The organism is Variovorax boronicumulans, assembly GCF_009811375.1.
GTDB classification, from domain to species: Bacteria; Pseudomonadota; Gammaproteobacteria; order Burkholderiales; family Burkholderiaceae_C; genus Variovorax; species Variovorax boronicumulans.
The window spans coordinates 2134779-2583504 of record NZ_BKDH01000001.1; the positions used below are offsets into that span (position 1 = coordinate 2134779).

Below are 448726 nucleotides of genomic sequence, written 5' to 3' on the forward strand. Positions count from 1 at the left end.
CACGGCCACGGGCGGCTTCGGGCAGGCGCAGTGCGTCACTATCGAAGCGCTCGAAGCCATGACCGAGGACGAGCGCCTGGCACGTCTGTTGCCTCCCGAAGCGCTGGTCGACGGCCACAGCCGCGTCACGCTCGCGGCCGAAGATGCCGCACGTTTTCTCTCGGGCCTGCGCCGCCGCGGCGGCTGGGCCGATGCCGAGGCGGTGGCCGTGTTCGGCACCGACCCGCAGGCGTTCCTGGGCACCGCCCACGTGAGCGCCGGCGAACTGATCCCGGGGCGCTTGCTGAACCCCATCGAAATTCAGCAAATTCTTTTGAACGCACCACAGACCGAAGCGACACCATGAGTACCAAGCAAATCCGCAATATCGCCATCATTGCCCACGTGGACCATGGCAAGACCACCATGGTCGACCAGCTGCTGCGCCAGTCGGGCACCTTCGCCGAGCACGAGAAGGTCGTCGACACGGTGATGGACAACAACGCGATCGAAAAGGAACGTGGCATCACGATCCTGGCCAAGAACTGCGCCGTGACCTGGGAAGGCACGCACATCAACATCGTCGACACCCCGGGCCACGCGGACTTCGGCGGTGAAGTGGAACGCGCGCTGTCGATGGTCGACGGCGTGGTGCTGCTGATCGACGCGCAGGAAGGCCCGATGCCCCAGACGCGCTTCGTGACCAAGAAGGCGCTGGCCCTGGGCCTGAAGCCGATCCTGGTCGTGAACAAGGTCGACAAGCCCGGCGCGAACCCCGACAAGGTGGTCAATGCCGCCTTCGACCTGTTCGACAAGCTCGGCGCGACCGACGAACAGCTCGACTTCCCCGTGGTGTACGCCTCGGGCATCAACGGCTGGTCGTCGCTCGAAGAAGGCGCGCCTGGCGAGCAGTGGGGCCCCGACATGTCGGCCCTGTTCAACACCATCCTGAAGCACGTGCCGTCGCAAAAGGGTGACCCGAACGCGCCGCTGCAGCTGCAGATTTCCGCGCTCGACTTCTCGACCTTCGTCGGCCGCATCGGCGTGGGCCGCATCAGCCAGGGCACGCTCAAGCCCATGTCCGACGTGCTGGTCATGGAAGGCCCGGACGGCAAGAGCATCAAGGGCCGCGTCAACCAGGTGCTGACCTTCCAGGGCCTGGACCGCGTGCAATCGACCGAAGCCGGCCCCGGCGAGATCGTGCTGATCAACGGCATTGCCGACATCGGCATCGGCGTCACCGTGACCGACAAGGACAACCCCGCGCCGCTGCCCATGCTCAAGGTCGACGAACCGACCCTGACCATGAACTTCTGCGTGAACACCAGCCCGCTGGCCGGCCGCGAAGGCAAGTTCGTGACCAGCCGCCAGATCTGGGACCGCCTGCAAAAGGAACTGCAGCACAACGTGGCGCTGCGCGTGAACGAGACCGACGAAGAAGGCATCTTCGAAGTCATGGGCCGCGGCGAACTGCACCTGACCATCCTCTTGGAAAACATGCGCCGCGAAGGCTATGAAATGGCCGTGTCCAAGCCGCGCGTGGTGTTCCGCACCGTGAACGGCGAGAAGCACGAGCCCATCGAAATGGTCACGGCCGACATCGAAGAAGGCCATCAGGGCGGCGTGATGCAGGCACTGGGCGAGCGCAAGGGCGAGCTCGTCAACATGGAACCGGACGGCCGTGGCCGCGTGCGCCTGGAGTACCGCATTCCGGCGCGTGGCCTGATCGGCTTCACGAACGAATTCCTGAACCTGACGCGCGGCTCGGGCCTCATCAGCAACATCTTCGACAGCTACGAGCCGCACAAGGGCGACATCGGCGGTCGCAAGAACGGCGTGCTGATCTCGATGGACGACGGTGAAATCTTCACCTACGCCCTGGGCAAGCTGGACGACCGCGGCCGCATGTTCGTGAAGGCGAACGATCCGGTGTACGAAGGCATGATCGTGGGCATCCACAGCCGCGACAACGACCTCGTCGTGAACGCCACGCGCACCAAGCAGCTGACCAACTTCCGCGTGAGCGGCAAGGAAGACGCGATCAAGATCACGCCCCCGATCGACCTCACGCTGGAATACGGCGTCGAGTTCATCGAGGACGACGAGCTGGTCGAAATCACGCCCAAGAGCGTGCGTCTGCGCAAGCGTTTCCTGAAGGAAAACGAGCGCAAGCGCGCCGGCCGCGAAACGGCCGCCTGATCGCCGGCGCCGTCGCTTCATGCGCCTCACGCATGGCGCAGCCGTCGGGCTGATGGTCGCCGTGACCCTCATGTGGGGCACGGCGGGCGTTGTCACGCGGCACCTGGCGCAAGCGCACAGTTTCGAGATCACCTTCTGGCGCAGCCTCTTCACGATGCTGGCGCTGCTGGTGATCTTGCCGCTTTGGCGGGGGCGGGCGGTGTTCTCGCAGCTGCGCCGCGGCGGGCACTCGCTCTGGATCTCGGGCGTCTGCTGGGCCGTGATGTTCACGGCCTTCATGGTGGCGCTGACCCTCACCTCCACAGCGAGCGTGCTGGTCACAATGGCGCTCGGGCCGCTCTTCACTGCACTGGCCGCGCGCCTCTTCATCGGACACAAGCTGCCCGCGCGCACCTGGGCGGCCATCGTGGTTGCCGGGCTGGGCATCGGCTGGATGTACGGCACGCAGCTGCTGGGCGGCGGCGGTGGGTCGCTCGTCGGCACGCTGGTGGCGCTGTGCGTGCCGCTGGCGGGCGCGACGCAATGGACCGTGGTCCAGCATGCGCACGCCAAGGGGCAGGAGGTCGATCTCGTGCCCGCGGTGCTAATCGGCGCAGCCCTCTGTGCGCTCGTCACCTTGCCGCTGGCCTGGCCGTTCCGCGCTGGCCTGCATGACCTGGGCCTGTTGGCCTTCCTGGGTGTCTTTCAGCTGGCGATTCCCTGCGTGCTCTCAGTGTTGTGCGCGCAGGTGCTCAAGGCGCCCGAGGTGGCGTTGCTGGCGCTGCTCGAGGTGATCTTCGGCATCGCGCTGGCCTGGCTCGGCGCCGGGGAGACGCCTGCGGCCAGCGTGCTGACCGGCGGCGTGCTCGTGATCGGGGCGCTGGTGTTCAACGAGCTGCTCGCGCTGCGCGGGCGCCGCACCACGCTGGCGGACAGCGCGCTGCCCGGCGCCCACTGACCTTTCGCCGCCCTCAGCGGCCGAAGAGGTACCAGCCGATCACGATCACGACGGCCACCACGATCATTCCGAAGTTGCGCCAGCTGGCTTGCTGGCTGCGCGCGAACTCTTTGAGCATGTCGGCCGTCTCCTGCTCGTCGGCGGCGACGATCGCCTGGGCTTCGTCGAGGATGCGCCGATGGTCGGCTGCCGTCGCAAAGGCCGGCTCGGCGGCAACACGGGCGCGGAGCGCTTCGAACGGTTCCGTGTCGAGCAGGCCATCGGTCACCAGCCAGCCCAGTGTGGGGCCCAGGGCGGCGGGCGCGCCGGTCAGAGGCGCGGCACGCAGCGCCAGGTCGCGGGTCTCGGTGTCGATCAGTCCTTCGTTGAACAGCGCGGCCACGGCCTCGTGCGTGATGCCGGTCTTGCCGAGGTCCAGCAGGTCGTCCGCGTCGTAGGCGATGTCTTCCGCTTCGGTGAACGCGGCGACGGCCGGCGAGGCGGCTTCGAGGCGTTCCACAGCCGCATCCAGTTCTTCCTCGGCGATCAGATTCTTGAGGCGCATCCAGGCCAGCGCATGCGCGGGGCCGGGAATCGGTGGCAGGGCGGCGGCCTCGGGGTGTGCGAGCGCGGCATCGTGCTGCGCGTCGGTGATGAGGCCATGGGACACAAGCGCGTGGAAGGCATCCGGGGTGGTGTCGGCAAAAGTCATCGGGCCATTCTGCCGTGCACCATGAAAAAAGCCCCGGCGGATGCCGAGGCTTTCGTGGGTGGCGGCGCCGGTCAGGCCGACGCCATCACATCAGCGGCATCAGGGACGGGCAACCTTCCAGGCACCGTTGGCCACGCCGTCACCGGTCTTGTCGCCGGCCTTGGTGTCCTTGGCCCAGTAGTACAGCGGCCAGCCCTTGTAGGCCCACTGCTTCTTGCCGTCTTCACGCACGATGATGGTGTAGCCGCCCATGGGCTTGGCGGCGTCGGCCACGGCGAGCGGCGGCCAGTTGGTGGCGCATTGGCCGTTGCAGGCGGAGGTACCGGCATTCGCGGTGTCGCGGGCGAAGGTGTAGAGCGTCATGCCGTTCGGGCCGACCAGCACGCCGTCGGCGGTGCGGGTGGGCGTGTCGGGCGCTCCAGCGGTCTTGGTGGACATGCCGCCGCAGCCGGCGAGCAAAGCCGCTGCGAGGATCGAGGCGCTGAGCAATTTCATGCAGTTTCTCCTTCAGTTGAAAAATCAATCGCGAAAACAAGCCAGGTGAATGCGCGAACCGGCAGTTTATGCCGTCGCTACGATAACTCGCGGTAGGCCAGGGTCGCGAGTCTCAGTAGCGCATCGCGCGGCAGGCGACCGGCCACGGCGTAGCCGAAACCCCGGTCGATCCAGTAGAAGCTCGGCACGGCGCCGTCCGAAGCAAAACGGAAGGCGGTTTCGCGCGAGGCAGCGGCGTCCGCGGCCTGCGCGTCGAGCGTGCCGATGTACAGCGTGATGCGTTCACCCGCCGCGTCCTCAAACATGAACTGGGCGCGCGCGCCGGTTTCGCCGGGCAGCAGGCGTCCGCCGACCAGCGTGTAGCCGAGCGAGGACAGATCGGGCACCTTGAGCGGGTGGTCGAGGCGCTTGGACAGCCACTGCACCAGGTGCTGCTGCTCGGCGGCGGCCACTTCGACGGGGTGCCGTTTCTCGGGGGTGTAGACGACGTGGGCCACCGAGGCGTCGCGCACGAACTCGCGCACGGCCGGTGCGCGTGCCAAGGAGGCACCGGCCGCGCGCGGCGCGCTCGACCACTGGGCATTGCCGAGCCAGCCGGCCGCGAAGGCGACCAGCAGGCCGGCGGCCATGCCGCCCCAGCGCAGCCAGGGGGCCGAGCGACCGGCCTCGGCACGGCGCCGTTCGAGCACGCCCATCAGCGGCGCGGGCACGGGTTCGTCGAGCAGGCCGCCGTGCAGCCGGCGCAAGGCGTCGCGCTGGGCATGCCAGGCCGCCACGCGGGCGGCCACGGCCGGATCGCGCGCCAGCGCATCCTCGACCGCCTCGCGGCGTTCGGGCGGCAACTGGCCGTCGACCCAGGCGTGCAGCTCGTCGTCGGTGGGGGGCAGGGTGGGGCGGTTCATGGCGGGTGCTTCACGTCACTTGAGGCGGCGCAGGCCGGGGCGGCTGGACGCGGCGGCGCCGTCCATCAGCTCCTGCAGGCGAAGGCGGGCGCGCGAGAGGCGCGACATCACGGTGCCGATCGGGATGCCGAGCACCTTCGCCACCTCGGCGTAGGACAGGTCTTCGAGCGTCACCAGCAGCAGCACGGCGCGTTGCTCCTCGGGCAGTTGCATCAGGCAGCGCTGCAGGTCGAGGCCAAGGCCCGGATCGGCGCCACCTTGCAACTGCTCGGGCGCCACGTCGTCCAGCGGCACGAGCGCATGCGGTGGCGGCCGGCGGCGCACCTGGCTGGCGAAGAGGTTGTGCATGACCGTGAAGAGCCAGGCGCGCAGGTCGGTGCCCACCACCCAGAGCCGCCACTTGCCGCAGGCGCGCTCGAGCGTGTCCTGCACCAGGTCGTCGGCTGCCCAGGCATTGCCCGTGAGCGCGCGCGCATAGCGGCGCAGGCTCGGGATGTGCTCGACCAGCAGGCGGGCGTCCATGGGTAGGCCGGGAGCCTGTCCGTCTCAGGGCTTGGCGGTTTTCCAGGTGCCGTTGACGCCGTCGCCGGTCTTGTCGCCCGGCTTGGTGTCCTTCACCCAGTAATACAGCGGCCAGCCCTTGGCGGCCCATTGCTTCTTGCCGTCGTCGCGCGTGACGATGGTGAAGTCGCCGCTCGGCTTGTCGCTGTCGGCCGCCATGAAGGGCGGCCAGTTGGTGGCACAGCCGCCGTTGCAGGCCGACTTGCCGCTGCCGGCCGTGTCCTTGTCGAAGGTGTAGAGCGTCATGCCGTTCGCACCGACCAGCGCGCCATCGGCGGCCTTGGGCTGGGCGAACGCGGGGAGGGCGAGCAGGCTGCCGAGCAGGGCGGCGGCGATGCCGACGGAAGACATGCGAAGAGGCGACATGGAAAGACTCCTGGGTTGATGGCATCGAGGATCGATGACACCGCACAAACGCCCGCAGAGCGCGTTTTATTCCATGCCGCCCAAAAAAAGAAAAATCAGCGGTTGCGGCTCTTCATCGCGCGCTCGACTTCGCGCTTGCCTTCGCGGTCCTTGATGGTGTCGCGCTTGTCGTGCTCGGCCTTGCCCTTGGCGAGCGCGATCTCGCACTTCACCTTGCCGGCCTTCCAGTGCAGGTTCAGCGGCACCAGCGTGTAGCCCTTTTGCTCGACCTTGCCGACGAGGCGCTTGATCTCTTCCTTGTGCAGCAGCAACTTCTTGGTGCGGACCGAATCAGGATTGACGTGCGTCGAGGCGCTCTTGAGCGGGTTGATCTGGCAGCCGACCACGAACAGCTCGCCGTCGCGGATCACCACGTAGCCGTCGGTCAGCTGCACCTTGCCTTCGCGCAGCGACTTGACTTCCCAGCCCTCGAGGACCATGCCGGCCTCGAAGCGTTCTTCGAAGAAATAGTTGTAGGCGGCCTTCTTGTTGTCGGCGATGCGGGAGGAGGTGTCTTGTTTCTTGGTGGCCATGGCTCGAGAAGTTGGGGGCGCATGGCTTCAATACAATCCGTCGCGCACGCTGTGCCGATTCTATGAAAACAGTCCACAAGTCCGTCCTCATCTGGTACAGCGCCGAAGAAATGTACGCGCTCGTCACCGATGTGGCGAAGTACCCGCAGTTCCTGCCCTGGTGCGATAAGTCGCGCGTCATCGAGCAGGACGAAGGCGGCATGACCGCCGAAGTCGGCCTGGCCTTCGCCGGGTTGCACCAGAGTTTCACCACCCGCAACACGCACATCGCGGGCCGCGAGGTGCAACTGAAGCTGGTCGACGGGCCGTTCTCCAACCTCGACGGCACCTGGAAATTCCACCCCGTGGGCGAGCAGGGCGAACGTGCCTGCCGCGTCGAGCTGCAGATGAGCTACGGCTTCAGCAACTTCGCGCTGCAGGCCCTGGTGGGGCCGGTGTTCGACACCATCGCATCCAGCCTGGTCGAAGCCTTCGTCAAGCGCGCCGAACAGGTCTACGGCGAAGGCTGATGGCCGACAGCCGTATCGAGGTCACGCTGAGCTGTTCGCCGGCGGCGCGCGAGGTGTTCGAGCAGGTCCTGCAGCTCGCGCCCGGCACAGTGGTGGCCGAGGCGGTGAAGGCCAGCGAGCTCATGCAGCGCTTTCCCGACCTGGACTGGCGACATGCCATGACGCCGGGTATCTGGGGCCGGGCGGTGGCGTGGGAGCAGCCGTTGAAGGACGGCGACCGCATCGAGCTGTGCCGGCCGCTCACGGTCGATCCGAAGGTGGCGCGCCGTGAACGCTTCCAGCGCCAGGGCGCCCGCGGCACGGGCCTGTTTGCGAACAAGCGCAAGGGCGGCAAGGACGGCTACTGAGCGGCCGTCGCGGGCTTACTTGCAGTCGCTGTCGATGACCGACTGAACCCGCTTCTGCTCGGCTGCGCGCGCAGCGTCGTCCATGATTTCGCGCTCGCCCTTGGCGTTGACCTTGGCGAGGCGGATGCCACTGTCGATCGTGGCCTTGCCTTCGCGTGCGCGGGCGCAGCTCTCGGCCTTGGCCTTGGCGATCTTGGCCGCTTCAGCCGCTTCCTTGGCCTTCTGCTCAGCCTCGGCCTTCTTGGTCTTTTCCTCGAGTTCCTTGTCCACGCCCGTGGGCTTGGGTGGCGGCGCGGCCTTGGGGGCTGCGGCCGTCTCGCTGCTTCCCTCGGGGGCCGGCGTGACCGGGGCGGGCGCACGGGCCGACGGCGAGGGGCCGGCGCGTCGCAGGATGTTCTTTTCGGGGATGTCGGTGGGCGGCGGCTGGTCGCTGAAGACCTTCTTGCCGCTGTTGTCGACCCATTGCCATTGCGCGCTCGCCGAGAGCGGCAGCGCGCACGCGCAACCCAGTACCAGCCAATGCAGGAGATTCATGCGCGGAGTTTAGCTGGGCCTTACTTTTTGCAACATACGGAATAGGCGGTTTTGCAACGGTCAAAAAGAACCCGCGCCGGCGAAGCGGGCGAGGGCCTCGTTACAATCCGTCTTTTGGAGCCTCACCCATGCGCCTTCTCGGCAAAGCGCTCACCTTCGACGACGTGTTGTTGGTGCCAGCATTCTCCCAAGTCCTGCCCAAGGACACGTCTCTCGCCACCAAGTTCTCCCGCAACATCACGCTGAACCTGCCGCTCGTCTCGGCGGCCATGGACACCGTGACCGAAGCCCGCCTCGCGATCGCCATCGCGCAGGAGGGTGGCATCGGCATCGTGCACAAGAACCTCACCGCGCAGCAACAGGCCGCCGAAGTGGCCCGCGTCAAGCGCTACGAGTCGGGCGTGTTGCGCGACCCGGTGGTGATCACGCCGACGCACTCCGTGCGCCAGGTGATGGCACTGTCCGACCAGCTCGGCATCTCGGGTTTCCCGGTGATCGACGGCGGCAAGGTCGTCGGCATCGTCACGGGGCGCGACCTGCGCTTCGAGAACCGCTACGACGTGCCCGTCAGCGAAATCATGACGCAGCGCGACCGGCTCATCACGGTGCCCGACGGCACCACGCTGGCCGAAGCCAAGGCGCTGCTGAACAAGCACAAGCTTGAGCGCCTGCTCGTCATCAACGGCGACTGGGAGCTCAAGGGCCTCATCACCGTCAAGGACATCACCAAGCAGACCAGCTTCCCCAATGCCGCACGCGATGCCAACGGCCGCCTGCGCGTGGGCGCGGCAGTCGGCGTGGGTGACGGCACGGAAGAGCGCGTCGAAGCCCTGGTGAAGGCCGGCGTCGACGCCATCGTGGTCGACACCGCCCACGGTCACAGCGCCGGCGTGATCGAGCGCGTGCGCTGGGTCAAGAAGAACTATCCGCAGGTCGACGTCATCGGCGGCAACATCGCCACCGGCGACGCCGCGCGTGCACTGGCCGACGCCGGCGCCGACGCCGTCAAGGTCGGCATCGGCCCGGGCTCCATCTGCACCACCCGCATCGTGGCCGGCGTGGGCGTGCCGCAGATCATGGCGGTCGACAGCGTCGCCACCGCGCTGCAGGGCACGGGCATTCCGCTGATCTCCGACGGCGGCGTGCGCTACTCGGGCGACATCGCCAAGGCGATTGCCGCCGGCGCGAGCACCGTGATGATGGGCAGCATGTTCGCCGGCACCGAAGAGGCACCGGGCGAAATCGTGCTGTACCAGGGCCGCAGCTACAAGAGCTACCGCGGCATGGGCTCCATCGGTGCGATGCAGCAGGGCAGTGCCGATCGGTACTTCCAGGAATCGACCACCGGCAACCCCAACACCGACAAGCTCGTGCCCGAAGGCATCGAAGGCCGCGTGCCCTACAAGGGCTCGATCGTCTCCATCGTCTACCAGATGGCCGGCGGCGTGCGGGCCAGCATGGGCTACTGCGGCTGCGCGACCATCGAGGACATGCAGAACAAGGCCGAGTTCGTCGAGATCACCACGGCCGGCATCCGTGAGAGCCACGTCCACGACGTGCAGATCACGAAGGAAGCCCCGAACTACCGCGCCGAGTAAGCCCAATCTGGCCAGACATTGAAAGTCAGGCCAGACTCGGCTTAAAATTTGGGCCAGATTCAAATTTTCTGGCCCAAATGCAATCCATCGGCATCGCTGAAGCCAAGAACAACTTCTCGGCCCTGATCGACCTGGTCGAAACGGGCGAGGAGGTTCGCATCACCCGCCACGGCAAGGAAGTCGTGCGCATGCTGCCGGTGCGCCGCAAGCCCGTCATCACCGACGAGCAGATCGCCCGCGAGCTCGGGCAGATCGACGCGCTGCACGCCACCATCCAGCCCGGCCCCACGACCCGCGAACTTCTGAACAAAGGGCGCCAGCCATGACCGCCTTCGTCATGGACGCCTCCGTCACCGCCGCCTGGCTGCTGCCCGACCAGGCCAGCGAACACACCCGCAGGCTCTACGCCGCCATCCGCCGCGACGAGGTCGAGCCGCAGGCGCCCAACGCCTGGCAGTGGGAGTGCGCCAACATCCTCGCCAACGGCGTGCGCAGCGGCCGCATCCCGGCATCGGCCGTCGAGGGCCTGTGGAGCGTGCTCGACGCCATCCGCCACCGCGTGGAGCTGCACGACCTCGCGCCGGCCCAGCACAAGGCTGTGCTCGCCGTGGCCATCGACGTGGGCGTCTCGCTCTACGATGCGGGCTACCTCTGGCTCGCCAAATCGCTCAACCTTCCGCTCGCCACCTTCGACGAGCACCTCATCCAGGCGGCGCCGCACGCGGGCGTCAAGCTGTTCGACATTTCAACGCTCTGAGTCCTTTCGCCATGCAACACGACAAGATCCTCATCCTCGACTTCGGCTCGCAAGTCACCCAGCTCATCGCACGCCGCGTGCGCGAAGCGCACGTGCTCAGCGAAGTGCATCCCTGCGACGTCACCGACGAGTGGGTACGCGAGTACGCGGCCGACGGCCACCTCAAGGGCGTGATCCTCTCGGGCAGCCACGCCAGCGTGTACGAAGAGACCACCGACAAGTGCCCGCAAGCCGTGTTCGACCTCGGCATTCCGGTGCTCGGCATCTGCTACGGCATGCAGACCATGGCGCACCAGCTCGGCGGCAAGGTCGAAGGCGGCCACAAGCGCGAGTTCGGCTTCGCCGCCGTGCGCGCCCATGGCCACACCGCGCTGCTGAAGGACATTGCCGACTTCACCACGCCCGAGGGCTTCGGCATGCTCAACGTGTGGATGAGCCACGGCGACAAGGTCACCGAGCTGCCGCCGGGCTTCAAGCTCATGGCCAGCACCGACAGCTGCCCCATCGCCGGCATGGCCGACGAGGCGCGCCGCTACTACGCGCTGCAGTTCCACCCCGAAGTCACGCACACCGTGCAGGGCAAGGCCATCATCGACCGCTTCGTGCTCGGCATCTGCGAAGCCAAGCCCGACTGGGTCATGCGCGACCACATCGCAGAAGCGGTGGAAAAGATCCGCGAACAGGTGGGCGACGAAGAAGTCATCCTGGGCCTGTCGGGCGGTGTCGATTCGAGCGTGGCCGCCGCGCTCATCCACCGCGCCATCGGCGACCAGCTCACCTGCGTGTTCGTCGACCACGGCCTGCTGCGCCTGAACGAAGGCGACATGGTCATGGAAATGTTCGAAGGCAAGCTGCACGCGAAGGTCATTCGCGTCGATGCCAGCGACCTGTTCCTGGGCAAGCTTGCCGGCGTGAGCGACCCCGAAGCCAAGCGCAAGATCATCGGCGGCGAGTTCGTCACCGTGTTCAAGCAGGAAGCCGCCAAACTCAAGGCCGGCGACGGCGGCCACAAGGGCGCGACCTTCCTGGCGCAGGGCACGATCTACCCCGACGTCATCGAGTCGGGCGGTGCCAAGAGCAAGAAGGCCGTCACCATCAAGAGCCACCACAACGTGGGCGGCTTGCCCGAGCAGCTCGGCCTGAAGCTGCTCGAGCCGCTGCGCGACCTGTTCAAGGACGAAGTGCGCGAACTTGGCGTGGCCCTCGGCTTGCCGCCCGAGATGGTCTACCGCCATCCGTTCCCCGGCCCCGGCCTGGGCGTGCGCATCCTGGGCGAAGTGAAGAAGGAATACGCCGACCTGCTGCGCCGCGCCGACGCGATCTTCATCGAGGAGCTGCGCAACTTCACCGACGCCGAGACTGGCAAGACCTGGTACGACCTCACGAGCCAGGCTTTCACCGTGTTCCTGCCCGTGAAGAGCGTGGGCGTGATGGGCGACGGCCGCACCTACGACTACGTCGTCGCGCTGCGCGCCGTGCAGACCAGCGACTTCATGACCGCCGACTGGGCCGAGTTGCCGTATGCGCTGCTCAAGAAGGTGTCGGGCCGCATCATCAACGAGGTGCGCGGCATCAACCGCGTGACCTACGACGTGTCGAGCAAGCCGCCGGCGACGATCGAGTGGGAGTGATGCCGGGGTATCGCTCACTCTAGAAAAATCTTCGAAAGCTGTTGGGCTAAGAACGCTTGTGTTTTTAGGCCCATCACGAGCAGACGAGATCGTTGGGTGGCATGCGGCGCTGCGCGGCGGGAGACGCGATTGCATTGACTGGTCGCATGCTGCATGCTTTCCAGACGCAGGATTTGGTTTCAAAAAGCTGGCGACGCGCGGTTCTGCGATCTAGTGGTGACGGCGGACTCCTGCGTACAGGTCACCGCTGTTGATGATGCCGTATAGGTCGGGTTTTCCGCCTCACCCTCCTCGCGAGGTACAGGATGAACGGAGGCCATGTATGAATCAACCAAGGCGACATGTCCCATCGGAAATTTCTTCGAGTGAGTCCGGGTGCGATCTTCCCTTCTGGCGCTGGAACGTTGAGGAGGAGGACCCGGTTCATTGCAGCTACTGCGCTGCTCAGATGGATGACCACTATGACCTGGACCTATGGGATGTCGCTTACAAGGATTTCTCGGCCGTCCACGATCTCGAGATTCAGAATCCCTACTTCAATGGCCCTCCTCTAGGGCATCCTCACGTAATCCTTCGGGGGGATATCGTGGAGAGGAAGGTGTGTCTGCATGTCTGTCCTGCTTGCGGCTGGTGGATTGCGGAGGATCGCGCGGTTCTGCCAGCAATGCATTGGCAGCACTGGGCTGTGACGCTGGCTTCAGCCCCCGCCCTGGAAGAGCTGGCGCTCGACGACATCGGCCTGCCCCTGCAACAGGTGCGGCGCTACCTGATGCGAAAGTTCGAGGCGCGTGCGTCAATGCACCCGCGTCTGTTCGAGTTGACCGTGGCCAGCGTTTTCGGCGATCTCGGGTACCAGGCATATGCGACCGCCTATTCGAACGATGGTGGGGTCGACGTGATACTGGAGGATGGTTCAGGCGCCAGGGGCGGAGTTCAAGTCAAGCGGCGCAGGGATGCGGTGGATGTGGAGCAAATCCGGGCCTTTCTAGGGGCCTTGGGGTTGGGCGGCTATACGCGGGGCGTGTATGTATGCGCATCGCGCTTTGGTCGCGGTGCGTGCGAAGCGGCTCAACGTAGCACGCAAGCGGTCATGCCGATCGAGCTCGTTGATGCGAATCGCTTCTTCGACATGCTTGGCTATGCCCAGCTAAAGCACCGGCCGGGACCGGAGGACTGCAATATCACTCGAGCGAGGCCATTGACGTTCCATGGACATGACCACTATCACCTCAACACGCTGTAGAGATTGGGTGTTTCGCTAGGGGCGTAGGTGGCAGGTTGGTACGCCTCTCGATTTATCGATCGCGCCGCGTGCATGGAGCTCATCTGACGTGCACCTAGGCACGCGCTGGCACACCGCTTGCGATCTAATCGCACCTGATGCGGCGGCTCGGAATGCAGCCGCCTTTCGCGCGAAAGGACGCCCGTTGGCCCGCTCCGATCCTCGCAACAGCTCGCGGTATTGGCACGCACCCGGCGTGCCGGGCATGGACATGCTCCATGCCGACTTCACGACGCACGACTACGCCCCGCACGTGCACGACTCCCTCGTGGTCGCGGTCACGGAAGTGGGCGGCTCGGAGTTCAGGAGCCGGGGTCGCACCGACGTGGCCCACACGCAGGCGCTGCTCGTCTTCAACCCCGGGGAGCCGCACTCGGGTCGCATGGCCGGCAGCCCGCGCTGGCGCTACCGGTCGTTCTACCTGGCGGGGCAGGGCATCCAGGGCGTGTTGACGTCGCTGGGCATCGACCAGCCTCGGCACTTCACATCGAACGTCTTTCGCGACCCGGATCTCATCGCACGTTTCCTGGCGCTGCACCGGGCCCTCGACGGCGAACCCGACGCGCTGCTGCATCAGGAACTGCTCGCGCGCAGCTTCGGTGCGCTGTTCGCCGCGCACGGGCAGACCGGACCCCGCGTGCCGGTCGCGCCCTCGGAGGCGCGCGTGCTCGCGCCAGTGCTCGAGCTGATGCGCGAGGGTCATGCCGAACGCCTGACGCTCGAACAAATGGCGCAGGCCGCCGACCTGACGACCTTCCAGCTGATCGGTGCCTTCCACCGCACGCTCGGGCTGACCCCGCACACCTACCTGACGCAGCTGCGCCTGCGGGCCGCGCTGCGGCAGCTCGATGCGGGCCAGCCTGTGGCCGAGGCCGCGTTGGCGTCAGGCTTCTACGACCAGAGCGCGCTGAACAAGCACTTCAAGCGCACCTTCGGCATGACGCCGCTGCAGTACGTGCGCGCCCGGACGAACTGATTGGGTCGCGGGCGCAATTTCAACCAATAGCGTTTCGAGTCGTCCTGCCATGCTGAAACCCATCAGCAAGGCCACCCATGACACGAATCTTCTGCCAGGAACATGCCGACATCCTGCGGCTGGACGCCCAGGTTCTTCAATCGCGGCCCGGTGCCGTGCGGCTGTCGCAGCATCCGTTCTATCCCGGCGGGGGCGGGCAGCTGCCGGACCGCGGCGTCGTCCGCTGGCAGGGCGGCGAGGTGCCCGTCATCGGTTTTTCCGAAGAGGGCGGCCTCGTCTGGGTCCAGCTGCCCGATCGCATCGAGATCACCGGCGACGTCCAGGCCGAGGTCGACCCGGTCTTCCGGCAATGCATGCGCGAACTGCACACCGACCTGCACGTGCTCAACGCGCTGGTCTTCCGTGACTTCGACGGCGCGCTGGTCACGGGCGTGCAGATGAACGACGACGGCACTGCGCGCATCGACTTCGATCTGCCCGGCGGCGACAACGACCGCCTGCGGGCCCTCGAGCCCGAGCTGAACGACGTGATCGCGCAGGACCTCGCGGTGCAGACGCACTACGTGTCGGTCACCGCCGCCCATGGTGAGCAGGGGCTGCTGCGCTCCCGCTCGGTGGCGCCACCGCCTTCGGCCGAGGGGCTGGTCCGCATCGTCGAGATCGCCGGACTCGACCGGCAGGCCTGCGGCGGCACGCACCTCGCGTCCACCGGCGCCTCGCGGCCGGTGCGGATTCTCAAGATCGAGAACAAGGGCCGCTCCAACCGTCGCGTGCGCATCGGGCTGCAGGGGCTCTAGGCATGCGCCGGTCGCTGCTGGCGCTCTGGGCGCATCCGGTGTGGCTGCTGTGGCTGCCGCCGGCCTTCTGGGCCGGCAACCTCGTGCTGGGGCGTGCGCTCGGGCCGGTCTTTCCGCCCGTGTCGCTCGCGGTGGGGCGTTGGGTCGTGGCGCTGGCGGTGCTGGCACCGTTCGTCGGCGCGCAGGCGTGGCGCGAGCGCGGGCTGCTTGCACGGCACTGGCGGCTGATCGCGGCCTGCGGCGCCTTCGGCATCGCCGGCTACAACGCGCTCGGCTACCTGGCCTTGCAGACGGTGCCCGCCACCAGCGTTGCGTTCCTCAACTCGACGCTGCCGCTGATGGTGCCGCTCGCCGCCGTGGTGCTCGGTGTCGAGCGCGTCACGTGGAAGGCCTTGCTCGGCATCGGCATCTCGTTCCTCGGCGTGACCTGGATCGTGGCGCGCGGCGAACTGGCGCACCTGCTGGCGTTGCGGCTGGGCGGCGGCGAGTTGCTGGTGCTGCTGGCCGTGGCCAACTACGCCGTGTACTCGGTGCTGCTGCGGCGCAAGCCGGCCGCGCTCAGTCCGCTGGTGTTCCTGGCCGCAACCATGGCTGCCGGGCTGGTGGTGCTGATGCCGTTCTGGGTGGTTGAGCTCGCACGCGGCGCGCGCATTCCGATCGATGCGGCCTCGGTGGGCGCGGTGCTCTACATCGGTCTCTTCGCGTCGCTGTTCGCCTTCATCCTGTGGAGCCGCTGCGTCGCGACCTTGGGCGCGACGGTGACGGGCGTGTCGTTCCATCTTGTCGCGCTGTTCACGGCGCTGCTGGCATTTCTCGTGCTGCGCGAGCCCGTGCGCGGCTTCCACATCACGGGCATCGCGTTGATCCTGCTCGGCTTCTTCGTCACGACCTTCCAGCCAGCGAGGCGCGCGAAGGTCGCGGTCTGAGCCGATGAACACCGTCGAATTGCTGCGCACCCTGGTCGGATTCGACACGACCTCGCACCGCTCCAACCTCGGCCTCATCCACTGGGTGGCCGATTACCTGGCGGCGCACGGTGTCCAGGCGCGGCTGATCCCCAGCGACGACGGCCAGAAGGCCAACCTGCTGGCGACCCTCGGCCCCGACGTGGCGGGCGGCATCGTGCTGTCCGGCCACACCGACGTGGTGCCGGTCGACGGACAGGCCTGGGATTCGGACCCCTTCACGCTCGTCGACCGCGAGGGCCGCTGGCACGGGCGGGGCTCCGCCGACATGAAGGGCTTCATCGCGGCCTGCCTCGCAGCAGTGCCTTCGTGGCGCGGGCTCGAACTGCGGCGTCCCATTCACCTTGCGCTGTCGTATGACGAAGAGGTCGGTTGTTTCGGCGTGCCGCGTCTGGTCGCTGCGCTGCGTGCCCACGTGCAGGCCCCGGCACTGGCCGTCATCGGAGAGCCGACGCAGATGCGCGTGGGGCTGGCCCACCGCGGCTTCTTCGGCCACCGCATCACCTTCAGCGGGCGGCCGGTCCATTCCGGCGATCCGACCCTGGGCGTGAGCGCGATCGAGCCGGCCGCGCAACTGATCGCTCAACTCGCGCGCTTCGGGCACACGCTGCGCGCGCAAGGCAACCGCACGACATTCAACGTCGGCTGCATCCACGGCGGGACGGCGATCAACATCGTCCCCGGCTGCTGCGAGGTGACGTGGGAGTTCCGGCCGACGGATGCGGCCAGCACGGCAATGGTGAAGGGGGCGTTGGTGAGGCTGCTCGCGGGCGTTTCGCCCGAAGTGGCCGTCGAGATCACGCAGTTGGCCGGCGTGCCGGCGCTCTGCGCACAAAAAGGTGAGGGCGCCGCCGCGCAGACCGCCAGGCGCTGGGGCGCACTGTGGCCTCCGGGCGAGATCCCGTTCGGCACCGAGGCTGGGTTCTTCCAGCAGGCGGGCATCCCGTCGCTGGTGTGCGGGCCCGGCGCGATCGCGCAGGCCCACCAGCCCAACGAGTGGATTGCCGCGAGCGAACTGCGCGCCGCCGACCATTTCCTGACCGGCGTCGGCGCCTGGGCGGCGACCGCTTAGAAGTTCGCCTTCAACCCCACCGTGAACATCCCGCCCTTGGCCTGCTTCGACAGCTTGCCGAAATAGTCGTAGTCGGCCGTGATCGCGAGGTTCTGCGTCATGCGGTACTCGGCGCCGACACCGACCATCAGGCCCGTGCTGGTGCCCGAGAGGCGTTGGTTGGCCGGGGCCCAGTTGTTGTCGCCGGAGATGCGTCCGCGTGCCACGCCCAGGCGCCCGTTGAGGGCGAAGGCGTCGCCCAGCGGCATGCGGGCGGTGGCGGCGGCGTAGAAGACCTGGCCGGTGCCGGTCTGCAGCCGGGAGCCGCGGTAGGCCGAGCTCCATTGGCTCACGCTGCCCAGGCGGGCGTAGCCGGCTTCCACGCCGAAGTGTTCGGTCAGGCGGTAGCCGCCATACAGCTTGTACGACGTGCCGCTCTTGTCGGCCTTCTTGCCGCCCCATGGCACGGGCACGGGGGCGTTTTTCGAGGACGACAGGCTGTAGCTGGAGCGGCCGATGGCGCCGCCGACATACAGCCCGGTGTCCTTGTCGAGACCGGCGGCGAAGGCGCCGACGGAGGCGGTGCCGAGCCAGAGGGCTGCGAGTGCGAGGCGGGCTTGTGTTTTCGTCAAGATGAGATCCTGTTGGTTGATCGATTGATTGAATGAATGCGTGGATGGGCGGCGTGTCGTTGTTCGCCTTGCCGCCACCGTCCGACGATTCTCAAAAACCAAGCTGAAGACGAGCTTCGCGTTTGCTGAAGGCCTCATGAAGGGCCCCTGCCATGGGCGATGATCGACACATGTCAGCTCAGCTTCTTCTTCCCGGAATCGATCCCCCGCCGCGGCCCCTGCCGCGGCCTCGCGGCACCCAGGCCCCTCGCAAGGCGCCGCTGCCGCACTCGCTTTTCTTCGCACTGCTTCCCACCCCGCAAGACGCCGAAACCATCGCCGCGCTCGGCGCACGCATGAACTCCCAACACGCCCTGAAGGGCACAGTGGTGGAGGCGCAGCGCCTGCACGTCACGCTGTTCGACCTCGGCAACCACGACCAGGTGCCCGCCGACAAGGTGGCCCAGGCATCGACCGCCGCCGCCGCGGTGTCCGTGCCGGCGCTCGATGTCGTCTTCGAAAAATCCATGAGCTACGCCAAGGGCGCGCTGGTGCTGTGCGCCGACGACGAGGCCAACGTTGCGGCGTTGCGCGCGTTCAGGCAGCGCCTGGGCGAGGCGCTGGCCGATGTCGGCCTGAAGCCCGCGCGCGCGTTCACGCCGCACATGACCGTCGCCTATGCGCGGCGCAAGCTCGAAAAGCACGCGCTCGAAGCGCCCGCGCGGTGGGCCGCCCACTCACTGGTGCTCATCGACAGCCACGTGGGCGAGGGCGTGCACGAGGTGCTGGGCCGCTGGCCCGCCGAGGTCTAAGCGCCGTCCTGATCCGCAAAGGTATCGAACAGCAGCCCGCGCAGCCACTGGTTGCCCGGGTCGCGGTGCACCTTCGCGTGCCAGAACAGGTTGATCGCGATCTGCGGCAGCGCCACCGGGTGCGGTCGCCACACCAGGCCGAAGGGCTCGGCGATGCTGCGCGCCAGCCGCTCGGGCACGGTCGCGATCATTTCGCTCGACTGCAGGATGTGGCCGATGGCCACGAAGTGCGGCACCTTGAGCCGGATGCGGCGCTGGATGCCCTGCGCCGCCATCACGTCGTCGGCCTTGCCGTGGCCCGTGCCGGCGGCCTGCACCTGCACGTGGTCCGCTGCGCTGAAGTCCTTCAGTGACACGCTGCGCTTGCGCGCCAGCGGGTGCGTGCCCGCGAACAGGCACACATAACGCTGCAGGAACAGCCGGCGCTGGAACACGCCCGACTTGAGCTGCGGCAGCAGGCCGATGGCGATGTCGACATGGCCGGCCTCCAGGTCGTCGCGCAGGTGGGTCGCGGTGTTGTTGCGCAGCGTGCTGATGGTCACGCCCGGCGCGGCGGCCGAGAGCGTTTCCATGAGGCGCGGCGTGAAGTAGATCTCGCCGATGTCGGTCATGGCGAGCGTGAAGCTGCGCGTGCTCGTGGCGGGGTCGAACACCACCTGCTGGTTGAGTGCCGTGTGCAGCGCGCCCATGGCGTAGGCCACCGGCTCGGCCAGCTGCAGCGCGAAGGGCGTGGGCTCCATGCCGCGCGCGGTGCGCAAGAAAAGCTCGTCGCCCAGCAGCTTGCGCAGGCGCGCCAGCGCGTTGCTGATGGCGGGCTGCGACAGGCCCAGCGACTCGGCCACGGCCGACACGCGCTTCTCGGCCAGCATGCGGTCGAACACCAGCAGCAGGTTGAGGTCGATGTCCTTGAGTTGCATGGCGCACCTTTATTCATGCCGGTGATACAGCCGATTCACCAGATTCTATTGGTCAATCGGAAGAGGCCGCGCATCATCCGTGCCCAGAGACAAGCCGGTCCTGCCGCCGGCGCCAGAAAAAGAGAGCCCGACGATGGACCTGCACATTCACCCCCTTGCCCGCACCCTCGAGGTCCGCCCCGGCGCGAACCTGCTCGAGGTGCTGCGCGAGCACCAGGTGCCGGTGTCGTACAGCTGCATGTCGGGACGCTGCGGCACCTGCCGCTGCAAGGTGGTGTCGGGTCAGCTGCTCGACGGCGGCCAGGACGCGATCCGGCCCGACGGGCAGGGCGAGCGCTACGTGCTGGCCTGCCAGAGCACGCTGACCGAAAGCTGCACCATCGAGATTCCCGAGCCCGACGAGGTGGTGGTGCACCCGGCGCGCGTGCTCAAGGCGACGGTCACGGGCATCGACGTGCTCACGCACGACATCCGCCGCCTGCGCCTCAAGCCCAACAAGCCGCTGGCGTTCTCGCCGGGACAGTACGCGCAGCTGCAGTTCGGCCCCGAGTTGGCACGGCCGTACTCGATGGCCGGGCTGAGCCGCGACGCGGAGCTCGAATTCCATGTGCGCCGCGTGCCGGGCGGGCGCGTCACGGCCCACATCTTCGAGCAGCTGCGCGTGGGCGACACGGTGCGCGTGAGCGGCCCGCTGGGCACCGCCTACCTGCGCACCAAGCACCGCGGGCCGATGCTCTGCGCGGCGGGCGGCACGGGGCTCGCGCCCATCCTGTCGATCGTGCGCGGCGCGGTCGCGGCGGGGCTGACGCAGCCGATCCATCTCTACCTCGGCGTGCGTTCCGACGCCGACGTGTACGGCCTGCCCGAACTGCACGAGCTGCAGGCGCAGCACCCCGGCCTGAAGGTGCACGTCGTGGTGGTCGCCGGCCCCGCGCGCGACGGCCAGCGGCTGGGCCTCATCACCGACGCGATCCGCGCCGACCTGCCCGCGAGGCTCGACGGCTGGCGCGCCTACTTGTGCGGCTCGCCGCCGATGGTGGAGGCCGCGAGCCGGCTGGTGCAGGCGCACGGCCTGGCGCCCGAGCAGACGCATGCCGATGCCTTCTACCTGCAAGGCACCTGAAGAACCGAACAAGAGAAAAGGAGACCCGATGACCACGCCAGCCGTCTTCCCCATCGAACTGCACTGGGAGAGCGACAAGACCAGCCGCATTCCCTTCATGGCCTACACCGACGAGGCGCTGCACAAGAAGGAGTTGCAGCGCTTCTTCTACGACAAGCACTGGTGCTATGTCGGCCTGGAGGCCGAGATCCCGAACCCGGGCGACTTCAAGCGCACCGCCATCGGCGAGCGCTCGGTCATCCTGTCGCGCGACGAAGAAGGCGCCATCCACGTGTTCGAGAACGTCTGCGCCCACCGCGGCATGCAGTTCTGCCGCGAGCGCCATGGCAACAAGAAAGAGTTCGTCTGCCCCTACCACCAGTGGAACTACACGCTCAAGGGCGACCTGCAGGGCGTGCCGTTCCGCCGTGGCGTGAAGCAGGATGGCAAGGTGCACGGTGGCATGCCGGCCGATTTCAAGACCGAAGACCACGGCCTGAACAAGCTCAAGGTCGCGTCGCGCGGCGGCGTGGTGTTCGCGTCGTTCGACCACGACATCGAATCGTTCGAAGATTTCCTCGGCCCCGACATCCTCCATTACTTCGACCGCCTGTTCGACGGCCGCAAGCTCACCATCCTGGGCTACAGCCGCCAGCGCATTCCGGGCAACTGGAAGCTCATGCAGGAGAACATCAAGGACCCGTACCACCCGGGCCTGCTGCACACCTGGTTCGTGACCTTCGGGCTCTGGCGCGCCGACAACAAGTCGGAGCTGAAGATGGACGCGCGCGGGCGCCACGCCGCCATGATCTCCACGCGCGGCAGCGCCGGCAAGGCCGCGCAGGTGACGCAGGTGTCGAGCTTCAAGGAAAGCATGCAGCTGAAAGACCCGCGCTTTCTGGACATCGTGCCCGAGCCCTGGTGGGGCGGGCCGACGGCGGTGATGATGACGCTGTTCCCCAGCCTCATCCTGCAGCAGCAGGTCAACAGCGTGTCGACGCGCCACATCCAGCCCGTGGGCCACGACGCCTTCGATTTCGTCTGGACGCATTTCGGCTTCGAGGACGACACGCCCGAGATGACGCAGCGCCGCCTGCGCCAGGCCAACCTGTTCGGGCCGGCGGGCTTCGTGTCGGCCGACGACGGCGAGGTGATCGAGTTCTCGCAGGAAGGCTTCGAGCAGAAGCCCTACCACCGCACGCTGGCCGAACTCGGCGGGCGCGAGGTCGAGAACACCGACCACATGGTGACCGAGACGCTGATCCGCGGCATGTACCGCTACTGGCGTGAAGTGATGGAGGCCGCATGAGCACGCTCGACACCGCCACCTACCTCGACCTGTCGCGCCTGTATGCGGCCTACGCGCACGCCGTCGATTCGGGCGACTGGGACCTGTGGCCCGCGTTCTTCACCGAGCAGTGCAGCTACCGCCTGCAGCCGCGCGAGAACCACGAACGCGGCCTGCCGCTGGCCACGCTCTCGTTCGAAAGCCGGGGCATGCTCGAAGACCGCGTCTACGGCATCAAGGAGACGCTGTTCCACGACCCGTACTACCAGCGCCACGTGGTGGGCCTGCCGATGGTGCACCGCGTCGACGACGACGGCACCATCCACAGCGAGGCCAACTACGCGGTGTTCCGCACCAAGCTCGACGGGCCCTCGACCGTGTTCAATGTCGGGCGCTACATCGACAAGGTCGTGCCCACGCCCGAGGGCTTGAAGTTCGCGTCGCGCCTGTGTGTGTTCGACAGCGAAATGATCCCGAACTCCATCATTTACCCCATCTGAAACGCAGCCATGCCAGAAAAAGAACCAGAGACCCACGGTGCCCCGTTGCGCCGCTTCACCGACCCGGCCTACGTGCCGCTGTGCGCCAACCTCGCTGAAGTGCGAGAGAACATCGACCGGCTCGACCGCCAGATCGTCGCGCTGCTGGCCGAGCGCGGCCGCTACGTGAAGGACGCCGCGCGCTTCAAGCGCGACGCCTTCCAGGTGTCGGCGCCGCAGCGCCAGCAGGAAGTGATCGACAAGGTGAAGGCGCTCGCCGAGAAGGAGGGCGCCTACCCCGAGGTGGTCGAGGCCGCCTACCGCGCGCTCATCGCGGGCTTCATCGCGCGCGAGCAGCAGGACCATCTGGGCATGGTCGACGTGGAGGTGCAGCCATGACGCGCGCACGCCTCTTCGTCGCCTTCACCGCCGTGGCCCTGGCCGCGGCCGCCCATGCGCAGGACTGGCCGCAGCGCCCCGTGCGCATCGTGGTGCCCTTCGCGGCGGGCTCGTCGCCCGACATCCTGGCGCGCATCGTCAACGACAAGCTCGCGGCGCGCATCGGCCAGCCGCTCATCGTCGAGAACAAGCCCGGCGCGGGCGGCAACAGCGGCACCGATTCGGTCTCGAAGGCGCAGCCCGACGGCTACACCTTCCTGCTGTCGGTGAACGCGCCGCTGGTCTACAACACCATCCTCTACAAGAACCTGCCGTACGACCCGTTCAAGGACCTCGTGCCGGTGTCGCTGGCCGCGACCACGCCGAACGTCTGCGCGGTCTCGAATTCGATGGGCGTCGATTCGGTCAAGGGCTGGCTGGCGGCGATGAAGAAGAACCCCGGCAAGTTCAACTTCGCCTCGACCGGCAACGGCTCGATCTCGCACCTGGGCGTGGAGCTCATCAAGGCGAAGACGCAGTCGTTCGCGGTGCACATTCCGTACGCCTCGTCGGGCCAGGCCGTGACGGCCATCGTGCAGGGCGACGTGCAGTACGCCTGCCTGCCGCCGGTCACCGTGATGCCGCAGGCCAAAGCCGGGCGCCTGAAGGCGCTGGCCGTCACCTCGGCCGAGCGTTCGGCATTGCTGCCCGACCTGCCGACGTTGCGTGAGTCGGGCCTGCCCGACATCCAGGCCGTGCCATGGTTCGCCTACATGGCGCCCAAGGGCACGCCGAACGACGTGGTGCAGCGCATGAGCCGCGAGATCGCGTCGGCGCTGAAAGACCCCGACACGGTCAAGCGCCTGCAGACCGCGTACTTCGACCCGGTGGGCAGCACGCCCGAAGGCCTGTCGAAGTTCATGGACGAGGAGCTGCGCCGCTGGAAGCCGGTGATCGACCGCGCCGGCCTCAAGCCCGATTGAGAAAAGGGAGCACACGATGAGCACGATGATCTGGATCGACGCCGCGGCGGTCGACGACGTTCCCGCCGACGACGTGGTCGGCATCGAGGTGCAGGGGCGCGACATCGCGCTGTACGGCACCGACGACGGCATCCACGCCACCGACAACATCTGCACGCACGGCCATGCGCGGCTGTGCGACGGTTTCCTGGAAGGCCACGAGATCGAATGCCCGCTGCACCAGGGCCGCTTCGACGTGCGCAGCGGCAAGGCGATGTGCGCGCCGCTCACCGAAGACCTGCGCATCTACCCGGTGAAGATCGAAGGCGGGCGGGTGTTCCTGGCATTCGAAGGTTGAACTGTTCTGCCTGCGGCCAGCGTGATCTGTATCGGTTCGCACCCGACCGGTTGGCGACAATCGAGGCCCGTTTTCCTGGACTTCCGATGACAGAACCACACAGCCGCGACCAGATCGCCGACCTCATCGCCGCCGAGCTGGGCCACCGCTTCGACGGCGAGATCCTGGCCGGCGGCCACTACGTGCCGCTGGTGCGCGACGGCCGCACCGTTTATCTCAGCGGCCAGGTGCCGCGCGTGGGCACCACGGTGGTCGTCACCGGCCGCGTGGGCGATGCGGTGTCGCTCGACACCGCGCGCGAAGGCGCCCAGATCTGCGCGCTGCGCAGCCTCGCGCTGCTTCGGCGTGCACTCGGTTCGCTCGATGCGGTCGAGAAGGTGCTGCGCGTGGGCGTGTTCGTGCAGTGCACGGCCGACTTCACGCAGCAAAGCGAGGTGGCCGATGCCGCGTCCGACCTGCTGCACCGCGTGTTCGGCGAAGCCGGCGTGCATGTGCGCACGGCGGTCGGCGTCTATGCGCTGCCGAAGAACGCGACAGTCGAGGTCGAGATGACTGTCTCGACGATTGACGCGGCCTGAGCCTGCCGCGTCAGCCGCGTTCGCGGCGCGCGGGTTCGCTGCGGTGCAGGTGCACCGCCAGCGTGTCGCGCGGCGGGCGCACCGCGCATTGCGCCAGCAGCCGGCCGGCTTCGCCCCGGTGGTAGCCGTTGTGCGTCACGACGTGGGCCAGCATTTCTTCGCGCGTCATGCGGCCCTTGTCACCGTCGGTGAACACGAAGGGCAGCGGCTCGGTCAGCTGCGCCGGCGTGAGCGTGTCCAGGTAGGCGAGGTACCAGCGGTCGGACTCGGCCACGGCCGCGCGCAGGTCGGCCAGCGTGGGCGTTTCGGGCGTGTTGTCGTCGGTGAAACCGTGCGGCGTACCCGTGAGGTGGCCCGCGAAGATCCGGTTCACCACATGCGCATGGTTGACCACGCGGATCGCGGCATGCCGGGCGTCGGCGTGCTGCACGGGGTCGAGGCTGGCCATGCGGTCCAGCAGCTCGTCGTTGGCCCACGCGTGGTACTGGAACAGCGTGCGCAGCAGGGGTGGGGCGCTCATGTCGGGTGTCCTTGTCATCGGGGAACCCGGATGTTCGCGGCAGGCGCGTCGCCTGTCCAGCCGCAGCCAGATCAGCGCTCGCCGAGCATCCAGCGCGTGCGGTCGCCGCGCCCCGGCAGGTGCAGCGCGGCGGTGGCCGCGGGCGTCTCGGCCAGCAGCCGGCCCTTGCGGAACACCTTGAGCCGCGTTGCGCGCAGGCGGATGGCCTCGACCGGGTCGCGCGCCTGCAGCAGCACGAAGCTGGCGTCGCAGCCGGCTTCCAGGCCGTAGCCGTCCAGGTGCATCACGCGCGCCGCGCGCGTGGTCACGGCCTCGAAGCACTGGTGGATGCCGGCCTGGCCGGTCATCTGCGCCACGTGCAGGCCCATGTGGGCCACCTCGAGCATGTCGCCCGAGCCCATGCTGTACCACGGGTCCATCACGCAGTCGTGGCCGAAGGCGACGTTCACGCCGGCCGCCAGCAGCTCGGGCACGCGCGTCATGCCGCGGCGCTTGGGGTAGCTGTCATGGCGGCCCTGCAGCGTGATGTTGATGAGCGGATTCGACACCACGCTCACGCCGCTCTCGGCGATCAGCGGCAGCAGCTTGCTCACGTAGTAGTTGTCCATCGAGTGCATCGAGGTGCAGTGCGAGCCCGTCACGCGGCCTTGCAGGCCCAGGCGCAGCGTCTCGGCGGCCAGGGTCTCGATGTGGCGCGAGAGCGGGTCGTCCGACTCGTCGCAGTGCATGTCGACCAGCTTGCCGCGCTCGGCGGCCAGCTCGCACAGCAGCTTCACGCTGGCCGCGCCGTCGGCCATGGTGCGCTCGAAATGCGGAATGCCGCCGACCACGTCCACGCCCTTGTCGAGCGCGCGCGTGAGGTTGTCGACGCCGCCCGGCGAGCGCAGCACGCCGTCTTGTGGAAAGGCCACCAGCTGCAGGTCGATGTAGGGCGCCACCTGGCGCTTCACGTCGAGCAGCGCATCGACCGCGAGCAGGCTGGGGTCGCTGGTGTCCACGTGCGAGCGGATCGCCAGCAGGCCCTTGGCCACGGCCCAGTCGCAGTACGCGAGCGCGCGTTCGATGAGCGCATCGGCCGTGAGCAGCGGCTTGAGCTCGCCCCACAGCGCGATGCCCTCGAGCAGCGTGCCGCTCTGGTTGACGCGCGGCTGGCCGTAGCTCAGCGTGGCGTCCATGTGGAAATGCGGGTCGACGAAATGCGGCGCGAGCAGCAGGCCCTGGGCGTCGAGCGTCTCGTGCGCGGGCGCGGCGAGGCCGGGCGTGACCTCGGCGATGCGGCCGTCCTGCACGGCGACCGACATGCCGGTGCGGCCGTCGGGGAGGGTGGCGTTGGTGATGAGGAGGTCGAGCATCGGTGGGGTGTCTTTTTTCGAAGGGCGCTCAGCGCGTGCGCTGCGCGCGGAAGCGGTATTGCCCTGCGGCCGGCCCGACCTCGATGGTCACGCGGCGCAGCTTGTCGTCGTGGCCCGAGTCGGCCTTGGCCGTCACCACGATGCCGCGCGGCGTGGCGCGGCAGGTGAGTTCGCTCAGGGAGATTTCCGCATGGTCGTTGTCGAGCTCGGCGATGGCGGTCGTGTGCACGGCGTACAGGCTGTAGCTGCGGTCGGCCTCGCCGCGCGCCATCCACTGCACGTAGAGGAACGACTGCGCGAAGGCTTCGGCGTGGATCACGCGGTAGGTGCCGTGGTGGTCGGGGCCCCAGGTGCCGCAGGTCTGCACCCAGGTGACGGCGTCGTGGGTGGCGAAGCGCTCGGGGCCGTAGTCGGCACCCAATGCATGAGCGCCATTGCCGGCCAGGGCGAGCAGCGCGGTGGCCAGCAGGCGACGGAGGCGGGGCCGCGTCATCGGCATGTCAGCGTTCTCCCTTGCGGTAGGGTTTCATCAGCGCCTGCGGGTAGCTGGCCTTGCGCGCCACCAGCACCAGCGCCAGGATCGACAGCAGGTAGGGCAGCATCAGGTACAGCTGGTAAGGCAGCACGGCATCGCCCGATTGTTGCAGCCGCAGCTGCAGCGCGTCGAAGAAGGCGAACAGCAACGCGCCGAGCAGGGCCTTGCCGGGCCGCCACGAGGCGAACACCACCAGCGCCACGCAGATCCAGCCGCGCCCGTTCACCATGTTGAAGAAGAAGGCGTTGAAGGCCGACAGCGTGAGGAACGCGCCGGCCACGCCCATCAGCGCCGAGCCCGCCACGATGGCGCCGGTGCGCGTGGCCGCGACCGACACACCCTGGCTCTCGGCCGCCTGCGGGTTCTCGCCCACCATGCGCAGCGCCAGGCCCAGCGGCGTGCGATACAGCACCCAGGCCACCGCCGGCACCAGAAGCAGCGCGAACAGCGTGAGCGCGGTCTGCGCGCCGAGGATGGGCACGGGCAGCCAGTCCATCGGCGCGAAGGGCGTGATGGTCGGCGGCGTGTTCACCTTCGGAAAGCTCACGCGGTAGCCGAAGTAGCTCAGCGCCGTGGCCAGCAGCGTGATGCCCAGCCCCGAGACGTGCTGTGACAGCGCGAGCCCGACGGTCAGGAAGGCGTGCAGCAATCCGAACACCATGCCCGTGAGCGCGGCCACGCCGACGCCGGCCCACAGCGGCGCGCCGGCGTACACCGCGAGCCAGCCGGTGAAGGCGCCCGCGACCATGATCCCCTCGATGCCCAGGTTGAGCACGCCCGCGCGCTCGCACAGCAGCACGCCCAGCGTGCCCAGGATGAGCGGCGTGGCGATGCGCAGCACCGCGACCCAGAAGGCGGGGTTGGAAAGAATGTCGAGCAGGTCGGTCATTTCGTCATCCGCACGCGGTACTGCGTGAGCAGCGTGGCCACCAGCACCGCGATCAACGAGGCCGCGACGATCACGTCGGCGATGTAGGTCGGCACGCCCACGGCGCGGCTCATGGTGTCGGCGCCGACCAGCACGCCGGCCACGAACACGCCGGCGGCGATCACGCCCAGCGGATGCAGGCCGGCCAGCATCGCGATCACGATGCCCGTGTAGCCGTAGCCCGGCGACATGTCGAGCGTGACGTAGCTCGTGCGGCCCGCCACCTCGATGGCGCCGGCCAACCCGGCCAGCGCGCCCGAGAGCAACGCCACCAACACCACGGTGCGCGTGACCGGCACGCCGGCGAACGCGGCGGCGCGGGCGTTGGCGCCCACCGCGCGGATGTCGAAGCCCAGCACCGTGTACTTGAAGATCGCCCACACGCTCACCGCGAGCGACACCGCCCACAGCAGCCCGGTGTGCACGCGCGTCTGCGCAATGAGCTTGCCCAGCTCGAGGTCGGATTGCAGCGACACGCTCTGCGGCCAGCCCATCGCCGTCGGGTCTTTCATCGGCCCGTCGAGCAGCGCCGATACGCCCAGCAGCACGATGAAGTTGATGAGCAGCGTGGTGACGACCTCGTCCACGCCGAGCTTGTTCTTCATGAGCGCCGGGCCCAGCAGCATCAGCGCGCCGGCCACCGCAGCAGCCAGCATCATCAGCGGGAACAGCAGCCAGGGTGAGAGTTCGAAGCCGGTGCCGCCGTGCATGCCGCCCACGGCCACGGCAGCGAGCGCGCCCGCGAACAGCTGCCCCTCGGCGCCGATGTTGAAGAGCCGGGCCTTGAACGCGACCGTCGCGGCCAGGCCGGTGAGGATCAGTGGAATGGCCCGCGTCAGCGTCTCGCTCCATGCGAACACCGAGCCGAAGCCGCCCTGCAGCAGCAGCGCATAGGTGCGCCCGACCGGCGCGCCGGCCCAGCGCACGAGCAGCGCGCTCACCAGCAGCGTGAACACGACCGCGCCGATGGGGGCCAGCACCAGCGCGGCGCGCGAGCTTTCGTGGCGTCGTTCGAGGCGCATCATGCGGCGGCTCCCGGGCGTTGCGGCGCGGTGGCGCCGGCCATCGCCAGGCCGATGGCCTCGCGCGTCCAGGCCGCGGCCGGGCGCGCTTCGCCGAGGTGGCCGCCGTGCATCACGGCCACGCGGTCGCCGAGCGCGAGCACTTCGTCGAGGTCGTCGGAAATGACGAGCACCGCCGCGCCGGCATCGCGCGCGGCAATGAGCTGCTGCTGCACGTAGGCGACGGCACCGATGTCCAGGCCCCAGGTCGGCTGGTGCGCGACGATGAGGCGCGGGGCGCGGTTCGGGTACTTCTTGTTGTCGGTGTCTTGTTCCACTTGCTCGGGCGCCAGCAGCGCCCGCCCCAGGATCAGTTTCTGCATGTTGCCGCCCGAGAGCGAGCGGGCCGGCGACATCAGGCCGGCGCCGCGCACGTCGAAGGCTTTCTCGATGCGCCGGGCGTGCAGCCGCGCGGCGGCGCGCCGGACGATGAACGACCAGCGCGAAAAGACAGGGCTGCGCAGCCGCTCGGACACGGCGTTCTCCCACACCGGCAGGTCGCCGACCACGCCGACCGCGTGCCGGTCTTCGGGGATGCGTGCGACGCCGCGCTGCACCAGCCGGGCGGGCGAGGGCGGCAGCGCGCGGCCCATGAACTGCGCGCTGCCGGAGACGGCGCGGCGCGTGCCGCTCAGCAGCTCGGCCAGCGCGACCTGGCCGTTGCCGGAGACGCCGGCGATGGCGGTGATTTCGCCCGCGCGCAGCGTGAGCGACACCTCGCGCAGGCGGTCCTGCCCGCCGTCTTTGGTCGATGCGGTGCTCACGTGGTCGAGCACGCACACCGCGTCGCCCACCGACTTCGCGGGCCGGCGCTGCGGCGCCTCGACCGCGTGGCCGACCATCCACAGCGCGAGCTGCGCCTGCGTGGTGTCGGCCGTGCGCGCCTCGGCGACCAGCTTGCCGCCGCGCAGCACCGCGATGCGCTGCGACACCCGCAGCACCTCGCCGAGCTTGTGGCTGATGAAGATCACCGACAGGCCCTGCGCCACCATCTGCGCGAGCGTGGCGAACAGCGCCTCGCTCTCCTGCGGCGTGAGCACGGCCGTCGGCTCGTCGAGGATCAGGATGCGCGCGCCGCGGTACAGCGCCTTGAGGATTTCCACGCGCTGGCGCTCGCCCACCGACAGGCTGCCGATGGTCGCGTCGGGCTGCACCGGCAAGCCGAAGCGCTGGGCGACCTCGAGCAGGCGCGCGCGGGCCGCCGCACGGCGCGAGACCGGGCGCCACAGCGGCTCGGTGCCCATCGTCACGTTGTCGAGCACGCTGAGGTTGTCGGCCAGCGTGAAGTGCTGGTGCACCATGCCCACGCCGGCGGCCAGCGCGGCCTTGGGGTTGCCGGGCGGCAGGGGCGAGCCGAAGACTTCGATGCGGCCTTCGTCGGCGACGTAGTGGCCGAACAGGATCGACATCAGCGTCGACTTGCCGGCGCCGTTCTCGCCCAGCAGCGCGAGCACTTCGCCGGCCTGCAGGTCGAGGGAGATGGCGTCGTTGGCCACGAGCGGGCCGAAGCGCTTGGTGATGCCCTGGAGGCGGAGCACGGTGGGGTTCATGGGCAGACAGGTGGCGACGGCAGGTCGCGGCAGAAATTCTCGATGGCCCGCGCGGAGGCGGCGGGCGAGGCCTGCAGCAGGCCGTGAGGGCCGTCGAGCTGCACCAGGTGCAACGCCGACAACCCGCGCTGAATGGCGGCCACCGCGCGGCGCGGCACCACGCGGTCCTGCAGCGCCTGCAGGTACATCGCCGGCACACGCACCAACGGCAGCTTGTCGCGCACGTCGACGCGCTGCACTTCCTTCATGCGGTGGGTCATGACCGCGACCGACACCTGCTTCAGCGAGGCCTGGAGCATGTCCGACAGGTGCGGCGCGGACGAGCCGCCCAGCAGCAGGTGCCGCATCGGCGCGCGCATGAGCTTCGAATGCAGCAGGCGCATCGACAGGTCGAGCAGGCCCGCGCGCATCAGTGCCAGGCCGCGCGCGGGCCGGCGCGCGAAGCTGCAGCACAGGATGAGGCCGCGCAGCCCCGGCGGACACGAGGCCGCGAGGGAGATGGCCAGCGGACCGGAAAACGATTCGCCGAGCAGCACGAAAGGCTGCTGTGTCGGCAGTTGCGCGCGCACCAGCGGCTCGAGTTCGTCGTAGCCCAGCACCTGGCGGCCCGGGTAGCGCACGACGTCGATGGCGGCCTGCGGCCCCAGGGCCTGCGCCAGCGGCGCGAAGAGATCGCCGGTGCCGTCCATGCCCGGCAGCAGCACAAGACGAGGCAGGCGCCCGGGCGCCACCGTCACTTCCACGCGGCCAGGAAGGCCAGCATGACCTTGGCCGAGTTGTCGGCCGCGATGCTCATGAAGGTGCCCATCTCGTTCTCGCCGTCGCCGCCGCCCGCGAGGTCGCTGAGCGAGCGGAAGGCGATGTAAGGCACGCCGTTGCTGTAGGCGACCATGCCCACGGCGGCGGTTTCCATGTCGAGCACGTTGGCCTGGAAGGTCTTGTAGGTGTATTCGCGGTAGGCCTTGTTGTCCATGAAGGCCTGGCCCGACACGCCGTTGCCTCCCACCACCAGCTGCGGCTTGCGCGGCAGGCACTTGCCGGCGCCGCAGTTCGCCAGCTCGACGTTGCGGATGCTGCGCGCCACTTCGAGCATCTTCGGATCGGCCGCGAACCAGAACTTGCGCTCGATGCCGGGCTTGGCGGCCGAGCGCACCTCGACCGGGCGCGGGAAGTTCATGCCGAAGTTGGGCAGCGTCGCGTCGGTGATGAAGGGCGGCGCGCTGTACTTGCCGGGCGCGGTCTCGCGTGCCATGAGCACCTCGAGGTACTGACCCCACTGGGCCGGCACCGTCACGTCGCCCACGTGCAGCGACGGGTTCACGCCGCCCGCGATGCCGCTGAACACGATGCCGGTGATGCGAAAGCGGTTGAGCACGAGCTGCGTGTTCATGGTCGCGTTCGTCATGCTGATGCCCGAGAGGAACAGCACCACGGGCTTGCCTTCGAGCGTGCCGGTGGTGAACTCGACGCCGTTCACGCTGTGTTTGCGGGGCCCTTGCAGGCGCGTGAGCAGCAGCTTGAGCTCGGGCTCGAAGGCCGAGATCACGGCCAGGCGCGGCGTGTCGTCCAGCCGCGTGCTGCTGTTGATGCTCACGACGTCCGACTTGTAGACGCCGACGCAGCCCGTCAGCACGAGACCGAGCGCGGCGGCCAGGACCGGGCCGCGCAGGCGCTGGAGAAGCGAGGAAGTGTTCGTCATGGGCATCAGGAGTTGGTGGGCGGGAGTGAGGGGCGGTGTGCGGCGTCGGGCGTGGCGATCCAGGCCTGCAGCGCGGCGACGCGCGCGTGCTTCGGTGCCAGGCCGACGAAGGTGGTGTAGGCGGCGAGCGCCTTGGCGTCGTTGCCGGCCTGCAGGTAGGCATCGCCCAGGTTCAGGTAGGCGAGGGCGCGGCTGCCGTCCATGTCGATGGCCTGCTCGAACCAGCGCGCGGCCTCGACCGGCTTGCCGCGCTTGAAGTACACGAAACCGAGGTTGTTGGCCGCCAGCGCAAAGCGCGGCTGCAGCTTCAGCGCCTCGGTGAAGGCGGCTTCGGCCTCGTCGTAGCGGCGCTCGCGGTACAGCTGCAGGCCGCGGTCGTTGGCGCGCTGGGCGGCCACGCGCGGCGTGAGCGGCGCGGCGGCCGGCATGGTCAGCTTGGTGTCGGCGCCTTCGAGGTTCTTCACCACCACCTCGACGGCGGGCGGGCCGGCCTTGGTCGCCTTGGCCGTCTTGGGTACGGCCGCCGCATGCACGGCCTGCTCGTTGGCCTGGTCGATGCGCTTGTTGACCTGGCTGGCGGCGGCGTCGAGCTGCAGGCTGTCGCCGCTGAGGCCCTCGCGCTCGACGGGCAACGCGAACACGAACTCGCCGCCCTCCGAGCCCGGCAGGCTGCCGAAGGCCGGCGTCTGCCGCGCGATGGCCGAGACCGCCGGCGCCACATAGGCCGCGAGTTCGGTGCCGGTGATGACGTTGTCGCCGTTCAGGTCGGCCTTGCCCGACAGCGCCTGCAGCATCGTCCAGGTGAAGACCGAGTGGCCGCCGGGGCCGTCGTCGGCCACCTGCTGGTCGGCGCCGCCGGCGGTGAGCATCTGGCGGCCGATGCGGCGCGCGTTGTCGGTCAGGAAGTTCCTGTTGCCCTGCGCGGCACCGCCGCGCGTGAGGCCCAGGCCCGAGTAGCAGGCGTCCACGAGAAACAGCACGTGCTTGGCCGACAGCGCCTCGGCCACCTCCTGCAGCTGCGGCATCGAGATGGCGTCGGACGGCAGGTTGTCCAGCGTGGCGTCGACCGGCACGATGTAGCCCACGTCGCGCCCGCTCGCGAGCTTGCGGGTGCTGCCGTGGCCGGCAAAGAACACCAGCACGCGGTCGTCGCGCTTCACGCGCTTGCCGTCGGTCAGCTTTTCGTTCAGCGCGCGCAGGATGTTGGCGCGCGTGGCCTGGTCGTCGTACAGCGCCGTGATGTTCTCGGCCTTGAAGCCGAAGCGGGTCACGAGCAGCTGCTCCATGGCCTTGGCGTCGGGCACCGCGTGGTGCAGGCCGGGCCATTTGGCGTACTTGTCGATGCCGATCACCAGCGCGTGGCTTTCGCGGTAGAGCGTGTCGCCCGAGGTGGCGGCCACGCCGTCGTCGGGCGCCGCCTTTTTCGAGGCGCTCACGACGAACTTGCCGTCGCGCCAGGTGGCGAAGCGGTAGCCGTCGGCCACCAACTGGTCGAGCACCGTGGGCAGGGCCTGCACGGTGCGGCCCTGGATGTCGTGGAACAGGATGACGCCGCGCTTGGCCTTGTCGACCTCGGCCAACACGCGGTCGGCGATCGACTTGGGCACCGGGTCGGCCCAGTCCATGGAGTCGACGGTCCACATCATGGAGCGCAGCTTGAGCGCCTCGACCGTGCTCAGCTTGGCCTCGTTGCGCGCGCCGTAGGGAAAGCGAAAGAGGGTGGACTGCGGCCGGCCGGTGGCGTCGAGCAGCGTTTCGGTCTCGCTGGCTTCGACGCGCACCGCGTCGTCCGTCATCTTGGCCATCATGCCGTGGCTGAAGCTGTGGTTGGCGAGCACGTGGCCGGCGGCCAGCACGCGCTTGGCGGTCGCGCCGTTGGCATTGAGCTGGGCCTTGCCCTGGGCGTCGAGCTTGCCCAGGTTGCGCCCGAGCTGGAAGAAGATGGCGGGCGCGTCGTAGCGCTTCAATATCTCGAGGATCTCGTCGGTGTGCTTGGCGTGCGGGCCGTCGTCGAAGGTCAGCACGACGGTCTTGGCGGGCAGCGAGGTGCCGAAGATCTCGCGTGCGTCCGCGCTGTCCTTTTCCTTGGCGCCGCCCGGGGGCTGCGTGTAGGGAACGATGGCGCCGAAGTCTTTCAGGATCTGCTCGCGCGAGTACAGGCCCTGCAGCTTGGCCACGTAGTCGGCCCACTTCTCGCGCTTGGGCTCGATGCCGCGCTGCGCGAAGCGGCCGAACACGTCTTTCAGCTCGCGGTCATAGGCCTGCTCGATCTCGGCGAGCACGGCCAGGTCTTCGCTGGCGCGGCGGCCGAGCTTGAGCCCGGACAGCGACTGCGCCTGGCTGTAGCGCGTGCTCAGCTCGGACAGGAATTCCTTGAACGCCAGCCGGTCGGCATCGAACCAGCTGGGCTCGCTCTCGATGCGGTCGAGCAGCGCGTTCAGGCCCGCCACCGCGGCGGGGTCCGTCATGTCCGCGGCCTGGGCGATCAGCGCCTGCTGGCGCTCCTGCATCTCGTGAAAGAGCTGTTGCCCGACGGCGCTGACGGCGCGCTTCTCGGCCGCCTCGAGCGCACGCTCGCCGGTCATCAGCACGATCATCTGGCGGTGCGCGGCGAGCAGGGCGTCGGCGCGCGCCTGCAATGCGGCTGGAATGCCGACCGGTGGCGCGACCACCGGCGGCGCAGCGGCAGCGGGTGCCGAGGCGGCCGATGCGGGCACCTCGACCGCCGGGGCGGTGGCTGGGGCCGCCGGCTCAGGTTGACAGGCGGCGAGCCCGGCGGCCAACGCCGCGATGGCCACGCCATGGATTGCGGTCTGCCATCGCGCACGCTTCATGGGTTCGGGTCTGCTCGCTTGTCTGTCTGCTGGTTACTTGGCGGTGGACTTCGGCTGGGCGTCGTCCACCTTCACGGTGAACTTGCCGGCCAGGATGTCGGCCTGCTTCGCCTTCACCTTGGCCACGACGTCGGCCGGCACCTTCTTCTCGAAGGTGCCCAGCGGCGCGAGCTCGGAGCCCTTGTGCTTCATGTGCGAGTACACGCCGTAGTCTTCGGCGGCGAACTTGCCTTCCTTCACCAGCTTGATGGCGCGGTCGGCCGAGGGCTCGAAGTTCCACAGCGCCGAGGCCACCACCGTGTCGGGGTACTGGGCCTGCGTGTCGATCACGTTGCCGATGGCGAGCTTGCCCTTTTCCTTGGCCGCGTCCGACACGCCGAAGCGCTCGGCGTACATGATGTCGGCGCCCTTGTCGATCATCGCGAAGGCCGCTTCCTTGGCCTTCGGCGGGTCGAACCAGCTGTTGATGAAGCTCACGCTGAACTCCACCTTCGGGTTCGTTTCCTTCGCGCCCGCCATGAACGCGTTCATGAGCCGGTTCACTTCGGGAATCGGGAAGCCGCCGACCATGCCGATGCGGTTGCTCTTGGTCATCCCGCCCGCGACCATGCCGCTGAGGTAGGCCGGCTCCTGGATGTAGTTGTCGAACACCGAGAAGTTCGGCGCCTGCGGCTTCAGCGACGAGCCCATGAGGAACGCCACCTTGGGGAAATCCTTCGCGACCTTGCGCGCCGCCGCTTCCACGCCGAACACCTCGCCCAGGATCAGCTGGTTGCCGCCCGTGGCGTACTCGCGCATCACGCGCTCGTAGTCCGCATTGCTCACGTTCTCGGTGGCCTTGTATTCGATCTCCCCACGCGCCTCGGCCGCCTTCAGCGCCTTGTGGATGCGGCCCACCCATTGCTGCTCGAACGGCACCGTGTACACGGCAGCCACCTTAAGCTTGGCCTGCGCGAGCGCAAGGCCCGGGGCGCCCGCCGCAAGCGCTGCGGCGACGGCGATGGAACGAACGATCAATTGACGGCGTGCTGTCACGGTCTTCTCCTCGATGAAATGAAAGAACCAGCCCTGCAATCCCTATGCCCACCCACCGAATCGAGCCGGCCGCTCGCGGCCGGCTCCCTTCCAGCAAACACCGAGGAACCGGCTCCGCCGGGCCTCAGGTGTTGCCCCCGGTAGGGGGAAGGAGCAGCGACACGAAGTGCGCGAAGCCTGGGGGCGAGCCTATTTAGTGCCGAAGATGCGGTCGCCGGCGTCGCCCAGGCCCGGCAGGATGTAGCCATGGCTGTCCAGCTCGCGGTCGATCGCGGCGGTGTAGATCGGCACGTCGGGGTGCGCGGCCTGCATCGTCTTCACGCCTTCGGGGCAGGTCAGCAGGCAGACGAACTTGATCGACTTGGGGTTGAGTTCCTTCAGCCGTTCGACCGCGGCCACGGCCGAGTTGCCGGTGGCGAGCATCGGGTCGACCACGATCACGTCGCGGTTCTCCATCTCGCCGGGCATCTTGAAGTAGTACTCGACGGCCGTGAGCGTCTTGGGGTCGCGGTACAGGCCGATGTGGCCGACGCGCGCGCCCGGCACCACCGTGAGCATGCCGTCCAGGATGCCGGTGCCGGCCCGCAGGATCGACACCAGCACCACCTTCTTGCCGTCGATGACCTTGGCCTGCATGGTTTCGAGCGGGGTCTCGACCTCGATGTCCTGCATCGGCATGTCGCGCGTGACCTCGTAGGCCATCAGCATGCTGATTTCGTTCAAGAGCCGGCGAAAGCTGTTGGTGGAGGCGTCCTTGCGGCGCATCAGCGTGAGCTTGTGCTGGACGAGGGGGTGGTCGACGAGGTGGACGTTGCTCATTGGAGTCTTCTTTTGGTGTGCCGTTGCGGAAAACAGGAGAGTCTAAAAGACTAGAAGACGGTGCCGTCGCTCTCGATCTGCAGCGGTGGCGCACCGTTTCGCAAGCGCTGTGCCAGCACCCGGCCCGCGGCCCAGGTGCCGCCTTCGAGCACGCAGGCCAGGGGCAGCTCTTCCTCGGTGCGGTCGAGCACCTTGCGCACGCGCGGGGCGATTTCGTCGAGCAGCGCCACGGTGAGGGCGCGCCATTCGACGATGAACTCGTCGCCGGCCTTCCAGCGGCGGGTGAGAAAGGCCGCCTCGCGCGGCACGATCACGCCGCTGTCGATCAGCAGGCCGCCGTTGCGGTACTCGGGCAGGGCGGTGAGCGCGTCGAGGTGGCGCACCTTCACGCCGGCCCATTCGAAGGGCTCGAGCAGCGAGTACGTGAGCCACTGCGACAGCTTGTGGAACGGCATCCAGCCGTTGGTGAGCCCCGGGCCGGCGACGGCGCTGTGGCGCCAGCAGTCGCCCAGCGCGAAGGCCGGGTCACCGGAGCCGATGCCGCCCGCGTTGTCGCTGCCGTCGGCCGCCAGGCTGTCGATGGCGTTGGCCGAGGGCCAGATGTGCGACAGCGTGTCGAGCAGCAGCGACAAAATCTGGTGCGCCGTGATCTCGGCCGTGGGCGGCGAGGCCGCGCCCAGCGGGGCCACGAGCGCATCGAAAAGGCCGGCGGGCCGGCCGTCGTCGCCAAAGGTCTCGGGCTGCTCGCTCATGGCCTCGCCCAGGCGGCGCAGCAGCACCGCGCGCCCGGCCAGGCCGACCAGCGGATTGACCTCGCTCACCTGGAAAGCGTCGCCCAGGCGCTCGGTCACGAGGCCGCGCAGGCCGGCCGCGTCGGCCTGCAGCGGGTGGTTCGGGTCGGACGAGAAGAGCCCGCTCGTGAACGCATGGAAGCACGCCACGCCCAGGCCTTCGGAGCGCGTGAAGCGCAGGCCGGTGGCCGGTTCGGTGTAGTGCCAGGTCGGGCCGGCGCCGGCGTCGAGCAGCACGCTCACCAGCGTCAGGTCGATGTGGGCGCGGGCGCGCTGGCGGGCGTCGAGGCCTTTGCCGAGCAGCGCGTCGAGCTGCAGGCGGCGGTCGACGCCGCCGGCCTCGAAGTGGCGCCAGCGGCTGTGGTACGGGATGGTGTCCCAGGGGTAGCGCTCGCGCGTGACCTCGGCCACGGTGCGCGCCGCGTCTTCGAGCGCGTCGTCGCTGCCGATGCGGAACCACTGCGACTCGCCGCGGCGCGCGCGTGCCAGCAGGGCGCCCGCGCGCTGGCGGATGGCGGTGGTGGTGCGCAGCAAGGTGGCAGCGCCGGCCGGGTGGGCGGTGTCGGGCGCGAACTCGATCGACGGATCGACAGCGCCCGCGCCGCCGGGGCGCAGGCTGCCGGAACCGTCGGCGGGCAGGTCGATGTCGGTGCTTCGGCTCATTCGCTCAATCCCCGGCCCTTGGCCTTTTTCAGTTCCTCTGCGTCCGGCACCGGGCCGGGGGTGAAGTAGCCGGCCGCAATCTTGGCGTCCATCTCGACGCGGGCGTCGGCCGGGATCAGTTCGTCGGGAATGTTCACGCGCTCGCCGATCTCGATGCCCGAGCCGGTGATGGCGTCGAACTTCATGTTGCTCATCGACACGAGGCGGTGGATCTTCTTGATGCCCAGCCAGTGGAAGACGTCGGGCATCAGCTCCTGGAAGCGCATGTCCTGCACGCCGGCCACGCACTCGGTGCGCGCGAAATACTGGTCGGCCGTGTCGCCGCCCACCTGGCGCTTGCGGGCGTTGTAGACCAGGAACTTGGTCACCTCGCCGAGCGCGCGGCCTTCCTTGCGCGAGTAGGCGATGAGGCCCACGCCGCCGCGCTGTGCGCCCTGGATGCATTCCTCGATGGCGTGCGTGAGGTAGGGGCGACAGGTGCAGATGTCGGAGCCGAACACGTCGGAGCCGTTGCACTCGTCGTGGATGCGGGCGGTGAGTTCCACGTCCGGGTTGGCCAGGTCGCGCGGGTTGCCGAAGATGTAGAGCGTCTGCCCGCCGATGGGCGGCAGGAACACCTCGAGGTCGGAGCGCGTGACGAGTTCGGGGTACATGCCGCCGGTCTCTTCGAAGAGCGTGCGGCGCAGGTCGGTTTCGGAGCAGCCGAAGCGGCGCGCCACCTCGGGCAGGTACCACACGGGTTCGATGGCCGCCTTGGTCACCATCGCCGCACCGCCCGTGGTGAGGAAATGGCCGTCGGCCTTCAGGCGCCCGCTTTGCAGCGCCTCGATCACCTCGGGCAGGATCACGTGGGCCTTGGTGATCGCGATGGTCGGGCGGATGTCGTAGCCGGCCGCGAGTTCGGTGGAGAACACGTCGGCCACGAGCGCGCCCCAGGGGTCGAGCGAGACGATGCGCCCGGGCTCGCTCCACTGCGGATAGGGGCCGATGACGTCGGTGGGCGCGGTGTTGGTGAGGTCGGCCTTGTGTTCGCGCTTGAGCGCGCCGGCCGCCACGGCCAGCGCGCGGTACACGCTGTACGAGCCGCTGTGCGTGCCGATCACGTTGCGGTGCGCGCGCTTGGTGGTGGTGCCGACCACGGGCCCGCGCTCGGTGGCGGTGGCCGCGCCCCAGTGGATCGGCAGCGCGCCGAAGCCGCCGGCATGCGAGGTCAGGCGGATGTGGCCGGTCGAGGACGAGGGGTGGAGCGGAGGGCTCTGCGCCGGGCTGGCACCGGTCGCGGTCGGCAAGGCGGAAGGGAGCGCGGTACTGTCTGCAGACATTTGAGGCCCTCAAAAAATGCAATGTACCGAGCACTTGTGCGGCTGGCAAGCGAGGGCCCGCGCGGCCTGGCCGCACTGGCATTCATGCAGGCGATGAGCGCAGGCCGTAGGTCTTGCCGTGCACGAACAGGTACTCGGCACGCAGCACCGCGTCGCCTTTCTCGCCGGTGAAAGTGAAGCCGAGCACGGCCACCGGCGTGCCGGGTTTGATCTCCTCGACGCCCCAGGCCTGCAGCCGTGTGAGCGGGGCCAGCTCGATCTGCCACTTGCGGTCGCGCCGCGTCGGCAACTGCGCCTTGGCCAGCAGCGCCGCGCCGTCGACCGTGGCGCTTTGCTTCGGCAGGGGCCGCTGCTTCAGGTCGGGCGGCAGCGCGAGGTTCTCGGGCAGCTCGATCTCCAGCTCGCCGTGCGGGTTGCGCCAGCTCACCTTGGTGGCGCGGCCTTCCAGGTACAGCGGGCGCTCCTGGTCAAAACTGCTCCAGCCGTGGTGGGCCCAGGCGGGCAGGGCCAGTGCGATCGAACCGGTCACGAACATGCGTCGATGCAGCATCGCGTTCTCCTTGGTCAGACATAGGCAATCCAGCGCCCGCAGATGATGACAGCGAGCCAAAACCCCAAAGACAGGAGGCATTGAAACCTGGCGAACCCGCTCTGCCCGCCGAGGTCGCCGCGCAGGTGGAACCAGGCGGCGTTGAGGCCGGCCAGCAGGATCAGCAGCAGCTTGACGCGAAAGGCCGTGTTGCTCAGCAACTCGCCCGGCTGGCTTGCGAACATGGTCAGGCCGGTCAGCGCGCACAGGCCGAAGCCCAGCAGGGCGGGGCGCAGCGTGAGGCGCGCCAGCAGCGGCGCCGGCAGCTCGCGGGCCAGGCCGAGGGCGCGCAGCTCGAACACCAGCAGGCCGCCGAACAGCAGCGCGATGCCCACGATGTGCGCCGCCTCCAGCGCCGGGTAGGCCCAGGGGTGCGAGACGAGTCCGGCCAGCATCGGGGCAGCTTAGCGCAAGCCCCGCCCCGGGGGCGCGGCACAATCCCTTGCAATCTTTTTTCACCAGGCTGTAACCGGCCGGCCCGATGGCACGAAACACCGTAGGTAGCAGGACGACACCGAGCGACGCGGAAGCGGCCTTGCGCCGCCTGTTCCTTCGCGGCCTCGATGGCGACGCCGGCGCGTACCGCGAGTTCCTGCAGAAACTGAGCGCGCACCTGCGCGCTTTTCTGGGCAAGCGCCTGTTCGGCTGGCCCGATGAAGTGGAAGACCTCGTCCAGGAATGCCTGCTCGCCATGCACAACCAGCGCCACACCTACCAGAGCGACCAGCCGCTGACGGCCTGGGTGCATGCCATTGCGCGCTACAAGATGATCGATTTGCTGCGCGCCAAGTCGGTCCGCGAAGACCTGCATGACCCGCTGGACGACGACCTGGCCGTGTTCGCCGCGTCGGCCACCGAAGCCAGCGATGCGAAGCGCGACCTCGGCGGATTGCTGCAGACCCTGCCCGAACGCCAGCGCCTGCCCATCGTGCACGTGAAGATCGAAGGCCTCTCGGTGGCCGAGACGGCGAGCCTCACGGGCATGTCGGAGTCGGCGGTGAAGGTCGGCATCCACCGGGGCCTGAAGGCCCTGGCCGCGAAGTTCGGGGGAGGCGCCGCGCCATGAAGACCGACGACCTCGTGAACCTGCTGGCCGCCGGCGAGGCGGCGGTGCCGCGGCGCAGCGCCAGCGGGCGCATCGGGCTGGCGGTGCTGGCCGCGCTGCCGCTGTCCTTCGTGATCCTGTTCGGCGAGTACGGGCTGCGGCCCGACCTGGTGCAGGCGATGTTCTGGCCGATGTTCTGGGTCAAGGTGCTGTTTCCGCTGTGCATTGCGGCGGCAGCCTTCGTGACGGTGCAACGGCTGGCCCGGCCCGGCGTGCGGGTGCGCCACGCGTGGTGGGGCGGGGTGCTGCCCGTGCTGGGGATCTGGGGGCTGGCGGCGTTCGTCTGGTTCTCGGTGCCGATCGAGGAGCGCATGCCCTTGCTGATGGGTCAGTCGTGGCGCATCTGCGCCCTGAGCATCGGCTTCATGGCGCTGCCGGTGTTCGCGGCCACCTTCGTGGCGCTGCGCGGGCTGGCACCGACGCGGCCCGCGCTGGCCGGGGCCGCGGCCGGCGCGCTGGCCGGCGGCGTGGGCGCGTCGGTCTACGCGCTGCACTGCATGGAGCTGACCGCGCCGTTCCTCGCGGTCTGGTACGTGAGCGGGATCGCGGTGCCGGTGCTGCTGGGCGCGGCGCTGGGGCCGCGCCTGCTGCGCTGGTAACGGCGCTGCTTCAGCGCTTCTTGCTGCCGAAGATCCCGCCCAGCACGCCGCGCAGGATCTCCTTGCCCACCGACGTGCCCATGGTGCGCACCGCCGACTTGGCCATGGTCTGCACGAGGCCGTCGCGCTTGCCGCCGCGCGGGCCGGTGCTGCCGAAGAGCATGTCGTTGAGCATGCCGCCCATGCCGGACGATTCTTCCGCTGCGGCCCCGCCCTTGGCGCCGGCGGCCGGTGCATCGGGCGCGCTCTCGGCGCGGCCCTTGAGTTTTTCGTAGGCCGATTCGCGGTCGACCGTCTTCTCGTACACGCCGGCCACCAGCGAGCCTGCGATCAGCGCCTTGCGCTGCTCGGGCGTGATCGGGCCGAGCTGGCTGCCCGGCGGCAGCACGTACACGCGCTCGGTGATGCTCGGACGGCCCTTGGAATCCAGGAAGCTCACCAGCGCCTCGCCCACGGCGAGTTCGGTGATGGCGGTCTCGATGTCGAGGCCGGGCTTCTGCCGCATGGTGCTGGCGGCGGCCTTCACGGCCTTCTGGTCGCGCGGTGTGAAGGCACGCAGCGCGTGCTGCACCCGGTTGCCGAGCTGGGCCAGCACCGAATCGGGAATGTCCAGCGGGTTTTGCGTGACGAAATACACGCCGACACCCTTGGAGCGCACCAGCCGCACCACGAGTTCGATGCGTTCGACCAGCGCCTTGGGCGCCTCATTGAACAGCAGGTGGGCCTCGTCGAAGAAGAAGGCCAGCTTCGGCTTCTCGGGGTCGCCGATTTCGGGCAGTTGCTCGAACAGCTCCGACAGCATCCACAGCAGGAAGGTGGCATACAGGCGCGGCGAGTTCATGAGCTTGTCGGCCGCCAGGATGTTCACCACCCCCTTGCCGCCCACCGTCTGCATGAAGTCGGTGATGTTGAGCATCGGCTCGCCGAAGAACTTGTCGCCGCCCTGGGTCTCGATCTGCAGCAGGCCGCGCTGGATCGCGCCCACGCTGGCGGCGCTGATGTTGCCGTACTCGGTGGTGAACTGGCTCGCGTTCTCGCCCACGTACTGCAGCATGGCGCGCAGGTCCTTCAGGTCGAGCAGCAGCATGCCGCTGTCGTCGGCGATCTTGAACACCAGGTTCAGCACGCCGGCCTGGGTTTCGTTCACGTCGAGCATGCGGCCCAGCAGCAGCGGGCCCATGTCGGACACGGTGGCGCGCACCGGGTGGCCCTGTTCGCCGAACACGTCCCACAGCGTGACGGGGCAGGCGGCGGGCTCGGGCACGTCGATGCCGCGTTCCTTGAGCGTGGCGGCCAGTTTCTCGCTGACGCTGCCTTTCTGGCTGATGCCGGTCAGGTCGCCCTTGACGTCGGCCATGAACACCGGCACGCCGATGTTCGACAGTTGTTCGGCGATGGTCTGGAGCGAGACGGTCTTGCCGGTGCCGGTGGCGCCGGTGATCAGGCCGTGGCGGTTGGCCAGGCCGGGCAGGAGGGTGCACTCGATGGTGTCGTGGCGTGCGATCAGAAGGGGGTCGGCCATGGGGCGCTCCGGGTCGTATCGAAGCGCGCAGTCTAATCAACCGCCACTCCTATAATTCACGACCCCGCACGGTCGTTCAGGAAAAAAGTTCAGGAGGTTTTTTTGTCATCGACTGCTCAGCCCCCCATTCCCGCCACTGGCGATGCATCCGAACAGTCGCCGATCGAAAAAGAGCTGGCCGTGTTGCTCGTGAACGCGCTCAATCTCGAGGTCGCACCTGAAGAGATCGTTCCCACCGACCCGCTGTACGGCGAAGGTCTGGGCCTCGACTCCATCGACATCCTCGAAGTCGCGCTCGAAGTCTCGCGCCGCTACGGTTTCCAGCTGCGCTCGGACGACGAGCGCAACCAGCAGATCTTCCAGTCGCTGCGTACGCTCGCGACCCACGTCGCCGAGCACCGCAGCGCCACCTGATCCATGTCCCGATGGCGACTCGTACTCCTGCTGCTGGTAGGGGTCACGTATGCCGGCCTCTCCCACTGGATGACGCTGTTCCACGCCACCGAGCCCTGGGCTGTGGTGGTGTTGCTCGGCCCGTTGTGGATCGCCGCCATGGGCTGCGCCGCCAGCTGGTTCGGCCGCTGGGGCCTGGCCATTGCGGCGGCGTTGGGCATCGGCGGCTTCTCGCTCGTCTTCCTCGGTGAGGCGGGCGACACGAACCGTCTCTATGTGCTGCAGCACATCGGCATCAACGGTGCGCTCTGCGGCTGGTTCGGCTCGACGCTGCGCGGCAAGGGCCTGCCGCTGATCACCCAGTTCGCGCAGCGCGTGCACCCGCTGAAGGGGCACATGCTGTCGTACACGACGCACCTCACGCAGGTGTGGACGGTGTACTTCGCCGTGGTGGTCGTCTCGTCGATCGTGGTCTACCTGACGCTGCCGTTCTCGGCCTGGTCGCTGCTGGCCAACGTGCTGTCGCCGCTGAGCGTGGCGCTGCTTTTCGTGGGCGAGCACCTCGTGCGCTACCGCCTGCATCCCGAATTCGAACGCACGCGCCTGGTCGATGCGGTGCGCGCGTTCTACGGCACCTCGACGGTGGACAACGGCGCTGGCGGCCAATGAAACAGGCGCAGCCCGCGTGATCCCCGACACCGCTTCTTCTTCCTTCCTGCCGCTGCTCGCGGACCGCAACCCCGACGCGCCCCTGGCCTGGCGCGCCGGCCAGCCGGTGAGCACGCGGCAGTTCCTGGCCGACGTCGCGCGCCTGGCGCCCGCACTGCCCGCCGAAGGTCCTGCCGTCAATCTGTGCCTCGACCGCTACGCCTTCGCCGTGAGCCTGGGCGCCGCGCTGGTGCGCGGCCACGCCAGCCTGCTGCCGCCCGATGCGCGGCCGGACACGCTGGCGCGCCTGACCGAAACCGGCGGCGCCCACCTGTTCGCGCTGACCGACGACGACAAGCTCGACACGCCCGGCATGCGGCGCCTGCAGGTCGAGGCCGTGCCCGGCCCGGCCGGCGATGCGCCGGTGCCCGCCATCGACGGCGGCCGGCATGCGGCCAGCCTGCTCACCTCGGGTTCCACCGGCGTGCCGCAGCCGCATGCCAAGGCCTGGCGCACGCTGGTCGGCGACGTCGAAGTGGCGGTCGAGCGGCTGTGCCGCGTGCTGCAGCGGCCCACGCTCGAAGGGCTCACGCTGGTGGCGACCGTGCCGGTGCAGCACAGCTACGGCCTCGAGTCGTCGGTGCTGCTCGCGATGCTCGGCGGGGCCGCGTTCGAAACCGGGCGGCCGTTCTTTCCGGCCGACGTCGCGAAGGCGCTGGCCTCGGTGCCGCGCCCGCGCGCGCTGGTGACCACGCCGTTCCACCTGAAGACGCTGCTGCTGTCGGGCATCGAGCTGCCGCCGGTCGACCTGATCCTGTCGGCCACCGCGCCGCTGTCGCCGCAACTGGCCGCGCAGGCCGAGCAGGCGCTGGGCGGCGTGCTGCTCGAAATCTACGGCAGCACCGAATCGGGCCAGGTGGCCACGCGCCGCACGACCGAGAGCGAAATCTGGGAAACCTTCGGCGAGATCCGCGTGCATGCACAGCCGGGGGAGGGCGACGGCCCCGAGCGCTTCATCTTCAGCGGCGATTTCATTCCCGAGCCGACGCCCATGGCCGACGTGCTCGAACTGCTGGACGCTCGGCGCTTTCGGCTGTTCGGCCGCGCCAACGACCTGATCCACGTCGCCGGCCGGCGCAGTTCGCTCGCGCACCTGAACTACCACCTGAACAGCATCGCGGGTGTCGAGGACGGCGCCTTCTGGCTGCCCGACGAGGTGGCCGACGGCGTGGTGCGGCCGGTGGCGTTCGTGGTCGCGCCCACGCTGTCGGCGGCGGACATCATTGCTGCACTGCGGCAACGGCTGGAGCCGGTGTTCGTGCCGCGCCGCGTGGTGCAGGTCAAGGCCTTTCCGCGCGAAGGCACGGGCAAGCTCACTGTGCGGGCGCTGCGCGAATTCGCGCTGGCCCAGCTGGCCGACGACCAGACGCCGGTGCAGATGGCGCACACGGTGCCGGTCGACCACCCGGCCTTTGCCGGCCATTTCCCCGGCCAGCCGCTGGTGCCCGGCGCGCTGCTGCTGGCCGAGGTCATGGAGGTCGTGCGGCGCGTGCCGGCGCTGTCGGCACGGCTCGGCGCGAGTCCGACGCTCGCGGCCGCCAAGTTCCTCGCGCCCGTGCGCCCCGGCAGCACGCTGTCCATCGAGCTGCATCCCGAGGCCGGAACCGGTCGCGGCGTGCGTTTCGACGTGCGCTGTGACGGCGTGGCGGCTGTCACCGGCCGCTGGACGGCTGTGCCAGAGTCGGCGGGATGAAGCACACCGACGCCGAAACGCGCGCCGTGGACGAAGCGGCGCGGCAGACCGCCCGCCCGGCGGCCCAGCAGGGCGACTGGGCGCGCGCGCCCGAGCGCAGCAACATGCTGGCGCTGCGCTTCATCTGCCTGATGGCGCTGGTGTGCGGGCGGCACGTCACGCGGCTGCTGCTGCCGCCGATCAGCCTGTACTTCCTGCTGTTCGCGCCGGCGCCGCGCCGCCACATCAAGCGCTACCTGTTCCGGGCCATTGGCCCGCGCGCGGGCTGGGTCGACGGCTACCGCCTGCTGCACGCGTTTTCTTCCACCGTGCTCGACCGCGTGTACTTCCTGCGCGGGCGCATGGATCTGTTCAAGCTGAAGATCGAAGGCAACGGCCCGATCGAGGTCGAGGCGGCCGAAGGGCGGGGCGCTTTCCTGCTCGGCGCCCACATCGGCAGCTTCGAGGTGCTTGGCGCCTGCAAGCAGCAAAAGCACCAGAACCGCATGCGGCTGGCGATGCTGATGTACCCGGACAACGCGCAGCGCATCACCGCCATCCTGAACGCCATCGCGCTGCCCGAGATGCGGCCCCACGTGATCGCGCTGGGCCGGCCGCATTCGATGCTCGCGCTGCGCGACTGGCTCGACGGCGGCGGCCTGGGCGGCATGCTGGCCGACCGCACCTTGCCGGGCAGTGAGGAGCAGCCGGCAAACCAGCGCGGCAACAACATCGTGCTGCCTTTCCTGGGCCAGCCGGCCGTCTTCAACGACGGCCCGTTCCGGCTGGCGGCGCTGCTGCGCCGCAAGGTGTTCTTCATGGCCGGCATGTACGGCGGCGGTGCCCGCTACGATGTCCGGTTCGATCCGCTGGCCGACTTCGGCACGCCGTTCGCCGACGCCGCGGAGCGTGAACGCCGCATCCGAAGCGCGGTCGAAGCCTATGTGGCCCGCCTGGAGGCGCTGTGCCGCGCCTACCCGTACAACTGGTTCAATTTTCATGATTTCTGGCTCGAAGATGCGGCTTGATCGGCTTTGCAGGGTGGTGGTGCTGGCGGTGGCTTTCTGTGCCGCGCCGGCCTGGGCGGCGTTCGACCTGCCCGAACTGATGGGCCTGCTGGCCCGGCAGAAGAGCGGCGAGGCGCGTTTCACCGAGCAGCGCTTCGTGCACGGCCTCGAAGGCCCGCTCGACGCGAGCGGCACGCTGAGCTTCGAGGCGCCCGACAAGCTGGTGCGCCGCACGCTGTCGCCGCGCATCGAGACCATGTCCGTCGACGGCAACACGCTGACCCTGTCGCGCGGCAACCGCAACCGCACGCTGGCGCTGGACAGCATGCCCGAGCTGCTGGGCCTGGTCGAAGCCATGCGCGGCACGCTGAGCGGCGACGGCGCCACGCTGCAGCGCTACTTCAAGAGCACCGTGACCGGCGCCGCCGGCAAGTGGACGCTCGACCTCACGCCCAACGACAGCCGGCTGGCCGCGCAGGTGCGCAGCATGCGCATCACCGGCCGCAACAGCGAGGTGTTGGGGCTGGAGATGGAGTTCGTGGGCGGTGACCGCTCGGTCATGCACATCTCGCCCAACGCGCCGCCGTCGGCGCTGCCGGCCGGCGCCCCCGGGCGCGCGACGCCGTGAGCCTGGCGCAGGCGGGCGGCCCGCCGGGGTGGTCGCGCCGCATCGTCGTCCTGCTGGCGTGGTTGCTGGTCGTGGCCCTCGGCGCGGTCGTCATCGCGCGCACCCAGATCGGCGCCGACCTGTCGGCTTTTCTTCCCAAGAGCCCCGACCTGCGCCAGCGCGTGCTGATCGAGCAGCTGCAAAGCGGCGTAGCCTCGCGCACGCTGATGCTGGGCTTCGAGGGCGGCAGCGTCGAACAGCGTGCTGAAGTCTCGCGTGCCGTCGGCAAGGCGATGCGCGAAAGCCAGCTCTTCGACCTGGTGCAGAACGGTGACGTGAGCGACTGGAGCGAGGCCGGCACCTGGGTGTTCCAGCACCGCTACCAGCTGTCGTCCGGCGTGATGCCGGGGCAGTTCACCGCCGAAGGGCTGCGCGAGGCCATCGTCGACACCTTGTCGATGCTCGGCACGCCGGCCGGCAACGCGATCAAGCCCTTGCTCGACAGCGATCCGACGGGCGAGACCCAGCGCATCGCGATGGAGCTGGTGCCGGCCAGCGCACCGCGCAGCGAGGCCGGCGTCTGGATGTCGCGCGAGGCGCCGCGTGCGCTCATGATCGCCACCACGCGCGCGGCCGGCGGCGACCTCGATGCGCAGGCCGTCGCCATCGCCCGTGTGCAGGCCGCCTACGAAGCCGCCGCGCGCGGCATGGGCGAGGCCGCGCCGAAGCTGCTGCTGAGCGGGCCGCCCGTGTTCTCGGTGATGAGCCGCGAAAAGATCAAGACCGAAGCCATCCACCTCGCGGTGGTGGGCGGCATCGTGATGAGCGTGCTGCTGCTGCTGGCCTTCGCCTCGCCGCGCGCGCTGGTCATCGCCTTCCTGCCGGTGGCCACGGGCGTGGTGGTGGGCACCGCGTCGGTCAGCCTGGTGTTCGGCTCGGTGCACGGGCTCACGCTGGGCTTCGGCAGCACGCTGATCGGCGAGACGGTCGACTACGCCATCTACTACCTGATCCAGGCACGCGGCGCGGCCGTGGCCGGCACCGGCTGGCAGCGCTGGCGCGAGGTGCATTGGCCCACGGTGCGGCTGGGCCTGCTGACCTCCGTGTGCGGCTTTGCGGCGCTGGTGTTCTCGGGCTTTCCGGGGCTGGCGCAATTGGGCGTGTTCTCGATCGCCGGGCTGGTGTCGGCCGCGCTCGCCACGCGCTACGTGCTGCCCGTGCTGGCACCCGATGGCGCGACCGGCATGGGCATGCGCCGGCACATGGCGCGCCTGGCCGGCCTGCTGGTGCGCGGCCTGCCGCGCCTGCGTTGGCCGCTGGCGGCGCTCGGCGTGGCGGCGCTCGCGCTGGTGCTGTGGCAGGGCGGCCACCTGTGGCGCGCCGACCTGAGCGCGATGAGCCCTGTGCCGCGCTCGGCCCAGCAGCTCGACGAGATGCTGCGCAAGGACATCGGCGCCAGCGACGGCGGCGTGCTCGTGGTGGCCTTCGGCGACGACGAACAGGCCGCACTGCGCCACACCGAAGCCGCGGCCGCGCGCCTCGATGCATTGGTCGACAAGGGCGAGCTCAGCGGCTACGAAGCCGTGACCCGCGTGCTGCCCAGCGTGGCCGCGCAAACGGCGCGCCGGGCCAGCCTGCCCGACGCCGACACGCTGCGTGCCAACCTGGCCGAGGCGACCAAGGGCCTGCCGCTGCCGGCCTCGCGCCTCGGTCCCTTCGTGGCCGACGTGGAGGCCGCGCGCAAGCAAGCGCCCGTGCAGCGCACCGACCTCATGGGCGGCCCGCTGGGCTCCGTGGTGAACACGCTGATGTACGAGCGGCCGGGCGGTGGCTGGTCCACGCTGGTCGTGCTGCATCCCGGTCCGGGCTTCGAACAGGGGCGCCTCGAGGAGACGCTGGCCGGGCTGCCCGAGGTTCAGGTGGTGGACGTCGGCCGCGAACTTGGCGGCCTCTACCAGCGTTACCTGCACGAGGCCTTCGTGCAGGTGCTGCTGGGCGCGCTGGCGGTGGTGGTGCTGTTGGGCGTGTACCTGCGCTCGTGGCGCCGGCTGCTGGCCGTGTGCCAGCCGCTGCTGTTCGCGGTGGTGCTCACGCTGGGCGGCATGGCACTGGCACAGGCGGCACTCGGCATCCTGCACCTCGTGGGGCTGCTGCTGATCGTCGCCGTGGGATCGAACTACGCGCTGTTCTTCGACCAGCTGCGCACGACCGGGCGCGCCGACGAAGACACGCTGGCCTCGCTGATGCTGGCCAACCTCACGACGGTGGTGTCGTTCGGGCTGATCGCGATCTCGGACATTCCGGCGCTGTCGTCCATCGGCCGCGTGGTGGCGCCGGGCGCCTTGCTGGCGCTGCTGCTGTCGGCCGCGTTCGCGCGCAACGTGGCGCCCGGGAAGGGCCCGAGCCCACAGCGTCCGCGCTGATGGGAAAATCCGGGCCCACCATGTCGTCGCCTTCCGCCCCTTCCACCCGTTCTGCCGCCTCCGAATCCTGGCCCTGGCCGCCGGCCATGCGCGCCAGCGCGGCCGTGCATGTGGCCGCATTGGGCGCGGGCGTGCTGGTGCCGGGCGCCTGGCCCTGGGCGCTCGGCGCGGTGGTGCTGAACCATGCGCTGATCACCGGTGCGGGGCTCACGCCGCGCAGCAACCTGCTCGGCCCGAACGTCACACGCCTGCCCGAAGCCGCCGGCGCGCGTCGCGAGGTGGCGATCACCATCGACGACGGGCCCGAGCCTGAGGTCACGCCCCGCGTGCTCGACCTGCTGGACGCCCACGGTCAGCGCGCCACTTTCTTCTGCATCGCCGAGCGCGTGCTGGCGCATCCCGCGCTGGCGCGCGAGATCGTTGCGCGCGGCCACAGCATCCAGAACCACACGGCGCGGCATCGCCACAACTTCTCTTTCCTCGGCCCGCGCGGCTTCGCGGCGGAGATCGCGCGCGCGCAGGACATCCTGACCGACGTGACCGGCCTGCGCCCGACCTGTTTCCGCGCGCCCGCCGGCCTGCGCAACCCTTTCCTCGAACCCGTGCTGCACCGCCTCGGCCTCTCGCTCGTGAGCTGGACGCGGCGCGGTTTCGACACCCGCGAAGGCGACGCCGCCAAGGTGATGGCGCGCCTCGCCCGCCACCTGCAGGCGCGTGACATCCTGTTGCTGCACGACGGCAACGCCGCGCGCACCGTGGCAGGACAACCCGTTCTGCTGGAGGTCCTGCCCTTGTTGCTCCAACGCCTGCGCACCGATGGATTGCGCGCCGTGACCCTGCCTGAAGGATTGAAGACCGCATGAGCGCCGTGATGCCATCGACGATGACCACCGACCAAGCCTGGCGCGAGCTGCACGAAGCCGCGACCGTGCCCTACAAGAAGGGCGGCACCTTCGCCTGGCAGTTCGCGCGCGGCAAGCTCGGACGCGACCCGGTGTTCCGCGGGCTGCTCGAACGCGGCCTGATCGACGCGCAGCACCGGCGCGTGGTCGACATCGGCTGCGGGCAGGGCCTCTTCGTGAGCCTGCTGGCCTCGATGAGCACGATGCAGCAGCAAGGACGCTGGCCGGCCTCATGGGCCGCCACGCCGGCCGCCGCGGACTACACGGGCATCGAGCTGATGCCCAAGGACGTGGCGCGCGCCGAGGCATCGGTCGGCCACCTGAAGCCGACGCCGCGGTTGGTGTGCGCCGACATGTGCTCGGCCGCCTTGCCCGACTGCGACCTGGTCGTGATCCTCGACGTGCTGCACTACGTGGACCTCGCCGCGCAGGAGGGCGTGCTGACCCGCGTGCGCGACGCGCTGCGCCGTGGCGGCAACCCGAAGGCACGTCTGCTGCTGCGCGTGGGCGACGCGTCGAGCACGCGCGGTTTCGCGATCAGCCAGTGGGTCGATCGCACCGTGACGCGCATCCGCGGCCACAAGGTCTCGCCGACCTGGGGCCGCCCGCTGACCGAGTGGATCGCCGTGCTGCAGCGCCTGGGTTTCCGTGTGCAGAGCATGCCGATGAGCGAAGGCACGCCGTTCGCCAACGTGCTGCTGGTGGCTGACCTGGAGGCTGCCGCTTGACGGCACCGCAGACGCTCGACCGCGCGGGCATCGCTGCGCGTATTCCGCACAGCGGCAGCATGTGCCTGCTGGAACGCCTCGAAGGCTGGGACGCCGAATCGATCCACTGCAGCACCACGACGCACAGCCAGGCGGACAACCCGCTGCGCACCGAAAGCGGCCTGCTCGCGCCGAACGCCATCGAATACGCGGCGCAGGCCATGGCGCTGCACGGCGGCCTGCTGGCCGCCGAGGGCAGCACGCCGTCGGCCGGCTTCCTGGCCAGCGCGCGCAACGTGAAGCTGGCGGTGGCGCGGCTGGACGACATCGCCGGGGCGTTGCAGGTGCGCGCGAAGCGCCTGTCCGGCGACGACCGGCAGGTCCTGTATGAATTCACGGTGGCGGCCGACGACGGCCGCCTGCTGGCCGAAGGCCGGGCCGTGGTGGTCTTGAACACGCCGCTGGCGGACACCGAAAGCACACCGTCATGAGTTTCGAAGGAAAACGCACACTGATCACCGGCGCCAGCGGCGCGCTCGGCGCGGCCATGGCGGAGCGTTTTGCACGCGACGGCGCCACCGTGCTGCTGCATGCGAACTCGCGGCCCGAGGCCATCGAGCAACTGGCCGCGTCGATCACCGCCGCCGGCGGCAAGGCGGAATGCCATGTGTTCGACCTGCGCAGCGACGAGGCCTGCGCCGCCGGCTGCGCACGCATCCTCGACGGCGGCGCGGTGCAGATCCTCGTCAACAACGCAGGCGTGCACGACGACGCCGTGCTGCCCGGCATGCGTGCCGAGCAATGGCACAAGGTGATCGACGTGTCGCTGAACGGATTCTTCCGCGTGACCCAGCCGCTGCTGCTGCCGATGATGCGCACCCGTTGGGGTCGCGTGCTGAACATCTCGTCTGTCGCCGCCATCGCGGGGAACAAGGGACAGGTGAACTACGCCGCGGCCAAGGGCGCGCTGAACAGCGCGACCAAGGCGCTGTCGCTCGAAGTGGCGTCGCGCGGCGTGACCGTGAACGCGATCGCGCCGGGAATCATCGCGTCGCCGATGGCCGATGCGGTGTTCGATCCCGCGCTCATCAATCAGATGGTGCCCGTGAAGCGCGCCGGAACGCCGCAGGAAGTGGCAGCGCTGGCGGCGTTCCTGGCAGGCGATGAAGCCGCGTACATCACGGGGCAGGTGATCTCGATCAACGGCGGGATGATCTGAGCGTCGGCAACGGAGCCTGACCGCCACCGACCGCTCTCTGAATCGCAGACTACTGCGGCTTGATGTTTCCGGTTTCCTTCCACTTGGCGATGCGCGTCATGTGATGCTGAAGGTAGAGCAGGCTGAAGAAGAAGGTCATGGCGCCCGAGAGATTCAACCTGATCGGTTCGACGCTGTTGTAGTGGTCGAGCATCGAGCGCCTCATCGAGTAGTACCCGCAATAGAAGAGCACGTACGACGGAATCTGAAGCAGCCAGCCAAGACTTTGGGTGTCCGAAGATTCCGATGCGGCATCGACGATGGCGCCAATGGAAGCCAGAACTACATAGCCGATCAGGTACATGGTGGCGTTGGACCGGGAATCGATCGTGCGTACCCACGACGACTGGATAAACAGCCAGACCACGCCAAAGATGCCGAAGCTCAGCACCGTGAACAGCAAGACCAGCGCCCAGTGCAATTTGGGTGGGAGCTTCTCCTCAGGCCTCGCTGTCTGGTTTGCGTAGGAGGACGGCGGCGCGACGTAGCCTGGCACAGGGGGCGGCTGATGGGCTGGAAAAGGGTGCGGTGGGACGATGGGAGGCGCACCGGACAGCATGGCCCGCTCGCCGAAAAATTGCCGAGCCGGCTGCCATTCGGCCATTCCATCGCGCCAGACCAAGTCTGTCTCAGCGATGTTTCCCCGGGCATACAGCGATCTGGCCTCGCTCTCCTCATAGGGGCCGAACCCCTGCCCATTTCGATTGACGTGGATGTCCATGGTGAATCTCCCTCTCTCTTTGCTTGTTGTAATCAACTGAACTGACGAAACGTTCGAGATGGCCGGCGCATTCATTCATGCCGCAGCAAGCGCCCGGCATGCGCAACAGACCATGAAAAACTGGCTTAAAGAGGCAGCGTATCGAAGGCCGCGTAAGCCGTAGCCAGCCACGACTTCACGCGCTGCCGTTCCAGCAACCCGAGCGCATGCGCCCCTTCGCGGTCGTTCACGGCCTTCCAGAAGCTCGTGTTCTGCGCATCGATCTTGCGCATGCTGGCCTCGTGCAAACGCGGCAAGGCAATCACGCGTGCGCCATTCGCATTGGCCTTCGACAGCGACTGCGACGCCAGCAGCATCCCGAAGTCGCTGCCGCGCCCGTAGTTCTGCACCACGATGTAGTTGGGCCGGTTGCCGAAGGTGTCGATGAGCGTGCCGAGCAGGTCGGTGGAGTCCTTGCCGTCGTCCAGCACGTGCCAGAAGTTGACCGTGACGTCGATCTCGTCGAACACGTCGAACAGGTCCGACTCCTTGATCCAGCGCGACAGCGGCGCTAGCGTCTGCGCTGCGAGGTCGACGATCACGCTCTGCTTCGGGTTGGTCTCGAAGCCGTTCACCACCGTGTCCAGGCCTTCGAAGCTGTCGACCACCACGGGCGAGGCAAAGCCCTCGTAGAAGCGCGTGAAAGAGCTGTGCGAACGGTCGGTGTCGAAGCCGGTGAAAGGGCGGCTGCGATCGATGAAGTACTGGGCCAGCACGCGTGCGGTGACCGATTTGCCGACGCCGCCTTTCTCGCCGCCAATGAAGTTGATAGAGCTCATGAGTGGTTGCTGCCTCGAATGGGTTGAGGGGTGGGGGAGGGCGGATTCATTCTAGGGTTCGCTTGCTGCGCCGCAGTGGCTAGCGACCTCGCTTGCTCATGCCTTGCAGCAAGGGATGTGCCTGCAGGCGCTGCTGCAGCCGTTTCTTCCACGGGGCCGGCAGTGCCGACGCGTCGATCATCGCGGGCCACTGGTCGCGCGCAAGGCGGGCCGTGTCGGCCACCACGCGCCGCATGCGCGGCTCGTGCAAGCCAGCCGAGAAACAGAACGCGCGCACGTTGGCGGGCGTGAACATCGCGGTGCGACGCGCAGCGGTGGCGCTAACCGGGGCCGGCAGCAGCGGGAGCGCGTGGCCCTCGACGCCCTGCAGCGCTGCGTAGGCCACGATGTCATAGGCCGGCGCCAACCGTGGTGCGATGCCGTCGGGGTACAGCACGCCGAAGTTCTTCAGGTGGGCATCGGGGTTGCCCAGCAGGTCGTTGACCACGAGCCGGCGCACCAGTTCGAGCACAGCGTCTTCGCCGAGAGACGGAAAGGCGCGCATCGCGAGCGCCATGTCGAGGTAGCTTCCGCTGTACTTGTGCATCGGGTCGACCGCTAGCACCTGCGCGAAGTCTTCGAAATGGATGCGGCGCGCGCCATCACGGTCGAAACGCGTGACGGCCAGGAACTCGGGCTCGTCCGGCAGCGCATAGCTGTGCTCCGCCGCAATGGCCGACAGCGGCGCGAGTTCGGCGTGACACACCTCGACACCCGCCACCCCGGCCATCTGCAGCGAAAGCATCTCGAGTTGCGGCATGTGCGGCCGGCCGGCCACCGGCAGCTTGGCGATCACGCGCGTGCTGGCGCCGGCGCGCACGCGCGCCACGTAGCGCCCGCCCTGGCGGCGCAGGCCGAGCTTGGGCTGCACGCCCGAGACCGAGATGCCCTGCGGCATCGGCAGCTCAACCACCGACATCTCGAGCGCGTCCTGGTCCTGCGTGATGAGCCGCTGCAGCGTGCCGCGGTCCACCGACACCGGGCGCGCGGCCACGGCGCCGGGCAGGTCGCCGCCGCAGGCCGCCAGCAGTTCGAAGTGATCGTTCTCGCGGCAACCGCGCAGCTGCGCGATGTGGCTGCGCAGCACGCCCTCGGGCAGCAGGTTCTGGAAGAAGCCGGGCAACTGGCCGCCCTGGGCGTTGAACAACGGGTTCTTCACGTCACTCCACAGCGCGGCCTGGGCCGCCGGGTCGCTCGCGACCATCGACAGTGAGAGCACGCCCGGCAGCGGGTTGGCGATCAGTTCGGGTTCCGCCACGAAACGGCACAGGTCTGCGTACTGGAACAGCTTGCCGAGGCGGTGTGCGCCGAGCGAAATCTCGAGGATCTTGACGTTCATGGCGGTGAGCGGCGGCCCCGCACGTAGGGCGGCGCGGCAGGCGCTTCGGCCAGCGCCCGGCCGACACGCGTGGCGACCGGGCGGTAGCCGGGATCGACGGCCGTGCCTTCACCGAAGCCCTTGGGCGCGAGCTGCAGTTCGAGCCCCAGCGCATCGACCAGCGCGAGCAGCGACGACAGTTGCGGATTGCCCTTCAGGCTCAGGGCATTGCGCACCGAGCGCTCGGTGAGCCCCGAGCGCAAGGCGATCTCGGCGTTCGTGAGGCCGGCGGCCCCGCGACGCGCCGTGAGGGCGGTGATGAGTTCCTGCTTGTCCACGGAAAGATATTACCGTAAATGCCTATTTGGGAAACATATTTCCGATGCAAAGAGCCTACTTGGGTATCAGCGTGAAGAGCGGCATGACCACGCCCATCACCCAGTTCTGCCCGAAATCGAGGGCCGCCCGGCGGTATTTCTCGTCGGCCTGCGCGGCCAGTAGGTCGAGCCGTGCCACCACCTTCGACAGCTCGCGGTCGGCCACGAGGTTGCGCCCGCGCTCGCTGATCTCGGTGGCCAGCAGCAGCGGCTGGCCGTCGGGGCCGGTCTTGGAAGAGATGAGCCAGAGCGAAATCTCGAAGTTGCGCGCCGTGCGGTAGCTGTTCTCGGCGTCGACCCCGTCGATCATGGTCTGGTCCCAGGTGTTGCCGTTGGCCTGCTTGAGCATCGATGCCCACCCGACGACCAGCGCCGCCACGCGGTCGCCCTGGTAGGCCTGCGGGCCGGTCTCGAAGGCCAGGCGGATGGCGTCGATGCCGGTGGCGCCGCGCAATTCGGGCAGCGGCGTGCCCTGCAGGACCGCGTCCCAGGTGCGCTGCGTGGCTTCTTCCATGCTGGCGGCCGACTTGCGCCATTCGCGCGGGTTGCGTCGGTACAGCGTGGTCTGCACACGGCGCACCGATTGCAGGTTGTCGCGCAGCGACAGGTTGGCGATGCGGTTGGTGCCCGATTGCAGCCATTCCTGGTTGCCGTAGGGCTCGGCGCGCTCGGTGGAACGGAAGGAGGAACAGCCCGTCAGCGCCAGCGGCGCGAGCAGGGCGGCCGCGGTGCCTGCCAGCAGGCAGGTGCGTCGCGCCGCGAGGGGAGAAGCCAGGGAATCGCTCATGCCCTGACGTTATCATCCACGGCTGGGGCGGCGGCTCGCTTCAAGCTGCGGGCCCGTGCAATTTTCCTTACAAATCAATACCTTGGCGCTACGCCAAGGCAGGGCGACAAGTCGTGCGTCTTAACTCCATCAAGCTCTCGGGCTTCAAGTCGTTCGCCGAACCCACCAACTTCCTGCTGCCGGGCCAACTGGTCGGGGTGGTGGGGCCGAACGGCTGCGGCAAGTCGAACATCATGGATGCCGTGCGCTGGGTGCTCGGCGAGTCGCGTGCGTCGGAACTGCGCGGCGAGTCGATGCAGGACGTGATCTTCAACGGCACGACCACCCGCAAGCAGGCCAGCCGCTCGAGCGTCGAACTGGTGTTCGACAACGCCGACCACCGCGCCGGCGGCCAGTGGAACCAGTTCACCGAAATCGCCGTGCGCCGCGTGCTCACGCGCGACGGCACCAGCAGCTACTACATCAACAACCAGCCGGTGCGTCGCCGCGACGTGCAGGACGTGTTCCTGGGCACGGGCCTCGGGCCCCGCGCCTACGCCATCATCGGCCAAGGCACGATCAGCCGGATCATCGAATCCAAGCCCGAAGAACTGCGCCTGTTCCTCGAAGAGGCCGCGGGTGTCTCCAAGTACAAGGAGCGCCGCCGCGAAACCGAGAACCGCCTGGGCGACACGCGCGAGAACCTCACGCGCGTCGAAGACATCCTGCGCGAACTCAACGCCAACCTCGAGAAGCTCGAGAAGCAGGCCGAGGTGGCGGCGCGCTACAACGCGCTGCAGGGCGACGCCACGAAGAAGCAGCACCAGCTGTGGTTCCTCAAGCGCGGCGAAAGCGATGCCGACCAGGCCAAGATCAAGGCCGATTCGGAAAAGGCCATCAACGACCTCGAATCGCGCACCGCCGACCTGCGCCGCATCGAGTCCGAACTCGAAACCGTGCGCCAGGCCCACTACGGCGCCGGCGACCTGGTGAACCAGGCGCAGGGCAAGCTGTACGAAGCCAGCGCCGAAGTCGGCCGGCTCGAAGGCGAGATCCGCTTCGTGGTCGAAGGCCGCCAGCGCGTCGAGCAACGCCTCGTGCAGCTGCGCGAACAGATGGGCCAATGGGGCCGTCGCCGCGAAGAGGCCGAGGCCGAGATCGAGACGCTGGCCGGTGCCGGCGTCGATGCGGAAGAGCAGGCCATCCTGCTGGCCGCGCAGCTCGAGGAGCACGACGCACGCCTGCCTGACCTCGAAGAGGCCGTGCAGCGTGCGCAGAACGAAGCCAACACGCAGCGCGCGACGGTGTCGCAGGTGCAGCAGCAGATCCAAGTGCTGGCCGCCGACCAGCGCAACATCGAAGACCAGAGCCGCCAGCTCACGCTGCGCAGCGAACGCCTGCGCGCCGACCAGAACGCGCTCGCCGCGCCCGACGAAGACCGGCTGACCGAGATGCAGGAGCAGCTGGCCGCGGCGCAGGAAACCGCCAGCGAATCCGACGCCCGCCTGCAGGAACTGCAGGAGGCCGTGCCCCAGCTCGACGAAGACCGCCGCGCCAAGCAGCAGGCCGTCAACACCGAGGGCGCCCGCCATGCCGAGTTCTCGGCCCGCCTCGAAGCGCTGCGTGCGCTGCAGGAGAAGGTCAAGACCGACGGCAAGCTCGCCCCCTGGCTCGCCAAGCATGGCCTGGACGGCCTGCAGGGCCTGTGGAGCCGCATCCACATCGAGCAGGGCTGGGAGAACGCGCTCGAATCCGCGCTGCGCGAGCGCCTGGGCGCGCTCGAAGTCAGCCGGCTCGATATGGTGCGTGCCTTCGGCAACGACGCACCGCCCTCCAAGCTGGCCTTCTACAGCCCGCCCGCCGCTGGCGTGCCGCAGGGCGCGGGCGCGCTGCCCAAGCTGTCGAGCCTGCTGCGCCTGAACGACGCTGGCCAGCAGGCGTTGCTGAACGACTGGCTGCACGGTTGCTACACGGCCGAGACTTTCGAAGAGGCGCTGGCCCAGCGCGCCACGCTGCAGCCCGGCGAGGTGATCTACGTGCGCAGCGGCCATGCCGTGTCGTCGCACAGCGTGAACTTCTACGCGCCCGATTCCGAGCAGGCCGGCCTCCTGGCCCGCCAGCAGGAAATGGAAAACCTCGAGCGCCAGCTCAAGGCCCAGACGCTCATCAACGAAGAGGCGCGCACCGCGCTGGTCCGTGCCGAAGCTGCTTACGGCGACGCCGCGCAGCGCCTCGTCACGGCCCGCCGCGAAGCCGCTGAAACGCAGTCGCGCGCCCATGAGCTGCAGGTCGAAACGCTGCGCATGACGCAGCTCGCCGAACAGACCCGCGCGCGCAGCCAGCAGCTGGCCGCCGACCTCGGCGAGGTCGATGCCCAGCTCGAAGAACTGCAGGAAAAGCGCATCGCCGCCGAAGGTCGTTTCGAAGAGCTTGATATGCAGCTCGCCGACAGCCAGGAGCGGCATGCACAACTCGACGAGCGTGTGATCGAGGCCGGCCGCGCGCTCACGGCCAGCCGCGAACAGCACCGCAGCCTCGAACGACAGGCGCAGGAAGCCACGTTCTCGCAGCGCACGCTCGAAGCGCGCCGCGGCGAACTGAACCGCAGCATCGAAACCGCCTCGCAGCAGACCGTCGCGCTGACCGACGAAGACGAGCGCGCCCGCGCCGAGCTCAGCCGCCTGTCCGACGCCGCCGCGCAGGCCGGGCTGCAGGACGCGCTGTCGCTCAAGCTGGAGCGCGAGACCGCCTTGGGTGCGGCCCGCAGCCAGTACGACGACCTCACGCTCAAACTGCGCGCCAGCGACGAGCGCCGGCTGCAGCTGGAGCGCGAACTCGATCCGCTGCGCCAGCGCATCACCGAGTTCCAGCTCAAGGAACAGGCCGCGCGCCTGGGCGTCGAGCAGTACCAGCAGCTGCTGGACGACGCCGGCGCCGACCTCGAAGCGGTCGCGCAATCGATCGAGACCGAGAAGGTGCGCCTGACCGGCCTGCAAAGCGAAATCGACCGCCTGAACCGCGAGGTGGTCGCGCTCGGCGCCGTCAACCTGGCCGCGCTCGACGAACTCGCCATTGCGAGCGAGCGCAAGATCTTCCTCGATGCGCAGTCGGCCGACCTGAACGAAGCCATCGGCACGCTCGAAGACGCCATTCGCAAGATCGACGCCGAAACGCGCGACCTGCTCGGCGGCACCTTCAAGATCGTCAACGAGCACTTCAGCCGCATGTTCCCGGAGCTGTTCGGCGGCGGCAACGCCAAGCTGATGATGACGGGCGACGAAATCCTCGATTCCGGCGTGCAGGTCATGGCCCAGCCGCCCGGCAAGAAGAACCAGACCATCCACCTGCTCTCGGGCGGCGAGAAGGCGCTCACGGCCATTGCGCTCGTGTTCGCCATCTTCCAGCTGAACCCGGCGCCTTTCTGCCTGCTGGACGAAGTGGACGCGCCGCTGGACGACGCCAACACCGAACGCTATGCCAAACTCGTCTCCGCCATGAGCCGTGAAACCCAGTTCCTTTTCATCAGCCACAACAAGATCGCCATGGAAATGGCCGAACAGCTGATCGGCGTGACCATGCAGGAGCAGGGCGTGTCGCGCATCGTTGCGGTCGACATGGAGTCGGCGGTCTCGATGGTCGAAGCGGCATAAGGCAGGCGCGCGCATGAGCAATCTCACCCTCGCCCTGGCGATCCTCGGCGGCCTCGTTCTCGCGGCCGTCGTGGCCTACAACACCCTGATGTCGCGCCGCAACGCGCCGCGCCAGCCCGATGCGGTCGATGTCGCCCTGGCCGAAGCCGAGCGCGCGCTGGCCGGCGGCAGCGACGGCGGCGTGGAGCCGATGCTCCATGCCGACCCGAGCCAGGTGGCCGGCAGCGACCGCCACGAGCCGCTGTTCGATCCCGACCTGCCCGCGCCCAGCGGCGTGCCGGTGCCCACCGGCGAGCGCCGTGGCGGGCTCGATCCGCTGATCGACGTCATCGCGCCCATCTCGCTCGAAGGCCTGGCCTCGGGCGATGCCGCGCTCGCGTCCATGCCGTCGACGCGCCGCGCCGGCAGCAAGCCGGTGGCCATCGAAGGTTTGAACGACCTCACCAGCCAATGGGAGCCGCCGGCACCCGGGCAGCGCTACCGCGCCTTCCAGGTCGGCGTGCAGCTGGCCAACCGCACCGGGGCGCTCAACGAGATCGAGTACTCCGAATTCGTGGTCAAGGCGCAGGCTTTTGCCGATGCCGTGAACGGCGCGCCCGAGTTTCCCGAGATGCTCGACGAAGTGGCGCGCGCCCGCGAGCTCGACCAGTTCGCCAGCGCGCACGACGCGCAACTGGGCTTCGTGCTGCGCGCGCTGCACGCGGCCTGGAGCCCGGGCTATGTGCAGCAGAACGCCGCGCGGCTGGGCTTTGTCGCCGGGATCATTCCGGGCCGCATGGTGCTGCCGACCAGCGAGGCCGGCCTGCCGCCGATCCTCGGGCTCTCGTTCGACACCCAGGCCGCGCTGGCCGACGATCCGGCGCAATCGGCGATTCGCGAGCTCAGCCTGAGCCTGGACGTGCCGCAGGTCGATCGCGGCGAAGAGCCGTTCCGCCGCATGCGTGAAGCTGCTGCCACGCTCGCCCGCGAGATGGACGGCGTGGTGACCGACAGCGACGGCCAGTTGCTGCGCGACGAAACCATGGACGTGATCGGCACCGACCTCGAGCAGCTGTACGACACGCTCGACGCACGCGACCTCGCCGCGGGCTCGCCACTGGCGCGACGCCTCTTCAGCTGATCCGTCTTTTTCCCGAGGGACCCCCCATGACAACGCGCGACGAAGCGGCACGCGAAGCCGCCGCACTGAGCGAGCAGCTGCATCGCCACGCCCATCTGTACTACGTGCTCGACGCCCCCGAGCTGCCCGACGCCGAGTACGACAAGATGTTCCAGCGCCTGCAGGTGCTGGAGACCGAGTTTCCCGAACTGCGCACGCCCGATTCGCCGACGCAGCGCGTGGGCGGCACCGTGCTCGACAGCCTGGCCAAGGTGCGCCACCGGGTGCCGATGCTGTCGATCCGAACCGAGACCGACATCACGCCCGCCGGCGCCAGCGCCTTCGACACACGCGTGCGCCGCGAGTTGGGCCTGGCCGAAGACGCGCCGCAGATCAGCTACGTCTGCGAACTCAAGTTCGACGGGCTGGCCATGAGCCTGCGCTACGAACACGGCGTGCTGGTGCAGGCCGCCACGCGCGGCGACGGCGAGGTGGGCGAGGACGTCACGCAGAACATCCGCACGGTGCGCGAGATTCCGCTGAAGCTCAAGGGCACGGCGCCGCCCGTGGTCGAGGTGCGTGGCGAGGTCTACATGAAGCGCGCCGATTTCGACGCTCTTAACGAGCGCCAGCGCCAGAAGATCGCCGCCGGGCACAAGAACGAGAAGGTGTTCGTCAACCCGCGCAACGCGGCGGCCGGCGCGGTGCGCCAGCACGACCCGGCGATCGCGGCAGAGCGCCCGCTGAGCTTCTTTGCCTACGGCCTGGGCGAGGTTTCGCCCGCGACCGAAGGCGGCCCCGACATCGCGACCCAGTTCGACTGGCTGCAGCAGTTCCACGCCTGGGGCTTTCCGGTGGCCACGCAGACCGCGCGGGCGACCGGTGCTATTGAACTGATAGCGTTCCACGAAACCATCGGCCGCCAGCGCGATGCGCTGCCGTACGACATCGACGGCGTGGTCTACAAGGTCGACAGCCTGGAGCTGCAGCGCCAGCTGGGCTTTGTTTCGCGCGAACCGCGCTGGGCCGTGGCCCACAAGTACCCGGCGCAGGAGCAGCTGACCGAGGTGGTCGGCATCGAGATCCAGGTGGGCCGCACCGGCAAGCTCACGCCGGTCGCCAAGCTGGCGCCGGTGTTCGTGGGCGGCGTGACCGTGACCAACGCCACGTTGCACAACGAAGACGAAGCCCGCCGCAAGGACGTGCGCGTGGGCGATACGGTGATCGTGCGGCGCGCCGGCGACGTGATTCCCGAGGTGGTGGGCGTGGCGCCCGACAGCCTGGCCAAGCCCGATGACCAGCGCGGCGCGGTCTTCACCATGCCGCACAAGTGCCCCGTGTGCGATTCCGAGGCGGTGCGGGAGGAGGGCGAGGTCGACTACCGCTGCACCGGCGGCCTGTTCTGCGCGGCGCAGCGCAAGGAGGCCATCCTGCATTTCGCGGCGCGGCGTGCGGTCGATGTCGACGGGCTGGGCGACAAGCTGGTCGAACAGTTGGTCGATGCCAACCTGATCCGCACCTTGCCCGACCTCTACAAGCTCGGCTTCGTCACGCTGGCGGGCCTGGACCGCATGGCCGAGAAGTCGGCCAAAAACCTCGTCGATGCGCTCGAAGCCTCGAAGAAGACCACGCTGCCGCGCTTTTTGTTCGGCCTGGGCATCCGCCATGTCGGCGAGAGCACGGCGAAAGACCTCGCCAAGCACTTCGGCAAGCTCGACGCCATCATGGACGCGACCGAGGAGCAGCTGCTCGAGGTCAACGACGTCGGCCCGGTGGTGGCGCAGAGCCTGCGCACCTTCTTCGACCAGCCGCACAACCGCGAGGTGGTCGAGCAGCTGCGCGCCTGCGGCCTGACCTGGGACGAGTTCGAGCCCGAAGCCCGCGCGCCCAAGCCTTTGGCGGGACTGACCTTCGTGATCACCGGTACCCTTCCTACGCTGGGCCGCGACGAAGCGAAGGATAAATTGGAGGCAGCCGGCGCCAAGGTGGCCGGCTCCGTCAGCAAGAAGACCCACTACCTCGTGGCCGGGGAAGAGGCGGGCAGCAAGCTGGACAAGGCGCGCGACCTCGGCGTCACGGTGATCGACGAGGCGCGTATGCTGGAGATCCTCGCCAGCGGTGTTCCGCCGGCGCCCGACGCCTGAGTCGCCCGGCGCCCGGGATCCAGGCCCTTACCGGCCGTTACGCGACTTCACATCAGCGCAGTCAACAGGGTCTACAAGCGGGCGTTGAACGATCACAGAAGGCCGACAAGGAGTCCCTCATGCAAAAAATTCGTGTTCTCGCTACCAGCCTCGCAATCGGCGGCATCGCGCTGCTTAGCGGCTGCGTGGCCGTTCCTGGCGATCCGTACTACTCCGGCGGCTATTCCGAACCGTACTACTCCGACCCGGGTCCCGTGGTGGTGCCGGCGCCGGTCTACATCCAGGGTGGCGGCTACTACGACAACCGTCGCCCGTACTACGACCGCCGTCCTTACTACGACGGCCGTCGGCCGGCTTACCCGTACCCCGGCGTGCGACCCTCGTACCCGACGACCCGCCCGGGTTGGGGCGGTGGCCGTCCGCCAGTTGCCGTGGTGCCGCCGGTGCGACCCGGCGGGGGTGGCGTGCCCGGCATCACGCCCTCGCATCCGCAGCAGATGCCCCGCGGCCCTGCGCGGCTGTGGACCTCACCGGACTCGAAGGACAACCAAGGGGGTATCCCCTGATCGGGGCCTGAGGCTCTCGCGATAATCGCGCGATGGCCTTCCGCGAAATCCTCAAGATGGGCGACCCCCGGCTGCTGCGCACCGCGCAGCCGGTCGCCGCTTTCGACACCGACGAACTGCACCTGCTGGTGCGCGACATGTTCGAAACCATGCAGGCGGTCAATGGCGCCGGCCTTGCGGCGCCGCAGATCGGCGTCGACCTGCAACTGGTGATCTTCGGCACCGACACCGTCAATCCACGCTACCCCGACGCGCCGCCGGTGCCGCGCACCGTGCTGCTCAACCCCGTCATCACGCCGCTGGGCGATGAAGAGGAAGAGGGCTGGGAAGGCTGCCTGTCGGTGCCCGGCCTGCGCGGCGTGGTGCCGCGCTTCGCCCACATCCGCTACACGGGCTTCGACCTGTACGGCGACCCGATCGACCGCACCGCCGACGGCTTTCATGCGCGCGTGGTGCAGCACGAGGTCGATCACCTGTTCGGCAAGCTGTACCCGATGCGGGTGCGCGATTTCTCGCGCTTCGGCTACACCGAGGTCCTGTTCCCGGGCCTCGATGCGGCGGACGACGACTGAGTCGCCAGTCGCCTCTTCGCTTACTTGTTGTTGAGCCCGAAGCGGCCGCCGCCCGTGAGCGCGAGCGAGATCGCCGCGAACAGGAACATGCCTTGCAGTTCCAGTGCCCAGCCGCCTTGCCCGTTCAGCGCGCCGAGGTCCTTGCGGTGGGCCAACCAGATCGCCACGACCATGTTGATGGCCACGACCAGCGCGGCGGGCCGCGTGAACAGGCCGACGATCAGCAGCACCGGCGCCAAGATCTCGCCCACGTAGACCAGGTAGGCCAGCACCGCGGGCACGCCGTGCGACGCGAGCATGCCGCCGATGCCGTCGACGCCCTTGCCGACTTTGGCAATGCCATGCAGCAGGATGAGGATGCCCAGCGCAACGCGCAGGATGAGCTTGCCGGTGTCGTCGGACTTGACCATGGTGTGATTCCTGTTCGGGAGTGATGAAAGGGCCGTATGGTAGTGAAACTGGCCGCGCCGCCAACCGATCGCCCGCGAGCGGATCGACATATGTATCCAACGCAGGGTTCTTTGTCGTCGGCCTGCATCGCCCCGTACACTGCCTTTTGCCTACTGTTGAGGAGCACACACCAATGATGATGAAGAAGACAAGCACCCGATTCCGCCCGGCGCTGCTGGCCGCCGCTTCCGTTCTCGCGCTGGCCGCCGCGGCCCCGGCCTTCGCCGGCAAGACGCTCGACGCGGTCAAGCAGCGCGGCAGCGTCAAGTGCGGCGTGACCAACGGCGTGGCCGGTTTCTCGGCCCCCGACACGCAGGGCAACTGGTCGGGCCTGGACGTCGACACCTGCCGCGCGATCGCCGCGGCCGTGCTGGGCGATCCCAAGAAGGTCGACTTCGTGCCGCTGAACTCGCAGCAGCGCTTCTCGGCGCTGCAGGCCGGCGAGATCGACATCCTCGCGCGCAACACCACCTGGACGCTCACGCGCGACGCCTCGCTGGGCTTCAACTTCACCACCATCACCTACTACGACGGCCAGGGCTTCCTGGTGCCCAAGAAGCTCAAGGTGACGAGCGCCAAGCAGCTGAAGAACGCCACCATCTGCACGCAGTCGGGCACCACCAACGAGAAGAACGTGTCGGACTACTTCCGCGCGCAGAACATCCCGGTGAAGACCGTCGTGTTCGAGAGCTTCGAAGCCTCGTTCAAGGCCTTCTTCTCGGGCCGTTGCCAGGCCTTCACCACCGACGCCTCGGCGCTGGCCGGCCTGCGCAACAAGGAAGCGCCGAATCCCGACGACTACCTGATCCTGCCCGAGCTGATCTCCAAGGAACCGCTCGCACCGCTGGTGCGCCGCGGTGACGACGAGTGGTTCGCCATCGCCAAGTGGGTGCCCAACGCGCTCATCGAGGCGGAAGAGTTCGGTGTCACGCAGGCCAATGCCGACCAGCTCAAGGCCGGCAGCAAGGACCCGGCCCAGCAGCGCCTGCTCGGCGCCGGCGAAGACCTCGGCAAGCTGCTGGGTCTCGACAAGGACTGGTCGTACCGCGCCATCAAGGCCGTGGGCAACTACGGCGAAATGTTCGAGCGCAACGTTGGACCGAAGTCGGTGCTCAAGCTGCCGCGCGGCTCCAACAACCTCTGGAGCAAGGGCGGCCTGATCTACGCACCACCGGTGCGATGAGGCAGGAGGGCGCCTCGCGCCGCGGCGCCTGGCTGGCCTGGCTCGTGCAGGCCCTGCTGGTGCTGGCCGTCGTGGCCGGCGCCTTCTGGGTGGTGAACCATGCGCTTGAGGTGCTGCGCGCACGCGGCGTGCGCTCGGGTTTCGACTTTCTCACCGAGCCCGCGGGCTTCTCGATCAGCGAAGGCTGGCTCGACTTCGATGCCAGCCAGCCGTCGTGGCGCGCGTTCCTCGCGGGCCTGATCAACACCGTGCGCGCGGCCGTGCCGGCGGCCATCTTCGCGGTGGTGCTCGGCACGCTGATCGGCATCGGTCGGCTCGCGCCGCACGTGCTGCTGCGCGGCATCTGCACCGCCTACGTGGAACTGCTGCGCAACGTGCCGCTGCTGGTGCAGCTGCTGATGCTGGCTTTCGCGATGGCCAACCTGCTGCCCGATCCGACCGAGCCCGTGCACCTGCTGCCGGGCGTGTGGCTCAGCAAGGGCGGGCTCAGCGTTCCCTGGCCGGTGGCGGGCGAGGGTGGCGGGTGGCCCACACATTTCGAATGGCCTGAGCGCGGCGACTTCGGCGTGAGCGGCGGCGCCGCGCTGAGCCCGGAATACGTGACCATCGTCGCCGGGCTGTCGCTGTACTCGGCGGCCTTCGTCGCCGAGATCGTGCGCGCCGGCATCCTCTCGGTCTCGCAGGGGCAGGTGCTGGCGGGGCAGGCGCTGGGCCTGTCGCCGGTGCAGCAGCTGCGCATCGTGATCCTGCCGCAGGCGCTGCGCGTGATCGTGCCCTCGCTCACCAACCAGCTGCTGAGCCTCACCAAGAATTCGTCGCTGGCCGTGGCCGTGGGCTATCCGGAGCTGGTGTCGGTGGCCAACACCACCATCGGCTCGAACGGACGCGCCTTCGAGTGCATCGCGATCATCATGGCGGTGTACCTGCTGCTGTCGCTCGTGATCTCCTTCGGCATGAACCGCTACAACGCGCGCGTCGCGCTGCGAGGCTGGCGATGAGAAACGTCGCGCAAGGCCCCATCGCGTGGCGCAGCGAGCTGTGGGGTTCGCCGTTGCGTGCGCTGGCCACGGTGCTGCTGCTGGGCCTGCTGGCCTGGGCCGGCTTCCACGCGTTCGAATGGGGCGTGGTGCACGCCGTGTTCCGCCCCGACGCCGACGCCTGCCGCGCGGTGCAGCACGGCGCCTGCTGGGGCGTGGTGGCCGAGAAGTGGCGGCCCATGCTCTTCGGGCGTTTTCCGTACGAAGAGCAATGGCGCCCGGCCGTTGCCGTCGTCGTGCTGTCCGCGGTGACTGTGCTCAGCGCTTGGCCGCGCAGCTGGCGCTGGTGGCTGGCGCCGTTGTGGGGTGTGGCACTGCTGCTGTTCGTCGGGCTGATGCACGGCGGCGTGGCCGGGCTCAGCACCGTGCCGACCAGCCGCTGGGGCGGCCTGCCGCTCACCATCGGGCTGGCCGTGGTCGGGCTGGCGCTGGCCTTTCCGCTGGCGCTGCTGCTCGCGATGGGGCGGCGCTCCGAATGGCCCGTGGTGCGCACGCTGAGCGCGAGCTACATCGAGCTTGTGCGCGGCGTGCCGCTGATCTCGGTGCTGTTCATGGCCTCGTTCCTGCTGCCGTTGCTGTGGCCCGCGGGCTGGCAGCCCGACGTGCTGGTGCGCGTGCTCATGGGCCTCACGCTGTTCGTCGCTGCTTATCTTGCGGAGATCATCCGCGGCGGCCTTCAGGCCGTGCCGCGCGGGCAGACCGAGGTGGCGATGGCGCTGGGCTTCGGCCGCTGGCCGGTGCAGCGCGACATCGTGCTGCCGCAGGCGCTGCGCCTCGTGGTGCCCGCGCTGACCAACAGCGTGGTCGGCACGCTGAAGGACACCTCGCTGGTCACCGTGGTCGGGCTGTTCGAGCTGACCGGCGCGCTCGGGCTGGCGCTGGGCGGCGACCCGGTCTGGCGGCCGTTCTACCTCGAGGGCTACCTGTTCGTGGCGGCCGTCTACTGGCTGCTGTGCTTCGGGCTGTCGCGCTACAGCGTCTGGCTGGAGCGGCGCCTGGGCACCAGCTCGGCGTAGCCGGTCTGCGCATCGGGCTCGCGCGAGAAGCGCCATTCGGGCAGCACCGCGACGAGGATCTCCGCCGTGGTGCGCACCACGCAACCCGGCGCGGCATGGCCGCCCGACACCCGGCCGGCGCCGTCCGACACGCTGAGGTGCAGGTGCGAGCCGTCGGGCGACAGCGTGCCGGCGAGCGTGAGGATTTCAAGGTCGCCTTCGATCCGCGTTGCCGTCTCTGCGCCTGCGAAACGGATGCTCGCACCACGCAGGCTGCCGATGCCCGAGACCACGAAGGCCGCGTCGGCGATGCCGCTTTGCTTCAGCACGGCGTCGAGCACCGCGCGCAGGTCGTCGCCCGGTTGCAGGCGCAGCACCAGCGTGTCCATGCGCGTGCGCCTCGCGTCAGCTCGCCGACAGCGCCTTGTCGACCACCTGCTGCGCCTCGCCGAGGATGCGCGCGAGGTGGTCGTCGCCGAGAAAGCTCTCGCCGTAGATTTTGTAGATGTTCTCCGTGCCCGACGGTCGCGCGGCGAACCAACCGTTCTCGGTGACGACCTTCAGGCCGCCGATGGCCGCGCCGTTGCCCGGGGCGTGGCTCAGCACGTTCTCGATCTTCTCGCCGGCCAGCGTGGTCGAGGTGATCTGCTGCGGCGACAGGGCCGACAGGCGCTTTTTCTGCTCGGGCGTGGCGGGCGCGTCCACGCGGTCGGACACGGGGTGCCCCAGCGCCTGCGTCAGCTCGGTGAAGCGCTCGCCGGGGTCGCGACCCGTGCGTGCGGCGATTTCGGCCGAGAGCAGGGCGGGCACGATGCCGTCCTTGTCGGTGGTCCAGGCGCTGCCGTCGTGGCGCAGGAAGGTGGCGCCTGCGCTTTCCTCGCCGCCGAAGCCCAGCGAGCCGTCGACCAGCCCGTCGACGAACCACTTGAAGCCCACCGGCACTTCGTACAGCGGGCGGCCCAGCCGCGTCGCCACGCGGTCGATCATGCGGCTGCTGACCACGGTCTTGCCGACGGCCGCCTGCGCTGGCCAGTGCGGGCGGTGCGTGAAGAGGTAGTCGACCATCACCGCGAGGTAGTTGTTCGGCTGCATCAGGCCCGCGCTGCGCGTGACCACGCCGTGGCGGTCGTGGTCGGTGTCACAGGCGAAGGCGATGCCGAAGCGGTCTTTCAGCGCGACCAACCCGTGCATCGCGTCGGGCGACGACGGGTCCATGCGGATGCGGCCGTCCCAGTCGAGCGACATGAAGCGGAAGGTCGGGTCGACCGCCTGGCTCAGCACGTTCAGGCGCTGGAGCTTGTAGCGCGCGGCAATGGCGGGCCAGTAGTGCACGCCGGCACCGCCCAGCGGGTCGACGCCCAGGTCGATGGTGCCGCCGCGGATCGCGTCCATGTCGAGCACCTGGGCCAGGTCTTCGACATAGGTGTTCAGGTAGTCGTGGCGGTGCGTGGTGGACGCCTTCAGCGCCTGCGCCAGCGGCATGCGCTTCACGCCTTCGAGCTTGTTCGCCAGCATCCTGTTGGCGGCGGCTTCGACGGCGGAGGTGATGTCGGTGCCCGCGGGGCCGCCGTTCGGCGGGTTGTACTTGAAGCCGCCGCTTTCGGGCGGGTTGTGCGAGGGCGTGATGACGATGCCGTCGGCCAGACCGCTCGTGCGTCCGCGGTTGTAGACCAGGATGGCGTGCGACACGGCCGGCGTGGGCGTGTACTCGTCGTCCTTCGACAGCATCAGCTCGACGCCGTTGGCCGCCAGCACCTCGACCGCGCTGGCGAAGGCGGGCGTGGACAGCGCGTGCGTGTCGATGCCCAGGAACAGCGGGCCGTCGATGCCTTGCTGCTTGCGGTAGTCGCAGATGGCCTGGCTGATGGCCAGCACGTGCCATTCGTTGAAGGCGTCGTCGAACGAAGAGCCGCGATGGCCCGAGGTGCCGAAGGCCACGCGCTGGCTGGGCACGGCCGGATCGGGGCGGCCGGTGTAGTAGGCCGAGACGAGGCGCGGCACGTCCACCAGCAGATCAGACGGGGCCGGCTGGCCCGCGAGGGGATGGGAAGAGGTGCTCATGTCGAAAGCGGGTGATGAAAGGGAGCGCGCCGGCGTTGCCGTGCGCGGCCTTTCAGCATACGCCATGGCCGGGGGCGGCTTGCCGCCTGCGCGCCCGTTCACAGAGGTCCGCTTACAACCCTTTCAATGTGAGCGCCGCGTGCGGACCCGCTCCGGGCCGTCGCCCGTGGCCAGCCACCGGGCCGGCACCTCGAAGTACGCGGCGATGGCATGCAGGTGCAGGGTGCCTGCGCAGCTGTGGCGGTCGGTGAGCCAGCGGATCACGGTGGGGGCGCTGACGCCGCACTGTCGGGCGAGCTCGGATTTCCATTGAGGCTGCGATCCGGCGACGAGCGAGATCAGGCGGTCTTGAAAGCTGGCGTTCATGGTCGGCCCCCTTTGGCGACAACAGCGGTCGGCTCTGAATTTCCTCGAAACGCGCCAGGCACCCAACCCCTCCTTCGCAGGGGCTGGTAGTTTTTTGCGTGGAGGGTGATCTAGTTCCGACGCGCGGCGGCTGCACCCGTGGGCGCCAGCGTCAGAATGAGGGTGCATATCGGCCAGAAAGGCCGAAGGGGGTGTGCCATGAAAGTGATGACGCTGGACGACCACGCGTTGTTTCGCGCGGGCCTGCGCATGCTGCTGGAGAGCATGGAGCGCAGCGCCGAAATCTTCGAAGCCGCCACGGTCGACGAGGCCTGCGCCCTGGCGCTGCGCCATCCCGATCTGGCGATCTGCCTGCTCGACCTCGAACTGCGGGGCGAGTACGGCCTGGATGCGCTGGTGCGCCTGAAGGCGGCGGCGCCCGACATTGCGGCCGTGGTGGTGTCGGCCTCGACCGATGTCGACATCATCCGCGGCTGCCTGGAGGCGGGCGCCATGAGCTTTGTGCCCAAGAGCATGCCGGCCGACTTCCTGAAGCGGGCCTTCGAGACCGTGCTGGCGGGGGAGGTCTACCTGCCGCAGGAAATCCTGCGCCTGGGGTCGAAGAGCACTGCCAGGCCGACGCTCAGCCCGCGCCAGGCTGACACGCTGCACGGCCTGGCGCGCGGGCTGCCGACCAAGTCGATCGCGCGCGAGCTCGGCTTGTCCGAGCACACGGTGAAGGAGTACATCGGCACCTTGTTCCAGGCACTGGGTGTGCACAATCGCACCGAGGCCGTGATCACGGGCATCCGCCTGGGGCTGTTGTCGCCGCTGCAGCGCAAGGGGTCATGAGCGGGCCTCCGCGGGCGGCTAAGCTTCAGGCTGGTTTCAAGGAGCAAGACAAGATGCGCATGACGTTTGGCCGGCTCGGGTTTCTTCTGACGGCTGCGGCCCTGGCTGCGGTGCTCGCGGGCTGCGAGGCCCCGCCCAAGGACCGGCCGCTCACCTCCGAAGTGCCGGCGCCGCCGAGCTTCGCGCCCCCGCCCGAAAGTTGCCAGGCCCCGGAAGTGCGCTTTGCACTGGGCATGCAGGCGACGCGTCCGTTGCTGGAAGAGATGCGTCAGCGCGCCGGCGCGAAAACCGCCCGCACGGTGCCGGCCACGGCGCCGGCCGATCCGGCGCAGGATGCGACGCGCCTCAACGCACAGGTCGATCCCACGGGTCGCATCCTCGGCGCGTACTGCGGCTGAGCCGCACCCGCCAAGTCCGCGGCCTCACTGGGAGGCCAGCGCCTCCATCAGGTCGGTCTCGATGGCCAGCTGCGTCTTCTGTCCCTGAAGCTCCGGCCCGCTGATCAGGAAGGTGTCTTCCACCCGTTCGCCCAGGGTCGTCACCTTCGCCAGCTGCAGGTTCAGGTGATGCCGCGCGAGCACGCGCGCCACCGAATACAACAGGCCCGCGCGGTCGCTGGCCGAGATGCTGAGCAGCCAGCGCTGCGCCTTGTCGTCGGGCACGAGGCTGATGCGTGGCTTGATCGGAAAACTGCGCACCCGGCGTGACACGCGCCCCATGCTCGGCGCGGGCAGGGCGCCGGCCTCGGTGAGCGTTTGCGCGAGGCCCGTTTCGACCATGCTGATGAGGTCGCGGTAGTGGTCGGGCTGGAAGGTCGTCACGACCTGGAAGGTGTCGAGCGCGTAGCCGTTGCTCGTGGTGTGGACCTTGGCGTCCAGGATGCTGAACGAGGCTTGGTCGAAATAGCCGCAGATACGCGCGAAGAGGTCGGACTGGTCGGGCGTGTAGACCACGACCTGCAGCCCTTCGCCCACCGGCGACAGGTGCGCGCGCACGATGGGCAGCGCCTTCGGGTCGATGGGCACGTTCTTCGGCGGCACGAAGCGCGAGAGCTGCTTGGCGTGCCAGGCGATCTCGGTGGCGTCGTGGCGCATGAAGTAGCCGACGTCGAGCGTGTCCCACAGCGCCTTGTGCGCCTCGAAGCGCTGGGCGTGCAGGGCCAGCAGCACCAGGGCTTCGCGCTTGCGGGCCTCGACCTCGGCGTCCGGGTCGGGCATGCGCCCGCCCAGGGCGCGCAGGGTGAAGCGATACAGGTCTTCGAGCAGCTTGCCCTTCCAGGCATTCCACACGCGCGGCGAGGTGCCGCGGATGTCGGCCACCGTCAGCAGGTACAGCGCCGTGAGGTAGCGCTCGTTGCCCACGCGCTTGGCAAAAGCGCCGATGACCTCGGGGTCGCCCAGGTCCTGCTTTTGTGCGACCTGGCTCATCACCAGGTGCTCGGCCACGAGGAATTCGATGAGCTTGGCGTCTTCACGCGCGATGCCGTGCTGCTTGCAGAAGCGCTGCACGTCGCGCGCGCCGAGCGTGGAGTGGTCGCCGCCGCGGCCCTTGGCGATGTCGTGGAAGAGGGCGGCGACGTAAAGAATCCAGGGCTTGTCCCAGCCGGCCGCGAGCTGCGAGCAGCCCGGGTACTCGTGCGCATGCTCGGCGATGAAGAAGCGGCGCACGTTGCGCAGCACCATCAGGATGTGCTGGTCGACCGTGTACACGTGGAACAGGTCGTGCTGCATTTGCCCCACGATGCTGCGGAACACGCGCAGGTAGCGTCCCAGCACCGAGGTCTGGTTCATGAGCCGGAAGGCATGCGTGATGCCGTAGGGCTGCTGCAGGATCCGCATGAAGGTCACGTGGTTGACCGGGTCGTTGCGGAACTTGCTGTCCATGACATGGCGCGCGTTGTACAGCGCACGCAGCGTGCGCGCCGACAGGCCCTTCACGCCGATGGTCTTCTGGTACAGCAGGAAGGTCTCGAGCACCGCATGCGGCTCGCGCTCGTACAGGTCGTCGCTGGCGATCTCGATCAGGCCGGCGCGCTCGTAGAAGCGCTCGTTGATCGTCGTGGGCTGCTCGTCGATGGGCTGCAGCCGCTCGGAAATATTGAGCAGCAGGATCTGGTTGAGCTGCGACACCGCCTTGGCCGCCCAGTAGTAGCGGCGCATCAGCGCCTCGCTCGACTTGCGCTGCGACTCGCTCTCGTAGCCGAAGCTCGCGGCCACGGCGGTCTGCAGGTCGAACACCAGCCGGTCTTCGCGCCGGTTGGCGATCACGTGCAGGCGGGCGCGGATGAGCGAGAGCAGGGCCTCGTTGCGCTTGATCTGCTGCGCCTCGAAGGGCGTGGCCAGGCCGTTCTTGGCCAGGTCGTCCCAGCGGCTGCCGAAGCCGGCGGCCTTGCTCATCCAGAGGATGGTCTGCAGGTCGCGCAGGCCGCCGGGCGATTCCTTGCAATTGGGTTCGAGCGCGTAGGGCGTGTTGTCGAACTTCTGGTGGCGGTGCCGCATTTCCTGCGACTTGGCCACGAAGAAGGCCTGCGGGTCGATGGCCTGGGTGAAGCGGCGGCGGAAGGCCGCGAAGAGCTTCTTGTCGCCCGTGATCAGGCGCGATTCGAGCAGAGAGGTCTGGACCGTGATGTCCTTGGCGGCCTCGTCCAGGCACTCTTCGAGCGTGCGCACGCTGGAGCCGATCTCGAGGCCGGCGTCCCAGCACTGGCCGATGAAGGCCTCGATGCGGGCCGGCTCGACGCCGCTGTCCTGGCCCTCGGGCGGCAGCAGCAGCAGCACGTCGACGTCGGAGTACGGAAACAGCTCGCCGCGCCCGTAGCCGCCCACCGCGGCCAGCGCGAAGGCGTCGCCGAAGCCGGCTTCGTTCCACAGCGCGGTCAGCGTCTGGTCGGCCAGCGCCGAGAGCTGACGCAGCACCGTGTGGACGCTGCGGGTGGGCGCGCGTGCGAAGCGCAGGGTGTCGAAAAGGGCGAGCTTTTTCGCGCGATAGGCTTCGCGCAGCGTCGCCACGTCGATCTTGGCTGCTTCGATCACGGCGGGGGCGGGCTTCGGCGCGTCAGGTTTTGGTGGAGGTGACGAAGGCCGGCAGCGGCGGGCTGCCTTCGGAGAGCGTCAGCACCTCGTAGCCGGTCTCGGTGACGAGCACGGTGTGCTCCCACTGGGCCGACAGCGAATGGTCGCGCGTGACGATGGTCCAGCCGTCGTACTGGCCGCCCTTGAAGTCTTCCTTCACGTCGCGCTTGCCGGCGTTGATCATCGGCTCGATGGTGAAGATCATGCCGGGCTTGAGCTCTTCCATGGTGCCCGGGCGGCCGTAGTGCAGCACCTGGGGTTCTTCGTGGAAGCGCTGGCCCACGCCGTGACCGCAGAACTCGCGCACGATCGAGAAGCCCTGGCCCTCGGCGAATTTCTGGATCGCATGGCCCACATCGCCCAGGTGGGCGCCGGGGCGCACCTGCAGGATGCCGTGCCACATGGCCTCGAAGGTGACGTTGCACAGGCGCTTGGCGGCAATGGAGGCATCGCCGATCACGAACATGCGGCTGTTGTCGCCGAACCAGCCGTCCTTGATGACGGTCACGTCGACGTTCATGATGTCGCCCTTCTTCAGGGGCTTGTCATTGGGGATGCCGTGGCACACCACGTGGTTCACCGAGGTGCACAGCGACTTCGGGAACGGCACGCTGCTGGCGCCCATGTAGCCCACCGTGGCCGAGGTGGTGCCCTGCTTGACCATGTACTCGGCGGCCAGCCGATCCACGTCGTTGGTCGTGATGCCGGGCTTGATGAAGGGCGTGAGGTAGTCCAGCACCTCGGACCCGAGGCGGCAGGCGACCCGCATGGCTTCGATGCCTGCGGCGTCTTTGTAGGTAATGCTCATGCCCCGAATTATCCCATTCGGCAAGCTAAAATTCCGGGTTAACGCGGATGACCCCAGTCAGCGGCCTCCGCCTCGATTCCTTGATTCCCAACGCGGCCCCCGAGGCCCTCCATCGACCGTGACGCAGCCCGCACCTCAAGCCCTTCCTGTCGTAACCATGTTCGAGGGCGGCAGCGCACTCAGCGACTTCCGTGCGCGGCAACTGCTGCCGAAGCTGCAGGCCATCGAGCCGCGCATCGAGAGCATTTCGGCCCGTTTCGTGCACCTGGTGGTCACCGATGCGTCGCTGGGCGACGCCGACCGCGAGCGCTTTGCCGCGCTGCTGACCTACGGCGAGCCCTTCGAGGCCCCGGCGGCCAAGGCGAGCGCCTCGGTGGTCGTCACGCCCCGCCTGGGCACCGTGTCGCCCTGGGCCTCCAAGGCCACCGACATCGCCCACAACTGCGGCCTGGCGCTGCGCCGCGTGGAGCGCGTCACCCAGTACCACCTGAAGCTGAAGGCGCCGCTGATCGGCAAGGCCCCCGTGCTCGAGGGCGACGCACTGGCCGCCGTGGCCGGCCCGCTGCATGACCGCATGACCGAATCGGTGCTCGCCACGGTCGAGCAGGCGGCCAGCCTGTTCAGCGAACTGCCGGCCCAGCCGATGGCGCAGGTCGACGTGCAAACCGGCGGCCGTGCGGCCCTGGTGGCCGCCAACACCGGCTTCGGCCTGGCGCTGGCCGAGGACGAAATCGACTATCTGGTGGACGCCTTCACCCGCCTGGGCCGCAATCCCAGCGACGTCGAACTCATGATGTTCGCGCAGGCCAACAGCGAGCACTGCCGCCACAAGATCTTCAACGCCAACTTCACCATCGACGGCGTGGCCCAGCCGCAGAGCCTGTTCTCGATGATCCGCCACACCGAAAAGCAGAACCCGCAGCACACGGTGATCGCCTATGCGGACAACGCCTCGGTGATGGAGGGCGCGACCATCGAGCGCTTCATTCCGGCGAACGGTTCGGAGAGCTATCAAAAAGATAGCGCCCTGAGCCATGTGCTGATGAAGGTCGAGACGCACAACCACCCGACGGCCATTTCCCCGTTCCCGGGCGCCTCGACCGGCGCGGGCGGCGAGATCCGCGACGAAGGCGCCACCGGCCGCGGCTCCAAGCCCAAGGCGGGCCTGACCGGCTTCACGGTCTCCAAGCTCTGGCCGGAAGAGGGCCACTACGGCAAGCCCGAGCACATCGCCAGCCCGCTGCAGATCATGACCGAGGGCCCGCTGGGCGGCGCCGCGTTCAACAACGAATTCGGCCGTCCCAACCTGCTGGGTTACTTCCGCGAGTACGAACAGGCGGTGGCGAGCGACCTCGACACCGTGCAGCGCGGCTACCACAAGCCCATCATGATCGCGGGCGGCCTGGGCAGCATCGACGCCACGCAGACCAAGAAGATCCTGTTCCCGGCCGGCTCGCTGCTGATCCAGCTCGGCGGCCCCGGCATGCGCATCGGCATGGGCGGCAGCGCCGCCAGCTCGATGGCCACCGGCGCGAATGCGGCCGAGCTCGACTTCGACTCGGTGCAGCGCGGCAACCCCGAAATCGAACGCCGTGCGCAAGAGGTCATCAACCACTGCTGGCAGCAGGGCGCGGCCAACCCGATCCTGGCGATCCACGACGTGGGCGCGGGCGGCCTGAGCAATGCCTTCCCCGAGCTGACCAATGACGCCGGCCGTGGCGCACGTTTCGACCTGCGCGCCGTGCCGCTCGAAGAGTCGGGCATGGCGCCCAAGGAAATCTGGTGCAACGAAAGCCAGGAGCGCTACGTGCTGGCCATCGCGCCGGAGTCGCTCGAGCAGTTCAAGGCCTTCTGCGAGCGCGAGCGCTGCCCGTTCTCGGTGGTCGGCGTGGCGACCGAAGAGCGCCAGCTGCTGGTGGCCGACGAAGGCGCGGCGGTGCAGCCCGTCGACATGCCCATGGACGTGCTGCTGGGCAAGCCGCCCAAGATGCACCGCGACGTGAAGACCGTCGCCCGCAGCTTCAAGCCGCTCGACCTCACGGGCGTCGACCTGCAGAAGGCCGCCATCGACGTGCTCGCGCACCCGACCGTGGCCTCCAAGCGCTTCCTCATCACCATCGGCGACCGCAGCGTGGGCGGCCTGACGCACCGCGACCAGATGGTCGGTCCGTGGCAGGTGCCCGTGGCCGACTGCGCCGTGACGCTGGCCGACTACAAGGGCTTCGCCGGCGAAGCCATGAGCATGGGCGAGCGCACGCCGCTGGCCGCGCTCGACGCGCCGGCCTCGGGCCGCATGGCCGTGGCCGAGGCCATCACCAACCTGCTGGCCGCGCCGATCGAACTCTCGCGCGTCAAGCTGTCCGCCAACTGGATGGCCGCCTGCGGCGAGCCCGGCGAAGACGCCGCGTTGTACGAAACCGTGAAGGCCGTGGGCCTGGAACTGTGCCCGGCGCTGGGCGTGTCGATTCCGGTCGGCAAGGATTCGCTGTCGATGCGCACACAGTGGAAGGACAACGGCGAAGCCAAGAAGGTCACCTCGCCCGTGAGCCTGATCGTCACCGCCTTCGCCTCGCTGGCCGACGTGCGCGGCACGCTCACGCCGCAGCTCGACGCCACCGAAGACGACACCACGCTCGTGCTCATCGACCTGGGCCGTGGCCAGCACCGCATGGCCGGCAGCATCCTGTCGCAGACGCTGAACCAGAGCGGCGACACCGTGCCCGACCTCGACGACCCGGTGCAACTGGTCGCGCTGGTCAACGCCGTGAACGCGCTGCGCGCCGACGGCAAGATCCTCGCGATGCACGACCGCAGCGACGGCGGCCTGTTCGCCACCGCCTGCGAAATGGCCTTTGCCGGCCACGTCGGCGTGGCGCTGAACGTCGACATGCTCGTCACCGAAGGCGACGGCATTTCCGACAGCCGCATGGAAACCGGCGACGCCAAGAACTGGGCGCAGCAGGTCAGCGCGCGCCGCGAAGAACTCACGCTCAAGGCGCTGTTCAACGAAGAATTGGGCATGGTGCTGCAGGTGCGCACCGCCGAGCGCAACGACGTGATGCAGGTGCTGCGCGCCCACGGCCTGAGCACGCACAGCCACTTCGTCGGCAAGACGCGCCCGGCCAGCTCCACCATGGACGCGGGCAAGGGCAAGCTCGAAGTCTGGCGCGATGCCAAGTCGGTGTTCAGCGCCAGCCTGCACGACCTGCACCAAGTGTGGGATTCGGTCAGCTGGAAGATCGCCCGCGAGCGCGACAACCCCGCCTGCGCCGATGCCGAACACGCCGCGGCCGGCGTGCCGAACGACCCGGGCATGCACGTGTTCCTGCCGAACGCTCCGGTGGCTCCGGCCATCCTGCAGTCGCGCCCCAAGGTCGCGATCCTGCGTGAGCAGGGCGTCAACTCGCACGTCGAGATGGCCTATGCCTTCACCGAAGCGGGCTTCGAGGCCTTCGACGTCCACATGACCGACCTGCAGACGGGCAGGGCGGACCTGGCCGCGTTCAAGGGCGTGGTCGCCTGCGGCGGCTTCAGCTATGGCGACACGCTGGGCGCGGGCATCGGCTGGGCGCGCAGCATCACCTTCAACCCGAAGCTGGCCGAGCAGTTCAAGACCTTCTTCGGCCGCGAAGACACCTTCGGCCTGGGCGTGTGCAACGGCTGCCAGATGTTTGCCGAGCTGGCCGACATCATCCCGGGCGCCGAGGCCTGGCCGCGCTTCACCACCAACCAGAGCGAGCGTTTCGAGGCGCGCCTGTCGATGGTCGAGGTGCTCGAGTCGCCCAGCATCTTCTTTGCGGGCATGGCCGGCAGCCGCCTGCCGATCGCGGTGGCGCACGGCGAGGGCTACGCCAACTTCAAGCACCGCGGCGACGCGGCCAGGGCCATCGGAGCGATTCGCTTCGTGGACAACCATGGCCAGCCGACCGAGCAGTACCCGTTCAACCCGAACGGCAGCGCGGGCGGCCTGACCTCGGTCACCACGCCGGACGGCCGCTTCACCGCCGTGATGCCGCACCCGGAGCGCGTGTTCCGCAACATCCAGATGAGCTGGACCTCGGGCGACAAGAGCGACCTGAGCCCGTGGATGCAGATCTGGCGCAACGCGCGCAAGTGGGTGGGTTGATCGGGCGTCCTCAGGCCGTGCGAGCGGCCTGAATCAGGTCAATAAGAAATGCCCTCCAGGCTCGGGCCTGGAGGGCATTTTTCATTGAGCGCGCCTGAGGCGTCCGATCAGCGCTGGCTGTTCAGCATCGATGCCTTGAACGACAGCACATGCGTCTTCGCTGCTTCGGCCGCCGCATCGGCGTCGTGCCGCTCCAGCGTGGCGACGATGGTGCGGTGCTCTTCGATCACCTCGGCGAGGTGCCCCTCGGCGGCCAGTGAGATCGCCCAGAAGCGCTGCGAGCGCGCGTGCAGCACGCTCAGGATGTCCTGCAGCATCGCGTTGCGCGCCGCCGCCGCGATCTTTTCGTGGAAGAGGCGGTCCAGGTTCATCACCGACATCGCATCGCGCCGCTGTGCCGCCGCTTCGAATTGCTCGGCGATGGCCTGCAGCTCGGCCAGCTCGGCCTCGGTGATGGCCGCTGCGGCCAGGCGCATGCACAGCACCTCGTTCACCAGCCGGACCTCGATCAGCTCCAGCGCGTCATTGATCGACAGCGGCGAAGCCATCGCGCCCTTGCGCGGAATGATGCGGACCAGGCCCTCGGCCGACAGGCGGTGCAGCGCCTGGTTGACCGGCGTGCGGCCCACGCCCAGCCGCTCCATCACCTGGGCGGTGTTGAGGTACTCCCCGGGCTTGTAGGCCAGGGTCACCAGGGCTTCCTTCAGGCGCAGATAGGCCGTTTCGTTGAGGGAGATGGCTGCTTCGGGCCGCCGGACGGGGGCTTTGCGGGCGGGCGTGGCTGCGTTCATCGGGGCGGGAGGGTCATGGTGGAGTTCCCCGATGGTACCTGCGGGAAATCCCTTTGAAGTTTCTGTGGACTCACTGTAATATCGTTGTGAAATTTCACTGAAACTTCAATCGAGCTGCCACCCATGAAACTGTCTTTCGAACTTCCCGAGGGAAGTGCCCCCTCCACGCTGGACTTCGAGGCCAAGCACCTCGTGATCGCCGGCTGGACCGGGCGCGACACCGCCGCCATCGAGCACCACATCGAGGAACTCGCCGAGCTCGGCGTGCCCGCGCCCAGCACCGTGCCGCTGTTCTACCGGGTGGCCATCCAGCAGCTGAGCCAGGCCGATGTCGTGCAGGTGGTGGGGGCCGACACCTCGGGCGAGGTCGAGCCGCTGCTGTTCCTGCATGGGGGCGAGTTCTTCGTCTCGATCGGCTCGGACCACACCGACCGCGCGCTGGAAGCGCACAGCGTGGCGCTGTCCAAGCAGATCTGCGTGAAGCCCGTGGCGCGCAGCGCCTGGCGGCTGGCCGACGTGCAGGAGCGCTGGGACACGCTGGTGCTGCGTTCGTGGATCGAGGAGGGCGGTGAATGGCGCCTCTACCAGGAAGGCACGCTGGCCGCGCTGCGTCCGCCGGCCGATCTGCTGGCGCGCTGCGCCGCGGCCGACGGCGAACCGACCGACGGCTTCGCGATGACCTGCGGCACGGTCGGCGCCATCGGCGGCATCCGCCCGGCCGCGCGCTTTCGCATGGAGCTGGTGGACGAACACACGAGCCGTCGCATCGCGCACGAGTACCGCGCGGTCTCGCTGCCGATCGTCGCCTGACGCACGAGGACCGCACATGCCCGCCGCGATCTCCCTCGAAGCCGCCCGCGCCGACCTGGCCGCAGGCCGCACCACTTCCGCCGCGCTGACCGCCTCGGCGCTGCAACGCATCGCCGATCCCGCCGGCGAAGGCACGCGCACCTTCACCCGCGTGCTGGCAGACCGCGCCCAGCACCTGGCGCGCGCCTCCGACAGCCTGCGCGAAGCCGGCGTCGTGCGTTCGCCGCTCGAAGGCCTGCCGGTCTCGGTCAAGGACCTGTTCGACGTGGCCGGCGAAACGACGACTGCCGGCTCCGTCGTGCTGCGCGATGCGCCACCCGCCGCGCACGACGCCGAGGCCGTGCGGCGCCTGCTGGCGGCCGGCGCGGTGCTTGTGGGCAAGACGAACATGACCGAGTTCGCCTACTCGGGCCTGGGCCTCAACCCGCACTACGGGACGCCGGCCAATCCGTGGCAGCGCGGCGAGCGACGCATTCCCGGTGGCTCGTCCTCGGGCGCGGCCGTAGCGGTGGCCGATGGCATGTGCGTCGCAAGCGTTGGCAGCGACACGGGCGGCTCGGCGCGCATTCCGGCGGCGCTGTGCGGCATCACCGGCTTCAAGCCGACGGCGCGCCGCATGCCCGGCACCGGGCTCGTGCCGCTGTCGCACAGCCTCGATGCGGTCGGCGTGATGGCGCTCGACGTGGCCGGTTGCGCGGCGATGGATGCGGTGCTCTCCGGCGTGTCCGAGGCGCCCCGCACGCAGCGCCTGCGTCAGGCGCGCTTCGCGGTGCCGAGCACCTTGGTGCAGGACGGCATGGACACGCACGTCGCCGCAACCTTCCAACGTGCGCTGCAACGCCTCTCGGCCGTCGGCGCGCAGCTGGTCGAGCTGGCGGTGCCCGAGTTCGACGAACTCGCGGCCATCAACGCCGCAGGCGGCTTCAGCGCCGCCGAGTCATGGGCGTGGCATGCCGAGCTGATCGAACGCAGCGGCAGCGGCTACGACCCGCGCGTGATCAGCCGCATCCTGCGTGGCAAGGACTTCACGGCGCGGGCCTACCTCGCGCTGCAGGCGCAGCGGGCCGACTGGCAACGCCGCGTGGCGATGCGCCTGGGCGAGTTCGACGGCTGGCTCATGCCGACCGTGCCGCTGGTGGCGCCGCACATCGAGGCCCTCGAAGCCGACGAGGCGCAGTACGTCGCCGTCAACGCCGCGATGCTGCGCAACCCCTCCATCGTCAACTTCATGGACGGCTGCGCCATCTCCTTGCCCTGCCACGCGGCCGGCGAAGCGCCCGTGGGCCTGAGCCTTGCTGGCCTGCCGATGCGTGACGCCGCGCTGCTCGCGTGGGCCGCCGACATCGAACACACCCTGCGCGCCACCGCCGATTGACCCGTCTGCCCACCCTCAAGAAACTCCGGAGAACCTCATGACCCAGCGCTTCCGTTTCCCGCTCGCCTCGTTCGCGTGCCTTGCCGCCGGCCTCGCGTGCATCGTCCCCGTCGCCCACGCGCAGGAGGCCTACCCCTCCAAGCCGATCCGCATGGTCGTGCCGTTCCCGCCGGGCGGCAGCATCGACATGACGGCGCGCCTGGTCGGCCAGAAGCTCTCGACGGCCCTGGGCCAGCCCGTGCTGGTGGACAACCGTCCCGGCGCCAGCGGCAACATCGGCATGGACTACGTCGCCAAGGCCCCGAAGGACGGCTACACCTTGCTGATGGTGCACACCGGCCTGGCCTCCAACGGGCACATGTTCGCGAAGCTGCCCTACGACCCGATCAAGGACTTGGCGCCCGTGATCCGCGTGGCCGACCAGCCCAACGTGCTCATCATGAATCCCAAGTGGACGTTCAAGAACGTCGGCGAACTGGTGGCCTATGCCAAGGCCAACCCCGGCAAGCTCAGTGTCGGCACCTCGGGCGTGGGCGGCCCGCAGGACGTGGCCGCGCGCCGCTTCATGCAGATGACCGGCACCGATCTGCTCAACGTGGCCTACAAGGGCGGGGCGCCCGCGCTGTCCGACCTGGTCGGCGGCCAGATCGACATGATGTTCGAGACCTCGCCGACCGCCGTGCCCTACGCCAAGAGCGGCAAGCTGAAGGCGCTGGCGGTCACGGGCGACAAGCGCGTGTCGACCTTGCCCGACGTGCCGACGGTGGCCGAGTCCGGTGTGCCGGGCTACCGCTTCATGGGCTGGGTCGGCCTGGTGGCGCCGGCCGGAACGCCCGCGCCGGTCATCGCCAAGCTCAATGAGCAGGTGCAGGCGCTGCTCAAGAACGCCGACACGCAGAAGCAGTTCACCGACCTCAGCCTGGAAGTCATCGGCGGCTCGACGGCGGACTTCACAAGTTTCGTGCGCAAGGAGTCGAACGACTACGCCCGCTTCGTCAAAGACTTCAACATCACGCCGCAATGAAAAAAGCCCCGCGACTGCGGGGCTTTTTACTGGGCGATGGCTTGAGGCTTACTCGACCTTGGCCTTCGCGCGCAGGTCTTCCTGGTACTTCTGCAGGCGCTGCTGTTGCAGCTGCTGCGTGATCTGCGGCTTCACTTCTTCCAGCTTCGGCAGTTGGGCCTGGCGGATGTCGTCGACGCGGATGATGTGGTAGCCGAACTGGGTCTTGACCGGAGCAGGGGTGGTCTCGCCCTTCTTGAGCTTGATCATCGCTTCCGAGAACTCGGGCACGAAGCTGGCGGGGTTGGCCCAGTCGAGGTCGCCACCGTTGGCGCCCGAACCCGGGTCCTTGCTCTGCTTCTTGGCGATGTCTTCGAACTTGGCGCCCTTCTTCAGGTCGGCCATGATCTTCTTGGCCTGGTCTTCGGTCTCGACCAGGATGTGGCGGGCCTTGAATTCCTTGCCGCCGTTGGCCGCCACGAACTTGTCGTACTCGGCCTTCACGTCGGCGTCGGACACCGCGTTGGTCTTGCGGTAGTTCTCGAACAGCGCGCGGATCAGGATGGCCTGGCGGGCGAGTTCGAGCTGGTTCTTGTAGTCCTCGGTGGCGTCCAGGCCTTGCTTTTGCGCTTCCTGCATGAACACTTCGCGCGCCACGATTTCCTCGCGCAGCTGGCTTTGCATCTCGGGCGTCACCGGGCGGCCGGCTGCCGCCAGCTGCTGGGCCAGGACGTCCATGCGGGCCTTGGGCACCGGCTTGCCGTTGACGATGGCTGCGTTCTGCGCCAGGGCCGACAGGGGGAGTGCACCGATCAGCGCTGCGGCCGCAACGGCCTGCAAGATGTGTTTTTTCATGAAATGAATATCAGGCTGGAGAGGAAATGCGCGTGTAGGAAAAGGCGCGGGAAAGAAAGCAGGAATCAGGAGAAAAGAAGGAGAGGGTGGGCGGCCGCGGCGAACGCGGCAAGCAACCGATTGGACGACTCAGAGCACCTCGATGGCGATGGCGTGCAGACCCTGTGCGATAAAAACTTGGAGGGCATCATACACAAGCCGATGCCGCGCCACGCGGGGCTTTCCGTCAAACAGCGGGGAGGCGATGCGCACCCGGAAATGGGTGCCGTAGCCCTCGGCATTGGCGCCCGCATGGCCCGCGTGGGCGGCGCTTTCGTCGATCACTTCGAGCTGCGTGGGCGAAAGCGATGCGCGCAGCGCCGCCTCGAGCGCGGCCACGGTGGGCAGGGGGAAGGTGGTGGCGTCGGTCATGCGGTCGGCTTGTCTTCCTTGAGGTGCGGCGCGATGTACAGGCCCTGCGCCACCAGGAAGACGATCGGGAACACGTAGCCCCAGAGCTTGAAGTTGACCCAGGCCTCGGTCGTGAAGTACGCCGCCACGTAGCCGTTGATGAGCGCCATGAAGAGGCAATAGCCGATCCACGCCACATTGAGCCGACCCCAGATGCGCTCGGGCAGCTCAAGCTGTGCGCCCAGCAGCATCTTCAGGAAGTTCTTCTTCAGCGCCCACAGCGCCACCGCCAGCGCTACGGCCATGGCGCCGTACAGCACCGTCGGCTTCCACTTGATGAAGCGGTCGTCGTGCAGCACCAGCGTGAGCGTGCCGAACAGCAGGATCAGCACCAGCGTGGCCTTCTGCATCGCCTGCAGCTTGCGTTCCATGGCGTAGATGACGGCCATCTGCACCACGGTGGCGGCCATCAGCACGCCGGTGGCGGTGTAGATGTCGGCGAACTTGTAGGCGCCGAAGAACAGCAGGATCGGAAAGAAGTCGAGGAGCAGTTTCATTTCTTCTTCTGGAAGTCGAGCGACGCCGAGTTCATGCAGTAGCGCAGGCCGGTTTCGGTGGGGCCGTCGGGGAACACGTGGCCCAGGTGGGCGCCGCAATTGGCGCACACGTTCTCGGTGCGCACCATGCCGTGCGAACGGTCGACGATGTTGCGGATGGCGCCGGGCACCGCTTCTTCGGAGAAGCTGGGCCAGCCGCAGCCGGCGTCGAACTTGGTGGCCGCTTCGAACAGCTTGGCGCCGCAGCAGATGCAGTGGTAAGTGCCGTCGTCCCAGTGGGCTTCGTACTTGCCGGTGAAGGGGCGTTCGGTGGCGGCGTGGCGCGTCACCTCGAAGGCGGCGGGTTCGGCGCCCTTTTCAGCGAGCAGGGCTTTCCATTCGGCGTCGGTTTTCTGTACGGGCGTGGTCATGAGGAGCAGCTGATTTCGATCGTGGAGGCCCAGTCGGGCGGGAAGCCGGCGTAGTCGTCGGCACCGGGGTGTTCTTCACATGGGGTTTGGAGCAGCGTCAGCAAGGTTGCCACACCCGCGTGGTCCTTTTGCTGACTGGCTTCGATGGCCTGCTGGCCCAGGTGGTTCCGCAGCACGAACTTGGGGTTCGACTGCAGCATCAATTTTGCCGCTTCGGCGCGCTGCGATTGTGCATGGCGCTCCGAAAAAGAGAGCATCCAGGTATCGAAGCCGGCCCGGTCGAGGAACAGGTCGCGCACCGGCTCGACGTTGCCGTCGGCCATGTGGTTCGACAGGCGGCGCCAGAAGATGGTGTGGTCGACCTTTTCGGCGGCCATCAGCTTGAGCACGCCCTCGATCAGCGCGCGGTCGCCCTCGGCGGGCGTGGCCAGGCCCAGCTTCGCGCGCATGCGGTCTTCGAAGGCGTTGGGGAACACGGTCTTGTACGACTCCAGCGCGGCCACGGCGATTTCCTGGTCGCCGATCAGCGGCAGCAGCGCCTGCGCCAGGCAGAACAGGTTCCAGTAGGCGACGTTGGGCTGCTGGTTGAAGGCATAGCGGCCCTGGGTGTCGCTGTGGTTGCAAATGTGGCGCGGGTCGAAGCCGTCGAGGAACTGGAACGGCCCGTAGTCGATGGTGAGCCCGAGGATGCTCATGTTGTCGGTGTTCATCACCCCGTGGCAGAAGCCCACGGCCTGCCACTGGGCGAGCAGGGCGGCGGTGCGTTCGCTCACGGCCTCGAGGAAGGCGGCGTAGGCATTGCCGTTGAAGCGCGCGGTGGCGCGGCATTCGGGGTAATAGCGGTCGATGACGTAGTCGGCCAGTGCGCGCAGCTCGTCTTCGCGCTGGTTGGCGGCGAAGTGCTCGAAGTGGCCGAAGCGGATGAAGCTCGGCGCCACGCGGGTCACGACGGCGGCGCTTTCCAGCTCTTCGCGGCGCACGCGGGCGTCGGAGCCGGTCACGCACAGCGCGCGCGTGGTCGGAATGCCCAGGCCGTGCATGGCTTCGCTGCACAGGAACTCGCGGATGCTCGAGCGCAGCACGGCGCGGCCGTCGCCGCCGCGCGAGTAGGGCGTGCGGCCCGCGCCCTTGAGCTGCACTTCGAGCCCGCCCTCGGTCTCGCCGAGCAGGATCGCGCGCCCGTCGCCCAGTTGCCCGGCCCAGACGCCGAACTGGTGGCCGCTGTAGACCGTGGCGAAAGGCCGCGTGCCCGCGACCGGCAGGCTGCCGGTGAGGGCGGCGAGCGTCGTGTCCGACTCGCGCCAGCCGGGCGGCAGGCCCAGCTCACGCGCCACGGCGTCGCTGTGGCCGACCCAGTACGGATCGGGCAGCGGCGTGGGGCGCAATTCGGTGAAAAAAGCGGGGCCCAGCGTCGAGAAGCCGGGCTTCCAGCGCAGGCCCAGGTCGGCGACCGGGGTGTCTTCGGCTAACAAGCTCATGCCCGGATTGTCCGGCAGCGCGCGAAACCCCTGGCCGCGGAGGCCATCGGGCGCGTGGGGCGGGCGCCGCTGCTCAGTTCAGCAGCGCGCCGCGCAGCGCCCCGGCGCCGTCGAGCGCGAGGCTGGCGCGGTACTGGGCCGGCGGCAGGCCGAACCAACGCTTGCAGGCGCGAAAGAAGTTGCTGACGTCCACGAAGCCCAGCCGGTCGGCCACATCCGCGAGCGTGTGGCGCTGTTCGGCCAGGTACTGCTTGGCGAGTTCGCGGCGGGTGCGGTCGAGCAGCGCCTGGAACGACACCGACTCCTCCTGCAGGCGGCGTTGCAGCGTGCGGTCGGCCAGCCCCAGGCCCGAGGCCACGTCCTGGCGGCGCGGCTCGCCGTGCTGCAACCGGCGCGCGATCTCGGCGCACACCAGGCTGGCGGTGGTGGTCTGGCCCAGCAGGTTGAGCTGGTCGTCGAGCAGGTGCTCCTGCATCTCGCCCAGCGCCGGGTGGTGGGTGGGCAGCGGCATGGTCATGTCGGCCGACGACAGCAGCACGCGGTTGGCGGGCGCGTTGAAGCGGATCTCGCAGCCGAAGGCCTCGCGGTGCAGCCGGTCGTTGGCCGGCGGCGGGTAGACGAACTCCATGGCCAGCGGCTGCAGCTCGCGCCGCGTGAGCCACTGGCACTGCATGAGCACGGTCAGCAGGGCGTACTCGACGCGCTGGCGCGGAATCGGCAGGCTGCCGCCGGTGTGCTCCATGACCATCCAGCAGCCGCGTGCGTCGGACTGCAGCGAGAAGGCGGTGGCGTCGGAGATCACGGCCATGTAGCGCGTGAGCCGCGTGAGCGCCGCGCCCAGGGTGGGGCTGCAGGCCATGGCGTGGCCCACGGTGCCCAGCTTGCTGTGCGTGGCGGCCAGGTCGCGGTCCAAGCCCAGCGTTGGGCGCCCGGCGTGCGCCACGGCCACCTGCCACAGCACGGAGATCTCGTCGACCGGGATGCGCGCGTTCTGGCGGTGCAGCGAGTCGGGGTCGAAGCCGGCATCGCGCAGCAGCGTGGGCACGTTCAGCCCCTCGGCCTCGAACATCGACAGCACCCCCTCCAGCCATGCGGCCGAGCTGGTGCGCAGCTCCGGCTGCGGACATCCGGGGCGGCGCGACGGCCGGCGCGAATGGCGCGGCAGGGAGGCTTCTGAAGTCATTCGATTGGCTCGCTTGCGATAGCGGTGAAAACGGGGCCGGTTCCTAGAATTTTTCCAGTGCACGGCGGCCCGGAGTATGGGTGCCGCGCGCCGAGCCAGGAATTCCGATTAACCCGGTGTGGAGACAAAACATGAAGACAACGACAACAGCACAAGACCAGGGTGCGGCAGGACAGACGGCGATGGCGCGCGCCATCGCCACCGTGGCCACGCTGGCCGCTGCGGCGGCGCTTGCAGCCTGCGGTGGCGGTTCGTCCGGGGCGACCGCCTTTCCCGTGTTGCCGCCTGCACCGGCTCCGGCACCCGCGCCCGCTCCGGCACCCGCCGCCGACGGCCCGATGGTGCGCCAGACCACGGCCGGCAAGGTCGAGGGCACGGACGAGAGCGCCAGGAACGGCACCTGGTCCTGGAAGGGTGTTCCGTTCGCCCAGCCGCCGGTCGGCGCGCTGCGCTGGCGCGCACCGGTCGAGCCCGAAGCCTGGACCGGCATCCGCCCGGCCAAGGCCTTCGGCAACGCCTGCCTGCAGATCGGCCGGATCTTCAGCCCCGGCACCAGCAACACCTACGACGCCACCATCGGCACCAACCTGGGCAAGCCGGTGGGCAGCGAAGACTGCCTGTTCGTCAACATCTGGCGTCCGGCCACCACCGAGAAGAACCTGCCGGTGCTGCTGTTCATCCATGGCGGCAGCAACATTTCGGGTTACACGGCCGATCCGCTGTACGACGGCGCGGCGCTGGCCAAGGCCACCAACGCGGTGGTCATCACTGCCAGCTACCGCCTGGGCATCCTGGGCTTCTTGAACATGCCGCAGCTGCGGCCGGGCGGCAGTGCGGGCGACGACTCGGGCAACTTCGCGCTGCTGGACAACATGGCGGCGCTGCGCTTCATTCAAGGCAATGTCGCCAACTTCGGCGGCGACCCGGGCAACGTCACCCTGTCGGGCGAGTCGGCCGGCGCGACCAACCTTCTGTCGGTGATGACTTCGCCGATGGCCAAGGGCCTGTTCCACAAGGCCTTCGAGATGAGCGGCGGCATTTCGCTCAAGACCAATCTGCCGCCCGGGACGCTGCCGACGCTGCAGCCGGCTTCGGCCTCGCTGACGCAGGGCCAGACGATCCTCGAAAAGCTGCTGGTCGCCGACGGCACCGTGGCCGATGAAGCGGCGGCCAAGGTGTACATCGGCACGCGCTCGCCGGCGCAGATCGCCGAGTACCTGCGTGCGCAAGAGGGTGGGGCGCTGCTGACCAAGGTCACGGCAGCCGGGCAGGGCAACGTGGCGCCGATTCCCGATGGCACGGTGTTGCCGGCGGACCCGATCGCTGCCATCGCAGCCGACAAGTACGTCAAGGTGCCCATGCTCGCGGGCAACACGCGCGACGAAGGCAAGCTCTTTGCGTCGCTGCTGGGATCGCTGGGCATCCCGGGCCTGAAGGCGGGCTGGATCGTCAAGGACGACGCGCGCTTCTCGATGATGTTCAACTTCAACCCCGATGCTGCGCCCACGCTCACGGTGGACCACATCATCGACCCGTTCTACCTCCCGGTAGACAAGGCCGGCACCGGCTACAACGCGGCCACCGCGCTCATCACGAAGGGGCTGTTCGAGGCCAACCGCGACAACCTGCTCAACACCATGAAGACGCGCCAGTCGAACATCTGGCACTACCGTCTCGACTGGTCGCAGGAGGCCGCGCCGTGGAACGACGTGTACGGCGCATCGCACGCCTTCGACCTGCCGTTCGTGTTCGGCAACTTCGAGGGTTCGCTGCTGAGCAACGTGATGGGCGGCAAGGCCAACGAGAAGGGGCGCGTGGCGCTGTCGAAGGCCGTCATGGCCAGCGTCGGGGCCTTCATGCGCAACGGCGACCCGAACACGCCCGAGCTCGGTGCCACCTGGGGAACGTGGCCCTCGCAGTTGCTGCTCGACGCCACGCCCACCGCCACGAAGATCACCGCGGCGCCCTGATCAAAGGGATCGCCGTCCTGCCCCGAGACGCGCCTGGGCAACGCATGCCATCCACCAGAACGATCACAGAGACAACACCATGAGGATTTCCATGCACCCCCGCCGATGGCGCCTTGCCACGTCGCTGCTTGCCATCGCGGCGGGCCTTGCGGCCTGCGGTGGCGGTTCGTCGGGCGGCAGCGGGTTCAGCTTCTTTCCGCCCGTCGCCGAAACGCCACCCGCGCAGCCGCCGGTCGCGCCCGAGACGGGCCCGGTCCGCAAGTGGGGCTACATCACGCTGCCCGACGGCAACCGGATGCGCTACTCGCTGCTGCTGCCCAGCGGAGGCAACGCCACCTATCCGCTGCTGGTCGAGTACGACGGCTACAGCTCGGGCTCGGCCCCGAACATCGGCCAGCGCTGGCTGGCCGAGGGCTATGCGGTGATGGGCCTGAACGTGCCGGGCACTGGCTGCTCGACGGGCGAAGACCAGGTCTTCGACGCCAGCACCGGCGCGGCCGGTGCCTTCGCCCTCGAATGGGCCGGCAAGCAGCCGTGGTCGAACGGCAAGATCGGCATGATCGGCTACTCGTACTCGGGCTACAACCAGCTGTGGGTGGCCGCGCACCGGCCCAAGGGCCTGTTGGCGATCACGCCCAGCAAGAACGTGACCGATCCGTACCGCGACGTGGGCTACCCGGGCGGCATCAAGAACGTCGGCTTTCCCGCGCAGTGGTGGGGCGGCTTCCCGGCCACCTGGAACCGCGCGGCCGCGCTGGCCGCCAAGCTCGACGGCGACACGGAGTGCGCCAAGACCGTGGCCGACAACATCGAGAAGCTCAAGCGCCCCGATCTCGACCTGACCAAGTGGCTCGAGAACCCGTACGCCGACGGCCTCTACGTGAAGCGCAGCGCGTTCTACGAGACCGGCAAGATCGACATTCCCGCACTGGGCACCCAGTCGTGGCAGGACGAGCAGATCGGCCCGCGCTCGGGCTACTACGAAGACACCATGGCGCCCGAAAAGATGTGGCTCGTCAGCTCCAACGGCGACCACCACACCAACGTCACCTCCGACTACATCGACGGTACGCTGAAGCGCTTTCTGGCCCATTTCGTGAAGGGCGAGGACAACGGTTTCGAGAAGGAGCCGCGCGTGCGCCTGCTGCAGGAAATGCAGCAGACCGACCAGAAGGCGATCAACGGCGCCGCCAAGCTGAAGCAGACGGCCGTGGCCGAGTTCGACCGCCTGCCGGTCAAGGTCAAGCCGATGCGCCTGTGGATGCAGCCGGGCGGCGGGCTCGCCGATGCCAAGCCGACCGCTGGCGCGGCCTCGTCCGACTACCGGTATCCGGTGAAAAGCCCGGTGGTGAACAACCCGGCCGCCGAAGGCTGGCAGGCCGTGGCCGATGCGGAAAAGGACGGCCAGCTCACCTTCACCACCGCCGCGTTGCCCGAGGACCTGAGCTTCTACGGGGAAGGCTCGGCCGACCTGTACCTGAGCGCCACCGCCGACAGCACCGACCTGCAGGTCACGGTGTCGGAAGTGCGCCCCGACGGCAAGGAGATGTTCGTGCAGCGCGGCTGGCTGCGCGCCTCCAAGCGGGCGCTCGACGCCAGCCGCTCCACCGAGCTGCGCCCCTTCGGCGACTTCACCCAACCCAAGGAAGCACCGCTGCAGTCCGGCCAGCCCAACCTGGTGCGCATCGAGATCCAGAAGTTCGCCCATGTCTTTCGCGCCGGCTCCAGCATCCGCGTGACGGTGGACTCGCCGTCGCAGACCGGCTTCTGGCTGTTCGGCAACGACACGAGGCCTTCGGCCAACACGTTGTGGCACCAGGGCGCGAACGCGTCGAGCATCGTGCTGGGCTACGTCGCCTACCCGCATGCGGCCGCGCTGCCCGAGTGCGGCAAGACGCTGCGCCAGCCGTGCCGCACCAACGTGGTGACGGTGCCTGCGGGCACCGGTCCGAAGGCGCCCACTTGAGCCGCTTCGTTCAATCATGCAGTGCGGGTTTGTGTCATTGTGCAAGTGGCCGAAGCTTGCGTGAATCTCTCGTTCGCAACGCTTTTTGAAGTCATTTCACATAGGAGTCCGTAGATGCTGGGTTTGATGCAAGACCAACCGCTTTTGATCTCGTCGCTGATCGAGTTCGTCGAGCGCCACAACGGCGACGGCGAGATCGTCTCGCGCCGTGTCGAGGGCGATATCCACCGTTGCACCTGGAGCGACATCGCATCGCGCGCCAGGCAGGTGGCCAATGCGCTGGATGGCGAGCAGCTGCTGTTCAGCGACCGCATCGCCACCCTGGCCTGGAACGGCTACCGCCACCTGGAGCTGTACTACGGCGTGAGCGGCAGCGGCCGCGTGCTGCACACCATCAACCCGCGCCTGCACCCCGACCAGATCGCGTGGATCGCCAACCATGCCGAAGACCAGATCCTGTGCTTCGACCTGAGCTTCCTGCCGCTGGTGCAGGCGGTGCATGCGCGTTGTCCCACGATCCGGAAATGGGTTGCACTGTGTGACGCCGACAAGCTGCCGGCCGACAGCGGCGTGCCCAACCTCGTGAGCTACGAGGCCTGGATCGGCACGCAGTCCACCACCTACGATTGGCCCACCTTCGACGAGAACTCGGCCTCGAGCATGTGCTACACGAGCGGCACCACGGGCAACCCGAAGGCCGCGCTGTACAGCCACCGCTCGACCATGCTGCATGCCTACGCCGCCGCGCTGCCCGACGTCATGCGCATCTCGGCGCAAGACTCGGTGCTGCCGGTGGTGCCGATGTTCCACGTCAACGCCTGGGGCATTCCGTACTCGGCCGCGCTGGTGGGCTGCAAGCTGGTGTTCCCGGGTCCGTCGCTGGACGGCAAGTCGGTGTACGAACTCATCGAGTCCGAAGGCGTGACCTTCGCGGCCGGCGTGCCCACCGTGTGGCAGATGATGCTGGGCCACATGCAGACCAATGGCCTGAAGTTCAGCAAGCTGAACCGCACCGTCATCGGCGGCTCGGCCTGCCCGCCGGCCATGATCACGGCGTTCCAGGAGAACTACAACGTCGAGGTGCTGCATGCCTGGGGCATGACCGAGATGAGCCCGCTGGGCACGCTGTGCACGCTGAAGAACAAGCACCTGTCGCTGCCCGCCGACGCGCAGCTGCAGATCCGCATGAAGCAGGGCCGCGCCATCTTCGGCGTCGACATGAAGATCGTCGACGGCAACGGCGACGAGCTGCCCTGGGACGGCAAGGCCTACGGCGACCTGTTGGTCAAGGGCCCCTGGGTCGTCAAGGAGTACTACAAGGGCGAGGGCGGCAACCCGCTGGTGGCCGACGCCGCGGGCCGCGGCTGGTTCCCCACCGGCGACGTGGCCACCATCGACGCCGAGGGCTACCTGCAGATCACCGACCGCAGCAAGGACGTGATCAAGTCCGGCGGCGAGTGGATCAGCTCCATCGACATCGAGAACATCGCCGTCGCGCACCCGGCCATCGCCATGGCGGCCTGCATCGGCGTGTTCCACCCCAAGTGGGACGAGCGCCCGATCATCGCGGTCGTGAAGAAGCCCGGTGCCGAAGTCACCCGCGAGGAGCTGCTGAAGTTCTACGAGGGCAAGACCGCCAAGTGGCAGATCCCCGACGACGTGGTGTTCGTGGAGGCCATTCCGATCGGCGCCACCGGCAAGATCCTCAAGACCAAGCTTCGCGAACTGCTCAAGGACTACAAGCTGCCGGGCCTCTGAAGCACGGTCAAAGCCCACCCGCACTGTCGCGCACGCGATAGGAAGGCCGCCCCGGCGGCTTTCCTTCCGGGCATTCCCTGTGCGGCGAAGAAAAGGGCGCTTGTACGCTGGCGTCCCGCCTTTCAACCAGGAGACTCTTCATGCACTTCGGTATCAAGTCAGTGGCCGCCTGCGCCATGTTGGTGAGTGTTTCAGCGTCGTTCGCCCAGAAGGGCGAAACCGTCAAGATCGCCTGGCTGGACCCGCTGTCGGGTCTGATGGCGGCCGTGGGCACCAACCAGCTCAAGACGACCCAGTACCTGGCTGACGAGTTCAACAAGAAGAATGCGTCGGGCGTGAAGTTCGAGATCATCGCGATCGACAACAAGCTGAGCCCGCAGGAGACCACCGCGGCGCTGCGCTCGGCGCAGGACCAGGGCGCGCGCTACATCACCCAGGGCAACGGCTCGGGCCCGGCGCTCGCGATCATCGACGCCGTCGAGAAGAACAATGCGCGCAATCCCGGCAAGGAACTGCTGTACCTGAACTATGCGGCGGTCGATCCTGACCTGACCAACAGCAAGTGCAGCTACTGGCACTTCCGCCTCGATGCCGACACCTCCATGAAGATGGAAGCGCTGACCACCTGGATGAAGGACCAGGCCGACATCAAGAAGGTCTACATCCTGGGCCAGAACTACTCCCACGGCCAGCAGGTGTCCAAGTTCGCCAAGGACAACCTCAAGACCAAGCGCCCCGACATCCAGATCGTGGGCGACGACCTGCACCCGCTCGCGCAGGTGCGCGATTTCTCGCCCTACATCGCCAAGATCAAGGCCTCGGGCGCCGACACGGTCATCACCGGCAACTGGGGCTCCGACCTCTCGCTGCTCATCAAGGCGGCGAACGACTCGGGGCTGGACGTCAAGTTCCTCACCTACTACGCACCGGGCGCCGGCACGCCCACGGCCATGGGCGCCACCTCGGCAGGCAAGGTCTACACCGTGGCCTATGCCCACTACAACATGGGCGGCGAAATCCAGCGGCTGCTGACCGGCTACAAGAAGAAGATGAACGACGACCTGACGCAGTCCTCGATCTATCACACCTTCGCCTTGCTCGATGCCGCATTCGTGCAGACCAAGTCGACGGACCCCGTCAAGGTGGCCGCGGCGCTCGAGGGCATGAAGATCAAGAGCTTCAACGGCGAGGTCGAGATGCGCAAGGCCGACCACCAGTTGCAGCAGGGGCTGTACATCTCGCGCTGGGAGAAGGCCAGCGCCAAGTACCCCTACGACGCCGAGAACACCGGCTACACCAACGTCCCCGTGAAGTATTACGAGTCGTATGTGGCGAGCACGCCCACGACCTGCCAGATGAAGCGCCCCTAGGCGTCTTTGTGAACGCATTTCCTACCCATCGGTAGAAGATACCTACCGCCGGGTAGCAAAAGAAGGAAATGCACTGTCGCCTGCGCGATAGATACGTGCCTTTGCAGCCCCTTCCTTACGGGCATTCCCTGAGGGGTGGGGTGGCAAAGACTTGTACGCTTGTGCAGCGTTTTTGATATCGGTTTGACCAGGAGATATAGATTGAAGTTCGCTCTGAAGATCGCTACCGCCGCCGTGCTCGCGGCAACTGCCGCCGGTGCATTTGCCCAGAAGGGTGAGACCGTCAAGATCGCGTGGCTGGACCCGCTGTCGGGCCTGATGGCGGCCGTCGGTACCAACCAGCTCAAGACCTTCCAGTTCCTGGCCGAAGAATTCAACAAGAAGAACGTGGCCGGCGTGAAGTTCGAGGTCATCGGCATCGACAACAAGCTCAGCCCGCAGGAAACCACCGCCGCGCTGCGCTCGGCCATGGACCAGGGTGCGCGCTACGTGGTGCAGGGCAACGGCTCCGGCCCGGCGCTGGCCATCATGGACGCGCTCGAGAAGCACAACGCCCGCAACCCGGGCAAGGAAGTCGTGTACTTCAACTACGCGGCCGTCGATCCCGACCTGACCAACAGCAAGTGCAGCTACTGGCACTTCCGCCTGGACGCCGACACCTCCATGAAGATGGAAGCCCTGACCACCTTCATGAAGGACCAGGCCGACATCAAGAAGGTGTACCTGATCAACCAGAACTACTCGCACGGCCAGCAGGTCGCGAAGTACGCCAAGGACAACCTCAAGACCAAGCGCCCCGACGTGCAGATCGTCGGCGACGACCTGCACCCGCTGGCCCAGGTGCGCGACTTCGCGCCCTACATCGCCAAGATCAAGGCCTCGGGCGCCGACACCGTCATCACCGGCAACTGGGGTTCCGACCTGGCGCTGCTCATCAAGTCGGCCAACGACGCAGGCCTGAACGTCAAGTTCTACACCTACTACGCCGTGACCAACGGCACGCCGACCGCCATGGGCGCGGCCTCGGACGGCAAGGTCTACATGGTGGGCTACAGCCACTACAACGCGCCGGGCCCGATCGCGCCGATGATGAACGAGTTCAAGAAGCGCTTCAACGAAGACCTGTACACGACCTCGCCGTACACCGTGTACGCGATGCTCGCCGAAGCTTTCGTGCGCACCAAGTCGACCGACCCCGTCAAGGTGGCGGCCGCCATGGAAGGCATGAAGTTCAAGAGCTTCAACGGTGACGTCGAGATGCGCAAGTCCGACCACCAGCTGCAGCAGGGCCTGTGGATCACGCGCTGGCAGAAGGCCGACGCGAAGAGCCCGTACAGCCCGGAGAACACCGGCTACACGCTGGCACCGGTCAAGTACTACGAGCCCTACGTCTCGAGCACGCCCACCTCGTGCCAGATGAAGCGACCCGGCGGCGCCTCCTGATCGCCTGCTGATCGCCCCCTGACCGGTCGAGGCCCGACTTCAACACTCGGGCCTCTTTCTTTTTCAACCGACACGGAAGACCGATGAACGTCGAATTCTTCGTCATCTCACTGCTCAACGGCGTCAGCTACGGCCTGCTGTTGTTCATGCTGAGCTCTGGCCTTACGCTGATCTTCAGCATGATGGGTGTGCTCAACTTTGCACACGCCAGCTTCTACATGCTGGGCGCCTATTTCGCCTACACCCTGTCAGGCATCGTCGGCTTCTGGCCCGCGCTCTTTCTCTCGCCGCTGCTGGTGGGGGCACTGGGTGCGGCCTTCGAACGCTACAGCCTGCGCCGGGTCCACAAGTTCGGCCACGTGCCCGAGCTGCTGGTGACCTTCGGTCTTTCGTACCTCATCCTCGAGCTGGTCCAGCTGGTCTGGGGCCGCTCCACGGTGCCCTACGGCCTGCCCGAGGCGCTGCAGGGGCCGCTGTTCTCGCTGTACGGCACGCAGTTCCCCAAGTCGCGCTCGTTCATCATGCTGGTGGCGATGCTCATGCTGGTGTCCGTGTGGCTGCTGCTCACGCGCACGCGCATCGGCCTCGTGATCCAGGCGGCGCTGAAGCACCCCGACATGGTCGAGGCGCTGGGCCACAACGTGCCGCGCGTGTTCATGCTGGTGTTCGGCGGCGGCGCTGCGCTGGCCGGCCTGGCGGGCGTGATCGGCGGCAACACCTATGTCACGGAGCCGGCCATGGCCGGCTCGGTCGGCACCATCATCTTCGTGGTGGTGGTGGTCGGCGGCATGGGTTCGCTGGCGGGCGCCTTCCTGGCGTCGCTGCTGATCGGCATCATCCAGACCTTCGCCGTTGCGCTGGACCACTCGCTGGCCACCGCGCTGCAGGCCCTGGGCGTTGCCGTGACCGACCAGACCTTCGGCTACGAGCTGCTCAAGCTCACCATCTCGCAGGTCGCACCGATCCTGCCGTACCTGTTCCTCGTGCTGATCCTCATCTTCCGCCCGAAGGGTCTTCTGGGCACCCGGGAGGACTGACACCATGACCACCGCAACCACCACTTCACCGACGACCCCGACGCGGTACTACCGCTTCAAGCCCTGGAACATCGGGCGCTACCTGGTCTGGGCGCTGTTCGCCCTGGTGCTGATCATCTCGCCGATGCTGTTCAAGAGCAGCCTGGCGCTGACGATGCTCTCGCAGATGGGCTACCTGATCATCATCTGCCTGAGCTACAACATCCTGCTGGGGCAGGGCGGCATGCTGAGCTTCGGCCATGCCGTGTACACCGGCCTGGGCTCGTTCATCGCCATCCACGCGATGAACATGGCGACCAAGGGCGGCCCGACCATTCCGCTGGTGCTCATTCCGCTCGTCGGCGGTCTGGCGGGGATGTTCTTCGCCATCCTGCTGGGCTTCGTGACCACCAAGAAGTCGGGCACCACCTTCGCCATGATCACCATGGGCATCGGCGAGCTCGTGGCCTCGATGGCGCTGATGTTCCCCAGCTTCTTCGGCGGCGAGGGTGGCATCACCACCGACCGCGTGTACGGCCCGAGCTTCTTCGGCTTCACCTTCGGCCCGCAGATCCAGGTGTATTACCTGATCGCCGCGTACTGCTTCGTGTGCACCGCCCTGATGTATGCCTTCACGGGCACGCCACTGGGCCGCATGCTGAACGCGGTGCGCGACAACCCGGAGCGCGTGGAGTTCATCGGCTACAACACGCAGCGCGTGCGCTACTTCGCGTTCATCATCGCGGGCTTCTTCGCCGGCATCGGCGGCGGCCTGGCCTCGATCAACTTCGAGATCGTGAACGCGGCCGACAGCCTGAACGCCATCCGCTCGGGCGGCTACCTGCTGTTCACCTTCCTGGGTGGCGCGGTGTTCTTCTTCGGCCCGATCATCGGCGCGGTGCTGCTGGTGTTCGCCTCGATCCTGCTGTCCGAACTGTCGAAGGCCTGGCAGCTGTACTTCGGCCTGGTGTTCGTGTTCATGGTGATGTTCGCCCCCGGCGGCATCGCCAGCCTGGTCATGATGAACCTGCGCGTGGCCAAGTTCGGCAAGTTCAACCGCTTCTGGGGCCTGTATGCCGCGCTCGCCGTGGCCCTGGTGCCGGTGGTGGTCGGCGCTGCCGCGTTGATCGAAATGATCTATCACATCCAGCTCAACGCGGCGATGGGCCCGGACCTGAAGTTCTTCGGCACCATGCTGAACACGGCGGGCGTGACCAGCTGGCTGGGCGCCATCGCGATCCTGGCCGTCGGCCTGGGCCTGCTCGAGGTGGCACGGCGCCGCTTCGTGCGGGTCTGGGGCCAGGCGCAGGAAGAGATCGAAGCAGAAATCAAACGTCGGGAGGCGGCGTAAATGAGCGCGCAATACGCATTGGAACTGAAGGCGCTGCGCAAGAATTTCGGCAAGACCGAAATCATCCGCGGCGTGGACCTGGCGGTGAAGGCCGGCGAACGCATCGCCGTGATCGGGCCGAACGGCGCGGGCAAGTCGACGCTGTTCAACCTGATCAGCGGACGGCTCACGCCCACCAGCGGCGAGGTGCTGCTCAACGGGCAGCGCATCGACGGCAAGAAGCCCTATGAAATCAACCGCCTGGGGCTGTCGCGCAGCTTTCAGATCACCAACATCTTCCCGAAGCTCAGCGTCTTCGAGAACCTGCGCTGCGGCGTGCTGTGGAGCCTGGGCTACAAGTACACCTTCCTGCGCTTTCTCTCGAACCTGGACGACGCCAACGCGCGCACCGAAGAGCTCATCAAGCAGATCGGCCTGGAGCGCAAGCGCGACGTGCATGCGGTGAACCTCACCTATGCCGAGCAGCGCGCGCTCGAGATCGGCGTGACGATTGCCGGCGGCGCTGGCGTGATCCTGCTGGACGAGCCCACGGCCGGCATGAGCAAGACCGAGACCTCGCACTTCATCTCGCTCATCAAGCACGTCACCGTCGGCAAGACGCTGTTGACGGTGGAGCACGACATGGGCGTGGTCTTCGGGCTGGCCGACAAGATCGCCGTGGTGGTCTACGGCGAAGTCATCGCCTTCGACACGCCGGCTGCCGTGCGCGCCAATGCACGCGTGCAGGAGGCGTATCTGGGTTCGTCGGTTGCCGACGCGCAAGGGGCGGGACACTGACATGCTGAAGCTTCACGACATCCACGCCTACTACGGCAAGAGCCATGTGCTGCATGGCGTTTCCTTCGACGTCCGCCCGGGCGAGATCGTGGCCCTGCTGGGTCGCAACGGCTCGGGCCGTTCGACCACCGCCAAGGCCATCATGGGCCTGGTGCATGCCGAGGGCACGCTGCAGTGGAAGGGCGGCGACATCCTGCGTCGCAAGGCCTACGAGATCGCGCACATGGGCATCGGCTACGTGCCCGAGAACCGCGACATCTTCCCCAAGCTCACGGTGCACCAGAACCTGCTGCTGGGGCAGAAGGGCTCGGGCAAGGGCAGCCGCTGGTCGTTCGACGACATGTACGGCATGTTCCCGCGCCTGAAGGAGCGCCAGCACACCGAGGCCGGCGTGCTCTCGGGCGGCGAGCAGCAGATGCTCACGCTGTGCCGCACGCTCATGGGCGACCCCGACCTGATCATCATCGACGAGCCCACCGAAGGCCTCGCGCCCAAGATCGTCGAGCTGGTGGGGCAGTACCTGCGCACGCTGAAGGACAAGGGCATCTCGGTGCTCCTCATCGAGCAGAAGCTCACCATCGCGATGCAGATTTCGGACCGCGCGCTCGTCATGGGCCACGGCAGCATCGTGTTCGACGGGACGCCCGACAGCCTGCGCGCCGACGGCACCACCCGCAGGGAGTGGCTGGAGGTTTAAGCAAACCCCCAGGCTTCGCGCACTTCGTGTCGCGCGCGCCTTCCCCCTTGCAGGGGGCAACACCTGCGGCCCGGCAAAGCCGGTTCCGCGGTGTTCCTGGAAAGTCCGGCTCTCTCTTGAGGCCCTTGTCCCGACAGCGACTGCGTGCCATTGTTCGGCCACGCAAAACGCCTAGAATCTTCGAAAAAGAACACTCGTGCTTTTTCTTCTTTTTCTTCACACACCAAGGAACGCAGCATGACGGCTGAATACAAAGTGCTCGGCGATGTCGCCGTGATCACCCTGACCAACCCGCCGGTCAACGGTCTCGGCTTCTCGACACGCATCGGCATCACCGACGGCCTGTCCAAGGCCAATGCCGACAGCGCCGTCAAGGCCATCGTCATCACCGGCGCCGGCAAGGCGTTCTCGGGCGGTGCGGACATCAAGGAATTCGGCACGCCCAAGGCGCTGCAAGAGCCCAACCTGCTGAGCGTGATCCTCTCGCTCGAAGCCTCCCCCAAGCCCGTCGTCGCAGCCATCCACTCCGTGTGCATGGGCGGCGGCCTCGAGCTGGCCCTGGGCTGCCACTACCGCGTGGCCGCACCGGGCACCAGCGTGGCACTGCCTGAAGTCAAGCTCGGCCTGCTGCCAGGCGCCGGTGGCACGCAGCGCCTGCCGCGCGTGCTCGGCGTGGAGGCCGCCCTGAACATGATCGTCAGCGGCGAGCCGGTGAAGAGCGAACTGCTCGCCAGCCTGCCGGGCCAGAAGCTGTTCGACAAGCTGGCTGCCTCGGCCGAGTCGGTGTTCGACGAAGCCGTCGAGTTCGCCAAGTCGGTCGCTGCCAAGGGCGGCGAGCTGCCGCTGGTGCGCAACCTGCCGTGCAAGCATCCGCAAGGCGATGCCTACTTCCAGTTCGCCAAGAACATGGTCGGCGGCATGTCGAAGAACTACCCCGCGCCGCTGAAGTGCGTCGACGCCGTGCAGGCCGCGACCAAGATGAAGTTCGACGACGGCATGGCCGAAGAGCGTCGCCTCTTCACCGCGCTGATGTTCACGCCCGAATCGCTGGCCCTGCGCCACCTGTTCATGGCCGAGCGCGCCGCGAGCAAGATTCCCGACGTGCCCGAAGACACGCCCAAGCGCGAGATCAAGGCCGTGGGCGTCATCGGCGCCGGCACCATGGGCGGCGGCATCTCGATGAACTTCCTGAACGCGGGCATCCCCGTCAAGATCCTCGAGATGAAGCAAGAGGCGCTCGACCGCGGCATTGCCACCATCAAGAAGAACTACGAAGCCCAGGTCAAGAAGGGCAAGCTCAAGCAGGACAAGTACGAGCAGCGCATGGCGCTCCTGAGCACCACGCTGAGCTACGACGACCTGAAGGACGCCGACCTCATCATCGAAGCCGTGTTCGAAGAAATCGGCGTCAAGGAAAAGGTCTTCAAGGAACTCGACCGCGTCGCCAAGAAGGGCGCCATCCTGGCCTCGAACACCTCGACGCTGGACGTCGACAAGATCGCCTCGTTCACCGACCGTCCGCAGGACGTGGTCGGCATGCACTTCTTCAGCCCGGCCAACGTGATGAAGCTGCTCGAAGTGGTGCGCGGCAAGGCCACGTCCAAGGACGTGCTGGCCACCGTGATGGCCATCGGCAAGAAGATCAAGAAGACCTCCGTCGTGTCGGGCGTGTGCGACGGCTTCATCGGCAACCGCATGATCGAGCAGTACAGCCGCCAGGCCGGCTTCCTGCTGGACGAAGGTGCCACGCCGCAGCAGGTCGACAAGGCCATCGAGAAGTTCGGCTTCGCCATGGGCCCGTTCCGCATGGGCGACCTGGCCGGCAACGACATCGGCTGGGCGATCCGCAAGCGCCGCGCCGTCGAGCGTGCCGACATGAAGTACAGCCGCACGGCCGACAAGCTGTGCGAGCTGGGCCGCTTCGGCCAGAAGACCGGGGCAGGGTGGTACGACTACCAGGCCGGCAAGCGCGACGCCATCCCGTCGGAACTCGTCAACAAGATGATCGAGGACCACCGCAAGGAACTGGGCATCACGCCGCGCAAGATCTCCGACACGGAAATCGTGCAGCGCCTGGTGTTCGCCCTCGTCAACGAAGGCGCGCACATCCTGGAAGACGGCATTGCCTCCAAGTCGGGCGACATCGACATGGTGTACCTCACCGGCTACGGTTTCCCGATCTACCGCGGTGGCCCGATGCACTACGCCTCGCAGGTCGGCCTGTACAACGTGGCCGAGACGATGAAGCGCTTTGCGCAGAACCCGCGCGACGACGCCGAGTTCTGGCAGCCCGCACCGCTGATCCAGAAGCTGGTGGCCGAAGGCAAGTCCTTCAGCTGAGACTGACCCAGGATCAAGACCGCCCATGTTGAAACGCATCTTCCTCGGGCTGCTGCTGGTGCTCCTGGCACTGGTGGCGGCTGTGGCGGTCAAGACCTGGACCACGCCATCGCAGCAACTCGCGGTGGCCCCTGCACCGAAGCTCGAGATCGACCTGCAGGCCGCTGCCAAGCGGCTGGCCGGCGCGATCCCGATCCGCACGGTGTCGAGCCTGGAGGACGCGGCCGCCAACCTGGCCGAGTTCGACAAGCTGCACGCCTACCTGGCGCAGCAGTACCCGAAGGTCCACGCCACCCTCAAGAAGGAAGTGGTGGGCCAGAAGGCCTTGCTCTACACCTGGGCCGGCACCGACGCGCAGGCCAAGCCGATCGCGCTCATGGCGCACCAGGACATGGTGCCCATCGCGCCCGGCACCGAAAAGGCCTGGTCGGTCGATCCCTTCGCGGGCGAGATCAAGGACGGCTTCGTCTGGGGCCGTGGCACGCTCGACAACAAGGGCAACCTGTTTGCGCAGATGGAAGCCATCGAGCTGCTCATCGGCAGCGGCTTCCAGCCGAAGCAGACGGTCTACCTCGTGATGGGCGACGACGAAGAGGTGAGCGGCCTGCGCGGCGCGCAGCCCATCGCCGAACTGCTCAAGTCGCGCGGCGTGAAGCTGGACTGGGTGCTCGACGAAGGCCTGCTGGTGCTCGACGGCGTGCTGCCCGGCCTGAGCAAGCCCGCGGCGCTCATCGGCCTGGCGGAGAAGGGCTACGGCACCTTCTTCCTCTCGCTCGATACCGCGCCCGGCCACTCGTCGATGCCGCCGCAAAAAAGCGCCATCGGCCGCATGAGCGCCGCGCTCGCGCGGCTCGAAGCAACGCCGATGCCCGGCGGCATCCAGGGCGTGGCCGGCCAGATGTTCGGCGCGCTCGCCCCCGAGATGGGCGGCGTCAACCGCGTCATGCTGTCGAACCTGTGGCTCACCGAGCCGCTGGTGCGCGGCCAGCTCGAGAAGAGCCCGAGCAGCAACGCCATGCTGCGCACCACCACCGCGCTGACCATCGTGCGCGCCGGCAACAAGGACAACGTGCTGCCCGGCCGTGCCGAGGCCGCCGTCAACTTCCGTGTGCTGCCCGGCGACACGCTGGCCAGCGTCGAGGCGCACCTGCGCAAGGCGCTGGGCGACGACGACATCAAGATCAAGCCGTACCCCGGCAACTCGGAGCCTTCGCCGGTGTCGCCCACCGATAGCACTGGCTACCGCGCGATCCAGCAGGCCGTGCGCCAGAGCTTCCCCGACGCCGTGGTGGCGCCCGGCCTCATGACCGCCGCCACCGATTCCCGCCACTTCAGCCTCGTGAGCGATGCCGTCTTCCGCTTCTCGCCGTTCCGCGTGAAGAGCGAGGACCTGGCGCGCTTTCATGGCAACAACGAACGCCTGGCCATCTCGAACTACGGCGAGATGATCGGCTTCTACCACCAGCTCCTGCGCAACACCCACGCGGCCGCGCCGGCGCAATGACGACCCCGTCTTTTCCCTCTTTTCCCTTCCATCTTCAAAGGACCTCACCATGACCAGCGCCGTCATCGTTTCCACCGCCCGCACGCCGCTCGCGAAGAGCTGGAAGGGTGCCTTCAACATGACCCACGGCGCCACGCTGGGCGGCCATGCCGTGCAGCACGCGGTGCAGCGCGCCGGCATCGATCCGGCCTCGGTCGACGACGTCATCATGGGTTGCGCCACGCCTGAAGGCGCCACCGGCTCCAACATCGCGCGCCAGATCGCCCTGCGTGCGGGCCTGCCGGTCACCACCTCGGGCATGACCATCAACCGCTTCTGCTCGTCGGGCCTGCAGACCATCGCCACCGCCGCCCAGCGCATCATCGCGGGCGAGGGCGACGTGTACGTGGCCGGCGGCGTCGAGAGCATCTCGTGCGTGCAGAACGAAGCCAACACGCACATGCTGGCCGACCCGTGGCTCGTGAAGCACAAGCCCGAGATCTACTGGAACATGCTGCAGACCGCCGAGCAGGTCGCCAAGCGCTACAACATCGGCCGCGACGCCATGGACGAGTACGGCGCACAAAGCCAGCAGCGCGCCACCGCCGCGCTCGAAGCCGGCAAGTTCAAGGACGAGATCGCCCCCATCACCGTGCTGGCCGGCGTGGCCGACCCCGTGATGGGCCTGCGCACCAAGGAAGTCACGATCGAGAACGACGAAGGCATCCGTCCCGGCACCACCAAGGAAGGCATCAGCGGCATCCGCTCGGCCATGCCCGGTGGCCTGATCTCGGCCGGCAATGCCAGCCAGTTCTCCGACGGCGGCGGCGCCTGCGTGGTGGTCGACGAGAAGTACGCGCAGCAAAAGGGCCTGAAGCCCCTGGGCCGCTTCCTCGGCTTCGCCGTGGCCGGCTGCGAGCCCGACGAAATGGGCATCGGCCCGGTCTTCGCCATCCCCAAGGTGCTCAAGCGCCTGGGCCTCACGGTCAACGACATCGACCTGTGGGAACTGAACGAAGCCTTCGCCGTGCAGGTCATCTATTGCCGCGACAAGCTGGGCATTCCGGGCGACCGCCTGAACGTCAACGGCGGCGCCATCGCCGTGGGCCACCCCTACGGCGTGAGCGGCCAGCGCCTCACGGGCCACGCGCTCATCGAAGGCAAGCGCCGCGGCGCCAAGAAGGTCGTGGTCACGATGTGCATCGGCGGCGGCATGGGCGCTGCGGGCGTGTTCGAGGTCCTGTAACCATGTCCGGCTTGGGCAATGACCAGGAGGTCTCGCCCGAAGCCGTCCTGGCCTACGGCCGCAGCGTGCTGGCCGCGCAGCCCTTCAGCGTGCTGATCGGCGCCGAGCTGCATGCGCTCGCGCCGGGCCATGCCGAGCTTCAGCTGCCGCTCGGCGCGCAGCTGAAGCAGCAGCACGGTTTCGCCCATGGCGGCATCGTGAGCTACATGGCCGACAACGCGCTGACCTTTGCCGGCGGCAGCGCCTTGCGCGTGCCGGTCGTGACCTCCGAATTCAAGATCAACTACGTGCGGCCCGCCATCGGCCAGCGGCTGATTGCGCGCGCCCGGGCCATGCACACCGGCAGCTCGCAGGCCGTGTGCACCTGCGAGGTGGTGGCGGTGGCCGACGACGGCACCGAGAAGCTCTGCGCGCTGGCGCAGGGCACCATCGCCACGCTGCCCGATTCCCCGAAGAAGAAGACTTCGTCACCCGCGAAGTCGTAGCCTGAAGAAGACATCACCATGAGCCTGCGTCCCACCCTCGACTTTCTGCTCTACGACTGGCTCGACGCCGAGAAGCTCAACCAAAGCGAGCGTTTTGCCGACCACTCGCGCGAGACCTTCGACGCCGTGCTCGACACCTGCGAGCGCATCGCGCGCGAAAAGTACGCGCCGTTCAACCGCACCGTCGACACGCAGGAGCCGCATTTCGACGGCGAGAAAGTCATCCTGCCGCAGGCCACGCACGACGCGCACAAGGCCTTCGTCGAGTCCGGCATGCTGAGCGCCGCCCAGGACTACGAGATCGGCGGCATGCAGCTGCCCTACACGGTGCAGGCGGCGGCCAACAGCTTCTTCGCGATGGCCTCGGTGAGCATCGGCTCGAACATGCTCACCAGCGGCAACGCCAACCTGCTCATGGTGCACGGCACCGAGATGCAGAAAGAGGTGTTTGCCAAGAATGAATTTTCGGGTCGCTGGGCGGGCACCATGTGCCTGTCGGAGCCGCAGGCCGGTTCGTCGCTGAGCGACGTGGCCACGCGCGCCGTGCCCGATGGCGCCGACTACCAGAACGATCCGCTGGGCCCGCGCTATCGGCTCACGGGCAACAAGATGTGGATCTCGGCCGGCGACCATGAGTTGACCGAGAACATCGTGCACATCGTGCTGGCCAAGATCCCCGACGAGAACGGCAAGCTCATTCCGGGCACGCGCGGCATTTCGCTGTTCATCGTGCCCAAGCGCATGGTGGACACGCAGGGCGAACTCACCGGCGAGCGCAACGACGTGGCGCTGGCCGGCCTGAACCACAAGCTCGGCTGGCGCGGCACCACCAACACGCTGCTGAACTTCGGCGAGGGCAAGTACCCGGTCGGCGGCAAGGCCGGCGCGGTGGGCTACCTGGTCGGCGCGCCCGGCAAGGGCCTGCACTGCATGTTCCACATGATGAACGAGGCCCGCATCGGCGTCGGCACCGCCGCCACCATGCTCGGCATGGCCGGCTACTACGCCTCGCTCGACTACGCCAAGAGCCGCCCGCAGGGCCGGCTGGTGAAGAAGCCCGAAGCCGCCGGCGCCGCCGTGGCCAAGGACTCGGCCGCGCCGCAGGTGCGCATCATCGAGCACGCCGACGTGCGCCGCATGCTGCTGGCCCAGAAGGCGTACTGCGAGGGCGCGCTGGCGCTGGAGCTGTACTGCGCCCGCCTGGTCGACACGCAGAAGACCGGCGATGCCGCGCAGGCCGACGACGCCCGCCTGCTGCTGGAGGTGCTCACGCCCATCGCGAAGAGCTGGCCCAGCGAGTGGTGCCTGGAGGCGAATTCGCTGGCGATCCAGGTGCACGGCGGCTACGGCTACACGCGCGACTTTCCGGTGGAGCAGTACTGGCGCGACAACCGCCTGAACATGATCCACGAGGGCACACACGGCATCCAGGCGGCCGACCTGCTGGGCCGCAAGGTGCTGATGGAAAAGGGCCGCGGCCTGCAGCTGCTGGCCGGGCGCATCACCGAGACCATCGGCCGCGCCGCCAAGGTGCCCGCGCTGGCGCCCCACGCCAAGGCGCTGGGCGCCGCGCTGCAGCGCATCGGCAGCGCCACCGAGGCCGCCTGGTCCACCGGCGACCCGGCCGACGCGCTGGCCAACGCCGTGCCCTACATGCAGGCCTTCGGCCACACGGTGCTGGCCTGGATCTGGCTCGACGTGGCGCTGCGGGCCCTGGAAATCGACGCGCAGAAGGCGAGGGCGGTAACAGCTGGCAAGATCGGCGCCACGGACTATTTCTTCCACTACGAGCTGCCGAAAATCGGTGCCTGGCTCCAGGTGGTCGAAACCCGTGACCCGACCTGTACCGCTTTGCCCGAGGACGCTTTCTGACAATGGCCAACGCCGCCCCGAACTCACCCCCGCCCGCCGCCCAACCGCCGAAACCACCCAAGCCGCATGCGCGGCTCGAGAAGTGGATCTGGATCCTGATCTACGGCGGCCTGTTCCTCGTGATCCTGGGCATCGCCACGGGCCGCACCGAGCCCGCGCTGGGCTGGTCGATGGCCGTGCCCGGCGTCGTGGTCGCCGCGGTGGGCGTCGTGCTCATCTACGTGCGTTCGCGGCTCAAGTAAAAAAACAAGGCAAGGACCCGACCATGCTCAAGCACATCGTGATGTGGAAGTTCAAGGAGCACGCCGAGGGCGCCGACAAGGCGACCAACCTGCTCAAGGCCAAGGCGCTGCTCGACGCCTGCGCGATGCTCTCGCCCGGCACGCACCGTTTCGAGGTGGTCATCGCCCAGCCCGGGCTCGAGGCCACCTACGACCTGATCCTCAACTCGGAATTCACCGACGCCGCCGCGCTGGCGGCCTACGCCGACCATCCCCAGCACGTGGCGCTCAAGCCCTTCATCGGCGCCGTGCGTGAAGCCCGCCAGTGCATGGACTATGAGCTCTGAACCCCACGCGCCCGACGCCACGGCCTCACCGGCCGAGCGGCGGGCGTTCGGCCGTGCGCAGCGCCAGCGCTGTGCGCTCGGCCAGTGGGCGCAGGTGCCCCGACCCGACGCCACCGACCGCGATCCGCTCGGCTGGCTGAAGGCGTCCAACCGCGGCCGCGTGCCCGAACTGGTGCCGGTGCGCCACGGCCGCATGCTGGTCAGCCCCTTCACGTTCTACCGCGGCGCCGCCAGCCTGATGGCGAACGACCTCGCCAGGCTCCCGCACAGCGGCATCGCGACGCAGCTGTGTGGCGATGCGCACCTCGCGAACTTCGGCTTCTTTGCCAGCCCCGAGCGGGCGCTGGTCTTCGACATCAACGATTTCGACGAAACCCTGCAAGGGCCCTTCGACTGGGACGTGCGTCGGCTGGCCACCTCGTTCGTGGTGGCCGCGCGCGACCGGGGTTTCAAGCCGCGCATCGGGCGCGAGGCCGTGCAGCAGCTGGCCGAGGCCTACCGCGACCGCATGCGGGCCTTCGCGCGCATGGACACGCTGGAGGCCTGGTACGCGCGGCTCACGTCGCAAACCCTGCTGAAGCTCGGCGCCGAAGACGCGACCGAGCTCGCGGTCATCAAGAAGGCGCGCCGCAGCACCTCGCGCGTGTTCGCCGACAGCGCAACCGAGACGGTCGACGGCCGCCTCATGATCCGCGACCAGCCGCCGTTCGTGTACCACGACGCCCGCGCGACGGCGCGTGAAATCAAGCGCTTCCGCGCCGGACTGCCGGCCTTCCTGGCGCAGTACCGCGCCAGCCTGCCGCCCGAGCGCCAGCGGCTGTTCGACCGCTACGAGCTGCACGATGTCGCGGTGCTCACGCCCGGCGTCGGCTCGGTCGGCCGACGCTGCTTCCTGCTGCTGTTCGTGGCCGACCGCGCGCACCCGCTGTTCCTGCAGTGCAAGGAGGCCGGCGAGTCGGTGCTTGAAGCCCCGCTGGGCGCGGCACCGGACACGGCGTCGCCGGGCCAGCGCGTGGTGCAGGGCCAGCGGCTGGCACAGGCCGCCAGCGACGTCTTCCTGGGCTGGGCCCAGGGACCGGGCGGGCGCGGCTTCTACGTGCGGCAGCTGCGCGACATGAAGGCCTCCTACAAGCTGGAGGACTTCAAGCCGGTCGACCTGCTCGAGTTCGCCGAGGCCTGCGGCTACAGCCTGGCCCGCGCGCATGCCAAGGGCGGCGACGCCTGGGCCATCGACGGCTACCTGGGGCGCTCCAGGAGCTTCAACACGGCGCTTGCCGATTTCGCCGAAGGCTATGCCGACGTGAACCAGGCCGACTGGCGCCGGCTGAAAAAAGCCGTGGCCGCCGGCAAGGCCGCCGCCGTCGAGGCCGACGACACCGCGTCCTGACGGCCCGAAGCCACCGCCTTCAGAGCCAACGCAACCCTCTTCTTTCATCATCCACACCGGAGACACCGACATGACGAAGCCCCGCACCACCCAACAGCTGTTCGACCTCACGGGTCAGACGGCGCTCATCACCGGCGGCTCGCGCGGCCTGGGCCTGCAGATGGCCCATGCGCTGGGCGAGGCCGGCGCGAAGATCATGCTGAGCTCGCGCAAGGCCGACGACCTGGAACAGGCCGCTGCCGAGCTGCAAGCCGCCGGCATCGACGCGCGCTGGATCGCCGCCGACTGCTCCAAGGAAGAAGACACCCGCCGCCTGGCCGACGAGACCCTGCAGCGCATGGGCGGCATCGACATCCTCATCAACAACGCCGGCGCCAGCTGGGGTTCGCCCGCCGAGAGCCACCCGGTCGAGGCCTGGGACAAGGTGATGAACCTCAACGTGCGCGGCTACTTCATCCTGGCGCAGCAGGTTGCCAACGGCTACATGATCCCGAAGAAGCGCGGGCGCATCATCAACATCGCCTCGATCGCCGGCCTGAACGGCAACCCGCCCGGCATGCAGACGCTGGCCTACAACACCTCGAAGACCGCGGTGATCGGCTTCACGAAGACGCTGGCCGCCGAATGGGGCAAGTACAACATCAACGTCAACGCGATCTGCCCGGGCTTCTTCATGACGAAGATGGCGGCCGGCCTGATCAAGACCCTGGGCGAAGAGCACATGGCCGCCTCGGCACCGCTGGGCCGCCTGGGCGACGACGAAGACCTGAAGGGCCTGACGCTGCTGTACGCGAGCGACGCAGGCAAGCACATCACCGGCCAGTGGGTCGCGGTGGACGGCGGCGTGAGCGTGGTGCTGGGTGCGGCCTGACATGTCCGATTCGCCTGAAAAGTCCAGCGACATCAACATCCGCTCGTACACGAGCCAGATTCCGTTCGCGCGCCACCTCGGTTTCGAGCTCACGAAGTTCGAGGACGGCCAGTCCGAGATCATCTACACCGCCAAGCCCGAGCACCTGAACACCTTCGACGTGACGCACGGCGGCGCCTGCATGACGCTGCTCGACATCGCCATGGCGGCGGCCGCGCGCAGCGTGGCGCCCGAGACCGGCGTGGTCACCATCGAGATGAAGACCAGCTTCATGCAACCGTCGGTCGGCCCGCTGCGCGCACGCGGCACGCTGCTGCACCGCACCGCGACGCTGGCCTTCACCGAAGCCAAGATCTACGACGAGCAGGAGCGCGTGTGTGCCCATGCCACCGGCACCTTCAAGTACGTGAAGCGCCGGCTGCCGACCGGCCCCGCGAGCGCCAACGCGATGCGTCCGCCATCCACCGACTGACATCCCATTCCCCCGGAGACTTTCATGCCCACCAACAAGCAGATCCACCTCGACAACCGCCCCGAGGGCGAAGCCACGGCCAGCAACTTCAAGCTGGTGACTGTCGAGACGCCCGCGCTCGCCGACAACCAGGTGCTGGTGCGCCACCACTACATGAGCCTCGATCCGTACATGCGCGGGCGCATGAACGACGCGAAGAGCTACGCGCAGCCGCAACCCGTGGGCCAGGTGTTCCAGGGTGGCACGGTCGGCGAAGTGGTCGAGAGCAAGCACCCCAAGTTCACCGTGGGCGACAAGGTCGTCGGCTTCGGCGGCTGGCAGGAATACAGCGTGGTCGATGCCTCGCAGCCCGGCGCGCTGAAGAAGGTCGACACCACGCACGTGCCGCTGTCGCACTACCTCGGCGCCGTGGGCATGCCCGGCGTGACGGCCTGGTACGGCCTCGTGAAGATCATCGCGCCCAAGGCCGGTGAAACCGTGGTCATCACCGCCGCCAGCGGCGCCGTGGGCAGTGCCTTCGGTGCGCTGGCCAAGGCGCGCGGCTGCCGCGTGGTCGGCATCGCGGGCGGCCCCGACAAGTGCAAGTACGTGACCGACGAGCTCGGCTTCGACGCCTGCATCGACTACCGCCAGCACCCCGACGTGAAGACCATGAGCGCCGCGCTCAAGGAAGCCTGCCCGAACGGCATCGACGGCTACTTCGAGAACGTCGGCGGCTACATCTTCGACGCCGTGCTGCTGCGCACCAACGCCTTCGCGCGCGTGGCGCTGTGCGGAATGATCGCGGGCTACGACGGCCAGCCGCTGCCGCTGGCGAACCCGGCGCTGATCCTCATCAACCGCCTGAAGATCGAGGGCTTCATCGTCAGCGAGCACATGGAAGTGTGGCCCGAGGCGCTGACCGAACTCGGCACGCTGGTGGGCACCGGCAAGCTCAAGCCGCGCGAGTCGATCGCGCAGGGCATCGAATCCGCCCCTGAGGCCTTCCTGGGTTTGCTCAAGGGCAAGAATTTCGGCAAGCAACTGGTGAAGCTCATCTGATGGCTTGAAACGCACGGCAAGGAGGCCGGTCATACGCGCCGCGCCGGGCCGCCCCAAGCAAGCGTGCACCGCAATGCGAAGCATGGAGGTATGCGAATGAACCCGACGCACGAGGTCTTCAACCAGCCCACGCCGCTGGTCGACTACAACCTCTTCGACACCCACCGCCCCCTGCGCGATGCGCTGAAGTTCAACGCGCCCACGCTGCAGACCACGCAGCTGCACGAGCTGGGCGCCACCCTCGGTTCGGCCGCCATGCAGACGCATGCGCGGCTGGCCAACATCCACACGCCCGAACTCCACACGCACGACCGCTTCGGCCGTCGCATCGACGAAGTGGAGTTCCATCCGAGCTACCACGCGCTGATGACCGCCGCGGTGGGTGCGGGCCTGCACGGCACGCCGTGGACCGGCACGTCGGCTTCGCCACACGTGCTGCGCGCCGCGGGCTTCATGCTCTTCACCGAGCTGGAGCCGTCCATCCTGTGCCCGATCTCGATGACCTACGCCGTCACGCCCGCCTTGCGCGGCAACCCAGGCGTGCATGCCGACTGGGGCCCGAAGCTCGCCAGCCTCTGGTACGACCCCGCGCTCAAGCCGCTGAACGACAAGCCCGGCGTGACCATGGGCATGGGCATGACCGAGAAGCAGGGCGGCTCCGACGTGCGGGCCAACACCACGCAGGCGGTGCGCGACGGCAGCGACGCCTGGGGCGAGCGCTACGCGATCACCGGCCACAAGTGGTTCTTCTCGGCGCCGATGTGCGATGCCTTCCTCATCCTCGCGCAGGCGCCGGCCGGGCTGTCGTGCTTCTTCCTGCCGCGCGTACTGCCCGATGGCACGCGCAATGCCATCCACATCCAGCGCCTGAAGGACAAGCTCGGCAACAAGGCCAACGCCAGCTCCGAGGTCGAGTTCCATGGCGCCAGCGCCTGGCTCGTGGGCGAGGAGGGCCGCGGCATTCCGCAGATCCTCGAGATGGGCACGATGACGCGGCTCGACTGCTCGCTCGGCACCAGCGGCCTCATGCGCCAGGCGCTGGGCATCGCGCTGAATCACACGGCGCAGCGCCAGGCCTTCGGCAAGCCGCTGGTCGAACAGCCGCTCATGAAGAACGTGCTGGCCGACCTCGCGCTCGAAAGCGAGGCCGCCACCGCCCTGGCGATCCGCCTCGCGCGGGCCTTCGACCGCCAGGCCGACGCGCACGAGAACCTGATGGCGCGCCTGCTCACGCCGGTCGCCAAGTTCTGGATCTGCAAGCGCGGCAGCCACTTCGCGCAGGAGGCCATGGAGTGCCTGGGCGGCAACGGCTACGTGGAAGAGGGCGGCGAGGGCATCGTCGCGCGCATCTACCGCGAGATGCCGCTCAACTCCATCTGGGAGGGTGCCGGCAACATCATGGCGCTCGACCTGCTGCGCGGCCTGCGCAGGGGCGACGCCGTGGCCGCGCTGGCGCACGAGCTGGCCCCCGCGCGCGGCCAGCAGCCCGCCCTCGACCGCCTGGCCGACGCCTTGCCCGCACGCATCGAGGCCATGGCCTCCGAGACCGAGGCGCGCCGCCTCGCGCAGGACGTGGCGCTGGCCGTGCAGGCCGCCTTGCTGGTGCAGACCGCGCCCGCCGCCGTGGCCGATGCCTTCTGCGCCTCGCGCCTGGGCGGCGACTGGGGCCAGGCCTTCGGCACGCTGGGCACGGGCACCGATTTCGATTCGATCATCCAGCGGGCGCAGCCGCGCTGAGCCCCGACAAGAACACCTCCACGAAAGACACCATGGCCGACCTCATCCTTCACCACTACACCACCTCGCCGTTCTCGGAAAAGGTGCGCACGATCCTCGGCGCGAAGAAGCTGCCGTGGAAGTCGGTCTTCATTCCGCCGATCATGCCCAAGCCCGACGTCGAAGTGCTCACGGGCGGCTACCGCAAGACGCCGTTCCTGCAGATCGGCGCCGACATGTACTGCGACAGCGCGCTCATCGCCGACGTGCTGGAGCACCTGCAGCCCGAGCCCACGCTCTACCCGCAGCCCGAAAAAGGCATGTCGCGCATCCTCGCGCAGTGGGCCGACACCTCGCTGTTCTGGGCCGCGATGGCCTGGAGCCTGCAGCCCAAAGGCGCCGCCGAGGTGTTCGCCAAGGCGCCGCCAGAAGCCATCAAGGCCTTCGGCGAAGACCGCGGCAAGATGAGCGCCGGCAACATGACGCGCCTGCGCCCGGCCGACGCCACCGGCGCCTACAAGTCGTACCTGCGCCGCCTGTCCGACATGCTCGACGACAAGCCCTTCCTGCTGGGCGAAGTGCCGTGCATCGCCGACTTCTCGGCCTACCACCCGCTGTGGTACACGCGCCGCATCGAGGCGGTGAAGGGCATCCTCGACCTGACGCCCGCGGTGCTCGACTGGATGGACCGCATGGCGGCCATCGGCCACGGCACCTCGTCGAAGTTCTCCAGCGACGAGGCCATTGCCGTCGCCAAGGCCGCCACGCCGCACACGCTGCTGACCGACAGCACCTTCCAGGACGACCATGGCATTGCGCTGGGCAGCGCCGTCACCATCCGCGCCGAGAGCTTCGGCCTCGAGGAGACGGCGGGCACGCTGGTGGCCGCCACGCGCACGCACTACACGCTGGAGCGCAGCAGCGAGCGCACGGGCACGGTGCATGTGCACTTTCCGCGCATCGGGTATGTGTTGAAGAAAGCCGAGGCCTGATGAGCGAAAGATCCGCGTGCGACGGGCACCTTCGTGACTGCGCCGGCGCGCGTTCCGTATTTCAATAGCGGCTTCCGCTTCAACGTCAGAGACAAGGACACCGGCAAATGATCCAGGACTTCAAGGGCAAGACCGCCGTACTCACCGGCGCAGGCTCGGGCTTCGGCCTCGAATGCGCGCGCATCGGCGCCGCCCGCGGCATGAACCTCGTGCTGGTCGACGTGCAGCAGGACGCACTCGACAAGGCCAAGGCCGAGATGGAGGCCCTGGGCGTCCAGGTGCTGGCGCGCAAGGTCGACGTGTCCGACGCGGCCCAGATGGAAGCGCTGGCCGCCGCCGTCAAGGAGCGCTTCGGCGCGCCGCACTTCGTGTTCAACAACGCCGGCGTGGGCGCCGGTGGCCTGGTGTGGGAAAACACCGTGGCCGACTGGGAATGGGTGCTGGGCGTCGACCTGTGGGGCGTGATCCACGGCGTGCGCCTGTTCACGCCCATGATGCTCGAGGCCGCCGCCAAGGACCCGAGCTACCGCGGCCACATCACCAACACCGCCAGCATGGCTGGCCTGCTCACGCCGCCCAACATGGGCATCTACAACGCGGCCAAGGCCGCTGTCGTGAGCCTGACCGAAACCATGTACCAGGACCTGAACCTGGTCACCGACCAGATCGGCGCCAGCCTGCTGTGCCCGTACTTCGTGCCCACCGGCATCACGAGCAGCGAGCGCAACCGCCCGAACGCACCGAAGGACACCGAGCTCACCAAGAGCCAGCTCATCGGCCAGGCCATGAGCAACAAGGCGGTGAGCAGCGGCAAGATCACGGCCGCCGAGGTGGCGCACAAGGTGTTCGAGGCCATCAGCGACAACCAGTTCTACGTGTTCAGCCACCCCAAGGCGCTGGGCAACGTGAAGAGCCGCATGGAGAACATCGTGTCGATCACCAACCCGGCCGACCCGTTCCTGGAGCGCCCCGAGATCGGCCAGAAGCTGCGCGAGCAGCTGCGCTCAGCCTGATCCCTTCCTGAGGCTGCCCCTCGCGGGCCGCCCTCAGCCGGCCTGCACCTTGGCCTGCAGGTCGCGCACCAATTGCTCGATGCCCGACAACGCCTCGGCCATCGACCGCTCCAGCAGGTCGCCCCGGTCTTCCGCATGCTCGACCGCGATGTCGTGCACCTCGCGCAGCCCGACCAGGCCCAACGCGGCCTTCACCCCCGGCACCAGGAAATTCAGGTGCGCCTGCATGCCGCCGGGCCCAAAGCCGCTGCTGCCGTGCGCGGTGAGCAGCACCGTGCGGCGCGGGCGCTCGGCCAGCAGCGGCACATAGGGGTCGTCCAGGCTCGGGTCCATGTCGAAGGTCTCGCCGACGCGCACGATGTTGTCGATCCACGCCTTCACGGTGGCCGGGGCGCTGTAGTTGTACATGGGCGTGCCCATGACGATCACGTCGGCACGGCGCAGCTCGGCAATGAATGTGTTGCTCTCGGCCAGCACCTCGTGCATCCAGGGCTCGCGCGCTTCGGCGGGCGTGTAGGCGCTGTGGATCCAGTCGCCGGTGACCGCCTGCGGCGGCGCGATGCCGAAGTCACGGTAGATCACCTCGTCCTGCGGGCGGGCCGCCTGCCAGGAGCTGACGAAGTGGTGGCTCAGGCGACGCGAATGCGAGCCGTGGACGACGGCGCCCGAACGGCCGGAGCGGGGGCTGGCATCGATGTGGAGCAGGGTGGTGGTGGTCATGGCGTGGTCCTCGGTTGGATGAAGGGAATTCAGCTGTCTGCTTGACACGGTTCCCAATTTATCGAAGCATCCATCGACGGACAAACGACGAATTCTTTTCGCTGCAGAAAATTAAATTCATCTATCAGCACGCCATGGCCCTCCTGCATTCCCTGCCTCCGCTGGCCTCGCTGCGCGCCTTCGAGGCCGCCGCACGCCATTGCAGCGCCAAGCTCGCGGCGAACGAGCTGTCGGTCACGCCCACCGCCATCAGCCACCAGGTGCGCCAGCTCGAAGAGTCGCTGGGCGTGGCGCTGTTCGTGCGCCAGCCGCGCCAGCTTGTGCTGACGCCGCAGGGCCGCGAGCTGCAGGCGGTGCTGAGCGATTCGTTCGCTGCCATGGCCCAGGCCGTGGCACGCCTGCGGGCGCCGCCCGAGCGCAGTGCCATCACGCTGTCGACCACGCCCGCCGTCGCCGCGCGCTGGCTGCTGCCGCGCGTGGGGGCGCTGCGCGCGGCGCACCCCCGGCTCGACCTGCGCATCCACGCCTCGCACGACGCGGTGCCGCTCGATGGCCTCACCGCCGATGTCGCCATCCGCTACGGCAAGGGCCAGTGGCCGGGCCTCGTGGCCGAGAAGCTGTTCGACACCGTCTTCGCGCCGGCCTGCAGCCCCGCGCTCAAGCTGCGCCGCCCGGCCGACCTCGTGAAGCACACGCTGCTGCATTTCGCGGTGCCGAACAGCAAGACCCAGCCGGGCACCTGGGCCGCGTGGCAGCAGGTGGCCCAGGTGCCCGGCCTGGATGTGTCGGCCGGCCCCGTGTTCTCCGACGAGACCCACACCGTCTCGGCTGCGCTGCAGGGGCAGGGCGTGGCGCTGATGGGCTTGGCGCTCATCGCGGACGAACTGCGCGCGGGCAACCTCGTGCAGCCCTTCGGGCCGGTGCTGCAGGGCTCGCCGTTCTACCTGGTGTGCCCGCAGGCGCGGCGCGACGATCCGAACGTGGCGGCGGTGTTCGAGTGGGTGAAGGGGTTGTCGCCGCTGGACGCCGGCGGGGTCTGAATCACGGCAGCGACACAATCGCGTTCATCGCCGTTTCGTTCCCCCTTCTCATGCGAACTTCCCCGACTTCTTCCCTCCTGCAGATCCAGAACCTGCACTTCGCCTACCCCGACCAGCCCGCGCTGGCCGACCGCTGGTCCGCCAGCATCGGCGAGGGCGTCACGCTGCTGTACGGCGACACCGGCAGCGGCAAGTCGACCTTGCTGCGCGTGCTCGCGGGGCAGCAGCCCGCATCGGCCGGACAACTGCGCGCGGCCGGCGTGGCGCTCGACGCCGAACCCGCGGCCTACCGGCGCCAGGTCTTCTTCTGTGAACCGGCGTCGGAAGCCTTCGATGCGCTCAGCGTCCAGGCCTGCACGGCCTTGCTGGGCGAGGGCGATGCGGGGTTCGACAAGGCCGAGTGGCAGCGCCTCGTCGAGGCCTTCTCTCTCGTGCCGCACCTGGAAAAGCAGATGTTCATGCTGTCGACCGGCTCGCGCCGCAAGGTCGGGCTGGCCGCCGCGCTCGCGTCGGGACGGCCCGTGGTGCTGCTGGACGACCCGGTGGGCGCGCTCGACGCGCGTTCGATCCACGGCCTGTGGCGGGCCATCGAACGGCGCGTTGCGCAGCCGGGGCGGGCGGTGGTCGTGGCGAGCAGCGAGCGCGTCACGGAGGTGCCGCTGGCCGCCTGCATTGAGCTGCCGTTGGTTTGATCAGCGGCCCGGTGTCGCCATCACGAGGTTGTCGTGCGGCTTTCCGCCGAGCATGAACTGCGTGAGCCCCATCGCGACCAAGCCCTGCTTTTCGTAGAACGCGACGGCGCGCGGGTTCTTCGCGTACACCGCGAGCCACAGGCCGTCGCTGCCCGTGCGTGCGTGCGCGGCGCTGCGGGCTTCGCGCAGCAGCATCGACCCGACGCCGCTGCGCTGGAAAGGTGACTGCACATAGAGCGTGCGCAGCTCGGTGTCGCAGCCCGGCACCAGCGGCTGCGCGGCGCCGAACTGCAGCAGCGCATAGCCCACGAGCTGGTCGCCGACCTGCGCCACGCGCAGCGCGACATGGGGCGATTCCGACCACGCAGCGAACGCTGCCTGCGTGAAGGTCGACAGCACGTAGCGCCCGAGCACGTCGTTCACGCCGTCGGTGGCATAGGTGTCGAGCCAGACCTGAATCGCCAGCGCGGCGAGCGTGTGCGCGTCGGCTGCGGTGGCGGGGCGAAGGGTGACAGGCGGACGGTTCATGGTGCGGCGCATTCTGCGGCAAGCGCGTCACGCCGACTGCAGCGCCGACCGGAACCGGCTCGGCGGCGCACCGGCCGACTTGCGCATCAGCCGCCGCAGCGCCGTGGCGTCTTCGTAGCCGACCTGTGCCGCGACCTGCTCGATGGTCATGCGGCTGCTCTCGATGAGCAGGCGCGCGCGGTTCAGCCGCACGCTCTGCACCAGCGCCAGCGCCCCCAGGCCGGTGGCGGCGCGCACGCGCCGGGCCAGCGTGCGCTGCGACATCGCGAACTCTTCGGCCAGCGCGGCCACGCTGGGCGGCGTGGGCAGCGCGGCCTCGATGCGCCGCGTGAGGCGCGCGACCAGCTCGTTGCCGTTGGACAGCATCGAGGGCACGACGAACGGGGCCTGCGCCTGGCGGCCGTCGATCAGCAGCACCTTGCTCACGGCCTCGGCCAGCGCGGGGCCGAAGCGCGTGCGCAGCAGGTGCAGCATGAGGTCCGACTGCGCAAAGGCCGCGCCCGCGGTGCTCACCGGCCCGTCGGCACAGACCATGCGGTCGGCATCGACATGGCAGGCCGGTTCGAGCCGGCGCAGTTCGGGCGCCAGCCACCACGACGTGGTGACGCGGCGCTGCGACAGCAGGCCGGCCGCCTGCAGCAGGAACACGGCCGAGCACGAGGCCGCGACCGCGCCGCCGCGTGCGGCATGGCGCCGCACCGCGTCGATGGCGGCGCGGGCGTGGTCGTCGGTCAGGCGCAGTGCGAGGTCGGCCGGCTTGTCGACACCGAGGCCGGGCACGATCCACGTCGAGCCGTCGGCGCGCGCGCGGCGGGGCATGGCGAGGGTGTCGATCTGCAGGCCGTTGCTCAGCGGCACGCTGCCGCCATCGGGCGACACCACGCGCCAGGTGGGACGGGGCATCTGGTGGCGCGGGGCGAGCGTGGCGGCGGCCGCCAGCACGTCGAGCGTGACGGCGGTGCTGGTGGCGAAGCTGCCGGGAAGAACGAGAACGGTGAAATCGTGCATGGCAGAAAACGCCCGATAGGTGTCTGAATGGACACTGGCAGTCTAGTGTGTGCTCGGGTGCAATGAGCATCGTCGCAACACCGAAAGTGCCTTCGTGTCCCACATCCTTGCCCTTGTTCCTCACGGCGCCCACCTGCACGCCCGGGAGGCCTTGCCATGACCGACCCGCTCGACGACTTCACCCGGCGCGAGATCTCGCTCGACGGCGCCACCAAGGCGGTCTACGTCGCCGGCACCGGCCCGGCCGTGATCGTGATGACCGAGATGCCGGGCATCAGTCCGCATGTGGCGCGTTTCGCCCGCTGGGTGCGCGACGCCGGCTTCACGGTCTACATGCCGTCGATGTTCGGCCGCGACGGCGCGGTGCCGGATGCGGAAGAGGGCAAGGCCGTGTTCCAGCGCGCCTGCGTGAGCGCCGAATTCCGCGCCTTCGCGGGCAACGCCTCGAGCCCGGTGACGCAGTGGCTGCGCGCGCTCGCGCGGCTGGCGCATGCGGAGTGCGGCGGGCCGGGCGTGGGCGCGATCGGCATGTGCTTCACCGGCAACTTCGCGCTCACCATGATGCTGGAGCCGGCGGTGCTGGCGCCCGTGCTGTCGCAGCCGTCGCTGCCGCTGGACAACCCCGGCGGCATCGAGATCTCGAAGGAAGAGATCGCACAGGTGCGCCAGCGCCTGGAGCGCGACGACCTCACCGTGATGGCTTACCGCTTCGAGGGAGACCGCTTCTGCCGGGCCCAGCGTTTCGCGGCGTATGCAGAGGCGCTGGGCGATCGCTTCGTGGCCCGCGTGCTGCCCGACAGCGCGGCCAACACGCGTGACCTGCCGTCGTTCTTCTCGCAGGTGGTGGCCAGCCCGCACAGCGTGGTGACGGCGCACCTGATCGACGAGGCCGGCCAGCCGACCCTTGCGGCGCGCGACGAGATCCTTTCGTTCTTCGCGCGCCGCCTGGGGGTTGCGGATCAGGCCCGTGCCGAGGCGCCGTCGGCCGGCAACTGACCGGTCTTCTGCGCTCGACGGTCGAGCGCGCGGCTCCACAGCGCGATCGCCAGGCCTACGAGCGTGAGCAGCGCGGCCACCCAGCCCAAGGCACGCAGCCCCGGGCCGTGGTCGATCGTCACGCCACCGACCCAGGCGCCGAGCGCGTTGCCGAGGTTGAAGGCCGCGATGTTCAGGCTCGAGGCCAGGTTCTGGCCCGCGCCCGAGGCCTTCTCGAGCACGCGCAGCTGCATCGGCGCCACGGTGGCGAACGAGGCCACGCCGAGCAGGCCGACGAACACCACGGCGGTGAACGGCGTGCCGATGGTGAACTGCATCGCGCCGAGCACCACGGCCAGCGCCACCAGCGTGCCGAGCACGGCGGCCATCGGTGCGCGGTCGGCCAGCTTGCCGCCCAGGATGTTGCCGACGGCCAGGCCGCCGCCGAACACCAGCAGGACCGGTGACACGGCCGATTCCGAGAGACCGGTGACCTGCGTCAGCAGCGGCTGGATGTAGGTGTAGACCACGAACACGCCGGCAAAGCCGAGCACCGTCATCGCCAGGCCCAGCAGCACCTGCGGGCGGGCGAGCACGGCGATCTCTTCGCGCAGCGGTGCCGGCTTGGCCTCGCCCTTCATGCGGGGCACGAAGGCTGCGAGCACCACGAAGGCCAGCACGCCGATCAGGGTCACCGCCCAGAAGGTCGAGCGCCAGCCTAGCTGCAGGCCCAGCCATGCGCCGGCCGGCACGCCCAGCAGCGTGGCGGCGGTGAGGCCGGTGAACATGATCGCGATGGCCGAGGCGCGGCGCTCGGGCGCCACGAGGCCGGTGGCCACCACCGAGCCGACGCCGAAGAAGGTGCCGTGCGCCAGCGAGGTGATGACGCGCGCGGCCATGAGCATTTCGTAGTTGGGGGCGAGTGCACAGGCCAGGTTGCCGAGCGTGAAGATCGCCATCAGCGCGAGCAGCACGGTCTTGCGCGGCAGCTTGCGGGTGGCGATGGTGAGCACGGGCGCGCCGACCGCGACCCCGAGCGCGTAGCCCGAGATCAGCAGGCCGGCGGCCGTGATGGAGACGTGCAGATCCGTCGACACCTGCAGGAGCAGGCCCATGATGACGAATTCGGTGGTGCCTATTCCGAAGGCACCGGCGGTGAGGGCAAGAAGAGCGATGGGCATGATGCCTGTACTGTGCGGACGATCGGCTTCGATGACTAGAATGCCGCCAGTACATGCACTTGTGAATTCAAGTCACAATCAAGGAAGGCCATGCCGCGCATCGACGTCAACCGCTCCGGCGAAATGGAGGCCTTCGTGCAGGTGGTGGAGGCGGGCGGTTTCTCGGCGGCGGCGCGGCTGCTGGACATGACGCCCTCGGCCGTCAGCAAGCTGGTGGCGCGGCTTGAGCTGCGCCTGGGCATCCAGCTGGTGCACCGCTCCACGCGCAAGCTGCAGCTCACGCCCGAGGGGCTGCATTTTTACGAGCGCAGCACGCGCGTGCTGGCCGACATGGACGAGGCGGAGCGTTGCGCCGCAGCCGGTGCGGCGCCGCGCGGGCGCGTGAGCATCAACGCCAGCGTGTCTTTCGGGCACCACAAGCTGGTGCCGCTGGTGCCGCGTCTGCTCGAGATGCATCCGCAGATCACGCTCGACATTGCGCTGACCGACCGCATCGTCGACCTGATGGACGAGCGCGCCGACATCGCGATCCGCTGGGGCCAGTTGCCGTCGTCCGACCTGGTGGCGCGGCGCCTGGGCGAAACGAGCCAGGCCATCGTGGCCGCGCCGGACTACCTGGCGAAATACGGCACGCCGCGCACGCCGCAGGAGCTGGAGGCGCACAACCGGCTGGGCTGGAGCTACCGGCGCAACACGCCCGACTGGCCGTTGCGTGTCGACGGCCGCATGGTGATGCTGCCGGTGGCGGGGCCGGTGCGCGCGGGCGACGGCGAGACGCTGCGGCAGCTGGCGATTGCGGGGGCGGGCGTGGCGCGCTTGTCGCTGTATCACATCCAGCACGACATCGATGCCGGCCGGCTGGTGCCGCTGCTCGAGGAGTTCAACCCGGGCGAGATCGAGCCGATCCACGCGGTGTACATCGGCAAGGCCGGCACGCTGCCCGCGCGGGTGCGGGCGGTGCTCGACTTCCTGGTGGCGTGCTCGGGCGTGGGCGGCGGGCGTTACACGCTCAAGCGCACGGCGCCGATGCCGGGGAATTCGGCCGTCACCTGATCGCCGCGGCGGCAGGGCAGCACGCCGACCCACGAGCCGGTGGTGACGACCGTGCCGGCGGGCACGGTCTGGCCGTGGCGCGTGAGGTGGCGCAGCCAGATGGGCAGCAGCCAGGCCGGATCGGCCAGCGGATGCGTGCCTTCGCGCACCACCGTTTCTGCGTCGCCGATCTTCGTTTCGCAGCGCTGCGAGGCCCAGTCGACGGCGGCGTACGGTTGCCAGTCGCCGAGTACGAGTGCGCCGTGGACTTGCGAATCGGCCAGGCGCAGCAGGGCGGGCGTGGCGGCCAGGTCTTGCCAACGCGCATCGACGATTTCGACGGAGACGGCCATGGCGTCGATGAGGGCAGCCGAGTTGTCGTGATCGAGTGCGGCGGCTTGGGCGGGTGTGACGTCCTGGCCGAGCCTTAGTGCAATCTCTGCTTCGATGCCGGGGGTGTGAAATGTGAGGTCGCTGAAGTTGGCGGGACTCTGGCGCACGCCGGACGGGGGCAGCGGAGCGTGTGTGAGCGTGGCGCTGCGGGAGCCGCCGCCGGACTTCCATGTCTTCGGGACACCGTCGAACCAGCCGAGGGCTGCGGCTACCGCGTCTTGCACTTCATACGCTTGAGGTGCGTCTGGCAGGGCGTCGGTCCACGGGGTTGCGTCGAGCGTGCGGTTGGCTTGGCGTGCGGCGATGAGGGCTTCGGTGAGGGCTTTTTGGTCGGGCGTCATTTTTGGATCTTCTCAGTTTCTTTTGGGGGTCGTTTGTTCAGGGCGCGTGTCCAGGCCACCGGGTACTTCCCTCCGCGAATGTCCCCCGCCTTCGGCTCCTCCTTGATTTCGCTGCGGGAAGCACCCAGTGTCCTGGGCACGCTGGGCGCTGTCGTTGTGCTGGCCCGATCAACGACCGCACTGGAGACGCTCACGTCGATGGGGTGCCTTGCGCAGCGAAATTAAGGGGGAGGGCGAAGCCCGGAGGACATTCGCGGAGCAAGGTACCCCGTCGGCGGGAGCGTCGCCCTGAAAGAAAGCCCTCAGGTCTCAACCTGCACCTTGCCGTCCTTCACCACCTTCGCCCACTTGGCGATCTCCGTGCTGATGAACTGCTTGAACTTGTCCTGCGAACCACCGCCGTCTTCCGCGCCGTAGGTGTCGAGCCGTTCCTGCACATCGGGCATCGCGAGCACGGTGTTGACGTCGCGGTTCACTTTCTGCGCGATGGCCGGGGGCAGCTTGCCGGGGCCGGCCAGGCCGTACCAGGTGGTCGCTTCGAAACCGGCAAAGCCTTGCTCCTGCATCGTCGGCACGTTCGGATGGCCCTTGGCACGCTTGGTGCGCGTTTGCGCGACAGCGAGCACACGGCCGTTCTTCACATGCGGCGTGGCGGCGGTCATGGTCTCGAAGCTGTACTGGATCTGCCCGCCCATCAGGTCGGCCAGCAGCGGGCCGCTGCCCTTGTACGGCACGTGCAGCGCATCGACGCCGCCCTGCAGCTTGAACATCTCCAGCGCCAGGTGCTGGGCCGAGCCCGCGCCGGCGGAGCCGAAGCTCACGGTGCCGGGCGCGGCCTTGCAGGCGGCGACGATGTCTTTCACGCTGAGGGCCTTCTGGCCCGGGTTGGCGATGAGCAGGTTGGGCGTGACGCCCACGAGCACGATCGGCACGAAGTCGCGCTCCACGTTGTAGCGCAGCTTGGGCTGCAGGCTGGGCGCGAGCGCGTGGCTGTTGATGTGGGCCATGAGCAGGGTGCTGCCGTCGCTGGGCTGCTGCGCCACGTAGTCGGCCGCGAGCACGCCGGCGACGCCGGCCTTGTTCTCGACGATGACCTGCTGGCCCCACATGATGGTGAGCTTCTGCGCGACCACGCGCGCCAGCGCGTCGGTGCCGCCGCCGGGTGGAAAGCCCACCACGATGCGCACGGGGCCCGTGGGCCACTCCTGCGCGAACAGCCGGGGCACGCCCAGCGTGGCGGCCGCGCCGGCGGCGGCCTGGATCAGGGAACGTCTTTGCATCTTCTTTGTCTCCGTCGGTTGGGGAATCCGATGCGTGCCGGGAGCCGCTTGCGCGGGCCCGGCAGGGTGGTGGTGGACCACCGCATCGTTCGAGCGATGCGCTGCGGCCCGTGTGGGTTGGCGTGCGCCGGGTTCAGGCTGCTTTTTGCAGGCCGACCGGTGCGGCCTGGTGGCTCGCGAAATAGTCCATCGCCGCCTGCACGCCGCTGCCCGCCAGCTTGATGCCGCTGAGCTTCATGCCCATCTCGACGCCCGCGACCATGGCCACGAGCGTGAGGTCGTTGCTGTCGCCCAGATGGCCCATGCGGAACATGCGGCCCTTGAGCTTGCCGAGGCCCGTTCCCAGCGAGAGGTCGAAGCGCTGGTGGATGAGGCGGCGCACGGCGTCGGCATCGACACCCTCGGGCGTGATCACGCCGGTGAGCACGGGCGAGTACACGGACGGGTCGGCGCACTGGATCGGCAGGCCCCAGGTGTTGACCGCGGCGCGCACGCCGGCGGCCCAGCGCTGGTGGCGCGCGAACACGTTGTCCAGGCCTTCGCCGAGGATCATGTCCAGCGATTCCGACAGGCCGTACAGCAGGTTGGTGTTGGGCGTGTAGGGCCAGTAGCCGTCCTTGTTCATCTCGACGATCTCGTCCCAGGCCCAGAAGGCCTTGGGCAGCTTTGCGTGCTTCGCGGTTTCGAGCGCGCGCGGCGAGAGGGCGTTGAAGCTGATGCCGGGCGGCAGCATCAGGCCCTTCTGCGAGCCGCTCACGCAGACGTCGACACCCCATTCGTCATGGCGGTAGTCGGCGCTGGCCAGGCCCGAGATGCTGTCGACCATGAGCAGCGCGGGGTGGCCCGCCGCGTCGATGGCCTTGCGCACCGAGGCGATGTCGGAGGTGACGCCGGTGGAGGTCTCGTTGTGCACCACGCACACGGCCTTGATCTTCTTCTCGGTGTCCTTGCGCAGGCGCGCCTCGATGAGCTCGGCCTGCACGCCGCGGCGCCAGCTGGGGGCGTTGGGCAGGTGGGCGTCGGTGCCGGTGCAGGCCAGGAACTCGGTCGACAGGCCCAGGCGCGTGGCCATCTTCTGCCACAGCGAGGCGAAGTGGCCGGTCTCGTACATGAGCACGTGGTCGCCGGGGCTGAGCGTGTTGGCGAGCGCGGCTTCCCAGGCGCCGGTGCCGGAGGCCGGGTAGATCGCGACCGGGTGCTTCGTCTTGAAGATCTCCTTGATGCCGCCGAGCACCTTCAAACCGAGCGTGCCGAACTCGGGCCCGCGGTGGTCGATGGTGGGCAGGCTCATGGCCCGCAGGATGCGGTCGGGGACCGGGCTGGGGCCGGGAATCTGGAGGAAGTGACGGCCGGTGGGGTGGATGTCGAGTTGCAGCATGGGCTCTCCTTGTGCGCTCAGTTTTGCATTCAAAATGCATTTATGTATGCTGGTTTACACCTATCAACCCAGGTTGTATCGGCTATTTTTTGCATTCAAAATGCAGACAAGGGAACCCCATATGACCGCTGAAATCATCGAAATCTCCAGGCTGGCCTTGCATGACCAGGTGGCGTCGCGCCTGCGCACCATGCTGGTGGAGGGGCGCATCGCGCCCGGTGCCAAGCTCAATGAACGCGAGCTGTGCCTGCAGCTGAACGTGTCGCGCACGCCGCTGCGCGAGGCCATCAAGCTGCTGGCGGCCGAGGGGCTGGTCGACCTGCTGCCCAATCGCGGCGCGGTGGCGGTGAAGCTCACCGAGGCCGACGTGCTCAACACCTTCGAGGTGCTGGCGATGCTCGAGGGCATGTCGGGCGAGCTGGCGGCCAAGCGCATCACCGACGAGGAACTGGCCGAGGTGCGCGCGCTGCACTACGAAATGATGGCCTGCTTCGCGCGGCGCGACCTGTCGGGCTACTACCGCCTGAACGCGCGCATCCACACGGCCATCAACGACGCGGCGGCGAACCCGGTGCTGTCGAACACCTACCGCTCGATCAACGCCCGCGTGCAGTCGCTGCGCTTTCGCACCAACCAGGACGAGACCAAGTGGAAGCACGCGGTCGAGGAGCACGAGCAGATGGTGCAGGCGCTGGCCGCGCGCGACGCGCAGGCCATGCGCAAGGTGCTCACGGCGCACGTGCTGCGCAAGCGCGACACCGTGCTGGAGCTGCTGCGCGCCGGGCAGATCTATCCGCAAGCCAAGAGCACAACCAACAAAGCGAGCTGACACCCCACCATGCGCATCGATCCCGCCAGCCACATGCAGCCAGCCGGAACCGTTCTTCCGCCCAACGACAGCTGCGAACTGCTGGCGCGCCGGCTGCGCACCGACACGCAGGGCGAGGTGCTGTTCGACGACGGCTCGCGCGGGCGCTACGCCACCGACGCGTCGATCTACCAGATCACGCCGGTCGGCGCCTTCGTGCCCACGAACGAGCGCGACATCGCCACTGCCATCGACATCGCGCGCGACCTGAAGGTGCCGGTGCTGGCACGCGGCGGCGGCACCAGCCAGTGCGGCCAGACCACGGGCGCGGCGCTGGTGATCGACAACAGCAAGCACTTTCGCAAGGTGCTCGAGGTGAACGTGGAAGAGGGCACTGCGACGGTCGAGCCGGGCCTGGTGCTCGACCACCTGAACGCGCAGCTCAAGCCGCACGGGCTCTGGTACCCGGTCGATGTGTCGACCAGCGCGCAGGCCACGCTGGGCGGCATGGCGGGCAACAACTCCTGCGGCTCACGCTCCATCGCCTACGGCAACATGGTGCACAACGTGCTGGGCGCGAGCGCGTGGCTGTCGAGCGGTGAGCTGGTCGAATTCGGTCCGGTGGGCACGCTCGGTGCGCGCGCGACGGGCATTGCGCAGTTCGTGCACGGACTGGCGCAGGAGCACCGCGACGCCATGGCGCAGCACTGGCCCAAGGTGATGCGCCGCGTGGCGGGCTACAACCTCGACATCTTCGACAACCAGAGCGAGAAACCGTACACGGCCGACGGCAGCGTGAACCTCGCGCACCTGCTGATCGGCGCCGAAGGCACGCTGGCCTACACGCGCAGCCTGAAGCTCAAGCTGGCGCCGCTGCCGCGCGCCAAGGTGCTGGGCATCGTGAACTTCCCGACCTTCCATGCAGCCATGGATGCGGCGCAGCACATCGTGAAGCTCGGGCCGACGGCGGTGGAGCTGGTCGACCGCACGATGATCGAACTGAGCCTGGCCAACCCCGCCTTCAAGCCGACCGTGGAAACGGCGCTGATCGGCAAGCCCGCCGCCATCCTGCTGGTCGAGTTCTCGGGTGCCGACAAGGCCGCGCTGCTGCCGCAACTGAAGCGACTGGTCGAGCTGATGGGCGACCTCGGCCTGCCCGGCAGCGTGGTCGAAATGCCCGACGACGGCCGCCAGAAGAACCTGTGGGAAGTGCGCAAGGCCGGCCTCAACATCATGATGAGCCTCAAGGGCGACGGCAAACCGGTGAGCTTCATCGAGGACTGCGCCGTGCCGCTGGTGCACCTGGCCGAATACACCGACGCGCTGACCGAGGTGTTCGCCAAGTACGGCAGCCGCGGCACCTGGTACGCGCATGCCTCGGTCGGCACGCTGCACGTGCGGCCCATTCTCGACATGCGCGCCGACGGCGCGGCCAAGATGCGCGCCATCGCGGAAGAAGCCAGCGCGCTGGTGCGCAAATACAAGGGCGCCTTCAGCGGCGAGCACGGCGACGGCCTGTGCCGTGGCGAATGGATCGAATGGCAGTTTGGCCCGGCGATCAACGAGGCCTTTCGCGCGATCAAGCAGCAGCTCGACCCGATCGGCCTGTTCAACCCCGGCAAGATCATCGACCCGCCGCGCATGGACGACGGCGCGCTGTTCCGCTTTGCGCCGCCCACCGCGCCGAAGCCGTACCGCCGCATCGAATTGAAGCCAGTGCTCGACTGGTCGGGCTGGAACGTCAACGCCGACCCCGTGACCGAGGTGACCACCGCGCCCGGCACCGGCGGCGACAGCACCGGCGGCCTGGCCAAGGCCGTGGAGATGTGCAACAACAACGGCCACTGCCGCAAGTTCGACGCCGGCACCATGTGCCCCAGCTACCGCGTGACGCGCGACGAGCAGCACCTGACGCGTGGGCGCGCCAACACGCTGCGCCTGGCACTGTCGGGCCAGCTCGGCGCCGACGCCTTCACCAGCGAGGCCATGCACGAGACCATGGACCTGTGCGTCGGCTGCAAGGGCTGCAAGCGCGACTGCCCGACCGGTGTCGACATGGCGAAGATGAAGGTCGAGTTTCTCGACCACTACAAGAAGCGCCACGGTCACACGCTGAAAGACAAGCTGGTCGCCTACATGCCCGACTATGCGCACCGCGCCAGCCGCATGCCGTGGCTGCTGAACCTGCGCAACCGCGTGCCGGGCGCGGCATGGCTGAGCGAGAAGATGCTGGGATTTTCGGCGAAGCGCTCACTGCCCGAATGGCGCACCGACACCTTCTGGCGTGCGAAGGACGCGGTGGCGGCTGGCTTGTTTTCCAATCAGGCTTCGGTGCTGGCTGCCGCGGCGCGCGGCGACAAGGTCGCCGTGCTGTTCGTCGACACCTTCAATGGCACCTTCGAAAGCGAGAACGTCTTCGCGGCCGCGCGCGTGCTGCACGCCGCGGGCTATGCGCTGCACACGGTGGAGAAGGGCGGCGGGCACCACTGCTGCGGCCGGACCTTCCTGGCCAGCGGCATGGTGGACGAGGCCAAGGTGCGCGCCGGGGCGCTGATCGACGCGCTGCTGCCGCTGGCGCAGGCCGGTGTTCCCATCGTCGGGCTCGAGCCCTCGTGCCTGCTCACGCTGCGCGACGAAACGCTGGTGATGGGCTTCGGCGACAAGGCGCAGGCCGTCGCGAAGCAGGCGCTGCTGTTCGAAGAGTTCATCGCCCGCGAACGCAAGGCCGGCCGCTTCGAGCTCGCGCTGAAGCCGGCCACCGCGCCGATCCTGCTGCACGGCCACTGCCACCAGAAGGCCTTCGGCGCGGTGAGTCCGATCATGGACGTGCTGAAGCTGATTCCGGGCGCCGAGCCCGAGCTCATCGAAAGCTCATGCTGCGGCATGGCCGGCAGCTTCGGCTACGAGGCGAGCCACTTCGAGGTGTCGATGCAGATGGCCGAGGCGAGCCTGCTGCCCGCCATCCGCGCCAAGCCCGATGCGATCGTGGTGGCCGACGGCACGAGCTGCAGGCACCAGATCGGCGACGGGGCGCAGCGCGAGGCGGTGCATGTGGCGGTGCTGCTGGCGCGGCACATGATGCTCTGAGGCGGCTGCGGCTTTCTCTTTCGGAACTCAGAAGGGTGGCGAGACCACCTGGCGCCAGCTGCGGCGCCAGGTGCGCGACACCCCGCAGCCGTCGCCGATCTTCTGCGTGTCGCCCACGCCGGTCAGGAAGCCCGTTTCATTGGTGCAATTGACTTCGGGCTTGCCGTCGGGGCGACCTTCGTTGGGCTGGCCGACCATGTTGCGCGAGGTCACGTTGCCGCGCGTGAAACCGCCGGCAGGGTTCGAGACGATCGAATAGAAATCGAAGCTGCCGTTGCCATCGACGTCGAACGAATACTTGTTTTTTCCCGTCAACGCGTCCAGCACGTAGGTGTTGTTCGGCAGGCTGCCGGTGGCCGTGCAGGACTCGATGCCCAGGTTCTTGTCCTCCGGCAGGAAGGACGTGACGATCACGCTGCTGCCCAGGTTGGCCAGGTCGCCCACCACGCGCTCGCCGTTCTCCATCGCCCCGGGGTAGGGGATCGCGCCGAGGTTCAGCAGCCATCCCTTCTTGGTTTTCCAGTCCACGGCGTTGCTGCTGACCTGGTAGAAGTTCTTGTCGCGCTCGTCGAGCAAGCCGACCTTTGCCGAGGCCTTGTCGATGGTTTGCTCCACGAGGTCAGCGAGTTCGACCTTGCGTGCGTCGGCCTTGGCGTCGCCGCCGATGGGCGTCGGGTCCCAGATGCCGTAGATGGCCTGCTTCCTGGCGGGCGTCGCGAGGTCTTCCTCGTCGAGCAGGATGCCTGTGCCCACGACCACGATGGCGCCGCACTGCGCGGACGCGCTGTACGTGCAGGTGCTTCCGTCGCCGGGGTGGACCTGCCATGCCGGTGCGGCGTAGATCGGTTGCGTCTTGCCGCCCTGCGTGGTGAACAGCAGCTGGCCCTTGGCGGAAGTCCCGAGCTTTGCGCTGCGCAGGTCGAAACGCCACAGGTTGCCGTTCGCGTCGCCGGCGTAGGCGGCGACGATGCGGCGGGTGGTGTCCCGCACGGCGACCACGCCGCCCAGGCCGCGGTTGCCGCCAGTGGCGGTGTTGCCATATTCCGTGGGGAGCCCGATGAATTTCTTGAGCTTGCCGGTGAGCGCCTCCACCATGTACAGCCCGACCTGTTTGCCGGCTTCGGGGTAGTGACCGCTGCCTGTGAGCATGACCCAGGTGCCGTCGTCCAGCTGGCCCGCGGCGGGGTTGTTGGTCACGTGGGCCAGGTCGGCGTAGTCCTTGTGCTTGTTGTTCACCTCCCAGAGAAAGTGGTTCTGGGTCGGCGTGCGGCCGGTGGCACCCAAAGGCGATTCCAGGCCGTACATGAACGGGCCCGCGCGCCCCCCGGTGCCCAGCACCACTTGGCGCCATGTGTTCTTTCCGCCTGCCGGCGCCACGCCGTTCTTGTCGTACACGTCCTGCTCGACCAGCGGGCCGTCGAGCGTGTAGCGGAAGCGGAAGTTCGGATTGGCCAGGTCGACCTGCGACGCCATGGCGCCCTTGGGCATGAAGGCGGCCAGCTCGATGCCCCCTGCGTCGTTCCTGGCGGCGTTCAGCACGTGGACCTTGCCGTTGTTGGTGGCGGCAAAGATAGTGGGAGGGGCTGAGCTCTTGAGCGCCTTGTAGTCGGCATAGGGGGTGCCCCTGCCGTCCACCGCGCTCAAGGGACCATAGCCCATGTCGAAACGCCCGCCCACGAACACCGGCGGTGAGTTGACCGAGGCGCCGATGGGCTGCTTGCGCAACCGGTAGACCGTGCCGTCGGCGTCCTTCTGCGGGTCGCTGCCCAGCAGGTAGCGGACAAAGCTCTCGTCTGCGGCCTGTTGCTTGTCCGCATTGAGCAGGGCTTGGAAATCGGCCGGCAGTTTGTCCAGTCGCGTGTCGTTGGTCAGCACCGTGCGCAGGGCCGATGCGGGGGCGTTGGGGTCGTAGTTCGACAAGGCGAAGATCGACCGCTTGTTCGCGGAGGGCATCCTGACATTGGCGGACCAGGCCGGGATCGGCTTGCCTGCTTTGTCGACCGCGTTGTAGTCACCGTCGGCATTCAGTTCGAAGGCCTTGATGTCGCCGCTGTTGTCCGCGGTCTGGTACTCGGTCGTGTACTTGTACTGGCCTTGCAGCGTCTGGAACTCGTTGCTGTTGCCCGACACGGCCACGCCGGCGTCGTTGCCGGACCCGACCATGCTGCTCAGTGCGTTGTCGAGCGCCCGGCGCACGTCGTCGCCCGAGTACACGCTGTAGGCACGGCCGCCACCGGTGAAGCCGGCGTGGATGAAATCGTCCACGCGCTGTGCATCGCTCGTCTTGTCGCCATCGTTCAGGTCGCTGGTGGGCCAGTTGGGTTTTTTCGCCGCGTTGCCGGCGAGCCAATCGTTGTTGTAGCTCTCGATCTGCGCCCAGGTCAGCCCGCCGGTCCTGCCTGCGTCGCCCGAAGGCGTCAGGCCCCAGCCGATGGTGAAGGTGGTCATGTTCTGCCAGAACGTGGGGTTGTGCTGGCCGCCCATCGGGGGAACGTCGTTGGGGAGCGTCTTGGAGAAATCCGTATGCCAGAAGTAGCGGGCCGTGAGGTCGGCGAACCCGTTGCTGCTGGTGCCGCCGTCGCCGTAGGGGATGTACGTGTTTCTGGCGTTCAGCTTCTTCAGCGCATCCGTGCTGTCGTAGCCGGGCGCACCCTTCGGGTCGTAGCTGAAGGCAGTGGCACTTGCCGACGGCTTGCCGTCGAAATTGATGCTTGCGCTGCTGGCGGTCTTTTGCGTGTCGATGCCTTGCGCGGTTTTCGCGTTCCAGGCGCCATCGGACAGCACGATGCTGTAGGCGCGCCGGCAGCTCAGTTCGCCGCTCTTCGGGTCGTTGGGATCGTTCTTCCAGGGGGTGTTCAGGGGGGCAGACGTGATGGGCTTCGTCGTGCTGCCGGCGTAGTAGTCGGCCGCGAGCACCAGGGCGTTGTGGCTTGGTGTTCCTCCCTTGGGGTTGATGCCGTAGATCCAATCGTAGAAGTTGGTCTTCCACTTCTTTCCGTTCGCGGCCGCTTCGTCCCTGAAGTAGTTGACGCCACTCACGATGCCCAGCGCATCGTCTCCGTTGTTGTTGTACTGGACGTAGCCCACCCTGAACTTGTTGTCGTAGCTTTGCATCGCCAGGCCCAGGGCCGTGCTGACCGCCAGCGTGCGGGAGCGGTACCACTCATACCAGTTCGCGATGTTCTGGCGTTCCTGCTCCGTGGTGCACTGGGCGGCATTCGGTCCGCAGTCGGTACGCTTGTGGCCGAGGGGCAACTTGACGGTGTCGGAAGTGGACGGATTGCTGATGGTGGTCTCGGACCGGTTTGCGGCGCTGGAACAGTCACCGTTCTTGCATTGGACGTAGGTGAACTTTCTCGACCCGGCCGTTGTACCGGCGTTGTGATCCGGTCTTCGGTTGTCTGACAACTGGTTGTCCACGAAGAACGTCGAATTGCTCTGCGGCGTGCCGTTCGAATTCACTCGGGCGGTGTAGGTGATGGCCGGGTTGTAGTACTGCGTGTTGACGTCGCTGGACCGCATGGCATACCAGCCGTACCTTCCGTCGCAATTCCGGCCACTTTTTGGGCAGTTGTCTTCGACCGCGTACCCGTCCTGAGCCTCCTCCGCCATCGACCCCGAGTTGTCCAGCACGAACATCAGGTTGGGCTTGGCGCCCGGCACCGCGTTGTACAGCGGGGCCTGGCTCGGCGTCGTGGCGGCCAGCGCGTCGCCAACGGGAAGAAGCGCCGCGCCCCACGCGGCAGCGAGACTGACGAAGGTTCGCAGCGTGCGTGCGGCCCTGGCGGGTACCTGAACAAGAAACGGGCGCGTGGCGGTCATGCGGTTTTCCCTGCGGTTGAAAGTGGGGCGCTGACAAGGCGTGCGAGATTCATCGCCAGCACTCCTTCGTCAGCAGTCCGGTGACCTCGTCATCCATGTCCTTCACACCCAGGCCGCTCAAGGTCAGCGTGCCGCAGCGGTCGCCGGTCATGCTGCCGGTGCGGGTGGCCTTGAGGATGTAGCTGGGTGGGGTGTCGCGCGCGAAGACGGCGATGGTGTAGTTGGCGGCGCCGGACTTCGGCGACTGCTGCAAGGCCTTGGGCAACAGGCTCTCTGCGCCTTTCTTCTGCTCGGTCTCCTCGCCGGCATCACCCGCGGCAGCGGTGTAGCGATCGTTCGCCGAGTAGTAGCGCTGCATGAACTGCGCGGCTTCCATCAGGATGCCCTGGGCTTCGGCGCGCTTGGAGCGGCGCACGTGCTCCTGGTAGTTCGGCAGCGCGATGGCGGCCAGGATGGCGACGATCGCGACGACGACCATGACTTCGATCAGCGTGAAGCCGCGGTGGGAGCGCGAAGAAGCAGAAGGAAGGTGTGTCATGGCGATGAAGGTCATGAAGTCATTTGTCGCGCGTCAGCACGGACTGCAGCCACGCTTCGGCGCCCTGGGTGGCGATGCCGGTCGACTTCTCGAACCTGGCGTTGTTGGCAAAGCCCCGGGCGGTGATCAGGTAGCCGGTCAGACTGGGCGTCGAGGTGGTGGCGATCTTCTGGATGAGGCAGCGCGGTTCGATCTCCAGGGGCGTCGCGTCGACCGTGGTGCCGGTGGGCTTCTTGTTGACATACGCCTTCGGAACGGCGATCGCGCTGTTGCCGACCCAGCTGGCCTTCTTGCGCCATGCCGCGTCTTCGTCGAACTCCGAGCGGATGGGGGTCGTGATGATCCGGGCGCGCATGCCGACGGAGGCGTACTCGGTGTAGTCCTTGTCGTCGCCATCGAAGATGGCCACCTGTTCGCAAAAGCGCAGCGCGGTTTCGGCGGCTTCGCGCGCGACCTCGGTCAAACGAATGCCGTTCACGCTGCGCTCGCTCTGCGTGGCATTGCGGATCGCGAAGGTGCCGACCAGCGACAGGATCACGACCAGGATCAGCGTGACGACCAGCACGACGCCGCGTTCGTACGCACGGCCGGCGATGCGGCGCGGAAGAGGGGATGGCTTCGTGTTCATGGGGTGATCAGGCGGTTGCGCAGCAGCACCGTGGTGGTGAAGGTCCTGCGCAGGTAGCCGTCGGTGCCGGTGCGGTCGGTGTTGTCGCATCGCTTGTAGGAAAGGCCACCGTCGGGCACGTCGCGCACCGGCCGGTCGCTGCGCATCTGCAGGCACACGCGCACGCTCAGCACGCGGCTCCAACGGTCTTCTGCGAGATCGGCAAGGACGCCGCTGCCGGGCAGGGCATCGACACCCGCGGCATCGAGGTACTTGACGATCTGGTGTCGCAGCGGGTCATAGGTGGCCGCCAGCTCGATGCTGGGACGGCTGGCCACGCCATAAAGAATGCGCATGCTCTCGACGTTGGCCAGCAGCGGCTGCGAGGGGCCGATGGCGTTGACGGCGTCGCGCTTTTCCATCCCGCGGCACGACAGCATCGGCGCCGTGCTCGCGTCTGTCACCAGATAGCGGTTGTCGGCCAGTGCGTAGTTGGCGGGTGGGGGCGCGCCGGGGGGCGGCGTGGGCGGCGGGCTCACCTGCGACGGCGTGAGGGCGTTGATGCCGTTGCCCAGGCAGTTCGTTGCCAGCTTGGCGTCGGTGCCCGTGGGCATGGTGTTGTCGGTGGTGGCTTCGTAGCGGATGGCGATGGCGTCGCTGCCCTTGCCCGTGCACGACAGCTTGTCGAAGGCGGCTGCGGCGTCGGTGAATCCGCCGGTGCATCCGCGCACGGCGGGGCCGGCGTAGTTGCCCATCACCGTGGCGCCGTTGCTCGGGATGAGCTGCTGCGAATAGCCGGCCTGCTTGAGCTGCTGCTGGATCAGGTTGAGCGCGAGGATGCCGTCCTCGTTCAACTGCGTCTCGGCCTGCGACAACTGGCTGCTGCGGCTGGAGGTCGAGAACGTGGACAGGGCGGCGGCCAGGATCACCAGCCCGATCGTCAGCGAGATCATCAGCTCAATCAGCGTGAAGCCGCGGACCGGGTTGCGCCTGCGCGGGGGAACGGCGAAGACGGCACTCACAGCGTGATCCGGAAGTACATGCAGTTCACCGCTGCAGGGGCCGCGATGTTGGCGCCGGCGATGGGGCAGGCCTGGCGCAGCGCGAAGCCCGTGTCCTCCGCGATGGCGCGCCAGATCAGCCAGATGTTCAGCACGCGCGTGGCCGGCAGGCCGTTCACGCCGGAGGCCGCGTCGACCAGTTCCGTCGTGACGTAGGCCGTGCCGCCGGGCAGCCGGTTCGCGACATTCGTGAGCCACTGCGCGAGGTCGTAGGCGGCAATGGCCGCGCCGCAGGTGTTGACCGGCTTGTCGGGAACGGAGGTGTCGACCTCGCAGGCGGCTGGCGCCGGCGTGGGGTCCGTGGAGGCTGTCTCGCGCGTGCTGGCGTTGTAGGCCTTGGCGTGGGTGTAGCCGGCAAAGCCGGCGAGGTTGGCGCGGGCGCGTTCCGCGTAGTCGTTCACCAGGCTCAGGCCCGTGGCGCGCATGCGCGAGAACTGGTTGTACTTGAGGGCCGCCGAGGTAAGCCCCGCCATGCCGAACAGGCCGATGGCCAGGATGACGATGGCGACCAGCACCTCGATGAGGGTGGCGCCGCGTTGTGTGGGGTGCTTCATTCGTCGTTGCCCGAACAGTCTTCACCCTCCGCGGCGTAGCGGATGCGCCCGGGCTTGCTGATGCACAGCGTCTTGCGTGCCCATGGGGTGGTGCTGGCCGTTTCGAAACCGGGGGCATCGACCGTGATGCTGTTGCTCCCCGAGCTCACCAGACCATTGGGCAGGAAGACAAAACGGCCGGCTTTGCCCAGGGCGATCTTCGCGATGCCGGGCAGTGCGTCCTGCCGCAACAGCACCTCGTCTGTCGACTCGGAATAGGCGAAGTCGGCGTCGCGGTCGTTCTTGGCGAAGACGATCCAGCCGGCCGCTAGATCGTTGCCGCCCGAGCCGGTTTCGCACTCGACCGCGGTGCCTGCGCGCAATTGGCAGACGACGACGGGTCTTGCGCGGGCAATGGCTTCGGTGCGTGCGGTGCGCAGCGAGCCGGTCACGGCGTTGATGGCGTTGGACAGCCGCCACTGCACGATGAAGCGCGTCATCGAAGGCGCCGCGATGCCGATCAGGATCGCGAGGATCGCCAGCGTGACCATCAGCTCGATGGCCGTCAGTCCGCGCTGGTCGCGCAGCCGCGCCGGCCGCGAAGAATCGCGTGGCCTCATGTGCATGTGTCTCCTTGTTGTTTTGGAATTTCAGCCGACAACTTCTGGGCGCGAGACTAGGGGGCGATGCACATGTCCGACAACGGCTTGCCGACATTCGGTGCGTTCGAAAGGATGAGCGGAAATGCCTCGAAGCGCCGAGTGAAAGTCCGATATTTCGGGGTGTTTGGCTGGTACTTTTGCTCTTCTGCGGAAGAGGTCTTCGCGCCCATGTCCGCGCGTCGTTTTTCAACCTTGAATCACAATGCTCCGATGACTGCCGCATCTCCTTCCGATTCCGGCTTTGCCTTGTTCCCGACCGCCATCGGCGTCTGCGCGCTGGCCTGGGGGCCACAGGGGCTGGTCGGTGTGCAGCTGCCCGAAGAGCGGGGCGAGGCCGCGACGCGTGCACGCATGCACCGACGCTTTCCTGATCTGGAAGAAGCCCCGCCGTCGCCGCGCGCGCAGCACGCCATCGCAGGCGTGCAGGCGCTGCTCGAAGGCGCGACCGACGATCTGTGCGACATCGAGCTCGACATGCGCGGCGTGTCCGAGTTCCATCAACGCGTCTATGCGATCGCGCGGCGCATTCCGCCGGGGCAGACGCGCACCTACGGCGAGGTGGCCGAAGAGCTCGGCGACAAGGGCCTGTCGCGCGCGGTCGGCCAGGCCATGGGCCACAACCCCTTCGCGCCGGTCGTGCCCTGCCACCGCGTGCTGGCCGCGGGCAACAAGCCCGGCGGCTTCTCGGCGGGCGGTGGCGCGTTGACCAAGCTGCGCATGCTCGACATCGAAGGCGCCACGCCGAGCGGAACGCGCTCGCTGTTCTGAGCTTGAACGGTCAGGCCGCCGGCACGGGCAGTTGTTGCAGTCCCGCGATGCGCGAACCGAAGATGATCGCGGCCTGCAGCACGAAGCCCGCGAGCGCCAGCAGCAGACAGGCCGGCTCGCCCCACAAGGCACCGACCAGGCCGCCGAGCGCCGCGCCCACGGGGCGTGCGCCCGCGTTCACCGTCAGGAACACCGCCGACACGCGGCCCAGCATCGCCGAGGCCGTCACGCTCTGGCGCAGCGTGGTCGAGGTGATGACCCAGACCATCGGTCCCGCGCCGAACAGGAAGAACGAGAGCGCGGCCAGCGAGGCGGTCGGCACGACGAGCGTGGCTGCCATCGTCGCGGCGGCGGCCACCGCCACGGCCGGTCCGACCTGGATCGCGCGGCCAAACGGCAGCCGCGCCGTCACGCGCGAGGTCAGCAGCGCACCGACCACCATGCCCGCGCCGTACATCGCAAGCGTGAAGCCCACGGCCTGCGCGCCGAGGCCCAGCACGCGCACGGCATAAGGCACATAGCCCGCCTGCAGCACGAACCACGAGATGTTGAAGACCGCGCCGGTCATCAGCATCGGCCGCAGGAACGCGTGCTGCCAGACGAAGCGCGCGCCATCGTGCACGTCGCGCAGCGGATGGCGCGACGGGGCTGCAGGGCGGGGCGCTTCGTTCAGACGCAGCAGCAGGCCTACGGCCGCCACCGACAGCACCGCCGCCAGCACGAAGGCCGACGACGCACCGGCCCACGCGACCAGCGCGCCCGCGAGCGCGGGCCCAGCCGTGAAGGCGGCACTGCGCGCCAACTCCAGCCGCCCGTTGGCACGCGCCAGCGCGTCGCGCGGCACGAGGGCCGGCACCAGCGCGGGCGCCGCGACGCTGAAGCCCACGGTGCCGACCGCGCCAAGGAACCCGAGCACAGCCAGCCCGCCGATGCCCAGCGTCGACGACAGCACCATGCCGAGCAAGGCCAGCAGCGACACGGCGCGCAGGCCCTCGGCCCACACCATCAGGCGACGGCGCGACATGCGGTCCGCGAGCAGGCCCATCGGCAGCGAGACCAGCAGGAAGGGCAGCGTCTGCACCGCGGCCAGGAAACCGATCTCACCCGGCCCGGCGCCGAGCGCGAGCACAGCGACGAGCGGCACGGCCGCGAGGCTCAGTTGTTCGGCGGACTGCGCCGCCAGATTGGCCCAGGCGAGGTGGGAGAAGGAACGGGGAAGAGGCGAGGGCATGGGGCGTGGCACGAAGAGAAAGACCGCATCCTCGGGGCCGCGCCCCTCCGCCGCTGGCCGTTTACGGACGTGGAAGCCTCAGCCCGCGTTCATCTGCTCGAACCACTCGGCCACGCACACCGCCTCGGGCGCCGCATCGGGTGCGAGGCCGTAGTAGTAGCGCTCCAGCGTCATCCGCAACCCAGGCAACGGCGACTGCAGCCGGCCCGAGGCCAGGTCGTGCGCCACCAGCGAGGTCGGCGCGAGCGCGACACCCAGCCCGTCGACCGCGGCCTGCAGCACGAAGTGCAGGTGATCGAACTGCAGCCGCCCAGCCGGCCGCGCGCGCGGTGCGCCGACCTGCTTCTTCCAGTCGTCCCAGTCGTCCTTGCGCGTGCGCGCTGACAGCAGCACATGCGAGGCGAGGGCGCGCAGGTCGGGCAGCGGCTGCGCCTTGAACAGCGCGGGTGCGCCGACCACCAGCACTTCGTCTTCGAGGAAGGGCCGCACCTGGATCGACGACGGCCAGCCTTCGAGGCCTCGGCGCACGGCGATGTCGAAGCTGTCCGTGGCCTGTTCGGGCATGACGGTGCTGGTGACGACCTGCGGCTCGATATCGGGATGGCGTTCCACGAACGACGGCAGCCGGGGAATCAGCCAGCGCACCGCGAACGAGGGCCGCACGTTGATGCGCACCGCGCGCGCCGGGCCCTGCAGCTGCAGCGCGCGGGCCGCCGCGTGGATCTGCGCGAGCGCGGGTTCGGTCTCTGCAAAGAACTGCTGGCCCTCGGGCGTCAGCGTGACCTGCCGGATGCGGCGCTCGAACAGCGCCACGCCCAGGCAGGCCTCGAGGCTCTTGATCTGCCGGCTCACCGCGCTGTGCGTCACGTGCAGCTCGACCGCGGCACGCGTGAAGCTCAGGTGGCGGGCCGCCGCCACGAAGGCGCGCACGGCATGGAGGGGCGGTTCGCGAAGCGGCATGCGTGCGATTTTCTCACGCATGCCGCGCGGGAATGTCGTTTGTCGGCGGGCGTCGCGAGCGGGCACGATACGGGCTCGATGTCCGCCGCACCACCGCTTTCTCCCGCCGCTCCCGCCCGTTCCACCGACCTGGATTCCCGCCACGCCGCCATGGCGCTTGGCCTGTCGTTGCCGGCCGATGTGGTGCTCTACCTGCTGCTGCCCATGTACGCGTCGCAGTTCGGCGTTTCACTGGCCGAGGTCGGCTTGCTGCTGGCGGCCAACCGGCTGGTGCGCATCGCGGGCTACGGCTGGGTCGCGCGTTTCTATGCGCGCCATGGCGACCGGGCCAGTTGCACGCTGGCCGTGGTGGCCGCCGCCTGCTGCGGGCTGGGCTACGCCACGCTCTCGGGTTTCTGGGCGCTGTTGCCGCTGCGGCTGACCTGGGGCCTGTGCTTCGCGGCGCTCAACCTGTCGACGCAGGCCCTGGCCACGGCCGACCCGCTCGGTGCCGCGCGGCGCAGCGGGCGTTCGCGCGCCTTCATCGCGACCGGGCCGGTGCTCGCGCTGCCGCTCGGTGCGCTGCTGGCGTACACGGTCGGGCCGCGCGCGATCTTCGGCGTGCTGGCGGTGGTGTCGTTGCTCGCGTTGTTCGTCACGCGGCGGCTGCCGTCGAAGCCGCACCACAGCGCAGCGCCGACACGTCGCTTCTCGCGGCCGAATGCGCTGGACGGCTGGTCCTTCATGGAAGGGCTGGCGCTCGACGGCCTGTTCATCGTGGGCCTGTCGTACCTCGGCAAGGACCTGCTGCCCGGCGGCGCGGTGATCGTGGCCGGCGTGCTGATGGCGCTGCGCTACCTCGCCGAAATCTTTCTCGGGCCGGTGGGCGGGCGCATGGCGGAGCACTTCGGCGCCGAGCGCCTGCTCGTGAGCCTGTCGCTGGTGACGTCGCTCGCGCTCGTGGGCTTCGGCCTGGGCTGGCTGTGGAGCTGCGCGGCGCTGATCGTGGTGCTGCGCGCACTGCAGCTGCCGCTCCTGCCGCCCATCGTGGCGCGTCGCACGCCCGGACCGGAGCGCGTGCGGGCGCTGGCGGCCCGCGCGGTCTGGCGCGACATCGGCGCGGGCGCCGGGCCCTTGCTGGCCGGCGTGCTTCTGCCCATTGCTTCGCCGCCGTGGATCTACGGCACCGCCGCGCTGTTGCTGGCGATCGCGGCGCTGGCCTGTGTCCGGCGCGCATCGCCATCCACCCCGATCCAGGAGAACATCGCCCCATGACCACCATCGACACCGTTGCGCAACTCGAAGTCCTGTTCGGCCAGCCGGGCGAGGCCTCGCTCAAGAAAGAAGTGCCATACCTGCACCCGAGCTACCAGGCGCTGATCGCCGCATCGCCGTTCGCGGTGCTCGCGACCACCGGCCCCGGCGGGCTCGACGCCTCGCCGCGCGGCGACGCGCCGGGCTTCGTCGCGGTGCAGGACGAGAGGACCTTGCTGCTGCCCGAGCGGCGCGGCAACAACCGCATCGACAGCCTGCGCAACATCGTGGCCGACCCGCGCGTGGCCTTGCTGTTCCTGATTCCGGGCGTGGGCGAGACGCTGCGCGTGAACGGGCGCGCACGCATCCGCGTGGCGCCCGAACTGCTGGCGCGCTTTGCGGTGGAAGGGCGTGCGCCGCAGTGCGTGATCGAGATCAGCGTCGAGACCGTGTTCTTCCAGTGCGCCCGCGCGATCCAGCGTTCGAAGCTCTGGGCGCCGGTGCCGCAGGACGCGCCGCGCACCGTGCCGACGCCGGGCGCCATCCTTTCGGCGCTGACCGATGCGGCCTTCGACGGCGCCGCCTACGACCGCGAACTGCCGGCGCGGCAGCGGTCGACGCTGTACTGAAGGGGGCGGCGTACCGTCCGGTAGAACGAATGCACTAGCGGCGAAAGCCGCCGACCCCACGCCTGCACCGATTGCGAGCCTTCGCCACAATCGACCCAATGCGTTCTTCTCCGTTCTTCAAAATGGCCCTGCTGCTGGGCCTGCTCTCCGCCATCGGGCCTTTCGCTATCGACATGTACCTCCCGGCCTTGCCCGCCATCGGGCAGAGCCTGCATGCGGACATCGGCGCGGTGCAGATGAGCCTCACCGCGTTCTTCCTGTCGCTCGGCGCGGGGCAATTGCTCTACGGCCCGATCTCCGACATGGTCGGGCGCAAGCCGCCGCTGTATGCCGGGCTGGTGCTGTTCGCGCTGGCCAGCGTGGGCTGCGCGCTGGCGACCGATATCCAGACCCTGATCGCGCTGCGCTTCGTGCAGGGCCTGGGCGCGGCCGCCGGCATGGCGATTCCGCGTGCCGTGGTGCGCGACCTGCACACCGGCACCGACGCCGCGCGGCTGATGTCGCTGCTGATGCTGGTGTTCAGCGTGTCGCCCATCCTGGCGCCGCTCGCGGGCAGCCTGGTCATCGCCTTCACCGGCTGGCGCGGCGTGTTCTGGGCCGTCACCATCGCCGCGGTGGCGGGCCTGGCCATGATGGTCAAGCTGCTCGACGAAACACGCCCAGCCTCCGAGCGCGTCGAAAGCAGCCTGGGCAGCGCGCTGTCGGCCTACTGGCTGCTGTTGCGCGACTGGCACTACCTCGGGCTGGTGTTCATCGGCAGCTTCGCCATGGCGGGCTTCTTCACCTACCTGGCCAATTCGTCGTTCGTGATGATCGACCACTACGGCCTGTCGCCGGCGATGTACAGCGTGGCCTTCGGCGTGAACGCGGCGGCCTTCATCGCGGCCTCGCAGTTCACGGGCTCGCTGGGCGAGCGCTACGGGCTGGTCAACCTCGTCAAGTTCGGCGTGGCCTGTTGCGGCGTGGCGATGGTCGCCATGTTCGTGTACTTCGCGATGGGCGGCGACAACCTGTGGGTGCTGATCGTCCTGTACTTCATCGCCTCGGGCTTCATGGGCCTCGTGATCCCGACCACCGGCGTGCTGGCGCTCGAGATGCACGGCGCCATCGCCGGCACGGCCTCGGCGCTGCTGGGCACGCTGCAGATGCTGACCGGCGCCTTGGCGATGGCGGTGGTGGGCCTGTTCTCCAACGGCCGGCCGCTGCCGATGGTGGCGGGCATGGCCGCCGGCGCGCTCATCGCGCTGGTGCTGACCTGGCTCACGCTCGGCGGCGTGCGCTCCGAGCCGACCGGGGGCAGGGCGCAGGAGGCCTGACATGACGGCCGCCACAGCAAGCGACGCCAAGCCGCTTCCGCTCGACGGTCTGGCCGCGCCCGCGCGCGGCTGGGCGATGCTGGTCATCATCCTCGGGCTCACGGTCTCGGTGCTCGACGGCACCATCGTCAACCTGGCGCTGCCCGGCATCGCGCGCGAGTTGCAGGCCACGCCGGCGCAGGCGATCTGGGTGGTCAACGCCTACCAGATCGCCACGCTGGTGATGCTGCTGCCGCTGGCCTCGCTGGGCGACCTCGTGGGCTACCGGCGCGTGTACCTCGTGGGCATGGCGGTGTTCACCGTGTCGTCGCTGGCTGCGACCTTTGCCAATTCGCTCGGCACGCTGATCGCGTCGCGTGCGCTGCAGGGGCTGGGCGCGGCAGGGATCATGAGCGTCAACGCGGCGCTGGTGCGGCTCACGTTCCCCTCGGCGCAGCTGGGGCGGGGCATGGCCATCAATTCGCTGGTGGTCGCCACCTCGTCGGTGGCTGGGCCCTCGGTGGCGGCGGCGATTTTGTCGGTGGCGTCGTGGCCGTGGCTCTTCGCCATCAACGTGCCGCTGGGCATCGTCACCTTCGCGCTGGGCATGCGGGCGTTGCCGTTCAACCGCTCGGCGCCGACGGCCGGCGCGCGCTTCTCGCTGGTCGACGTGACGCTCAACGTGCTGATGTTCTCGCTGGTCTTCCTCGGCGTGGACCAGCTGGGTGTGCGCGAGGGCGGGGTGCAGGCCACGGGCACGCCGTGGTCGGCCTGGGCCACGCTGGCGGCCGGGCTGGCGGTGGGCTTCGTCTACCTGCGGCGCCAGCGCACGCAGGCGGTGCCGCTCTTTCCCATCGACCTGCTGCGCATTCCGGTGTTCGCGCTGTCGATGGGCACCTCGGTGGCGGCGTTCTGCGCGCAGATGCTGGCCTACATCGCGCTGCCGTTTTTGCTGCTCGACGTGTACGGCCGCAGCCACATCGAGGCCGGCCTGCTGATCACGGCCTGGCCGCTGGCCATCGTGGTGATGGCGCCCATCGCCGGGCGGCTCATCGGACGCTACCCCGACGGGCTGCTGGGCGGCATCGGCCTGGGCCTGCTGGCGACGGGCCTGGCGCTGCTGGCGGCGCTGCCGGCGCATCCGGGCAATGCCGACATCGCCTGGCGCATGGCGCTGTGCGGCCTGGGCTTCGGCCTGTTCCAGTCGCCCAACAACCACACCATCGTGAGCTCGCCACCCGCGCACCGAAGTGGTGCGGCCAGCGGCATGCTGGGCACGGCGCGACTCACCGGGCAGACGCTCGGGGCCGTGGTGCTGGCGGCAGTGTTCAGTGTCTGGAGCCCGCATGGCGGGCACGGCCCCGTGGTGGCGCTGGTGCTGGCGGCGGGTTGCGCGGCGGTGGCGGCGGTTTTCAGCAGTCTGCGGCTGAAGACGACAAGTCCGCATGCCTGAATAAGGTAGGGTACGGCCTCATGAAGGAAGTACCTGACACCGTGGTCTGCCCGGGCTGCGACGCGGTCTACGCCCGCACGCCGCTGGCGCCGCGCGACGTGGCCGAGTGCCCGCGCTGCGGCACCGAGCTCGACCGGCACCCGGGCGCGCAGCAGCGGCGCATCCTGCCGCTGACGGTCGCGAGCCTGATCATGTTCGCCATCGCCAACCTGTTTCCCATCGTCGAGATCGAACTGCAGGGCCTGCGCAGCCAGACCACGCTGGCCGGCGCGGTGGTGGTGCTGAGCGCCGAGGGCATGTCGCCGGTGGCGCTGCTGGTGCTGGCCACGACCATCCTGTTTCCGCTGCTGCAGCTGTGCATCCTGGCCTACCTGCTGGTGCCGCTGGCCCGCGCGCACCGGCCCTGGGGCTTCGCGGTGCTGGTGCGGATGATGCAGTCGCTGCGGCCCTGGGGAATGATCGAGGTCTTTCTGCTCGGCGTGCTGGTGGCGATCGTCAAGCTGTCGAGCATGGCGACGGTGGTGCCGGGGCCCGCGCTGTGGGCCTTCGTGGCGCTCACCGTGACGCTCACGGCCGTGCTGTCGTTCAACCCCGGCGCGTTCTGGGAGATGACCTTCCGCAAAGCCGATGAAGAGGATGCAGCCGCGCCGGAGGTGCGCGCATGAACATGCGCGGGCTGCCCGCCCGCCTGGCCTCGGCACGCCCCTGGGAGGCGCAGGCCGACGACGAGCACGACCACGAGAACCCGGTGCCGACGGCCGCCGCGCTCGGCCTGCACGTCTGCACGCACTGCACCGCCGTCTGGCGCGACGCCGAAGATGGCGACGCCTGCGCCCGCTGCGGCACGCACCTGCACACGCGCAAGCCGCAGAGCCTGAGCCGCACCTGGGCCTTCCTGATCGCGGCCTGCATCATGTACATCCCGGCCAACCTGCTGCCGGTGATGATCACGCGCACGCTGTTCGGCGCGCAGTACGACACCATCTTGAGCGGCGTCATCTACTTCTGGGTGTCGGGCGCCTGGGGGCTGGCGGCCATCGTGTTCATCGCGAGCTTCCTGGTGCCGCTGTTCAAGCTGGCGGTACTGCTCTTGCTTGTGGTGCTGGCGCAGCGGCGCAGCAACTGGCGCCGGCGCGAGCGGGCCAAGCTGTATCACATCATCGAGATCATCGGACGCTGGTCGATGCTCGACGTGTTCGTGGTGTCGCTCTTGACGGGGCTGGTGCAGATCCAGGGCTTCGCGGTCATCACCGCGGGCGTGGGCATTGCGGCCTTCGGCGCGGTGGTGGTGCTGACCATGCTGGCCTCGCTGAGCTTCGACCCGCGCCTGACGTGGGACGGCCCGGTGCCGCAAGCAGACACGGACGAACGACACATTGAAAGCAGGGAAGAAAAAATCGCATGAGTGAAGAAGACACGCAACCGCAAGACCGTCCGGCAGCGTCGGCCCCGCCCGCGCTGCCGAAGCCGAAAGTGGCGCGCCGCCGCGAATGGCTGCCCTCGCTGATCTGGCTGATTCCCATCGTCGCCGCGCTGGTCGGCGTGACGCTGGTGGCGCGCATCCTCATGGAGCGCGGCCCCGAAATCGTGCTGACCTTCAAGACGGCTGAGGGCCTCGAAGCCGGCAAGACCGCCGTGAAATACAAGGACGTGCAGATCGGCCTGGTGCAGAGCCTGCGGCTGGCGCGCGACCGCTCGCACGTGCGCGTGCTGGTGCAGCTCAACAAGGACGCCGAGGGCTTCACCTCGGCCGACTCGCGCTTCTGGGTGGTGCGGCCGCGGCTGGACACCTCGGGCATCTCGGGCCTGGGCACGCTGCTGTCGGGTGCCTACATCGGTGCCGACGCGGGCGTCGAGAAGGAAACCGCGGGCGAGTTCACCGGCCTCGAAGCCCCGCCCATCGTCACGCGCGGCGACTCGGGCCAGCAGTTTTTGCTGCGCGCGCGCGACGTGGGCTCGCTCGATGTCGGCTCGCCCGTGTACTTCCGGCGCATCAAGGTCGGGCAGGTCGCGGCCTACGAGCTCGACGGCGACGGCCGCGGCGTCACGCTGCGGGTGTTCGTGAACGCGCCGTACGACAAGTTCGTCGGCATGAACACGCGCTTCTGGCAGGCGAGCGGCATCGACGCGCAGCTCAGCGCCAGCGGCTTCACGCTGCGCACGCAGTCGCTGGCCACCATCCTGCTCGGCGGCATCGCCTTCCAGGCGCCCGACGACGCCATGGGCCCGCTGGCCAGGGAGAACACGGCCTTCGTGCTGGCGCAGGACGAAAGCGCCGCCATGAAGGAGCCCGACGGCCCTTCGCAGACGCTGCTGATGTACTTCAACCAGTCGCTGCGCGGCCTCACGCCGGGCGCGCCGGTCGATTTCCGCGGCGTGGTGCTGGGCGAGGTGAAATCCATCGGCGTCGAGTTCGACCGCGCCGAGCGCGAGTTCCGCATGCCGGTGCTGGTGCAGATCTACCCCGACCGCCTGCGCCGCCGCGAAAGCGGCGCCGGTGCGCAGGCCACGGAGTCGCGCGCGACGCAGCAGGAGCGGCTGCGCTTCCTGGCCGAGAAGGGCCTGCGCGCCCAGCTGCGCAACGGCAACCTGCTGACCGGCCAGGTCTACGTGGCACTCGACTTCTTCCCGAAGGCGCCGCCCGCGAAGATCGACCTGTCGAAGAGCCCGATCGAGCTGCCGACCATCGCCAACGGCCTGGACGAAATCCAGTCGCAGGTGCAGGAAATCGCCACCAAGCTCAACAAGGTGCCCTACGAGCAGATCGCCACCGACCTGCGCACCACGCTGGCCACGCTCAACAAGACGCTCACCAGCACCGAGCAGACCGTCAGCCGCATCAACAGCGACGTGACGCCCGAGCTGGCCGCCGCCATGAAGGACGTGCGCAAGACCGTCAACTCAGCCGAACGCACGCTGGCCGACGACTCGCCGCTGCAGCAGGACATGCGCCAGACCCTGCGCGAGCTGACGCGCGCCGCCGGTTCGGTGCGCGTGCTGACCGACTACCTCGAACGCCATCCCGAATCGCTGCTGCGCGGCAAACCGGACGACAAGAAATGAAGACGACGACCTTCGCGCTCGCGGGCGCCGCCGCATTGCTGGTGCTGGCAGGCTGCGCGAGCAAGCCCGACAGCTACTACACGCTGGCCAGCCCGCCCGCGCTCACCGATGCCGCGCCGCGCCAGAGCGACGCCGCCACGCCGCTGTACATCGAGCTCGCGCCCGTGGCCGTGCCCGAGCGGCTGGCGCGCCCGCAGATGGTGGTGCGCCGCCCGACCGGCGGCGTGCAGGTCGACGTGCTCGAGCAGCATCGCTGGGCCTCGTCCTTCGAGAACGAGCTGCGCGACGCGCTCGGCAGCGGCATCGCCAGCCGGCTCGGCGCGCTCGACGTCACGCAGGGCGGCCGCCAGACCTCGCAGCCCGTGTGGCGCGTGGCGGTGCAGGTGCGCCAGTTCGAGATGGTGGACGGCGGGCGCGTGGACGCCGGCTTCACCTGGACCCTGCGCCGCTCCGACGAGGCGCGCACGCTGGTGTGCCGGCTCGACGCGGGCGAAGCCACCGGCGGCGGCATGGACGCGCTGGCGCAGGGCGCGCAGCGCGTGACGGCCGCGGCGGCGGCAGCCATGGCGCGCAGCGTGAACGCGGCGCGGACGAACCCGGGCGCGACGGCGTGCGCGACCTGAGGCTTTCACCTTTCCCCCATGGGGGAAGGCACCACGCCGTCATCCGATAGATCGGAGGCCCCATGACACAGATCGGCAAGGCGCCCTGCGACGACACGCTGATCCTGCATGGGTCTCCATCTCCCACGGAAGAGGGCGCCTGCCCCGAAGCCTCCAAGCCCTGGGTGCTCGCCGCGGCCATCGTCGGCTCGAGCATGGCCTTCATCGACGGCACCGTGGTCAACGTTGCCTTGCCTGCCATCCAGGCCGATCTGCATGCCACGGCCTTCCAGGCGCAATGGGTGGTCGAGTCCTACGCCTTGTTGCTCGCGGCGCTGCTGCTGGTGGGCGGCGCGCTCGGCGACCGCTACGGGCGGCGGCGCATCTTTGCCATCGGCGTCGTCGTGTTCGCTTTGTCGTCGGTGGGCTGTGCGCTCGCGGCCGACGTGCAGCAGCTCATCGCCGCACGCGCGATTCAAGGCATCGGCGGCGCGCTGCTGGTGCCGGGCAGCCTGGCGCTCATCAGCGCCTCGTTTCCCGAGAAGGAACGCGGGAAGGCCATCGGCACCTGGTCGGGCTTCAGCGGCATCACGGCGGCGGTGGGGCCGGTACTGGGCGGCTTCCTGGTCGATCACTTCTCGTGGATCTGGGCTTTTCTCATCAACGTACCGATGGCGCTGCTGGTGCTGTGGATCGTGCGCCGCCACGTGCCCGAGAGCAAAGGCGCCGCCGCGCGCGGCGGGCTCGACCTGTGGGGCGCGCTGCTCGCGACCGCCGGGCTGGGTGGCATCGTCTACGCCTTCATCGAGGCGCCGACGCAGAGCTGGCGTTCGCCGGCCGTGCTTGCGGCGCTGGCCATCGGTGTCGTGGGCAGCGTCGGCTTCGTCGTCGCCGAACGCCGGGCGTCCACGCCGATGCTGCCGCTGTCGCTGCTGCGCATCGGCAACTTCAGCGGCGCCAACCTGCTGACGCTGCTGCTGTACGCGGCGCTGGGCGGCGGACTGTATTTCTTTCCGCTCAATCTGATCCAGGTGCAGGGCTACTCGGCCACGGTGGCAGGCGCGGCGCTGCTGCCGTTCATCTTTCTGATGTTCGCGCTCTCGGGCTGGGCCGGGCAGTTGGTCGACCGTTTCGGGCCGCGCGTGCCGCTGGTCATCGGGCCGGCCATCGCGGCCGTGGGCTTTGCGTTGTTCGCGTTGCCGGGCGTGGGCGCGAGCTACTGGAGCGGCTTCCTGCCCGCCGTGGTGGTGCTGGGCTTCGGCATGACGGTGACGGTGGCGCCGCTCACCACCACGGTCATGAACGCCGTGGGGCCCGACCTCGCGGGCGTGGCTTCGGGCGTGAACAACGCGGTGTCGCGCGCGGCGGCGGTGCTGGCGATCGCGGTGTTCGGCGCCATCATGGCCTGGGCCTTCGACGCGGCGCTGGCCGAGCGGCTGCAGGCGATGGGCGCGTCGGACGAGGTGCGATCTTTTCTTGCGGCCGAGCGCGACCGGCTGGCGGCGGCCGGTGCGCCGCCGGGGGCCGACGCGGCCACCGTCGCCGCCGTGAAGCGCGCGGTGGCCGAATCCTTCGTCGCGGGCTTCCGCTGGGTGATGCTGCTGAGCGCCGGCCTGGCCGTGCTGAGTGCGGTCAGCGCCTGGTTGATGATCCGGCGCGCGCCTGCAGAAAACCAAGACAACAACAAGCCATGAGACAGGAGACAAAGAACCGATGGAAGCAGCACAACCGGCCGACGCGCCGCCGCACGTCGATGTCCTGATCGTCGGTGCCGGCCTGTCCGGCATCGGCGCCGCCTGCCACCTGCAGGCGCAGTGCCCGGGTCGCAGTTACGCGATCCTCGAAGGGCGCGAACGCAGCGGCGGCACCTGGGACCTGTTCCGCTACCCGGGCGTGCGCTCCGACTCCGACATGTACACGCTGGGCTACGTGTTCCGCCCATGGACGCAGGCCAAGGCGATCGCCGACGGCCCGTCGATCCTGCAGTACGTGCGCGACACTGCGCGCCAGCACGGCATCGACGACAAGATCTACTACCAGCACCGCGTGGTGCGCGCCGCCTGGTCGAGCGCCGACGCCTGCTGGACGGTCGATGTGGAGCAGGGCCCCGACAAGCGGCCCGTGCAGTGGCGCTGCAACTTCCTGTTCCTGTGCAGCGGCTACTACCGCTACGAAGCGGGCTACACGCCCGACTTCGCCGGCATGGCCGACTTCAAGGGCCGCATCGTCCATCCGCAGCACTGGCCCGCCGACCTGGACCACAGCGGCCGGCGCGTGGTCGTGATCGGCAGCGGCGCCACCGCGATGACGCTGGTGCCTGCGATGGCCCAGACCGCCGCGCACGTCACGCTGCTGCAGCGCTCGCCGACCTACGTGGTGGCGCGCCCGGCCGAAGACCCGATTGCCAACCGCCTGCGGCGCCTGCTGCCGGCGATGGCCGCGTACCGCCTCACGCGCTGGAAGAACGTGACGCTCGGCATGCTGTTCTTCCGGCTCGCGCGGCGCAAGCCGGCGCGCGTCAGGCGCATGCTGCTTGGCGGCGTGCGCCACGCGCTCGGGCCCGGCTACGACATCGCCACGCACTTCACACCGCGCTACAACCCGTGGGACCAGCGCCTGTGCCTCGTGCCCGACGGCGACCTGTTCGCCGCGCTCAACGCGGGGCGCGCCTCGATGGTCACGGACCACATCGACACCTTCACGCCCGAGGGCCTGCGGCTGAAGTCAGGCCGCGTGCTCGAGGCCGATGTCATCGTCACCGCCACCGGCCTCGAGCTGCAGGTGCTCGGCGGCATCGAACTGAGCGTGGACGGCCGCCGCGTCGACCCCGCAGCGACCTTCAACTACAAGGGCATGATGTACAGCGACGTGCCCAACCTGGCCTCGTCCTTCGGCTACACCAACGCCTCGTGGACGCTCAAGTGCGACCTGACCTGCGCCTACGTCTGCCGGCTGCTGAACCACATGCACAAGCACGGCTGGCGGCAATGCACGCCGCACAACGCGGGCCCCGACCTGTCGCCCGAACCGTGGGTCGATTTCAGCTCGGGCTACGTGCAGCGCTCGCTCGACAAGTTCCCCAAGCAGGGCGCGCACACGCCGTGGAAGCTGTACCAGAACTACCTGCGCGACATCCTCCTGCTGCGCCTCGGGCGCGTGGACGACGGGGTGATGGCGTTCTCGAACCGCGCGGTTTGATCGCGGCCTGACCGCGTTGCGTGACGCGGCGATGTATAGCTCTGCTCAATACAACATCGAAGATTTTTGAATTGGATCGATGGCAGGCGGCGGTGATTTACTCCGCCCGGCGTTGCACTCGCACTGAAAAAACGGCGAGGCGGCACCCGGGAATCACCCCACGACCCTGTGATGAGGAGACCTCATGAAGTCATCGATCCGTGCATCCCTGGCGGGCCTGCTGTTCGCAGCGCTGGCAGGACATGCAAGCGCTGCCTCGCTGGACGCTTTCGCGGCCACGCCGAACGCCGCCATCTCCGGCAACAACATCGAGAACCTGACGCAATCGACGCCCGAGATGTGCGCGTCGGCCTGCCTGGGCGCGCCACGCGGCGCCTGGTGCGTCTCGTTCGACTACAACAAGGCCGCCCAGAGCTGCGACCTGAGCGACAAGCGTGCCGCCGACGTGGGCGGGCTGAAGACCGACTACCCCGGCAACCCGTATGACCACTACAGCCTGAAGCCCGATCCGCTGAAGCCTTTCACGCGCACGCCCAATGCGGCCATCAGCGGCTACAACACCGAAGCCCTGCAGGCCGTGACGCCCGCCGACTGCGCCAACGCCTGTACCGACGCGAGCCGCTCGTCGTGGTGCAAGTCCTTCGACTACCACAAGACCAACCAGCGCTGCGACCTGAGCGACAAGCGCGCCAGCGACATCGGCGGCCTGAAGACCGACTACGTCGGCAATCCCTACGACCACTATTCGCTGATCGCGGGCGAGGGCGTTCCCAACCCCGTGCCGGGCAACAAGCACATCCTGCTGATCGGCATCGACGGCCTGCGCGGCGACGCCATCCAGTGCGCGGGCTGCGTGCAGACGCCGGCGATGTCGGCGCTGATCGCCGGCGGTGCCTTCCACGGCAACGTGCTGGCGGGCGGCACCAAGCAGGCGACCGTGAGCGGGCCCGGCTGGTCGTCGGTGTTCACTGGCTTCTGGGCCGACAAGCACGGCGTGACCTCGAACACCACCACCTTGCCGCTGAAGAAGACGCACGTGTTCGACCAGATCAAGGCGGCCTGGCCGACGGCCACGACCGCGGTGGTGGGCGACTGGTTCAACATCACCCACAACCTGCGCCCGGCGCTGGCCGACTTCGTGGTCGCCAACGCAGCCAAGAATTCGCAGCAGGCCACCGATGCGGTGAAAGGCTGGCTGAGCTGGAAGCACCCGCCGACGGCGATCTTCTACTACCTGCACAACGTCGACGTGCACGCGCCGAGCTACGACCCGCTCAATGCCTACTACCAGGGCAAGATCGCCGGCGAAGACCAGCAGATCCAGCAGGTGCTCACGGCGCTCACGTCGCGGCCGAACTACGCAAATGAAGAATGGCTGATCGTCGTCACCTCCGACCACGGCGGCACCGGCAGCGGGCACGGCGGGCAGACGGCAGGGGAACGCAGCACGCTGCTGATCCTGAACAACAACCACCAGAACCCGCTCAAGCCCAGCTACTGCGTGGGCAACCTCGGGGGTACCGCATTGACGCAGGTCGATGGCACGACGCCGCACATCCTGGACTTCCTGGGGCTGCCGAACACCACCGAAGGGCAGAAGCACCCGGCGTGCGGGAGCTGAGGGCAGGCGAGTCCGGGCGGAGCCGAAGGGGAGGGTAGCCCGCACGCATGCCGTGCGCGGCAGGCGAAATGCCTACCCTTCGGCGATCGGCGGGTTGATCCCGCACATAATCTCGCGTTTTCTTTTGTTCTGAATCTCTCAGGTAGCCACGCCGTGTCGAAGCCAACCTGCCCCTGGACTTCGACCAACCCTTCCCGGCTGTGGTGCGCCCGTGTTCGAACGCTATTACCGCGAGCTGCTGAGCTTTCTGTCCCGCAAGGTACCCGACCGCGCCACCGCGGCCGACCTGGCGCAGGAGAGCTACGTGCGGGTGTACGAGGCGCAGCGCTCCGGCAGCGTGGTGCGCGACCCGCGCGCGCTGCTGTACCGCACGGCCCGCAACCTCGTCACCGACCACCACCGCCGCACCAGCGTGCGCGCGGGCGGCGACACGGCGGTGCCCGATGACGCACCGCCCGACGCCGACGACTGCATCGGCCCGCCCACCTTCGAGCCCGACGCCATCCTGTCGTCCAGCCAGGGCATGGCGGCCATGGTCGAGACCATCGACCGGCTGCCTCCGCGCTGCCGCGAAGCCTTCGTGCTCTACAAGTTCGACGGGCTTTCGTATGCCGAGGTGGCTGCGCGCATGGGCATTTCGGTGCGGACCGTCGAGATGCAGTTGCGTATTGCGATGGAGGCGTGCTGGGCGTGCCTGGAGCGGACCCGTGGTTCAGAGTGAGATGAGACGCCCCATTACAGGGTTTGACCACGCTCGTGCGTCTACCCCCATAAGAACGATCCCCACGTCATGACCCTCACGTCGCCACCGTCCGAAGAAGCCCTGCGCCTGCGACAGGACGTGCTGGACTGGTTCGTCCGCCGCCAGCGCACGCACTGGAGCGCGTCCGACGAGCGCGCGTTCCAGGCCTGGCTCGGCGCCGATGCGCGCCATGGCGAGGCGTTTCGCGAATGGGAGTCGCGCTGGCGCGCCTTCGACGCGATCGCGCCCGAGACGGTCGCGGGCTGGCGCAGCGGCTTCGAAGGCCACGCGCCCGCCGCACCCACGCGCCGCGGCTTCCTGAAGCCGGCTTTCGTGCTGGCTGCTTCCGGCATGGCGGTCGGTGCCGGCTACCTCGGCTGGCGCCATGTGCAGGCCCAGCCCGTGTTCGAACAGGCCTTCGCCACCCGGCGCGGCCAGCAGCTCGAAGCGCCGCTGCCCGACGGCTCCCGGCTGCGGCTGGACACCGCCACCCGCCTCGAAGTGCGCCTGTTCCGCGACCGCCGCGAGGTGACGCTGCTCGACGGGCAGGCGGTGTTCGCCGTGCAGTCCGATGCGAAACGCCCGTTCGACGTGCTGGCCGGTCCGCTGCGCGTGCGGGTGGTCGGCACGCGCTTTGCCGTGCGCCACACCCCCGGCATGCCGGGCGCCGATGGCACGCGGGTGTCGGTGGAAGAGGGCAAGGTGCGCGTGCTGCACCGGGCGCCGGATGCGACGAGCGAAGTCTTCCTGACCGCCGGCCGCCAGGTGGAAAGCGATGCGCAGGGCCGGTTCTCCGCCGTCTCGGCCGTGCCGCGCGACGGCATCGCGCCCTGGCGCGAGCACCGCCTGAGCTTCGTCGACACGCCGCTGGCCCGCGCGCTGGCCGAGCTGGAGCGCTACGGCAGCACCGGCCTGGTGGTGAACGACCCGGCCGTGGCGGCCCTGCGCCTGAGCGGCACCTTCGACCCGCGGGACGCGCGCACGCTGCGGCGCGCCCTGGCCAGCGCCTTGCCGGTGCGGCTGAAGGACACCGGCACGGTCGCGGAAATCCTGCCGGCCCCCTGAAACAAAAGAATCAAGAATTTCTCGCCGGCACTACGGGGATTCCGCCGGCTCGTGCGTCAGCCCAGATAGGAACCATTTGCATTCACTACCTGGAAGACGTTCGATGACGAAGCGCTTGAGAACAAAGATGACACCCGCGCCGCTGGCCCTGGCCGTTGCACTGGCCCTGGCGAACGCGCCCCTGATGGCTCGGGCGCAGGGCGCGCCCCAGCCGATCCACATCGCGGCCCAGCCGCTGGCCGAGGCGCTGAACGACTGGGCGCGCCAGACCCGCATCCAGCTGGTCGTGCAGCAGAGCCTGGTCGCGGGCAAGACCGCGCCCGCCATCTCGGGCAGCCTGACGGCCCGGCAGGCGCTCGACCGGCTGCTGGCCGGCAGCGGCCTGGCGGCCACGATGGAAGGCAATGCGGCGGTCATCAAGACCGCGCCCGCCACGGGCAACACCTCCACGCTGCCGGCGGTGACCGTCGTGGCCGACGGCGAGGAAAGCGCCACGGGCCGGGTGCAGGGCTACGTGGCCAAACGCAGCGCCACCGCCACCAAGACCGACACGCCGATCATCGAGACGCCGCAGTCGATCTCGGTGATCACGGCCGACCGCATCGAGGCGATCGGCGCCACCAACCTCAAGGACGCGCTGGGCTACACACCGGGCGTGTCGACCACCACCTACGGCGCCGATTCGCGCTACGACTGGATCTCGCTGCGCGGCTTCGACGCCTATTCGCCGGGCTTCTATCTCGATGGCCTGCCGCTGCGCAACAACAGCACCTGGGGCGTGTGGCGCACCGAGAACTACGGCGCCGAGCGCATCGAGCTGCTGCGCGGCCCGTCGTCGGTGCTGTACGGCATGAGCGGCCCTGGCGGGGTGGTGAACGTGGTCAGCAAGCGCCCGACGGCGGAGCCCGTGCGCGAGCTGCAGCTGCAGGTGGGCGACCACGCCCGCAAGCAGGTCGCGGGCGATTTCTCGGGCGCGCTCGATGCCGACGGCAAGCTGCTGTACCGCATCACCGGCCTCGTGCGCGACGCGCAACTGCCGGCGGGCAAGGAGGCCGACGACCGCATGTACATCGCGCCCGCGCTCACCTGGAAGCCGTCGGGCGACACCACGCTGACCTTGCTGTCGCAGTTCTCGCGCACGCGCGGCGGGGTCTACACGCGCGCGCGGCCGCAGATCGGCTCGCTTGATCCGACCGCGATCGGCACCACCATTCCCTCGAAACTCTTCGTCGGCGAGCCCGGCTTCGACCGCTTCGACCAGGACCAGCAGATGGTCGGCTACCAGTTCGAGCACCGCATCAACGACACCTTCACGGTGCGGCAGAACGCGCGCTACGCGCACCAGAAGCTCGACTACACGGGCACGCAGCTGAAGGGCTTCATGGCGCTGAACCCCGAGGTGCCGAACGACCCGCTCAACTTCCAGCAGATGTCGCGCAGCGTGTTCGGCAGCCGCGAGAACATCGGCGCGCTGGCACTGGACAACCAGCTGCAGGCCGACTTCCGCCTGGGCGAGACGCAGCACAAGGTGCTGGTCGGGCTGGACTACCAGCGCACGCGCATCGACCAGGTCACCTTCAGCGGCGGCAGCGCCTCGCCGCTGAACATCTATGCGCCGGTGTACGGCGGGCCGATCGAGCGGCCCGCGCCGTATTTCGACGGCGTCACGCGACTTGCGCAGACCGGCGTCTACCTGCAGGACCAGATCAAGTGGGGCGAGCGCTGGACGCTGACGCTGGGTGGGCGCTACGACACCGCCGACAGCACCGTGGACAGCCGCCTCGACGGCTCGCGCCAGCGCATGCGCGACCACAAGTTCACCAGCCGGGCCGGCCTGGTCTACCTGCACCCGAGCGGCTGGGCGCCGTACCTGAGCTACTCGGAGTCGTTCGCGCCCACGGCCACCATCGACCCGGCGTCGGGCGACCCGTTCAAGCCCGAAAGCGGCAAGCAGTACGAGGCGGGCGTGCGCTACCAGCCCACGGGCAGCAAGGCGATGTACAGCGCGGCCATCTTCGACCTGCGGCGCAAGAACTACATCAGCTACGACGGCGAGTTCATGCCCAAGCAGACGGGCGAGATTTCGGTGCGCGGGCTTGAGCTCGAGGCCACCGCCGAGATCGCTTCGCGCCTGAACCTCACGGCGTCGTACAGCTACACGCCGCGGGCCATCGTCACGGCAAGCGCCAACACGAGCGAGATCGGCAAGCAGGCCACGGCCGTGCCGCGCCACCGGCTGTCAGTGTGGGCGGACTACCGCTTCGCCGGCGGCGTGAAGGTGGGCCTGGGCGCGCGCTACACGGGCTCGAACTACGGCGACGGCGAGGCCGCGTGGCCGAGCAAGGTGCCGGCCTCGACGGTGTTCGATGCCATGCTCGGCTACGACATCGACCGCTGGAGCCTGGCGCTGAACCTGCGCAACCTGACCAACAAGACGTACTTCGCGAACTGCGGTTACCGCAACTGCTACTACGGCTACCCGCGCACGGCGACGGCCACGGCGACCTACCGCTGGTAGCTGCTTTCAGCGCGGTGCGCGCAGCAAATGCCGCCCCAGCGCCTCGAAGGCCGGCAGCGTGACCGGGTCGTTCGCGGCGTTGCCCGCGATCGGGTGCGAGGCGTAGCGCACGATCACCATCCCGGCCTTCGGGTCGATGTAGATGCGCTGGCCGTGCACGCCGCGCGCCATGTAGGCACCGTGGTCGTTGTGCGTCACCCACCACATGTTGCGGTAGCTCCAGCCCTGCAGCAGCGGGTAGCCGCCCTTGACGAAGGCGGCCTTGTCGCCGCCGCGGCGGATGTCTTCGACGGCAGCCTTGGGCACGATCTGCCGGCCTTTCACGCGGCCGTCGTTGCGCAGCATCTCGCCGAAGCGCGCGAGGTCGCGCAGGCCCGTGTTCAGGCCGCCGCCCGCGAAGGGCGTGCCGATGGAGTCGACGGTGAAGTAGGCGTCCTGCTCGGCGCCCAGGTGGCGCCAGATGCGCTCCGACAGCAGCTGCGCCACGGTGCGGCCGGTGGCGCGCGCGATCACCCAGCCCAGCACGTCGGAGTTGACGGTCTTGTAGCCGAAGCCCTCGCCATGCTTGCCTTCGGGTTGCACGGTCTGCAGGAACTCGTAGTAGCTGCGCGGGCCGGTGTAGTCCTTCGGCTTGGGCAGCGGGTTGCCGGCCTGCGCATGGGCCCAGACCTCGGCCTTCGGGTCGGCGTAGTCCTCGCTGAACTTCAGGCCCGTGGTCATGTCGAGCACCTGGCGCACGGTGGCGTTGCCGAAGGCCGATGTCGCCAGCTCGGGCACGTAGTGGGCCACCGGCTTGTTGGCGTCGAGCGTGCCTTGGGCCACCAGCATCGCGCCCAGCGTGCCGACCACCGACTTGGTGACCGACATGGCGCCGTGCTGGCCGTCGTCTTTCAGCACGCCGAAGTAGCGCTCGTAGACCACGCGCCCACGGTGCAGCACGAGGATGCCGTCGGTGTAGGTGGCGGCCAGCGAGGCGTCCCAGGTCATGGGCGTCTTCGCGTCGAGCGGTGTGAAGCTGAGCGTGTCGATGTCCTTGCGCAAGGCCTGGGGCAGGGCGGTGGGCGCACCGAGCCCGCGCGACACGTTCACGGTCGGCATCAGCTGGCGGAAATTCGACACGCTCCAGCGCATCGCCGGAAACTGGAAATAGCTGCCGTCGTCGAAACGCAGCGTGCGGTCGGGCGGTGGCGGCGAGCCGGTCATCCAGCCGAGCCGGGCGGGGTCGCTGGCGGCTGCGTCGGGGTAGGTGGCATCGGCTGCGCCGGCCGACATCGCCAGGGTGGTGAGCGCGGCGCTCAGCAAAGCGGGGGCGCCAAGGCGCGTTCTGGAAGGGGCGAACATGGCAGTTCCGAAGCGAAGGACCGGCCCATTGTGGCCCGCGGCCCCGCCTGCGAACTTCTCACTGACAGCCGCGGCGCAGGTTGACAATGCGCCGCTTCGGCTTTGATACTGAACCCTTCAGTTCATCATTCAACCCAAGGAGATTCCATGCAGAAGATCATTCCCTGCCTCTGGTTCGACGGCAATGGCGAGGAGGCGGTCAACTTCTACACCGCCATCTTTCCCAAGTCGCGCCTCACCGACACGTTGCTCTGGGGCGATGTGAATCCCGCCAAGAAGGGCAAGTTGCTCACGGCGACCTTCGAGCTCGACGGGCAGTCGTTCATGGTGCTCAACGGCGGGCCCGAGTACAAGATCACGCCGGCCATCTCGCTCATCGTGACCTGCGAGACGCAGGAGGAGGTCGACTATTACTGGGACAAGCTGCTCGAGGGCGGCGGCCAGCCCGTGCAGTGCGGCTGGCTCACCGACCGCTTCGGCGTGTCGTGGCAGGTCACGCCGATGCCGCTCATCCGCATGTTCCAGGACAAGGACGCGGCCAAGGCGGCCCGCGCGATGGCGGCCATGATGAAGATGATCAAGCTCGACATCGCCACGGTGAAGAAGGCCTTCGACGGGGAGTGACCCCCGCCGAGGCGCCGATCAGACCAGCCGGCCGATCGGCTTCTTGCGCCACACCAGGCGGTAGTACGCGGTCTGCAGCAGCAGCATCGCGCCGAAGGTCACCGGGTAGGCGACCCAGATCCCGTCCAGGCCCATGCCGAAGTGGCGGCTCATGAGCCAGGCCACCGGCACTTCGACGCCCAGGATGCAGACGATCGAGATCAGCGTCGGCACCAGCACCGAACCGCTGGCGCGCATGATCCCCGAGATCGCCGAGGCCATGCCGAACAGCACCAGGCTCCACAGCATGATGTGCAGCAGGTTCTGCGCGATCTCGATCACCGGCGCGCTGGTGATGAAGAAGCCCATCAGCGGGCGCGAGAACAGGTAGCCCAGCAGCACCAGCCCGCCCGTGAGCACGAGGTTCATGCCCAGCGCGGTCTGCACGATGGCGCCGAGCCGGTTGGCGCGGCCCGCGCCGATGGCCTGCGCGCCGAGGATCGACGTGGTGATGGCGATCGAGATGGCCGGGAACTGCACGTAGGCCACCACCTGGTTCACCGCGCCGTAGGCGGCCGTGGCGTTGGAGCCGTAGCTGTTGACCATCGACAGCAGCACCACTTCGGCCAGCGCCACCACGATCATCTGCACGCCGGTGGGCACGCCGATCTTCAGCACCGCCTTCAGCAGCTGCGGCTGGATGCGCAGGCAGCGCACGAACTCCGCGTCGGGGGCGAGCGGGCTCTTTTTCTGGCGCAGCCGGAAGCCCAGCCACGTGGTCGCGACCGCGAACGACAGCACCGAGGCCCACGCGCCGGCCGCCACGCCCAGTTGCGGCAGCCCGCCCCAGCCGCGGATGAGCGCGGGCGTGACCACCAGGCCGATGGCCGTGGAAATCAGCAGCGTCAGCAGCGGCGTGATGGTGTCGCCCACGCCGCGCAGCATGGCGGTGGCCAGCAGGAACAGGAACACGCCGGGCATCGCGATCAGCATGATGCGGGCGTAGCGCGTGGAGTCGGCCAGCACGTCGGGCGGCGTGCCCAGCATGGCCAGCATCGGCGTGGTGAAGAGGCCCCCGAACACCGCGATCGCCAGCCCCAGCAGCAGGCCCACCGTGAGCGTGGTGCCCGCCACTGCCTTGGCCTTGGCCGCGTCGCGCGCGCCCCAGGCCTGGCCGATGAGCACCGAGGCGCCCGCGCCCAGGCCGATGATGAAGGCGATGAAGAAGAACATCACCGGGAAGAAGCTCGAGACCGCCGCCAGCGCGCTCACGCCGAGCATCTGCCCGACGTAGACGTTGTTGATGGTGCCGGAGAGCGACTGCAGGATGTTGCTGAGCAACATCGGCGCCAGGAAGAACAGGAACACCTTCCACAGCGGACGCGGCGCACCCACCGGCGCCACGGGCACGCCGCGCAGTCCGCTCGGGTTGCCGGGGCTGGTGGAGGTGGTGCTGCTGCTGTCGGGCGCCGCGCTCATGCAGCACCCCAGCCACCGGCCGACAGCTTGTGCAGGTGCACGCGCAGGTCGGTGGGCCAGGGTTCCACGAGGTCGCTGAAGCGCTGATGCTCGCCCGCGAACAGCGCGCGCGTGGCTTCCTCGAAGCCGGGCAGGTTGCCCGCGATGGCGGTCATGAAGCGGTAGGTGGCTTCGCGCGCGGCGCGCACCGTGTCGCGGTCGGCGTGCACATGACGCGCGTCGTCGACCAGCTTGCGCAGCGCCACCGAGGCGCCGCCCGGCTGGCGGCCGAGCCAGTCCCAGTGGCGTGGCAGCAGCGTGACTTCGCGCGCCACCACGCCCAGGCGCGGACGGCCGACGCCGCGCGGCGCGTCTTCGTGTTTCTCGGCTTCGAGCGCGGAGGTCTCGATGGCCTTCGGGTCGCGCAGGTCGACATCGAGCTGCTCGCCGGTCTGGTCGTCGAACACGAGGCAGGTGGCGGCGTCGCCGCGCTCGCGCAGTTGCGTGAGCACCTGGGCCTTGGTGCCGGCGGCGACGCGCTGGAAGCCGGCAAACGCAGTGAATGTGGTCGGTAGTTCGTCGGGTGACATGCAAATTCTTTTTGGGTTGTCGATCCGGGCGGAACGAAACGAGGTTCGTAATCTACCCGCAGGACGGTTCAGGCGTGCGGCGTGTCGTGATCGCACAGCACCCGCAGCGCGGCATGCAGGTCTGGCAGGCGTTGCGGGTCCAGCGATTTCACGGCATCGACGCAGATCGCTTCGACGGTGGTGATGGCGGCTTGCATCAACTTCTTTCCGCCGCTGCGAATATTCGCATGGCGCTGGGGGTCATCATCGGGTCCCGTCGTGCGCTCGGCCAGGCCGGTCTTTTCGAGCAGCACCATCTTGCGGATGAGCGCCGACATTGGCAACCCCAGCGTGTGCGCCAGCTCGGCCATCGGCATGGCGCCGTTGCCGGTACGCAGCAACAGGTGGAGCAGGGTGAAGTCGTCGTAGTCCAAGCCGTGGAAGGCGCCCAGGTCTTCGTTGAGTTTCAGGCTCAGGCTGGCGTGGGCGCGGCCGAGGTCGAGGCAGAAGCCCAGTGCGTCGGTGCTCATGGGGTGTTGTAGCCCTTGTCGCCAGTGCATTGCAGTTCCTCGCGCCAGAGTTCAAGCAGCTTTTCCAGCTCCGCCGCGCGGTCGAAGGCGGGGTCGTCGCGCTCCTTCACCCGGTCGATCACCTCGAAGCCGAAGTGCGTCGCGCCCTGCGCCACCCAGTCGCGCTGCAATACCTTGTTGCGGTGCGAGCGCAGGTTCAGCTCGAAGCGGGCGCGGTTCATGGCGCCTTCGACGTCGAGGCTGCCGGCCACGTAGACGCGGCCGTCCATCAGGTTGCGGATGACGAAGACGCCAGCGGGGCGTACGCTGTCCTTGTATTGCTTGACGAGGGTACGCCTGGTGTGGGGAGATGGATTCATCTCCAAATATTACCCGGGCAAAATATAAAACACAATACACCCGGGTAAAAATAGATTCACTCGGCGCGCAGCCGATGCCAGCCGCGCAGCACCCGCCGGTGCACCGCCCGCACGATGCGCCAGGGACGGCTTTCGCGCACGCGTGTCAGCACTTGGTCTTTCCAGCCTTTCCAGCGCGGGTACCAGCGGGCGAACCAGGCCAGGCGCATCAGCGAGCCCTCGACCAGCTGGAAGATCCGCGCGACCACCGCCGTGCCCGCGAGCTTGGCCAGCAGCAGCACAGCCATGCCGCTGAACGCGTGGCCGCGGCCGAACAGGAACAGCGCCAGCAGCTTCACCGGAAAGAGCAGCAGCATCGGCACGAAGAACGCCAGCAGCGCGCCCCAGGGCGGCAGCGCGCGCAGCAGGTTCTCGAGCCGCGCCCAGAAGGGCAGGCGCGCCAGCCGCGCGACCAGCGCTGCGAGCGGGGCCCAGCCCCATTCCTCGAACAGCAGCACCGGCACGAGGATCGTGGTGGCAACGGCGCGAAACAGGGCGCGCAAGGCGCGCACGAGGGGGTTGTGCATGCGCGAAGGGTATCCGCACATGGCCGCGCGCCGCCGGGACCTTGCAGACCCGGCGGCGCATCGTTCGAAAAAGCGGCGTCTGCGCGCCTGTCTATTTGCGGCCGACGCTGCTGTCTTCCGCGGGCCGGAAGAACAGGTATTCGCCCCGGCCCAGTTCGGGCGTCACTTCGTAGCCGCTGCACCGCGTGACGTTGCACTGGATGATCACCACGCGTGGCCAGATGGTGGCCGAGGTCGGGAACCCCGGCATGTACTGCGGCACGTGCCAGACGCCGTAGTCGCCCACCGGCTCGGCGTTCTCCGTGCCGCTGGCGTTCTGCAGGCCGCTGCCCATGGGCATCCGCTCGATGCGGATGATCGGCGTGGCGGCCACCGACGCCGTCGCCACGCAACAGGCGGCCAGCCAGAGAGGAACGGTCCTGGTGTTCATGGTGATGGACTCCAGAACCGGCCTCATTGCGCGTCGGCCGGTGCCGAAGCCACCTCGTCAGCCGGCAGGCGGCGCGTGATGCGCGCTTCCAGGATGTCCGGCTGCGGGGCCACGGCGCTCGCCATGACCGGGGCCGGCTCCGCCGCAGGTGCCGCGGCTTCCTCGGCGGGCGCTGCGGCCACGGGGGCCGGTGCCACTTCCGGCGCAGACACCGGGACGGCGGTCGCGGCCGGCGCGGGTTGCGGCGCCGGCTGTTCCTGCACCGGGGCTGCCATGGGCATCGCCTCGACCAGCGTGGCCGGTGCGGCGGGCTGCTGCACCGCCACGACCGGCGCGGGCGCCGGGGCCGGCGCCAACGCGACAGGCGCCGCTGGTGCCACGGGCGCCACCGGCTGGGGCACGGCCACCGCCACGGGGGCCGGCGCAGGCGCCGGTGCCGCGGCCACGGGCGCCGCCGGACGTGCCGCCACGGGCGCGCCGGCCGACGAGGCCTGCGGTCCGAACGCGCTCACGCGCTCTTCGGCGGTCATCGACTGCGGGCACTTCGAGCCGGTCATCTCCAGGGCCGCCTGGGCCGCCGGGTCCATGCAGTCCATGGCCAGCGACGCTGCCTTCATGCCCTTGTTCCAGAGCTCGCGGCTCATCTTCAGGCGCTTGCAGTGTTCGTCCGTCCAGGTGGTGCCGAAGCTCAGCCCGACCCCGGCGCCGTTGGCGCTGGCGCTGGTGCTGCCCATGCAGGTGTCATTGCTGGTCGTCAGGTTCGGGCCGCTCACGGAGGGCACGTTCTTGACGGTGTAGCTGCCACGGTAGTCGACGGTGCTGGTCGTCGCGCCCGTGTTGTTGATGTTCTGTGTGCTGTTGCTGTCCACCGTGGCCCGGGAGGTGACTTCCGAGGGGGCGGAGCTGTTGAAATTCACCGCCTGGGTGTTGCCCTGGGCGTTGGTGGTGGCTGAACTCTGCGACTGGTTGTTGGCGCCACCCGCCGTGGTCTGCGCCAAGGCGCCGGCGGACAGGCCCAGCAAGGTCAGGGCAATCAATGTTTTCATTTTTTCGACTCCTTTGGGAAGCAGGGGAGGGGCGTGCCCCTCCCCGTTTCTGGTCCAACAACCGATGGTCCGGATCGCTCAGGGAGCGTTGGCCGTTGCGCCGGAGATCGCGCCGCCGGCGGTGCCGCCACCGTTGCTGAAGCCCGCTGCGTTGCCCACGGCGAAGTTGATGACGCCCGTGGAACCGCCGGTCGAGCCCGACGTGGCCGAGGTCGTCGTGCCGTTGACGATGCCGTTGACCGCGCCCGAATTGGCGCTGAAGCCGGCCGTCGTGCCCGAGGTGCGCGTCACCACGGCCAGACCGCCGCCAGGACCTGCAGCGGTGGCTGCGGTGTTGTTGGTGGTGGAGCCGGCTGCGCCGCCTGCAGAGCCGCTCACGGGGTTGGCACCGCCGCCGGCGTAGTTCGCATTGGCGCTCGAGGTCGCATTGGCCTGTGCATTCGCACCGCCTGCAGCCACGCCGTTGCCGGTCGTTGCTGCCACGCTGGTCACGCGTCCTTGCGTGGTGGCCGAGCCGCTGGCGGTGGCGCCGCCGACACGCAGGAAGGCGTTGCCTGCTGCGCCACCCGCCGCGTTGGCCGTGGCCGACGAGGTGGAGCTGGCTGCGTTGTAGCTCAGTGCGCTGCCCGTTCCGGAGCTGGCGGCGACCGAGCCTGCCGAGCTGGAGGAGCCGGTCGTGGTGTTGGTGACGGCGAGCGCCACGCTGCTGCCGGTTGCGGTCCCGATGCCAGCCACGAGAACCACTGCCATGGCGATAAGAGTCTTCTTCATGATGCTTCCTCGATAGTGTTGAAACGAACCCGATCGCCGGGGAATCCGGCCATCAGCGACGGTCAGCGAGCACGGATTGAATGGATTCCGTTGCGACCGGGATGCAGTTTCAGCGGGGGGAAGGGATCGAAAAATGCCTCAGGCTGGGTAGTGCAAGGCTATGGCGAAAGCAATGTCCGAGGGCGTTTTGGGCGTTGGCAGAGAGCCGGTTCTAGGCCCTGTTCCCCTCGTGGGAACTATCACTTTGGTTCACAATCTGGCAATATTGCAACCGAAAGAAACCAAGGTAATCAAAAAAGCCGATAGCCGGAAAAAGAGTAGAAATCGATTAACTTTTGTTCACGAAGTCGCGACTTTTATCTGTGACAAGGGGGCTTAAATGGAAAACGATCTCGACATTTCATTGACCGATGTCGGTGGTGGCGCTAGGAAATTCTCCAATCCCGGCCAGTTCGGTGGGCTGCTGGCTCCCTCGGCGGATACCCTGCCGTGGCCGGACTACCTCACGGGCCAGGAAACCAAGCCTGTTCGTGTCTTGCTCGTCGACGACGACCCCTTTGTCCGCCGTGTCATCGCCCAGGAACTGCTGGGCGATCTGCGCATCCAGCTCGAAGGCCAGGCCGGCTCCCTGCGCGAGGGACGGCGCCTCTTGATGCAGCATGAATTCGATGTGCTCATGGTCGACATCCGCCTCGGAGACGGCAGCGGATTCGAGCTCATCGAAGAGGCCAAGAAACACCGCAGCGCCGCCGAGATCATCGTCATTTCCGCGCTGGAAGACGAGCCCCAGGTGCTGCACGCCTTCGAGCTCGGCGCCTCGGGTTACCTGGTGAAGAACGCCTGGTTCCAGAGCTATGCCCAGGCCGTGTTGCAGGTGGTGAATGGCGGGGCTGCTATCACCCCCCGGCTGGCGCGGCGGCTGCTCGTTCACCTGGACCACCAGCGCGCCAATCCGAGCCCGGTGCGCCCGCCGGACAGCAAGGCGACCCTGTCGGCACGGGAGCGCGAAGTGTTGCGACTTGTAGCCACGGGATATGTGACGGAAGAGATCGCTCTGCAGCTCACCATCAGTGCCCAGACGGTTAACGCGCACGTCAAGAACATCTACCGCAAGCTGCACGCCCACACCCGCGCGCAGGCCGTGAGTTTCGCCTCGCACCGGGGGCTGCTCTAGGGCGCGCTTCGGGCGCGCCGCGTTCGCAGCGGAGCCACCCATGCCCGCGCCGGCGCCCCCGCTCCCGCCGTATTTCCTGGAGGACCAGTTCGTGTGGCTTTCCATCGCCGCGTGGTGCGTGCTCCTGATCTGGCTGTGGCCGCGCGCCTCGCGCCGGCGGATGCTGCTGTGGGTGGGGCTTGCGTTTGCGCTGCACCTGACGCCGGTGGTGGGGCAGGTGATTCGTGCGACCTCGGCGATCACCACACTGGGTACCGAGGTGCCGGCCGCCTTCTGGGCCCTGCAGGGGGTGAACGTCGCCGTGCTCTGCATGATCGTGGCCACCTGGTATTTCACGCGGCGCCGCCTCGTACGCTACCGCCAGGCGCAGGCCGTGCTCGCCGAGCGCCGCCGCATCGCCAGCGACCTGCATGACGGCGTCGGCTCGCGGCTGGTGGCGCTCATGGCCAGCTACGACCCGCGCTCCGCCGACGCCCGCGAGCTGTCGATGGCCCTGCAGGCCTGTCTGCTGGAACTGCAGATGACGGTCGACTCCCTCGACGACCAGGCCGACACCAGCATCGGCGAACGCCTGGGGCATTTGCGTTACCGGCTGCAACCGGCGTTCGACCGGCTGGGCATCACGCTCGTGTGGAACGTGCAGGACGTGGTGGTGACGCCGCCGCTGTCGCCCGAGGCCGCGATGCAGTTGTGCCGTATCGCGCAGGAGGCCTTGTCGAACGTGCTGCGCCATTCGCAGGCCACCCGCGTGGAAGTGCGCTTTGGCCCGCGCGAACGCTCGCACGGACTGGTGCTCGAGGTGCTGGACGACGGGCGCGGCCTGGGTGCGGCGGCCGGCGAATTCGGGGGCAAGGGCCTGCGCAGCATGCGCGAGCGCGCCGAGGCGCTGCACGGCGAGCTGGCCGTCATGGACGCGGCGCCGCACGGGCTGCGCATCCGGCTCGTGATGCCCGGTGAAGTGCTGCCGCCGACGGCGGTCGTGGCAGAGGTCGAGAGCACGTTGTAACCATCGCGTCGCGGTGGCCGGCGGGCGGTGTCTTCGCCTATGGCAAACTTCCGCGCTTTGCCAGGGACGCGCTCAAGACATGCAGAAAATCATTCGCCAGCTCGCCGTTGAAATCAAGGTCGGCGAGCACCAGGTGAAGGCCGCCGTCGAACTGCTCGACGAAGGCGCCACGGTTCCGTTCATTGCCCGCTATCGCAAGGAAGTCACGGGCGGCCTCGACGACATCCAGCTGCGCGAACTGGAAGCCCGGCTGTCTTACCTGCGCGAACTCGAAGACCGCCGCGTGGCGGTGCTCAAGGCCATCGACGAGCAGGGCAAGCTGACCCCCGAGCTGCGCGCCGCGATCGAATTCGCGCCCACCAAGCAGGAACTCGAAGACCTGTACCTGCCGTTCAAGCAGAAGCGCCGCACCAAGGGCCAGATCGCCCGCGAATTCGGCATCGAGCCGCTGGCCGACAAGCTGCTGGCCGACCCCACGCTCGACCCCGCCGCCGAAGCCCAGGCCTTCCTGCAGCCCGCCACCACACTGGACGACGGCAAGCCGGGCCCCGATTTCTCGACCGTGCCGCTCGTGCTCGACGGCGTGCGCGACATCCTGTCCGAGCGCTGGGCCGAAGACGCCGTGCTGGTGCAGGGCCTGCGCGAATGGCTCTGGAACGAAGGCCTGCTCAAGTCCAGCCTGATGAGCGGCAAGGACGAAAACAACGCCGACATCGCCAAGTTCCGCGACTACTTCGACTACGACGAGCCCATCGGCCGCGTGCCCTCGCACCGCGCCCTGGCCGTGTTCCGCGGCCGTGCGCTCGAAGTGCTCGACGCCAAGCTCGTGCTGCCCGTCGAACCCGAGCCGGGCAAGCCCAGCATCGCCGAAGGCAAGATCGCGCTGCACCTGGGCTGGAGCCACGCGGGCCGCCCGGCCGACGACCTGCTGCGCAAGTGCGTGGCCTGGACCTGGCGCGTGAAGCTGGCCCTGTCCACCGAGCGCGACCTGTTCACCCGCCTGCGCGAAGACGCCGAAAAAGTCGCCATCAAGGTGTTCGCCGACAACCTGCGCGACCTGCTGCTGGCCGCACCCGCCGGCCGCCGCGTCGTGATGGGCCTGGACCCCGGCATCCGCACCGGCGTGAAGGTGGCCGTGGTCGATTCGACCGGCAAGCTGGTCGAAACCGCCACCGTGTTCCCGCACGAGCCACGCAAGGACTGGGAAGGCTCGCTGCACACCCTCGGCAAGCTCTGCGCCAAGCACGGCGTGAACCTCATCGCCATCGGCAACGGCACCGCCAGCCGCGAGACCGACAAGCTGGCCGGCGACCTCATCAAGCTGCTGGCCAAGATGGCCGCGCAGGCCGGTGCGCCCGAGATGACGGTCGACAAGGTCGTGGTCAGCGAAGCCGGTGCCTCGGTGTATTCCGCCAGCGAATTCGCCTCGCAGGAAATGCCCGATGTCGACGTGAGCCTGCGCGGTGCCGCCTCCATCGCACGCCGCCTGCAGGACCCGCTGGCCGAGCTCGTGAAGATCGACCCCAAGAGCATCGGCGTGGGCCAGTACCAGCACGACGTGAACCAGAGCGAACTCGCACGCACCCTGCAGACCGTGGTCGAAGACTGCGTGAACTCGGTGGGTGTCGACCTGAACACTGCGAGCGTGCCGCTGCTCAGCCGCGTGTCCGGCCTGTCGGCCAGCGTGGCCAAGGCTGTGGTGCGCTGGCGCGAAGCCAACGGTGCGTTCTCCACCCGCAAGCAGCTGCTCGACGTGACCGGCTTCGGCCCCAAGGCCTTCGAGCAGAGTGCCGGTTTCCTGCGCATCCGCGACGGCGCCGACCCGCTGGACATCACCGGCGTGCACCCCGAAACCTATCCGCTGGTCGAGCAGATCATCGTCAAGACCGGCAAGCCCATCGCCGAGCTGATGGGGCGCGCCGACATGCTCAAGACGCTCAAGCCCGAGCTGTTCGCCAACGAGAAGTTCGGCGTCATCACGGTCAAGGACATTCTGGGCGAACTCGAGAAGCCCGGCCGTGACCCGCGCCCCGACTTCAAGGTGGCGCGCTTCAACGACGGCGTGGACGACATCTCCGACCTCACCGAGGGCATGATCCTCGAAGGCACCGTGAGCAACGTGGCCCAGTTCGGCGCCTTTGTCGACCTCGGCGTGCACCAGGACGGCCTGGTCCACGTGAGCCAGCTGAGCCACAAGTTCGTCAACGATGCACGCGAAGTCGTCAAGACCGGCGACATCGTCAAGGTCAAGGTGATGGAGGTCGACGTGGCCCGCAAGCGCATCGGCCTGTCGATGAAGCTCGACGCCGCGCCCGCACGCCGCGACGGCCCGCGCGACAACCGCTTCGAAGGCGCAGGGCGCGGCCAGCAGCAAGGCCGGCGCGACAACTCGCCGCAGCCGGCGGGGCAGATGGCGAGTGCGTTTGCCAAGTTGCAGGGGTTGCGCAAGTAAGCAGCCCGCGGACCGCACGTTTCTTGCAATCACCGTCGGCATGAAAGCCCTGCGCATCTACGCCGGCCCCGTGGCCCGCCAGCACATCGAGCAGCACGGCCTGCGTCCGCAGGACGTGCGCACCGTCCCCGGCGCGGCGGGCGGGCCCAAGGGGCTGATCCTCGGGCCGCTCGATCGCTTCATCTTCGGGCGCTGGCTCACGCAGTCGAGCCAGCCGGTGGACCTGGTGGGCGCGTCGATCGGGGCGTGGCGGCTGGCCACGGCGTGCCTGTCGGACCCCGAGGCGGCCTTCGGGCGCTTCGAGCACGACTATGTGCGCCAGCAGTTCGAAGTGCCGCCGGGCCAGAAGCGGCTCAGTCCGCACCAGCTCAGCGAACGCTTCGCGGAAAGCCTCGACACCTTCTACGGCGGACGCATCGGCGAGGTGCTGGGCCATGCGCGCTACCGGCTGCATGTGGTGACCTCGCGCGGGCGCCACATCCTGGGGCGCGAGGGCAGGGCGCGCACGCCGGTCGGCTACCTGGGCGCCTTCGCGAGCAACAGCCTGCACCGCAAGAGCCTGGGCGCCTGGCTGGAGCGCTGCGTGTTCTCCACGCCCGGCGCGGCCTTGCCTTTCGGCACGACCGACTTCCGCACGCGCCAGCACGCGCTGAGCGAGGCCAACTTCAATCGCGTGCTGCAGGCCTCGTGCTCCATTCCGTTCCTGCTGGCGGCGGTGCACGACATTCCGGGCGCGCCGCGCGGCGCCTACTGGGACGGCGGCATCACCGACTACCACCTGCACCTGGACTACCGAACTGCCCATGACGGGGCCGACGAAGGCATCGTGCTGTACCCGCATTTCCAGCAGGCCGTGGTGCCGGGCTGGCTCGACAAGGGGCTGCGCTGGCGCCACAAGTCGACGCGCTTTCTCGACCGCATGGTGGTGCTGGCGCCGAACCCCGAATGGGTGAAGACGCTGCCGCACGGCAAGCTGCCCGACCGCAAGGACTTCATCCGCTTCGCGAACGACGCGCAGGCGCGCATCGCGGCCTGGGGCCAGGCCACGCGCGAGGCGACGCGCCTGTCGGAGGAGTTCGAAGCCTGGCTCGGCGACGACGGGCGCTCGCGCGACATCCTGCCGCTCTGAGCCCAGCTTGTCCCGTCGGGGACAAACCCTGAGCGCCGGCGCAGGAGCGCGCTTCGAGAATGGTCCGATCCATGCCATCCGAAGGGTTCCCGACCATGCCGCACGCCACGCTCTCCCGCCGCCGTTTTTCTCTTGCCACCGCGGCCGCCGCTGCCAGCCTGGCCGCACCGTCTTTCGCGCAGAGCGCCTGGCCGAGCAAGCCGATCCGCATCGTCGTGCCTTACACGCCGGGCGGCTTCACCGACCAGATGGCGCGGCTGGTGCAGGCAGGCCTGCAGACGCGTCTCGGCCAGCCCGTGGTGATCGACAACAAGCCCGGTGCCAACAGCCTGATCGGCGTCGATGCCGTGGCCAAGGCCGCACCCGACGGCAGCACCTTCGGCGTCGTCATCGCGGCCTACACGGCCAACACCACGCTGTACCCCAAGCTGCCCTACGACCCGCGCAAGGACCTCGTGGGCGTGTCGCTGATGGGGGTGTCGCCGCTGCTGGCCGCCGTCAACAACGACGCGCCGTTCAAGACCGCGCGCGAGCTCATCGACTACGCACGCAAGCACCCCGGCAAGGTGAGCTTCGGCTCGTCGGGCAACGGCTCGGCCGCGCACCTCACGAGCGAACTGTGGAAGTCGCTCACGCAGACCTACATGATCCACATCCCGTACCGTGGCGCGGTGCCCGCGCTGACCGACCTGATGGGTGGGCAGATCCAGCTGTTCTTCGACGCGCCCACGGGCCTCATCAACCAGGGCAAGGCCGGGAAGGTGCGGCTGATCGGCGTGGCCGGCGACAAGCGCCTGCCGGCCGTGCCCGATGTGCCGACCTTCATCGAGCAGGGCTTCGCGGGTTTCACCGGCAGCACCTGGGCCGGCATGCTGGCGCCGGCGGGCACGCCGCGCGAGATCGTCAAGCGCATGTCGGAAGAGGTGGCGCGCATCATCAAGAGCGACGAGACGCGCGCCAAGCTCGATGCCATGGGCACCTTCCCGGCGGGCAGCACGCCCGAGGAGTTCGACGCCTTCATCGCCTCCGAGACCACCAAGTGGGGCAAGGTGATCCGCACGGCGGGCGTCAAGCTCGACTGAGCCTCCAGTGCTGTTTCAGGGCGCCAGCACCAGCACCTTGAATTGGCTGGGCACGATGCGCATGCCCACGATGTTGCAGCGGTTCTGCACCGCCAGGCTGGTCATGCGCGTGCAGGGCGTTCCCTTGAGCAGCACCGTGAAGGCGCCGGTGATGTGGCGCGACGGCCCCATCACCGTCTGCGACACCACGCCCATCAGCACGCCGGCGTTGTCGCCATTGGTGATCGGCGTGGTGGTCGCCATGTTGTGCACGGGCGTGCCACCGTACAGGATGTTCCAGGCGTTGGGCAGGGCCGTGGGCCCGAGTGCGATGTTGGGGTAGGGCACGGGCAGTGCGGGCGGTGTCTTGCAGACATCGGGAAACGCGAGGTCCATTCCCATCATCTGTGCGTTGGCGAACATGGTTCAGGCTCCTTGTCGGTATCAACCCATGTGGATCTGTTCGGCGTCGACCTTCACCAGCGCCTGGCTGGTGACGAAGGTGTTCCTGGCGTGCAGCCGCAGGCTTTGCGCCGCCTGCATGTCGATCTGGCCCGCACGCACCTGTTCGACCTCTTCGGTGAGACGAAAGCTCGAGCGCGTGAGCAGGCTCAGGCGGTCGAGCACGGTCTCGAGCGTGCGGCCCACGAAGCGGGCGACCAGCGTGGTCACGCGCACCTCGGCGCCGCGGTAGGCCATGTCGGTGATGTCCACCGTGGCCTTGTCGGCCTGAAGTGCGAACGAGGAGGCCTGCAGCGCGATGCCGCCGCGCCGCGAGCGGATCGTGAGGTCGCCCTCGGCCACGAGCTGCGACTGGCTGGGGTCTGCCTGCGTGATGACGGCGATCAGGAACAGCTGCTCGCGCTGCGGCCCGGCCACGAGCACGACGTCGCCCACGGCGGGTTGCAGCAGGCAGCTCGCGGCGCGCGGGCAATGCCAGGGCGCGCCGCCCGGCTGTGGTTCGACGACGAAGCGGCCGTCGGGCAGCGATTGCACGACGGTGCCGAGCGCGCTGCCGGTCCAGGCCGGTGCGGCTTGCGCAGGCAGCGGCTTGCGCAGCAGTGCGTGCATCTCGGCCTCGGGCGTAACCGATGGCGGCGAAGCAGCTTCGCGAAGGACTCGTTGGTTCATGGGGGGGTGTCCTGTGGATCGGGCGGCAGTGGCCGGCCGAAGGTGTCGCGGCCGGCGCGCTGCGGGCGGCTCGCACGGGCGGCAGAAAAGCGCTCGGCCTCGAACAGCGCCGGGTCGCTGTCGAGCACGCCGAGGCGGTCGCTCCAGCGCACGCCGGTCTCGATCGCGCGGTGCATCTGGGTGCGGTGGAAGGTGGCGCCGCGCAGGTCGGCATCGGCGAGGTCGGCGTACGAGAAATCCGCGTACACGAGGTGGCAGCGGGCGAATGCGGTGCGGCGGCAGCTCGCGCGGTGGAACACGCACTGTTCGAGCCGCGCGTCCGACAGGTCGGCGTCGTCGAGCCGGGCACCGACCCACAGGCTCTGGTCGAAGTGCCCACCGCGCGCGTCCACCCAGCACAGGTCGGCTTCGGGGAACAGGCACTGCGGCGCCTGCACGCCCGACAGCACCGCGCCTGCGAGCTTCGCGCCCTTGAAATTGCACTGGCTCAGGCGCGCGCCGGCGAAGTTGCAGCCCGTGAGGTCGGCATCGATGAACTGGCACAGATGAAACGACTGAGCCGAGAAGTCCTGCCCCGCGAGGTCGGCCTCGCCGAAGATCACGTTGTGGAAGCTCGCACCCTTGAAGCGTGTGCCGCGCAGCGCCGCGCGGTAGAAGACGGTGGTGTTCAGCGCCGTGTCGTCGAAGCGCGTGCCGTCGAGGCGGCATTCGCCGAACACCGACTTCGTGAGGTCCGCGCGCTCGAAGCCCGCGCCGTCGAGCGTGCTCTGGTGGAAGGTGGCCTGACCCGCCTGCGCCGCGCTCATGTCGACGCCGCGCAGGTCGGCCTCGGAGAAGACGGCGTGGGCCATCGCTGCAGACTGCAGGCGCGCGCGGGCCAGGGCGCAGCGGTGGAAGGCGGCATGTTGCAGGTCGGCGCTGTCGAGCACCGCGTCGTCGAAGCGGCAGCTGTCGAACACCGATTCGCCCAGCCGCGCGCCGCGCAGGTTCGCTCGGCGGAAGTCGCAGGCGCCGAAGCTGCCGCCGCGCAGGTCCATGCCGTCGAAGTCCATGCCCTGGAAGTCCTGGTCCTGGAGGTGGTCGCCGCCGCGGAGCTTCGCTGCCAGCTCGGCCGGCGTCATCGCACCGGGTCCGCGGCGCGGCGCGGGAGGGTCTTGGCCTGTTCGAGGTGCGCGCCGTGCGTGTCGGTCACGCTGTCGATCAGGGTCTGCGAGACGTCGGCGCGGAACAGGTTGGCCTCGCGCAGGTCGGTGCACACCAGGCGGGCTTTCTGCAGGCTGGCATGCATGAGGTTGGCGCCGCGCAGCGAGGCCTGCGTGAAGTCGGCGCGGATGAAAAGGCTTTCGGGCGCATCGCAGCCGCTGAGGTCGGCGCCCGTGAGGCTGCAGGCCGACAGGTCGCAGGTGTCGAGCGTGGCACGCACGAAGCGCGCGCCGTCCAGCGGCATCTCGCGCAGGCCGCATTGCACCAGCGTCGCGTCTTCGAAGTCCATGGTGCGCAGGCTGCTGGTGCCGACGAAGCAGGTGGTGTGCAGGGCCGCGCCGCGAAAGACGATGCCGGTGTCACCCGGCGTGTGGGCCCAGGCGCAGGCTTCGAGCCGGGCCGCGCTGAAGTCGAGCCGCTCGGCGATGCACGAGATCAGCCCGACCTTGTGGAGCACGGCGTTGCGAAAGCTGCAGTCCTGCAGGCGGGTCTGTTCGAGGAAGGTCACGTAGGAAAGGTGCGCTGCATCGAAACGGCAGTGGTCGACCTGCAGGCCGAGCACCGTCAGGTGTTCCAGCGAGGCGTGGGAGAAGTCGCAATGGTCGAAGTGCGTCTGCTCGAGCGTGGTGTGGTGCAACTGCGCCCCGGTGAACACGGTGCGGACGCAATGGGCCAGGCTGAGGTTCGCGCGGTGCAGCACGCAGCCCGCGAGCGAGGCCCGCGAAAGGCGCGCACGCACGAGCACGGCCTCGGTGGCATCCGCGCCATCGAGCCGGGCGCCTTCGAGGTTCGCGTGTTCGAGCAGCGTGCGGTGCAGGCGCGCGCCGCGCAGGTCCATGCCCGACAGGTCGGCGCCCGTGAGGTCCATCTCCGACAGGTCGCGCGTGGTGGCCATCACGTCCTGCACGCGCTGGCGCGCTTCGGTGGCGCGTTCGCCTTCGAGCACGTCGGCCGGCGACTGGTGCTGCGCGCCCATCCGGTACATGTCGATCAGCCCGCGCTGGCCTTTCTCGACGACCTCCGCGAAGGCCTGCTGCTGCGCAGGAGGCAACGCGGACGTTCCCGTGGCGGCGGCGATGCCGAACATGCCCTGCAGCACGGTCTGCGCGTCGAAGGCGGGCGGGCCTTTGGTCGTGGTGCGGTCGATGCCCGAGACCAACTCTGCGGAGTCGAAGCCGACCTGGCGTGACTCGGCCGCATTGCGCTGACCCGCACGCTCCAGCTCGCGCCGCCCGTCGTCGAGCGCCTTGCGCTGGTCCTGCGTGAAGCGCCGCGTGCGCTCGACGAACTCGGGCAGCTCGGCGAGCGTCGGCATCTTGCGGAAAGGCTCTGGCAGCGGCCGTTCGCGCAGCAGGCGCGGATCGTGGCCGGCCTCGCGCGCCTGCTGCATCAGATCCGCGCGGAGCCGGTCGCCGCGCTCGCGCATGTTGCGAACCAACGCGGATTCCTCACCGTCGTCCAGCGTGTCGAGCCACGGACCAATGGCCTGCGCGGGCAGCAGCTCGTCGTCGCGGGCGGCATGCAGCGCGCCGGTCTCGGGATCGCAGCGGCGCTGGAGGAGGGCGAAGTAGTGCGCCAGCGGGCGCGGTGCATCGCCCGCGTCTTCGATGGCGGGCATCATATGGGTCACGTCGTCGGCGTCGTCCTCCACGATGTCGATCTCGCCGTGGTGGATCAGCGCCACCTGCGCGCGGTGCGGAAAGAACCACGCCGTGGTGAGGCGCATGGGCACCTCGTCGAACTGCTCCGGCTCGCGGCCGGGCCCGCTTCGGCGCGCGATGAAGGCGCGCGCACGCCAGTCGGGCAGGCGCCCGCGCTGCACCGGCTGCGTAGGGTGCATGTGCCAGATCTCGTAGGGCGTGCCGCCGGGGATGTGGTCGCGCGCGGGCCAGCGCTGCTGCGGCGGCGCGGCGTTGAAGAAGCGCCAGTCCATGTCCTCCGAAAAACCGGGGAACAGATGCTCGCGCCAGTGGCCGTCGTACTGCCGGCCGATCAGGCGCATGCGGCTGGGCCGGGTCAGCTCGATCGGGCCGAAACCGGCGGGCTCGGTCTCGCGGTCGGGCCGGTCGATGCGCTGCTGCGGGTCTTCGATGTTCGGCAGGCGCTGCACCTGCAGGCCGTTGACCGACTCGTGGGCGTGGCCGATGCCCTGCGGGTTCTCGGCAAAGCCGGGGCCGCCGTAGGCGCGCGTGGCGTCGAGCCGCATCGATTCGAAGGGCTGCGGCGCGGTGGAACGGCCGTCGAGCCAGAAGCGGTCGCCGAACACCAGCAGATGGCGCGAAAGCTCACCCACGCGCATCGCGACGGCGCAGGCGGTCTTGTCGTCCTGATGGTGCGTGTAGGCGTGGCCGGTGGCCAGGAATTCGGCGTGGGGTTTGGGAATGCCCAGGTCGATGGCGCCCGTGGGACCGAGCTCTTCGGCGGCGATCTTCCAGAACTCCGGCTCGGGCAGCAGCACGGGCGCGGCGTCCATCGACACCATGCCCATCAGCGTGACGCCCAGGCGTTGCTGGCGGCCCCGCAGGAAGGGGCGTGTGATGACGCTCAGCCGCAGCGGCTTGACGGTTTTCAATGGGGGTCAGCTCCGTGCGGGCGCCACTTCGAGCGGCGTGCGCTGCCGGTCGACCGACACCACATCGGGATGCGCAGGGTCCTGGACCAGGTGCAGGGTCGCGCCCGGCACCGCGAGGCGGGGCAGCAGCAGCTCGTCGACCAGCGTGCGCAGCACCACGCTCGGCACCGGGGACGACGGCGGCATCTGCAGCGTGAATTCGAGCGCGACCATGCACTGGCCATGGCTGCCCGGGCTGGTGAGCTGGTGTTCGGAGCGCCGCACCTGCGCCACCACGCCGTGCGTGACCACGCCGGCAAGGCCCAGGCGTTCGCCGATGCGCCGCTCCTGCGTGTACTTGCGCTGCTCGCGCGTGGCCGTGACGACCACCGCGACGCCGGCCAGCAGCGCCCCGCCCATCATCACGGCGAAGACGCTCCAGAGGACCTGTTCCCAGACAGCCATCGGTCGGTCGATCGGCTCAGACCTTGACGGTCATCGCCTTGGCGGCGAAGGCCAGGCCGCCGCTGGCGATCTTCATGCCGATGTTCGCGACCTTGAGCATCTTTCCCTCGATCTCGGTGGCCGAGTTCTGCGAGCGGAACACCGCCACGTCGAGCCGGATGCCCGAGAACTGCGATTTGAGGATGTAGTTCTGCTGGCGCAGCCCCCACAGGTCGAGCGCCAGCCCGACCGCCGAGAAACGCGCCCCCACGCCGCCCGCGCGGTACCAGCGCCAGTCGTTGCTCTTGGCGTAGTTGTTGATGTAGGTCTTCGAGTTGTTCGTGTAGTCGTTCGTGATGTTCTTGTAGGTGTTGGACGTCGTGTTGTAGACGTTGGTGTTGATCACGTGCTGCGTCGTGTTGTGGATGTGGTTCGTGGTGTTGAAGGTCACGTCCGGCGAGGTATGCACCGTGGGGCCGGTCACCGTGGTGTTCGACGGACCGTTCACATGCACGGTGTTCGACGTGTTGATGGTGTCGTTGCGGCCCGCGCTCACGAAGCGGATTTCCTGCCCGTCGATGGTGCCGTTGAAGCCGCCGCTGATGGCGAGCGTCACGCCGCCGGAGATGGTGTCGTTCAGCCCGCCGCTGAGCGTGCGCGTCTTGCCGCCTGTGATGCGCTGCGTCACGCCGCCGCTCACGGTTTCGCTGAAGCCGCCGGTCACGTCGCGCGTGTCGCCGCCGGTGATGGTCTCCGTCGCGCCGGCGGTGATGTCGCGCGTCTCGCCGTCCTGGTAGGTGGCCGACTCGTGGCCCTTGATGAGGGTGGTGCGGGTGCCGTCGGTGGTGTGGGTCTCGTCGGCTTCCACTTCGACGTCGAAGTTGCGCTCGGCGTGCAGCAGGATCTGCTCGGCACCCGTGCGGTCCTCGAAGCGCAGCATGTTGGCCTGGTTGGCCGCGCCGCCAGTGCTGGAGCGCGTGAGGATGCCGCTGGCCGTGGCGTTGGCGGGCAGCTCCCACGGCGGCATCTGGTCGCTGTTGTAGACGCGGCCGGTGATGATGGGGCGGTCGGGCTGGCCACCGATGAAATCGACGATCACTTCCTGGCCCACGCGCGGCATGTGCATGGTGCCGTAGTTGGCGCCGGCCCAGTTGCTCGATACGCGCACCCAGCACGAGCTGTTCTCGTCCGACTGGCCGTAGCGGTCCCAGCGGAACTGCAGCTTCACGCGGCCGAAGCGGTCGGTCCAGATCTCTTCGGGGCCGACCACGGTGGCGGTCTGCGGGCCGTTGGTGCGCGGTCGCGGCGTGGTGCGCGCGGGGCGGTAGGGCACGGCCGAGGGCAGCACGGTGAAGTCGAACTCGCACACCGACTCGCTGCTGCCGCCGCTCGAGTACTCGGGCTCGCGCAGGTCGTAGCGCGTCTCGGTGACGAGGTACTCGCGGTTGTCGGCCTCGCGCGGGCAGTGCGTCATCTCGAACAGGTGGCCCGGCGCCATGCCCACCACGTTGGTGTGGCCCGAGGCCAGCTCGTGCGCGCACTGCAGCTCCTGCAGGCGGATCTTCGCGTAGGCGTCGCCTTGCTGGTGCTCGCTGTAGCCGCCGAGCCATTCATAGACTTCGTAGGTCGCGTGGTCGTGGCCCTTGGGGTCTTGCTGCACGCTTTGCAGCGAGGCGCGCGACTTGCGAAAGTCGAAGTCGTCGAGCATCACGCGGCCCGAGGTGATCTGCTCGGCCACGCGCCAGCGGTCGATGCAGGGCTCCAGCGCATTCACCACGCGGTCGCGCGGGCGGTAGGGAATGCGGGCCTGGCCCGGCAGCGGGTGGTAGCCGCCCGTGTCGTCGGCCAGCACCAGCAGGTGCGAGCCGTTGCCGTGCTCGAAGTGGTAAGCGATGCCTTCGTGCTCCATGAGGCGGCTCACGAAGGCGAAGTCGCTCTCCTGGTACTGCACGCAATACTCCCAGGGGCGATAGCTGCCCGTGAGGCGCTTCTCGAACTGGAAGCCGTACTTGCTCAGCACCGCGTCGAGCACCTCGGGCACGCTCTGGTTCTGGAAGATGCGGCAGTCGGTGGTGCGCGTGAGGTACCACAGCCACGGCTGCACGAGCGCGCGGTAGATGTAGTGGCGGCCGGTCTCGTTGGCGCGCCCGACCAGCTCGAAGCGCACCACCGTGCCGTTGAGGTGGCGCGTTGCGCGGTCGTCGGCAATGGCCAGCGTGAGCGAGGTGCCGAGCAGGCGCTTCAGGTCGAGGTTGAAGCTGGTGCTGACCATGTCGACCTCGAACTCGAAGAGTTGCGAGAGTCCTTCGTGCCCCCGCATCGCGCGGAACTTGAGCTGCTCGGCACTCAGGACGGTATGGACTTGGACGGTACGCGGCATTCGACACTTCCCTGACCCCTCGGGCTTTCACGGATGCGAAGCCTCTGCAGATGGGGCCAGGCCAGTATGAAAACGCCGCGTGTCACATCCATGACGCGCCCCATGCAAAAAGGCCGTCGAAACGGCCTTTTGTGAAAGCGAATGCACGCCTGCGCAGCAGGAGTGACGCAAAGGTTTTACATCGACGCTTCGAGCATCGCCTTGTAGTCGTCGCGCGTGGCCAGCCGCGGGTTGGTCTTGTGGCAATGGTCGGCCATGGCGCCGTCGATGATCTGTTCGAACATCGCGGGCGTCACGCCCACTTCGGCCAGGCCCTTGGGCAGGCCCAGGCGCGCGTTCATGTCGCGGATCGCGTGACCGAGGTCGCCGGCCGAGTCCAGGTGCATGGCCTGCGCCATGCGCTGAAGGCGCTGTTCCTTCTGCACCGACTCGGCGCCCGAATTGAAGTGGATCACCGCCGGCAGGAAGAGGGCGTTGAGCGTGCCGTGGTGCAGGCGCGGATCGACGCCGCCCAGGCTGTGGCTCAGCGAGTGCACGCAGCCCAGGCCCTTCTGGAAGGCCATGGCGCCCTGCATCGACGCGCTCATGAGGTTCAGGCGCGCTTCGCGGTCGCTGCCGTCTTTCGTCGCGCGCTCGATGTGGCCCCAGGCGCGCTCCAGGCCGTCGAGGCCGATGCCGTCGGCCGGCGGGTTGAAGGCGGCCGACATGAAGGTTTCCATGCAGTGCGCGATGGCGTCCATGCCGGTGGCGGCCGTGAGCCGGGGCGGCAGGCCGAGCGTGAGCTCGGGGTCGCAGATGGCGGCCTTGGGCATGAGGAACCAGCTGTGGAAGCCGAGCTTGCGGTGGTCGTCGACGATGACGATGGCGCCGCGCGCCACCTCGCTGCCGGTGCCGCTGGTGGTGGGCACGGCAATGAGCGGCACCGCGCGCTCGGTGATCTTGGGCGAGCCGCCTTCGATGGTGGCGTAGGTCTTGAGCGGGCCGTCGTGCGTGGCCGCGATGGCCACGCCCTTGGCGCAGTCGATGGCCGAGCCGCCGCCCACGGCGATGAGGCCGTCGCAGCGGCCGCTGCGGTACAGCTCGACGGCGGCACGCACCGCGGCCTCGGTCGGGTTGGAGGGCGTCTGGTCGAACACCGAGACCTCGAGATCGGCGATGGCGTCGAGCGCCTTCTGCAGCACGCCGGCCGCGCGCACGCCGGCGTCGGTGACGATCAGGGGGCGGTTGATGCCGATGCGCGCGCACTCGCTCGACAGGAGCTTGATGGCGCCGAATTCGAACTGGATCTGGGTGAGGTATTGGATGAGGGCCATGAGGGGGAACGCCCGAGGGCAGTACGATTGCTGACCGTTCGAATCTAACAAGAGGGGACATTCTTGCCCACCAACAAAACCCTTGCGTCTGTCGCACTGGGCTCATCGCTGCTGGCCGCCTCGGTCCAGGCCGCCTGCCTCAGCGACACCCAGGTGGCCGACTTCGCCGCCGCGCAGGCGGCGCGCACGCCCGCCGCCGACATCGAGAACCTCAGCGAGGCCGACGCCACCTGCACGCGCGCCAAGCTCAACGTGCTGCATGCGCGCAACCTCGGTGACGTGGTCGGCTACAAGGCGGGCCTGACCAACCCCGCGGTGCAGAAGCGCTTCAACTACGACCAGCCCGTGTGGGGCGTGCTCTACCAGCGCATGCTGCTCGACAACGGCGCGGTGGTCGATGCGGCCTTCGGCGCGCGGCCGCTGTTCGAGGCCGACATGCTGGTGCGCGTGAAGAGCGCCGACATCCACAAGGCCAAGACACCGGCCGAGGTGCTGGCCAACATCGACCAGCTCATTCCCTTCATCGAGCTGCCCGACCTCGCGGTGCAGACGCCCTCGAAGCTCAACGGCCCGGGCGTGGCGGCCATCAACGTCGGCGCGCGGCTCGGCGTGCGCGGCCTGCCGGTCGATGTGCCGGCGACGGCCGACGGCCAGTCCTGGATGCTCGAAAGCCTGCGCGACATGCGCGTGGTCATGAAGGACGGGCAGGGCAAGGAACTGGCGACCGGCAAGGGCTCGGACATCCTCGAACACCCGCTCAATGCGGTAGTGTGGCTGGCCGGCGCGCTGGCCAAGGAGGGCATCGCGCTGAAGCCGGGCGACCTGATCAGCCTGGGCTCGTTCTCGCCGCTGCTGCCGCCCAAGGCCGGGCAGACGGTGGTGGTGAGCTACGAAGGGCTGTCGCGCATGCAACCGGTGGTGGTGTCTTTCAAGTGAGCACGACCACGACAGCGAACCGCCTCGCGCAACCCGCACTCACCCCGAAGATGGCCGGCGTGGTCGAACGCATGGCGCGCGCGGGCCATCCGCCGCTCGACCAGCTCACGCCCGACGAAGCCAAGGCCTCGTACGAAAAAGGCGCGGGCGTGCTCGAGGTGCCCAAGCCCGAGCTGGCGCGCATCGAAGACTTCCACATCGCCGCGCGCGACGGCCACGCCATTCCCGCGCGGCTGTATGCGCCGTCGGCCGAGGTGCTGCCGGTGCTCGTGTACTTCCACGGCGGCGGCTTCACGGTCGGCAACATCCGCACGCACGACACGCTGTGCCGCGTGCTCAGCCTCAAGAGCGGCTGCGCGGTGGTGTCGGTCGACTACCGGCTCGCGCCCGCGCACAAGTTTCCGACCGCGTCGAACGATGCCTGGGACGCGTTCCAGTTCATCGCCACGCAGGGCGCGAGCCTGGGCCTCGACGGCACGCGCCTGGCAGTGGGCGGCGACAGCGCGGGCGGCACGCTGGCGGCCGTGTGCGCGATCCTGGCGCGCGATGCCGGCCTGCCGGTGGCGCTGCAGCTGCTCATCTACCCCGGCATGGCCGCGCACCAGGACACCGAGTCGCACCGACGCCATGTCGATGGCCCGCTGCTGACCAAGGCCATGATCGACTTCTTCTTCGCCCAGTACGTGAACACGCCCGCCGACCGCGACGACTGGCGTTTCGCGCCCCTGCTGGCCGACGACGTCGACGATGTGGCACCGGCCTGGATCGGCCTGGCCGAGGCCGACCCGGTGGTGGACGAAGGCATCGCCTACGCCGACAAGCTGCGCGCCGCGGGCGTGGCGGTCGACCTGGAAATCTACCGTGGCGTGATCCACGAATTCATCAAGATGGGCCGCGCGATTCCCGAAGCGCTGCAGGCGCAGAACGACGCGGCCCGCGCACTGAAAGAGGCATTGAACCCATGAGCGACAACAACAACACCCCGGTCCGCAGCGAGGACTTCCACTACTTCCACCGCCTGCGCGTGCGCTGGGCCGAGGTGGACATGCAGAAGATCGTCTTCAACGCGCACTACCTGATGTACTTCGACACCGCCATCGCCGACTACTGGCGTGCGATGGCGTTGCCGTACGAAGAGGCGATGCACTCGCTGGGCGGCGACCTGTACGTGCGCAAGGCGACCATCGACTTCCGCGCCTCGGCCCGCATGGACGACGTGATCGACGTGGGCATGAAGTGCGCGCGCATCGGCAACTCGTCGATCATTTTCCAGGGCGGCCTGTTCCGCCAGGACGAGTTCCTGGTGGGCTGCGAGCTCGTCTACGTGTTCGCCGACCCGGCCACGCAGACCTCGAAGCCGGTGCCCGCGGCCCTGCGCGAAACGCTGACGGCCTTCGAGGCCGGCGAGCCGATGCGTACCGTCGAGACCGGCGACTGGGCCACGCTCGGCGAAGGCGCGAGCGCGCTGCGCCGCGCCGTGTTCATCGAGGAACAGAACATTCCCAAGGAGCTGGAGTGGGACGCGCACGACGCCGTCGTGCTGCACGCGGTGGCGCGCAACCGGCTCGGCCAGGTCATCGGCACCGGCCGGCTGCTGCCCGCCGAAGACGGTGTCTCGCACATCGGCCGCATGGCGGTGCACCGCACCCTGCGCAGCGGCGGCCACGGCGCGGCCGTGGTGCAGGCGCTGGAAGACGCGGCCCGCGCGCGCGGCGACCGCGAGGTGGCGCTCAATGCGCAGCGCAGCGCCGAGCGCTTTTATGCGCGACTCGGCTACGCCGTGCACGGCCAGCCTTTCGAGGAAGCCGGCATCGCGCACATCGAGATGCGGCGCGCGCTGCGCTGAACGCAGCAGCGCCTGCGGTCAGTAGCGGGCCGGCGGGTCCGGCACGTAGCCGGGGTCCGAGCCCGGGAAGGGCGAGGGACCCGAGGGGCGCGGCCAGCCCTGCGGCACCGGGATGACGCCCGCGGCGACCAGGTTCTCGCGGCTGTCGTAGCGGATGCGGATCACCTCGTCGGGCTGCGAGTTGGCGCGCTCGAAGGTCGTCTTGCCGACGTAGGAGGTCTCGCGCCGTCCGTGGGCCGTGCCCAGGCTCGGGCTGGGCGCCGACTGGCGGGCCATGGCGCTGGCGGACGACTCGGCGGCCATGTCGGCGTTGCCGGCGCTGCCTGCGGGTGGGGCCGCCTTGGCGCGCGCATCGCCCATCGACGACGGTGCCGGCGGCGCCTCGCTGCGCCGTTCGCGGCTGCTGTTGCTGTACTCGTCGCGCGACGGATAAGGCGTCACGACCGGCGGCGGCGGTTCCGGCCGGCGCTCGCGGAACATCGCGACGCCGACCACGCCCACGTCGTCGGGGCGGCCCGTGCGGCTCGCGTAGGAGTTGCCGGCGGCGGCGAACTCGAAGGCCGCGATCTGCGAATCGCTCTTGCGCCAGCCCGCGATGTCGCTGCGCTCGCGCGGGCCGAACACGTAGCCGTTCTGGCCGACGCCGGCGGTTTCGCCGGTGACGACGTTGACGCCGTCCACCGACATCACGGCCATGATGCGTTCGCCCATCGCGTTGCGCGCCCGGATCGCATAGCGCGCACCGGGGCGGCCGGCCACCCAGTACTCGCCGCGGTGGCGGTAGATCGGCAGCTCGGCGCCGCTCGTGCGGTCGACGATGCTGATGTTCATCAGCCCGCCGATGCGGCTGGCACCGGAGGGGTAGGGCCGCATCGGGCTTTCCGCCCCCGCCGACAGCGCGGTCAGGGCCAGGACGGTGGTGAGGAGAAGTCTGCGCTGCATCATGGTGGCTTCCTTGCCAAGAGTGGATCGATGCAGGCTTCTACGGCGGGGCCTCGCGAACGGGGTTAAGCGTCGCGCAAAAAAATGGCGCTGTCGGTGAGACAGCGCCAAGCGCCCCCGGAAAGAAGGCAGGGACGCAGGGGAAATCAGATGTCTTCGAGCAGCGGGTAGGGCAGCGGCTCGACCGACAGCGCCGGTCCGCCGGGCGCCCCCGCGTGCAGGCCGCCGGCCTCGAGCGCGGCGATCTGGATGGAGATGAGCGCCGACCAGCCGCCATCGGGCGCGGGCGCGGCCTGCGCCACGGTGCCCACGGGCTGTTCGGCGTCGTTGGCCGCGAACACCTCCTGGCCCGCGGCCAGCGGGGCGTCGGTCTGCGCGAGGTAGGTGCGGCGCTTGAGCGTGCCGCGGAACTGGCTGCGGGCCACGATTTCCTGGCCGGGGTAGCAGCCCTTCTTGAAGTTCACGCCGCCCACCGACTCGTAGTTGATCATCTGCGGCACGAAGGCCTCGATCACCGGCGTGGTCAGCGTGACGATGCCGCTGCGCACCTCGCTCCAGGGCCACAGCGCGGCGTCGAGCGTCGGGCCCACGGGCGCCTTCTGGTCGGCCGGCGCGATCCACAGCGCGCGCGGCACGCCGTCGGCCGGGTACAGCGACACCACGCTGATGTCTTCGCCGATGGCCGTGCGGCGACCGGGCGGCAGGGCCGCGTCCAGGCCGTTGGCGGTCAGGGCGGTGCCGGCCACGCCGTGCAGCGCGAACTGCTCGGTGGCGTCGGTCAGCTTGACCTTGGCGCGCAGCACGTACATCGACAGGCGCTTGAGCGTGGCCGCCAGGATGTCGCGGCTGCACACCAGCAGGATCAGTTCGGGTTGCGGCCGGATGCCGATGAAGCTGGCGATCACGCGGCCCTTGGCCGTGCAGAGCGCCGCCAGGCGGGCTTCTGTGGCACCGAGCAGAGAGAAATCCTGCGTGAGCTGGCCGTGCAGGAAGCTGGCGGCATCGGGGCCTTCGGCGCGGATCACGCCGAGGTGGGGCAGGGTGCTCACCCCGTTGAGAACGACTGTGGTCATCGCTGAATTATCATGGCCGTGCCTGTTCCTTCGGGGCGGCAGGGATTCCCCGTCGCAGCGACGGGGCCGGCCGTTCCCGCGGGCCGGTGTCCATCTGCTTGCCAGCCCTTTTTTCTTCCTCCGTCTTTTCCTCGGATTCGTGCGCAGCTTCTTCCTCACGCTCTTCCTGCTCGTGGCCCTGGCCGTCCTGGCGCTCGGCGGCGCCGGTCTCTGGTGGGTGCACCAGCCGCTCAAGTTGCCGACGCCCAGCGTCGACCTGTCGGTGGAACCCGGCACCACGCCGCGCGGCATCGCCCAGGCCGTGGCCGACACCGGCGTCGACGTGCAGCCTCAGCTGCTGTACCTGTGGTTCCGCGTCTCGGGGCAAGACCGCCAGATGCGCGCCGGCAGTTACGAACTGGAACGCGGTGTCACGCCCAAGCTGCTGCTCAACGTCCTGGTGCGCGGCGAGGAAGCCACGCGCAGCGTGGTGCTGGTCGAAGGCTGGAACATCCGCCAGGTGCGCGCCGCGCTCGCCAAGGCCGAGCAGCTCAAGCCCGAAAGCGTGGGCATGAGCGAAGACGCGTTGATGGCCGCGCTGGGCAAGCCGGGCCTGCACCCCGAAGGCCGCTTTTTCCCGGACACCTACACCTACTCGAAGGGCTCGACCGACATCGCACTGCTGCAGCGCGCCATGCGGGCCATGGACAAGAAGCTCGAGGCCGCCTGGGCGGCGCGTGCGGCCGATTTGCCGCTCAAGTCGGCCGATGAGGCGCTTATTCTGGCCAGCATTGTCGAAAAGGAGACAGGCAAGGCCAACGACCGCGCGGAGATCGCCGCCGTCTTCACCAACCGGCTGCGCATCGGCATGCCGCTGCAGACCGACCCGACCGTGATCTACGGCATGGGCACCGCCTTCGACGGCAACCTGCGCAAGCGCGACCTGCAGACCGACACGCCCTGGAACACCTACACCCGCGGCGGCCTGCCGCCCACGCCGATCGCCATGCCCGGCAAGGCCGCGCTGCTGGCGGCCGTGCAGCCGGCGCAGAGCAAGTCGCTGTACTTCGTCTCGCGCGGCGATGGCACGAGCCAGTTCAGCAGCTCGCTCGACGACCACAACCGCGCGGTCAACCGCTACCAGCGAGGCGGCGGCAGCAGCTCCCAACCCAAGGCGACCCAATGAGTTCGATCAGCAATGGCGGTCTGTTTCTGACGCTGGAAGGCATCGACGGCGCGGGCAAGTCGAGCCACCTCGACGCGCTGGAAGCCCGCTTCAAGGCGCAGGGCCGCACCGTGGTGCGCACGCGCGAACCCGGCGGCACGCCACTGGCGGAGACGCTGCGCGGGCTGGTGCTCGAACAGCCGATGAACCCGCTGACTGAATCGCTGCTGGTGTTTGCGGCGCGCTGCGACCACATCGCCCAGGTGATCGAACCGGCGCTGGCGCGCGGCGAGGTCGTGCTGTGCGACCGTTTCACCGACGCCACCTTCGCCTACCAGGGCGCGGGGCGCGGCTTCGACACCGCCGTGCTGGCGACCCTCGAACAGTGGGTGCAGGCGGGCCGGGCCGGTCTGCCGGCGGCGCAACTGCTGCAACCCCAAGTGACCGTGTGGTTCGACCTCGCCCCTGAAATCGCCGCCCAGCGCCTGGCCGGCGCGCGCGTGCCCGACAAGTTCGAGGCCCAGCCCGTCGAGTTCTTCCGCCGCGTGGCGCAGGGCTATGCGGCCCGCGCCGCCGCCGATGCGTCGCGCTTCGTGCGCATCGACGCGAGCCAGGCCCGCGACCAGGTCTGGCAGCAGATCGACACCGCACTGGTGGCGCGCGGCGTGCTGTCGCCGGTGCAGGGAGCCGCGCGATGAGCGAGCCGGTGAACACGCTGACCCCGTGGCTGCGCCAGCCCTTGGCCGAACTGCTGCGCCAGCGCGGCCATGCCTGGCTGCTGCAAGGCCCGTCGGGCATCGGCCAGTACGAACTCGCGCTGGCGCTCGCCGCCGCCTGGCTGTGCGAACAGCCGGTGGAGGAGGGCGGTGCCGCCTGCGGCCACTGCGCGAGCTGCCACGCCATCGAGGTCCGCACCCACGCCGACCTGTGCGTGCTGATGCCCGAGGTCGCGATGCAGGAACTGGGCTGGCCGCTCGACGAAAAGGCGCAGTCCGACATCGACGACAAGAAGCGCAAGGCCAGCCGCGAGATCCGCGTCGAAGCCATGCGCGACGCCGTCGGCTTTGCGCAGCGCACCAGCGCGCGCGGTCGCGGCAAGGTCGTGCTCGTGTATCCGGCCGAGCGCATGAACACCATCACCGCCAACGCGCTGCTCAAGACGCTGGAAGAACCCGTCGGCGACGTGCGCTTCGTGCTCGCCAGCGAAGCCGCGTGGCAGTTGTTGCCGACCATCCGCAGCCGCTGCCTGGGCTTCACGCTACCGTGGCCCGAAACCGCCGAGGCCGAGGCCTGGCTGGTGGCACAAGACGTGCCCGTTGCCGATGCCGCGCAGCTGCTGCGCGCCGCGGGCGGACGGCCCAGCGATGCGCTGCGGCTGGCGCGCTCGGGCCAGTCGCCCAAGGCGTGGTCGCTGCTGCCCAAGGCCGTGTCGCGTGGCGACGTGGGCGCGCTGGCCGACCAGGTGCCGGCCCAGGCCGTCGTCTCGCTGCAAAAGCTCTGCCACGACCTGATGGCCGTGGGTCACGGTGCCGAACCCCGTTTCTTCGACGCGGCCGACCTGCCACCGGCCCCGCACAAGCTGGCGCTGGCGCGCTGGTCGAAGTCGCTCGCCGCCGCCGCGCGGACCGCCGAGCACCCGTTCAACGCCGGCCTCATGCTCGAAGCGCTTGTGAGCGAGGCGCGAAGCACCCTAAACTCTGCCGCTCGCCGCCCATGAACCAACCTGTCGCTCCCGCCGCCGCCGCTTCGTCTGCCACGCCCGCCCGGCCGAGCGTCATCCAGCTCGCCATCAAAGAAAAGGGCGCGCTCTACGCGGCCTACATCCCGCTGTTTGCCGAGGGCGGCATCTTCATTCCGACCACGCGCGAATACCGGCTGGGCGACGACGTCTACGTGCTGCTCACGCTGCCCGAAGACCCGCAGCGCTATCCGGTCGCCGGAAAGGTCGCCTGGATCACGCCGGCCCGCGCCGCCGGCAACCGGGCGCCGGGCGTCGGCGTGCGCTTTCCCTCGGACGAGAAGTCGCGCCAGCTGAAGGCGCGCATCGAAGCCGCGCTCGGTGGCTCCATGGCCTCCGACCGCCCGACCCAGACCATCTGAGTTCTTTCTCCGCCGCCGTCCCCGTGACGCGGAACTCCGGACACGGCGCGATCTCCCACAGGCGCGCCGCACTTCATCCTTTCCGATGTTCACCGACTCCCACTGCCACCTGACCTTTCCCGAATTCGCGGACCAGATGCCCCAGATCCGCGCCGCCATGGCCGCCGCCAAGGTCGACCGGGCGCTGTGCATCTGCACCAAGCTCGAGGAATTCGATGACGTGCAGGCCCTGGCCGCCAGCTACGACAACTTCTGGGCCAGCGTGGGCGTGCACCCCGACAACGAGGACATCGCCGAGCCCACCGTGGAAGAGCTGGTGCGCCTGTCGGCGCGCCCGCGTGTTGTGGCCATCGGCGAAACCGGCCTCGACTACTATCAGATGGAAGAGCGCAAGGGCGGCCGCAGCATCGCCGACATGGAGTGGCAGCGCGACCGCTTCCGCGTGCACATCCGCGCCGCGCAGCAGACCCGCAAGCCGCTCATCATCCACACGCGTGACGCCTCGGCCGACACGCTGGCCATCCTCAAGGAGGAGGGCGAAGACGGCGCGGGCAGGGCGGCCGGCGGCGTGTTCCATTGCTTCACCGAAACCGCCGAGGTGGCGCGCGCCGCGCTCGACCTGGGTTTCTACATTTCCTTTTCGGGCATCCTGACCTTCAAGAAAGCCCAGGACCTGCGCGACGTGGCGGCCTTCGTGCCGCTGGACCGCATGCTGATCGAGACCGACAGCCCCTACCTGGCGCCCGTGCCGTACCGAGGCAAGACCAACAACCCGTCGTACGTGCCCTTCGTGGCGCAACAGATCGCCGAACTGCGACAAATGCCCGTAGAGGACATCGCCAAGGCGACAAGCGACAACTTCGAAACATTGTTCAGGGAAGTCAAATCATGAAAAACTACTTTAAGAAATCGATATATCTTGTTGTCATGGCTGCATCTTTTGCAGCGCATGCTGGTTCGTTCGAAGACTTTTTCCGTGCCGTGCGCGGCGACAACGCCAGCGGTGTGCGCACCCTGCTGAACCGCGGTTTCGATCCCAACACGCGCGACGAACACGGCCAGACCGGTTTGATGCTCGCGCTGCGCGAGCCGTCGCCGAAGGTCATCCAGGTGCTGATGGAGTCACCGCAACTCAACGTCGACCTGGCCAACGCCAAGGACGAAACGCCGCTCATGCTGGCGTCGATCAAGGGCCAGCAGGACCTGGTGGTGCAACTGCTCAAACGCGACGCCGCCGTCAACAAGACCGGCTGGGCGCCGCTGCATTACGCGGCAAGCAGCGGGCAACTGTCGATCATGAAGCTGCTGCTCGAGAACCATGCCTTCATCGACGCCCAGTCGCCGAACGGCACCACGCCGCTGATGATGGCCGCGATGTACGGATCGAACGATGCCGTGAAGTTGCTGCTGGCTGAAGGCGCGGATACGGCGATGAAGAACCAGCTTGGCATGACTGCGGTTGACTTTGCAGTGAAGGCTAACCGGGCGGAGTCTGCGGAGCTGATCAAGGCCGCTGGGGATGCGAAGGCGAATGGGGTGAAGGCGGTGCCGAAAGATGGGAAGTGGTGAGCGGCCGCAGGCCTCAGCAATCCTGACGCAGCAGAGGATGAACACGGTCTCCCAGGTATCTGGACAACCACGTGCAGTGCGCCTGAAGGCTCTCCACCGGAATATCGTTGCCCAGCCATAGGGACTTTTCATCCTGTCCTGGCAAGCGCGTGACCACGCTGAGATAACCCGCCGTGGCGTAGCTGGTGAGCACTGTGGGGTTCACTGCGCGAATGGACTCAAACGGGACCACGGTGGTGCGCGGCTTTCGCAGTGGCGCCGTCTCGACATAGCTGAGCTGCCTGGTTTCCGAATTGAAGCTGAAGGCGATCACCGTTTTTCTGGAGGTCGCGACCAGCAGCATGAGACCCGCGAGGCCGCTCGTCCCGAACAGCGGGAGCCAAATTGCCGGATCAGCGAACACGCCGGATGAAAACGGGTTCACGCCGTTCGCGAGCGAGGCAAGGCTCGCGAAGCCGAGCCCGAGGAGATAGACGGGTGCGGCCATGGCGAGTACCGCCAGAGAAGCCGCAGCTGCCAACAGAAAGGAAGAACGAGCGCTCGATCCTTCCTTGCTCGATCGCCAGCAGAAGCAGTGGCTCATTTCTTCCTGGCCGGCAAGGACGTTCGATGTCACTTGTGGTCGTTCCTTTTTTTGACGGGTTGGGCTTGCGGGATGCTTGCCTGGGTTTCTTGAGTTCCGTCGACTGTACGGTAGCCCCTTCACATTGAACACAATGTGCATTATGTAAAATGACTTGTGTAGATGCGGACCGTTTGCCGCTGTGAACCAGAGAGCCTTGGCAGTCCTCGACCCGAGCCCAATGCCCTTCCGGCTCTCGCACTTCGCCCAGCCCTTGATTTCAGGCCTGAGCGAAGTTGCCCTGAGTCGAATCAGCTCAGCGTGCTCCCATCCGGCAGCTTCGCAATCACCTTGATCTCGAACTGGAAGCCATAGAGCCACGTCACGCCGATCCCGGTCAGCGTCGGATGCGGCGCTTCGCCCCAGTACTCGGGCACCAGCTTCCAGATCGTTTCGAAGTTCGATTCTGGATCGACGATGAAGACTGTCACGTCGACCACGTCGTCGAAGGTGCAGCCCGCGGCTTTCAGGATGGCGTTCAGGTTGTCGAACGCGCGCCGCACCTGCGCCTCCAGTTCAGGCTCCGGCGAGCCGTCTTCGCGGCTGCCGACCTGCCCCGACACGAACAGGAAGCCGTTGGAGCGAACCGCCGGCGAATAGCGGTTGCGTTCGTAGAGCGCCTGGCGCCCGGGTGGAAAAACGACGTCGCGTGAGGAGGCCATGGGGTGTTTTCTTTCTGCGGTGAGTGAGGACGATGCAGGGACTTTAGGAAGCCCTGCGTCATCGATAAACGGGCAACGCCAACAATCACTGTTTGCAGATCCCAAACAATCACGGCACACGCCCCGCAGGAGCCCTCTCATGGATCGTTTCGATGCAATGCAGGCCTTCACCCGCGTGGTGGAAGCCGGCAGCTTCACCAAGGCCGCCGACACGCTGCACATGAGCAAGACCAGCGTGACCCAGCTCGTGCAGCAGTTGGAGGCGCGGCTGCGCGTGAAGCTGCTCAATCGCACGACGCGCAAGGTGAGCGTCACGGCCGATGGCGCGGCGTACTACGAACGTGCGGTGCGGCTGCTGGCCGACCTGGACGACGCCGAAACCAGCCTGTCGGGCGCCGCCGCCCTGCCCCGAGGCCGCCTTCGCGTGGATGTGCCGAGCCCGCTGGCCCGCATGATCCTGGTGCCCGCGCTGCCGGCCTTCCATGCGCGCTACCCCGACATCCAACTCGACATGGGCGTGAGCGATCGCATGGTCGATGTGATCGGCGAGAACGTCGATTGCGTGGTGCGCGGCGGCGAACTCACCGACCCCTCGCTCATGGCCCGCCGCGTGGGCGACCTTCGGCTAGGGGTCTATGCGGCACCAAGCTATCTCGAACTGGCCGGCACGCCGACGCACCCGCACGAGCTGGAAGACACGCACCACCGCATCGTCGGCTTCCTGTGGTCACGCCACGGCAAGACCTTTCCATACGCCATGCGCCGGGGCGGCGAGCGCGTCGACGTGCAGGGCCGCTACGTGCTCTCGGTCGACGACGGCAATGCCTACCTCGCAGCGGGGCTGGCGGGCCTGGGCATCCTCTGGCTGCCGGACTACATGGCCGCGCCGCACCGGGCGCGCGGCGAACTGGTGCCGCTGTTCGAAGACTGGCAGCTCGATCCGATGCCGCTGTACGTGGCGTTCGCGCCGAACCGGCATGTGAGCGCCAAGCTGCGCGCGTTCATCGAGTGGGTCGCCGGGCTGATGGCGCAGCATGCGCCGGTCATCGTTCGCCCGGGCCCGTCGGCTTCACGTTGACGCAGCCTCTGCTTCCTGCAGCGCGCGCCACATCACCTTGCCGCTGCCGCTCTTGGGCAGCGCGTCGACGAACTGCACCACACGCGGCGCCTTGTACGCCGCCATGTTCGCTCCGCACCAGTCGATGATGTCCTGCGCGCTCACTGGCGCTTGCGCAGGCTTGAGCACCACCAGCGCCTTGACCGATTCGCCGCGGTAGGCGTCCCGAGTCGCGATCACGCAGGCCTCCTGGATGGCCGGGTGGCGGAACATCAGCGCCTCCACCTCGGCCGGCCAGACCTTGAAGCCGCTTGCGTTGATCATCCGCTTGAGCCGGTCGGTGACGAAGAAGTAGCCCTCCCCGTCCACATGCCCCATGTCGCCGGAGCGGAAGAACCGCTTGCCGTCAATCTCGACGAAAGCAGCCTCGGTGTCCGCCGGGCGCTTCCAGTAGCCCGCGAAGACCTGCGGCCCGTGGATCACGATCTCGCCCTGCGCACCTGGCGTGACCTCGCGGCCCGTGTCGGGGTCGATCACGCGCGCGTCGGTGCTCATGAACGGGATGCCCAGGCACTGCAGCTTGGGTGCGTCGGGCGGGTTGTAGTGCGAGGGCGCGGCGGTCTCGGTGAGGCCGTAGGCCTCGACATAACGCAGGCCGTACTGCTCGAACAGCCGCTGTGCCACCGCCTGCGGCATCGCCGCCCCGCCGCCGCCGATGGCCACCAGGCTCGACAGGTCGAAGCGCGCCACGTTCGGGCTGGCCAGCAGGTCGATGACCATGGTCGGGATGTTGGCCCAGTGCGTGACCTGGTGCGTGGCGATCAGCCGGCCCGCCAGTTCGCGGTCCCAGCGCGGCATGAGCACGGCCGTGGCGCCCACCTGCATCGCCGCGTGCATGACGCCGACCATGCCGGTGATGTGGAACATCGGTACGGCCACGAGGTGGATGCTCTGCGGCGTCACGTTGCCCCAGGCGTTGATGGCCATTGCGTTGTGCATCGCGTTCGCGTGGCTGAGCATGCAGCCCTTGGGCAGGCCGGTCGTGCCGCTGGTGTAGGGCAACAGGGCCAGTGCGTCCGCGTCGGCGCGGGCCACGGGCGGTGCTTGTTCGCAGGCCAGACAGTCGGACCACGCATGCACCGCGCCACCGGTCAGCGCCGGCAGTTCGCGCCGCGGCAGCAGCCACGGTGCCCAGGCTGCCGGCATGTCCTGATCCGACAGCGCGGCCGGGTCGAAGGCATCAGTGAACTGGGTCACGACGAGGTGGCGCAGCTGCTGCGCCTGCGGCAAGGCATCGCTGGCTTTCGCGAGCTCGACCGCGAGGTCCGCCGTCGCGATCGCCACCTGCGCATCGGGATCGACGATGAAATGCTTCAGCTCCTCGGCGCGGTTCATCGGGTTGACGGGCACCACCACGGCATCGGCGCGCAGGATCGCGAAATGCGCGATCACGAGCTGCGGGCAGTTCTGCATCGCCAGCAGCACGCGGTCGCCGGGGCGCACGCCCAGCGCTTGCAAGCCGGCCGACAGGCGCTCGACGGCGGCCCACAGCTGCGCGTAGCTCATCGTGCGGCCCATGAAGATGAGCGCCGCCTTGTCGGGAAAGCGGCGGGCATTGACCGCGAGGTTGTCCCAGAGCGGCGTGCGTGCCGCGTGCAAGGCGCGCGGCAGGCGCCGGGGCCAGAACGTGTGATGCGGGCGGGTCTGCATGGCGTGCTCCTGGTGGGTGGTGAGCGTCGGTCGATGGGCGTGGCTGCGCCCTGCCCGCTTCCGGCGTGCCGGAGGCGGGAGCGATGTTCGAGAACGGGGCGGCTACTGCTGGCCGGGCGCGATGCCCGCGCGCGCAAAGGCGGCCTGCGACTGGGCGCCGTTCATGTAGACGTCCTTGCGTGTCACCTCGCCGGCGTCGTTGACGTCGACCACGTCGAGCATCTCGACGCGCGCGGTGAACGACTGCCCTGCCGTGTCCTTCAGCGGCAGCACCATCACCCACTCCAGCACCCAGTGCCGCGCGCCGAACAGGCTGCGCCGCAGCTCGAAGCTGAAGGGATAGCGGGCGAACACGCCGACGCAGTACTGGCGCAGCGCCTCGCGCCCGCGCACCGGCGCGGAACCGTCGTGCAACCAGTAGGTCGTGTCTTCGGAATGCAGCGACGCGATGCGGTCGGGGTCGCGCGTTTCCCATCCGACGTGGTAGCGCGCGAACAACGCTTCGGTCCCCAGGGCGGGGTCGGCGGGATCGGTCTTGCCAGGAAACGCCATGTCTGTCTCCATCGGATGCGATGGAGAAAATTTACCGACCCAAAGTCGGTTTGTCAATCCGGGTGCGAATCCGACCCGTGTTGCTGCAGCCCGCACAGCATGGTTTCGAGCAACCGGCAGTGCAGCTGCACGGCGGCCACCGGGTCTTGCGCCGCCCCGCAGGCCAGCGCCGCTTCGGCCACCGCACCGGCGATGAGCCGCGTGGCGGCCTCGATCTCTTCGGGTGGCGTGCCCGCCGGCATGATGGCCACGAGCCCGGTGCGGATCGAGTCCATGAAGTGGCGGTCGTCGATGCCGCGCCAGCGCTCCCAGCCGAGCACCACGGGCCCGTCGACCAGGATCAGCTGGCGCAGGCCTTCCTGCGTGGCCGCTTCGAGGTAGATGCGCAGGTTGGTCGCGATGGTGTGGGGCGAACGATGCCCTTCGATGCGCTGGATGCGCGTGCCGAGTTCCGCTGCCAGCTCGGCCTGCACCGCATCGAGCACGGCCTCGAAGACATCGTGCTTGGCGCGGAAGTGGTGATACAGGCCGCCCTTGGCGATCCCCGCGCCGGCCGCGATGTCGTCGATGCTGACCGCCGCGAACCCCCGCTCGATGAACAGCTGTCGCGCCGAGGCGAGGATGGCCCCGACGGTGGTTGCGCTGCGCTTGGCCTGCTGGACCATGTGCGTCTTTCTCCTCGATGGCTGCTGCGCCACGTGAACACGCGGGCAGTATGGCACGCAGCATCGGCCCGGCAGGCCCGGGCGCAGCGCTGTCTCCGGCTCAACCTGCCGGCTGCGCCACCTTGCTCCAGGCCTCGTACAGGTCTTCGTCGCTTTCGTCGCGCACCGGCAGCGAATGCAGCTTCATCTCGCGCTGCTCCAGCGGCCGGGCGATCTCGACGTAGCCGCGCGCGGCCGACAGGTCGAAGGGCTCGCCGTCCTCGTTCGAGTAGGCGTAGAACACCTCCTTCACGCCCGACAGGTACATCGCCGTCAGGCACATCGAGCACGGGTAGCCGCTGGCGTACACGGTGCAGCCCGACAGGTCGGTGCTCTTCAGGGCCTTGGCGGCGGCGCGCACGGCCTGCATCTCGGCGTGGGCCGAAGGGTCGCACAGGGCGTCCACTTCGTTGACGGCGGTGGCAATGACCTTGCCGTCGCGCGCGATCACGGCGCCGAAAGGCCAGGTCTTGCGTTCGCGGATGTTGCCCATGGCGAGGCGGATGGAGTCGAGCAGGTACGCGCCTGCGTGGGGGTCATGGGATGTGGTCATTCAGAAAAAACTCCCGCGGTCAGCTGCCGCGATAGGTGGAAAAAAACCAGGGGGCGCACAGCATCGGCACGTGGTAGTGCTGCGCGGCGTCGGCGATGGCGAAGCGCACGGGCACCACGTCGGACAGCGCATCGGCCGCCTTGAAGTGGTCCCCGACGTGGAACTGCAGCTCGAACTGTCCGGTGCGTGCCGAAGCGGCGGCCAGCATGGGCGCGTCGGTGCGGCCGTCGGCGTTGGTGCGCGTGCTGTTCAGGCGCGTCGGCGGCGTGGTCGCCACGTCGTAGAGGTCGACCTTCAGCCCGACGAGCGGGCGGCCGGTGGTGATGTCGAGCACGTGGGTGGTGATGCCGGTCATACGAAGAAAACTCCTTGCAGACGATGGGAACGAACGGGGCCTGCTTGGTCAGCTGCCGCGCGAGTAGGTGTAGCTCCACGGGCCGAACTGGATCGGCAGGTGGATGCGCTCGGCCACGTTGGCCACGCGGATGCGCACCGGCAGCTTCGACAGGAACGGCGGCGTGGGCAGGCGCGACTGCTTGCGCGCGAAGTACTCGTCCACGTGCAGCAGCAGCTCGTAGTCGCCGGCGCGGTAGCTGTCGCCGATCAGCAGCGGCTCGTCGGAGCGGCCGTTGCCGTTCATGGTCACGGTGCGCAGCAGCTTGAAGCCGTCGCCCTCGCGCACCGAGAGATCGATACGCAGGCCGGTCGCCGCGGCGCCGTGGAAGGTGTCCAGCGCATGCACGGTCAGGCGCGGGCTCACGCCGTGCAGCACGATCGGGCCGCTGGCCTGGGCCGGGCCGGCGGGCGCGGCCGTTGTTTGTGCAACAGCACCGTGCGGCGCCAGGGCTGCGGCGCCGAGCGCGAGGCCCGACAGCGCGAAGCGACGGCGTGCGGGCAGGGAAATTTCTTTCTCAGGCATGGACCGCTCCTTGGGAGATGGACGCACCCAGCAGCGTGTCGATGCGACCGCGGGTGATCAGGCCGATCTGCGTCAGCGCCGCGCGGCGCTCGGCTTCGGTGGACTCGGCGGCGCGGCTGCGCAGCGCCTCGAAGATCTGGCCCTTGGTGCTGCGGCGCACCGCGATGATGAAAGGAAAGCCGTGCCGCTCGCGGTACACGCGGTTCAGCCGCTGGATCTCGGCCATCTCTTCGCGGGTCAGGGCGTTCAGCCCTGCACTGCCCTGCTCGCCGACCGACTCGGCAGTCATCGTGCCGGCCTGGGCTTCGCGGCCCGCCAGCTCGGGGTGGCCGCACAGGAAGGCCAGCTGCTGGGCGTCGGGCGCACGGCGCACCACGTCGAGCATGGCTTCGTGCAGCGCGTCGATGGTGGCGAAGGGCCGCAGCGACCAGGCCGAGCGTGCGACCCAGGGCGAGTTCTCGAAAGTCGGCCCGAGTGCGGCGACGAACGCGTCGCAGTCCATGGCGTTGAGCGCCTGGAGATCAAAACGATGGGCGTGGGAAGGCATGGAGAGCATCTCCTTTGTATTCAGACAGTCGGACGAAGGGGTGGAAGGAATCAGCGCGCGGGCGTCTTGTGCAGGCGCGGCACGAACAGCAGGATCAGCACGGTGGCGCAGATCTCGACCGCCGCGACCACATACAGGCCCGGCGCCAGGCTGCCGGTGGCGGTCTTGATGAGGCCCAGCATCCACGGCGCGCCGAAGCCCGCGAGGTTGGCGATCGAGTTGATCAGCGCCACGCCGCCGGCGGCTGCGGTGCCGGCCAGGAAGCGGTTGGGCATCTGCCAGAACACGGGAATCGCGCTCATGGTGCCGACGATGGCCAGCGTGAGGCCGGCCAGCACCAGGGCCGGGCTCTGGCGCAGGAACAGCGCCACCACCAGCAAGGCCCCCGAACCCAGCGCCGCGGCCAGCGCGCAGTGGTAGCGCGACTCCTGGTGGCGGTCGGAGTGGAAGCCGTTCCAGATCATGCCGGCCGCGCCGCACAGGTAGGCGCCGGCCATGATCCAGCCCACGGTCAGCGGGTTGGTGAAGCCGATCTCTTTCACCAGCGTCGGGCCGTAGAAGGTGAGCGACGAGTTCGCCGCGATGATGCAGAAGAAGATCAGGATCAGCAGCCAGAACTTGCCGTTCTTCAGCGAGGCCAGCATGCTGTGCTCGCGGTGGCCCAGCGTCTTGCGGTCGCGTTCCAGGTCGTCGTGCACCAGCTGGCGTTCACGCGCCGTGAGCCAGTGGGCCTGCTCGGGCCGGTCGGTCAGGTAGAAGTAGGTGGCGATGCCGGCCAGCACCGAGGGAATGCCCTCGAGCAGCAGCACCCACTGCCAGCCGGCCCAGCCGTTCACGCCATGCATGTTGTTCATGATGGTGCCGGCCAGCGGCCCGCCGATCACGCCCGCGAAGGCCGAGGCCGACATGAACATGCCGAAGGCCTTGGCGCGCCGGCTGTCAGGGAACCAGTAGGTCAGGTACAGGATGATGCCGGGGTAGAAGCCCGCCTCGAACACGCCCAGCAGGAAGCGCAGCAGGTAGAACATCTCGGTGCTCTTCACGAACATCGTGGCGATCGAGGTCAGGCCCCAGCCGATCGTGATGCGCATGATGGTCTTCTTGGCGCCGATCTTCTGCAGCAGCAGGTTGCTGGGCACCTCGAAGAAGAAGTAGCCCAGGAAGAAGATCCCCGCGCCCAGCCCGTAGGCCGCCTCGCTCCACTTCAGGTCGTCCAGCATCGTCAGCTTGATGAAGCCGATGTTGACCCGGTCGATCCAGGCCAGCACCCACAGCAGCATCAGGAAGGGAATCAGGCGGAAGATGATCTTGCGGTAGATGCCGTCCAGTTCCGCCGTGGCGGTGTGTTCCCGGACTGGCGCCATCGTGGCGTCCATGCTCATGGTTGTCTCCATTTCTAGGTGTGGACGGGACGCGCCGCCTGGGACCTTCTGTGGGTCCGCTTGCGGCTGCCGTTCCCGCTGGTGGCGAACTGTAGGCAGATATCGCGGCCCCGGATCACGCTCTCTAGAATGTGCGGCATAACGGTTTGCCATGATGGTGCTGCCGCCGGCAACGCCTCTTTTCTCCGCCCTGCCGCCATGTCACGCTCCCACGCTCCCGTCGACACCTACCTGCTGCGCGTGCTGGTCGCCCTGGTGGCCGAACGCAGCGTCTCCCGGGTGGCCGTGCGGATGAACCAGACCCAGCCCGCCATCAGCACCGCCCTGCGCCGGCTGCGCGAGGTGTTCGCCGACCCCATCCTGGTGCGCGAGCGCAGCGGCATGGTGCCCACCGAGCGGGCGCTGCAGCTGCGCGACCGCGCGCGCGGCGCGCTGCTCGAGATCGACCGCATGCTCTCGGGCCCCGAGCAGTTCGAGCCCGCCTCGAGCGCGATGACCTTCCACCTCGCGCTGCCCGACTACCTGGCGATGAGCTTCCTGGCCGACGTGACCACGCGGTTCCGTGCCGAGGCGCCGCACGCGCGGCTGGTGGTGCACCCGCTGAGCGTCACCTACGACTACGAGCGCGCGCTGGCCCAGGGCGAGCTCGACATCGTCATCGGCAACTGGCCGCAGCCGCCCGACCGGCTGCATCTGTCGCTGCTGCTCGAAGACGACCTGATGTGCCTCATGGGCAAGAACAACCCGCTGGCCGCCAAGGGCGCCATGACGATGGAGCGCTACATCGCCGCGCGCCACGTGGTGCCCACGCCGTATGCGGCGTCGCAGCGCGGCGTGGTCGAGACGCACCTGGCCACCTTGCGCCAGACGCGCGAGGCCTGCATTGCCGTGCCCTACTTCACCGTGGCACCGCACCTGCTGGTGGGCACCGACCTGGTCTTCACCACCGCGCGCCATTTCGCGATGCAGTTCGTGCACACGCTGCCGCTGGTGGCGGTGCCCGCGCCGCAGGGCTTTCCGCGCATGCGCTTCTACCAGCTGTGGCACGACCGCTCGCAGCACGAGCCGGCGCACCGCTGGCTGCGCGGCATCCTGGCGGCGGTGGCGTCGGGGCTGGCGCGGCCCGATGCGGCGGAAGTCACCGCACCCGCAAGCGCCTAGGCTGACTGCCTTTCGCTCAGGCGGCCGAACCCGGCGCAGCGGCCCCGCTCCCCCACGCGCGCTCCCCTGCCCTTCGGACGGGTTCCCGCTGCCGGCGCCTGTTCTCTCCCGGCGCGCTGGCCGTGCTGCTCAACCGGTAGCCCTGCCCCGGAACGGTTTGCAGCTCCAGCCCATGGCGTCCGGCGCCCAGGCCGAGCTTGCGGCGCAGGCCGCACACGTTCGTGGAAAGCACCCCGGAGCCGCAGCGATGGCCACTGTCCCAGACCAGCGCGCGCAGCGCGTGGTGGGTCAGGATCTGATCGACGTTCCTGAACAGCACGATGGCCAGGTCGAACTCATTGGGCGTCAATTCGACCCGGATGCCGGCCACCTGCGCGTTGTCCGCGGACAGGTCGAAGCGGAACGCACCCCATTCGACGAACTGGCCCGCCACCCGTGCCCGGTGCCACTGCAGGAAGCACCGCATCAGCAGGTACGCCTCTTCGAACGAAGACGGCGTCACCTCCACGTGGTCGGATTCGCGTGCATGCAGGACCGCCAGTTCACGCAGACCGCGCTTGCCGCCGCTCAGGACCAAGGGGCACGCCGGGCCCACCTGCTCCCGCACCTGGGCGATCAGTGCGCCCGCGGCGCCGGCGTCCACCGGGCAGGCCACCACCACGGCGTCGAAGCGAAGGTGGAGGTAGCGGCACGCCTGCATCAATTCCAGTGCGCTGGTGAAGACCAGCGGCCAATGGCCGAGCCTGCGGATGGCCCGCCCCATCTGCCGTCGGGGCCGCAGCTCCGGGTCGATCACCGCAATGGTGGCGCACGCGGTCTCGCCGCTCATGAGGGGCAGCCGCAGCGTGGAGGGGATGGCGGTGTGGAGGGTGCAATGACTCTGCTTCAAGGATCACTCCAGATGTGGATGGATGGATCGGATGTCGAATCGCCTTGTGGGCGAGTTGACGGGGTGGCCTGCGCGCCGGATGGCGGGCTAGCGGCCCAGAACTTCGAAACGCCCCGCGCCTTCCCAGGTGCTCTCGGCCGCGACGCGCGTGGCAGCAACTCCCACGAAGGGCTCGATCTCGAGCTGCACCGTCAGGCGTTGGCCCTGGGCCAGGCCCGCACCGTCCATGGGCGACATCCGGTCGCCGGGCCGAAGGAACGACGAAGGGGCCGAGCCCGTGGCGTCCGCCTGCGATGCGGCCAGGCGAACCGGCTTGCCATCGAGCTGCGCCTGCACGACCCGCAGGGTGAAGCGGCCGTTTCCGGCAAACCGGAAGCCCGAGTCGTCCGCTGCCGCGCCCTGGAACGACAGCGCCATCGCCGTGCGTTCGGCGCACACCGCCGTGAGCGTCACCAGGCGCTTGCCCAGCGAGGCGCGGGCGGGGTCGGGCTGGCGCTCCAGCAGCTGTGCGCGGGTCATCCGTCCGTAGTCGACGAGCGACTCGCTCAGTTGCGCATCGCAGCGTGCCGAGGCTTGTGCATGCGCCGGCGTTCCTTCCAGGGCGCAAAGCGCGGCAAACGCCATGCCGAACAGCGCGCTGTTCCGGCGCAGGTTTTTCATCGTGATCATTGGTGTGCTTCCATGGCCGTGCAGGTGGCATCGGCCGATTCAAAGTAGGCGGAGGCGTCGGGCTTTTCCGGCAGCGAAAACGCGAGCCTGCAACTGCCGCCATTCGACAGCGTGACCCGCAGGTCCGCGCCGTCCCGCACGTCGGGCAGAAAGACCTGCCCGCCGTCGACGACCGAGGTGACGTACTGGTTGTCGTTATCGACCACCGCCCCGCCCTTCTCGAGCGCCTGCCCTGCAGGACCGACGGCCTTCAGCAGCACCCGGCGGGCGTTGACCACGCCGAAGCGGATGTGGTTCACCGACCCGCGGCCCGCATCGAGCTCCTGGTAGCCGTTCACCAGGTCGACGTTGCGAGGCAGCGACCGGGTCGCGATCTCCAGTCGGCTCGTGTGGTACGGGAACAGCTGCGGGGCCACCGCGCGCCCCCAGGCATCGGTCCACACCGGGCCTTGCGGCGTGCCGATCCGGACGCCGGACACGCCGCCCACCGAGACGATGCCGAAGGTGTCCTGCACGGGGTACGGCGAGAACGTGATGCCGTCCTTGTGGGCGACGATGCCGCCTTGCAGTTGCCCGCTGTAGGTGGTGCTCGATCCGTTGCGCGAGAAGCCCACGTTGACCTGTGTGTAGCGCGGCAGCAGGCTCAGGCGCCCAGCGAAGTCGTTGCGCCCGTCGCGGCTGTCCCGCTCGGCCGAGACCTGGTAGCTCGTGGTGTCGTCGATGCGCTCGTTGAGCGTGACGCCGGCGCGGGTCCGGTCGTCGTAGCGGTTGACGTACGTCTTGACCGTCTTCGAGCCCAGCGGAATGCTCACCGTGACATAGGCCGCATGCCGGTTGTCGAAGCGCCCCAGGTCGCCGGTGCTGCGTTCCACGTTGAGCGATACCGTCGCGTGCGGGAACGATTTCACCCACGAGCCGATCACGCGCTGGATGTGGCGTCCGTCGAAGCTCGAGGAGGCCGAATAGGCCAGCCGGAAACCGCCAAGGCTCGCGTGGGTCCAACCGACAGAGCCCGTGTACTGGCCCTTGTAGCGCTGGCGTGTCCAGCGGGTGTCGAACAGGTCCGGGTTCACCGTGTCCGCCAGGTCGCGAAAGCCCCGGGTCTGTTGCGTGGCGCTCATCGACGCCGACAAGGCGGGCGAGATCACGCTGCTCACCGACGCGTTGACCTGCGTGCCGCGCACGCCCTCCCCTGCGGCGTTGGACACGGCCTGGCGAAACCCCGCCATCGTGCCCGGAACCACCATGCGATTCACGGCCCATGCCGCGGCCTGGTAGCGCGAGGCCGCCATGGCACCCGCCGTCAGGTGCGTGCGCTTGTCCAGTGCCCAGGTGCCGGTGCCGGTCGCGACCCAGGGCTTGTCCTGCCGGTCGCCGTGGCCGTACGGGCGGTAGCGGCCGACCGCGAACGAGTAGCCGGCTGTCGTGCGAAGCGCGGTCGCGCCCAGGGCGGCCGCTGGCACGGTGAACGGCCGGCGGGAACCGTCGGCCTCGATGACCGTGACCTCCAGGTCGCTCGCGCCGCTGAGCAACGGCAGGCCCGTCAGCGAGAACGGCCCCGGCGGGACGACCGTCGAGTAGATGAGCGCGTGGTTCTGCCGCACCTCGACGCGGGCCTGCGTGTGGGCGATGCCTTCGACCACGGCGCCGTTGTCGCGTGCGTCCGCGCGCAGGGCCTCTTCCGGGACGATCTGCACGCCCAGGATCGGATCGCCCGGGAAGATCGAGCTGGCGATGGTGATCTGGCCGCCCTGCACCGTGGCGCCCAGGCCGGTCAGCGTCTTCTGGCCGTAGGCATACAGGTGCTGGAGCTTTTCCTTGCCGTTGTTCGACGTGTAGCTCTGGCGGCTGCGAAAGATCCAGTCGCCGACGTTCAGGCCGGCCTCGGTGCCCAGCGAATGGAAGCTGCTGGTGCCCCCGGCATGGCGGCTGTCCATCGTCAGCAGGTCGTAGTTCAGCAGGCCGGCGACGCCGCCGCTGCTGAAGGTGTCGGCCCGCTCGCGGGCCCGGAACGCATCGGTCGGCACGATGAGGCGGACCTCGTCCCTGCCGGGGCGCAGCTCGACGATCGTGCTGGGAAACTGGCGCTGGAATTCATCGCAGGCCGTGGCGCCCGCAGCTGCGTCATCCGCCCCCGTCTCGCTGCCCGTGACGAGGCCGGCCTTGTCCCGCAACGTCTCGTCGAAGCACAGGCGGCCCTCCGCATCGAAGGTGGCAGGCACCAGCCCGCGCCGCTCGCCGTTGACGAACAGCGTCACCACGCTCGTCCCGACGCGAAAGCGGGCTTCGTGGCGAAAGTAGTCCGCCAGCTTCGGGTCGATGCCGCGCTGCCTGAGCACGTCCAGGTCGAAGCCGGCGACCTGCTTCTCCTTGATGAACTGCTCGAGGGCGTCGGCGCGCTCCTCGCCGGCCAGGGCAAAGGCCGAGGGAGACACCAGCAGCACGCAGAGCGCCGCCGGCAGGCCGACCGAAGCGCCTTTCGTGCGCCCGCCCACGGCGGCCGCAGCCACCGGCGAGCGGCGGTGAACTCGGCCCGGGGCGCGCCCGCGCGGCCGGTGGGCGGCCGCCGGGGCCGCGGTGCGGAAGGACAACCCAGCCATCGTCAGTGCGCCGCGAGCCTGACGTCGTAGCGGGCCACGGTGAAGCCATACACCGTCGCAGGCACCATCCGCACCGTGGCGGCCCCCTTCGCAGCGGCCGGCAGGGGCACTTCCACCGTCTCACCGGGCAGCACATAGGGGCGTGGCAATTCGACCGTCGCGGTCGACGGCAGCAACTGGACCTCGGTGGCCATGCGCACCACGTACGGGCTGTCGTTCACGACGCGCAGCGTGCCGGTCCCGACCGACCACTTCAGTCGCTTCCATGGCTGGTCGTCCTTGGCCAGGCCCTTGGGGTGGATCAGCACCGGCAGGTTCTGGCGCACGTTCATGGTCACGCGCAGGCCCGGTTCCGTGTTCTTCGGCGGAATGCCTTCGAAGATCACGCGCCGCAGGCGTTGCGTCTTCAGCGGCTCCTTGGTCTGCAGCAGAAAGCGCACGAGCTGTGTTTCGCCCGGCTCGACCCGGGCGACCGGAGGGGTCACGATCAGCAGGGTGTCGTCGTCCCCGGGAATGCCCGTCAGCGACGTGAACATGAGCGCCGGCTTGGCGTCCGTGTTCTTGACGTTGATGCTGGCTTCGCCATCGCTCTCGTTGACGATGACGACCGAGGTCTCCGGCAGCATGCCCGCGGCATGCAGCGGCAGCGGGGCAAGGCCCGCAATCAATGCGGTCGAGGCGGACAGTGCGAAAACAAATCTGGCAGGGATGAAGTTCACGGTTCTCTTTCCTGTGGTCGGACGAGCGCGTCCGCCGTCTCGAAAGGGGCGCTTTCGAGAAGAGTCAAAAATGGGGAGGGACCGGCGGGCTGTTCGCCAGCCGTGGCACCAGGGGTGGCACCGCGTCGATCCCGAACGGTCCGGACGCGATGCCGAAGGGTCCTCAATGCCGCAGCGGGCTCGAGAACGGGATGTCCCGGAAAGGATTGCGCCAGGCGCCCTGCCCGGCACAACCCTGTATCGGGCGGAAGGTCCGGCCGATACAGCCGTGTGGCTTACAGGTAGACGAGTTCGAACGTCGACAGGCCGTCCAGCGGGATCGCGTGGGTCAACGGCAAGTTGCTGCTCTTGTCGATGGCGGTCACCACGCCGATCGTGGTCGTGACGGACTTGTGGGGATTCGGCGTCGTGGTCGTGGCGCTGTTGACGGCCCCAATGAGCCTGCTCCCATCAGCGACCAGGGTAGATGAGCCAACTTGGCTCCAGCTGGTACCGCCGTTATCGCTCTGAACGATATACGCGCCGCCTTCACTGGTGATCAGACCCAAGAGCTTCAACGAATAGGCGCCAATCTTCTTGCCATCCGAAGTGCCCAAGCCGAGCTTCATGTTCGGGGCGGCCCCCTTGATCGTTTCAAGCGAAGTGATCGCGCTCGCGGCGCGTTCGTCAATCACCTTGAAGCCGAACCGCGTAGGCGCATCGCAGGTCATGATCAGTTCGATCGACTTTTCCGCGAGCGTGGTCTGGGCCGTCGGATTCAGCGAGCTGGCGGGAATGTTGCCGTAGTCGACCACGCCTCCGCCCGTGAAAACGGGCGTGCAAGGGGATGGCGTGATGGTGCCGGCGATCCGGAGCTCGGCACTGTCGGCGCTCGCCTGGCCGGGCACGACCATCACGGCGGCCGCGCAGGCGGCAGCGGCAAGAGTTGCAATTTTCCTCACAGATGTTTCCTCAAGAACTTCAAAAGAGATTTCAACGAAGGATTGGTTGAAGCCCGTCCATGGTCCCGAAACGCGGCCTTTGACGGCGGAAGAATCGAGAATGGAAATGGACGAGCGGGCTGTTCGTCAGCCGCTGCTTACAGGTAGATGAGTTCGAAGGTCGACAGGCCATCCAGCGGGATCGCGTGGGTCAACGGCAGGTTGCTGCCCTTGTCGATGGCGGTCGTCACACGGATGTCCGTCGTGGCAGACTTGTGAGCATTCGGCCCCGATCCCCCGTTGTTGACGAATGCGATGAGTCTGCGCCCATCAGTCATCAGGCCGCCAGTGTTGAGGTTTCCCCAGGTGGCGCCGCCGTTCGCGCTAAAAATGGGTTTCGCGAGTCCTCCATCGGCGGTCGCACCCACAATCTGCATCGAATAGGCGCCAATCTTCTGGCCATCCGAAGTGCCCAAGCCGAACTTCGTTTCCGGCTCCCCCACACCCGTTTGAAGCGAAGTGACCGCGGTTCCTGCGCGTTCATCGATCGTCCTGAAGCCGAACAGCACAGGCGCATCGCAGGTCATGCCAAGTTGGATCGATTTCTCCGGGAGATTGGTCTGGGCCGTCGGGCTCAGCGACTTGGCAGGAATCTTGCCGTAGTCGACCACGCCATCGCCTGCGAAAACGAGCGCGCAAGCAGTCGGCGTGATCGTGCCGGCGATCCGGAGCTCGGCACTTTCGGCGCTCGCCTGCCCGGGGACGAACAACACGGCGACCACGCTGGCGACGGCGGCGAAAGTTGCAATTTTCTTCATAAATATTTCTTCAAGAAATTCAAAAAAGATTTCAACGAAGGATTCGTTGACACCCGCCAAGGCCCCGCAACGCTGCCCCTGGCGACAGACGAAACAAGAGCGGAAATGAATCGGCGGGCTGTTCGCCAGTCGCTGCTTACAGGTAGACGAGTTCGAACGTCGACAGGCCATCCAGCGGGATCTGCTGGGTCAGCGGCAGGTTGCTGCCCTTGTCGATGGCGGTCACCACACGGATATCGGCCGTGACAGACGTGTGAGCATTCGGCGCAGTTCCCGAGCCGGTGAGGAATGAAACGAGCTTGCTCCCATCGCCCACCAGGCCGATCTGGCCAAAGGCCACCCAGGTAGCGCCGCCGTTCCCGCTCTCAAGGGAAACCGCGGGACCGTCATCAGCGGTCTGACTCACAAGCTGCAACGAATATGCGCCAATCTTCTTGCCGTCTACAGCGCCCAGGCCGAATTTCTTGTTCGCGGCATGCCCCGCGATCGTTTCCAGCGAAGTGACCGCGGTGGCAGCGCGTTCGTCGACCACCTTGAAGCCGAACAGCACAGGCGCTTCGCAGGTCATGCCAAGTTGGATCGATTTCTCCGGGAGATTGGTCTGGGCCGTCGGGCTCAGCGACTTGGCGGGAATCTTGCCGTAGTCGACCACGCCACCGCCTGTGAAAACGAGCGTGCAAGCAGTGGGCGTGATCGTGCCGGTGATCCGGAGTTCGGCGCTTTCGGCGCTCGCCTGGCCGGGGACGAACATCACGGCGACCACGCTGGCGACGGCGGCAAGGGTTGCAATTTTCTTCACAAGTATTTCCTCAAGAAATTCAAAAAAAGATTTCAACGAAGGATTCGTTGACACCCGCCAAGGCCCCGCAACGCTGCCCCTGGCGGCAGAAGAAACAAGAGCGGAAATGAATTGGCGGGCTGTTCGCCGGTCGCTGCTTACAGGTAGACGAGCTCGAAGGTCGACAGGCCATCCAGCGGGATCTTCTGGGTCAGTGGCAGGTTGCTGCCCTTGTCGATGGCGGTCACCACACGGATGTCGGCCGTGATGGCGGTGTGGGCGCCTGGCACCGTTCCCGTGGCACTGGCGGCGAACGCAACGAGCGTGCCGCCGTCGCCGGTCATGCCGCCCGCAAAGTCCGACCAGGTGGCTCCGCCGTCCACGCTGTTGATGTGTTTGGTGCTGCCTTGATCGGCCGTCTCTTTCGTGATCTGCAACGAATAGGCGCCGATGTTCTTGCCATCCACGGCGCCCAGGCCGAACTTCGCGTTCGTGGCATACCCCGGGATGGTTTCCAACGCGGCGACCGCCGTCGCAGCGCGTTCGTCGATCACCTTGAAGCCGAACAGCGCGGGCGAATCGCAGGTCAGCGTCAGTTGGGTCGACTTGTCCGCGAGCGTGGTCTGGGCCGTCGGGTTCAGCGAGCTGGCGGGAATGTTGCCGTAGTCGACCACGCCGCCGCCCGTGAAGACGGGCGTGCACGCGGCCGGAATGATGGTGCCGGTGATCCGCAGTTCGGCGCTTTCGGCGCTTGCCTGGCCGGGCACGAACATCACGGCAGCCGCGCAGGTGGCAGCGGCAAGGGTTGCAATTTTCTTCACTGGTATTTCCTCAAGAACTTCAAAAAAAAGGGTCAACGAAGGATTCGTTGAAACCCACCCATGGCCTCGAAACGATGCGTTGGACTGCACCGCAACGAACCCAATCCAACCGCCGATGCGTCGGGTTTCGCGTTGCAAGGGCCTTGCGCCTCTTGCAGCGAGCGCCCTTGAAAGTGCGCACGAAAAGCGTGTGAGCGGCGGCGTGTTTTGCTCCGATGAATTGTTCTTTTTGGGTGCTTTTCCCGATATAGAAATGCAACGAAAAATCGGGGGGTCGACTTAGGGATCGTTCGAAAATTCGAACCCGGAGCGGCGCGGGCTCGCGCGGCATGCGCTCACGCATCCCCTCGTTGTGATGGTGTCGACGTGGGGGCGAGCGGCCTACGATCCGCCCACTGGGAGGGTCCTCATGGCACACCACCTCGCCGCGCAGCCGCTTCGCCTGATGGTGCTCGACGACCACGCGGTCGTCCGGCATGGCCTGATCGCAAGATTGGCGGACGAGCCCGACCTGTCGGTGGTCGGCAGCCATGCCACCAGTCGCGAACTGCTCGATGCCCTGGCCACCGTGGCGGCCGATGTCGTGCTCGTGGATTTCTCGCTCGGGCCTTCGGACATCGACGGGCTCAACCTCCTGCGGGCGCTGAAGGTGCGGCATCCGCGCAGCCGGACGATCGTCATCTCCGCGCACTACAGCGCGGCCACCGTGGCGCTGGCGCTGAAGGCCGGCGCGCGCGGCTATGTCGGAAAGAGCCAGGAACTGGACGAGCTGGTGGCGGCCGTGCGCACGGTGGGCAAGGGCCGCATCCACCTGCATCCCGACATGGCAGCGGACATCGCGACCTTTTCCGAGGCCGCGTCGCCCCACACCGACGCCGAGGCGCTCACGAAGAACCCGCTGCTGTCCCCACGCGAGCGCGAGGTGCTGCGCTGCTGCCTGGAAGGCCTGTCGGTCACGCAGATCGCCGCGAAGTTCTCCCGCAACGTGAACACCATCAGCACGCAGAAGCACGCGGCGTTCCGCAAGCTGGGCATCCGCACGGACAACGAGCTGTTCAAGATCCGCCACCAGCTGGACAAGACATGAACCCCTGGCGCGCTCTCGGGCGAGCGGCCCGGTGGACGATGTGCGGCGCGATGGTCCTCCCCGCCGGCCCTGCCTGGGCGCAGGCGCAGCCCCTCTTCACCGACGAGGAACAGCGCTGGATGAAGGCCAACCCCGTCGTGCGCTATGCCGCCGACACGCGGCTGAGCCCGCTGGAATCCATCGAGCACGGCCGCTACAAGGGATTGATCGCGGAGTACCTCGACGCGGTCGCCCGCAAGTCGGGCCTGCGCTTCGAGTTGCACGCCACCCCCGACTGGCAGGAAGCCCAGCAGGCCTTCCTCGACGGCAAGGTCGACATGTTCCCGAACGCCAGCGCCCAGCGAACCACGCGCGAAGTCGGCGCCAGGCTGCGCCTGACCGATCCCTTCTTCGTGGCGCAGACGATCATCGTCACGCGCACCGACGCCCCCTTCGTCCTGCACATGAAGGACCTGGACGGCAAGGTGGCGGCCGTGCGCGGCGGAGGCACCTACGCCCATGTCTTCGCCGAGCGCTACCCCGGCGTGCGCGTGCTGCCCACCAGCGAACCGATGGAAAGCCTCGACGCGGTGATCACCGGCGAGGCCTACGCCGCCATCGGCTCCGACGCGGTGTTCCTGCCCATGATGCGCCGCAGGCATGCGCGCCAGTTGAGCATCTCCGGCACGATCGGCGATCTCCTGTACGTGGCCCAGATGGGCGTTCGCGCCGACCTGCCGCTGCTGCATTCCATCGTGGAGAAGTCGCTCGCCAGCCTCTCGGCGGCGGAGACCGGCCAGATGAACGACCGGTGGCTGGAGCAGACAGACTTCGGCGAACCGTCGCTGCTGTCGATCGTGCGCTACCGCCTGCCACAGCTGTTGCTGCTGCTCGGCGGCGTCGTGCTGCTCGGCTGGTTCGCCTGGCGCGCCCGCGTGGCGCAGCGCGCCGCGCAGAAGAGCGAGCGCGCCAAGTCGAACTTCCTGGCGGTCATGAGCCACGAGATCCGCACGCCCATGAACGCGGTGCTGGCCTCCATCGAGATGCTGGCGCACACGCCGCTGGATGCGCGCCAGACGCGTTTCACGCGCACCGCCTCGGCGGCCGCCGAAGCCCTGCTGTCGCTGCTGGACGATGTGCTCGACCTCTCGAAGCTGGACGCCAGGCGCCTCGCGCTGGAACTGATGCCCACCGACGTCGACGCGCTGGCGCAGAAGGTGGCGCATGTGGCGCGCGTGAACGCGCAGGACAAGCCGCTGGTCATCGCGGTGCGCACGCACAACCCGTCGGGCCGGCAGGTGCTGATCGACCCCACGCGGTTGCGGCAGGTGCTGCTCAACCTGCTGGGCAATGCCGTGAAGTTCACCGAGCGCGGGCGCATCGACGTGACGCTGGAGCTTCTGGACGATGGCGACATGAACGGCCTGCTGACGGTCACGGTGAGTGACACCGGCATCGGCATCGCGCCCTCGCAGCAGGCCACCCTCTTCGATGCCTATTCGCAGGCCGACAGCTCCACGACCCGGCGCTTCGGCGGCACCGGCCTGGGGCTGACCATCTGCAAGGAGCTGGTCGAGTTGATGGGCGGCGAGATCCGGTTGAGCAGCCGGCTCGGTGCGGGCACCTCGGTCGAGTTCGCCCTGCCGGTGCGGCTTGTATCGCCCCCACAAGAACTGTCCAGGGATGCCGCTGCGGCGCATGGCAAGCCGCCCGCCGGGCCTGCGGCCACCGTGCTGGTCGTGGAGGACCACCCGGGCAACCAGTTCATCATCGCGGAGCAGTTGCGCATGCTGGGCTACGACGCCCGGATCGAAGCCGACGGCGCGGCGGCACTGGCCGCGCTCGCGCCGCCGCATCCTTTTGCGCTCGTGCTCATGGACTGCCACATGCCCGGAATGAGCGGTTATGAAGCGACACGCCGCATCCGGGAGCGCGAGCGCGAGGCCGGCGTCACCCATCTGCCCGTGATCGCGATCTCGGCCGCGACCGACTCGGCGCACCTCGACGAATGCATGGAATGCGGGATGGACGGCGTGCTCAAGAAGCCGCTGCGCCTGGACGAACTGTCGAGCATGCTGCAGCTCTGGCTGGGCGGAGCGCCGTCGTCGCCGCAACGTCCCGGCACGGCCTTGCCGCCGCAGTTTCACGAGGCCATGGCGGAAGACCTTGCGGCGTTGCGCCGGGCGTTCGCTGCGGGCGACACCGCGAGCGCGGCGCACCATGCGCACCGGATCCGGGGCGCGGCCTTGATGGTCGACGCTGCGGCTGTGGCAGCGCCCGCCGATGCGTTGGAGGAAATCGCTCGCGCCGAAACCGCTTCGGACCACATGCGCGTGGCGGACCTGCTGGACGAACTCCAGCTTGCGCTGTCGGCGCAGGCGGCGCCCTGAGCAGACGGCGCCCTACGCCCCCGCCATCCGTTCCTTCATCAGCCGGCGAAGAATCGCCAGCGCCGGTGCCTCGGTGCGCTGGCGCAAGGTCACCAGCCCGAAGCGCGCCGTGCCGCGCATCGGCGGCTCCATCCGCAACTCGACCAGGTCGGGTGCCGACTCGTGCACCGCGAGCAGCACCGTGTCGCTCTGGCGCACCACGTCGGCGATGCTGGGCAGCTCCTCGCACTGCAGGGTCACGCAGTTGGCAGGATGCGCCTGCGGGCCGTAGGTTTCGACCAACCCGCGCGCCACCTCGTCGCTCAGCGGCGTCGAGGCGATCGGGTAGCGCTGCACCGCTTCGAAACTCACGCCCTTGCGCAGCCGTGTGAGCGGATGGCCGCGGCGGCACAGGAAGGCGCCACGCAGCTCGTACACGTGGGTCAGCACCAGGTCGGGCGCGGGCTTGAGCGCGCGCGCATCGACCACCAGCGCGTCCAGGCTGCGCTCGCGCAGCGCCTGCGCCAGCAGGTCGGTGCTGCCGCGCGCGATCACGGTGCGCACGGCCGGGTGGTGCGTCGCCATGTGCAGCAAGAAGGGCGTCATCAGCAGCGCACCCGGCCCCGAACCCAGCCCGATGCGCACCGTGCCGCCCTCGCCTTCGCGCATCTGCCGGCCGCGGTCGCGCAGCGCCTCGGCCTCCGACACCAAGAGCCGCGCGCGCTCCAGCACCTCACGCCCGAAGACCGTGAGCTCGTTGCGCCGACCGATGCGGTCGAACAGCGGCATGCCCAGCTCGTCCTCGAGCGCGCGCACGCTGCGGCTGAGCGCGGGCTGCGTCAGGTGCAGCGCCTGCGCCGACTGGCTGAACGAGCCCGTGTGGGCCAGCGAAATCAGGTGCCTCAGTTGGACCAGCGTCATGGCGAAAACCTCGTTTTCATGAATGCATTGGACTCATGCTAATGCAGCCAACAATGCATTGGACGTTGCGTCGGCCCGCTCCTAGCATTCCCCTGCATCCGGCCCCACGAGCCGGCCCCACCCCAGGAGACATGACTTTGACGACGACTTCGCTCTTCCGATCCGCGCTGCTGCTCGGCTGCGGGCTGATGCTGGCGGCCGCGGGCCCCGCCCGCGCCGACGGCTTTCCCGCCAAGCCCGTGAACCTGATGGTTCCCTACCCGGCCGGCGGCCCCTCGGACGCCACCGCGCGCATCTTCACCGTGCCGCTGGGCAAGGCGCTGGGCCAGCAGGTGGTCGTGGAGAACCTGGGTGGCGTGAGCGGCGCCATGGCCGCGCAGAAGGTGCTGGCCGCGCCGGCCGACGGCTACTACCTCTTCCAGGGTTCGCCCAACGAGATCATTCTTGCGCCGCTGGCCAATGCGGCCGTGAAGCTCAAGGCCGAAGACTTCCGCATGGTGCATCCGGTGGCCGAGGCCGTGATGGTCTTCGTCGCCCGCAAGGACCTGCCGGCCAACAGCGTCGACGAGCTCATTGCGCTGGCGCGCAAGTCGCCCGACAAGCCGCTGTCGTACGGCAGCGTGGGCATCGGCTCGCTGTACCACCTGATCCTCGAGAAGGTGCAGCTGGACACCGGCGTGAAGCTCATGCACGCGCCCTACAAGGGCAACGCGCCGCTGCTGCAGGACATCGGCGGCGGCCAGGTCGACTTTGCCGTGCTGGTCTACAGCGCCGCCATGGGCGCGCTGGCCGACCAGGGCCGGCTGAAGATCCTCGGTCAGCTCGGCGGGCAGCGCTCCGAGCTGCTGAAGAACGTGCCCACCGCCAGCGAAGGCAAGGAGCTGAAGAACGTCAACTACAAGACCTGGAGCGGCTTCTTCGTGCGCAAGAACACACCTGAAGACGTGGTGCAGAAGCTGCACCAGGCCGTCGGCGCGGCGCTGAAGGAAACGAGCGTGCGCGAGCAGCTCGCGGCCCAGACCCAGCTGGCCTCGCCGCAGACGACGCTGGCCGAATCGGCGAAGTTCTATGAAGCCGAGACCGCGCGCTACCGCGACATCGCCAAGTCCATCCGCCTGGAACCCCAATGAGCACCACCGCCCTCCTGAACGACCTGCACGCCAGCGCCGATACCTTCATCGGCATCCGCCGCGACATCCACCAGCACCCCGAACTCGGCTTCGACGAGCACCGCACCTCGGCGCTGGTGGCCGAAAAGCTCCAGGCCTGGGGCTACACCGTCGAGCGCCACATCGGCGGCACCGGCATGGTGGGCCGGCTGGTGCGCGGCAGCGGCACGCGTCGCCTCGGCCTGCGTGCCGACATGGACGCCCTGCCCATCGACGAGGCCACGGGCCTGGCCTACGCCAGCGCGCACACGGGCGTGATGCACGCCTGCGGCCACGACGGCCACACGGCGATGCTGCTGGCGGCGGCGCAGCACCTGGCCGAACGCGGGCGCTTCGACGGCACGCTGAACCTGATCTTCCAGCCCGCCGAAGAAGGCGGCGGCGGCGCGGTGCGCATGATCGACGACGGCCTGTTCGAGCGCTACCCCTGCGACGCCATCTTCGCGATGCACAACATGCCCGGCATGGCGCAGGGCCGGCTGGCGATGCGCGAAGGCCCGGCCATGGCCTCGTCCGACTACGCCACGATCACCCTCACTGGCGTGGGCGGCCACGGCGCCATGCCGCACCGCGCGGCCGACCCCATCGTGGCCGCGGCCAGCATCGTGATGGCGCTGCAGAGCGTGGTCTCGCGCAACATCGATCCGCTACAGATGGCGGTGGTCACGGTGGGCGTCATCCACGCGGGCAAGGCCAACAACGTGATCCCGCAAGGCGCCGTGCTCGAGGTGAGCGTGCGCGCCCTCGACCGCGAGGTGCGCAAGAAGATCGAAACCCGCATCAAGGCGCTGGTCGCCGCGCAGGCCGAGAGCTTCGGCGTGCAGGCGCAGATCGACTGGCGGCCCGGCTACGCGGTGCTGGTCAACACGCCCGAAGAAACCGCCTTCGCGCGCACCGTGGCCGAAGAACTCGTGGGCCCGGCGCAGGTCACCTGGCAGACGCCGCCGCTACCGGGCAGCGAAGACTTCGCCTTCATGCTGGAGCGCGTGCCCGGCTGCTACCTGCTCATCGGCAATGGCGACGGCGACGCGCACGGCGCCTGCATGGTCCACAACCCGGGCTACGACTTCAACGACAGCAACGTTGCGGTGGGCGGCGCCTACTGGGTGCTGCTGACCGAGCGCTTTTTGCGCGCCGCGAACTGAACGTTCAAGAAGACTGCCGCGCGAGCCATTCGCGCGGCGACACGCCCACCTTCTGCGCAAACAGGCGCGACAGCGCCGAGGCGTTCGCGTAGCCGAGGCCGTCGGCAATCGTCTTGACCGACGCGCCCGTGCGCAGCTCGGCCTGCGCGATCGTCAGGCGCCACTGAGCCAGGTAGTCGGCGGGCGTCGCGCCCACCACCGACTTGAAGCGCGCCGCGAACGCGCTGCGCGACATGCCGGCCTCGGTGGCCATCTGTTCGAGCGGCCACGGCTCGCCCGGTCGCTCGTGCAGCGCGACGAGCACGCGCGCCAGTTGCGGATCGCCCAGCCCGGTCAACAAACCTGCGGGCACGCCGCTCTCCTGCGGATGGTCGAGCAGCCAGCGCAGCAGCTGGATCAGCACCACCTCGAACAGCCGGTCGGCCAGCAGCCGGTGCCCGCACAGCACGCGCCCGGTTTCCGCGAACAGCAGCGCCAGCGCCGCTTCGAGGCCGTCGACCGCATGCAGCGGCAGCCGCACCAGCGGCGGCAAGGCGCGCACCAGCGGGTGCGCCTCGCCGCCGTCGAAGTCGACCGTGGCGCAGACGAAATCCGAGCCTTCGGTGGGCGCGTTGTGGAAGTCGTGCGCCAGCGGGCGTGGGTAGAACAGCAGGCTGGGCTCCTTCACGACCAGCTTGCGCGGCACGCCGGCCGAACGCACCGACGGCGCCGAATGCGTGACCACCATCTCGCCGCGCCGCATCACATGCAGGAAGCTGCGCCCTTCCTTCGCCGCGAAGTGCGTCACGCCGCACAGCGGCCCCGTGTGGAACAGGTGGGCCCGGACACGGAAGCGCTCGAGCAGGGACGAGAGCCTGTCGATGGGCGGCGGTGGCTGTGCGCTCGGCATTGGACGAAAAGGTATGTTGAATGGATGAAAGCGTTCAAATCATACGGATTGCGGGAAGACACTGGTTGCATCGTCATCACCGAAAGGAAGTCTTCATGCCCCGCGTCAACCTCGTCACCGACACCGCCGCCACCGGCGACGCCCAGGTCTTGCTCTCCCAAATCCACGGTGCCTTCGGCGCCACGCCCAACATGTTCCGCGCCGTCGCCAACTCGCCCGCGGCGCTGCGCAGCCTCTGGGGATCGTTCGGCGCGCTCGGCGGCGGCGTCATTCCGGCGCAGCTCGGCGAGCAGATCGCCGTGGCCGTGGCCGACCGCAACGCCTGCCACTACTGCCTTGCAGCGCACACCGCGCTGGGCCGCAAGGCGGGCGTGTCGGCCGCCGACATGACGGCCGCACAGGCCGGCGAATCGGCCGACCCGCGCACCGCGGCGGCGCTGCGCTTTGCGCTCAAGCTCGTCGATGCGCGCGGCCAGGTCAACGACGCCGACGTGCAGGCCCTGCGCGCCGTGGGCTTCGACGACCGGCACATCGTCGAGATCCTGGCCCACGTCGCGCTGAACCTGTTCACCAACTACGTGAACGTGGCGTTCCAGGTGCCGGTGGATTTCCCGCAGGTGAAGCTGCGCACCGAGGCGGCCTGACATGGCCTGGCCGCGCCCCGAAGCGCCCGAACTGCAGGTCGCGCAGTGGCTCAACACCGACGCGCCCGTCACGCTCGCGTCGCTGCGGGGCCGGGTCGTGGTGTTGCACGCCTTCCAGATGCTGTGCCCGGCCTGCGTGTCGCACGGCCTGCCGCAGGCGAAGAAGACGCGGCAGCTGTTCGCCGCGAAAGACGTGGCGGTGATCGGCCTGCACTCGGTGTTCGAGCACCACGACGTCATGACACCCGCCGCGCTCGACGCCTTCGTGCGCGAGTACCGCCTGGGCTTTCCCATCGGCATCGACCAGCCCTCGCCCACCGGCGGCATCCCCGCCACGATGCGCGACTACCAGTGGCAGGGCACGCCGAGCACGGTGCTGGTCGACCGGCAGGGGCGCCTGCGCATGAGCCACTTCGGCCTGCTCGACGACATGGCACTGGGCGCCGCCATCGGGCAGCTCGCGGCTGAAGAGGCCCCTGCGCACCTCATTGCACAACCTGCAGGCGACGCATCGCCAGACGGCCCCTGCGACGACACCGCCTGCCGCGCCTGAACGAAGAAAGGACACTCGCCGCATGCCATGCATCGCCCTGCAACACCTCGCCTTCGAAGACCTCGGGCGCTTCGCGAACGTGCTCACCCGGGCCGGCCACGCCATCGACTACCGGCAGGCGGGCCCGTCCGCGCTCAGCGCCGACGAGTGGCGCCACGCCGACCTCGTGGTGGTGCTCGGTGGCCCCATCGGGGCGTACGACACGGCGACCTACCCCTGGCTCGCCGAAGCGATCGCCGGCCTGCAAGAACGACTGGCGCTGCAGCGCCCCACGCTGGGCCTGTGCCTGGGCGCGCAGCTCATGGCCCGCGCGCTCGGCGCCCGCGTGTACCCGTCGGGGCACACGGAGATCGGTTGGGCGCCGGTCGACCTGAGCGCGGCGGGCCGGGCCTCGTGCCTCGCGGCGCTGGACGGCGAACCCGTGCTGCACTGGCACGGCGACACCTTCGACCTGCCGCCCGGCGCCGAACTGCTGGCGAGCACCGCACGCACGCCGCACCAGGCCTTCCGCCACGGCCGCCATGCGCTCGCGCTGCAGTTCCACCCCGAGGCCGATCCCGCACGCATCGAGCCCTGGCTCATCGGGCACCACCACGAACTGGCCGCGGCCGGCATCGACATTCCCGCGCTGCGCGCCCGCAGCGCCGCGTTGGCCGACCTGCGCTCCGATGCGGCGGTGCGCATGCTGACGGCATGGCTGGATCCGCTCGCATGACGCAGCCCGCCCTGCGCATCGACGCGCTGCTGGTCGGCCCCGTGGCCCTGCTGCCCGACGGCCGCACGCGCAGCGGCATCCGCAAGACGCCGACGGCCGATGCGCTGTGGCTGTCGCCCACCGGCCTGCAGGGCGACGCGCAGGCCGACCTGCGCATCCACGGCGGCATCGAGAAGGCCGTGCACCACTACCCGCGCGAGCACTACGCGGGCTGGGCCTCGGCGAGCCACCAAAGCGAGCTGCTGTCGAATGCGGGCGCCTTCGGAGAGAACGTCTCGACCACCGGCTGGAACGAATCGACCGTGTGCATCGGCGACGTCGTGCAGCTCGGCGATGCGCGGGCGCAGGTGTCGCAGGGCCGGCAGCCCTGCTGGAAGCTCGACGCGCACTTCGGCAGGCCCGGCATGGCGCGCGAGATGCAGGCGCGCGGCTGCACGGGCTGGTACTACCGCGTGCTCGAGCCCGGCTGGGTGCGGGCCGGCGCGATGGCCACGCGCGTGGAACGCCCGCACCCGGAGTGGCCGCTGTCGCGCCTCATCGCGCTGCTGTTCTCGCGCGACGCGCGCTTCGCGCCCGAATGGGAACGGGCCGCCGCCCTGCCCGCGTTGGCCGAGCGCTGGCGCACCACGTTTCGCAAGCGGGTGGATGCGGGGCGCGTCGAAGACTGGGAGCCGCGGCTGCGGGCACCCGCGTCCGACCCCTGAGGCCCTTCAGTCGTCGAGGGTTTCGACGCGCAGTGCGATCACCGGACCGACCACGACCGGGCTCGTCTGCAACGCGTGCAAGGCGAGATCGACCGCGCTTTGCAACGCCGATTCGGTGATCACCAGCACCTGCGGCGCCGCCTCCGCCGGCCCGTTCGCCAGCACCAGTTGCCGCACCGGCAGCCGCTGCGCGGCCAGCAGCTCGGCCACGGCCGCGATGTCGGTCGCCGCCTGCACCGGCACGCGCAGGTAGTGCGCGCTGCGCACCGCCGCGCGCGGCAGCACCGGCAGTTCGCGCACCGCATGCGCATGAAAGCCCGTGTGCGGCACGCGCTGGCCGGCGTGGGTGCCGTCCAGGCGCGCCACGTCGACCAGGTCGGCGATCACGGCCGAGGCGGTCTGCTCCGAGCCGGCGCCCGCGCCGTAGTACATCGTGACGCCCGCCGCGTCGGCCTTGACCATGATGCCGTTCATCGAGCCGTTCACCTGCGCGAGCAGGTGCGTCGCCGGCACCAGCGCGGGCTGCACGCGCAGCTCCACGCCTTCTTCACGTCGACGCGCCACGCCCAGCAGCTTGACGCGAAAGCCCAGCTGTTCGGCGCAGGCCACGTCCACACGTTGCAGCGCGGTGATGCCCTCGACCTGCGCGTCGGCAAAGCGGACCGGCATGCCGAAGGCGTTGGCGGCCAGCAGCGCGGTCTTGTGGGCGGCGTCGACACCCTCGATGTCGAAGGCCGGGTCGGCCTCGGCATAGCCCAGCGCCTGGGCCTGCGCGAGCGCGTCGGCGAAGTCCAGGCCCTCGTCGCGCATCTTGCTCAGGATGAAGTTGGTGGTGCCGTTGACGATGCCCGCCACCCACTCGATGCGGTTGGCCGTGAGGCCCTCGCGCAGCGCTTTCACGATGGGGATGCTCACCGCCACCGCGCCCTCGTACATCACGGCCACGCCGTGTGCGCTGGCGGCGGCGAAGATCTCGGGGCCGTGCACGGCCAGTAGCGCCTTGTTGGCCGTGACCACGTGCTTGCCGTGCGCAATGGCCGCCAGCACCCAGTCGCGCGCCGGGCCGGTGCCGCCGGCCACCTCGACCACCACGTCGACATCGGGATCGGTGGCCACCTGCATCGGGTCGGCCGTGAGCGCCACGCCCTCGCCCACGATGCCTTGGGCACGCGCGAGGTTGCGCGCCGCCACCACCGTCACCTCGATGCCGCGCCCGGCGCGCGCGGCAATGAGGTCCTGGTTGCGGGCCAGCACGCGGAAGGTGCCCGCGCCCACGGTGCCGATGCCGATCATGCCGACGCGCAGGGGGCGAATGGCCGCAGGATGGCTGGGCTGGGGCAGGAAGGACGAGACGGGATCGCGGTACATGGGCTTCTCCAAACAACGAACGAACAGGACAAAAACAAAAAAACCCAGCTGCCAGCTGGGTTTCGTTCATTCGGGAGAAGAGACACCAGGTGGCTGCCGGAGCGGCCACCCTGCGCGTGCTCAGGGGGCCGCGGCGGTCATGGTGGTAATCATTCGTGCATTCACTGCGTCGCTCGTTCGCACGCAGGCGGCGAACGGCATCGTGCGGCCGACAACGGCGGCGCTGGATGCTGCAACGGGGGAAAGTGAAAGGCACGACATGAGCCGGCGAGTGTACACGCGGTGCTTGCGGCACGCCCCGATCCGGGCAAACTAGGGCATGGACAAGCATTTCCTGACCCCCCTGTTCGCCCCGGCGTCGATCGTGGCCTTCGTCGGCCAGCCCAGCGATCCGGGCGGCCAGACCGCCCTGGGCCGCACGCTGCGCGAAGCCTTCCGGGCCGACCGCTTCGACGGCACGTTGCGCTTTCTGGACGTGCGCACCCAGGGCACGCTCGAAGAACTGGCGCAGACGCATGCCGACCTGGCGCTGATCGCGCTGGCGCCGCACGATGTGGCGGCCGCCCTCGAGATCGCGGGCCGCATCGGCTGCAAGGCCGCGGTGGTCATCTCCACCGGCATCGCCGCCGAGCAGGCCGCGCAGTGGCGCAAGATCGCGCGCCGCGAAGGCGTGCACCTGCTGGGCCCGAATTCGCTGGGCTTCCAGCGCCCGCCGCTGCACCTGAACGCCAGCGTGGCCGGCCCGCTCGCGCGCACCGGGCCGCTGGCGCTGGTGTCGCAGTCGGGCGCGCTCACGGCCTCGATGCTCGACTGGGCGCGGCAGAACGGCGTGGGCTTTTCCAGCGTGGTGTCGCTCGGCCCGCACACCTCGGTCGACATTCCGCAGGTGCTCGACTTCCTGGCCAACGATTCGAGCACGCACAGCATCATCGTGTACCTCGAAGGCATTGCCGATGCGCGCCGCTTCATGAGCGCACTGCGCTCGGCCTCGCACGCCAAGCCGGTGGTGGTGCTCAAGGCGGGCCGCAAGCCGGCCGGCAACGAGGCCGCGCAGACGCACAGCGCGGCCATCGTGGGCAGCGACGATGTGTTCGACGCCGCCTTGCGCCGCGCGGGCGCGGTGCGGGTGCGCTCCTTTGTCGAGCTGTTCTCGGCCGCCAAGTGCCTGGCCTCGCGCTACCGGCCGGTGGGCAAGCGGCTGGCCGTGGTCACCAATGGCGGCGGCCCCGGCGTGCTCGCGGCCGACTGGATCAACGAGATCGGGCTGGACCTGGGCCGCCTCTCGGCCCCCGCGCAGCGCTCGCTGCAACCGTCGCTGCCGGCGCTCGCGTCGCTCACCGACCTCATCGACCTGTCGGAAGACGCCACGCCCGCGCACTTTCGCGCCGCCATCGACACCGCTTCGGCCGACAGCCAGATCGACGGCGTGCTCGCCATCTTCTCGCCCAAGGCCGGCGTCGACGCGGCCGCCACGGCGCGCGCGCTGGCCGACATTCCGCGCCCCATGCCCAAGCCGCTGCTGTCCTGCTGGATGGGCGACGCCTCGGTGGGCAATGCGCGGGCCGTGCTGGCCGAGGCCACCATTCCGAGCTTTCGCACGCCCGAGGCGGCCGTCGGTGCCTTCGGCAACATCGCGGCCTTCTACCGGAACCAGCAGCTGCTGCAGCAGACACCGCCGCCGCTGTCGGCGCTGGCCAAGCCCGACATCGACGGCGCGCGCCTGCTCATCGAGAGCGTGCTGGCCGAGCGGCGCAAGGTGCTGACCGAGATGGAGTCGAAGTCGCTGCTGTCGTGCTTCCACATCCCGATCACCCGCACCCTGCTCGCGCGCAGCGCCAACGAAGCCATGATGATCGCTACGCAGCTGGGCTTTCCGGTGGCGCTGAAGATCGACTCGCCCGACATCTCGCACAAATCCGACGTCGAGGGCGTGGCGCTGAACGTGATGAACGGCACCAGCGCGCGCGACACCTACCTGGAGATGATGGAGCGCGTGGCGCGCCTGGCGCCCGATGCCCGCATCAACGGCGTGACCGTGCAGAAGATGGTGCGCGCGCGGCGCGGACGCGAAATCTACGTGGGCCTGGTCACCGACCAGCCCTTCGGCCCGGTGATCGTCTTCGGCGCGGGCGGCACCATGATCGAGCTCATGAACGACCGCGCCATGGAGCTGCCGCCGCTGAACCAGTTCCTGGCGCGCCACCTCATCGAGCGATCGCGCGTGGCCGAGACGCTGGGCGAATGGCGCGGCGCCAACGCCGTGAACATGGAAGCCATCGAAGACGTGCTGCTGCGCGTGTCCGAAATGGTGTGCGAGCTGCCCGAGCTGCGCGAGATGGACATCAACCCCATCATCGTGGACGAGCACGGCGCGGTGTCGGTCGATGCGCGCATCGTGGTCGACAGCAGCACGCAGGCCGTGGCGGGCCCGGTGGGCAACGGCTACCAGCACCTGGCCATCATGCCGTACCCCGCGCGCTACCGGCGCGAATGGCCGCTGCCCGGTGGCGGCGCGTACGTGGTGCGGCCGGTGCATCCGAACGACGCGCAGATGCTGCAGGCGCTGGTGCAGGGCCTGTCGCCCGAGAGCCGCTGGTTCCGCTTTGTCTCGCGCTTCCACGAGCTGCCGCCGTCGATGCTGTCGCGCTTCACGCTCATCGACTACGACCGCGAGATGGCGCTGGTCGCCACCGTGATGGAGCGCAGCACCGCGCCCGACGGCAGCATCCTCGAGAGCGAGCGCATCGTGGGCGTGTCGCGCTACATCACCAACCCCGACCAGACCAGCTGCGAGTTCTCGCTCGTGGTGGCCGACGAGTTCAGCGGCAAGGGCATCGGCTCGCGCCTCATGGAAAGCATCATCGACGTGGCGCGCGACCGCGGCCTCTCGGAAATGGACGGGCTGGTGCTGGCCGGCAACCCCGACATGCTCAAGCTCGTGCGCCGGCTGGGCTTCTCGGTGAAGTCCTTCCCCGAGGACCCGGACTTCAAGCTGGTGACCTACCCGCTGTAGCCCGACGGCGGCGGCTGCAACTCGACGAGAATCGGCCGCCCTCCACCCGCGCGTTTCTTCATGTTCCGAATCCTTTTGCGTTCCCTCGGCCGCCTGCTGGTGAGCCTCGCCGTGCTGCTGTCGGCCGCCTGGGCCTGCGCGGCCCTCTGGTACCAGCTGCCCGCGACGCTCCCGCTCAAGGTCGGCGCGATGGTGCTGTGGGGCCTCTTCGGCCTGGCGGCGATCGTGCTGCTGTGGCGCGGCAAGGCCGGCCGCTCGCTGCTGGCCTACGCCATCGGCTTCGTCGTGCTGCTCGAGTGGTGGGGCACCATCGCGCCCTCTCAGCATCGCGAATGGGCCGACGACGTGGCGCGCCACCTGAAGCCGCGCGTCGAAGGCAATGTGGTCACGATGGAGAACGTGCGCAATTTCGAATGGCGCAGCGACACCGACTACACCGTGCGCTGGGACACGCGCCGCTACGACCTGGACCGCCTGCGCTCGGTCGACGTGTCGCTGTCGTACTGGACCGGCCCGGCCATCGCCCACACGCTGGTGTCCTTCGGCTTCGACGACGGCCAGTTCGTCACCTTTTCCATCGAGATCCGCAAGGAGCGCGGCGAGAGCTTCTCGTCCATCGGCGGCTTCTTCAAGCAGTTCGAGAACAGCCTCGTGGCCGCCGACGAGCACGACATCCTGCGCGTGCGCACCAACGTGCGCGGCGAAGACGTCTACATGTACCGCGTGCACCTGCCGCAGGCCGAGATGCGTTCCCTGTTCCTGGGCTACGTGGGCGAAGCCAACGCGCTGGCGCGCGCGCCGAGCTTCTACAACACGCTCACCGCCAACTGCACGACCATCGTCTACAGCCTCGCCCGGCACGTCGTGCCCGGCCTGCCGATGGACTACCGCCTGCTGGCCTCGGGCTACCTGCCCGAGTACCTGCACGACGTGGGCGGCCTGACGCCCGGCCTGAGCATGGACGCGCTGCGCGCCGGCGGCCGCATCACCGACCGGGCCATCGCCACCGACCGGCAGCCCGGCGTGAACTTCTCGCAGGCCATCCGTCAGGGCCTGCCGGGCGTGGCGCCATGAGGCGCATCGGCTTCCCCGCCCTGCTGCTGGCGCTGTCGCTGCTCACCGGCTGCGCCGGCGTCACCGTCGGCACCATCTCGCCGGCCGACTACCTGGCGCAGCGGCGCGGCGACGTGCTCACCACCGGCCAGCTCAGCAGCTCGGCGCAAGAGGTGCTGCGCGTCATCGGCTCCGACGCCGACCAGTGCCGCCAGGACGGCCGCGCCTGCCGCCAGAACCTTGCCACCTCCGCCGGCCTGAACGACGAGCAACGCATGTCGGCACTGTCCGAGGTGTGGCTGCAGCTCGCGCTGGCGGGCGGCGACGGCGGCTCGGCCGCGCAGCCCATGGCGCCCGAGGCCATCGAAGCCTGGCTGGAAACCGCGCGCCACGCCTACGCCTACCTGTTCCACACGGCGCGCAAGCCGCGCGACCGCGCCTTCGAAGACCGCCAGACGCAGGTGCGCGACTACTACAACTACGCGGTGCAGCGCGCCATCACCGGCCTGTTCAGCCGCTACCGCAAGAGCGACATGTCGGTGGCCGCCATTCCGCAGGTGAGCGGCTGGCGCATCGACGCCGACCTGTCGGCGCTGCAGCTCGCACCCGACGCGCCCCCGCCCAAAGAGCTGATTCCCGCCGCCTCGCTGACCTTCTCGGGCCTGCGCAACATCTACCGCCGTGACGGCTTCGGCGCCGAATTGGTCGCCGCGGGCGACGACCGTCCGACCGCGGCGCAGGCCGACGAAGACGCCCCGCCGTTCAGCGAGACGCCCTTCCCCGCGCTCACCGCGCTGCTGCAGTTCGATGGCGCCACGCTGCAGGACGTGCTGGCCACGCGCACGCTGCGCATCGCTGTGTTCGACCCCTACCGCACCAGCACGATCAAGCTGGCCGGCGAAGAGATTCCGCTGGCCGCCAACTTCACCTCGGGCTACGGCCTGTGGCTGGCCCGCTCCGACTTCGCGCTGCAGGCGCTGCGCAGCCTGTTCGGCGGCGCCGAGGGCCTGACCCGGCCGCACATCTACCTGATGCAGCCCTACGACCCGAAGCGGCGCACCATCGTCATGCTGCACGGCCTGGCCAGCAGCCCCGAGGCCTGGATCAACGTGGCGAACGAAGTGCTCGGCGACGAGACCCTGCGCCGCCGCTACCAGATCTGGCAGGTGTACTACCCGACCAATGCGCCGCTGCCGCTGAACAACCTCGCCATCCGCGAAGCCATCACGCAGACCCTGGCGCACTTCGATCCGCAGGGCCGCGCCGAGGCGTCGCGCAACGTCACGCTCATCGGCCACAGCATGGGCGGCGTGCTGTCGCGCCTCTTGGTGTCGTCGTCGGGCGACGTGCTGTGGGACGCGCTGCGCGAGGGCTACCCCATGCCGGCCGCGCAGCGCCGCCGCATCGAGGAAGGGCTGGGGCCCTACCTGCGCTTCGAGCCGCTGCCCCAGGTCAGCGACGCCATCTTCATCGCGTCGCCGCACCGCGGCACCTCGTTCGCCAACAAGCGCATCTCGCGCTGGGTGGCCAACCTCATCACGCTGCCGGTGGCCATGCTGGGCCAGCTCAACGACATCTCGCGCGAGCTGATGCGCGTGGCGCCCAGCTCACAGGACATGGGCCCGCTGCGCATTCCCAACAGCATCGACAACCTCAGCGACCGCGATGCCTTCGTGCGCCTGTCGTCGGGGCTGCCGCTGAGCCCGAAGGTGCGCTACCACTCCATCATCGGCAACGACACGCCCGGCCTGCCGCTGGCCGAGTCGAGCGACGGCATCGTGCCCTACACCAGCGCGCACCTCGACGGCGCGGTGTCGGAGCTGGTGATCCCGTCGGCGCACAGCGTGCAGGAGCACCCGCTGGCGATCCTGGAGATCCGGCGCATCCTGCGCGAACAGCTGCAGCGCGTGCCCTGAGGGCACTTCATGCCGTGGCGAGCACGGCCGCAGCCGGTGCGTGCCGCATGTCCGGCACCGCCGCCATCAACGCCCGCGTGTACGCGTGCTTCGGCGCATCGAGCACTTCGGCCGCACTGCCCTGCTCCACCAGCCGCCCGCGCTGCATCACGCCCACGTCGTCGCACATGTGGCGGATCACCGCGAGGTTGTGGCTGATCAGCAGGTAGGTCAGGCCGAACTCGTCCTGCAGGTCGCGCATGAGGTTCAGCACCTGGGCCTGCACCGACACGTCGAGCGACGAGGTCGGTTCGTCGCAGACGATGAACTCGGGCTGGCTGGCCAGGGCCCGCGCGATGGCGATGCGCTGGCGTTGGCCGCCCGAGAACTGGTGCGGGTAGCACCGCCCGTCGTCGGGCGACATGCGCACGCGGCGCAGCGCCTGGGCCACGCGCTCGGCGGTTTCGTCGGCGCTGGCGGCCAGGCCCAGCACCTCGACCGGCTCGGCGATGAGCCGGTCCACGCGCCAGCGCGGGTTGAGGCTGGCGTGCGGGTCCTGGAAGATCATCTGGAAGCGCCGACGCAGCGCGGCCGTCTGCGCGGCGTCGCCCCAGCGTTCGATGCCGTCGAAATGCACCGTGCCGGCCGTGGGCCGCGTGAGGCCGGCGATCATGCGCGCCACGGTCGACTTGCCCGAGCCCGACTCGCCGACCAGCCCGAAGGTGCGTCCGCGCGCGATGTCGAAGCTCACGCCGTCGACCGCGTGCAGCACTTTCTTCGGCTGGCGCGCGAGCGTGCGCACGAGCCAGCCGGCCGAAAGATCGAATTCGCGTGACAAGCCCTGCACGCGGATCAGCGGAGTGCCGTCGGCCGGCGCCGCCACGGTCTCGGCCTGCGCGGGCTGCAACGCGGCGGCCACGGCGATGTCCGCGCCGATCTCCGGCACCGGCAGCCGATGCAGCCTGTCGTGCACCGAAGGAATCGCGGCCATCAGTGCGCGCGTGTACGGCTCGCGCGGGTGGTCGAGCACCTGGCGCACCGGGCCGGTCTCGAGCACGCGGCCCTGGTACATCACCATCACGCGGTCGGCCGCCTCGGCGATCACGCCCATGTCGTGCGTGATCAGCATCGCGGCCGTTCCGCGCTCGCGGCAGACGCGCCGGAACACGCGGATCACCTGCGCCTGCACCGACACGTCGAGCGCGGTGGTGGGCTCGTCGGCAATCAGCAGCTGCGGCTCGGCGCACAGCGCGAGCGCAATCGCCACGCGCTGGCGCATGCCGCCCGAGAACTGGTGCGGGTACTGGTCGATGCGGCTTTCGGGGTCGGGAATCTCCACGTCGGCCAACAACGCCAGTGCGCGCCGGCGCGCCTCCTGCTCGCTCACGGGCAGGTGCGTGCGGATGGTTTCGACGAGGTGCCGGCCGATCGGGTAGACCGGGTTCAGGCTGGTCAGCGGGTCCTGGAACACGCTGCCGATGCGGCGCCCGCGCACGCGGCGCATGTCTTCGCCGCGCAGCGTGTCGATGCGCTCGCCGTGCAGCTCGACCGTGCCGCCCGCGATGCGCCCCGGCGGCGGCACCAGGCCGATGACGGCCGCGCCGACCATCGACTTGCCCGCGCCCGACTCGCCGACCACGCCCAGAATTTCGCCCGGCGCGATCTCGAACGAGACGCCGCCCAGCACCTGCACCGTGCCCCGGTGCGTGTCGAAGGCCACGTCGAGCCCGCGCACCCGCAGCACGGGCGTTTCGCCGCTGGGTGACGGCCATGGCGATGGGTCGCGCGCGCTCATTGCAGCCTCGGGTTCAAGGCGTCGCGCAGCCAGTCGCCCGCCAGGTTGACCGACAGTGCCAGCGCCAGCAGCACCAGCGCCGGAAACATCAGGATCCACCACTCGCCCGAGAACAGGAAGCCCTGCCCGATGCGGATCAGCGTGCCCAGCGACGGCTGCGTGGGCGGCAGCCCCACGCCCAGGTACGACAGCGTCGACTCCGCCACGATGGCCAGCGCGAAGCTGATGGTGGCAATCACCAGCACCGGCGCCAGCAGGTTCGGCAGGATGTGCCGCACCAGGATGCCGGTGCGCGAGCGGCCGATGATCTGCGCGGCGGCCACGTAGTCCTTGTGCTTCTCGAGCATCACGGCGCCGCGCACCGTGCGCGCGTACTGCACCCATTCCGACAGCCCGATGGCCGCCACGATCACGTACACCGCCATGTCGTCGCGGTAGCCCTCGGGCAGCAGGCCGCGCGCAATGCCGAAGATCAGGAGCGCCACCAGCAGCACCGGAAAGGTCAGCTGCACATCGGCCACGCGCATCACCAGCGTGTCGAACCAGCCGCCCGCATAGCCGGCCGCCAGCCCGAGCGGCACGCCGATGGCCAGCGACAACCCGACCGCGCTCACGCCCACGAGCAGCGACATGCGCAGCCCGTAGAGGATGGCCGAGAACACGTCGCGCCCCTGGTCGTCGGTGCCCAGCGGGTAGAACGCGCCCGAGGCGCCCTGCTGCCCCGGCGGGGTGAAGGCGTCGATCAGGTCGAGCACGGCTGGGTCGAAGGGGTCTTGCCGCGCGATCCACGGCGCGAGCAGCGAGGCCAGGGCAACCAGCAACAGCACGAAGGCGGCCAGTTGCACGGTGCGCGAGCGTGCGAAGGCGCGCAGCACGGGCGACTCGGCGTTGCGCCAGCGGCGCGGCGCGGGGGCGCCGGTCGGAGAAGGAAGCGTCATTCGGAAAAAAGCAGGAAGGAGTCAGGCGCGTCGCAGGCGCGGATCGACCAGCACGTACAGCAGGTCGACGATGAAATTGATCGCCACGTACAGCAGCGCGATCAGCAGCAGGTAGGCCGCCACCACCGGCACGTCCACCCCCTGGATCGACGTGATGAACAGCAGCCCCACGCCCGGCCACTGGAACACCGTCTCGGTGACGATGGCGAAGGCCACCAGCGAGCCGACCTGCAGCCCGGTGATGGTGATGACCGGGATCAGCGTGTTGCGCAGCGCGTGGCCGTAGTTCAGGTCGCGCTCGCGCAGCCCGCGCGCACGGCCGAAGCGGATGTAGTCGGCGCGCAGCACCTCCAGCATCTCGGCGCGCACCAGCCGCATGATCAGCGTCAGCTTGTACAGGCCCAGCGTCAGCGCGGGCATCAGCAGCGAGGCCCAGCCCGAGGCCGTGAGCAGCCCGGTGCTCCAGCCACCCAGCTGCACCGTGTCGCCGCGCCCGAACGACGGCAGCCAGCGCAGCTCGACCGCGAACAGGTAGATGAGCCCGATGCCGATCAGGAAGGTGGGCAGCGACACGCCGACCAGCGACACCGCCATGACTGCGCGGCTGGCCACGCTGTCGCGTCGGATCGCGGTGTACACGCCCAGCGCCACGCCGCCTGCCACCGCCAGCACGGCCGCCACCAGCGCCAGTTCGAGCGTGGCCGGCAGCCGCTCGGCGATGAGTTCGACCACCGGCCGCTTGAGCCGGTACGACACGCCCAGGTCGCCCTGCAGCGCGTGGCCCACGTAGCGCAGGTACTGCACCGGCACCGGGCGGTCGAAACCCAGCTCGGCCGTCAGCGCGGCGCGCTCTTCCAGCGTGGCGTCTTCGCCGAGCAGGCTGATGGTCGGGTCGCCGATGTGGCGGAACACCAGGAAGGACACGAACGACACCGCCAGCAGCACCAGCACGGACTGGCCGAGCCGGCGCAAGAGATGGACCCACATGGTGTGCTCAGGGCTTCGCCACCTTCACGTTCTTGAAGAACACGCTGCCGTCGGGGCTCACCGGAATGTCCAGCTTCGGGGTCGAGGCGAAGTTGAGCACCTGGTCGTGCAGCGCGATGTAGATGCGCTCCTTCTGCACCGTCTGCCAGATGCTTTTGATGGTGGCGTCGCGCTTGGCCTTGTCGCTCTCGGCCGCGAGCGACGCGATCTGCGCGTCGACCTCGGCGTTGCTGTAGCCGGTGGCGTTGGTCGGACCGCGGCCGTCCTTGCCGCGCGTGTGCACCAGGTAGTCGAAGATGTAGGCCGAGTCGTAGGTCGGCACGCCCCAGCCGAACAGATAGAAATCGGTGTCGGCCGAGTTGATGGCCGTGCTGTGCAGCGCGATCGGGCGCGCCGCGACCGTGGTCTTGATGCCGATGCGCCCGAGGAAGCCCGACACCGCCGTGCTGATGGCCTCGTCGTTCACGTAGCGGTCGTTCGGCGTGTGCAGCGTGATCGCAAAGCCATTCGGGTAGCCGGCCTCGGCCAACAGCTTCTTCGCCTGCGCGGCGTTGGCCTTCGGGTAGGCCGCGAAGCCCTTCTCGTAGCCGTGCACGAACGGCGGCGCGATGATGCCCGAGGGATTCGACAGGCCGCGCATCACCGCCGTCTTGATCGCATCGCGGTCGATGGCCAGGCCGATGGCCTCGCGCACCTTCGGATCGGCCAGCGGGTTCTTGCCCTTCACGTCGGCGTACTTGAGCTCCTTCGCGCCCACGTTCAGGCCCAGGAAGATCGAGCGGTTCTCGGGCCCTTCGGTCACGCGCAGGCGCTTGTCGGCCTTGAGCCGGCCCACGTCCTGCGCCGGCAGGTCCTGCACGAAATCGACCTCGCCCGACAGCAGTGCGGCCACGCGCGTGGCGGGCGACTTGATCGGCACGTAGACCAGCTCGGTCACGTCCAACGGAAACTGGCCGCGGCCCCAGTACTGCGGAAACTGCTTGAGCACCGTGCGCGCATCGACCTCGCGCGAGGCCAGCACGTAGGGGCCGGTGCCGTTCTCGTTGCGGGTGGCGAAGTTCTCGGTCTTGCTGGCCACGTCCTGCGACTGCTCGGCCTTGTTCGCCTTCGCCCAGGCCTCGTTGAGGATGAAAAGGTTCGTGAGGTTGTTCGGGAAGATCAGGTTCGGGCCCTTGGTCCTGACCTGCACCGTGAGCGGATCGACCTTCTTCACCTCGGCCACCGACGACAGCAGCGACTTGAGCGCCGAGCTCGGCGCCTGCGCGCGCTGCAGCGAGAACACCACATCGTCGGCCGTGAGCAGCGCGCCGTCATGGAACTTGACGCCGGGACGCAGCTTGAACTCCCACACCGTCGGGTCGGCCGTGAGCTTCCACGAGGTGGCCAGCGCGGGCTGCAGCTTGCTGTCGGCGCCGCGCAGGATCAGCGGTTCGTAGATCTGGTGCAGCAGCCCGAAGTTGGTGCCGGTGTTGACCGCATGCGGGTCGAGCGTGGCGGGGTCGGCGCTGCGTGCCCATCGCACGGTTTCGGCGGCGGCAACAGGCGCCTGCAGCAGGCCGGCGGCCAACAGGGCCGCGGTCAGGAGTGGTCGGAGCATGGAATCCCTCGGGTGTTCTTTGGAAGAGAAGACAGGCGGACGACCGCGCGGGGCGGCGTCGTCCTGTGCCTGTGCGTGAGGGACTGTGCCCTGCCCCGCGCCGTCTCGAAAGAAGGACTCCGCATATGGAAATGCGGTGCCTGCCGCGCAGCGATGAACCGGGCGCTACGCCCTTGCCGCCAGCCGCTTCAATCGCAATCCACCCCACACCGCCAGCAGCACGCTCGCGCCGAACGCCCAACCCGACAGCGCACCGGCCATCGTGCCCGACAGCAGGTTGCCCACCGTGCAGCCCAGCCCGGTCATCGCGCCCCACCCCAGCAGGACGCCGCCGCCCAGGCCACGCACCACCTGCCCCACGCTCGGCCACGCGGGTTTGAACTGGCCGCTTGCGAGCGCCGCAGCCAGCGCGCCGGCCACGAGGCCGCCGACCAGCAACGCGTTGGGCGTCTGCCAGAGGCTTTCGACCACCGCCGTGACGCAGCCGCCGAAGCCGTCGAGCCCGTCCAGGCGCTGCGGCAGCAGGCCGCGCGCGTTGCCGAAGTCGCGCGCGGCGCTGCCGAGTGCGGCTGTCACGCCCAGCGGGCGCAGCCGCAGCACCACGATCACGGCGATCGCGCCGACCGCGAGGCCGCCCCAGGCATACGGCCAGCGCCCATGCAGCAGGCGACGCGCGGCGTCGATGAAGCGGCGCGGCGTGGGCAACGCGACCTCGCCCGCCGGCAGCTTCCGCCAGAGCCAGGCCGCGAGCGCCGCGAGCACCGCCAGCTGCAGCGCGGCCGAGCCTGCATAGCCCAGGTGATGCGGCAGCCACACCACCGGCGCGGTGGCGATGGTGGCGCTGTAGAGCCAGTTCCAGCTAGCGAATCCCAACAAGAACCCTGCGCCGGCACCGAGCAGCGCAAAGGGCGCGGTCGGCGAACCCTCGCCCAGCCGGTACCAGTGCGCGCTGATGCACGAGCCCGACACCACCATGCCCGCGCCGAAGGCCAGTCCCGCGAGCACCAGGGCGACGCTGACCGGCCCGATGTGCGCATCGGGCGGCAGCCGCCCCGGCTGCGGCACGGGCAGCCAGCCGGTCATGACGACGTGCATGCCCACGGTGCCGACCACCAGCGCGGCCACGATGGCCAGCAGGCCGCGTGCGTCGCCGCCTTCGAAGTAGTCGCGCGCATGGCAGTAGAAGCAGAAACGCGAGCGCTGCAGCACCACGCCGAGCACCGCGCCCAGCCCAAGCGCGAAGGCCAGCGCACGGCCGCCGCTGCGCTCGCCGAGCAGGTGCACGCCGGCGGCGACCAGCAACAACACGACGACCGCAGCGGCCAGGCCCGTGCGAGAAAGCGGCGCAGGCGCCGCATGGATTGACGAAGCAGACATGCCCCGGTCCCTCTTTTCTGGGGTCAAAAAAAAGCGAGCCCGAGGGCTCGCCCAATGTCGCTCATCAGAGAGGCCGCGAGGTCCCTCCAACGCCGACTCACCTCGAACTCATCTCACCTCAACTCATTCATTTGGACGCCCACACCGTGCCAGCCGGGTTGTTGACCGGCACGCCGACGGCGTTGCCGTACTCGGTCCACGAGCCGTCGTAGTTGCGCACGTTCTTGTAGCCCAGGATCTTGTGCAGCGCGAACCAGGTGTGGCTCGAGCGTTCGCCGATGCGGCAGTAGGTGATGGCCGGCTTGCTGCCGTCGATGCCCACAGCCGCGTAGATCGCCTTCAGCTCGGCGGCCGATTTGAAGGTGCCGTCTTCGTTCACCGCGCGGCCCCAGGGCACGTTGGCCGCGCCAGGCACGTGGCCCGCGCGCACCGCCAGTTCGGCGGCGCCGGCCGGCGCGAAGATCTTGCCGCTGTATTCGTCGGCCGAGCGGATGTCGACCAGCTTCGCGTCGGAGCGGCCCTCGGCCACGGCCAGCACGTCGGCCAGCCGCGCGCGCAGCTGCGGGTTGGGCTGCGTCACCTTGAAGCGTGTGGCGACGTGCTCGGGCGCGCGGTTGTCGAGCACGCGGTTCTCGGCCTCCCACTTCTTGCGCCCGCCGTCGAGCAGCTTCACGTTCTGCACGCCGTACTGGTCGAACACCCAGGCGCCCCAGGCGGCGAACCAGTTGTTGGTGTCGCCGTAGAGGATCACGGTGGTGTCCTTGTCGACACCGGCCGACGACAGCAGCTTCTCGAACTCGGCCTGGCTCACGATGTCGCGGCGCACGCGGTCGTTGAGGTCGTTGTGCCACGAGAAGTTCACCGCGCCCGGAATGTGGCCGCGTTCGTACAGGCCCGGGTTCACGCTGACCTCGATCACGCGCAGCTTCGGGTTGCGCAGGTTCTTCTCGAGCCAGTCGGTGGAGACCAGCGGACCGCTGCCGTCGGCCGAGGCCTGCGCGAAGGCCGACGGTGCGGTGGCCAGGAAGGTCAGCGTGGCGAGGGACGCGGCGCGCCACCATCTGCTGAAGATCGACATGCGGGACTCCTTGTGTTGAATGGAAGACATCAGAAACAGATCAGAGCGAACTCTAGGCAGGCCACCCGCGTTCACCAACGAAGCGTTTGCGATAAGCGCATGCGCAAAGCGTCTGAGGCTCAGGCGAGTGCGGCCTCTTGATGTGGCAGCTCGGCGCGCACGCGCCAGCCCAGTTCGGGCGCGATGCGCACCGCGAGGTCGTCCAGGATCTGCTCGTAGGCCTCGCTGTCGAAGTTGTAGGGCAGCTCCACGCGCAGCTCGCTCACCAGTGGCAGCACGGGGTCGCGGTGCAGGCGCTCGAGGATCTCGTCGGCGCTGCCGACGAGGTCGCCGGCGAACAGCGTGCGGCGTTCGCCCTGTGGCGACAGCGTGCGCTCGACGCGGCCCGCTGCGAACGCGCGGTAGCGGCGTCGCGTGGCGGCATCGGCGCCGTCGAGCGGCACGATCACGCGGCCCAGCGCGATCCGCCCGCGCCGTGCGCCCGGCACTTCGCTGGCGCGGTAGCGCTCGACCAGGCCGGTCTGCGCCTCGAGGAAGTCGTCGGTGGTCTCGCCGGTAAGCACGTTGCCCAGCAGCAGGTGAAAACCGTTGCGCCCCGCCCATTCGGCCGAGCGCAGCGACCCGCCGCCGTACCAGAGCCGCCCGACGAGGCCGGGCGCATAGGGCTGCACGCGCGAACGCACGCGCCCGCCGGCCGATTCGACCACTGTGTCCTCGTCGCCCAGCAGCACGTCTTCGAGGTTGGCGCGCAGCCGCGCCACGCGCTTGTGCGTGAAGTCGACCGTGGCCAGCGGTGCGTCCTGAAAGCGCCCGCCCAGCAAGGCGCCGTGCGGCGGCGCACCCGCGCTCAGGCCCACCTGCAGGCGACCGCGCGAAAGCACGTCGACGGTGGCCAGGTCTTCGGCGAGGCGGAATGGGTTTTCGTAGCCCATCTGGATCACGGCCGCGCCGAGTTCGATGCGGCGCGTGCGCTGCGTGGCGGCGGCCAGGAAGGTCGGCGCCGACGACACGGCGCGCTCCAGGTGGCGCTGGCGCACCCAGGCGCTGTCGAAGCCGCGCCGCTCGCCGAATTCGAACAGCCGCAGCGCGGCCTCGAGGCCCGCGTGCGGGTCGGCCTCGTCGTAATTGCCGGGCGTGAGAAAACCGATGTGGTGGATGGTCATGGTCGTGTCGCTCGCGGGGTCAGAACTTCGGCAACCCCGGCGGGTTGACCTCCGATTTCGGCAGCGCCTCTTCCGCCAGACGCCAGCGCGCGAGCGCCTTGGCGTAGGTGCCGTTGCGGATCAGGCCGTTGGCCGCGGTGGTCAGCGCCACGGCAAGCCCGCTGCCCTTGCGCGTGGCCACGGCCACGTCCGACTTCAGCGGCCAGCCCGCGTTCACGGTGCCGGCCAGCCGCAGCTGCCCGTTCTTCGCGGCCTCGTAGGCCTGCGGTGCGTTGGGATTGAAGTTGGCGTCGACGCGCTTCGTCGTCACCGCCAGCCAGCGCGTCACATCGTCGTCGTAGTACTGGATCGACACCGGCTTCAGGCCCGCGGCCACGTTCTGCCGGTCCCATTCGAGCAGGATGCGCTCCTGGTTGGTACCCGCGCCGGTCGTGAGCTTCAGGCCCGCCACGTCCTTCGGCTCGCGGATCGACTGGATGGCGCTGTCGGTGCGTACGTAGAAGCCGTGCAGCCCGAGCCGGTAGGTCGAGAAGTCGAACTTCTCCTTGCGCTGCTCGGTCACGCCCACGTTGGAGATCACGGCGTCGTACTTGCCCGAGCTCAGGCCCAGCGGCCAGTCGGCCCAGGCGACGGGCCGCAGTTCCAGCTTCAGGCCCAGCGCCTCGGCGATGAGGTGGGCAAAGTCGGGGTCGAAGCCCACCACCGTCTTCGCGTCGGTGGCGTAGGTGGAGATCGGCGGCGCGAACGGCGCGATGGCGATGGTCAGCACGCCCTCCTTCACGAACTTGAAGCTCGGAGGAATGGCGTTGACGGCCTCGGCGTCCTTGCCGGTGTGCAGGCGGCCCTTCTGCTCGGGGCTGAAGTCGAAGGTGTCGGCGGCGTGCGCCGGCGCGAACGCCATCAGCCCGAGGGCGGCCAGCGCTCCCAGTGTCTTCTTGAGCGACATGGTCCCCTCCCCTCAGTTCTTCGGCAGGCCGGGCGGGTTGGTGCGCGCCACCTCGATCGCCTCCGACGCCAGGTTCCAGCGCGACAACGCCTTGCCGTAGTTGCCGTTCTTGATCTGCGTGTTCAGCGCCAGCGTCACGGCCTCGGCAATGCCCGAGCCCTTGCGCGAGGTGACGGCGATCTCGGCATTGAGCGGCCAGCCGCCCGACACGAGGCCCGCGAGCCGGGTCTTGCCGTCGCGCGCCTCGTAGGCCGCGATGGCATTGGGGCCCACGTACGCGTCGGCGCGGCCCGACTGGATGGCCAGGCGCTGCACCACATCGTCGTCGTAGTACTGGATCTCGATGGGCTTCAGGCCGGCGGCCAGGTTCTGCTTGTTCCAGCGCAGCAGGATCTGCTCCTGGTTCGTGCTGGCGGTCACGATGAGCTTCAGGCCCGCGATGTCCTTCGGCTCCTTGATGGCGCCGAGCTTGCTGTCCGACTTCACGTAGATGCCCAGCTGGTCGTTGCGGTAGGTCGAGAAGTCGAACTTCTCCTTGCGCTCCTCGGTCACGGTCACGTTGGACACCACCACGTCGAACTTGCCCGACTGCAGGCCCAGCGGCCAGTCGGCCCAGGCGGTGGACACCAGCTCCAGCTTGCGCCCCAGGCTGTCGGCCACGAGCTGCGCGATGTCGGGCGCGTTGCCCACGGGGGTCTTGGTGTCGGTGGCGTAGGCCGCGAACGGCAGCCGGCCGGTGGTGGTGCCGACGACGAGCACGCCTTCCTTGAGGAACTTGAAGTCCTTCGCGAGCCGCACGGCCTCGTCGATCTTCTGCGCGCGCGGGCGGCCGGGCTGTTCGGGGCTCAGGTCGGGCGCCGGGGCGGTCTGGGCCGTGGCGGCGATCGGCAGCAAGGCCGCCAGGAGAACGGACAGGAGAAGGCGTCGATGGGTCATGAAAGCGGTCGGTTGGAGAAAGAGAAAAAGGGAAAGAAAACTCAGAGCACCTTGGCCAGGAACTCGGCCGTGCGCGGATGCCTCGGCGCGTTGAACATCTGCTCGGGCGTGCCGGTCTCGAGGATGCGGCCCTGCTCCATGAAGACCACGGTGTCGGCCACCTCGCGGGCAAAACCGATCTCGTGCGTCACGATCAGCAGCGTGGTGCCGGAGCTCGCCAGCTCCTCGATCACCGCGAGCACCTCGCCCACGAGTTCGGGGTCGAGCGCCGAGGTGGGCTCGTCGAACAGCAGCACCTTGGGCTTGAGGGCCAGCGCCCGCGCGATCGCCACGCGCTGCTGCTGGCCGCCCGAGAGCTGGCGCGGGTAGGCGTCCTTGCGGTCGGCCAGGCCGACGCGGGCCAGCAGGTCGGTGGCCAGCGCCTCGGCCTCGGCGCGCGGCAGGCCGCGCACCGACTGCGGCGCCTCGACGATGTTCTCCAGCACCGTGAGGTGCGGGAACAGGTTGAAGTTCTGGAACACCATGCCCACGTCGACGCGGCGCGTGAGGATGTCTTTCTCGTGCAGCTCGTACAGCGTGTCGGCGTCGCGCCGGTAGCCGATGAGCTCGCCGTCGATGGCAATGAAGCCGTCGTCCACGCGCTCCAGGTGGTTGATGGTGCGCAGCAGCGTCGACTTGCCCGAGCCCGACGGCCCGAGGATCACGGTGACGCTGCCGCGCGGCGCGGTGAAGGTCACGTCGTCGAGCACCTGCAGCGCGCCGAAGCGCTTGGACACGCCGTGGATCGTCACCTCGCCGCCCGGGGCGCGCGAGCCGTTCCAGCGCGGCACCTGCGCGGGCGCGGGCGCCGGTGCCGACACGGGCACCACCACCGGCGCCCTGCCCCGCGCCCACAGCCCGTGCACCACGCCGCCCAGCCACGAGCGCGGCGCATGGCGCAGGGCCCCGCGCGAAAAGTGCCGCTCGATGTAGTGCTGCGCCACCGACAGCATCGTGAGGATCACGAGGTACCACACGGTCGCCACCATGAGCAGCGGAATCACTTCCAGGTTGCGCCGGTAGATGATCTGGATCGTGTAGAACAGCTCGGGCAGCGCCAGGATGTAGAGGTTCGAGGTGCCCTTGGCCAGCCCGATGATGTCGTTGAAGGCCGTGGGCAGGATGCTGCGCATGGCCTGCGGCAGCACGATGCGCGAGGCCTGGCGCCGGCGCGAAAGGCCCAGCGCGGCCGCTGCCTCCAGCTGCCCCTGGTCCACCGACAAAATGCCCCCGCGCACGATCTCCGAGGCGAAGGCCGCCTGGTTCAGCGTGAGGCCCAGCAGCGCCGCCACGAAGGGGCTGATGAGCTGCGTGGTCGGGTACGAGAAGAATGTGAGGTCGGTGAACGGCACGCCCAGCGACACGGTCTCGTACAGGTAGCCCAGGTTGTTGATGATCAAGAGCAGCACGATCACCGGCACCGAACGGAAGAGCCAGGTGAACACCCAGGCCAGCCGTGCCAGCAGCGGCGAGCGTGACACCCGCGCCAGCGCCAGCCCCGTGCCGAAGAAGAAGCCCAGCACCGCGCCCAGCGCAGTGAGCAGCAGCGTGCGGCCCAGGCCGGCCAGCACCGGCTCCGAGAAGAACCACTGCGCGAACACCGGCCAGCCCCAGCGTGGGTTGGTGAGCACCGAATGCAGCACGAGGCCGATCACCGCCACCGCGAAGATGGTGCCGACGGTGCGCGCCGGGTAGGTCGCGGGGACGATGCGAAAGTGCGAGTAGTCGCCCTTGGCGGGCGGTGCCGCATCGCTGCGGCGCAGGGGTGCCGTGGGGGTACGAGGCTCCGGGCCGGCGTCGAGCACGGTGGTCGTGTTCATCGCGACACCGCCCCGCTCAGCGCCGCACCCGCGCGGCCTTGCGTGGCCCATTGCGCCAGGTGCTTCTCGAACGGCAGCTTGCGCGGCGTCTCGGGGTCGGCGTCGTCCGTGAAGAGCGCCGTGTAGCCATGGCTGCGGTACAGGCCCACGGCCTCGGGCTGGCGAAAGCCGGTCGTGAGGTAGATGCGCTCGTAGCCCTGGCGCAGCACCTGCGCCTCCAGCTCGGCCAGCACGCGGCTGGCCAGGCCCTGGCGGCGCAGCGCACCGTGCGTCCACACGCGCTTGAGTTCGGCGGTGCGTTCGTCGTGGCGCATGAAGGCGCCGCCGCCGATCGCCACGCCGTCGCGCAGCAGCAGCACGAAGTTGCCATGCGGCGGTGCGAACACCTCGGGCGCGTAGCGGTCGATCTCGCGCGGCGCGCCGGGTTCGCGCAGCACGTCGCCGTAGCGGCTGTCGTACTCGAAGGTGAGCCCCTCGATCAACGGCCGGGCCAACGGGTCCAGCGGCGTGGTGTAGAGAAACTGTTCGCTCATGGGGTGGTTTCCTGGGTGTCGCCGTCGGCGGAAAGAAAGCGCTCGGCCAGCCGGGCCCAGTACACGGCCGCGGGCGCGAGGATCGCGTCGTTGAAGTCGTAGCGCGGGCTGTGCAGCGAGGCGCTCTCGCCGTTGCCGAAGAACACGTAGCTGCCGGGGCGCGCCTGCAGCATGTAGGCGAAGTCTTCGCTGGCCGTGCGCGGGCGGAAGGCCGGATCGACCCGCTGCGCGCCGAAGGTGTCCAGCGCCACAGCGCGCGCAAAGGCGGTTTCTTCCGCGTGATTGACCACCGGCGGAAAGCCCGGCCGGTAGTCGACCTCGGCCTGCGCGCCGAAGCTCTCGGCCTGCGCCCGCGCCAAGGCGGGAATGCGCTGCGCCAGCAGCGCGCGCACCTCGGGCTTGAACGAGCGTGCCGTGAGCTTGAGCTCGACCGTGTTCGGAATCACGTTGGAGGCCTCGCCGCCATGGATGGAACCGACCGTGACCACGCCCATGTCCAGCGGATCGACGTTGCGCGACACCACGGTCTGCAGCGCCGCGATCAGATGCGCGCTCGCGACCACGGGGTCGACCGTCTCGTGCGGCTGCGCGCCGTGGCCGCCCTTGCCGCGCACCGTGATGTGGGCCTGGTCGATGGCCGCCATCGCGGGCCCGGTGACGCAGCCCACGTGCCCTGCCCCCACGCCGGGCCAGTTGTGCAGGCCGAAGACGGCGTCGCACGGGAAGCGCGTGAACAGGCCCTCGTCGATCATCTTCTTCGCACCCGCGCCGAGTTCTTCGGCGGGCTGGAAGATCAGGTGCAGCGTGCCGTGAAAGGCACCCGTCTCGGCCAGGAAGCGCGCTGCCGCGAGCAGGACCGCCGTGTGGCCGTCGTGGCCGCAAGCATGCATCACGCCCGCGTTCTCGCTCGCATACGGCAGGCCCGTGGCCTCCTGGATCGGCAGCGCGTCCATGTCGGCGCGGATGCCGAGGCTGCGCCCCGGCCCGCGCCGCAGCGTGCCCACCACGCCGGTGCCGGCCAGGCCGGTCGTGACCTCGTAGCCCCAGGCCGCGAGCCGCTCGGCCACGAGCGCCGAAGTGCGGTGCTCCTTGAACGACAGCTCGGGGTGCTGGTGAATGTCGCGCCGCAGCGCAATGAATTCGTCGCCGTAGCCGGCAATGGTCGATTCGACGCGGTGGATGTCCTTGAGGGCCGGTCGTGGCAGCGCGGCGCCCATCAGGCGGCCTTGCGCTCGACGGTGGCGCCGCCCTGCGGCGCGGCATGGCGGCTCGCCTTGCGCGGCAGGCCCAGGTGGTCGCGCAGGGTCTGGCCGGGCAGCGTGCGCTGGTAGCGACCGCGCGCCTCCAGCGCCGGAATCACGAATTCGATGAAGTCGTCCAGCCCCTGCCCCAGAACCGGGAAGCCGAGGATGAAGCCGTCGGCCGCGCCCTCGTCCACCCAGCGGATGATCTCGTCGGCGATGCGCTCGCCCGTGCCCACGAACTGCGTACGCGGCGTGGCCACTTCGAGCGCCACCTCGCGCAGCGTCTGGCCCTTGGCCTTGGCATTGGCCTTGATGCGGTCGGTGGTCGAGCGGAAGCTGTTGCGGCCGATCTCGCCCAGCTCGGGAAACGGCGCATCGAGCGGGTACTGGCTGAAGTCGTGGTGGTCGAAGAAGCGGCCCAGGTAGGCCAGCGCCTCTTCGACCGTCAGCAGTGCGCGGATGGCGAGGTACTTCGCCTCGGCCTCCGCCTCGGTGGCAGCGACCACCGGGCCGATGCCCGGGAAGATCTTCACGTCGCCGGCCTGCCGCCCCTGCGCCACCGCGCTGGCCTTGACCTGCTTGAGGAAGGCGCGCGTGTCTTCGAGCGAGGGCGAATGGGTGAACACCGCGTCGGCGTACTTGCCCGCCAGCCCGATGCCCGCGTCCGACGAACCGGCCTGGAAGATCACCGGCTGGCCCTGCGGCGAGCGCTGGATGTTCAGCGGCCCCGCCACCTGGAAGAAGCGGCCCTTGTGGTCCAGCGTGTGCAACTTGTCGCGGTCGAAGAAGCGGCCGCTTTCGCGGTCGCGCACGAAGGCGTCGTCGTCCCAGCTGTCCCACAGGCCCTGCGTCACGGCCAGGTACTCGTCGGCGATCTCGTAGCGCAGCGCGTGCTCGGGATGCGTGCGGCTGTAGTTCTTGGCGCTGCCTTCCAGCGGCGTGGTCACCACATTCCAGCCCGCGCGCCCGCCGCTGATGAGGTCGAGCGAGGCGAACTGCCGCGCCACCGTGAACGGGTCACTGTACGAGCTGGAGATGGTGCCCGCCAGGCCGATCTTCGTGGTGACGGCGGCCAGCGCCGACAGGATCGAGATCGGCTCGAAGCGGTTGAGGAAGTGCGGGATCGACTTCTCGTTGATGTAGAGCCCGTCGGCCACGAACGCGAAAGCGATGCCCGCGGCCTCGGCCTTCTGCGCGCTGCGGATGAAGAAGTCGAGGTTGACGCTGGCGTCGGCCGGGCCGCCCGGGTGCTTCCAGGCATTCATGTGGCTGCCGGCCCCTTGCAGCATGACGCCGAACTGGATGTTGCTCATGACGATCGTTCTTGTGATGGGAAAGGAAAGAAGAAGAAGCTCAGGCCAGCGCAGGTTCGCGGGCCTGCGCCAGCAGCTCGACCGCCGTGGCGCGCGCGGCGAAGTCCGCCACCGGGATGTCGATCACGAACTCCTCGATGCCGTGGCGTGCGCTGAGGGCCTCGAGCGCATCGCGCACCTCGTCGCCGGTGCCGGCGATGACGTGCGGGCGCCGCTCTTCGGTGCGGTAGTCGCTCGCGCCGGCCTGCCGCGCGAACTCGGCGGCGGCTTCGAGGCTGGGCAGGTTCACGCTCTGGCCCGTGGGCAAGGTCACGCGGAAGCTGCGCAGCGCGCCCACGCGCTCGGCAGCCTCGTCGTGCGTTTCGGCGGCAAAAGCGAACAGCGCGAGCAGCGGTGCGCGGCCGGTCGCGCCGCGGTAGGCGTCGATCGATTGCTCGATGTTCACGGGGTCGCCGTTGAAGTGGCCCGCATAGACGAACTGCCAGCCCAGCCGCGCCGCGAGCAGCGCGCTCTCGGGGCTGCCGCCCAGCAGCACGCGCTGCGGCGCCACCGGCGGGAACGGCGTGGCCACGGCGCCGGCCAGCGCATGGTCGGCGGGCACGCCGTCGTGCAGGAAAGCATCGAGCTCGCGCAGGCGCGCTTCGAAATCGAGGGCCTTCGCCTTCGCCGGATCGTGCAGCGATTGCAGCGCCTTGCTGGTCAGTGGCAGGCCGCCCGGCGCCTTGCCGATGCCCAGGTCGACGCGGCCCGGCGCCAGCGAAGCCAGCACCTTGAAGGTCTCCGCCACCTTGAAGGGGCTGTAGTGCTGCAGCATGACGCCGCCGGTGCCGATGCGGATGCGCGAGGTCTTCGCGAGCAGGTGCGAGGCCAGCACCTCGGGCGCCGAACCGGCGTAGGTGCGGTTGCCGTGGTGTTCGGCCAGCCAGTAGCGGCGGTAGCCCAGCCGTTCGGCGCGCCGGGCCAGCGCGATGGTGTGCTGGAACGCCTGCGCGGCGTCGGCACCTTCGGGGATCAGGCTCTTGTCGAGCAGGGAGAGCGAGTAGGACACGGTGTTCGGCGAGGACGCAGTGGAAGCGGGTGTGCTTCAAATTCTGCGAGCCATCGCGCGGGCCGTTTGCGCTGAATTCCTCTATCGATATCTGGAATCTGCGGGGTCGCGTGGCTCACCACGCATACGGAAGAAGTGCCGCCACGGCCGTGGCGTGCAGCCGCCTGCGCACGCGCAGCGGCACATGGCCATGCGGCGCACGGCGTGCCACTTCATGCGGCGACGCCGGCGCGATGCACCAGGCGATGGCGGTCAGCGCGAGGACGTGGCGGGCCTGTGCGGCCGGGGACGAAGAAGCGACGGTGTGCAGTGGCATGGCGGGCGGTTTCCCTGGTTCGATGCCGCCGATTCTGCGAAGCGCACCCGCCGTTGCCAAAGACGGATTGCGAATGTCCTGATGCGTTTTGCATCGCATCCGCGCGCTCAAAGGTGTTGCCCCGCCCCCCATGCGATGGCTACGATGGGCACGCAACCACCCAAGGAGCAGCCGCCATGTCGAACCATGTCTACAAGTCGCTCGAGCTGACGGGCTCGTCCAAGACCAGCATCGAGGACGCGGTGCAGACCGCCATCGCGAAGGCGCACGAGACGGTGCGCAACATCCAGTGGTTCACCGTCACCGAGACACGCGGCCACGTGGTCGACGGCAAGGTCGCGCACTGGCAGGTGACGGTGAAGATCGGCTTCACGCTCGAGTAGCCGCAGCGCGGCCCCGGCCGCTCGCTCAGGCGCTGCGCAACGCCGACGTGCCGTCGTAGATATAGCGGCGCGACCATGGCAGCGTGCTCGCCGCCCTGCCCGCCTTGCGCCCGACGATCTGGTAGATCGCCACGTCGTCGTTCTCGAAGGCGTAGGCGCAGCCCGCAAGGTAGATGCGCCAGATGCGGAACTTCTCTTCGTCGACGAGCGCGCGCGCCTCGTCGGCACGGGCCTCGTAGGCGTCGCTCCAGTGGCGCAGCGTCTGCGCGTAATGGCGGCGCAGGTTCTCCACGTCGAAGGCTTCGAGCCCGCCCTGCTGCATGGCCTGCAGCGCCAGGCTGATGTGCGGCAGCTCGCCGTTGGGGAACACGTAGCGGTCGATGAAGTCGCCGCCGCCGTACGACACGCCGCCGCCCTCGGGGTCGGACGAGGTGATGCCGTGGTTCATGACGATGCCGTCGTCGGCCAGCAGCTGTTGCACGCGCTTGAAGTACTCGGGCAGGTTCTTGCGGCCCACATGCTCGAACATGCCGACGCTGGTGATGCGGTCGAACTGGCCGGTCACGTCGCGGTAGTCCTGCAGGCGGATCTCGATGCGGTCTTGCAGGCCGGCCGCCTTCACGCGTTCGGTCGCCAGGTCGAACTGGTTCTGCGACAGCGTGACGCCCACGCAGCGCGCGCCGAACTTCTGCGCCGCGCGGATCACCAGCGCGCCCCAGCCGCAGCCGATGTCGAGCAGCGTCTGCCCGGGCTGGAGTTCGATCTTGGTGAGGATGTGGTCGATTTTCTTCAGCTGCGCGGTGGCCAGGTCTTCGTCGCCGTTCTCGAAGTAGGCGCACGAATAGACCATGTTCGCGTCGAGCCAGAGTTGGTAGAACGCGTTCGACACGTCGTAGTGGTACTCGATCGATTTCTTGTCCGACGACTTGGTGTGCGCGAAGTAGCGCGCCATGCTTTGCAGCGCGCCGCCGGGCTTGTCGAGCGAGGTTTTCGCCAGGCCGTAGGCGATGTCGATCACGTCGCTGAGCTTGCCTTCGATGTCGATCTTGCTCTTGACGTAGGCCTCGCCCAGGTTGTCGAGCGTGGGCTGCAGCATCAGCGACAGCGCCGCGGGCGATTTCACGTGCAGCGTGACCGCCGGTCCGCTGAAGTCACCGAAGTCGTAGGACTGGCCGTCCCACAAGGTGAGCCGCGCGGGCAGGTTGGCCCGTGCGCGGACCGCGGCGCTCCACTGCGCCAGCTTCTTTTCCCAAAGCATGCATCTCTCCGAGTTGTTGAGTAGTCCCGCCTCCACGGGCGGACGGGTGCTGCAGCGAACAAAACGATAGCGAGAATTTGCGAAACCTGCATTTCCACGACGACGCAAGAAATCGCGGCAGGTGCTATGTTGAAAGACCCCTCGCGCGGGGCCCTGGGCGGCCTACGCGGCTTCCATCGAGGTCGCGTCGTTGCCGGCCTCGCCGAGCCAGCGGCGCTTGTCGCGCAGCGGCGGCGCGCCGAACATGCGGCCGTATTCGCGCGCGAACTGCGAGGGGCTTTCGTAGCCCACGTTGTGCGCGGCGCTGGCCACGTCGGTGCCGGCGATCAGCATCTGGCGGCGCGCCTCCTGCAGGCGCAGCTGCTTCTGGTACTGCAGCGGGCTCATCGCCGTCACGGCCTTGAAGTGGTGGTGGAACGACGACACGCTCATATGCACCGCGCGCGCCATGTCTTCCACGCGCAGCGACTGCGCGTAGTTCGTGCGCAGCGCGCTGATGGCTTTGGCGATGCGCTGCGTGTGGCTGTCGTGCAGCGCGATCTGGCGCAGCCGCGCGCCCTCGCCGTTCACCAGCAGCCGGTACATGATCTCGCGCTTGATGAGCGGCGCCATGATCGGAATGTCTTCGGGCGTGTCGAGCAGCCGCAGCAGGCGCAGCACGGGCTCCAGCACCGGCATGGCGATGCGGTTCACATACAGGCCGCGCGAGGCCGGGGCGTTGGCCTTGGCGGGCAGTTTCTCGTCGCCGATGAGGTCGCCGATTTCATCGAGCGCCAGCTCCAGCCGCACGCCCAGGTAGGGCTCGTTCTCGCTGGTCACGCACACCTGGCCGCACACCGGCAGGTCGACCGAGGTGACGAGGTAGTTCATGGGGTCGTACACGTAGATGTCGTCGCCCACGATGATCCGCTTGGAGCCCTGCGCAATGAGGCCCAGCGCCGGCGTCGCGAAGCCGTGCTTGGGGCCGTCGGGCTTGCTGATGCAGTGCACCTGCAGGCCGGGCACGGCGCATTCGACCGTGCCGTCCTGCCCGCGCGTGATGTGGCGGATGAGCTGCACCAGCTCTTCGCGGGCGGCATCGAGTTCGGGTTCCAGCGGCATCGGCATGGCGAGAACGGTGGCGGTGTCGGGGGTTTCATCAGACATGGGTAGGCCTCTGACAAAGGGGAGCGGCCGCGGTGGCGGCCATGGAGGATTGGGCTGCCCGCAGCTTAGCGTCGCATCCTCCTCTCTGCACCGCCCCGGCGCGAGGTCTGGAGAAATAGGCAAAGACTTTGCAGAAACGCGCTCGCCCGTCGGGGCGCGCCGGCGGGATACTTTTTCGCACCCGCCGGCCATTCGTCAAGCCGGACGGCCCCTCCCCACCCAAAGGACAACTTTCGATGCAATACCGCCAATTCGGCCGCACCGGCCTCCTGGTTTCCGAACTCTGCCTCGGCACGATGACCTTCGGCGGCGCGCCGGGCATCTGGGACCACATCGGCCAGCTGCAGCAAGGCGAGGCCGAAGGCCTCATCGGCCGCTCGCTCGACGCCGGCATCAATTTCATCGACACGGCCGACGTCTACTCCGAAGGCCTGTCCGAGACCATCACCGGCCAGGCGCTGAAGAACCTGAAGGTGCCGCGCGACCGCGTGGTGGTCGCCACCAAGGTGCTGGGCGAAACCGGCAGCAAGGGCGTGAACTCGGCCGGCGCCTCGCGCTACCACATCATGGACGGCGTGAAGGCCAGCCTGAAGCGGCTGCAACTGGACCACATCGACCTGTACCAGATCCACGGCATCGACCCGATCACGCCCATCGAGGAAACGGTGCGCGCGCTCGACGACCTCGTGCGCCAGGGCCACGTGCGCTACGTAGGCGTGTCGAACTGGGCCGCGTGGCAGATCGCCAAGGCGCTGGGCATCGCCGAGCGCGACCGGCTGGCGCGCTTCGAGTCGCTGCAGGCCTACTACACCGTGGCCGGGCGCGACCTGGAGCGCGAGCTGGTGCCGATGCTGCGCAGCGAACAGCTCGGCCTGATGGTCTGGAGCCCGCTGGCCGGCGGCCTGCTCAGCGGCAAGGTCGACCGCCACACCGCCACCGCGCAAGGCAGCCGCCGCGCGAGCTTCGACTTTCCGCCGGTGAACGTGGAGCGCGCCTACGACTGCATCGACCTCATGCGCCAGTTCGCCGAGCCGCGCGGCGTGTCGGTGGCGCAGATCGCGCTGGCCTGGCTGCTGCACCAGCCGGTGGTGACCAGCGTGATCGTCGGCGCCAAGCGCATCGACCAGCTCGACGACAACATCGCCGCCACCGAGGTGCGGCTCACGGCCGACGAACTCGCGGCGATCGACAAGGCCAGCGCGCTGGCGCCCGAGTACCCGGGCTGGATGCTCGCGCGCCAGGGCGGCGTGCGCGCCCAGCGGCTGGCCGATTCAGGCCGTCGCGGCTGACACGAGCGGGGCCTCGGTGCGACGCGCGGCATGGGCCGCGCTGGCGCGCAGTGCGCGCAGGTCGAGGTGTTCGGCGGCCTGCGCCGCCGAGGGCTCTGCCAGGTGCGGCACCACGCCCAGCAGCGGCGCACCGAGCCGGGCGCGCAGCGTCTGCAGGTTGCCTTCGGGCGAGAGCATCTGCGGCTCGACCACGCTCGCGACCCAGCCGGCCAGCACCAGCCCGCGCGCACGGATCGCCTCGGCCGTGAGCAGCGCGTGGTTGAGGCAGCCCAGCCGCAGCCCGACCACGAGGATCACGGGCAGGCCCAGCGCCACCGCGAGGTCGGCCGTGTCCAGGTCGTCGCCCAGCGGCACGCAGAAGCCGCCCACGCCCTCCACCACCACCGCATCGGCCTGCGCCGACAGCCGCTCGAAGGCATCGAGCAGCACGGGCAGCGCGACCTGCACGCCCTCTTCCCGCGCCGCCAGGTGCGGCGACATCGGCGCCTTCAGCACGTAGGGGCAGCGCCAGGCCAGCGGCGCGGCGACGTTGCCGGCCGCCTGCAGGCGCTCGACGTCTTCGTTGCGCCATTCGCCGTCGATGGCATCGAGCCCCGCCGCCACCGGTTTCATGCCGACCGCGCGCAGGCCCGAGGCGGCCAGCAGCGCGAGCATGGCGCTGCTCACCAGCGTCTTGCCCACGCCGGTGTCGGTGCCGGTGACGAACCAGCGCCGCTGTGTGGCTGCCGCCGCCGTCGTCATGCGGCCTCCGGCCACGGTTCGGCCAGGGCCTCGCCCAGCGCACCGATGAGCCGCGCCACGTCGGCTTCGGTGTGGCTGGCCGACAGCGCGATGCGCAGCCGCGCGGTGCCGGCAGGCACCGTGGGCGGGCGGATCGCGCCCACGCGCAGGCCGTGCGCGTCGAGCCGCTCCATGGTCTGCATGGCGCGCGCGTTGTCGCCCACGATGAGCGGCTGGATCGCGGTCGGCGAATCGGCCAGCCAGGCGCTGCCGTCGGCCGGCAGCACCTGCTTGAGGCCGTTTCGAAGCTGGGTGATGCGGGCGCGCAGCTGCGCGCGGCGGCGCATGCCCTCCTCGCCCTCGATGAGCGCCAGGCTGGTGAGCAGCGCATGCGCCACCGCCGGCGGCGCGGCCGTGGTGAAGATGTAGGGCCGCGCGCGCTGCACCAGGAAGTCGATCACCGTGCGGTGCGCCGCCACGAAGGCGCCCGACACGCCGGCCGCCTTGCCCAGCGTGCCGATGAGCACCAGACGCTCGGAGCGCAGCGCCAGCGCCTGCAGCGCGCCGCGCCCGGTGGCGCCGAGCACGCCGAAGCCGTGTGCGTCGTCGATCACCAGCCAGGCGTCGTGCTGCTCGGCCAGCGCCAGCAGGCCCGCCACGGGGGCGATGTGGCCGTCCATGCTGAAGACGGCGTCGCTCACGATGATCTTGACCGGCGCGTCGCAGGCGGCCAGCTGCGCGTCGAGCGCCTGCAGGTCGCAGTGCGGGTAGCGTTCCACGCGGGCGCGGGCCAGCCGCGCGCCGTCGATCAGCGAGGCGTGGTTCAGCGTCTCCGAGAAGATCACCGCCTCGCCGTCGCCCAGCGCCGACAGCACCGCCAGGTTGGCCATGTAGCCGGTGCAGAAGAACAGGCTGCGCGCATCGGGAATGTGCGGCGCCATCCATTCGCCCAGCCGCTCCTCGAGCTGCGCATGGGCGCGCGAGTGGCCCAGGATGAGGTGCGAGCCGCCGCTGCCCGTGCCGTAGCGCGCCGCGCCTTCGGCCAGCGCCTCGGCCAGCGCGGGGTGCGCGGCCAGGCCCAGGTAGTCGTTGCTGCTGAAGCCGAGCACGGTGCGCGGCGCGGCGGCGCCGGCCAGCGTGAGGATCTGCTCGGGCGCGCAGGCGGTCTCGGCGATCTGCCGGCGGCGGCGCAGCGAGCGTGCGTCGAGCGCGGTGATCTCGTCCTGCAGGCGTTCAAGCAAGCGCAGCATCGCGGGCTCCTTCGTCGGCGATGGCGCCGGATGCGGGGGTGACAGCTTTCAGCGTCGCGAGCGTGCCGTCCACCAGTTGATCGATCTCGTCGTCCGCAATGGCGTACGGCGGCATCAGGTACACGGTCGCGCCGATGGGCCGCATCAGCAGGCCGTGGTCGCGCGCCGCGAGATGGAAGCGCTCGGCAAAGCGCGCGCCGGGCTCGCGCACGTCGAAGGCCGTGATCATTCCGCGCTGGCGCAGGTGGTCGATCGGCTGGCCGGCGAGCCCTTCGCGCAGCCGCGCCAGCAGGCGCGCGGCGCGGTTCTTGTTGCGGTTCAGCGCGTCTTCCTGCTCGAACAGATCGAGCGTGGCGAGCGCCGCGCGGCAGGCCAGCGCGTTGCCGGTGTAGGAATGCGAATGCAAAAAGCTGCGCGCGGCGTCGTCGTCGACGAAGCCCTGGTAGATGGCCTCGCGCGTCATCACCAGCGCCAGCGGCAGGTAGCCGCCGCTGATGCCCTTCGACAGGCATAGGAAGTCGGGCCAGATGCCGGCCTGCTCGCAGGCGAAGAAGGTGCCGGTGCGCCCGCAGCCGACCGCGATCTCGTCGGCGATCAGGTGCACGCCGAAGCAGTCGCACAGCGCGCGCACGCGGCGCAGGTAGGCCGGGTCGTGCATCGCCATGCCGGTGGCGCACTGCACCAGCGGCTCGACGATCACGGCGGCGATGCTGTCGTGCTGCGCAGCCAGGAGCGTCTCCAGTTCGTCGGCGGCGCGGTTCGCCACCGCGGCGGCGTCTTCACCGAGCCGGGCGGCGCGCGCATCGGGCGAGGCCACGAGGTGCGCGCTGGCGAGCAGCGGCGCGTAGGCGTCGCGGAACACGGGCACGTCGGTGACGTGCAGCGCGCCCAGCGTCTCGCCGTGGTAGCCGCCGCGCAGCGCCACGAAGCGGCGCTTGCCGGCGCGGCCCGCGTTGCGCCAGGCGTGGAAGCTCATCTTGAGCGCGATCTCCACCGCCGAGGCGCCGTCGGAGGCATAGAAGCAATGGCCCAGCGCATGGCCCGTGAGCGCCGCCAGCCGCTCGGCCAACTCGACCGCCGGCGCGTGCGTGCAGCCGGCGAGCATCACGTGCGGCAGCGTGTCCAGCTGCGCCTTGAGCGCGGCGTTGATCGCCGGATGCGCGTGGCCGAACAGGTTGACCCACCACGAGCTGGTGGCGTCGAGGTAGCGCCGGCCTTCGTGGTCGGTCAGCCAGACGCCCTCGCCGCGCGCGATGGGCAGCGGCGGCGCCACGTCGAGGCGGATGCTCTGGGTGCAGGGGTGCCAGACATGGCGGCGGCTGCGCTGTTGCCAGTCGGCGTTGGCACCGGCATGGGCACCTGCGGCGGCTGGCGCGGTCGTGGGGGAGAAAACGTTCGAGGGAGGCACCCGCGCGTTCCTTTCTGGAGGGCAAGGCGGCGGATCGTATCGACGCGAACGCGCCCCGGCAAACGCCCGGAACGCGTGCAAAAAGAAGGCGGAATGACCGAGGTTGGCCGGTGTAGCGCGTGCGTTCAGGGCAACGTCGCGCAAGCTGGCGACTTCGTGCGGGGCCGCGCCGGCGCAGGGCCGATGCAAGTTGTCCGGCTGCCGTCACAGATGGCGAAGGAATGTCCGCTTTTCAGGGTGTGCGGTGGGTGGACTCCGATTTTCGGACAGAAGATATGGCTGGTATTCGCAACCGGCTTCAGCCGCGCTTCTCGGCGTTGCGCTTGCGCGTGGCGGCGCCCCTCTTCGCGGAGGCCGAACGTTCGGCGGCGGTGCGGTTCGCCGCTGCGGCGCCACCGAGGCGACCACCCTTGCGCGAGGGCCCGTGGTTCTCGGCCTTGCCGCGGCCCGCACCGCTCTTCTTGCCACCGCCGGTCTCGGCATTCACCGTGGCCCAGGCACGGCGCTCGGCCTCGCCCTTGGCCACGCCGCGGTGCTCGTAGCCTGCCTCGATGTGCTCGGCCTTGCGTTTCTGCTTGTCCGTGTAGGACGACTTGTCGCCTCTTGGCATGTCTGCGCTCCTTCAATCAAATGGGATGAAAGAAGCCTTCATGCTGGCCGCCCGTGCGGTGCCGTGAGTCGGAAGAGGCAGGCGCTGCGCGTCAGCGCAGTCTGTCGTGCGCGCTCAGGCCGACAACACGTTCGCGAGGTCGGTCTTCAGGGCCGTGGCGCGTTCCGGCGCCCGCGCGAGCCCCGCCTCGACCAGCGCCTGTGCCCGTGCGCGGTCGCCCAAGTGCACCGCGATCCGTGCGAGGTGCAAGGCGTTGCGCGCATGGATCTGGTGCGGATCGGTCTCGCGCAGCATCTGTTCGAAGCTCTGCGGATAGCTGCCATGCCGTGCGAAGAAGGCACGCCCCGGCCCTTCCCACTCGCTCACGATGAATTCGACGTTTTCTTCGGCCTGTTCTTTCGTCTCGCCATAGGCCCATCCGAACGCGGCGCCGGGCGGTGGGTCCAGGCGGTCGCGGAACACGCAGTGCGATTCTTCGAGCGCCTCGGGCGCCTCGGGCGCCACCGGCGTTCCGCCCTCGGGCGGCAAGAAGTCCAGGTGCGCGCCGAGGTTCAGGTAGCAGGCCTTGCCGCCGCTGGCGCCCTGCACGTTGAACACGTGGATCACCGGCCCGTCGATGCGCCGCAGCGTCTGGCCCGAACCCTGGAAGCCTTCGGCCTTGAGCACGGGAAAGAGGTGGTGCGTGAGCAGCTTGAGGAAGGTGGTGCGGTTCATGGCGCGCGGGGTCTCCGGGTACGCAAGGTGATCGAATAACGCAGGCCCTCGGTCGGGGCGATGGCATGTTGCCATGCCCAGCGCGCCGGCCCGCGCAGCAGGTACACGGAGCGCGGCTCGATGAGGAATTCGAGCGCGGCCAGCCCCGACGCGGGCGCGCCGGGCACGTAGGGCCTGAACTGCATCACCGCATCGCCGTGCAGCGAGACGCCGACGATGTCCTCGAAGTCGGGCACGTCGCGGTGCCAGCCCAGCGGCGTGCCGGGGCGGTACTCGGCGATCAGCACGTGGGTGAGGTCTTCGGGCGCCAGGCCGGCCCAGGCGGCGGCCTTCGCGCGCAGCGGGTGCAGCACCTCGGGCAGCGGCGCGCCGGGCTTGAGGCGGTTCGTGTCGAAGTCGTAGCTGCCGCCGAAGCTGGTGCCGCGCCGGCGGGCGGTGTATTCCTTGTAGCGCATCTCCTTGAGCGGCAGGCCCTGCACGATGCGCAGCAGGCCGGCCTCCTCGTCGCGCGACAGGAACCCGGCTTCGTAGCGCAGGCCCTCGATGGCCGCCACGGGCGTCTCGCCGAACAGGTCGGGCTGGCCGGCGTGTTCAAGGCGTCGGGTGGCGCGCATCGCCTTCCCCGGCCTGCCCGGCCTCCCCGGCCAGCTTCACATGCCACCAGCGCGGCAGCAGCTCGCGGATCTCGGCGCGCGCAAAGCGGTCGTCGAGCAGGTGCAGCACGCCCGTGTCGGCCTCGGTACGGATCACGCGGCCGGCGGCCTGCACCACCTTCTGCAGGCCCGGGTAGAGGTAGGTGTACTCGTAGCCCTTGCCGAAGCGCGACTGCATGCGCTCGCGCGTGATCTCGTTGAGTTCGTTGTACTGGGGCAGCCCCAGGCTGGCGACAAAGGCGCCGATGAGCCGGCTGCCCGGCAGGTCGATGCCCTCGCCGAAGGCACCGCCGAGCACGGCGAAGCCGATGCCCTGCCCGCCTTCTTCGAAGCGCGCGACGAAATCGTGGCGGTCGGTTTCGCGCATGCCGCGCGTCTGCGTCCACACGGGCACGCCGGGGTGGCGCAGCGAGAACGCAGCGCAGGCCTTGTCCAGGTAGTCGAAGCTGCTGAAGAAGGCCAGGTAGTTGCCGGGCAGGCGTTCGAACTGCGCGCCGATGATGTCCGTCACATGGCGCAGCGAGCCGGCGCGGTCGCGAAAGCGCGTGGAGACGCCGGTCGCCACCTCGACGCGCAGCTGCTGGCCGCGAAACGGCGATTCGACGTCGAGCAGCGCCGTGTCTTCGGGCAGGCCGAGCGCATCGCGGTAGAACGCGAACGGCGCGAGCGTGCCCGAGCAGCAGGTGACCGACACCGCATCGGCGAAGCGGCCTTCGAGAAACGGCCCGGGCACGAGGTTGCGGATGGCCAGTCCGCGTTGTTCCTGCGTGGCGCCCAGCGTGCGCTCGAACACCGAGTGGTCGTCGAAGACCTCGGCCAGCCGCGCGAAATGCAGCGCATCGAAGAAGAAGTGCTGCAGCGGCCCCTGCGCCGCGTCGGGCGTGGCGGCGAAGTGCTCGGCCATCGCGGTGTTGGCGGCCTGCAGCGTGCGCAAAAAGCGCTCGGGGATCTCGTCGGCGGTGTCGTAGCCGGCGGTCTGCGCCTGCTGCAGCGTGTCCCATTCGCGGAACAGCCGCGCCAGCGGGCCGCGCACGGCGGCGGGCGCGGCGCGGTGCGCTTCTTCCAGCGCCGCGCCTTCGAGCTTCGCGGTGTACATGCCGCGCGCGCGCTCCAGCAGGTTGTGCGCCTCGTCGACCAGCACGGCGACGCGCCAGTTGGCGTCCTTCATGCTGGCGAAGAGGAAGGCGCTGCCGTCGAAGTAGTAGTTGTAGTCGCCCACGACGACGTCGCTCCAGTGCGTCATTTCCTGCGCCAGGAAATAGGGGCAGACCTCGTGCGCGAGCGCAACCCGCCGCAGCGCTTCGCGGTCGAGCCAGCTCACCTGCGCGGCCTCGGCGCGCGCGGCCGGCAGGCGGTCGTAGAAGCCGCGCGCCAGCGGGCAGGCCTCGCCGTGGCAGGCGCGGTCGGGGTACTCGCAGACCTTCTCGCGGGCCGCGAGTTCGAGCACGCGCGGCCGGTGCGCGCCGCCCTGCCCCAGCACGCGCAAGGCGTCGAGCGCCACGGGCCGCCCGGAGGTCTTGGCGGTGAGAAAGAACACCTTGTCGAGCTTGTGCGCCGCGCGCGCCTTGAGCAGCGGAAAGAGCGTGGCCAGCGTCTTGCCGATGCCCGTGGGCGCCTGCGCCAGCAGGCAGCGCCCGCCCACGGCGGCGCGGTAGACCGCCTCGGCCAGTTCGCGCTGACCGGTGCGGAAGTCGGCGTGGGGAAACTCGAGTTGCGCCAGCGCGTCGTCGAGCGCGCCGCGGTGCGCGGCCTCGCGCTGCGCCCAGTCGCTGTAGCAGGCGCACAGGGTTTCGAAGTGCGTGCGCAGGGTGTCGCGCGTGTGCTGCTCTTCGAGCACGGTTTCGTCGCCGCTGGCCAGGTCGAGGTAGACCAGCGCGACGGTCAGGCTCTCGTGCCCTTCCTGTTCGCACAGCATCCAGCCGTAGCAGCGCACCTGGGCCCAGTGCAGCGCGCGGTGGTTGGCGCGGATGGCGTCGAAGTCGCCGCGGAAGGTCTTGATTTCTTCCACCCGCGCCTGCGCGGGGTCGTAGCCGTCGGCCCGGCCGCGCACGCGCAGCGTGCCGCAGGTGGTGGCCAGCGGCACCTCGCTCTGGTAGTCGCCGCCGCGCCGGGCCTGCACCAGCGCGTGGCCGGCCATGCCTTCGAGCGCGCTGGGCGCGGGCACGAAGCGCAGGTCGAGATCGCCCGCCTTCGCGCCGAAGGCGCACAAGGCCTTGACGGACACGACGTGCGCCGCCGAAACGGCGGCTGACGGAGCGGAATGGAGGTCGGAAGGCATGCTGTCGATACTGGATGAAATCACAGTATAGCGAGCGCCGAATGCGGCAATACGTCACACAAATCGGTATCGAGGCCTTCTCCGACAGGTCAAATGATCTTTTTCGGCAAGACTTGACAAGTTTTGCTTACAAATGCATTCATGAAAACTCCCTCCGCGATCGACCCCGTCGAATTCGACCGCCTGCTCAGCCGCAACCTCAAGCTGCCGCTGCTGGGCGGACTGATCGGCGCCGTGGCGTTCGTCGCGCTGATCCTGTATCTGCTGACGAGCCTGAGCTGGGTCGAGCACACCGACCAGGTCACGCGCGCCGCCAGCGAACTGCAACGCCGTTCCATCGACATGGAAACGGGCATGCGCGGCTTCCTGATCACCGGCGAGGAGAGCTTTCTCGAGCCCTACCAGTCCGCCCTGCCGCGCCTGAAGGCCGACACCGACGCGCTGCGCCGCCAGGTGTCGGACAACCGCCAGCAGGTGGAGCGTGTCGACCGCATCGTCGGCCTGCAGGAGTCGTGGCTGACCTTCGCGCGGGAAATGATCGAGGCGCGGCGCAACGGCATCGATCCGCAGGCCACCGTCCGGCTGGGCCGCGGCAAGCGCCTGACCGACGACCTGCGCGCCGAGTTCACGGCCTTCATGGACACCGAGCAGACGCTGCGCTTCCAGCGCAACACCGAGGCCAACCGCACGAGCTGGTGGGTGGTCGGGCTGTTCCTGCTCTTCACGCTGGTGTACTCGGGCCTGGTGGCGTTCTTCGGGCGCCGCCAGCTGATGCGCCTGTCCGACAGCTACGACGTGGTGCTGGGTGAACAGGCGGCGCACGCCGAGCGCCTGTCGCAGGAGGCCTGGCTGCGCAATGCGCAGACCGAGCTGGTGGGCGAGCTGGTCGGCGAACTCAGCGCGCCGGACATGGGCCGCAAGATCCTGGCGTTCTTCTCGCGCCACCTCGGCAGCTCGGTCGGCGCGCTCTATGTGCGCGAGCGCCACGGCCCGCTGCGTCGCGCCGCGAGCTACGGTTTCTCCAGCGAGGCCGAAGCCTCGCCGCAGGTGTTCTCCCCCACCGAAAGCCTGATCGGCCAGGCGGCGGCCGAGCAGCGCCGCATGCTGATCGACCCGGTGCAGGCCGACTACCTGAAGGTCAACTCCGGCCTGGGCGAGATGGCGCCCAAGGCCGTGCTGCTGCTGCCGGTGGCGGCCGACGGCGCCGTCAACGGTGTGCTCGAACTCGGCCTGCCGGGCACGCCCGACGCGCGCAGCGAGCAACTGTTCGACCTCGTGGCCGACGACATCGGCACTTCGCTGGCGGCGGCGCGCTACCGCGAGCAGCTGCAGGACGTGCTGGCCGAAACGCAACAGCTCAACGAGGAGCTGCAGGTGCAGCAGGAAGAGCTGCGCACCGCCAACGAAGAGCTCGAAGAACAGTCGCGCGCCCTGCGCGCCTCGCAGGCCATGCTGGAGAACCAGCAGGCCGAGCTGGAGCAGACCAACAGCCAGCTGTCGGAACGCACCGAAGCGCTCGACCAGCGCAACACCGCGCTGCGCCGCGTGCAGCGCGACCTGGAAGACCGCGCCGACGAGCTGCAGCGCGCCAGCCGCTACAAGTCGGAGTTCCTGGCGAACATGTCGCACGAACTGCGCACGCCGCTGAACAGCGCGCTGATCCTGGCCAAGCTGCTGGGCGACAACCCGCAGGGCAACCTGTCGCTGGAGCAGGTGAAGTTCGCGGAATCGATCTACGCCTCGGGCAACGACCTGCTGGTGCTGATCAACGACATCCTGGACATCGCCAAGGTCGAGGCCGGCAAGCTCGAACTGGTGCCCGAGGAGGTGCCGCTCGACAAGCTGGCCCAGAGCCTGGAAAGCACCTTCCGCCCGCTCGCGACCGACAAGAACCTGGAGTTCCGCCTGGAGCTGCGGCCCGACGCGCCGGCCCTGCTGGTCACCGACCGACAGCGCGTGGAGCAGATCCTGAAGAACCTGCTGTCGAACGCGATCAAGTTCACCGAGCGCGGCGAGGTGGCGCTCACGGTGTCGGCCACGGCCGACGGCGGCGCGGCCTTTGCGGTGCACGACTCGGGCATCGGCATCGACCCGCAGCAGCACGAGCTGATCTTCGAGGCCTTCCGCCAGGCCGACGGCACCACCAGCCGGCGCTACGGCGGCACGGGGCTGGGCCTGTCGATCTCGCGCGACCTCACGCAGCTGCTGGGCGGCTCGCTGACGGTGAAGAGCGAAGCCGGCCAGGGCAGCACCTTCACGCTGCAGCTGCCGCCGCGCGCGCCGCAGACGATGCCGGCGCCGGCCGTGCCAGTGGGCACGCTGCGGTCGGTGTCGAGCGCCTCGCCCTCCCATGCACCCGCCGTGCTGTCGCCGCCGCCGCTCGCGCCCCCTGCCCCGGCTCCGGTGGTGCCGGCCCCGCGCTTCGCGGACGACCGCTCGATTCCGCGCGACCAGGTGCGCCGCGTGCTGGTCATCGAGGACGAGCCGCAGTTCGCCCACATCCTGTACGACCTGGCGCACGAGCTGGGCTACCGCTGCCTGGTGGCGCACGGCGCGGCCGACGGCTTCGAGCTGGCCACGCAGTTCGTGCCCGACGCGATCCTGCTGGACATGCGCCTGCCCGACAGCACCGGCCTGGATGTGCTGCAAAAGCTCAAGGACTCGCCGCACACGCGCCACATCCCGATCCACGTGGTCTCGGCCGCCGACAACGCGCAGGCCGCCGCGCTGCACATGGGCGCCATCGGCTTCGCGCTGAAGCCGGCCACGCGCGAGGAGCTGACCAAGGTGTTCGGCCGGCTGGAAGAAAAGCTCACGCAGAAGGTCAAGGTCGTGCTGCTGGTGGAAGACGACGCCTTGCAGCGCGAGAGCGTGATCCGGCTGATCGGCGACGACGACATCGAGATCGTCGCGGTCGGCTCCGGCGAGGAGGCGCTGGCGCTGCTGCGCACGCGCGTGTTCGACTGCATGATCACCGACCTGCGGCTGCCCGATATGCAGGGCAGCGAGCTGCTCAAGGCCATGGCGGCGGAAGAGATCGTGTCGTTCCCGCCGGTCATCGTCTACACCGGGCGCAACCTCACGCGCGACGAAGAAACCGAGCTGCAGCGCTACTCGCGCTCGATCATCATCAAGGGCGCGCGCTCGCCCGAACGTCTGCTCGACGAGGTGACGCTGTTCCTGCACAAGGTGGAGGCCTCGCTGTCCAGCGAACGCCAGGGCATGCTGAAGACGGCGCGCGGGCGCGACCGCATCTTCGAGGGCCGCACCATCCTCCTGGTGGACGACGACGTGCGCAACATCTTCGCGCTCACCAGCGCGCTGGAGCAGCGCGGCGCCACCGTCGAGATCGGCCGCAACGGCCGCGAGGCGCTGGAGCGCCTGGACCAGGTCAGCGAGATCGACCTCGTGCTGATGGACGTGATGATGCCGGAGATGGACGGCCTGGAAGCCACGCGCCACCTGCGCGCCGACCCGCGCTTCGCGAAGATGCCGGTGATCGCCATCACCGCCAAGGCCATGAAGGACGACCGCGACCAGTGCCTGGCCGCCGGCGCCAGCGACTACCTGGCCAAGCCGGTCGACCTGGAGCGCCTGTTCTCGCTGTTGCGCGTGTGGATGCCGAAGATGGAGCGCCTGTGACCCGCAAGCCCCTCCCCGCCGCGCTGCAGGACCCGGCCACCGCCCCCATGCAGCCCCAGCCGCTGAGCGACACCGAGATCGAGCTGCGCCTGCTGATGGAGGCCATCTACCTCAAGTACAGCTACGACTTCCGCAACTACACCACGGCCTCGCAGAAGCGCCGCGTGCTGTATGCGCTGGAGCAGCTCGAGCTGCCCAGCATCTCGGCGCTGCAGGACCGCGTGCTGCGCGACGCGGCGCTGTTCGGCCAGCTGCTGCAGTTCCTGACCATTCCCGTGAGCGAGATGTTCCGCGACCCGGCCTACTTCCTGGCGCTGCGCCGGCATGTGGTGCCGATCCTGCACACCTACCCGTCGGTCAAGGTGTGGGTGGCGGGCTGCAGCACGGGCGAAGAGGTGTTCTCGCTGGCCATCCTGCTGCGCGAGGAAGGCCTGCTCGAGCGCACGCAGATCTACGCCACCGACATCAACCCGGCCTCGCTCGAGAAGGCGCGCCAGGGCATCTTTCCGCTCGAGGCCATCCGCGGCTACACGGCCAACTACCAGCGCGCAGGCGGCCTGAGCGCGTTCTCCGACTACTACACCGCCGCCTACGAGGCCGCGCGCTTCGACCCCTCGCTGTGCGCCGACGTGATCTTTGCCGACCACAGCCTGGCCACCGACAGCGTGTTCGCCGAGACGCAGCTGGTGTCGTGCCGCAACGTGCTGATCTACTTCAACCGCCAGCTGCAGGACCGCGCGCTCGGGCTGTTCCACGAGTCGCTGTCGCACCGCGGTTTTCTCGGGCTGGGCTCCAAGGAGAGCATCGACTTCTCGGGCTACGCCGACCGCTTCGACGCCCACGCGCGCGCCGAGCGCATCTACCGCAAGGTCGCATGAAGCGCGCCGGCACGCAGCACCGTCCGTTTCCGGTTCGCCGTGTCGAGGCCGTGGTGCTCGGCGCCTCGGCCGGCGGCATCGACGCGCTCAGCGCGGTGCTCGACGGCCTGCCGGCCAACTGGCGCATTCCGATGGCGGTGGTGCTGCACCTGCCCGAATCGCACGAGAGCCACCTGGCCGAGATCTTCGCGCAGCGCCTGCCGATTCCCGTGCACGAGGCGCTCGACAAGATGCCGCTGGTGGACGGCTGCCTGTACTTCGCGCCGCCGGGCTACCACCTGTCGATCGAGCGCGGGCGCCGCTTTTCATTGAGCTGCGAGCCGCCCGTGCTGTTCTCGCGCCCGTCCATCGACGTGCTCATGGCCTCGGCCGCCGACGCCTACGGGCCCTCGGTGGCCGGCTTTCTCATGACCGGCGCCAACGAAGACGGCGCCGAAGGCCTGCTGCGCATCCACCGCGCCGGCGGACTCACCGCCGTGCAAGACCCGAAAGAAGCCCTGGTTCCCACCATGCCCCTCGCCGCCATTGCGCGCCACACCCCCGACCACGTGCTTCGGCTGCGCGACCTGCGCATCCTGCTGCAGCTACTGGAGCCCGCCCATGCCCATTGAGGTCGAAAGCAAGCTGCTGATCGTCGACGACCTGCCCGAGAACCTGCTGGCGCTCGAGGCGCTGATTCGCGCGCCCGGGCGGCTGGTGTACCGCGCCGGTTCGGCCGAGGCCGCGCTGGCGCTGCTGCTGGAGCACGAATTCGCGCTCGCCATCGTCGACGTGCAGATGCCCGGCATGAACGGCTTCGAGCTGGCCGAGCTGATGCGCGGCACCGAGCGCACGCGGCACATCCCGATCATCTTCGTGAGCGCCGCCGGGCGCGAGATGAACTACGCCTTCCAGGGCTACGAAAGCGGCGCGGTCGACTTCCTGCACAAGCCGCTCGATCCGCACGCGGTGGTCAGCAAGGTGAGCGTGTTCGTCGACCTGCACCAGCACCGCAAGGCGCTGCGCCACGAAATGGAATCGCTGGCCGCCGCGCACCGCAAGCAGGAAGAGCTGGTGCAGCAGCTGCAACACACGCAGCGCGAGCTGGAACGCGCGGTGCGCATGCGCGACGACTTCATGTCGATGGTGTCGCACGAACTGCGCACGCCGCTGAACACGCTCTACCTGGAGGCGCAGCTGCGGCAGCTGCACCTGTCCAAGGGCAAGCTCGACAGCTTCTCGCCCGAGAAGCTGCCCACCATGATCGAGCGCGACCAGCGGCAGATCCGCAACATGGTGCGGCTCATCGACGACATGCTCGACGTGACGCGGCTGCGCCGCGACGCGCTCTCGATCCAGACCAAGCCGGTCGACCTGGCCGAGCTGGCCCGCGCCGTGGTCGACAACCTGCGGCACCAGGCCGAGGCCGCGGGCTGCACCATCAGCCTGGACGCGCCCCCCGCGCTGCGCGGCGTGTGGGACGAGTTCCGCATCGAACAGGTGCTGACCAACCTCCTGACCAACGCGCTGCGCTACGGCGGCGGCAAGCCGGTCGAGATGACGGTGCGCCAGGACGGCGACCAGGCGGTCGTGAGCGTGCGCGACCAGGGCATCGGCATCTCGCCCGAGGACCACCAGCGCATCTTCGAGCAGTTCGAGCGCACCGACGTCAGCCGCAAGCACGCGGCCGGCCTGGGCCTGGGGCTGTACATCACGCACAAGATCGTGAGCCTGCATGCGGGCCGCATCGGCGTGGAGAGCACGCCGGGCCACGGCGCGCGCTTTTTCGTCGAGCTGCCGCTGCAGCCACCGCCCGCCTCGGCCGACGCCGGGAAGTAACAAACAAGGCCTCTGTTACGGATTCCGGTAGGCACAGCGTCGATACTGCGGGATCGCAATCAATGGATGCCGAGAGAAAACAACTGTGAATGTGCTGATCGTCGACGACAACGAGGCCGCGGCCGACCTGCTGCGGGAGCTGCTGACGCTGCAGGATCACACCGCCCGCTGCACCTACACGGCGCAACAGGCGTTGGACGCAGCGGCCGGCGAGCGCTTCGATGCGGCGCTGATCGACCTCACCCTGCCCGACTTCCCGGGCACCGAGGTGGCGCGCCGGCTGCGTGCCACCGCCGCCGAAGGCACGCCGCGGTTGCTGGTGGCGATTTCTGGTTTTTCGGAACGGGACGCGGCGAATGCGGCGCCGGGCGAGGTGCTGTTCGACCACCACCTGCAAAAGCCCATCGACATCGGGGCGCTCGAGCGCATCCTCGCGCCGGGCTGACCCGCCCCTCCTCACCTGTCAGCGCATCGCGCGGTAGCGGTAGAGGCGAAAACCTTCCTTCTGGATGAAGCCGCTGGGCTCCCAGCCGCGTGCGAGCGCACGGTCGGTGATCTGCGCCATCTGCAGGCCGATGCTGTCCTGGAGGTTGTCCCCCACGGCCAGCTCGAACTTACGGAGTTCGCCGTCCAGGGCCTCCACCGCCGCAATGGCGGCCTCGACATCGGTGAAAGGCCGAACGCTGGTCTGCATTTTTTGTCGCTCCTTCGGCACTCTGCGCGCCTGTTGAACGATGCAAGGCAAGTGTCATGCCCCAGGCCCGAACCCTCCCGCAGGCATGAAATGAATTCTTTGATCTTACAAATGTGACTGAATGTGACGTTTTCGTCAGAGTTCACGCCAAGAATTGGCATGCCTGCAAGCTTGCGGATCGCCGGTCAATCGCGGTCGTCATCGTCGTCGTCATCGTTCGGCGCACGGTAGGGATAGCCGGGACCGTAGTACAGGCGCCCGCGCGGCGGGACGTAGATCGGGGCCGGCCGGTAGTACACGGGCGGCGGCGGGCGGTAGTAGGCCCGCGGCGGTGGCGGTTCGTAGTAGATCGGGGCCGGGTACGCATAGACGGGCGGCGGCACGTAGTACGGCGGCGCATAGACCGCGCCGGGCGTGCCGATCTGCACCGACCAGCTCGTGCGCGCGCTGGCGGCACCCGTGGCGAGCAGCGCGCCGGCCGTGATCGCGGCGACGGCGGCCCATCTGAAAACGGAAGAATCACTTGGGGAATGCATGGTGGCTCCAGGCCTGGCGCGAACGGCGCCGGCGTGGTCCTGCAACGCCACATGTCCCTGCGTGGTGCACCTCGAAGCGCACCAGCTGGTTGCCAAACGTGAACGGGATTCCCAGTCGGCCTTCAGTTCACGATGGCCCGGCGTGACAGCATCACGTCGTCGCCTGTCGTGTTGAAGGCGATGGTTGGCGCGCTGAAATCGCTCAGCGGCGCGCCCAGGCCGATCTCGCCGCGGCCGTGCAGCACGCACTCGTCGCGCCGCAGCGCAATCTCGTGGCTCGGCCCGCCGTTGCCGTGGAAGCGCACCCAGGTGCCGTAGGTGCTGACGTCGATCAGCACGCAACTGCCCTGCCGCTCCTCGATGCGCGCATGCAGCCGCGACACGCGCGGGTCGTTGACCACGAACTGCGCGTCGCCCACGCGGCCCAGGTGAATGGGCAGCTGGTCGATGCGGAACATGGAGCGCACGTCGAGCCACGCGAGTTCGATGCGGCCGAAGGTGGAATCGGGCAGCCGCGCCGGCAGCAGCGCGGCCGGCACGGTGAGGAAGCTGGTCAGGTCTTCCTGCCAGTCGATGCGGTGGACGATCGACATCTCGGTGCGCCCGCGGATGCTGATCGGCCCGAGGTCGCGGTGCTGCACGGCGCCTTCGTGCAGTTGCTGGATCACCGCCTCGGTGACCCAGATCTGGCCCGGCCCGGCCAGGTCGCTCAGGCGCGAGGCCAGGTTGACGGCGTCGCCGAAGCAGTCGCCCTCGACCTCGACCACGTCGCCGCTGGCCACGCCGATCTGCAGCGCCATGCGCAGCGGCACGGGCCAGCCGGCCAGGCGCTTCTGGTGGTAGCGCTGCAACTCGATGACCGCGTGCGTGGCGGCGGCGCCGCTGGTGAAGATGGCGAACACGCCGTCGCCGAGCGATTTCACGACCCGGCCGCCGTGGGCCTCGCACACACGCCCGATCCATTGGGTCAGCCGCGTCACGGTCTCGGTGGCACGTGCATTCCCCATGGCCTCGAAGACCCTGGTACTTCCGGTCAAGTCCGCGAAAACGACTGTGGAATTGACACCCATACTGTTTTTTCTTGGCGGCAAGCGCTGGTTATGTTGCTCTGGACCTTTCGCCGCTCCTGCGAGAAGTTTCCCCGACATGCGCCTTCACATGCAAGGAACGATCCGCAGAAGCTTCTTGTTGACGCTGCATCGACGGGGCCAGCTTGGCGCATCGTGCAGATGAATGCCAAAGTTTTTTAATACTTTTGCGCTCAAAATTCAAATGACAACAAAAGAGACCGCTAAAGCTTGTTGTTTGCAAACAAGAAACGGTGTTTCACATCTTGTGTCCCGGCGAACTGAGGCTTAAGGTAGCGACCGTCTCAGCTCCCGGCAATACGCTTTTCGTGACATGCTGCTCTTTCGCCGCCTTTTTCAGCTCCTGAACGTACCCGGCCTGGGCTCGCGGCAGGTTGCGGAAAGTCAGCTCGGGCGCATCCGCACGGCGATGCTGTCGGTGCTCCAGGGCCGCGGCGGCCAGTCGATCCAGCGTGTCAGCCAACGCGTGCGCTTTGCGGTCGATGTCGAGACCCTCTGGTACCTGCGCCAGGACGTGATGGTCGCGCTGAGCGCCATCGACGGCGAATCGGCCGCGCGGCGCCAGATGAAAGAAATCAACAGCATGTTCAAGGGCGGCCTGCCCGGCTCGATGGGCCCGCGCGTCCATCAGCGTTTCACCAACCAGTGATGTCCTGATCGGCCGGCAGCGCAGCGGCACCGGTGGCCGCCTGCGTACTGGCTCAATGGTCGTGGCCGTGATGGTCGTGACCGTGGTGATCATGGTCACGGTGGCCGTGCCGATGGCCCCACACCAGGAACACATCGCGCCCCTCGGCGGCCAGCGCCACCTTCGCGCCCACCGGCAGCAGCACCTTGGTCTGCACGTGCCCGAACGGCAGGCCGGCAATCACCTGCACCTTCTTCAGGCTGGCGCGCAGCCGGTCGATCACCGTGTTCATGCCGAAGCCGCGGTCGTAGCCGGCGATGTTGCGCACGCCCGTGAACTGGCCGAACACGACGGCCTTCTGGCGCGCCAGCACGCCCGCGAGCTTCAGCTGGTCGAGCATGCGTTCGATGCGGTACGGGTGTTCGTTGGTGTCTTCGATGAAGAGCACGCCCTTGTCGACCACCGGGAAGTACGGCGTGCCCAGCAGGCTGGTCAGCACGCAGAGGTTGCCGCCCCAGAGCACGGCGTCTTCGACCGGCTTGACCTTGAGCTCGGCGTCGCGCGCCGGCATGCGCCAGCCGGTGCCCTCGCCCTGCCCGCTCAACAGGTCGTCGAAGCAGGCTTCCATGATGTCGTCGGGGCCGCCTTCGGCGCCGAAGTCCTCGCCGACCGCGGGGCCCGACCAGGTGACGGCGCCGTTCTTGGCCAGCAGTGCGTTCTGCAGGGCCGTGAAGTCGCTGCAGCCAACGAACTCGGTGCCCTTGTCGATGGCCTTGGCCAGCGCCTTGTACGGCAGCGCGTCGAGGATGCGCGTGAGGCCGTAGCCGCCGCGCGCGATCAGCGCCACATCGGCGCCGCTGGCGGCCGCGCGCGAGATGGCGGCGAGCCGGGTGGCGTCGTCGCCCGCGAAACGCTGGTGCGCCGAGAGCGCGGCTTCATCGACTTCGACTTCATGGCCCAGGGCCTTCAGCCGCGCCACGCCGCGCCGGAAGGCGGCCTTGTCGCGGATGGCACTGGAGGGGGAATAGATGTAGATATGTTTGGACGTCACGTCGTCGAGTATCCCATTGCGTCCCGGATCTGCCGGGCCAGGGTGGCGGCCTGCGTGGCCGTGGGACCGCCCGATGCGGCACGCGGGCCGAGCGCGCGCAACGCGGCTTCGTAGCCCCGGTCGGGGAACGGCGTGCGCCAGGCGTCCTTGGCGCGCACGCCACTGTCGGGTGCTGTGAACGTTGCGGTGAAGCGGCCCGGTGCCGACGTTTGCAGCAGCGCGGCCAGTTCGCCGCCCGCCTCGCTGTGCACCAGCGCGAGCGGTTCGGGATGGACCTGGTCGAGCCACGCCAGCAGCACGTCGCGGTGCCATTCGAGCTGGTGCGTGGCTTCGCGCTTGGGCTTGTCGCTCTTGCCGAAGCCGATCAGGTCGGGCACCAGCGTGCGCAGGCCGGGCGTGCCGACGAGGTGGCGGAAGAAGTAGCCCCATTCGCCCGGGCCATGCAGGCACAGGCAATCGGCCACGCGACCGTCGCTGCCGGCCGGGCCGGTCTCGTCGATCCAGTGCAGGCGCCAGCCCTGCAGGATCGGCAGGTCCTGGACGTGATGCGGCGCGAAGCCGAAATCGGTGAGCGCGGCAAAGCGTTCGACGGGCGTGCGCAAGGCATCGTCGCGCAGCGGCTCAGCCTGCGCGCGCGCGACACTGCGGCGCTGCTGGAAGAAGCGCTGCAGCAACGCACTGCAGTCGTCGGCCAGCACGCCGCCTTGCACGCGCGTGTGGTGGTTCAGCTTCGGCTCGGCGAAGAGATCGAGCACCGAGCCCGCGGCGCCGGTCTTGGGGTCCGTGGCGCCGAACACCACGCGCGCCAGCCGCGAATGCAGCATCGCGCCCGCGCACATCGCGCAGGGCTCGAGCGTGACGAAGAGCTCGCAGCCGTCGAGCCGGTAGTTGCCGAGCGCGGCGGCACCGGCGCGCAGTGCGTTGATCTCGGCGTGCGCGCTCGGGTCGTGCTGCGCCACGGGCGTGTTGCGGCCGGTCGCGATGACCTGGCCGTCCTTCACCAGCACCGCGCCCACCGGCACCTCGCCCGCGTCGGCCGCGCGCTGCGCTTCCTGCAGCGCGAGCGCCATCCAGTGCGCGTCCGATGTCGATGCGGCCGGCTCAGTTGTCATCGGGCATCTTGCGGGCCTGGGCCGCGGCGTCGAGGGCGTCCTTGACCTGTTGCTGGACCTGCTGCGCCTGCGTGCGCGCATCGGCCGCCGCAGGGGCCGATGCGCCGGGCGCTGTCGGTTGCTTGGCGATGGCGGTGCGTGACAGCTGCTGCTTCGCCAGCAGCCCGACGACCACCAGTGCGAGCACGAGGCCGATCAAACCGAACATCCGCATCTCAGCGTGCCTCCGGTGTGACGGCCATGCCGAGCCGGTCCATCCACACGGCCAGCGCCTGCTCGTCGGCCGAGCCGGCGCGGTAGACCTTGCGCATCGCCGCATGCGATTCGGGCCGGTGCTGGTTGAGCTTGATCTTGCATTGCAGCGCCGTCACGTGCAGCTCGAAGCCCATGATGCCGGCCAGCATCTTGCGCTGGAACTCCTCGCCGAGGTCCTTCCACTGCTGGGCGTAGGCCGGCTCGTGGTCGCCGATGAGCTTCTTGAGCAGCGCGTCCTTGGCCTCGGGCGTCTCGACGAGCCGGGCTTCGACGGTGCAATGGACCGCGAGGTAGTTCCACGTCGGCACGCGCGCCAGGTCGGGATAGACCGAGGGCGACAGGTAGGCATGCGGGCCCTGGAACACCACCACCGCGCGCGGCCGCGCCTGCAGGTAGCGCCAGTGCGGGTTGGGCTTGGCGCAGTGGCCCAGCAGCACCAGCGCATCGCCCTCGCGTTGCTCGGCCACGATGGGCAGGTGCGTGACGAAGGGCAGGCCCTCGTCGTCGTTCGAGATCAGGTTGGCAAAGGGGTGGTCGCGCATCAGGCCCAGCGCGACGGCCGGGTCCTTGGCGTTGAACTGCGGAGGCATGTACATGGGGCGGGTTCCTCGTGGGGAGGTCCGATTGTCCCCGAGTCGCCCCCGGCTTGCGGTGCAGCAGGCTACTTGGCGCGTGCCGCTTCGAGCTGCTTCACCATTGCGGTGTAACCGCGCGCCTTTGCGAGCTGCAGCGGCGTGAGGCCCTGACGGTCGGCCAGTTGCAGGTTGGCGCCGCCGGCGATCAGCGCGGCCAGCGTGCGCTGGTGGCGAGCACCACCGTCGCCGAGCACGATCGACTCGATCACCGCCGTCCAGTGCAGGTTGTTCACGTGGTCCAGCGGCGCACCGGCTGCGACCAGCCGGCGCACGACCTCGTCGTGCCCCAGGTGTGCGGCAGCAATCAAGGCGGTGCCGTCGTAGCGGCTGGTGACCTGCCCGGGCTTGGCGCCCAGTTGCAGCAGCAGCGTGAGCGTGGTCACGTCGTCGGCCACGGACGCGATGGTCACGGCGTCGTAGCGGTCGTCTTCGAGCAGGTCGATGTTCGCGCCCGCCTTGGCGAGCAGCGTCACGGCGTCGCGCTGGCGCGCGTAGGTGGCGACCTGCAGCGGCGTGCGGCCGCGCGCGTCGCGCACATCGAGGCTGGCGCCGGAGGCGATCAGGCTCTTGAGCTTGGGCAGGTCGCCGTGCCAGGCGGCGCGGTGCAGGCCCTCGTAGGCCAGCACTTCGGCGGCCAGCGGCGGCACCTGGGCCGCCGCGCCGGGCGCGGCGCTCCAGCCGATCGCGGCGGCGAGCACCGCCGACCAGAGACCGCGCGCCGTCATCAGAGCTGGCCCTTGACCTTCTCGAGCGCGGCGTTGGCGCACTGCTCGTCGAGGTGGCCGCCGGGCGCACCGCCCACGCCCACGGCACCGATCACTTCGTTGCCCGACTTGATCGGCACGCCGCCGCCCAGCAGCAGGAAGCCCGGCAGGTACACGAGGTTGGCGGCGCCGGGGTTCTTCTGAGCGCCTTCCATCATGGCTTGCGTGGGGCTCTTGGCCGAAGCCGAGGTCCAGGCCTTGCGCTCGCTCGACGACAGCGTGTGCGGGCCGGCGTTGTCGGCGCGCTGCACGGCGCGCACGGTGCCGGCGCGGTCGACCACAGTGGCGGCCACGTTGTAGCCGTTGGCGGCGCAGGCGGCCACGGTTTCTGCGGCGATCTGGTTGGCCAGCGCGAGCGAGATGTTCTTCTCGGTGCGAACAGCGGGGGCCGGCGTCTGGGCCTGGGCGACGGAAGCAGCGAGCAGAACGGCGAGGCCGCCAACGCGGATGATCGATTGCATGTGTTGTTTCTCCAGTGATGAGAGGGTTCGTGCCGGCCTGTGCCGACCACGGTGTCACTGTAAAAAATAAGGTCCGCTGCAACCATTCGTACGGCTACGCCCGGCCCTCCGTAGAACTACGGAGCGCCCTCTTCTCCTGCATCCGACGCCAGCACGGCATAGCGCCGGATCAGCTGCGCCAGCGAGTCGCAATCGAGCTTGGCGAACAGATTGGCGCGGTGGGTTTCGACGGTGCGCGGCGACAGCGCCAGCGCACGCGCGATCTCCTTGTTGGTGAGCCCCTGCACGATGAAGGCCAGCACCTCGCGCTCGCGCTCCGACAGCTGCGCCACCCGCTCGCGCGCGGCGTTGTCGGCCTGCGAGCGCTCGCGCGTGCGCACATGCTGGCGCACGGCCTGCTGCAGGGCTTCGAGCAACTGCTCGTCGTCCACCGGCTTCTCCAGGAACTCGGCCGCGCCGGCCTTGAAGGCGCGGCGGCACATCTCGACCGTGCCGTGACCGGTCAGCATGATCACGGGCTGGTCGACGCCCTGCGCCACCAGCCTGTCGAGCACCGTGAGGCCGCTGATGCCGGGCATGCGCACGTCCAGCACGATGGCGCCGACGCTCGCGCGATCGAAGCCGTCGATGAAGGCCTGCGGATCGGCCCAGCCCTGCACGCGCAGGCCGACGGTGCCGATCAGCAGCGACAGGCTGTCGCGCACGGCCTGGTCGTCGTCGATCAGGTGGATCAGGGGCGATTGCGGCTGGTCGGCGGTGGTTGGCGTGGTCATGTCGAAGGTGCCACCAGCGGCAGCAGCAAGGTGAAGCGCGCACCGCGCGGCGAGGCATTGGCGGCGCTCAGGCTGCCGCCCATGCCGCTGGCCAGCGTTTCGCTCAGGCTCAGGCCGAGGCCCAGGCCGCCTTCGCGCGTGCTGAAGAAAGGTTCGAACAGGCGCGGCAGCGCCTCGGGCGCGATGCCGCGGCCGTTGTCGGTGACGGTCAGCACGCCCTCCTCGCCGTTGCGACCGACCGAGACCACGAGGCGCCGCTCGGCCGCGGGCACGAGGTCCAGCGCCTGCATCGCGTTCATGAGCAGGTTGTGCACGATCTGCTCCAGCGCCACGGCCTCGGCCTGCACGCGCACAGGCGCCTGCGCGCTGGCATCGAACTGGGCCGCCACGCCGTGGCGCGCGAACTCGGGCGCCAGCAGGTGCATGGCGCTGCGCACCACCTCCTGCAACACCAGCGGCTTCACGTCGCCGCCGGCCTCGGGGCGTTCGATGACGCGGCGCAGGCGGCCGACCACGCCGGAGGCACGGCGGGCCTGCTCGACGGCCTGCCCCATCGCGTCGCGCGCGGTGGCGAGATCGGGCGGGTCGTCGTCGAGCAGGCGGCGCGCGGCCTGGGCGTTGGCCAGCACGGCCGTGAGCGGCTGGTTGAGCTCGTGCGCCAGCCCGGCCGACAGCTCGCCCAGCGCATTGAGGCGCGCCACCTGGCCCAGGCGCAGCAGCTCCTCGGCGCGGCGCCGCGCGATGCGCTGGCGCTGCGCGGCCCACAGGCCCGCCAGCAGCAGCGCCATCGCCACCGCCCAGCCGCCGATGGTGCGCCACGGCAGCTCGGCCCAGCCGACCTGGCGCTCGGCCACCAGCTCGAAAGGCTGGCTCGGCGACGCCAGCTCCTTGCTCAGGCTGTAGCGCCAGCCATGTTCGGCCGACTGGCCGTGTTGCAGCACCAGTTGCTGGCCGTCACGCTGCAGGACCAGTCGCACGGGGCTGCGCTGCGGGTTCATCGGCCAGTCGCGCCAGGGCACCGAGCCGACAAGATCGATCTCGAGCGCGTAGCTCAGTGGCTCCGAGCCGATCACGAGCTGGTAGCGGCCGTGCGCCAGGTCGAGCACGGCCAGGTCGGCACGGCGTTCGGCGCGCGAGCGGGCCTCGGCGGCGGCCAGCGCGTCGGCGTGTCCGGCGTCGGGCCAAGGCTCGTCGGCCGCGCGCCGCTGCACGCGCAGGATCGACGAATACACCGACGGCAGGCGACGCTCGGGGTAGTCCGCGCCGGCGTTGGGCTCCAGCAGCGCGAGCGTGGCCAGCACGGCGTCGTACTGCACCACCTGCTGGCTCATGAGGCGGTGCGCGATGCGCGCGTCGGTCTCGAAATCCTGCTGGAGCCGGGTCAGCTCGGCGCGCGCGAACCACACGGCGCCGGCGGCCGTGAGCACCAACCAAGCCAGCCACCAACCACCCCGCGTACGCAACCACTGTGTCATGGCGCGGATTGTGCCCGGCGCTGACGGGCCTCCCCGCTTGGCCGAAAATGCCGACCCAGACATGGCTGACGTGCAGGACTCCCTCTTTTCCGACCTCCCCGAACTTCCGCGCCCGGCCGAAGCGGCCGACGCGCCGGCGCCTTCGCCGAAGAAATCGCGCGGTGCCACCGTGAAGCCGGTGGCCCCCGACGCGGCGCTGGTCGCTCTCGCCGCCGAGTTGCCGCCGCAGCTGCGCCTGGGCACCTCGTCGTGGAGCTATCCGGGCTGGGCCGGCCTGGTCTGGGACGGCGACTACGCCGAAACCGTGCTCTCGAAGAACGGCCTGTCGGCGCTCGCGCAGCACCCGCTGCTGCGCACCGTGAGCCTGGACCGCAACTTCTACCGCGCCCTCACCGCCAGCCAGTACGCGCGCTACGCGGCCATGGTGCCGGACGACTTCCGTTTCGTCGTGAAGGCCCCGAGCCTCGTGACCGACGCCACCGTGCGCGACGAAAGCGGCCGCGGCACGCAGGCCAACCCGGTGTTCCTGAGCCACGAGATCGCGCTGCAGGAGTTCGTGCAGCCGGCGCTCGACGGGCTGGGCCACCGCATCGGCGCGCTGGTGTTCCAGCTGAGCCCGATCCCCGCGCACCTGCTGGCCGACCAGCCCGCGCTGATCGCCCGCATCGGCGCGATGCTGGCGGCGATGCCCGACCTGAAGCCTACCGCACCCGACGCCGTGCTCGCCGTCGAGGTGCGCGACCCGCAGTTGCTGTGCCCCGCCTTCGCCGACATGCTGCGCAGCGTGGGCGCGACCTTCTGCATGGGCCTGCACGCGAAGATGCCGCCCATCGAAGACCAGCTGCCGATGCTGCGCGCCCTGTGGCCCGGGCCGCTGGTGTGTCGCTGGAACCTGCACCGCCGCCACGGCCGCTTCGGCTACGAAGACGCTGAGAAGCTCTACGGCCCCTTCGACAAGGTGCTCGACCCCGACCCGGAAACCCGCGCCGCGCTGGCCAAGGTGATCGCCGGCACCACGGGCGCCGGGCAGAACGCCTTCGTCACCGTGAGCAACAACGCCGAAGGCTGCGCGCCGCTGACCATCGCCTCGCTCGCGCAGGACATCGCCGACCGGATAACCCGCTAGAACGCCCGCCATGCATTCGATCTCGTTCCGCCCGCTGCAATCCACGGACTTCGCGATGCTCCACGACTGGCTGTGTCGCCCGCATGTGGCTGAGTGGTGGACGCCTGTGCCAACGCTGGCCGAGGTCGAGGCCGACTTCACGCCGATGCTGGCGGCCGAGTCGCCCGACCGCGGCTACATCGCACTGCGCGACGGGCAGCCCTTGGGATTCATCCAGTCGTACGTCGTGATGGGTTCAGGCGACGGCTGGTGGGAAGACGAGCGCGATCCGGGCGCGCGCGGCATCGACCAGTTCCTCGCGCAGGCGGACCAGTTGAATCGCGGACTCGGCAGTGCGATGGTGCGCGCCTTCACGGAGCAGCTGTTCGCCGACCCGGCCGTGACGCGCATACAGACCGATCCGTCACCACGCAACGCGCGCGCGATCCGCAGCTACGCCAAGGCCGGCTTTCGTGCGCTGGGCGAAGTGGTCACGCCCGACGGGCCGGCGCTGCTGATGGTGCGCGAGCGCGGCGACTAAGCCGCAGGCGGTGCGGCCCCGAGGTCGCACCACATGTGGACCTTCGACGAGAACGCGCCATCGAGCACGGTGGCCATCGGCTCGACGCCGAAGACCTGGAAGCCGCAGCGCTCGTACAGCGCCTGCGCCGGGCGATTGCCTTCCGTCACGGTCAGCTGCACCACGCGCACGCCATTGAGCGTGCGTGCATGCGCGAGCAAGGCCCGCACGAGTTGTCGCCCGGCGCCCGCGCGCCGTGCCGATTCCGCCACCACCATGCCGAACAAGGTCGCCTTGTGCCGCGTGCGCTGCCGCGATTCGCGACCCAGCCCCGCCGCGCCGATCAGCGCGCCGGTGGCATCGAGGGCGCCGTACACGACCTCGGCAGCATCGGCGTCCGTGCGCAGGCGCGTCTCCCACCAGGCCGACGGCAGGCTGGCGCGCTCCTCGACCGTGGAGGTGAACGCCTCGGGATGCCGCGCGTAGGCGTCGAGCATCAGCGCGCGGTAGGCCAGCGCGTCGGTGGGAACCAGGCGGCGAACGGTGGGAGCGGCTTCAGAAACGGGCACAGACAGACTGCCTTTCCTGCAACACCGCCTCTTGCGCGAAGCGCTGGCGGTAGGTGTCGATCAACGCGGCGATGGCCGCGTCGGCCTTCGCGTCGCGTGGGTGAAGCAGCACGACCAGCTTCGAAGGCTCGCGCACCACCTGCCCCGACGCACCGAGCCACTGGCCGGCGGCGTCAAGCGCGGTGAAGCCTTGCGGAAAGGCCGGTGTGACGCGGGTGTCGAGAAAGTCGGCCCAGTCGGCGTCGGACACCTGAGCGCCCGTGGGGATGGCGCGGCCGAAATAGAGGGTGTCGCGCTCGAAGGCCTCGAAGCCCGCTGCGCAGTGGCCGAACGGCCCTGCGGCGCAACCTGCAAGCACCGCAGCGGCCAGCGCGCCCGCCATGCCTGCGCGAGACAGCCTGTGGCGTGCGACGCTGTTCATGCCGGCCCTCGGTCTTGGTTCAGGCCTCAGGCGCGATCGACTCGGCGTACTCGTACAGCGCGCCCAGGATTTCCTCACCGCGCTCGTCGGCGTTCTCGGACAGCGCATCGACTTCGCTGAACAACGCCTCGATGGTGCGCGCCCCGCCCTCGCCCTTGAACAGGCGCGCCACGCGCAGCGCTTCCCAGCGCTCGGCTTCTTCCTCGTTCAGCGACTCGGGCCAGTTGCGCGCGCGGTAGCGGAAGAGGATTTCTTCGAGCCGCCCGTCGTCGAAGGCCACGCGCTCCTTGGCGAGCCCTTCGGGCGACAGCCCGCGCAGCTGGTTCAGGCGCCGGCGATCGCCGTTGCCGACAAAACCGCCGTAGAGGTCTTCATCGACATCGGGCGTCGCCTCCTTCGGGCGGGAAAAGACCTGCGACCAGATGGCGCTCATGTCGGGCAGGTCGCGCGCGATGGCGGCGTGGCGCATGGCAGTGTCCATGTCGACGCCCCAGCGCTCGGCCATGGCCGGTGCCAGCGTGCGCAGGTTGCCGACCACCATCGGCGACTTGTTCAGGTGCACGCTCTTCATCGGCAGCCGCGTCATGCCTTCGGGCAGATCGGCGGTGCGCGTGAACAGGCGCAGGCGCAGCGTCTCGGCGTCGAGGTCGCGCAGCTCGCTCGGGTCTTGCGACAGGTCCCAGGCCAGCAACTCGTTCTTGTTGGTGGGATGGCTGGCCAGCGGCCACATCACGGCCAGGCAGCCGCGCTCGACCGGGAACATGCCCGACACGTGCAGGAAGGGCTTGGCGGTCTCGCGCATCGCAGGCAGGCCGAGCTCCATCGCCACGCGGTCCTTCTTGTGCAGGCCGAAGGCGAAGTCGAAGAGCTTGGGTTGCTTGTCGCGGATGAGTCGCGCCAGCGCGATGGTGGCGCGCACGTCGGACAGCGCATCGTGCGCCGACTCGTGCAGCAGGCCGTTGGCGCGCGCCAGGTCTTCGAGCTTGAAGCTGGGCTTGCCGTCTTCCTTCTTCGGCCACTCGATGCCGTCGGGGCGCAGCGCGTAGGTCAGGCGCACCACGTCGAGCAAGTCCCAGCGGCCGCAGTCGTTCTGCCATTCGCGCGCGTACGGGTCGATGAGGTTGCGCCAGAACAGGAAGCGCGTGACCTCGTCGTCGAAGCGGATGGTGTTGTAGCCCACGCCGATGGTGCCGGGCTGCGAGAAGGCCTGCTCGATGTGGGCCGCGAACTCGTGCTCGGGAATGCCGCGCTCCAGGCAGACCTGCGGCGTGATGCCGGTGATCAGGCAGGCCTCGGGGCTGGGCAGGTAGTCCGGCGCGGGCTTGCAATAGATCATCAGCGGCTCGCCGACCTCGTTGAGCTCGGCATCGGTGCGGATGGCCGCGAACTGCGAGGGACGGTCGCGGCGCGGCACGGCGCCGAAGGTTTCGTAGTCGTGCCAGAGAAAGGTGTGGTTCATTCAGAGCAAGGGAGAAAACAGTCGCGCAATGGCATCGCCGAGGCGGCGCCAGAAAGTCTGCGGGCGGTGGGCGCGCACCGCGCCGGAGCTGTGCAGGTCGGTTTCGAACTGCGCCGCCAGCGGCTGGGTCAGCGCGGGCCCGTAGACCACGGCGCAGACCTCGAAGTTGAGCCGGAAGCTGCGGTTGTCGAAATTGGCGGTGCCGATCATCGCGCAATGGTCGTCGACCACCAGCGTCTTGGAGTGCAGCATGCGCTCCTTGTACTCCCAGATCTTGACGCCGGCGGCGATCAGCTCGTCGAAGTACGAACGCGCGGCGGCGCTCACGATGGCCGAGTCGCTGCGGCGCGGCACGAGCAGCCGCACGTCGACACCGCGCAGCGCCGCGCTGGTCAGCGCCATCAGCGCGGGCTCGCCCGGCACGAAGTACGGCGTGGTGAGCCAGGCCCGGCGCGTGGCCGAATGGATGGCCTCGACGTGCATGCGGTGGATGGCCTCGAAAGCGTTGTCGGGGCCGCTGGTGACGATCTGCACCGGGATGTCGCCCGCCTCCACCTGGGGCAGCAGCGCGTCCAGGACGGCGTCCGAGCGATGCTGCTTTTCGCCGGTGGCGTAGCTCCAGTCCTCCAGGAAAGTGGTCTGCAGCCAGCGCACCGCGCTGCCTTCGATGCGCACATGCACGTCGTGGTACGCGTCCTTGGGGTTGGTGCGCTTGTCTTCTTCGTCGGTGATGTTCACGCCGCCCGTGAAGCCCACGCGGCCGTCGCACACCACGATCTTGCGGTGGGTGCGATAGTTGGTCACGGGGCGCAGGCGCCGGCCGATCTTGGTGTCGTGGAACAGCGCCACCTCCACGCCCGCCGCGTGCATCGGCGCCATGAACTTGCGGCCGATGCGCTTGGAGCCGAGCGCGTCGAGCAGCAGGCGCACCCGCACGCCGGCCTGCGCGCGCTCGACCAGCAGGTCGCGCAGCGCGGTGCCGATGCGGTCGGGCTCGAAGATGTAGTACTCGAGGTGGATGTGGTCACGCGCCGCGCGCACGGCCTCGAAGATGGCGTCGAAGGTGCGCGCGCCGCCCGAGAGCAACTCGACGCCCGTGGCGCTCGACACCGGCAGGCCACAGGCGGCCGTGCCCAGCCGGGCCATCTGCTGCAGCGCCGGCGGCGCATGCTGCGAGGCGTCACGCAGCCGCGCCAGGTCGGCCTGTGCATGGGCGTTCGCGCGGTTGCGCAGGCGCTTGAGCCGCTGCTTGCGCAGCCGCTGCGGCCCCAGGAAGTAATAGACGATGAAGCCCGCAAACGGCAGCAGCGCCAGCGACAGGATCCAGCTCATGGTGGACACCGGCGCGCGCTTTTGCATCACGATCCAGACCGACAGCACGGCGATGTAGCCGCTCCACGCCAGGGAGAGGCCGGTTTTCCATTCGTGGCTGAGTTCGGGGAGGATCAAGGCAAAAGCGGGTGAAGGCGGAGTGTTTTCAGCCGGCCCAAAGAAAAAGGCCAGCAGCGAATGCTACCGGCCTTTGACTTCGTTCCTCAGAGAGGCGGGATCAGCCCGTGGCTGCTTCCTCCGCTTCGGGCTTCGACTTGCCTTCCTTCTTCGGGATCGGCTGGATGTCCAGCAGCACTTCGTCCTTCTCGTCGAGGTCGACTTCGAGGCGACCGCCGTCGGTCAGGCGACCGAACAGCAGCTCGTCGGCCAGCGCACGACGGATCGTGTCCTGGATCAGGCGCTGCATCGGACGTGCGCCCATCAGCGGATCGAAGCCCTTCTTCGCCAGGTGCTTGCGCAGCTTGTCGGTGAAGGTGACCTCGACCTTCTTCTCGCTGAGCTGGGTTTCCAGTTGCAGCAGGAACTTGTCGACCACGCGCAGGATGACCTGTTCGTCGAGCGCCTTGAAGTTGACGATGGCGTCCAGACGGTTGCGGAACTCGGGCGTGAACAGGCGCTTGATGTCGCCCATTTCGTCGCCGGCCTGCCGCGCGTTCGTGAAGCCGATGGTCGCCTTGTTCATGGTCTCGGCACCCGCGTTCGTCGTCATGATGATGATGACGTTGCGGAAGTCGGCCTTGCGCCCGTTGTTGTCGGTCAGCGTGCCGTGGTCCATGACCTGCAGCAGCACGTTGAAGATGTCCGGGTGCGCCTTCTCGATTTCGTCGAGCAGCAGCACCGCGTGCGGCTTCTTCGTGACAGCTTCGGTCAGCAGACCGCCCTGGTCGAAACCGACGTAGCCCGGAGGCGCGCCGATCAGGCGGCTCACCGCGTGACGCTCCATGTACTCCGACATGTCGAAGCGGATCAGCTCGATGCCCATGATGTAGGCCAGCTGCTTCGCCGCTTCGGTCTTGCCGACGCCCGTGGGGCCGGAGAACAGGAACGAGCCGATCGGCTTGTCGCCCTTGCCCAGGCCCGAACGCGCCATCTTGACTGCGGAGGCCAGCACTTCGAGTGCCTTGTCCTGGCCGAACACCACGCTCTTGAGGTCGCGCTCGATCGTCTGCAGCTTGCTGCGGTCGTCGTTGCTGACGTTGGCCGGGGGAATGCGCGCGATCTTCGCGACGATTTCCTCGACTTCGGTCTTGCTGATGGTCTTCTTGCGCTTGCTCGGCGGCAGGATGCGCTGGGCGGCACCGGCTTCGTCGATGACGTCGATCGCCTTGTCGGGCAGGTGACGGTCATTGATGTACTTGGCACTGAGCTCCGCGGCAGCCTGCAGGGCCGCCACGGCGTACTTCACGCCATGGTGTTCCTCGAAGCGCGACTTCAGGCCCTTGAGGATGTCGACGGTTTCCTGCACCGACGGCTCGACCACGTCGACCTTCTGGAAACGACGCGACAGGGCCGCGTCCTTCTCGAAGATGCCGCGGTATTCCGTGAAGGTGGTGGCGCCGATGCACTTGAGCTGGCCGCTGGAGAGCGCCGGCTTGAGCAGGTTCGACGCATCGAGCGTGCCGCCCGAGGCTGCGCCCGCACCGATCAGGGTGTGGATTTCGTCGATGAACAGGATGGCGTTCGGCTTGTCCTTGAGCGACTTGAGCACGCCCTTCAGACGCTGTTCGAAGTCACCGCGGTACTTGGTGCCGGCCAGCAGCGCGCCCATGTCGAGCGAATAGACCTGCGCCTCGGCGAGGATCTCGGGCACGTCGCCCTGGGTGATGCGCCATGCCAGGCCTTCCGCGATCGCGGTCTTGCCCACGCCGGCCTCGCCCACGAGCAGCGGGTTGTTCTTGCGCCGGCGGCACAGGATCTGGATGACGCGCTCGACCTCGTATTCGCGGCCGATCAGCGGATCGATCTTGCCGTCCTTGGCGAGCTGGTTGAGGTTTTGCGTGAACTGCTCGAGCGGCGAGGCCTTCTCGTTGCGTTCGCCGCCACCCTCTTCGCCCTCGCCTTGCGGAGCTTCGCCGCTGCCCTTGACGGCTTCCGGCGGATCGCTCTTCTTGATGCCGTGAGCAATGAAATTGACCACGTCCAGTCGGGTGACGCCCTGCTGGTGCAGGTAGTACACGGCGTGCGAATCCTTCTCGCCGAAGATCGCGACCAGCACGTTGGCGCCGGTGACTTCCTTCTTGCCGTTGCCGGTGGACTGCACGTGCATGATGGCGCGCTGGATCACGCGCTGGAAACCCAGGGTGGGCTGGGTGTCGACATCATCGGTACCCGCCACTTGGGGCGTGTTGTCCTTGATGAAGTTGGTGAGCGACGCCCGCAGGTCGTCGACGTTCGCCGAGCAGGCGCGCAGAACTTCCGCCGCGCTCGGGTTGTCCAGCAAAGCGAGCAGCAGATGTTCCACGGTGATGAACTCGTGGCGTTGCTGCCGGGCCTCGACGAAGGCCATGTGCAAGCTGACTTCCAGTTCCTGGGCAATCATGTGATTTCCTTTTGCCTTGCTGTAAATAAGTTCTCAGATGGGTTGGAGCGCGTGCAATTCAACTGGTTCACGCGACCGGTTCGCTGACACATTGCAGCGGGTGCCCTGCCTGCTGCGCGGCCTCCATCACCTGATTGACCTTGGTGGCCGCCATGTCGCGGGAATAAACCCCACAGACACCCCGGCCATCGAGGTGGATCTTGAGCATGATCTGGGTCGCCGTTTCTCGGTCCTTGCTGAAGTATTCCTGCAGGATGACGATCACGAACTCCATCGGCGTGTAGTCGTCGTTCAGCATGACGACCTGGTACATCTGGGGCGGCGCCGTTTTTTGCGGGCGGCGCTCCAGAACGACCGAATCTCCGTCGTCGCCCGCCGGTTTCTGCGCCGGTGGGGTGCTGGGAGTTTTGGGAATTCTCGTTGCCATGAAAAAGATTCTATAGAGCGTGCAAGCACCGTGCCGACGCCAACAGACTTGGTGACGCCTATTCGACAAATCAAGAGGCATGCGTCGTGTACGACAGCACGAAGACAGACGTAAAAAAACCGGCAGATTGCCGGTCTTTTTTACAGATTGCGCAAAACGGGACCTTTGGGCGCTGGCAATTTCCGGCCCGGCACCCGGGTCGGAACCGGCAGATCGGGCGGCAAGGCGTCGATTTCTTCGTCGGTGAGTTCGCGCTCGGGTGCCGATTCTGCTTCCTCGTGAACGGCTGCGGGCAGCGCGAGCGGGACCGGCGAGTTCTGCAGCTCCGAATCCTCGTGCAAGGCCGGTACTGGTGGCACTGGTCTCGGCCGCTGCGGGGGTGACGGTGCAACGGGCGGCGCAACCGGCCCTCCTCTTCTGCCCGTCAAGGTGGGGGGCGTTGGCGACAACGCCTGCCATTCAGCCAGCCGTCGCGCGTCCTGCTCCGCCTGCCAACGCGCCAGTGCCAAGCGTTGCGCTTTCTGGTGCGCGGTCTGTTGCTGCCCGAGCAGCGCCAACTCGGCGCGGATCGCCAGCCGCATCTGTTCGCGCTCCGAATCCGAGGCACGGCGCTGCGCTTCGAGTTGCCTGCCGAGCCTGTGCGAGAACACCCAGAGGCCGAGCAAGGTGCCAGCGGCGCCGACCGCGAAGCAGATGACAAGAAAGTTGGCCTGGATCAGCGTCACAGCGAAGCCTCCTCGTCGGCATCCCATTTGCGCAGCAGATCAAGTGGAATGGCATCGGCCACCTGGGAAAACCGCAGGCCGGTCATGCGTTCGGCCTGCTTGAGCAACACGGCGACAGGACTGCTCGGCTCGTGGTTCTCGAACCATCGCCGGGCCTTGCGAATGTCACGCAGGATGTCGTCGCGTGTCGCCAGGCCCTCACCGGCTGGCGTGCTTGCCGGCCACGGCGGAAGCGGATCAGGCCTTGCTGCGGCCGCGGCAGGCGGCGCCGATGACCCGGTTCGCTGGAATGGGGCCAGCACCCGCACCAGCGCATGCAGCGGAGGCGCGTCCGGCCCCAGGTGCTGGCCAGCCCAGGCGACGATCTGCGCCGCCGCCTCGGCCGCTTGCGCCAACAGGCGCAGCGGCGCCAGATCGTCGCCCGAAGCGACGGCCGCCAAGTCTGCCAACTGCTGCGCCATGGCCTCGGGACTGGCTGCATCCAGGGCCCGCGGCATCGCAAAGGCGCGCTCGACTTCACGCACCGTCAGGTGCCGCGCGGCATTGGCTGCAATGACGACTTCTCGCACGTCGCTCAACAGGCCCTCCGGATCGGCCAGCGCAGCAAGCGCATTGGCGCGCACGGCCGGGTCGCGCTCGCCTTCGATCACCAACTGGGGGTGCACCGCTTCGGGCCAGGTCCGGAGCGCTTCGATCAGCAGCACCAACGACTGCGCAAGCCCTGCCGCCTGCGCCAGCCGGGTGCGTGCGCGGCACAGCCAGACAAAGAGATTGATGTCCCGGGTCCGCAACAACAGCCGGCGGCAGTCCCGTTCGATCTCGGCCCAGTTCGGCGCGTCGGGTGCTCCGACGAACTGCCCGTATTGCGCATCGCCACGCGGGGACATGCGCGCCAGCAGGACGGCGTATTCGGCGTCGTATTCCAGGCTGGGGCCGCAAGGCGCCGCCGCGCTGAAGGGGGACAGCCGGTCGCCCGCCTCGATGCGGGCGCGCGTGGCGTAGGCGGTGGGCTCGGCGTCGGTGTGGATGGGAGCGGTCATGGAGCAGGTTTCTCGAAGGGAAAAATTCAGCGTGCTGCCGTCGCCTGGCCGTGATGGCGCGAGCCGATGTACGCCTCGGGCTCGAACACCATGCCGACGGTGTAGCCGGGCGTCGAACGCGGCGCATCGACGGCAGGCCGCCCGTCTTCCGCGCTGCCGGAACCGCCGAGCCAGGTAGACCACCCGAGCTTCTCGGCATCATCGAGCCGTGCCGGCGGGGTGCTGTCGTTGCGCACACGCAGTTCTACCTCCCAGACGAATTCGTAGCCGACAAAGCCGCGCACCCATTCGACGAGCAAGCCCAGGTCCTGCCCCTGCGGGGTAAAGCGCAGGTACTGCTCCAGGCTCAGCGGGCCGAGCACGAGGCGGAACTTGTTCTGCCGGTCGGCCACGACCTCCCCCGCCATGGCCCCGACGCCCATGATGCTGGAGGTCCGCGCGCGCCCCAGGTGGCTCTGGTCCTCGGGATCGATCCGGATCCAGTGGCGCACGAACTCCTGCAGCTGCACGGGCACCGCGAAGAAGTGCGCCAGTGTGGCGGCCAGCCCGTCGGGGTTGCGGGCTTCGCGGGCCAGGTGGGTCGAGGCCGCCAACCGGGCGTGCGCGGGCAGCACCGAATCGCGGATCTCGAGCGGGTCGTGCCCCGTCAGGCGTGCGATGTAGCGGCTGAACGCCTCGTCCTCCGACCGGTCGAGCCCGGCAGCGGCCTGTCCTTGCGACCACGCCCGGTACATGTGCGTCAGGTAGCGGTGATGGAACAGGTCGAGAAAGTCCGCCAGGGTGCTGTCGTTGTGGTTTTCCGTGCGGTCCCGCACCAGTTCGGTGTAGTGCAGCGGCAACGGGCCGTTGGGGCCCAGGAGCCCGAGGCCGTACAGGCGCACGACCGGCAGCGTCGGGTTGTTGCCGGGCCGCGTCGAGGACGCCCCCGGCACCCGGCGCTCCGACTCGCCGGGCAGCACCACGCTGGCGATTTCGCGCGGCGCGAAGGTCAAGGCCGCCGCCTGCCCCAGCCGGAACGGCTCATGCTGAGGGCGCCTGGCCAAGCCGACGGGGGGATGCTGCAGGTGGGACGCGCCGAAGCGCCTCAACAGGGACAGGAAGCCGAACCTCCACGGCGCACGCCGCAATCGTTCCAGCATGTCTTGAAGTGTCCTGCCGGGGGCAGCTTCCGAGGATTTCGTCATGGCTTCCCCTCGCCTTCGTCGCTGTCCACGCGGTGCGGCGTTGTCGACCCCAGGTGAAGATGGCTGTCCGGCGACAGGTCATGGTGCTCTTGCCGTGTCAGGTTGGGCAATGGCGCACGGCTGTCGCGCGCCAGTTCCGGGGCGAACAGGCCCAGCACGTCCTCGGGCACCTCCTGGTCAAGCAAGCCTGATCTCACGAGGGGCTCGAAGTCTTCGATGATCCGGTCGATGCCCTCGCGCGGCAGCAGGATGTCGCGCAGCAACGGGTACGGCTCGGCCTGCCGACGCAAGTCATCGAGCGTCGGCGCAGCTTCGTTGCCCGATGCCAGCAGGCCCTCCCAGTCGACACGCCCCGAGAGTTGAGCGGGATCGCGCACGACGCGGACGAACTCCTCGTGCAGTTCGTCGAGCAGGCTGGCCGGGCGGCCATCGCCACGGGCCGGCGGGCTTGCCGGACGCACGGCAGGTCGTGTTTGCCCAGCCGCGGGCGCGTCACCGAGCAGCCTCGCCAGGACATCGGCAACGGGCGACGGCTGCGCCCCCGCGATGTCGAGAACGCCGAACGGGTTCGCCAGCACATCCACGTGTTCGTCGCGCTCGCCGCCCTCCGGAGGGTCGTTGAAGGCCAATGCACGCAGATCAAAGTGCGGCGCGTCGGACGCGGACGCGGACGCGGGCGCGGGCGCGGGCGCGGGCGCGGGCGCGGGCGTGTGCGACGCCGCGCCCCGGTCGGCATCGGCGGACGCGCGCCGGCCAGGCGCCTGCGTGCCCGGCTGCCTCACGTCGGCCGGGGCGCCTTGCTCGATCGTGAAACGCAACAGCCCGAGTTCCAGCGTGTCCCCCGGCGCGACCAGCACGCTCGCTCCTGCGGGTACGCGCTCGCCCCGGCACACGCACATCAGCGTGTGGCTGCTGTTCGTCAAACGCCATTCCCCCGCACTGTCGCTCCATGCGATGCGGCACAGATTGGCCGCGCGCCATTGCGCTTCGCTCTGACGCTCCCCGCACAGCTGGAGCGCATCGGCCATGCCGGCGCCGGAGGGAGGGATCGACAACGCGCCACGCCGTGGCTCCCCGTTGCTGTGCGTGAGTTGCAGGCGCAATGGGGTCTTTTCGGGGTCGCCCTCCCTTGTCTCCATGCGGATCATGGTGCGTCCCCCCACAGCTTCTGCAGTCGGTTGGCCGCCCCGACAAAGCGCCCTTGCGCGTCCTGCTGCCAGAACGCCATTTCCGCCCGGGGTCCCTGCAGCCGACTCGGCCAGTCAGCCCATGGCAGAAAGCGAACGCCTTGCAGCGCCGCGGCGGGATCGTTCGGCTGCACGGGCCCCGCCCCACGTTCGAGCAGTGCCTGCATCTGCCTGCGCCGATGCGCGCGGTTGCTCTCGTCCTTCAATGCCGCACGCCCGTTCTGCGACTGTTGCGCGCGCCACAGCGCCCGCACCGTGCGCTCCAGCACGCGCAGATCGGCAGCCCCCTGGGCACAGGCATGACGGGCCACGGCACGCGCGAGCCAGAACTGCCAATCCAGGGGCTCCTGCACCTGAGCGCCGAAATGCGCCTGCGTCCAGCGCGGATGCGCCAGTTGATAGACGAGCAAAGGATGGTGTCGCCCCACCTTGTCAACGGACGGCGCGATCACCCCCAGCACGAAGCGCCGCCGCGCGAACGCCAGCGTTCCTGGCGGAAGCACGAAGGCGACGGGAATCGCCATGGCACGCGCCGTGGCATCCGCCCCGGCATGGCGGCACTGCTGGGCCAGCCAGGGCATCCACGCGTCCGGCTCCCCGTGGCGGACGCCGCTGCGAACGAAATCCGCATGACCGGGGAGTTTTCCCCAGATGGCGGGCGGGGTGACGTGCCACGCGGCACGCAGCATGCTCCACATCCGCATGGGTCAGGCTGCGCGTCCAGGGCAACGAAAGCCCTTGAGCACATCGCTACCGAGGGGGTTCGGCTGACTGCCCGAACTGACATCGATCAACGCCCGGCGGCCGTCGAACGCATATTCCACGCTCAATCGCCCCGGCGTGGCCGTGCTCACGATGCGCCCTTTCTCCAAGAGCCGAAACAAGGCCCACGGCCCATGGGCCAGGAAGGTCGAGGTCGGGTTCGAAATGCGGGGATTGGCCGTGATCTCCGCCATCGCCCCGCCGCGGGGCCCCGGCCAGTTCACGGCAAAGGCCTGCACCGGGCCATGAACGTAGCGCTGCCCTTGCCCGTCGATGTCGATGACCAGTTCTGTGATGCTGGGCTCGAGCTCGAGCACACGCAGATCGATTTTCCAGGCCAGCTTCTTGCCGCCCGCATCGCGGAAGAACAGGTCGCGAATCTGCTGTGCGCGGTAGAAGGCATCGAGACTCGGACCACTCTGGGCCAGCAGCTTGAGCAATTCACCGAGCAGGGTCGGGCCGGAAGTGGCCGGCTTCAGCCCGGCGCCGTTGCCTGCCGCCGCGTCGATGCCGACCATGGCATTGGCCACATTCGGATCCTTGTAGCGCCACGGCCGCACGCTCATGTCCACATAAGGGGCGAGGTGCTTGTTGAAGAACTCATCCGCCGCACCGCCGGCAGCGAACACCAGCGAAAAGTCTTCGATGGACGCGTCCTGCGTCACGGCGGCCAGCGGGTATCGCCCTTCCACGCCGCGCTTGCAGGGCTCGCTGACCTGCATCGCCATCAACCCCATGATGCGGTCGAGCTGCAGTTGAGCCTGGCTGCGCAGGATGCCGGTGGAGCCCAGCATCACCTTGTCGCCACCGCTTGCGGCCAGCGCCGTCAGCACCTCACGAAAGGGCGCCGGCAATTTGCCGGCCTCCAGCTTCAAACGGGCGCCGACCTCGGCACCTCCGGGAGGCAGGCTTCCGGCTGTGAGCGCCGTGTCTGCCACGACCAGCAAGGTGTAGAACTCGTTCAGCAGGCCAGAGATGTTTTCGAGCCCCGGCTTGCCCGCGGCGGCACCGGCGCTGGTCACGCCAATGTCGGCCTGCCCCGTGACGACCTCGCGCAGTGCGGCGAAGCGGTTGTCGACGATCTGCTTTTCAAGCCGCTCCTCGGCCCGGATGCCGAGGTTTCGGCCGATGGCGTTGGTCTGCTTGTTCAGTTCGTCGGTGGCCTTGTCGAGGAAGCCTTTTTCCTCCTGCGTGCGAACCACCAGCGGGCGCGACAAGGTGGTTTCGCGGGCTGCCGCTCTCGCCAACCTTGCCAGCGGAGAGTCCGGCGCGGCAAGCTGCCGCAGCACGCTCAGATCGAAGCCCAGGCTCGTTCCCGTGGTGTCGCTGCCGCTCACGGTGCGGATCGATTCGAGAAAGGACTCCCAATGCTGGGCGTACTCCGCCAAATACTGGCGCCGGATGTCATCGAGCAGCGGATCGTTGCGCAGCTTGCGGGCCGCTTCATCGAGCAGCGCCGGTGTTTTCATTTGCGTGGCCAAGGTCGCGCCGCCCTGCGCGCCGCGCCCCATGACCCACGCATCGTCGTCGAGGGCCCGCACCACGAATTCCGGCAAGCGCTTGTTGAAGACCTCGTGGTAGCCGTCATAGGTGAACAGGCCCGCCACCCCTTTTTCCAGGGGCAATCCGCCTGCGCGGGAAAACACGGTCCCGGCTTGGGGTCCGACCGCGCGCACCAGCGTGAACTCCTGGGGGGCCTCGGACAGCATGGCGGCCTTGGCTCGTTCATAGACGCGCTGACTCGAGGTATTGCTGTCCAGGAAGTTCTGCACCGCACGCACCAGCGCCTCGTTGGGCAGCGATGCGGACTGCACTGGTCGGGCACCGGAGAACAGAGCCGTGACATGCCCCACCATCGATGCCCGGCCGCCAAAGGCGGCAGCACTGTCGGCCCTCTCCCAGTCTTTCAGCACCCAGTTGCGTACATCCTGCGCTCCGCCCTGCATGTAGCGCTCCTTGTCGTGCAGCAGCTTGTAGACACGCAAGACCTCGTACGCGGTCTTGGCATCGCCATCATTCATGCTCTGCTTCAGCACGCCCTCCATCCGCTGCAGGACGGAGGGAAGCAGGGTGTGATCCTGCAGCTGGGCGTAGGTATCGCTGGCCGCATCCAGCACCGGAGGCACCGTGTAGAGGCCATAGAGAAAGCTGCCGGGTGGGTTGTCGATGTCGAGGCCCGAATAGCCCGGCAACTCGCGCGCCCCGCTGAGCACGTCCGGGACCCCTGCAGGCTTGAAATCGGCGAACAGCTGGCGTACCTGCAGGGTGAGCGCCTCGGCGCGCTGGCCCACGGCGCTCAGGTACTGGCGGTTGTTGCCGAAGCTCAAGGCCAGTGCGCCGGCAAGCCACAGGAAGATCACCACGGCCAGCGCATGCCCCGTGAGACGCAACAACCGGAAGCGGAACTCCCAACGCAGATTGGGGCGCACCAGATGCGCCTCAGGAATGATCACCTTGGTCAGCAGGTCCTGCAGAAAGAACCCTTGCTGTCCCCGCATGGGCGAGGCCATTCTTCCCGCTGGCTTGACCCTCTCTTCGTTGCCGGCCGCAGATGCGCCGCCCGCCCCCAGGCCCAGACTGCGCTGCAGACGCTGAAACAGCGTGCCGGCATCGGCAGGCATTTCCAGGTCGGCCTGGGCACCACTCGTGAAATAGACACCACGCAGCGTGTCGTGCAACTGGGTTCCGTCGAAACGCGACGCCAGGAACATCTCGTCGAGCATCGGCACCAGGAGCGCCGACATGCCGGCCAGTTCCCGGGGCAACGCGAACAGGCGCTTCCGGCGGTCGACGTCGAATTCCTCGTTCAATCGGGCGCGCAAACCCGCCGCCAGGCGGTCCTTGAGCAACGCCAGCTCCGCCTCGATCTGGGCGCGCAGCGGCTCGCGGTCGCGCACCGCCGCGCGCGAGCTCTGGATGCCGTGGAACGGCAGCGTGAAGCCCCAGGTCTGGGTGCGGCCTTCACTGGTGAGCGATTGGAAGTACTCGCTGAAGCCCCGCAGCAGATCGATCTTCGTCACGATCACATAGACCGGGAAGCGGATGCCAAGCTCCTGACGCAGATCAGCCAACCGGTCTCGCACCATGCTTGCATGCTCTGCGCGTTCCATCTCGGACATCGTGAGCAGCTCGGCCGCATTGAGCGCGACGATGACGCCGTTGAGCGGCGCGCGCGTGCGGTGCTTGCGCAACAGCTCCAGGAATCCCCGCCACTCGATGGGGTCCGAGACCGGATTGCTTTCCTGCGTGGTGTAGCGGCCTGCCGTGTCGATCAACACGGCCTCGTTCGAGAACCACCAGTCGCTGTTCAGCGTGCCGCCTTCCGACCTGAGCACCATGCTTCTGGACGCGTGCCCCATCTGGCGCGCCAAAGGAAACTGCAGTCCGGCGTTCAGGAGCGCCGTCGTCTTGCCCGCGCCCGGACTGCCGACGATCATGTACCACGGCAGTTCGTAGAGGTAGCGCTTGCCCTCCAGGATCCGGCGAAGCCCGCCGCGCCCACGCAAGCCCTTCAGTTGGGTCAGGGCGCGGGTGACCGTGGCGGTGACTGTCTTGAGCTCCTCTTTCGCGCTGTCGTCTTTGTCGGCATCCTGGCCAAAGCGAAGGAACTTTGCGAGCAGATCGTCGTTGTTGCGCAAGGCCTGCCAGAGACGGTAGAGCCAGTACACCGCGTACATCACAAGGATGGCGCAGATGACCATGGTGCGCACCCAGAGCGGCGCCAATGGCTTCGCCGCCCCGATGGCCAGCAGAGGCCCTGCATGCCATACGAGCAGGCAGAGCGCAGCCACGCCCAACAGGCTGTAGGGGCCCGACACCATCCAGAGAAGGCCGAGCACGAGCAGCATGACGATGAAGGTCACGCGCACCCCGACCGAGGCAAAGGGGCGAAGCCCATCCACTGCGAGCAGCGGGCCGATGAACCAGATCGCGAGGGCCAGCAGCACCATCGCGAGGAAGGCCAGCATCTGTCGGGAAAACAGGAAGGCCAGGAACTGTTTGAGATATTGCATGAGTGATGGATTCCTGCCTTGCGTCTAGCGCGGGGCGACGGCTGGCTGCTTCACTGGACCCGCGCTGGCGTTGGCGCTGACGCCAGTGCCCTGCGTGACCATGATGTCGACGCGCCGGTTGCGGGCACGTCCCGCAGCGGTGGTGCTGTCTGCGATGGGAACCGTGGCGCCGCGCCCCTCGGTCTGGATGCGCGACGGCACGACGCCCTTGCCCGTCAGCACTTCGGCCACGGCCTGTGCCCGCTTCTCGCTCAGGACCTGGTTGTCCGGAAACTCGCGCGTGCGAATCGGCTGGTTGTCCGAATGGCCGGTGATCTGAACCGTGCCGGAGACCTGGTTGATCTCGTCGGCCACCTTCGCCAGCACGGGGAGAATCCGCGCACTGAGGCGTGCCTGACCGGGGACGAACATCTCGTCGCCCTTGAAGGTGACGATGCTGCGACGCTCGTCTTCGTCCACGCTCACCGTTTCTCGCTCGATTTCGCTCGCCAGTAATTCCTTCAGGCGCAGCGGCTTGACGGGAGGCGCCGGCGGGGGACGCAGCCGGCCGATGGCTGCAATGCGCTGCTGCAGATCGGCGCTCGACTGCAACAGCTGGTACTTGTACCAGGCAAACAGGCCGAACAGGATCAGCGTCAGCACCGAGCCAGTGACCCACACCGGCACACTGCGCAGCAAGCGAAACTTGCCAGCCCCCACACCCTTCCAATGCGGCGACAGGTCGCTCGGGACATCGCCGCGCGCGTTGCCCAGCAAAGAGAACAGCCGATGACGAACCGTTTCAAGCTGCCGGCGCCCGTTCGCCGCGGTGCTGAAGCGACCTTCGAAACCCAGCCCGAGGATCTGGTACAGCACTTCGAGCAGATCCACGTGCTCTTGCGGGCTCGCGGCGAGGCGGCCCACGAGAAGGAAGAACTTGTCACCGCCTTTGGTATCGCCGTGAAATTTCGCGGCCAGCTGTTGGCCAGCCCAGATACCGGCCTCTCCGCCCTGCCCGCCGCCCCACGGCGTGCTGTTGGCCGCTTCGTCGAGCGCAGTGCACAGCGCGTAGCTCGCGGCCACCACATGTTCGTGCCGGACCTGCGCAGTGGTGCAGATGGATTGGAAAGCGGCCACCTCGCGCTCGAGCAACTGATGGAACAACGCCACGCCGTCGCTTTCCAGCGCAGCGGGCATGTCTGCCAGGGCCCGCAGCAAGGGCTGGGCCGCCTCCAGCAAAGGATTCTGAGCCGCGGCGACCGCGGTCAGGCGCTCCTGCGTCGAGGACTCGGACACCAGATGCGCGACATCGGCCGACTCGCCGAACAGTTCGCCATCACCGGATCCGTCGCGCGGGTCGGTTCCACCACCTCCCGCAGGCGTCTCGTTGAATTCTTCTTTGTAGAGCATTGGAGCGTTGGAAAAATGAACGGGCCGAGCCCGATGAAAAGGCGAAGCCTGCTCAGGCCTCGCACTCGGAGCTGTCGTTGACGATCTGCTCGAAGCTGCTGTTCTGGATGTGGCTGGTCTTCATGCGGCAGTCGACCATTCGCCACACGCCGGAGCCCTGCGAGTTGTCGATCAGGACGATCGCCGCCAGCGGTGCCCCGCGCCGGCGCTGGCGGCCGATGGCGAAGGTCATGTGGTCGAACCGGCAGTTGTCGATGGTGAGGCGGGTGCCGGCCACCAGCACTTCGCCTCGACCTGTGCAATTGCGAAAGGTGACCTCCCCCATGCATCCCACGCCTTCGTGCGCTGCGGGTGCAGAGCTTCCGCCGTCAAAGCTGCACTCCTGGAACAGGACGCCAGCGCTTCCATCGCCCCCACAGACGATCGAACGTCCAGCCGAACTGCATTGGGTGAAGCTCACATCGGTCATCACGCCGAAGTCGTGATGGGGTGCCAGAAACCGGCAGTCGATGAACTTGCAGCCCGACATCGATGCCAGCTTGATGTTGCCGTCCCCTGCGAAGTCGCATCCGACAAAGGTCAGGTTCTTCCAGGACACGCCGACGAAGGCGCCCGAAGCCATGTGCGCGCCGGCGATGGTCATCGCGGCCGAGCTGCCGTCGAGCAGACGGATGTACTCTTTCTGGAGACTGGTGATGGGTGTGGTCATCTGCGCCTCCGATCAACGGTTCTCTCTGTGCTCAACGCCGTGGGCGTCAACCCACCGCCCCGACCATCGGATCGGATGCAGCTGCTGCGCCCAAAACCCTCGCGGGACGTAGTCGCCAACGACCCCATAGCCATCCGGCCAGATCTTGTTCTTTTCGGCTTTGACCGCCGTACCGAACAGGTAGTCCCAGAACGCAAAATGCGCGGCATAGCATCGGTCCAGGCCTTCCGCGTCCCGGCTGTGATGCCAATGGTGAAAGTTCGGTGTCACGATGAGATAGCGCAGGGGCCCCAGCCGCACCGATGCATTGGTGTGGTTGAACACGGCCTGCACGCCCGCGATCAAGACGTAGATGTTGATCACGCTCTGTGAAAAGCCCAGCAAGAACGCTGGCGCCAGGATCACCACCGTCGAGATCACCGTTTCCACGCCATGGGTCCGGCTTCCGGAGATCCAGTCCATGTGTTCAGCGCTGTGATGGATCGAGTGCAGTCGCCATCCAATGGCGGTCTCGTGATAGAAGCGATGCAGCCAGTACCTTCCGAAGTCGGTGATCAGCAAGAGCAACAGCAGTGCATAACCGAACGGAAGCTGCCGCACCCAGCCGCGCAACGTGCCTTGTGCGGCGGGATTGAGATCGGCAAGCGCACCGCTCACGCCGTACAAGACGGCATAGACGAGAAACAACGTCACGCCAATGAGCAAGTGGCCTGTGACGAAGTACATGAAGTCGGTCTGCCAGTCTTTCCTGAAAACGGGCATTTCGGGCTTCAGGGGCCGAAGCTTTTCGATCGTGGTGAAAAGCAGGGTTGTCGCCAGCAAATCGAAGATCAGCCAGTCAACCCCCAGATAGGGAACAACGGCCAACTGCCCCGCAACAGGAAGCCAGCCATTGCCCGTTGCACTGACGCCCAACTTTGACCCCACGACGGCCACGGCCAACCAGAGCAATGCCCATGCAGACAGGCGTCGCACCCGCCCGAAGACAACGTTGAACAACGCCAAGGTTCCGCACAATGCCATCGCGCCCAGCAACACGATTCGCATCACATCGAAGCTCAGGTACTCACGCACCTTGGGTGTGCTGAGGAAATCCGGAAACTGGAACAACAACACGCCCAGCATGCTGAAGTTGGCCAGCACCAGTGCAATCATTCCGCTCACCATCCCCTTGCCCGATCGCAAAGGCCCATGCGACAGTGCGAGCTCGGCGCCCTTCTTGATCTCGTAGAGGACCCCTTCGTACAAACGGGTCGGAAATTTCAGGGGATTCATTTTTCCCTCACGCCCCATAGTTCCATGCGCAACCCCGGAAACTCGCCCGCGACATGCAGCGCCAGCCCACCATGCTTGACCATGTGTTCCCACAGCGGACCACGAGGGTCGATCTGGAAATAGACAAAGCCTGCATTGAAGGGAATCTGACGCGGCGGAACGGGCAAGGTCTGCAGCGGTATGCCCGGCAGATGGGATCGAATGAGCTCGGTCAACCTGTCGCTCGGTCCCACCTTGCAGCGAGCGGGAAACTGGCTCGCCAACTGTTCCGGCGGCGTGTGCGCCGCGACCGCAAACACCAGGCTGGAGAAGCCCTGCAACTCCGCGGGCTCGACGCTCGCAACGCGCACACCATTGGGTCTTGACGCCAAGGGGATGCTCTGGGCGCTTCGCACGAGCACGTCGTTCAGCAAGGCTTGCACATCCCCGATCAACTCCCTGAAGGAGAGGTACGGGTCGAGGTGTTGATAGGCAGGATGCGGTTGCGGACGACGGGTGGTTCCGCGAACGAAGGTGGCCAGCTCCCCGCTCAACGTGCGCAACGCGGTGTAGAGCATCTCTGGAGAGGTCTCACGCACCCGAAGCCAGTGCTCGAGCATGGGCTCGTAGCGATTGAGGATCTGAAGCAGCAGGAAGTCGGACACTTCGGCGGCCTCACTGGACTTGCCGTCGTTGCCGCTCAGTCGGGCGGCCAACGATTGCGCGCGCAGCTTGCACAAACCGTGCAGATTGGTGATCCAGTCCGCCAGCAAGGGGCTTGCGCCATAGCCGGTCACCGGCGGAATCAGGTGAGGGTCGACGGCAATACTTCCGTCCGAGCGCAGCACCGTCACCTTGGCGAGCGGCAAGCCGATCCAGGCGTCGGTCAGTTCGCGTTGCGGCAGGAGACGCAGGCGCAGACGCGACAGTTGAACGGTCTTTGCACCTTGTCCGATCGAGTTGGCATCGCGCAGCTCCGCATCGAACACCGAAAACCGGGCCAATGACGACGCTGAGATGCCGGCGTCATCGAACGTCGTTTCTTCTCCGTTGGGCGTTCGGATCGGCACCGCCAGGTGAATGACCTGCTCCAGATGCTCCGGCAAGATCGTGAGCGGCGCTGGCGACAGTGTCTGGCCCGGTGCATCGAAGGGCGTGCCATCCGAGAAGATCCCCGCCGCGCTGGCCAGCACCAGCTTGCCCAGTGAGAGCGACTCCGCATCGATGCTGTAGTGGTTGAACCCCCAGTAAAAGGGAGTCAACGAGGCGGCACGCTTGTGCGCCAGATGTTCGAGGTAGCGCTCCTGCTGTTGAAACAGTTGCGGACGCAGGAAGAGCCCTTCGCTCCAGGCGACTTTGTTGTACCAGCTCATGGGTTCGATCGTTGTGCTTTCGGGCCGCAGACGTGCTACTTGATGGGTGTCAGCTGGATGCCCTTGCCTTGAAGGGCGATCTCCAGCTTGACCTTGTTGGCGGGGATGACGGTGCGATACCAGGCGGCCTCGGGGGCAGGATCGACTTTCTGCACAAGGCGCCACTCGCTTTGTGCGAGCTCCCGGTAGCCGGCGATCACGCCGATCGCAGCGAGCTCGGGGTGCGACATGCGCCTGATCTTCTTGACCTCTCCGGGTCGCAGGATGAACTCATCGCGCACCAGAAGGTCGGCGCCCATCACGGTCTTGTCGCTGTTGTGCAGCGAGAAGTAATCGGCCGATTCGAAGGTTGCCTCCGACTTGAGCTCGTAGATGCGGACCATGATGGGTGCCGCCCTCCCCTTGTCGTCCGGGTTGACACCGGCTTCCGCAGTGACCGTGATATCGAGCTTGGTTTGCTCTCTTGGGTGTGAGAACTGCGCATATGCCAGCGAAGGCCCTGCCAACGCAACGGCCAATGCAAAACCCCACAGGCATGGAAACCCGAGACGCGACATCCACCTGGACAGCCCGCGTCGGGACGCAACACTCCGGCACAGCCCTGGCATGGCGAGATTCATGTGGAAATCAAACTGAAAAAAGGGAACGCAAAAGAACCGACTTCGATTCGCGCCTCCTCAACCCCCTTGCGCGAACCGAAGTCGAAAAGCCCCGGACGGGTCCGGGGCGAAGCGAAGGCTTCAGGACTCCTTGTTGCCCTTGATGTCGTAGCCCGCAGTGACAGCACCACCGCTGCCGCCTTGCGCGTTCTGCACGGAGTACTCCTGCTTGATCTTGGAGAAGGAAAGGCGCACACGCTCCTTGACACGCATCTCGTCCGAGTTCGAGCCGAAGGGCTGGATCGAGGTGATGATCACGTCGGAGAAGGTGAACTTCAGGTACTCCAGCGGGTTGCCGCCGGCCTTGCGAACCGTGAGCTTGGCCTCCTGCACGTGCTTGCCGGTCAGGCAGTACTTCATGAGGTTGGGACTCGAACGGTCGATGTAGTGGTCGAACTCGAGGTCTTCGACCGTCGCCTTGCCTGCGCCGCCGCCCGAGCCGGCGTGCATGGTGGATTCCTGGAATGCTTTCCAGTTGAAGGCCAAAACCTCGATCTCGTTCTTGTGGTCCGAATCCTGCGATTCGCCTTCGATGCCGTTGATCTTCAGAAAAATGTCTTGTGACATGAGAAAACTCCCTGTATTTGAATTTGTCGGTAAATGACGAATGCACGAGCGCTCTTGATGGCGCGTCCTTGGAAATGCCGTGGCGTCTGCGCGCCACTTCCTCGAACAATTCGATGGCGGTTCGGCGTCAGGCCGCTTCTTTGAGCGACGGCAGCTTTGCAACCAGGCGCAGAGAAACGGTCAGGCCTTCGAGCTGGAAATGCGGACGCAGGAAGAACTTCGCGCTGTAGTAGCCCGGATTGCCTTCGACGTCCTCCACCACGACTTCGGCAGCCGCGAGGGGGCGCCGAGCCTTGGTTTCCTGGGACGAATTCGCAGGATCGGCGTCGACGTAATGCATGATCCATTCGTTCAACCAGCGCTGCATTTCGTCGCGCTCCTTGAAGGAGCCGATCTTGTCGCGCACGATGCACTTCAGGTAGTGCGCGAAACGCGTGCTGGCGAAAAGATACGGCAGCCGTGCGGACAGATTGGCATTGGCGGTCGCGTCCGGGTCCATGTACTCCTGTGGCTTCTGGAGCGACTGGGCACCGATGAACGCGGCATGGTCGGTGTTCTTTCGATGCACCAGCGGAATCAGTCCGGCTTTCGCAAGCTCAGCCTCGCGGCGGTCGGAGATCGCGATTTCGGTCGGACACTTCATGTCGAAGCCACCGTCGTCGGTCGGGAAGGTGTGGCACGGCAAGTTCTCGACGGTGCCACCCGACTCCACGCCGCGGATCATCGTGCACCAGCCGTAGAGCTTGAAGCTGCGGTTGATGTTGACCGCCATCGCATAGGCCGCATTGCTCCATACGTAGTTGCGGTGATCGGCGCCTTCGGTTTCCTCTTCGAAGTCGAATTCGTCGACAGGATTGGTTTTCACGCCATAAGGCAACCGGGCCAGGAATCGGGGCATTGCCAGGCCAACGTAGCGGGAGTCCTCGGTGCTTCGCAGCGAATTCCACGGTGCGTGCTCGAGGTTCGACGTGATCTTTGCGAGGTCGCGCGGATTCGCAAGCTCTTGCCACGACTCCATGCCGAGCAACGAGGGCGCCGATCCGGCGATGAACGGCGCGTGAGATGCTGCAGAGACCTTGGCGATTGCGCCCAACAGCTCGACATCCGGCGGCGTGTGATCGAAGTAGTAGTCGGCCACCAGGCACCCGTAGGGCTCGCCGCCGAGCTGGCCGTACTCCTCTTCATAGATGCGCTTGAAGATCGGGCTCTGGTCCCAGGCGATTCCCTTGTGGCGACGCAGCGTGCGACGGACTTCGTCCTTGGAAACGTCCATGAAGCGGATCTTGAGCTTCTCGTCCGTCTCGGTGTTGTAGACCAGGTGGTGCATGCCTCGCCAGGCCGACTCGATCTTCTGGAAGTCTTCCTTGTGGAGCACGAGGTTGATCTGCTCCGACAGCTTGCGGTCGATCTCGGCAATGATGGCCTCGATGCTGCTGTAAGCGTCGTCGGTCATCGTTGCGGCGTTGACGAGCGCCTGCTCTGCCAGCGTCCTGACGGCCGCCTCGACGGCATCGCGCGCTTCGTCGGTCTTGGGCTTGAATTCCTTGTCGAGCAGGGCCGAGAAGTCGGTGGGGTCGGTGTAGCGCGTCGCCTCGGGCACCTCGAGCACGTTGTCCATGAGGGTGGTCATCTGAAGTTCCTTGGTCTGAATGTCACGCGGCGGAATCGGACGCAGGTGCGCCGTCTAGGTCGTCGGTGCGGGGTTTGGCGGATTTCGCCAGCGACTTCATCAGCGAAGGGTCTTGAAGCAGCTTGTTGACGAGGCTTTCGGCCCCCGCCTTTCCGTCCATGTAGGTCTGCAGGTTGGCCAACTGCGTGCGGGCTTCGAGGAGCTTGCTGAGTGGCTCTACCTTTCGTGCGACAGCGGCTGGCGAGAAGTCTTCGATGCTCTCGAAGGTGATGTCGACCATGAGCTGGCCTTCGCCCGTCAGCGTGTTGGGCACGGCGAATGCCACGCGCGGCTGGATGGCCTTCATCCGCTCGTCGAAGTTGTCGATGTCGATATCGAGGAACTTTCTCTCGGGCACAGGAGGCAAGGCCTGCGCCGGCTTGCCGGACAGATCGGACAAGACGCCCATCACGAAAGGCAATTCGATCTTCTTTTCGGACCCGTAGATTTCCACGTCGTACTCGATCTGCACACGCGGTGCCCTGTTGCGGGCAATGAACTTCTGACTGCTGTTGTTGTTGGTGGCCATGAAAACTCCCTGGTGAAAAAACAAACAAGAACCTGGCATCGCGCCTCTTCGGGGGCGAGGACGCACCTCCTGCGCCAACGAGACGGCTCGGTGGACTCAGGCGAACTCGGTGTGACAGACGATGGCGCCTCCTCCTTGCAAAGCTGGGTTGGCGCTGTCGCTCGGCTTCACGTCGGCAGTCATGCGCCGGATCTTTTGCCGCGCTTGAAGCGCACCCAGCCAGTGCCGGGAGAGAATCGGCAGGAGACGTTGTTCGATGAAACCGATCAGACGGCGAGCCCCGGTTTCGTAGGCACCGCAGTGGCCGACGATTTCACTGAGCAGCGCAGGCGTGTAGTCCAGCGCAATGTCATGCTGCGCATGCATGCGCTCGACCACGCGATCCAGGTGCAAGCTCACGATGTCGCGCAGTGCGTCCGGGGCCAAGGGCAGGTAAGGCACCACGGTCAACCGACCAAGGAAGGCCGCAGGAAAGACCGTTCGCAGCGCCGGCTGGAGTGCATCGCGCAGGGCCTCGACGTCGGGCGTCAGCAAGGGGTCTTCACTAAGAGCGGTGATGAGTTCAGCACCGGTGTTGCTCGTCAACAGGATCGTGGTGTTTCGGAAATCGACACGACGCCCTTCCCCATCTTCCATCCACCCCTTGTCGAACACCTGATAGAAGATCTCGTGAACATCCGGGTGGGCTTTTTCCACCTCATCGAGCAGGATCGTGCTGTAGGGCTTTCGGCGCACGGCCTCCGTGAGCACGCCACCTTCGCCATAGCCGACATATCCCGGGGGCGCGCCTTTCAAGGTCGACACCGTGTGCGACTCCTGGAACTCGCTCATGTTGATGGTGATGAGGTTCTGCTCACCGCCATACATGGCTTCGGCCAATGCCAATGCCGTTTCTGTCTTGCCCACACCCGAAGGGCCGGCCAGCAGGAAGACACCCACCGGCTTGTTTGGATCGGCCAGCTGCGCCCGCGCCGTCTGCATGCGCTCGGCGATCGCCGCGAGCGCAGGCCCCTGGCCGATCACGCGCGCTTCCAGCCGTGATTGAAGCGCAACGACTGCCGCGACTTCGTCGGTGACCATCCGCCCTACGGGGATCCCGGTCCAATCGGCCACGATGCCCGCCACCACGGCCTCGTCCACCTGGGGAAAAATCAGAGGCAACTCCTTCTGGTGCGCGGCAAGCTCGAGTTCGAGGGCCTCCAGCTGCGCCGAGGCTGCATTCCCCTCGGCGCAGCTCAGCTCTTTCGCCTCCTCCCTCTTCTTTGTCCTCAATCCATGAATCGTGCGAACCAGTGCAAGCTCGTCTTGCCATCGCGCTTCGTGCAAGGTCAACGCCTGCTGCGCGGCATCGAGTTGGGATCGAGCTTTGTCGAGGCGCAACGCTCTTGCATCACTCCCCTGGGCAACGACACCCTCCTGACTCAGCAGTTCGAGCTCGACCTGGAGGGCTGCGATGCGGCGCCGCCATTGCTCGACGTCAGGCGGCGGCGCGTGAAGCGACATGGCAACGCGCGCACATGCGGTGTCCAGGAGACTGATCGCCTTATCGGGGAGCTGGCGTGCAGGGATGTAGCGATGCGACAGCGTCACGGCCGCGCGCACGGCTTCATCGAGTACGAGCACGCCGTGGTGCTCTGCAAAGGTGGCGACAAGGCCACGCACCATCTCGGTCGCAGCAACCTCGTCGGGCTCTGCCACCTGCAGCGTCTGAAAGCGTCGCGTCAGCGCCGGGTCTTTCTCGATGTGGCGCTTGTACTCGCTCCAGGTGGTGGCGCCGATCGTGCGCAAGGTTCCCCGTGCAAGCGCTGGCTTGAGCAGGTTGGCGGCATCGCCGGTTCCGGATTGCCCGCCCGCACCGACCAAGGTGTGCACCTCATCGATGAAGAGGATGACGGGCTGCACCGACTTGCCCGCCTCTTCCAGCAAGGCCTTGAGGCGGGACTCGAACTCCCCGCGCATGCTTGCGCCGGCCAACAGGGCTCCGACATCGAGGCTCCACAGGCGGCAGTTCTTCAGATCGGGAGGAACCTCGCCTTGCGCGATGGCCAACGCGAGCCCCTCGACCACCGCCGTTTTGCCGACGCCCGCATCTCCTGTGAGCAAGGGATTGTTCTGACGGCGACGCAGCAGGATGTCCACCATCGTGCGGATCTCGTGTCCGCGCCCGATGACCGGATCGATCTGCCCTTGAGACGCGCGCTCGGTCAGATCCGTGCAGTAGCGCCGCAACGCCGACTTTCCGTCCGACGCCGCATCTGCGAGCGCGGCGCTGGCTTCACCAGGCAGCGCTGATGGCAGACCAGAGCCATCGTGCGGTCCTTCCTGCCCTTCGGGGGAGCCGGCCACAATGGCACCGATGGCCTCCGTCAGTTGGTCTGCTGGGATTCTCTGAAACGCAGGCGAGATGCCAAGAAGCACGCGCCGCAGGTCCGGCGTCTGAAGCAGCGCAGCAAGCAGCCACGCACCACGCACGCAATGCGCGCCGAACTCGAGACTCGAGAGCACCCACGCGCGCTCGATGGCAGCTTCGATGTGACTGGAAAAATCGGTCAGCGAGGTGGCACCCGATGGCAAGTTGGACAAGGCCGATGCGAAGTCTTTCTCGATGGCTTGCGCGTCGATCTGGTAGTGCCGGCAGATGCGGTGCAGATCGCTGTCGTTGAGCTGCCAGAGCTGATGAATCCAGTGCGTCAGTTCGACATAGGGATTGCCACGCAGCTTGGCAAATGCAGTGGCGGATTCGATGCCGCGAAACAAGGTGAGGTTGAGCTTGCCGAACAGCGCTCGCCGAGAGATCGTCATTGCGCGATCTGCCGTGCAGCGTGCACGCCCTGTTCGATCGAGTCGTCTGCGAGGCCCCCTGTTGCCGGGCAGATTCCTGCGTTCTTTTTCCCCACTTCGCGCCCCCTATGCTTCTTGGAATGGGCGCGATTCTGGCGGCTCGCCGCGAGGCAAACACAGCACAGTTTCTACCAATAGTTAAACGAAGGACGGAGCCTATTGATCTGTGATGTTTGCCCGCCTCTCCTTACGTTCAGGGCACAAAGGAGGTAATTCGCTAACGATATCGCGAGGGCGACAGGCAAGAAAAAACCCTCGAGTCCTTTCGGAAGCTCGAGGGCTTGATAAGGGTCTGACGTTTCTCGACGTCAGCGATCGCAATTACATGTTGTCGATCATGACCTGACCGAAGCCAGAGCAGCTCACTTGCGTCGCACCGTCCATCAGGCGCGCGAAGTCGTAGGTGACCTTCTTGCTGGCGATCGATTTTTCCATCGAGCTGATGATCAGGTCGGCCGCTTCGGTCCAGCCCATGTGGCGCAGCATCATTTCGGCGGACAGGATCTCGGAACCCGGGTTCACATAGTCCTTGCCGGCGTACTTGGGGGCCGTGCCGTGGGTGGCTTCGAACATGGCGACGGTGTCGCTCAGGTTCGCGCCCGGTGCGATGCCGATGCCGCCGACCTGTGCGGCCAGTGCGTCGGACACGTAGTCGCCGTTGAGGTTCAGCGTGGCGATCACGCTGTATTCGGCGGGACGCAGCAGGATCTGCTGCAGGAACGCGTCGGCGATGCTGTCCTTGACGGTGATTTCCTTGCCCGTCTTGGGGTTCTTGAACTTCATCCAAGGGCCGCCGTCGATCAGCTCGGCACCGAATTCCTTGGCGGCCAGGTTGTAGCCCCAGTCACGGAAGCCACCTTCGGTGAACTTCATGATGTTGCCCTTGTGGACCAGGGTCACGCTCGGCTTGTCGTTGTCGATGGCGTACTGGAAGGCCTTGCGCACGAGGCGCTCGGTGCCTTCGCGCGACACGGGCTTGACGCCGATGCCCGAGGTGTTGGGGAAACGGATCTTCTTGACGCCCATCTCGTCCTGCAGGAACTTGATGAGTTTCTTGGCCTTGTCGCTTTCGGCTTCGAACTCGATGCCGGCGTAAATGTCTTCCGAGTTCTCGCGGAAGATGACCATGTTGGTCTTGTGCGGCTCTCGCACCGGGCTGGGCACGCCCTCGAAGTACTGGATGGGCCGCAGGCAGACGTACAGGTCGAGTTCCTGACGCAGCGCCACGTTCAGCGAGCGGATGCCGCCGCCGACGGGCGTGGTCAGCGGACCCTTGATGGACACCACGTAGTCGCGCACGGCATGCAGGGTTTCCTCGGGGAGCCAGACGTCGGGGCCGTAGACCTTGGTCGACTTCTCGCCGGCGTAGACCTCCATCCAGTGGATCTTCTTCTTGCCGCCGTAGGCCTTGGCCACCGCGGCGTCCACCACCTTGAGCATCACCGGCGTGATGTCCAGCCCGGTGCCGTCGCCTTCGATGAACGGAATGATCGGCTGATCGGGCACATTGAGCGAATTGTCAGCGTTGACCGTGATCTTCTGGCCTTCGGTCGGGACTTTGATGTGCTGATAGCTGGACATGAGGGGGCTTGACTCCGGGAGTGACGTAATTCGAACGACTGTCTGCGAATTCAGACAGCGAGGGAGAATCGCTGTACAGCGCGCTAACAAATCGCTGTACATTTTAGACGCAACCCATCAGCGGACAATTGTCAACCGTAGGGCGATAGAGCCCGTTACTGGCTGACCTTCTGCTCGCCGGGAGGCGTTTCCAACCAATTCTCGATAGAGGAATCATCAATGAGCAAACTTCTCGCAGTCATGATCGCTGGCCTGTTCGCCGCTGGCGCGTACGCCCAGAACCCGGCCGGTACCACGCCCGAACAAGGCAACGCGACCAACAGCAAGCCGCAAGCTCGCGCTGAAGCCAAGAAGGAAGCCAAGCCCGCTGGTCAAGTGGCTCCCGCTGCTGGCGACATCGCCAAGACGCCCGAAGGCGGCGCCTTCGGTGCCGACAAGGCTGGCGTTGCTGGCGAAAAGCGCGCCAAGACCCGCGACGATCGTCGCCGCAACAAGGACGGCAGCGTGAAGCGCAAGGCCACCCAAGGCGGCACGCCTGACATGCCCGGCGCCAAGTAAGCCGGTCTGTCCCCCTAAGAAAAGCGCTCTCCAGAGCGCTTTTTTTCGTTCGCAGTTTTGTTCAACCACTGTCAACCGGGGTTCTTGAGGTCCGTTGAATGGAGGCCTTCCGCAGGGAGGTGATCCATATCAACAATCTCAAAGGATTTCTCATGAACAAGCTGATCGCAGCCCTGGTCGCCGGCCTCTTCGCAGCCGGTGCATTCGCCCAAGCCGCCGAACCCGCTCCCGCAGCGCCGGCCGCTCCCGCCGTCCACAAGGCCAAGGCCAAGCACACGGTCAAGAAGCACAAGGTGCGCCACGTCTCCAAGGCCCACGCGGCCGCCGCCAAGAAGGTGTAAGCTTTCAAGCTCCCGGCAATGCCCGCTTCAGCGGGCATTTTTATTGGTCACGGGCCGACCTCGTGTGTCGCCGCCCCGAAAGAGTCATCCGATGTTTCAGCGTCTCGCCGCGCTGCTTCTGGTGTCCGCGTCCTTCCTGGCGCCGGCCCACGCGCAGCAGCAAATCCAACCGCAACCCCAAACCGATCTGGCACGCACGCAGTTGTCGGTCGGCCTCTACAAGATCGATGCGCAAGTGGCGCAATCGCCCCGCGAACGCGAGATCGGCCTCATGTTCCGCAAGACGATGCCGCAGGCCGAGGGCATGATCTTCGTCTTCGAGCAGCCGGCCACGCAGTGCTTCTGGATGCGCAACACCCTGTTGCCGCTGACCGCCGCCTTCGTGGCCGACGATGGCCGCATCGTCAATCTGGTCGACATGCAGCCGATGACCGAGAACTCGCACTGCTCCGAGGAGCCGGTGCGCTACGTGCTCGAGATGAACCAGGGCTGGTTCGCCAAGAAGAACATCAAAAAGGGTGCCAAGCTCGGCGGAGAGCTCTTCTCGGCCGCCAAGCGCTGAGCAATTGAGCGCCCGTAAAAAAGCCGACACGCAGGTCGGCTTTTTTTTCATAGCGAGCGCCAGGTCCGGCTTCAGCCGAAGTTCTTCGCCGCGAAATCCCAGTTGGCCAGCTTGGCCAGGAAGGTCTCGACGAACTTCGGGCGCAGGTTGCGGTAGTCGATGTAGTACGCGTGCTCCCACACGTCCACCGTCAGCAGGGCGGTGTCGGCGGTGGTCAGCGGCGTGCCGGCGGCGCCGGTGTTCACGATGTCCACCGAGCCGTCGGCCTTCTTCACCAGCCAGGTCCAGCCCGAGCCGAAGTTGCCCACGGCCGACTTCACGAAGGCTTCCTTGAAGGCGTCGTAGCTGCCCCACTTGGCGTCGATGGCCTTGGCCAGCGCGCCGGTGGGTGCGCCGCCGCCCTGGGGCTTCATGCAGTTCCAGAAGAAGGTGTGGTTCCAGATCTGGGCGGCGTTGTTGTAGATGCCGCCGCTGGACTTCTTGACGATTTCTTCGAGCGTCATCGCTTCGAACTCGGTGCCCTTTTGCAGGTTGTTCAGGTTCACCACGTAGGCGTTGTGGTGCTTGCCGTGGTGGAACTCGAGCGTTTCCTTCGAATACTCGGGGGCCAGCGCGTCGATGGCGTACGGCAGGGGTGGGAGCACATGTTCCATGGTTTTTTCTCGTGGGTTGGTTGTGGGGAATGAAGGATTCTAGGAAGTAATCATGGGGGCGGCGTCAGACGTGTTCCCGTCGCGCCGCCGGGCGTCACGGTCAGGTCGACCGAGCCATCCGAAAGGCGTGCAACCACGGCATCGCCGGCCTGCAGGCTGCCTGCGCTGACGACCGCGCGGCCTTCGCCATCGGTCAGCAAGGCATAGCCGCGCTGCAGCACCAGGGCCGGGTCGAGCAGTCGCAGGCGCAGGGCCACGCGTTCGAGCCGCTCGCGCCGCTGCGTCAGCGAACGCGCGAACTTCGCGGAAAAATCGGTGGCGATGGCCTGCGGCACCTGCGCCAATCGCTCCCGGCGCGACAGCACCGCGTAGTGCAACCGCTGCGCGTGGTGCGCCAGCCGCAACTGCTGGCGCGCGACCAGGCCCGATGGGCGGCCCAGCCGCGCAGCCGCCTGGTCCAGCCGTTGGCCAAGCACATCGAGCCGCCCACCCAGCGCGTCGCCGAGCCGCTCGTCGAGCAGGTCGAGCGCGCCGAGCCACAGGTCGCGCGGCGCGCTGACGAGTTCGGCGGCGGCCGTCGGCGTCGGCGCGCGCAGGTCGGCGCAGAAATCGGCGATGGTGAAATCGGTTTCGTGCCCCACGCCGCTGATCACCGGCACAGGACTCTGCACGATGGTGCGCGCCAGCGTTTCGTCATTGAAGGCCCAGAGGTCCTCGATGGAGCCGCCACCGCGCACCAGCAGGATCACGTCGACGGCCGGCTCCAGCGTGTAGAGCGACTGCAAGGCGCGCACCAGGTCGGCCGGCGCACTGGCCCCCTGCACCGCCGACGGCGCCAGCACCACGGGAATATGTGGCACACGCCGCCGCAGCGCGGTCACGACGTCATGCAGCGCCGCAGCCCCCAGCGAGGTGACAACGCCCACGGCACGCGGCATGGAGGGCAGCGCCCGTTTGCGCGCCGGGTCGAACAGGCCTTCGGCCTCGAGGCGTGCCTTGCGCTGCAGGAACTGTTCGAACAGCGCGCCCTGCCCCGCGCGCCGCAGGCTCTCGACCACCAGCTGCAGGTCGCCGCGCGGCTCGTACACCGCCAGCCGGCCGCGCACCTCGACCTGGTCGCCGTCGCGCGGCGTGAAGTCGAGCAGACTCGCCGCGCGACGGAACATCGCGCAGCGCAGCTGGCCGGATTCGTCCTTGAGCGAGAAATAGCAATGACCGCTCGATGCACGCGAGAAACCGGAGATTTCCCCGCGCACCGAGACCGGGTTGAAGCGCGCATCGAGCGCATCGGCCACCGCGCGGCACAGCGCGCCCACGGCCCACACGCGCGGCCCGGGCGCGGCGTTCGGCTCCCTGAAGCTCATCGCGCCCCTCCGCCGCCGAGCGCCACTCTTCCACAACGGGCGTCGCGCCCCCCACTTTGGAGGGGTATGGTGGAACAGATGCACGAGTTCTCGTGCAAGCTGTTGATTTCATTAAAAAAAGTGCTGCTCAAAATTCAATCGATCTAACGGAAAGCCCGTCCCATGCGGGTTCGGAGACATTGCGCGATGGGTTAATCACAAAGTTATCCACAGAATCTGTGCGTCCTTGCCGACACGCAAACAAGCCGCGAGCCGATGGTGGCTCGGTGGATAATCGCCGCGCATTTGCAGTCTACGGGCCGGAGGATTTTCTTGTTTTCCATCATTGTTGCCGCGGGCTGGCCAATCTGGCCATTGCTCGCCTGTTCGGTCATCGCACTCGCGCTGGTCATTGAACGTTTCACCAGCCTCAAGACCGTCAAGGTCCTGCCGCCAAAGCTGCTGGACGAGACCATCACCGTGTCGCGCGGCGCGGTTCCCGGCCCGGATGTCGTGACCAAACTGGAAAGCAACTCGATGCTCGGCCAGGTGCTCGCCGCCGGCCTGCGCGCGCTGAACGCCAACCCGCGCTGCACCGAAGAAGACCTGCGCGCCGCCATGGAGGCCTCGGGCCGCACCGTGGCGCACAAGCTGGAACGCTACCTGCCGGCGCTGGCCACCATCGCCTCGGCCGCGCCGCTGCTCGGCCTGCTGGGCACGGTGATCGGCATGATCGAGATCTTCGGCTCGCAGTCGCCCGGCAGCGGTGCCGTCGGTTCGGGCAATCCGGCGCAGCTGGCGCACGGCATTTCGATCGCGCTGTACAACACGGCCTTCGGCCTGATCGTGGCCATTCCGACGCTGATCTTCTGGCGCTACTTCCGCAGCCGCGTCGACGAGTACCTGCTGAACCTCGAACTCTCGGGCGAGCGCTTTGCCCGTCACCTGAACGCCCTGCGCAAATGAGCTCGCGCGGCCGCATGCAGTTTCGCCACGGCGCGCGCGACGAGCCGGAGATCAACCTGATCCCGTTCATCGACGTGCTGCTGGTCGTGCTGATCTTCCTGATGCTGTCGACCACCTACAGCAAGTTCACCGAGATGCAGCTGCGGCTGCCGACCGCGGACGTCGACGCCCAGCGCGACTACCCGAAAGAGGTGATCGTGGCGGTGTCGGCCGACGGCCGCTACGTGATCAACAAGTCGCCGCTGGCGGACCGCAGCGTCGACACCGTGGCCGCCGCGCTCGGCGCCGCCGCCACCGGCGGCAAGGACAGCGTCGTGATCATCAGCGCCGACGCAGCCAGCCCGCACCAGGCCGTGGTGACGGTGATGGAGGCCGCACGCCGTGCCGGCCTGATGCAGATCACCTTCGCCGCCCAGTCGACGGCCCAGGCCGGTCACTGAGTGTCGACCGGCGCGCGGCTGCAGGACGCCTGGCTGCGCCGCGGTGCGCTGGCCTGCCTGCTGTGGCCGCTGTCGCAGGTCTACGGCGCCCTCTTCGCGCTGCGGCGCGCCTTCTACCGATGGGGTTGGCAGAAAGCCGGGCGTGTGCCGGTTCCCGTGATCGTGGTCGGCAATGTGATTGCGGGTGGTGCCGGCAAGACACCGGTCGTGATGGCCGTCGTGCGCCATCTTCAGGCGCGCGGCCTGCGGGTGGGTGTGGTGTCACGCGGCTACGGCCGCCGCACCGACGACTGCCGCGAAGTCCAGGCTGACAGCGACCCGCAGGACGTCGGCGACGAACCCGCGCTGATCCACCATGCCACCGGCGCGCCGGTCTTCGTGGCCCGGCAGCGCATCGAGGCCGCACGCGCCCTGCTCGAACAACACCCGGCCACGCAGGTCATCGTCAGCGACGACGGCCTGCAACACCTGGCGCTGGCGCGCGACATCGAGATCTGCGTGTTCGACGACCGCGGTGTCGGCAACGGCTGGCTGCTGCCCGCCGGCCCCCTGCGCGAGCCGTGGCCACGCCATTGCGACCTGCTGCTGCACAGCGGCGAGCGGCCCGCCTTCGCCGAGGGCTACACCTCCACCCGCGAACTGGCGCCGCATGCCCTCGCGAAGGACGGCCGACGCATCCCGCTCGACACGCTCGCCGGCCAGCCCGTGATCGCGCTCGCTGCCATCGCCCGGCCGGAGGCCTTCTTCACGATGCTGCGCGCACGCGGCCTGACGCTGGCAGATACCCTCGCGCTGCCCGACCACCACGACTTCACCGGCTGGCAACGCCCGGCCGGTCCCGCCCTGCCCCTCGTCTGCACGGAAAAAGACGCCGTCAAGCTCTGGCAGCAGGCACCCGGCGCGCTCGCCGTGCCGCTGCACTTCGAACCCTCGCCGGCGTTCTTCGCCGCCCTCGACGCGAAGCTATCATCGCTCGATGGATACCAAGCTGCTTGAACTGCTCGTCTGCCCCGTCACCAAGGGCCCGCTGACCTGGAACGCCGAGAAGCAGGAACTCTGCTCGCGCAGCGCGCGCCTGGCCTACCCGGTGCGCGACGGCATCCCGGTGCTGCTCGAGAACGAGGCCCGCACGCTGTCCGACGAAGAGCTGGGCCTGTGAGCTTCACCGTTCTGGTGCCGGCCCGGCTGGCTTCGACGCGACTTCCCAACAAACCGCTCGCCGATATCGCCGGCCTGCCGATGGTCGTGCGCGTGGCGCAACGTGCCCGCCAGTCCGGCGCCCTTCGCGTGGTGGTGGCCGGCGATGACGCTTCCATCATCGACGCCTGCAAGGCGCACGGCGTCGAGGCCCTGCTCACCCGCCAGGACCACCCCAGCGGCACCGACCGGCTGGCCGAAGCCTGCGAACAGCTCGGGCTCGACGGTGACGCGATCGTCGTCAACGTGCAGGGCGACGAGCCGCTGATCGACCCCGCGTTGATCGACGCCGTCGCCGCCACGCTGGCCGCTCGCCCGCAGGCCGCGATGAGCACCGCCGTCCATGCGATCGACTCGCTGGCCGACTTCATGAACCCGAACGTGGTGAAGGCCGTGCTCGATGCACAAGGCCATGCGCTGTATTTCAGCCGCGCGCCGATCCCCTGGTGGCGCGACGGCTCCTCGGGCGGTGCGGCGCCGTCGGTGCTGCCCAGCCCCGCACCGCTGCGCCACATCGGCATCTACGGCTATCGCGCAGGCTTCGTGCGGCAATTTCCGTTGCTGTCGCCCGCCCCTGTCGAAGCCACCGAGGCGCTCGAACAGTTGCGCGCGCTGTGGCACGGACACCGCATCGCAGTGCATGTGAGCGATGTCGCCCCGGGCCCCGGGATCGACACGCCCGAAGACCTGGCGCGCGTGCGCGCGGTCTTCGCGGCCGGCTCGCCTGCGTGAACTGCCCGCCGTCCCCGAGGGAACGGCGGCAATTTGTCACGGGCACGCATGCTATCCTCGACGCAATTCCGCCTCGGCGCGCCTGAGGGTGCGCATGGGGCGCGACACAAAATCTAAGAACCTTCCGAGGACACCATGAGACTTATTTTGCTGGGCGCGCCCGGAGCAGGCAAAGGCACGCAAGCGACCTTCATCTGCCAGAAATACGGCATTCCCCAAATCTCGACCGGCGACATGTTGCGCGCCGCCGTCAAGGCAGGCACCCCCCTCGGGCTGCAGGCCAAGACGATCATGGATTCGGGTGCACTGGTCAGCGACGACCTGATCATCAACCTCGTGAAGGAACGCATCGCGCAGCCCGACTGCAACGGCGGTTTCCTGTTCGACGGCTTCCCGCGCACCATTCCGCAGGCCGACGCCATGAAGGCGGCCGGCGTGAAGCTCGACTACGTGCTCGAGATCGACGTGCCCTTCGGCGACATCATCGAACGCATGAGCGGCCGCCGCTCGCACCCGGCATCGGGCCGCACCTACCACGTCAAATTCAATCCGCCGAAGGTGGAAGGCAAGGATGACGTGACCGGTGAAGAGCTGATCCAGCGCGAAGACGACAAGGAAGAGACCGTGCGCAAGCGGCTCGACGTCTACAGCCAGCAGACCCGTCCGCTGGTCGACTATTACTCGGCCTGGGCCAAGACCGACCCGGCCGCCGCGCCGAAGTACCGCGCCATCCAGGGCGTGGGCACGGTCGACGAGATCACGCAGCGCGCGCTTGCCGCACTGAACAGCTGATTCAGCGGCTGATTCGTCAGCCTCTTTCTCCTAGCCGCCCTCCGCCTCCGGCAGGGCGGCCACTCCCAACAGTTCCAGCACCAGCGCGACCCGCGCCTTCACCGGCGTGAGTGCGCCCGCGTCCCGCAGCCCGTCACCGGGTTTCGGCAGGATGCGTCCGTTCGCACAGCGTGTGGCGCGCAACACCACCAAGCCGCTGTCCTGCGCCTTCAGCGCTGCAGCTTCCAGCGCGTGGTGCACGGTGCCGTTGCCGGTCGTGGCCACGACCAGTCCGCGCAAGGGCTCAGCCAACGGGAGCAGCAGCGCCTCCACGATCGCACCGCTCGCGCCCGCGTGGCTCATGACGATCTCGACGCGGGGCCACGGCTTCGATACCGCCTCCAGCCGCGCCGCATCGAACGGCGCGCCCTGCGGCCACGCACGCACGCGCCGCACTTCGCCCTCCTCCACATAGCCGACCGGCCCCGCATCGCCCGACGCGAAGGCATCGAGACGGTAGGTGTGCACCTTCTGCACATCGAGGCCGCTGTGGATCGTGCCCGCGCACACCACGGTCACGCCCTGCGCGCCGGGCGTCGCGGCCACCACGAGCGCGTCGCGCACGTTCTGCGGGCCATCAGGCGACAGCGCCGTCGCCGGACGCATCGCACACGTCAGCACCACCGGCTTGGCGGGCGCCAGCACGGCGTACAGGAAGAAGGCGGTTTCCTCCAGCGTGTCGGTGCCGTGCGTGACCACGATGCCCGCCACGTCGGGCTGCGCCAGCCAGTGCACACAGCGCGCGGCCAGCTGGCGCCAGGTGTCGGCGTCCATGTCCTTGCTGTCGAGCTGCGCGACCTGCTCCGCCACCAGCGCCACGCCGGCCGGCGCCTCGATGCCGCCCAGCAGGTCCGCCACGCCCACCTGTCCGGCGGTGTAGCCGATGTTGTCGCCGCTGCTGGCGGCCTTGCCGGCAATGGTGCCGCCGGTGCCCAGCACGACCACGCGGCGCGTCCCGGACAAAGAGGAATGAGTCATGGCTTGTCAACTTTTGAAAACTGGTTAAAAATACAGGTACTGGATATCTAGCCAGTGCCGCAAGGAAACCACTATGCAGTTCGCAGTGAAGCTTACCGCCCGCCAGCAGCAGATCCTGGACCTGATCCAGGCCGCCATCGCACGCACCGGTGCGCCGCCTACGCGCGCCGAAATCGCCAACGAGCTGGGCTTCAAGTCGGCCAACGCCGCCGAGGAGCACCTGCAGGCCCTGGCCCGCAAGGGAGTGATCGAACTCGTCAGCGGCACCTCGCGCGGCATCCGCCTCAAGGGCGATGCGCTGCGCTCGCTCCACGAAACGCGCCACCGCGAAGGCAGCCAGTTCTCGCTTTCGCTGCCCGGCATGGCCCAGCTCGCGCTGCCGCTCATCGGCCGTGTCGCGGCGGGTTCGCCCATCCTCGCGCAAGAGCACGTCGACCAGACCTACTACGTCGAGAACACGCTGTTCCAGCGCCAGCCCGACTACCTGCTCAAGGTGCGCGGCATGTCGATGCGCGACGCCGGCATCATGGACGGCGACCTGCTCGCCGTGCAGGCCACGAAGGAAGCGCGCAACGGCCAGATCGTGGTGGCCCGCCTGGGCGAAGAAGTCACCGTGAAGCGCCTGAAGCGCAACAAGCAGGTGATCGAGCTGCACGCCGAGAACCCCGACTACCCGACCATCATCGTCCAGCCCGGCGAGCCCTTCGAAATCGAAGGCCTCGCGGTCGGCCTCATCCGCAACACGATGCTGATGTAGGCCCCGGGCCTGCTGCCCACAAGCAGCACCTCATCCGGCCGCGACAGGTGGCGGGCGTATGGCGCGAAGTCGCCATCACCCTGTCGTGGCCGATTCAAGAAATCCTGCCTGTGTTCAACCTCATACTTTTTTGGAGTTCACATGGGAATCGCCCTCCTCGCCATCGCCGACCTCTGGTCGCCCCTGCAATCGCTGGCCACCCGCTGGATGCCCGCTCGTCGCCCGTCGCACGGTGACAGCAGCGACACAGCCGCCGGCCTGCGCTACGTGGCCATCCGCCCCGCCTGCACGGCGCGCCCCGCTGGCGGCTCCGCGCCTGCCAGTTCGCCATCCGCCGCCGCAGCGCCCGCCCGTCCGCTGCGCGTGGTCCGCGTGGTCGACCGCCAAGGCACGCAGCGCGGCTGCGCCAACCGGGTCGTGATTTCCGGCCGCATGGCCGACGTGTGCGCCGAACTCGACCGGCTCGCCGCATTGGAAGCCGCGGAAACAGGCAGCGGCACGCCCCGCCCCAGCCACCTGCACTGAGAAAGTGCAAACGAACCCGCCGTGCCTGCGCGCCCCGCACGCGCACGGCGGATTCACCCCCAACGGCCTGAAACAGGCCTTCCGGCCGCCATCTGGCACCGGGTATCCAAACGTTCACACGTGCGACGTGCCGATGCTGCGAGGCACAATGGCATGCCATGAACATTGTGATCCTCGACGACTACCAGGACGCCGTGCGCAAGCTGCAGTGCGCTGCCAAGCTGGACGCTTACGCCGCCAAGGTCTACACCAACACGGTCAAGGGCATCGGCCAACTGTCGGTTCGCCTCAAGGATGCGGACGTCATCGTGCTCATCCGCGAGCGCAGCCAGATCTCCCGCCAGCTCATCGAGAAGCTGCCCAAGCTCAAGCTGATTTCCCAGACCGGGCGCGTCGGCGGCCACATCGACGTCACGGCCTGCACCGAACGCGGTGTGGCGGTGGCCGAGGGCTCAGGCTCGCCGCAGGCGCCCGCCGAACTCACCTGGGCGCTGATCATGGCGGCCATGCGCCGCCTGCCGCAGTACATCAGCAACCTCAAGCACGGGGCCTGGCAGCAGTCGGGCCTCAAGTCGGCGTCGATGCCTCCGAATTTCGGCATGGGCTCGGTGCTCAAGGGCAAGACGCTGTGCATCTGGGGCTACGGCCGCATCGGCCAGCTGGTGGCCCGCTACGGGCAGGCCTTCGGCATGCAGGTCGTGATCTGGGGCCGCGAGGCCAGCTGCGCCAAGGCGCGCTCCGACGGCTTCCAGGTGGCACAGAACCGCCACGAATTCTTTGCGGCCGCCGACGTGCTGTCGGTGCACCTGCGGCTCAACGAGGACACCCAGGGCCTCGTCAAGCTCGAAGACCTCTCGCGCATGAAGCCGACGGCGCTGTTCGTCAACACCTCGCGCGCCGAGCTGGTGGAAGCCGATGCCCTGCTGGCCGCGCTCAACCGCGGCCGCCCCGGGCTGGCGGCCATCGACGTGTTCGAGAGCGAACCGCCGCTGCAGGGCCATGCGCTGCTGCGCCTGGAGAACTGCATCTGCACGCCGCACATCGGCTACGTCGAGCAGGAAAGCTACGAAAGCTACTTCGGCCAGGCGTTCGACAACGTCGTGAGCTTCATCAAGGGCAACCCCACGAACATCGTGAACCCCGGCGCGCTGCAGGTCCGGCGGTGAACGCATGAGCCGGCCCGCGCCGCAGCGAGGCGCGCTCTGGGCGCTGCTGGCCGGCAATTTCGTGATCGGCACGGGCGTGATGGTCGTGCCGGGCACCCTCAATGAAATCAGCGCCTCACTGGCCATCAAGGTCGCCACGGCAGGCCAGCTGATCAGCGCGGCCGCCTTCGTGATGTGCCTGGGCGCTCCGCTGCTGGCCGCCGCGGTCGCCGGCTGGGACCGCCGCAAGCTGCTGGCCCTCACCCTGCTCTGGTACGCCGCGTGGCATGTGGTCGCGGCGCTCGTGCCCAGCTTCGGCGCGCTGCTGCCGGTGCGCATGCTCACGGTGATCGCGCCCGCCATCTTCACGCCCCAGGCCGCGGCCTGCGCCGGCATGCTGGTGCCGCCCGAGCAGCGAGGGCGCGCCGTGACCTTCGTCTTTCTCGGCTGGTCGGTGGCCTCGGTGCTGGGCCTGCCGATCGGCGCGCTGATCGGCGGCCACCTGGGCTGGCGCATGGCCTTCATGGCCATCGCGGCGCTCAGCGTCGTGAGCGCGGCCTCGGTCTGGCTCACGCTGCCCAGCGGCATCCGGCCCGCCGCACTCACGGCCGCCGCCTGGTCGCGCGTGCTGCGCAGCCCGGTGCTGATGGGCATCGTGTCGGTCACGGCCCTGCAGGGCGTCGGCCAGTTCGTGCTGTTCAGCTATTTCGGCCCGCTGCTCAAGCAGGGCTTCGGCGCCGACGCCAACACGCTGAGCCTGATGTGGGCGCTGTTCGGCGCCTTCGGCCTGCTGGGCAACATGGTGGTGAGCCGCTACATCGACCGCGTCGGCGCCGGGCGCATGGTGCTGCTGACGACCGGGCTGATCGCGCTGAGCCTGCTGCTGTGGCCGCTGGCCAGCACGCTGGCGTGGCTCGCGGTGGTGCTCGTGCCCTGGGGCCTGGGCTGCTTTGCCACCAATTCCTCGCAGCAGGCGCGCCTCGTGGGGCTGGCGCCCGCCCTGGCACCGGGCTCGGTGGCGCTCAACAGCTCGGGCATCTACATCGGCCAGGCCCTGGGTGCGGCACTGGGCGGCTGGCTGCTGGCGAACGACGCCACCGAGTGGATGAGCCGGGTCGGTTTCGCGCTGATGCTGCTGGCCATGGGCCTGAGCATCGCCATCGACCGCAGCCGCCGCCCGGCCTGATTCCGATGCCCCGCGTAACACCCGGGGCGCGGGCCTCCCGCGAGATTGCAAAATCGGAGCTTTCGTCCGCGTCGCGCACCCGCGCCGGCGTGGCCGCCCCGGACACCCACCAACCCATGAGAACCTTGATCCCATGACAGTGAACTACCCCCGAATCGGCGTGATCGGCGCCGGCGCCATGGGGCGCGGCATCGCGCAGATCGCCGCCCAGGCCGGCAGCGAAGTGCTGCTGCTCGACAGCTTCGCCGGTGCCGCCGAGCGTGGCCGCGAAGCCCTCGCCGCCCAATGGAGCAAGCTGCACGAGAAGGGCAAGATCGACGCCCCCACGCGCGACGCCTATGTGGCGCGCGTGAAGGCGGTCGACGGCATGCAGGCGCTCGCAGGCTGCGACCTCGTGGTCGAGGCCGTCGTCGAAAACCTCGAGGTCAAGCGCACGCTGTTTCGCGAGCTCGAGGACGTGGTCGCGCCCACCGCCACGCTGGTCACCAACACCTCGTCGCTGTCGGTCACGGCCATCGCGGCCGGCCTGCAGCACCCCGCGCGCTTCGCGGGCTTCCACTTCTTCAACCCCGTGCCACTAATGAAGGTGGTCGAGGTGGTGGCGGGCTTCAAGACCTCGCCCGAGGTCTGCCAGAAGCTGGCCGGCTACGCCACGCAGATGGGCCACAGCGCCGTGCAGGCGCAGGACACGCCGGGCTTCATCGTCAACCACGCGGGCCGCGGCTACGGCACCGAGGCGCTGCGCATCGTCGGCGAAGGCGTGGCCGACTTCGCCACCATCGACCGCATCCTGAAGGACCAGGCGGGCTTTCGCCTCGGCCCGTTCGAGCTGCTCGACCTCACGGCGCTCGACGTGTCGCACCCGGTGATGGAGTCGATCTACCACCAGTACTTCGAAGAGCCGCGCTTCCGCCCGAGCGTGATCACCGCGCAGCGCCTGGCCGCCGGCGCGCTCGGCCGCAAGACGGGCGAAGGCTTCTACCGCTACGACAACGGCGTGATGCAGCAGGCGCCCGAGGCGCCGGCGCCGGTGATCGAAGGCACGCCCGCGGTCTGGGTGTCGCCGCGCGCCGCGCGCCGCGCCGAGCTGCTGCGCCTGGTGAACACGCTGGGTGCGCAGATCGACAGCGGCAGCGCTCCCGCACCGCAGTCGATCATCCTGGTCGCGCCGCTGGGCTTCGACGTGACGACGGTCGCGGCGGTCGAGCGGCTGGACGCCACGCGCACCGTCGGCATCGACATGCTGATCGACGACGCCGCCACCAAGCGCCGCGTGCTCGCCACCAACCCGGCCACGCGCCGCGACGTGCGCGACGCCGCGCACGCCCTCTTCGCGCGCGACGGCAAGGCCGTGAGCGTGATCCGCGACAGCGGTGGCTTCGTCACGCAGCGCGTGATCGGCGCCATCGTCAACATCGCCGCCGACATGTGCCAGCAGCGCGTGTGCACGCCGGCCGACCTCGAGACCGCCGTGCAGCTGGGCCTGGGCTACCCGCGCGGTCCGCTCGCCATGGGCAACCTGTACGGGCCGACCAACATGCTCGAGGTGCTGTTCAACCTGCAGACCGTGTATGGCGACCCGCGCTATCGCCCGAGCCCGTGGTTGCGCCGCCGCGGCGCGCTGGGCCTGAGCCTGCTGCACGAAGAAGAATAAGCACGCACACCATGACCGCCGAACTCAAGAGCACCAGCGAAGGCAGCACCATGGTGCTGACCATCGTCAACCCGACCCAGCGCAATGCACTGGGCCCCGAGATCTATGCCGCCGGCATCGAGGCGCTGAACGGCGCCGAGAGCAGCGACGAGATCCGCAGCGTCGTCATCGTGGGCGAAGGCGCGTGGTTCTGCGCCGGCGGCTCGCTGCAGCGGCTGCTGGCCAACCGCCAGCTCGACCGCTCGGTGCAGGCCGAGAGCATCGAAGGCCTGCACAACTGGATCGACTCGATCCGCACCTTCCCCAAGCCGGTCATCGCCGCCGTCGAGGGTGCGGCGGCCGGCGCCGGTTTCTCGCTCGCGCTGGCCTGCGACTTCGTCGTGGCCGCGCGCGACGCCGTGTTCGCCGCCTCTTACAGCAACGTGGCGCTCTCGCCCGACGGCGGCCTCAGCTGGCACCTCGGGCAGGCGCTGCCGCGCCAGCTGGCGAGCGAATGGCTGATGAACGGCGAGCGCATCGAGGCCGCGCGCCTGCATGCCTTCGGCCTCGTCAACGAGCTCACCGACAGCGGGCAGGCGCTGGCGGGCGCGATGGCCCTGGCCACGCGCCTGAACGCGCGCGCACCCAATTCGCTGGCCAGCATCAAGGAACTGCTGAGCGACGCGCGCGGCGCCACACTGGCGTCGCAGCTATCGCAGGAGCGCGATCATTTCGTGCGCAACCTGCACCACGCGAACGCGGGCATCGGCATCGCCGCGTTCCTCGACAAGACACCGCCTCGCTACGAGTGACGCCTGACGGCGTCGCTCTTGAGACACCCCACAGCTTTTCAGTCGCCGAGAGGACAGACCATGGACGACCCCATTCTTACCATCGAAGAACGTGAAGCGATCAACAGTGGTCGCTGGTTTTCTTCCCTATCTCCATCGCTACGGCACGACATCCTCCGATGCGCCTTTGTCAAACGCTACAAGGACGGCGACCTGCTCGCCGCGCGCGGCGACCCGCCCGAGCACTGGATCGCCTGTGCCAAGGGGGCGTTGCGCGTGAGTTCGACCGCGGTGTCGGGCAAGCAGGTGACGCTGACCTACGTCGAGCCGGGTATCTGGTTCGGCGACGTGGCGATGTTCGACGGGGAGCGGCGCACGCACGACACGTACTCGCACGGCGATACCACCGTGCTGTGCGTGGCGCGGGCCGACTTCCAGAAGATCCTGGCCACGCACGTCGAGCTGTACGAAGCACTGATGCGGCTGCAAGCGCGCCGCATCCGCACGCTGTTCGGGCTGGTAGAAGACCTCAACACCCTGCCCTTGCGCGCACGGCTGGCCAAGCAGCTCATTCACCTGGTGCGCAGCTACGGCGTGCCCAACCTGGACGACGGCAGCCAGACGCGCATCGGCCTGCAACTGGCGCAGGAAGAACTCGCGCAGCTGCTCGGCGCCTCGCGCCAGCGGGTCAACCAGGAACTCAAGACGATGGAGCGCGAGGGCACCATTCGGATCGAGCCGGCCGGACTGGTCGTGCTGGACCGCTCGGCGCTGATGCACATCTCTGAAGCAGACAACTAAAAAAGATTCGACATGAGCCAGGACTTCTCCAGTTTCATCGGCACCCGCGCGGTGTCCCAACAGCACACCTTCGACGTGGACGCGCTTGCGGCCTGGCTCGAAAAGAACCTCGAGGGCTTCCAGGGTCCGCTGACGGTCGAGATGTTCAAGGGCGGTCAGTCCAACCCGACCTACAAGCTGGTCACGCCCACGCAGAGCTACGTGATGCGCGCCAAGCCCGGCCCGGTCGCCAAGCTGCTGCCCTCGGCCCATGCGGTCGAGCGCGAATACAAGGTGATGCGCGGCCTGCAGGGCACCGACGTGCCCGTGCCGCGCATGTACTGCCTGTGCGAAGACGAGTCCATCATCGGCCGCGCCTTCTACATCATGGAGTTCATGCAGGGCCGCGTGCTGTGGGACCAGTCGCTGCCCGGCTTCAGCAACGCCGAACGCGCTGCCTACTACGACGAGATGAACCGCGTCATCGCGGCACTGCATACGGTCGACTTCGCCGCCCGCGGCCTGGGCGACTACGGCAAGCCCGGCAACTACTTCGAGCGCCAGATCGGCCGCTGGAGCAAGCAGTACAAGGCCTCGGCCGATGGTGCCGGCGAACTGTCGCAGCCCATCGACGCCATGGAGCGCCTGATCGACTGGCTCCCCGCCCACATGCCGGCGAGCGCACGCGACGAGACCAAGGTCTCGATCGTGCATGGCGACTACCGCCTGGACAACGTGATGTTCCACGCCACCGAGCCGCGCATCATCGCGGTGCTCGACTGGGAGCTCTCCACGCTGGGCCATCCGCTGGCCGACTTCAGCTACCACTGCATGTCGTGGCACATGCCCCCCACCACCGGCCGCGGCATCGGCGGCGTGGACGTGGCGGCGCTGGGCATTCCCACCGAGAGCGAATACATCGCCCGCTATTGCGAGCGCACGCGCATCAGCACGCCCGAGGCGCTGGCGCCCGACTGGAATTTCTACCAAGCCTACAACCTGTTTCGCATGGCCGCCATCCTGCAGGGCATTGCGAAACGCGTCGAAGCCGGTACCGCATCGAGCGAGCAAGCCGTGGCGTCCGCCCGTGGCGCACGGCCGATGGCCGAGATGGCCTGGCAATTTGCCCAAAAGGCATAGCCAGCCCTCCCCCTTAACCCCACCAGGAGACAGCATGGATTTCGAATATTCGGCCAAAACCAAGGAGCTTCAGAAGCGCGTTCTCGCCTTCATGGAAGACCACATCTACCCGGCCGAAGCCGAGTACAGCGCCGAACTGGCCGCCAACACGGTCGCCGGCAAGCGCTGGAGCGCCCTGCAGACCGTCGAGAAGCTCAAGGCCAAGGCCAAGGCACAAGGCCTGTGGAACCTGTTCCTGCCGGTCGACAGCGCCTCGGCCTCGGGCTATGAGGGTGCGGGCCTGACCAACCAGGAATACGCCCCGCTGGCCGAGATCATGGGCCGGGTGCCATGGGCCTCCGAAGCCTTCAACTGCTCGGCGCCCGACACCGGCAACATGGAAACCATCGCCCGCTACGGCTCGGAAGATATCAAGGCGCGCTGGCTCAAGCCGCTGCTCGAAGGCCAGATCCGCTCGGCCTTCGCGATGACCGAACCCGACGTCGCCTCCAGCGATGCCACCAACATCGCCACCCGCATCGAGCGCCAGGGCGACGAGTACGTCATCAACGGCCACAAGTGGTGGATCTCCGGTGCCGCCGATCCGCGCTGCGCCGTGTTCGTCACCATGGGCAAGACCGATCCCGAAGCGCCCAAGCACTCGCAGCAGAGCATGGTCATCGTGCCGGCCGATGCCAAGGGCATCCGCATCGTGCGCCCGCTGAACGTGATGGGCTACGACGACGCGCCGCACGGCCACGTCGAGATGTACTTCGAGAACGTGCGCGTGCCCGTGGGCAACATCCTGCTGGGCGAAGGCCGCGGCTTCGAGATCGCCCAGGGTCGCCTTGGCCCCGGACGCATCCACCACTGCATGCGCCTGATCGGCCTGGCCGAGCGCGCGCTCGAACTGATGTGCAAGCGCGCCTCGTCGCGCGTGGCCTTCGGCAAGACCGTCGCCTCGCAGACCGTCACGCAGGAACGCATCGCCGAAGCACGCTGCAAGATCGACATGGCCCGCCTGCTCACGCTGAAGGCCGCCTGGCTGATGGACGTGGCCGGCAACAAGGTCGCGCGCACCGAGATCGCCATGATCAAGGTGGTGGCACCCACCATGGCCTGCCAGGTCATCGACTGGGCCATGCAGGTCCACGGCGGCGGCGGCATGTGCGACGACTTCCCGCTGGCCTCGGCCTACGCGCAGGCGCGCACGCTGCGCTTTGCCGACGGTCCGGACGAAGTGCACCGCAACGCGATCGCCAAGTGGGAGCTGGGCAAGTACGCTGCCGACAAGTCGGGCGCTACCGCCGACGCGCCTGTCACGCGCTTCTGATCCGGAAAGAAGAAAGGGCGCGATCGCCGCGCCCTTGTCTTTCTCATCTGGCCATGCCGCCTACGCCTTGCGCGTCGGCGGCATTTTCATTGGCCTGATTCGGTCAGAGCTTCTTCTGCAGGAAGACGGCGTGGCCGAATTCCGGGTCGAGCTGGTAGCTGACGAAGCCCTCGCGCTCGTAGCTGCGCAGCGCGGGCGCGTTGCCCGACAGCACCTCGAGCGTGAGCTTGCAGGCGCCGCGCCGGCGGGCTTCCTGCTCAACCTGCGCGAACATCTGCTGCGCCACGCGCTGGCCGCGGTGGCTGGCGCGCACGACCACGTCGTGCACATTCACCAGTGGCTGGCAGGCGAAGGTCGAAAAACCTTCGATGCAGTTGATCAGGCCCACGGGCGTGTCGCCGTCGAAAGCCAGCACGCTGAACGCCTGCGGACGTGCCGCCAGCGCGGCGGGCAGGCCTTCGCGCACCGACGCGGGCAGCGGCGTGCCACCGCCGGCCGGGTCGCGCGCGTAGCTGTCGAGCAGCTCGACCACCGCCGCCGCCTGCAGCGGATCGCGGTAGTCGGCCAGGCGGGTTTCGATGCGGCTCGCCGTCGTCATGCGGCAGGCTTGAGCGTGGCCGCGAGGCGCTCGGCACAAGACTGCGACTGCTTCGGATCGCGCGCCTCGACCATCACGCGCACCAGCGGCTCGGTGCCACTCGCACGGATCAGCACGCGGCCCGCATCGCCCAGCTCGGCTTCGATACGCTTCGTTTCGCTGGCGAGCGCTGCGTTGCTCTTCCAGTCCTGGTCGGGTGCGAGGCGCACGTTGATCAGCGTCTGCGGGAACAGCGTCACGCCTTCGAGCAGCTGCGCCACCGTCTTGCCGCTGCGCACGCAGGCCTGCAGCACCTGCAGCGCGCTGACGATGCCGTCGCCCGTGGTGTGGCGGTCGAGTGCCAGCAGGTGGCCTGAGCCTTCGCCGCCGAGCAGCCAGCCGCGCTTGTCGAGCTCTTCGAGCACGTAGCGGTCGCCGACCTTGGCGCGCACGAACTCGATGTCTTGTGCGCGCAGGGCCATCTCGACGGCCTTGTTGGTCATGAGCGTGCCGACCACGCCCGCCGGCTTCTCGCCGCGCGCGACACGTTCGGCCACCATCAGGTACAGCAGCTCGTCGCCGTTGAACAGGCGGCCGCTGGCGTCGACCAGCTGCAGCCGGTCGGCGTCGCCGTCCAGCGCGATGCCGTAGTCGGCCTTCTGCGCCGTCACGGTGGCGACCAGCGCCTCGGGATGCGTGGCGCCGAAACCCTTGTTGATGTTGAGCCCATCGGGCGCACAGCCGATGCTGGTGACGTCCGCGCCCAGTTCGTGGAACACGTTCGGCGCCACCTGGTAGGCCGCGCCGTGGGCGGCATCGACCACCAGCTTCATGCCGCGCAGCGACAGGTCGTTGGCGAAGGTGCTCTTGCAGAACTCGATGTAGCGGCCATCGGCATCGTTGAGGCGGCGGGCCTTGCCCAGGTTGGCCGAATCCACCCAGACAGGCGCTTCTTCGAGCGCCGCCTCGACGGCCAGCTCCCAGGCGTCGTCGAGCTTGGTGCCCTGCGCGCTGAAGAACTTGATGCCGTTGTCGGGAAAGGCATTGTGGCTGGCGCTGATCACCACGCCCAGGCTGGCGCGCTGGGCGCGCGTGAGGTAGGCCACGCCCGGCGTGGGCAGCGGGCCGAGCAGCACCACGTCGACGCCGGCGGAGTTGAAGCCCGACTCGAGCGCCGACTCGAGCATGTAGCCCGAGATGCGGGTGTCCTTGCCGATCAGCACGGTGGGACGGGCCTGGGTTTTCTTGAGCACGCGGCCGACGGCGTGCGCGAGACGCAGCACGAAATCGGGGGTGATGGGCGATTGGCCGACCGTGCCGCGGATGCCGTCGGTGCCGAAATACTTACGGGTCATGTTGTTGCTCTTTGAAGGTGTTCTTGCGGTGCTTCCGCGCGCATGGCACGCCATACGGCGAGGGCGGCGACGGTGTCGCGTACGTCGTGCACCCGCACGACCGCCGCACCGCGGTCCACGGCCAGCACGGCGGCTGCCACGCTGGGCACGGTACGCCCGGATGCATTGTCGATGCCGGTGACGGCCCCGATGGAGGACTTGCGGGACCAACCTAGCAACAAGGGGTAACCGGTTGCCAACAATTCCCGCTGTCGACCGAGGAGCGCGAAGTTCTGCGCCACGCTCTTGCCGAAACCGACGCCCGGATCGAGCGTGATGCGCGCGGGGTCGATGCCCAGCGCCGTCAGGGGCGCCAGTTGCGCGTCCCAGAAAGCCAGCACCTCGGGAATCACGTCGCCCTGCATCGGCAGCGCCTGCATGGTCTGCGGGTCGCGGTGCATGTGCATCAGGCAGATGCCGCAGGTCGGGTGCGCCGCCACGGCCTCGCGCGCGCCGGGTTGGCGCAGCGCCCAGATGTCGTTGACGATGTCCGCGCCCAGGTCGAGCACGGCGCGCATCACCTCGGGCTTGTAGGTGTCGATCGACAGCGGCACGTTCAGCTTCACGGCCTCGCGCACCACGGGCAGCACGCGCGCCAGCTCGGCGTCGAGCGGCACGGCGGGGCTGCCAGGGCGGGTCGATTCACCGCCGATGTCGAGGATGTCGGCGCCGTCCTTCAGCAACTGCTCGCAGTGCTTCAGCGCCGTCTCGGTCGACGCGTGCGCGCCGCCGTCGGAGAAGGAATCGGGCGTGACGTTGACGATGCCCATCACGCGCGGCTGCGCGAGATCAATCCTGAAACGCGAGGTCTGCCAAACCGCACCATCTGGCTCACCATGGAAAACGGGGCCAGGGGCCCCGTTGTTGCTTGATTTCAAGCCCACCTCAAGCGGCGGTCGGCGCCGGATCAGGATTGACAGCCGGCGTGCCACCACTGCCGCCGCTGCCCGAAGGCGGAATGCGCGGCGTCCAGTCCTTGGGCGGACGCGGTGCGCGGCCGGCCATGATGTCGTCGAGCTGTTCGCTGTCGATGGTTTCCCATTCGAGCAGCGCCTTGGCCATGGCGTGCATCTTGTCGCTGTTCTCTTCGATGAGACGGCGCGCCAAGGCGTACTGCTCGTCGATGATGCGGCGCACCTCGCCGTCGACCTTTTCCATGGTCTGTTCGCTCATGTTGGTCGTCTTGGTGACCGAGCGGCCCAGGAACACTTCGCCTTCGTTCTCGGCATAGACCATCGGGCCCAGCGCATCGGTCATGCCGTAGCGCGTGACCATGTCACGGGCGATGGAGGTCGCGCGCTCGAAGTCGTTGCTGGCGCCGGTGGTCATCTGGTGCATGAACACTTCTTCGGCGATACGGCCACCGAACAGCATGCTGATCTGGTTCAGCATGTACTCGCGGTCGTAGCTGTAGCGGTCCTGCGACGGCAGGCTCATGGTCACGCCGAGGGCGCGGCCGCGCGGAATGATCGTGACCTTGTGGACCGGGTCGCACTTGGGCAGCAGCTTGCCGATGAGGGCGTGGCCGGACTCGTGGTAGGCCGTATTGCGGCGCTCTTCCTCGGGCATGACCATGCTCTTGCGCTCGGGGCCCATGAAGATCTTGTCCTTGGCCTTCTCGAAGTCCTGCATCTCGACCACGCGCGCATTGCGGCGGGCTGCCATCAGGGCGGCTTCGTTGCACAGGTTGGCCAGGTCGGCGCCCGACATGCCGGGCGTGCCGCGAGCGATGACGCTCGGGTTCACGTCCTGGCCCAGCGGGACCTTGCGCATGTGGACGGCCAGGATCTGCTCGCGGCCGCGGATGTCGGGCAGCGTGACGTACACCTGACGGTCAAAGCGGCCCGGACGCAGCAGCGCGGCGTCGAGGATGTCGGGGCGGTTGGTGGCAGCCACCACGATCACGCCGAGGTTGGTTTCGAAGCCGTCCATCTCGACCAGCATCTGGTTGAGGGTCTGCTCGCGCTCGTCATTGCCGCCGCCGAGACCGGCGCCGCGCTGGCGACCCACCGCATCGATTTCGTCGATGAAGATGATGCAGGGCGCGTTCTTCTTGGCGTTCTCGAACATGTCGCGCACGCGGGCCGCGCCCACGCCGACGAACATTTCAACGAAGTCGGAACCCGAGATCGAGAAGAACGGCACCTTGGCTTCGCCGGCGATCGACTTGGCCAGCAGCGTCTTGCCGGTGCCCGGAGGGCCGACCAGCAGCAGGCCGCGCGGAATGCGGCCGCCGAGTTTCTGGAATCGCTGCGGGTCCTTGAGGAAGTCGACGACTTCACGGACTTCTTCCTTGGCCTCGTCGCAGCCTGCGACGTCGGCGAAAGTGACCGTGTTGTTGTTCTCGTCCATCATGCGGGCCTTGCTCTTGCCGAAGCTGAACGCCCCGCCCTTGCCGCCGCCCTGCATCTGGCGCATGAAGTAGATCCAGACGCCGATCAGCAGCAGCATCGGGCCCCAGCTGACCAGCAGGGTCATGAGGAGCGAGCCCTCTTCGCGCGGCTTGACGTCGAACTTGACGTTGTGGTCGATCAGGTCGCCCACGAGGCCGCGGTCGAGGACCGTGGCGGTCGTGCGGATCTTGCGATCGTCGTTGGTGACGGCGACGATCTCGCCGCCGCCGGCGCCTTCAGGAATGATGGCGCTCTTGATCTGGTTGTTGCGGACCTGGTCCAGGAACTCGGAATAGCTCACCGTTCCCGAGCCGACGCCACCGCGGGTGTCGAACTGCTTGAACACAGTGAACAACACCATGGCAATGACGAGCCATACGGCAACTTTGGAAAACCACTGATTGTTCAAACGAAGCTCCAGTCGAAAGCGCGTGACGGGAATATGAAATACGCGCTGAGGGTACGCAATTGCGCCCCATTTTAGGCTTTTCAAGCTGCGAAAAGCGGACATTTCCCTATAGCAGCCATAGGCTGACAAGGGTTTGCGCCCCTGGAGGGCACTCCACGGCAAGGTATCAATGCGTATCGGATGCCTTCAATCCCCTGCCGATGAGGAAGGTCTCGGCCGATTTGTCGCGCGATGCCTTGGGCTTGAGCGGCTTCACGACGCGGAAATTGGCCTTGAACATCTTGACCAATTCGTCGTACCCGCTGCCGTGGAATACCTTCGCCACCAATGCCCCTTCGGGCTTCATGTGGTGCTGGGCGAAGTCGATGGCCAGCTCGATCAGGTGCGCCACGCGGGCCGCATCGGCCGAATGGATGCCCGACAGGTTGGGTGCCATGTCGGACACCACCAGGTCGGCCTTGCGGCCGTCCAGCACCGCCAGGAGCTGCGCCAGCAGCGCGTCTTCGCGGAAATCGCCCTGCAGGAAGGTCACGCCCTCGATCGGCTCCATCGGCAGCAGGTCGAGCGAAATGATGGTGCCGTTGAGATCGCCGACCGCCGCCCCGCCGGGCGACATGCGCCGCCGCAGGTACTGGCTCCAGGCGCCCGGGGTCGAACCCAGGTCGACCACCAGCTGGCCGGGCTTGACCAGCCCGAGCGACTCGTCGATTTCCTTGAGCTTGTAAGCCGCGCGGGCGCGGTAGCCCTCTCTGGTCGCGAGCTTCACGTAGGGGTCGTTGATGTGGTCGTGAAGCCACGCCTTGTTGACTTTTTTGCTTTTGGCTTTGGTGCTCATGAGGGTGTTCGTGTACGCGTCGATAATACGGGGATGCCCGCCATTCAACTTACCCCTGCCGAGCGCAAGGTGCACCGCGCCGAAGCTCACCACCTGGATCCGATCGTCATGGTCGGTGGAGACGGGCTCACCCCTGCCGTGAAAAAGGAGGCCGACGCGGCCCTGAAGGCCCATGGCCTGATCAAGGTGCGCGTCTTCTCCGACGACCGCCTCGCCCGTGACGCCATGCTCCAGGAGCTCGCCGACGAGCTCGACGCCGCCCCGATCCAGCACATCGGCAAGCTGCTCGTGCTGTGGCGCCCGAAGCCCGAAAAAGAGCGTGTGATCGACGAAGACCGCATGCCCGGCCCGCGCGACGTGAAGATCGTCAAGTACAGCAAGCGCGGCGGCCAGCGCCCTGAAATCAAGACCCTGCGCGTGCTCGGCAACCAGCGCCTGACCCCTGGCGGCACCATCAAGCGCGCCAAGGCCAAGCGTCCGCTGTCGGCCAAGAAACGCAACCAGGCGGACTGAACTTGGTGGCAGCGCAAGGCGCCCAGCGCCATATCCTCTGCATGAAGTGGGGCACCAAGTACGGCCCCGAGTACGTCAACCGGCTCTACGCCATGGTGCGCCGCCACCTCAGCGGCGACTTCAAGTTCGTCTGCCTGACCGACGACGGCAACGGCATTCGCCCCGAAGTGACGTGCCTGCCCATTCCGCCGCTCAACCTCCAGCTGGCTCCGGGCCAGCGCGACGGCGCCTGGAAGAAGCTCACGACTTTCGAGCAGGACCTGCACGGCCTGCGCGGCACCGCCCTCTTCCTGGACGTCGACGTGGTGATCGTCGGCAGCCTGGACGCCTTCTTCGAGCAGCCCGGCGAATTCCTGATCATTCACGACTACGCCCGCCCCTGGCGGCGCGAGCGGATCACGGGCAATTCATCGGTCTACCGCTTCGAGCTGGGCGCCCATGCCGACGTGCTGGCGTACTTCCGCGCCAACATGGACAAGGTGCAGGCCGAATACCGCAACGAGCAGGCCTACCTGTCGGACGTGCTGCACAAGCAGGGCAAGCTGGCCTACTGGCCGGCGGCCTGGTGCCCGAGCTTCAAGTACCACGGCATCCCGACCTGGCCGACCAACTACTGGGAAGAGCCCTTCGTGCCCGAAGGCGCCCGCGTGATGGTGTTCCACGGCGAGTGCAACCCGCCCGATGCGCTGGCGGGACGGCGCAACCGCGCCTTCCGCTACATCCGGCCAGCGAGCTGGGTCGCCAAGCACTGGAAAGAGTAAAGCCGGAGGCGGCGACGATGCGTGTCGCCGCCCCGGTTCAGCGTGGTGCCCGAGCGGCGCCGCCCATGCGCCACAGCAACGTGCCGGCGCAGGCCCACTGAACGAAGTACATGCCCGTGCCCACGGCGTGCCACAGCTTGAGGTTGTCGCGCGCCACGATGCGCGGCGCCACGGCGTACTGCTGCAACAGCGCCAGCAGCAGCGCCGCCAGCACCAGGAAGATGGCCGTCAACACCGGCTTGGTCATGCCATCGTCGGCCTTCTGGCGGAAATGGATCAGCAGGATCAGTCCGCAGCCGATGGCGATCCAGCTTTGCGCCTCGAACAGCTGGGCGGCGAAATTGCCGGCCACCGCCGGGTTGCCGAGCCTGGCGAACAGCATCGGCACCACCAGGAAACCGATGGTGCTGAGGCTGCCCCACCAGAGGGCCGCCAGCATCAGCGCGACGCGGTCTTTCATCCGGCTCAGAGGTAGCGGACCGCCACGATCTCGTAGCGCTTGAGGCCGCCCGGCGCCTGCACTTCGGCCGTGTCGCCCTCTTCCTTGCCGATCAGCGCGCGTGCGATCGGGCTGGAGATGTTGATGAGGCCGAGCTTCAGGTCGGCTTCGTCTTCGCCCACGATCTGGTACTTGACGGCATCGCCCGACTCTTCTTCTTCGAGTTCGACGGTCGAACCGAACACCACCTTGCCGCCGGCATCGAGCTCGCTCGGGTCGATGATCTGCGCGGCCGAAAGCTTGCCTTCGACTTCCTGGATGCGGCCCTCGATGAAGCCCTGGCGGTCCTTGGCGACTTCGTACTCGGCGTTTTCGCTCAGGTCGCCCTGGGCGCGTGCCTCGGAAATGGCGTTGATGACCCAGGGACGGTCGACCGTCTTGAGCTGATGCAGTTCGGCGCGCAGTTTTTCAGCGCCGCGCTTGGTGATCGGAATGGTGGCCATGTTGTTGGTTCTCCATAAAGCGAAACCGCCGAACGCTGCCGTTCGGCGGTCGATTGAGGGAATTGATCAGACGAGTGTGCGTCCGGTCAGCCGGCTCAGGATGGCGAGCGGGCTCGATTCGGGATTGTATTGCTTCGATGCGGCCAGATGAAGGGTCTGCTCGAGCATGTACTGGCCTGCCATCACGGCGTGCGAGGTCTGGTCCGAGAAGCACACCCACACCGAACCCGGCGGGAATTTCGCCGTTTCCTGCGGCGAGTTTTCCTGGTACGCCATGTCCGACTTCATGCCGTCGTGCAGCTGCAGCATCAGGTGGTCGTACTCGCTGCGGAACGACTTGGTGACGTGCAGCGCCTGCAGCAACTTGGCTTGCCAGCGCGCATAGGGCTTGGCCCGCGGCAGGAAGCGCTTGGCGATGTCCTCGAAAGGCTCGCCCACGCGCCACACGCGCGGTGCGCCGTCAGGATTGACGTTGGTGAACACGCGCAGGATGCGCTCGCCGTAGTTGGGGCGCGACGGGAATGCATCGACGTGCAGGCGCCGGTCGTCGGCGCGCCACGACTGCACGCGCGTCTCGACCTGGGCCGGCCGGTAGCTGGTCGGCGCCAGGCGCAAGGCCGGCGTGTAGTGCGGCAGCAGCCCATGGATGAGCTGCTGCGCCTGCGCTCGAAAGCGCCCCACCATCGCCGCCGTGGCGCGCTGCACCGCCTCGTCGCCCACGGCGCCCTTGAGCTTGCCGGTGGCGTCCAGGCTGATGTTGCGCACGTCGGGCGACAGCAGGCTGGGCGTCAGCAGGCTGCGCTCTTCAGGCAGCAGCTCGAAGCCCAGCCGCGGGAAGTACAGCACCTTGCCGGCTTCCAGCTGTGCAATCCACGCCTCGTTGGGCGTGGCCGCGTTCCAGTCCGCGAGGTCCAGTTCGACCAGCTGCGTTTCCATGGCGGTGCCCGGTCAGGCGGCGGCCAGCTGCGCGTGCATCTCCTGCACCGAGATCACGCCCAGCTCGTCCATGAAGCCCATGCCTTCGACCGCGGCTTCGGCGCCGAAGATCGTGGTGAAGGTGGTCACGCGCGCCAGCAGTGCCGAGGTGCGGATCTGGCGCGAGTCGGTGATCGCGTTGCGGCGCTCTTCCACCGTGTTGATGACCAAGGCAATCTCGTTGTTCTTGATCATGTCCACGATGTGCGGGCGGCCTTCGGTCACCTTGTTGACCGTCTCGCAGGCGATGCCGGCGGCGCTGATGGCCGCGGCGGTGCCCTTGGTGGCGACCAGTTCGAAGCCCAGCTTGGCCAGGCCGCGCGCCACTTCGACGGCGCGCGCCTTGTCGTTGTTCTTCACCGAGATGAAGGCCTTGCCCGACTTGGGCAACAGCGTGCCCGCGCCCAGCTGCGACTTCACGAAGGCTTCGCCGAAGGTCTTGCCCACGCCCATGACTTCGCCGGTCGACTTCATCTCAGGGCCGAGGATGGTGTCCACGCCCGGGAACTTGACGAACGGGAACACGGCTTCCTTCACGCTGAAGTACGGCGGGGTGACTTCCTTGGTCACGCCCTGCGACGCGAGCGACTGGCCGGCCATGCAGCGTGCCGCCACCTTGGCCAGCTGGATGCCCGTGGCCTTGCTCACGTAAGGCACGGTGCGCGACGCACGCGGGTTCACTTCGAGCACGTAGATGACGTCCTTGCCGTCCTTCTGCTGGATGGCGAACTGCACGTTCATCAGGCCGACCACGTTCAGCGCAGCGGCCATGGCAGCGCTCTGGCGCTTCAGCTCGGCCACCGTGTCGGCGTTCAGGCTGTAGGGCGGCAGCGAGCAGGCGGAGTCGCCCGAGTGCACGCCGGCCTGTTCGATGTGTTCCATCACGCCGCCGATCAGCGTGCCGCCTTCGGCGTCACGGATGCAGTCGACGTCGCATTCGACGGCGTCGTTCAGGAAGCGGTCGAGCAACACCGGCGAGTCATTGCTGACCTTCACGGCCTCGCGCATGTAGCGCTCGAGGTCGCGCTGCTCGTGCACGATTTCCATCGCACGGCCGCCGAGCACGTAGCTCGGGCGCACCACCAGCGGGTAGCCCAGGGCCGCAGCCTTTTCGAGCGCTTCGGGTTCGGTGCGCGCGGTGGCGTTCGGCGGCTGGCGCAGGCCCAGCTCGTGGAGCAGCTTCTGGAAGCGCTCACGGTCTTCGGCCGCGTCGATCATGTCGGGAGAGGTGCCGATGATCGGCACGCCGTTGGCTTCGAGGTCGAGCGCAAGCTTCAACGGCGTCTGGCCGCCGTACTGCACGATCACGCCGAGCGGCTTTTCCTTGTCGACGATCTCGAGCACGTCTTCGAGCGTCAGCGGCTCGAAGTACAGGCGGTCCGAGGTGTCGTAGTCGGTCGACACGGTCTCGGGGTTGCAGTTGACCATGATGGTCTCGTAGCCGTCCTCGCGCATGGCGAGCGCGGCGTGCACGCAGCAGTAGTCGAACTCGATGCCCTGGCCGATGCGGTTGGGACCGCCGCCGAGCACCATGATCTTCTTCTTGTCGGTCGGGTCGGCCTCGCACTCGTCCTCGTAGGTCGAGTACATGTAGGCGGTGTTGGTCGCAAACTCGGCTGCGCAGGTGTCCACGCGCTTGTAGACCGGGCGCACGCCCAGGGCGCGGCGCTTCTCGCGGATGGCCGTGTCGGTGGTCTTGAGCTGCTTGGCCAGGCGACGGTCGGAGAAGCCCTTCTTCTTGAGCGCGAGCAGCGTGTCCTTGTCGATGTCGTCGAGCGACTTGGTTTCCAGCTCGAGCTCGATCTTCACGATCTCTTCGATCTGCACCAGGAACCACGGGTCGATCTTGGTCAGCGCGAACACTTCATCAACGCTCAGGCCCATGGCGAAGGCGTCGCCCACGTACCAGATGCGCTCGGGACCGGGCTCGCCCAGTTCCTTTTCGAGCACTTCGCGGTCTTGCGTCTTCTCGTTCAGGCCGTCGACGCCCACTTCGAGGCCGCGCAGGGCCTTCTGGAACGATTCCTGGAAGGTGCGGCCCATGGCCATCACCTCGCCCACCGACTTCATCTGCGTCGTGAGGCGCGAATCGGCCTGCGGGAATTTCTCGAAGGCGAAACGCGGGATCTTGGTGACCACGTAGTCGATCGACGGTTCGAACGACGCGGGCGTGGCACCGCCGGTGATCTCGTTGCGCAGCTCGTCGAGCGTGTAGCCCACGGCCAGCTTGGCGGCGACCTTGGCGATGGGGAAGCCCGTGGCCTTGGAGGCCAGCGCCGAGGAGCGCGACACGCGCGGGTTCATCTCGATGACGACCATGCGGCCGTCCTTCGGGTTGATGGAGAACTGCACGTTCGAGCCGCCGGTGTCCACGCCGATCTCGCGCAGCACGGCCAGCGAGGCGTTGCGCAGGATCTGGTATTCCTTGTCGGACAGCGTCTGCGCGGGTGCCACGGTGATCGAGTCGCCGGTGTGCACGCCCATCGGGTCGAGGTTTTCGATCGAGCAGACGATGATGCAGTTGTCGGCCTTGTCGCGCACGACTTCCATCTCGTACTCTTTCCAGCCGAGCAGCGACTCTTCGATCAGCAGCTCGTTGGTCGGAGAGGCTTCGATGCCGCGCTTGCAGATGGTCTCGAACTCTTCCGGGTTGTAGGCGATGCCGCCGCCGGTGCCGCCCAGCGTGAAGCTGGGGCGAATCACGACCGGGAAGCCGACCGTCTTCTGCACGGCCCACGCCTCGTCGAGCGTGTGGGCGATGCCCGAACGCGCTGAGCCCAGGCCGATCTTGGTCATCGCGTCCTTGAACTTCAGGCGGTCCTCGGCCTTGTCGATGGCTTCGGGCGTGGCGCCGATCAGCTCGATCGGGCGGTTCGTGGCCGTGCCGGTGTACTTGTCGAGCACGCCGTTGCGCCACAGGTCGAGCGCGCAGTTCAGCGCGGTCTGGCCGCCCATGGTCGGCAGAATCGCGTCGGGGCGTTCCTTGGCGATGATTTTCTCAACCGTCTGCCAGGTGATGGGCTCGATGTAGGTGACGTCGGCCGTGGCCGGGTCGGTCATGATCGTCGCGGGGTTGCTGTTGATCAGGATGACCTTGTAGCCCTCTTCGCGCAGCGCCTTGCAGGCTTGCACGCCGGAGTAGTCGAACTCGCAGGCCTGGCCGATGATGATCGGGCCGGCGCCGATGATGAGGATCGATTTGAGGTCGGTGCGCTTAGGCATTCTTGTTCTCCGTCTTGTGCTTTTCCATGAGTGCCGTGAAGCGATCGAACAGGTAGCCGATGTCGTGCGGGCCCGGCGAGGCTTCGGGGTGGCCCTGGAAGCAGAACGCGGGCTTGTCGGTGCGCGCCAGGCCCTGCAGCGTGTTGTCGAACAGGCTGATGTGGGTGGGACGCAGGTTGGCCGGCAGCGACTTCTCGTCGACCGCGAAGCCGTGGTTCTGGCTGGTGATGCTCACGCGGCCGTTGTCCAGGTCCTTCACCGGATGGTTCGCGCCGTGGTGGCCGAACTTCATCTTGAAGGTCTTGGCGCCCGAGGCGAGCGCCATGATCTGGTGGCCCAGGCAGATGCCGAAGGTGGGGATGCCGGTTTCGATCAGTTCCTTGACGGCGCTGATGGCGTAGTCGCAGGGCTGCGGGTCGCCGGGGCCGTTGGCCAGGAAGATGCCATCGGGCTTGAGCTTGAGTACGTCGGCCGCGGGCGTCTGCGCCGGCACCACGGTGATGCGCGCGCCACGCTGCGCGATCATGCGCAGGATGTTCTTCTTGACGCCGTAGTCGAACGCGACCACGTGGAACTGCGGCGTGATCTGTACGCCGTAGCCCGCGCCGAGCTTCCACTCGGTCTCGGTCCATTCGTAGGTCTGCTTGACCGACACCACCTTGGCCAGGTCGAGGCCAGCCATGCTGGGCGCGGCCTTGGCGGCGGCGATGGCCTTGTCGATCAGCGCCTGCGTCACGGTCTCGCCCGCGGCCAGGCCCAGGATGCAGCCGTTCTGCGCGCCGTGGGTGCGCAGGTGGCGCGTGAGCTTGCGGGTGTCGATGTTCGCAATGGCCACCGTGTTGCCGGACACGAGGTACTCGGTCAGCGTGGCGGTCTTGCGGAAGTTGGAGGCGACGAGGGGCAGGTCCTTGATGATCAGGCCCGCGGCATGGATCTTGTCGGCCTCGATGTCCTCGCCGTTGACACCATAGTTGCCGATGTGCGGATACGTCAGGGTGACGATCTGCTGGCAGTAGCTGGGGTCGGTGAGGATTTCCTGGTAACCGGTCATCGCGGTGTTGAACACCACTTCACCGGTCGTGGAGCCGGCGGCTCCGATCGAGTTGCCGAGAAAGACCGTGCCGTCTGCGAGCGCCAGGATGGCGGGCGGGAAACTTCCCTTGAGAGACAAAAGCACTGGGTTCTCCGGATGGTTACGGTCGCCCGGAGCCCCAGGCGCGTTGCCTGCGGACTGCTGCTTAAGGGGATTTTGGCGTTGAAGGCGGCCGGGCGACGCTGATTTGCGAGTAAGCCCCCGATTGTAGCCCGGACTGGGTGTGTTATTTGGCCTGCAGGGCTGCTCCGCTTGCGTGCAGGCAGATGGCGGCGGCCGCCGCCACGTTGAGCGACTCCTCGCCGCCCGGTTGCGCGATGCGGATGTGGTGGGCGGCCCGAGCCTCCAGCGCGGCCGAAACGCCCTGCCCCTCGTGGCCCATCAGCCAGGCGCAGGGGTGCGGCAGATCGGCCTTGTGCAGCCATTCACCCCGGTGCGAGCTGGTGGCCACCAGCGGCACCCGCAGCGCATCGAGCGCGTCGATGTCCACGCCTTCGACCAGCCGCAGGCCGAAGTGGGCCCCCATGCCGGCGCGCAGCACCTTCGGTGCCCACAGCGCGGCCGTGCCCTTGAGCGCGATCACCTGGGTGAAGCCGAAAGCCGCCGCGCTGCGCAGTATGGAGCCGGCATTGCCGGCGTCCTGCAGGCGGTCGAGCACCACGCTCGGCGCGTCGGGCAGGATTTCGGGTCGCGCCGGCAGGTCGAGCACGAAGCCCATTGGCGCGGGCGACTCCAGGCCGCTGACCGCGCGCAGCAGGTCGTCGGCGACCACTACCGTTTTGATAGCACTCCGCACCCATTCGGCGGGTGCCGAGGGCCAGAACGCCTCCGAAAACACCGCCACCGCCGGCCGGACGCCGCGGGCCAGCGCCGCGCGGCACAGGTGATCGCCTTCGAGCCAGAGCCGGCCGAGCTTGCGATAGGCGCCCGGATCTTGCGCGAGCTTGCGCAGGTCCTTGAGCAAGGGGTTGTCGCGCGAGCTGATGTGGCTCGGGCCGGTGTCGGTGGTCATGGCGGGCTCAGGGGGCGGCGCGCGGATCGAGGCGTGCGTTGTGGTTTTCGGCGGCGCCGATCACGTGGGCGACCGAAACCTCGCCGGCCATGACATTGACGCCTGACGTTGCAGCAGCCGTGCGCGCCAGCGCCGCCGCCACCGGACTGAACGAGCGGCGGTGGTGCACGCAGGCGCCGTGACGCTGGAGCGCCTCAAGGTGCTCGCGCGTGCCGTAGCCCTTGTGACCGGCGAAGCCGTAGTGCGGAAATTCGTCGTGCAGTTGCGTGCAGAGCCGGTCGCGGTGCACCTTGGCCAGGATGGACGCGGCCGAGATCGCCTTGACCCGCGCGTCGCCCTTGACGATGGCTTCGGCCAGCACGTCGAGCCGGGGCAGCCGGTTGCCGTCCACCAGCACCTTGACGGGCTTGAGCCGCAGGCCTTCGACCGCACGACGCATCGCGAGCATGGTGGCCTGCAGGATGTTGAGGCTGTCGATCTCCTCGACCGAGGCCTGCGCGATGGAGCAGCACAGCGCCTTGGCGAGGATCTGGTCGTGCAGGCGTTCGCGCTGCAGCGCCGTGAGCGTCTTGGAGTCGGCCAGGCCGCGGATCGGGCGCAGGTCGTCGAGGATCACGGCCGCAGCCACCACGGGACCGGCCAGCGGCCCGCGCCCTGCTTCATCGACGCCCGCCATCAGGCCGGGCGCGTCCCACACCAGCGGGGCCTGCTCAGCCTTCAAGAACTTTCTGGATCGCATCGGCGCACAGTGTGGGCGTGTCGCGCTGCAATTGCACATGCAGCGCTGAAAATCTTTGTTGCAGCGCCTGCGTCTTCGCGGGCGCGTCGAGCCATTCGAGCGTGGCCTGTGCCAGCGCCTTGGGCGAAGCGGCTTCCTGCAGCAGTTCGGGCACCACGAACTCGCGGCACAGGATGTTCGGCAACCCCACCCAGGGCTGCAGCTGCTTGCGCTGCATGAGGCGCCACGAGAGCCCGTTCATGTTGTAGGCGATGACCATCGGGCGCTTGAACAGCGCCGCCTCGAGCGTGGCCGTGCCGCTGGCGATCAGCGTGACATCGCAGGCGGCGAGCGCGGCATGCGACTGGCCGTCGAGCAGCTTCACCCGCCCTGCCATGCCGGCAGCCTGCAGCAGGCTCTCGACCTCGGCGCGCAGCCCCGGCAGGATCGGCGCGATGAACTGCAGCTTCGGCTTGGCCTTCTGCATCAGCGCCGCAGCAGCGAAGAAGCGGGCCGCGAGGTAACGGATTTCGGAACGGCGGCTGCCGGGCAGCAGCGCAACGACCTGCGCCTCGGGGTCCAGCCCGAGTGCGGCGCGGGAGGCGGCGCGGTCGGGCGTCATCGGGATCACGTTGGCAATCGGATGGCCCACGTAGCTCGCGGCCACGCCCTGCTTTTCGAGCAATTCGGGCTCGAACGGGAAGATGCACAGCACGTGGTCGGCGGCGGCGCGGATCTTGTCGATGCGGTCGGCGCGCCAGGCCCAGATCGAGGGACAGACGAAATGAACCGTCTTGATGCCCTCGCTGCGCAGGCCGGCTTCGAGGTCGAGATTGAAATCGGGCGCGTCGACACCGATGAACAGCTCGGGGCGCTCGCGCAGCAGTCGGGCCTTGAGCTGGCGGCGGATACCGGCGATCTCGGCGTAGTGCCGAAGCACCTCGATGTAGCCGCGCACGGCCAGCTTTTCCTGCGGCCACCAGCTCTGGAAGCCGTGGGCCAGCATGCGCGGACCGCCGATGCCGACGGTCTGCAAGGCCGGCCAGCGGGCTTCGAGGCCGTCGAGCAGCAAACCCGCGAGCAGGTCGCCGGACGCTTCGCCCGCGACCAGCGCGAAGCGGCGCTGTTCGTTCGTGCTCATCGCGCCCATGTCAGCGCGCGATGCCGCGCGTTGAATGAGCGAGGAAGGCCTCCATCAGCGCGACATCGCCGGCGGCCTCGGGCATTTCCGCCGCGAGCTCGGCGATGGCGGCGCGCGCCTCTTCGAGCGTCTTGCCCTGGCGGTACAGCAGGCGGTGCATCTGCTTGACCGCCGCGAGCCGCTGCGCCGAGAAATCGCGCCGGCGCAGGCCCACGATGTTGAACCCGCGAACCGCCAGCGGATTGCCGTCGACCAGCATGAAGGGTGGCACGTCCTGCGAGATCGCGCTCGCGAAGCCGACCATGGCGTGCGCGCCGACCGAGACGAACTGATGGATGCCCGTCAGGCCGCCGATCGTGACCCAGTCGGCCAGATGCACGTGCCCGGCCAGCGTGGTGTTGTTGGACAGCGTCGTGTGGTTGTCGACCCGGCAGTCGTGCGCGATGTGCGTGTACGCCATGATCCAGTTGTCGTTGCCGACACGCGTGATGCCCCCTGCCCCGGGCACGCCAAGGTTGAAGGTGCAGAACTCGCGGATCACGTTGCGGTCGCCGATGGTGAGCTCGGTGGGCTCACCCGCGTATTTCTTGTCCTGGGGGATCGCGCCGAGCGACGAGAACTGGAAGATCCGGTTGTCGCGCCCGATGGTCGTGCGCCCTTCGATCACGCAATGCGCGCCGATGGTGGTGCCCGCGCCGATCCGCACGTGCGGGCCGATCACGGTGTAGGGACCGACCGACACCGAGGCGTCGAGCTGGGCCTTCGGGTCGACGATCGCGGTCGAATGAACCTGGGTCATGCCTTGCAAGAGACGATGAGCCGGATCAGCTGTTGATCTGGCGCATGGCGCACATCAGCGAGGCTTCGCACGCCAGTTCGCTGCCCACGAGCGCACGGCCCTTGAACTTCGAGATGCCGGCCTTCATGCGCTCGATCTCGACTTCGAGCGTGAGCTGGTCGCCAGGCTCCACGGGGCGCTTGAAGCGCGCGCCGTCGATGGCTGCAAAGTAGTAGACCGTGTTGTCGTCGGGCACGATGTCCAGCGAGCGGAACGACAGCAGCGCCGCAGCCTGCGCCATGGCTTCGAGCATCAGCACGCCCGGCATCACCGGACGGTGCGGGAAGTGGCCGTTGAAGAAGGGCTCGTTCATCGTCACGTTCTTGAGCGCCGTGATGCGCTTGCCCTTCTCCATGCTCAACACCCGGTCCACCAGGAGAAACGGGTAGCGATGCGGCAGCAACTTGAGAATTTGGTGGATATCGAGCGTCGTGTCCGTCATGGTGTTCTGTTCCTGCATCGTCGTCATTGTTTCGAGGGGGCTTTTTCCAGCGCCTTCAGTCGTTCGCGCAGGCTGTGCAACTGCTTGAGTGTTGCCGCATTCTTTTCCCAGTTCGCATTGTCATCGATCGGAAACATGCCGGTGTACTGGCCGGCCTTGCGGATGGAGCGTGTCACCACGGTCGCCGCCGACACGTGCACGCCGTCGGCCACCGTGAGGTGGCCCAGCACGATGGCGCCGCCGCCGAAGGTACAGTGGGCACCGATGGTGGCGCTGCCGGCCACGCCGACGCAGCCCGCCATGGCAGTGTGCTTGCCGACGCGCACGTTGTGGCCGATCTGGATCAGGTTGTCGAGCTTCACGCCGTCTTCGATGACGGTGTCGTCGAGCGCGCCGCGGTCGATGCAGGTGTTGGCACCGATCTCGACGTCGTTGCCGATGCGCACCGCGCCCAGCTGCTCGATCTTGACCCAGGCGCCCTGGTGCGGCGCGAGGCCGAAGCCGTCGGCCCCGATCACCACGCCCGGGTGCAGCAGGCAGCGCTCGCCGATGGTGCAGTCTTCGCTGACCGTGACGCGCGACTTCAGCACGGTGCCCGCGCCGATGCGCGCGCCCCGCTCCACCACGCACAGCGCGCCGATGCGCGCGGTGGCGTCGACATGGGCTTCGGGATGGATCACGGCGGAGGGATGGATGCGATCGGTTTCCGGGCGCGCATGGTGCGCTTTCCACAGCTGCGTCAGGCGTGCAAAGTAGTAGTACGGGTCCGGCGTGACGATGTAGGCGCCACGCGCCGCGGCAGCCTCGCGCATGGCGGGCGACACGATGACACAGGCCGCCTTGGAGGCGGCCAGTTCCTGCTGGTATTTGGGATGGCTCAGGAAGCTGAGCGCATCGGGCTGTGCATTCTGGAGCGGCGCGAGCCGCTCGATGGACAGCGTGGCATCTCCATGAAGCTCGCCCCCGAGGGCGTCAACGATGGCTCCGAGCTGCAGCGACACGCCGGTTCGCGGCGTTACTTGCCGGCCGCAGGCGCAGAGGAGCCGACCGACGCGTTCAGCGCCTTGATCACCTTGTCGGTGATGTCGTGCTTCGGGTTGATGTAGATCGCTTCCTGGAGGATGGCGTCGTACTTTTCAGCTTCGGCGACCTGCTTGACCACGCGGTTGGCGCGCTCGTAGACCTGCTGGAGCTCTTCGTTCTTGCGCGCGTTCAGGTCTTCCTGGAACTCGCGGCGCTTGCGCTGGAAGTCGCGGTCCTGGTCGACCAGCGAACGCTGGCGCGAGACGCGCTGGCTTTCCGACAGGGTCGGTGCCTCGCGCTCGAACTTCTCCGAGGCCGTTTTCAGTGCATCTCCCTGCACGGTCAGGTCCTTTTCGCGCTTGAGGAATTCAGCCTCGAGCTTGGCTTGCGCGGTCTTGGCCGGCTGCGCTTCGCGCAGCACACGGTCGGGGTTCACGAAACCGATGCGAAAGCTTTCCTGGGCCTGCGCGGGCGCAGCCACGAGGGCAAAAGCGGGAATCAGGAACGCGCCGGCGGCGGCGCGAATCAAATGCTTCATTTAGAAAGACGTTCCGATCTGGAATTGGAGGCGCTGAATTCTATCCTTCGGGATCACGACGAACCCGGTGCTCGGATCCGTCACTTCCTTCTGGGACTTGACGGGGAAGGCGTAGGCCAGGCGCAGCGGGCCCAGCGGCGAGATCCAGCTGATGCCCAGACCGACCGAGGCGCGCAGCTTCTTCTGAGCCTTCCATTGCTCGTCCGTCACGTTGGGTGCACGGGAACCGAACACGTTACCGACGTCGAAGAAGCCGTACAGGCGCAGCGTGCGGTCGTTGCCGGCGCCGGGGAACGGCGTGCTCAGCTCGGCATTGAAGATGGCCTTCTTGGTACCGCCCAGTGCCGCGCCTTCGGTCTGGCCGAGCAGCGGCTGGTCGCGCGGGCCCAGCGAGTTCTGCTCGAAGCCGCGGATCGAACCCAGGCCACCGGCGTAGAAGTTCTTGAAGATCGGGTAGACCTTGCCACCGAAGGCCTTGGCATAGCCCACTTCGCCGTTGATGGCAAAGGTGTACTGCTTGTTGATCGCGAAGAACTGCTGGTACTGGTAGCTGGTCTTCAGGTACTTCATGTCGCCGCCCACGCCCAACTCGAGGTTGGCGCGCTGCAGGCGGCCGGTGGTCGGGACCAGCGCGCTGTCGCGGCTGTCGCGGCCCCAGCCCACGGTCAGCGGGATGCCCCAGACGCTCTTCTGGTCGCAGCTGGTGACGAACCAGCCGGTCGCGTCCTTGCCGCAATGGAAGTAGTTCAGGTACGACTGCGGCGTGGTGAGGCCGGCGAGCGCCGAGCGGTTCGGGTCGAACGCGTAGCGCTCCAGGCCGACGCCGAAGAAGACGGTGTCGAGTTCGCTGAACGGCACACCGAAACGGATCGAGGCGCCCTGGTTCACCAGCTTGTAGTCGCCGTCTTCGTTCGTGGAGTACGGGCGCGTCGTCGTGTGGTACACGCTGATCGTGCGCGAGATGCCGTCCTTCGTGAAGTACGGGTCGGTGGTGGTCAGCGACAGCGTGCGGTTGTACTTGCTGGTGTTGACCTGCACGCCCAGGAAGTTGCCCGAGCCGAACACGTTTTCCTGCGAGATGCCGAAGGTCAGCGCGACCTTTTCCGCGCTCGAGTAGCCGGCGCCCAGCTGCAGCGTGCCGGTGGGCTTTTCGGCCACGTTCACGGTCAGGTCGACCTGGTCGGGCGAGCCGGGCACTTCCTGGGTCTCGACGTTCACTTCGGTGAAGAAACCCAGGCGGTCCACGCGGTCGCGCGAAACCTTGATCTTGTCGCCGTCATACCACGAGGCTTCGAACTGACGGAACTCGCGGCGGATCACTTCGTCGCGCGTCTTGTTGTTGCCGCCGACCGACACGCGGCGCACGTACACGCGGCGCGAGGGCTCGGCCTGCAGCGTGAGCGTGACGCGGTTGTTCACACGGTCGATGTCCGGACGCGCCTGCACGCGGGCGAAGGCGTAGCCGAAGGTGCCGAAGTAGTCGCTGAAGGCCTTGGTGGTCTCGGTGACCTGCTCGCCGTTGTAGGGCTCGCCGGGCTTGATCGTGATGAGCGACTTGAACTCGTCGTCGCGGCCCAGGTAGTTGCCGTCGAGCTTGATGCCCGCCACCACGAACTTCTCGCCTTCGGTGATGTTCACCGTGACGCTCAGGTCCTTGCGGTCCGGCGAAATGGCGACCTGGGTCGAATCGATGCGGAACTCGAGGTAGCCGCGGGTGATGTAGTAGCTCTTCAGCGTCTCGAGGTCGGCGTTGAGCTTGGCGCGCGAGTACTGGTTCGACTTGGTGTACCAGCTCATGAAGCCGCCACTGTCCTGGTCGAACAGGCTCAGCAGCGTCGATTCGCTGAAGGCCTTGTTGCCGACCACGTGCACTTCGCGGATGCGGGCGGACTCGCCTTCGGTCACGGTGAACGTCAGGTTCACGCGGTTGCGCTCGATGGGCGTGACGGTGGTCACGACGTTCGCGTTGTACAGGCTGCGGCTCACGTACTGGCGCTTGAGCTCCTGCTCCGCGCGGTCGGCCAGGGCCTTGTCGTACGGGCGGCCGTCGGCCAGCCCGATTTCACGCAGCGCCTTCTGCAGCGCCGCCTTGTCGAATTCCTTGGCGCCGACGAAGTCGACGTCGGCGATGGTGGGCCGCTCTTCGACGATCACCACCAGCACGTTGCCGTTGACGTCGATTCGCACGTCCTTGAACAACCCCAGGTCGAACAGCGCGCGGATCGCGGCCGAGCCGCGTTCGTCGCTGTAGGTGTCGCCCACACGCAAGGGCAGCGACCCGAAGATCGTGCCGGCCTCGACGCGTTGCAAGCCTTCGACGCGGATATCGCGCACCGTGAAAGGCTCGACGGCCCAAGCGGCCGTGGCCGCCAGCGTGCTGGCCACCACCGCGGCAACGCTACGCAGGCGAAAGCGACTGAAGTTTGTGTTCATCTGTGAATTGGGCCGGCACGGAAAGGGCCGGCAGAAAGTTAACCAAAGAGCCGCGTGACGTCGTTGAAGAGTGCGACCGACATCATCACCAGCAGCAAGGCGACACCGCCACGCTGCAGCCGTTCCATCCAGGCGTCGGAGACGCTTTTCCCGGTCAGGCCCTCCCAAAGATAATACATCAGGTGCCCCCCATCGAGGACCGGCAGCGGCATCAGGTTGAGCACCCCGAGGCTCACGCTGATGAGAGCGAGAAAGACCAGGTACTGCGTCAGACCGAGGCTGGCGGACTTGCCGGCGTAATCAGCAATTGTTAAGGGACCGCTCAGGTTCTTGATCGAGGCCTCGCCGATCAGCATCTTGCCCATCATGCGAACCGTGAGCGCGGACACCTCCCAGGTGCGCACCACGCCACGCCAGACGCCGTCGATGACGCCCTGGCGCACCGTGACCATCTCGGGCGGCGCGCCGACGTAGGCGCCGATGCGCGCGACCTTGTCAGCGCCCTCTTCGCGCACTTCCGGCTTGACTTCGAGCGAGAGCGGCTGACCGCCACGCTGGAGCTGCCAGGTCTGCGTGCGCGCCTGCCCGGAGGCATTGATCGAGGCACGAATGACTTCGCGCAGCTGCTGTCCGTCGAGGATGGGGGTGTCGCCGATGGTCAGGACCAGGTCGCCGTTGCGAAGGCCCGACCGCTCGGCCGCGCTGCCCGCCATGACCTCGCCGATCTCAGGACGGGTCAGCGGTGCGACCACGCCGATCTTGCGGAACATCTGCGGATCGGCGTCCTTGGCCTCCATGCGGCTCAGCGGCAGGACCAGCTGGCGGCCAGGGCGACCGCCCTCACCTGCCACTTCGAGCGTGAGGTCGCGGCCGTCGAGCGCGCCGCGCGTCATGCGCCAGCGCAGGTCTTCGAAGGACTGGACCGGCGACAGGTCGCCATCGAAACCGGCCTGGGTGATGTGTTCGCCGCCACGCAGTCCCGCCGACTCGGCCAGCGACGCCGCCACCGGCCGGGCCAGCTTGGCCACGGGCTCGTCGACGCCGATCCAGTTGACCGCGGTGTACAGCACGACCGCCAGCAGCAGGTTGGCAATCGGGCCGGCGGCCACGATGGCCGCGCGCGAGCGCAGCGGCTGGGTGTTGAAGGCGCGGTGCCGCTCCTCGGGCGCCACGGGGCCTTCGCGCTCATCGAGCATCTTGACGTAGCCGCCGAAGGGAAAGGCGCCGATCACGAACTCGGTCTGCTGCCCCGGATGCTGGCGCTTGGGCTGCCAGCGCAGGAGGGCCTTGCCGAAGCCGACCGAGAAGCGCTCCACCTTGACGCCGCAGGCCACGGCCACGCGATAGTGGCCGTATTCATGGACCGCAATGAGGACGCCGAGAGCGACCACAAAAGCTATGACGGTGAGCATCGGGGTCCTCTGCGCTGTAGGGAATCAGGCCGTGAAACGTGCCGCGGCGGCATTGGCCGCCTCGCGGGCGCTGGCGTCGAGCGCCAGCAGATCCGCCAGCGATGCCGGCTTGGAGGGCATGACCGCCTCCAAAGTTTCCAGATTGACCGCATGAATGCGATCGAAACGCAGGCGCCGGTCGAGAAAGGCGGCCACAGCCACCTCGTTGGCCGCGTTCAGCACTGCCGTGGTGCCCGACGCAGCGCGCAAGGCCTGCCATGCCAGGCCCAGGCCGGGGAACAGCGCAGGATCGGGCGCGTCGAAGGTCAGCGAGCCCATCTGGCGGAAATCGAGCCGCGCCGCCCCGCTCTCGACGCGCTCCGGCCAGGCCAGCCCGACCGCGATCGGCACGCGCATGTCGGGCGTGCCGAGCTGGGCGATGACGGAGGCATCGGTGAACTGCACCATCGAATGGACCACGCTCTGCGGGTGGATGACGACCTCGATCTGCTCCGGCGACACGCCGAACAGGTGGCGCGCCTCGATCACCTCGAGCGCCTTGTTCATCATCGTGGCCGAATCGACCGAGATCTTGCGGCCCATGACCCAGTTCGGGTGGGCGCAGGCCTGCTCGGGCGTCACGGCGCCCAGCGTGTCGGGCGCGCGGGTGCGGAACGGGCCGCCCGAGGCGGTCAGGATGATCTTGTCGATGCGCCGCGCCCAGGTGGACGGGTCTTCGGGCAGCGACTGGAAGATGGCCGAATGTTCGCTGTCGATGGGCAGCAGCGTGGCGCCGCCCTCCTGCACCGTGCGCATGAACAGCTCGCCGCCGACGACCAGGGCTTCCTTGTTGGCCAGCAGCAGGCGCTTGCCGGCGCGCGCGGCGGCCAGGCATGGCGCCAGGCCGGCGGCACCGACGATGGCGGCCATCACGGCGTCGACTTCGTCGTCCGACGCTATTCTTTCGAGAGCATCGTCGCCCATCAGGACGCGGGTCGGCAGATTGTTCTGCTTGAGCTTTTCAGCCAGCAGCGCGGCATGCGGCGCACTCGCCATGACGGCGAAGCGCGGCGAGAAGCGCGCGCATTGGGCCAGCAGCTCGTCGACCTTGGTGGCCGCCGAGAGCGCAAACACCTCGAAGCGTTCGGGGTGGCGGGCAATGACGTCGAGCGTGCTGACACCGACCGAACCGGTCGAGCCAAGCACCGTGACACGTTGTTTGGGAGTGTTCACAGGAACGCCAGCATCATGGCAATGGGAAGTGCCGGCAAGAGGGCATCCACGCGGTCGAGTACGCCGCCGTGGCCGGGCAACAGGCGGCTGCTGTCCTTGGCGCCGGCGCTGCGCTTGATCAGCGATTCGACGAGGTCGCCGACGACGCTCATCGCCGCCAGGAACACCGCCCCGATCAACAGCAACCACCAGCCGCGCTCATGCAGGCGGGTGTAGAGGCTGGGCACCGTGGCGCCCAGGCTCTTGTCGGCCCAGACCCAGGCGAACGCCAGCACGATGACGCCGGCCATGCCGCCCCAGACACCTTCCCAGCTCTTGCCGGGACTGATGGCGGGCGCCAGCTTGGCGCGCGTGAACTTCAGGCCGAAGGCGCGGCCGGCGAAATAGGCGAACACGTCCGCCACCCAGACCAGCACCAGGATCGACAGCAGGAAGTTGATGCCGACCATGCGCGCCTGCACCGCCGCGAGCCATGCGACCCACAGCGCCAGCAGGCCGCCCACCAGCCGCAGCCCGCGCGGAATGCGCGGCCAGCCGGGCACCGCGACGCGCAGCAGCGCCGCGCCGCCGAGCACCCAGGCCGCACTGGCCAGGGACCACATGAGAAACAGGCGCTGCTCCAGCAGCCCCAGCCACCACGACAGCCCGCACAGCGCCACCATCTCGGCGCCCAGGAACAGCGACATGCCCTGCCCGTAGCCGTTCAGGCGGCCCCACTCCCACGCGGCGGCGCCGATCAGTACCAGCATCACGCAGGCGAAGGGAACGTGGTTTCGATAGAACAGCGCCGGCAGCAGGATCGCGAGCAGCACGATCGCCGTGAGGATGCGTTGTTTGAGCATGCGGAAGGTGGTGTCGGGCCGTTGTCAGGCCGCGGAAGCCGAGACCTGCGCCGAGGTCTGGCCGAAGCGACGCTCGCGACCCTGGAACGCGGCAATGGCCTCGTCCAGTGCGGCTTCGTCGAACTCGGGCCACAGCTTGTCGCTGAAGAACAGCTCGGCGTAGGCACTCTGCCAAAGCAGGAAATTCGACAGCCGCTGCTCGCCACCCGTGCGGATGAACAGGTCGGGGTCGGGCACGTGGGCCAGCGCCATGGCGCGATCGAGGTTCATCTCGGTCATGGGCAGGCCCTGCTCGGCGAGCTTGGCCGCGGCGCGCGCGATGTCCCAGCGCCCGCCGTAGTTGAAGCAGATGTTGAGAATCAGCCGTGAGTTGTGGGCCGTTGTCTGCTCGGCCGACACCAGGCCGGCCACCATCTTGTCGGACAGACCGGCGCGTTCACCCACAAAGTGCAGCCGCACGCCATCGGCGTTGAGCCGCGGCACTTCGCGTGCGAGTGCCCCGACCATCAGCTGCATCAGCCCGGAGACTTCTTCAGGGGGGCGGTTCCAGTTCTCCGAGGAGAACGCGAACACGGTGAGCACGCCCACGCCACGGTCGGCGCAGGCCTTGACGCAGCGCCGCAGCGACTCCACGCCCTGCTTGTGCCCCGCCACGCGGGGCAGGAAGCGCTTGGTGGCCCACCGGCCATTGCCATCCATGACGATGGCAACGTGGTGCGGAGGGGGCGTCGTCTGCGGCGAGGAGGCCATGCGGAGCCTCAAACGGCCATGATCTCCGCTTCTTTCGCGGCGACCAGACGGTCGATTTCCGCGATGTGCTTGTCGGTGACCTTCTGAATGTCGCCTTCGGCGCGCTTCTGGTCATCTTCCGAGGCCAGCTTGTCCTTCACGAGCTTCTTGACCGCCTCGTTCGCGTCGCGGCGCAGGTTGCGCGTGGCGATCTTGGCGCTTTCGCCTTCGTTGCGGACCAGCTTGGTCATTTCCTTGCGGCGCTCTTCGCTCATGGCGGGCAGCGGCACGCGGATCAGATCGCCCATCGACGCCGGGTTCAGGCCCAGGTCGCTTTCGCGGATGGCCTTCTCGATCTTGGCGCCCATGCCCTTTTCCCAGGGCTGGACGCTGATGGTGCGCGAGTCGAGCACCGACACGTTCGCCACCTGGCTCAGCGGCACCTGCGAGCCGTAGTACTCGACGTGGATCGAGTCGAGCAGCGCCGAGTTGGCGCGACCCGTGCGGATCTTGGTGAGGTTGTTCTGGAAGGCGGCGAGCGACTGGTTCATCTTCGCGTCGGTCGCACTGCGAATGTCTGCAATGGTCATCTCATTTACTCCTAGGCATGCACCAGCGTGCCCTCGTCCTCGCCCATCACGACGCGCTTGAGGGCGCCGTTCTTGAAGATCGAGAACACCTTGATCGGCAGCTTCTGGTCGCGGCACAGCGCGAAGGCCGTGGCGTCCATGATGCCGAGATTCTGCGCAATCGCCTCGTCGAAGGTGAGCGTGGCGTAGCGCGTGGCTTCGGGGTGGGTCTTGGGATCGGCGGTGTAGACGCCGTCCACCTTGGTCGCCTTGAGCACCAGCTCGGCGCCGATTTCGGCACCGCGCAGCGCGGCGGCCGTGTCGGTCGTGAAGAAGGGGTTGCCGGTACCGGCTGCGAACACCACGACCTTGCCCTCTTCGAGGTACTGCAGGGCCTTGGGGCGCACATAGGGCTCGACCACCTGCTCGATGGCGATGGCGGACATCACGCGGGCCACGAGGCCCTGCTTGTTCATCGCGTCGGCCAGGGCCAGCGAGTTCATGACGGTGGCCAGCATGCCCATGTAGTCGGCCGTGGCGCGGTCCATGCCGACGGAGCCTCCCGCGACGCCGCGGAAGATGTTGCCGCCGCCGATCACGACCGCCACCTGGACGCCCATGTTCACGACCTCGGCCACTTCTTCGACCATGCGCACGATGGTGGCGCGGTTGATGCCGAAGGCGTCATCGCCCATCAATGCCTCACCCGACAGCTTCAACAAGATTCGCTTGTGGGCTGGGCGGGCATCAGACATGGGCATTTTCCTTAGAGGGTTGGCGGGGGCGAGTGTAAAACGAGGCGGTGAAAAAGCGGCGGCACGCTGTCGCGCACCGCCGCTTGGAGGCCTGCCGGATCAGGCGGCAGCCTTGGCAGCAGCGACCTGAGCAGCGACTTCGGCAGCAAAGTCGTCGACCTTCTTCTCGATGCCTTCGCCGACCACGTACAGGGTGAAGCCCTTGATCGTGGTGTCGGCGGCCTTGAGCATCTGCTCGACGGTCTGCTTGTCGTTCTTCACGAACGGCTGGTTGTGCAGCGAGACTTCCTTGAGGTACTTCTGCACGCCGCCTTCGATGCGCTTTGCAACGATGTCGGCCGGCTGCGGCTTCTTGCCTTCGGCTTCGGCGACCTTGCGGTCTTCTTCAGCCTTGCCGGCGGCCACGGCGCGTTCTTTTTCGATCAGGTCGGCGGGCACGTCGGAGGCCTGGATGGCGACCGGCTTCATGGCGGCGATGTGCATCGCGACGTCCTTGGCCGAGGTGTCGTCACCTTCGAATTCGACCATCACGCCGATGCGCGTGCCGTGCAGGTACGACGCCAGCTTGCCGTTGCCCGTGAAGTGCTTGAAGCGGCGGAAGCTCATGTTCTCGCCGATCTTGCCGATCAGGCCCTTGCGCACGTCTTCGAGCGTGGGGCCGAAGCCGTCCTGCTCGTAAGCCAGCGCGCCCAGTGCGGCGATGTCGGCGGGGTTGTTCTTGGCGACCAGCATCGCGGCAGCGTTGGCCATGGCCAGGAAGCTGTCGTTCTTGGTGACGAAGTCGGTTTCGCAGTTGATTTCGATCATGCCGCCGGCAGCGCCGTCGACGAAAGCCGTGACCACGCCTTCAGCGGTGATGCGGCCCGATGCCTTGCCAGCCTTGTTGCCGAGCTTGATGCGCAGCAACTCTTCGGCCTTTTCCATGTTGCCGTCGGCCTCCGTCAGGGCCTTCTTGCATTCCATCATGGGCGCATCGGTCTTCGCGCGCAGTTCGCCGACCATGCTTGCGGTGATTGCAGCCATTTGTGTATCTCCGTAAATCCAAAAATCAGGTTAAAAAAAAGGGGCACCAAAGCCCCTTCTTCAGGCTCGCGAACGCGCCTATCAGGCCGAAGCGCCTTCTTCGACTTCGACGAATTCGTCGCCGCTGCCTTCGGCAACGGCCTTGACCACGTCACCACCGGCGCTGTTGCGGCCTTCGATGATCGCGTCGGCGATGCCACGGGCATACAGCGTGACGGCCTTCGACGAGTCGTCGTTGCCGGGGATCACGTAGTCGATGCCTTCGGGCGAGTGGTTGGAGTCGACCACGCCGATCAGCGGGATGCCGAGCTTCTTGGCTTCGGCCACGGCGATCTTGTGGAAGCCCACGTCGATCACGAAGATGGCGTCGGGCAGCGCAGCCATGTCCTGGATGCCGCCGATGTCCTTCTCGAGCTTCGCGATTTCGCGCGAGAACGTGAGCTGCTCTTTCTTGCTCAGGCTGTCGAGGCCGGCTTCTTGCTGGGCCTTCATGTCCTTCAGACGCTTGATCGAGGTCTTGACGGTCTTGAAGTTGGTCAGCATGCCGCCGAGCCAGCGGGTGTCAACGAAAGGCACACCGGCGCGGCGAGCTTCTGCAGCGACGATTTCACGGGCTTGACGCTTCGTGCCGACCATCAGGATCGTGCCGCGGTTGGCCGTGAGTTGCTTGGCGTACTTCATCGCGTCCTGGAACATCGGAAGCGACTTTTCCAGGTTGATGATGTGAATCTTGTTGCGGTGACCGAAGATGAACGGAGCCATCTTGGGGTTCCAGAAGCGGGTTTGGTGACCGAAGTGGACACCGGCTTCCAGCATTTCGCGCATGGTGGTCGACATTGAATTTACTCCAAAGGTTGGGTCTAAAATCCAGCCCGTTTTGCGCCCCTTCGACGGGGTCGCAACACCTTGATTGGGCCGGTTTGCGGATGTGCTTGACTGGCGGCGACAAAACTGTCGCATAACCAGCGAAACCCAAAGAGTATAGCACGGCGGCCACCCCCTCCTCCCTCGAACCGAGCCGTTCCAAGGTACCCTCGACGCCATGAACGACCTTCACGCCACCCGTCTCACCCTTCTGGCTGGCGGTTCCGATGCGCGCACCGAAATGGAGCACGCCGTCGCCCTCTCCGAATCCCCGGCCTGCGCCCACGTTTTCACCCGCACGATGTTCGACGAGGCCCGCGCGGCCGCCGCCGCATCGGCGCCCGAAAGCCGGCTGGCCGGACTGGCCTTCACCAGCAAGGACCTGTTCGACGTCGCCGGCCAGCCGACACCCGCCGGCTCGGCCGTGCTCTCGCACGCACCGACCGCCCCGGCCGATTCGCTCGCCGTGGCCCGACTGCGCGCCGCCGGCGGCGTGCTGACCGGGCGCACCAACATGACGGAGTTCGCCTTTTCCGGCGTCGGCGTCAACCCGCACCACGGGACACCCGCCAACGTGAGCGACACCGCCACGCCGCGCATTCCGGGCGGCTCGTCGTCCGGCGCGGCGATTTCGGTGGCAAGCGGCGCAGCCTTCATCGGCCTGGGCTCCGACACCGGCGGCTCGATCCGCATCCCGGCCGCGCTGAACGGCATCGTCGGCTTCAAGAACACCGCCCGCCTCACGCCTGCCGACGGCGCGCTGCCCCTGTCGACCACGCTCGACACCGTCTGCGCCATGACCCGCTCGGTGCGCGACGCCGTCACCGCGCACGAGATCCTCTCGGCGCGGCAGGTGGCGCCCGGCTCGGCACCGCTGTCGGCCTACCGGCTGGCCGTCGTGAAGAACGTCTTTCTCGACGACCTCGAGCCCGCCGTGGCCGCGGCTTTCGAGCGCACCCTGGCGACCCTGCGCGACACGGGCGCTCATATCCACGAGATCGAATTGCCCGAGCTGGCCGACCTGCAGGCCATCAACGCCACCGGCGGTTTCTCGGCAGCCGAGTCGTACGCCTGGCACCGGCTGCTGCTGGAACGCAGCGGCGCCGGCTACGACCCGCGCGTGGCGCAGCGCATCCTGCGCGGCGCGGGCATGAAGGCGCACGAGTACATCGACCTGGTCCGCGCCCGCCGCGACTGGATCGCCCGTGTCGAGAAGGCGCTGGCACCGTTCGACGCCGTGGTGTCGCCGACCGTGCCGATCACGGCGCCGTCCATCGCCAGCGTGGCACCGGGCGCCGAGCGCGACGACGAATTCTTCCGCGTCAACGCGCTGCTGCTGCGCAACCCGTCGATCGTCAACATGCTCGACGGCTGCGCCATTTCGCTGCCCTGCCACGTCGCCGGCGAACTGCCGGTCGGCCTGATGCTGTGGCACGGCGCGATGCACGACGACGCCGTGCTCGCGATGGCGCTCCAGGCCGAACGCACGCTACAGAAATAACCGCTGTCACCGCCCACCTCACGGGCGTCAGCCGCTTCTTTTATCTAGAACATTTCAATGAAAATCGCGATCGTGGGCGCCGGCATCGTCGGCGTCACCACCGCCTGGGAACTGGTTTCCGACGGCCATGAAGTGAGCGTGTTCGAGCGCCGCGGCGCCGCCGCCGAAGAGGCCAGCTTTGCCAACGCCGGCGTGGTCGCGCCGGGCTATGTCACGCCGTGGGCCGCACCGGGCATGCGCGGCAAGGTGCTGCGCTCGCTGCTGTCTTCGCACGGCGCCATCAAGCTGCGCTGGCCGCTGAGTTCGCGCGACCTCGGCTGGATGTCGCGCTGGCAGAAGGCCTGCAAGCTCGAGACCTACCTGGCCAACCGCGCCCGCATGCAGCGGCTGGCTTTCTACAGCCGCACAAGACTGCACGCAGTGACCGAAGCGCGCGAGCTGAGCTACGAACGCAGCGACGGCTACCTGGTGCTGCTGCGCTCCAAGCGCGAGAAAAAACTGGTGCAGCCCGGACTCGAGGTGCTGCGTTCGGCCGGCAGCGTGTTCCGCGAGATCGACGCCGACGAGGCCCGCCTGATCGAGCCCGCACTCAACCCCGACACCCCGCTGGCAGGCGCGATCCACCTGCCCGAAGACGAGGTCGCGAACTGCCGCCAGTTCGCGCTGCTGCTCAAGTGGGAAGCCGAGGCTTTGGGCGCGCAGTTCCACTTCAACTGCGACATCGCGCCGCTGAGCCGCGCCGCGCCCACCTCGCTGACGCTGGCCAGCGGCTCGGACGCATTGCAGTTCGACGCCATCGTGGTGTGCGCCGGCCTGTCGTCCGCCGCGCTGCTGCGTCCGCTGGGATTGCGCATTCCGCTGGCGCCGGTCTACGGTCACTCGGTCAGCGCCCCGGTGCGCGAGCCGCTCAACGCACCACGCAGCGCGGTGATGGACGAACGCTACAAGGTCGCGATCTCCCGCCTGGGCCAGCGCGTGCGCGTGGCCGGCAGCGCCGAGATCGGCGGCTCGCCCGACGCCATGAGCCCGGCCGCGATCCAGACGCTCTACAAGGTGCTGCACGACTGGTTCCCGGGCGCTGCCACATTGCAGTCGGGCATCCAGCAATGGAAGGGCGCCCGTCCGATGCTGCCCGACGGCCCGCCGGTGCTGGGCGCCAGCGGCATTCCCGGCGTGTGGCTCAACCTGGGCCACGGCTCGAGCGGCTGGGCGCTGTCGTGCGGCAGCGCACGCGTGCTCGGCGACCTGATTGGAGGACAAGACCCCGGCATCGACCTCGAAGGCCTGGGGATCGAGCGGCTCAGTCTCTAGGACCCCAGCGGCGCAGTTGCTCGGGGGTGGCCGGTTTTTCCACCGGCAGTTCGGGCCGGGGTGCCCAGCGTTGGGCGATCAACCCCAGGATCGCCGGTGCGATCAGCCCGAAGAACACCAGCACCAGCAGGTCCAGGCCCAGCATCAGCCACTGCGTGCCGGACCCTGCCTCGACCGGCACGTCGAGCCACCGGATCACGCCGATGCCATAGCCCACGCCCAGGGCCCAGGCGACGTCGCGCGGCGGCACCCGGCGCAACAGCTCGGCCAGCAGGAACAGCCCCCACACCACGATCAGCAGGCCGAACGCCCAGGCCGCGCCGGCCATCATCGCCACGGCCGTGCCGATGAAACCGGCCAGGCACGCCAGCAGCAGTACCAGCAACCAGCCGAAGGTCTTGAGCGTCATCGGTCGATGATAGGAGGCGCGGTGTCGGCGGCACAATGGCTCGATGCATCGCATCACGTCCGCCAGCGCCGCCGACCTGTTCGACATCGCCGCCACGCGTCGCATCGAGCAGGCAGCAGCCTCCGCCCTTCCCCCTCATACGCTGATGCAGCGCGCCGGCCTCGCTGCCGCACGGCTCGCGATGGCGCTCGCGCCGCACGCGCGAACGATCTGGATCGCCTGCGGCCCCGGGAACAATGGCGGCGACGGCTTCGAAGCCGCGGCGCAACTGCGGCATCGCGGCTTCTTTCCGGTCGTCACCTTCGTGGGCGATGAAGGCCGGCTGCCAGCGGATGCCAAGGCGTCGCTGCAGCGTGCGCGCGATGCGGGCGTCACCTTCGCTTCGGAGCCGCCATCGAGCTTCGAGCTGGCTGTGGATGCGCTGCTCGGCATCGGATCGACCTGCCCGCCCTCAGGCACGATGGCCGAATGGCTCGCGCGGATGCACGCGAGCGCCTCGCCAGTGCTCAGCATCGATGTGCCCTCGGGCCTCGATGCCGACACTGGCACGCTGGCCTCCAGCGCAGATCAAGCACCGGCATCGGTCCGCACCACCCTCACCTTCCTCACGCTGAAACCCGGCTTGTTCACGGCGCAAGGCCGCGACGCCGCCGGCACGGTGTGGTTCGACGACCTAGGTTGCAGCGCGTTCGCCCAGGAGCGACCGACGGCCCGCCTCGCAGGCGCGCCCGATATCCAGCCGCGCACCCACGCCTCGCACAAAGGCAGCTACGGCGATGTTGCGGTGATCGGCGGTGCCTCGGGCATGGCTGGTGCCGCGCTGCTGGCCGGCTCGGCTGCGCTCCATGCCGGAGCAGGACGCGTGTTCGTCGGATTGCTCGATCCCCGCGCAGCGCCGGTCGACACCTCGCAGCCCGAGCTGATGCTGCGCGACGCCCACGCGCTGGACCTCGCGGGCATGACGGTCGTGTGCGGCTGCGGTGGCGGCGATGCCGTGCGCGAACTGCTGCCGCGCGTGCTGTCGATGGCCGCCGCGCTGGTGCTCGACGCCGACGCACTCAACGCCATCGCCGCCGATCCGTCACTTCAGGCGCAGCTGATCGCGCGAGGCCAGGCCGGAGCTCCCACCGTGCTCACGCCGCATCCGCTGGAAGCCGCGCGCCTGCTCGGCGATACGACGGGTGGCGTGCAAGCCAACCGCCTGGCCGCGGCCCGTGCGCTGGCATCGCGCTTCGGCGCGGTGACAGTGCTCAAGGGGTCTGGAACAGTGATTGCCGACGCGAGCGACGAACCACCGGTCATCAATCCGACCGGCAATGCCCGCCTCGCCACCGCAGGCACCGGTGATGTGCTCGCCGGCATGATCGGGGCGGCGCTCGCGATGCGCCGCCCCGCATTCGAGGCGGCGTGCGAAGCCGTCTGGCAGCACGGCCGCATCGCCGACCTGTGGCCGGCCGATGCGGCCCCGCTCACGGCAGGCGCATTGGCCCGCCGCGCGCCCGACTGAGCGCAGGACTCAGCCGCGCCCGACGAAGGGCATCTTCGTGGCCATGATGGTGTGGAAGAGCACGTTGGCTTCCAGCGGCAGGTTCGCCATGTAGAGCACCGACTGGCCGACGATCTTGACGTCAATCAGCGGCTCGATCGCGAGCTCGCCGTTGGCCTGCGGCACGCCGGTGGCCATGCGCGCGGCCAGCTCGGTCATGGCATTGCCCACATCCACCTGCCCCACCGCGATGTCGTACTTGCGGCCATCGAGCGAAGCGGTCTTGGTCAGCCCTTCGACCGCGTGCTTGGTCGAGGTGTAGGCGGCGGAATTCGGCCGCGGCGTGGTCGCCGAGATCGACCCGTTGTTGATGATGCGGCCGCCCCGCGGCGTCTGCGCCTTCATCGTGCGAAAGGCCTGCTGGATGCAGAAGAACATGCCGGTGAGGTTAATGTCCACCACGCCCTTCCACTGCTCGGGCGTCCAGTCCTCGAACGGTCCCGGCGGGTTGCCCACGCCGGCGTTGTTGAACAGCAGGTCGACGCGCCCGAAGCGCTCGACCGTGGCGCCGAACAGCGCCTGCACCGAGTCGGCATTGGCCACGTCGGTCGGCACCGCGAAGGCGCGCGCACCCGCGCCCGATTCTTCCGCCACCTGCTCCAGCGGCTCGAGGCGGCGCCCCGCAAGGGCCACGCTCCAGCCGTCCGCCAGCAGAGCCAGCGCGGCCGCACGGCCGATGCCCGACCCCGCGCCCGTGACGATCGCGATGCGACCCTTGTTGTTTTCCACGCTCATGCTTCAAGTCTCCTTTTCAACTGATCCATACACACGGTAAGCAAACCGGTAGTGTGCACGGCGCGTCTCATCCGCGGCGGGGCTTGCGGCCCTTGCCCTGCATCTTGTTGGCGGCTTTCTTCACCGCCGACTTGAAGGCCTGCATGGCCGATTGCGGACCGGCCGGCACCGCGGCAGCGCCGCCGCCACCGTGCTCCGAACGCGACTCGCCACCGGTCTCCGCCTTGTGGCGGGAGCTTCGCTTGGCCGACGCCTTCACTGGCGCACCGCCCTTGTCCTTCATGGCGCGCGAGGTCAGGTCCTCGCCTTCGCGCACGAGGCGGAAGTCGATCTTGCGGCCATCGAGGTCGACGCGGCTCACCTGCACCCGCACCCGCGTGCCGATGGCGTAGCGGATGCCGGTGCGCTCGCCACGCAACTCCTGGCGCATCTCGTCGAACTTGAAGTATTCGCCGCCCAGCTCGGTGATGTGGACCAGGCCTTCGACGTACATCGCATCAAGCGTGACGAAGATGCCGAAGGTGGTGGCTGCGGTGACCACGCCGCCGTATTCCTCGCCGAGGTGCTCGCGCATGTACTTGCACTTGAGCCAGGCCTCGACATCGCGGCTGGCTTCGTCGGCGCGGCGCTCGTTGGCGCTGCAATGCAGGCCGGCGGCCTCCCAGGCCAGCACCTCCTTGCTGGGCGCGACGGTCGCCTTTTGCGGCTTGTTGGTGGGCGCCTTGACGCGCGAAGCGAGCCGCTTGGCCAGCTTGGCATGCGCCTCGCCGGGCGTGGGCAGCATCGGCAGCTGGTAGCGCGTCTTGCCGAGGATCGCCTTGATCACGCGGTGCACCAGCAGGTCGGGGTAGCGACGGATCGGGCTGGTGAAGTGCGTGTAGGCCTCGTAGGCCAGGCCGAAGTGGCCGCTGTTGATCGGCGTGTAGATCGCCTGCTGCATCGAACGCAGCAGCATGGTGTGGATCTGCTGCGCGTCGGGGCGTTCCTTGGTGGCTTCGGCGATCGCCTGGAACTCGCCGGGACGCGGCTCGTCGGTGATGCTCAGGCCGACGCCCATGGCCTTCAGGTAGCCGCGCAGGATTTCCTTCTTCTCGGGCGTCGGGCCTTCGTGCACGCGGAACAGGCCCGGGTGCTTGCCTTCGGCGATGAAGTCGGCGCTGCAGACGTTGGCAGCGAGCATCGCCTCCTCGATCAGGCGGTGCGCCTCGTTGCGCGTGCGCGGCACGATCTTCTCGATGCGGCCGGCGTCGTCACAGATGATCTGCGTCTCGGTGGTTTCGAAGTCGACCGCGCCGCGCTTGCCGCGCTGCTTGAGCAGGGCCTTGTAGACGTCGGCGAGGTTCAGCAGGTCCTTGACGCGGTCCTTGCGCTTGGCGGCTTCGGGGCCGCGCGTGTTGCCGAGGATGGCGGCGACTTCGGTGTACGTGAAGCGCGCATGGCTGAACATCACGGCCGGATAGAACTGGTAGGCGTAGATCTCGCCATCGGCGGCAACCAGCATGTCGCACACCATGCACAGGCGCTCGACCTCGGGGTTGAGCGAGCACAGGCCGTTCGACAGCTTCTCGGGCAGCATCGGAATCACGCGGCGCGGGAAATAGACGCTGGTGGCGCGGTCGTACGCATCGATGTCGATGGCCGAGCCGGTCTGCACATAAGCACTGACGTCGGCGATGGCGACCAGCAGGCGCCAGCCCTTGCCGCGCCCCACCTTGGCGGGCTCGCAGTACACGGCGTCGTCGAAGTCGCGGGCGTCTTCGCCGTCGATGGTGACGAGCGGCACGTCGGTGAGGTCGATGCGGCCCTTCTTGTCGGCGGGGCGCACCTTCTCGGGCAGGGCCTTGGCCTGCGCCAGGCATTCCGCGGAAAACTCATGCGGCACGCCGTACTTGCGCACGGCGATCTCGATTTCCATGCCGGGGTCGTCGATCTCGCCCAGCACTTCTTTCACCCGGCCCACGGGCTGGCCGAACAAGGCCGGCGGCTCGGTGAGCTGAACGACCACGACCTGGCCCACCTTGGCGGGGCCGGTCGCGCCCTTCGGGATCAGGACGTCCTGGCCGTAGCGCTTGTCTTCCGGTGCAACGAGCCAGATCCCGCCTTCGTGCAACAGGCGGCCGATGATGGGCTGCTCGGGTCGCTCGACGATCTCGACCACGCGCCCCTCGGGGCGGCCGCGGCGGTCCTGTCGCACGATGCGCGCCTTGACGCGATCCTTGTGCAGCACCGCGCGCATCTCGTTCGGCGGCAGGTAGATGTCTGCCTCGCCGTCGTCACGCTGCACGAAGCCGTGCCCGTCGCGATGTCCTTGAACAGTTCCTTCGATTTCATCCAACAAGCTGCTGGAAGTGACATTATTTTTGATATGATCTCCTTCTTTCCTGAAATTCAAAACGTGACTGCTTCTGCAGTCATGTGGGCCCAGATGGCGGAATTGGTAGACGCACTAGTTTCAGGTACTAGCGAGTAACATCGTGGAGGTTCGAGTCCTCTTCTGGGCACCAAGTTTAAACAGACCTTTACCAGGTCATCCGATTGAAGCCACCGGTCTCCGGTGGCTTTTTTCATGGCCGCTCGAAACTGCATCAAACGGGCGACGCGATCGTCAGATCACGCCCCTTGATGCCGGCCATGCACGCACGATCGCACCCACCCGCCTTCGGCAGGACATCCGCCGCACGAGCGATGTCGCGCAGAAGTTGAAATTTCGACACGCTCAAAAGAGCGCGCCAAATTTGTGTATATAATCGTAGTCTTTGCTGAGAAGCAAAATTAGCCCAGATGGCGGAATTGGTAGACGCACTAGTTTCAGGTACTAGCGAGTAACATCGTGGAGGTTCGAGTCCTCTTCTGGGCACCAAGATTGAACAGACCCTTACCAGGTCTTCTGACAAAAGCCACCGGCCTCCGGTGGCTTTTTTCTTGGCCGTTTGAATCAGGTGCATCAAACGGGCAACGCGATCAGGTCGTGGCCTTCAGCGCCCACGATGCGTGCACGCGTGAACTCGCCGACCTTCATCGTCTTGCTGATCTTCTCGGGCGGCAGGAGGCGAACGGTGCCGTCGATCTCCGGTGCATCGGCGTATGTGCGCCCCACCCCGCCCTTGCGGCCCAGCGCCGGCGCTGAGTCGACCAGCACCTGCATCGTCGAGCCGATTCGCTTTTGCAGCTTGGCGATCGACACGGCCTCGGCCACTTCCATGAAGCGGGCGCGGCGCGCTTCGCGCTCGGCCTCGGGCAGCATGCCCGGAATGTCGTTGGCAGTGGCCCCCTCGACCGGGCTGTAGGCAAAGCAGCCGGCACGATCGATCTCGGCTTCGCGAATGAAGTCGAGCAGGTGCTCGAACTCCTGCTCCGTCTCGCCCGGGAAACCGGCGATGAAGGTGCTGCGGATCACGAGTTCGGGGCAGACCTCGCGCCAACGCGCGATCCGCTCCAGATTCTTTTCGCCGCTGGCGGGCCGCTTCATGCGCTTGAGCACATCAGGGTGGCTGTGCTGCAGCGGCACGTCGAGGTACGGCAGCACTTGGCCGCTCGCCATCAACGGAATGATTTCGTCGACGCTCGGGTACGGGTAGACGTAGTGCAGGCGCACCCAGGCGCCGTACGGCTCGGCGATTTCGCCCAGCGTGCGCACGAGCTCGAGCATGCGGGTCTTGACCGGCTTGCCGTCCCAGAAGCCGGTGCGGTACTTCACATCGACGCCGTAGGCCGAGGTGTCCTGGCTGATCACCAGCAGCTCCTTCACGCCGCCTTCGAACAAGGCCTTGGCTTCGCTGAGCACATCACCCACCGGGCGCGAAACGAGGTCGCCGCGCATCGAAGGAATGATGCAGAAGGTGCAGCGGTGGTTGCAGCCTTCGCTGATCTTCAGATAGGCGTAGTGCCGTGGCGTCAGCTTGAGGCCGGCCACGCCGAAGGTGTTCGGCACGAGGTCGATGAACGGATCGTGCGGCTTCGGCAGGTTGGCGTGCACCGCGTCCATCACCTCCTGCGTGGCATGCGGACCGGTGACAGCCAGCACGCTCGGGTGCATCTGGCGCACGAGGTTGCCACCCTGGTCGCCAGTCTTGGCGCCCAGGCAGCCAGTGACGATCACACGGCCGTTCTCGGCAAGTGCTTCGCCGATGGTGTCCAGGCTTTCCTTCACGGCATCGTCGATGAAGCCGCAGGTGTTGACGATGACGAGGTCGGCGCCCTCGAAAGTCTTGGCGGTTTGATACCCCTCGGCACTCAGCTGGGTCAGGATCAATTCGGAATCGGTCAAGGCCTTGGGACAACCAAGACTGACAAAGCCGACCTTGGGGGCGGTCGGCGTGACGGTACGTTCAGGGGAGGCAACTTCGCTCATAGGCCTCTATTGTCCCAGCTATCGGTGACAGCGGGGCATTCATCGGGCAGTCACCCCATTCGGGCGGGCCGCCGCGCGGCGCTCAAGGGCGCTTGATGCCAAAGGCGCCCAGCACCTGCTCGGTGTTTTTCTGCATCTGCTCCTGCATCTGCAGGAAGACGTTCTTCGATTGCTCGACGTAGTTGCCCATCAGCCCCTGGATCATCGGCGACTGCATGGTCATGAAGCGCGACCACATCTCGGGCGTCAGGTCTTCGGCCTTTTCGGCGAGCTGGGCCTGCATCTCGGTCATGGCCTGGATGTTCTTCTCGAGGTACGGGCCCATGTAGCCTTGCATGGCCTGACCGTAGAAACGGATGATGTTGGCCAGCACCTGCTCGGTGAACATCGGCGCGCCGCCCGCCTCTTCTTCCAGAATGATCTGCAGCAGGATGCTGCGCGTGAGGTCGTCGCCGGTCTTGGCGTCGCGCACCACGAACTGCGCGTTCTTGATGACCAGCTGCTTGACCTCGGTCAGCGTGATGTACGTGGATGTCTCCGTGTCGTAGAGCCGTCGGTTGGGGTACTTCTTGATCACACGCTGGACCGGCTTCACCCCGGACTTCTTGCTCTGCACTACAGACTCCTTCACATGGACGCCCATGTCATCGGATGATTCTAGGGAGCGGTTTTGCTGCATCGCGACAAGGTTTACCCTGACCGTGATTCTTCTTCAGGCATCCGGCGCCGTCGCGTACTCGGCACCGCACGCATGACACGCCGCAGTTTCGGGGCGTTCCGGGGTCGACAACCTGAATCGCAGCGGGATCTTCTGCCCATAGACCACCCAGCACCGGGGGCAATGCTCCTGCCCCGCCGTCGGAAGGTAGGCGCGTGCGCGCTGCTCGGCGCGCTCCTCGGTCACCGGCATGCCCTGCCGTTGTGCACGCGCCACTTCGCGTGCGGCCATGGTGTCGGCGCGGCCGGCGGCAAGGTCATTGATGCCGTAGACCGCGCGCGCAAATTCAAGAGGGGCTTGCTTGAGCAATGCGGCCACGCGGTGGTCGGCGTGCGCCCGATCAACTGGCGTTGATCGCGTATTCATCAGATCGCTTATCAAGGAAATTCGAGAAGGTTGGCAGACCGCTCAAGGTAGCACAACCACATGGCTCAGGCACCTTGCCTGCACCGCGCGAAGGGCCGCCCGTGAAAGGGGTTTTCGCTTGCGCCGATCACTCAGGACGACCGGGCTGATCCAGAGACAAACACGTCGCCCAAACGACGAACGGGTTGCAGCGAAATCGCTGCAACCCGTGTTTGAATTTGGTAGGCGCGATTGGATTCGAACCAACGACCCCCACCATGTCAAGGTGGTGCTCTAACCAACTGAGCTACGCGCCTAAGAGAAGCATCGAGTATAGCAGGAGAAATGGCCCTTTTCAGCGCCGACGTGCAGATCGCACACCAGTCACTGCAGTCACCACACTCAATACCTGCGTCAAACGCGCGGCATCGGCGATTTCCACGGTGAACGTCATCCACGCCGTGCCCTTGATCGACTGTGTCTGCACGCCGATCACGTTCATCTTCTCGCGCGCAAAGACATCGGAGATATCGCGCAGCAAACCCTGACGGTCGGCCGCTTCCACAGCCACATCCACTGCGTAGACCGGTGCATCCGCGCCCTTCTTCGGCAGGCCCCATTCGACATCGATCACGCGTTCGCCGTCCTTCGCGGCCATCGTGCGGAAGTTGCTGCAATCTGCGCGATGCACGCTGACGCCATGGCCGCGCGTGACGAAGCCGCGGATCGCATCCGGCGGTGCCGGCTTGCAGCACTTGGCGAGCTGCGTCATCAGCGACGACACGCCCACCACGAGCACGCCGCCCTTGCCCGACTTCTCGCTGCCGCGCGCCTTCTTGATCTGCACGCCGTCGTCGGGATTCAGCGCCGGCTCGGGCGGACGCAGCAGCGTCTCGATGTTGCGCAGCGAGAACTCGTCCTTGCCGACCACCTCGAACAGATGGTCCGCCGACTTGAAGCCAAGCTGCGACGCCAGGTCTTCGAGCCGCATGGCCGTCTTGCCTTCGCGCTGCAGCAGCTTCTCGACGGCTTCGCGTCCTCGCGCCACGGTCTCGTGCGTGATCTGCGCGTTGAACCAGGCACGCACCTTGGCGCGGGCGCGGTGGCTCGCCAGATAACCCAGCTCGGCATTCAGCCAGTCGCGCGACGGCCCGCCTTCCTTGGCCGCCATGATCTCGACCGTCTGCCCGTTCGACAGCGGGGTGTTGAGCGGCACCATCGCGCCATCGACACGCGCACCGCGGCAGCGATGCCCCAGCGTCGTGTGCACCGTGTAGGCGAAGTCGACCGGCGTCGCTCCCTGCGGCAACTCGACGATGGCGGCATCGGGCGTGAGCACATAGATGCGGTCGTCGAACAGCCCCTGCCCCTGCAACCCACCCGACAGGTCGCGTTCCCAGGCCAGCAGCTGGCGCAGCACGGCGATCTTGGCGTCGTACTCACCGCTCGCCCAGACGCCGGCGTAGCCCTTGTGGCCCGCTTCCTTGTAGGCCCAGTGCGCGGCCACGCCATGCTCGGCGTGGTCGTGCATTTCCTCGGTGCGGATCTGGATCTCGATGGGCTTCCCCACCTTGCCGTCGACGATCTCGCGCACCACCGTGTGCAGCGACTGGTAGCCGTTCGGCTTGGGCCGCGCGATGTAGTCGTCGAACTCTTCGTCGATGGGCTGGAAGTGCGAGTGCACCCAGGCCAGCGCGGCGTAGCAGTCCTTCACGTCCGGCACCACCACGCGCAGCGCGAGGATGTCGAAGACCTGCTCGAAATCGAGCGACTTGCCGCGCATCTTCTTGACGATGCTGTAGATGTTCTTCGGGCGTCCCTGCACCGTGGCCTTGACGCCTTCGGCCTGCAGTTCGTGCTCCAGTTGCGAACGCAACTGCTCGACGTGCCCTTCGCGCTCGATGCGCTTCTCGTCGAGCAGGCGTGCGATCAGCTTGTAGGTCTCGGGCTCGAGAAAGCGGAACGAGAGATCTTCGATCTCCCACTTCACCTGCCAGATGCCCAGCCGGTTCGCAAGCGGCGCAAACACCTGCAGCGACTCGCGCGCCACGCTCTCGGGCGCGGGCTGCTTGCTGGCCGCCGCGTGCCGCAGCGTCTGCAGGCGCGAGGCCAGCCGCAGCATGACCACGCGCAGGTCGCGCGAAAACGCGAGCAGCATCTTGCGCACGTTCTCGGTCTGCGCGCCGGCGCCTTCGGCGTGGTGTCCTTGCGAGGCCGTTCGCGCCTGCTCCTGCACGCGCACGAGCTTGGTGGTCTCGACCGCGAGCGCCGCGAAGTTGTCGCCGAAGACCTTGGCGATCACTTCCTGCGGGCGATTCAGGTGCTGGCATGAGTACACGAGGTAGCTCGCGGCCTGCATCGCCTCGGAGCCACCCATCTTCGCGACGATGGCGGCCACGGCATCGGCGTGCGCCAGCGTGTTCTCGCCGGTGTCGAGTTTTTCGTCGGCAATCAGCGGCTCGGCGAACGCGCGGGCGCGCGCCAGCATGTTCTCCATGACCGGCGAGCGGTCGGCCGTGGCGGCCGACAGCGGGTAATCGACCATGACGCCGTCGGACAGGGGTGCCGTCTGAAGGTTCGCAGACTCTCGCTTCACGATGCCCTCAATCGAACAGGAAATTCGTGACGACGGCGACCTGTGCGGGATCGACGAAAGTCGGCGCGTGACCCACGCCCTCGAACTCGACGAGCGTGGCACGCGGCCCGCGCTGCGTCATTGCGGCCGCTGTCTCGGGCGACAGCAGGTCGGACGCCGCGCCACGCGTGAGCAGCGTGCGCGCCTCGATGGCGTCGTACAGGCTCCACATCACCGCCCCGCCCTGCGCCGCGATCTCGGGCGTGATGGCGCGCAGCGGCACGCCGATGGCCGGGTCGTAGTGCAGCACCCAGGCGCCCTCGCCCACCGGGCCGCCACTGGCGGTCTTGGCGGCACCGTCGGCGCTGCGCTCAGAAGCCGGCACCACCATGTGCTGCGACAACGCGCGCCACTGCTCGGGCGTGTGCGGCCCGAAGGTGGTCGACAGGGCCCACATCGCGTCGGCCGCGGCCTGCACGCTCGAAAACTGGCCACTCTTGCCCACATACGCGCCAATGCGCTGGATGGCGGCGGGCTCGACCGTGGGGCCGACATCGTTCGCGACGAAGCGGCGAATGGGCCGTGGCAGCGGCAGCTCCTTGTGGCCGGCCAGCACGAAGCCGATCAGCCCGCCCATGCTGGTGCCGACGTAGTCGAGCGTGTCGATGGGATGCTCGCCGTGCAGCTGCGCGATCAGCGTCACCATGTCTGCGGCATACACAGGCACTTGATAGAAAGCGGGGTCGCGCAGCCAGTCGCTGCGGCCACGCCCGACCACGTCGGGACAGACCACGCGCACATCGCCGCCCGCGCGCGCCACGATGGCCTGCGCGAGCACGTCGAAATCGCGCCCCTGCCGGGTCAGCCCGTGCACGCAGACCACGACATGTGCGCTGTGCGCGTCGCCCCATTGCCAATAGGCCATGCGATGACCGCCCTGGGCGTCGTTGCAGGCCACGTCGTGAAGGGTCGGTTCTGTCATGGAAACGGAGGGGTTCGGGTGCGGATAATGGTCTCGTTGCATCCTAATTCATCCGGAGATTGATCTTCATGCTCAAAGGCAAAACCGCGCTTGTCACGGGGTCCACCAGTGGCATTGGCTTCGCCATCGCCAAGGCGCTGGCCCAACAGGGCGCACACATCGTGCTCAACGGTTTCGGCGACGCCGACACCCCAAAGACCCAGATCGAGGCGCTCGGCGTGCGTGCCGAGTACCACGGGGCCGACATGAGCAAGCCCGACCAGATCGAGGACATGATGAAGTTCGCCGCGTCGAAGTTCGGCCGCGTCGACATCCTCGTCAACAACGCCGGCATCCAGCACGTCGCCAAGGTCGAGGACTTCCCGACCGAACGTTGGGACGCGATCCTCGCGATCAACCTCACGAGCGCCTTCCACACGACGCGCCTGGCGATCCCCGCGATGCGCGAGGCCAACTGGGGCCGCATCATCAACGTGGCGTCGGCGCACGGGCTCGTGGCCTCGGCGCAGAAGTCGGCCTATGTCGCGGCCAAGCACGGCATCGTCGGCCTGACCAAGTCGGTGGCGCTCGAAACCGCCACCACCGGCGTCACCTGCAACGCGATCAGCCCGGGCTGGGTGCTCACAGCACTGGTGCAAAAGCAGATCGACGACCGAGCGGCCCGCGAAGGCATTTCGGCCCTCCAGGCGCAGAACGAATTGCTGGGAGAAAAGCAGCCCTCGCTGCAATTCACGACGGTCGAGCAACTGGGCGGGCTGGCCGTCTTCCTGAGCTCTCCCGCCGCCGATCAGGTGCGGGGCGTCGCCTGGGCCATGGATGGCGGCTGGACGGCTCAGTAAATTAACAGAGACAACGAAAAAACGCCGGCGGCACTCGCCCGCCGGCGCTGAGCTCTTTGTCTTCTTACTTGAGCTGCACTGAGCCGGAGACGTTCACGACCACGCTGGTCTTGCCCGCTTCCACCGGCACGGCCGAATCGGCGGCCGAGAACGACTTGGCCTGCATGGCCATCACGCGCGGGCGGATCGGGCCGCTGTCGTTCGCGTTCACCGACACCTCGCGCAGCGTGTAGCCGCCGAAGCCGAAGCCCTTGGCCAGCTCGCCGGCCTTCTGCTTGAAGTTGTCGATGGCGATGTTCTGCGCCTCGGTCTCGGTCTTGGCGCGCTGCTCGCGGCTCAGGCCGAAACCGACGTTGCCCACGCTGAGCGTGCTGATGCGCCCGGCCGTCTGGGTGATGCGCGCGAAGTCGCGGCCTTCGAGCACGAGTTCGGTCGACCCCTGCCAGCCATTGATCTTGCCGTCCTTGGTGTAGCGCGGCGAGAGGCTGAAGTTGCCGGTGCGCACGTCGAGCTGGCCCGGTTGTGCATTCTTCTTGGCTTCGGCCAGCGCGGCGTCGAGCGCCGCCTTGAGCTGGGTCTGCACGGTGCCCGCCTCGGCGGCGTCGCGCGTGGTGACGAGGGTCATGCTCAGCAGGTCTTGCTGAACTTCGACGGTGCCGGAGGCCGACAGCTGGAGCACGTTTTGTGGAGCAGGCATGACGGCATTCTGGGCCAAGGCGGCGCCGGCAAAGGTCAGCGCGGCGCAGGCCGCGATCAATTGAACAGTCTTCAAGACAGATTTCTCCCTGGTGGATGCGAGGAAAGCCCTCGCCCGCGCCTTCTTCTTCAGTGGCGCAGGCTGCGCGGCGCGGTTTGCGGACTGGCGACGGGCTGCGGTACCGGCACGATGCGCTCGGCAGGCTGTGATTCTGCCGAATTCAGAAGAACACCCGTTCCCGCAGGCACCCACTGCCCCCGGACCTGCTGCCTCAACTCGAAGAGTTCGCCCGCCGTGAGACGGCGCCCCGCCAGTGCTTCGCCGCGGCGCTGCTCTTCCCGCTGGGCCGCCCGGTGCGCGGCCACGGCATCGCGCACTTCGCTGCGGCGCCCTTCACTGACCCGCAAAAACCCTTCGGAAGCGACGGACGTCGCACCACAGGCGCATGCGAAAAAAAGCAGAGGCAAGGCAGAAAAAGAAGGTCTCATCGCGCAATCGTCATAAGGCAGCACGGACTGTGCCACCGCCGGGCAAAGCCCGGATGACCAGACGGCGAGCGGCCGCAAGTTGTGTAACTTAGTGTCAACCACTACGGAATTCGGCAGCAATGGGGTCCTAACGCCTTCAGAATCGGCGCTGTTACAAATTCAACGTTGTAGAAATGACTCAAGTTCCCGCTCGCACCGACAAGATCGTGATCGTCGACGACGACGCCCGCATCCGCGACCTGCTGCGCCGCTACCTGACGCAGGAAGGATTCGAAGTGATCGTGGCCGAGGACGGCAAGGCGCTCAACCGCATCCTGTTGCGCGACACGGTCGACCTGATCGTGCTCGACCTGATGATGCCCGGCGAAGACGGCCTCTCCGTGTGCCGCCGTCTGCGTGCCGCCAACGACCGCACGCCGATCATCATGCTCACCGCCAAGGGTGAGGACGTGGACCGCATCGTCGGTCTCGAAGTCGGCGCCGACGACTACCTCGGCAAGCCCTTCAACCCGCGCGAACTGCTGGCCCGCGTGCACGCCGTGCTGCGTCGCCGTCCACCGCTCGAGGCGCCGGGTGCCCCCTCCACCGAGAACGAGACCGTCACCTTCGGCCCGTTCGCCTTCGACCTCGGCTCCCGCACCCTGAAAAAGGACGGCGAAGAACTCTCGCTGACCACCGGCGAGTTCGCGATGCTGAAGGCGCTGGTGCGCCACCCGCGCCAGCCGCTGTCGCGCGAAAAGCTGGCCCAGCTGGCACGCGGACGCGAATTCGAGCCCTTCGACCGCAGCCTGGACGTGCAGATCTCGCGCCTGCGCAAGCTGGTCGAGTCCGACGCCGCGGCGCCGCGCTACATCCAGACCGTCTGGGGCGTGGGCTACGTGTTCGTGCCGGACGGCACGGCCTGACGATCCGCTGAGAGGTGGCCATCGGCCTCCATTCCGCCCGACCTGACCCGGCCCAGGAGGACGGGGCACAGGTCACGATGCCCAGCCCGCTCGAAGCGAGCGCGCAGCGTGACCGCCGCCCCGGCCTCAAGCTGGGTTTCAGCCTTTTCTGGCGCACCTTCTTTCTGCTCGCACTGCTGCTGATCGGCTGCACGGTCGCGTGGCTGCAGACCTTCCGCTCGCTCGAATACGAGCCACGCGCCATCCAGACCGGACACCAGATCGCCTCGCTCGTGAACCTCACGCGCGCGGCGCTCGTGTACTCGGACGCGATCACGCGGGTCTCGCTGATCAAGACGCTGGCCGACCAGGAAGGCGTGCGCATCCTGCCGCGCGAACCCAACGACCGCTTCCAGCCCTACACCAGCGGCGCGCTCGACGAGCGCGTCACCGAAGAGCTGATCGCCCAGCTCGGCGAAGGCACCACGGTGGCCAGCCGCGTGAACGACGAGCCGGGCCTGTGGATCGGCTTCACCATCGAGAGCGACACCTACTGGCTGCTGCTCGACCCCACGCGCTTCAGCCGCGTGGGCGGGCGCACCTGGCTGGTCTGGCTCAGCACGGCGATGGCGCTGTCGCTCGCGGGCGCGGCGCTGATCACGCGGCTCATCAACCTGCCGCTCAAGCAGCTGTCGCGCGCCACCTTGCAGGTGCGCGAGGGCGAGTACGAGGCGCACCGGCTCGACGAGCGCGCCCGCACCAACGAGATCCGCGCGGTGAACATCGGTTTCAACCGCATGGCCGACCAGCTCGCCAAGATCGAACAGGACCGCGCCATCATGCTGGCCGGCATCTCGCACGACCTGCGCACGCCGCTCGCGCGGCTGCGGCTCGAAACCGAGATGAGCGTGGCCGACGAAGACGCGCGCGACCACATGGCCGCCGACATCGCACAGCTCGACGCGATCATCGACAAGTTCCTCGACTACGCCCGCCCCGACCACGTCGACCAGCGCCCCGTGCTATTGCGCGACGTGATCGACGCCTGTACCTACGCCGTGCAGGACTACGAAGAGATGAACATCCACGTCGACGTGCCCGCCGACCTGAAGGTGATGGGCGACGAGGTGGAGCTCACACGCGTGATCTCCAACCTGGTCGAGAACGCCCGGCGCTACGGCAAGACGCCGTCGACCGGCGTGGCCGACGTCACGATCCAGGCGCAGGCCAACAACGACGCGGTGCTGATCAAGGTACGCGACCACGGCGCTGGCGTCGAGCCCGCCCTGCTCGTGCAGCTGACCAAGCCCTTCTTCCGCGGCGATGCGGCACGCACCTCGGCGGCCGGCGCCGGCCTGGGGCTGTCGATCGTGGCGAAGAACATCGAGCGCATGGGCGGCACCTTCGCGCTCACCAGCACGCCGGGCCGGGGCCTCGCGGCCCACATCCGGATGCCGCGCGCGATGCCGGCGGGCAGCAGCAAGCCCGGCGAGGTGCCGGGCAAGAAGCAGGTCGCCTGAAAAAGAATCCCGGGTTCAGCGGTGCAGCAGCACCGCGGCGCGGGCTTCCATCGCCCGCCCCTCGCCCACCGGGCCGAGCTTCTCGGCCGTCTTTGCTTTCACATTGACCTGATCGAGCGCGATGCCCAGCGTGTCGGCGATGCGCTGGCACATGGCCGGGATGTGCGGCGCCAGCTTGGGCGCCTGCGCGATCACGGTGCTGTCGACATTGCCGATCTCCCAGCCGGCGGCCCGCACGCGGCGCGCCGCCTCGGCCAGCAGCACGGCCGAATCGGCACCGCGGAACTGGGCGTCGGTGTCGGGAAAATGCCGGCCGATGTCGCCCAGCCCGGCGCCGCCGAGCAGCGCGTCGGTGATGGCGTGCAGCAGCACGTCGGCGTCCGAATGCCCGAGCAGGCCGGTGGTGTGCGGCACCTCGATGCCGCCCAGGATGAGCTTGCGCCCCGCCACCAGCTGGTGGACGTCCCAGCCTTCGCCGACGCGGATGTTGAACGGTGTCGTCGTCATGCCATGGCCTTCTTGCGGCCGAGCAGCACCGCCTCGGCCAGTGCGAAATCTTCGGGGAACGTGACCTTGAAGTTCTGCGCGCTCCCGGGCACCAGCAGCGGCGCCAGGCCGAGGGTCTCGATGGCGCTGGCCTCGTCCGTCACCACGTCGCCCACGCGCTCCAGCGCGTCGAGCAGCATGCCGATACGGAACATCTGCGGCGTCTGCGCCAGCCACTTGTCGGCGCGCGGCAGGGTCTGGGTCGAACGGCTGTCGGTCGACGAGACCTTCAGCGTGTCGGCCAGCCGCTGTGCCAGCAGGCCGCCGACGGCGTCGTGCTCGCAGGCGGCGATCAGCGCCTCGATCTGGCTGGACGTGACCAGGCAGCGCGCCGCGTCGTGCACCAGCACCCAGTCGTGCGGCCCGGCGCCCTTCTGGCGCAGCGCCGCCAGGCCGTTGCGCACCGAGGCGGCGCGCGTCAGGCCGCCCACGCGCAGCAGGTACTCGCCGGTCACGGGGAAGCGCGGCAGCGCCGTCTGCACCTCGCGGTCGTCGGGCGACACCACCACCGCCACGCCCGCGAAACGCCCGGCCAGCGCGCGGAACGCGTCCACCGTGTGGGCCACCATCGACTGGCCCGCCAGGCGCCGGTACTGCTTGGGCTGCGCGCCGCCGGCGCGGTGGCCGGAACCGGCACAAGGGATCAGCACGTAGAAACGGGAAGAAGACATGGAGGGTGCGGCACGGGCCGATGGCCGACAAGCGGATAAGGGGCCGCCATTCTAGAATTGACATTCGCACACCCCTCGCCGTCCGGCGCGGGGTGTCGTGCATTTTTCGAACCGCTCCATGGACCTCCCCCTTCTCCCGGCGGGCAAGCGTTTCACGCTGCCGCGTCCCCCGTTGTCGGCCGACGCGCTGATGCTGGCCCAGCTCGGCATGCGCGAGAAGGCCGCGGGTCGCGCCACCGCGATGTTCACCGCCGACGCGAACGACGCCCAGCGGCTCATCGACGAAATCGCCTTCTTTGCCCCCGAGCTGCGCTGCGCCCTCTTCCCCGACTGGGAAACGCTGCCCTACGACAGCTTCTCGCCGCACCAGGACCTGATCAGCGAGCGCCTGGCCACGCTGTGGCGCATCAGCCAGAAAGAGGCCGACGTGGTGCTGGTGCCCGCCACCACCGCGCTGTACCGGCTGGCGCCGCCTGCCTTCCTGGCCGGCTACACCTTCCAGTTCAAGGCCAAGCAGAAGCTGCAGGAATCGAAGCTCAAGGCGCAGCTCACGCTGGCCGGCTACAGCCACGTGACGCAGGTGGTGAGCCCGGGCGAGTACGCGGTGCGCGGCGGCCTGATCGACCTGTTCCCGATGGGCTCGCCGGTGCCGTTCCGCGTCGACCTGTTCGACGACGAGATCGACTCCATCCGCACCTTCGACCCCGACACCCAGCGCAGCCTCTACCCCGTGCCCGAGGTGCGCCTGCTGCCGGGCCGCGAGTTCCCGATGGACGACGACGCCCGCGCGCGCTTTCGCAGCCGCTGGCGCGAACTGCTCGAGGGCGACCCGACCAAGAGCCGCATCTACAAGGACATGGGCAACGGTGTGGCCACCGCCGGCATCGAGTACTACCTGCCGCTGTTCTTCGATGAGACGGCCACGGTGTTCGACTACCTCGGCCCCGACGCCACCGTCGTGCTGCACGGCGACCTGGAACCCGCGTTCCAGCACTTCTGGCAGGACACCAACGAGCGCTACCGCCTGGTGCAGGGCGACCCCGAGCGCCCCGCGCTGCCGCCCGAGGCGCTGTTCCTCAACGCCGAGCAGTTCTACCAGCGTGCCAAGCCGCATGCGCAGCTCGCCATCCGCGGCGACATCGCCACCGATGCGCCCTACGCCGAGTTCGACAAGCTGCCGCCGTTCGCCGTGGTGCGCGGCGCCGAAGACCCGCTGGTCGGCCTGAAGGCCCACATCGCCGCCACGCCGCACCGCGTGCTGCTGATCGCCGAAAGCGACGGCCGCCGCGAGAGCCTGCTCGACTTCCTGCGCGCCAGCGGCGTGAACCCGCCGGCCTTCGACTCGCTGGCCGAGTTCGAAGCCTCGGGCGACGAGAAGATCGGCATCGCCACCGCCGCGCTGGCCTCGGGCTTCGCGTGGCGCGAACAGGCGATCGACTTCGTCACCGAAACCGAGCTGTTCGCCACCGCGCCCACCACGCGCCGGCGCAACAAGAAGCAGGAACAGGTCAGCGACGTCGAAGCGCTGATCAAGGACCTGTCCGAACTCAACGTGGGCGACCCGGTGGTCCACAGCGCGCACGGCATCGGCCGCTACCGCGGCCTGATCCACATGGACCTGGGCCAGGGCACGGGCGCGGACGGCAAGCCGCTGCTGCAGGAAATGCTGCACCTGGAGTACGCCGACAAGGCCACGCTCTACGTGCCCGTGAGCCAGCTGCACCAGATCAGCCGCTACACCGGCGTGAGCGCCGACGAGGCGCCGCTGCACAAGCTGGGCTCCGGCCAATGGGAAAAGGCCAAGCGCAAGGCCGCCGAACAGGTGCGCGACTCGGCCGCCGAGCTGCTCAACATCTACGCCCGCCGCGCCGCGCGCGAAGGCCATGCCTTCCGCTACTCGCCGGCCGACTACGAGGTGTTCGCCAACGACTTCGGCTTCCAGGAAACCGCCGACCAGAAGGCCGCCATCCACGCCGTGGTGCAGGACATGATCTCGCCCCAGCCGATGGACCGCCTCGTGTGCGGCGACGTGGGCTTCGGCAAGACCGAGGTCGCGCTGCGCGCCGCCTTCATCGCCGTCACCGGCGGCAAGCAGGTGGCCTTCCTGGCACCCACCACGCTGCTGGCCGAGCAGCACTACCAGACGCTGGTCGACCGCTTCGCCAAGTGGCCGGTGAAGGTCGCGGAGATGAGCCGCTTCCGCTCCGCCAAGGAAATCACGGCCGCCGCCAAGGGCCTGGCCGAGGGCCAGGTCGACATCGTGGTCGGCACGCACAAGCTGCTTTCGCAGTCGGTCAAGTTCAAGAACCTGGGCCTGCTCATCATCGACGAGGAGCACCGTTTCGGCGTGCGCCACAAGGAGGCGATGAAGGCGATGCGCGCCGAGGTCGACGTGCTCACGCTCACCGCCACGCCGATTCCGCGCACGCTGGGCATGGCGCTCGAAGGCCTGCGCGACCTGAGCGTGATCGCGACCGCGCCGCAGCGCCGGCTGGCCATCAAGACCTTCGTGCGCAACGAGGGCACGGGCGTGATCCGCGAAGCCGTGCTGCGCGAGCTGAAGCGCGGCGGGCAGGTGTACTTCCTGCACAACGAGGTCGAGACCATCGAGAACCGACGCCAGAAGCTCGAAGAAATCCTGCCCGAGGCCCGCATCGCCGTGGCCCACGGCCAGATGCCCGAACGCGAGCTGGAGCGCGTGATGCGCGACTTCGTGGCCCAGCGCTACAACATGCTGCTGTGCTCGACCATCATCGAGACCGGCATCGACGTACCCACCGCCAACACCATCGTGATGAGCCGCGCCGACAAGTTCGGCCTGGCGCAGCTGCACCAGCTGCGTGGCCGCGTCGGCCGCTCGCACCATCAAGCCTATGCGTACCTGATGGTGCCGGACACCGAAGGCCTGACCAAGCAGGCCTCGCAACGGCTCGAAGCCATCCAGCAGATGGAAGAACTGGGCTCGGGCTTCTACCTGGCGATGCACGACCTGGAGATCCGCGGCACCGGCGAGGTGCTCGGCGAGAACCAGAGCGGCAACATGATGGAGATCGGCTTCCAGCTCTACAACGAGATGCTCAGCGAAGCCGTGCGCTCGCTGAAGGCCGGGCAGGAGCCCGACCTGCTCTCGCCGCTGTCGGTCACGACCGAGATCAACCTGCACGCCCCCGCCCTGCTGCCCGACGATTACTGCGGCGACGTGCACCTGCGGCTGTCGTTCTACAAGAAGCTCGCCACCGCGAAGAACCCCGACCAGATCGACACGCTGCTGGAAGAGATCGTCGACCGCTTCGGCAAGCTGCCGCCGCAGGCGCAGACGTTGATCGACACACACCGCCTGCGCGTGCTCGCGCGGCCCTACGGCGTGGTCAAGGTCGATGCGGCGCCGGGCATCATCAACATCACCTTCCGCAAGGACGCGCCGGTGGACGGCATGGCCATCATCCAGCTGATCCAGAAGAACAAGCACATCAAGCTCGCCGGCAACGAGAAGCTGCGCATCGAGCGCGAACTCAAGGAGCCGAAGGACCGCGCCCAGATGGTGCGCGACGTGCTGCGCAGCCTCGGACAACCCCTCGTCAAGGAAACCGCCCCCGCATGAGCGCTACGACAGAAATCTCCCCCGGCCTCGTCCTCCAGCGCGTGAAGCCGCCGCTGAAGCTCGCCGACTTCAAGCTGATCGCGTTCGACATGGACTCGACGCTCATCAACATCGAGTGCATCGACGAGATCGCCGATGCCGTCGGCAAGAAGGCCGAGGTGGCTGCGATCACCGAGGCCACGATGCGCGGCGAGATCAAGGACTTCAAGGAAAGCCTGCGCCGCCGCGTGGCGCTGCTGCAGGGCGTGCCCGTGGCCGCGTTGCAGCAGGTGTACGACGAGCGCCTGAAGCTCAACCCCGGCGCCACCGAGCTGGTCGCAGCCTGCAAGAAGGCGGGCCTCAAGGTGCTGCTGGTGTCGGGCGGCTTCACCTTCTTCGCGAACCGCGTGAAGGACCGCCTGGGCATCGACTTCGCACGCTCCAACCTGCTCGACGAAGCCGACGGCCAGCTCACCGGCCAGGTCGTGACGCAAAGCTGGGGCGACATCTGCGACGGCGCCGAAAAGCGCCGCACGCTGCTCGAAGTGGCCTCGCTCATGGGCATCTCGCCGCAGGAAACCATCGCCGTGGGCGATGGCGCGAACGACCTGCCGATGATGGGCGAAGCCGGGCTGTCGGTGGCCTATCACGCCAAGCCGAAGGTGCGCGAGCAGGCCATGGTGGCGATCAACGAAGGCGGGCTCGACCGCGTGCTGGAAATCCTGAAATGACCGACGCCGCCCCGCTGTACCGCGCCGACGCGCTGCGCGACTACGCCAGCGCCCTGCTGCAGAAAGCGGGGCTCGCGGCCTCGATGGCCGACAGCGTGGCGCGCACGCTGGTCGAAGGCGACCTGCTGGGCCACGACACGCACGGCCTTGCGCTGCTGGCCGGCTATGTGAAAGAAATCGAATCAGGTGGCATGACGCGCGACGGCGCGCCCGAGGTGCTGTCCGACCGCCCCGCCGCCGTGCTGTGGGACGGCAAGCGCCTGCCCGGCCCCTGGCTCATGGACCAGGGCATGGACCTGCTGGTGCCGCGTGCGCGCGAACTGGGCACGGCCTCGCTCGTGATCCGCCGCAGCCACCACATCGCCTGCCTCGCGGTCTACATGCTGCGCGCGCTGCAGGAAGACATGCTGATGCTGCTGGCCTGCTCCGACCCCAACACCGCCAGCGTCGCGCCCTTCGGCGGCACGCAGGCGGTGTTCACACCGAATCCGCTGGCGATGGGCTTTCCGCTCTCGCAGGGCGGCGTGATGGTCGACATCTCGGCCTCGATCACCACCAACGGCATGAGCAACCGCAAGCGCGCGGCCGGCGAGACCTTCGCCGAGGAATGGCTCATCGACGCCTCCGGCAAGCCGTCGAACAACCCGCAGGTGCTGTTCGACCAGCCGCCCGGCACGCTGCTGCCCGTGGGCGGCCTGAGCCACGGCCACAAGGGCTACGGCATGGCGCTGCTGGTCGAGACGCTCACGGCCGGCCTCGCAGGCCACGGCCGCGCCGACCCGCCCGAAGGCTGGGGCGCGACGGTGCACCTCACGCTTCACGACCTGCACGCCTTCGGCGGCAAGGACGCTTTCCTGCGCCAGATGGACCACGTGGCCGAGAAATGCCGCGACAACGCGCCCGTCGACCCGGCCAGGCCTGTGCGGCTGCCGGGTGAAGGCGGGTTGAAGCGTCGGGAAGCGCAATCGGCGAACGGGGTGCGGCTGCACCCGTCGATTGCGCGCTCGCTGCAGGAAGCGGAGCAGCGGCATGGCCTGCGGCTGGCGCAGGCGCTGATCTGACGGGGTTTATTCCTCGCCGTCGTTCTCGGCGTGGTCGGGTGCACCCGCGGGCCGCGGCTGGCGCTTGCCGGGCTTGGCCAGGATCTCGATGTAGAACTGCTTGCCGCCCTCTTTCACCACACCGTCAATGAGGCCGGTGATGGCCGTGAGGTGGATGGTTTCGGCGGATTCCTGGGCGGCGCCGAACCGGCAGTCGAAGTCCCAGAAGTCGGCGCCTTCGGGTAGGTCGCGGCGGCGCTCGCGCTTGATGTACTTGCGGATCTCGTGCTTGACGGCTTCGAGGAGACGGTCGGGGTGCTTGCCCTCGACCTGAAGCTGGAAGGTTTTTCTCATGGGTGATGGTAACCCGCTGTGTAAAGTCGGCGGTTCAAATGGAAAGCAGGTGAAGACATGGCACGCGCAAACGACTGGGCAAGCAAGGTGATGGCATTGGTGAACGGCGGCAACGCCCCGGCGGCCATTGCGCAGATCAAGGTCGCGCCCTCGGTCAAGGACCTGAAGGCACTGCAGACCATCATGACGCTCTCCAAAATGAAAGGCCGCTATCCGAACGTGGATGCGGCCATTTCAGACAACCTGGACCTGCTGGCAGCGCCCCGGCTGCACCGGTCCCCCTGAGCGTCGGCGTTACAGGGCCTGGCCGAGGCGCTTCACGCCCTCTTCGATCTTCTCGATGTCGGCCGTGGCAAAACTCAGGCGCAGCGTCGCCACATCGGGCTTCTCGGCGAAGAACGGCGCGCCGGGCACGAAGGCCACCAGCTTCTCGATCGCACGCTTGGCCAGCTCGTTGGCATCGGCCAGCTTGCCGTTGGCGCCCGTCAGGCGCGCCCAGAAGAACAGCCCGCCGTTGGGCTGCGTGAAGCTCACGGCATCGCCCAGCTCGCGCGTCAGCGCGGCGCCCATGGCCTGCGCGCGCTGGCCGTAGACCTCGCGCACATGCGCCAGCGTGCCGGGCATGCGGCCGCTCTTGAGGTACTGCGCGGCCGTGGCCTGCGCGAAGGTGCTGGTGTGGGCGTCGCTGAACTGCTTGCACATCGTCGCCTTGGCCAGCAGCTCGGTCGGCGCGATCATCCAGCCGATGCGCAGGCCGGGGCTGAGCACCTTGCTCAGGCTGCCGCAATGCGCCAGCAGTTCGCGGCTGCCGGGCACGTCCTTGCTCAGCGACATGATCGACGGCGGCGGCGCTTCGCCGAAGTACAGGTCGCCGTAGGGGTCGTCCTCGACGATCAGCGTCTGGTACTTCACGGCCAGCTCGAGCACCTTCTTGCGGCGCTCCAGGCTCAGCATCGCGCCGCTGGGGTTGCCGAAGGTGGGGATCAGGTAGACGAACTTGGGCTTGTGCTCGGCAATGAGCTTCTCGAGCTCATCGGTCTTCACGCCGTTGGCGTCGATGGGCGCGCTGATGAGCTGCGCACCGTACAGGCGAAAGCACTGGATCGTGGCCAGGAAGGTCGGGCCTTCGACGATCACCTTGTCGCCGGGCGAGATCATGGTCTTGCCCAGCAGATCGAGTGCCTGCTGGCTGCCGGTGGTGACGATCAGGCCGCTGGGGTCGACGTCGACGCCCTTGGTCTTCATGAACGCCGAGAGCTGGTTGCGCAGCGGCTCGTAGCCTTCGGTGGCGCCATATTGCAAGGCCGCGCCGGGCTCTTCGGCCAGCGCCTTCTGGCTCGCCTCCTTCAGGCCCTCGACGTCGAACATGGCGCTGTCCGGGAAACCGCCCGCAAAACTGATGATGCCGGGCTTGCCCAGCAGCTTGAAGAGTTCGCGGATGGCGGAGGTTTCGACGTTGTCGAGGCGGGAGGCGAATTGCATGGTCAGTCTCACTTTCTGGGCGTCATTGTCGCGAAAGCCCGGGCAGGAAAGCTGCGTAGGGCCATGGCTTTTCGACGATATATTGCATCCATCGCCGCAAACGCCGGGGCTCGCCCTGCCTTCCACGGCATGCGCCCCGCGAGCCCCACGCCGTGAACGGTGGCCACCACGACCCATGAAAAAATCCGACATCCCCCTCTTCTTCGCCACCCTGCAAGCCGCCAACCCCGAGCCGCGCACGGAGCTCGAATACACCACGCCCTTCGAGCTGCTGGCCGCCGTGCTGCTGTCGGCGCAGGCCACCGACGTGGGCGTGAACAAGGCGACGCGGCGGCTCTATCCGGTGGCGAACACGCCGCAGGCGATCCTCGACCTCGGGGTGGAAGGGCTGGAGTCGTACATCAAGACGATCGGGCTGTACCGCAGCAAGGCCAAGCACCTGATCGAGGCCTGCCGCATGCTGGTCGAGCTGCATGGCGGCGAGGTGCCGCGCACGCGCGCCGAACTCGAGGCGCTGCCGGGCGTGGGGCGCAAGACGGCCAACGTGGTGCTCAACGTGGCCTTCGGCGAGGAGACCATCGCGGTCGACACGCACATCTTCCGCATCGGCAACCGCACCGGGCTGGCGCCCGGCAAGACGCCGCTGGACGTGGAACTCAAGCTCGAAAAGCGCATCCCACCCGAATTCCGCCTGCACGCGCACCACTGGCTGATCCTGCACGGGCGCTATGTCTGCGTGGCGCGCAAGCCGCGCTGCTGGGAATGCGCGGTCTCCACCTTCTGCTCGTTCAAGCCCAAGACGCCGGCCCCCAAGACCGCCTGAGCGGCACACACCACCTCGCACATGACGACGACAACGATTTTCAAGAAGACGCCTTCCGCCGCCCTCCTCTTCCTTGCAGCGCTGTGCAGCGCAGGCGCCGCCTGGTCGCGCGACGGCGTGCTGCCGCCCGAGACGATGGCGCTCTATGGCGGGCGCTGGTCCGCCAACTGCGCCGACGCAGCCGCACCGACGCTGCAGGTGCGCGAGGACATGCTGATCGCCGAGCGCGGCAAGCGCCGCGTGGTCGGCCGCCAGCCGGACACGGCGCACAGCTTCTTCGGCAACCAGGCGCCGCCGCCGAACTTCGACGTGGCGCTGATGAGCCGCGTGGGCAAGGGCGACAACGCGATGATGAATTTCCTGGTCTTTCGCGATGCGCGCGGCCAGTCGATCACGCTGAAGGCCGACAAGCCGGTCGTGGGGCAGCTGGGGCCGGAGCTGATGAAGCCACGCTACTGGCGCTGCGACGGTCCGGCGCGCGCTGCGGCGCCGCCCGCCGAACCCGCGACCGCCGCCCCCAAGCCGCCGGCACCCGCCACGGGCAGCCCGGCCGCCCTCGCCCGGGGCCCCGCGATGGACAAGGCCTGGCGCGCCGCGCTGGGCGCGCGCGAAACCGAGCGCTGGCTGGTGCGCCGCGAAGGCCCGTCGCCCGAGCCGCAATGGGTGACGGTGGACGGCACGCGCTACCTGCTGCACGCCTTCTGCAAGCCGCACGACTGCTACGACCACAACGCCATCGCGCTGTACGACCAGGGCTCGGGTCGGCTCTATGGCCTGGTGCAGCGCAACGGGCAGAACCAGCTCCTGGGCGGCCCCTCGCCGCAGTTCGCGGGGCAGCTCGATCGTCTCTGGCGCGAGCAGTGGCGCGCCAAGAACTGACAGCGCCTCGTCAGCCGACCGGCGCGGCGACCACGCGCCAGTCGCCGAAGGCCGCTGCGTCGTTGGGCCATTGATCGGCCCGCTCGGGGCACGACACGCCTTGCGACAGCAACTGCACCGCGCGCAGCACGCCCGCATGCGTGACCCACAGCGCGTCGGCGCCGGTCGCCAGCCAGTCGGCATGCGCCGAGGCCACGCGCTGCATGAAGACGCGCACGCTCTCGCCGTCGCCTCCTGCGGGGGCATCAGCGAAACGATTCGTCCAGGCCTCGAATTCTTCGCGGGTCACCGCAGACCACAGGCGCCCTTCCCAGGCGCCGAAACTCATCTCCGCCAGCCGCGCATCGCGCCGCACCGACAGATCGGGCCGTAGCGCGACGATGGCGTCCGCCAGCATGGCGCAACGCCGCAGCGGCGAACTCCACAGCGCGATGCCGGCCGGGAGCACCGCGGCGATGCGCTCGGCCGCGGCCTGCGTGCCGTCCACATGGGCATCGAGGTCGGTCGCGCCGTAGCACAGGCCCGCCGGCGCGATCACCGGCGCGTGGCGCTGCAGCCAGAGCTGGGCGGTCGCGGTGTTCATGCCTTCCACGCCAGCGCGAGGTAGATCGCCAGTTCGCACACCTGCTGCGTCGCGCCGAGCCCGTCGCCCGTGAAGCCCTGCAGCCGACGCACGAAGAGCCGCGCCATCCAGCCACCGGCGAGCACCAGCGCCACGAGCGCCGCGCCCACATGCACCGCGTCGTGCGCGCACAGCAGCAGCGCCACGGCGGGTGCGGCCCAGAGCATGGCGACGAGCAGCGCACCGCCGCTGATCGCATCGGCCAGCGGCTTGGCCTTGCTGCCGCCGCTGTCGCCCACGTAGGGCAGCCAGCGGATCAGGAACAGCGGCACCAGCCGCGACAGCACGTGCGCGCCGACGATCGACGCCGCCGCCACGTCCAGCCCGCGCGCGGCGAGTGCGGCGAGCAAGCCGAACTTCAGGCCCAGCGCCAGCACCAGCGCGACCGCGCCGAAGGCGCCGATGCGCGAGTCCTTCATGATCTCCAGCGCGCGCTCGCGGCTGGCCGAACCGCCGAGGCCGTCGGCCACGTCGGCCAGGCCGTCTTCATGGAAGGCGCCCGTGAGCATCACGGTGGCGACAGTGCTCAGCACCGCCGCGACCAGCGCCCCTGCCACGCCCGGCAGGCCGGCGCCCACGGCAACGAACACAGCCGCCGCCACCCCGCCCGCAATCCAACCGATGGCCGGCAGGTGCGCCGCAGCCGCGCGCAGCATCTGCGGGCTGAAGCCGACCCAGTCGGCGAGTTTTCCCGTCACCGGCACGCGGGTGAAGAACTGGACGGCCAGCAGGAAATGGCGCACGCCGTTCATTGCTGACGCGACACGCCCGCCGATTCGAAGCTCGCCATCTCGCGCAGGATGCGGCAGGCCGATTCGAGCAGCGGCCATGCCAGCGCGCCGCCCGAGCCCTCGCCCAGGCGCAGGTCGAGGTTCAGCAAGGGCTCGAGCCCGAGGTGCTTCAGCAGCAGCGTGTGCCCCGGCTCCGCCGAGCTGTGCGCCGCCACGCAGCGCTGCGTGACCTGCGGGCGGATCGCCTGGGCGACCAGCACGGCGGCGCTGGCGATGAAGCCGTCGACCACGATCACGCGCCGCTCCTGCGCCGCCTGCAGCACCGCGCCGACCAGCGTCGCCACCTCGAAGCCGCCGAACGCGGCCAGCGCATCGAGCGGCGCGGTCGCGCCCGCGTGCAGCGCGAGCACCTCGCGCAGCACCTCGCGCTTGCGTGCGAGGCCGTCGGCATCGAGCCCGGTGCCGGCGCCGGTGCACAGGCCGATGTCCAGCCCGGCCAGGCGCGACAGCAGCAGCGCGGCGGACGAGCTGTTGCCGATGCCCATTTCGCCCAGCAGCAACGCGTTGCCCGGCAGCGCACGCACCACCTCGCGGCCGTTGGCGATGGCCTGGGCGCACTGTTCGGGCGTCATGGCGGGGCCGGCCGAGGCGTCGGCCGTGCCGGCGGCGATGCGCCGCGACACCAGGCCGGGGCGTGGCTGGAAGTCGCGCCGCACGCCGCAATCGACCACCGTGAGCGCCAGGCCGTGCTGGCGCGCCAGCACGCTGACGGCCGCGCCGCCGGCCAGGAAGTTCTCGACCATCTGCCAGGTCACGTCGCTCGGGTAGGCCGACACACCGCGCGCCGCCAGCCCGTGGTCGCCCGCGCACACCAGCATCTGCGGCGCATCGAGCACCGGCTGCTCGGTGCCCAGGATCGTGCCGATACGCAGCGCCAGCGCCTCAAGACGGCCCAGCGCGCCGACGGGCTTGGTCTTGTTGTCGAGCGCGGCCTGCAGGCGCGCCGCGAGTGCGGCGTCGGCGATGTCTGGAATGGCAGGGATCAAATCGGTGTCGGTCATGCGATCAAGCCGGCGAGCACGCCGGCGTCGAAGTGGGTGTCGATGAAGTCGGCCAGGCCGTCGAAGGTGGCGTCCAGCGTGGGCGCCGTGGTGCCGAACAGCGCTTGCAGCGCGGCCGGGTCTTCGAACAGGCCGTGCAAATAGAGGCCCAGCACGTTGCCGCGCGTGTTCTGCCAGGCCAGGCCCTCGGGCATCACGGCGCGGCCGTCGTGGGCCAGTTGCGGGTGGGCGGCCGTCTGGCCATGGTGGATTTCGTAGCCGGCGATGCGCACGCCCGCCAGCGCGGACCAGGGGCCGGCCACGAGATCGCCGGAAAAGGTCGCCTCGCGGTGCCGCACGGTCTTCTCGCGCTCGAACACGGTCACCAGCGGCAGCAGCCCGAGCCCGGGTGCGTTGCCGTCGATGCCATGCGGATCGACCAGCGCCTCGCCCAGCATCTGCAACCCGCCGCACACGCCCAGCACCGCGCCGCCGCGCCCGGCATGCTCGGCCACGGCGCGGTCCAGCCCCTGCCCGCGCAGCCAGGCCAGGTCGCCGCTCGTGTGCTTGGAGCCGGGCAGCACGATCCAGTCGGCGCCGGCCACGTCGGCCGGCGTGCGGGCCCAGACCAGGCGCACGCCGGGCACGTTCTTCAGCGCCTGGAATTCGTCGAGGTTGCTCAGGCGCGGGTACGCGACCACCGCCACGGTGCGCGTGACCACGCCGCTGGCGCGGCTGCGGTCGTCGAACACGCCGTCTTCCTCGGGCAGGCCGTGCTGCCACCACATGGGCAGCGTGGCTACGGTGGGCACGCCGGTCAGCGCCTGCAGCTGCTGCGGCGCGGGCGCCAGCAGCGACGCATCGCCCCGGAACTTGTTGAGCACGAATCCATGGATGAGCGCCCGGTCGGCCTCGGGCAGCAGCGCCCAGGTGCCGTACAGGTGGGCGAAGGCGCCGCCGCGGTCGATATCGGTCGCCAGCAGGCAGCGCGCCTGGGCATGGCGGGCGACGCGCAGGTTGACGATGTCGCTGGCCATGAGGTTGATCTCGGCCGGCGAGCCGGCGCCTTCGATCACGACCACGTCGTTCTCGGCGCGCAGTTCGTCGAAGGCCTGCGCGATCTGCGGCCAGACGCGCTCGCTGCGCCCGCGCCACGGCAGGGTCGACAGCGACTCGCTCACCTGTCCCATCAGCACCACCTGGCTGTGGGTGTCGCGCTCGGGCTTGAGCAGCAGCGGGTTCATGCGCACGTCGGGCACGGCGTTGGCGGCCAGGGCTTGGAAATACTGGGCGCTGCCGATTTCGCCGCCCTCGACCACGCGGGCGTTGTTGCTCATGTTCTGCGCCTTGAACGGCGCCACCCGCAGCCCCTGGCGGGCGTACCACCGGCACAGCGCGGTGGCCAGCCAGCTCTTGCCGGCGCCGCTGGTGGTGCCCAGGACCATGACGCAGCGCGCCGGTCCGCTTGTCGCTCTAGAACTCATCCGGGGATTGTCGTTGAGCGCTGAACCGAATCCGGAAAGCCGAATCGGACGTACCAAGGGAGGTGGCCCGCTGCGGGCCGCCTCCGCAAATCCATGTCCGCCCTCAACGATCTGGCGCTGACGGTCGAGGAACGCGAGCCGGGCCGGTTCTACTGGCTCCTGCTCGAAGCCGTCCACGACACCGGCAGCACCTCCGACACGCTCGGTTACCGGCCGCTGCGGGTGGCTGCGCGCCCGCAGGCCAGCTATTCGAGCGCGCTCGCGCTGGGTGCGGTGGCGCTGAAACAGGTCGCCGCCACGGCGACGCATCCGGGCCCTGGCGACGGCGCCTGAGCCCGGATCGACCCGATCAGCGGGCCGCCACCTTCTCGGCCGACGGCACTTCCCAGCCGCCGCCGATGGCGCGGATCAGCCCCACCGTCGCCTGGTACTGGGCCGACTTCACCTGCAGCGCCTGGCGCCGGTTGCGCAGCTCGCTGCGGCGCGCGTCGAGCAGGTCGAGCTGGCTCACGTAGCCGTTGCGGTAGCGGGTGTCCGACAGGCTGGTGGCGCGCTGGGCCGAGGTCACGGCCTGCGCCTGCACCACCGACTGCTCCTGCAGGATGCGGATGGCCGCCAGCTGGTCTTCGACCTCCTGGAACGCCACCAGCACCTGCGAGCGGTAGCTGGCCAGTGCACCGTCGAGCTGGGCGTTGGCGCCCTGCACGCCGGCCTCGCGGCGCCCGCCATCGAAGATCGGCAGCGACAGCAGCGCACCCACGCCCCACGAACGGGCCGACCACTTGAAGAGGTCGCCGATCTCGGGCGAGGCGTAGCCGGCCGCGCCGGTCAGCGAGATGTTCGGGAACCACGCGGTCTGCGCCACGCCCACGCGGGCCTGGGCCGCCATGACGGCGCTCTGCGCGGCCGACACGTCGGGCCGGCGCGTGAGCACGGTGGACGGCACACCCGGCGGGATCACCGGCAAAGCGGTGGCCCAGTCGTCGGGCCGCATGCCGAAGCTGGAGGCCGAATCGCCCACCAGCACGGCCAGCGCATGTTCCACCTGGGCGCGCTGGCGGTCGAGTGCGAGCGCGTCCGACTCGGTGGACGACACCTCGGTCTGCACGCGCGCCACATCGAGCTCGGCGATGTCGCCGGCCTGCTGGCGGCGCTGCGTGAGGCGCAGCGTGTCGCGGTAGGCGGCGACCGATTCGCGTACCAGCACGCGCTCGGCGTCGAGCGCGCGCAGCTGCAGGTAGGTCTGCGCCACTTCGGCCTGCACCGCGAGCCGCGTGCTCTGCAGCAGCGCCTCGCGGCCGGCCGCGTCGAGCTTGGCCGCATCGGCCGTGCCCGAGAGGCGGCCGAACAGGTCGACCTCGTACGAGAACGTGGCGCCGATGTTGGTCATGGTGCCCGGCCGGGTGCTGGCCGTGGCCTTGTCCAGGCCCGCACCGCGGTTGGCGCCGGCGCCCAGGCCGATCTGCGGCAGGCGGTCGGCCTGGGCGCTGCGCGCCAGCGCACGGGCTTCGGCCAGCCGCGCGGCGGCGGCCTGGATGTTGGTGTTGTCGACCTCGGCGCGCTGGATCAGCGTGTTGAGCACCGGGTCGTTGAACGCCAGCCACCACTCGCCGCGCGGTTGCGCCTCGGCGGGCGTGGCCCGGGTGAAGCCGGCCGGCGCCGTGGCACCCGGCTGTTCCTTGAACTGCGCCGCGGTCGGCACCGTGGGCATGCCCGAAGGCACGCTGGCGCAACCGGCCAGCACCAGGGCCGCCACCAGCGGCAGCACGGCGGCGCGCAGAGGGCGCATCAGGGTTGGGATTGCGAATGTCATGGACAACCTTCTTTCTTCTTGTCGATCAGTCATGCGCGCCATGCGAGGGGCGCGGCGAGGCCGGCACCGGGTGCAGCCCGCCACCGCCGCCACCGTGCGAAGGCACCACCGGATGGTCGGCCGACACGAAGTCATCGCCGTGCGGCACTTCGCCGTGCAGCTTGAGCGGCCGGTTGCCCGCCAGGCGGCGCATCAGCACATAGAACACCGGCGTCAGGAACAGGCCGAAGGCCGTCACGCCGATCATTCCGGCGAACACCGCCACGCCCATCGCCTTGCGCATCTCGGAGCCGGCACCGGTCGAGAGCACGAGGGGCAGCACACCCATCACGAAGGCCAGCGAGGTCATCAGGATCGGGCGCAGGCGCAGGCGGCTGGCTTCGATCGCGGCCTGGATCGGCGTGCGTCCGGCGAACTCCAGCTCCCGTGCGAACTCCACGATCAGGATCGCGTTCTTCGCACTCAACCCCACCAGCACGATCAACCCGATCTGCGTGAAGACGTTGTTGTCGCCTCCCGAGATCCACACGCCCGCCATCGCGGCCATGATGCCCATCGGCACGATCAGGATGATCGCGATCGGCAGCGTCAGGCTTTCGTACTGCGCGGCCAGCACCAGGAACACCAGCAGGATCGCCAGCGGGAACACCAGGAAGGCGGAGTTGCCGGCCAGGATTTCCTGGTAGGTCAGCTCGGTCCACTCGAAGCTCACGCCCTTGGGCAGCGTCTCGGCCGCGATCTTGGTGATCACGTCCTGCGCCTGGCCCGACGAATAGCCGGGGGCCGGGCCGCCGTTGATGTCCGCGGCCAGGTAGCCGTTGTAGCGCATGGCGCGTTCCGGACCGAAGGTCGAGTTGACCTTCATCAGCGCGGCCAGCGGCACCATCTCGCCCGAGGTCGAGCGCACCTTCAGCATGCCCACGTCTTCGGCACGGGCGCGGTAAGGCGCATCGGCCTGGACGCGCACGGAGTACGTGCGGCCGAACTTGTTGAAGTCGTTGGCGTACAGGCTGCCCAGGTAGATCTGCATCGTGTCGAAGATATCCGTCACCGGCACGCCGAGCTGGCGCGCCTTGGTGCGGTCGATGTCGGCGTACAGCTGCGGCACGTTGACCTGCCAGCTCGTGAACATGCCTGTCAGCTCGGGCGCTGCATACGCCTTGGCCATGAAGGCCTTCACCGCGACGTCCATCTGGTCGTAGCCGACCGAGGCGCGGTCTTCGATCTGCAGCTTGAAGCCGCCGGTCGTGCCCAGGCCTGCCACCGGCGGCGGCGGGAACATCACGATGAACGCGTCCTGGATGCTCGAGAACGCACCGTTGAGCTGGCCCGCCACCGCGCCGCCGCTCTGGTCGGCACGCTTGCGCTGGTCGAAGGGCTTGAGCGTGGCGAACACGATGCCCGAGTTCGAGCTGTTGGTGAAGCCGTTGATCGACAGGCCCGGGAAGGCAATGGCGTCTTCCACGTTCGGGTTCTTCTTCATGATCTCGCCCATGCGGGTGATCACCTCTTCCGTGCGGTCGAGCGTGGCGCCGTCGGGCAGCTGGGCAAAACCGATGAGGTACTGCTTGTCCTGCGCCGGCACGAAGCCGCTGGGCACCGCCTTGAAGAGACCGAAGGTCACGCCCACCAGCGCCAGGTAGATCACCAGCATCAGCGTCTTGCGCGAAATCACGCGCTTGACGCCGCCGCTGTAGGCCTCGGAGCCGCGATGGAAGAACTTGTTGAAGCCGCGGAACAGCCAGCCGAAGGCCTTGTCCATGCCGCGCGTCAGGGCGTCCTTCGGTTGGTCATGACCGCGCAGCAGCAGTGCCGCAAGAGCAGGCGACAGCGTCAGCGAGTTGATCGCCGAGATCACCGTCGAGATCGCGATGGTCACCGCGAACTGCTTGTAGAACTGGCCCGTGAGACCGCTGATGAAAGCCAGCGGCACGAACACGGCCACGAGCACCAGCGCGATGGCGATGATGGGGCCCGACACTTCGCGCATCGCGCGGTACGTGGCCTCACGCGGCGTGAGCCCCGCCTCGATGTTGCGCTCGACGTTCTCCACCACCACGATGGCGTCGTCCACCACGATGCCGATCGCCAGCACCAGCCCGAACAGGCTCAGCGCATTGATCGAGAAGCCGAGGATGTGCAGCACCGCGAAGGTACCGATCACCGACACCGGCACGGCCAGCAGCGGAATGATCGACGCGCGCCACGTTTGCAGGAACAGGATCACCACCAGCACCACCAGCGCGATGGCTTCGAGCAGCGTGTGGATCACCGACTCGATCGACGCACGCACGAACTGCGTCGGGTCGTAGGCGATGCGGTATTCCAGGCCCTCGGGCATGTTCTTGTTGAGCTCTTCCATCGTCTTGCGCACGTTGGACGAGATGTCGAGCGCGTTGGAGCCCGGTGCCTGGAACACGCCCATGCCGACGGCCGGGTCGTTGTTCAGCAGCGAACGCAGCGAGTAGTCGGCAGCGCCCATTTCGAGGCGGCCGATGTCGCGCAGGCGCGTCACGGCGCCATCGGTGCCGCTCTTGACGATGATGTCGCCGAATTCTTCTTCGCTCTGCAGGCGCCCTTGCGCATTGATCGACAGCTGCATGTCCACGCCCGACAGGCCCGGCGATGCGCCGACCACGCCGGCCGCGGCCTGCACGTTCTGGCCACGGATGGCAGCCACCACGTCGGAAGCCGAGAGGCCACGCTGCGCGACCTTCTGCGGGTCGAGCCAGACGCGCATGGAGTAGTCGCCGCCGCCGAAGATCTGCACCTGGCCCACGCCTTCGATGCGCGCCAGCGGGTCCTTCACGTTCAGCACCGCGTAGTTGCGCAGGTAGTTGATGTCGTAGCGGTTGTTCGGCGAGACGAGGTGGACCACCATCGTCAGGTCGGGTGCGCTCTTGACGGTCGTGATGCCCAGGCGCCGCACTTCCTCGGGCAGGCGCGGCTCGGCTTGCGAGACGCGGTTCTGCACGAGCTGCTGGGCCTTGTCGGGATCGGTGCCCAGGCGGAAGGTGACGGTCAGCGTCATCACGCCGTCGGTCGTCGCCTGGCTGCCCATGTAGAGCATGCCTTCGACGCCGTTGATCTGCTCTTCGAGCGGCGTGGCCACCGTTTCAGCGATCACCTTCGGGTTGGCGCCCGGGTACGTTGCGCGCACCACCACCGAGGGCGGCGCGACTTCGGGGTACTCCGAGATCGGCAGGCCGCGCAGCGCAATCAGGCCCGCGATCAGCATCAGTAGCGACAGCACGCCGGCAAAGATCGGCCGGTCGATGAAGAATTTTGAGAGATTCATGTTGGTTCTCCGGCGGGCGCCAGGGCGCCCTCCTCCGAAATCAGGACTTCGCGGCCTCGGCCACGCGTTCCGGTTGTTGTTGCTTCGTATCGAGCTTGGCGTCCATGGTCACGGTCTGCGGCACCACCAGCGCACCCGGGCGGATGTGCTGCAGGCCGTTCACCACCACGCGGTCGCCGGCCTTCAGGCCCTTGCTCACCACGCGCAGGCCGTTGATGGGCGCGCCCAGCGTCACCTCGCGGTACATGGCCTTGTTGTCGTCACCCACGACCATCACGAACTTCTTGTTCTGGTCGGTACCGATGGCACGCTCGCTCACCAGCAGCGCGGTGTCGTTGCGGGCCTGGCCCATGCGGATGCGGGCGAACTGGCCGGGAATGAGCGCGCCGTCCTTGTTGTCGAACGAGGCACGCACACGCACGGTGCCGCTGCGGGCGTCGACCTGGTTGTCGATCAGCTGCAGCTTGCCGGTGAAGGGCGTGCCTTCGAGGCCGGCGGTGCCCATCTGCACGGGAATGGTGTCGATCTGGCCGCGGGCGCCGGCGTTGGCCGGCAGGTCCTTCAGCGCGCGGGTGATGACCTGCTCGTCGGCGTCGAAGCTCGCGTAGATCGGGCTCACCGACACCAGCGTGGTCAGCACGGGTGCGCCGGGGCCGGCGGCCACCAGGTTGCCGACGGTCACTTCGAGCTTGCCGATGCGACCCGAGACCGGTGCGCGCACCTGGGTATAGCCCAGGCTCAGGCGTGCGGTCTGCAGCGAGGCTTGCGCGGCGCGCAGGTTGGCTTCTGCTTCGCGGCCGGCGTTCACGCGCTCGTCGAGTTCACGCTGTGCGATGGCCTGCTCGTCCCACAGGCGCTTGGCGCGTTCCTGCTCGCTGCGGCTGAAGGCCTGGCGGGCCTGCGCCGACGCAACCTGCGCTTCGGCACGCTCCACTTCGGCAGCGTACGGCGCGGGGTCGATGGTGATGAGCAGGTCGCCCTGCTTCACCAGCGCGCCTTCGCGAAAGTGCACCGCCTGCACGGCGCCTGCCACGCGGGAGCGCACGTCGACGCGCTGCACGGCTTCGAGCCGGCCCGAGAACTCGTCCCAGGCGTTGATCTCGCTCGACGCCACGGTGGCGACCGACACCGGCGTGCCCTGTTGCGCGGCGACCGGGGCGGTCGCCTCGGCCTTGAAGCTGTACATGCCCACCACCGCGGCGGCCACGGCCAGCACCGCGGTGAGGCCGGTCACGGCGGGCCACAGCCCCTTGCGGGTGATGGAAGACAGCGATTGTTCGTTCTTGTTCGACATGATGGTTCGTCCTTCTCGATGACTTTTTCGGGATGCAACAGGCCATCCCGGCGCCGGCGGCGTCAGGAGGCGGAATTCAGAGAACAGAAAGCCCTGCCACCCGCCTCGGTGGAGGCGGCGGCTTGGTTCAGGGGGCGGAGCGGACCCTCGCGGGCCTAGCTGGGCTCAGGGACCGCCGGGGGCGGTGTGGTGGCGCTGAAGAACTCGCGGAAGTGCTGCTGCACGCTGGCTTCGCAGGATGCGCATCCCACGGCCTCGGTGTCGTACAGCGCCTTGGGCCAGTTGTCGGCCCCGGTCAGCACGCTGCTCGTGACCTCGATGCCGGCCGAGCGCAGACGGCCCGCGAAGGTCATGGCCTCGTCGCGCATCGCGTCGTCGGGCCCCACCAGCACCAGCGCCGGCGCCAGGGCGGCCAGCCGCAACGATCCGCTGGGCACCGCATACGGGTGCGTGGCGTTCGAGGGACAGCTCAGGTACTTGGCCCAGCCCGTGGCCCACCGGCACTCGGCGGCGTCGTTGGTCGCGTTGCGCAGCGAGGCGGTGCCGGCGCACGGGTCGAGCATGGGCGACAGCAGGATCTGGCCTGCCAGCGGCGGATGGGCGCGGTCGCGGGCCACCAGGGCCACGCTGGCCGCCAGGTTGCCACCGGCCTCTTCGCCGGCCAGGTACACCTGGGCGCCCTTGCCGCCGAGCTTCACGCGTTGCTTGTAGAGCCATTCGAGCGCCGCATAGCCCACCTCGACCGGTTCCGGGAACGGGGCCGCCGGGGCCAGCGGGTAGTCCAGCGACACCACCACCGCACCCGCGCCGGCCAGCAGCCGGGCCACGTTGCGGCCGTTGTCGAGGTTGCCGCAGATGAAGGTGCCGCCATGGAAGTGCAGCACCAGCGGCACGGTCTCGCCCCGCGGACGCTGACCGTAGACACGGGCAGCCACGGGCTCGCGGCCGGGCAGCTCGATCGACAGATCGGACTCCACGCCTTGCGCCGCGGCAAGCGCAGCAGCTTCAGCGGACCGGGACGATGGACGGGGTGACATGGGCGACCTCAGGGGGATGGGCGATGGTTGAAATATAAGGCGCTACAAGCGCGTTGAAACAGGAAACACAGCCCTACTCTGTTTCCAAACGGAGAACAATCGGGCATACCGTAGGGGCGCATTCCTTGTGTGAGAATCCGCCTCCTTCCGGCATACGCCGGTCTCCCTGAACAGGCATTCGATGGATCAAATCCAGGCAATGCGGATCTTTGTCCGCGTGGTCGAAGCCGGCACCTTCACCCGTGCCGCCGACTCTCTGGCCCTGCCCAAGGGCACCGTCACCAAGCAGATCCAGGCGCTGGAATCGCGCCTGCGCGTGAAGCTGCTCAACCGCACGACGCGGCGCGTCACCGTCACGCCCGACGGCGCCGCCTACTTCGAGCGCGCCGCGCGGCTGCTGAACGACTTCGACGACATGGAAGCCAGCATGACGAATGCGCAGGCCAACCCCACGGGGCGGCTGCGCATCGATGTGGGCACCTCGGTGGCGCAGCAGATCATCCTGCCCAACCTGGCCAGCTTCTGCGACCGCTACCCCGACATCCAGGTCGACCTGGGCGTGAGCGACCGCACCGTCGACCTGATCAGCGACAACGTCGACTGCGTGATCCGCGCCGGCGAGCTCAGCGACCAGTCGCTGGTGGCCCGCCGCATCGGCACCCTGCACTTCGTCACCGTGGCCTCGCCGGCCTACATCAAGCGCTATGGTGCGCCGCAGCATCCGAACGACATCGAGAAGCGCCACCATGTCGTGAGCTATTTCTCGGGCACCACCCGGCGCGTGTACCCGCACGAGTTCAAGAAGGGCGACGAGTACATCGAGCTCAACGGCCCCTACCGCGTGTCGGTCAACGAGAGCAATGCGCACATGACGGCGGTGCTCGCGGGCTTCGGTCTGTCGCAGTGCATCACCTTCACGGCCGAGCCGCTGCTGGAAAGCGGCGAACTCGTCGAGGTGCTGGCCGACTGGCAGCGCGACCCGCTGCCGATCCACGTGGTGTACCCGCCGAACCGGCACCTGAGCGCGAAGGTGCGGGCGTTTGTGGACTGGGCAGCGGATCTGTTTGCGAAGAATCCGCGGTTGCAGCGGCGCTGAGGGGCGCGTTTCCGTCCTCTTCTCAGGGCTGGATCAGCGCGGCCAACGCGTGCGGGGAGCGACTCTTGTCAGTAGACCGGCTCGCACCGCACCTCGGTCTTCACCGAATTTGCAATGAAACACTCCTCATGCGCCCGATGGTGCATGTGCTCGATCTGCTCCCGCGTAGGCAGGTTCGCACCCGAAAAGCTCACCTGCGGACGCAGCGTGACGACGGTCATCGCCAGCTTGCCGTCGGCGTTCTTCTCCATCACGCCCGTGGCCGCATCGACATAGCGGTCGACCACGAACTTGCGCTTCACCGCCATGGTGAGAAACCACAGCATGTGGCAGCTGGACAGCGAGGCCACGAACATCTCTTCCGGATCGACCGCCGACGCGTCGGAGAACGGCAACGGCACCACGTGCGACGATGAAGAGCCCGGCACCTGCGCGCCGCCGTCGAAGCGCAGCACGTGGTGGCGGCTGTAGGTGTTGGCCAGGAAGTCCTGGTCGCCCCGCTCCCAGACGATCTCGGCTGTGTACTCGGACATGGGTCGTGCTCCTCGATGGATGGGATGAATGGATGTCAGACGGTCATCAGCTTCACGATCAGCGGCACCAGCAGCGCGGTCGCGATGCCGTTCAGCCCCATCGCCAACGCCGAGAACGCGCCCGCGGTCTCGTTCACCTGGATGGCGCGCGCCGTGCCGATGCCGTGCGCCGCCATGCCGACGGCAAAGCCGCGCACCGCGGGTTCCTTGATGCGCAGCAGGTTCAGCAGGCCCGTGGCCATGATCGCGCCCGAGATGCCGGCAATGGCCGCGGCCACGGCCGCCAGCGACGGCAGGCCGCCGATCTTCTCGGCCACGCCCATCGCGATCGGCATGGTGGCCGACTTGGGCGCGAGCGACATCAGGAGCTCGTGCGAACCGCCGAGCACCCAGCCGATGCCGATGGCCGACACGATGGCAGCGACCGAGCCCACCAGCAGCGCCACGCCGATCGGCAGCCACAGGCGCCGCAGCCGGCCGACCTGGCTGTACAGTGGCACGGCCAGCGCCACGGTGGCCGGGCCGATGAGGAAGTGGACGAACTTGGCGCCCTCGAAGTAGGTGTCATAGGGCGTGCGCGTGAGCAGCAGCACGCCCACGATGACGATCACCGACACCAGCACCGGGTTGACCATCGGGTTGCGTCCGCTGCGCGCATGCAGCCACAGCGCGCCCAGGTAGGCCAGCAGCGTGAGTGACAGCCACAACAGCGGCGACTGGGCCAGGAAGACCCAGATCTCAGACAGTTTGGCGGGCGCGTTCATTCGGTGTCCTTGCCCGTGATGCGGATCATCCAGCGCAGCGTGAGCGCGGTCACCGCCATGGTGAAGGCACCGCCCACGACACCGGCCGCCAGGAACGGCAGCCATTCGCGCCCCACGCGCTCGAAATGCAGCATGACGCCGGTCACCGCCGGGATGAACAGCAGCATCAGGTTGCGCAGCAGGTGGCCCGAGGTGTCGGTCAGCTCCTGCGGCACGCCGCCGCGCACCAGCAGGCCGACGAACAGCAGCAGCATGCCGATCAGCGGACCGGGAATCGGCAGCGACAGCCACTGCACAAGCAGTTCGCCGGCAAGCTGACACAGGAAGAGCGTGGTGATGGCGTAGAGCATGGGCCTGTTCGTTTTCCTTTTCTTGAGACGGCCCTATTGTGGTGCGAGGTGCGTTCAGCCGCTGTGTCGTGCGGCGCTGGCCCTCGCCCACGCGGCCTTCAAGGCCTGCTGGCTGGCCGGCGGCAGCACGCCCAGGCGCAGGTGCCCCGGCAGGCCGAAGGAGGCGCAGTCGCGCAGCTTGATGCCCTCGGCGCGCAGTGCGGCGGCGCGGGGCGGGTATGGCACATCGGGCTGCGCACCGAAGAAGTTGGCGTCGCCGGGCCGCACCTGCCAGCCCAGCGATTCGCACACGGCGCGCTGCCGCGCCTTCCAGTCGCGCAGGATGTCGAGGCTGCGCGCGAGCCAGCCTTGCGCTTCGTCGGTGGTCCAGGTCGTGAGCAGCGCCACGCCGTGCGTGCCCAACGGCCACGACGGCGCGAGGCGCGCGAGCCGCTCCAGCAGCGGGCCCGCCACATCAGCGTTCGCGGGAGCAATGGCGTAGGCGGCGCGGATGCCCGTGAGGCCCATGGCCTTGTTCGGTGTCCACAGCTGCCAGAGGCGGTCGCGCTGCGCGGCGTCGTGCGAGGGCAGGCCTTCGAGGCGCAGCGGCTCGTAGGCCATGTCGAGCACGCAGACGGCATCGCTGGCGGCATGCTGCGCGATGTCGGGCTGCGGCTGGCCGAACGGGCTCGACGGTTCGCAGCACCAACGCAGCGCGGCGCCCTCGGCCTCCTCGGGTGCGCGCCGCACGCCGAGGCCCCAGGCCCTGGCCGAACGGTCGTAGTCGCCGTAGCTGTGCGCGGGCAACCAAACCTCTCCGCCGCCTGCTTGTGCCACGGCGGCGCTGATGCGGTGGATGAATTCGCTCGCGCTCGCGGCGATCGCAATGCGTTCTTCGGCCACGCCGTGGAAATCGGCGAGCGCGGAACGCAGCGCGGTGTAGCGCGGATCGGGATAGTGCGCGGCGTCGGCCTCGCGCAACGCAGCCAGCGCCGCAGGACACGAACCCACCGCGTTGCCGTTGGTCGAGAAGTCGTGCGGCGCGGCGCCCGTCTCGTCGGGGCCGCCGTGCACCATGGCGTGATTCGTCATGCCCACCTCGCCAGCAACGGCGACAGCATCGCGAGCGAAGCGATCACCGCCAGCCCCCACGCCGCCCGTTCACCGAGCTGTGCGGTGCGCGCGGTGTCGGCCGACGTGACGGCGCGCCCTTCCCCGTTCAGCGCATACACACCCGGCTTCGCAAGCCGCACACCCAGCAGCAGCGCCATCGCCCCCATCGGCCAGCCGCTGTTGGGCGACGGCGTGCGGCGCGCCTCGCGGGCCACGCCGCGCGGCCAGCGGCCGGCCGCGAGGGCCAGCAGCAGCACGGTGAGGCGCGCGGGCAGCCATGAGAGCACGTCGTCGGCGCGCGCGGCCCACTTGCCGAACCAGGTCCAGTCGCGCCCGCCGCGTTCGCCGCGGTAGCCCCACATGGCATCGGCGGTGTTGGCGAAACGGTAGAGCGCCGCGCCGGGCAGGCCGAACAGCACGAACCAGAACACGGGCGCCACCAGCGAGTCGTTGAGGTTCTCGGCCAGCGACTCGATGGCGCTCTCGCGCACTTCGCGCTCGCTCAGCACCGAGACATCGCGACTCACGAGGCGCGCGAGCCGTGCGCGGCCGGCGTCGAGCGATTCGCCCAGCGCGGCTTCGACCGCCTGCACCTCGTCGCGCAGCATGCGCCACGCAAAGAGCGGCTTGAACGCGAGCCCGAGCACCACGGCCATGGCCCAGACCGGCAGCCATTGCATCGCCAGGCTCTGCACCGCCGATGCGACGGCGAACGCGGCCATCGCGCCCACGCACCAGCTGAGCGCCCCCATCGCGAAGCCGGGCAGGTCGCGCGGCTTCGCGTCGGCCGCGCGCGGTGCGAGGCGGCTGCCCATCCAGTCCAAGTAGCGCCCCATCCATACGACCGGATGCAGCGCGGCGGGCGGCTCGCCCAGCCAGCGGTCGACGGCCAGTGCCAGCCACAGGGCGGCGACCAGCGCGAGGGCGAAGACAGTGAAGGGATCGAGCGCGGGCATGGCAGGCATTCTCGTGAATCAGGCGACGGGCACGGACCGGCCGCGCCGCCATTGCACCAGTGCACCGATGGCCAGCAGCAAGGCGGCGCCGAATGTGGCGAGCAGGCGCGGCAGCACGGCGGACGGCGGCGGGGGCGATGGGGTGTCGGTGATGGGCTTCAGTTGGAGGCCGGTCACGGGTTGCGCTAGGTCCGGTGCGGCGGGCGATTCCGGCGCAGACTGCGTCGCTTCGATGGGCGCGATGGAAGGTGCGGCGACAACGACCGGCGCTGGGGCAGTGACAGGCGACGGCGCCAACGCAGCCTGCGCAAACCGCTGCACCGCCTCGTTGCGCTCTCGCAGCCCCGTGGTGCGCACCGCCTCCGTGTAGGCCTGCGCCAGTTCGCGCCGCGTCGCGGCATCGGGCTTCCAGTAGTTCAGCCGCACGGCGTCGAGCATGCGTTCCAGCGTCTGCGCGAAGGCGGCGCGGTTCTCACGCTCCAGCCACTGCCGCGTGCCGAGCTTGTAGGTGTCGCGCACATAGACCTCGTGCAGCGACTGCCAGTGGTCCGCGCGCACCGCGGCGGGCGCGGTCGCCTGCCAGCCCCAGAGGAACTGCGCGGTCTTGAGCACCTGCAGCGCGCCGCTATAGCCCTCGGCCTTCTGCGCCTCGATCCATTGCGGGTGCAGGTAGCGCGTCTGCATCTCGCGGGCGATGGCGCCGGCGGCGGTGTCGGTGCGCACGGCCGCGCCGTCGCGCAGGTTCTGCACGTACAGCGCCGGGTCCTTGCCCGTGAGATGGCGCACGGCCAGCGCAATGCCGCCCAGGTACTGGAACGGATCGTCGTTGGTCAGCACGCCGTAGAGGTTGGAGGTGCGCGCCATCAGCGCCGCATCGACCTGCGCGAGGTTGCCCGCGAAGGCGCCCGGGCGCGTCGCGCCGTCGAGGCCGCGCCCGTAGGCGTGGCCCATGCGGTCCATGTAGAGCCCGGCCATCTGCGCGTCGCCGCCGCCGCGCTGCTGGCCCTTCCAGAGTTCGGTGGCGAGCACCGCTTCCTCGAGCCCGGCGCCGTAGCTGCCCTGCTCGTTCGAGAACACGCGCGCGGTCGACCAGCGCCGCGCCTCGGCCGCCGTCGCGCCCCCGGCGCGCAGCGTGCGCGCCATCGCCTCGCTGTGCTGCGCGACGGCGTTGCCGGGCTCGTCGAGCCCGGCCACCTGCTGCACGGCCTCGTCGAGCCAGCGCATCACGTGCGGGAACTGGTCGCGGTACGAGCCGGTGACGCTGATCAGCACGTCCATGCGCGGTCGTTTCAGCACCGCGGCCGGCACGACCTCGATGCCGACCATGCGCCCGGCCTCGTCCCAGCGCGGCTTCACGCCGAGTGCGTGAAAGGCCTGGCTCTCGGTCACGCCCTGATGGCGCGAGGCCTCGCCGGCCCAGAGCGTGAAGGCGATCTTCTGCGGCGGACGGCCGCCGTGGGTGCGGGCGTGCGCGGCGATCCAGTCGTCCATCGCGGCGACGCCGGTGTCCCAGGCGGCGCGCGTGGGCACGCGGCTGGGGTCGAAGCCGTAGAGGTTGCGCCCGGTCGGCAGGCTGTCGGGGTCGCGCACCGGGTCGCCACCGTAGCGCGATTTCAGGTAGCGGCCGTCGAGCGCGGTGAGCAGGCCTTCGATTTCCTCGTTGTGGGCCAGTACCGCGTCGAGCGCACGGGCTCGTGCGGCCAGGGTGCGCAGAGGTTCAGAGTCGGCCGTGTCGTTGCCCGCCAGCACAGTTTCGAGCCAGCGCGCCGGCTTCGAGGCCGCGATGCCCTCCGCATCGGTGAGGAACATCTCGTCCAGGTCTTCGCCCATCGCCTGCGCCACGGGCTTGCCGAGGATCTGCAGGATCGTCTGGCGCCGCCGCTGCGCATCGGGCGCCTCGCCGAAGGTGGCCAGGCCCAGCGGCTGCGCGGTCTGCGCGAGTTCGTCGAGGTACGGATGCAGCACGGCGATGAAGCCGGCGAAATCGGTGCGGATGCGCGCGGGCGTCCATTGCAGGTCGCGGTCGTAGTGCTGCGCGACGAAGTCGGCGGTGAGGCGCCGCTCCAGCGCGGTCTTCACCGCACCGGGCGACAGCGTTTCCCAATCGTGCAGGCGCTCGTGCATGTCCCGCACGCCGGGTCGGAAGCCTGCGGGCGTGAACATGGGCGTCGAATGGCTCACCATGGTCGCGCGGCCGCGGCGCTTGGCGGTGGTCGCCTCGCCGAGGTTGTCCATGATGTACGGATAGACGTTGGGCACGTCGCCCAGCGCGAGCAGCGGATCGTCCTGCACCGAGAGCCCGCGCTCCTTGCCCGCCGACCATTCGACCGTGCCATGCGTGCCCACGTGCACCAGCGCATCGGCGCCGAAGCGGCTGCGCAGCCAGAGGTAGGTGGCGAGGTAGCCGTGGCTCAGCGGCACCGCCGCGCGGTGGTACACCTGCTGCGCCTTGTCGGCCACCTGCGTGCCGGGCTCGAAGCGCGGCGGCTGGCGCAGCACCACCACCTGGCCGAACTGCACGCGCGGCACCACGAAGGCTGGCACACCGGCCACGGGCCGCAGCATCGTCGAGGCCTCGGGCGGGCCCCAGTAGGCTTCGATGCGGCGTTGCGTGTCGGCGGGCAACGCGCGAAACCAGGCGAGGTACTGCGACAGCGGCAGCGTGTCGGCCAGGCCCTGGTCGAGCAGCGGCTGCAGCGCATCGCCGCCCTGCGCGGTCGGGTAGTAGGCCTTCATCGTGGCCTGCACCTGCGCGATCACCTTGTCCGCGCCCGGCGCCTCGGTGCGGTAGCCGGCCGCCTGCATCGCGGAGAGCATCCGGTCGACGCTGCGCGGCACGTTGAGGAACGACGCACCGAAGTTCGCCTCGCCCGACGGGTAGTTGTAGACCAGCATCGCCACGCGGCGCTCGGCGGCCGGCGTGCGCCGCAAGCGCAGCAGCGCGGCGGCCTTGTCGGCCACGGCGTCGATCTGCGCGGGCAGCGGCTGCAGGCTGCCGGTAGCGGCGTCGCGCGCGGTGACGAGCATCGGGTCGGTCATGCCTGCGAGTTCGCTCGGGCTGTAGTAGGCCGCGATGTCGGTCTGCGCCAGGCCGTCCTTGCTGCGCGCCCATTGCGCCGCGTCCATCGCCAGCGAGGGCAGCGTCTGCAGCACGGGCACGCCGATGCGTTCGAGTTCGGCCTTGCGCTCGTTGGGGCTGAACACCAGCGCGGCGTTGACGAGGAGGTCCGCCACACGACGCTCGCGCTCGCCCTCGCCGGCGTGCGTCATGCGGAAGAACAGATCCTTCTGCTGGCGTGGGCCGTAGAAGGCATAGGCGCGCAGGCCGCGTTGCGCAAGCGTGCCGATCAGCCGGTCGAGCCAGGCGGTGTCGTCGCTGGTGAGCGTGGCACTGTTGACGGCGATGGCGACGGTGCCTTGCCCGCTCGGCAGTGCCTCGACCGCAGCGATGCTGCTTTCGACGCGCGGCCAGTCGGGGTGATAGAAGCCCGCGAGCGGCAGCGGCACGGGGTCGGGCAGCCCGGCGGCATCGCCGACGCGTGCCATCGCCTGCACCGAGGCCTTCAGGTTCGCTTCGCCTGGAAAGCGCCAATAGGCGCGCAGGCGCTGCGCCCAAGCCGCATCGACGCCGCGCTCGGCCGCGAGCGGTGGCACCTCGGGCGGTTTCTGGCCTTTTGCCACGAGCGCGAACTCACCGATCTGCACGTAAGGGACGGAGGTTCGCGCAATGACATCGCCGAAGCGCGCCGCCGCCGACTGGGCGACGCTGAGGTGCGGCGCATCGACGACCAGCAGGCGCGCGCCGTCGACCGCGGTAGCCAGCGCCTCGGGCGTATCCTGCGCAGCCGACACCACCTGCAGCGGCACGCCGGCCTCGCGCGCCGCCGTCTGCAGCCGCACCACGCGCGCAGGCGACACCAGCGCCGTGCTCAGCACCACGACACGCGACCCGGCCGCCACCGCAGGCTGCGCCATCAGGCACAGGAGCCCCAGCCAGAAGACGAAAAGCCGCGTCACTTCCCGCCCGGCGCCGGCACCGCGTCCGCCGGCACGTAGATCATCGTGCCGTCCTTCAGGCGCCAGGCGGTGCCGGCCTTTTCGCCGTCGCTCTGCCCCGTTGCGCCGCTGGCCTTGAAGCGCGTGACCTTCCGGCCTTCGCGCGTGATGATCTCCATGTCGGGCTGGCCCTCGTGGCGGATGACCGTCACCTTGTCCTGCGAGAACGGGTTCACCGGGTTGTTGATGACCGCGATCATCAGCATGCCGATGACGACCATGAAGACGTCGATCAGGTTGATGGTCGAGAGCACCGGGTCGTCGTCGTCGCTGTCCAGGCTGCTCAAAATCGAGAACTGGCGTCGGCTCATGACAGCCGGTCCCGCGCGTCGAGCAGCATCACCAGCTCGCGCATGAGCCAGCGGCGGCGCACGGTGTAGACCACGAAGGTGATCGAGGCCGAGGCCAGCGCCACGATCACGGCCGCGAACGCGGGCGCCAGGCTCTGCGCCACGCCCTGCGATTCGCCCGAGGCCACGGCCACGAGCGCCGGGCCCATGGGGATCATGGTGGCGATCAGCCCCAGCATCGGCGCCACGCGGCTGCACAGGCGCACGCCTTCGAGCTGCTTGAGCACGACCAGCTCCATCTGCTCCTGGCTGGCCTGCGCGTGGCGCTGCAGCACCAGCGCGCGCGACGGGTCGCGCCGGCGCTGCCACCACTCGATGCCGAAGGCGCCGAGGCAGTACACCGCATAGACGAAGGACAGCAGCACGCCGAGCGTCACGGGCCAGAGGAACAGCCGCGCGAGCTCGAAGAGAACGGTGTCGAAGGCCAGCATCAGGTGGGCTCCACGCAAGAAGATGAAGTGGAAGAAGGATCGAACAGGTCCGACGGCCGGCCCCAGCTTTCGTCGAATACCAGCGAGGCCAGCGGCGCGCGCTTCGCCCAGCGTTCGCGCTGCAGCATCGGCTCTTCGTAGAACGCATGCACCGGGCCCAGGCACAGCAAGGCGATCGGCTCCGCGCCGTCGGGCAGGCCGAGCAGCACGCCCAGCTCGGCGGGTTCGAACAACGACACCCAGCCCATGCCCAGCCCCTCGGCGCGTGCCGCGAGCCAGAGGTTCTGGATGGCGCAGGAGGCGGAGGCCAAGTCCATCTGCGGCAGGGTACGGCGCCCGAACACATGCGCCTCGCGGCCGTCGGCCAGCGTCACCACCAGCAGCTCGGCCGCGTCGAGCACGCCTTGCACCTTGAGGCGCATGAACTCGTCTTCGCGCTGGCCGAGCGCGCGGGCGGTGAGCACGCGTTCGCGCTCGACCACCTCGTGCAGCTGCCGGCGCAGCCCTTCGCCGCGCACGCGGATGAAGCGCCACGGCTGCATGAAGCCGACGCTGGGCGCATGGTGCGCGGCGTCGAGCAGGCGGCGCAGCACCTCGGGTGCCACCTCACCGCCCGCAAAGTGGCGCATGTCGCGCCGCTCGTGGATGGCGCGGTACACCGCCTTCGCCTCGTCGGCCGCGAACGCATGCGCCACCATCGGGTTCAGTCCTCGATGCCGCGCTGCGCCGGGATGCCGGCCTTGAACGCGTGCTTGACCATCTGCATCTCGGTGACGGTGTCGGCCAGCTCGATGATCTCGGGCGGGCAGCGACGGCCGGTGAGCACGACGTGCACGTGCTTCGGGCGCGCGCGCAGGGTCTCGAGCACGCCGTCGAGCGGCAGCCAGCCGTAGATCAGCGGGTAGGTGATTTCGTCGAGCACCACGAGGAAGAAGTCACCCGACAGGATGGCGGCCTTGGCCTTTTCCCAACCGTCGCGCGCCAGCTGGCCCGAGCGTTCGAGGTCCTGGCTCTTCCAGCTGAAGCCGTCGCCGAGGCCTTCGATGGGAATGCCGATCTGCTCGAACATGCGGTGCTCGCCGAAGCGCGCCGACGGCACCTTCATGAACTGGTAGATCTTCACGGCCTTGCCGCGGCCGTGTGCGCGCAGGGCGAGGCCGAAGGCTGCCGTGCTCTTGCCCTTGCCGTCGCCGGTGTTGACGATGACGATGCCGCGGCGTTCGCCTTCGGGCTTTTCGTAGGGCTTTTCGCTGGGAGGGGTTTCTATTTGCATGAAGGGTTCCGTTCTTGGGTGTTCTTGTGGTTCAGGGCGTGTGCACAGGCCACCGGGTACTTCCCTCCGCGAATGTCCCCCGGGCTTCGCCCTCCTCCTTGATTTCGCTGCGGGAAGCACCCAGTGTCCTGCGCACGATGAGCGCTGTCGTGGTGCGGGCGGATCAACGACCGCGCTGATCGCTCACGTCGATGGGGTGCCTTGCGCAGCGAAATCAAGGAGGAGGCCGCAGGCCGGGGGACATTCGCGGAGCAAGGTGCCCCGTCGGCGGGAGCGCGCCCTGAATGACTCGATGCGCGAGGCTTCATAGCGGCAATGCGATCCATTGATCTGCCACGCGATGCACTCGAATCCGGTGGTCGAACACCTGTTCGAGCGCAGCATGCGTCGCAGGATCGGCGCAAGCACCGTGGTGCACCACCCGCCCCCGGTTCATCACCACCAATTCGTCCGCGGCCAGTGCCATCGGCAGTTCGTGCAGCACGCTGACCACGGTGCGGCCTTGGGCCACCAGTGCGCGCGCCGTCTGCATCCAGTCGGCCTGATGCGGCGGATCGAGGTTGGCCAGCGGCTCGTCCATCAGCAGCAGCTCGGCCTCGACCGCCAGCGCACGCGCCAGCAGCACGCGTTGGCGTTCGCCGCCCGACAGCTGCCCCAGCGGACGGTCGCGCCAGTCCCAGGCCTGGGTGCTGCGCAGTGCGCGCTCCACAGCATCCCGATCAGCTTCGCTGGGTGCCGCGAGCCATCGCTGGTGCGGCAGGCGACCCAACATGGCGACGTCGTAGACCATCAGGTCGTCCGCACTGCCCTCGCCCGTGCCGCTCTGGCCCAGCCACGACAGGCGCCGTGCGCGCACGCGGGCCGGCACGGCCGCCTGCGCCTCGCCGAAGAGCCGCACCTCACCGCGATGTGCGAGCAAGCCGGCCAACGCTTTCAACAACGTCGACTTGCCGGCGCCGTTCGGCCCGACGATGCTGGTCCAGCGGCCGGCCGCGAGCGACAGGTCGATGCCGTGCAGCACCTCGACCGACCCGAGCGTGGCGCTGAGGCTGCGCGCTTCGAGTGCGGCGGATGAGGTGCGACTCATATGCCGCCTCCCTTCGCGCCGCGCCGGTGCATCAGCCACAGCAGGTAGCTGCCGCCAAGCACCGCGGTGAGCACGCCCACCGGCAGTTCCTGCGGCGCAATCAGCCAGCGCGCCAGCAGGTCGGCCGCCATCAGCAGCAGCCCGCCCATCAGCGCCGACAGCACGATCAACCGCGCATGCGTGGTCTTGACCACCGAGCGCACCAGGTGCGGCGCGGCCAGGCCGACGAAAGCAATGAGGCCGGTCTGCGCGACGGCGGCGCCGGTCGCCAGCGCCAGCACCGCCACCAGCGCGGCGCGCATGGCGCCCAGCGGCAGGCCCAGGCTGCGCGCCGTGGCCTCGCCCAGCGCGAGCCCGTCGAGCACCGGCGCGAGCGCCCAGGCCAGCAGCAGGCAGACCGCGCCGACCGCCGCCATCACGGCGCAGGCGGCCCAGCCGACCAGCCCGGTGCTGCCGAGCACGAAGCCCTGCAGCGCCTGAAGAATGTCGGCCGAGGCGATGGTGATGAGGTCCTTGGCGGCGCCCAGCACCACGCCGACGATCACGCCCGCCAGCAACAGCCGCAGGGTCTGCTGCACGCCGCGCGCCAGCGTGAGCGTGAGCAGCACCGCGGCCACCGCGCCGACGAAGGCCGCGCCGGTGAGCCCCAGGCGCATCACCCATTGCGTGCTGGTGACGGAGCCGCCGAACAGCATCAGCGCCAGCGCCACGGCGAGCGACGCGCCCGAGGCGCTGCCCAGCAGGTACGGATCGGCCAGCGGATTACGAAAGAGCCCCTGCGCCACCGCGCCCGCAAGCCCGAGCAGCGCGCCCGCCAGCCACGCGCCGAGGGTGCGCGGCAGGCGGATGTCCCAGACGATCTGCAGCGCCACCGGGTCGTGCCGCGCGGACAGCAGGCTCTGGAAACCGGTGCTGCCGATGCCCAGGCCGAAAAGCAGCAGCGCCACGCCCAGCACCAGCAGGCCGGCACCGAGCAGCAGCACGCGACGCAGGTGCGCGGAATGCATGCCGCTCACCGCCCCTTGTCCGCCAGGCACTGCGCCATCAGCCGCGCGGCCTCGTCCATGCGCGGGCCGGGGCGCACGACCACGTCGGTCTGCTCGGCGTCGAAGCGGCACACGCGGCCTTCGCGCACCGCGCGGATGCCGCCCCAGCCGGGTCGCTGCTCCAGCCCCATCGCGCTGCGCACGCTGACCATGATGAGGTCGGGGTTCGCACGCACGACGAACTCGGGGTTGAGCTTGGGAAAGGGGCCGAGCGACGCCGGCACGATGTTCTTCACGCCCAGGCGCGCGAGCGTCTCGCCGATGAAAGACGAATCGCCCGCCGCATAGGGGCCGGTGTTGACCTCGAAGTACACGCGCAGGCCCTTGGCGCTGGCGGGCAGCGACTGGGCCGCAGCCGACACCGCCGCATCGATGGCGCGCCACACGGCGGGCGCCTCGTGCGTGCCGAGCACCTGGTCGAGCGCGCTGAGCACGCGGCGCACGTCGGCGTGGCTCCTGGGTTCGAGCACGATCACCTTCAGGCCCAGTGTCTCGAGCCGCTGCGTGACGCGCGACGATTTGGCGAGCAGCACCACGTCGGGCTTGAGCGCGACGATGGCTTCGACGTTCGGATCGATCCCGCCGCCGAGCTGCGGCAGCGCGCGCACCTGCGCGGGCGAGTTGGAATAGCGGTCGACACCGATCAGGCGGTCGCAGGCGCCGAGTGCGCAGACGCCTTCGGTCAGCGACGGCAGCAGCGAGACGATGCGCTGCGGCGGTTGCGCCAGCTGCACGGTGACGCCCCGCTCATCGACCACATCGACGGCCTGCGCCGCCTGCGCGCCCACCACCAGGGCGAGCCCGAGCAACGACGCGCGCAGCCAGGTCTTCATGCGATCGAAGCTCATGCGCCGGGCGCCTTCAGCGTCAGCGGCAGGCCGGCGACCATCAGCGTCGCGCGGTGGCAGGCGGCCGCCACGTCCTGGTTCAGCCGGCCGAGCACGTCGACGAAGGCGCGGGTCTCGCGGCCCAGCGGGATCACGCCCAGGCCGATCTCGTTGCCGACCAGCACCACCGGCCCGCGCGCCTCGCGCAGCGCGATGAGCAGCAGCGTGGCGTGCGCCGAGGGCGTGCGTGTGACCACGGCGGCGCCTTCGGTGCGCAGCGGCATCAGCAGGTTGGTGAGCCACAGCGTGAGGCAGTCGACCACCACGAGCGTGTCGGGCGCGCTCTGCGTGACGATGGCGCGCCCCAGCTCGATCGGCTCCTCGATTGTCTGCAGGCCGGGCACGCGCTCGGCGCGGTCGGCCTGGTGGCGCGCGATGCGCTCGCGCATCTCGTCGTCGTGGGCTTGCGCGGTGGCGATCAGCACCGCGCGGCGCGATGCAGGCCCGGACGCCAGCCAGTCGGCCGCGCGCTGTTCGGCGCGGCGCGACTTGCCGCTTTTCTGGCCGCCGAGGATGAATTCGTGCTCAGTGAGGGGCATCGGGGAGCGCCTGTGCGGCGTGGCTGTCGAGTTCGAGGGGCATGGCGCTGAAGAGCCGCGCGGTCGCTTCCGGGCTGGACGCGAACCACGCATGGAAGTAGCTCGCGCGCACGGGGCCGTGCACGTACAGCGCCTCGCCGCCGCGCGTGCCGACGGTGCGCGCGGCGGGCGCGAGCGGCGTCTCGCAGCGCGAGTAGTGGAAGGTGTGGCCGCGCAAGGCATGCGCGCCCAGGTCGAGCTGCTGCGGGCCCAGGCCGGCCAGCCGCTTCTGCATGACGGCCCGCCCCGGCAGCACGCCCCAGAGGCGGTGCACGTCGGTCGGCTCGGCGTCGTCGCGCGTGGCGAGTTCGTCGAACAGCGCCATCATGCCGCCGCATTCGGCCCAGATCGGCTTGCCGGCCGTGACGTGGTTGGCGAGCGAGAGCCGCAGCCGGTCGCTGGCCGACAGCACGGCCGCGTGCAGTTCGGGGTAGCCGCCGGGCAGCCAGGCGGCGTCGCAGGGCGGCAGCGGCTCGTCGGCCAGCGGCGAGAAGAACGCAAGCCGCGCGCCGAGGGCTTCGAGCACCTCGAGGTTGGCCGGGTAGATGAACGAGAACGCCGTGTCGCGCGCGATGGCGATGGTGCGTCCGGCCAGCAGCGGCGCGATGGGCGCGGCCGGCACGGGCTCGAAGCGCACCTGCGGCAGCTGCCCGGGCGCGCGCTGCCCCAGCGGCGTGGCGGCAAGCACGTCGGCCGCGGCATCAAGCCGCACCATCGCATCGCCGAGTTCGGCGGCGCCGACCAGCCCCAGGTGGCGTTCGGGCAGCGCGAACTCGGCGCTGCGCGGCAAGGCGCCGAGCCAGTCGCCGGGCTCGCGCAAGGCGTCCTTCAGCATGTCGGCATGGCGCTCGCCGGCCACGCGGTTGGCGAGCACGCCGGCCCAGGGCAGGCCCGGGCGGAAGTTCTGCAGGCCGTAGGCCAGCGCGCCGAAGGTGCCGGTCATGGCCTGCGCGTCGATCACGGCCAGCACCGGCAGGCCCAGGCGCTCGGCCAGCTCGGCCGCGCTGGGCGTGCCGTCGAACAGCCCCATCACGCCTTCGACGATCACCAGGTCGGCCTCGCTCGCGGCGGCATGCAGGCGCGCGCGGCAGTCGGCCTCGCCGGTCATCCACAGGTCGAGCGAATGCACCGGCGCGCCGGTGGCCAGCGCGAGCCAGTGGGGATCGAGGAAGTCGGGCCCGCACTTGAAGGCCCGCACGCGGCGGCCCTGGCGCACGTGCAGCCGCGCGAGCGCGGCCGCGACCGTGGTCTTGCCCTGCCCCGAGGCCGGCGCGGCCACGAGCACCGCGGCGCAGGTGACGGCTGCGCCGGGCGAGGAGCGGCGGGTGTTTACTGCGGAGTCCACTTGAGTCCGACGTACGCGGTGCGGCCCCCGGTGGCGTAGAGCCGTGCGAACTGGTAGTCCTTGTCGCCCACATTGTCCACGCGCGCCACCAGGTTCAGGTCGCGCGTGATCTGCGTGCTGGCCGACAGGTTCAGCAGCGTGTAGCCGCCGAGCTTGACGGTGTTGGCCGCGTCGTCGTAGCGCTTGCCCGAGCTCTGGAGCTCGGCGCCCAGCGTCCAGCCGGCGATGCGCCAGTCGGCGCCCAGCGTGCCGTGGGCCCGTGCGCGGCGTGCCAGCAGGTGGTCGGTGGCGAGGTCGCGCGGGTCCTGGTAGTCGAGCGAGGCGCGCAGCGTGACGTCGCCGATGCGGTGGCCGCCCGTGAGCGTCACGCCCTGGTAGCGTGCGCGCGCCGTGCTGGCGTAGCAGCCGAACGACGACTGGCAACCCTTGGCGCTGCCGTCGAACACGATCAGGTTCTGCACGCGGTTGCGGTACAGCACGATGCCGGCCTGCGTGGCGCCGGCCGTGTACTGCAGGCCCAGCTCGACGTTGCGGCTCGATTCGGGCTGCAGGCTCGCCAGGCCGTACTCGCTGAAGCGCTGGTAGAGCGTGGGCGCGCGGAACGCGGTGCCGGCCGACACCGTGGCGCGCAGGCTCGGCGTGATCGCGTAGCCGTAGGCGGCGCTGCCGGTGGTCTTGCCGCCGAACTCGCTGTCGTCGTCGTGGCGCACATGCAGCTGCAGCGAATGCGGGCCCTTCACGTAGCCGTAGCCCAGCGCGGCGGCGTTCTGCGAGCGGTCGCGCGAGAACAGCTTGGCCGAGGTGGTCGGCGCGTTCTCGAGCGCGTCTTCGCGGCGCTCGAGCGTGGCGGTCACCAGGTGGGCGCCGAAACGGAATTCGTTCTGGAACAGGTAGCCGCGCAGGCGGGTTTCGGTGCGATAGAACGAGGGCTGGGTCTTGTAGACGGTCTGCGAATCGGTCACCTGCAGGCGGGTGCTGTAGATGTCGTTCCACTTGGCCGACCAGGTCAGGCCGGCGGTGCGCAGCTCGTTGGTCGACACGTCGTTGCGGAAGGTGATCGGCGGCTTGGTGCGAAAGCTCACCGACGGGTCGTAGGCCGCCTCGGTGTTGCTGGTGAGCAAGGTGGCGTCGATGCGCTGGTCGGGCGTGATCTGGAAGCCCAGCTTCAGGTTGCCCGAAGTGCTGCGGTAGCCGTCGCGGTCGGGGTTGGTGAAGCCGTCCTTCGAGGGCGTGCGCTTGGCGATCGGCTGGATGTTGAAGCCCTTGCTTTCCTCATGCGCCACGCCGAACGAGTAGTCGAGCAGGCCCGACTTGCCGCTCACGCCGCCTTCGATCTTGCGCAGGCCGTGGCTGCCGAAGCCGATGACGGCGTAGGGCGACACGCCCTCCTCGCCGCGCTTGGTGAAGAGCTGGATCACGCCGCCCACGGCGTCCGAGCCGTACACGGCGGCGGCCGGGCCGCGCAGCACTTCGATGCGGTCGATCTGCGCGAGCGGAATGCCCTCCCAGCCGGCGCCGCCGGTCGATTGCGAATCGATGCGCACGCCATCGAGGTAGACCGCGGTGAAGCGCGATTCGGCGCCGCGGATGAACACGCTGGTGGCGTTGCCCACGCCGCCGCTGCGCGAGATCTCCATGCCCGGCAGGCGCGCCAGCACGTCGGCCACGCCGGTCGCGCCGCTGCGCTCGATGGTCTTGCGGTCGATGATGGAGACATCGCCCACCAGGTCCGACAGCGCCTGCGGCGTGCGGTTGGCGGTGACGACGGTTTCGTCGAGCGTGGCAGATGCTGCTGCAACTTGCGCCTGCGCGGCCAGCGGCACCAGGGCCAGGCCGCCGAAGGCCGAGGCCAGGGCGAGCGTCAGCGGCAGGCACGCGGGACGGTTGCGGCGCACGCTGGCGCGGCCGCTGGAGAGGGAAACACAGGAAATCATGGGGTGAACCGAACGAACTTCTATGCCCTGGCCGGCTTCCCCGCCGGCGCCATGGGCGTCATGGCTGCCGATGCGGCAGCCGCCTTGTTGGCCGGTATCCGGGCTGGCAGATCGACCCTTTGCCGCCTTCCCAGGCACCTGTTTCAGGGCGCCCAGTGGCTGGATGGAAAGGGGTGACGCGTTGCGGCGTCGTCTGCTTGACCGTTGCGGGGGCAGCGCAGGCGGCTTCGGCCCCGGGGGGCGTCCACTCCTGCTTCCCGTTGAACTGCGCCGTGCGAACCACGCCGCGAGCACCAACGGGCGAGATTTTAGGCCCACGGGGCGCCCACGGGGCGCGCACACCACACCGGGTTTGATCGCGGGCGGCGCAGGCCCCAGAATCTCGGCCACCTCCGGTGCGCGCCCCGCGCGGTGCGCCGGATGTTCCGAATTCCCGGGAAACTACAATCGCCAACCATGCCCGCCTCCAGCCCCATCGACCAGATCGCCGAGCGTGTGGAACGCCTGCTCGTGCGTCACGAAGAGGTGCAGCGCACCAACGCGCTGCTGCAGGAACAGGTCGATGCGCTCACGCGTGAACGCGACGGCCTGAAGTCGCGGCTCGCCGCGGCCCGCACCCGCCTCGATGCCCTGCTCGAACGGCTGCCGGCCGAACCCCCTTCCGAAGATTCCCATCACGCATGAAGCAGATTGAAGTACAGATCATGGGCCAGAGCTATTTGCTCGGCTGTCCCGACGGCGGCGAAGCGCAACTGCGCGAAGCCGTCGACCGCGTGGACGCGGCCATGTGCAAGATCCGCGACGCGGGCAAGGTGAAGGCACGCGACCGCATCGCCGTGCTCGCCTCGCTGAACCTGGCTTTCGATCTCGCGGCCCAGCAGGCTGCTGCTGCCGCCGCACCAGCCCCCGTCGCTGCCAGCACCACGGAAGAAACCGCCGCCGACACCGACCCGAAGGCCGCCCAGCTCATTCAGAGACTCGATCAGGCCCTGGCGGGCGATGGACATTTGCTCTGAGGGCACGCGGCCCGGCACATCCGGGGCGTAAAATCCGTTTTGTCTGCAGACGTGTCGGGCTTAATATTTCCTTGTTCCAATGCTCTCCGGAGCCGGGCTTGGTACATCGCTTGACGGGCGTGATCATCTCGCGTCAGATGAACCCGAAGTCCTGCTGCCCTCGCCCACCTGAACCCTGGTTCAGGATGCGGGTCCGGCACACCATCTGCAGACACCTTTTCCCGCCACGGCCCCCTGCTTCACCGCACGGGGCCGTTGCTTTTTCAGCCGCTCGTTCTTTCCCCATCCTCCCGTGAACCTCGCTGCCCTGCTCGACCCGCTCCTGATCGCCGAACTCGCCGCGCTCGGCCTGGGCACCGGTTTCCTCGCCGGCCTGCTGGGCATCGGCGGCGGCATGCTGATGGTGCCGTTCATCACGATCATCATGGGCCAGCGCGGTGTGCCGGCCGACCTGGCGGTGAAGATGGCGATCGCCACCTCGATGGCGACGATCATCTTCACGTCGGTGTCCAGCGTGCGCGCGCACCACAAGCGCGGCGCGGTGCGCTGGGACATCGTGCAGCGCCTGGCCCCCGGCATCGTCATCGGCAGCCTCGCGGGCAGCCTGGGCGTGTTCGCACTGCTCAAGGGCACGGCGCTGGCCATCTTCTTCGCGCTGTTCGTGGGCTTCTCGGCCACGCAGATGTTCCTCGACAAGAAGCCCAAGCCCACGCGCCAGATGCCCGGCACCGGCGGCCAGCTCGCGGCGGGCGGCACCATCGGCTTCATCTCGGGCCTGGTGGGCGCGGGCGGCGGCTTCATCAGCGTGCCGTTCATGACCTGGTGCAACGTGGCGATCCACAACGCGGTGGCGACCAGTGCGGCGCTGGGCTTTCCGATCGCCGTAGCCAACGTGCTCGGCTATGTGCTCAGCGGCCAGTCGGTGCAGGGCCTGCCGGCCGGCGCCTTCGGCTACATCTGGCTGCCCGCGCTCGTGGTGATCGCGGCCTGCAGCGTGTTCACCGCGCCGCTGGGCGCCAGGGCCGCGCACAGCCTGCCGGTGAAGAAGCTCAAGCGCGTGTTCGCGAGCATCCTGTACCTGCTGGCCGCCTACATGCTCTGGAAGGGCCTGCGGGGCTGAGGCATATCAAACACCCCGTGGCTTTCCTGTGCCATCCTATGCGGCACTTGTTCACAGTCGTAGAAGGAAAGCCATGAAAATCCTCATTGCAGTCGACGGCAGCGCCTACACGCAAAAGGCCCTCAATTACCTGCTCGCCAACCGCGCCATGTTCGTGGACGGCCATGAGCTGGTGGTGGTCAATGTCTGCACCGGCATCTCCGGCCACGTGGCGCGCCACCTGAGCAAGGAAATCGTCACCGAGTACTACGCCGAGGAAAACGCCAAGGTGCTCGACCCGGTGAAGGCCTGGTTCGCCGAGAAAGGCGTGGCCAACTTCACTGCCGATGCGCGCCACGGCCACGCGGCCGAGGAAATCCTCAAGTCGGCCACCGAATCGAAGGCCGAGCTGATCGTGCTGGGCACGCACGGCCACGGCATCCTGGGCCGCGCGCTGATGGGTTCGGTCGCGACCAAGGTCGTGGCCGAGACCGACATCTCGGTGTTGCTGGTCCAGTAAGCAGCCCCAGTCACCCCGGCGACGGCCGATGCGCCGTGGCCGCGGTCATTGCGGCGAGCGCTGCTGCCGCCATTCGCGCGGCGAACATCCGAAGCGCTCGCGAAACGCGCGGCTGAAATGCGCCGCGTCGTTGAACCCCCTCCCGTACGCGATCTCCCCCACGGGCCGCCCCGCCAGGCGCGGCTCCAGCAGGTCGCGGCTGCACGCGTCGAGCCGGCGCTCCCAGATGTACTGCGAGGGCGTCAGCGGCTCGCTCTTGAACACGCGGTGGATGTGGCTCACCGACATGCCCAGCTGCGCCGCCAGCGTGCCCACCGACAGCGTCGGATCGGCCAGCTGCTCGTCGATGCGCTGCTTCACGCGCGCGAGGTGGTACGCCGTGAGCTTGCTGAGCGCCGGTGCGTGCGCGGCGGGCAGCGTCTGCAGGCCGGCCACGAGGATGTTCTGCACGCCATGGGCCACCGCCAGCGCCGAGGCCGGCTGCAGCGCGTCGAAGTCCTCGCGCAGCGTGCGGATCATGCCCAGCAGCAGGTGCCCCGCGCCCTCGCGCCCTGACACCGTGGTGGCCGTGAGCGCTTCGGTGTCGCGCAGTTCGCTGCGCAGCCGCTCGCCGGGCAGCTTGAGCACGATCTGCTCGAAGGGCTGGTCGAACAGCAGCTGGTAAGGCCGCGTGCTGTCGTACAGCGCGAAGTCGCCGGCGCCGAGCACGGCGTCGCGCCCGTCCTGGCGCACCACGCCCCGCCCGCGCGCCTGGATGCTCACGAGAAAGCAGTCGTCGCTCGATGCCGCGATGTGGCCCGGCGTGCGCATCACCTTCTGCGCCCGCGAGGTCACGACCGACATGCCGAGGCCGGGCAGCGCGTGCTGGCGGATGCTGCCCTCGAAATCGCCGCCCTCGCCGGTGCGCACCGCGTCGCATTCGAGCTGCACGTAGACGTTGCAGATCATGTCGGTCCAGTACGCGAGCCGCTGGTCGCGCGGGACGGCATCGGTGCTGAGCAAGGGGGTCATCGGGGTCCTCGGAAGGCCTTCGCAAGGCACATGCAACGCTGGAACAAGAACGCCGCCAATCCGGGTCAAGGCGTTCCGGCGGCGCGAATTTACGCTTCATGCAACCCGCATGCCACCGCGCAAACCCGGTGCGCACAGTGGGGATTTCGTTACGTTCATTGCCCCCTGGAGAACACCCCATGCCGACCACCGTCCACCCCCAGCTCCGCGTCGCCGCCGTGCAGGCCGCGCCTGTTTTCCTCGACCTCGACGCCACCATCGACAAGACCATCGACCTGATGGCGCAGGCCGCGAAACAGGGCGTGCAGCTCATCGCCTTTCCCGAGACCTGGGTCCCGGGCTACCCGTGGTGGGTCTGGCTCGATTCGCCGGCCTGGGGCATGCAGTTCGTGCAGCGCTACCACGACAACTCGCTGCTCATCGGCTCGCCCGAGTTCGAACGCCTGCAGGCGGCGGCGCGCCAGCACAAGATCTGGCTCTCGCTCGGCTACAGCGAGAAAGCGGCAGGCAGCCTGTACATCGCGCAGGCGCTGATCGACGACCAGGGCCGCACCGTGCAGACGCGCCGCAAGCTCAAGCCCACGCACGTGGAACGCACCGTGTTCGGCGAAGGCGATGGCGCCGACCTGCACGTGGTCCAGACGCCGCTGGGCAACATCGGCTCGCTGTGCTGCTGGGAGCACCTGCAGCCTCTGAGCAAGTACGCGATGTATGCGCAGAACGAGCAGATCCACTGCGGCGCGTGGCCGAGCTTTTCGCTCTACCGCGGCGCGGCCTACGCGCTGGGCTATGAGGTCAACAACGCCGCGAGCCAGGTGTATGCGGTCGAGGGCGGCTGCTTCGTCATCGCGCCCTGCGCCACGGTGTCGAAGGCGATGAGCGAGCTGATGTGCACCGACGACGGCAAGCGGCAGATGCTGGGCGTCGGCGGCGGGCATGCGCGCATCTACGGCCCGGACGGTTCGCCACTGGGCACGCCGCTGGCCGAAGACGCCGAAGGCCTGGTGGTCGCCGACATCGACCTCGGCATGATCGCGCTCGCCAAGGCGGCGGCCGATCCGAGCGGTCACTATTCGCGGCCCGACGTCACGCAGTTGCTGCTGAACAAGACGCGGCGCACGCCCGTGGTGGTGCAGCTCACGCCGGAGCCTGAGGGCAGCGTGCCCGAGCCGGTCGTGGCCTGAGCCGACCACGGAGCCGCACCATGGAATCGGCCATCCCCGAGCACCTGCGCTGCCCGCGCACCCGCGAGCGCCGCGTGGCAGACGATCACACGCCACCCTACCCCGGCTGGTCGGCGCGCGCGCCCGTGACGACGACCCAGGTCGTGATGGGCTATTTCGGTGTGCAGTCGCGCGGCCCGGCGATGCAGGGTCGGGCCTGCGCCGCGCTCCTGAAGATCGCCCGCGACTTCGCCCTGCCCGACGGCCCCGGTCACTACGACCTGGCCCACTGCGTCGACGCCGACGGGTACGACAACCTGATCGCGATCGCCTACTGGCGCGATGCAGCGGCGTTCGCGCGCTGGTGTGCCACGCCCGCCGTCGAGGCCTGGTGGAACGCCGACGAGCGCTTGCATGAAGGCCTCGGCTACTTCCGCGAAATCGCATCCCCGCGTGCTGCGCACTTCGAGACCCTGTTCAGCACGCCCGACCGCCTCGAGGGCATCGGCGTGGTGATGGGCGGTGTGAGCGGCGAACTGCAGGAGCACGGCTACTGGGGGTCGATGCGCGATCGACTCCCGCTCGCGCAGGCCGACGCGCTCGCGCCTTCGGGCACGCGCGCGGTGATCGCCGGCACGCCTGCGTCAGGCCAGCGCGTGCGCATCGCGGGCCACACGCACCTCGCGATGATCCGTTCGGGCCAGGAATGGACCGAGACCACCGGCCAGGAACGCCAGCGCTACCTGGAAGACATGGCCCCGGTGCTACGCCAAGGCATGGACTTCCTGCGCGACCAGGGCCTGCCCATCGGCTGCTACAGCAACCGCTTCATGCACCACCTCGACGCGCACGGTGCACCGCTGCAGAAGTCCTTCGGCCTGAGCTACTGGCGCTCGCTGGCCGACATGGAGCGCTGGGCCGAGTCGCACCCGACACACGTCGCGATCTTCGGCAGCTTCATGCGCTATGTACAGGCGCTGAACTTCGAGCTGCGCCTGCGCCTGTACCACGAGGTGTCGGTGCTGAAGGCCGACGAGCAAAGCTACGAGTACATCAACTGCCACGCGCGCAGCGGGCTGATGAACGGGCTCGCGCCCGCCGCCTGAAGCCCGGGCGCGCGGCGGCGCTCAGGCTGCGAACAGCCCCTTGTGCTCCGCCCGCAGCAGCGCCTTCTGCACCTTGCCCATCGTGTTGCGCGGCAGCTCCGGCACGACGAAGCAGCGCTTCGGGATCTTGAAGTTCGCCAGCTTGGCCTTGAGCTCGGCCACGATGGCGTCGGCGTCGATCGTGGCGCCGCCCTTGGGGATCACGATGGCCACGCCCACCTCGCCGAAGTCGGGGTGCGGCACGCCGATGACGGCGCTTTCGGCCACGCCGGCCATCTCGTTGATGTAGCCCTCGATCTCGGCCGGGTAGACGTTGTAGCCGCCGCTGATGATCAAATCTTTGCTGCGTCCGACGATGGTGATGTAGCCGCGCGCATCGATCTTGCCCACGTCGCCGGTCTTGAAGAAGCCGTCGGCGGTGAACTCTTCCTTCGTCTTCTCGGGCATGCGCCAGTAGCCCGCGAACACGTTGGGGCCCTTCACCTGGATGCCTCCGATCTCGTCGACCGGCAGGTCCTTGCCCTCGTCGTCGCGCACGCGCAGTTGCACACCGGGCAGCGCGAAGCCGACGGTGCCGCCGCGACGCTCGCCCTTGGCGGTGTCGTACGGGTTGGACGTGAGCATGGCGGTCTCGCTCATGCCGTAGCGCTCGAGGATGGTGTGGCCGGTGCGCTCGCGCCATTCGTCAAACGTTTCGATGAGCAGCGGCGCCGAGCCCGCGACGAAGAGGCGCATCGTGCGCACCGCCTCGCGCGTGAGGCCCGGTTCGGCCAGCAGGCGCACATAGAGCGTGGGCACGCCCATGAACACGGTGGCCTCGGGCAGCTTGGCGACGATGCGCTTGGGGTCGAACTTCGAGAACCAGATGATCTTGCTGCCGTTGAGCAGCGCGCCGTGCAGCGCCACGAACAGGCCGTGCACGTGGAAGATCGGCAGCGCGTGGATCAGCACGTCGCCCTTCGTCCAGCCCCAGTAGGTCTTGAGCACTTCGGCGTTCGACAGCAGGTTGCGGTGCGTGAGCATCGCGCCCTTGCTGCGGCCGGTGGTGCCGCTGGTGTACAGGATGGCGGCGAGGTCGTCGGGCTTCTTGAGCGCGACGGCATGCCGGTCGCTGCAGCGCGCCGCCGCGTCGAGCAGCGTGCCGGTGCGGTCGTCGTCCAGCGTGAACACATGGCGCGTGCCGGCCGCCTCGGCGATGGGGCGCACCCAGGCCGCGTTGCGACCGGTGCACACGACCACGGCGGGCTCGGCGTTGCCGATGAAGTACTCGATCTCGGCGCTCTGGTAGGCCGTGTTGAGCGGCAGGAACACGTAGCCCGCGCGCAAGGTCGCGAGGTACAGCAGCATGGCTTCGACCGATTTCTCGACCTGCACGGCGACGCGCGCGCCCTTCTCGAGCTTCAGGCCGTCGAGCAGGTTGGCGATCATCGCGCTGGCGCGGTCGAGGTCGCGCCACGAATAGTGCAGTCCGTTATCGGTCTCGACCGCGATGGCGTCGAGATCGGCAGGAAAGGCGGCGCGCAAGGCGGCGAACAGGTTGGCGTTGGGGGAGGACTTCGTCTTCATCATCTTCGTCATCATCGAACGGCAGGCTCAGGAAGGTCGGAAATTCGGAGGGCGCTTGCCCAGGAAGGCATCGATGCCCTCGCGGTGCTCGGCGCTGTCGGCATAGTCATACGCGGTGGCCAGCAGCTGCTGTGCCGCCGCGCCGCCACTCTTCAGTGCGGTGAAGGTGGCCTTGTGCAGGCGCGCGGCCTGCGGCGACAGCGCGGCAATGCGCGCCGCATGGGCCTGCGCGGCAGCGGGCACTTCGGCGTCGGGCAGCACGTGCAAGAGAAAGCCGGCGTCGTACAGCCGCTGCGCGCCATGCACGCCGGCGGCCAGCAGCATGTCGCGCGCCAGCACGTCGCCGATGGCGCCATGCACCAGCGCGGCTTCACGCGGCGCCATCGGAAAGCCCAGCTTCGCGATGGGTGCGCCGAACTTCGCCGACGCACCGGCCAGGCGGATGTCGCAGCAGCTGGCGATCTCGACGCCGGCGCCCATGCAGGCGCCTTCGATCTGGGCCACCAGCGGCAGCGGGCAGTCGAGCATCGCCTGCAGCGCGGCCCAGACTTCGTTCTCGTGGAATTCGCGCAGGCTCGCTTCCTCGAAGCGGAACGAGGGGTACTCGGAGATGTCGCCGCCCGCGCAGAAGGCACCGCCCTCCCCGCGCACGACAACGCAGCGCAGCGCGGTGTCGCCGTGCAGGTCGTCGAACACCGCGCGCAGCGCGCGCCACATGGCGCGCGTCATCGCATTGAGACGCCCCGGGTTCGACAGCGTGACGAGCGCCACGGCGCCTTCGCGGCGCAGCGAGACCTGCCGATCGGTCATTCGAGCTTGGCGCCCGAGGCCTTCACGACGGTGGCCCATCGCTTGATCTCGGCGTTGACGAAGCGGCCGTAGGCGGCGTTCGTGACGTTCGGGATCTCGGAGCCGTTCTGGGCCCAGATGGCCTTCAGCTCGTCGGTGCCCAGCGCCTTCTTCATCGTGTCGATGATCTGCGTCTGCGCTTCGGCCGGCGTGCCCTTGGGCGCCCACAGGCCGTACCAGGTGGTGACGGTGTAGTCGGGCAGCCCGACCTCGGCGGCGCAGGGCACGTCGGGGAACGCGGGGTTGCGCTTGGCGCCGGCCACCATGAGCGCCTTGATGCGACCGCCCTTGATGTGCTGCGCCGAGGAACCCAGGCCGTCGAACATCAGGTCGACGTTGCCCGCGATCAGGTCGGACAGCGCCGGGCCCGCGCCGCGGTACGGGATGTGGGTGATGAAGGTGCCGGTCTGCAGCTTGAACAGCTCGCCCGCCAGGTGGTGCGAGGTGCCCGAGCCGGCCGAGCCGTAGTTGAGCTTGCCGGGGTTGCGCTTGGCGGTGGCAATGAGCTCCTGGATGGTCGCGGCCTGCACCCGCTTCGGGTTGACCACCACCACCTGCGGCACGTTGGCCAGCAGCATCAGGGGCACGAAGTCTTTCTCGAGGTCGTAGTCGAGCTTGGGGTAGATCGACGGTGCAATGGCGTGGTGCACGGCGCCCATGAAGAGCGAGTAGCCGTCGGCCGGCAGCTTGGCCGCGATGCTCGCGCCCACGGTGCCGCCCGCGCCGCCGCGGTTGTCGATGACCAGCGTCTGGCCTGCCGCGCGCGAGAACTGGGCCGACAGCGGACGCGCGAAGGCGTCGGTGCCTCCGCCGGCCGGGAACGGCACCACCATGGTCACGGGCTTGGTCGGCCAGCCCTGGGCACGTGCGCCACCGCACAGGGCCACGGCCCCGGCTGCTGCGGCGACGCGCAGCACATCGCGTCGTTGAAAACTCTGTTGCGTCATCTGTCTCGTCTCCTGTCGTCGTCGTTGTAGATGTTGCCGCCCTCCGGCGGTCAAGGTGCGGGCCGCAGCGCTGCCGCGGCGAAGCGAACGGACTCAGCCTTTTTTGAGGAACAGGCCTTCGATGTCTCCCGAAACCGCGATCTTGCCTTCGGCCAGCCAGGTGCGATGGCGGTCCAGGCGCTTGAGGTCGTACAGGTAGTTGACCATGAGGCCGTACGACTGCTTGAGCCCCTTGGCCGACGGGTCGCCGGCCCAGTTGAGCCGCTCGACGCGCGCGCCGTTGCCCAGGTGGAAGCGCGCGACCGGGTCGGCCGGCGTGCCGTCGACCAGCGTGCGGCCCAGGTACTCGGCCGTGACCTGCAGCAGCCACTGGCGCAGCGGCGATTTCGCGTCGAGTTCTGCCGCCGCATCGACCGCGGCCAGCAAACGCTCGGCTGTGGGCGGCACCGAGCCGACGAGGCGGCCGAGTTCGGCTTCGCGCTTCTCGTCCAGGCGCGGCAGCAGTTCGCCGGCGTTCTTGGCGAGCCACGCGCGCAGGCCCGGAATGGGCGACAGCGTGGCGAAGGTCTTCAGGCGCGGCAGCTCGTCCTGCAGGGTCTCGACCACGCGCTTGATGAGCGAGTCGCCGAAGCTCACGCCGCGAAGGCCGGTTTGCGTGTTGCTGATCGAATAGAAGATCGCGGTGGTCGCCTTGGCCGGCTGCACCGGCACGGCGGCCTCGTCGAGCAGCGGCATGATGCCTTCGCTGATGCGGTCGACCAGCGCCACCTCGACAAAAATGAGCGGCTCGTTCGGCAGGCGCGGATGGAAGAAGCCGTAGCAGCGGCGGTCGCTGTCGTCCAGGCGGTTCTTCACGTCGGACCAGCTCTTGATGTCGTGCACCGCTTCGTAGCGGATGAGCTTCTCGATCAGCGAGGCCGGCGAGTTCCAGTCGATGCGGCGCAGCTCGAGAAAAGCCACGTCGAACCAGGTGGAAAACAGGTGCTCCAGCTCGGCCTCGAGCGCGAGCAGGCGCTTGTCGGACTTCAGGCACGGCAGCAGGTCGGCGCGCAGGTCGACCAGAAAGCGCATGCCGCCGGGCTCGACGGCGAAGCGCTGCAGCAGCCGCATGCGCGGCGACACCAGCGCGCGGCGCAGGCGCAGCTCGGCCTGCCCTTCGTCGGGCGTGCCGACGGCGCTCTGGTGCTGGTCGCGCGCGCTCTTGAGCTTGCCCGCGTCGGCGGCGAAATGCTCGCTCATGAGCGCCCAGTAGTCGCGGCGCTCTTCGGGCGAGGCGCCGGCGTAGGCCTGCGCGATGGCATGGGCGCGGCGGCCGCCCTCGACCTCGCTCACGCGCGGGTCGATCACGGCCTGCAGCTCGGCCAGCACGCGGCGCAGCGTGCGCGGCGACAGCGCCTCGTCGGCCTTGCGCAGCGTGGCCTGCAGCCGCTCGGCGGTGGTGCGGGCGCTGGGCTTGGGCGTGTGGCGGGCCGGGCCTTTCGTGGCGCCGTTGCTCGCCACGGGAACCTTGGACGATTCGCCCATGCGCAGGCGCGCCTGGAACCACTCGGTCGCACTCATCGATCTGCTCCTGTGCCGTTGGCTGGATGGGTGGCGCCTGTCACGGCATCACCCTGGATTTCTGCTGTTGCATGACTTCGCGCAAGGCCTCGCGCTGGCGCGTCATGTGGGTGCGCATGGCGGCGTCGGCGCCTTCGCTGTCGCGCGCCTTGAGCGCCGCGAACACGGCCAGGTGCTCCGACAGGCTCTGGTCGAGCCGCCCCGGCGCGTGCAGCTGCTGCAGCCGCGCCAGCTTCAATATCTTGCGCAGGTCGCCGATCACCTGCGCCAACCACTTGTTGTCGGCGAGCTTGATGATCGCCTCGTGAATGATGTGGTTGGTGGCGTAGTAGTCGTTGATGCGCCGCGCCTTGGCGTGGCGCACCAGGCGCTCGTGCAGCGCGTCGAGCTCGTTCAGCTCGGCGTCGCTGGCGTTGCGCGCCGCCTCGTAGGCGCAGCGCCCTTCGAGCAGCGCAATGACCGGAAAGATTTCGTCGAGGTCGCGCTCCGTCACCTCGTTCACGAAGCAGCCGCGGCGCGGCTCGTGGCGCAGCAGGCCTTCGGCCGTGAGCACCTTCAGCGCCTCGCGCAGCGGCGTGCGCGAGATCGACAGCCGCTCGCACAGGGCCACCTCGTCCACGAAGCTGCCGGGCGACAGCGTGCCGTCGAAGATCTGCTCGCGCAGCGTGGCGGCGACTTCGTCGTGGAGGGAATTGGGGACCAGGCGCATGCGTGAAGGACTCGGAAAGTCGGTGGGCGTTTCGCGTAATTTCCTGTAATTACGCATAATTGTGAGTGCATGGTTAACGCAATGCAAGGGCCGCGCCCTGCCCTTGCCGCCCGGAATTACCCTGAGACCGACGAAAAAAACGGCGCGGACCCGAAGGTGCCGCGCCGCGTTGTGCGGGGTGTGGAGAGGTCAGGCGCGCGCGGTGCTGCCCGTCTTGCCGGCCCGGCCGAACCAGATCCACAGCGCGATGCCGCCGATCACCATCGGCACGCTGAGCCACTGGCCCTGGCTCAGGCTGAGGGCGCGCAGGCCCAGGAAATCGTCGGGCTCCCGGAAGTACTCGGCCACGAAGCGCAGCACGCCATAGCCGATGAGGAACACGGCGGCCACCTGCCCCTGCTTGCGCTCCTTGCGCGCATAGAGCCACATCACGACGAACAGCAGCAGCCCTTCGAGCAGGAACTGGTAGACCTGCGACGGGTGGCGCGGCAGCATCGAGCCGCTTTGCGGAAACACCATGCCCCAGGGCAGATCGGGGCTGCTGAAGCGGCCCCACAGCTCGCCGTTGATGAAGTTGCCCACGCGGCCCGCGGCCAGGCCGGTCGGCACGCAGGGCGCGACGAAGTCCATCACCTGCCAGAACGGCCGCGCACGCGAGCGCGCAAACCACACCATGGCGCCGATCACGCCCAGCAGGCCGCCATGGAAGCTCATGCCGCCCTGCCACACATAGAGAATCTCGAGCGGGTGCGTGAGGTAGTACTCGGGCTTGTAGAACAGGCAGTAGCCGAGCCGGCCGCCGACGATCACGCCCATGACGCCCAGGAACAGGATGTCCTCGATGTCCTTGCGTTGCCACACGCCGGCCGTGGCCAGCGAGCGGAACGGCTCGTGGTGCAGGCGGCGCGTGCCCAGAAAGTAAAACAGCGCGAAGGCCGCCAGGTAGGTCAGGCCGTACCAGTGGATGGCCACCGGCCCCAGCTGCAAGGCGATGGGATTGATCTGCGGATACATGAGCATCCGACGATTGTGCCGTGGCGCAATGACGCCGCCGCCACGGGGGCATTCAGGGCAATGTCAGCGCCCGAACTTCCACCACAGCAACCCCGCCACCAGGGCCGGCACCGCGAAGATGAACAGGAAGATCGGCAGCTCCTCGGCCACCGAGTACCCGGCCTTGAGCACGCCCACGGCCATGTTGATGCCCGCGCCGACGAACCACGCCGGAATGAACCACTTGGCCGCAGCGGCCAGCGCCATCGTCGAGCCGTCGCCCATGAAGCGGCCGCCCAGAAGAAACACCACCAGCAGCGCGAAGCCGCCCCCCATCACCATGACTGTGTGCATCTGCGTTGTCCTCCTGGGCGCATCTTGCCGGATATCCGCGGGTCAGCGCGTGGTGTAGCCACCGTTGGCGAAGATGGTCTGGCCCGTGATCCACCAGCCTTCGGTGACCAGGAAGCGCACGATGGGCGCGATGTCCTCGATGTCGGTGAGGCCCTTCTTCGAGTACTTGCTGAGCGCGGCGGCGCTGCTGTGGTACGCCACGGCCTCAGGGCTTTCCTGGCCGTAGAAGAACGGCGTGTCCATCGGGCCCGGCCCGATGGCGTTCACCGAGATGCCGCGGTCGCCGAACTCCTTGGAGGCCGCGCGCGTGTAGTGCTCCACCGCCGCCTTGGCCGCCGGGTAGATGGCATAGAACGGCGTGTAGGCCGCCAGCAGCGAGCTCACCAGCGTCACGATGCTGCCGCCGTCGGCCAGCGTGCGGCCGGCCTGCTGGATGAAGAAGAAGGCCGCCTTGGCATTGGCGTCGAAGCTCTTGTCGTAGTCGGCCTCGGTGATGTCCAGGATCGGCTTCTTGATCACCACGCCCGCCGTGTTGATCGCCAGGTCGACCTGGCCGAAGTGCTTCACGGCCTGGTCGAACAGCTTCACGTTGTTCTCGACCACCGCGAGGTCGCCCTGCACCAGCAGCGTGTCGGCGCCCTTGGCCTTCAGCGCGGCGGCCGTCTGCTCGGCCTCGGCGCGCGAGCCGTCGCTGTTGTAGTGGATGGCGATGCCGCGGGCGCCGCCGTCGACCAGCTGGTGGGCGATGAGGGCACCGAGGTTCTTGCCACCGCCGGCGATGACGGCGACCTTGTTCGTGAGCGTGCGTGCGGACATGGATGGATTCCTCTGAGTGAGTGAAAGACCCGGGACGGGATGTGTGACGAGCCGCCAGTCTATTGATCGCCAAGTTGCAGATAAATCATTCATTCAAGGCTAGACTGTTCTGAAAACTTCGAACAATCAACCCCGCCGCCATGGACCGCATCGAACTCCTCCAGGTCTTCCTGCGCGTGGCCGAAACCGGCAGCTTCACGCGCGCCGCCGACCGGCTGGCGCTGCCGCGCGCCACCATCTCGACCGCCATCCAGCAGCTCGAGGCGCGCCTGGGTTCGCGCCTGCTGCACCGCACCACGCGCCGCGTCGGCCTCACGCCCGACGGGGAGGTGCTGCTCGAGCGGGCCCGTGCGCTGGTGGCCGACATGGAAGACATGGAACAGCAGTTCCAGCCCGCGCACAGCAGCGTGAGCGGCCGGCTCAAGGTCGACGTGCCCAGCCGCATCGCGCGCCTGCTGATCGCGCCGGCGCTGCCCGACTTCTTTGCACGCCACCCGGCGGTCGAACTGGAACTCGGTTCCAGCGACCGCGCGGTCGACCTCGTGCTCGAAGGCGTGGACTGCGCCCTGCGCGTCGGCCCGCTCGCCAGCAGCAGCCTCGTGGCCCGGCCGCTGGGGCATTTCACGCTCATCAACTGCGCCAGCCCCGCCTACCTCGCGCGCCACGGCACGCCACGCACGCCGGCCGACCTGCCGCAGCACGTGGCGGTCAACTACGCCTCGCCGACCAGCGGCCGGGCCGCGCCCTGGGAATGGCAGCTGCGCGACGGCGAGACCCAGACGCTGCGCCTGCGCAGCCAAGTGGCGGCGAACAACGCCGAGACCTACATCGCCTGCGCGCTGGCGGGGCTGGGGCTGATCCAGATCCCGGCCTACGACGTGCGCGAGCACCTCGCGGCCGGCGAGCTGGTGGAAGTGCTGCCCGACGCGCGCGCCGAGCCGCTGCCGGTGCACCTCGTCTACCCGCACCGGCGCAACCTGTCGCGGCGGGTGCAGGCCTTCGCGGGCTGGCTCGACACGCTGCTGGCGGCCACGCTCGATGCGCCCTCGCCCGTTGGCCGGGCGGCGCGCAGCACCTGAGTCCTACGCCGGCACGCGCCCGGCCCGCTCGCGCACGAAGGCCACGAAGCGCGCCAGCGCAGGATGCGAAGCTTGCGCGGGCCACACGAGGCTGGTCTCGCACACCGGCAGCGTCACGCGGCGGCGCCCCACGCCCTTGAACTCGTGGACCTGCCGGTAGACCACGCCCGCGCGCCGGAACTGCATCACGCTGTGCGGCACCCAGGCCGCGCCGATGCCGCCCGACACGAGGTTGACGATGGTCTGCATCTGGATCGCCTCCTGCGCCACCTGCGGCGTGCGCCCAGCCGCGTGGTACAGGTCGAAAATCGCGTCGTGCAGCGAGGGCACGATGCGGCGCGGAAAGATCACCAGCGGCTCGTCCAGCACCTCGGCCAGCGGCACGGGCCGCGCCTCGGCCAGCCGGTGCTGGGCCGGCAGCGCGAGCACCAGCGGCTCCACCTCGACCGGCAGGCAGGCCAGCCCCGGCGGCGCGGCGCCCGGCGAATGCAGCATCAGGCCGGCGTCGATCTCGCCGCGCGCGAAGGCCTCAAGCTGCACGTCGCCGGTGGCCTCGACCAGCTCCAGCGCCACCTCCGGACACAGCACGCGGAACTCGCGCACCCAGGCCGGCAGCTGCTCGAAACCGACCGTCGAAACGAAGGCGATGCGCACGCGCCCCACCTGCCCCGCCGCCGCCGCGCGCGCCCGCGCCGGGAGCGCCTGGGCGCGCGCCAGCAGCTCTCGCACGTCGGGCAGCAGCGCCTCGCCGGCCGGCGTGAGCGCCACGCGGCGGCGTGTGCGGTCGAACAGCACCACGCCCAGCGTTTTCTCGAGCTGGGCAATGGCCTGCGTGACCGGCGGCTGCGTCATGTGCAGGCGCTGGGCGGCGCGGCCGAAGTGCAGTTCTTCGGCCACGGCCACGAACTGGCGCCAGGCGCGCAGGTCGATGAGGGCTTCATTCATATGCCAAGCATATCAATCCACGCTTCAAATTGGATTGGAACCAATCAATCAGAAGTCCGATACTTGGCGCTCCCCTCACGATCTCCCCACGACAGAAGAGACACCATGGACACCAAGACCATCCAGATCAACCGCCGCAGCGCGAACATCACCGAAGGCAAGAGCCGCGCCCCCAACCGCTCGATGTTCTACGCCATGGGCTACGAGGAAGGCGACTTCAAGAAGCCGATGGTCGGCGTCGCCAACGGCCACAGCACCATCACGCCCTGCAACTCGGGCCTGCAGAAGCTGGCCGACGCGGCCATCGCGGGCATCGAGGAAGCCGGCGGCAACGCGCAGGTGTTCGGCACGCCCACCATCTCCGACGGCATGGCGATGGGCACCGAAGGCATGAAGTACTCGCTCGTGAGCCGCGAGGTCATCTCCGACTGCATCGAGACCTGCGTCGGCGGCCAGTGGATGGACGGCGTGCTGGTGGTCGGCGGCTGCGACAAGAACATGCCCGGCGGCCTCATGGGCATGCTGCGCGCCAACGTGCCCGCCATCTACGTCTACGGCGGCACCATCCTGCCGGGCCGCTACAAGGGCCAGGACCTGAACATCGTCAGCGTGTTCGAGGCCGTGGGCCAGAACGCCGCCGGCAACATGAGCGACGAAGACCTGCACGAGATCGAGAAGCGCGCCATTCCCGGCACCGGCTCCTGCGGCGGCATGTACACGGCCAACACGATGTCGAGCGCGTTCGAGGCGCTGGGCATCTCGCTGCCCTACTCGTCGACCATGGCGAACCCGCACGACGAGAAGGCCAACTCGGCCAAGGAATCGGCCAAGGTGCTGATCGAGGCGATCAAGAAGGACCTGAAGCCGCGCGACATCGTGACCAAGAAGGCCATCGAGAACGCGGTGGCGGTCATCATGGCCACCGGCGGCTCGACCAACGCGGTGCTGCACTTCCTGGCCATCGCTCACGCCGCTGGCGTGGAGTGGTCCATCGACGACTTCGAGCGCATGCGCAAGAAGGTCCCTGTGATCTGCGACCTGAAGCCCTCGGGCAAGTACCTCGCGGTCGACCTGCACCAGGCCGGCGGCATTCCGCAGGTCATGAAGGTGCTGCTCAAGGCCGGCCTGCTGCATGGCGACTGCATCACCATCAGCGGCCAGACCATCGCCGAAGTGCTCAAGGACGTGCCCGACGTTCCGCGCGCCGACCAGGACGTGATCCGCCCGATCGACAACCCGATGTACGAAGAAGGCCACCTGGCCATCCTGAAGGGCAACCTGTCGCCCGAAGGCGCCGTCGCCAAGATCACCGGCCTGAAGAACCCGGTCATCACCGGCCCGGCGCGCGTGTTCGACGACGAGCAGTCGGCGCTGCAGGCCATCCTGGCCGGCAAGATCGTGGCGGGCGACGTGATGGTGCTGCGCTACCTCGGCCCCAAGGGCGGCCCGGGCATGCCGGAAATGCTGGCCCCCACGGGCGCGCTGATCGGCGCGGGCCTGGGCGAAAGCGTCGGCCTCATCACCGACGGCCGCTTCTCGGGCGGCACCTGGGGCATGGTGGTCGGCCACGTCGCGCCCGAAGCGGCGGCGGGCGGCACCATCGCGTTCGTGAACGAAGGCGACTCGATCACCATCGACGCGCACGAACTGAAGCTCGAACTCAACGTGCCCGAAGCCGAACTCGCCAAGCGCCGCGAAGGCTGGACGCCGCCGGCCCCGCGCTACACGCGCGGCGTGCAGGCCAAGTTCGCGTTCAACGCCTCGAGCGCAAGCTCGGGCGCGGTGCTCGACAAGTTCTGAAGCGGCATCAGCCCATCATCCACGCGCCGTAGCCGAAGGCCGCAAAGCCCAGGCCGACGATCGCGAAGATGGCCCGGGCTTCGAAATCCATCGCCGGGGGAAAGCTCTGCACGACGAAGTGCAGCAGCGCCCCCGCGCCGATGGTGAGAAAACCCGCACCGAACTGCTTCATCGCACTGTCGTCGGGATAGAGAAACACCAGCGCGAAGCCGGCAAGGAACACCACGTTCGCCAGCACCGTGCCGCGCGTGCGCCATTTCTTCTGCGTGGGCGTCGGCTCGCGCACCGGCGCCGGCCGGCCCCTGCGGCCTTCCTTGAGCGCCATGCCGGTGAAGAACAGGCCGAACATCGTCGGAAAGCCGCCGAAGAGGCCGAGCCCCCAGACGATGCCCCACATGTTCTGGAAATCGGCCACCAGTGCCTGGGCCGGATCGGCGGTGCTGTAGCGCACCTCGACCGCATCGCCCCACTCCTTGTCCGACAGGCTGCCGCCCAGCCCCTTGACGCGGCGCTTCTGCCCGTCGGCGGCGGTGTATTCGACGAGGGGCGCGCGCGTGGTGGTGACGTAGCCCTTGCTGTCCTTGCTGCGCTCTTCCACAAACTCGACCAGGCTGCCTTGCGTGCTGGCCGTGCCCGCGATCGACTGGTAGCGCTGCCAGCCCACCGTGACCGCACCGTACAAGCCGGCGCAGCCGATCAGCAAGGCGCCGATGCCTGCGCCCCAGAAAAAGGTCTTGAAACGACCGACCAGCGCACCGACGGCCGGCCCGACCAGCAGCGACAGCCCGAAGACCAGCAAGGCGTGGGTGGCGGCTTCGTCGTCCATGGCGCGCGTCCTGTCGGCATGCGGCGCGGGTGACGGAGCCGCGGGGTCAGCGGCGCGGGCGCTGTTGCCCGTTGCTGGTGCGCAGGCCCATGTTGGTCTTCTGGCGGTCGATGCGCGCCTGCTTGCGTCGCTCTTCGCGCTCGATGACCTTGCGCTTGGTATAGCCCGACGAATCGGCCCAGGCCCACCAGGCCAGCGCCAGCGCGAACGGGCTCAGCACGAACCACCAGCTCCAGCCGGCGACCATGCCCACTTCGAAATATTTGAGGGCTACACCGAGCAGGCCCAAGAGCAGAAACCACATCGCGAATACCCTCCGAGTTGGTCGGTATCGCCGCCGGTGCGTGTGCACCGCGCTACCTACAATCGCGTTGGATCGAATGTAACTCAGCCCTTACGAAAACAGTCCCCATGAAAAGAACGATGTTGATGGCAGCCCTGGGCCTCGGCCTCGCGGCGCCCGCCTTTGCCGACCTGGCCCTTGCCACGTCGAAGAACTGCATGAGCTGCCACGCGGTCGAACGCAAGGTGCTCGGGCCGTCGTTCAAGGACATCGCGGCCAAGTACAAGGACGACAAGGGCGCGGCCAACTCGCTGGCCACCAAGATCATCAAGGGCGGCTCGGGCGTGTGGGGCCCGGTGCCGATGCCGGCCAACAACCAGGTCAGCGAAGCCGATGCGAAGAAGCTCGCAGCCTGGGTGTTGTCGACGAAGTAACCGGCAGCAAAACGAAGCGCGCGGCGGCGCGCCCAGTCAGATGCTCGGGTTGATGTCGCTGGGCACCGGACGGCGCTCGATGCGGTCTTCGAGCTGCCCGATGTGCGCCGCCACCGTGTTGTCGGTCTGGTCCGAACGCAGCTTGACCGCGCTTTCCAGCTGATCCATGCGCGCCAGCAGCGCCGTGTGCCGGTCGGCGTTGTGCGACATGTGCTGCTTCTCCTGCGCTTCCAGGAAGTTGCGCAGCTCGGTGAAGCGCGAGGCCTCGGCCTTGTCGGCGAGGTCGCGCTGGGTCTGCATTTCCTTCGTGTGGCGCTTGGTCTCCAGCAGCACCGAGCTGTGCAGGTACAGCACGTACACGAGGAAGAAGGCTGCGAGCACGGCCGTGAGCCCCAGCATGATCAGCCCCAGCGGCGCCGACACGCTCATGAAGCCCAGCCACACGTCGGTGGGTGCGGACAACGTGCCCCAGTTCAGCGCGGCAAGCCCCGCGATGAGCAGCACGATGACAAAAAGAAAAGCGGATCTCACGCCCATGTGGCGCCTCCTTGCAAACAACCGATCACGATGACAAAAGCCGCGCGCCTGTCGTGGCACGCGGTGACGACATCGGTTTTACCTCAGCAAGGAGGCCGCTTTGGTGCACATGGCCGCACAAACGGCCATGTCCTACACCTCTGTACAGCGCGTTCGTGACAACTGTTCCGGAATGGCCGGATTCGGCCAATCCCGGGGGGGGTCAGTTCGTCTCGGACAGCTGGTCGAGGATCGCTGGGTTCTCCAGCGTCGAGGTGTCCTGCGTGATCGCCTCGCCCTTGGCGATGCTGCGCAGCAGGCGCCGCATGATCTTGCCGCTGCGCGTCTTGGGCAGGTTGTCGCCGAAGCGGATGTCCTTGGGCTTGGCGATGGGGCCGATTTCCTTGGCGACCCAGGCACGCAGCTCGTTGGCGATCTGCTTGGCTTCCTCGCCAGTCGGGCGCGCGCGCTTGAGCACGACGAAGGCGCACACGGCCTCGCCCGTCACGTCGTCGGGACGGCCCACCACCGCGGCTTCGGCCACGAGGTCGGTCTTGGACACCAGCGCCGATTCGATCTCCATCGTGCCCAGGCGGTGGCCCGACACGTTGAGCACATCGTCGATGCGGCCCGTGATGCGGAAGTAGCCGCGGTCGGCACTGCGCACCGCGCCGTCGCCGGCCAGGTAGATCGTGCCGCCCATCTCTTCGGGGAAGTAGCTCTTCTTGAAGCGCTCGGGGTCGTTCCAGATGGTGCGGATCATCGAGGGCCATGGCCGCTTGATGACCAGCATGCCGCCCGCGCCGTTGGGCAGGTCCTTGCCCGTCTCGTCGACGATCGCGGCCATGATGCCCGGCAGCGGCAAGGTGCACGAGCCCGGCACCAGCGGCGTGGCGCCCGGCAGCGGCGTGATGACGTGGCCGCCGGTCTCGGTCTGCCAGAAGGTGTCGACGATCGGGCAGCGCTCGCCGCCGATATTGCGGTGGTACCACATCCACGCTTCTGGGTTGATCGGCTCGCCGACCGAGCCGAGGATGCGCAGGCTGGTCAGGTCCCAGTTCTTCGGGTGCACTTTTCCGTCGCCTTCGGCCGCCTTGATGAGCGAGCGGATCGCGGTGGGCGCGGTGTAGAAGATCGAGACCTTGTGCTTCTGGATCATTTCCCAGAAGCGGCCCGCGTGCGGGAAGGTCGGGATGCCTTCGAACACGACCTGCGTGGCGCCGGCCGCGAGCGGGCCGTAGGCGACGTAGGTGTGGCCGGTGATCCAGCCGATGTCGGCGGTGCACCAGAACAGGTCTTCGGGACGGATGTCGAAGGTCCAGTCCATCGTGAGCTTGGCCCACAGCAGGTAGCCGCCGGTGGCGTGCTGCACGCCCTTGGGCTTGCCGGTGGAGCCCGAGGTGTAGAGGATGAACAGCGGGTGCTCGGCATTGACCGGCACGGGCGCGCACTCGGTGCTCTGCCCGGCCAGCGCTTCGGTGAAGGTCTTGTCGCGGCCCTCGACGCGGTTCCACGCGGTGGGCGTGCGCTCGTACACGAGCACGGTCTTGAGCGTGTCGCAGCCGCCCAGCGCAATGCCGTCGTCCACGATGGCCTTCAGCGGCAGTTCCTTGCCGCCGCGCAGCTGGTAGTTGGCGGTGATGACGGCCACGGCGCCCGCGTCGATGATGCGCTCCTGCAGCGCCTTGGCCGAGAAGCCGCCGAACACCACGCTGTGGGTGGCGCCGATGCGCGCGCAGGCCTGCATGGCGACCACGCCTTCGATGGTCATCGGCATGTAGATGATGACGCGGTCGCCCTTGTTGATGCCTTGCGCCTTGAGCGCGTTGGCGAACTGGCTCACGCGGGCCAGCAGTTCCTTGTAGGTGACGCGGGTGACGGCGCCGTCGTCGGCTTCGAAGACGATGGCGGTCTTGTTCTCGACCGGGGTGCCGATGTGCTTGTCCAGGCAGTTGGCGCTGGCGTTGAGCTCGCCGTCGCCGAACCATTCGTAGAACGGCGCCTTCGATTCATCGAGGGTGCGGGTGAAGGGCTTCGTCCACTGGAGGTTGTCCTTGGCCAGGCGGGTCCAGAAGCCTTCGACGTCCTGTTCGGCTTCCTTGCACAACGCCTCGTAGGCGGCCATGCCGGCAATGCGGGCGCCTTCGGTGGCGCGGGCGTCGGGCGGGAACACGCGGTTCTCGACCAGGACGGATTCAATGTTCTTCGATGCGCTGCTCATGCTCTTGTCTCCTGATTGAATGCGGCCGTAATGTCGGGGCACGCACTTACGGGCCACTGACGGGGTCGATGTTAGTTCGCAGGGTTATCACGAGTGCGTCACTGGGAGACCTCTAGAATCGCCCGACTTTTTACATCTGTCTTCTTACTTCATGTCCGCCCCCGATCCTTTCGACGCCCGGAACGCGCCCGTACCAGCACGCAGTTCCCCGCTGAAGCCACTGCCCCGGCTCATCTTCGCGAGCCGCTGGCTGCAGCTGCCGCTGTACCTGGGACTGATCGTGGCGCAGGGCGTGTACGTGGTGCACTTCCTGGTCGAGCTGCTGCACCTGGTGGAAGCCGCCTTCGGCAACAAGGATGCGCTGCAGGCCCTGATCGCGAGCATCGGCTACAAGACCACCGCACCGGTCGGCGCGCTCAACGAGACGGTGATCATGCTGGTGGTGCTGGCGCTGATCGACGTGGTGATGATCTCCAACCTGCTGATCATGGTGATCGTGGGCGGCTACGAGACCTTCGTGAGCCGCATGGACCTCGAAGGCCACCAGGACCAGCCCGAATGGCTGAGCCACGTGAACGCCTCGGTGCTCAAGGTGAAGCTGGCCACCGCCATCATCGGTATCAGCTCGATCCATCTGCTCAAGACCTTCATCAACGCGGACAACTACACCGACAAGGTGCTGATCGCGCAGACCGTGATCCACATCGCGTTCCTGTTCTCGGCCATGGCCATCGCGTACACCGACAAGCTGATGAACGAGGCGGCCGCCGCCAACGCCCACCACTGAGGGCCAGTTAAGCCGCATCCCAGGCCGGCACTTCGGTGAAGCGCTCGGCCAGGAAATCGAGCAAGGTGCGCAGCGCAGACGGCATGTGCTTGCGCGAGGCGTACACCGCGTACACCCCCAGCACCTGCGGCTCGTGATCGGGAAAGAGCGACACCAGCTCGCCCGATTGCAGCAACCCCGACGTCAGATAGGTGGGCAGCATCGCGATGCCCGCCCCGGCCCGCGCCAGCGCCATCAGGCTGGCCGCGTCGTTGGTCGAGAGGTTGCCGGCCACGGCCACCGAGACCGGCAGGCCGTCGGCCTTGCGCGTGAAGTTCCACAGGCTGCGGCCGAAATACGAATGCGTGAGGCAGTTGCGCTGCGCCAGCTCTTCCACGCGCTGCGGCTGGCCGTGCGCCTTCAGGTAATCGGGTGTCGCGCAGACCACCGAACGGCACACCGAGAGCCGGCGTGCGATGAGGTTCGGATCGATCTCGGACGACACGCGGATGGCCAGGTCGATGCGCTCGTCCACCAAGTTCACCGCACGGTCGAGCAGCACCAGGTCAACCGCCACGCCCGGGTAGCGCCGCACGTAATCGGCCACCGCGCCGGCCAGCTGCGCCTGCGCGAACGAGGTGCTGGCCGTGATGCGCAACTGCCCGCTCGGCGCCTCGGCCGGGTGGCGCACCGCCGCCTGCATGTCGCCCGCGAGTTCGAGCACTTGGCGGCAGCGCGGCAGCAGCTCTTCGCCCGCCGCAGTGAGGCTCAGGCGGCGCGTCGTGCGGTGCAGCAGGCGTGCGCCGGTCCATTGCTCCAGTTCGGCCACGTAGCGCGTGACCACCGGGCGCGACAGGTCGAGCTTGTCGGCCGCGGCCGAAAGGCTGCCCGCGTCCACCACGGTCACGAACACCCGCATTGCGTTCAATCGGTCCATTCGAACGATTTTAGGAATAAAGAAGCGCGGAATTCGAGGTATTTCTTTCGAAACCAGAAACCTAAGATGCGGTTCATCCCCTTCCCAACTTTTGACTGGAGTCCCTCATGAGCCACATCGCCATCATCGGAGCCACCGGACGTGCCGGCAGCCGCCTTCTCGAAGAAGCGCTGCGCCGCGGGCACACCGTCACCGCCATCGCGCGCAAGGCCAGCGAGAAGCTGTCGGGCCGCGCCAACGTGAAGGCCGTGGATGTCGACGCGCTCGACGCCGCCGCCCTAGAAAAGGCCGTGGCCGGCCATGACGCCGTGTTCAGCGCCGCGCACTTCGCCACCGTGCCGCCCGCGGCCGTCATCGAGCCCGTCAAGCGCGCGGGTGTGAAGCGCCTGCTGGTGGTCGGCGGCGCCGGCAGCCTGTTCGCGGCGCCCGGCCTGAAGGTGATCGACACGCCGAACTTCCCCGACGCCTACCGCGCCGAAGCCACGGCCGGCGGCGTATTCCTCGATGCGCTGCGCAACGAGAAGGACCTCGACTGGACCTTCCTGTCGCCCTCCGCCGAATTCGTCGAAGGCGAGCGCACCGGCAAGTTCCGCCTGGGCAAGGACGACCTGCTGGTGAGCGCCGAAGGCCGCAGCTGGATCAGCTTCGAGGACTACGCGATCGCATTCATCGACGAGCTCGAGAAGCCTGCGCACTCGCGCCAGCGCTACACGATCGGCTACTGATCGCTCGGCCGGCAACGAAAAAGGACCCTCGCGGGTCCTTTTTTCATTGGGGGTTGCGGAGCGGATCAGCGACCCGTCATGTTCTCCGGCACCACCCACGCATCGAACTGCTCGGCTGTCAGGTGCCCCGACGCAATCGCCGCCTCGCGCAGGCTCGTGCCTTCCTTGTGCGCCTTCTTGGCGATGTAGGCCGACTTGTCGTAGCCGATGTGCGTGTTCAGCGCCGTCACCAGCATCAGCGAACGCTGCACCAGCTCCGTGATGCGTTCGCGGTTCGGCTCGATGCCCACGGCGCAATGGTCGTTGAAGCTCACCATGCCGTCGGCCAGCAGGCGCACGCTCTGCAGGAAGTTGTGCGCCACCATCGGGCGGAACACGTTCAGCTCGAAGTTGCCCGAGGCGCCGCCGATGTTGATGGCGACGTCGTTGCCGAACACCTGCGCGGCCAGCATCGTCACGGCCTCGCTCTGGGTCGGGTTGACCTTGCCCGGCATGATCGACGAGCCCGGTTCGTTCTCGGGAATGCTCAACTCGCCGATGCCGCTGCGCGGGCCGCTCGCGAGCCAGCGCACGTCGTTGGCGATCTTGTTCATGCTGGCGGCGAGCGTCTTGAGCGCGCCGTGCGCATGCACCAGCGCATCGACGCTGGCCATGGCTTCGAACTTGTTCGGCGCGGTCACGAACGGCAGGTTCGTGAGCTTCGCGAGTTCGGCCGCGACCTGCTCCGCGTAGCCCTTGGGCGCGTTGAGCCCGGTGCCGACGGCCGTGCCGCCCAGCGCCAGTTCGCACAGGTGCGGCAGCGCGGCGCGCACGTGCGCCTCGCCGTGCGCCAGCTGCGCCACGTAGCCCGAGAACTCCTGGCCCAGCGTGAGCGGCGTGGCGTCCTGCAGGTGGGTGCGGCCGATCTTCACGATGTCGGCGAAGTCTTCAGCCTTCTTCGCCAGCGTGCCGCGCAGCTTGGCGATGGCGGGCAGCAGCTTGTGCGTGATGGCTTCGACGGCCGCCACGTGCATGGCGGTGGGGAACACGTCGTTGCTCGACTGGCTGCGGTTCACGTCGTCGTTCGGGTGCACCAGGCGCCCTTCCCCGCGCTCGCCGCCGAGCAGCTCGCTGGCGCGGTTGGCCAGCACCTCGTTGACGTTCATGTTGCTCTGCGTGCCCGAGCCGGTCTGCCAGACCACCAGCGGGAACTCGCCCGGATGCTTGCCGGCAATGACCTCGTCGGCCGCGGCCACGATGGCGTGGGTCTTCTTCTCGTCCTGCAGGCCCAGCGCGTGATTGACCACGGCCGATGCGCGTTTGACCTGGGCCAGCGCCTTGATGATTTCGCGCGGCTGCTGCTCGCCGGAGATGTCGAAGTTCTGCAGCGAGCGCTGCGTCTGCGCGCCCCACAGCTTGTCGGCCGGCACGTCGATCGGGCCGAAGGTGTCGCGCTCGGCACGGGTCTTGGGAGAAGTCGTCATGAGAAAAATGGCTCCACAGTCTTGGATGGTTGCGCCCGCTCACCGGGCGCGGTGCCGAGTATGGTCTCAATAAGAATGGCTCGCATCTGACGAGGCCTTTCGCTCAGGTCCCACAGACACGATACGCCCGTGGGTTGACTCGCGTCATGCCAAAAAGTTATAATTAGCGACTTCCGACGACCAACAAGTCATGTTGGTCACCCTTGCACTACTCGCGGATCAGCGAATCCCGTCGCGGTGCAAGGCCCTTCACGCCGGGCCCAGCCCGGCAAACCGGCCGGATCTTTTTTCCGGCCCCATTGCCACGTCACGCTCATCCAGGCGGCGCCCCTCGACCAGGCCCGTTGTCTGCGAATGAAGCATCCGGCGGGCACTGGCTTCGTCGCCAAGTCGTCTTCAGTGCCTGTCGGCAGCCCTCGGGGCTCGCCGGGCCATTGCATGCGCATGCGCAATCTTCATGCGCGCTGTCGGGCAGCTCCCTCATCGGGCTGATGGCGTGGCCGTTGCCGCCCTCCGGGGCGGTGCTGTGTCCACCCTTCACTCAAGGAGCCCCGGCATATGGCCAAAGGAATTCTCATCGACCATGTCTTCAAGGTGTTCGGCGACTCGCCCGAACAAGCCCTCGAGCTGGTCCGCCAAGGTTTTTCCAAGAAGGAAATCCTGGCGAAGACCGGCCAGTCGATCGGCGTGTTCGATGCCACCTTCGAGATCCAGGCCGGCGAGATCTTCGTGATCATGGGCCTGTCGGGCTCGGGCAAGTCGACGCTGGTGCGCCTGTTGAACCGGCTCATCGAGCCGACCGCCGGGCGCATCGTGATCGACGGCGCCGACATCAACGAGCACTCCGACAGCAAGCTGCGCGCGCTGCGCCGCAAGGACATCAGCATGGTGTTCCAGTCGTTCGCGCTCATGCCGCACATGACGGTGCGCGAGAACACCGCCTTCGGTCTGGAACTGTCGGGCACGCGCAAGAAAGACCGCCTCGCGCAGGCCGACCTGGCGCTGGCGCAGGTGGGCCTTTCGGGCTGGGGCGACAGCTACCCCGACGAGCTGTCGGGCGGCATGCAGCAGCGCGTGGGCCTGGCGCGCGCGCTGGCGTCCGACCCGTCGATCCTGCTGATGGACGAGGCCTTCTCGGCGCTCGACCCGATCATCCGCACCGAGATGCAGTCGGAGCTGCTGCGGCTGCAGCAGGTGCAACGCCGCACCATCGTCTTCATCTCGCACGACCTGGACGAAGCCATGCGCATCGGCGACCGCATCGCGATCATGAAGGACGGCCACGTGATCCAGGTCGGCACGCCCGACGAGATTTTGCGCAGCCCGGCCGACGACTACGTGCGCAGCTTCGTGCGCGGGGTGGACGCGGCGGCGGTGTTCAAGGCGGCGGACATCGCGCGCAAGTCGCTCACCGTGGTGTGCGAGCACCCCGAGCGCGGCGCACGCGCGGCGCTCAAGCTGCTCGAAGACCAGGACCGCGACTTCGCCTACGTGACCAGCCCGACCAAGCGCTTCCTGGGCGTGGTCTCGGCCGACACGCTGCGCGGTGCGCTCGACGGACATTCGGGCCCGCTCGGGTTGCAGCACGCCTTCCTCGAGGACCTGCCGCGCATCGACGCCGAAGCCCCCGTGGCCGGCCTGATCGGCCAGCTCGCGCAGGCGCCGTGCGCACTGCCGGTCGTGGCCGGCGACGGCCGCTTCTGCGGCGCGATCAGCAAGACGACGCTGCTCAAGTTCCTCGACCGCGACACGCCGCCGATCGAACCCGTCTCGCCGCATGCCGCGCCCGCACTCGCCGCCGAGCCGCACTGAATTCACGAAGGACCTTGAACGATGAACGACACCACATTGCCTTCCGACCTGAACGCGCCCCTGCTGGACACCCCCGTCCTGGACACGCCCGCCGCGTCCCCTGCGGCCCTCGATCCGTGGGAAGCCATCTCGGCCGCGCCTGACACCTCGGCCGCCAGCGCCTGGCTCGACGCCCCGGCGAACACCGCGCACGCCCTTGCCGGCCAAGCCGACACCGCCACCAACGGCTTCGCGCTGCACCGCTTGTGGGACGGCTCGCTGCCCGTCGAGGCCTGGATCAACCAGGGCCTGGGTTGGGTGGTGGAGCACTTCCGTCCCTTCTTCCAGACCGTGCGCCTGCCGATCGACAGCACGCTCAACTCGGTGCAGGGCCTGCTCACCGCCCTGCCCGCGCTGCCGATGATCGCGCTCATCGGCCTGCTCGCCTGGCAGTTCGCCGGCCGCGCGCTGGCCATCGGCACCGTCGTGTCGCTGATGCTGGTGACCGTGCTGGGCATCTGGCCCGAAGCCATGGTCACGCTGTCGCTGGTGCTGACCTCATTGGTGTTCTGCATGGTCATCGGCCTGCCGCTGGGCGTGCTGCTGGCCAGCAGCGACCGGGCCCAGCGCGTGATGCGCCCGGTGCTCGACGCCATGCAGACCACGCCGGCCTTCGTGTACCTCGTGCCGGTGGTGATGCTGTTCGGCATCGGCAACGTGCCGGGCGTGATCGTGACCATCGTCTTCGCGCTCGCCCCGCTGGTGCGCCTGACCAACCTCGGCCTGCGCCAGGTGCGCCCCGACCTCATCGAGGCCGCGCGCGCCTACGGCGCCTCGCCCTGGCAGATGCTCGTGAAGGTGAAGCTGCCGCTGGCCATGCCCTCGATCATGGCGGGCATCAACCAGGCGCTGATGCTGTCGCTGTCGATGGTGGTGATCGCCTCGATGATCGCCGTGGGCGGCCTGGGCCAGATGGTGCTGCGCGGCATCGGCCGGCTCGACATGGGCCTGGCCACCGTCGGCGGCCTGGGCATCGTGCTGCTGGCGATCACGCTGGACCGCCTGACGCAGGCCATGGGCAAGTCGCGCCGCAGCGCCGGCCACCGCTGGTGGTACACGGGACCGGCCGGCCTCGCGCTGCGCACGCTGCAGCGCCTTGTCGGCACGCCCTCGCGCGGCTCGCACGCCGATGACGCCGTGCCCGCCCTTTCCACGCAAGCGCACTGACCGCCCCGGAGGACATCCACGCATGAAGAACACCCGCCTCTTCCTCGCCCGCGGCCTCCTGGCGCTGGGCTTCGCCGCCTTCGGTGCGACCGCGCAGGCCGCCACTGATCTGCCCGGCCAGGGCGTCACCGTGCAGCCGCTGAAAAGCTCGCTCGCCGAGGAAGCCTTCCAGACGCTGCTGGTGATGCGCGCGCTCGAGAAGCTCGGCTACAAGGTCGAGCCGATGAAAGACCTGGAGCCCGCCACCGAGCACCTGGCCATTGCCAACGGCGACGCCACCTTCATGGCCAACCACTGGAGCCTGCTGCACGCCGACTTCTACAAGAACAGCGGCGGCGACGCCAAGCTGTGGCGCCAGGGCACGTACTCCGACGGTGCGGTGCAGGGCTACCTGATCGACCGCAAGACCGCCGAGCAATACAACATCACGAACCTCGCGCAGTTGAAGGACCCGGCCATCGCGAAGCTGTTCGATGCCGACGGCGACGGCAAGGCCGACCTCACCGGCTGCAACCCCGGCTGGGGCTGCGAGCTGGCCATCGAGAACCACCTGAACGCCTACCAGCTGCGCGACAGCGTGACCCACAAGCAGGGCAGCTACGCGGCGCTCATGGCCGACACCATCGCGCGCTTCAAGCAGGACAAGCCGATCCTCTACTACACGTGGACGCCCTACTGGGTCAGCGCCGTGCTGCGCCCGGGCGCCGACGTGGTCTGGCTGCAGGTGCCCTTCTCGCCCGCGCAGGCCGGCGCGCAGGTCGACACCCGGCTGCCCAACGGCCGCAACTACGGCTTCCTGGCCAACGAGCAGCGCATCGTCGCCAACCGGGCCTTCATCGAGAAGAACCCCGCTGCCGGCCGCCTGTTCGAGGTGATGAAGCTGCCGATCAGCGACATCAACGCGCAGAACCGGCGCATGAGCGAAGGCGCGAACAGCATGCAGGACGTGACGCGGCATACCGACGGGTGGATTCGGGTGCACCAGGCGACCTTCGACGGGTGGATTGCGCAGGCGCGCGCTGCGGCCCGGTAACACCGACTCACACCCGCGCCGGCGCCCTTTCGCCCGGCGCCGGCCTGCGGTATTGGTGGCTGAGATAATCGAGGGCGTTCCCCCTCCAAGAAGACTCCCCACCATGACGACCACGATCCAGCAGGCCGACCTGATCGAATCGATCAGCGCCGCGCTCCAGTACATCAGCTACTACCACCCCGCGGACTACATTGCCCACCTCGCCAAGGCCTACGAGCGCGAGCAGAGTCCCGCCGCCAAGGACGCCATCGCGCAGATCCTGACCAACAGCAAGATGAGCGCCACGGGCCACCGCCCGATCTGCCAGGACACCGGCATCGTCAACGTGTTCCTCAAGGTGGGCATGGACGTGCGCTGGGGCGGCTTCACCGGTTCGCTGGACGACGCCATCAACGAAGGCGTGCGCCGCGGCTACAACCACCCCGACAACACGCTGCGCGCCTCGGTCGTGGGCGACCCGCAGTTCGATCGCAAGAACACCAAGGACAACACGCCCGCGGTGATCTTCACCGAGATCGTGCCCGGCAACACCGTCGAGGTGACGGTGGCCGCCAAGGGCGGCGGCAGCGAGAACAAGAGCAAGCTGGTCATGCTGAACCCCGGTGACAGCGTGGTCGACTGGGTGCTCAAGACGGTGCCGACCATGGGCGCCGGCTGGTGCCCGCCGGGCATGCTGGGCATCGGCATCGGCGGCACGGCCGAGAAGGCCGCGCTGATGGCCAAGGAAAGCCTGATGGACGACCTGGACATGCACGAGCTGCAGGCCAAGGCCGCCTCGGGCGCCGAGCTCAGCAAGGTCGAGGCGCTGCGCCTCGAACTGTTCGAGAAGGTCAACGCCCTGGGCATCGGCGCGCAGGGCCTGGGCGGCCTGGCCACCGTGCTCGACGTCAAGATCCAGATGTACCCCACGCACGCGGCCAGCAAGCCCGTGGCGATGATCCCCAACTGCGCCGCCACGCGCCACGCGCACTTCGTGATGGACGGCAGCGGCCCGGTCTACCTCGACCCGCCGTCGCTGGACCTGTGGCCCGACGTGAACTGGGCACCCGACGAAAAGAAGAGCAAGCGCGTCAACCTCGACCAGCTCACGCCCGCCGAAGTGGCGAGCTGGAAGCCCGGCGACACGCTGCTGCTGAACGGCAAGATGCTCACCGGCCGCGACGCCGCGCACAAGCGCATCCAGGGCATGCTGGCCAAGGGCGAAAAGCTGCCGGTCGACTTCAAGAACCGCGTCATCTACTACGTCGGCCCGGTCGACCCGGTCGGCAACGAAGCCGTGGGCCCCGCCGGCCCGACCACCGCCACGCGCATGGACGGCTTCACCGAGATGATGCTGGCCGAAACGGGCCTGATCGCCATGATCGGCAAGGCCGAGCGCGGCCCGGTCGCCATCGAGGCGATCAAGAAGCACAAGAGCGCCTACCTCATGGCCGTGGGCGGCGCCGCTTACCTCGTGAGCAAGGCCATCAAGACCGCCAAGGTCGTGGGCTTCGAAGACCTGGGCATGGAAGCCATCTACGAATTCGACGTGGTCGACATGCCCGTGACGGTGGCGGTCGATGCCGGCGGCACCAGCGCGCACATCACCGGCCCGGCCGAGTGGCAAAAGCGCATCGCCAGCGGCGAGTTCAAGACCATTCCGCTGGAAGTCGCTTGAACCCGGTCGGCGTGTTCGACAGCGGCGTCGGGGGGCTGAGCACGCTCGCCGCGCTGCAGGCCGAACTGCCGACGGAACGCTTCGTCTACTTCGCCGACACCGCGAACGCGCCGTATGGCGAGCGCGGCGACGCCTACGTCATCGCGCACTCGCGCCAGGTGGTCGAACACCTGCTGCGCGCACACGACATCAAGGCGCTGGTGGTGGCCTGCAACACGGCCACCACGGCGGCGATCCACGTGCTGCGCGCCGAATTTCCCGCGCTGCCCATCGTGGGCCTGGAACCGGCGCTCAAGCCCGCCGTGGCGACGAGCCGCACGGGCCACATCGCGGTGCTGGCCACGCGCGGCACGCTGGCCAGCGCCCGGTACGCAGCCCTGCGCGAGTCCTTCGGCGGCTCGGCCACCGTGCGGCCCGTGCCGTGCGACGGTCTCGTGAAGGCCATCGAAGGCTTCGACAACCCCGGCATCGCCGCGCTGTGTGCGCGCTACATGGCGCAGGCCGGCCCCTTCGGCGACGGCGCGGGCCAGGTCGACACCGTGGTGCTCGGCTGCACGCACTACCCGCTCGTGAAAGACGAACTGCAGCGCCACGCACCGGCGACGCTGCGCTTCATCGACACCGGCGCGCCGGTCGCGCAGCAGACGCGTCGCGTGCTGGCGTCGCTCGGCCGGCTGGCCGACGACGGCAGCGAAGGCGCGCTGGTGCTCGAGAGCAGCGGCGACCTGGCGGTGCTCGAAGCCGCCGCGGCGCGCTGGCTGCCCGCACGCGCGCGAGGCGCTTCGGTGCCCGCGGCGAACGCTGCCTGACATCCTTTCACCCGCCATGCGCGCCCTCTTCTTCCTGCGTCATGCACTGGTCCTGCTGGGCCTGGCCTCGGCCGCCGGCTTGGGCCACGCCGCCTGCGAAAGCGGGCTGGCCGAGCGCATGCACGCCAAGCTCTATCCGAAGCAGCCGCTCGACGAGCGGCTGGCCGCCTGCAAGGTCTGGCCGGCGTTTCCCGGCCGCAGCATCGTGGTGCTGCCCATGCCGCGCGAGACCACGGACAAGGGCGCCAAGGTCTTCGACCTCGCGCTGCTGCTGATCCAGCGGCCCGACAATGGCAACACCGACCGCGACACGGTGATCGGGCGGATCTTCCTGCCCGAGGCGCTCGACGAAGACGCCACCACCTCGATCCAGGAAATCCGCGTCGACACCTCGCGCTATGTGCTGTCGCCCGACACGCGCGCCTTCGGCCTGCGCGTGCGCTACCGCGGCAACAGCACGACCTCGGGCCCGCAGGCCAGTGAGACCGTGCGCCTGTACGTGCAGCGCGGCAACAAGCTGCAGCAGGTGCTGCAGGAGATCGAGCTCGACCACGACAACGGCGGCTGGGACGCCACCTGCACCGGCCACTTCGAGAAGCTGCGCACCATGCTGTCGGTCGCGCGCACCACGAGCAACGGCTTGGCCGACCTGCAGCTGTCGCGCACGCTGGTGCAAAGTCGTGCGCAGGAACAGGAAGACCAGGGTTGCGTCGAGAAAGCGCTGCCCGCCAAGTTCAGCACCGTGACGCTGCGCTATGACGGCGAGCGCTTCAAGGTGCCGAAGTCGCTGCAGCAGACGCCCTGAGGCGCCGGGGCGCCGCTATCGCGCAGCAGCCTTGTCGTGCAGCGCAGCCCTGCGGCCGCGTTGCATGTCGATCGGCAGCAGCAGCAGTAGCCCGCCGATGAACAGCACGGCCGTCGAGAGGATCGCGATGCGCTGGTTGCCGCCGGTGGCCCAGGTGATGGCGCCGAAGCTCAGCGGGCCGATGATGCCGGCCAGGCGCGTGGCGAAGGTCCAGAGGCCGAAGAACTCGGCCAGCTGTTGCGGCGGCGCGAGGTAGCCCGTCATCGCGCGCCCGGCCGACTGGCTCGAGCCCATCGCCAGCCCCGCGATGGCGGCGGCCCACCAGAAGCCGCCCTTGGTCGTGACCCACGCGGCAATCACGCACACCGCGATCCACGCGAGCAGCGTCGCGGCCAGCGACACCTTGTGGCCGATGCGGTCCTGCACGTAGCCGAAGGCGAAGGCGCCGAGCGCGGCCGCGACGTTGAGCACGAAGATCAGCACCATCGTCTCGCTCGCGACGAAGCCGATCACCTGCTCGGCGTAGATCGCGGCCAGCGTGATCGCGACCGCCACGCCGCCCTGGTAGCAGACGGTGCAGACCAGCAGCCACATGAAGTCGCGGTAGGCGCGGGCCTGCTGGAAGGTGGCGCGCAATTGCCGCCAGGCGCTGTCTTGGCCGCGGCGGGCCTGCGGCACGGCGCGTTCGGGCAGCAGCGCGAAAGTGACGCAGGCGGCCACGCCGTAGATCGCTGCCGTGATCAGCATCGTGACCGGCACGAAGTGCGCCGCCGGCAACCCGCGCGCCTGCGACCACAGCACGTATGCCAGGCACAACCCCAGCGCCAGCATGCCGCCGACATAGCCGAAGGCCCAGCCCCAGCCGCTCACCTTGCCCATGCCTTCGGCCGTCGCCAGCTCAGGCAGGAAGGCGCCCGTCAGCGACTCGCCGTAGGAATAGAACGCGTTGGAGACGATTACCAGCGCCATCGCGAGCGCAACGCCCATCGGGCCGCCCGCGAAGCCCGGCGTGAGCGCCAGAGCCGCCGTGGCGAGCACGCAGCCCGTGGTCGTCATGACCAGCACGCGCTTCTTGGCGGCGCGCAGGTCGGCCCAGGCGCCGATGGCGGGCATCGTGAGCATCACGATGGCGTACGAGGTACTGAGGGCCACGGTCCACGCGAAGGTGGCCCATGGCGCACCCTTGGCGATGCCACCCACGAAGTAGACGGCGAACACCGCCGTGATCACGACCGTGGTGTAGCCCGAGTTCGCGAAGTCGTACATCGCCCAGCCGAACACCTCGCGCTTGCGCACGCCGGGGCGCAACGCGGAGGCTGGGAACAGGGCCATGCGGCCTTGGGACCGGGCGGAGTGAAGGGTTAGTGCAGGTGGCGCGGACGACGGCCACCGCCGTGGCCGCCACCGCTGCCGCCGCCGGCCCCACCGGCACCGCGCGGACGCTTGCCGATTTCGAGCGAGTTCACGAGGGCATCAAAGCGGTCGCTGAAGAGGCGATCGATTTCGGCAACCACACCGCCGAGTTCGGCACCGTCGAAGTGGCGTTCCATGAGGTTGACCACGTCTTCGACCAGCAGGTCGCGCTGCACCTGCATGATCGCGGCCGGGTTGGGGCCCACGAACAGCATCAGGAAGTCGTCGCGCGACTCTTCGTCAGGGTCGCCCTCTTCCTCGTCGAAATCGGTGTCATAGAAGGTGACTTCGATCGCGGCACCGCGCTCGGAGAGTTCGTTCAGGCCCATGCACATCTCGTCGAGCGCCTGGCGGAAGTCTTCGTCGCCCGGCACGGTCCAGCAGATCTGCAGCGTGTGGTCCTTCTGCTCGAAGCGGATGCCGGGTTCTTCTTCGTAGGTGCTGGTGGCACCGTCGGCCAGCGATTTGGCGCCTGCGTATTTCCAGAGCGGCCGCAGCGCCTCCTGGATCTGCTCGAAGCTCACGTCCGAGCGCAGCGGCACATCGCCATGCACATGGATCTCAAATGGAGCGTTGTAGCGAGGCATCAAATACTCCCTTGTAAATATGGTGGTACCCGGAACGGGGGTCGAACCCGTATGCCCCGATTAAGGAAGCGGCGGATTTTAAGTCCGATGTGTCTACCAATTTCACCATCCGGGCCTCGGGTTGAACATCGACGATAACCCAAATGAAACAAGCCCCGGCAACGTCGGTTGGCGGGGCTTGTGTATCGGAGCCGATCGGTCTTGACGAGAGGGTGGAGGCGCGACCCGGAGTCGAACCGGGCTAGACGGATTTGCAATCCGTTGCATAACCGCTTTGCTATCGCGCCACGCTGAATAACGAAATCGAACTGCGAAAAAAAGGGAAGCTGCTTGCTTCCCTTTTTCAAAACTGGAGCGGGAAAAGAGTCTCGAACTCTCGACCTCAACCTTGGCAAGGTTGCGCTCTACCAACTGAGCTATTCCCGCGTTTCGAGCCTCAAATTATATACCAGTTTTTTGAGGCTTCACAAGTTCTGCAATCAATCGATCAATGTTTGACAGAGCCTTCGACGGCCGGCGCCGCAGCGCGCTGTTTGGCCAGTTCGGCCACCGCAGCAGCCGAAGCGGCCACCTCTTCGTCGGACAGCGGCTCTGGCATCTTCTCGAGCGCGATCTCGAGCACCTTGTCGATCCACTTCACCGGCACGATCTCGAGGCCGTTCTTCACGTTCTCGGGAATGTCCTGCAGGTCCTTGGCGTTCTCTTCGGGGATCAGCACGGTCTTGATGCCGCCGCGCAGGGCGGCCAGCAGCTTTTCCTTCAGGCCGCCGATGGCCGTGACCTCACCGCGCAGCGTGATCTCGCCGGTCATCGCGACGTCGGCACGAACCGGGATGCCCGTGAGCGCCGACACGAAGGCCGTCGTCATCGCCGCGCCCGCGCTCGGGCCGTCCTTGGGCGTGGCGCCGTCGGGCACGTGGATGTGGATGTCGCGCTTCTCGAACACCTCGTCCTTGATGCCCAGGCGGCGCGAGCGGCTGCGCACCACGGTGCGCGCGGCCTCGACCGACTCCTTCATCACGTCGCCCAGCGAACCGGTGCGGCTGATCACGCCCTTGCCGGGCATGGTCACGGCCTCGATCGTCAGCAGGTCGCCGCCGACTTCGGTCCACGCAAGGCCCACCACCTGGCCGACCTGGTTCTGCTTCTCGGCCAGGCCGAAGCTGTACTTGCGCACGCCGAGGAACTCGTTGAGGTTCTCGCCGTCGACCGTGACCTTGGGCGTCAGTTGCTTGAGCAGCAGGCCCTTCACCACCTTGCGGCAGATCTTGGACAGCTCGCGCTCGAGCGAGCGCACGCCGGCTTCACGCGTGTAGTAGCGCACGATGTCGCGCACGGCGGATTCGGTGACGGCCAGTTCGTCGTCCTTCACGCCGTTGTTCTTCATCTGCTTGGGCAGCAGGTACTTGATCGCGATGTTGGTCTTCTCGTCCTCGGTGTAGCCCGAGAGGCGAATGACTTCCATGCGGTCCAGCAGCGCCGGCGGAATGTTCATCGAGTTCGAGGTGGCGACGAACATGACGTCGCTCAGGTCGAAGTCGACTTCCACGTAGTGGTCGCCGAAGGTGTGGTTCTGCTCGGGGTCGAGCACCTCGAGCAGCGCGCTCGACGGATCGCCGCGGAAGTCCGTGCCCAGCTTGTCGATTTCGTCCAGCAGGAACAGCGGATTGCGCGTGCCGATCTTGCTCAGCCCCTGCAGCACCTTGCCCGGCAGCGCGCCGATGTAGGTGCGGCGGTGGCCGCGGATCTCGGCTTCGTCGCGCATGCCGCCCAGCGCCATGCGGGTGTACTTGCGGCCGGTCGCCTTGGCGATCGACTGCCCCAGCGAGGTCTTGCCGACACCCGGTGGGCCCACGAGGCACAGGATGGGCGCCTTCACCTTGTCGACGCGTTGCTGCACCGCGAGGTATTCAAGGATGCGGTCCTTGACCTTCTCGAGGCCGTAGTGGTCGGCGTTGAGCACGGCCTCGGCATTGGCCAGGTCGTGCTTGATCTTGGTCTTCTTGCTCCACGGCAGGCTGATGAGCACGTCGATGTAGTTACGCACCACCGTGGCTTCGGCCGACATGGGCGACATGAGCTTGAGCTTCTTGAGCTCGCCCTCGGCCTTCTTCAGGCCTTCCTTGGACATCTTGGCGAGCTTGATCTTCTTCTCGATCTCCTCGATGTCCGCGCCCTCTTCGCCTTCGCCGAGCTCCTTCTGGATGGCCTTGACCTGCTCGTTGAGGTAGAAGTCGCGCTGATTCTTCTCCATCTGGCGCTTCACGCGGCCACGGATCTTCTTGTCGACATTCAGGATGTCGACTTCGCGCTCGAGCTGGCCGAACAGGTTTTCCAGCCGCGCCTTGACGTCGTCCAGGTCGAGCACGGCCTGCTTGTTGTCGAGCTTGAGCGGCAGGTGGGCGGCGATGGTGTCGGCCAGGCGGCCGGCGTCGTCGATGCTCGAGATCGAGGTGAGGATCTCGGGCGGGATTTTCTTGTTCAGTTTGACGTACTGGTCGAACTGCTGCATCACCGCGCGGCGCAGCGCCTCGACCTCGGTACCCTTCTCGCCGCCTTCGGGCGCCTCGACGGGCGTCACGTTGGCCGAGAAATGGGTTTCGCCGTCATCGATGCGGTTCACGCGGGCGCGCTGCTGGCCTTCGACCAGCACCTTCACGGTGCCGTCGGGCAGCTTGAGCATCTGCAGGATGGTCGAGACGCAGCCGACCTCGAACATGTCCTCGACCGAGGGCTCGTCCTTGGCGGCGGCCTTCTGGGCCACCAGCATGATGCGGCGCTCGGCCTCCATCGCCAGCTCGAGCGCCTTGATGCTCTTCGGGCGACCCACGAAGAGCGGGATCACCATGTGGGGAAACACCACGACGTCCCGCAGCGGCAGCAGCGGCAGGTCGAGGGCTTCGGGGGGCAATGGGGTATGACCAGACATGAGCGTCCTTGTCCTTTAGGCCTTTTTCGCCGTTTCGCGGTACACGAGCAGCGGGGGCTTGTTTTCGTCGATGGTCGATTCCTCGACCACCACCTTGTCGACATTGGTCGCGTTCGGCAATTCGAACATGGTGTCGATCAGCGACTGTTCAAGGATCGAGCGCAGGCCGCGCGCACCGGTCTTGCGGGCCAGCGCCTTGCGGGCGATCGCCTTGAGCGCCGCGGGACGGATCTCGAGGTCCACGCCCTCCATCTGCAGCAGCTTGGTGAACTGCTTCACCACCGCATTCTTGGGCTCGGTCAGGATCTGCACCAGCGCGTCTTCGCTCAGCTCGGCCAGCGAGGCGACCACGGGCATGCGGCCCACGAGTTCGGGGATCAGGCCGAACTTGATCAGGTCTTCGGGCTCGACTTCGCGGAACACCTCGGTGATGCTGCGCTGGGCCTTGCTCTTCACTGCGGCGCCGAAGCCGATACCCGAGGCCTCGGTGCGGTTTTCGATGACCTTCTCGAGGCCCGCAAAGGCGCCGCCGCAGATGAACAGGATGTTGGTCGTGTCGATCTGCAGGAAGTCCTGGTTCGGGTGCTTGCGCCCGCCCTGGGGCGGCACGCTGGCCATGGTGCCTTCGATGAGCTTGAGCAGCGCCTGCTGCACGCCCTCGCCCGACACGTCGCGCGTGATCGAGGGGTTGTCGGACTTGCGCGAGATCTTGTCGATTTCGTCGATGTAGACGATGCCGCGCTGGGCGCGCTCGACCTCGTAGTTGCAGCTTTGCAGCAGCTTCTGGATGATGTTCTCGACGTCTTCGCCCACATAGCCGGCTTCGGTCAGCGTGGTGGCGTCGGCCATCACGAAGGGCACGTCGAGCATGCGCGCGAGTGTTTGCGCCAAGAGCGTCTTGCCCGAACCCGTGGGGCCGATCAAGAGGATGTTGCTCTTGCTGAGCTCGACCTCGTCGCCCTTGGTGTTCTTTTCCTTGTGGCGCAGGCGCTTGTAGTGGTTGTAGACCGCCACCGACAGCATGCGCTTGGCCGGCTCCTGGCCGATCACGTAGTTGTCGAGGTTGGTCTTGATCTCCAGCGGCGTGGGCAGGTCGCTGCGCGCGTCGCGAGCTTCCTCACCGGCCGGCAGCTCGTCACGGATGATCTCGTTGCACAGGTCGATGCATTCGTCGCAGATGAAGACCGAAGGGCCCGCGATCAGCTTCTTGACCTCATGCTGGCTCTTGCCGCAGAACGAGCAATAAAGCGTTTTTTCGCTGGAGGTGCCTTTTTTTTCGGCCATGGACTTTTGCCTCGTGACAGGGTATGGACAATGATAACTAAACAAAAACGGCGTTTCCCGTGTGGGAAACGCCGTTTTTGCCTTTTGGGCGCCCGAGGCGCCGGGCGGCATTAACCGCGCTGGGAGACGACCTGGTCGACCAGGCCGTAATCTTTGGCCTCGTCAGCGGTCAGGAAGTAGTCGCGCTCGGTGTCCGACTTGACCTTTTCCAGCGGCTGGCCGGTGCGTTCGGCCAGGATGCGATTCATCTGGTCCTTGGTGCGCAGGATGTCGCGCGCATGGATTTCGATGTCGGTGGCCTGGCCGCGAGCGCCGCCCAGCACCTGGTGGATCATGATCTTGGAGTTGGGCAGCGAGAAACGCTTGCCCTTCTCGCCGGCTGCCAGCAGGAAGGCGCCCATGCTGGCCGCAAAGCCCAGGCACATGGTCGACACCGACGGCTTGATGAACTGCATCGTGTCGTAGATCGCCATGCCGGCGCTCACGCTGCCGCCCGGGGAGTTGATGTAGAACGAAATGTCCTTGTCCGGGTTCTCGCTCTCGAGGAACAGCAACTGGGCCACCACGAGGTTGGCAGTCTGGTCGTTGACCTCGCCCACCAGGAAGATGATGCGTTCCTTGAGGAGACGCGAGTAGATGTCGTACGACCGCTCGCCGCGGCCCGACTGCTCGACGACCATCGGGATCATGCCGAGGCCTTGAATTTCCTGTGCGCTCATGAATTTGCTCTCCGGAAAATGGATTCGTTCGCTCTGATTGAACTGTACGCCTGAGTGAAATGGGGCTCGTGCCGCAAAGCACAAGCCCCATCGGCGTTGCTGCATGCAGCGACGGAAACCAGCTTACTGCTGCTGCGCCATCAGTTCGTCGAACGACACCGACTTTTCGTTGACCTTGGCCTTGCCCAGCACGAAGTCGGTCACGTTGTTCTCGATGACCACGGCTTCGACTTCCGCCAGGCGGTTGTTGTCGCTGAAGTACCAACGCACGACGTCTTGCGGCTTCTCGTAGCTGGCGGCCAGCTCGTCGATGTGGGCCTTGATCTGCTCGGGCTTGGCCTGCAGTTCGTTGGCACGCACCAGCTCGGCCACGACCAGGCCCAGGCGCACGCGGCGCTCGGCTTGCGGGCGGAACACTTCCTCGGGGATCGGGGCCTTGTCGGCGTCCTTGATGCCGCGCTGCTTGAGCTCGGCGCGGGCGCCGTCGATCATGCGGGCGACTTCCGACTGCACGCTGGCGTTGGGCAGGTCGAGTTCGGCGTTGGCCACCAGGGCGTCCATCACGGCGTTCTTGTTGCGGGCCAGCAGGCGGAACTTCACTTCGCGCTCGAGGTTGCGCTTGATGTCGGCGCGCAGGCCTTCCACGGTGGCTTCGGCGATGCCGAGCGACTTGGCCAGCTGCTCGTTGACTTCGGGCAGGTGCGAGGCTTCGATCTTCTTCACGGTGACCATGAAGTCGGCTTGCTTGCCGGCCACGTCCTTGCCGTGGTAGTCGGCCGGGAACGACAGCGGGAAGGTGCGGCTGTCGCCGGACTTCATGCCGCGCACGGCGTCTTCGAATTCCTTGAGCATCTGGCCTTCGCCGACGACGAACTGGAAGTCTTCGGCCTTGCCGCCCTGGAAGGGCTCGCCGTCGATCTTGCCTTCGAAGTCGACCGTCACGCGGTCGTTGTCTTCGGCCACGGCGTCTTGGGCGCGCTGGGCGAAGGTACGACGCTGCTTGCGCAGGATGTCCAGGGTCTTGTCGATGGCTTCGTCGCCGACTTCGGCCGACAGCTTCTCGACTTCAGCGCCCGACAGGTCGTTGATCTTGACTTCGGGGAACACTTCGAAGACCGCGTCGAAGGCGAGCTGGCCTTCGGGCGACTCTTCCTTCTCGGTGATGCGGGGCTGGCCGGCGACGCGCAGCTTGGCTTCGTTGGCGGCTTGCGAGAAGGCCTCGCCGACCTTGTCGTTCATGACTTCGTAGTGCACCGAGTAGCCGTAGCGCTGGGCCACGACGTTCATCGGCACCTTGCCGGGACGGAAGCCGTCCATCTTGACGGTGCGCGCGAGCTTCTTGAGGCGCGAATCGACTTCGTTCTGGATGGTGCCGACCGGCAGGGTCAGCGTGATCTTGCGTTCGAGCTTCTCGAGAGTTTCAACGTTCACGGTCATGGTGTCTTCCTTGTGAGGGGTGTGGCTGGTGCGCGGGGCCGGACTCGAACCGGCACGTTCTTGCGAACGTCAGGACCTAAACCTGGTGCGTCTACCAATTTCGCCACCCGCGCGATGCCAAATTTCAGGTGAATGCAAAGGCGGACGGCCTCGGCGCTGCGGAAAACCGCTGGCCCAAGACCGTCCGCCTGAAATCGGTCAACCGCGCATTTTAAACGCAAGAATGGGGGCCTTCCGGCTTCCCCCTTTGGGGGATTTCACCCACTCTCGCGCAAGGGATACGGGCCGCGCGACAACGGCCCCTGAAAAGCGCCTTGTCAGGCGGCAGCGGTTTGCGGCTCCCGCTTGATGCGGAAGGCCGCGGCATACATGGCCGGCAGCGCCAGCAGCGTCAGCACGGTGGCCACGATCAGCCCGCCCATGATGGCCACGGCCATCGGGCCCCAGAACACGCTGCGCGACAGTGGGATCATCGCCAGCACCGCCGCCGCG

Annotated in this window: 425 protein-coding genes, 7 tRNA genes and 1 riboswitch (2 of these 433 only partly in view); of the genes, 183 read left to right on the plus strand and 249 right to left on the minus strand. The window is 68.2% G+C overall.

Going from position 1 to position 448726, the window contains the following annotated elements; all coding sequences use genetic code 11:
• The 3 genes in view from truB to VHAB30_RS09705 are tightly spaced (at most 19 nt apart) and all read left to right on the plus strand, a layout consistent with a single transcriptional unit that may run on beyond the window.
• A protein-coding gene (gene truB, locus VHAB30_RS09695) for a tRNA pseudouridine(55) synthase TruB (RefSeq protein ID WP_139701633.1) crosses the window boundary here: on the plus strand, window positions 1-346 show its final stretch. Its footprint begins 611 nt before the window's first position; only the last 346 of its 957 coding nucleotides appear in the window; its start codon lies beyond the left edge, outside the window; it ends in the stop codon at window positions 344-346.
• Entirely contained in the window at window positions 343-2178 is a 1836-nt protein-coding gene (typA, locus tag VHAB30_RS09700) for a translational GTPase TypA (protein ID WP_062479817.1), read from the plus strand. The genes truB and typA overlap by 4 nt, the downstream gene beginning before the upstream one ends.
• 19 nt (window positions 2179-2197) lie before the next feature.
• A complete protein-coding gene (locus VHAB30_RS09705) occupies window positions 2198-3115 on the plus strand; it encodes a DMT family transporter (protein WP_159276888.1) in 918 nt (305 codons plus the stop codon).
• A gap of 13 nt (window positions 3116-3128) precedes the next feature.
• Here VHAB30_RS09705 and VHAB30_RS09710 read toward each other — a convergent pair whose 3' ends face one another.
• The 6 genes from VHAB30_RS09710 to smpB form a co-directional block, all read right to left on the minus strand.
• On the minus strand, window positions 3129-3806 hold the full coding sequence (locus tag VHAB30_RS09710; protein ID WP_159276890.1) for a hypothetical protein: 678 nt from the start codon (window positions 3804-3806) through the stop codon (window positions 3129-3131).
• A gap of 99 nt (window positions 3807-3905) precedes the next feature.
• Window positions 3906-4301 (minus strand): COG4315 family predicted lipoprotein, encoded by a 396-nt coding sequence (locus VHAB30_RS09715; RefSeq protein ID WP_062479812.1) that lies wholly within the window; start codon window positions 4299-4301, stop codon window positions 3906-3908.
• Window positions 4302-4378: 77 nt separating this feature from the next.
• Window positions 4379-5203 carry an anti-sigma factor family protein gene (locus VHAB30_RS09720; RefSeq protein WP_159276892.1) on the minus strand — a complete coding sequence of 275 codons (825 nt, stop codon included), beginning with the start codon at window positions 5201-5203 and terminating at the stop codon, window positions 4379-4381.
• A gap of 15 nt (window positions 5204-5218) precedes the next feature.
• Window positions 5219-5725, minus strand: coding sequence for an RNA polymerase sigma factor (locus VHAB30_RS09725; protein ID WP_159276894.1), 507 nt, complete (start codon window positions 5723-5725; stop codon window positions 5219-5221).
• A 24-nt stretch (window positions 5726-5749) separates the two neighbouring features.
• Entirely contained in the window at window positions 5750-6130 is a 381-nt protein-coding gene (locus VHAB30_RS09730) for a COG4315 family predicted lipoprotein (protein ID WP_159276896.1), read from the minus strand.
• Window positions 6131-6225: 95 nt separating this feature from the next.
• Window positions 6226-6702, minus strand: a complete 477-nt coding sequence (smpB, locus tag VHAB30_RS09735; RefSeq protein ID WP_062477854.1) for an SsrA-binding protein SmpB — start codon at window positions 6700-6702, stop codon at window positions 6226-6228.
• Between the two features lie 62 nt (window positions 6703-6764).
• Here smpB and VHAB30_RS09740 point away from each other — a divergent pair, with 62 nt between their 5' ends.
• Together VHAB30_RS09740 and VHAB30_RS09745 are read left to right on the plus strand one after the other, a co-directional pair.
• On the plus strand, window positions 6765-7211 hold the full coding sequence (locus VHAB30_RS09740) for a type II toxin-antitoxin system RatA family toxin (RefSeq protein WP_062477851.1): 447 nt from the start codon (window positions 6765-6767) through the stop codon (window positions 7209-7211).
• Window positions 7211-7558: an RnfH family protein gene (locus VHAB30_RS09745; protein WP_159276897.1), complete on the plus strand. Its 348-nt coding sequence runs from the start codon at window positions 7211-7213 to the stop codon at window positions 7556-7558. Before VHAB30_RS09740 ends, VHAB30_RS09745 begins: the two co-directional genes overlap by 1 nt.
• 15 nt (window positions 7559-7573) lie before the next feature.
• Here the strand turns inward: VHAB30_RS09745 and VHAB30_RS09750 are convergent, their stop codons facing one another.
• Window positions 7574-8092, minus strand: coding sequence for a DUF4124 domain-containing protein (locus VHAB30_RS09750; RefSeq protein ID WP_095948612.1), 519 nt, complete (start codon window positions 8090-8092; stop codon window positions 7574-7576).
• Between the two features lie 128 nt (window positions 8093-8220).
• Between VHAB30_RS09750 and guaB the strand changes: the two genes are divergently transcribed.
• From guaB to argE, 9 genes are all read left to right on the plus strand, one after another.
• On the plus strand, window positions 8221-9690 hold the full coding sequence (gene guaB / locus VHAB30_RS09755) for an IMP dehydrogenase (RefSeq protein ID WP_062477841.1): 1470 nt from the start codon (window positions 8221-8223) through the stop codon (window positions 9688-9690).
• Window positions 9691-9767: 77 nt separating this feature from the next.
• Window positions 9768-10016 carry a type II toxin-antitoxin system Phd/YefM family antitoxin gene (locus VHAB30_RS09760; RefSeq protein WP_159276899.1) on the plus strand — a complete coding sequence of 83 codons (249 nt, stop codon included), beginning with the start codon at window positions 9768-9770 and terminating at the stop codon, window positions 10014-10016.
• A complete protein-coding gene (locus tag VHAB30_RS09765; RefSeq protein ID WP_174250218.1) occupies window positions 10013-10447 on the plus strand; it encodes a type II toxin-antitoxin system VapC family toxin in 435 nt (144 codons plus the stop codon). Before VHAB30_RS09760 ends, VHAB30_RS09765 begins: the two co-directional genes overlap by 4 nt.
• An 11-nt stretch (window positions 10448-10458) precedes the next feature.
• The gene (guaA, locus tag VHAB30_RS09770; protein ID WP_159276901.1) at window positions 10459-12078 is read left to right on the plus strand and encodes a glutamine-hydrolyzing GMP synthase; all 1620 of its coding nucleotides are present in this window, start codon (window positions 10459-10461) and stop codon (window positions 12076-12078) included.
• A 448-nt stretch (window positions 12079-12526) separates the two neighbouring features.
• On the plus strand, window positions 12527-13321 hold the full coding sequence (locus VHAB30_RS09775; RefSeq protein WP_159276902.1) for a restriction endonuclease: 795 nt from the start codon (window positions 12527-12529) through the stop codon (window positions 13319-13321).
• A 184-nt stretch (window positions 13322-13505) separates the two neighbouring features.
• Window positions 13506-14336, plus strand: coding sequence for a helix-turn-helix transcriptional regulator (locus tag VHAB30_RS09780; RefSeq protein WP_308789334.1), 831 nt, complete (start codon window positions 13506-13508; stop codon window positions 14334-14336).
• 77 nt (window positions 14337-14413) lie between these two features.
• Window positions 14414-15133 (plus strand): alanyl-tRNA editing protein, encoded by a 720-nt coding sequence (locus tag VHAB30_RS09785; protein ID WP_159276904.1) that lies wholly within the window; start codon window positions 14414-14416, stop codon window positions 15131-15133.
• Window positions 15134-15135: 2 nt separating this feature from the next.
• Entirely contained in the window at window positions 15136-16059 is a 924-nt protein-coding gene (locus VHAB30_RS09790; protein ID WP_159276905.1) for a DMT family transporter, read from the plus strand.
• Between the two features lie 4 nt (window positions 16060-16063).
• The gene (gene argE / locus VHAB30_RS09795; RefSeq protein ID WP_159276906.1) at window positions 16064-17170 is read left to right on the plus strand and encodes an acetylornithine deacetylase; all 1107 of its coding nucleotides are present in this window, start codon (window positions 16064-16066) and stop codon (window positions 17168-17170) included.
• Here the strand turns inward: argE and VHAB30_RS09800 are convergent.
• On the minus strand, window positions 17167-17781 hold the full coding sequence (locus VHAB30_RS09800) for a porin family protein (RefSeq protein ID WP_159276907.1): 615 nt from the start codon (window positions 17779-17781) through the stop codon (window positions 17167-17169). The two genes, argE and VHAB30_RS09800, sit on opposite strands and share 4 nt — an antisense overlap.
• 335 nt (window positions 17782-18116) lie before the next feature.
• Here VHAB30_RS09800 and VHAB30_RS09805 point away from each other — a divergent pair, with 335 nt between their 5' ends.
• Window positions 18117-18572 carry a 2'-5' RNA ligase family protein gene (locus tag VHAB30_RS09805; protein WP_235926535.1) on the plus strand — a complete coding sequence of 152 codons (456 nt, stop codon included), beginning with the start codon at window positions 18117-18119 and terminating at the stop codon, window positions 18570-18572.
• Here the strand turns inward: VHAB30_RS09805 and VHAB30_RS09810 are convergent.
• Window positions 18569-19489, minus strand: a complete 921-nt coding sequence (locus tag VHAB30_RS09810; RefSeq protein ID WP_062477812.1) for a LysR family transcriptional regulator — start codon at window positions 19487-19489, stop codon at window positions 18569-18571. The genes VHAB30_RS09805 and VHAB30_RS09810 overlap by 4 nt on opposite strands.
• A 133-nt stretch (window positions 19490-19622) precedes the next feature.
• Here VHAB30_RS09810 and VHAB30_RS09815 point away from each other — a divergent pair, with 133 nt between their 5' ends.
• The 7 genes from VHAB30_RS09815 to VHAB30_RS09845 all read left to right on the plus strand — a co-directional run bounded on the left by VHAB30_RS09815 (window position 19623) and on the right by VHAB30_RS09845 (window position 24634).
• Window positions 19623-20612 carry a 2Fe-2S iron-sulfur cluster-binding protein gene (locus tag VHAB30_RS09815; protein ID WP_159276909.1) on the plus strand — a complete coding sequence of 330 codons (990 nt, stop codon included), beginning with the start codon at window positions 19623-19625 and terminating at the stop codon, window positions 20610-20612.
• Window positions 20613-20640: 28 nt separating this feature from the next.
• Window positions 20641-21900 carry an aromatic ring-hydroxylating dioxygenase subunit alpha gene (locus VHAB30_RS09820; protein WP_159276910.1) on the plus strand — a complete coding sequence of 420 codons (1260 nt, stop codon included), beginning with the start codon at window positions 20641-20643 and terminating at the stop codon, window positions 21898-21900.
• A complete protein-coding gene (locus tag VHAB30_RS09825; RefSeq protein ID WP_159276911.1) occupies window positions 21897-22379 on the plus strand; it encodes an aromatic-ring-hydroxylating dioxygenase subunit beta in 483 nt (160 codons plus the stop codon). Before VHAB30_RS09820 ends, VHAB30_RS09825 begins: the two co-directional genes overlap by 4 nt.
• Before the next feature lie 9 nt (window positions 22380-22388).
• Window positions 22389-22757, plus strand: coding sequence for a chorismate mutase (locus tag VHAB30_RS09830; RefSeq protein ID WP_095948604.1), 369 nt, complete (start codon window positions 22389-22391; stop codon window positions 22755-22757).
• Window positions 22754-23719 (plus strand): Bug family tripartite tricarboxylate transporter substrate binding protein, encoded by a 966-nt coding sequence (locus tag VHAB30_RS09835; protein ID WP_159276912.1) that lies wholly within the window; start codon window positions 22754-22756, stop codon window positions 23717-23719. The genes VHAB30_RS09830 and VHAB30_RS09835 overlap by 4 nt, the downstream gene beginning before the upstream one ends.
• Before the next feature lie 16 nt (window positions 23720-23735).
• Window positions 23736-24056, plus strand: a complete 321-nt coding sequence (locus VHAB30_RS09840) for a non-heme iron oxygenase ferredoxin subunit (protein WP_159276913.1) — start codon at window positions 23736-23738, stop codon at window positions 24054-24056.
• An 86-nt stretch (window positions 24057-24142) separates the two neighbouring features.
• On the plus strand, window positions 24143-24634 hold the full coding sequence (locus VHAB30_RS09845; RefSeq protein ID WP_095745366.1) for a RidA family protein: 492 nt from the start codon (window positions 24143-24145) through the stop codon (window positions 24632-24634).
• A 10-nt stretch (window positions 24635-24644) separates the two neighbouring features.
• On the opposite strand, the gene VHAB30_RS09850 is transcribed toward VHAB30_RS09845, so the two are convergent.
• The 15 genes from VHAB30_RS09850 to VHAB30_RS09920 form a co-directional block, all read right to left on the minus strand.
• Complete coding sequence (locus VHAB30_RS09850) at window positions 24645-25154, minus strand: DinB family protein (protein WP_159276914.1); 510 nt, start codon at window positions 25152-25154, stop codon at window positions 24645-24647.
• A gap of 71 nt (window positions 25155-25225) precedes the next feature.
• Window positions 25226-26506 (minus strand): amidohydrolase family protein, encoded by a 1281-nt coding sequence (locus VHAB30_RS09855; RefSeq protein WP_159276915.1) that lies wholly within the window; start codon window positions 26504-26506, stop codon window positions 25226-25228.
• A 28-nt stretch (window positions 26507-26534) separates the two neighbouring features.
• Entirely contained in the window at window positions 26535-26999 is a 465-nt protein-coding gene (locus tag VHAB30_RS09860) for a hypothetical protein (protein ID WP_159276916.1), read from the minus strand.
• Between the two features lie 7 nt (window positions 27000-27006).
• Window positions 27007-27930 carry an ABC transporter permease gene (locus VHAB30_RS09865; RefSeq protein ID WP_062477785.1) on the minus strand — a complete coding sequence of 308 codons (924 nt, stop codon included), beginning with the start codon at window positions 27928-27930 and terminating at the stop codon, window positions 27007-27009.
• A complete protein-coding gene (locus VHAB30_RS09870) occupies window positions 27927-28991 on the minus strand; it encodes an ABC transporter permease (RefSeq protein ID WP_174250248.1) in 1065 nt (354 codons plus the stop codon). The genes VHAB30_RS09865 and VHAB30_RS09870 overlap by 4 nt, the downstream gene beginning before the upstream one ends.
• Complete coding sequence (locus VHAB30_RS09875; protein ID WP_159276918.1) at window positions 28991-30580, minus strand: ABC transporter ATP-binding protein; 1590 nt, start codon at window positions 30578-30580, stop codon at window positions 28991-28993. The genes VHAB30_RS09870 and VHAB30_RS09875 overlap by 1 nt, the downstream gene beginning before the upstream one ends.
• Window positions 30577-31323: an alpha/beta fold hydrolase gene (locus tag VHAB30_RS09880; RefSeq protein ID WP_235926538.1), complete on the minus strand. Its 747-nt coding sequence runs from the start codon at window positions 31321-31323 to the stop codon at window positions 30577-30579. The genes VHAB30_RS09875 and VHAB30_RS09880 overlap by 4 nt, the downstream gene beginning before the upstream one ends.
• Window positions 31314-32279 carry a 5'-methylthioadenosine/S-adenosylhomocysteine nucleosidase gene (locus VHAB30_RS09885; RefSeq protein WP_235926541.1) on the minus strand — a complete coding sequence of 322 codons (966 nt, stop codon included), beginning with the start codon at window positions 32277-32279 and terminating at the stop codon, window positions 31314-31316. Before VHAB30_RS09885 ends, VHAB30_RS09880 begins: the two co-directional genes overlap by 10 nt.
• 5 nt (window positions 32280-32284) lie before the next feature.
• Window positions 32285-35113, minus strand: coding sequence for a polysaccharide deacetylase family protein (locus VHAB30_RS09890; RefSeq protein WP_159276919.1), 2829 nt, complete (start codon window positions 35111-35113; stop codon window positions 32285-32287).
• A 33-nt stretch (window positions 35114-35146) separates the two neighbouring features.
• Window positions 35147-36148, minus strand: coding sequence for a BMP family protein (locus VHAB30_RS09895; protein ID WP_056582550.1), 1002 nt, complete (start codon window positions 36146-36148; stop codon window positions 35147-35149).
• A 189-nt stretch (window positions 36149-36337) separates the two neighbouring features.
• On the minus strand, window positions 36338-36967 hold the full coding sequence (upp, locus tag VHAB30_RS09900; RefSeq protein WP_159276920.1) for a uracil phosphoribosyltransferase: 630 nt from the start codon (window positions 36965-36967) through the stop codon (window positions 36338-36340).
• Between the two features lie 50 nt (window positions 36968-37017).
• Window positions 37018-38421, minus strand: coding sequence for a URC4/urg3 family protein (locus VHAB30_RS09905; protein ID WP_159276921.1), 1404 nt, complete (start codon window positions 38419-38421; stop codon window positions 37018-37020).
• Complete coding sequence (locus VHAB30_RS09910; protein ID WP_159276922.1) at window positions 38418-39743, minus strand: GTP cyclohydrolase II; 1326 nt, start codon at window positions 39741-39743, stop codon at window positions 38418-38420. The genes VHAB30_RS09905 and VHAB30_RS09910 overlap by 4 nt, the downstream gene beginning before the upstream one ends.
• Before the next feature lie 82 nt (window positions 39744-39825).
• Window positions 39826-40293: a DUF6152 family protein gene (locus tag VHAB30_RS09915; RefSeq protein ID WP_070060744.1), complete on the minus strand. Its 468-nt coding sequence runs from the start codon at window positions 40291-40293 to the stop codon at window positions 39826-39828.
• 14 nt (window positions 40294-40307) lie between these two features.
• Window positions 40308-40727 carry a hypothetical protein gene (locus tag VHAB30_RS09920; RefSeq protein WP_159276923.1) on the minus strand — a complete coding sequence of 140 codons (420 nt, stop codon included), beginning with the start codon at window positions 40725-40727 and terminating at the stop codon, window positions 40308-40310.
• 86 nt (window positions 40728-40813) lie between these two features.
• On the opposite strand from VHAB30_RS09920, the gene VHAB30_RS09925 reads away from it, so the two are divergent.
• Complete coding sequence (locus VHAB30_RS09925; RefSeq protein WP_062477750.1) at window positions 40814-41398, plus strand: sigma-70 family RNA polymerase sigma factor; 585 nt, start codon at window positions 40814-40816, stop codon at window positions 41396-41398.
• Window positions 41395-42036 (plus strand): NrsF family protein, encoded by a 642-nt coding sequence (locus VHAB30_RS09930; RefSeq protein WP_159276924.1) that lies wholly within the window; start codon window positions 41395-41397, stop codon window positions 42034-42036. The genes VHAB30_RS09925 and VHAB30_RS09930 overlap by 4 nt, the downstream gene beginning before the upstream one ends.
• A gap of 10 nt (window positions 42037-42046) precedes the next feature.
• Here VHAB30_RS09930 and VHAB30_RS09935 read toward each other — a convergent pair whose 3' ends face one another.
• On the minus strand, window positions 42047-43558 hold the full coding sequence (locus tag VHAB30_RS09935) for a helicase HerA-like C-terminal domain-containing protein (RefSeq protein WP_159276925.1): 1512 nt from the start codon (window positions 43556-43558) through the stop codon (window positions 42047-42049).
• 102 nt (window positions 43559-43660) lie between these two features.
• Between VHAB30_RS09935 and VHAB30_RS09940 the strand changes: the two genes are divergently transcribed.
• Genes VHAB30_RS09940 through fabG form a run of 10 tightly spaced genes read left to right on the plus strand, consistent with a single transcriptional unit; the run spans window position 43661 to window position 53196 of the window.
• Window positions 43661-43972, plus strand: a complete 312-nt coding sequence (locus tag VHAB30_RS09940) for a phosphopantetheine-binding protein (RefSeq protein WP_062482694.1) — start codon at window positions 43661-43663, stop codon at window positions 43970-43972.
• Window positions 43973-43975: 3 nt separating this feature from the next.
• Window positions 43976-44620: a COG4648 family protein gene (locus VHAB30_RS09945; RefSeq protein WP_062482691.1), complete on the plus strand. Its 645-nt coding sequence runs from the start codon at window positions 43976-43978 to the stop codon at window positions 44618-44620.
• A gap of 16 nt (window positions 44621-44636) precedes the next feature.
• On the plus strand, window positions 44637-46352 hold the full coding sequence (locus tag VHAB30_RS09950) for an AMP-binding protein (protein WP_235926542.1): 1716 nt from the start codon (window positions 44637-44639) through the stop codon (window positions 46350-46352).
• Entirely contained in the window at window positions 46349-47359 is a 1011-nt protein-coding gene (locus tag VHAB30_RS09955; RefSeq protein WP_159276927.1) for an acyl-CoA synthetase, read from the plus strand. Before VHAB30_RS09950 ends, VHAB30_RS09955 begins: the two co-directional genes overlap by 4 nt.
• Window positions 47331-47966, plus strand: coding sequence for a LolA-related protein (locus VHAB30_RS09960; RefSeq protein WP_139701610.1), 636 nt, complete (start codon window positions 47331-47333; stop codon window positions 47964-47966). The genes VHAB30_RS09955 and VHAB30_RS09960 overlap by 29 nt, the downstream gene beginning before the upstream one ends.
• A complete protein-coding gene (locus VHAB30_RS09965; RefSeq protein ID WP_159276928.1) occupies window positions 47963-50368 on the plus strand; it encodes an MMPL family transporter in 2406 nt (801 codons plus the stop codon). Before VHAB30_RS09960 ends, VHAB30_RS09965 begins: the two co-directional genes overlap by 4 nt.
• 20 nt (window positions 50369-50388) lie before the next feature.
• Window positions 50389-51231 (plus strand): polysaccharide deacetylase family protein, encoded by an 843-nt coding sequence (locus tag VHAB30_RS09970; protein ID WP_159276929.1) that lies wholly within the window; start codon window positions 50389-50391, stop codon window positions 51229-51231.
• Window positions 51228-51998 carry a class I SAM-dependent methyltransferase gene (locus VHAB30_RS09975; RefSeq protein ID WP_159276930.1) on the plus strand — a complete coding sequence of 257 codons (771 nt, stop codon included), beginning with the start codon at window positions 51228-51230 and terminating at the stop codon, window positions 51996-51998. The genes VHAB30_RS09970 and VHAB30_RS09975 overlap by 4 nt, the downstream gene beginning before the upstream one ends.
• On the plus strand, window positions 51995-52468 hold the full coding sequence (locus tag VHAB30_RS09980) for a hypothetical protein (protein WP_062471223.1): 474 nt from the start codon (window positions 51995-51997) through the stop codon (window positions 52466-52468). Before VHAB30_RS09975 ends, VHAB30_RS09980 begins: the two co-directional genes overlap by 4 nt.
• Window positions 52465-53196, plus strand: coding sequence for a 3-oxoacyl-ACP reductase FabG (gene fabG, locus VHAB30_RS09985; RefSeq protein ID WP_159276931.1), 732 nt, complete (start codon window positions 52465-52467; stop codon window positions 53194-53196). Before VHAB30_RS09980 ends, fabG begins: the two co-directional genes overlap by 4 nt.
• 49 nt (window positions 53197-53245) lie before the next feature.
• On the opposite strand, the gene VHAB30_RS09990 is transcribed toward fabG, so the two are convergent.
• The 5 genes from VHAB30_RS09990 to VHAB30_RS10010 form a co-directional block, all read right to left on the minus strand.
• Complete coding sequence (locus tag VHAB30_RS09990; RefSeq protein ID WP_159276932.1) at window positions 53246-53956, minus strand: DUF4339 domain-containing protein; 711 nt, start codon at window positions 53954-53956, stop codon at window positions 53246-53248.
• Between the two features lie 125 nt (window positions 53957-54081).
• Window positions 54082-54774: a P-loop NTPase family protein gene (locus tag VHAB30_RS09995; RefSeq protein ID WP_159276933.1), complete on the minus strand. Its 693-nt coding sequence runs from the start codon at window positions 54772-54774 to the stop codon at window positions 54082-54084.
• A 79-nt stretch (window positions 54775-54853) separates the two neighbouring features.
• Window positions 54854-56152, minus strand: a complete 1299-nt coding sequence (locus tag VHAB30_RS10000) for a type II toxin-antitoxin system HipA family toxin (RefSeq protein WP_159276934.1) — start codon at window positions 56150-56152, stop codon at window positions 54854-54856.
• Window positions 56149-56469: a helix-turn-helix domain-containing protein gene (locus VHAB30_RS10005; RefSeq protein ID WP_139701604.1), complete on the minus strand. Its 321-nt coding sequence runs from the start codon at window positions 56467-56469 to the stop codon at window positions 56149-56151. Before VHAB30_RS10005 ends, VHAB30_RS10000 begins: the two co-directional genes overlap by 4 nt.
• Window positions 56470-56524: 55 nt before the next feature.
• The gene (locus tag VHAB30_RS10010; RefSeq protein ID WP_159276935.1) at window positions 56525-57295 is read right to left on the minus strand and encodes a hypothetical protein; all 771 of its coding nucleotides are present in this window, start codon (window positions 57293-57295) and stop codon (window positions 56525-56527) included.
• Between the two features lie 113 nt (window positions 57296-57408).
• Between VHAB30_RS10010 and smc the strand changes: the two genes are divergently transcribed.
• From smc to def, 5 genes are all read left to right on the plus strand, one after another.
• The gene (gene smc / locus VHAB30_RS10015) at window positions 57409-60924 is read left to right on the plus strand and encodes a chromosome segregation protein SMC (RefSeq protein ID WP_159276936.1); all 3516 of its coding nucleotides are present in this window, start codon (window positions 57409-57411) and stop codon (window positions 60922-60924) included.
• Window positions 60925-60937: 13 nt separating this feature from the next.
• Window positions 60938-62044, plus strand: coding sequence for a cell division protein ZipA C-terminal FtsZ-binding domain-containing protein (locus tag VHAB30_RS10020; RefSeq protein WP_062471237.1), 1107 nt, complete (start codon window positions 60938-60940; stop codon window positions 62042-62044).
• A 26-nt stretch (window positions 62045-62070) separates the two neighbouring features.
• Window positions 62071-64167, plus strand: coding sequence for an NAD-dependent DNA ligase LigA (ligA, locus tag VHAB30_RS10025; RefSeq protein ID WP_159276937.1), 2097 nt, complete (start codon window positions 62071-62073; stop codon window positions 64165-64167).
• A gap of 119 nt (window positions 64168-64286) precedes the next feature.
• On the plus strand, window positions 64287-64733 hold the full coding sequence (locus tag VHAB30_RS10030) for a hypothetical protein (protein ID WP_159276938.1): 447 nt from the start codon (window positions 64287-64289) through the stop codon (window positions 64731-64733).
• Window positions 64734-64765: 32 nt separating this feature from the next.
• Window positions 64766-65305, plus strand: a complete 540-nt coding sequence (gene def / locus VHAB30_RS10035) for a peptide deformylase (protein WP_070060694.1) — start codon at window positions 64766-64768, stop codon at window positions 65303-65305.
• Window positions 65306-65325: 20 nt separating this feature from the next.
• Here def and VHAB30_RS10040 read toward each other — a convergent pair whose 3' ends face one another.
• A complete protein-coding gene (locus tag VHAB30_RS10040; RefSeq protein WP_062471245.1) occupies window positions 65326-65715 on the minus strand; it encodes a DoxX family protein in 390 nt (129 codons plus the stop codon).
• 179 nt (window positions 65716-65894) lie between these two features.
• Here VHAB30_RS10040 and VHAB30_RS10045 point away from each other — a divergent pair, with 179 nt between their 5' ends.
• Genes VHAB30_RS10045 through VHAB30_RS10055 form a run of 3 tightly spaced genes read left to right on the plus strand, consistent with a single transcriptional unit; the run spans window position 65895 to window position 68991 of the window.
• Window positions 65895-66938, plus strand: coding sequence for an amino acid ABC transporter substrate-binding protein (locus VHAB30_RS10045; RefSeq protein WP_159278318.1), 1044 nt, complete (start codon window positions 65895-65897; stop codon window positions 66936-66938).
• On the plus strand, window positions 66935-67936 hold the full coding sequence (locus VHAB30_RS10050) for an amino acid ABC transporter permease (protein WP_159276939.1): 1002 nt from the start codon (window positions 66935-66937) through the stop codon (window positions 67934-67936). Before VHAB30_RS10045 ends, VHAB30_RS10050 begins: the two co-directional genes overlap by 4 nt.
• Window positions 67933-68991: an amino acid ABC transporter permease gene (locus VHAB30_RS10055; RefSeq protein ID WP_159276940.1), complete on the plus strand. Its 1059-nt coding sequence runs from the start codon at window positions 67933-67935 to the stop codon at window positions 68989-68991. Before VHAB30_RS10050 ends, VHAB30_RS10055 begins: the two co-directional genes overlap by 4 nt.
• On the opposite strand, the gene VHAB30_RS10060 is transcribed toward VHAB30_RS10055, so the two are convergent.
• From VHAB30_RS10060 to VHAB30_RS10070, 3 genes are all read right to left on the minus strand, one after another.
• Entirely contained in the window at window positions 68946-69359 is a 414-nt protein-coding gene (locus VHAB30_RS10060) for a PPC domain-containing DNA-binding protein (protein WP_159276941.1), read from the minus strand. The two genes, VHAB30_RS10055 and VHAB30_RS10060, sit on opposite strands and share 46 nt — an antisense overlap.
• Window positions 69360-69375: 16 nt before the next feature.
• Window positions 69376-71031 carry a phosphoglucomutase (alpha-D-glucose-1,6-bisphosphate-dependent) gene (gene pgm / locus VHAB30_RS10065; protein ID WP_159276942.1) on the minus strand — a complete coding sequence of 552 codons (1656 nt, stop codon included), beginning with the start codon at window positions 71029-71031 and terminating at the stop codon, window positions 69376-69378.
• Between the two features lie 123 nt (window positions 71032-71154).
• Entirely contained in the window at window positions 71155-71397 is a 243-nt protein-coding gene (locus VHAB30_RS10070) for a helix-turn-helix domain-containing protein (protein WP_062471259.1), read from the minus strand.
• Between the two features lie 198 nt (window positions 71398-71595).
• Between VHAB30_RS10070 and VHAB30_RS10075 the strand changes: the two genes are divergently transcribed.
• Window positions 71596-72228, plus strand: coding sequence for a LuxR C-terminal-related transcriptional regulator (locus tag VHAB30_RS10075; RefSeq protein WP_159276943.1), 633 nt, complete (start codon window positions 71596-71598; stop codon window positions 72226-72228).
• A 53-nt stretch (window positions 72229-72281) separates the two neighbouring features.
• Window positions 72282-72626 carry a hypothetical protein gene (locus VHAB30_RS10080; RefSeq protein WP_159276944.1) on the plus strand — a complete coding sequence of 115 codons (345 nt, stop codon included), beginning with the start codon at window positions 72282-72284 and terminating at the stop codon, window positions 72624-72626.
• 24 nt (window positions 72627-72650) lie between these two features.
• Here VHAB30_RS10080 and VHAB30_RS10085 read toward each other — a convergent pair whose 3' ends face one another.
• Entirely contained in the window at window positions 72651-75260 is a 2610-nt protein-coding gene (locus tag VHAB30_RS10085; protein WP_159276945.1) for a [protein-PII] uridylyltransferase, read from the minus strand.
• Window positions 75261-75282: 22 nt separating this feature from the next.
• Window positions 75283-76107 carry a type I methionyl aminopeptidase gene (gene map, locus VHAB30_RS10090; protein WP_062471267.1) on the minus strand — a complete coding sequence of 275 codons (825 nt, stop codon included), beginning with the start codon at window positions 76105-76107 and terminating at the stop codon, window positions 75283-75285.
• A gap of 157 nt (window positions 76108-76264) precedes the next feature.
• On the opposite strand from map, the gene purL reads away from it, so the two are divergent.
• On the plus strand, window positions 76265-80233 hold the full coding sequence (purL, locus tag VHAB30_RS10095; protein ID WP_159278319.1) for a phosphoribosylformylglycinamidine synthase: 3969 nt from the start codon (window positions 76265-76267) through the stop codon (window positions 80231-80233).
• Between the two features lie 107 nt (window positions 80234-80340).
• Here purL and VHAB30_RS10100 read toward each other — a convergent pair whose 3' ends face one another.
• Window positions 80341-81024 carry a GntR family transcriptional regulator gene (locus tag VHAB30_RS10100; RefSeq protein WP_159276946.1) on the minus strand — a complete coding sequence of 228 codons (684 nt, stop codon included), beginning with the start codon at window positions 81022-81024 and terminating at the stop codon, window positions 80341-80343.
• Between the two features lie 123 nt (window positions 81025-81147).
• On the opposite strand from VHAB30_RS10100, the gene VHAB30_RS10105 reads away from it, so the two are divergent.
• Genes VHAB30_RS10105 through VHAB30_RS10115 form a run of 3 tightly spaced genes read left to right on the plus strand, consistent with a single transcriptional unit; the run spans window position 81148 to window position 84233 of the window.
• Window positions 81148-81834: a DUF2848 domain-containing protein gene (locus VHAB30_RS10105; protein WP_159276947.1), complete on the plus strand. Its 687-nt coding sequence runs from the start codon at window positions 81148-81150 to the stop codon at window positions 81832-81834.
• Between the two features lie 16 nt (window positions 81835-81850).
• On the plus strand, window positions 81851-83209 hold the full coding sequence (locus VHAB30_RS10110; RefSeq protein ID WP_159276948.1) for an amidase: 1359 nt from the start codon (window positions 81851-81853) through the stop codon (window positions 83207-83209).
• A gap of 37 nt (window positions 83210-83246) precedes the next feature.
• Window positions 83247-84233 (plus strand): Bug family tripartite tricarboxylate transporter substrate binding protein, encoded by a 987-nt coding sequence (locus tag VHAB30_RS10115; RefSeq protein WP_159276949.1) that lies wholly within the window; start codon window positions 83247-83249, stop codon window positions 84231-84233.
• Window positions 84234-84281: 48 nt separating this feature from the next.
• Here the strand turns inward: VHAB30_RS10115 and VHAB30_RS10120 are convergent, their stop codons facing one another.
• The 6 genes from VHAB30_RS10120 to VHAB30_RS10145 form a co-directional block, all read right to left on the minus strand.
• Window positions 84282-85067 (minus strand): peptidylprolyl isomerase, encoded by a 786-nt coding sequence (locus VHAB30_RS10120; protein ID WP_062471282.1) that lies wholly within the window; start codon window positions 85065-85067, stop codon window positions 84282-84284.
• 129 nt (window positions 85068-85196) lie between these two features.
• The gene (locus VHAB30_RS10125) at window positions 85197-85478 is read right to left on the minus strand and encodes a BolA family protein (RefSeq protein ID WP_159276950.1); all 282 of its coding nucleotides are present in this window, start codon (window positions 85476-85478) and stop codon (window positions 85197-85199) included.
• On the minus strand, window positions 85475-86014 hold the full coding sequence (locus VHAB30_RS10130) for a septation protein A (RefSeq protein ID WP_062471286.1): 540 nt from the start codon (window positions 86012-86014) through the stop codon (window positions 85475-85477). Before VHAB30_RS10130 ends, VHAB30_RS10125 begins: the two co-directional genes overlap by 4 nt.
• Window positions 86011-86424, minus strand: a complete 414-nt coding sequence (gene msrB, locus VHAB30_RS10135; protein ID WP_070060682.1) for a peptide-methionine (R)-S-oxide reductase MsrB — start codon at window positions 86422-86424, stop codon at window positions 86011-86013. Before msrB ends, VHAB30_RS10130 begins: the two co-directional genes overlap by 4 nt.
• A complete protein-coding gene (locus tag VHAB30_RS10140) occupies window positions 86421-87902 on the minus strand; it encodes a protein adenylyltransferase SelO (RefSeq protein ID WP_159276951.1) in 1482 nt (493 codons plus the stop codon). Before VHAB30_RS10140 ends, msrB begins: the two co-directional genes overlap by 4 nt.
• A gap of 73 nt (window positions 87903-87975) precedes the next feature.
• Window positions 87976-89067, minus strand: coding sequence for an AraC family transcriptional regulator (locus VHAB30_RS10145; RefSeq protein ID WP_139701692.1), 1092 nt, complete (start codon window positions 89065-89067; stop codon window positions 87976-87978).
• A gap of 149 nt (window positions 89068-89216) precedes the next feature.
• Here VHAB30_RS10145 and VHAB30_RS10150 point away from each other — a divergent pair, with 149 nt between their 5' ends.
• From VHAB30_RS10150 to VHAB30_RS10260, 23 genes are all read left to right on the plus strand, one after another.
• Entirely contained in the window at window positions 89217-91055 is a 1839-nt protein-coding gene (locus VHAB30_RS10150; RefSeq protein WP_159276952.1) for a carboxylesterase/lipase family protein, read from the plus strand.
• Between the two features lie 79 nt (window positions 91056-91134).
• Window positions 91135-93021, plus strand: a complete 1887-nt coding sequence (locus VHAB30_RS10155) for a CocE/NonD family hydrolase (RefSeq protein ID WP_159276953.1) — start codon at window positions 91135-91137, stop codon at window positions 93019-93021.
• A 114-nt stretch (window positions 93022-93135) separates the two neighbouring features.
• Window positions 93136-94779 (plus strand): 3-(methylthio)propionyl-CoA ligase, encoded by a 1644-nt coding sequence (locus VHAB30_RS10160; RefSeq protein WP_070060678.1) that lies wholly within the window; start codon window positions 93136-93138, stop codon window positions 94777-94779.
• A 140-nt stretch (window positions 94780-94919) separates the two neighbouring features.
• Complete coding sequence (locus VHAB30_RS10165) at window positions 94920-96149, plus strand: branched-chain amino acid ABC transporter substrate-binding protein (protein ID WP_062471303.1); 1230 nt, start codon at window positions 94920-94922, stop codon at window positions 96147-96149.
• 201 nt (window positions 96150-96350) lie between these two features.
• On the plus strand, window positions 96351-97592 hold the full coding sequence (locus VHAB30_RS10170) for a branched-chain amino acid ABC transporter substrate-binding protein (protein WP_139701582.1): 1242 nt from the start codon (window positions 96351-96353) through the stop codon (window positions 97590-97592).
• 83 nt (window positions 97593-97675) lie between these two features.
• Window positions 97676-98629, plus strand: a complete 954-nt coding sequence (locus VHAB30_RS10175; protein ID WP_062471309.1) for a branched-chain amino acid ABC transporter permease — start codon at window positions 97676-97678, stop codon at window positions 98627-98629.
• A 4-nt stretch (window positions 98630-98633) separates the two neighbouring features.
• Complete coding sequence (locus tag VHAB30_RS10180; protein ID WP_062471312.1) at window positions 98634-99959, plus strand: branched-chain amino acid ABC transporter permease; 1326 nt, start codon at window positions 98634-98636, stop codon at window positions 99957-99959.
• On the plus strand, window positions 99960-100736 hold the full coding sequence (locus VHAB30_RS10185; RefSeq protein ID WP_062471315.1) for an ABC transporter ATP-binding protein: 777 nt from the start codon (window positions 99960-99962) through the stop codon (window positions 100734-100736).
• A gap of 1 nt (window position 100737) precedes the next feature.
• Window positions 100738-101433, plus strand: coding sequence for an ABC transporter ATP-binding protein (locus VHAB30_RS10190; protein WP_062471318.1), 696 nt, complete (start codon window positions 100738-100740; stop codon window positions 101431-101433).
• Between the two features lie 237 nt (window positions 101434-101670).
• A complete protein-coding gene (locus VHAB30_RS10195) occupies window positions 101671-103773 on the plus strand; it encodes a 3-hydroxyacyl-CoA dehydrogenase NAD-binding domain-containing protein (RefSeq protein ID WP_159276954.1) in 2103 nt (700 codons plus the stop codon).
• A 25-nt stretch (window positions 103774-103798) separates the two neighbouring features.
• Window positions 103799-105277: a M20 family peptidase gene (locus VHAB30_RS10200; protein WP_159276955.1), complete on the plus strand. Its 1479-nt coding sequence runs from the start codon at window positions 103799-103801 to the stop codon at window positions 105275-105277.
• A 49-nt stretch (window positions 105278-105326) separates the two neighbouring features.
• Window positions 105327-106502: an acetyl-CoA C-acyltransferase gene (locus tag VHAB30_RS10205; protein WP_062471327.1), complete on the plus strand. Its 1176-nt coding sequence runs from the start codon at window positions 105327-105329 to the stop codon at window positions 106500-106502.
• 2 nt (window positions 106503-106504) lie between these two features.
• Window positions 106505-106987 (plus strand): PaaI family thioesterase, encoded by a 483-nt coding sequence (locus VHAB30_RS10210; RefSeq protein WP_159276956.1) that lies wholly within the window; start codon window positions 106505-106507, stop codon window positions 106985-106987.
• A gap of 18 nt (window positions 106988-107005) precedes the next feature.
• Window positions 107006-108859, plus strand: a complete 1854-nt coding sequence (locus VHAB30_RS10215) for an acyl-CoA dehydrogenase (RefSeq protein WP_159276957.1) — start codon at window positions 107006-107008, stop codon at window positions 108857-108859.
• A 2-nt stretch (window positions 108860-108861) separates the two neighbouring features.
• A complete protein-coding gene (locus tag VHAB30_RS10220) occupies window positions 108862-109101 on the plus strand; it encodes a hypothetical protein (RefSeq protein WP_139701578.1) in 240 nt (79 codons plus the stop codon).
• Window positions 109102-109124: 23 nt separating this feature from the next.
• Window positions 109125-109427 carry a Dabb family protein gene (locus tag VHAB30_RS10225; protein ID WP_159276958.1) on the plus strand — a complete coding sequence of 101 codons (303 nt, stop codon included), beginning with the start codon at window positions 109125-109127 and terminating at the stop codon, window positions 109425-109427.
• Complete coding sequence (locus VHAB30_RS10230) at window positions 109417-110814, plus strand: DUF2252 domain-containing protein (RefSeq protein WP_159276959.1); 1398 nt, start codon at window positions 109417-109419, stop codon at window positions 110812-110814. The genes VHAB30_RS10225 and VHAB30_RS10230 overlap by 11 nt, the downstream gene beginning before the upstream one ends.
• 70 nt (window positions 110815-110884) lie before the next feature.
• Entirely contained in the window at window positions 110885-111685 is an 801-nt protein-coding gene (locus tag VHAB30_RS10235) for an SDR family oxidoreductase (RefSeq protein WP_159276960.1), read from the plus strand.
• A gap of 1 nt (window position 111686) precedes the next feature.
• Window positions 111687-112157, plus strand: coding sequence for a PaaI family thioesterase (locus VHAB30_RS10240; RefSeq protein WP_159276961.1), 471 nt, complete (start codon window positions 111687-111689; stop codon window positions 112155-112157).
• Between the two features lie 24 nt (window positions 112158-112181).
• Window positions 112182-113198: an NADP-dependent oxidoreductase gene (locus tag VHAB30_RS10245; RefSeq protein ID WP_159276962.1), complete on the plus strand. Its 1017-nt coding sequence runs from the start codon at window positions 112182-112184 to the stop codon at window positions 113196-113198.
• Window positions 113199-113294: 96 nt separating this feature from the next.
• Window positions 113295-114935, plus strand: coding sequence for an isovaleryl-CoA dehydrogenase (locus VHAB30_RS10250; protein WP_159276963.1), 1641 nt, complete (start codon window positions 113295-113297; stop codon window positions 114933-114935).
• A gap of 32 nt (window positions 114936-114967) precedes the next feature.
• Window positions 114968-115906, plus strand: a complete 939-nt coding sequence (locus VHAB30_RS10255; protein ID WP_070060664.1) for a glutathione S-transferase family protein — start codon at window positions 114968-114970, stop codon at window positions 115904-115906.
• A gap of 107 nt (window positions 115907-116013) precedes the next feature.
• The gene (locus tag VHAB30_RS10260; protein ID WP_062471360.1) at window positions 116014-116919 is read left to right on the plus strand and encodes an SDR family oxidoreductase; all 906 of its coding nucleotides are present in this window, start codon (window positions 116014-116016) and stop codon (window positions 116917-116919) included.
• A gap of 33 nt (window positions 116920-116952) precedes the next feature.
• Here VHAB30_RS10260 and VHAB30_RS10265 read toward each other — a convergent pair whose 3' ends face one another.
• Window positions 116953-117639, minus strand: a complete 687-nt coding sequence (locus tag VHAB30_RS10265) for an FMN-dependent NADH-azoreductase (protein WP_159276964.1) — start codon at window positions 117637-117639, stop codon at window positions 116953-116955.
• Window positions 117640-117773: 134 nt separating this feature from the next.
• Between VHAB30_RS10265 and gcvA the strand changes: the two genes are divergently transcribed.
• Entirely contained in the window at window positions 117774-118679 is a 906-nt protein-coding gene (gcvA, locus tag VHAB30_RS10270; protein ID WP_159276965.1) for a transcriptional regulator GcvA, read from the plus strand.
• 50 nt (window positions 118680-118729) lie between these two features.
• Window positions 118730-119371, plus strand: coding sequence for an ABC transporter ATP-binding protein (locus VHAB30_RS10275; RefSeq protein ID WP_159276966.1), 642 nt, complete (start codon window positions 118730-118732; stop codon window positions 119369-119371).
• Here VHAB30_RS10275 and VHAB30_RS10280 read toward each other — a convergent pair whose 3' ends face one another.
• Window positions 119372-119899, minus strand: coding sequence for a GNAT family N-acetyltransferase (locus tag VHAB30_RS10280; RefSeq protein WP_235926561.1), 528 nt, complete (start codon window positions 119897-119899; stop codon window positions 119372-119374).
• A 27-nt stretch (window positions 119900-119926) separates the two neighbouring features.
• Window positions 119927-120907, minus strand: a complete 981-nt coding sequence (locus tag VHAB30_RS10285; protein ID WP_159276967.1) for a GlxA family transcriptional regulator — start codon at window positions 120905-120907, stop codon at window positions 119927-119929.
• Window positions 120908-121063: 156 nt separating this feature from the next.
• Between VHAB30_RS10285 and VHAB30_RS10290 the strand changes: the two genes are divergently transcribed.
• Window positions 121064-121903, plus strand: coding sequence for a dienelactone hydrolase family protein (locus tag VHAB30_RS10290; RefSeq protein WP_159276968.1), 840 nt, complete (start codon window positions 121064-121066; stop codon window positions 121901-121903).
• Here the strand turns inward: VHAB30_RS10290 and VHAB30_RS10295 are convergent.
• Complete coding sequence (locus VHAB30_RS10295) at window positions 121867-123063, minus strand: MFS transporter (protein WP_159276969.1); 1197 nt, start codon at window positions 123061-123063, stop codon at window positions 121867-121869. The two genes, VHAB30_RS10290 and VHAB30_RS10295, sit on opposite strands and share 37 nt — an antisense overlap.
• Before the next feature lie 90 nt (window positions 123064-123153).
• On the opposite strand from VHAB30_RS10295, the gene VHAB30_RS10300 reads away from it, so the two are divergent.
• Complete coding sequence (locus tag VHAB30_RS10300; protein WP_095948546.1) at window positions 123154-124116, plus strand: LysR substrate-binding domain-containing protein; 963 nt, start codon at window positions 123154-123156, stop codon at window positions 124114-124116.
• Here the strand turns inward: VHAB30_RS10300 and VHAB30_RS10305 are convergent.
• The 3 genes from VHAB30_RS10305 to VHAB30_RS10315 form a co-directional block, all read right to left on the minus strand.
• On the minus strand, window positions 124065-124829 hold the full coding sequence (locus tag VHAB30_RS10305; protein WP_159276970.1) for a fumarylacetoacetate hydrolase family protein: 765 nt from the start codon (window positions 124827-124829) through the stop codon (window positions 124065-124067). The two genes, VHAB30_RS10300 and VHAB30_RS10305, sit on opposite strands and share 52 nt — an antisense overlap.
• 302 nt (window positions 124830-125131) lie before the next feature.
• Window positions 125132-126109 (minus strand): Bug family tripartite tricarboxylate transporter substrate binding protein, encoded by a 978-nt coding sequence (locus VHAB30_RS10310; RefSeq protein WP_159276971.1) that lies wholly within the window; start codon window positions 126107-126109, stop codon window positions 125132-125134.
• A 133-nt stretch (window positions 126110-126242) separates the two neighbouring features.
• Entirely contained in the window at window positions 126243-127487 is a 1245-nt protein-coding gene (locus VHAB30_RS10315) for a pyridoxal-phosphate-dependent aminotransferase family protein (RefSeq protein ID WP_159276972.1), read from the minus strand.
• Window positions 127488-127608: 121 nt separating this feature from the next.
• On the opposite strand from VHAB30_RS10315, the gene VHAB30_RS10320 reads away from it, so the two are divergent.
• Entirely contained in the window at window positions 127609-128316 is a 708-nt protein-coding gene (locus VHAB30_RS10320) for a GntR family transcriptional regulator (RefSeq protein ID WP_095948543.1), read from the plus strand.
• A 9-nt stretch (window positions 128317-128325) separates the two neighbouring features.
• The gene (locus tag VHAB30_RS10325) at window positions 128326-131382 is read left to right on the plus strand and encodes an FAD-binding and (Fe-S)-binding domain-containing protein (protein ID WP_159276973.1); all 3057 of its coding nucleotides are present in this window, start codon (window positions 128326-128328) and stop codon (window positions 131380-131382) included.
• Between the two features lie 27 nt (window positions 131383-131409).
• Here VHAB30_RS10325 and VHAB30_RS10330 read toward each other — a convergent pair whose 3' ends face one another.
• From VHAB30_RS10330 to VHAB30_RS10355, 6 genes are read right to left on the minus strand one after another with little or no spacing between them, the layout of a single operon-like run.
• Window positions 131410-135204 carry a pilus assembly protein gene (locus VHAB30_RS10330; RefSeq protein ID WP_235926570.1) on the minus strand — a complete coding sequence of 1265 codons (3795 nt, stop codon included), beginning with the start codon at window positions 135202-135204 and terminating at the stop codon, window positions 131410-131412.
• A 49-nt stretch (window positions 135205-135253) separates the two neighbouring features.
• Window positions 135254-135757 (minus strand): type IV pilin protein, encoded by a 504-nt coding sequence (locus VHAB30_RS10335; protein WP_286670848.1) that lies wholly within the window; start codon window positions 135755-135757, stop codon window positions 135254-135256.
• Window positions 135758-135761: 4 nt separating this feature from the next.
• Entirely contained in the window at window positions 135762-136370 is a 609-nt protein-coding gene (locus tag VHAB30_RS10340; RefSeq protein ID WP_159276974.1) for a pilus assembly PilX family protein, read from the minus strand.
• Window positions 136367-137371, minus strand: a complete 1005-nt coding sequence (locus VHAB30_RS10345; protein WP_235926572.1) for a PilW family protein — start codon at window positions 137369-137371, stop codon at window positions 136367-136369. Before VHAB30_RS10345 ends, VHAB30_RS10340 begins: the two co-directional genes overlap by 4 nt.
• Entirely contained in the window at window positions 137368-137964 is a 597-nt protein-coding gene (pilV, locus tag VHAB30_RS10350) for a type IV pilus modification protein PilV (RefSeq protein ID WP_159276976.1), read from the minus strand. Before pilV ends, VHAB30_RS10345 begins: the two co-directional genes overlap by 4 nt.
• Window positions 137961-138563, minus strand: a complete 603-nt coding sequence (locus VHAB30_RS10355) for a GspH/FimT family pseudopilin (protein WP_159276977.1) — start codon at window positions 138561-138563, stop codon at window positions 137961-137963. Before VHAB30_RS10355 ends, pilV begins: the two co-directional genes overlap by 4 nt.
• A gap of 252 nt (window positions 138564-138815) precedes the next feature.
• On the opposite strand from VHAB30_RS10355, the gene VHAB30_RS10360 reads away from it, so the two are divergent.
• Complete coding sequence (locus VHAB30_RS10360) at window positions 138816-139373, plus strand: methylated-DNA--[protein]-cysteine S-methyltransferase (RefSeq protein ID WP_159276978.1); 558 nt, start codon at window positions 138816-138818, stop codon at window positions 139371-139373.
• Window positions 139374-139383: 10 nt separating this feature from the next.
• Here the strand turns inward: VHAB30_RS10360 and VHAB30_RS10365 are convergent, their stop codons facing one another.
• Window positions 139384-140604, minus strand: coding sequence for an MFS transporter (locus VHAB30_RS10365; RefSeq protein ID WP_159276979.1), 1221 nt, complete (start codon window positions 140602-140604; stop codon window positions 139384-139386).
• Window positions 140605-140682: 78 nt separating this feature from the next.
• Window positions 140683-141564 (minus strand): LysR substrate-binding domain-containing protein, encoded by an 882-nt coding sequence (locus VHAB30_RS10370; protein WP_159276980.1) that lies wholly within the window; start codon window positions 141562-141564, stop codon window positions 140683-140685.
• 78 nt (window positions 141565-141642) lie between these two features.
• On the opposite strand from VHAB30_RS10370, the gene VHAB30_RS10375 reads away from it, so the two are divergent.
• The 14 genes from VHAB30_RS10375 (at window position 141643) to VHAB30_RS10440 (ending at window position 158983) form a co-directional block, all read left to right on the plus strand.
• Window positions 141643-142818, plus strand: coding sequence for an MFS transporter (locus VHAB30_RS10375; RefSeq protein WP_159276981.1), 1176 nt, complete (start codon window positions 141643-141645; stop codon window positions 142816-142818).
• Complete coding sequence (locus VHAB30_RS10380) at window positions 142815-143426, plus strand: pyridoxamine 5'-phosphate oxidase family protein (RefSeq protein WP_159276982.1); 612 nt, start codon at window positions 142815-142817, stop codon at window positions 143424-143426. Before VHAB30_RS10375 ends, VHAB30_RS10380 begins: the two co-directional genes overlap by 4 nt.
• A gap of 98 nt (window positions 143427-143524) precedes the next feature.
• Window positions 143525-144742: a multidrug effflux MFS transporter gene (locus VHAB30_RS10385; RefSeq protein ID WP_167395025.1), complete on the plus strand. Its 1218-nt coding sequence runs from the start codon at window positions 143525-143527 to the stop codon at window positions 144740-144742.
• Window position 144743: 1 nt separating this feature from the next.
• A complete protein-coding gene (locus VHAB30_RS10390) occupies window positions 144744-146174 on the plus strand; it encodes an MFS transporter (RefSeq protein WP_159276983.1) in 1431 nt (476 codons plus the stop codon).
• A gap of 20 nt (window positions 146175-146194) precedes the next feature.
• On the plus strand, window positions 146195-146839 hold the full coding sequence (locus VHAB30_RS10395; RefSeq protein WP_062480238.1) for a paraquat-inducible protein A: 645 nt from the start codon (window positions 146195-146197) through the stop codon (window positions 146837-146839).
• 2 nt (window positions 146840-146841) lie between these two features.
• Window positions 146842-147579, plus strand: a complete 738-nt coding sequence (locus VHAB30_RS10400; protein ID WP_159278323.1) for a paraquat-inducible protein A — start codon at window positions 146842-146844, stop codon at window positions 147577-147579.
• Window positions 147576-149237: a PqiB family protein gene (locus VHAB30_RS10405; RefSeq protein WP_159276984.1), complete on the plus strand. Its 1662-nt coding sequence runs from the start codon at window positions 147576-147578 to the stop codon at window positions 149235-149237. Before VHAB30_RS10400 ends, VHAB30_RS10405 begins: the two co-directional genes overlap by 4 nt.
• Entirely contained in the window at window positions 149234-149860 is a 627-nt protein-coding gene (locus VHAB30_RS10410) for a PqiC family protein (RefSeq protein ID WP_159276985.1), read from the plus strand. The genes VHAB30_RS10405 and VHAB30_RS10410 overlap by 4 nt, the downstream gene beginning before the upstream one ends.
• Before the next feature lie 62 nt (window positions 149861-149922).
• Window positions 149923-151533 carry an MFS transporter gene (locus VHAB30_RS10415; RefSeq protein ID WP_159276986.1) on the plus strand — a complete coding sequence of 537 codons (1611 nt, stop codon included), beginning with the start codon at window positions 149923-149925 and terminating at the stop codon, window positions 151531-151533.
• 19 nt (window positions 151534-151552) lie between these two features.
• The gene (locus VHAB30_RS10420; RefSeq protein ID WP_159276987.1) at window positions 151553-153037 is read left to right on the plus strand and encodes a flavin-containing monooxygenase; all 1485 of its coding nucleotides are present in this window, start codon (window positions 151553-151555) and stop codon (window positions 153035-153037) included.
• Between the two features lie 184 nt (window positions 153038-153221).
• A complete protein-coding gene (locus tag VHAB30_RS10425) occupies window positions 153222-154658 on the plus strand; it encodes a PAN domain-containing protein (protein ID WP_159276988.1) in 1437 nt (478 codons plus the stop codon).
• Window positions 154659-154869: 211 nt separating this feature from the next.
• Window positions 154870-155379 carry an RNA polymerase sigma factor gene (locus VHAB30_RS10430; RefSeq protein ID WP_159276989.1) on the plus strand — a complete coding sequence of 170 codons (510 nt, stop codon included), beginning with the start codon at window positions 154870-154872 and terminating at the stop codon, window positions 155377-155379.
• Between the two features lie 69 nt (window positions 155380-155448).
• Window positions 155449-156465, plus strand: coding sequence for a FecR family protein (locus VHAB30_RS10435; RefSeq protein ID WP_159276990.1), 1017 nt, complete (start codon window positions 155449-155451; stop codon window positions 156463-156465).
• 103 nt (window positions 156466-156568) lie between these two features.
• A complete protein-coding gene (locus VHAB30_RS10440; protein ID WP_159276991.1) occupies window positions 156569-158983 on the plus strand; it encodes a TonB-dependent siderophore receptor in 2415 nt (804 codons plus the stop codon).
• Between the two features lie 6 nt (window positions 158984-158989).
• On the opposite strand, the gene VHAB30_RS10445 is transcribed toward VHAB30_RS10440, so the two are convergent.
• Window positions 158990-160255 (minus strand): serine hydrolase domain-containing protein, encoded by a 1266-nt coding sequence (locus tag VHAB30_RS10445; RefSeq protein ID WP_216850740.1) that lies wholly within the window; start codon window positions 160253-160255, stop codon window positions 158990-158992.
• Window positions 160256-160471: 216 nt separating this feature from the next.
• On the opposite strand from VHAB30_RS10445, the gene VHAB30_RS10450 reads away from it, so the two are divergent.
• The gene (locus VHAB30_RS10450) at window positions 160472-160948 is read left to right on the plus strand and encodes a VOC family protein (protein ID WP_062480220.1); all 477 of its coding nucleotides are present in this window, start codon (window positions 160472-160474) and stop codon (window positions 160946-160948) included.
• A gap of 18 nt (window positions 160949-160966) precedes the next feature.
• Here VHAB30_RS10450 and VHAB30_RS10455 read toward each other — a convergent pair whose 3' ends face one another.
• The 8 genes from VHAB30_RS10455 to VHAB30_RS10490 form a co-directional block, all read right to left on the minus strand.
• Window positions 160967-162406 carry an MATE family efflux transporter gene (locus VHAB30_RS10455; protein ID WP_070060636.1) on the minus strand — a complete coding sequence of 480 codons (1440 nt, stop codon included), beginning with the start codon at window positions 162404-162406 and terminating at the stop codon, window positions 160967-160969.
• Window positions 162403-162975 (minus strand): DUF2239 family protein, encoded by a 573-nt coding sequence (locus VHAB30_RS10460; protein WP_070060635.1) that lies wholly within the window; start codon window positions 162973-162975, stop codon window positions 162403-162405. The genes VHAB30_RS10455 and VHAB30_RS10460 overlap by 4 nt, the downstream gene beginning before the upstream one ends.
• Before the next feature lie 68 nt (window positions 162976-163043).
• Window positions 163044-163484 carry a MarR family winged helix-turn-helix transcriptional regulator gene (locus VHAB30_RS10465; RefSeq protein ID WP_159276993.1) on the minus strand — a complete coding sequence of 147 codons (441 nt, stop codon included), beginning with the start codon at window positions 163482-163484 and terminating at the stop codon, window positions 163044-163046.
• Complete coding sequence (locus tag VHAB30_RS10470) at window positions 163481-163843, minus strand: GIY-YIG nuclease family protein (RefSeq protein WP_159276994.1); 363 nt, start codon at window positions 163841-163843, stop codon at window positions 163481-163483. The genes VHAB30_RS10465 and VHAB30_RS10470 overlap by 4 nt, the downstream gene beginning before the upstream one ends.
• A gap of 56 nt (window positions 163844-163899) precedes the next feature.
• The gene (locus VHAB30_RS10475; protein WP_095745288.1) at window positions 163900-164409 is read right to left on the minus strand and encodes a hypothetical protein; all 510 of its coding nucleotides are present in this window, start codon (window positions 164407-164409) and stop codon (window positions 163900-163902) included.
• Window positions 164410-164500: 91 nt separating this feature from the next.
• On the minus strand, window positions 164501-164839 hold the full coding sequence (locus VHAB30_RS10480; protein ID WP_062480212.1) for a hypothetical protein: 339 nt from the start codon (window positions 164837-164839) through the stop codon (window positions 164501-164503).
• Between the two features lie 23 nt (window positions 164840-164862).
• Window positions 164863-165885: a hypothetical protein gene (locus VHAB30_RS31115; protein WP_235926574.1), complete on the minus strand. Its 1023-nt coding sequence runs from the start codon at window positions 165883-165885 to the stop codon at window positions 164863-164865.
• Between the two features lie 78 nt (window positions 165886-165963).
• Window positions 165964-166656 (minus strand): hypothetical protein, encoded by a 693-nt coding sequence (locus VHAB30_RS10490; RefSeq protein ID WP_062472930.1) that lies wholly within the window; start codon window positions 166654-166656, stop codon window positions 165964-165966.
• A gap of 379 nt (window positions 166657-167035) precedes the next feature.
• Between VHAB30_RS10490 and VHAB30_RS10495 the strand changes: the two genes are divergently transcribed.
• From VHAB30_RS10495 to VHAB30_RS10515, 5 genes are all read left to right on the plus strand, one after another.
• Window positions 167036-167830: a LuxR C-terminal-related transcriptional regulator gene (locus tag VHAB30_RS10495; RefSeq protein WP_062472928.1), complete on the plus strand. Its 795-nt coding sequence runs from the start codon at window positions 167036-167038 to the stop codon at window positions 167828-167830.
• 91 nt (window positions 167831-167921) lie between these two features.
• Window positions 167922-168836, plus strand: coding sequence for a sensor histidine kinase (locus VHAB30_RS10500; protein WP_235926576.1), 915 nt, complete (start codon window positions 167922-167924; stop codon window positions 168834-168836).
• 79 nt (window positions 168837-168915) lie between these two features.
• Window positions 168916-171288 (plus strand): Tex family protein, encoded by a 2373-nt coding sequence (locus VHAB30_RS10505; RefSeq protein ID WP_159276996.1) that lies wholly within the window; start codon window positions 168916-168918, stop codon window positions 171286-171288.
• A 40-nt stretch (window positions 171289-171328) separates the two neighbouring features.
• Entirely contained in the window at window positions 171329-172417 is a 1089-nt protein-coding gene (locus VHAB30_RS10510) for a patatin-like phospholipase domain-containing protein (RefSeq protein WP_159276997.1), read from the plus strand.
• Window positions 172418-172512: 95 nt separating this feature from the next.
• On the plus strand, window positions 172513-173499 hold the full coding sequence (locus VHAB30_RS10515) for a tripartite tricarboxylate transporter substrate binding protein (RefSeq protein WP_159272713.1): 987 nt from the start codon (window positions 172513-172515) through the stop codon (window positions 173497-173499).
• A 15-nt stretch (window positions 173500-173514) separates the two neighbouring features.
• Here VHAB30_RS10515 and VHAB30_RS10520 read toward each other — a convergent pair whose 3' ends face one another.
• From VHAB30_RS10520 to VHAB30_RS10550, 7 genes are all read right to left on the minus strand, one after another.
• Window positions 173515-173901 carry a DUF4150 domain-containing protein gene (locus VHAB30_RS10520; protein ID WP_056580973.1) on the minus strand — a complete coding sequence of 129 codons (387 nt, stop codon included), beginning with the start codon at window positions 173899-173901 and terminating at the stop codon, window positions 173515-173517.
• Window positions 173902-173922: 21 nt separating this feature from the next.
• A complete protein-coding gene (locus VHAB30_RS10525) occupies window positions 173923-174609 on the minus strand; it encodes a DUF3540 domain-containing protein (RefSeq protein ID WP_159276998.1) in 687 nt (228 codons plus the stop codon).
• Complete coding sequence (locus VHAB30_RS10530) at window positions 174606-175730, minus strand: pentapeptide repeat-containing protein (RefSeq protein ID WP_159276999.1); 1125 nt, start codon at window positions 175728-175730, stop codon at window positions 174606-174608. The genes VHAB30_RS10525 and VHAB30_RS10530 overlap by 4 nt, the downstream gene beginning before the upstream one ends.
• A complete protein-coding gene (locus VHAB30_RS10535; RefSeq protein WP_159277000.1) occupies window positions 175727-178384 on the minus strand; it encodes a DUF2169 family type VI secretion system accessory protein in 2658 nt (885 codons plus the stop codon). Before VHAB30_RS10535 ends, VHAB30_RS10530 begins: the two co-directional genes overlap by 4 nt.
• A gap of 6 nt (window positions 178385-178390) precedes the next feature.
• Window positions 178391-178828 (minus strand): hypothetical protein, encoded by a 438-nt coding sequence (locus VHAB30_RS10540; protein WP_159277001.1) that lies wholly within the window; start codon window positions 178826-178828, stop codon window positions 178391-178393.
• Window positions 178829-178844: 16 nt separating this feature from the next.
• Window positions 178845-181187, minus strand: a complete 2343-nt coding sequence (locus VHAB30_RS10545; protein ID WP_159277002.1) for a type VI secretion system Vgr family protein — start codon at window positions 181185-181187, stop codon at window positions 178845-178847.
• 176 nt (window positions 181188-181363) lie between these two features.
• Window positions 181364-182500, minus strand: coding sequence for an iron-containing alcohol dehydrogenase (locus VHAB30_RS10550; RefSeq protein ID WP_095947634.1), 1137 nt, complete (start codon window positions 182498-182500; stop codon window positions 181364-181366).
• Window positions 182501-182563: 63 nt separating this feature from the next.
• On the opposite strand from VHAB30_RS10550, the gene VHAB30_RS10555 reads away from it, so the two are divergent.
• The 3 genes from VHAB30_RS10555 to VHAB30_RS10565 are packed head-to-tail and all read left to right on the plus strand — an operon-like array spanning window position 182564 to window position 185282.
• Entirely contained in the window at window positions 182564-183436 is an 873-nt protein-coding gene (locus VHAB30_RS10555) for a 2-keto-4-pentenoate hydratase (protein WP_159277003.1), read from the plus strand.
• Between the two features lie 50 nt (window positions 183437-183486).
• Window positions 183487-184401, plus strand: a complete 915-nt coding sequence (locus VHAB30_RS10560; protein ID WP_159278324.1) for an alpha/beta hydrolase — start codon at window positions 183487-183489, stop codon at window positions 184399-184401.
• On the plus strand, window positions 184398-185282 hold the full coding sequence (locus VHAB30_RS10565) for a YbgC/FadM family acyl-CoA thioesterase (RefSeq protein ID WP_159277004.1): 885 nt from the start codon (window positions 184398-184400) through the stop codon (window positions 185280-185282). Before VHAB30_RS10560 ends, VHAB30_RS10565 begins: the two co-directional genes overlap by 4 nt.
• Before the next feature lie 18 nt (window positions 185283-185300).
• On the opposite strand, the gene VHAB30_RS10570 is transcribed toward VHAB30_RS10565, so the two are convergent.
• Together VHAB30_RS10570 and ygfZ are read right to left on the minus strand one after the other, a co-directional pair.
• Window positions 185301-186224 (minus strand): hypothetical protein, encoded by a 924-nt coding sequence (locus VHAB30_RS10570; RefSeq protein WP_159277005.1) that lies wholly within the window; start codon window positions 186222-186224, stop codon window positions 185301-185303.
• Between the two features lie 146 nt (window positions 186225-186370).
• Window positions 186371-187297, minus strand: coding sequence for a CAF17-like 4Fe-4S cluster assembly/insertion protein YgfZ (gene ygfZ / locus VHAB30_RS10575; protein WP_070060618.1), 927 nt, complete (start codon window positions 187295-187297; stop codon window positions 186371-186373).
• A gap of 139 nt (window positions 187298-187436) precedes the next feature.
• Between ygfZ and mltG the strand changes: the two genes are divergently transcribed.
• The 6 genes from mltG (at window position 187437) to VHAB30_RS10605 (ending at window position 192110) form a co-directional block, all read left to right on the plus strand.
• The gene (gene mltG, locus VHAB30_RS10580; protein WP_062472898.1) at window positions 187437-188462 is read left to right on the plus strand and encodes an endolytic transglycosylase MltG; all 1026 of its coding nucleotides are present in this window, start codon (window positions 187437-187439) and stop codon (window positions 188460-188462) included.
• A gap of 5 nt (window positions 188463-188467) precedes the next feature.
• Window positions 188468-189139 (plus strand): dTMP kinase, encoded by a 672-nt coding sequence (gene tmk / locus VHAB30_RS10585; RefSeq protein WP_159278325.1) that lies wholly within the window; start codon window positions 188468-188470, stop codon window positions 189137-189139.
• A complete protein-coding gene (locus VHAB30_RS10590; RefSeq protein WP_159277006.1) occupies window positions 189136-190158 on the plus strand; it encodes a DNA polymerase III subunit delta' in 1023 nt (340 codons plus the stop codon). Before tmk ends, VHAB30_RS10590 begins: the two co-directional genes overlap by 4 nt.
• Window positions 190155-190541: a PilZ domain-containing protein gene (locus tag VHAB30_RS10595; protein ID WP_159277007.1), complete on the plus strand. Its 387-nt coding sequence runs from the start codon at window positions 190155-190157 to the stop codon at window positions 190539-190541. The genes VHAB30_RS10590 and VHAB30_RS10595 overlap by 4 nt, the downstream gene beginning before the upstream one ends.
• Window positions 190542-190626: 85 nt before the next feature.
• Window positions 190627-191433 carry a TatD family hydrolase gene (locus VHAB30_RS10600; RefSeq protein WP_062472891.1) on the plus strand — a complete coding sequence of 269 codons (807 nt, stop codon included), beginning with the start codon at window positions 190627-190629 and terminating at the stop codon, window positions 191431-191433.
• Window positions 191430-192110: an ankyrin repeat domain-containing protein gene (locus VHAB30_RS10605; RefSeq protein WP_095745272.1), complete on the plus strand. Its 681-nt coding sequence runs from the start codon at window positions 191430-191432 to the stop codon at window positions 192108-192110. Before VHAB30_RS10600 ends, VHAB30_RS10605 begins: the two co-directional genes overlap by 4 nt.
• A 13-nt stretch (window positions 192111-192123) precedes the next feature.
• Here the strand turns inward: VHAB30_RS10605 and VHAB30_RS10610 are convergent, their stop codons facing one another.
• On the minus strand, window positions 192124-192726 hold the full coding sequence (locus tag VHAB30_RS10610; RefSeq protein WP_159277008.1) for a hypothetical protein: 603 nt from the start codon (window positions 192724-192726) through the stop codon (window positions 192124-192126).
• A 257-nt stretch (window positions 192727-192983) separates the two neighbouring features.
• Window positions 192984-193394 carry a RidA family protein gene (locus VHAB30_RS10615; RefSeq protein WP_159277009.1) on the minus strand — a complete coding sequence of 137 codons (411 nt, stop codon included), beginning with the start codon at window positions 193392-193394 and terminating at the stop codon, window positions 192984-192986.
• Between the two features lie 139 nt (window positions 193395-193533).
• Here VHAB30_RS10615 and VHAB30_RS10620 point away from each other — a divergent pair, with 139 nt between their 5' ends.
• Window positions 193534-194472, plus strand: a complete 939-nt coding sequence (locus VHAB30_RS10620) for a LysR family transcriptional regulator (protein ID WP_159277010.1) — start codon at window positions 193534-193536, stop codon at window positions 194470-194472.
• Here the strand turns inward: VHAB30_RS10620 and VHAB30_RS10625 are convergent.
• From VHAB30_RS10625 to VHAB30_RS10660, 8 genes are all read right to left on the minus strand, one after another.
• Window positions 194464-196161 (minus strand): long-chain fatty acid--CoA ligase, encoded by a 1698-nt coding sequence (locus tag VHAB30_RS10625; RefSeq protein WP_159277011.1) that lies wholly within the window; start codon window positions 196159-196161, stop codon window positions 194464-194466. The two genes, VHAB30_RS10620 and VHAB30_RS10625, sit on opposite strands and share 9 nt — an antisense overlap.
• A gap of 102 nt (window positions 196162-196263) precedes the next feature.
• Window positions 196264-196713, minus strand: coding sequence for a nuclear transport factor 2 family protein (locus VHAB30_RS10630; protein WP_159277012.1), 450 nt, complete (start codon window positions 196711-196713; stop codon window positions 196264-196266).
• Between the two features lie 53 nt (window positions 196714-196766).
• The gene (locus VHAB30_RS10635; RefSeq protein WP_159277013.1) at window positions 196767-197378 is read right to left on the minus strand and encodes a TetR/AcrR family transcriptional regulator; all 612 of its coding nucleotides are present in this window, start codon (window positions 197376-197378) and stop codon (window positions 196767-196769) included.
• Between the two features lie 100 nt (window positions 197379-197478).
• Complete coding sequence (locus VHAB30_RS10640) at window positions 197479-197970, minus strand: nucleoside deaminase (RefSeq protein WP_159277014.1); 492 nt, start codon at window positions 197968-197970, stop codon at window positions 197479-197481.
• 19 nt (window positions 197971-197989) lie between these two features.
• The gene (gene uraH, locus VHAB30_RS10645) at window positions 197990-198325 is read right to left on the minus strand and encodes a hydroxyisourate hydrolase (RefSeq protein ID WP_062472877.1); all 336 of its coding nucleotides are present in this window, start codon (window positions 198323-198325) and stop codon (window positions 197990-197992) included.
• Window positions 198326-198373: 48 nt separating this feature from the next.
• Window positions 198374-198889, minus strand: a complete 516-nt coding sequence (locus VHAB30_RS10650; RefSeq protein WP_095947649.1) for a hydroxyisourate hydrolase — start codon at window positions 198887-198889, stop codon at window positions 198374-198376.
• The gene (gene uraD / locus VHAB30_RS10655) at window positions 198882-199436 is read right to left on the minus strand and encodes a 2-oxo-4-hydroxy-4-carboxy-5-ureidoimidazoline decarboxylase (RefSeq protein WP_159277015.1); all 555 of its coding nucleotides are present in this window, start codon (window positions 199434-199436) and stop codon (window positions 198882-198884) included. Before uraD ends, VHAB30_RS10650 begins: the two co-directional genes overlap by 8 nt.
• 50 nt (window positions 199437-199486) lie before the next feature.
• The gene (locus tag VHAB30_RS10660; RefSeq protein ID WP_070060608.1) at window positions 199487-200818 is read right to left on the minus strand and encodes an MFS transporter; all 1332 of its coding nucleotides are present in this window, start codon (window positions 200816-200818) and stop codon (window positions 199487-199489) included.
• Between the two features lie 198 nt (window positions 200819-201016).
• On the opposite strand from VHAB30_RS10660, the gene VHAB30_RS10665 reads away from it, so the two are divergent.
• Window positions 201017-201979 (plus strand): LysR family transcriptional regulator, encoded by a 963-nt coding sequence (locus tag VHAB30_RS10665; RefSeq protein WP_159277016.1) that lies wholly within the window; start codon window positions 201017-201019, stop codon window positions 201977-201979.
• A 16-nt stretch (window positions 201980-201995) separates the two neighbouring features.
• Here VHAB30_RS10665 and VHAB30_RS10670 read toward each other — a convergent pair whose 3' ends face one another.
• The 8 genes from VHAB30_RS10670 to VHAB30_RS10705 form a co-directional block, all read right to left on the minus strand.
• Window positions 201996-202868 carry a winged helix-turn-helix transcriptional regulator gene (locus tag VHAB30_RS10670; protein WP_159277017.1) on the minus strand — a complete coding sequence of 291 codons (873 nt, stop codon included), beginning with the start codon at window positions 202866-202868 and terminating at the stop codon, window positions 201996-201998.
• 87 nt (window positions 202869-202955) lie between these two features.
• Window positions 202956-203537 (minus strand): DUF1120 domain-containing protein, encoded by a 582-nt coding sequence (locus tag VHAB30_RS10675; protein WP_159277018.1) that lies wholly within the window; start codon window positions 203535-203537, stop codon window positions 202956-202958.
• The gene (locus VHAB30_RS10680) at window positions 203534-206128 is read right to left on the minus strand and encodes a fimbria/pilus outer membrane usher protein (RefSeq protein WP_159277019.1); all 2595 of its coding nucleotides are present in this window, start codon (window positions 206126-206128) and stop codon (window positions 203534-203536) included. The genes VHAB30_RS10675 and VHAB30_RS10680 overlap by 4 nt, the downstream gene beginning before the upstream one ends.
• Window positions 206129-206139: 11 nt before the next feature.
• Entirely contained in the window at window positions 206140-206856 is a 717-nt protein-coding gene (locus VHAB30_RS10685; RefSeq protein WP_235926578.1) for a fimbria/pilus chaperone family protein, read from the minus strand.
• 275 nt (window positions 206857-207131) lie between these two features.
• Window positions 207132-207797 (minus strand): DUF1120 domain-containing protein, encoded by a 666-nt coding sequence (locus VHAB30_RS10690; RefSeq protein WP_159277020.1) that lies wholly within the window; start codon window positions 207795-207797, stop codon window positions 207132-207134.
• A gap of 137 nt (window positions 207798-207934) precedes the next feature.
• On the minus strand, window positions 207935-208654 hold the full coding sequence (locus VHAB30_RS10695; protein WP_159277021.1) for a DUF1120 domain-containing protein: 720 nt from the start codon (window positions 208652-208654) through the stop codon (window positions 207935-207937).
• A gap of 76 nt (window positions 208655-208730) precedes the next feature.
• Entirely contained in the window at window positions 208731-209429 is a 699-nt protein-coding gene (locus VHAB30_RS10700) for a DUF1120 domain-containing protein (protein ID WP_159277022.1), read from the minus strand.
• A 101-nt stretch (window positions 209430-209530) separates the two neighbouring features.
• Window positions 209531-210331, minus strand: coding sequence for a DUF1120 domain-containing protein (locus VHAB30_RS10705; protein WP_159277023.1), 801 nt, complete (start codon window positions 210329-210331; stop codon window positions 209531-209533).
• 271 nt (window positions 210332-210602) lie between these two features.
• On the opposite strand from VHAB30_RS10705, the gene VHAB30_RS10710 reads away from it, so the two are divergent.
• Window positions 210603-211280, plus strand: a complete 678-nt coding sequence (locus VHAB30_RS10710; protein ID WP_216850707.1) for a response regulator transcription factor — start codon at window positions 210603-210605, stop codon at window positions 211278-211280.
• Window positions 211281-211330: 50 nt separating this feature from the next.
• Window positions 211331-213649 (plus strand): ATP-binding protein, encoded by a 2319-nt coding sequence (locus VHAB30_RS10715; RefSeq protein WP_159277024.1) that lies wholly within the window; start codon window positions 211331-211333, stop codon window positions 213647-213649.
• A 12-nt stretch (window positions 213650-213661) separates the two neighbouring features.
• Here VHAB30_RS10715 and VHAB30_RS10720 read toward each other — a convergent pair whose 3' ends face one another.
• Window positions 213662-214549, minus strand: a complete 888-nt coding sequence (locus VHAB30_RS10720; RefSeq protein WP_095745258.1) for a LysR family transcriptional regulator — start codon at window positions 214547-214549, stop codon at window positions 213662-213664.
• Between the two features lie 131 nt (window positions 214550-214680).
• Between VHAB30_RS10720 and VHAB30_RS10725 the strand changes: the two genes are divergently transcribed.
• Together VHAB30_RS10725 and VHAB30_RS10730 are read left to right on the plus strand one after the other, a co-directional pair.
• Entirely contained in the window at window positions 214681-215679 is a 999-nt protein-coding gene (locus VHAB30_RS10725) for a tripartite tricarboxylate transporter substrate binding protein (RefSeq protein ID WP_062472854.1), read from the plus strand.
• Window positions 215676-216863 carry a M20 aminoacylase family protein gene (locus tag VHAB30_RS10730; RefSeq protein WP_159277025.1) on the plus strand — a complete coding sequence of 396 codons (1188 nt, stop codon included), beginning with the start codon at window positions 215676-215678 and terminating at the stop codon, window positions 216861-216863. The genes VHAB30_RS10725 and VHAB30_RS10730 overlap by 4 nt, the downstream gene beginning before the upstream one ends.
• A 4-nt stretch (window positions 216864-216867) precedes the next feature.
• Here VHAB30_RS10730 and VHAB30_RS10735 read toward each other — a convergent pair whose 3' ends face one another.
• Window positions 216868-217752 carry an AraC family transcriptional regulator gene (locus tag VHAB30_RS10735; protein WP_159277026.1) on the minus strand — a complete coding sequence of 295 codons (885 nt, stop codon included), beginning with the start codon at window positions 217750-217752 and terminating at the stop codon, window positions 216868-216870.
• Window positions 217753-217847: 95 nt separating this feature from the next.
• Here VHAB30_RS10735 and VHAB30_RS10740 point away from each other — a divergent pair, with 95 nt between their 5' ends.
• Genes VHAB30_RS10740 through VHAB30_RS10755 form a run of 4 tightly spaced genes read left to right on the plus strand, consistent with a single transcriptional unit; the run spans window position 217848 to window position 220368 of the window.
• Window positions 217848-218396: a carboxymuconolactone decarboxylase family protein gene (locus VHAB30_RS10740; RefSeq protein WP_159271857.1), complete on the plus strand. Its 549-nt coding sequence runs from the start codon at window positions 217848-217850 to the stop codon at window positions 218394-218396.
• A 1-nt stretch (window position 218397) separates the two neighbouring features.
• Window positions 218398-218949 carry a redoxin family protein gene (locus VHAB30_RS10745; RefSeq protein WP_159277027.1) on the plus strand — a complete coding sequence of 184 codons (552 nt, stop codon included), beginning with the start codon at window positions 218398-218400 and terminating at the stop codon, window positions 218947-218949.
• A gap of 22 nt (window positions 218950-218971) precedes the next feature.
• The gene (locus VHAB30_RS10750; RefSeq protein ID WP_159277028.1) at window positions 218972-219664 is read left to right on the plus strand and encodes a glutamine amidotransferase; all 693 of its coding nucleotides are present in this window, start codon (window positions 218972-218974) and stop codon (window positions 219662-219664) included.
• Entirely contained in the window at window positions 219661-220368 is a 708-nt protein-coding gene (locus VHAB30_RS10755) for an MOSC domain-containing protein (protein ID WP_159277029.1), read from the plus strand. Before VHAB30_RS10750 ends, VHAB30_RS10755 begins: the two co-directional genes overlap by 4 nt.
• A 6-nt stretch (window positions 220369-220374) precedes the next feature.
• Here VHAB30_RS10755 and VHAB30_RS10760 read toward each other — a convergent pair whose 3' ends face one another.
• Window positions 220375-221736: a homoserine dehydrogenase gene (locus VHAB30_RS10760; RefSeq protein WP_159277030.1), complete on the minus strand. Its 1362-nt coding sequence runs from the start codon at window positions 221734-221736 to the stop codon at window positions 220375-220377.
• 319 nt (window positions 221737-222055) lie between these two features.
• On the opposite strand from VHAB30_RS10760, the gene VHAB30_RS10765 reads away from it, so the two are divergent.
• The 3 genes from VHAB30_RS10765 to VHAB30_RS10775 are packed head-to-tail and all read left to right on the plus strand — an operon-like array spanning window position 222056 to window position 227718.
• Window positions 222056-224749, plus strand: coding sequence for a bifunctional acetate--CoA ligase family protein/GNAT family N-acetyltransferase (locus VHAB30_RS10765; RefSeq protein WP_159277031.1), 2694 nt, complete (start codon window positions 222056-222058; stop codon window positions 224747-224749).
• 60 nt (window positions 224750-224809) lie between these two features.
• The gene (locus tag VHAB30_RS10770) at window positions 224810-225823 is read left to right on the plus strand and encodes an Lnb N-terminal periplasmic domain-containing protein (protein WP_159277032.1); all 1014 of its coding nucleotides are present in this window, start codon (window positions 224810-224812) and stop codon (window positions 225821-225823) included.
• Window positions 225820-227718 carry an esterase/lipase family protein gene (locus tag VHAB30_RS10775; RefSeq protein ID WP_159277033.1) on the plus strand — a complete coding sequence of 633 codons (1899 nt, stop codon included), beginning with the start codon at window positions 225820-225822 and terminating at the stop codon, window positions 227716-227718. Before VHAB30_RS10770 ends, VHAB30_RS10775 begins: the two co-directional genes overlap by 4 nt.
• 7 nt (window positions 227719-227725) lie before the next feature.
• On the opposite strand, the gene VHAB30_RS10780 is transcribed toward VHAB30_RS10775, so the two are convergent.
• The 15 genes from VHAB30_RS10780 to VHAB30_RS10850 form a co-directional block, all read right to left on the minus strand.
• The gene (locus VHAB30_RS10780) at window positions 227726-229492 is read right to left on the minus strand and encodes a dipeptide ABC transporter ATP-binding protein (protein ID WP_159277034.1); all 1767 of its coding nucleotides are present in this window, start codon (window positions 229490-229492) and stop codon (window positions 227726-227728) included.
• Window positions 229489-230430 carry an ABC transporter permease gene (locus tag VHAB30_RS10785; protein ID WP_159277035.1) on the minus strand — a complete coding sequence of 314 codons (942 nt, stop codon included), beginning with the start codon at window positions 230428-230430 and terminating at the stop codon, window positions 229489-229491. Before VHAB30_RS10785 ends, VHAB30_RS10780 begins: the two co-directional genes overlap by 4 nt.
• Before the next feature lie 21 nt (window positions 230431-230451).
• Entirely contained in the window at window positions 230452-231417 is a 966-nt protein-coding gene (locus VHAB30_RS10790) for an ABC transporter permease (RefSeq protein ID WP_159277036.1), read from the minus strand.
• A 7-nt stretch (window positions 231418-231424) separates the two neighbouring features.
• A complete protein-coding gene (locus tag VHAB30_RS10795) occupies window positions 231425-233014 on the minus strand; it encodes an ABC transporter substrate-binding protein (RefSeq protein WP_159277037.1) in 1590 nt (529 codons plus the stop codon).
• Window positions 233015-233179: 165 nt separating this feature from the next.
• Window positions 233180-234391: a YeeE/YedE thiosulfate transporter family protein gene (locus tag VHAB30_RS10800; RefSeq protein ID WP_159277038.1), complete on the minus strand. Its 1212-nt coding sequence runs from the start codon at window positions 234389-234391 to the stop codon at window positions 233180-233182.
• Between the two features lie 127 nt (window positions 234392-234518).
• Window positions 234519-235469 (minus strand): sulfurtransferase, encoded by a 951-nt coding sequence (locus VHAB30_RS10805; protein ID WP_174250219.1) that lies wholly within the window; start codon window positions 235467-235469, stop codon window positions 234519-234521.
• A 119-nt stretch (window positions 235470-235588) separates the two neighbouring features.
• On the minus strand, window positions 235589-236632 hold the full coding sequence (locus VHAB30_RS10810; RefSeq protein WP_159277039.1) for an LLM class flavin-dependent oxidoreductase: 1044 nt from the start codon (window positions 236630-236632) through the stop codon (window positions 235589-235591).
• Between the two features lie 19 nt (window positions 236633-236651).
• Window positions 236652-237578, minus strand: coding sequence for an ABC transporter substrate-binding protein (locus VHAB30_RS10815; protein ID WP_159277040.1), 927 nt, complete (start codon window positions 237576-237578; stop codon window positions 236652-236654).
• 12 nt (window positions 237579-237590) lie between these two features.
• Window positions 237591-238514: an ABC transporter substrate-binding protein gene (locus VHAB30_RS10820; protein ID WP_159271873.1), complete on the minus strand. Its 924-nt coding sequence runs from the start codon at window positions 238512-238514 to the stop codon at window positions 237591-237593.
• 41 nt (window positions 238515-238555) lie between these two features.
• Window positions 238556-240373: an amino acid ABC transporter permease/ATP-binding protein gene (locus tag VHAB30_RS31290; protein WP_159277041.1), complete on the minus strand. Its 1818-nt coding sequence runs from the start codon at window positions 240371-240373 to the stop codon at window positions 238556-238558.
• Window positions 240370-240906, minus strand: a complete 537-nt coding sequence (locus tag VHAB30_RS10830) for a GNAT family N-acetyltransferase (protein WP_159277042.1) — start codon at window positions 240904-240906, stop codon at window positions 240370-240372. The genes VHAB30_RS31290 and VHAB30_RS10830 overlap by 4 nt, the downstream gene beginning before the upstream one ends.
• The gene (locus tag VHAB30_RS10835; RefSeq protein WP_159277043.1) at window positions 240903-242123 is read right to left on the minus strand and encodes a M20 aminoacylase family protein; all 1221 of its coding nucleotides are present in this window, start codon (window positions 242121-242123) and stop codon (window positions 240903-240905) included. Before VHAB30_RS10835 ends, VHAB30_RS10830 begins: the two co-directional genes overlap by 4 nt.
• The gene (locus VHAB30_RS10840) at window positions 242123-243463 is read right to left on the minus strand and encodes an LLM class flavin-dependent oxidoreductase (protein WP_390903978.1); all 1341 of its coding nucleotides are present in this window, start codon (window positions 243461-243463) and stop codon (window positions 242123-242125) included. The genes VHAB30_RS10835 and VHAB30_RS10840 overlap by 1 nt, the downstream gene beginning before the upstream one ends.
• Window positions 243464-243503: 40 nt before the next feature.
• On the minus strand, window positions 243504-244511 hold the full coding sequence (locus VHAB30_RS10845) for an LLM class flavin-dependent oxidoreductase (RefSeq protein WP_159277044.1): 1008 nt from the start codon (window positions 244509-244511) through the stop codon (window positions 243504-243506).
• Between the two features lie 115 nt (window positions 244512-244626).
• A complete protein-coding gene (locus VHAB30_RS10850; RefSeq protein ID WP_062482175.1) occupies window positions 244627-244827 on the minus strand; it encodes a hypothetical protein in 201 nt (66 codons plus the stop codon).
• Window positions 244828-245003: 176 nt separating this feature from the next.
• Between VHAB30_RS10850 and VHAB30_RS10855 the strand changes: the two genes are divergently transcribed.
• Window positions 245004-245210, plus strand: a complete 207-nt coding sequence (locus VHAB30_RS10855) for a dodecin (RefSeq protein WP_062482179.1) — start codon at window positions 245004-245006, stop codon at window positions 245208-245210.
• A 25-nt stretch (window positions 245211-245235) separates the two neighbouring features.
• On the opposite strand, the gene VHAB30_RS10860 is transcribed toward VHAB30_RS10855, so the two are convergent.
• Both VHAB30_RS10860 and VHAB30_RS10865 read right to left on the minus strand, forming a co-directional pair.
• The gene (locus tag VHAB30_RS10860) at window positions 245236-246468 is read right to left on the minus strand and encodes an SAM-dependent methyltransferase (RefSeq protein WP_159277045.1); all 1233 of its coding nucleotides are present in this window, start codon (window positions 246466-246468) and stop codon (window positions 245236-245238) included.
• A 162-nt stretch (window positions 246469-246630) separates the two neighbouring features.
• A complete protein-coding gene (locus VHAB30_RS10865) occupies window positions 246631-247614 on the minus strand; it encodes an AraC family transcriptional regulator (RefSeq protein WP_159277046.1) in 984 nt (327 codons plus the stop codon).
• 236 nt (window positions 247615-247850) lie between these two features.
• Here VHAB30_RS10865 and VHAB30_RS10870 point away from each other — a divergent pair, with 236 nt between their 5' ends.
• The gene (locus tag VHAB30_RS10870; RefSeq protein WP_139706342.1) at window positions 247851-248903 is read left to right on the plus strand and encodes an aldo/keto reductase; all 1053 of its coding nucleotides are present in this window, start codon (window positions 247851-247853) and stop codon (window positions 248901-248903) included.
• Here VHAB30_RS10870 and bioD read toward each other — a convergent pair.
• The 7 genes from bioD to VHAB30_RS10905 all read right to left on the minus strand — a co-directional run bounded on the left by bioD (window position 248886) and on the right by VHAB30_RS10905 (window position 256536).
• A complete protein-coding gene (bioD, locus tag VHAB30_RS10875) occupies window positions 248886-249644 on the minus strand; it encodes a dethiobiotin synthase (RefSeq protein WP_144004395.1) in 759 nt (252 codons plus the stop codon). The genes VHAB30_RS10870 and bioD overlap by 18 nt on opposite strands.
• The gene (gene bioF / locus VHAB30_RS10880) at window positions 249641-250873 is read right to left on the minus strand and encodes an 8-amino-7-oxononanoate synthase (RefSeq protein WP_159277047.1); all 1233 of its coding nucleotides are present in this window, start codon (window positions 250871-250873) and stop codon (window positions 249641-249643) included. Before bioF ends, bioD begins: the two co-directional genes overlap by 4 nt.
• Window positions 250857-252281 (minus strand): adenosylmethionine--8-amino-7-oxononanoate transaminase, encoded by a 1425-nt coding sequence (locus VHAB30_RS10885; RefSeq protein ID WP_159277048.1) that lies wholly within the window; start codon window positions 252279-252281, stop codon window positions 250857-250859. The genes bioF and VHAB30_RS10885 overlap by 17 nt, the downstream gene beginning before the upstream one ends.
• Before the next feature lie 298 nt (window positions 252282-252579).
• On the minus strand, window positions 252580-252891 hold the full coding sequence (locus VHAB30_RS10890; protein ID WP_159277049.1) for a plasmid stabilization protein: 312 nt from the start codon (window positions 252889-252891) through the stop codon (window positions 252580-252582).
• Between the two features lie 114 nt (window positions 252892-253005).
• Window positions 253006-253605 (minus strand): DUF4304 domain-containing protein, encoded by a 600-nt coding sequence (locus VHAB30_RS10895; protein ID WP_159277050.1) that lies wholly within the window; start codon window positions 253603-253605, stop codon window positions 253006-253008.
• Window positions 253602-254219, minus strand: coding sequence for an alpha-ketoglutarate-dependent dioxygenase AlkB (locus tag VHAB30_RS10900; RefSeq protein ID WP_159277051.1), 618 nt, complete (start codon window positions 254217-254219; stop codon window positions 253602-253604). The genes VHAB30_RS10895 and VHAB30_RS10900 overlap by 4 nt, the downstream gene beginning before the upstream one ends.
• Entirely contained in the window at window positions 254197-256536 is a 2340-nt protein-coding gene (locus VHAB30_RS10905; RefSeq protein ID WP_159277052.1) for an ATP-dependent DNA helicase, read from the minus strand. The genes VHAB30_RS10900 and VHAB30_RS10905 overlap by 23 nt, the downstream gene beginning before the upstream one ends.
• A 141-nt stretch (window positions 256537-256677) precedes the next feature.
• Between VHAB30_RS10905 and VHAB30_RS10910 the strand changes: the two genes are divergently transcribed.
• The 5 genes from VHAB30_RS10910 (at window position 256678) to VHAB30_RS10930 (ending at window position 263319) form a co-directional block, all read left to right on the plus strand.
• Window positions 256678-260178 (plus strand): response regulator, encoded by a 3501-nt coding sequence (locus VHAB30_RS10910; protein ID WP_159277053.1) that lies wholly within the window; start codon window positions 256678-256680, stop codon window positions 260176-260178.
• Window positions 260179-260225: 47 nt separating this feature from the next.
• Window positions 260226-261056 carry a CheR family methyltransferase gene (locus VHAB30_RS10915; RefSeq protein ID WP_062480071.1) on the plus strand — a complete coding sequence of 277 codons (831 nt, stop codon included), beginning with the start codon at window positions 260226-260228 and terminating at the stop codon, window positions 261054-261056.
• Entirely contained in the window at window positions 261053-261667 is a 615-nt protein-coding gene (locus VHAB30_RS10920) for a chemotaxis protein CheB (protein WP_159277054.1), read from the plus strand. The genes VHAB30_RS10915 and VHAB30_RS10920 overlap by 4 nt, the downstream gene beginning before the upstream one ends.
• Window positions 261657-262874 (plus strand): hybrid sensor histidine kinase/response regulator, encoded by a 1218-nt coding sequence (locus VHAB30_RS10925; protein ID WP_159277055.1) that lies wholly within the window; start codon window positions 261657-261659, stop codon window positions 262872-262874. Before VHAB30_RS10920 ends, VHAB30_RS10925 begins: the two co-directional genes overlap by 11 nt.
• 91 nt (window positions 262875-262965) lie before the next feature.
• Entirely contained in the window at window positions 262966-263319 is a 354-nt protein-coding gene (locus VHAB30_RS10930; RefSeq protein WP_235926581.1) for a response regulator, read from the plus strand.
• Window positions 263320-263337: 18 nt separating this feature from the next.
• On the opposite strand, the gene VHAB30_RS10935 is transcribed toward VHAB30_RS10930, so the two are convergent.
• From VHAB30_RS10935 to VHAB30_RS10945, 3 genes are all read right to left on the minus strand, one after another.
• Window positions 263338-263568, minus strand: coding sequence for a hypothetical protein (locus VHAB30_RS10935; protein WP_070060568.1), 231 nt, complete (start codon window positions 263566-263568; stop codon window positions 263338-263340).
• A gap of 185 nt (window positions 263569-263753) precedes the next feature.
• The gene (locus tag VHAB30_RS10940) at window positions 263754-264104 is read right to left on the minus strand and encodes a hypothetical protein (RefSeq protein WP_159277056.1); all 351 of its coding nucleotides are present in this window, start codon (window positions 264102-264104) and stop codon (window positions 263754-263756) included.
• Window positions 264105-264226: 122 nt separating this feature from the next.
• A complete protein-coding gene (locus VHAB30_RS10945) occupies window positions 264227-265174 on the minus strand; it encodes an adenylate/guanylate cyclase domain-containing protein (RefSeq protein WP_062480056.1) in 948 nt (315 codons plus the stop codon).
• A gap of 331 nt (window positions 265175-265505) precedes the next feature.
• Between VHAB30_RS10945 and VHAB30_RS10950 the strand changes: the two genes are divergently transcribed.
• Window positions 265506-265841, plus strand: coding sequence for a hypothetical protein (locus VHAB30_RS10950; RefSeq protein ID WP_062480058.1), 336 nt, complete (start codon window positions 265506-265508; stop codon window positions 265839-265841).
• 52 nt (window positions 265842-265893) lie between these two features.
• On the opposite strand, the gene VHAB30_RS10955 is transcribed toward VHAB30_RS10950, so the two are convergent.
• From VHAB30_RS10955 to VHAB30_RS10990, 8 genes are all read right to left on the minus strand, one after another.
• Window positions 265894-266883, minus strand: coding sequence for an LD-carboxypeptidase (locus tag VHAB30_RS10955; RefSeq protein WP_390903990.1), 990 nt, complete (start codon window positions 266881-266883; stop codon window positions 265894-265896).
• Window positions 266868-267983 carry a tRNA adenosine(34) deaminase TadA gene (gene tadA, locus VHAB30_RS10960; protein ID WP_159277058.1) on the minus strand — a complete coding sequence of 372 codons (1116 nt, stop codon included), beginning with the start codon at window positions 267981-267983 and terminating at the stop codon, window positions 266868-266870. The genes VHAB30_RS10955 and tadA overlap by 16 nt, the downstream gene beginning before the upstream one ends.
• Complete coding sequence (locus VHAB30_RS10965) at window positions 267973-268197, minus strand: hypothetical protein (protein WP_159277059.1); 225 nt, start codon at window positions 268195-268197, stop codon at window positions 267973-267975. The genes tadA and VHAB30_RS10965 overlap by 11 nt, the downstream gene beginning before the upstream one ends.
• Before the next feature lies 1 nt (window position 268198).
• The gene (locus tag VHAB30_RS10970; protein WP_159277060.1) at window positions 268199-268834 is read right to left on the minus strand and encodes an FMN-binding negative transcriptional regulator; all 636 of its coding nucleotides are present in this window, start codon (window positions 268832-268834) and stop codon (window positions 268199-268201) included.
• A gap of 65 nt (window positions 268835-268899) precedes the next feature.
• On the minus strand, window positions 268900-269598 hold the full coding sequence (locus tag VHAB30_RS10975; RefSeq protein ID WP_070060562.1) for an ankyrin repeat domain-containing protein: 699 nt from the start codon (window positions 269596-269598) through the stop codon (window positions 268900-268902).
• Window positions 269598-270098 carry a GlcG/HbpS family heme-binding protein gene (locus VHAB30_RS10980; protein WP_056581174.1) on the minus strand — a complete coding sequence of 167 codons (501 nt, stop codon included), beginning with the start codon at window positions 270096-270098 and terminating at the stop codon, window positions 269598-269600. Before VHAB30_RS10980 ends, VHAB30_RS10975 begins: the two co-directional genes overlap by 1 nt.
• A gap of 116 nt (window positions 270099-270214) precedes the next feature.
• Window positions 270215-270871: a response regulator transcription factor gene (locus VHAB30_RS10985; protein ID WP_159277061.1), complete on the minus strand. Its 657-nt coding sequence runs from the start codon at window positions 270869-270871 to the stop codon at window positions 270215-270217.
• Window positions 270868-272346, minus strand: coding sequence for a sensor histidine kinase (locus tag VHAB30_RS10990; protein ID WP_159277062.1), 1479 nt, complete (start codon window positions 272344-272346; stop codon window positions 270868-270870). Before VHAB30_RS10990 ends, VHAB30_RS10985 begins: the two co-directional genes overlap by 4 nt.
• A 61-nt stretch (window positions 272347-272407) precedes the next feature.
• Between VHAB30_RS10990 and VHAB30_RS10995 the strand changes: the two genes are divergently transcribed.
• Window positions 272408-273472, plus strand: coding sequence for a DUF72 domain-containing protein (locus VHAB30_RS10995; RefSeq protein WP_159277063.1), 1065 nt, complete (start codon window positions 272408-272410; stop codon window positions 273470-273472).
• A gap of 10 nt (window positions 273473-273482) precedes the next feature.
• Window positions 273483-273992, plus strand: coding sequence for a GNAT family N-acetyltransferase (locus VHAB30_RS11000; RefSeq protein WP_159277064.1), 510 nt, complete (start codon window positions 273483-273485; stop codon window positions 273990-273992).
• Here VHAB30_RS11000 and VHAB30_RS11005 read toward each other — a convergent pair.
• The 22 genes from VHAB30_RS11005 to icd form a co-directional block, all read right to left on the minus strand.
• A complete protein-coding gene (locus tag VHAB30_RS11005; protein ID WP_235926583.1) occupies window positions 273989-274540 on the minus strand; it encodes a GNAT family N-acetyltransferase in 552 nt (183 codons plus the stop codon). The genes VHAB30_RS11000 and VHAB30_RS11005 overlap by 4 nt on opposite strands.
• The gene (locus VHAB30_RS11010; protein ID WP_159277065.1) at window positions 274527-274961 is read right to left on the minus strand and encodes a DUF3574 domain-containing protein; all 435 of its coding nucleotides are present in this window, start codon (window positions 274959-274961) and stop codon (window positions 274527-274529) included. The genes VHAB30_RS11005 and VHAB30_RS11010 overlap by 14 nt, the downstream gene beginning before the upstream one ends.
• Window positions 274962-274980: 19 nt before the next feature.
• Window positions 274981-276420 carry an exodeoxyribonuclease I gene (gene sbcB / locus VHAB30_RS11015; RefSeq protein WP_095745215.1) on the minus strand — a complete coding sequence of 480 codons (1440 nt, stop codon included), beginning with the start codon at window positions 276418-276420 and terminating at the stop codon, window positions 274981-274983.
• Window positions 276421-277869, minus strand: a complete 1449-nt coding sequence (gene cls / locus VHAB30_RS11020) for a cardiolipin synthase (protein ID WP_159277066.1) — start codon at window positions 277867-277869, stop codon at window positions 276421-276423. It abuts the gene before it with no gap.
• A 100-nt stretch (window positions 277870-277969) separates the two neighbouring features.
• A complete protein-coding gene (gene clpA / locus VHAB30_RS11025) occupies window positions 277970-280291 on the minus strand; it encodes an ATP-dependent Clp protease ATP-binding subunit ClpA (protein ID WP_062471453.1) in 2322 nt (773 codons plus the stop codon).
• 67 nt (window positions 280292-280358) lie between these two features.
• Window positions 280359-280718 (minus strand): ATP-dependent Clp protease adapter ClpS, encoded by a 360-nt coding sequence (clpS, locus tag VHAB30_RS11030; protein ID WP_062471456.1) that lies wholly within the window; start codon window positions 280716-280718, stop codon window positions 280359-280361.
• 140 nt (window positions 280719-280858) lie between these two features.
• Window positions 280859-281443, minus strand: coding sequence for a hypothetical protein (locus tag VHAB30_RS11035; RefSeq protein WP_159277067.1), 585 nt, complete (start codon window positions 281441-281443; stop codon window positions 280859-280861).
• A complete protein-coding gene (locus VHAB30_RS11040; RefSeq protein ID WP_235926585.1) occupies window positions 281440-282483 on the minus strand; it encodes a type VI secretion system protein TssA in 1044 nt (347 codons plus the stop codon). Before VHAB30_RS11040 ends, VHAB30_RS11035 begins: the two co-directional genes overlap by 4 nt.
• A gap of 26 nt (window positions 282484-282509) precedes the next feature.
• A complete protein-coding gene (gene tssG / locus VHAB30_RS11045) occupies window positions 282510-283667 on the minus strand; it encodes a type VI secretion system baseplate subunit TssG (RefSeq protein ID WP_159277068.1) in 1158 nt (385 codons plus the stop codon).
• A complete protein-coding gene (locus tag VHAB30_RS11050) occupies window positions 283664-284815 on the minus strand; it encodes a TagK domain-containing protein (protein ID WP_159277069.1) in 1152 nt (383 codons plus the stop codon). The genes tssG and VHAB30_RS11050 overlap by 4 nt, the downstream gene beginning before the upstream one ends.
• Complete coding sequence (tagF, locus tag VHAB30_RS11055) at window positions 284812-285543, minus strand: type VI secretion system-associated protein TagF (protein WP_159277070.1); 732 nt, start codon at window positions 285541-285543, stop codon at window positions 284812-284814. The genes VHAB30_RS11050 and tagF overlap by 4 nt, the downstream gene beginning before the upstream one ends.
• 18 nt (window positions 285544-285561) lie before the next feature.
• Entirely contained in the window at window positions 285562-289629 is a 4068-nt protein-coding gene (gene tssM / locus VHAB30_RS11060; protein ID WP_159277071.1) for a type VI secretion system membrane subunit TssM, read from the minus strand.
• A gap of 24 nt (window positions 289630-289653) precedes the next feature.
• Window positions 289654-291018: a type VI secretion system protein TssL, long form gene (gene tssL / locus VHAB30_RS11065; protein WP_095745208.1), complete on the minus strand. Its 1365-nt coding sequence runs from the start codon at window positions 291016-291018 to the stop codon at window positions 289654-289656.
• A gap of 52 nt (window positions 291019-291070) precedes the next feature.
• A complete protein-coding gene (locus VHAB30_RS11070) occupies window positions 291071-291727 on the minus strand; it encodes a hypothetical protein (protein ID WP_159277072.1) in 657 nt (218 codons plus the stop codon).
• 12 nt (window positions 291728-291739) lie between these two features.
• A complete protein-coding gene (locus VHAB30_RS11075) occupies window positions 291740-293002 on the minus strand; it encodes a sterol desaturase family protein (protein ID WP_159277073.1) in 1263 nt (420 codons plus the stop codon).
• Window positions 292999-294354 (minus strand): type VI secretion system baseplate subunit TssK, encoded by a 1356-nt coding sequence (gene tssK / locus VHAB30_RS11080; protein ID WP_159277074.1) that lies wholly within the window; start codon window positions 294352-294354, stop codon window positions 292999-293001. Before tssK ends, VHAB30_RS11075 begins: the two co-directional genes overlap by 4 nt.
• 35 nt (window positions 294355-294389) lie before the next feature.
• The gene (gene tssJ, locus VHAB30_RS11085) at window positions 294390-294974 is read right to left on the minus strand and encodes a type VI secretion system lipoprotein TssJ (RefSeq protein WP_159277075.1); all 585 of its coding nucleotides are present in this window, start codon (window positions 294972-294974) and stop codon (window positions 294390-294392) included.
• 120 nt (window positions 294975-295094) lie between these two features.
• Window positions 295095-295580, minus strand: a complete 486-nt coding sequence (locus VHAB30_RS11090; protein WP_062471480.1) for an Hcp family type VI secretion system effector — start codon at window positions 295578-295580, stop codon at window positions 295095-295097.
• Window positions 295581-295707: 127 nt separating this feature from the next.
• Entirely contained in the window at window positions 295708-297198 is a 1491-nt protein-coding gene (tssC, locus tag VHAB30_RS11095) for a type VI secretion system contractile sheath large subunit (RefSeq protein WP_159278332.1), read from the minus strand.
• 34 nt (window positions 297199-297232) lie between these two features.
• Window positions 297233-297778 (minus strand): type VI secretion system contractile sheath small subunit, encoded by a 546-nt coding sequence (gene tssB, locus VHAB30_RS11100; protein WP_159277076.1) that lies wholly within the window; start codon window positions 297776-297778, stop codon window positions 297233-297235.
• Between the two features lie 96 nt (window positions 297779-297874).
• Window positions 297875-300580 (minus strand): type VI secretion system ATPase TssH, encoded by a 2706-nt coding sequence (tssH, locus tag VHAB30_RS11105; protein WP_159277077.1) that lies wholly within the window; start codon window positions 300578-300580, stop codon window positions 297875-297877.
• Window positions 300581-300940: 360 nt separating this feature from the next.
• Window positions 300941-302200: an NADP-dependent isocitrate dehydrogenase gene (gene icd / locus VHAB30_RS11110; protein ID WP_062471491.1), complete on the minus strand. Its 1260-nt coding sequence runs from the start codon at window positions 302198-302200 to the stop codon at window positions 300941-300943.
• Between the two features lie 219 nt (window positions 302201-302419).
• On the opposite strand from icd, the gene VHAB30_RS11115 reads away from it, so the two are divergent.
• From VHAB30_RS11115 to VHAB30_RS11125, 3 genes are all read left to right on the plus strand, one after another.
• A complete protein-coding gene (locus VHAB30_RS11115; protein ID WP_062471494.1) occupies window positions 302420-302758 on the plus strand; it encodes a hypothetical protein in 339 nt (112 codons plus the stop codon).
• Between the two features lie 152 nt (window positions 302759-302910).
• Complete coding sequence (locus tag VHAB30_RS11120) at window positions 302911-303099, plus strand: hypothetical protein (RefSeq protein ID WP_070060553.1); 189 nt, start codon at window positions 302911-302913, stop codon at window positions 303097-303099.
• Between the two features lie 91 nt (window positions 303100-303190).
• Window positions 303191-303661 (plus strand): DUF192 domain-containing protein, encoded by a 471-nt coding sequence (locus VHAB30_RS11125; protein WP_082548869.1) that lies wholly within the window; start codon window positions 303191-303193, stop codon window positions 303659-303661.
• Window positions 303662-303732: 71 nt separating this feature from the next.
• Here the strand turns inward: VHAB30_RS11125 and VHAB30_RS11130 are convergent, their stop codons facing one another.
• A complete protein-coding gene (locus tag VHAB30_RS11130) occupies window positions 303733-304314 on the minus strand; it encodes a superoxide dismutase (RefSeq protein ID WP_070060552.1) in 582 nt (193 codons plus the stop codon).
• Window positions 304315-304364: 50 nt separating this feature from the next.
• Window positions 304365-305678 (minus strand): exodeoxyribonuclease VII large subunit, encoded by a 1314-nt coding sequence (gene xseA, locus VHAB30_RS11135; protein WP_159277078.1) that lies wholly within the window; start codon window positions 305676-305678, stop codon window positions 304365-304367.
• A 312-nt stretch (window positions 305679-305990) separates the two neighbouring features.
• Between xseA and VHAB30_RS11140 the strand changes: the two genes are divergently transcribed.
• From VHAB30_RS11140 to adk, 6 genes are all read left to right on the plus strand, one after another.
• Window positions 305991-306623, plus strand: a complete 633-nt coding sequence (locus VHAB30_RS11140) for a MotA/TolQ/ExbB proton channel family protein (RefSeq protein ID WP_070060550.1) — start codon at window positions 305991-305993, stop codon at window positions 306621-306623.
• Window positions 306624-306637: 14 nt separating this feature from the next.
• Window positions 306638-307063 (plus strand): ExbD/TolR family protein, encoded by a 426-nt coding sequence (locus VHAB30_RS11145; RefSeq protein WP_062471507.1) that lies wholly within the window; start codon window positions 306638-306640, stop codon window positions 307061-307063.
• Window positions 307064-308059: a tetraacyldisaccharide 4'-kinase gene (gene lpxK, locus VHAB30_RS11150; RefSeq protein WP_159277079.1), complete on the plus strand. Its 996-nt coding sequence runs from the start codon at window positions 307064-307066 to the stop codon at window positions 308057-308059.
• Window positions 308040-308222 carry a Trm112 family protein gene (locus VHAB30_RS11155; RefSeq protein ID WP_013541700.1) on the plus strand — a complete coding sequence of 61 codons (183 nt, stop codon included), beginning with the start codon at window positions 308040-308042 and terminating at the stop codon, window positions 308220-308222. Before lpxK ends, VHAB30_RS11155 begins: the two co-directional genes overlap by 20 nt.
• Window positions 308219-308992, plus strand: a complete 774-nt coding sequence (gene kdsB, locus VHAB30_RS11160; protein ID WP_070060548.1) for a 3-deoxy-manno-octulosonate cytidylyltransferase — start codon at window positions 308219-308221, stop codon at window positions 308990-308992. Before VHAB30_RS11155 ends, kdsB begins: the two co-directional genes overlap by 4 nt.
• Window positions 308993-309127: 135 nt before the next feature.
• The gene (adk, locus tag VHAB30_RS11165) at window positions 309128-309784 is read left to right on the plus strand and encodes an adenylate kinase (RefSeq protein WP_062471515.1); all 657 of its coding nucleotides are present in this window, start codon (window positions 309128-309130) and stop codon (window positions 309782-309784) included.
• A gap of 30 nt (window positions 309785-309814) precedes the next feature.
• Here adk and VHAB30_RS11170 read toward each other — a convergent pair whose 3' ends face one another.
• On the minus strand, window positions 309815-310801 hold the full coding sequence (locus VHAB30_RS11170) for an asparaginase (protein ID WP_159277080.1): 987 nt from the start codon (window positions 310799-310801) through the stop codon (window positions 309815-309817).
• A 73-nt stretch (window positions 310802-310874) separates the two neighbouring features.
• Here VHAB30_RS11170 and lexA point away from each other — a divergent pair, with 73 nt between their 5' ends.
• The 9 genes from lexA to VHAB30_RS11215 all read left to right on the plus strand — a co-directional run bounded on the left by lexA (window position 310875) and on the right by VHAB30_RS11215 (window position 320070).
• On the plus strand, window positions 310875-311558 hold the full coding sequence (gene lexA / locus VHAB30_RS11175; protein ID WP_159277081.1) for a transcriptional repressor LexA: 684 nt from the start codon (window positions 310875-310877) through the stop codon (window positions 311556-311558).
• A 141-nt stretch (window positions 311559-311699) separates the two neighbouring features.
• Window positions 311700-312083 carry a hypothetical protein gene (locus tag VHAB30_RS11180; RefSeq protein WP_159277082.1) on the plus strand — a complete coding sequence of 128 codons (384 nt, stop codon included), beginning with the start codon at window positions 311700-311702 and terminating at the stop codon, window positions 312081-312083.
• 158 nt (window positions 312084-312241) lie between these two features.
• A complete protein-coding gene (locus VHAB30_RS11185) occupies window positions 312242-313249 on the plus strand; it encodes a D-2-hydroxyacid dehydrogenase family protein (protein ID WP_159277083.1) in 1008 nt (335 codons plus the stop codon).
• A gap of 4 nt (window positions 313250-313253) precedes the next feature.
• Entirely contained in the window at window positions 313254-314414 is a 1161-nt protein-coding gene (locus VHAB30_RS11190) for an MFS transporter (protein ID WP_159277084.1), read from the plus strand.
• Window positions 314415-314547: 133 nt separating this feature from the next.
• A complete protein-coding gene (locus VHAB30_RS11195) occupies window positions 314548-316068 on the plus strand; it encodes a 3-hydroxyacyl-CoA dehydrogenase (RefSeq protein WP_159277085.1) in 1521 nt (506 codons plus the stop codon).
• A gap of 11 nt (window positions 316069-316079) precedes the next feature.
• The gene (locus VHAB30_RS11200) at window positions 316080-316859 is read left to right on the plus strand and encodes an oxepin-CoA hydrolase, alternative type (RefSeq protein WP_070060542.1); all 780 of its coding nucleotides are present in this window, start codon (window positions 316080-316082) and stop codon (window positions 316857-316859) included.
• A gap of 60 nt (window positions 316860-316919) precedes the next feature.
• Window positions 316920-317639: a Crp/Fnr family transcriptional regulator gene (locus VHAB30_RS11205; RefSeq protein ID WP_062471540.1), complete on the plus strand. Its 720-nt coding sequence runs from the start codon at window positions 316920-316922 to the stop codon at window positions 317637-317639.
• Between the two features lie 12 nt (window positions 317640-317651).
• Entirely contained in the window at window positions 317652-318758 is a 1107-nt protein-coding gene (locus VHAB30_RS11210) for a phosphotransferase (RefSeq protein WP_159271910.1), read from the plus strand.
• Between the two features lie 34 nt (window positions 318759-318792).
• Window positions 318793-320070 (plus strand): acyl-CoA dehydrogenase family protein, encoded by a 1278-nt coding sequence (locus tag VHAB30_RS11215; protein WP_159277086.1) that lies wholly within the window; start codon window positions 318793-318795, stop codon window positions 320068-320070.
• Window positions 320071-320173: 103 nt separating this feature from the next.
• Here the strand turns inward: VHAB30_RS11215 and VHAB30_RS11220 are convergent, their stop codons facing one another.
• The 5 genes from VHAB30_RS11220 to VHAB30_RS11240 all read right to left on the minus strand — a co-directional run bounded on the left by VHAB30_RS11220 (window position 320174) and on the right by VHAB30_RS11240 (window position 325678).
• Window positions 320174-320668: a GNAT family N-acetyltransferase gene (locus tag VHAB30_RS11220; RefSeq protein WP_159277087.1), complete on the minus strand. Its 495-nt coding sequence runs from the start codon at window positions 320666-320668 to the stop codon at window positions 320174-320176.
• Window positions 320665-322002: a phosphoglucosamine mutase gene (gene glmM / locus VHAB30_RS11225; RefSeq protein WP_159277088.1), complete on the minus strand. Its 1338-nt coding sequence runs from the start codon at window positions 322000-322002 to the stop codon at window positions 320665-320667. The genes VHAB30_RS11220 and glmM overlap by 4 nt, the downstream gene beginning before the upstream one ends.
• Entirely contained in the window at window positions 321999-322811 is an 813-nt protein-coding gene (gene folP / locus VHAB30_RS11230) for a dihydropteroate synthase (RefSeq protein ID WP_159277089.1), read from the minus strand. The genes glmM and folP overlap by 4 nt, the downstream gene beginning before the upstream one ends.
• Window positions 322812-322926: 115 nt before the next feature.
• Window positions 322927-324843 (minus strand): ATP-dependent zinc metalloprotease FtsH, encoded by a 1917-nt coding sequence (gene ftsH / locus VHAB30_RS11235; RefSeq protein WP_062471558.1) that lies wholly within the window; start codon window positions 324841-324843, stop codon window positions 322927-322929.
• Between the two features lie 166 nt (window positions 324844-325009).
• Window positions 325010-325678, minus strand: a complete 669-nt coding sequence (locus VHAB30_RS11240) for an RlmE family RNA methyltransferase (protein WP_159277090.1) — start codon at window positions 325676-325678, stop codon at window positions 325010-325012.
• 33 nt (window positions 325679-325711) lie between these two features.
• Here VHAB30_RS11240 and VHAB30_RS11245 point away from each other — a divergent pair, with 33 nt between their 5' ends.
• A complete protein-coding gene (locus tag VHAB30_RS11245) occupies window positions 325712-326191 on the plus strand; it encodes a YhbY family RNA-binding protein (RefSeq protein ID WP_062471564.1) in 480 nt (159 codons plus the stop codon).
• A gap of 41 nt (window positions 326192-326232) precedes the next feature.
• Window positions 326233-326952, plus strand: a complete 720-nt coding sequence (locus VHAB30_RS11250) for a glycosyltransferase (protein WP_167395020.1) — start codon at window positions 326233-326235, stop codon at window positions 326950-326952.
• A gap of 37 nt (window positions 326953-326989) precedes the next feature.
• Here VHAB30_RS11250 and VHAB30_RS11255 read toward each other — a convergent pair whose 3' ends face one another.
• The 21 genes from VHAB30_RS11255 to rpsB all read right to left on the minus strand — a co-directional run bounded on the left by VHAB30_RS11255 (window position 326990) and on the right by rpsB (window position 348708).
• Window positions 326990-327412 carry a DUF4149 domain-containing protein gene (locus VHAB30_RS11255; protein ID WP_159277091.1) on the minus strand — a complete coding sequence of 141 codons (423 nt, stop codon included), beginning with the start codon at window positions 327410-327412 and terminating at the stop codon, window positions 326990-326992.
• Between the two features lie 5 nt (window positions 327413-327417).
• Window positions 327418-327894, minus strand: a complete 477-nt coding sequence (gene greA / locus VHAB30_RS11260; RefSeq protein WP_056518766.1) for a transcription elongation factor GreA — start codon at window positions 327892-327894, stop codon at window positions 327418-327420.
• 66 nt (window positions 327895-327960) lie between these two features.
• Window positions 327961-328830, minus strand: a complete 870-nt coding sequence (locus VHAB30_RS11265; protein ID WP_159277092.1) for a Kdo hydroxylase family protein — start codon at window positions 328828-328830, stop codon at window positions 327961-327963.
• A 12-nt stretch (window positions 328831-328842) separates the two neighbouring features.
• On the minus strand, window positions 328843-332091 hold the full coding sequence (gene carB / locus VHAB30_RS11270) for a carbamoyl-phosphate synthase large subunit (RefSeq protein WP_062471576.1): 3249 nt from the start codon (window positions 332089-332091) through the stop codon (window positions 328843-328845).
• Complete coding sequence (carA, locus tag VHAB30_RS11275; protein ID WP_095745192.1) at window positions 332084-333268, minus strand: glutamine-hydrolyzing carbamoyl-phosphate synthase small subunit; 1185 nt, start codon at window positions 333266-333268, stop codon at window positions 332084-332086. The genes carB and carA overlap by 8 nt, the downstream gene beginning before the upstream one ends.
• Before the next feature lie 142 nt (window positions 333269-333410).
• A complete protein-coding gene (locus VHAB30_RS11280) occupies window positions 333411-334196 on the minus strand; it encodes a TrmH family RNA methyltransferase (RefSeq protein ID WP_159277093.1) in 786 nt (261 codons plus the stop codon).
• A 7-nt stretch (window positions 334197-334203) separates the two neighbouring features.
• Window positions 334204-334935, minus strand: coding sequence for a ribonuclease HII (rnhB, locus tag VHAB30_RS11285; protein WP_159277094.1), 732 nt, complete (start codon window positions 334933-334935; stop codon window positions 334204-334206).
• On the minus strand, window positions 334907-336055 hold the full coding sequence (lpxB, locus tag VHAB30_RS11290) for a lipid-A-disaccharide synthase (RefSeq protein WP_159277095.1): 1149 nt from the start codon (window positions 336053-336055) through the stop codon (window positions 334907-334909). The genes rnhB and lpxB overlap by 29 nt, the downstream gene beginning before the upstream one ends.
• A 10-nt stretch (window positions 336056-336065) precedes the next feature.
• Entirely contained in the window at window positions 336066-336854 is a 789-nt protein-coding gene (gene lpxA / locus VHAB30_RS11295; RefSeq protein ID WP_095745191.1) for an acyl-ACP--UDP-N-acetylglucosamine O-acyltransferase, read from the minus strand.
• Window positions 336855-336879: 25 nt separating this feature from the next.
• Window positions 336880-337335 carry a 3-hydroxyacyl-ACP dehydratase FabZ gene (gene fabZ, locus VHAB30_RS11300; protein WP_056582588.1) on the minus strand — a complete coding sequence of 152 codons (456 nt, stop codon included), beginning with the start codon at window positions 337333-337335 and terminating at the stop codon, window positions 336880-336882.
• Between the two features lie 23 nt (window positions 337336-337358).
• The gene (gene lpxD / locus VHAB30_RS11305; RefSeq protein WP_159277096.1) at window positions 337359-338336 is read right to left on the minus strand and encodes a UDP-3-O-(3-hydroxymyristoyl)glucosamine N-acyltransferase; all 978 of its coding nucleotides are present in this window, start codon (window positions 338334-338336) and stop codon (window positions 337359-337361) included.
• Window positions 338337-338350: 14 nt separating this feature from the next.
• On the minus strand, window positions 338351-338896 hold the full coding sequence (locus VHAB30_RS11310; RefSeq protein WP_062471593.1) for an OmpH family outer membrane protein: 546 nt from the start codon (window positions 338894-338896) through the stop codon (window positions 338351-338353).
• On the minus strand, window positions 338897-341329 hold the full coding sequence (bamA, locus tag VHAB30_RS11315) for an outer membrane protein assembly factor BamA (protein ID WP_062471595.1): 2433 nt from the start codon (window positions 341327-341329) through the stop codon (window positions 338897-338899).
• Window positions 341330-341367: 38 nt separating this feature from the next.
• Window positions 341368-342741 (minus strand): RIP metalloprotease RseP, encoded by a 1374-nt coding sequence (gene rseP, locus VHAB30_RS11320; RefSeq protein WP_159277097.1) that lies wholly within the window; start codon window positions 342739-342741, stop codon window positions 341368-341370.
• 24 nt (window positions 342742-342765) lie between these two features.
• Complete coding sequence (ispC, locus tag VHAB30_RS11325) at window positions 342766-343953, minus strand: 1-deoxy-D-xylulose-5-phosphate reductoisomerase (RefSeq protein WP_159277098.1); 1188 nt, start codon at window positions 343951-343953, stop codon at window positions 342766-342768.
• Window positions 343950-344795: a phosphatidate cytidylyltransferase gene (locus tag VHAB30_RS11330; protein ID WP_159277099.1), complete on the minus strand. Its 846-nt coding sequence runs from the start codon at window positions 344793-344795 to the stop codon at window positions 343950-343952. Before VHAB30_RS11330 ends, ispC begins: the two co-directional genes overlap by 4 nt.
• Before the next feature lie 24 nt (window positions 344796-344819).
• Window positions 344820-345545 (minus strand): polyprenyl diphosphate synthase, encoded by a 726-nt coding sequence (uppS, locus tag VHAB30_RS11335; protein ID WP_159271921.1) that lies wholly within the window; start codon window positions 345543-345545, stop codon window positions 344820-344822.
• Window positions 345546-345553: 8 nt separating this feature from the next.
• A complete protein-coding gene (gene frr / locus VHAB30_RS11340; RefSeq protein ID WP_062471609.1) occupies window positions 345554-346114 on the minus strand; it encodes a ribosome recycling factor in 561 nt (186 codons plus the stop codon).
• Between the two features lie 11 nt (window positions 346115-346125).
• A complete protein-coding gene (gene pyrH / locus VHAB30_RS11345) occupies window positions 346126-346848 on the minus strand; it encodes a UMP kinase (protein WP_062471612.1) in 723 nt (240 codons plus the stop codon).
• A 99-nt stretch (window positions 346849-346947) separates the two neighbouring features.
• A complete protein-coding gene (tsf, locus tag VHAB30_RS11350; protein ID WP_062471615.1) occupies window positions 346948-347871 on the minus strand; it encodes a translation elongation factor Ts in 924 nt (307 codons plus the stop codon).
• Between the two features lie 81 nt (window positions 347872-347952).
• On the minus strand, window positions 347953-348708 hold the full coding sequence (rpsB, locus tag VHAB30_RS11355; RefSeq protein WP_062471618.1) for a 30S ribosomal protein S2: 756 nt from the start codon (window positions 348706-348708) through the stop codon (window positions 347953-347955).
• A 205-nt stretch (window positions 348709-348913) separates the two neighbouring features.
• On the opposite strand from rpsB, the gene VHAB30_RS11360 reads away from it, so the two are divergent.
• Together VHAB30_RS11360 and VHAB30_RS11365 are read left to right on the plus strand one after the other, a co-directional pair.
• Entirely contained in the window at window positions 348914-350236 is a 1323-nt protein-coding gene (locus VHAB30_RS11360; RefSeq protein ID WP_159277100.1) for an amidase, read from the plus strand.
• A gap of 57 nt (window positions 350237-350293) precedes the next feature.
• Window positions 350294-351547, plus strand: coding sequence for a D-amino acid dehydrogenase (locus VHAB30_RS11365; protein WP_159277101.1), 1254 nt, complete (start codon window positions 350294-350296; stop codon window positions 351545-351547).
• Here the strand turns inward: VHAB30_RS11365 and VHAB30_RS11370 are convergent.
• Complete coding sequence (locus VHAB30_RS11370) at window positions 351537-351956, minus strand: hypothetical protein (protein WP_159277102.1); 420 nt, start codon at window positions 351954-351956, stop codon at window positions 351537-351539. The two genes, VHAB30_RS11365 and VHAB30_RS11370, sit on opposite strands and share 11 nt — an antisense overlap.
• 43 nt (window positions 351957-351999) lie before the next feature.
• Here VHAB30_RS11370 and VHAB30_RS11375 point away from each other — a divergent pair, with 43 nt between their 5' ends.
• Window positions 352000-353463 carry an NAD(P)H-hydrate dehydratase gene (locus VHAB30_RS11375; protein ID WP_159277103.1) on the plus strand — a complete coding sequence of 488 codons (1464 nt, stop codon included), beginning with the start codon at window positions 352000-352002 and terminating at the stop codon, window positions 353461-353463.
• 9 nt (window positions 353464-353472) lie between these two features.
• On the opposite strand, the gene VHAB30_RS11380 is transcribed toward VHAB30_RS11375, so the two are convergent.
• Complete coding sequence (locus tag VHAB30_RS11380; RefSeq protein WP_062471631.1) at window positions 353473-354237, minus strand: SDR family oxidoreductase; 765 nt, start codon at window positions 354235-354237, stop codon at window positions 353473-353475.
• Window positions 354238-354304: 67 nt separating this feature from the next.
• Window positions 354305-356575, minus strand: coding sequence for a ribonuclease R (gene rnr, locus VHAB30_RS11385; RefSeq protein ID WP_235926588.1), 2271 nt, complete (start codon window positions 356573-356575; stop codon window positions 354305-354307).
• Window positions 356576-356656: 81 nt separating this feature from the next.
• Here rnr and VHAB30_RS11390 point away from each other — a divergent pair.
• A tRNA-Leu gene (locus VHAB30_RS11390) sits at window positions 356657-356741 on the plus strand.
• Between the two features lie 271 nt (window positions 356742-357012).
• Window positions 357013-357097, plus strand: a tRNA-Leu gene (locus VHAB30_RS11395).
• Between the two features lie 84 nt (window positions 357098-357181).
• Here VHAB30_RS11395 and rimO read toward each other — a convergent pair.
• The 6 genes from rimO to VHAB30_RS11425 form a co-directional block, all read right to left on the minus strand.
• Complete coding sequence (gene rimO / locus VHAB30_RS11400) at window positions 357182-358588, minus strand: 30S ribosomal protein S12 methylthiotransferase RimO (RefSeq protein WP_159277104.1); 1407 nt, start codon at window positions 358586-358588, stop codon at window positions 357182-357184.
• Window positions 358589-358670: 82 nt separating this feature from the next.
• Window positions 358671-359231 (minus strand): polyhydroxyalkanoate synthesis repressor PhaR, encoded by a 561-nt coding sequence (phaR, locus tag VHAB30_RS11405; RefSeq protein WP_159277105.1) that lies wholly within the window; start codon window positions 359229-359231, stop codon window positions 358671-358673.
• Between the two features lie 69 nt (window positions 359232-359300).
• Window positions 359301-359624: a hypothetical protein gene (locus tag VHAB30_RS11410; protein ID WP_223301311.1), complete on the minus strand. Its 324-nt coding sequence runs from the start codon at window positions 359622-359624 to the stop codon at window positions 359301-359303.
• A 267-nt stretch (window positions 359625-359891) separates the two neighbouring features.
• Window positions 359892-359968, minus strand: a tRNA-Val gene (locus tag VHAB30_RS11415).
• 38 nt (window positions 359969-360006) lie between these two features.
• On the minus strand, window positions 360007-362196 hold the full coding sequence (locus VHAB30_RS11420) for a RelA/SpoT family protein (RefSeq protein ID WP_062480706.1): 2190 nt from the start codon (window positions 362194-362196) through the stop codon (window positions 360007-360009).
• A 58-nt stretch (window positions 362197-362254) separates the two neighbouring features.
• Entirely contained in the window at window positions 362255-363208 is a 954-nt protein-coding gene (locus VHAB30_RS11425; RefSeq protein WP_235926589.1) for an alpha/beta fold hydrolase, read from the minus strand.
• A gap of 68 nt (window positions 363209-363276) precedes the next feature.
• On the opposite strand from VHAB30_RS11425, the gene VHAB30_RS11430 reads away from it, so the two are divergent.
• Window positions 363277-364047 (plus strand): 3-hydroxybutyrate dehydrogenase, encoded by a 771-nt coding sequence (locus tag VHAB30_RS11430; RefSeq protein ID WP_095747591.1) that lies wholly within the window; start codon window positions 363277-363279, stop codon window positions 364045-364047.
• A 64-nt stretch (window positions 364048-364111) separates the two neighbouring features.
• Here the strand turns inward: VHAB30_RS11430 and VHAB30_RS11435 are convergent, their stop codons facing one another.
• A complete protein-coding gene (locus VHAB30_RS11435) occupies window positions 364112-364819 on the minus strand; it encodes an SIMPL domain-containing protein (RefSeq protein ID WP_159277107.1) in 708 nt (235 codons plus the stop codon).
• 53 nt (window positions 364820-364872) lie between these two features.
• Entirely contained in the window at window positions 364873-365310 is a 438-nt protein-coding gene (locus tag VHAB30_RS11440; protein ID WP_223301309.1) for a hypothetical protein, read from the minus strand.
• Between the two features lie 95 nt (window positions 365311-365405).
• Here VHAB30_RS11440 and ompR point away from each other — a divergent pair, with 95 nt between their 5' ends.
• Window positions 365406-366137, plus strand: coding sequence for an osmolarity response regulator transcription factor OmpR (ompR, locus tag VHAB30_RS11445; RefSeq protein WP_007837017.1), 732 nt, complete (start codon window positions 365406-365408; stop codon window positions 366135-366137).
• A 77-nt stretch (window positions 366138-366214) separates the two neighbouring features.
• Window positions 366215-367636, plus strand: a complete 1422-nt coding sequence (locus VHAB30_RS11450) for a sensor histidine kinase (RefSeq protein WP_062480711.1) — start codon at window positions 366215-366217, stop codon at window positions 367634-367636.
• Window positions 367637-367651: 15 nt separating this feature from the next.
• Here VHAB30_RS11450 and ispF read toward each other — a convergent pair whose 3' ends face one another.
• Both ispF and ispD read right to left on the minus strand, forming a co-directional pair.
• A complete protein-coding gene (gene ispF / locus VHAB30_RS11455) occupies window positions 367652-368143 on the minus strand; it encodes a 2-C-methyl-D-erythritol 2,4-cyclodiphosphate synthase (RefSeq protein WP_159277108.1) in 492 nt (163 codons plus the stop codon).
• The gene (ispD, locus tag VHAB30_RS11460; protein WP_062480715.1) at window positions 368140-368853 is read right to left on the minus strand and encodes a 2-C-methyl-D-erythritol 4-phosphate cytidylyltransferase; all 714 of its coding nucleotides are present in this window, start codon (window positions 368851-368853) and stop codon (window positions 368140-368142) included. The genes ispF and ispD overlap by 4 nt, the downstream gene beginning before the upstream one ends.
• A gap of 118 nt (window positions 368854-368971) precedes the next feature.
• Between ispD and mfd the strand changes: the two genes are divergently transcribed.
• The 3 genes from mfd to VHAB30_RS11475 are packed head-to-tail and all read left to right on the plus strand — an operon-like array spanning window position 368972 to window position 374225.
• Entirely contained in the window at window positions 368972-372454 is a 3483-nt protein-coding gene (mfd, locus tag VHAB30_RS11465; protein ID WP_070060516.1) for a transcription-repair coupling factor, read from the plus strand.
• Entirely contained in the window at window positions 372451-373164 is a 714-nt protein-coding gene (gene serB / locus VHAB30_RS11470) for a phosphoserine phosphatase SerB (RefSeq protein WP_062480719.1), read from the plus strand. Before mfd ends, serB begins: the two co-directional genes overlap by 4 nt.
• Window positions 373161-374225: an Ldh family oxidoreductase gene (locus VHAB30_RS11475; protein WP_159277109.1), complete on the plus strand. Its 1065-nt coding sequence runs from the start codon at window positions 373161-373163 to the stop codon at window positions 374223-374225. The genes serB and VHAB30_RS11475 overlap by 4 nt, the downstream gene beginning before the upstream one ends.
• Window positions 374226-374231: 6 nt before the next feature.
• Here the strand turns inward: VHAB30_RS11475 and VHAB30_RS11480 are convergent, their stop codons facing one another.
• A complete protein-coding gene (locus VHAB30_RS11480) occupies window positions 374232-374558 on the minus strand; it encodes a DUF6172 family protein (RefSeq protein ID WP_159271932.1) in 327 nt (108 codons plus the stop codon).
• Between the two features lie 57 nt (window positions 374559-374615).
• Between VHAB30_RS11480 and VHAB30_RS11485 the strand changes: the two genes are divergently transcribed.
• A complete protein-coding gene (locus tag VHAB30_RS11485; RefSeq protein ID WP_013541760.1) occupies window positions 374616-374843 on the plus strand; it encodes a hypothetical protein in 228 nt (75 codons plus the stop codon).
• A gap of 9 nt (window positions 374844-374852) precedes the next feature.
• Here VHAB30_RS11485 and VHAB30_RS11490 read toward each other — a convergent pair whose 3' ends face one another.
• Window positions 374853-376040 (minus strand): aminotransferase-like domain-containing protein, encoded by a 1188-nt coding sequence (locus tag VHAB30_RS11490; protein WP_159277110.1) that lies wholly within the window; start codon window positions 376038-376040, stop codon window positions 374853-374855.
• Window positions 376041-376215: 175 nt separating this feature from the next.
• Between VHAB30_RS11490 and nth the strand changes: the two genes are divergently transcribed.
• Window positions 376216-376863: an endonuclease III gene (nth, locus tag VHAB30_RS11495; protein ID WP_095745121.1), complete on the plus strand. Its 648-nt coding sequence runs from the start codon at window positions 376216-376218 to the stop codon at window positions 376861-376863.
• A gap of 21 nt (window positions 376864-376884) precedes the next feature.
• Window positions 376885-377742, plus strand: coding sequence for an Ivy family c-type lysozyme inhibitor (locus tag VHAB30_RS11500; RefSeq protein ID WP_159277111.1), 858 nt, complete (start codon window positions 376885-376887; stop codon window positions 377740-377742).
• A 10-nt stretch (window positions 377743-377752) separates the two neighbouring features.
• On the opposite strand, the gene VHAB30_RS11505 is transcribed toward VHAB30_RS11500, so the two are convergent.
• From VHAB30_RS11505 to VHAB30_RS11520, 4 genes are read right to left on the minus strand one after another with little or no spacing between them, the layout of a single operon-like run.
• The gene (locus VHAB30_RS11505) at window positions 377753-378325 is read right to left on the minus strand and encodes a histidine phosphatase family protein (protein WP_159277112.1); all 573 of its coding nucleotides are present in this window, start codon (window positions 378323-378325) and stop codon (window positions 377753-377755) included.
• Complete coding sequence (locus VHAB30_RS11510) at window positions 378322-379116, minus strand: adenosylcobinamide-GDP ribazoletransferase (RefSeq protein WP_159277113.1); 795 nt, start codon at window positions 379114-379116, stop codon at window positions 378322-378324. The genes VHAB30_RS11505 and VHAB30_RS11510 overlap by 4 nt, the downstream gene beginning before the upstream one ends.
• On the minus strand, window positions 379113-380156 hold the full coding sequence (gene cobT, locus VHAB30_RS11515) for a nicotinate-nucleotide--dimethylbenzimidazole phosphoribosyltransferase (protein ID WP_159277114.1): 1044 nt from the start codon (window positions 380154-380156) through the stop codon (window positions 379113-379115). Before cobT ends, VHAB30_RS11510 begins: the two co-directional genes overlap by 4 nt.
• Window positions 380153-381619 (minus strand): cobyric acid synthase, encoded by a 1467-nt coding sequence (locus tag VHAB30_RS11520; RefSeq protein ID WP_159277115.1) that lies wholly within the window; start codon window positions 381617-381619, stop codon window positions 380153-380155. The genes cobT and VHAB30_RS11520 overlap by 4 nt, the downstream gene beginning before the upstream one ends.
• Window positions 381620-381712: 93 nt before the next feature.
• Between VHAB30_RS11520 and VHAB30_RS11525 the strand changes: the two genes are divergently transcribed.
• Window positions 381713-381952, plus strand: a complete 240-nt coding sequence (locus VHAB30_RS11525; RefSeq protein ID WP_159277116.1) for a hypothetical protein — start codon at window positions 381713-381715, stop codon at window positions 381950-381952.
• 16 nt (window positions 381953-381968) lie between these two features.
• Here the strand turns inward: VHAB30_RS11525 and VHAB30_RS11530 are convergent, their stop codons facing one another.
• The 4 genes from VHAB30_RS11530 to VHAB30_RS11545 form a co-directional block, all read right to left on the minus strand.
• Window positions 381969-383432: an efflux transporter outer membrane subunit gene (locus tag VHAB30_RS11530; protein ID WP_159277117.1), complete on the minus strand. Its 1464-nt coding sequence runs from the start codon at window positions 383430-383432 to the stop codon at window positions 381969-381971.
• A gap of 25 nt (window positions 383433-383457) precedes the next feature.
• Window positions 383458-386730: an efflux RND transporter permease subunit gene (locus VHAB30_RS11535; RefSeq protein ID WP_159277118.1), complete on the minus strand. Its 3273-nt coding sequence runs from the start codon at window positions 386728-386730 to the stop codon at window positions 383458-383460.
• A 40-nt stretch (window positions 386731-386770) separates the two neighbouring features.
• Window positions 386771-388024: an efflux RND transporter periplasmic adaptor subunit gene (locus VHAB30_RS11540; protein WP_095745115.1), complete on the minus strand. Its 1254-nt coding sequence runs from the start codon at window positions 388022-388024 to the stop codon at window positions 386771-386773.
• A gap of 155 nt (window positions 388025-388179) precedes the next feature.
• Window positions 388180-389061: an alpha/beta hydrolase fold domain-containing protein gene (locus VHAB30_RS11545; protein WP_070060505.1), complete on the minus strand. Its 882-nt coding sequence runs from the start codon at window positions 389059-389061 to the stop codon at window positions 388180-388182.
• Between the two features lie 181 nt (window positions 389062-389242).
• On the opposite strand from VHAB30_RS11545, the gene VHAB30_RS11550 reads away from it, so the two are divergent.
• Entirely contained in the window at window positions 389243-390157 is a 915-nt protein-coding gene (locus VHAB30_RS11550; RefSeq protein ID WP_070060504.1) for a LysR family transcriptional regulator, read from the plus strand.
• Between the two features lie 68 nt (window positions 390158-390225).
• Here the strand turns inward: VHAB30_RS11550 and VHAB30_RS11555 are convergent, their stop codons facing one another.
• The 16 genes from VHAB30_RS11555 to VHAB30_RS11630 all read right to left on the minus strand — a co-directional run bounded on the left by VHAB30_RS11555 (window position 390226) and on the right by VHAB30_RS11630 (window position 406839).
• Entirely contained in the window at window positions 390226-390690 is a 465-nt protein-coding gene (locus tag VHAB30_RS11555; RefSeq protein WP_159277119.1) for an OsmC family protein, read from the minus strand.
• A gap of 35 nt (window positions 390691-390725) precedes the next feature.
• Entirely contained in the window at window positions 390726-391454 is a 729-nt protein-coding gene (locus tag VHAB30_RS11560) for an LrgB family protein (protein ID WP_062479889.1), read from the minus strand.
• On the minus strand, window positions 391451-391804 hold the full coding sequence (locus VHAB30_RS11565; RefSeq protein ID WP_159277120.1) for a CidA/LrgA family protein: 354 nt from the start codon (window positions 391802-391804) through the stop codon (window positions 391451-391453). Before VHAB30_RS11565 ends, VHAB30_RS11560 begins: the two co-directional genes overlap by 4 nt.
• Window positions 391805-391858: 54 nt before the next feature.
• Complete coding sequence (locus tag VHAB30_RS11570) at window positions 391859-392875, minus strand: aminotransferase class I/II-fold pyridoxal phosphate-dependent enzyme (RefSeq protein ID WP_159277121.1); 1017 nt, start codon at window positions 392873-392875, stop codon at window positions 391859-391861.
• Complete coding sequence (gene cbiB, locus VHAB30_RS11575; RefSeq protein WP_159277122.1) at window positions 392872-393852, minus strand: adenosylcobinamide-phosphate synthase CbiB; 981 nt, start codon at window positions 393850-393852, stop codon at window positions 392872-392874. Before cbiB ends, VHAB30_RS11570 begins: the two co-directional genes overlap by 4 nt.
• A gap of 18 nt (window positions 393853-393870) precedes the next feature.
• A complete protein-coding gene (gene cobN / locus VHAB30_RS11580) occupies window positions 393871-397869 on the minus strand; it encodes a cobaltochelatase subunit CobN (protein WP_235926591.1) in 3999 nt (1332 codons plus the stop codon).
• Window positions 397866-398219, minus strand: coding sequence for a DUF2149 domain-containing protein (locus VHAB30_RS11585; RefSeq protein ID WP_159277123.1), 354 nt, complete (start codon window positions 398217-398219; stop codon window positions 397866-397868). The genes cobN and VHAB30_RS11585 overlap by 4 nt, the downstream gene beginning before the upstream one ends.
• Window positions 398216-398689: a MotA/TolQ/ExbB proton channel family protein gene (locus VHAB30_RS11590; protein ID WP_095745109.1), complete on the minus strand. Its 474-nt coding sequence runs from the start codon at window positions 398687-398689 to the stop codon at window positions 398216-398218. The genes VHAB30_RS11585 and VHAB30_RS11590 overlap by 4 nt, the downstream gene beginning before the upstream one ends.
• On the minus strand, window positions 398689-399387 hold the full coding sequence (gene bluB, locus VHAB30_RS11595; protein WP_159277124.1) for a 5,6-dimethylbenzimidazole synthase: 699 nt from the start codon (window positions 399385-399387) through the stop codon (window positions 398689-398691). Before bluB ends, VHAB30_RS11590 begins: the two co-directional genes overlap by 1 nt.
• A 5-nt stretch (window positions 399388-399392) precedes the next feature.
• The gene (gene cobO, locus VHAB30_RS11600; RefSeq protein WP_056581458.1) at window positions 399393-399962 is read right to left on the minus strand and encodes a cob(I)yrinic acid a,c-diamide adenosyltransferase; all 570 of its coding nucleotides are present in this window, start codon (window positions 399960-399962) and stop codon (window positions 399393-399395) included.
• Between the two features lie 304 nt (window positions 399963-400266).
• Window positions 400267-401049 (minus strand): ABC transporter ATP-binding protein, encoded by a 783-nt coding sequence (locus tag VHAB30_RS11605; protein ID WP_159277125.1) that lies wholly within the window; start codon window positions 401047-401049, stop codon window positions 400267-400269.
• The gene (locus tag VHAB30_RS11610; protein WP_159277126.1) at window positions 401046-402056 is read right to left on the minus strand and encodes a FecCD family ABC transporter permease; all 1011 of its coding nucleotides are present in this window, start codon (window positions 402054-402056) and stop codon (window positions 401046-401048) included. The genes VHAB30_RS11605 and VHAB30_RS11610 overlap by 4 nt, the downstream gene beginning before the upstream one ends.
• Before the next feature lie 5 nt (window positions 402057-402061).
• Entirely contained in the window at window positions 402062-402928 is an 867-nt protein-coding gene (locus tag VHAB30_RS11615) for an ABC transporter substrate-binding protein (RefSeq protein ID WP_159278335.1), read from the minus strand.
• An 11-nt stretch (window positions 402929-402939) separates the two neighbouring features.
• Entirely contained in the window at window positions 402940-403521 is a 582-nt protein-coding gene (locus VHAB30_RS11620; protein ID WP_159277127.1) for a bifunctional adenosylcobinamide kinase/adenosylcobinamide-phosphate guanylyltransferase, read from the minus strand.
• Window positions 403508-404905: a cobyrinate a,c-diamide synthase gene (locus VHAB30_RS11625; RefSeq protein ID WP_159277128.1), complete on the minus strand. Its 1398-nt coding sequence runs from the start codon at window positions 404903-404905 to the stop codon at window positions 403508-403510. Before VHAB30_RS11625 ends, VHAB30_RS11620 begins: the two co-directional genes overlap by 14 nt.
• Window positions 404890-406839, minus strand: coding sequence for a TonB-dependent receptor domain-containing protein (locus VHAB30_RS11630; RefSeq protein ID WP_159277129.1), 1950 nt, complete (start codon window positions 406837-406839; stop codon window positions 404890-404892). The genes VHAB30_RS11625 and VHAB30_RS11630 overlap by 16 nt, the downstream gene beginning before the upstream one ends.
• Window positions 406840-406911: 72 nt before the next feature.
• Window positions 406912-407151, minus strand: a riboswitch (cobalamin riboswitch).
• 144 nt (window positions 407152-407295) lie between these two features.
• Here VHAB30_RS11630 and VHAB30_RS11635 point away from each other — a divergent pair.
• The 4 genes from VHAB30_RS11635 to VHAB30_RS11650 all read left to right on the plus strand — a co-directional run bounded on the left by VHAB30_RS11635 (window position 407296) and on the right by VHAB30_RS11650 (window position 409474).
• The gene (locus VHAB30_RS11635) at window positions 407296-407523 is read left to right on the plus strand and encodes a hypothetical protein (RefSeq protein WP_056581479.1); all 228 of its coding nucleotides are present in this window, start codon (window positions 407296-407298) and stop codon (window positions 407521-407523) included.
• Window positions 407520-407855 carry a cell division protein ZapA gene (locus VHAB30_RS11640; RefSeq protein WP_159277130.1) on the plus strand — a complete coding sequence of 112 codons (336 nt, stop codon included), beginning with the start codon at window positions 407520-407522 and terminating at the stop codon, window positions 407853-407855. The genes VHAB30_RS11635 and VHAB30_RS11640 overlap by 4 nt, the downstream gene beginning before the upstream one ends.
• Window positions 407856-408147: 292 nt before the next feature.
• A complete protein-coding gene (locus VHAB30_RS11645) occupies window positions 408148-408975 on the plus strand; it encodes a sulfite exporter TauE/SafE family protein (RefSeq protein ID WP_062480530.1) in 828 nt (275 codons plus the stop codon).
• Between the two features lie 73 nt (window positions 408976-409048).
• A complete protein-coding gene (locus VHAB30_RS11650) occupies window positions 409049-409474 on the plus strand; it encodes a universal stress protein (RefSeq protein ID WP_062480532.1) in 426 nt (141 codons plus the stop codon).
• Between the two features lie 45 nt (window positions 409475-409519).
• Here the strand turns inward: VHAB30_RS11650 and VHAB30_RS11655 are convergent, their stop codons facing one another.
• Window positions 409520-410485 carry an AraC-like ligand-binding domain-containing protein gene (locus VHAB30_RS11655; RefSeq protein WP_159277131.1) on the minus strand — a complete coding sequence of 322 codons (966 nt, stop codon included), beginning with the start codon at window positions 410483-410485 and terminating at the stop codon, window positions 409520-409522.
• Between the two features lie 179 nt (window positions 410486-410664).
• On the opposite strand from VHAB30_RS11655, the gene VHAB30_RS11660 reads away from it, so the two are divergent.
• Together VHAB30_RS11660 and VHAB30_RS11665 are read left to right on the plus strand one after the other, a co-directional pair.
• Window positions 410665-411669, plus strand: coding sequence for a carbon-nitrogen hydrolase family protein (locus VHAB30_RS11660; protein WP_159277132.1), 1005 nt, complete (start codon window positions 410665-410667; stop codon window positions 411667-411669).
• 20 nt (window positions 411670-411689) lie between these two features.
• Complete coding sequence (locus VHAB30_RS11665; protein ID WP_159277133.1) at window positions 411690-412754, plus strand: phenylacetaldoxime dehydratase family protein; 1065 nt, start codon at window positions 411690-411692, stop codon at window positions 412752-412754.
• 21 nt (window positions 412755-412775) lie between these two features.
• On the opposite strand, the gene VHAB30_RS11670 is transcribed toward VHAB30_RS11665, so the two are convergent.
• The 8 genes from VHAB30_RS11670 to VHAB30_RS11705 form a co-directional block, all read right to left on the minus strand.
• On the minus strand, window positions 412776-414320 hold the full coding sequence (locus tag VHAB30_RS11670; RefSeq protein WP_159277134.1) for a malonate--CoA ligase: 1545 nt from the start codon (window positions 414318-414320) through the stop codon (window positions 412776-412778).
• Window positions 414321-414347: 27 nt separating this feature from the next.
• Window positions 414348-415130 (minus strand): enoyl-CoA hydratase/isomerase family protein, encoded by a 783-nt coding sequence (locus VHAB30_RS11675; RefSeq protein ID WP_159277135.1) that lies wholly within the window; start codon window positions 415128-415130, stop codon window positions 414348-414350.
• Window positions 415127-416116, minus strand: a complete 990-nt coding sequence (locus VHAB30_RS11680; protein ID WP_062480542.1) for a Bug family tripartite tricarboxylate transporter substrate binding protein — start codon at window positions 416114-416116, stop codon at window positions 415127-415129. The genes VHAB30_RS11675 and VHAB30_RS11680 overlap by 4 nt, the downstream gene beginning before the upstream one ends.
• Before the next feature lie 93 nt (window positions 416117-416209).
• Window positions 416210-417676: a malonyl-CoA decarboxylase gene (locus VHAB30_RS11685; protein ID WP_159277136.1), complete on the minus strand. Its 1467-nt coding sequence runs from the start codon at window positions 417674-417676 to the stop codon at window positions 416210-416212.
• Between the two features lie 40 nt (window positions 417677-417716).
• Entirely contained in the window at window positions 417717-418385 is a 669-nt protein-coding gene (locus VHAB30_RS11690; RefSeq protein ID WP_062480546.1) for a GntR family transcriptional regulator, read from the minus strand.
• 189 nt (window positions 418386-418574) lie between these two features.
• Window positions 418575-419405, minus strand: coding sequence for a prolipoprotein diacylglyceryl transferase (lgt, locus tag VHAB30_RS11695; RefSeq protein ID WP_062480548.1), 831 nt, complete (start codon window positions 419403-419405; stop codon window positions 418575-418577).
• Between the two features lie 57 nt (window positions 419406-419462).
• A complete protein-coding gene (locus VHAB30_RS11700) occupies window positions 419463-419732 on the minus strand; it encodes a hypothetical protein (protein WP_159277137.1) in 270 nt (89 codons plus the stop codon).
• Window positions 419733-419774: 42 nt separating this feature from the next.
• Window positions 419775-420548, minus strand: a complete 774-nt coding sequence (locus VHAB30_RS11705; RefSeq protein WP_070060483.1) for an SDR family oxidoreductase — start codon at window positions 420546-420548, stop codon at window positions 419775-419777.
• Between the two features lie 140 nt (window positions 420549-420688).
• Between VHAB30_RS11705 and VHAB30_RS11710 the strand changes: the two genes are divergently transcribed.
• Entirely contained in the window at window positions 420689-421627 is a 939-nt protein-coding gene (locus tag VHAB30_RS11710; RefSeq protein WP_159277138.1) for a LysR family transcriptional regulator, read from the plus strand.
• A gap of 3 nt (window positions 421628-421630) precedes the next feature.
• Here the strand turns inward: VHAB30_RS11710 and VHAB30_RS11715 are convergent, their stop codons facing one another.
• Window positions 421631-422572, minus strand: coding sequence for a LysR family transcriptional regulator (locus tag VHAB30_RS11715; RefSeq protein ID WP_159277139.1), 942 nt, complete (start codon window positions 422570-422572; stop codon window positions 421631-421633).
• A gap of 105 nt (window positions 422573-422677) precedes the next feature.
• Here VHAB30_RS11715 and ilvD point away from each other — a divergent pair, with 105 nt between their 5' ends.
• Window positions 422678-424372, plus strand: coding sequence for a dihydroxy-acid dehydratase (gene ilvD, locus VHAB30_RS11720; protein WP_062482642.1), 1695 nt, complete (start codon window positions 422678-422680; stop codon window positions 424370-424372).
• Window positions 424373-424379: 7 nt separating this feature from the next.
• On the opposite strand, the gene VHAB30_RS11725 is transcribed toward ilvD, so the two are convergent.
• Both VHAB30_RS11725 and VHAB30_RS11730 read right to left on the minus strand, forming a co-directional pair.
• The gene (locus tag VHAB30_RS11725; protein WP_159277140.1) at window positions 424380-425198 is read right to left on the minus strand and encodes a DUF3592 domain-containing protein; all 819 of its coding nucleotides are present in this window, start codon (window positions 425196-425198) and stop codon (window positions 424380-424382) included.
• Window positions 425199-425244: 46 nt separating this feature from the next.
• On the minus strand, window positions 425245-425502 hold the full coding sequence (locus tag VHAB30_RS11730; RefSeq protein WP_159277141.1) for a TIGR04438 family Trp-rich protein: 258 nt from the start codon (window positions 425500-425502) through the stop codon (window positions 425245-425247).
• A 107-nt stretch (window positions 425503-425609) separates the two neighbouring features.
• Between VHAB30_RS11730 and VHAB30_RS11735 the strand changes: the two genes are divergently transcribed.
• Window positions 425610-425915, plus strand: a complete 306-nt coding sequence (locus tag VHAB30_RS11735; RefSeq protein ID WP_095745089.1) for a c-type cytochrome — start codon at window positions 425610-425612, stop codon at window positions 425913-425915.
• Between the two features lie 36 nt (window positions 425916-425951).
• On the opposite strand, the gene VHAB30_RS11740 is transcribed toward VHAB30_RS11735, so the two are convergent.
• Window positions 425952-426452, minus strand: a complete 501-nt coding sequence (locus VHAB30_RS11740; protein ID WP_062482638.1) for a hypothetical protein — start codon at window positions 426450-426452, stop codon at window positions 425952-425954.
• A 202-nt stretch (window positions 426453-426654) separates the two neighbouring features.
• Window positions 426655-428652, minus strand: coding sequence for an acetate--CoA ligase (gene acs, locus VHAB30_RS11745; RefSeq protein WP_159277142.1), 1998 nt, complete (start codon window positions 428650-428652; stop codon window positions 426655-426657).
• A gap of 151 nt (window positions 428653-428803) precedes the next feature.
• Here acs and VHAB30_RS11750 point away from each other — a divergent pair, with 151 nt between their 5' ends.
• The gene (locus VHAB30_RS11750) at window positions 428804-429439 is read left to right on the plus strand and encodes a YqhA family protein (protein WP_062475803.1); all 636 of its coding nucleotides are present in this window, start codon (window positions 428804-428806) and stop codon (window positions 429437-429439) included.
• A 7-nt stretch (window positions 429440-429446) separates the two neighbouring features.
• Here the strand turns inward: VHAB30_RS11750 and VHAB30_RS11755 are convergent, their stop codons facing one another.
• Window positions 429447-430355, minus strand: a complete 909-nt coding sequence (locus tag VHAB30_RS11755; protein WP_159277143.1) for a LysR family transcriptional regulator — start codon at window positions 430353-430355, stop codon at window positions 429447-429449.
• Between the two features lie 107 nt (window positions 430356-430462).
• On the opposite strand from VHAB30_RS11755, the gene VHAB30_RS11760 reads away from it, so the two are divergent.
• Entirely contained in the window at window positions 430463-431080 is a 618-nt protein-coding gene (locus VHAB30_RS11760; protein ID WP_159277144.1) for an NAD(P)-dependent oxidoreductase, read from the plus strand.
• 65 nt (window positions 431081-431145) lie between these two features.
• Here the strand turns inward: VHAB30_RS11760 and fumC are convergent, their stop codons facing one another.
• Window positions 431146-432543 (minus strand): class II fumarate hydratase, encoded by a 1398-nt coding sequence (gene fumC, locus VHAB30_RS11765; protein WP_095947781.1) that lies wholly within the window; start codon window positions 432541-432543, stop codon window positions 431146-431148.
• Window positions 432544-433101: 558 nt separating this feature from the next.
• Here fumC and proV point away from each other — a divergent pair.
• From proV to VHAB30_RS11795, 6 genes are all read left to right on the plus strand, one after another.
• Complete coding sequence (gene proV, locus VHAB30_RS11770) at window positions 433102-434355, plus strand: glycine betaine/L-proline ABC transporter ATP-binding protein ProV (RefSeq protein ID WP_095947782.1); 1254 nt, start codon at window positions 433102-433104, stop codon at window positions 434353-434355.
• 21 nt (window positions 434356-434376) lie between these two features.
• Window positions 434377-435561, plus strand: a complete 1185-nt coding sequence (gene proW / locus VHAB30_RS11775; protein WP_159277145.1) for a glycine betaine/L-proline ABC transporter permease ProW — start codon at window positions 434377-434379, stop codon at window positions 435559-435561.
• Window positions 435562-435583: 22 nt separating this feature from the next.
• Window positions 435584-436594, plus strand: coding sequence for a glycine betaine/L-proline ABC transporter substrate-binding protein ProX (proX, locus tag VHAB30_RS11780; protein ID WP_159277146.1), 1011 nt, complete (start codon window positions 435584-435586; stop codon window positions 436592-436594).
• Window positions 436595-436697: 103 nt separating this feature from the next.
• The gene (locus tag VHAB30_RS11785) at window positions 436698-438251 is read left to right on the plus strand and encodes a fumarate hydratase (protein ID WP_062475824.1); all 1554 of its coding nucleotides are present in this window, start codon (window positions 436698-436700) and stop codon (window positions 438249-438251) included.
• A complete protein-coding gene (gene murI / locus VHAB30_RS11790) occupies window positions 438248-439060 on the plus strand; it encodes a glutamate racemase (protein WP_159277147.1) in 813 nt (270 codons plus the stop codon). The genes VHAB30_RS11785 and murI overlap by 4 nt, the downstream gene beginning before the upstream one ends.
• 16 nt (window positions 439061-439076) lie before the next feature.
• Window positions 439077-439865, plus strand: a complete 789-nt coding sequence (locus tag VHAB30_RS11795; protein ID WP_159277148.1) for a PA3715 family protein — start codon at window positions 439077-439079, stop codon at window positions 439863-439865.
• A 15-nt stretch (window positions 439866-439880) separates the two neighbouring features.
• On the opposite strand, the gene VHAB30_RS11800 is transcribed toward VHAB30_RS11795, so the two are convergent.
• The 11 genes from VHAB30_RS11800 to VHAB30_RS11850 form a co-directional block, all read right to left on the minus strand.
• Entirely contained in the window at window positions 439881-441197 is a 1317-nt protein-coding gene (locus VHAB30_RS11800) for an MFS transporter (protein ID WP_159277149.1), read from the minus strand.
• 29 nt (window positions 441198-441226) lie between these two features.
• Entirely contained in the window at window positions 441227-441865 is a 639-nt protein-coding gene (locus VHAB30_RS11805; protein WP_095745079.1) for a DUF6806 family protein, read from the minus strand.
• Window positions 441866-441888: 23 nt separating this feature from the next.
• Window positions 441889-441980: transfer RNA gene (locus VHAB30_RS11810), tRNA-Leu, on the minus strand.
• A 98-nt stretch (window positions 441981-442078) separates the two neighbouring features.
• A tRNA-Cys gene (locus tag VHAB30_RS11815) sits at window positions 442079-442152 on the minus strand.
• A 63-nt stretch (window positions 442153-442215) separates the two neighbouring features.
• Window positions 442216-442291 (minus strand) — tRNA-Gly (locus VHAB30_RS11820).
• 61 nt (window positions 442292-442352) lie between these two features.
• Window positions 442353-444794 carry an endopeptidase La gene (gene lon, locus VHAB30_RS11825; RefSeq protein WP_159277150.1) on the minus strand — a complete coding sequence of 814 codons (2442 nt, stop codon included), beginning with the start codon at window positions 444792-444794 and terminating at the stop codon, window positions 442353-442355.
• Window positions 444795-444809: 15 nt separating this feature from the next.
• Window positions 444810-446078: an ATP-dependent Clp protease ATP-binding subunit ClpX gene (gene clpX, locus VHAB30_RS11830; protein WP_062475840.1), complete on the minus strand. Its 1269-nt coding sequence runs from the start codon at window positions 446076-446078 to the stop codon at window positions 444810-444812.
• 110 nt (window positions 446079-446188) lie between these two features.
• The gene (gene clpP, locus VHAB30_RS11835) at window positions 446189-446797 is read right to left on the minus strand and encodes an ATP-dependent Clp endopeptidase proteolytic subunit ClpP (RefSeq protein ID WP_062475843.1); all 609 of its coding nucleotides are present in this window, start codon (window positions 446795-446797) and stop codon (window positions 446189-446191) included.
• A gap of 123 nt (window positions 446798-446920) precedes the next feature.
• A complete protein-coding gene (gene tig, locus VHAB30_RS11840; protein ID WP_062475844.1) occupies window positions 446921-448234 on the minus strand; it encodes a trigger factor in 1314 nt (437 codons plus the stop codon).
• A 26-nt stretch (window positions 448235-448260) separates the two neighbouring features.
• Window positions 448261-448347: transfer RNA gene (locus VHAB30_RS11845), tRNA-Leu, on the minus strand.
• A gap of 204 nt (window positions 448348-448551) precedes the next feature.
• On the minus strand, window positions 448552-448726 hold the 3' end of the coding sequence (locus tag VHAB30_RS11850; RefSeq protein ID WP_174250220.1) for an efflux RND transporter permease subunit. The gene runs 3005 nt beyond the window's last position; 175 of the gene's 3180 nt are visible here — the last part of the coding sequence; the start codon falls outside the window, past its right edge; it ends in the stop codon at window positions 448552-448554.

What these genes read in the sequence shown, in the direction of transcription:
- typA (WP_062479817.1), top strand. Translation starts at nt 343, where the DNA reads ATGAGTACCAAGCAAATCCGCAATATCGCCATCATTGCCCACGTGGAC.
- VHAB30_RS09705 (WP_159276888.1), top strand. Translation starts at nt 2,198, where the DNA reads ATGCGCCTCACGCATGGCGCAGCCGTCGGGCTGATGGTCGCCGTGACC.
- VHAB30_RS09710 (WP_159276890.1), bottom strand. Translation starts at nt 3,806, where the DNA reads ATGACTTTTGCCGACACCACCCCGGATGCCTTCCACGCGCTTGTGTCC.
- VHAB30_RS09715 (WP_062479812.1), bottom strand. Translation starts at nt 4,301, where the DNA reads ATGAAATTGCTCAGCGCCTCGATCCTCGCAGCGGCTTTGCTCGCCGGC.
- VHAB30_RS09720 (WP_159276892.1), bottom strand. Translation starts at nt 5,203, where the DNA reads ATGAACCGCCCCACCCTGCCCCCCACCGACGACGAGCTGCACGCCTGG.
- VHAB30_RS09725 (WP_159276894.1), bottom strand. Translation starts at nt 5,725, where the DNA reads ATGGACGCCCGCCTGCTGGTCGAGCACATCCCGAGCCTGCGCCGCTAT.
- VHAB30_RS09730 (WP_159276896.1), bottom strand. Translation starts at nt 6,130, where the DNA reads ATGTCGCCTCTTCGCATGTCTTCCGTCGGCATCGCCGCCGCCCTGCTC.
- smpB (WP_062477854.1), bottom strand. Translation starts at nt 6,702, where the DNA reads ATGGCCACCAAGAAACAAGACACCTCCTCCCGCATCGCCGACAACAAG.
- VHAB30_RS09740 (WP_062477851.1), top strand. Translation starts at nt 6,765, where the DNA reads ATGAAAACAGTCCACAAGTCCGTCCTCATCTGGTACAGCGCCGAAGAA.
- VHAB30_RS09745 (WP_159276897.1), top strand. Translation starts at nt 7,211, where the DNA reads ATGGCCGACAGCCGTATCGAGGTCACGCTGAGCTGTTCGCCGGCGGCG.
- VHAB30_RS09750 (WP_095948612.1), bottom strand. Translation starts at nt 8,092, where the DNA reads ATGAATCTCCTGCATTGGCTGGTACTGGGTTGCGCGTGCGCGCTGCCG.
- guaB (WP_062477841.1), top strand. Translation starts at nt 8,221, where the DNA reads ATGCGCCTTCTCGGCAAAGCGCTCACCTTCGACGACGTGTTGTTGGTG.
- VHAB30_RS09760 (WP_159276899.1), top strand. Translation starts at nt 9,768, where the DNA reads ATGCAATCCATCGGCATCGCTGAAGCCAAGAACAACTTCTCGGCCCTG.
- VHAB30_RS09765 (WP_174250218.1), top strand. Translation starts at nt 10,013, where the DNA reads ATGACCGCCTTCGTCATGGACGCCTCCGTCACCGCCGCCTGGCTGCTG.
- guaA (WP_159276901.1), top strand. Translation starts at nt 10,459, where the DNA reads ATGCAACACGACAAGATCCTCATCCTCGACTTCGGCTCGCAAGTCACC.
- VHAB30_RS09775 (WP_159276902.1), top strand. Translation starts at nt 12,527, where the DNA reads ATGGATGACCACTATGACCTGGACCTATGGGATGTCGCTTACAAGGAT.
- VHAB30_RS09785 (WP_159276904.1), top strand. Translation starts at nt 14,414, where the DNA reads ATGACACGAATCTTCTGCCAGGAACATGCCGACATCCTGCGGCTGGAC.
- VHAB30_RS09790 (WP_159276905.1), top strand. Translation starts at nt 15,136, where the DNA reads ATGCGCCGGTCGCTGCTGGCGCTCTGGGCGCATCCGGTGTGGCTGCTG.
- argE (WP_159276906.1), top strand. Translation starts at nt 16,064, where the DNA reads ATGAACACCGTCGAATTGCTGCGCACCCTGGTCGGATTCGACACGACC.
- VHAB30_RS09805 (WP_235926535.1), top strand. Translation starts at nt 18,117, where the DNA reads ATGAACTCCCAACACGCCCTGAAGGGCACAGTGGTGGAGGCGCAGCGC.
- VHAB30_RS09810 (WP_062477812.1), bottom strand. Translation starts at nt 19,489, where the DNA reads ATGCAACTCAAGGACATCGACCTCAACCTGCTGCTGGTGTTCGACCGC.
- VHAB30_RS09815 (WP_159276909.1), top strand. Translation starts at nt 19,623, where the DNA reads ATGGACCTGCACATTCACCCCCTTGCCCGCACCCTCGAGGTCCGCCCC.
- VHAB30_RS09820 (WP_159276910.1), top strand. Translation starts at nt 20,641, where the DNA reads ATGACCACGCCAGCCGTCTTCCCCATCGAACTGCACTGGGAGAGCGAC.
- VHAB30_RS09825 (WP_159276911.1), top strand. Translation starts at nt 21,897, where the DNA reads ATGAGCACGCTCGACACCGCCACCTACCTCGACCTGTCGCGCCTGTAT.
- VHAB30_RS09830 (WP_095948604.1), top strand. Translation starts at nt 22,389, where the DNA reads ATGCCAGAAAAAGAACCAGAGACCCACGGTGCCCCGTTGCGCCGCTTC.
- VHAB30_RS09835 (WP_159276912.1), top strand. Translation starts at nt 22,754, where the DNA reads ATGACGCGCGCACGCCTCTTCGTCGCCTTCACCGCCGTGGCCCTGGCC.
- VHAB30_RS09840 (WP_159276913.1), top strand. Translation starts at nt 23,736, where the DNA reads ATGAGCACGATGATCTGGATCGACGCCGCGGCGGTCGACGACGTTCCC.
- VHAB30_RS09845 (WP_095745366.1), top strand. Translation starts at nt 24,143, where the DNA reads ATGACAGAACCACACAGCCGCGACCAGATCGCCGACCTCATCGCCGCC.
- VHAB30_RS09850 (WP_159276914.1), bottom strand. Translation starts at nt 25,154, where the DNA reads ATGAGCGCCCCACCCCTGCTGCGCACGCTGTTCCAGTACCACGCGTGG.
- VHAB30_RS09855 (WP_159276915.1), bottom strand. Translation starts at nt 26,506, where the DNA reads ATGCTCGACCTCCTCATCACCAACGCCACCCTCCCCGACGGCCGCACC.
- VHAB30_RS09860 (WP_159276916.1), bottom strand. Translation starts at nt 26,999, where the DNA reads ATGACGCGGCCCCGCCTCCGTCGCCTGCTGGCCACCGCGCTGCTCGCC.
- VHAB30_RS09865 (WP_062477785.1), bottom strand. Translation starts at nt 27,930, where the DNA reads ATGACCGACCTGCTCGACATTCTTTCCAACCCCGCCTTCTGGGTCGCG.
- VHAB30_RS09870 (WP_174250248.1), bottom strand. Translation starts at nt 28,991, where the DNA reads ATGCGCCTCGAACGACGCCACGAAAGCTCGCGCGCCGCGCTGGTGCTG.
- VHAB30_RS09875 (WP_159276918.1), bottom strand. Translation starts at nt 30,580, where the DNA reads ATGAACCCCACCGTGCTCCGCCTCCAGGGCATCACCAAGCGCTTCGGC.
- VHAB30_RS09885 (WP_235926541.1), bottom strand. Translation starts at nt 32,279, where the DNA reads ATGACGAACACTTCCTCGCTTCTCCAGCGCCTGCGCGGCCCGGTCCTG.
- VHAB30_RS09890 (WP_159276919.1), bottom strand. Translation starts at nt 35,113, where the DNA reads ATGAAGCGTGCGCGATGGCAGACCGCAATCCATGGCGTGGCCATCGCG.
- upp (WP_159276920.1), bottom strand. Translation starts at nt 36,967, where the DNA reads ATGAGCAACGTCCACCTCGTCGACCACCCCCTCGTCCAGCACAAGCTC.
- VHAB30_RS09905 (WP_159276921.1), bottom strand. Translation starts at nt 38,421, where the DNA reads ATGAGCCGAAGCACCGACATCGACCTGCCCGCCGACGGTTCCGGCAGC.
- VHAB30_RS09910 (WP_159276922.1), bottom strand. Translation starts at nt 39,743, where the DNA reads ATGTCTGCAGACAGTACCGCGCTCCCTTCCGCCTTGCCGACCGCGACC.
- VHAB30_RS09915 (WP_070060744.1), bottom strand. Translation starts at nt 40,293, where the DNA reads ATGCTGCATCGACGCATGTTCGTGACCGGTTCGATCGCACTGGCCCTG.
- VHAB30_RS09920 (WP_159276923.1), bottom strand. Translation starts at nt 40,727, where the DNA reads ATGCTGGCCGGACTCGTCTCGCACCCCTGGGCCTACCCGGCGCTGGAG.
- VHAB30_RS09925 (WP_062477750.1), top strand. Translation starts at nt 40,814, where the DNA reads ATGGCACGAAACACCGTAGGTAGCAGGACGACACCGAGCGACGCGGAA.
- VHAB30_RS09930 (WP_159276924.1), top strand. Translation starts at nt 41,395, where the DNA reads ATGAAGACCGACGACCTCGTGAACCTGCTGGCCGCCGGCGAGGCGGCG.
- VHAB30_RS09935 (WP_159276925.1), bottom strand. Translation starts at nt 43,558, where the DNA reads ATGGCCGACCCCCTTCTGATCGCACGCCACGACACCATCGAGTGCACC.
- VHAB30_RS09945 (WP_062482691.1), top strand. Translation starts at nt 43,976, where the DNA reads ATGTCCCGATGGCGACTCGTACTCCTGCTGCTGGTAGGGGTCACGTAT.
- VHAB30_RS09955 (WP_159276927.1), top strand. Translation starts at nt 46,349, where the DNA reads ATGAAGCACACCGACGCCGAAACGCGCGCCGTGGACGAAGCGGCGCGG.
- VHAB30_RS09960 (WP_139701610.1), top strand. Translation starts at nt 47,331, where the DNA reads ATGATTTCTGGCTCGAAGATGCGGCTTGATCGGCTTTGCAGGGTGGTG.
- VHAB30_RS09970 (WP_159276929.1), top strand. Translation starts at nt 50,389, where the DNA reads ATGTCGTCGCCTTCCGCCCCTTCCACCCGTTCTGCCGCCTCCGAATCC.
- VHAB30_RS09975 (WP_159276930.1), top strand. Translation starts at nt 51,228, where the DNA reads ATGAGCGCCGTGATGCCATCGACGATGACCACCGACCAAGCCTGGCGC.
- fabG (WP_159276931.1), top strand. Translation starts at nt 52,465, where the DNA reads ATGAGTTTCGAAGGAAAACGCACACTGATCACCGGCGCCAGCGGCGCG.
- VHAB30_RS09990 (WP_159276932.1), bottom strand. Translation starts at nt 53,956, where the DNA reads ATGGACATCCACGTCAATCGAAATGGGCAGGGGTTCGGCCCCTATGAG.
- VHAB30_RS09995 (WP_159276933.1), bottom strand. Translation starts at nt 54,774, where the DNA reads ATGAGCTCTATCAACTTCATTGGCGGCGAGAAAGGCGGCGTCGGCAAA.
- VHAB30_RS10000 (WP_159276934.1), bottom strand. Translation starts at nt 56,152, where the DNA reads ATGAACGTCAAGATCCTCGAGATTTCGCTCGGCGCACACCGCCTCGGC.
- VHAB30_RS10010 (WP_159276935.1), bottom strand. Translation starts at nt 57,295, where the DNA reads ATGAGCGATTCCCTGGCTTCTCCCCTCGCGGCGCGACGCACCTGCCTG.
- VHAB30_RS10020 (WP_062471237.1), top strand. Translation starts at nt 60,938, where the DNA reads ATGAGCAATCTCACCCTCGCCCTGGCGATCCTCGGCGGCCTCGTTCTC.
- ligA (WP_159276937.1), top strand. Translation starts at nt 62,071, where the DNA reads ATGACAACGCGCGACGAAGCGGCACGCGAAGCCGCCGCACTGAGCGAG.
- VHAB30_RS10030 (WP_159276938.1), top strand. Translation starts at nt 64,287, where the DNA reads ATGCAAAAAATTCGTGTTCTCGCTACCAGCCTCGCAATCGGCGGCATC.
- def (WP_070060694.1), top strand. Translation starts at nt 64,766, where the DNA reads ATGGCCTTCCGCGAAATCCTCAAGATGGGCGACCCCCGGCTGCTGCGC.
- VHAB30_RS10040 (WP_062471245.1), bottom strand. Translation starts at nt 65,715, where the DNA reads ATGGTCAAGTCCGACGACACCGGCAAGCTCATCCTGCGCGTTGCGCTG.
- VHAB30_RS10045 (WP_159278318.1), top strand. Translation starts at nt 65,895, where the DNA reads ATGAAGAAGACAAGCACCCGATTCCGCCCGGCGCTGCTGGCCGCCGCT.
- VHAB30_RS10050 (WP_159276939.1), top strand. Translation starts at nt 66,935, where the DNA reads ATGAGGCAGGAGGGCGCCTCGCGCCGCGGCGCCTGGCTGGCCTGGCTC.
- VHAB30_RS10055 (WP_159276940.1), top strand. Translation starts at nt 67,933, where the DNA reads ATGAGAAACGTCGCGCAAGGCCCCATCGCGTGGCGCAGCGAGCTGTGG.
- VHAB30_RS10060 (WP_159276941.1), bottom strand. Translation starts at nt 69,359, where the DNA reads ATGGACACGCTGGTGCTGCGCCTGCAACCGGGCGACGACCTGCGCGCG.
- pgm (WP_159276942.1), bottom strand. Translation starts at nt 71,031, where the DNA reads ATGAGCACCTCTTCCCATCCCCTCGCGGGCCAGCCGGCCCCGTCTGAT.
- VHAB30_RS10070 (WP_062471259.1), bottom strand. Translation starts at nt 71,397, where the DNA reads ATGAACGCCAGCTTTCAAGACCGCCTGATCTCGCTCGTCGCCGGATCG.
- VHAB30_RS10075 (WP_159276943.1), top strand. Translation starts at nt 71,596, where the DNA reads ATGAAAGTGATGACGCTGGACGACCACGCGTTGTTTCGCGCGGGCCTG.
- VHAB30_RS10080 (WP_159276944.1), top strand. Translation starts at nt 72,282, where the DNA reads ATGCGCATGACGTTTGGCCGGCTCGGGTTTCTTCTGACGGCTGCGGCC.
- map (WP_062471267.1), bottom strand. Translation starts at nt 76,107, where the DNA reads ATGAGCATTACCTACAAAGACGCCGCAGGCATCGAAGCCATGCGGGTC.
- purL (WP_159278319.1), top strand. Translation starts at nt 76,265, where the DNA reads ATGTTCGAGGGCGGCAGCGCACTCAGCGACTTCCGTGCGCGGCAACTG.
- VHAB30_RS10100 (WP_159276946.1), bottom strand. Translation starts at nt 81,024, where the DNA reads ATGAACGCAGCCACGCCCGCCCGCAAAGCCCCCGTCCGGCGGCCCGAA.
- VHAB30_RS10105 (WP_159276947.1), top strand. Translation starts at nt 81,148, where the DNA reads ATGAAACTGTCTTTCGAACTTCCCGAGGGAAGTGCCCCCTCCACGCTG.
- VHAB30_RS10110 (WP_159276948.1), top strand. Translation starts at nt 81,851, where the DNA reads ATGCCCGCCGCGATCTCCCTCGAAGCCGCCCGCGCCGACCTGGCCGCA.
- VHAB30_RS10115 (WP_159276949.1), top strand. Translation starts at nt 83,247, where the DNA reads ATGACCCAGCGCTTCCGTTTCCCGCTCGCCTCGTTCGCGTGCCTTGCC.
- VHAB30_RS10120 (WP_062471282.1), bottom strand. Translation starts at nt 85,067, where the DNA reads ATGAAAAAACACATCTTGCAGGCCGTTGCGGCCGCAGCGCTGATCGGT.
- VHAB30_RS10125 (WP_159276950.1), bottom strand. Translation starts at nt 85,478, where the DNA reads ATGACCGACGCCACCACCTTCCCCCTGCCCACCGTGGCCGCGCTCGAG.
- VHAB30_RS10130 (WP_062471286.1), bottom strand. Translation starts at nt 86,014, where the DNA reads ATGAAACTGCTCCTCGACTTCTTTCCGATCCTGCTGTTCTTCGGCGCC.
- msrB (WP_070060682.1), bottom strand. Translation starts at nt 86,424, where the DNA reads ATGACCACGCCCGTACAGAAAACCGACGCCGAATGGAAAGCCCTGCTC.
- VHAB30_RS10140 (WP_159276951.1), bottom strand. Translation starts at nt 87,902, where the DNA reads ATGAGCTTGTTAGCCGAAGACACCCCGGTCGCCGACCTGGGCCTGCGC.
- VHAB30_RS10150 (WP_159276952.1), top strand. Translation starts at nt 89,217, where the DNA reads ATGAAGACAACGACAACAGCACAAGACCAGGGTGCGGCAGGACAGACG.
- VHAB30_RS10155 (WP_159276953.1), top strand. Translation starts at nt 91,135, where the DNA reads ATGAGGATTTCCATGCACCCCCGCCGATGGCGCCTTGCCACGTCGCTG.
- VHAB30_RS10160 (WP_070060678.1), top strand. Translation starts at nt 93,136, where the DNA reads ATGCTGGGTTTGATGCAAGACCAACCGCTTTTGATCTCGTCGCTGATC.
- VHAB30_RS10165 (WP_062471303.1), top strand. Translation starts at nt 94,920, where the DNA reads ATGCACTTCGGTATCAAGTCAGTGGCCGCCTGCGCCATGTTGGTGAGT.
- VHAB30_RS10175 (WP_062471309.1), top strand. Translation starts at nt 97,676, where the DNA reads ATGAACGTCGAATTCTTCGTCATCTCACTGCTCAACGGCGTCAGCTAC.
- VHAB30_RS10180 (WP_062471312.1), top strand. Translation starts at nt 98,634, where the DNA reads ATGACCACCGCAACCACCACTTCACCGACGACCCCGACGCGGTACTAC.
- VHAB30_RS10185 (WP_062471315.1), top strand. Translation starts at nt 99,960, where the DNA reads ATGAGCGCGCAATACGCATTGGAACTGAAGGCGCTGCGCAAGAATTTC.
- VHAB30_RS10190 (WP_062471318.1), top strand. Translation starts at nt 100,738, where the DNA reads ATGCTGAAGCTTCACGACATCCACGCCTACTACGGCAAGAGCCATGTG.
- VHAB30_RS10195 (WP_159276954.1), top strand. Translation starts at nt 101,671, where the DNA reads ATGACGGCTGAATACAAAGTGCTCGGCGATGTCGCCGTGATCACCCTG.
- VHAB30_RS10200 (WP_159276955.1), top strand. Translation starts at nt 103,799, where the DNA reads ATGTTGAAACGCATCTTCCTCGGGCTGCTGCTGGTGCTCCTGGCACTG.
- VHAB30_RS10205 (WP_062471327.1), top strand. Translation starts at nt 105,327, where the DNA reads ATGACCAGCGCCGTCATCGTTTCCACCGCCCGCACGCCGCTCGCGAAG.
- VHAB30_RS10210 (WP_159276956.1), top strand. Translation starts at nt 106,505, where the DNA reads ATGTCCGGCTTGGGCAATGACCAGGAGGTCTCGCCCGAAGCCGTCCTG.
- VHAB30_RS10215 (WP_159276957.1), top strand. Translation starts at nt 107,006, where the DNA reads ATGAGCCTGCGTCCCACCCTCGACTTTCTGCTCTACGACTGGCTCGAC.
- VHAB30_RS10220 (WP_139701578.1), top strand. Translation starts at nt 108,862, where the DNA reads ATGGCCAACGCCGCCCCGAACTCACCCCCGCCCGCCGCCCAACCGCCG.
- VHAB30_RS10225 (WP_159276958.1), top strand. Translation starts at nt 109,125, where the DNA reads ATGCTCAAGCACATCGTGATGTGGAAGTTCAAGGAGCACGCCGAGGGC.
- VHAB30_RS10230 (WP_159276959.1), top strand. Translation starts at nt 109,417, where the DNA reads ATGAGCTCTGAACCCCACGCGCCCGACGCCACGGCCTCACCGGCCGAG.
- VHAB30_RS10235 (WP_159276960.1), top strand. Translation starts at nt 110,885, where the DNA reads ATGACGAAGCCCCGCACCACCCAACAGCTGTTCGACCTCACGGGTCAG.
- VHAB30_RS10240 (WP_159276961.1), top strand. Translation starts at nt 111,687, where the DNA reads ATGTCCGATTCGCCTGAAAAGTCCAGCGACATCAACATCCGCTCGTAC.
- VHAB30_RS10245 (WP_159276962.1), top strand. Translation starts at nt 112,182, where the DNA reads ATGCCCACCAACAAGCAGATCCACCTCGACAACCGCCCCGAGGGCGAA.
- VHAB30_RS10250 (WP_159276963.1), top strand. Translation starts at nt 113,295, where the DNA reads ATGAACCCGACGCACGAGGTCTTCAACCAGCCCACGCCGCTGGTCGAC.
- VHAB30_RS10255 (WP_070060664.1), top strand. Translation starts at nt 114,968, where the DNA reads ATGGCCGACCTCATCCTTCACCACTACACCACCTCGCCGTTCTCGGAA.
- VHAB30_RS10260 (WP_062471360.1), top strand. Translation starts at nt 116,014, where the DNA reads ATGATCCAGGACTTCAAGGGCAAGACCGCCGTACTCACCGGCGCAGGC.
- VHAB30_RS10265 (WP_159276964.1), bottom strand. Translation starts at nt 117,639, where the DNA reads ATGACCACCACCACCCTGCTCCACATCGATGCCAGCCCCCGCTCCGGC.
- gcvA (WP_159276965.1), top strand. Translation starts at nt 117,774, where the DNA reads ATGGCCCTCCTGCATTCCCTGCCTCCGCTGGCCTCGCTGCGCGCCTTC.
- VHAB30_RS10275 (WP_159276966.1), top strand. Translation starts at nt 118,730, where the DNA reads ATGCGAACTTCCCCGACTTCTTCCCTCCTGCAGATCCAGAACCTGCAC.
- VHAB30_RS10280 (WP_235926561.1), bottom strand. Translation starts at nt 119,899, where the DNA reads ATGAACCGTCCGCCTGTCACCCTTCGCCCCGCCACCGCAGCCGACGCG.
- VHAB30_RS10285 (WP_159276967.1), bottom strand. Translation starts at nt 120,907, where the DNA reads ATGCACGATTTCACCGTTCTCGTTCTTCCCGGCAGCTTCGCCACCAGC.
- VHAB30_RS10290 (WP_159276968.1), top strand. Translation starts at nt 121,064, where the DNA reads ATGACCGACCCGCTCGACGACTTCACCCGGCGCGAGATCTCGCTCGAC.
- VHAB30_RS10295 (WP_159276969.1), bottom strand. Translation starts at nt 123,063, where the DNA reads ATGCCCATCGCTCTTCTTGCCCTCACCGCCGGTGCCTTCGGAATAGGC.
- VHAB30_RS10300 (WP_095948546.1), top strand. Translation starts at nt 123,154, where the DNA reads ATGCCGCGCATCGACGTCAACCGCTCCGGCGAAATGGAGGCCTTCGTG.
- VHAB30_RS10305 (WP_159276970.1), bottom strand. Translation starts at nt 124,829, where the DNA reads ATGACGCCCGACCAAAAAGCCCTCACCGAAGCCCTCATCGCCGCACGC.
- VHAB30_RS10310 (WP_159276971.1), bottom strand. Translation starts at nt 126,109, where the DNA reads ATGCAAAGACGTTCCCTGATCCAGGCCGCCGCCGGCGCGGCCGCCACG.
- VHAB30_RS10315 (WP_159276972.1), bottom strand. Translation starts at nt 127,487, where the DNA reads ATGCTGCAACTCGACATCCACCCCACCGGCCGTCACTTCCTCCAGATT.
- VHAB30_RS10320 (WP_095948543.1), top strand. Translation starts at nt 127,609, where the DNA reads ATGACCGCTGAAATCATCGAAATCTCCAGGCTGGCCTTGCATGACCAG.
- VHAB30_RS10325 (WP_159276973.1), top strand. Translation starts at nt 128,326, where the DNA reads ATGCGCATCGATCCCGCCAGCCACATGCAGCCAGCCGGAACCGTTCTT.
- VHAB30_RS10330 (WP_235926570.1), bottom strand. Translation starts at nt 135,204, where the DNA reads ATGACCGCCACGCGCCCGTTTCTTGTTCAGGTACCCGCCAGGGCCGCA.
- VHAB30_RS10335 (WP_286670848.1), bottom strand. Translation starts at nt 135,757, where the DNA reads ATGACCTTCATCGCCATGACACACCTTCCTTCTGCTTCTTCGCGCTCC.
- VHAB30_RS10340 (WP_159276974.1), bottom strand. Translation starts at nt 136,370, where the DNA reads ATGAACACGAAGCCATCCCCTCTTCCGCGCCGCATCGCCGGCCGTGCG.
- pilV (WP_159276976.1), bottom strand. Translation starts at nt 137,964, where the DNA reads ATGAAGCACCCCACACAACGCGGCGCCACCCTCATCGAGGTGCTGGTC.
- VHAB30_RS10355 (WP_159276977.1), bottom strand. Translation starts at nt 138,563, where the DNA reads ATGAGGCCACGCGATTCTTCGCGGCCGGCGCGGCTGCGCGACCAGCGC.
- VHAB30_RS10360 (WP_159276978.1), top strand. Translation starts at nt 138,816, where the DNA reads ATGACTGCCGCATCTCCTTCCGATTCCGGCTTTGCCTTGTTCCCGACC.
- VHAB30_RS10365 (WP_159276979.1), bottom strand. Translation starts at nt 140,604, where the DNA reads ATGCCCTCGCCTCTTCCCCGTTCCTTCTCCCACCTCGCCTGGGCCAAT.
- VHAB30_RS10370 (WP_159276980.1), bottom strand. Translation starts at nt 141,564, where the DNA reads ATGCCGCTTCGCGAACCGCCCCTCCATGCCGTGCGCGCCTTCGTGGCG.
- VHAB30_RS10375 (WP_159276981.1), top strand. Translation starts at nt 141,643, where the DNA reads ATGTCCGCCGCACCACCGCTTTCTCCCGCCGCTCCCGCCCGTTCCACC.
- VHAB30_RS10380 (WP_159276982.1), top strand. Translation starts at nt 142,815, where the DNA reads ATGACCACCATCGACACCGTTGCGCAACTCGAAGTCCTGTTCGGCCAG.
- VHAB30_RS10385 (WP_167395025.1), top strand. Translation starts at nt 143,525, where the DNA reads ATGCGTTCTTCTCCGTTCTTCAAAATGGCCCTGCTGCTGGGCCTGCTC.
- VHAB30_RS10390 (WP_159276983.1), top strand. Translation starts at nt 144,744, where the DNA reads ATGACGGCCGCCACAGCAAGCGACGCCAAGCCGCTTCCGCTCGACGGT.
- VHAB30_RS10395 (WP_062480238.1), top strand. Translation starts at nt 146,195, where the DNA reads ATGAAGGAAGTACCTGACACCGTGGTCTGCCCGGGCTGCGACGCGGTC.
- VHAB30_RS10400 (WP_159278323.1), top strand. Translation starts at nt 146,842, where the DNA reads ATGCGCGGGCTGCCCGCCCGCCTGGCCTCGGCACGCCCCTGGGAGGCG.
- VHAB30_RS10405 (WP_159276984.1), top strand. Translation starts at nt 147,576, where the DNA reads ATGAGTGAAGAAGACACGCAACCGCAAGACCGTCCGGCAGCGTCGGCC.
- VHAB30_RS10410 (WP_159276985.1), top strand. Translation starts at nt 149,234, where the DNA reads ATGAAGACGACGACCTTCGCGCTCGCGGGCGCCGCCGCATTGCTGGTG.
- VHAB30_RS10415 (WP_159276986.1), top strand. Translation starts at nt 149,923, where the DNA reads ATGACACAGATCGGCAAGGCGCCCTGCGACGACACGCTGATCCTGCAT.
- VHAB30_RS10420 (WP_159276987.1), top strand. Translation starts at nt 151,553, where the DNA reads ATGGAAGCAGCACAACCGGCCGACGCGCCGCCGCACGTCGATGTCCTG.
- VHAB30_RS10425 (WP_159276988.1), top strand. Translation starts at nt 153,222, where the DNA reads ATGAAGTCATCGATCCGTGCATCCCTGGCGGGCCTGCTGTTCGCAGCG.
- VHAB30_RS10435 (WP_159276990.1), top strand. Translation starts at nt 155,449, where the DNA reads ATGACCCTCACGTCGCCACCGTCCGAAGAAGCCCTGCGCCTGCGACAG.
- VHAB30_RS10440 (WP_159276991.1), top strand. Translation starts at nt 156,569, where the DNA reads ATGACGAAGCGCTTGAGAACAAAGATGACACCCGCGCCGCTGGCCCTG.
- VHAB30_RS10445 (WP_216850740.1), bottom strand. Translation starts at nt 160,255, where the DNA reads ATGTCGGCCGGCGCAGCCGATGCCACCTACCCCGACGCAGCCGCCAGC.
- VHAB30_RS10450 (WP_062480220.1), top strand. Translation starts at nt 160,472, where the DNA reads ATGCAGAAGATCATTCCCTGCCTCTGGTTCGACGGCAATGGCGAGGAG.
- VHAB30_RS10455 (WP_070060636.1), bottom strand. Translation starts at nt 162,406, where the DNA reads ATGAGCGCGGCGCCCGACAGCAGCAGCACCACCTCCACCAGCCCCGGC.
- VHAB30_RS10460 (WP_070060635.1), bottom strand. Translation starts at nt 162,975, where the DNA reads ATGTCACCCGACGAACTACCGACCACATTCACTGCGTTTGCCGGCTTC.
- VHAB30_RS10465 (WP_159276993.1), bottom strand. Translation starts at nt 163,484, where the DNA reads ATGAGCACCGACGCACTGGGCTTCTGCCTCGACCTCGGCCGCGCCCAC.
- VHAB30_RS10470 (WP_159276994.1), bottom strand. Translation starts at nt 163,843, where the DNA reads ATGAATCCATCTCCCCACACCAGGCGTACCCTCGTCAAGCAATACAAG.
- VHAB30_RS10475 (WP_095745288.1), bottom strand. Translation starts at nt 164,409, where the DNA reads ATGCACAACCCCCTCGTGCGCGCCTTGCGCGCCCTGTTTCGCGCCGTT.
- VHAB30_RS10480 (WP_062480212.1), bottom strand. Translation starts at nt 164,839, where the DNA reads ATGAACACCAGGACCGTTCCTCTCTGGCTGGCCGCCTGTTGCGTGGCG.
- VHAB30_RS31115 (WP_235926574.1), bottom strand. Translation starts at nt 165,885, where the DNA reads ATGAAAACATTGATTGCCCTGACCTTGCTGGGCCTGTCCGCCGGCGCC.
- VHAB30_RS10490 (WP_062472930.1), bottom strand. Translation starts at nt 166,656, where the DNA reads ATGAAGAAGACTCTTATCGCCATGGCAGTGGTTCTCGTGGCTGGCATC.
- VHAB30_RS10495 (WP_062472928.1), top strand. Translation starts at nt 167,036, where the DNA reads ATGGAAAACGATCTCGACATTTCATTGACCGATGTCGGTGGTGGCGCT.
- VHAB30_RS10505 (WP_159276996.1), top strand. Translation starts at nt 168,916, where the DNA reads ATGCAGAAAATCATTCGCCAGCTCGCCGTTGAAATCAAGGTCGGCGAG.
- VHAB30_RS10510 (WP_159276997.1), top strand. Translation starts at nt 171,329, where the DNA reads ATGAAAGCCCTGCGCATCTACGCCGGCCCCGTGGCCCGCCAGCACATC.
- VHAB30_RS10515 (WP_159272713.1), top strand. Translation starts at nt 172,513, where the DNA reads ATGCCGCACGCCACGCTCTCCCGCCGCCGTTTTTCTCTTGCCACCGCG.
- VHAB30_RS10520 (WP_056580973.1), bottom strand. Translation starts at nt 173,901, where the DNA reads ATGTTCGCCAACGCACAGATGATGGGAATGGACCTCGCGTTTCCCGAT.
- VHAB30_RS10525 (WP_159276998.1), bottom strand. Translation starts at nt 174,609, where the DNA reads ATGAACCAACGAGTCCTTCGCGAAGCTGCTTCGCCGCCATCGGTTACG.
- VHAB30_RS10530 (WP_159276999.1), bottom strand. Translation starts at nt 175,730, where the DNA reads ATGACGCCGGCCGAGCTGGCAGCGAAGCTCCGCGGCGGCGACCACCTC.
- VHAB30_RS10540 (WP_159277001.1), bottom strand. Translation starts at nt 178,828, where the DNA reads ATGGCTGTCTGGGAACAGGTCCTCTGGAGCGTCTTCGCCGTGATGATG.
- VHAB30_RS10545 (WP_159277002.1), bottom strand. Translation starts at nt 181,187, where the DNA reads ATGCCGCGTACCGTCCAAGTCCATACCGTCCTGAGTGCCGAGCAGCTC.
- VHAB30_RS10550 (WP_095947634.1), bottom strand. Translation starts at nt 182,500, where the DNA reads ATGGCCCTCATCCAATACCTCACCCAGATCCAGTTCGAATTCGGCGCC.
- VHAB30_RS10560 (WP_159278324.1), top strand. Translation starts at nt 183,487, where the DNA reads ATGGCCGGCGTGGTCGAACGCATGGCGCGCGCGGGCCATCCGCCGCTC.
- VHAB30_RS10565 (WP_159277004.1), top strand. Translation starts at nt 184,398, where the DNA reads ATGAGCGACAACAACAACACCCCGGTCCGCAGCGAGGACTTCCACTAC.
- VHAB30_RS10570 (WP_159277005.1), bottom strand. Translation starts at nt 186,224, where the DNA reads ATGCAGCGCAGACTTCTCCTCACCACCGTCCTGGCCCTGACCGCGCTG.
- ygfZ (WP_070060618.1), bottom strand. Translation starts at nt 187,297, where the DNA reads ATGACCACAGTCGTTCTCAACGGGGTGAGCACCCTGCCCCACCTCGGC.
- VHAB30_RS10590 (WP_159277006.1), top strand. Translation starts at nt 189,136, where the DNA reads ATGAGCGAGCCGGTGAACACGCTGACCCCGTGGCTGCGCCAGCCCTTG.
- VHAB30_RS10595 (WP_159277007.1), top strand. Translation starts at nt 190,155, where the DNA reads ATGAACCAACCTGTCGCTCCCGCCGCCGCCGCTTCGTCTGCCACGCCC.
- VHAB30_RS10600 (WP_062472891.1), top strand. Translation starts at nt 190,627, where the DNA reads ATGTTCACCGACTCCCACTGCCACCTGACCTTTCCCGAATTCGCGGAC.
- VHAB30_RS10605 (WP_095745272.1), top strand. Translation starts at nt 191,430, where the DNA reads ATGAAAAACTACTTTAAGAAATCGATATATCTTGTTGTCATGGCTGCA.
- VHAB30_RS10615 (WP_159277009.1), bottom strand. Translation starts at nt 193,394, where the DNA reads ATGGCCTCCTCACGCGACGTCGTTTTTCCACCCGGGCGCCAGGCGCTC.
- VHAB30_RS10620 (WP_159277010.1), top strand. Translation starts at nt 193,534, where the DNA reads ATGGATCGTTTCGATGCAATGCAGGCCTTCACCCGCGTGGTGGAAGCC.
- VHAB30_RS10625 (WP_159277011.1), bottom strand. Translation starts at nt 196,161, where the DNA reads ATGCAGACCCGCCCGCATCACACGTTCTGGCCCCGGCGCCTGCCGCGC.
- VHAB30_RS10630 (WP_159277012.1), bottom strand. Translation starts at nt 196,713, where the DNA reads ATGGCGTTTCCTGGCAAGACCGATCCCGCCGACCCCGCCCTGGGGACC.
- VHAB30_RS10635 (WP_159277013.1), bottom strand. Translation starts at nt 197,378, where the DNA reads ATGGTCCAGCAGGCCAAGCGCAGCGCAACCACCGTCGGGGCCATCCTC.
- VHAB30_RS10640 (WP_159277014.1), bottom strand. Translation starts at nt 197,970, where the DNA reads ATGACCACATCCCATGACCCCCACGCAGGCGCGTACCTGCTCGACTCC.
- uraH (WP_062472877.1), bottom strand. Translation starts at nt 198,325, where the DNA reads ATGACCGGCATCACCACCCACGTGCTCGACATCACCACCGGCCGCCCG.
- VHAB30_RS10650 (WP_095947649.1), bottom strand. Translation starts at nt 198,889, where the DNA reads ATGCCTGAGAAAGAAATTTCCCTGCCCGCACGCCGTCGCTTCGCGCTG.
- uraD (WP_159277015.1), bottom strand. Translation starts at nt 199,436, where the DNA reads ATGCCTTCCCACGCCCATCGTTTTGATCTCCAGGCGCTCAACGCCATG.
- VHAB30_RS10660 (WP_070060608.1), bottom strand. Translation starts at nt 200,818, where the DNA reads ATGAGCATGGACGCCACGATGGCGCCAGTCCGGGAACACACCGCCACG.
- VHAB30_RS10665 (WP_159277016.1), top strand. Translation starts at nt 201,017, where the DNA reads ATGTCACGCTCCCACGCTCCCGTCGACACCTACCTGCTGCGCGTGCTG.
- VHAB30_RS10675 (WP_159277018.1), bottom strand. Translation starts at nt 203,537, where the DNA reads ATGATCACGATGAAAAACCTGCGCCGGAACAGCGCGCTGTTCGGCATG.
- VHAB30_RS10710 (WP_216850707.1), top strand. Translation starts at nt 210,603, where the DNA reads ATGGCACACCACCTCGCCGCGCAGCCGCTTCGCCTGATGGTGCTCGAC.
- VHAB30_RS10715 (WP_159277024.1), top strand. Translation starts at nt 211,331, where the DNA reads ATGGTCCTCCCCGCCGGCCCTGCCTGGGCGCAGGCGCAGCCCCTCTTC.
- VHAB30_RS10720 (WP_095745258.1), bottom strand. Translation starts at nt 214,549, where the DNA reads ATGACGCTGGTCCAACTGAGGCACCTGATTTCGCTGGCCCACACGGGC.
- VHAB30_RS10725 (WP_062472854.1), top strand. Translation starts at nt 214,681, where the DNA reads ATGACTTTGACGACGACTTCGCTCTTCCGATCCGCGCTGCTGCTCGGC.
- VHAB30_RS10730 (WP_159277025.1), top strand. Translation starts at nt 215,676, where the DNA reads ATGAGCACCACCGCCCTCCTGAACGACCTGCACGCCAGCGCCGATACC.
- VHAB30_RS10735 (WP_159277026.1), bottom strand. Translation starts at nt 217,752, where the DNA reads ATGCCGAGCGCACAGCCACCGCCGCCCATCGACAGGCTCTCGTCCCTG.
- VHAB30_RS10740 (WP_159271857.1), top strand. Translation starts at nt 217,848, where the DNA reads ATGCCCCGCGTCAACCTCGTCACCGACACCGCCGCCACCGGCGACGCC.
- VHAB30_RS10745 (WP_159277027.1), top strand. Translation starts at nt 218,398, where the DNA reads ATGGCCTGGCCGCGCCCCGAAGCGCCCGAACTGCAGGTCGCGCAGTGG.
- VHAB30_RS10750 (WP_159277028.1), top strand. Translation starts at nt 218,972, where the DNA reads ATGCCATGCATCGCCCTGCAACACCTCGCCTTCGAAGACCTCGGGCGC.
- VHAB30_RS10755 (WP_159277029.1), top strand. Translation starts at nt 219,661, where the DNA reads ATGACGCAGCCCGCCCTGCGCATCGACGCGCTGCTGGTCGGCCCCGTG.
- VHAB30_RS10760 (WP_159277030.1), bottom strand. Translation starts at nt 221,736, where the DNA reads ATGTACCGCGATCCCGTCTCGTCCTTCCTGCCCCAGCCCAGCCATCCT.
- VHAB30_RS10765 (WP_159277031.1), top strand. Translation starts at nt 222,056, where the DNA reads ATGGACAAGCATTTCCTGACCCCCCTGTTCGCCCCGGCGTCGATCGTG.
- VHAB30_RS10770 (WP_159277032.1), top strand. Translation starts at nt 224,810, where the DNA reads ATGTTCCGAATCCTTTTGCGTTCCCTCGGCCGCCTGCTGGTGAGCCTC.
- VHAB30_RS10775 (WP_159277033.1), top strand. Translation starts at nt 225,820, where the DNA reads ATGAGGCGCATCGGCTTCCCCGCCCTGCTGCTGGCGCTGTCGCTGCTC.
- VHAB30_RS10780 (WP_159277034.1), bottom strand. Translation starts at nt 229,492, where the DNA reads ATGAGCGCGCGCGACCCATCGCCATGGCCGTCACCCAGCGGCGAAACG.
- VHAB30_RS10785 (WP_159277035.1), bottom strand. Translation starts at nt 230,430, where the DNA reads ATGACGCTTCCTTCTCCGACCGGCGCCCCCGCGCCGCGCCGCTGGCGC.
- VHAB30_RS10790 (WP_159277036.1), bottom strand. Translation starts at nt 231,417, where the DNA reads ATGTGGGTCCATCTCTTGCGCCGGCTCGGCCAGTCCGTGCTGGTGCTG.
- VHAB30_RS10795 (WP_159277037.1), bottom strand. Translation starts at nt 233,014, where the DNA reads ATGCTCCGACCACTCCTGACCGCGGCCCTGTTGGCCGCCGGCCTGCTG.
- VHAB30_RS10800 (WP_159277038.1), bottom strand. Translation starts at nt 234,391, where the DNA reads ATGTCTGCTTCGTCAATCCATGCGGCGCCTGCGCCGCTTTCTCGCACG.
- VHAB30_RS10805 (WP_174250219.1), bottom strand. Translation starts at nt 235,469, where the DNA reads ATGTCGATCTTCAGCAGATGGTGGCGCGCCGCGTCCCTCGCCACGCTG.
- VHAB30_RS10810 (WP_159277039.1), bottom strand. Translation starts at nt 236,632, where the DNA reads ATGACCATCCACCACATCGGTTTTCTCACGCCCGGCAATTACGACGAG.
- VHAB30_RS10815 (WP_159277040.1), bottom strand. Translation starts at nt 237,578, where the DNA reads ATGTCGCTCAAGAAGACACTGGGAGCGCTGGCCGCCCTCGGGCTGATG.
- VHAB30_RS10820 (WP_159271873.1), bottom strand. Translation starts at nt 238,514, where the DNA reads ATGACCCATCGACGCCTTCTCCTGTCCGTTCTCCTGGCGGCCTTGCTG.
- VHAB30_RS31290 (WP_159277041.1), bottom strand. Translation starts at nt 240,373, where the DNA reads ATGAACACGACCACCGTGCTCGACGCCGGCCCGGAGCCTCGTACCCCC.
- VHAB30_RS10830 (WP_159277042.1), bottom strand. Translation starts at nt 240,906, where the DNA reads ATGAGCGAACAGTTTCTCTACACCACGCCGCTGGACCCGTTGGCCCGG.
- VHAB30_RS10835 (WP_159277043.1), bottom strand. Translation starts at nt 242,123, where the DNA reads ATGGGCGCCGCGCTGCCACGACCGGCCCTCAAGGACATCCACCGCGTC.
- VHAB30_RS10840 (WP_390903978.1), bottom strand. Translation starts at nt 243,463, where the DNA reads ATGAGCAACATCCAGTTCGGCGTCATGCTGCAAGGGGCCGGCAGCCAC.
- VHAB30_RS10850 (WP_062482175.1), bottom strand. Translation starts at nt 244,827, where the DNA reads ATGCCACTGCACACCGTCGCTTCTTCGTCCCCGGCCGCACAGGCCCGC.
- VHAB30_RS10855 (WP_062482179.1), top strand. Translation starts at nt 245,004, where the DNA reads ATGTCGAACCATGTCTACAAGTCGCTCGAGCTGACGGGCTCGTCCAAG.
- VHAB30_RS10860 (WP_159277045.1), bottom strand. Translation starts at nt 246,468, where the DNA reads ATGCTTTGGGAAAAGAAGCTGGCGCAGTGGAGCGCCGCGGTCCGCGCA.
- VHAB30_RS10865 (WP_159277046.1), bottom strand. Translation starts at nt 247,614, where the DNA reads ATGTCTGATGAAACCCCCGACACCGCCACCGTTCTCGCCATGCCGATG.
- VHAB30_RS10870 (WP_139706342.1), top strand. Translation starts at nt 247,851, where the DNA reads ATGCAATACCGCCAATTCGGCCGCACCGGCCTCCTGGTTTCCGAACTC.
- bioD (WP_144004395.1), bottom strand. Translation starts at nt 249,644, where the DNA reads ATGACGACGGCGGCGGCAGCCACACAGCGGCGCTGGTTCGTCACCGGC.
- bioF (WP_159277047.1), bottom strand. Translation starts at nt 250,873, where the DNA reads ATGCTGCGCTTGCTTGAACGCCTGCAGGACGAGATCACCGCGCTCGAC.
- VHAB30_RS10890 (WP_159277049.1), bottom strand. Translation starts at nt 252,891, where the DNA reads ATGCCAAGAGGCGACAAGTCGTCCTACACGGACAAGCAGAAACGCAAG.
- VHAB30_RS10895 (WP_159277050.1), bottom strand. Translation starts at nt 253,605, where the DNA reads ATGAACCGCACCACCTTCCTCAAGCTGCTCACGCACCACCTCTTTCCC.
- VHAB30_RS10900 (WP_159277051.1), bottom strand. Translation starts at nt 254,219, where the DNA reads ATGCGCGCCACCCGACGCCTTGAACACGCCGGCCAGCCCGACCTGTTC.
- VHAB30_RS10905 (WP_159277052.1), bottom strand. Translation starts at nt 256,536, where the DNA reads ATGCCTTCCGACCTCCATTCCGCTCCGTCAGCCGCCGTTTCGGCGGCG.
- VHAB30_RS10910 (WP_159277053.1), top strand. Translation starts at nt 256,678, where the DNA reads ATGAAAACTCCCTCCGCGATCGACCCCGTCGAATTCGACCGCCTGCTC.
- VHAB30_RS10915 (WP_062480071.1), top strand. Translation starts at nt 260,226, where the DNA reads ATGCAGCCCCAGCCGCTGAGCGACACCGAGATCGAGCTGCGCCTGCTG.
- VHAB30_RS10920 (WP_159277054.1), top strand. Translation starts at nt 261,053, where the DNA reads ATGAAGCGCGCCGGCACGCAGCACCGTCCGTTTCCGGTTCGCCGTGTC.
- VHAB30_RS10925 (WP_159277055.1), top strand. Translation starts at nt 261,657, where the DNA reads ATGCCCATTGAGGTCGAAAGCAAGCTGCTGATCGTCGACGACCTGCCC.
- VHAB30_RS10935 (WP_070060568.1), bottom strand. Translation starts at nt 263,568, where the DNA reads ATGCAGACCAGCGTTCGGCCTTTCACCGATGTCGAGGCCGCCATTGCG.
- VHAB30_RS10940 (WP_159277056.1), bottom strand. Translation starts at nt 264,104, where the DNA reads ATGCATTCCCCAAGTGATTCTTCCGTTTTCAGATGGGCCGCCGTCGCC.
- VHAB30_RS10945 (WP_062480056.1), bottom strand. Translation starts at nt 265,174, where the DNA reads ATGGGTGTCAATTCCACAGTCGTTTTCGCGGACTTGACCGGAAGTACC.
- VHAB30_RS10950 (WP_062480058.1), top strand. Translation starts at nt 265,506, where the DNA reads ATGCTGCTCTTTCGCCGCCTTTTTCAGCTCCTGAACGTACCCGGCCTG.
- tadA (WP_159277058.1), bottom strand. Translation starts at nt 267,983, where the DNA reads ATGACAACTGAGCCGGCCGCATCGACATCGGACGCGCACTGGATGGCG.
- VHAB30_RS10965 (WP_159277059.1), bottom strand. Translation starts at nt 268,197, where the DNA reads ATGCGGATGTTCGGTTTGATCGGCCTCGTGCTCGCACTGGTGGTCGTC.
- VHAB30_RS10970 (WP_159277060.1), bottom strand. Translation starts at nt 268,834, where the DNA reads ATGTACATGCCTCCGCAGTTCAACGCCAAGGACCCGGCCGTCGCGCTG.
- VHAB30_RS10975 (WP_070060562.1), bottom strand. Translation starts at nt 269,598, where the DNA reads ATGACGGCGCGCGGTCTCTGGTCGGCGGTGCTCGCCGCCGCGATCGGC.
- VHAB30_RS10980 (WP_056581174.1), bottom strand. Translation starts at nt 270,098, where the DNA reads ATGCAATCGATCATCCGCGTTGGCGGCCTCGCCGTTCTGCTCGCTGCT.
- VHAB30_RS10985 (WP_159277061.1), bottom strand. Translation starts at nt 270,871, where the DNA reads ATGACCACGCCAACCACCGCCGACCAGCCGCAATCGCCCCTGATCCAC.
- VHAB30_RS10990 (WP_159277062.1), bottom strand. Translation starts at nt 272,346, where the DNA reads ATGACACAGTGGTTGCGTACGCGGGGTGGTTGGTGGCTGGCTTGGTTG.
- VHAB30_RS10995 (WP_159277063.1), top strand. Translation starts at nt 272,408, where the DNA reads ATGGCTGACGTGCAGGACTCCCTCTTTTCCGACCTCCCCGAACTTCCG.
- VHAB30_RS11000 (WP_159277064.1), top strand. Translation starts at nt 273,483, where the DNA reads ATGCATTCGATCTCGTTCCGCCCGCTGCAATCCACGGACTTCGCGATG.
- VHAB30_RS11010 (WP_159277065.1), bottom strand. Translation starts at nt 274,961, where the DNA reads ATGAACAGCGTCGCACGCCACAGGCTGTCTCGCGCAGGCATGGCGGGC.
- sbcB (WP_095745215.1), bottom strand. Translation starts at nt 276,420, where the DNA reads ATGAACCACACCTTTCTCTGGCACGACTACGAAACCTTCGGCGCCGTG.
- clpA (WP_062471453.1), bottom strand. Translation starts at nt 280,291, where the DNA reads ATGATTGCCCAGGAACTGGAAGTCAGCTTGCACATGGCCTTCGTCGAG.
- clpS (WP_062471456.1), bottom strand. Translation starts at nt 280,718, where the DNA reads ATGGCAACGAGAATTCCCAAAACTCCCAGCACCCCACCGGCGCAGAAA.
- VHAB30_RS11040 (WP_235926585.1), bottom strand. Translation starts at nt 282,483, where the DNA reads ATGACCGCTCCCATCCACACCGACGCCGAGCCCACCGCCTACGCCACG.
- tssG (WP_159277068.1), bottom strand. Translation starts at nt 283,667, where the DNA reads ATGACGAAATCCTCGGAAGCTGCCCCCGGCAGGACACTTCAAGACATG.
- VHAB30_RS11050 (WP_159277069.1), bottom strand. Translation starts at nt 284,815, where the DNA reads ATGATCCGCATGGAGACAAGGGAGGGCGACCCCGAAAAGACCCCATTG.
- tagF (WP_159277070.1), bottom strand. Translation starts at nt 285,543, where the DNA reads ATGCTGCGTGCCGCGTGGCACGTCACCCCGCCCGCCATCTGGGGAAAA.
- tssM (WP_159277071.1), bottom strand. Translation starts at nt 289,629, where the DNA reads ATGCAATATCTCAAACAGTTCCTGGCCTTCCTGTTTTCCCGACAGATG.
- tssL (WP_095745208.1), bottom strand. Translation starts at nt 291,018, where the DNA reads ATGCTCTACAAAGAAGAATTCAACGAGACGCCTGCGGGAGGTGGTGGA.
- VHAB30_RS11070 (WP_159277072.1), bottom strand. Translation starts at nt 291,727, where the DNA reads ATGACCACACCCATCACCAGTCTCCAGAAAGAGTACATCCGTCTGCTC.
- VHAB30_RS11075 (WP_159277073.1), bottom strand. Translation starts at nt 293,002, where the DNA reads ATGAATCCCCTGAAATTTCCGACCCGTTTGTACGAAGGGGTCCTCTAC.
- tssK (WP_159277074.1), bottom strand. Translation starts at nt 294,354, where the DNA reads ATGAGCTGGTACAACAAAGTCGCCTGGAGCGAAGGGCTCTTCCTGCGT.
- tssJ (WP_159277075.1), bottom strand. Translation starts at nt 294,974, where the DNA reads ATGAATCTCGCCATGCCAGGGCTGTGCCGGAGTGTTGCGTCCCGACGC.
- VHAB30_RS11090 (WP_062471480.1), bottom strand. Translation starts at nt 295,580, where the DNA reads ATGTCACAAGACATTTTTCTGAAGATCAACGGCATCGAAGGCGAATCG.
- tssC (WP_159278332.1), bottom strand. Translation starts at nt 297,198, where the DNA reads ATGGACAACGTGCTCGAGGTGCCCGAGGCGACGCGCTACACCGACCCC.
- tssB (WP_159277076.1), bottom strand. Translation starts at nt 297,778, where the DNA reads ATGGCCACCAACAACAACAGCAGTCAGAAGTTCATTGCCCGCAACAGG.
- tssH (WP_159277077.1), bottom strand. Translation starts at nt 300,580, where the DNA reads ATGACGATCTCTCGGCGAGCGCTGTTCGGCAAGCTCAACCTCACCTTG.
- icd (WP_062471491.1), bottom strand. Translation starts at nt 302,200, where the DNA reads ATGTCCAGCTATCAGCACATCAAAGTCCCGACCGAAGGCCAGAAGATC.
- VHAB30_RS11115 (WP_062471494.1), top strand. Translation starts at nt 302,420, where the DNA reads ATGAGCAAACTTCTCGCAGTCATGATCGCTGGCCTGTTCGCCGCTGGC.
- VHAB30_RS11120 (WP_070060553.1), top strand. Translation starts at nt 302,911, where the DNA reads ATGAACAAGCTGATCGCAGCCCTGGTCGCCGGCCTCTTCGCAGCCGGT.
- VHAB30_RS11125 (WP_082548869.1), top strand. Translation starts at nt 303,191, where the DNA reads ATGTTTCAGCGTCTCGCCGCGCTGCTTCTGGTGTCCGCGTCCTTCCTG.
- VHAB30_RS11130 (WP_070060552.1), bottom strand. Translation starts at nt 304,314, where the DNA reads ATGGAACATGTGCTCCCACCCCTGCCGTACGCCATCGACGCGCTGGCC.
- xseA (WP_159277078.1), bottom strand. Translation starts at nt 305,678, where the DNA reads ATGAGCTTCAGGGAGCCGAACGCCGCGCCCGGGCCGCGCGTGTGGGCC.
- VHAB30_RS11145 (WP_062471507.1), top strand. Translation starts at nt 306,638, where the DNA reads ATGCAGTTTCGCCACGGCGCGCGCGACGAGCCGGAGATCAACCTGATC.
- VHAB30_RS11155 (WP_013541700.1), top strand. Translation starts at nt 308,040, where the DNA reads ATGGATACCAAGCTGCTTGAACTGCTCGTCTGCCCCGTCACCAAGGGC.
- adk (WP_062471515.1), top strand. Translation starts at nt 309,128, where the DNA reads ATGAGACTTATTTTGCTGGGCGCGCCCGGAGCAGGCAAAGGCACGCAA.
- VHAB30_RS11170 (WP_159277080.1), bottom strand. Translation starts at nt 310,801, where the DNA reads ATGACTCATTCCTCTTTGTCCGGGACGCGCCGCGTGGTCGTGCTGGGC.
- lexA (WP_159277081.1), top strand. Translation starts at nt 310,875, where the DNA reads ATGCAGTTCGCAGTGAAGCTTACCGCCCGCCAGCAGCAGATCCTGGAC.
- VHAB30_RS11180 (WP_159277082.1), top strand. Translation starts at nt 311,700, where the DNA reads ATGGGAATCGCCCTCCTCGCCATCGCCGACCTCTGGTCGCCCCTGCAA.
- VHAB30_RS11185 (WP_159277083.1), top strand. Translation starts at nt 312,242, where the DNA reads ATGAACATTGTGATCCTCGACGACTACCAGGACGCCGTGCGCAAGCTG.
- VHAB30_RS11190 (WP_159277084.1), top strand. Translation starts at nt 313,254, where the DNA reads ATGAGCCGGCCCGCGCCGCAGCGAGGCGCGCTCTGGGCGCTGCTGGCC.
- VHAB30_RS11195 (WP_159277085.1), top strand. Translation starts at nt 314,548, where the DNA reads ATGACAGTGAACTACCCCCGAATCGGCGTGATCGGCGCCGGCGCCATG.
- VHAB30_RS11200 (WP_070060542.1), top strand. Translation starts at nt 316,080, where the DNA reads ATGACCGCCGAACTCAAGAGCACCAGCGAAGGCAGCACCATGGTGCTG.
- VHAB30_RS11205 (WP_062471540.1), top strand. Translation starts at nt 316,920, where the DNA reads ATGGACGACCCCATTCTTACCATCGAAGAACGTGAAGCGATCAACAGT.
- VHAB30_RS11210 (WP_159271910.1), top strand. Translation starts at nt 317,652, where the DNA reads ATGAGCCAGGACTTCTCCAGTTTCATCGGCACCCGCGCGGTGTCCCAA.
- VHAB30_RS11215 (WP_159277086.1), top strand. Translation starts at nt 318,793, where the DNA reads ATGGATTTCGAATATTCGGCCAAAACCAAGGAGCTTCAGAAGCGCGTT.
- VHAB30_RS11220 (WP_159277087.1), bottom strand. Translation starts at nt 320,668, where the DNA reads ATGACGACGGCGAGCCGCATCGAAACCCGCCTGGCCGACTACCGCGAT.
- glmM (WP_159277088.1), bottom strand. Translation starts at nt 322,002, where the DNA reads ATGACCCGTAAGTATTTCGGCACCGACGGCATCCGCGGCACGGTCGGC.
- folP (WP_159277089.1), bottom strand. Translation starts at nt 322,811, where the DNA reads ATGGGCATCGTCAACGTCACGCCCGATTCCTTCTCCGACGGCGGCGCG.
- VHAB30_RS11240 (WP_159277090.1), bottom strand. Translation starts at nt 325,678, where the DNA reads ATGAGCACCAAAGCCAAAAGCAAAAAAGTCAACAAGGCGTGGCTTCAC.
- VHAB30_RS11245 (WP_062471564.1), top strand. Translation starts at nt 325,712, where the DNA reads ATGCCCGCCATTCAACTTACCCCTGCCGAGCGCAAGGTGCACCGCGCC.
- VHAB30_RS11250 (WP_167395020.1), top strand. Translation starts at nt 326,233, where the DNA reads ATGAAGTGGGGCACCAAGTACGGCCCCGAGTACGTCAACCGGCTCTAC.
- VHAB30_RS11255 (WP_159277091.1), bottom strand. Translation starts at nt 327,412, where the DNA reads ATGAAAGACCGCGTCGCGCTGATGCTGGCGGCCCTCTGGTGGGGCAGC.
- greA (WP_056518766.1), bottom strand. Translation starts at nt 327,894, where the DNA reads ATGGCCACCATTCCGATCACCAAGCGCGGCGCTGAAAAACTGCGCGCC.
- VHAB30_RS11265 (WP_159277092.1), bottom strand. Translation starts at nt 328,830, where the DNA reads ATGGAAACGCAGCTGGTCGAACTGGACCTCGCGGACTGGAACGCGGCC.
- carB (WP_062471576.1), bottom strand. Translation starts at nt 332,091, where the DNA reads ATGCCTAAGCGCACCGACCTCAAATCGATCCTCATCATCGGCGCCGGC.
- VHAB30_RS11280 (WP_159277093.1), bottom strand. Translation starts at nt 334,196, where the DNA reads ATGACCACCGACACCGGCCCGAGCCACATCAGCTCGCGCGACAACCCC.
- rnhB (WP_159277094.1), bottom strand. Translation starts at nt 334,935, where the DNA reads ATGCGATCCAGAAAGTTCTTGAAGGCTGAGCAGGCCCCGCTGGTGTGG.
- lpxB (WP_159277095.1), bottom strand. Translation starts at nt 336,055, where the DNA reads ATGAGCACGAACGAACAGCGCCGCTTCGCGCTGGTCGCGGGCGAAGCG.
- lpxA (WP_095745191.1), bottom strand. Translation starts at nt 336,854, where the DNA reads ATGACCCAGGTTCATTCGACCGCGATCGTCGACCCGAAGGCCCAGCTC.
- fabZ (WP_056582588.1), bottom strand. Translation starts at nt 337,335, where the DNA reads ATGACGGACACGACGCTCGATATCCACCAAATTCTCAAGTTGCTGCCG.
- VHAB30_RS11310 (WP_062471593.1), bottom strand. Translation starts at nt 338,896, where the DNA reads ATGAAGCATTTGATTCGCGCCGCCGCCGGCGCGTTCCTGATTCCCGCT.
- bamA (WP_062471595.1), bottom strand. Translation starts at nt 341,329, where the DNA reads ATGAACACAAACTTCAGTCGCTTTCGCCTGCGTAGCGTTGCCGCGGTG.
- rseP (WP_159277097.1), bottom strand. Translation starts at nt 342,741, where the DNA reads ATGCTCACCGTCATAGCTTTTGTGGTCGCTCTCGGCGTCCTCATTGCG.
- VHAB30_RS11330 (WP_159277099.1), bottom strand. Translation starts at nt 344,795, where the DNA reads ATGCTCAAACAACGCATCCTCACGGCGATCGTGCTGCTCGCGATCCTG.
- uppS (WP_159271921.1), bottom strand. Translation starts at nt 345,545, where the DNA reads ATGGCCTCCTCGCCGCAGACGACGCCCCCTCCGCACCACGTTGCCATC.
- frr (WP_062471609.1), bottom strand. Translation starts at nt 346,114, where the DNA reads ATGACCATTGCAGACATTCGCAGTGCGACCGACGCGAAGATGAACCAG.
- pyrH (WP_062471612.1), bottom strand. Translation starts at nt 346,848, where the DNA reads ATGTCTGATGCCCGCCCAGCCCACAAGCGAATCTTGTTGAAGCTGTCG.
- tsf (WP_062471615.1), bottom strand. Translation starts at nt 347,871, where the DNA reads ATGGCTGCAATCACCGCAAGCATGGTCGGCGAACTGCGCGCGAAGACC.
- rpsB (WP_062471618.1), bottom strand. Translation starts at nt 348,708, where the DNA reads ATGTCGACCACCATGCGCGAAATGCTGGAAGCCGGTGTCCACTTCGGT.
- VHAB30_RS11360 (WP_159277100.1), top strand. Translation starts at nt 348,914, where the DNA reads ATGAACGACCTTCACGCCACCCGTCTCACCCTTCTGGCTGGCGGTTCC.
- VHAB30_RS11365 (WP_159277101.1), top strand. Translation starts at nt 350,294, where the DNA reads ATGAAAATCGCGATCGTGGGCGCCGGCATCGTCGGCGTCACCACCGCC.
- VHAB30_RS11370 (WP_159277102.1), bottom strand. Translation starts at nt 351,956, where the DNA reads ATGACGCTCAAGACCTTCGGCTGGTTGCTGGTACTGCTGCTGGCGTGC.
- VHAB30_RS11375 (WP_159277103.1), top strand. Translation starts at nt 352,000, where the DNA reads ATGCATCGCATCACGTCCGCCAGCGCCGCCGACCTGTTCGACATCGCC.
- VHAB30_RS11380 (WP_062471631.1), bottom strand. Translation starts at nt 354,237, where the DNA reads ATGAGCGTGGAAAACAACAAGGGTCGCATCGCGATCGTCACGGGCGCG.
- rimO (WP_159277104.1), bottom strand. Translation starts at nt 358,588, where the DNA reads ATGAGCGAAGTTGCCTCCCCTGAACGTACCGTCACGCCGACCGCCCCC.
- phaR (WP_159277105.1), bottom strand. Translation starts at nt 359,231, where the DNA reads ATGGGCGTCCATGTGAAGGAGTCTGTAGTGCAGAGCAAGAAGTCCGGG.
- VHAB30_RS11420 (WP_062480706.1), bottom strand. Translation starts at nt 362,196, where the DNA reads ATGGTCGATTACCCGCTGTCGGCCGCCACGGCCGACCGCTCGCCGGTC.
- VHAB30_RS11425 (WP_235926589.1), bottom strand. Translation starts at nt 363,208, where the DNA reads ATGACAGAACCGACCCTTCACGACGTGGCCTGCAACGACGCCCAGGGC.
- VHAB30_RS11430 (WP_095747591.1), top strand. Translation starts at nt 363,277, where the DNA reads ATGCTCAAAGGCAAAACCGCGCTTGTCACGGGGTCCACCAGTGGCATT.
- ompR (WP_007837017.1), top strand. Translation starts at nt 365,406, where the DNA reads ATGACTCAAGTTCCCGCTCGCACCGACAAGATCGTGATCGTCGACGAC.
- VHAB30_RS11450 (WP_062480711.1), top strand. Translation starts at nt 366,215, where the DNA reads ATGCCCAGCCCGCTCGAAGCGAGCGCGCAGCGTGACCGCCGCCCCGGC.
- ispF (WP_159277108.1), bottom strand. Translation starts at nt 368,143, where the DNA reads ATGACGACGACACCGTTCAACATCCGCGTCGGCGAAGGCTGGGACGTC.
- ispD (WP_062480715.1), bottom strand. Translation starts at nt 368,853, where the DNA reads ATGTCTTCTTCCCGTTTCTACGTGCTGATCCCTTGTGCCGGTTCCGGC.
- mfd (WP_070060516.1), top strand. Translation starts at nt 368,972, where the DNA reads ATGGACCTCCCCCTTCTCCCGGCGGGCAAGCGTTTCACGCTGCCGCGT.
- serB (WP_062480719.1), top strand. Translation starts at nt 372,451, where the DNA reads ATGAGCGCTACGACAGAAATCTCCCCCGGCCTCGTCCTCCAGCGCGTG.
- VHAB30_RS11475 (WP_159277109.1), top strand. Translation starts at nt 373,161, where the DNA reads ATGACCGACGCCGCCCCGCTGTACCGCGCCGACGCGCTGCGCGACTAC.
- VHAB30_RS11480 (WP_159271932.1), bottom strand. Translation starts at nt 374,558, where the DNA reads ATGAGAAAAACCTTCCAGCTTCAGGTCGAGGGCAAGCACCCCGACCGT.
- VHAB30_RS11485 (WP_013541760.1), top strand. Translation starts at nt 374,616, where the DNA reads ATGGCACGCGCAAACGACTGGGCAAGCAAGGTGATGGCATTGGTGAAC.
- VHAB30_RS11490 (WP_159277110.1), bottom strand. Translation starts at nt 376,040, where the DNA reads ATGCAATTCGCCTCCCGCCTCGACAACGTCGAAACCTCCGCCATCCGC.
- nth (WP_095745121.1), top strand. Translation starts at nt 376,216, where the DNA reads ATGAAAAAATCCGACATCCCCCTCTTCTTCGCCACCCTGCAAGCCGCC.
- VHAB30_RS11500 (WP_159277111.1), top strand. Translation starts at nt 376,885, where the DNA reads ATGACGACGACAACGATTTTCAAGAAGACGCCTTCCGCCGCCCTCCTC.
- VHAB30_RS11505 (WP_159277112.1), bottom strand. Translation starts at nt 378,325, where the DNA reads ATGAACACCGCGACCGCCCAGCTCTGGCTGCAGCGCCACGCGCCGGTG.
- VHAB30_RS11510 (WP_159277113.1), bottom strand. Translation starts at nt 379,116, where the DNA reads ATGAACGGCGTGCGCCATTTCCTGCTGGCCGTCCAGTTCTTCACCCGC.
- cobT (WP_159277114.1), bottom strand. Translation starts at nt 380,156, where the DNA reads ATGACCGACACCGATTTGATCCCTGCCATTCCAGACATCGCCGACGCC.
- VHAB30_RS11520 (WP_159277115.1), bottom strand. Translation starts at nt 381,619, where the DNA reads ATGAGTTCTAGAGCGACAAGCGGACCGGCGCGCTGCGTCATGGTCCTG.
- VHAB30_RS11525 (WP_159277116.1), top strand. Translation starts at nt 381,713, where the DNA reads ATGTCCGCCCTCAACGATCTGGCGCTGACGGTCGAGGAACGCGAGCCG.
- VHAB30_RS11530 (WP_159277117.1), bottom strand. Translation starts at nt 383,432, where the DNA reads ATGACATTCGCAATCCCAACCCTGATGCGCCCTCTGCGCGCCGCCGTG.
- VHAB30_RS11535 (WP_159277118.1), bottom strand. Translation starts at nt 386,730, where the DNA reads ATGAATCTCTCAAAATTCTTCATCGACCGGCCGATCTTTGCCGGCGTG.
- VHAB30_RS11540 (WP_095745115.1), bottom strand. Translation starts at nt 388,024, where the DNA reads ATGTCGAACAAGAACGAACAATCGCTGTCTTCCATCACCCGCAAGGGG.
- VHAB30_RS11545 (WP_070060505.1), bottom strand. Translation starts at nt 389,061, where the DNA reads ATGTCACCCCGTCCATCGTCCCGGTCCGCTGAAGCTGCTGCGCTTGCC.
- VHAB30_RS11550 (WP_070060504.1), top strand. Translation starts at nt 389,243, where the DNA reads ATGGATCAAATCCAGGCAATGCGGATCTTTGTCCGCGTGGTCGAAGCC.
- VHAB30_RS11555 (WP_159277119.1), bottom strand. Translation starts at nt 390,690, where the DNA reads ATGTCCGAGTACACAGCCGAGATCGTCTGGGAGCGGGGCGACCAGGAC.
- VHAB30_RS11560 (WP_062479889.1), bottom strand. Translation starts at nt 391,454, where the DNA reads ATGAACGCGCCCGCCAAACTGTCTGAGATCTGGGTCTTCCTGGCCCAG.
- VHAB30_RS11565 (WP_159277120.1), bottom strand. Translation starts at nt 391,804, where the DNA reads ATGCTCTACGCCATCACCACGCTCTTCCTGTGTCAGCTTGCCGGCGAA.
- VHAB30_RS11570 (WP_159277121.1), bottom strand. Translation starts at nt 392,875, where the DNA reads ATGACGAATCACGCCATGGTGCACGGCGGCCCCGACGAGACGGGCGCC.
- cbiB (WP_159277122.1), bottom strand. Translation starts at nt 393,852, where the DNA reads ATGCCCGCGCTCGATCCCTTCACTGTCTTCGCCCTCGCGCTGGTCGCC.
- VHAB30_RS11585 (WP_159277123.1), bottom strand. Translation starts at nt 398,219, where the DNA reads ATGAGCCGACGCCAGTTCTCGATTTTGAGCAGCCTGGACAGCGACGAC.
- VHAB30_RS11590 (WP_095745109.1), bottom strand. Translation starts at nt 398,689, where the DNA reads ATGCTGGCCTTCGACACCGTTCTCTTCGAGCTCGCGCGGCTGTTCCTC.
- bluB (WP_159277124.1), bottom strand. Translation starts at nt 399,387, where the DNA reads ATGGTGGCGCATGCGTTCGCGGCCGACGAGGCGAAGGCGGTGTACCGC.
- cobO (WP_056581458.1), bottom strand. Translation starts at nt 399,962, where the DNA reads ATGCAAATAGAAACCCCTCCCAGCGAAAAGCCCTACGAAAAGCCCGAA.
- VHAB30_RS11605 (WP_159277125.1), bottom strand. Translation starts at nt 401,049, where the DNA reads ATGAGTCGCACCTCATCCGCCGCACTCGAAGCGCGCAGCCTCAGCGCC.
- VHAB30_RS11610 (WP_159277126.1), bottom strand. Translation starts at nt 402,056, where the DNA reads ATGCATTCCGCGCACCTGCGTCGCGTGCTGCTGCTCGGTGCCGGCCTG.
- VHAB30_RS11615 (WP_159278335.1), bottom strand. Translation starts at nt 402,928, where the DNA reads ATGAAGACCTGGCTGCGCGCGTCGTTGCTCGGGCTCGCCCTGGTGGTG.
- VHAB30_RS11620 (WP_159277127.1), bottom strand. Translation starts at nt 403,521, where the DNA reads ATGCCCCTCACTGAGCACGAATTCATCCTCGGCGGCCAGAAAAGCGGC.
- VHAB30_RS11630 (WP_159277129.1), bottom strand. Translation starts at nt 406,839, where the DNA reads ATGATTTCCTGTGTTTCCCTCTCCAGCGGCCGCGCCAGCGTGCGCCGC.
- VHAB30_RS11635 (WP_056581479.1), top strand. Translation starts at nt 407,296, where the DNA reads ATGCCCGCCTCCAGCCCCATCGACCAGATCGCCGAGCGTGTGGAACGC.
- VHAB30_RS11640 (WP_159277130.1), top strand. Translation starts at nt 407,520, where the DNA reads ATGAAGCAGATTGAAGTACAGATCATGGGCCAGAGCTATTTGCTCGGC.
- VHAB30_RS11650 (WP_062480532.1), top strand. Translation starts at nt 409,049, where the DNA reads ATGAAAATCCTCATTGCAGTCGACGGCAGCGCCTACACGCAAAAGGCC.
- VHAB30_RS11655 (WP_159277131.1), bottom strand. Translation starts at nt 410,485, where the DNA reads ATGACCCCCTTGCTCAGCACCGATGCCGTCCCGCGCGACCAGCGGCTC.
- VHAB30_RS11660 (WP_159277132.1), top strand. Translation starts at nt 410,665, where the DNA reads ATGCCGACCACCGTCCACCCCCAGCTCCGCGTCGCCGCCGTGCAGGCC.
- VHAB30_RS11665 (WP_159277133.1), top strand. Translation starts at nt 411,690, where the DNA reads ATGGAATCGGCCATCCCCGAGCACCTGCGCTGCCCGCGCACCCGCGAG.
- VHAB30_RS11670 (WP_159277134.1), bottom strand. Translation starts at nt 414,320, where the DNA reads ATGAAGACGAAGTCCTCCCCCAACGCCAACCTGTTCGCCGCCTTGCGC.
- VHAB30_RS11675 (WP_159277135.1), bottom strand. Translation starts at nt 415,130, where the DNA reads ATGACCGATCGGCAGGTCTCGCTGCGCCGCGAAGGCGCCGTGGCGCTC.
- VHAB30_RS11680 (WP_062480542.1), bottom strand. Translation starts at nt 416,116, where the DNA reads ATGACGCAACAGAGTTTTCAACGACGCGATGTGCTGCGCGTCGCCGCA.
- VHAB30_RS11685 (WP_159277136.1), bottom strand. Translation starts at nt 417,676, where the DNA reads ATGAGTGCGACCGAGTGGTTCCAGGCGCGCCTGCGCATGGGCGAATCG.
- VHAB30_RS11690 (WP_062480546.1), bottom strand. Translation starts at nt 418,385, where the DNA reads ATGCGCCTGGTCCCCAATTCCCTCCACGACGAAGTCGCCGCCACGCTG.
- lgt (WP_062480548.1), bottom strand. Translation starts at nt 419,405, where the DNA reads ATGCTCATGTATCCGCAGATCAATCCCATCGCCTTGCAGCTGGGGCCG.
- VHAB30_RS11700 (WP_159277137.1), bottom strand. Translation starts at nt 419,732, where the DNA reads ATGCACACAGTCATGGTGATGGGGGGCGGCTTCGCGCTGCTGGTGGTG.
- VHAB30_RS11705 (WP_070060483.1), bottom strand. Translation starts at nt 420,548, where the DNA reads ATGTCCGCACGCACGCTCACGAACAAGGTCGCCGTCATCGCCGGCGGT.
- VHAB30_RS11710 (WP_159277138.1), top strand. Translation starts at nt 420,689, where the DNA reads ATGGACCGCATCGAACTCCTCCAGGTCTTCCTGCGCGTGGCCGAAACC.
- VHAB30_RS11715 (WP_159277139.1), bottom strand. Translation starts at nt 422,572, where the DNA reads ATGAATGAAGCCCTCATCGACCTGCGCGCCTGGCGCCAGTTCGTGGCC.
- ilvD (WP_062482642.1), top strand. Translation starts at nt 422,678, where the DNA reads ATGGACACCAAGACCATCCAGATCAACCGCCGCAGCGCGAACATCACC.
- VHAB30_RS11725 (WP_159277140.1), bottom strand. Translation starts at nt 425,198, where the DNA reads ATGGACGACGAAGCCGCCACCCACGCCTTGCTGGTCTTCGGGCTGTCG.
- VHAB30_RS11730 (WP_159277141.1), bottom strand. Translation starts at nt 425,502, where the DNA reads ATGTGGTTTCTGCTCTTGGGCCTGCTCGGTGTAGCCCTCAAATATTTC.
- VHAB30_RS11735 (WP_095745089.1), top strand. Translation starts at nt 425,610, where the DNA reads ATGAAAAGAACGATGTTGATGGCAGCCCTGGGCCTCGGCCTCGCGGCG.
- VHAB30_RS11740 (WP_062482638.1), bottom strand. Translation starts at nt 426,452, where the DNA reads ATGGGCGTGAGATCCGCTTTTCTTTTTGTCATCGTGCTGCTCATCGCG.
- acs (WP_159277142.1), bottom strand. Translation starts at nt 428,652, where the DNA reads ATGAGCAGCGCATCGAAGAACATTGAATCCGTCCTGGTCGAGAACCGC.
- VHAB30_RS11750 (WP_062475803.1), top strand. Translation starts at nt 428,804, where the DNA reads ATGTCCGCCCCCGATCCTTTCGACGCCCGGAACGCGCCCGTACCAGCA.
- VHAB30_RS11755 (WP_159277143.1), bottom strand. Translation starts at nt 430,355, where the DNA reads ATGGACCGATTGAACGCAATGCGGGTGTTCGTGACCGTGGTGGACGCG.
- VHAB30_RS11760 (WP_159277144.1), top strand. Translation starts at nt 430,463, where the DNA reads ATGAGCCACATCGCCATCATCGGAGCCACCGGACGTGCCGGCAGCCGC.
- fumC (WP_095947781.1), bottom strand. Translation starts at nt 432,543, where the DNA reads ATGACGACTTCTCCCAAGACCCGTGCCGAGCGCGACACCTTCGGCCCG.
- proV (WP_095947782.1), top strand. Translation starts at nt 433,102, where the DNA reads ATGGCCAAAGGAATTCTCATCGACCATGTCTTCAAGGTGTTCGGCGAC.
- proW (WP_159277145.1), top strand. Translation starts at nt 434,377, where the DNA reads ATGAACGACACCACATTGCCTTCCGACCTGAACGCGCCCCTGCTGGAC.
- proX (WP_159277146.1), top strand. Translation starts at nt 435,584, where the DNA reads ATGAAGAACACCCGCCTCTTCCTCGCCCGCGGCCTCCTGGCGCTGGGC.
- VHAB30_RS11785 (WP_062475824.1), top strand. Translation starts at nt 436,698, where the DNA reads ATGACGACCACGATCCAGCAGGCCGACCTGATCGAATCGATCAGCGCC.
- VHAB30_RS11795 (WP_159277148.1), top strand. Translation starts at nt 439,077, where the DNA reads ATGCGCGCCCTCTTCTTCCTGCGTCATGCACTGGTCCTGCTGGGCCTG.
- VHAB30_RS11800 (WP_159277149.1), bottom strand. Translation starts at nt 441,197, where the DNA reads ATGGCCCTGTTCCCAGCCTCCGCGTTGCGCCCCGGCGTGCGCAAGCGC.
- VHAB30_RS11805 (WP_095745079.1), bottom strand. Translation starts at nt 441,865, where the DNA reads ATGCCTCGCTACAACGCTCCATTTGAGATCCATGTGCATGGCGATGTG.
- lon (WP_159277150.1), bottom strand. Translation starts at nt 444,794, where the DNA reads ATGTCTGGTCATACCCCATTGCCCCCCGAAGCCCTCGACCTGCCGCTG.
- clpX (WP_062475840.1), bottom strand. Translation starts at nt 446,078, where the DNA reads ATGGCCGAAAAAAAAGGCACCTCCAGCGAAAAAACGCTTTATTGCTCG.
- clpP (WP_062475843.1), bottom strand. Translation starts at nt 446,797, where the DNA reads ATGAGCGCACAGGAAATTCAAGGCCTCGGCATGATCCCGATGGTCGTC.
- tig (WP_062475844.1), bottom strand. Translation starts at nt 448,234, where the DNA reads ATGACCGTGAACGTTGAAACTCTCGAGAAGCTCGAACGCAAGATCACG.